The organism is Mesorhizobium sp. WSM4307 (assembly GCF_007003945.1).
In the GTDB taxonomy this organism is placed as follows: domain Bacteria; phylum Pseudomonadota; class Alphaproteobacteria; order Rhizobiales; family Rhizobiaceae; genus Mesorhizobium.
The window spans coordinates 1-461373 of record NZ_VFTB01000001.1; the positions used below are offsets into that span (position 1 = coordinate 1).

At 63.2% G+C, this 461373-nt stretch carries 414 protein-coding genes, 1 tRNA gene and 6 pseudogenes; 215 read left to right on the top strand and 206 right to left on the bottom strand.

The features are described from left to right. On the bottom strand, positions 1–1988 hold a 1988-nt coding region (locus FJV83_RS00005; protein WP_210249397.1), incomplete at its 3' end, for an Ig-like domain-containing protein. A gap of 322 nt (positions 1989–2310) precedes the next feature. Here FJV83_RS00005 and FJV83_RS00010 point away from each other — a divergent pair. Continuing rightward, entirely contained in the window at positions 2311–3255 is a 945-nt protein-coding gene (locus FJV83_RS00010) for a transglutaminase-like cysteine peptidase (protein WP_095775445.1), read from the top strand. An 85-nt stretch (positions 3256–3340) separates the two neighbouring features. Here FJV83_RS00010 and FJV83_RS00015 read toward each other — a convergent pair whose 3' ends face one another. The 4 genes from FJV83_RS00015 to FJV83_RS00030 are packed head-to-tail and all read right to left on the bottom strand — an operon-like array spanning position 3341 to position 8926. Continuing rightward, positions 3341–3982, bottom strand: coding sequence for a ribbon-helix-helix domain-containing protein (locus FJV83_RS00015; RefSeq protein WP_179296549.1), 642 nt, complete (start codon positions 3980–3982; stop codon positions 3341–3343). After that, positions 3972–5261, bottom strand: a complete 1290-nt coding sequence (locus FJV83_RS00020; protein ID WP_142886905.1) for an HlyD family type I secretion periplasmic adaptor subunit — start codon at positions 5259–5261, stop codon at positions 3972–3974. Before FJV83_RS00020 ends, FJV83_RS00015 begins: the two co-directional genes overlap by 11 nt. Before the next feature lie 43 nt (positions 5262–5304). Next, positions 5305–7437 (bottom strand): type I secretion system permease/ATPase, encoded by a 2133-nt coding sequence (locus FJV83_RS00025; protein WP_095775448.1) that lies wholly within the window; start codon positions 7435–7437, stop codon positions 5305–5307. A gap of 40 nt (positions 7438–7477) precedes the next feature. After that, positions 7478–8926, bottom strand: a complete 1449-nt coding sequence (locus FJV83_RS00030) for a TolC family protein (RefSeq protein WP_142886906.1) — start codon at positions 8924–8926, stop codon at positions 7478–7480. A gap of 459 nt (positions 8927–9385) precedes the next feature. Between FJV83_RS00030 and FJV83_RS00035 the strand changes: the two genes are divergently transcribed. Continuing rightward, a complete protein-coding gene (locus FJV83_RS00035) occupies positions 9386–9922 on the top strand; it encodes a hypothetical protein (RefSeq protein WP_142886907.1) in 537 nt (178 codons plus the stop codon). 87 nt (positions 9923–10009) lie between these two features. Here the strand turns inward: FJV83_RS00035 and FJV83_RS00040 are convergent, their stop codons facing one another. The 10 genes from FJV83_RS00040 to FJV83_RS00085 form a co-directional block, all read right to left on the bottom strand. Continuing rightward, complete coding sequence (locus FJV83_RS00040; protein WP_142886908.1) at positions 10010–10585, bottom strand: hypothetical protein; 576 nt, start codon at positions 10583–10585, stop codon at positions 10010–10012. Further along, the gene (locus tag FJV83_RS00045; protein ID WP_142886909.1) at positions 10582–11172 is read right to left on the bottom strand and encodes a L,D-transpeptidase; all 591 of its coding nucleotides are present in this window, start codon (positions 11170–11172) and stop codon (positions 10582–10584) included. Before FJV83_RS00045 ends, FJV83_RS00040 begins: the two co-directional genes overlap by 4 nt. Next, complete coding sequence (locus FJV83_RS00050) at positions 11156–12319, bottom strand: AAA family ATPase (protein ID WP_142886910.1); 1164 nt, start codon at positions 12317–12319, stop codon at positions 11156–11158. Before FJV83_RS00050 ends, FJV83_RS00045 begins: the two co-directional genes overlap by 17 nt. After that, entirely contained in the window at positions 12316–12951 is a 636-nt protein-coding gene (locus FJV83_RS00055; protein ID WP_142886911.1) for a TadE/TadG family type IV pilus assembly protein, read from the bottom strand. Before FJV83_RS00055 ends, FJV83_RS00050 begins: the two co-directional genes overlap by 4 nt. Next, a complete protein-coding gene (locus FJV83_RS00060; protein ID WP_142886912.1) occupies positions 12945–13442 on the bottom strand; it encodes a TadE/TadG family type IV pilus assembly protein in 498 nt (165 codons plus the stop codon). Before FJV83_RS00060 ends, FJV83_RS00055 begins: the two co-directional genes overlap by 7 nt. A 4-nt stretch (positions 13443–13446) precedes the next feature. Further along, positions 13447–14907, bottom strand: coding sequence for a pilus assembly protein TadG-related protein (locus FJV83_RS00065; protein WP_185973458.1), 1461 nt, complete (start codon positions 14905–14907; stop codon positions 13447–13449). Positions 14908–14978: 71 nt separating this feature from the next. After that, entirely contained in the window at positions 14979–15254 is a 276-nt protein-coding gene (locus tag FJV83_RS00070) for a hypothetical protein (protein WP_246691758.1), read from the bottom strand. Between the two features lie 4 nt (positions 15255–15258). Continuing rightward, entirely contained in the window at positions 15259–16704 is a 1446-nt protein-coding gene (locus tag FJV83_RS00075; protein WP_142886915.1) for a type II and III secretion system protein family protein, read from the bottom strand. Positions 16705–16760: 56 nt separating this feature from the next. Continuing rightward, entirely contained in the window at positions 16761–17789 is a 1029-nt protein-coding gene (gene cpaB, locus FJV83_RS00080) for a Flp pilus assembly protein CpaB (RefSeq protein ID WP_142886960.1), read from the bottom strand. Positions 17790–17880: 91 nt separating this feature from the next. Continuing rightward, positions 17881–18096, bottom strand: coding sequence for a Flp family type IVb pilin (locus FJV83_RS00085; protein ID WP_015319173.1), 216 nt, complete (start codon positions 18094–18096; stop codon positions 17881–17883). A 543-nt stretch (positions 18097–18639) separates the two neighbouring features. On the opposite strand from FJV83_RS00085, the gene FJV83_RS00090 reads away from it, so the two are divergent. The 11 genes from FJV83_RS00090 to FJV83_RS00140 all read left to right on the top strand — a co-directional run bounded on the left by FJV83_RS00090 (position 18640) and on the right by FJV83_RS00140 (position 29837). Continuing rightward, positions 18640–20028 (top strand): CpaF family protein, encoded by a 1389-nt coding sequence (locus tag FJV83_RS00090; protein WP_142886916.1) that lies wholly within the window; start codon positions 18640–18642, stop codon positions 20026–20028. Further along, the gene (locus tag FJV83_RS00095) at positions 20028–20996 is read left to right on the top strand and encodes a type II secretion system F family protein (protein WP_142886917.1); all 969 of its coding nucleotides are present in this window, start codon (positions 20028–20030) and stop codon (positions 20994–20996) included. Before FJV83_RS00090 ends, FJV83_RS00095 begins: the two co-directional genes overlap by 1 nt. Positions 20997–21014: 18 nt before the next feature. Beyond that, positions 21015–21965, top strand: coding sequence for a type II secretion system F family protein (locus tag FJV83_RS00100; protein WP_142886918.1), 951 nt, complete (start codon positions 21015–21017; stop codon positions 21963–21965). Between the two features lie 54 nt (positions 21966–22019). Beyond that, positions 22020–22559: a tetratricopeptide repeat protein gene (locus FJV83_RS00105; protein ID WP_142886919.1), complete on the top strand. Its 540-nt coding sequence runs from the start codon at positions 22020–22022 to the stop codon at positions 22557–22559. 1 nt (position 22560) lies between these two features. Beyond that, a complete protein-coding gene (locus tag FJV83_RS00110; protein WP_142886920.1) occupies positions 22561–23100 on the top strand; it encodes a prepilin peptidase in 540 nt (179 codons plus the stop codon). 138 nt (positions 23101–23238) lie between these two features. Next, positions 23239–24381, top strand: a complete 1143-nt coding sequence (locus FJV83_RS00115) for a hypothetical protein (protein ID WP_142886921.1) — start codon at positions 23239–23241, stop codon at positions 24379–24381. A gap of 187 nt (positions 24382–24568) precedes the next feature. Further along, on the top strand, positions 24569–26200 hold the full coding sequence (locus FJV83_RS00120) for a DUF882 domain-containing protein (protein ID WP_142886922.1): 1632 nt from the start codon (positions 24569–24571) through the stop codon (positions 26198–26200). Between the two features lie 141 nt (positions 26201–26341). Further along, positions 26342–27736 (top strand): multicopper oxidase family protein, encoded by a 1395-nt coding sequence (locus FJV83_RS00125; RefSeq protein ID WP_142886923.1) that lies wholly within the window; start codon positions 26342–26344, stop codon positions 27734–27736. A gap of 87 nt (positions 27737–27823) precedes the next feature. Next, positions 27824–29137 carry an NAD(P)H-dependent oxidoreductase gene (locus tag FJV83_RS00130; RefSeq protein ID WP_095790209.1) on the top strand — a complete coding sequence of 438 codons (1314 nt, stop codon included), beginning with the start codon at positions 27824–27826 and terminating at the stop codon, positions 29135–29137. 65 nt (positions 29138–29202) lie between these two features. Next, on the top strand, positions 29203–29445 hold the full coding sequence (locus FJV83_RS00135; RefSeq protein WP_095793655.1) for a type II toxin-antitoxin system VapB family antitoxin: 243 nt from the start codon (positions 29203–29205) through the stop codon (positions 29443–29445). Then, on the top strand, positions 29445–29837 hold the full coding sequence (locus tag FJV83_RS00140; protein ID WP_142886924.1) for a type II toxin-antitoxin system VapC family toxin: 393 nt from the start codon (positions 29445–29447) through the stop codon (positions 29835–29837). Before FJV83_RS00135 ends, FJV83_RS00140 begins: the two co-directional genes overlap by 1 nt. Positions 29838–29850: 13 nt before the next feature. Here FJV83_RS00140 and proC read toward each other — a convergent pair whose 3' ends face one another. The 3 genes from proC to FJV83_RS00155 form a co-directional block, all read right to left on the bottom strand. Then, the gene (gene proC, locus FJV83_RS00145; RefSeq protein WP_142886925.1) at positions 29851–30666 is read right to left on the bottom strand and encodes a pyrroline-5-carboxylate reductase; all 816 of its coding nucleotides are present in this window, start codon (positions 30664–30666) and stop codon (positions 29851–29853) included. Positions 30667–30727: 61 nt separating this feature from the next. Beyond that, positions 30728–32053: an O-antigen ligase gene (locus tag FJV83_RS00150; protein ID WP_142886926.1), complete on the bottom strand. Its 1326-nt coding sequence runs from the start codon at positions 32051–32053 to the stop codon at positions 30728–30730. Continuing rightward, a complete protein-coding gene (locus tag FJV83_RS00155; RefSeq protein ID WP_095793652.1) occupies positions 32022–33020 on the bottom strand; it encodes a glycosyltransferase in 999 nt (332 codons plus the stop codon). The genes FJV83_RS00150 and FJV83_RS00155 overlap by 32 nt, the downstream gene beginning before the upstream one ends. 171 nt (positions 33021–33191) lie before the next feature. Here FJV83_RS00155 and FJV83_RS00160 point away from each other — a divergent pair, with 171 nt between their 5' ends. The 3 genes from FJV83_RS00160 to FJV83_RS00170 are packed head-to-tail and all read left to right on the top strand — an operon-like array spanning position 33192 to position 36075. Beyond that, positions 33192–34364: a glycosyltransferase family 4 protein gene (locus tag FJV83_RS00160; RefSeq protein WP_142886927.1), complete on the top strand. Its 1173-nt coding sequence runs from the start codon at positions 33192–33194 to the stop codon at positions 34362–34364. Beyond that, entirely contained in the window at positions 34361–35155 is a 795-nt protein-coding gene (locus FJV83_RS00165) for a WecB/TagA/CpsF family glycosyltransferase (RefSeq protein ID WP_095775477.1), read from the top strand. Before FJV83_RS00160 ends, FJV83_RS00165 begins: the two co-directional genes overlap by 4 nt. Further along, entirely contained in the window at positions 35152–36075 is a 924-nt protein-coding gene (locus FJV83_RS00170) for a DUF6492 family protein (RefSeq protein ID WP_142886928.1), read from the top strand. Before FJV83_RS00165 ends, FJV83_RS00170 begins: the two co-directional genes overlap by 4 nt. A gap of 128 nt (positions 36076–36203) precedes the next feature. On the opposite strand, the gene FJV83_RS00175 is transcribed toward FJV83_RS00170, so the two are convergent. Beyond that, positions 36204–37499 (bottom strand): lipopolysaccharide biosynthesis protein, encoded by a 1296-nt coding sequence (locus tag FJV83_RS00175; RefSeq protein ID WP_142886929.1) that lies wholly within the window; start codon positions 37497–37499, stop codon positions 36204–36206. A gap of 200 nt (positions 37500–37699) precedes the next feature. Here FJV83_RS00175 and FJV83_RS00180 point away from each other — a divergent pair, with 200 nt between their 5' ends. The 4 genes from FJV83_RS00180 (at position 37700) to FJV83_RS00195 (ending at position 44099) form a co-directional block, all read left to right on the top strand. Then, positions 37700–40156, top strand: coding sequence for a GumC family protein (locus FJV83_RS00180; protein ID WP_142886930.1), 2457 nt, complete (start codon positions 37700–37702; stop codon positions 40154–40156). Positions 40157–40337: 181 nt separating this feature from the next. Next, positions 40338–41237 (top strand): bifunctional methylenetetrahydrofolate dehydrogenase/methenyltetrahydrofolate cyclohydrolase FolD, encoded by a 900-nt coding sequence (gene folD, locus FJV83_RS00185; protein ID WP_095775553.1) that lies wholly within the window; start codon positions 40338–40340, stop codon positions 41235–41237. A gap of 64 nt (positions 41238–41301) precedes the next feature. Further along, positions 41302–42264 carry a GlxA family transcriptional regulator gene (locus FJV83_RS00190; RefSeq protein ID WP_095775481.1) on the top strand — a complete coding sequence of 321 codons (963 nt, stop codon included), beginning with the start codon at positions 41302–41304 and terminating at the stop codon, positions 42262–42264. A 170-nt stretch (positions 42265–42434) separates the two neighbouring features. Further along, entirely contained in the window at positions 42435–44099 is a 1665-nt protein-coding gene (locus FJV83_RS00195; RefSeq protein ID WP_095793648.1) for a VWA domain-containing protein, read from the top strand. 66 nt (positions 44100–44165) lie between these two features. Here the strand turns inward: FJV83_RS00195 and edd are convergent, their stop codons facing one another. From edd to zwf, 3 genes are all read right to left on the bottom strand, one after another. Continuing rightward, a complete protein-coding gene (gene edd, locus FJV83_RS00200; protein ID WP_142886931.1) occupies positions 44166–45989 on the bottom strand; it encodes a phosphogluconate dehydratase in 1824 nt (607 codons plus the stop codon). A gap of 70 nt (positions 45990–46059) precedes the next feature. Beyond that, entirely contained in the window at positions 46060–46776 is a 717-nt protein-coding gene (pgl, locus tag FJV83_RS00205) for a 6-phosphogluconolactonase (RefSeq protein ID WP_142886932.1), read from the bottom strand. Continuing rightward, entirely contained in the window at positions 46758–48230 is a 1473-nt protein-coding gene (zwf, locus tag FJV83_RS00210; RefSeq protein ID WP_142886933.1) for a glucose-6-phosphate dehydrogenase, read from the bottom strand. Before zwf ends, pgl begins: the two co-directional genes overlap by 19 nt. Before the next feature lie 298 nt (positions 48231–48528). On the opposite strand from zwf, the gene FJV83_RS00215 reads away from it, so the two are divergent. Beyond that, positions 48529–49275, top strand: coding sequence for an SDR family oxidoreductase (locus FJV83_RS00215; protein WP_142886961.1), 747 nt, complete (start codon positions 48529–48531; stop codon positions 49273–49275). A gap of 102 nt (positions 49276–49377) precedes the next feature. On the opposite strand, the gene FJV83_RS00220 is transcribed toward FJV83_RS00215, so the two are convergent. The 3 genes from FJV83_RS00220 to FJV83_RS00230 all read right to left on the bottom strand — a co-directional run bounded on the left by FJV83_RS00220 (position 49378) and on the right by FJV83_RS00230 (position 53451). Further along, positions 49378–50253, bottom strand: a complete 876-nt coding sequence (locus FJV83_RS00220) for an SH3 domain-containing protein (protein WP_185973459.1) — start codon at positions 50251–50253, stop codon at positions 49378–49380. A 358-nt stretch (positions 50254–50611) separates the two neighbouring features. Then, on the bottom strand, positions 50612–51898 hold the full coding sequence (locus tag FJV83_RS00225; RefSeq protein ID WP_142886935.1) for an FAD-binding oxidoreductase: 1287 nt from the start codon (positions 51896–51898) through the stop codon (positions 50612–50614). 116 nt (positions 51899–52014) lie between these two features. Then, entirely contained in the window at positions 52015–53451 is a 1437-nt protein-coding gene (locus tag FJV83_RS00230) for a glutamine synthetase family protein (protein ID WP_179296552.1), read from the bottom strand. A gap of 143 nt (positions 53452–53594) precedes the next feature. Here FJV83_RS00230 and FJV83_RS00235 point away from each other — a divergent pair, with 143 nt between their 5' ends. Then, positions 53595–54311 carry an HAD family hydrolase gene (locus tag FJV83_RS00235; RefSeq protein WP_095793643.1) on the top strand — a complete coding sequence of 239 codons (717 nt, stop codon included), beginning with the start codon at positions 53595–53597 and terminating at the stop codon, positions 54309–54311. Between the two features lie 89 nt (positions 54312–54400). Here FJV83_RS00235 and FJV83_RS00240 read toward each other — a convergent pair whose 3' ends face one another. From FJV83_RS00240 to aceA, 3 genes are all read right to left on the bottom strand, one after another. Beyond that, positions 54401–54844, bottom strand: coding sequence for a response regulator (locus FJV83_RS00240; protein ID WP_095775490.1), 444 nt, complete (start codon positions 54842–54844; stop codon positions 54401–54403). A 241-nt stretch (positions 54845–55085) separates the two neighbouring features. Further along, on the bottom strand, positions 55086–55328 hold the full coding sequence (locus FJV83_RS00245; protein ID WP_006202762.1) for a hypothetical protein: 243 nt from the start codon (positions 55326–55328) through the stop codon (positions 55086–55088). Positions 55329–55384: 56 nt separating this feature from the next. Then, complete coding sequence (aceA, locus tag FJV83_RS00250) at positions 55385–56674, bottom strand: isocitrate lyase (RefSeq protein ID WP_142886936.1); 1290 nt, start codon at positions 56672–56674, stop codon at positions 55385–55387. Between the two features lie 239 nt (positions 56675–56913). Here aceA and FJV83_RS00255 point away from each other — a divergent pair, with 239 nt between their 5' ends. The 6 genes from FJV83_RS00255 to FJV83_RS00280 all read left to right on the top strand — a co-directional run bounded on the left by FJV83_RS00255 (position 56914) and on the right by FJV83_RS00280 (position 63921). Next, positions 56914–58362: an XRE family transcriptional regulator gene (locus FJV83_RS00255; protein WP_142886937.1), complete on the top strand. Its 1449-nt coding sequence runs from the start codon at positions 56914–56916 to the stop codon at positions 58360–58362. A gap of 142 nt (positions 58363–58504) precedes the next feature. Next, complete coding sequence (locus FJV83_RS00260) at positions 58505–59458, top strand: DMT family transporter (RefSeq protein WP_142877321.1); 954 nt, start codon at positions 58505–58507, stop codon at positions 59456–59458. Positions 59459–59807: 349 nt separating this feature from the next. Further along, positions 59808–60905, top strand: coding sequence for a polyamine ABC transporter substrate-binding protein (locus FJV83_RS00265; protein ID WP_095775495.1), 1098 nt, complete (start codon positions 59808–59810; stop codon positions 60903–60905). An 80-nt stretch (positions 60906–60985) separates the two neighbouring features. After that, positions 60986–62128, top strand: a complete 1143-nt coding sequence (locus tag FJV83_RS00270; RefSeq protein WP_095790163.1) for an ABC transporter ATP-binding protein — start codon at positions 60986–60988, stop codon at positions 62126–62128. 9 nt (positions 62129–62137) lie between these two features. Beyond that, a complete protein-coding gene (locus tag FJV83_RS00275; protein ID WP_095775497.1) occupies positions 62138–63106 on the top strand; it encodes an ABC transporter permease subunit in 969 nt (322 codons plus the stop codon). Continuing rightward, positions 63103–63921 carry an ABC transporter permease subunit gene (locus FJV83_RS00280; RefSeq protein ID WP_095775498.1) on the top strand — a complete coding sequence of 273 codons (819 nt, stop codon included), beginning with the start codon at positions 63103–63105 and terminating at the stop codon, positions 63919–63921. Before FJV83_RS00275 ends, FJV83_RS00280 begins: the two co-directional genes overlap by 4 nt. 140 nt (positions 63922–64061) lie before the next feature. Here the strand turns inward: FJV83_RS00280 and FJV83_RS00285 are convergent, their stop codons facing one another. Further along, complete coding sequence (locus FJV83_RS00285) at positions 64062–65915, bottom strand: AsmA family protein (protein WP_095775499.1); 1854 nt, start codon at positions 65913–65915, stop codon at positions 64062–64064. Between the two features lie 197 nt (positions 65916–66112). On the opposite strand from FJV83_RS00285, the gene FJV83_RS00290 reads away from it, so the two are divergent. Next, positions 66113–68071 (top strand): acetoacetate--CoA ligase, encoded by a 1959-nt coding sequence (locus FJV83_RS00290; RefSeq protein ID WP_142886938.1) that lies wholly within the window; start codon positions 66113–66115, stop codon positions 68069–68071. 247 nt (positions 68072–68318) lie between these two features. Here the strand turns inward: FJV83_RS00290 and FJV83_RS00295 are convergent, their stop codons facing one another. After that, on the bottom strand, positions 68319–72329 hold the full coding sequence (locus tag FJV83_RS00295) for a PAS domain S-box protein (protein ID WP_142886939.1): 4011 nt from the start codon (positions 72327–72329) through the stop codon (positions 68319–68321). Positions 72330–72579: 250 nt separating this feature from the next. Between FJV83_RS00295 and FJV83_RS00300 the strand changes: the two genes are divergently transcribed. Together FJV83_RS00300 and FJV83_RS00305 are read left to right on the top strand one after the other, a co-directional pair. Then, on the top strand, positions 72580–73038 hold the full coding sequence (locus FJV83_RS00300; RefSeq protein ID WP_095775501.1) for a phasin: 459 nt from the start codon (positions 72580–72582) through the stop codon (positions 73036–73038). Positions 73039–73392: 354 nt separating this feature from the next. After that, positions 73393–73469: transfer RNA gene (locus tag FJV83_RS00305), tRNA-His, on the top strand. A 64-nt stretch (positions 73470–73533) separates the two neighbouring features. Here the strand turns inward: FJV83_RS00305 and FJV83_RS00310 are convergent. From FJV83_RS00310 to FJV83_RS00340, 7 genes are all read right to left on the bottom strand, one after another. Further along, positions 73534–74346: an SDR family oxidoreductase gene (locus FJV83_RS00310; protein WP_095775502.1), complete on the bottom strand. Its 813-nt coding sequence runs from the start codon at positions 74344–74346 to the stop codon at positions 73534–73536. Then, a complete protein-coding gene (locus FJV83_RS00315) occupies positions 74346–75344 on the bottom strand; it encodes a sugar phosphate isomerase/epimerase (protein ID WP_142877325.1) in 999 nt (332 codons plus the stop codon). The genes FJV83_RS00310 and FJV83_RS00315 overlap by 1 nt, the downstream gene beginning before the upstream one ends. A gap of 29 nt (positions 75345–75373) precedes the next feature. Next, a complete protein-coding gene (locus FJV83_RS00320; protein ID WP_142877326.1) occupies positions 75374–76141 on the bottom strand; it encodes an SDR family oxidoreductase in 768 nt (255 codons plus the stop codon). Between the two features lie 14 nt (positions 76142–76155). Next, positions 76156–77262 (bottom strand): sn-glycerol-3-phosphate ABC transporter ATP-binding protein UgpC, encoded by a 1107-nt coding sequence (ugpC, locus tag FJV83_RS00325; RefSeq protein ID WP_142877327.1) that lies wholly within the window; start codon positions 77260–77262, stop codon positions 76156–76158. A 67-nt stretch (positions 77263–77329) separates the two neighbouring features. Further along, positions 77330–78235 (bottom strand): carbohydrate ABC transporter permease, encoded by a 906-nt coding sequence (locus tag FJV83_RS00330; protein WP_095793635.1) that lies wholly within the window; start codon positions 78233–78235, stop codon positions 77330–77332. After that, positions 78228–79163 carry a sugar ABC transporter permease gene (locus tag FJV83_RS00335; protein WP_142886940.1) on the bottom strand — a complete coding sequence of 312 codons (936 nt, stop codon included), beginning with the start codon at positions 79161–79163 and terminating at the stop codon, positions 78228–78230. The genes FJV83_RS00330 and FJV83_RS00335 overlap by 8 nt, the downstream gene beginning before the upstream one ends. 65 nt (positions 79164–79228) lie before the next feature. Further along, the gene (locus FJV83_RS00340; RefSeq protein WP_246691760.1) at positions 79229–80482 is read right to left on the bottom strand and encodes an ABC transporter substrate-binding protein; all 1254 of its coding nucleotides are present in this window, start codon (positions 80480–80482) and stop codon (positions 79229–79231) included. Positions 80483–80699: 217 nt separating this feature from the next. Between FJV83_RS00340 and FJV83_RS00345 the strand changes: the two genes are divergently transcribed. Next, a complete protein-coding gene (locus FJV83_RS00345) occupies positions 80700–81845 on the top strand; it encodes an ROK family transcriptional regulator (protein ID WP_185973460.1) in 1146 nt (381 codons plus the stop codon). 51 nt (positions 81846–81896) lie between these two features. On the opposite strand, the gene FJV83_RS00350 is transcribed toward FJV83_RS00345, so the two are convergent. The 3 genes from FJV83_RS00350 to oiaX all read right to left on the bottom strand — a co-directional run bounded on the left by FJV83_RS00350 (position 81897) and on the right by oiaX (position 85045). Beyond that, positions 81897–82328, bottom strand: coding sequence for an SgcJ/EcaC family oxidoreductase (locus FJV83_RS00350; protein WP_142886943.1), 432 nt, complete (start codon positions 82326–82328; stop codon positions 81897–81899). 127 nt (positions 82329–82455) lie between these two features. Beyond that, positions 82456–83790, bottom strand: a complete 1335-nt coding sequence (locus tag FJV83_RS00355; protein WP_095793634.1) for a four-carbon acid sugar kinase family protein — start codon at positions 83788–83790, stop codon at positions 82456–82458. A gap of 4 nt (positions 83791–83794) precedes the next feature. Next, complete coding sequence (gene oiaX, locus FJV83_RS00360; protein WP_142886944.1) at positions 83795–85045, bottom strand: 3-oxo-isoapionate-4-phosphate decarboxylase OiaX; 1251 nt, start codon at positions 85043–85045, stop codon at positions 83795–83797. A gap of 187 nt (positions 85046–85232) precedes the next feature. Between oiaX and FJV83_RS00365 the strand changes: the two genes are divergently transcribed. After that, positions 85233–85946: a transcriptional regulator NanR gene (locus FJV83_RS00365; protein ID WP_095775511.1), complete on the top strand. Its 714-nt coding sequence runs from the start codon at positions 85233–85235 to the stop codon at positions 85944–85946. A gap of 6 nt (positions 85947–85952) precedes the next feature. Here the strand turns inward: FJV83_RS00365 and FJV83_RS00370 are convergent, their stop codons facing one another. The 17 genes from FJV83_RS00370 to dgoD all read right to left on the bottom strand — a co-directional run bounded on the left by FJV83_RS00370 (position 85953) and on the right by dgoD (position 105759). Beyond that, positions 85953–87791, bottom strand: coding sequence for a hypothetical protein (locus FJV83_RS00370; RefSeq protein WP_142886945.1), 1839 nt, complete (start codon positions 87789–87791; stop codon positions 85953–85955). Then, positions 87788–88822, bottom strand: coding sequence for a Gfo/Idh/MocA family oxidoreductase (locus tag FJV83_RS00375; protein WP_142886946.1), 1035 nt, complete (start codon positions 88820–88822; stop codon positions 87788–87790). The genes FJV83_RS00370 and FJV83_RS00375 overlap by 4 nt, the downstream gene beginning before the upstream one ends. A 2-nt stretch (positions 88823–88824) precedes the next feature. Beyond that, a complete protein-coding gene (locus FJV83_RS00380; protein WP_095790494.1) occupies positions 88825–89889 on the bottom strand; it encodes an ABC transporter permease in 1065 nt (354 codons plus the stop codon). Further along, the gene (locus tag FJV83_RS00385; RefSeq protein ID WP_142886947.1) at positions 89882–91453 is read right to left on the bottom strand and encodes a sugar ABC transporter ATP-binding protein; all 1572 of its coding nucleotides are present in this window, start codon (positions 91451–91453) and stop codon (positions 89882–89884) included. Before FJV83_RS00385 ends, FJV83_RS00380 begins: the two co-directional genes overlap by 8 nt. After that, positions 91450–92115 carry a DUF2291 family protein gene (locus FJV83_RS00390; protein ID WP_142886948.1) on the bottom strand — a complete coding sequence of 222 codons (666 nt, stop codon included), beginning with the start codon at positions 92113–92115 and terminating at the stop codon, positions 91450–91452. Before FJV83_RS00390 ends, FJV83_RS00385 begins: the two co-directional genes overlap by 4 nt. Before the next feature lie 77 nt (positions 92116–92192). Next, the gene (locus FJV83_RS00395; protein ID WP_095775517.1) at positions 92193–93134 is read right to left on the bottom strand and encodes a D-ribose ABC transporter substrate-binding protein; all 942 of its coding nucleotides are present in this window, start codon (positions 93132–93134) and stop codon (positions 92193–92195) included. 303 nt (positions 93135–93437) lie between these two features. Further along, the gene (locus FJV83_RS00400; RefSeq protein WP_142886949.1) at positions 93438–94265 is read right to left on the bottom strand and encodes a phosphogluconate dehydrogenase C-terminal domain-containing protein; all 828 of its coding nucleotides are present in this window, start codon (positions 94263–94265) and stop codon (positions 93438–93440) included. A 106-nt stretch (positions 94266–94371) separates the two neighbouring features. Then, positions 94372–95403: an ABC transporter permease gene (locus FJV83_RS00405; RefSeq protein ID WP_142886950.1), complete on the bottom strand. Its 1032-nt coding sequence runs from the start codon at positions 95401–95403 to the stop codon at positions 94372–94374. After that, a complete protein-coding gene (locus FJV83_RS00410; protein ID WP_142886951.1) occupies positions 95400–97883 on the bottom strand; it encodes an ATP-binding cassette domain-containing protein in 2484 nt (827 codons plus the stop codon). The genes FJV83_RS00405 and FJV83_RS00410 overlap by 4 nt, the downstream gene beginning before the upstream one ends. Before the next feature lie 67 nt (positions 97884–97950). After that, a complete protein-coding gene (locus FJV83_RS00415) occupies positions 97951–98973 on the bottom strand; it encodes an ABC transporter substrate-binding protein (RefSeq protein ID WP_095775521.1) in 1023 nt (340 codons plus the stop codon). A gap of 258 nt (positions 98974–99231) precedes the next feature. After that, a complete protein-coding gene (locus FJV83_RS36275; protein ID WP_185973461.1) occupies positions 99232–99369 on the bottom strand; it encodes a hypothetical protein in 138 nt (45 codons plus the stop codon). Positions 99370–99371: 2 nt separating this feature from the next. Beyond that, positions 99372–100172: a FadR/GntR family transcriptional regulator gene (locus tag FJV83_RS00420; RefSeq protein ID WP_246691761.1), complete on the bottom strand. Its 801-nt coding sequence runs from the start codon at positions 100170–100172 to the stop codon at positions 99372–99374. Positions 100173–100174: 2 nt separating this feature from the next. Further along, a complete protein-coding gene (locus FJV83_RS00425; protein WP_142886953.1) occupies positions 100175–101176 on the bottom strand; it encodes an ABC transporter permease in 1002 nt (333 codons plus the stop codon). Next, positions 101173–102696: a sugar ABC transporter ATP-binding protein gene (locus FJV83_RS00430; protein WP_142886954.1), complete on the bottom strand. Its 1524-nt coding sequence runs from the start codon at positions 102694–102696 to the stop codon at positions 101173–101175. Before FJV83_RS00430 ends, FJV83_RS00425 begins: the two co-directional genes overlap by 4 nt. A gap of 102 nt (positions 102697–102798) precedes the next feature. After that, entirely contained in the window at positions 102799–103782 is a 984-nt protein-coding gene (locus FJV83_RS00435) for a substrate-binding domain-containing protein (protein WP_095790503.1), read from the bottom strand. A gap of 22 nt (positions 103783–103804) precedes the next feature. Beyond that, on the bottom strand, positions 103805–104581 hold the full coding sequence (locus FJV83_RS00440; protein ID WP_142886955.1) for an SDR family oxidoreductase: 777 nt from the start codon (positions 104579–104581) through the stop codon (positions 103805–103807). Between the two features lie 5 nt (positions 104582–104586). Beyond that, on the bottom strand, positions 104587–105759 hold the full coding sequence (gene dgoD / locus FJV83_RS00445; protein WP_142886956.1) for a galactonate dehydratase: 1173 nt from the start codon (positions 105757–105759) through the stop codon (positions 104587–104589). A gap of 85 nt (positions 105760–105844) precedes the next feature. Between dgoD and FJV83_RS36800 the strand changes: the two are divergent. Both FJV83_RS36800 and FJV83_RS00455 read left to right on the top strand, forming a co-directional pair. After that, positions 105845–105982, top strand: a pseudogene (locus FJV83_RS36800) (glycerol-3-phosphate ABC transporter ATP-binding protein); the annotation flags it as partial. A 20-nt stretch (positions 105983–106002) separates the two neighbouring features. Continuing rightward, positions 106003–106308, top strand: a complete 306-nt coding sequence (locus tag FJV83_RS00455) for a hypothetical protein (protein ID WP_142886957.1) — start codon at positions 106003–106005, stop codon at positions 106306–106308. A gap of 58 nt (positions 106309–106366) precedes the next feature. Here FJV83_RS00455 and ccoS read toward each other — a convergent pair. The 8 genes and pseudogenes from ccoS to ccoN all read right to left on the bottom strand — a co-directional run. Further along, positions 106367–106507: pseudogene (ccoS, locus tag FJV83_RS00460) on the bottom strand (cbb3-type cytochrome oxidase assembly protein CcoS); the annotation flags it as partial. Continuing rightward, a complete protein-coding gene (locus tag FJV83_RS00465; RefSeq protein ID WP_142886958.1) occupies positions 106504–108795 on the bottom strand; it encodes a cation-translocating P-type ATPase in 2292 nt (763 codons plus the stop codon). The gene FJV83_RS00465 and the pseudogene ccoS, both read right to left, overlap by 4 nt. Next, positions 108792–109289, bottom strand: coding sequence for a FixH family protein (locus tag FJV83_RS00470; RefSeq protein ID WP_095775531.1), 498 nt, complete (start codon positions 109287–109289; stop codon positions 108792–108794). The genes FJV83_RS00465 and FJV83_RS00470 overlap by 4 nt, the downstream gene beginning before the upstream one ends. Further along, entirely contained in the window at positions 109286–110845 is a 1560-nt protein-coding gene (gene ccoG / locus FJV83_RS00475) for a cytochrome c oxidase accessory protein CcoG (RefSeq protein ID WP_142886959.1), read from the bottom strand. Before ccoG ends, FJV83_RS00470 begins: the two co-directional genes overlap by 4 nt. A 194-nt stretch (positions 110846–111039) precedes the next feature. After that, positions 111040–111903 carry a cytochrome-c oxidase, cbb3-type subunit III gene (gene ccoP / locus FJV83_RS00480; protein ID WP_142887187.1) on the bottom strand — a complete coding sequence of 288 codons (864 nt, stop codon included), beginning with the start codon at positions 111901–111903 and terminating at the stop codon, positions 111040–111042. A 2-nt stretch (positions 111904–111905) separates the two neighbouring features. Then, positions 111906–112055, bottom strand: a complete 150-nt coding sequence (locus FJV83_RS00485; protein ID WP_019860163.1) for a CcoQ/FixQ family Cbb3-type cytochrome c oxidase assembly chaperone — start codon at positions 112053–112055, stop codon at positions 111906–111908. Positions 112056–112067: 12 nt separating this feature from the next. Next, complete coding sequence (ccoO, locus tag FJV83_RS00490) at positions 112068–112799, bottom strand: cytochrome-c oxidase, cbb3-type subunit II (protein ID WP_095775534.1); 732 nt, start codon at positions 112797–112799, stop codon at positions 112068–112070. A 9-nt stretch (positions 112800–112808) separates the two neighbouring features. Continuing rightward, positions 112809–114419 (bottom strand): cytochrome-c oxidase, cbb3-type subunit I, encoded by a 1611-nt coding sequence (gene ccoN / locus FJV83_RS00495; RefSeq protein WP_095775535.1) that lies wholly within the window; start codon positions 114417–114419, stop codon positions 112809–112811. A gap of 242 nt (positions 114420–114661) precedes the next feature. Here ccoN and FJV83_RS00500 point away from each other — a divergent pair, with 242 nt between their 5' ends. Then, positions 114662–115072, top strand: coding sequence for a hemerythrin domain-containing protein (locus FJV83_RS00500; RefSeq protein WP_095775559.1), 411 nt, complete (start codon positions 114662–114664; stop codon positions 115070–115072). Positions 115073–115074: 2 nt separating this feature from the next. Here FJV83_RS00500 and FJV83_RS00505 read toward each other — a convergent pair whose 3' ends face one another. Then, positions 115075–115803 (bottom strand): Crp/Fnr family transcriptional regulator, encoded by a 729-nt coding sequence (locus tag FJV83_RS00505; RefSeq protein ID WP_185973475.1) that lies wholly within the window; start codon positions 115801–115803, stop codon positions 115075–115077. 157 nt (positions 115804–115960) lie between these two features. Here FJV83_RS00505 and hemN point away from each other — a divergent pair, with 157 nt between their 5' ends. After that, complete coding sequence (hemN, locus tag FJV83_RS00510) at positions 115961–117310, top strand: oxygen-independent coproporphyrinogen III oxidase (RefSeq protein ID WP_142887185.1); 1350 nt, start codon at positions 115961–115963, stop codon at positions 117308–117310. Between the two features lie 12 nt (positions 117311–117322). Here the strand turns inward: hemN and FJV83_RS00515 are convergent, their stop codons facing one another. The 4 genes from FJV83_RS00515 to FJV83_RS00530 all read right to left on the bottom strand — a co-directional run bounded on the left by FJV83_RS00515 (position 117323) and on the right by FJV83_RS00530 (position 120952). After that, on the bottom strand, positions 117323–117754 hold the full coding sequence (locus FJV83_RS00515; protein WP_095775538.1) for a potassium channel family protein: 432 nt from the start codon (positions 117752–117754) through the stop codon (positions 117323–117325). Positions 117755–117921: 167 nt separating this feature from the next. Continuing rightward, positions 117922–118260: a DUF779 domain-containing protein gene (locus tag FJV83_RS00520; protein WP_095775539.1), complete on the bottom strand. Its 339-nt coding sequence runs from the start codon at positions 118258–118260 to the stop codon at positions 117922–117924. Between the two features lie 67 nt (positions 118261–118327). After that, positions 118328–119845, bottom strand: a complete 1518-nt coding sequence (gene adh, locus FJV83_RS00525) for an aldehyde dehydrogenase (RefSeq protein WP_095775540.1) — start codon at positions 119843–119845, stop codon at positions 118328–118330. Positions 119846–119989: 144 nt separating this feature from the next. Then, positions 119990–120952 carry a helix-turn-helix domain-containing protein gene (locus FJV83_RS00530; RefSeq protein WP_142887184.1) on the bottom strand — a complete coding sequence of 321 codons (963 nt, stop codon included), beginning with the start codon at positions 120950–120952 and terminating at the stop codon, positions 119990–119992. Positions 120953–121556: 604 nt separating this feature from the next. Between FJV83_RS00530 and FJV83_RS00535 the strand changes: the two genes are divergently transcribed. Together FJV83_RS00535 and FJV83_RS00540 are read left to right on the top strand one after the other, a co-directional pair. Next, positions 121557–122516, top strand: a complete 960-nt coding sequence (locus FJV83_RS00535; protein ID WP_095775542.1) for an aldo/keto reductase — start codon at positions 121557–121559, stop codon at positions 122514–122516. A 96-nt stretch (positions 122517–122612) separates the two neighbouring features. Then, positions 122613–123305, top strand: coding sequence for a class I SAM-dependent methyltransferase (locus FJV83_RS00540; protein ID WP_142887183.1), 693 nt, complete (start codon positions 122613–122615; stop codon positions 123303–123305). A gap of 54 nt (positions 123306–123359) precedes the next feature. Here FJV83_RS00540 and FJV83_RS00545 read toward each other — a convergent pair whose 3' ends face one another. From FJV83_RS00545 to FJV83_RS00565, 5 genes are read right to left on the bottom strand one after another with little or no spacing between them, the layout of a single operon-like run. After that, the gene (locus FJV83_RS00545) at positions 123360–123626 is read right to left on the bottom strand and encodes an acyl carrier protein (RefSeq protein ID WP_095775544.1); all 267 of its coding nucleotides are present in this window, start codon (positions 123624–123626) and stop codon (positions 123360–123362) included. Positions 123627–123681: 55 nt separating this feature from the next. After that, complete coding sequence (locus FJV83_RS00550; protein ID WP_185973474.1) at positions 123682–125235, bottom strand: AMP-binding protein; 1554 nt, start codon at positions 125233–125235, stop codon at positions 123682–123684. Beyond that, positions 125225–127252, bottom strand: coding sequence for an asparagine synthase (glutamine-hydrolyzing) (gene asnB, locus FJV83_RS00555; protein WP_095793614.1), 2028 nt, complete (start codon positions 127250–127252; stop codon positions 125225–125227). The genes FJV83_RS00550 and asnB (FJV83_RS00555) overlap by 11 nt, the downstream gene beginning before the upstream one ends. 6 nt (positions 127253–127258) lie before the next feature. Beyond that, entirely contained in the window at positions 127259–128242 is a 984-nt protein-coding gene (nadE, locus tag FJV83_RS00560) for an NAD(+) synthase (RefSeq protein WP_095793613.1), read from the bottom strand. Further along, positions 128239–130995 (bottom strand): AMP-binding protein, encoded by a 2757-nt coding sequence (locus FJV83_RS00565; RefSeq protein WP_142887182.1) that lies wholly within the window; start codon positions 130993–130995, stop codon positions 128239–128241. The genes nadE and FJV83_RS00565 overlap by 4 nt, the downstream gene beginning before the upstream one ends. Before the next feature lie 316 nt (positions 130996–131311). On the opposite strand from FJV83_RS00565, the gene FJV83_RS00570 reads away from it, so the two are divergent. Further along, positions 131312–132037: an AAA family ATPase gene (locus FJV83_RS00570; protein ID WP_142887181.1), complete on the top strand. Its 726-nt coding sequence runs from the start codon at positions 131312–131314 to the stop codon at positions 132035–132037. A 128-nt stretch (positions 132038–132165) separates the two neighbouring features. On the opposite strand, the gene FJV83_RS00575 is transcribed toward FJV83_RS00570, so the two are convergent. The 3 genes from FJV83_RS00575 to FJV83_RS00585 form a co-directional block, all read right to left on the bottom strand. After that, positions 132166–132378: a DUF768 domain-containing protein gene (locus FJV83_RS00575; protein ID WP_095775549.1), complete on the bottom strand. Its 213-nt coding sequence runs from the start codon at positions 132376–132378 to the stop codon at positions 132166–132168. Positions 132379–132473: 95 nt separating this feature from the next. Beyond that, entirely contained in the window at positions 132474–133943 is a 1470-nt protein-coding gene (locus tag FJV83_RS00580; RefSeq protein ID WP_142887180.1) for a calcium-binding protein, read from the bottom strand. Positions 133944–134245: 302 nt separating this feature from the next. Continuing rightward, the gene (locus tag FJV83_RS00585) at positions 134246–136858 is read right to left on the bottom strand and encodes an AMP-binding protein (protein ID WP_246691762.1); all 2613 of its coding nucleotides are present in this window, start codon (positions 136856–136858) and stop codon (positions 134246–134248) included. Between the two features lie 454 nt (positions 136859–137312). On the opposite strand from FJV83_RS00585, the gene FJV83_RS00590 reads away from it, so the two are divergent. The 5 genes from FJV83_RS00590 to FJV83_RS00610 all read left to right on the top strand — a co-directional run bounded on the left by FJV83_RS00590 (position 137313) and on the right by FJV83_RS00610 (position 146310). Continuing rightward, complete coding sequence (locus FJV83_RS00590; RefSeq protein WP_095776096.1) at positions 137313–138536, top strand: glycosyltransferase; 1224 nt, start codon at positions 137313–137315, stop codon at positions 138534–138536. Then, positions 138533–139792: a polymerase gene (locus FJV83_RS00595; RefSeq protein ID WP_095776095.1), complete on the top strand. Its 1260-nt coding sequence runs from the start codon at positions 138533–138535 to the stop codon at positions 139790–139792. The genes FJV83_RS00590 and FJV83_RS00595 overlap by 4 nt, the downstream gene beginning before the upstream one ends. Position 139793: 1 nt before the next feature. Further along, on the top strand, positions 139794–141791 hold the full coding sequence (gene asnB / locus FJV83_RS00600) for an asparagine synthase (glutamine-hydrolyzing) (RefSeq protein WP_142887190.1): 1998 nt from the start codon (positions 139794–139796) through the stop codon (positions 141789–141791). Position 141792: 1 nt separating this feature from the next. Continuing rightward, positions 141793–143997: an exopolysaccharide transport family protein gene (locus FJV83_RS00605; protein WP_095776093.1), complete on the top strand. Its 2205-nt coding sequence runs from the start codon at positions 141793–141795 to the stop codon at positions 143995–143997. A 78-nt stretch (positions 143998–144075) separates the two neighbouring features. Next, positions 144076–146310 (top strand): polysaccharide biosynthesis C-terminal domain-containing protein, encoded by a 2235-nt coding sequence (locus FJV83_RS00610; RefSeq protein ID WP_142887178.1) that lies wholly within the window; start codon positions 144076–144078, stop codon positions 146308–146310. 295 nt (positions 146311–146605) lie between these two features. On the opposite strand, the gene FJV83_RS00615 is transcribed toward FJV83_RS00610, so the two are convergent. Then, positions 146606–147667 carry an NAD-dependent epimerase gene (locus FJV83_RS00615; protein WP_142887189.1) on the bottom strand — a complete coding sequence of 354 codons (1062 nt, stop codon included), beginning with the start codon at positions 147665–147667 and terminating at the stop codon, positions 146606–146608. 257 nt (positions 147668–147924) lie between these two features. After that, positions 147925–148602, bottom strand: a complete 678-nt coding sequence (locus tag FJV83_RS00620) for a helix-turn-helix transcriptional regulator (RefSeq protein WP_142887177.1) — start codon at positions 148600–148602, stop codon at positions 147925–147927. A gap of 290 nt (positions 148603–148892) precedes the next feature. Between FJV83_RS00620 and FJV83_RS00625 the strand changes: the two genes are divergently transcribed. After that, entirely contained in the window at positions 148893–150635 is a 1743-nt protein-coding gene (locus FJV83_RS00625; protein ID WP_142887176.1) for a PAS domain S-box protein, read from the top strand. A 97-nt stretch (positions 150636–150732) separates the two neighbouring features. On the opposite strand, the gene FJV83_RS00630 is transcribed toward FJV83_RS00625, so the two are convergent. Then, complete coding sequence (locus FJV83_RS00630; RefSeq protein ID WP_142878323.1) at positions 150733–151410, bottom strand: response regulator transcription factor; 678 nt, start codon at positions 151408–151410, stop codon at positions 150733–150735. Positions 151411–152032: 622 nt separating this feature from the next. On the opposite strand from FJV83_RS00630, the gene FJV83_RS00635 reads away from it, so the two are divergent. The 9 genes from FJV83_RS00635 (at position 152033) to FJV83_RS00675 (ending at position 162651) form a co-directional block, all read left to right on the top strand. Further along, positions 152033–152755, top strand: a complete 723-nt coding sequence (locus FJV83_RS00635; protein WP_019860119.1) for a sugar phosphate nucleotidyltransferase — start codon at positions 152033–152035, stop codon at positions 152753–152755. A gap of 51 nt (positions 152756–152806) precedes the next feature. Next, on the top strand, positions 152807–153943 hold the full coding sequence (locus FJV83_RS00640; RefSeq protein ID WP_095776088.1) for a DegT/DnrJ/EryC1/StrS family aminotransferase: 1137 nt from the start codon (positions 152807–152809) through the stop codon (positions 153941–153943). After that, the gene (locus FJV83_RS00645; protein WP_095776087.1) at positions 153940–154614 is read left to right on the top strand and encodes a sugar transferase; all 675 of its coding nucleotides are present in this window, start codon (positions 153940–153942) and stop codon (positions 154612–154614) included. Before FJV83_RS00640 ends, FJV83_RS00645 begins: the two co-directional genes overlap by 4 nt. Before the next feature lie 45 nt (positions 154615–154659). Beyond that, entirely contained in the window at positions 154660–155664 is a 1005-nt protein-coding gene (locus FJV83_RS00650) for an NAD-dependent epimerase/dehydratase family protein (RefSeq protein WP_142887175.1), read from the top strand. Then, the gene (locus FJV83_RS00655) at positions 155661–156929 is read left to right on the top strand and encodes a hypothetical protein (RefSeq protein WP_095776086.1); all 1269 of its coding nucleotides are present in this window, start codon (positions 155661–155663) and stop codon (positions 156927–156929) included. The genes FJV83_RS00650 and FJV83_RS00655 overlap by 4 nt, the downstream gene beginning before the upstream one ends. Beyond that, positions 156916–158175: a polysaccharide biosynthesis/export family protein gene (locus FJV83_RS00660; RefSeq protein WP_095776085.1), complete on the top strand. Its 1260-nt coding sequence runs from the start codon at positions 156916–156918 to the stop codon at positions 158173–158175. The genes FJV83_RS00655 and FJV83_RS00660 overlap by 14 nt, the downstream gene beginning before the upstream one ends. Positions 158176–158260: 85 nt before the next feature. After that, positions 158261–159175 (top strand): class I SAM-dependent methyltransferase, encoded by a 915-nt coding sequence (locus FJV83_RS00665; protein WP_246691763.1) that lies wholly within the window; start codon positions 158261–158263, stop codon positions 159173–159175. 351 nt (positions 159176–159526) lie between these two features. Further along, positions 159527–161281: a type I secretion system permease/ATPase gene (locus tag FJV83_RS00670; RefSeq protein ID WP_095776083.1), complete on the top strand. Its 1755-nt coding sequence runs from the start codon at positions 159527–159529 to the stop codon at positions 161279–161281. Between the two features lie 26 nt (positions 161282–161307). Then, positions 161308–162651, top strand: coding sequence for an HlyD family type I secretion periplasmic adaptor subunit (locus FJV83_RS00675; protein ID WP_095776082.1), 1344 nt, complete (start codon positions 161308–161310; stop codon positions 162649–162651). A gap of 50 nt (positions 162652–162701) precedes the next feature. Here the strand turns inward: FJV83_RS00675 and FJV83_RS00680 are convergent, their stop codons facing one another. After that, the gene (locus FJV83_RS00680) at positions 162702–164159 is read right to left on the bottom strand and encodes a hypothetical protein (RefSeq protein WP_095790611.1); all 1458 of its coding nucleotides are present in this window, start codon (positions 164157–164159) and stop codon (positions 162702–162704) included. Between the two features lie 641 nt (positions 164160–164800). Here FJV83_RS00680 and glmS point away from each other — a divergent pair. Further along, complete coding sequence (glmS, locus tag FJV83_RS00685) at positions 164801–166624, top strand: glutamine--fructose-6-phosphate transaminase (isomerizing) (protein ID WP_142887174.1); 1824 nt, start codon at positions 164801–164803, stop codon at positions 166622–166624. A 103-nt stretch (positions 166625–166727) separates the two neighbouring features. On the opposite strand, the gene FJV83_RS00690 is transcribed toward glmS, so the two are convergent. Then, a complete protein-coding gene (locus FJV83_RS00690; RefSeq protein WP_095771416.1) occupies positions 166728–167783 on the bottom strand; it encodes an ornithine cyclodeaminase in 1056 nt (351 codons plus the stop codon). Between the two features lie 2 nt (positions 167784–167785). After that, on the bottom strand, positions 167786–168718 hold the full coding sequence (gene rocF / locus FJV83_RS00695) for an arginase (RefSeq protein ID WP_095794007.1): 933 nt from the start codon (positions 168716–168718) through the stop codon (positions 167786–167788). Positions 168719–168852: 134 nt separating this feature from the next. Here rocF and FJV83_RS00700 point away from each other — a divergent pair, with 134 nt between their 5' ends. Then, entirely contained in the window at positions 168853–169293 is a 441-nt protein-coding gene (locus FJV83_RS00700; RefSeq protein ID WP_095771477.1) for an Lrp/AsnC family transcriptional regulator, read from the top strand. A gap of 68 nt (positions 169294–169361) precedes the next feature. Here FJV83_RS00700 and FJV83_RS36805 read toward each other — a convergent pair. The 3 genes and pseudogenes from FJV83_RS36805 to FJV83_RS00715 all read right to left on the bottom strand — a co-directional run. Further along, a pseudogene (locus tag FJV83_RS36805) lies at positions 169362–169474 on the bottom strand (L-rhamnose mutarotase); the annotation flags it as partial. Between the two features lie 35 nt (positions 169475–169509). Beyond that, positions 169510–170184 carry a GntR family transcriptional regulator gene (locus tag FJV83_RS00710; protein WP_095794008.1) on the bottom strand — a complete coding sequence of 225 codons (675 nt, stop codon included), beginning with the start codon at positions 170182–170184 and terminating at the stop codon, positions 169510–169512. Between the two features lie 167 nt (positions 170185–170351). After that, the gene (locus FJV83_RS00715) at positions 170352–171200 is read right to left on the bottom strand and encodes a LysR substrate-binding domain-containing protein (RefSeq protein ID WP_095794009.1); all 849 of its coding nucleotides are present in this window, start codon (positions 171198–171200) and stop codon (positions 170352–170354) included. A gap of 93 nt (positions 171201–171293) precedes the next feature. Between FJV83_RS00715 and FJV83_RS00720 the strand changes: the two genes are divergently transcribed. Next, positions 171294–172295, top strand: coding sequence for a bile acid:sodium symporter family protein (locus tag FJV83_RS00720; protein WP_246691764.1), 1002 nt, complete (start codon positions 171294–171296; stop codon positions 172293–172295). Here the strand turns inward: FJV83_RS00720 and FJV83_RS00725 are convergent. Both FJV83_RS00725 and FJV83_RS00730 read right to left on the bottom strand, forming a co-directional pair. After that, complete coding sequence (locus FJV83_RS00725) at positions 172292–173836, bottom strand: GMC family oxidoreductase (protein WP_185973473.1); 1545 nt, start codon at positions 173834–173836, stop codon at positions 172292–172294. The two genes, FJV83_RS00720 and FJV83_RS00725, sit on opposite strands and share 4 nt — an antisense overlap. Positions 173837–173985: 149 nt before the next feature. Beyond that, the gene (locus FJV83_RS00730) at positions 173986–174657 is read right to left on the bottom strand and encodes a GntR family transcriptional regulator (RefSeq protein ID WP_010914325.1); all 672 of its coding nucleotides are present in this window, start codon (positions 174655–174657) and stop codon (positions 173986–173988) included. Positions 174658–174835: 178 nt separating this feature from the next. On the opposite strand from FJV83_RS00730, the gene FJV83_RS00735 reads away from it, so the two are divergent. The 10 genes from FJV83_RS00735 (at position 174836) to FJV83_RS00780 (ending at position 184294) form a co-directional block, all read left to right on the top strand. Beyond that, complete coding sequence (locus tag FJV83_RS00735) at positions 174836–175672, top strand: alpha/beta hydrolase (protein WP_142887171.1); 837 nt, start codon at positions 174836–174838, stop codon at positions 175670–175672. A 42-nt stretch (positions 175673–175714) separates the two neighbouring features. After that, positions 175715–176854 (top strand): NAD(P)/FAD-dependent oxidoreductase, encoded by a 1140-nt coding sequence (locus tag FJV83_RS00740; RefSeq protein WP_095794013.1) that lies wholly within the window; start codon positions 175715–175717, stop codon positions 176852–176854. 69 nt (positions 176855–176923) lie between these two features. Then, positions 176924–177514, top strand: a complete 591-nt coding sequence (locus tag FJV83_RS00745; RefSeq protein WP_095790561.1) for an amino acid synthesis family protein — start codon at positions 176924–176926, stop codon at positions 177512–177514. Positions 177515–177544: 30 nt separating this feature from the next. Beyond that, a complete protein-coding gene (locus tag FJV83_RS00750) occupies positions 177545–178003 on the top strand; it encodes a YbhB/YbcL family Raf kinase inhibitor-like protein (protein WP_095790562.1) in 459 nt (152 codons plus the stop codon). 70 nt (positions 178004–178073) lie between these two features. Next, positions 178074–178796, top strand: a complete 723-nt coding sequence (locus FJV83_RS00755) for a class II aldolase/adducin family protein (RefSeq protein ID WP_142887170.1) — start codon at positions 178074–178076, stop codon at positions 178794–178796. A 111-nt stretch (positions 178797–178907) separates the two neighbouring features. Next, positions 178908–180539: a choline dehydrogenase gene (locus FJV83_RS00760; RefSeq protein ID WP_142887169.1), complete on the top strand. Its 1632-nt coding sequence runs from the start codon at positions 178908–178910 to the stop codon at positions 180537–180539. Continuing rightward, positions 180536–181465, top strand: a complete 930-nt coding sequence (gene fhmpcd1, locus FJV83_RS00765) for a 5-formyl-3-hydroxy-2-methylpyridine 4-carboxylate 5-dehydrogenase (protein ID WP_095771404.1) — start codon at positions 180536–180538, stop codon at positions 181463–181465. Before FJV83_RS00760 ends, fhmpcd1 begins: the two co-directional genes overlap by 4 nt. 130 nt (positions 181466–181595) lie before the next feature. Further along, entirely contained in the window at positions 181596–182426 is an 831-nt protein-coding gene (locus FJV83_RS00770; protein ID WP_095771403.1) for an ABC transporter ATP-binding protein, read from the top strand. Then, positions 182423–183250 carry an ABC transporter permease gene (locus FJV83_RS00775; RefSeq protein WP_095771402.1) on the top strand — a complete coding sequence of 276 codons (828 nt, stop codon included), beginning with the start codon at positions 182423–182425 and terminating at the stop codon, positions 183248–183250. The genes FJV83_RS00770 and FJV83_RS00775 overlap by 4 nt, the downstream gene beginning before the upstream one ends. Positions 183251–183283: 33 nt before the next feature. Next, positions 183284–184294, top strand: coding sequence for an ABC transporter substrate-binding protein (locus FJV83_RS00780; RefSeq protein WP_142887168.1), 1011 nt, complete (start codon positions 183284–183286; stop codon positions 184292–184294). 37 nt (positions 184295–184331) lie between these two features. Here FJV83_RS00780 and FJV83_RS00785 read toward each other — a convergent pair whose 3' ends face one another. Beyond that, positions 184332–184757 carry a hypothetical protein gene (locus FJV83_RS00785; protein WP_142887167.1) on the bottom strand — a complete coding sequence of 142 codons (426 nt, stop codon included), beginning with the start codon at positions 184755–184757 and terminating at the stop codon, positions 184332–184334. Positions 184758–184856: 99 nt separating this feature from the next. Between FJV83_RS00785 and FJV83_RS00790 the strand changes: the two genes are divergently transcribed. The 7 genes and pseudogenes from FJV83_RS00790 (at position 184857) to FJV83_RS00820 (ending at position 192462) form a co-directional block, all read left to right on the top strand. After that, positions 184857–185885: a BMP family protein gene (locus tag FJV83_RS00790; RefSeq protein ID WP_142887166.1), complete on the top strand. Its 1029-nt coding sequence runs from the start codon at positions 184857–184859 to the stop codon at positions 185883–185885. Between the two features lie 77 nt (positions 185886–185962). After that, positions 185963–187586: pseudogene (locus FJV83_RS37680) on the top strand (ABC transporter ATP-binding protein). Further along, complete coding sequence (locus FJV83_RS00800; protein ID WP_142887450.1) at positions 187583–188680, top strand: ABC transporter permease; 1098 nt, start codon at positions 187583–187585, stop codon at positions 188678–188680. Before FJV83_RS37680 ends, FJV83_RS00800 begins: the two are co-directional and overlap by 4 nt. A 3-nt stretch (positions 188681–188683) precedes the next feature. Continuing rightward, positions 188684–189619 (top strand): ABC transporter permease, encoded by a 936-nt coding sequence (locus FJV83_RS00805; protein ID WP_142886896.1) that lies wholly within the window; start codon positions 188684–188686, stop codon positions 189617–189619. A 47-nt stretch (positions 189620–189666) separates the two neighbouring features. Then, positions 189667–190473 carry a 4-pyridoxolactonase gene (locus tag FJV83_RS00810; RefSeq protein ID WP_142886895.1) on the top strand — a complete coding sequence of 269 codons (807 nt, stop codon included), beginning with the start codon at positions 189667–189669 and terminating at the stop codon, positions 190471–190473. Positions 190474–190498: 25 nt separating this feature from the next. Beyond that, positions 190499–191677, top strand: a complete 1179-nt coding sequence (locus FJV83_RS00815; protein ID WP_142886904.1) for an alanine--glyoxylate aminotransferase family protein — start codon at positions 190499–190501, stop codon at positions 191675–191677. A 38-nt stretch (positions 191678–191715) separates the two neighbouring features. Next, positions 191716–192462 carry an SDR family NAD(P)-dependent oxidoreductase gene (locus tag FJV83_RS00820; RefSeq protein ID WP_095771394.1) on the top strand — a complete coding sequence of 249 codons (747 nt, stop codon included), beginning with the start codon at positions 191716–191718 and terminating at the stop codon, positions 192460–192462. Positions 192463–192534: 72 nt separating this feature from the next. On the opposite strand, the gene FJV83_RS00825 is transcribed toward FJV83_RS00820, so the two are convergent. Further along, positions 192535–193497, bottom strand: a complete 963-nt coding sequence (locus FJV83_RS00825; protein WP_095790571.1) for a dihydrodipicolinate synthase family protein — start codon at positions 193495–193497, stop codon at positions 192535–192537. Between the two features lie 108 nt (positions 193498–193605). Between FJV83_RS00825 and FJV83_RS00830 the strand changes: the two genes are divergently transcribed. From FJV83_RS00830 to FJV83_RS00880, 11 genes are all read left to right on the top strand, one after another. Continuing rightward, positions 193606–194646: a proline racemase family protein gene (locus FJV83_RS00830; protein ID WP_095771392.1), complete on the top strand. Its 1041-nt coding sequence runs from the start codon at positions 193606–193608 to the stop codon at positions 194644–194646. A 100-nt stretch (positions 194647–194746) separates the two neighbouring features. Continuing rightward, on the top strand, positions 194747–195874 hold the full coding sequence (locus tag FJV83_RS00835) for a serine hydrolase domain-containing protein (RefSeq protein WP_142886894.1): 1128 nt from the start codon (positions 194747–194749) through the stop codon (positions 195872–195874). Between the two features lie 394 nt (positions 195875–196268). Next, positions 196269–197222, top strand: a complete 954-nt coding sequence (locus tag FJV83_RS00840) for a PilN domain-containing protein (protein WP_246691766.1) — start codon at positions 196269–196271, stop codon at positions 197220–197222. A gap of 2 nt (positions 197223–197224) precedes the next feature. After that, positions 197225–197818 carry a type II secretion system protein GspM gene (gene gspM, locus FJV83_RS00845; RefSeq protein ID WP_142886892.1) on the top strand — a complete coding sequence of 198 codons (594 nt, stop codon included), beginning with the start codon at positions 197225–197227 and terminating at the stop codon, positions 197816–197818. Then, a complete protein-coding gene (locus tag FJV83_RS00850; RefSeq protein WP_142886891.1) occupies positions 197815–198372 on the top strand; it encodes a hypothetical protein in 558 nt (185 codons plus the stop codon). The genes gspM and FJV83_RS00850 overlap by 4 nt, the downstream gene beginning before the upstream one ends. After that, on the top strand, positions 198369–199295 hold the full coding sequence (locus FJV83_RS00855) for a general secretion pathway protein GspK (protein ID WP_142886890.1): 927 nt from the start codon (positions 198369–198371) through the stop codon (positions 199293–199295). Before FJV83_RS00850 ends, FJV83_RS00855 begins: the two co-directional genes overlap by 4 nt. Beyond that, positions 199292–200935, top strand: a complete 1644-nt coding sequence (locus FJV83_RS00860) for a GspE/PulE family protein (protein WP_142878272.1) — start codon at positions 199292–199294, stop codon at positions 200933–200935. Before FJV83_RS00855 ends, FJV83_RS00860 begins: the two co-directional genes overlap by 4 nt. Next, positions 200935–202152, top strand: a complete 1218-nt coding sequence (locus FJV83_RS00865) for a type II secretion system F family protein (RefSeq protein ID WP_142886889.1) — start codon at positions 200935–200937, stop codon at positions 202150–202152. The genes FJV83_RS00860 and FJV83_RS00865 overlap by 1 nt, the downstream gene beginning before the upstream one ends. Beyond that, positions 202149–202622 carry a GspH/FimT family pseudopilin gene (locus FJV83_RS00870; RefSeq protein WP_142886888.1) on the top strand — a complete coding sequence of 158 codons (474 nt, stop codon included), beginning with the start codon at positions 202149–202151 and terminating at the stop codon, positions 202620–202622. Before FJV83_RS00865 ends, FJV83_RS00870 begins: the two co-directional genes overlap by 4 nt. Next, positions 202619–202978, top strand: coding sequence for a type II secretion system protein (locus FJV83_RS00875; protein WP_142878497.1), 360 nt, complete (start codon positions 202619–202621; stop codon positions 202976–202978). The genes FJV83_RS00870 and FJV83_RS00875 overlap by 4 nt, the downstream gene beginning before the upstream one ends. Before the next feature lie 134 nt (positions 202979–203112). Continuing rightward, positions 203113–203694, top strand: coding sequence for a general secretion pathway protein GspJ (locus tag FJV83_RS00880; RefSeq protein ID WP_246691767.1), 582 nt, complete (start codon positions 203113–203115; stop codon positions 203692–203694). A gap of 21 nt (positions 203695–203715) precedes the next feature. Here FJV83_RS00880 and gspG read toward each other — a convergent pair whose 3' ends face one another. From gspG to FJV83_RS00955, 15 genes are all read right to left on the bottom strand, one after another. Beyond that, the gene (gene gspG / locus FJV83_RS00885; protein ID WP_179296124.1) at positions 203716–204186 is read right to left on the bottom strand and encodes a type II secretion system major pseudopilin GspG; all 471 of its coding nucleotides are present in this window, start codon (positions 204184–204186) and stop codon (positions 203716–203718) included. Then, a complete protein-coding gene (locus tag FJV83_RS00890) occupies positions 204186–204680 on the bottom strand; it encodes an A24 family peptidase (RefSeq protein ID WP_142886887.1) in 495 nt (164 codons plus the stop codon). The genes gspG and FJV83_RS00890 overlap by 1 nt, the downstream gene beginning before the upstream one ends. Before the next feature lie 2 nt (positions 204681–204682). Next, on the bottom strand, positions 204683–206809 hold the full coding sequence (gene gspD, locus FJV83_RS00895; RefSeq protein WP_095771383.1) for a type II secretion system secretin GspD: 2127 nt from the start codon (positions 206807–206809) through the stop codon (positions 204683–204685). A 499-nt stretch (positions 206810–207308) separates the two neighbouring features. Next, on the bottom strand, positions 207309–207857 hold the full coding sequence (locus FJV83_RS00900; protein WP_142886886.1) for an Imm42 family immunity protein: 549 nt from the start codon (positions 207855–207857) through the stop codon (positions 207309–207311). Between the two features lie 597 nt (positions 207858–208454). Then, positions 208455–208748, bottom strand: coding sequence for a transposase (locus FJV83_RS36820; RefSeq protein ID WP_281408858.1), 294 nt, complete (start codon positions 208746–208748; stop codon positions 208455–208457). An 18-nt stretch (positions 208749–208766) separates the two neighbouring features. Continuing rightward, positions 208767–208898 (bottom strand): hypothetical protein, encoded by a 132-nt coding sequence (locus tag FJV83_RS37490; protein ID WP_280951465.1) that lies wholly within the window; start codon positions 208896–208898, stop codon positions 208767–208769. 70 nt (positions 208899–208968) lie between these two features. After that, entirely contained in the window at positions 208969–209406 is a 438-nt protein-coding gene (locus FJV83_RS00910; RefSeq protein ID WP_142886885.1) for an ankyrin repeat domain-containing protein, read from the bottom strand. Then, a complete protein-coding gene (locus FJV83_RS00915) occupies positions 209403–211400 on the bottom strand; it encodes an RHS repeat protein (RefSeq protein ID WP_185973456.1) in 1998 nt (665 codons plus the stop codon). The genes FJV83_RS00910 and FJV83_RS00915 overlap by 4 nt, the downstream gene beginning before the upstream one ends. Before the next feature lie 66 nt (positions 211401–211466). Further along, a complete protein-coding gene (locus tag FJV83_RS00920) occupies positions 211467–211937 on the bottom strand; it encodes a hypothetical protein (protein WP_142886884.1) in 471 nt (156 codons plus the stop codon). 145 nt (positions 211938–212082) lie between these two features. Continuing rightward, the gene (locus FJV83_RS00925; protein ID WP_348645174.1) at positions 212083–214155 is read right to left on the bottom strand and encodes an RHS repeat-associated core domain-containing protein; all 2073 of its coding nucleotides are present in this window, start codon (positions 214153–214155) and stop codon (positions 212083–212085) included. A 157-nt stretch (positions 214156–214312) separates the two neighbouring features. Beyond that, the gene (locus FJV83_RS00930) at positions 214313–214798 is read right to left on the bottom strand and encodes a hypothetical protein (RefSeq protein WP_142886883.1); all 486 of its coding nucleotides are present in this window, start codon (positions 214796–214798) and stop codon (positions 214313–214315) included. A gap of 13 nt (positions 214799–214811) precedes the next feature. Continuing rightward, on the bottom strand, positions 214812–215366 hold the full coding sequence (locus FJV83_RS00935; RefSeq protein WP_348629244.1) for a transposase: 555 nt from the start codon (positions 215364–215366) through the stop codon (positions 214812–214814). A 44-nt stretch (positions 215367–215410) separates the two neighbouring features. Then, positions 215411–216133, bottom strand: a complete 723-nt coding sequence (locus FJV83_RS00940; protein ID WP_142886882.1) for a hypothetical protein — start codon at positions 216131–216133, stop codon at positions 215411–215413. Positions 216134–216153: 20 nt separating this feature from the next. Next, complete coding sequence (locus FJV83_RS36280; protein ID WP_185973454.1) at positions 216154–222351, bottom strand: RHS repeat-associated core domain-containing protein; 6198 nt, start codon at positions 222349–222351, stop codon at positions 216154–216156. Positions 222352–222721: 370 nt separating this feature from the next. Beyond that, entirely contained in the window at positions 222722–223360 is a 639-nt protein-coding gene (locus FJV83_RS00955) for a MarR family winged helix-turn-helix transcriptional regulator (protein ID WP_142886881.1), read from the bottom strand. A gap of 119 nt (positions 223361–223479) precedes the next feature. On the opposite strand from FJV83_RS00955, the gene FJV83_RS00960 reads away from it, so the two are divergent. After that, positions 223480–225009, top strand: coding sequence for an MDR family MFS transporter (locus tag FJV83_RS00960; RefSeq protein ID WP_142886880.1), 1530 nt, complete (start codon positions 223480–223482; stop codon positions 225007–225009). Between the two features lie 171 nt (positions 225010–225180). Continuing rightward, the gene (locus tag FJV83_RS00965) at positions 225181–226200 is read left to right on the top strand and encodes an NADP-dependent oxidoreductase (protein WP_142886879.1); all 1020 of its coding nucleotides are present in this window, start codon (positions 225181–225183) and stop codon (positions 226198–226200) included. 184 nt (positions 226201–226384) lie between these two features. Here FJV83_RS00965 and FJV83_RS00970 read toward each other — a convergent pair whose 3' ends face one another. Further along, positions 226385–227707 (bottom strand): MFS transporter, encoded by a 1323-nt coding sequence (locus FJV83_RS00970; RefSeq protein ID WP_142886878.1) that lies wholly within the window; start codon positions 227705–227707, stop codon positions 226385–226387. A 215-nt stretch (positions 227708–227922) separates the two neighbouring features. Between FJV83_RS00970 and cyoA the strand changes: the two genes are divergently transcribed. The 9 genes from cyoA (at position 227923) to FJV83_RS01015 (ending at position 237071) form a co-directional block, all read left to right on the top strand. Next, complete coding sequence (gene cyoA, locus FJV83_RS00975) at positions 227923–229104, top strand: ubiquinol oxidase subunit II (protein ID WP_142886877.1); 1182 nt, start codon at positions 227923–227925, stop codon at positions 229102–229104. Between the two features lie 10 nt (positions 229105–229114). Next, the gene (cyoB, locus tag FJV83_RS00980; RefSeq protein ID WP_095791098.1) at positions 229115–231112 is read left to right on the top strand and encodes a cytochrome o ubiquinol oxidase subunit I; all 1998 of its coding nucleotides are present in this window, start codon (positions 229115–229117) and stop codon (positions 231110–231112) included. Positions 231113–231121: 9 nt separating this feature from the next. Continuing rightward, positions 231122–231748: a cytochrome o ubiquinol oxidase subunit III gene (gene cyoC, locus FJV83_RS00985; RefSeq protein WP_142877575.1), complete on the top strand. Its 627-nt coding sequence runs from the start codon at positions 231122–231124 to the stop codon at positions 231746–231748. Further along, the gene (cyoD, locus tag FJV83_RS00990) at positions 231745–232116 is read left to right on the top strand and encodes a cytochrome o ubiquinol oxidase subunit IV (RefSeq protein WP_142886876.1); all 372 of its coding nucleotides are present in this window, start codon (positions 231745–231747) and stop codon (positions 232114–232116) included. Before cyoC ends, cyoD begins: the two co-directional genes overlap by 4 nt. Beyond that, positions 232113–232928, top strand: coding sequence for an SURF1 family protein (locus FJV83_RS00995; RefSeq protein WP_245438177.1), 816 nt, complete (start codon positions 232113–232115; stop codon positions 232926–232928). Before cyoD ends, FJV83_RS00995 begins: the two co-directional genes overlap by 4 nt. Further along, a complete protein-coding gene (locus FJV83_RS01000) occupies positions 232925–234277 on the top strand; it encodes an ATP-binding protein (RefSeq protein ID WP_142886875.1) in 1353 nt (450 codons plus the stop codon). The genes FJV83_RS00995 and FJV83_RS01000 overlap by 4 nt, the downstream gene beginning before the upstream one ends. Beyond that, complete coding sequence (locus tag FJV83_RS01005; RefSeq protein ID WP_179296128.1) at positions 234267–234803, top strand: response regulator transcription factor; 537 nt, start codon at positions 234267–234269, stop codon at positions 234801–234803. Before FJV83_RS01000 ends, FJV83_RS01005 begins: the two co-directional genes overlap by 11 nt. Before the next feature lie 295 nt (positions 234804–235098). After that, the gene (locus tag FJV83_RS01010; RefSeq protein ID WP_142886902.1) at positions 235099–235707 is read left to right on the top strand and encodes an isochorismatase family cysteine hydrolase; all 609 of its coding nucleotides are present in this window, start codon (positions 235099–235101) and stop codon (positions 235705–235707) included. Between the two features lie 101 nt (positions 235708–235808). After that, the gene (locus FJV83_RS01015; RefSeq protein WP_142886874.1) at positions 235809–237071 is read left to right on the top strand and encodes a DUF763 domain-containing protein; all 1263 of its coding nucleotides are present in this window, start codon (positions 235809–235811) and stop codon (positions 237069–237071) included. Between the two features lie 35 nt (positions 237072–237106). Here FJV83_RS01015 and FJV83_RS01020 read toward each other — a convergent pair whose 3' ends face one another. The 5 genes from FJV83_RS01020 to FJV83_RS01040 all read right to left on the bottom strand — a co-directional run bounded on the left by FJV83_RS01020 (position 237107) and on the right by FJV83_RS01040 (position 240998). Next, complete coding sequence (locus FJV83_RS01020; protein ID WP_142886873.1) at positions 237107–237550, bottom strand: PPC domain-containing DNA-binding protein; 444 nt, start codon at positions 237548–237550, stop codon at positions 237107–237109. A gap of 56 nt (positions 237551–237606) precedes the next feature. After that, positions 237607–237924: a plasmid stabilization protein gene (locus tag FJV83_RS01025; RefSeq protein ID WP_095771368.1), complete on the bottom strand. Its 318-nt coding sequence runs from the start codon at positions 237922–237924 to the stop codon at positions 237607–237609. A 102-nt stretch (positions 237925–238026) separates the two neighbouring features. After that, complete coding sequence (locus FJV83_RS01030; protein ID WP_142886872.1) at positions 238027–239739, bottom strand: HAD-IIB family hydrolase; 1713 nt, start codon at positions 239737–239739, stop codon at positions 238027–238029. Between the two features lie 11 nt (positions 239740–239750). Further along, a complete protein-coding gene (locus FJV83_RS01035) occupies positions 239751–240716 on the bottom strand; it encodes an SDR family oxidoreductase (RefSeq protein WP_095771469.1) in 966 nt (321 codons plus the stop codon). A gap of 81 nt (positions 240717–240797) precedes the next feature. After that, the gene (locus FJV83_RS01040) at positions 240798–240998 is read right to left on the bottom strand and encodes a KTSC domain-containing protein (protein ID WP_095771366.1); all 201 of its coding nucleotides are present in this window, start codon (positions 240996–240998) and stop codon (positions 240798–240800) included. A 138-nt stretch (positions 240999–241136) separates the two neighbouring features. Between FJV83_RS01040 and FJV83_RS01045 the strand changes: the two genes are divergently transcribed. Beyond that, positions 241137–241751 carry an alpha-ketoglutarate-dependent dioxygenase AlkB gene (locus FJV83_RS01045; RefSeq protein WP_142886871.1) on the top strand — a complete coding sequence of 205 codons (615 nt, stop codon included), beginning with the start codon at positions 241137–241139 and terminating at the stop codon, positions 241749–241751. Positions 241752–241773: 22 nt separating this feature from the next. Here the strand turns inward: FJV83_RS01045 and FJV83_RS01050 are convergent, their stop codons facing one another. After that, the gene (locus tag FJV83_RS01050) at positions 241774–242559 is read right to left on the bottom strand and encodes an SDR family oxidoreductase (protein ID WP_142886870.1); all 786 of its coding nucleotides are present in this window, start codon (positions 242557–242559) and stop codon (positions 241774–241776) included. Then, a complete protein-coding gene (locus FJV83_RS01055) occupies positions 242552–243316 on the bottom strand; it encodes a FadR/GntR family transcriptional regulator (RefSeq protein ID WP_246691769.1) in 765 nt (254 codons plus the stop codon). Before FJV83_RS01055 ends, FJV83_RS01050 begins: the two co-directional genes overlap by 8 nt. A gap of 158 nt (positions 243317–243474) precedes the next feature. Here FJV83_RS01055 and uxuA point away from each other — a divergent pair, with 158 nt between their 5' ends. Then, positions 243475–244659: a mannonate dehydratase gene (uxuA, locus tag FJV83_RS01060; RefSeq protein WP_142886869.1), complete on the top strand. Its 1185-nt coding sequence runs from the start codon at positions 243475–243477 to the stop codon at positions 244657–244659. A gap of 13 nt (positions 244660–244672) precedes the next feature. Here uxuA and FJV83_RS01065 read toward each other — a convergent pair whose 3' ends face one another. Next, positions 244673–245533, bottom strand: coding sequence for a sigma-70 family RNA polymerase sigma factor (locus FJV83_RS01065; RefSeq protein ID WP_142886868.1), 861 nt, complete (start codon positions 245531–245533; stop codon positions 244673–244675). Continuing rightward, positions 245533–246009, bottom strand: coding sequence for a carboxymuconolactone decarboxylase family protein (locus FJV83_RS01070; RefSeq protein ID WP_095771468.1), 477 nt, complete (start codon positions 246007–246009; stop codon positions 245533–245535). The genes FJV83_RS01065 and FJV83_RS01070 overlap by 1 nt, the downstream gene beginning before the upstream one ends. 272 nt (positions 246010–246281) lie before the next feature. Between FJV83_RS01070 and FJV83_RS01075 the strand changes: the two genes are divergently transcribed. Then, the gene (locus FJV83_RS01075) at positions 246282–247721 is read left to right on the top strand and encodes an FAD-binding oxidoreductase (protein ID WP_142886867.1); all 1440 of its coding nucleotides are present in this window, start codon (positions 246282–246284) and stop codon (positions 247719–247721) included. 124 nt (positions 247722–247845) lie between these two features. On the opposite strand, the gene FJV83_RS01080 is transcribed toward FJV83_RS01075, so the two are convergent. Continuing rightward, positions 247846–247992, bottom strand: coding sequence for a hypothetical protein (locus FJV83_RS01080; RefSeq protein WP_246691770.1), 147 nt, complete (start codon positions 247990–247992; stop codon positions 247846–247848). 577 nt (positions 247993–248569) lie between these two features. On the opposite strand from FJV83_RS01080, the gene FJV83_RS01085 reads away from it, so the two are divergent. The 3 genes from FJV83_RS01085 to FJV83_RS01095 all read left to right on the top strand — a co-directional run bounded on the left by FJV83_RS01085 (position 248570) and on the right by FJV83_RS01095 (position 251218). After that, positions 248570–249589 (top strand): isopenicillin N synthase family oxygenase, encoded by a 1020-nt coding sequence (locus FJV83_RS01085; RefSeq protein WP_142886866.1) that lies wholly within the window; start codon positions 248570–248572, stop codon positions 249587–249589. A gap of 298 nt (positions 249590–249887) precedes the next feature. Next, positions 249888–250577 carry an SDR family NAD(P)-dependent oxidoreductase gene (locus FJV83_RS01090; protein WP_142877585.1) on the top strand — a complete coding sequence of 230 codons (690 nt, stop codon included), beginning with the start codon at positions 249888–249890 and terminating at the stop codon, positions 250575–250577. Positions 250578–250966: 389 nt separating this feature from the next. Continuing rightward, the gene (locus FJV83_RS01095) at positions 250967–251218 is read left to right on the top strand and encodes a DUF768 domain-containing protein (protein WP_095771358.1); all 252 of its coding nucleotides are present in this window, start codon (positions 250967–250969) and stop codon (positions 251216–251218) included. A gap of 59 nt (positions 251219–251277) precedes the next feature. Here the strand turns inward: FJV83_RS01095 and FJV83_RS01100 are convergent, their stop codons facing one another. The 3 genes from FJV83_RS01100 to FJV83_RS01110 are packed head-to-tail and all read right to left on the bottom strand — an operon-like array spanning position 251278 to position 254990. Then, on the bottom strand, positions 251278–252414 hold the full coding sequence (locus tag FJV83_RS01100) for a P1 family peptidase (protein ID WP_142886865.1): 1137 nt from the start codon (positions 252412–252414) through the stop codon (positions 251278–251280). 2 nt (positions 252415–252416) lie between these two features. Next, the gene (gene xseA, locus FJV83_RS01105; protein WP_142877586.1) at positions 252417–253982 is read right to left on the bottom strand and encodes an exodeoxyribonuclease VII large subunit; all 1566 of its coding nucleotides are present in this window, start codon (positions 253980–253982) and stop codon (positions 252417–252419) included. Positions 253983–254033: 51 nt separating this feature from the next. After that, positions 254034–254990 (bottom strand): LysR substrate-binding domain-containing protein, encoded by a 957-nt coding sequence (locus FJV83_RS01110; RefSeq protein WP_095771355.1) that lies wholly within the window; start codon positions 254988–254990, stop codon positions 254034–254036. A 177-nt stretch (positions 254991–255167) separates the two neighbouring features. Here FJV83_RS01110 and FJV83_RS01115 point away from each other — a divergent pair, with 177 nt between their 5' ends. Then, complete coding sequence (locus FJV83_RS01115) at positions 255168–255458, top strand: DUF1127 domain-containing protein (protein WP_095771354.1); 291 nt, start codon at positions 255168–255170, stop codon at positions 255456–255458. 171 nt (positions 255459–255629) lie between these two features. Here the strand turns inward: FJV83_RS01115 and FJV83_RS01120 are convergent, their stop codons facing one another. From FJV83_RS01120 to FJV83_RS01135, 4 genes are all read right to left on the bottom strand, one after another. After that, a complete protein-coding gene (locus tag FJV83_RS01120; RefSeq protein ID WP_095791112.1) occupies positions 255630–256628 on the bottom strand; it encodes a DUF937 domain-containing protein in 999 nt (332 codons plus the stop codon). 77 nt (positions 256629–256705) lie between these two features. Beyond that, on the bottom strand, positions 256706–258079 hold the full coding sequence (locus FJV83_RS01125) for a glutamate--cysteine ligase (protein ID WP_142886864.1): 1374 nt from the start codon (positions 258077–258079) through the stop codon (positions 256706–256708). A gap of 143 nt (positions 258080–258222) precedes the next feature. Beyond that, complete coding sequence (locus FJV83_RS01130) at positions 258223–258957, bottom strand: 16S rRNA (uracil(1498)-N(3))-methyltransferase (protein WP_095786855.1); 735 nt, start codon at positions 258955–258957, stop codon at positions 258223–258225. Between the two features lie 31 nt (positions 258958–258988). Further along, the gene (locus tag FJV83_RS01135) at positions 258989–259636 is read right to left on the bottom strand and encodes a hypothetical protein (protein ID WP_142886863.1); all 648 of its coding nucleotides are present in this window, start codon (positions 259634–259636) and stop codon (positions 258989–258991) included. Positions 259637–259723: 87 nt separating this feature from the next. On the opposite strand from FJV83_RS01135, the gene FJV83_RS01140 reads away from it, so the two are divergent. Continuing rightward, entirely contained in the window at positions 259724–260431 is a 708-nt protein-coding gene (locus FJV83_RS01140; protein ID WP_095791114.1) for a type 1 glutamine amidotransferase, read from the top strand. A gap of 290 nt (positions 260432–260721) precedes the next feature. Then, on the top strand, positions 260722–260853 hold the full coding sequence (locus FJV83_RS37495) for a hypothetical protein (RefSeq protein WP_257784452.1): 132 nt from the start codon (positions 260722–260724) through the stop codon (positions 260851–260853). A 44-nt stretch (positions 260854–260897) separates the two neighbouring features. On the opposite strand, the gene FJV83_RS01150 is transcribed toward FJV83_RS37495, so the two are convergent. Genes FJV83_RS01150 through FJV83_RS01160 form a run of 3 tightly spaced genes read right to left on the bottom strand, consistent with a single transcriptional unit; the run spans position 260898 to position 263668 of the window. Then, positions 260898–261665 carry a metallophosphoesterase gene (locus FJV83_RS01150; protein ID WP_095786852.1) on the bottom strand — a complete coding sequence of 256 codons (768 nt, stop codon included), beginning with the start codon at positions 261663–261665 and terminating at the stop codon, positions 260898–260900. Between the two features lie 37 nt (positions 261666–261702). Beyond that, positions 261703–262839 (bottom strand): alpha-hydroxy acid oxidase, encoded by a 1137-nt coding sequence (locus tag FJV83_RS01155; protein ID WP_095771347.1) that lies wholly within the window; start codon positions 262837–262839, stop codon positions 261703–261705. 25 nt (positions 262840–262864) lie between these two features. Continuing rightward, complete coding sequence (locus tag FJV83_RS01160) at positions 262865–263668, bottom strand: FCD domain-containing protein (protein ID WP_095786850.1); 804 nt, start codon at positions 263666–263668, stop codon at positions 262865–262867. 208 nt (positions 263669–263876) lie between these two features. On the opposite strand from FJV83_RS01160, the gene FJV83_RS01165 reads away from it, so the two are divergent. From FJV83_RS01165 to glcF, 5 genes are all read left to right on the top strand, one after another. Then, the gene (locus FJV83_RS01165) at positions 263877–265199 is read left to right on the top strand and encodes a DUF3422 family protein (RefSeq protein WP_095771345.1); all 1323 of its coding nucleotides are present in this window, start codon (positions 263877–263879) and stop codon (positions 265197–265199) included. A 279-nt stretch (positions 265200–265478) separates the two neighbouring features. Then, positions 265479–266975, top strand: a complete 1497-nt coding sequence (locus FJV83_RS01170; RefSeq protein ID WP_142877590.1) for an FAD-linked oxidase C-terminal domain-containing protein — start codon at positions 265479–265481, stop codon at positions 266973–266975. Between the two features lie 4 nt (positions 266976–266979). Next, the gene (locus FJV83_RS01175) at positions 266980–267564 is read left to right on the top strand and encodes an ASCH domain-containing protein (protein WP_142886862.1); all 585 of its coding nucleotides are present in this window, start codon (positions 266980–266982) and stop codon (positions 267562–267564) included. Then, on the top strand, positions 267561–268766 hold the full coding sequence (glcE, locus tag FJV83_RS01180) for a glycolate oxidase subunit GlcE (RefSeq protein ID WP_142886861.1): 1206 nt from the start codon (positions 267561–267563) through the stop codon (positions 268764–268766). Before FJV83_RS01175 ends, glcE begins: the two co-directional genes overlap by 4 nt. A gap of 10 nt (positions 268767–268776) precedes the next feature. Next, a complete protein-coding gene (gene glcF / locus FJV83_RS01185) occupies positions 268777–270102 on the top strand; it encodes a glycolate oxidase subunit GlcF (protein ID WP_142886860.1) in 1326 nt (441 codons plus the stop codon). Positions 270103–270112: 10 nt separating this feature from the next. Here glcF and FJV83_RS01190 read toward each other — a convergent pair whose 3' ends face one another. Next, complete coding sequence (locus FJV83_RS01190) at positions 270113–271033, bottom strand: bifunctional 5,10-methylenetetrahydrofolate dehydrogenase/5,10-methenyltetrahydrofolate cyclohydrolase (protein WP_095786845.1); 921 nt, start codon at positions 271031–271033, stop codon at positions 270113–270115. Positions 271034–271297: 264 nt separating this feature from the next. Further along, complete coding sequence (locus FJV83_RS01195; RefSeq protein WP_142877596.1) at positions 271298–272029, bottom strand: L,D-transpeptidase; 732 nt, start codon at positions 272027–272029, stop codon at positions 271298–271300. Positions 272030–272243: 214 nt separating this feature from the next. On the opposite strand from FJV83_RS01195, the gene FJV83_RS01200 reads away from it, so the two are divergent. Then, entirely contained in the window at positions 272244–272882 is a 639-nt protein-coding gene (locus tag FJV83_RS01200; protein WP_095786844.1) for a DNA-3-methyladenine glycosylase I, read from the top strand. A gap of 86 nt (positions 272883–272968) precedes the next feature. On the opposite strand, the gene FJV83_RS01205 is transcribed toward FJV83_RS01200, so the two are convergent. Continuing rightward, on the bottom strand, positions 272969–273220 hold the full coding sequence (locus FJV83_RS01205; RefSeq protein WP_142886859.1) for a hypothetical protein: 252 nt from the start codon (positions 273218–273220) through the stop codon (positions 272969–272971). A 253-nt stretch (positions 273221–273473) separates the two neighbouring features. Between FJV83_RS01205 and hisS the strand changes: the two genes are divergently transcribed. From hisS to FJV83_RS01230, 5 genes are all read left to right on the top strand, one after another. After that, positions 273474–274976, top strand: a complete 1503-nt coding sequence (hisS, locus tag FJV83_RS01210) for a histidine--tRNA ligase (RefSeq protein WP_142886858.1) — start codon at positions 273474–273476, stop codon at positions 274974–274976. Positions 274977–275027: 51 nt separating this feature from the next. Further along, on the top strand, positions 275028–276149 hold the full coding sequence (locus FJV83_RS01215; protein ID WP_142886857.1) for an ATP phosphoribosyltransferase regulatory subunit: 1122 nt from the start codon (positions 275028–275030) through the stop codon (positions 276147–276149). Continuing rightward, positions 276146–276844 carry an ATP phosphoribosyltransferase gene (gene hisG / locus FJV83_RS01220; protein WP_095786840.1) on the top strand — a complete coding sequence of 233 codons (699 nt, stop codon included), beginning with the start codon at positions 276146–276148 and terminating at the stop codon, positions 276842–276844. The genes FJV83_RS01215 and hisG overlap by 4 nt, the downstream gene beginning before the upstream one ends. Positions 276845–276946: 102 nt before the next feature. Continuing rightward, positions 276947–278719 (top strand): AMP-binding protein, encoded by a 1773-nt coding sequence (locus FJV83_RS01225; RefSeq protein WP_142886856.1) that lies wholly within the window; start codon positions 276947–276949, stop codon positions 278717–278719. Positions 278720–278788: 69 nt separating this feature from the next. Continuing rightward, on the top strand, positions 278789–279892 hold the full coding sequence (locus tag FJV83_RS01230; protein WP_142886855.1) for a calcium:proton antiporter: 1104 nt from the start codon (positions 278789–278791) through the stop codon (positions 279890–279892). A 146-nt stretch (positions 279893–280038) separates the two neighbouring features. Here FJV83_RS01230 and FJV83_RS01235 read toward each other — a convergent pair whose 3' ends face one another. Continuing rightward, positions 280039–280947, bottom strand: a complete 909-nt coding sequence (locus FJV83_RS01235) for a LysR family transcriptional regulator (protein WP_142886854.1) — start codon at positions 280945–280947, stop codon at positions 280039–280041. Between the two features lie 77 nt (positions 280948–281024). Between FJV83_RS01235 and FJV83_RS01240 the strand changes: the two genes are divergently transcribed. After that, positions 281025–281840 carry a class I SAM-dependent methyltransferase gene (locus tag FJV83_RS01240; protein WP_142886853.1) on the top strand — a complete coding sequence of 272 codons (816 nt, stop codon included), beginning with the start codon at positions 281025–281027 and terminating at the stop codon, positions 281838–281840. Positions 281841–281852: 12 nt separating this feature from the next. Then, on the top strand, positions 281853–282377 hold the full coding sequence (locus FJV83_RS01245; protein WP_142886852.1) for a hypothetical protein: 525 nt from the start codon (positions 281853–281855) through the stop codon (positions 282375–282377). A gap of 52 nt (positions 282378–282429) precedes the next feature. On the opposite strand, the gene FJV83_RS01250 is transcribed toward FJV83_RS01245, so the two are convergent. Together FJV83_RS01250 and FJV83_RS01255 are read right to left on the bottom strand one after the other, a co-directional pair. Continuing rightward, a complete protein-coding gene (locus tag FJV83_RS01250) occupies positions 282430–283104 on the bottom strand; it encodes a TetR/AcrR family transcriptional regulator (protein ID WP_142877606.1) in 675 nt (224 codons plus the stop codon). A gap of 103 nt (positions 283105–283207) precedes the next feature. Then, positions 283208–284152, bottom strand: a complete 945-nt coding sequence (locus FJV83_RS01255; RefSeq protein WP_142886851.1) for a nucleoside hydrolase — start codon at positions 284150–284152, stop codon at positions 283208–283210. A 103-nt stretch (positions 284153–284255) separates the two neighbouring features. On the opposite strand from FJV83_RS01255, the gene FJV83_RS01260 reads away from it, so the two are divergent. From FJV83_RS01260 to FJV83_RS01275, 4 genes are read left to right on the top strand one after another with little or no spacing between them, the layout of a single operon-like run. Continuing rightward, entirely contained in the window at positions 284256–285269 is a 1014-nt protein-coding gene (locus tag FJV83_RS01260; protein WP_142886850.1) for a 2OG-Fe(II) oxygenase family protein, read from the top strand. Between the two features lie 31 nt (positions 285270–285300). Next, entirely contained in the window at positions 285301–286158 is an 858-nt protein-coding gene (locus FJV83_RS01265) for an ABC transporter substrate-binding protein (RefSeq protein WP_095786832.1), read from the top strand. Between the two features lie 57 nt (positions 286159–286215). After that, positions 286216–287157 carry an amino acid ABC transporter permease gene (locus FJV83_RS01270; protein ID WP_142886849.1) on the top strand — a complete coding sequence of 314 codons (942 nt, stop codon included), beginning with the start codon at positions 286216–286218 and terminating at the stop codon, positions 287155–287157. After that, positions 287154–287960, top strand: coding sequence for an amino acid ABC transporter ATP-binding protein (locus FJV83_RS01275; protein ID WP_095786830.1), 807 nt, complete (start codon positions 287154–287156; stop codon positions 287958–287960). The genes FJV83_RS01270 and FJV83_RS01275 overlap by 4 nt, the downstream gene beginning before the upstream one ends. A gap of 18 nt (positions 287961–287978) precedes the next feature. Here FJV83_RS01275 and FJV83_RS01280 read toward each other — a convergent pair whose 3' ends face one another. Next, positions 287979–288887, bottom strand: a complete 909-nt coding sequence (locus FJV83_RS01280; RefSeq protein WP_019860002.1) for a hydrogen peroxide-inducible genes activator — start codon at positions 288885–288887, stop codon at positions 287979–287981. A 149-nt stretch (positions 288888–289036) separates the two neighbouring features. On the opposite strand from FJV83_RS01280, the gene katG reads away from it, so the two are divergent. Continuing rightward, on the top strand, positions 289037–291235 hold the full coding sequence (katG, locus tag FJV83_RS01285; protein ID WP_095791129.1) for a catalase/peroxidase HPI: 2199 nt from the start codon (positions 289037–289039) through the stop codon (positions 291233–291235). A gap of 70 nt (positions 291236–291305) precedes the next feature. On the opposite strand, the gene FJV83_RS01290 is transcribed toward katG, so the two are convergent. Continuing rightward, positions 291306–291983 carry an MIP family channel protein gene (locus tag FJV83_RS01290; protein ID WP_010914441.1) on the bottom strand — a complete coding sequence of 226 codons (678 nt, stop codon included), beginning with the start codon at positions 291981–291983 and terminating at the stop codon, positions 291306–291308. A gap of 302 nt (positions 291984–292285) precedes the next feature. Here FJV83_RS01290 and FJV83_RS01295 point away from each other — a divergent pair, with 302 nt between their 5' ends. From FJV83_RS01295 to FJV83_RS01320, 6 genes and pseudogenes are all read left to right on the top strand, one after another. After that, positions 292286–293575 (top strand): RsmB/NOP family class I SAM-dependent RNA methyltransferase, encoded by a 1290-nt coding sequence (locus FJV83_RS01295; protein ID WP_142886848.1) that lies wholly within the window; start codon positions 292286–292288, stop codon positions 293573–293575. Positions 293576–293703: 128 nt separating this feature from the next. Further along, complete coding sequence (locus tag FJV83_RS01300; RefSeq protein ID WP_023686843.1) at positions 293704–294162, top strand: PaaI family thioesterase; 459 nt, start codon at positions 293704–293706, stop codon at positions 294160–294162. Next, entirely contained in the window at positions 294162–294827 is a 666-nt protein-coding gene (locus FJV83_RS01305; protein WP_142886900.1) for a 5'-methylthioadenosine/S-adenosylhomocysteine nucleosidase, read from the top strand. Before FJV83_RS01300 ends, FJV83_RS01305 begins: the two co-directional genes overlap by 1 nt. Before the next feature lie 55 nt (positions 294828–294882). Next, positions 294883–296445 carry a glutamine-hydrolyzing GMP synthase gene (gene guaA, locus FJV83_RS01310; RefSeq protein ID WP_010914447.1) on the top strand — a complete coding sequence of 521 codons (1563 nt, stop codon included), beginning with the start codon at positions 294883–294885 and terminating at the stop codon, positions 296443–296445. A gap of 648 nt (positions 296446–297093) precedes the next feature. Beyond that, positions 297094–297287 (top strand): annotated as a pseudogene (locus FJV83_RS37685) (SDR family oxidoreductase); the annotation flags it as partial. Positions 297288–297332: 45 nt separating this feature from the next. Further along, positions 297333–298061, top strand: a complete 729-nt coding sequence (locus FJV83_RS01320) for an SDR family oxidoreductase (protein WP_095791132.1) — start codon at positions 297333–297335, stop codon at positions 298059–298061. Between the two features lie 228 nt (positions 298062–298289). Here the strand turns inward: FJV83_RS01320 and FJV83_RS01325 are convergent, their stop codons facing one another. Next, positions 298290–298940 (bottom strand): TetR family transcriptional regulator C-terminal domain-containing protein, encoded by a 651-nt coding sequence (locus FJV83_RS01325; protein ID WP_095771321.1) that lies wholly within the window; start codon positions 298938–298940, stop codon positions 298290–298292. 193 nt (positions 298941–299133) lie between these two features. Between FJV83_RS01325 and FJV83_RS01330 the strand changes: the two genes are divergently transcribed. From FJV83_RS01330 to FJV83_RS01365, 8 genes are all read left to right on the top strand, one after another. Then, on the top strand, positions 299134–299985 hold the full coding sequence (locus FJV83_RS01330; RefSeq protein WP_246691771.1) for a uracil-DNA glycosylase: 852 nt from the start codon (positions 299134–299136) through the stop codon (positions 299983–299985). 3 nt (positions 299986–299988) lie between these two features. Next, positions 299989–301614 carry a choline dehydrogenase gene (locus FJV83_RS01335; protein WP_142886847.1) on the top strand — a complete coding sequence of 542 codons (1626 nt, stop codon included), beginning with the start codon at positions 299989–299991 and terminating at the stop codon, positions 301612–301614. 16 nt (positions 301615–301630) lie between these two features. Then, a complete protein-coding gene (locus FJV83_RS01340; RefSeq protein ID WP_095771318.1) occupies positions 301631–301951 on the top strand; it encodes an NIPSNAP family protein in 321 nt (106 codons plus the stop codon). Positions 301952–302073: 122 nt separating this feature from the next. After that, the gene (locus FJV83_RS01345) at positions 302074–303141 is read left to right on the top strand and encodes a BMP family ABC transporter substrate-binding protein (protein WP_246691772.1); all 1068 of its coding nucleotides are present in this window, start codon (positions 302074–302076) and stop codon (positions 303139–303141) included. A gap of 39 nt (positions 303142–303180) precedes the next feature. Then, entirely contained in the window at positions 303181–304740 is a 1560-nt protein-coding gene (locus FJV83_RS01350; RefSeq protein ID WP_245318047.1) for an ATP-binding cassette domain-containing protein, read from the top strand. Further along, entirely contained in the window at positions 304737–305774 is a 1038-nt protein-coding gene (locus FJV83_RS01355) for an ABC transporter permease (RefSeq protein WP_095771316.1), read from the top strand. The genes FJV83_RS01350 and FJV83_RS01355 overlap by 4 nt, the downstream gene beginning before the upstream one ends. After that, entirely contained in the window at positions 305771–306664 is an 894-nt protein-coding gene (locus FJV83_RS01360; protein ID WP_142884851.1) for an ABC transporter permease, read from the top strand. The genes FJV83_RS01355 and FJV83_RS01360 overlap by 4 nt, the downstream gene beginning before the upstream one ends. A 9-nt stretch (positions 306665–306673) precedes the next feature. Then, positions 306674–308203, top strand: a complete 1530-nt coding sequence (locus FJV83_RS01365; RefSeq protein ID WP_142884852.1) for an amidohydrolase — start codon at positions 306674–306676, stop codon at positions 308201–308203. On the opposite strand, the gene atzF is transcribed toward FJV83_RS01365, so the two are convergent. Genes atzF through FJV83_RS01405 form a run of 8 tightly spaced genes read right to left on the bottom strand, consistent with a single transcriptional unit; the run spans position 308151 to position 316514 of the window. Further along, positions 308151–310046 carry an allophanate hydrolase gene (gene atzF / locus FJV83_RS01370; RefSeq protein WP_142884853.1) on the bottom strand — a complete coding sequence of 632 codons (1896 nt, stop codon included), beginning with the start codon at positions 310044–310046 and terminating at the stop codon, positions 308151–308153. The genes FJV83_RS01365 and atzF overlap by 53 nt on opposite strands. Then, positions 310043–310393 carry a cupin domain-containing protein gene (locus FJV83_RS01375; protein ID WP_142884854.1) on the bottom strand — a complete coding sequence of 117 codons (351 nt, stop codon included), beginning with the start codon at positions 310391–310393 and terminating at the stop codon, positions 310043–310045. Before FJV83_RS01375 ends, atzF begins: the two co-directional genes overlap by 4 nt. Then, complete coding sequence (locus tag FJV83_RS01380) at positions 310386–311054, bottom strand: isochorismatase family cysteine hydrolase (protein ID WP_095771311.1); 669 nt, start codon at positions 311052–311054, stop codon at positions 310386–310388. The genes FJV83_RS01375 and FJV83_RS01380 overlap by 8 nt, the downstream gene beginning before the upstream one ends. Beyond that, positions 311054–312586: an ABC transporter ATP-binding protein gene (locus FJV83_RS01385; protein WP_142884855.1), complete on the bottom strand. Its 1533-nt coding sequence runs from the start codon at positions 312584–312586 to the stop codon at positions 311054–311056. The genes FJV83_RS01380 and FJV83_RS01385 overlap by 1 nt, the downstream gene beginning before the upstream one ends. Before the next feature lie 10 nt (positions 312587–312596). After that, complete coding sequence (locus tag FJV83_RS01390; RefSeq protein ID WP_095771309.1) at positions 312597–313298, bottom strand: isochorismatase family cysteine hydrolase; 702 nt, start codon at positions 313296–313298, stop codon at positions 312597–312599. Between the two features lie 14 nt (positions 313299–313312). Then, complete coding sequence (locus FJV83_RS01395) at positions 313313–314239, bottom strand: ABC transporter permease (RefSeq protein ID WP_142875506.1); 927 nt, start codon at positions 314237–314239, stop codon at positions 313313–313315. Beyond that, a complete protein-coding gene (locus FJV83_RS01400) occupies positions 314239–315327 on the bottom strand; it encodes an ABC transporter permease (RefSeq protein ID WP_246691789.1) in 1089 nt (362 codons plus the stop codon). Before FJV83_RS01400 ends, FJV83_RS01395 begins: the two co-directional genes overlap by 1 nt. Before the next feature lie 59 nt (positions 315328–315386). Then, complete coding sequence (locus FJV83_RS01405; protein ID WP_142884857.1) at positions 315387–316514, bottom strand: BMP family ABC transporter substrate-binding protein; 1128 nt, start codon at positions 316512–316514, stop codon at positions 315387–315389. Between the two features lie 323 nt (positions 316515–316837). Between FJV83_RS01405 and FJV83_RS01410 the strand changes: the two genes are divergently transcribed. Beyond that, a complete protein-coding gene (locus tag FJV83_RS01410; protein ID WP_245318061.1) occupies positions 316838–317494 on the top strand; it encodes a GntR family transcriptional regulator in 657 nt (218 codons plus the stop codon). Between the two features lie 173 nt (positions 317495–317667). Here FJV83_RS01410 and FJV83_RS01415 read toward each other — a convergent pair whose 3' ends face one another. After that, on the bottom strand, positions 317668–318807 hold the full coding sequence (locus FJV83_RS01415) for a mandelate racemase/muconate lactonizing enzyme family protein (protein ID WP_095771304.1): 1140 nt from the start codon (positions 318805–318807) through the stop codon (positions 317668–317670). A 67-nt stretch (positions 318808–318874) separates the two neighbouring features. Between FJV83_RS01415 and FJV83_RS01420 the strand changes: the two genes are divergently transcribed. From FJV83_RS01420 to fghA, 8 genes are all read left to right on the top strand, one after another. Next, complete coding sequence (locus FJV83_RS01420; protein WP_142875223.1) at positions 318875–319576, top strand: GntR family transcriptional regulator; 702 nt, start codon at positions 318875–318877, stop codon at positions 319574–319576. A gap of 126 nt (positions 319577–319702) precedes the next feature. Continuing rightward, entirely contained in the window at positions 319703–320941 is a 1239-nt protein-coding gene (locus tag FJV83_RS01425) for a sugar ABC transporter substrate-binding protein (RefSeq protein WP_142884858.1), read from the top strand. Positions 320942–321048: 107 nt separating this feature from the next. Then, positions 321049–321951, top strand: coding sequence for a sugar ABC transporter permease (locus tag FJV83_RS01430; protein ID WP_246691773.1), 903 nt, complete (start codon positions 321049–321051; stop codon positions 321949–321951). Next, positions 321944–322789: a carbohydrate ABC transporter permease gene (locus tag FJV83_RS01435; RefSeq protein ID WP_095771300.1), complete on the top strand. Its 846-nt coding sequence runs from the start codon at positions 321944–321946 to the stop codon at positions 322787–322789. The genes FJV83_RS01430 and FJV83_RS01435 overlap by 8 nt, the downstream gene beginning before the upstream one ends. 10 nt (positions 322790–322799) lie before the next feature. Continuing rightward, positions 322800–323879, top strand: coding sequence for a sn-glycerol-3-phosphate ABC transporter ATP-binding protein UgpC (gene ugpC / locus FJV83_RS01440; protein WP_142884860.1), 1080 nt, complete (start codon positions 322800–322802; stop codon positions 323877–323879). A gap of 223 nt (positions 323880–324102) precedes the next feature. After that, a complete protein-coding gene (locus tag FJV83_RS01445) occupies positions 324103–325722 on the top strand; it encodes a GMC family oxidoreductase (protein ID WP_142884861.1) in 1620 nt (539 codons plus the stop codon). Between the two features lie 12 nt (positions 325723–325734). Next, positions 325735–325866, top strand: coding sequence for a hypothetical protein (locus FJV83_RS37500; protein WP_280951006.1), 132 nt, complete (start codon positions 325735–325737; stop codon positions 325864–325866). 119 nt (positions 325867–325985) lie between these two features. Next, positions 325986–326816: an S-formylglutathione hydrolase gene (gene fghA, locus FJV83_RS01450; protein WP_246691790.1), complete on the top strand. Its 831-nt coding sequence runs from the start codon at positions 325986–325988 to the stop codon at positions 326814–326816. A 146-nt stretch (positions 326817–326962) separates the two neighbouring features. Here fghA and FJV83_RS01455 read toward each other — a convergent pair whose 3' ends face one another. Together FJV83_RS01455 and FJV83_RS01460 are read right to left on the bottom strand one after the other, a co-directional pair. Next, positions 326963–328246, bottom strand: a complete 1284-nt coding sequence (locus FJV83_RS01455; protein ID WP_142884863.1) for an FAD-binding oxidoreductase — start codon at positions 328244–328246, stop codon at positions 326963–326965. Positions 328247–328416: 170 nt separating this feature from the next. Further along, the gene (locus FJV83_RS01460) at positions 328417–329520 is read right to left on the bottom strand and encodes a histidinol-phosphate transaminase (protein WP_142884864.1); all 1104 of its coding nucleotides are present in this window, start codon (positions 329518–329520) and stop codon (positions 328417–328419) included. A 231-nt stretch (positions 329521–329751) separates the two neighbouring features. On the opposite strand from FJV83_RS01460, the gene FJV83_RS01465 reads away from it, so the two are divergent. The 8 genes from FJV83_RS01465 to FJV83_RS01500 all read left to right on the top strand — a co-directional run bounded on the left by FJV83_RS01465 (position 329752) and on the right by FJV83_RS01500 (position 338043). Further along, positions 329752–330525, top strand: coding sequence for a glucose 1-dehydrogenase (locus tag FJV83_RS01465; RefSeq protein ID WP_142884865.1), 774 nt, complete (start codon positions 329752–329754; stop codon positions 330523–330525). A gap of 82 nt (positions 330526–330607) precedes the next feature. After that, the gene (gene hisD / locus FJV83_RS01470; protein WP_142884866.1) at positions 330608–331930 is read left to right on the top strand and encodes a histidinol dehydrogenase; all 1323 of its coding nucleotides are present in this window, start codon (positions 330608–330610) and stop codon (positions 331928–331930) included. A gap of 15 nt (positions 331931–331945) precedes the next feature. Then, complete coding sequence (locus FJV83_RS01475; RefSeq protein WP_142884867.1) at positions 331946–332971, top strand: zinc-binding dehydrogenase; 1026 nt, start codon at positions 331946–331948, stop codon at positions 332969–332971. A 31-nt stretch (positions 332972–333002) separates the two neighbouring features. Continuing rightward, the gene (gene hutC / locus FJV83_RS01480; RefSeq protein ID WP_019856675.1) at positions 333003–333734 is read left to right on the top strand and encodes a histidine utilization repressor; all 732 of its coding nucleotides are present in this window, start codon (positions 333003–333005) and stop codon (positions 333732–333734) included. Positions 333735–333841: 107 nt separating this feature from the next. After that, entirely contained in the window at positions 333842–335140 is a 1299-nt protein-coding gene (locus FJV83_RS01485; protein WP_142884868.1) for a hypothetical protein, read from the top strand. Positions 335141–335356: 216 nt separating this feature from the next. After that, a complete protein-coding gene (locus FJV83_RS01490) occupies positions 335357–336364 on the top strand; it encodes an ABC transporter substrate-binding protein (RefSeq protein ID WP_142885057.1) in 1008 nt (335 codons plus the stop codon). Between the two features lie 145 nt (positions 336365–336509). Next, a complete protein-coding gene (locus FJV83_RS01495) occupies positions 336510–337250 on the top strand; it encodes an ABC transporter permease (RefSeq protein ID WP_348645155.1) in 741 nt (246 codons plus the stop codon). 10 nt (positions 337251–337260) lie between these two features. Further along, positions 337261–338043 (top strand): ABC transporter ATP-binding protein, encoded by a 783-nt coding sequence (locus FJV83_RS01500; protein WP_027045736.1) that lies wholly within the window; start codon positions 337261–337263, stop codon positions 338041–338043. 27 nt (positions 338044–338070) lie between these two features. Here the strand turns inward: FJV83_RS01500 and FJV83_RS01505 are convergent, their stop codons facing one another. Together FJV83_RS01505 and FJV83_RS01510 are read right to left on the bottom strand one after the other, a co-directional pair. Beyond that, positions 338071–339963 (bottom strand): ABC transporter ATP-binding protein, encoded by a 1893-nt coding sequence (locus FJV83_RS01505; protein ID WP_142885058.1) that lies wholly within the window; start codon positions 339961–339963, stop codon positions 338071–338073. Next, positions 339963–341819 (bottom strand): ABC transporter ATP-binding protein, encoded by a 1857-nt coding sequence (locus FJV83_RS01510; protein ID WP_142884870.1) that lies wholly within the window; start codon positions 341817–341819, stop codon positions 339963–339965. Before FJV83_RS01510 ends, FJV83_RS01505 begins: the two co-directional genes overlap by 1 nt. Before the next feature lie 340 nt (positions 341820–342159). On the opposite strand from FJV83_RS01510, the gene FJV83_RS01515 reads away from it, so the two are divergent. From FJV83_RS01515 to FJV83_RS01520, 3 genes are read left to right on the top strand one after another with little or no spacing between them, the layout of a single operon-like run. Then, on the top strand, positions 342160–343506 hold the full coding sequence (locus tag FJV83_RS01515; protein ID WP_142884871.1) for an FAD-binding oxidoreductase: 1347 nt from the start codon (positions 342160–342162) through the stop codon (positions 343504–343506). 13 nt (positions 343507–343519) lie between these two features. Next, positions 343520–343669 carry a hypothetical protein gene (locus FJV83_RS36285; protein WP_185973300.1) on the top strand — a complete coding sequence of 50 codons (150 nt, stop codon included), beginning with the start codon at positions 343520–343522 and terminating at the stop codon, positions 343667–343669. A gap of 55 nt (positions 343670–343724) precedes the next feature. Continuing rightward, the gene (locus FJV83_RS01520; protein WP_142884872.1) at positions 343725–345164 is read left to right on the top strand and encodes an NAD(P)-dependent oxidoreductase; all 1440 of its coding nucleotides are present in this window, start codon (positions 343725–343727) and stop codon (positions 345162–345164) included. Positions 345165–345219: 55 nt separating this feature from the next. Here FJV83_RS01520 and hutH read toward each other — a convergent pair whose 3' ends face one another. From hutH to FJV83_RS01545, 5 genes are all read right to left on the bottom strand, one after another. Further along, on the bottom strand, positions 345220–346716 hold the full coding sequence (hutH, locus tag FJV83_RS01525; RefSeq protein ID WP_142884873.1) for a histidine ammonia-lyase: 1497 nt from the start codon (positions 346714–346716) through the stop codon (positions 345220–345222). A gap of 132 nt (positions 346717–346848) precedes the next feature. Continuing rightward, positions 346849–347952, bottom strand: a complete 1104-nt coding sequence (locus tag FJV83_RS01530; protein ID WP_142884874.1) for an alcohol dehydrogenase family protein — start codon at positions 347950–347952, stop codon at positions 346849–346851. An 8-nt stretch (positions 347953–347960) separates the two neighbouring features. Beyond that, positions 347961–349340, bottom strand: coding sequence for an aspartate aminotransferase family protein (locus FJV83_RS01535; RefSeq protein ID WP_142884875.1), 1380 nt, complete (start codon positions 349338–349340; stop codon positions 347961–347963). A gap of 38 nt (positions 349341–349378) precedes the next feature. After that, positions 349379–350872 (bottom strand): NAD-dependent succinate-semialdehyde dehydrogenase, encoded by a 1494-nt coding sequence (locus FJV83_RS01540; RefSeq protein ID WP_142884876.1) that lies wholly within the window; start codon positions 350870–350872, stop codon positions 349379–349381. A gap of 126 nt (positions 350873–350998) precedes the next feature. Then, positions 350999–351490, bottom strand: coding sequence for an Lrp/AsnC family transcriptional regulator (locus FJV83_RS01545; RefSeq protein ID WP_010914600.1), 492 nt, complete (start codon positions 351488–351490; stop codon positions 350999–351001). Between the two features lie 84 nt (positions 351491–351574). Between FJV83_RS01545 and FJV83_RS01550 the strand changes: the two genes are divergently transcribed. From FJV83_RS01550 to FJV83_RS01605, 12 genes are all read left to right on the top strand, one after another. Continuing rightward, positions 351575–352960 (top strand): PLP-dependent aminotransferase family protein, encoded by a 1386-nt coding sequence (locus FJV83_RS01550; protein WP_142884877.1) that lies wholly within the window; start codon positions 351575–351577, stop codon positions 352958–352960. 180 nt (positions 352961–353140) lie between these two features. Next, positions 353141–353926, top strand: coding sequence for an ectoine/hydroxyectoine ABC transporter ATP-binding protein EhuA (gene ehuA / locus FJV83_RS01555; protein WP_179296362.1), 786 nt, complete (start codon positions 353141–353143; stop codon positions 353924–353926). 81 nt (positions 353927–354007) lie between these two features. Next, the gene (gene ehuB / locus FJV83_RS01560) at positions 354008–354859 is read left to right on the top strand and encodes an ectoine/hydroxyectoine ABC transporter substrate-binding protein EhuB (protein ID WP_095771281.1); all 852 of its coding nucleotides are present in this window, start codon (positions 354008–354010) and stop codon (positions 354857–354859) included. A gap of 160 nt (positions 354860–355019) precedes the next feature. After that, positions 355020–355679, top strand: coding sequence for an ectoine/hydroxyectoine ABC transporter permease subunit EhuC (gene ehuC / locus FJV83_RS01565; protein WP_095771280.1), 660 nt, complete (start codon positions 355020–355022; stop codon positions 355677–355679). Then, a complete protein-coding gene (gene ehuD, locus FJV83_RS01570) occupies positions 355679–356338 on the top strand; it encodes an ectoine/hydroxyectoine ABC transporter permease subunit EhuD (protein ID WP_095771279.1) in 660 nt (219 codons plus the stop codon). Before ehuC ends, ehuD begins: the two co-directional genes overlap by 1 nt. A 3-nt stretch (positions 356339–356341) precedes the next feature. Continuing rightward, on the top strand, positions 356342–357118 hold the full coding sequence (gene eutA, locus FJV83_RS01575; RefSeq protein ID WP_142884878.1) for an ectoine utilization protein EutA: 777 nt from the start codon (positions 356342–356344) through the stop codon (positions 357116–357118). A gap of 99 nt (positions 357119–357217) precedes the next feature. Beyond that, positions 357218–358207 (top strand): hydroxyectoine utilization dehydratase EutB, encoded by a 990-nt coding sequence (gene eutB / locus FJV83_RS01580; RefSeq protein WP_185973301.1) that lies wholly within the window; start codon positions 357218–357220, stop codon positions 358205–358207. After that, on the top strand, positions 358204–359196 hold the full coding sequence (locus tag FJV83_RS01585; protein WP_095771276.1) for a cyclodeaminase: 993 nt from the start codon (positions 358204–358206) through the stop codon (positions 359194–359196). Before eutB ends, FJV83_RS01585 begins: the two co-directional genes overlap by 4 nt. A gap of 134 nt (positions 359197–359330) precedes the next feature. Beyond that, positions 359331–360509: an ectoine hydrolase DoeA gene (doeA, locus tag FJV83_RS01590; protein WP_142884880.1), complete on the top strand. Its 1179-nt coding sequence runs from the start codon at positions 359331–359333 to the stop codon at positions 360507–360509. Positions 360510–360514: 5 nt separating this feature from the next. Further along, positions 360515–361516: a N(2)-acetyl-L-2,4-diaminobutanoate deacetylase DoeB gene (gene doeB, locus FJV83_RS01595; RefSeq protein ID WP_142884881.1), complete on the top strand. Its 1002-nt coding sequence runs from the start codon at positions 360515–360517 to the stop codon at positions 361514–361516. Positions 361517–361734: 218 nt separating this feature from the next. Further along, positions 361735–362856: an acyltransferase gene (locus tag FJV83_RS01600; RefSeq protein ID WP_142884882.1), complete on the top strand. Its 1122-nt coding sequence runs from the start codon at positions 361735–361737 to the stop codon at positions 362854–362856. 167 nt (positions 362857–363023) lie between these two features. After that, positions 363024–363416 (top strand): FCD domain-containing protein, encoded by a 393-nt coding sequence (locus FJV83_RS01605; RefSeq protein ID WP_246691774.1) that lies wholly within the window; start codon positions 363024–363026, stop codon positions 363414–363416. 73 nt (positions 363417–363489) lie between these two features. Here FJV83_RS01605 and FJV83_RS01610 read toward each other — a convergent pair whose 3' ends face one another. The 8 genes from FJV83_RS01610 to FJV83_RS01645 all read right to left on the bottom strand — a co-directional run bounded on the left by FJV83_RS01610 (position 363490) and on the right by FJV83_RS01645 (position 370774). Further along, positions 363490–363945 (bottom strand): MaoC/PaaZ C-terminal domain-containing protein, encoded by a 456-nt coding sequence (locus FJV83_RS01610; protein ID WP_185973320.1) that lies wholly within the window; start codon positions 363943–363945, stop codon positions 363490–363492. After that, complete coding sequence (locus FJV83_RS01615) at positions 363942–365018, bottom strand: Gfo/Idh/MocA family oxidoreductase (RefSeq protein WP_142884884.1); 1077 nt, start codon at positions 365016–365018, stop codon at positions 363942–363944. Before FJV83_RS01615 ends, FJV83_RS01610 begins: the two co-directional genes overlap by 4 nt. Beyond that, the gene (locus tag FJV83_RS01620) at positions 365011–365340 is read right to left on the bottom strand and encodes an L-rhamnose mutarotase (protein ID WP_142875249.1); all 330 of its coding nucleotides are present in this window, start codon (positions 365338–365340) and stop codon (positions 365011–365013) included. Before FJV83_RS01620 ends, FJV83_RS01615 begins: the two co-directional genes overlap by 8 nt. Positions 365341–365349: 9 nt before the next feature. Continuing rightward, positions 365350–366462, bottom strand: a complete 1113-nt coding sequence (locus FJV83_RS01625; RefSeq protein ID WP_142884885.1) for a mandelate racemase/muconate lactonizing enzyme family protein — start codon at positions 366460–366462, stop codon at positions 365350–365352. 3 nt (positions 366463–366465) lie between these two features. After that, positions 366466–367563, bottom strand: a complete 1098-nt coding sequence (gene ugpC / locus FJV83_RS01630) for a sn-glycerol-3-phosphate ABC transporter ATP-binding protein UgpC (protein WP_095791169.1) — start codon at positions 367561–367563, stop codon at positions 366466–366468. 4 nt (positions 367564–367567) lie between these two features. Next, the gene (locus tag FJV83_RS01635; protein ID WP_038645102.1) at positions 367568–368434 is read right to left on the bottom strand and encodes a carbohydrate ABC transporter permease; all 867 of its coding nucleotides are present in this window, start codon (positions 368432–368434) and stop codon (positions 367568–367570) included. Continuing rightward, the gene (locus FJV83_RS01640; protein ID WP_095771268.1) at positions 368434–369330 is read right to left on the bottom strand and encodes a sugar ABC transporter permease; all 897 of its coding nucleotides are present in this window, start codon (positions 369328–369330) and stop codon (positions 368434–368436) included. Before FJV83_RS01640 ends, FJV83_RS01635 begins: the two co-directional genes overlap by 1 nt. A 124-nt stretch (positions 369331–369454) precedes the next feature. Next, complete coding sequence (locus tag FJV83_RS01645) at positions 369455–370774, bottom strand: sugar ABC transporter substrate-binding protein (RefSeq protein WP_142884886.1); 1320 nt, start codon at positions 370772–370774, stop codon at positions 369455–369457. A 169-nt stretch (positions 370775–370943) separates the two neighbouring features. Between FJV83_RS01645 and FJV83_RS01650 the strand changes: the two genes are divergently transcribed. Both FJV83_RS01650 and FJV83_RS01655 read left to right on the top strand, forming a co-directional pair. Continuing rightward, entirely contained in the window at positions 370944–371729 is a 786-nt protein-coding gene (locus FJV83_RS01650) for an IclR family transcriptional regulator (protein WP_142884887.1), read from the top strand. Positions 371730–371794: 65 nt separating this feature from the next. Continuing rightward, positions 371795–372634: an amidohydrolase gene (locus FJV83_RS01655; protein ID WP_142884888.1), complete on the top strand. Its 840-nt coding sequence runs from the start codon at positions 371795–371797 to the stop codon at positions 372632–372634. A 62-nt stretch (positions 372635–372696) separates the two neighbouring features. Here the strand turns inward: FJV83_RS01655 and FJV83_RS01660 are convergent, their stop codons facing one another. The 6 genes from FJV83_RS01660 to FJV83_RS01685 all read right to left on the bottom strand — a co-directional run bounded on the left by FJV83_RS01660 (position 372697) and on the right by FJV83_RS01685 (position 378456). Continuing rightward, entirely contained in the window at positions 372697–373842 is a 1146-nt protein-coding gene (locus FJV83_RS01660) for an extracellular solute-binding protein (RefSeq protein ID WP_142885059.1), read from the bottom strand. Between the two features lie 14 nt (positions 373843–373856). Continuing rightward, positions 373857–375017, bottom strand: coding sequence for a CaiB/BaiF CoA-transferase family protein (locus FJV83_RS01665; RefSeq protein WP_142884889.1), 1161 nt, complete (start codon positions 375015–375017; stop codon positions 373857–373859). 2 nt (positions 375018–375019) lie between these two features. Continuing rightward, positions 375020–375571 carry a MaoC family dehydratase gene (locus tag FJV83_RS01670; RefSeq protein WP_142884890.1) on the bottom strand — a complete coding sequence of 184 codons (552 nt, stop codon included), beginning with the start codon at positions 375569–375571 and terminating at the stop codon, positions 375020–375022. A 355-nt stretch (positions 375572–375926) separates the two neighbouring features. Beyond that, entirely contained in the window at positions 375927–376913 is a 987-nt protein-coding gene (locus FJV83_RS01675) for a Tim44 domain-containing protein (RefSeq protein ID WP_142884891.1), read from the bottom strand. Between the two features lie 62 nt (positions 376914–376975). Then, complete coding sequence (locus FJV83_RS01680; RefSeq protein WP_019856716.1) at positions 376976–377269, bottom strand: zf-TFIIB domain-containing protein; 294 nt, start codon at positions 377267–377269, stop codon at positions 376976–376978. A 197-nt stretch (positions 377270–377466) separates the two neighbouring features. Then, positions 377467–378456 (bottom strand): zinc-dependent alcohol dehydrogenase family protein, encoded by a 990-nt coding sequence (locus FJV83_RS01685; RefSeq protein WP_142884892.1) that lies wholly within the window; start codon positions 378454–378456, stop codon positions 377467–377469. 102 nt (positions 378457–378558) lie between these two features. Between FJV83_RS01685 and FJV83_RS01690 the strand changes: the two genes are divergently transcribed. Then, positions 378559–379461: a LysR family transcriptional regulator gene (locus tag FJV83_RS01690; RefSeq protein ID WP_095771261.1), complete on the top strand. Its 903-nt coding sequence runs from the start codon at positions 378559–378561 to the stop codon at positions 379459–379461. Positions 379462–379550: 89 nt separating this feature from the next. Then, entirely contained in the window at positions 379551–381197 is a 1647-nt protein-coding gene (locus FJV83_RS01695; RefSeq protein WP_095786781.1) for an acetolactate synthase large subunit, read from the top strand. 44 nt (positions 381198–381241) lie between these two features. Here FJV83_RS01695 and FJV83_RS01700 read toward each other — a convergent pair whose 3' ends face one another. The 8 genes and pseudogenes from FJV83_RS01700 to FJV83_RS01735 all read right to left on the bottom strand — a co-directional run bounded on the left by FJV83_RS01700 (position 381242) and on the right by FJV83_RS01735 (position 390304). Then, the gene (locus FJV83_RS01700) at positions 381242–382411 is read right to left on the bottom strand and encodes a substrate-binding protein (RefSeq protein ID WP_095771259.1); all 1170 of its coding nucleotides are present in this window, start codon (positions 382409–382411) and stop codon (positions 381242–381244) included. Between the two features lie 80 nt (positions 382412–382491). Continuing rightward, positions 382492–383192: pseudogene (locus FJV83_RS01705) on the bottom strand (ABC transporter ATP-binding protein). Between the two features lie 2 nt (positions 383193–383194). Continuing rightward, positions 383195–383899, bottom strand: coding sequence for an ATP-binding cassette domain-containing protein (locus tag FJV83_RS01710; protein WP_095786778.1), 705 nt, complete (start codon positions 383897–383899; stop codon positions 383195–383197). Further along, entirely contained in the window at positions 383896–384882 is a 987-nt protein-coding gene (locus FJV83_RS01715) for a branched-chain amino acid ABC transporter permease (RefSeq protein ID WP_142884893.1), read from the bottom strand. Before FJV83_RS01715 ends, FJV83_RS01710 begins: the two co-directional genes overlap by 4 nt. Further along, positions 384879–385796, bottom strand: coding sequence for an urea ABC transporter permease subunit UrtB (urtB, locus tag FJV83_RS01720; RefSeq protein WP_245437946.1), 918 nt, complete (start codon positions 385794–385796; stop codon positions 384879–384881). The genes FJV83_RS01715 and urtB overlap by 4 nt, the downstream gene beginning before the upstream one ends. Next, positions 385741–386862, bottom strand: a complete 1122-nt coding sequence (locus FJV83_RS01725; RefSeq protein WP_095771255.1) for a class II histone deacetylase — start codon at positions 386860–386862, stop codon at positions 385741–385743. The genes urtB and FJV83_RS01725 overlap by 56 nt, the downstream gene beginning before the upstream one ends. 83 nt (positions 386863–386945) lie before the next feature. Further along, positions 386946–389660: a LuxR C-terminal-related transcriptional regulator gene (locus FJV83_RS01730; RefSeq protein ID WP_142884894.1), complete on the bottom strand. Its 2715-nt coding sequence runs from the start codon at positions 389658–389660 to the stop codon at positions 386946–386948. Next, on the bottom strand, positions 389657–390304 hold the full coding sequence (locus tag FJV83_RS01735) for a GNAT family N-acetyltransferase (protein ID WP_095786775.1): 648 nt from the start codon (positions 390302–390304) through the stop codon (positions 389657–389659). Before FJV83_RS01735 ends, FJV83_RS01730 begins: the two co-directional genes overlap by 4 nt. A gap of 177 nt (positions 390305–390481) precedes the next feature. Between FJV83_RS01735 and FJV83_RS01740 the strand changes: the two genes are divergently transcribed. From FJV83_RS01740 to FJV83_RS01755, 4 genes are read left to right on the top strand one after another with little or no spacing between them, the layout of a single operon-like run. Further along, complete coding sequence (locus FJV83_RS01740; RefSeq protein ID WP_185973303.1) at positions 390482–391783, top strand: ArgE/DapE family deacylase; 1302 nt, start codon at positions 390482–390484, stop codon at positions 391781–391783. Then, positions 391780–392838, top strand: coding sequence for a phosphotransferase (locus FJV83_RS01745; protein ID WP_095771253.1), 1059 nt, complete (start codon positions 391780–391782; stop codon positions 392836–392838). Before FJV83_RS01740 ends, FJV83_RS01745 begins: the two co-directional genes overlap by 4 nt. Then, positions 392839–394155: an aspartate aminotransferase family protein gene (locus FJV83_RS01750; protein ID WP_185973304.1), complete on the top strand. Its 1317-nt coding sequence runs from the start codon at positions 392839–392841 to the stop codon at positions 394153–394155. It abuts the gene before it with no gap. A 12-nt stretch (positions 394156–394167) separates the two neighbouring features. Next, positions 394168–394824: a GntR family transcriptional regulator gene (locus FJV83_RS01755; RefSeq protein ID WP_095786773.1), complete on the top strand. Its 657-nt coding sequence runs from the start codon at positions 394168–394170 to the stop codon at positions 394822–394824. 21 nt (positions 394825–394845) lie between these two features. On the opposite strand, the gene FJV83_RS01760 is transcribed toward FJV83_RS01755, so the two are convergent. Genes FJV83_RS01760 through FJV83_RS01780 form a run of 5 tightly spaced genes read right to left on the bottom strand, consistent with a single transcriptional unit; the run spans position 394846 to position 399578 of the window. Then, on the bottom strand, positions 394846–396150 hold the full coding sequence (locus tag FJV83_RS01760) for an FAD-dependent oxidoreductase (protein ID WP_142884896.1): 1305 nt from the start codon (positions 396148–396150) through the stop codon (positions 394846–394848). Next, positions 396147–397130, bottom strand: coding sequence for a branched-chain amino acid ABC transporter permease (locus FJV83_RS01765; RefSeq protein WP_185973305.1), 984 nt, complete (start codon positions 397128–397130; stop codon positions 396147–396149). Before FJV83_RS01765 ends, FJV83_RS01760 begins: the two co-directional genes overlap by 4 nt. Then, positions 397127–398035, bottom strand: coding sequence for a branched-chain amino acid ABC transporter permease (locus FJV83_RS01770; protein WP_095771250.1), 909 nt, complete (start codon positions 398033–398035; stop codon positions 397127–397129). Before FJV83_RS01770 ends, FJV83_RS01765 begins: the two co-directional genes overlap by 4 nt. Then, the gene (locus FJV83_RS01775; protein ID WP_095791180.1) at positions 398032–398781 is read right to left on the bottom strand and encodes an ABC transporter ATP-binding protein; all 750 of its coding nucleotides are present in this window, start codon (positions 398779–398781) and stop codon (positions 398032–398034) included. Before FJV83_RS01775 ends, FJV83_RS01770 begins: the two co-directional genes overlap by 4 nt. Beyond that, positions 398778–399578, bottom strand: a complete 801-nt coding sequence (locus FJV83_RS01780; RefSeq protein WP_142875265.1) for an ABC transporter ATP-binding protein — start codon at positions 399576–399578, stop codon at positions 398778–398780. The genes FJV83_RS01775 and FJV83_RS01780 overlap by 4 nt, the downstream gene beginning before the upstream one ends. Before the next feature lie 124 nt (positions 399579–399702). Between FJV83_RS01780 and FJV83_RS01785 the strand changes: the two genes are divergently transcribed. The 7 genes from FJV83_RS01785 (at position 399703) to FJV83_RS01815 (ending at position 405682) form a co-directional block, all read left to right on the top strand. After that, positions 399703–400437: a GntR family transcriptional regulator gene (locus FJV83_RS01785; RefSeq protein WP_142875266.1), complete on the top strand. Its 735-nt coding sequence runs from the start codon at positions 399703–399705 to the stop codon at positions 400435–400437. Continuing rightward, positions 400434–400922 carry a DUF3830 family protein gene (locus FJV83_RS01790; protein WP_142884897.1) on the top strand — a complete coding sequence of 163 codons (489 nt, stop codon included), beginning with the start codon at positions 400434–400436 and terminating at the stop codon, positions 400920–400922. Before FJV83_RS01785 ends, FJV83_RS01790 begins: the two co-directional genes overlap by 4 nt. 1 nt (position 400923) lies before the next feature. Then, on the top strand, positions 400924–401277 hold the full coding sequence (locus tag FJV83_RS01795; RefSeq protein ID WP_095786768.1) for a TIGR04076 family protein: 354 nt from the start codon (positions 400924–400926) through the stop codon (positions 401275–401277). Further along, positions 401274–402329 carry an aldo/keto reductase gene (locus FJV83_RS01800; RefSeq protein WP_142884898.1) on the top strand — a complete coding sequence of 352 codons (1056 nt, stop codon included), beginning with the start codon at positions 401274–401276 and terminating at the stop codon, positions 402327–402329. Before FJV83_RS01795 ends, FJV83_RS01800 begins: the two co-directional genes overlap by 4 nt. Beyond that, positions 402326–402757, top strand: coding sequence for a DUF4440 domain-containing protein (locus tag FJV83_RS01805; protein ID WP_095771244.1), 432 nt, complete (start codon positions 402326–402328; stop codon positions 402755–402757). Before FJV83_RS01800 ends, FJV83_RS01805 begins: the two co-directional genes overlap by 4 nt. A gap of 48 nt (positions 402758–402805) precedes the next feature. Beyond that, positions 402806–404065, top strand: coding sequence for an ABC transporter substrate-binding protein (locus FJV83_RS01810; RefSeq protein WP_095771243.1), 1260 nt, complete (start codon positions 402806–402808; stop codon positions 404063–404065). A 213-nt stretch (positions 404066–404278) separates the two neighbouring features. Beyond that, a complete protein-coding gene (locus tag FJV83_RS01815; RefSeq protein ID WP_095786765.1) occupies positions 404279–405682 on the top strand; it encodes an FAD-binding oxidoreductase in 1404 nt (467 codons plus the stop codon). A gap of 25 nt (positions 405683–405707) precedes the next feature. On the opposite strand, the gene FJV83_RS01820 is transcribed toward FJV83_RS01815, so the two are convergent. The 8 genes from FJV83_RS01820 to FJV83_RS01855 all read right to left on the bottom strand — a co-directional run bounded on the left by FJV83_RS01820 (position 405708) and on the right by FJV83_RS01855 (position 413919). Continuing rightward, the gene (locus FJV83_RS01820; RefSeq protein ID WP_095771241.1) at positions 405708–406508 is read right to left on the bottom strand and encodes an ABC transporter permease; all 801 of its coding nucleotides are present in this window, start codon (positions 406506–406508) and stop codon (positions 405708–405710) included. Continuing rightward, positions 406505–407377 (bottom strand): ABC transporter permease, encoded by an 873-nt coding sequence (locus tag FJV83_RS01825; RefSeq protein ID WP_095786763.1) that lies wholly within the window; start codon positions 407375–407377, stop codon positions 406505–406507. The genes FJV83_RS01820 and FJV83_RS01825 overlap by 4 nt, the downstream gene beginning before the upstream one ends. After that, complete coding sequence (locus FJV83_RS01830; RefSeq protein WP_142884899.1) at positions 407374–408477, bottom strand: ABC transporter ATP-binding protein; 1104 nt, start codon at positions 408475–408477, stop codon at positions 407374–407376. Before FJV83_RS01830 ends, FJV83_RS01825 begins: the two co-directional genes overlap by 4 nt. Before the next feature lie 77 nt (positions 408478–408554). Beyond that, complete coding sequence (locus FJV83_RS01835; RefSeq protein WP_142884900.1) at positions 408555–409580, bottom strand: ABC transporter substrate-binding protein; 1026 nt, start codon at positions 409578–409580, stop codon at positions 408555–408557. A gap of 52 nt (positions 409581–409632) precedes the next feature. Beyond that, positions 409633–410631 carry an AraD1 family protein gene (araD1, locus tag FJV83_RS01840; protein ID WP_095771237.1) on the bottom strand — a complete coding sequence of 333 codons (999 nt, stop codon included), beginning with the start codon at positions 410629–410631 and terminating at the stop codon, positions 409633–409635. A gap of 32 nt (positions 410632–410663) precedes the next feature. Continuing rightward, positions 410664–411440, bottom strand: coding sequence for an SDR family oxidoreductase (locus tag FJV83_RS01845; RefSeq protein WP_142875273.1), 777 nt, complete (start codon positions 411438–411440; stop codon positions 410664–410666). 11 nt (positions 411441–411451) lie between these two features. Continuing rightward, positions 411452–413179, bottom strand: a complete 1728-nt coding sequence (locus tag FJV83_RS01850; protein WP_142884901.1) for an IlvD/Edd family dehydratase — start codon at positions 413177–413179, stop codon at positions 411452–411454. Further along, positions 413176–413919 carry a FadR/GntR family transcriptional regulator gene (locus FJV83_RS01855; RefSeq protein WP_095786757.1) on the bottom strand — a complete coding sequence of 248 codons (744 nt, stop codon included), beginning with the start codon at positions 413917–413919 and terminating at the stop codon, positions 413176–413178. The genes FJV83_RS01850 and FJV83_RS01855 overlap by 4 nt, the downstream gene beginning before the upstream one ends. Positions 413920–414028: 109 nt before the next feature. On the opposite strand from FJV83_RS01855, the gene FJV83_RS01860 reads away from it, so the two are divergent. Then, the gene (locus tag FJV83_RS01860; protein WP_246691777.1) at positions 414029–415042 is read left to right on the top strand and encodes an aldose 1-epimerase; all 1014 of its coding nucleotides are present in this window, start codon (positions 414029–414031) and stop codon (positions 415040–415042) included. Here FJV83_RS01860 and FJV83_RS01865 read toward each other — a convergent pair. The 8 genes from FJV83_RS01865 to pcaQ form a co-directional block, all read right to left on the bottom strand. Beyond that, complete coding sequence (locus tag FJV83_RS01865; RefSeq protein WP_142884902.1) at positions 414987–416432, bottom strand: aldehyde dehydrogenase; 1446 nt, start codon at positions 416430–416432, stop codon at positions 414987–414989. The two genes, FJV83_RS01860 and FJV83_RS01865, sit on opposite strands and share 56 nt — an antisense overlap. A 34-nt stretch (positions 416433–416466) precedes the next feature. Further along, a complete protein-coding gene (locus FJV83_RS01870; protein ID WP_095771451.1) occupies positions 416467–417252 on the bottom strand; it encodes a coniferyl-alcohol dehydrogenase in 786 nt (261 codons plus the stop codon). Positions 417253–417254: 2 nt separating this feature from the next. Continuing rightward, positions 417255–418322, bottom strand: coding sequence for a branched-chain amino acid ABC transporter permease (locus tag FJV83_RS01875; protein ID WP_142875276.1), 1068 nt, complete (start codon positions 418320–418322; stop codon positions 417255–417257). Beyond that, positions 418319–419215 carry a branched-chain amino acid ABC transporter permease gene (locus FJV83_RS01880; RefSeq protein ID WP_095771232.1) on the bottom strand — a complete coding sequence of 299 codons (897 nt, stop codon included), beginning with the start codon at positions 419213–419215 and terminating at the stop codon, positions 418319–418321. Before FJV83_RS01880 ends, FJV83_RS01875 begins: the two co-directional genes overlap by 4 nt. After that, positions 419212–419940 carry an ABC transporter ATP-binding protein gene (locus FJV83_RS01885; RefSeq protein ID WP_095786755.1) on the bottom strand — a complete coding sequence of 243 codons (729 nt, stop codon included), beginning with the start codon at positions 419938–419940 and terminating at the stop codon, positions 419212–419214. The genes FJV83_RS01880 and FJV83_RS01885 overlap by 4 nt, the downstream gene beginning before the upstream one ends. Beyond that, positions 419937–420680 (bottom strand): ABC transporter ATP-binding protein, encoded by a 744-nt coding sequence (locus FJV83_RS01890; protein ID WP_095786754.1) that lies wholly within the window; start codon positions 420678–420680, stop codon positions 419937–419939. Before FJV83_RS01890 ends, FJV83_RS01885 begins: the two co-directional genes overlap by 4 nt. Before the next feature lie 15 nt (positions 420681–420695). After that, complete coding sequence (locus FJV83_RS01895) at positions 420696–422012, bottom strand: ABC transporter substrate-binding protein (protein ID WP_095786753.1); 1317 nt, start codon at positions 422010–422012, stop codon at positions 420696–420698. A 140-nt stretch (positions 422013–422152) separates the two neighbouring features. Next, positions 422153–423070 carry a pca operon transcription factor PcaQ gene (gene pcaQ, locus FJV83_RS01900; RefSeq protein ID WP_095771229.1) on the bottom strand — a complete coding sequence of 306 codons (918 nt, stop codon included), beginning with the start codon at positions 423068–423070 and terminating at the stop codon, positions 422153–422155. 69 nt (positions 423071–423139) lie between these two features. Here pcaQ and pcaD point away from each other — a divergent pair, with 69 nt between their 5' ends. The 6 genes from pcaD to pobA are packed head-to-tail and all read left to right on the top strand — an operon-like array spanning position 423140 to position 427976. Beyond that, positions 423140–423973, top strand: coding sequence for a 3-oxoadipate enol-lactonase (gene pcaD, locus FJV83_RS01905; protein ID WP_179295780.1), 834 nt, complete (start codon positions 423140–423142; stop codon positions 423971–423973). Further along, the gene (pcaC, locus tag FJV83_RS01910) at positions 423966–424373 is read left to right on the top strand and encodes a 4-carboxymuconolactone decarboxylase (RefSeq protein ID WP_095771228.1); all 408 of its coding nucleotides are present in this window, start codon (positions 423966–423968) and stop codon (positions 424371–424373) included. The genes pcaD and pcaC overlap by 8 nt, the downstream gene beginning before the upstream one ends. Then, positions 424363–425118: a protocatechuate 3,4-dioxygenase subunit beta gene (gene pcaH / locus FJV83_RS01915; RefSeq protein WP_142884903.1), complete on the top strand. Its 756-nt coding sequence runs from the start codon at positions 424363–424365 to the stop codon at positions 425116–425118. Before pcaC ends, pcaH begins: the two co-directional genes overlap by 11 nt. Next, positions 425118–425732 (top strand): protocatechuate 3,4-dioxygenase subunit alpha, encoded by a 615-nt coding sequence (gene pcaG / locus FJV83_RS01920; RefSeq protein ID WP_142884904.1) that lies wholly within the window; start codon positions 425118–425120, stop codon positions 425730–425732. Before pcaH ends, pcaG begins: the two co-directional genes overlap by 1 nt. 19 nt (positions 425733–425751) lie before the next feature. Next, the gene (locus FJV83_RS01925; RefSeq protein ID WP_142884905.1) at positions 425752–426804 is read left to right on the top strand and encodes a 3-carboxy-cis,cis-muconate cycloisomerase; all 1053 of its coding nucleotides are present in this window, start codon (positions 425752–425754) and stop codon (positions 426802–426804) included. Beyond that, a complete protein-coding gene (gene pobA, locus FJV83_RS01930; protein WP_142884906.1) occupies positions 426804–427976 on the top strand; it encodes a 4-hydroxybenzoate 3-monooxygenase in 1173 nt (390 codons plus the stop codon). The genes FJV83_RS01925 and pobA overlap by 1 nt, the downstream gene beginning before the upstream one ends. Before the next feature lie 59 nt (positions 427977–428035). Here pobA and FJV83_RS01935 read toward each other — a convergent pair whose 3' ends face one another. The 3 genes from FJV83_RS01935 to FJV83_RS01945 are packed head-to-tail and all read right to left on the bottom strand — an operon-like array spanning position 428036 to position 431078. Beyond that, the gene (locus FJV83_RS01935; protein ID WP_142884907.1) at positions 428036–428899 is read right to left on the bottom strand and encodes a carbohydrate ABC transporter permease; all 864 of its coding nucleotides are present in this window, start codon (positions 428897–428899) and stop codon (positions 428036–428038) included. Further along, positions 428896–429786 carry a sugar ABC transporter permease gene (locus tag FJV83_RS01940; RefSeq protein ID WP_142884908.1) on the bottom strand — a complete coding sequence of 297 codons (891 nt, stop codon included), beginning with the start codon at positions 429784–429786 and terminating at the stop codon, positions 428896–428898. Before FJV83_RS01940 ends, FJV83_RS01935 begins: the two co-directional genes overlap by 4 nt. Further along, on the bottom strand, positions 429786–431078 hold the full coding sequence (locus FJV83_RS01945) for a sugar ABC transporter substrate-binding protein (protein ID WP_142884909.1): 1293 nt from the start codon (positions 431076–431078) through the stop codon (positions 429786–429788). The genes FJV83_RS01940 and FJV83_RS01945 overlap by 1 nt, the downstream gene beginning before the upstream one ends. A 316-nt stretch (positions 431079–431394) precedes the next feature. Here FJV83_RS01945 and FJV83_RS01950 point away from each other — a divergent pair, with 316 nt between their 5' ends. Genes FJV83_RS01950 through FJV83_RS01980 form a run of 7 tightly spaced genes read left to right on the top strand, consistent with a single transcriptional unit; the run spans position 431395 to position 437709 of the window. Then, the gene (locus tag FJV83_RS01950; protein WP_142884910.1) at positions 431395–432666 is read left to right on the top strand and encodes an extracellular solute-binding protein; all 1272 of its coding nucleotides are present in this window, start codon (positions 431395–431397) and stop codon (positions 432664–432666) included. Positions 432667–432718: 52 nt separating this feature from the next. After that, positions 432719–433651: a sugar ABC transporter permease gene (locus tag FJV83_RS01955; RefSeq protein ID WP_095771219.1), complete on the top strand. Its 933-nt coding sequence runs from the start codon at positions 432719–432721 to the stop codon at positions 433649–433651. Beyond that, positions 433648–434505 carry a carbohydrate ABC transporter permease gene (locus FJV83_RS01960; protein ID WP_142884911.1) on the top strand — a complete coding sequence of 286 codons (858 nt, stop codon included), beginning with the start codon at positions 433648–433650 and terminating at the stop codon, positions 434503–434505. The genes FJV83_RS01955 and FJV83_RS01960 overlap by 4 nt, the downstream gene beginning before the upstream one ends. Then, a complete protein-coding gene (locus FJV83_RS01965) occupies positions 434502–435242 on the top strand; it encodes a PIG-L family deacetylase (protein WP_095771217.1) in 741 nt (246 codons plus the stop codon). Before FJV83_RS01960 ends, FJV83_RS01965 begins: the two co-directional genes overlap by 4 nt. Further along, complete coding sequence (locus FJV83_RS01970; protein ID WP_095771216.1) at positions 435239–436114, top strand: ROK family protein; 876 nt, start codon at positions 435239–435241, stop codon at positions 436112–436114. Before FJV83_RS01965 ends, FJV83_RS01970 begins: the two co-directional genes overlap by 4 nt. Then, positions 436111–436881, top strand: coding sequence for a GntR family transcriptional regulator (locus tag FJV83_RS01975; protein ID WP_032920989.1), 771 nt, complete (start codon positions 436111–436113; stop codon positions 436879–436881). Before FJV83_RS01970 ends, FJV83_RS01975 begins: the two co-directional genes overlap by 4 nt. Positions 436882–436917: 36 nt before the next feature. Then, complete coding sequence (locus tag FJV83_RS01980; RefSeq protein ID WP_095771214.1) at positions 436918–437709, top strand: SIS domain-containing protein; 792 nt, start codon at positions 436918–436920, stop codon at positions 437707–437709. A gap of 104 nt (positions 437710–437813) precedes the next feature. Here FJV83_RS01980 and FJV83_RS01985 read toward each other — a convergent pair whose 3' ends face one another. Then, positions 437814–439097, bottom strand: a complete 1284-nt coding sequence (locus FJV83_RS01985; protein WP_142884913.1) for a D-tagatose-bisphosphate aldolase, class II, non-catalytic subunit — start codon at positions 439095–439097, stop codon at positions 437814–437816. Then, positions 439094–440047, bottom strand: a complete 954-nt coding sequence (locus FJV83_RS01990) for a sugar kinase (RefSeq protein WP_142884914.1) — start codon at positions 440045–440047, stop codon at positions 439094–439096. Before FJV83_RS01990 ends, FJV83_RS01985 begins: the two co-directional genes overlap by 4 nt. A gap of 259 nt (positions 440048–440306) precedes the next feature. Between FJV83_RS01990 and FJV83_RS01995 the strand changes: the two genes are divergently transcribed. Further along, complete coding sequence (locus tag FJV83_RS01995; RefSeq protein ID WP_142884915.1) at positions 440307–441341, top strand: LacI family DNA-binding transcriptional regulator; 1035 nt, start codon at positions 440307–440309, stop codon at positions 441339–441341. On the opposite strand, the gene FJV83_RS02000 is transcribed toward FJV83_RS01995, so the two are convergent. From FJV83_RS02000 to FJV83_RS02010, 3 genes are all read right to left on the bottom strand, one after another. After that, on the bottom strand, positions 441329–442279 hold the full coding sequence (locus FJV83_RS02000; RefSeq protein ID WP_142884916.1) for an alpha/beta hydrolase: 951 nt from the start codon (positions 442277–442279) through the stop codon (positions 441329–441331). The two genes, FJV83_RS01995 and FJV83_RS02000, sit on opposite strands and share 13 nt — an antisense overlap. 113 nt (positions 442280–442392) lie before the next feature. After that, entirely contained in the window at positions 442393–443541 is a 1149-nt protein-coding gene (locus FJV83_RS02005; protein ID WP_142884917.1) for a Gfo/Idh/MocA family oxidoreductase, read from the bottom strand. A 268-nt stretch (positions 443542–443809) separates the two neighbouring features. Continuing rightward, positions 443810–444571, bottom strand: coding sequence for a DeoR/GlpR family DNA-binding transcription regulator (locus FJV83_RS02010; protein WP_142885062.1), 762 nt, complete (start codon positions 444569–444571; stop codon positions 443810–443812). Between the two features lie 162 nt (positions 444572–444733). On the opposite strand from FJV83_RS02010, the gene FJV83_RS02015 reads away from it, so the two are divergent. The 13 genes from FJV83_RS02015 to FJV83_RS36290 all read left to right on the top strand — a co-directional run bounded on the left by FJV83_RS02015 (position 444734) and on the right by FJV83_RS36290 (position 456495). Continuing rightward, the gene (locus FJV83_RS02015; RefSeq protein WP_095786737.1) at positions 444734–445537 is read left to right on the top strand and encodes a class I fructose-bisphosphate aldolase; all 804 of its coding nucleotides are present in this window, start codon (positions 444734–444736) and stop codon (positions 445535–445537) included. Positions 445538–445540: 3 nt separating this feature from the next. Continuing rightward, positions 445541–446491 (top strand): PfkB family carbohydrate kinase, encoded by a 951-nt coding sequence (locus FJV83_RS02020; RefSeq protein ID WP_095791200.1) that lies wholly within the window; start codon positions 445541–445543, stop codon positions 446489–446491. 90 nt (positions 446492–446581) lie between these two features. Beyond that, a complete protein-coding gene (locus FJV83_RS02025) occupies positions 446582–447727 on the top strand; it encodes an ABC transporter ATP-binding protein (protein WP_142884918.1) in 1146 nt (381 codons plus the stop codon). Between the two features lie 110 nt (positions 447728–447837). Beyond that, on the top strand, positions 447838–449088 hold the full coding sequence (locus FJV83_RS02030; RefSeq protein ID WP_142875293.1) for a sugar ABC transporter substrate-binding protein: 1251 nt from the start codon (positions 447838–447840) through the stop codon (positions 449086–449088). 134 nt (positions 449089–449222) lie between these two features. Further along, positions 449223–450119, top strand: coding sequence for a sugar ABC transporter permease (locus FJV83_RS02035; protein ID WP_142884919.1), 897 nt, complete (start codon positions 449223–449225; stop codon positions 450117–450119). Positions 450120–450123: 4 nt separating this feature from the next. After that, positions 450124–450966, top strand: coding sequence for a carbohydrate ABC transporter permease (locus FJV83_RS02040; protein ID WP_095771204.1), 843 nt, complete (start codon positions 450124–450126; stop codon positions 450964–450966). A gap of 63 nt (positions 450967–451029) precedes the next feature. Then, complete coding sequence (locus FJV83_RS02045; protein WP_095771203.1) at positions 451030–451851, top strand: sugar phosphate isomerase/epimerase; 822 nt, start codon at positions 451030–451032, stop codon at positions 451849–451851. A gap of 12 nt (positions 451852–451863) precedes the next feature. Beyond that, positions 451864–452940, top strand: coding sequence for a Gfo/Idh/MocA family oxidoreductase (locus tag FJV83_RS02050; RefSeq protein ID WP_142884920.1), 1077 nt, complete (start codon positions 451864–451866; stop codon positions 452938–452940). Beyond that, positions 452940–453758 (top strand): sugar phosphate isomerase/epimerase, encoded by an 819-nt coding sequence (locus FJV83_RS02055; RefSeq protein WP_142884921.1) that lies wholly within the window; start codon positions 452940–452942, stop codon positions 453756–453758. The genes FJV83_RS02050 and FJV83_RS02055 overlap by 1 nt, the downstream gene beginning before the upstream one ends. Further along, on the top strand, positions 453758–454591 hold the full coding sequence (locus FJV83_RS02060; protein ID WP_142884922.1) for an alpha/beta hydrolase: 834 nt from the start codon (positions 453758–453760) through the stop codon (positions 454589–454591). The genes FJV83_RS02055 and FJV83_RS02060 overlap by 1 nt, the downstream gene beginning before the upstream one ends. After that, positions 454588–455310 (top strand): ribulose-phosphate 3-epimerase, encoded by a 723-nt coding sequence (locus FJV83_RS02065; protein WP_142884923.1) that lies wholly within the window; start codon positions 454588–454590, stop codon positions 455308–455310. Before FJV83_RS02060 ends, FJV83_RS02065 begins: the two co-directional genes overlap by 4 nt. Next, positions 455307–456326: an ROK family protein gene (locus FJV83_RS02070; RefSeq protein ID WP_095771198.1), complete on the top strand. Its 1020-nt coding sequence runs from the start codon at positions 455307–455309 to the stop codon at positions 456324–456326. Before FJV83_RS02065 ends, FJV83_RS02070 begins: the two co-directional genes overlap by 4 nt. A gap of 4 nt (positions 456327–456330) precedes the next feature. Then, a complete protein-coding gene (locus tag FJV83_RS36290) occupies positions 456331–456495 on the top strand; it encodes a hypothetical protein (RefSeq protein ID WP_179295779.1) in 165 nt (54 codons plus the stop codon). A 13-nt stretch (positions 456496–456508) separates the two neighbouring features. Here FJV83_RS36290 and FJV83_RS02075 read toward each other — a convergent pair whose 3' ends face one another. Beyond that, complete coding sequence (locus FJV83_RS02075; RefSeq protein WP_095791209.1) at positions 456509–457837, bottom strand: dicarboxylate/amino acid:cation symporter; 1329 nt, start codon at positions 457835–457837, stop codon at positions 456509–456511. Between the two features lie 321 nt (positions 457838–458158). Between FJV83_RS02075 and FJV83_RS02080 the strand changes: the two genes are divergently transcribed. Both FJV83_RS02080 and FJV83_RS02085 read left to right on the top strand, forming a co-directional pair. Next, positions 458159–459979, top strand: a complete 1821-nt coding sequence (locus FJV83_RS02080; protein WP_142884924.1) for a sensor histidine kinase — start codon at positions 458159–458161, stop codon at positions 459977–459979. Then, positions 459976–461361, top strand: coding sequence for a sigma-54 dependent transcriptional regulator (locus FJV83_RS02085; protein ID WP_142884925.1), 1386 nt, complete (start codon positions 459976–459978; stop codon positions 461359–461361). The genes FJV83_RS02080 and FJV83_RS02085 overlap by 4 nt, the downstream gene beginning before the upstream one ends. The last annotated feature ends 12 nt before the right edge of the window (positions 461362–461373 follow it).

Consider the following 461373-nt stretch of genomic DNA (forward strand, 5'->3'; position numbering starts at 1 on the left):
TCCGCACCGACATGGTCGTTCGCCAGAACGCCATTGGCCGCGTTCGCCACGATCGCCGCGCCGCCTTCCGTCGCGGATTGACCGTCATTCACCGCAACCGGGATGTCGTCGACGACATTGACCTGAACCGTTGCGCTCGCCTGGCTGCCGTCCGTATCGGTGGCGACCACATTGATGCCGGTCAGGTTGATGACGTTCTGCCCACCCGCGTCGGGATGCGGGAAGTTGTCGAGCAGCGTCACATTGACTGTGGCGAACCCGTCGGTGCCCGCCAGGATCGGCAGCGACGATGCGACCAGGTCGATATGGATGGCATCGACGCCGTTGATCGAACCGGTGATCTGCGTCGGGCCGACGAGCGTCCAGACGATGTCGGCGCCGGCAACCCCGTTGACGTCCGCCGTGATTCCGGCGACCGACGTGAACGCCATCCCGGTGATGTTGTCCGAACCGGCATGGAACGATACCGTTCCGCTGCCGTCCTCGACATTGGTCGCGGCCGCGCTGCCGGTGGCATTGACGGTGCCGAGCCCTGCCTCGTCCACGGTGATGATCGCGTTCGTCAGCACCGACGGGTCAACCCCGTCGCTGATGGTGATATTCAGCGTCGTCTGCGAGGTGTCGCCGTCGCCGTCCTTCAGCGTGTAGGTGAAAGTGTCCGTCACCGGCGAAGCGTTGCTGATGTTGGCATTGGCAACGTAGCTGTAGGTCCCGTCCGCGCTCAGCGTCAGCGTGCCGTACTGGCCAACGACATGGAATTCTCCGCCCACCACCGTCGTCGCCCCGGCGCCGGTGACGCCACTCACCGAAGCGCCATCGGCGCCCTTAGTGTCGGCGCCAGCCGGATTGCCGTCGCTGCCAAGCCCGGCAATCACGTTGCCGTTCACCGTGCCGCCTTCCGTAACGCTGTCCGTATCGGCAACCGCCGTCGGCACGTCGTCGATGATAGCGACGGCAAAAGTGGTACTGGCCGAATCGCCGTCAACATCCGTAACCGTGACGCTGAAATTGTCGGGAACCGTGTCGCTGGGATCAAATCCGGTTGTCTGATCGGGATGGGTGACCGAATGGGTGACCGTATAATCGTAGTCGATGTGGCCGGTGTTGGGATCGAAGGAAAGGATCGTGATGTAGCCGAACTGGCCTGGAATCTGCTGGCCGGCAGCGGTGACGGCGACGCCGTTGATGACGATTGACCCGACCCCATCCGGCGCGTTGACACTGATCGATCCGACCCCGGAGGTTTCCGCACTACTCGGCGCGTTGCTACCCGGCGACTGTGACGGGCCGCCGTTGAGGCCGGTTTCACTGGCCGCCTGGTCCGGGGTGAGCAATGACGTGGCCACCACCGAAACCGGCCTGTCGACCAAAGACGGGAACAGCTCGCGATGATCCGGCTGACCGAACGCCAGATCCGTCGGCGGCAATAGCGCCGAGAGACCGAATCCGTCGCCGATACCGCCGGGCGGAATCGAGAAGTCTCCGCCGGCACTCGAGGGTGAACCGCCAGCGCCTGCCGATATCGATCCGTCGGCGCCGAAGGCGACGTCGACATGACTTGCTTCCAACGCCGCGATCAAGGCAACGCGAGGCACTTCGACATCGCCGATGATGAAGGTCGGCACGTTGAGGGCGCCGTCCTTGATGACGATCACCGAACCGTCCGCCTGCTCGAGCACGAGGTTATGGCCGTCGACCTTGATGTTGTCGATCGAGACGTTGGCCGGAAGCTTCACCACATGGTTGGCGTCGGCCACATATTCGTGCGGCGCGGCTGCCGCCGGGGCCTTGGCCTCCGCGGGTGCTTCCGGTTTGACGGGCGTGCCGTTGCCGACATCGACGGGAACCGGTTCAGCGGCGGCCGGGGCGGCCTTTTGCGCCGGGCTGGCCTCCGCGACCTGCATCTGCGCCTGCGACGGCAGGCCGTTATGTTGAGAGTGCTCGTCCCAGGAATGAGAGACGGTGTCCAAATCGTTACTGGTGGTCATAGCCAAACCCCTCCGGCATTTCCCGGAAAGAGACATGGGCCACTTCTACTTTGCAACTGTCCCGCAATCCGTTTCATATATCCTGGTATGCAGGCTTCGGCATTTTTTATGCGTGGTAAACTCGAAACATATAACCTGATATACATTGGCCAATGTGCAATCCGCTTGGCGGGGTCTGGCTTTGGTCGCTTGGTAAACAGAAGTATAAATTTGTATAAAATTTTACACAAAACAACTGACATGAAGTACAGAAAACTTATCCACCTTCATTTCCAATAATTTGAGACGAGATTGGTAGCGTCCACAGTCAAAGGTGGGCGTTATGACAAAAGAAAAATCTGCCCTGGGGGCAACCGGGCTCAAAGCGCTGCTGCTGGCAATCGGCATTTTCGGCCTGTCGCATCCATCGCTCGCCAGCACGTTCCCAGCCGGCGCGGATCGTGTCGATTCGCTGCTGGCGAACGTCGAAACGCCTCCTGCCCTCGGTGGCATTTCGCTGCTGCGGCCGCAGCCTTGGCAGCCGGCCTCGGCCTACAGGATAGGCATGGTTCTTGGCAGCTACGGTCCAGCCGCCAGCGATCAGGAAACCGGCCTTTCGGCGGTGCAAGGCAATGCCGGTATCGATCCCATCCAGACGGCGGCGATCATTCCCGGCGTGTTCGGATCGGTTGCGCTGTCCATGCATAATTTTCCGGTCTCCGCGCGTTGGGCGCCGGTCTACAAGGCAATCGTCGACTGTTCCGCGGGCACTGCGTGCGACGGCAAAAACAGCATCTTCACCGCGATCGTCAACGCCGCCTCGGTCAAGCGGTTTGTGGACAAGCTATCCTTCGTCAACTCGAGCATAAATCACGCGATCGCCTACAAGAAGGACAGCGTGGTTTACGGCAAGCTCGACTACTGGGCCAAGCCTTCCGAAATTCTCGAGCGGCGGGCGGGCGACTGCGAGGATTTCGCCATTCTCAAGATGGCGGCGCTGCTGCGTGCCGGCATTCCGGCGCAGAGCATGTCGCTCGTCGTCCTGCAGGATCGCAAGCGCGGTTTCTTTCATGCCGTGCTGTCGGTCAGCACCGGCAGCGGCGTCTTCATTCTGGACAGCCTGAGCAACGTCGTCTCGCGCGACAGCGATCTTCCAGACTACGTGCCATTGTACTCGTTCAGCACCGACCGCGCGTGGATCCACGGCACCAGGCCCGGCGCGGCCCAGGTCGCCGATATCAAGGGCGGACTTGCGACGGTCGCACCTGGCGAGGGCCTGCAGCCATAGCATAGCCAAGCGAAGCACCCGGTTCGGCACGCCTTCGCTCTCGTGTCGTCTCCCCGGAACTGGGGTCACTTTCGGGCGATAGGCACTAGCCGCCGAAAACGAAGGCCATCAGCAGCTCCGGTTCGAGCACCGGCGCTCGCACCGCATTCAATTGCCCCCGGTAGCGGCGGTCGCCCGCGCCGATGACGAAACCGGTGGCGACCGGCGTTTCGCCATTGGCGTCGAGCCGCGCGAATATGTCAGCGACATTGAGATCCAGGGCAAGCTTCAGGTCGTGGCGCGCATCTTCGCTTGGCGCGACCGGCAATTGACGCCTGACCAGTTGCTGGAACGGCGCGTTGAAAGTCAGGATCCTCTTCGACGATGAGAGCGCAAAAGCCGGCGACGGGCAGGCGACCAGAATGGCGTTGATCGTCTTGATCGACGCAAGCCTTCGCAAGGTCTGGTTTTCGTCGGCCAGTCCGCGCATGCAGGCCACCCGGATTGCCGATGTCAGGTTTCCTGTGTGGGCATGGCTTTCGGCGATCTCGTCGATCAGCATGCCGATCGTGCATTTGCGGCTTTCGGCCATCTGCTTCAGCGTGGTCCAGAATGCCCGCTCCAGACGAATGCCGCGTCGCGTGCCGCCACGCGCCACAACCCGGAATTCCAGCTCGAAATCCTCAGTCGCCATGGGTGGCAGCAGCCGCTCGCGATCGGCGGCGGGAGAGCTGATGTTATCGTTCACTCATTGCCTCCTCGCGTGCCTTGTTGATCGGCTTCAGCAGATAGGTGAGGATGGTCTTGCGTCCGGTCTTGATATCGACCGAACAGATCATGCCAGGGATGATCGAATAGGTCTTGCCATCCCGTGTCAGCGTCGACCTCTCGGTTGCGACGCGCACCTGATAGTAGGGCTCGCCCGTCTTCTGGTCGACCAGGCTGTCGGCGGTGATGTTGGAGACCTTGCCCTCGATGCCGCCGAAGATCGAGAAATCATAGGCGGTAATCTTGATCAGCGCGTCCTGGTCCGGCCGGATGAAGGCAACATCGCGCGGTGAAACCCGCGCTTCGACCAGCAGGGTCTCGGATGTCGGCACGATGCCGGCCACGACCGCGCCGGGCTGCACGAAGGCGCCGACCGTGTTGATGTCAAGCGTGTTGACGATGCCGTCGACAGGCGAGCGGATGTCCGTGCGCGCCACCTTGTCGGTGGCGCCGCGTATGGTCTCATCCACGACCGAAAGATCGGCCAGCGCCTGGGTCAGGTCGCTCAGCGCCTCCTGTTGCAGCTGCAGGCCGAGTTCGTTGACTTGAAGCTGGGCTTCGGTGATGGCCGCCTTGGCTTTCTTGACGGTTTCACCGGCGAGGTTCAGCTGCCCATGCAGTTCGGTCTGCTCCCGCTCGACGCGGATCTGCTCGGTCCTGGCCATCAGCCCCTTCTTGACCATGGATTCGACCAGCGCCGTTTCCCGGTCGCTGACTTCGAGGTTCTTGGTGAGGCGATCGAGATTGGCGTTGGCTTCGTCCAATTCGTTCAGGCGCTGATCGAGGCGCGACTTGAGGACCGACAGCTTGACCTGGAAGTTGTCACGGCGCGCAACGAGCAGCTTCTGCTCGTTGTCGCAGATTTCCGGCGCGACCTTCTGGATTTCGGCCGGACAGGGAAATGGACCGTCGATATTGCCGGTCTGCTCGAATTTCAGCCGTGCAATGCGCGTCTGGAGCGCCCGTGCCTTGGCCTGTTGCTCGCCGAGGCTGGACGTGTTCATCGTGTTGTCGAGGCGGATGATGAGATCGTTCTTCTTGACGATCTGCCCGATCTTCACGGCAATTTCCTGAACGACGCCCGGCTCGCTGGCCTGGATGATCTGGGTCTTGGAAGCCGGTATGACCTTGCCTTCGCCGCGCGCGATTTCGTCGACCTCGGCAAAGGACGCCCAGGCGATGGAAGACACAAAGAGTGCCCCTATGATGAACAAGGACGCCGACGCGAAAAGCGGCGGCCGGTCTTCCCTTGCAAGCATGTCCTAACCCCAACGCATTGAATGCGTTCAATAAGTCTGTTTTTCAGGTGCTTGTTTTCTGCAGCGCCTGTATCACTTGGTCCTTTGGTCCATCGGCAACGATCTTGCCTTGCTCGATGACGATAAGACGGTCGGCCAGTTCGAGCATGCTGAAGCGATGCGTTGAAATGATCAGCGTCGTGTTCCGGTCGAAAGCCACTTTGAGCTGCTTGATCAGCTGCCGCTCGGAGGCCAGGTCCATCGAACCCGACGGCTCGTCCAGGAAGACGATTTTCGGTCTGGTCAGCAACAGACGGGCAATCGCCATCGTCTGCCTTTGGCCGCCCGAGAGATTGGTGCCGCGCTCGCCGACATTCATGTCGTAGCCACGCGGGTGACGGGAGACGAAATCGTCGACGCCGGCAGCCTTTGCCGCTTCGACGATCTGCTCATCGGTCGCCTCCGGACATGCCATCAGGAGGTTTTCCTTGATGGTGCCCGAAAACAGATCGTTGGCCTGCGCGACGATCCCGACCGCGGCGCGAACCTCCGAAGGGTGGTATTGGCGGATGTCGATCCCGTCCAGCAGCAGCTCGCCTGACGTCGGCAGGAAGAGCCTGCCGATCAGCCGGCCCATCGTTGTCTTTCCCGAACCTATGCGGCCGATGATGCCGATGCGCTCACCTGGCTTCACCGAGAAATTCAGACCGGTCAGGACCTCGTTCTCGGAGCCCGGATAGACAAAACCGACATTCCTGAACACCATGGCGCCGTTGCGAATGGGCCGGTTGACGAAACCCACCGTATCCGGGCGATCCTCCGGCTGCGCCATGATCGAGTTCACCATGCGCAAGGAGAGCATGGCCTGGCGAAGCCTGGACAAGGTGATGGCGATCTGGCCGAGTGGAGACACCGCCCGGCCGGCCAGCATCACGGTGCCGATAATGGCTCCGGTGGAGACGTGTCCTTCCGAGAAGGCGTAGGCGCCTGCCACGATCAGGGCGACGGTGACCATTTGCTGGATGGCCTGCGTTATGTTGCCGGCCGCCGCCGAAAGCTGCTTGATCTTCTCGGATGTGTTGGACGCGTTCTTGGAGTGCTCTCCCCATTTTCGCAACAGATACGCCTCGGCCCGCAGCGACTTGATCGTCTCCAGTGTGGAGATGGATTCGACCAGCAGGGCCTGCCGCTGCGAGGCCTCGTTCATGGAGGCCGCGACACGCTTGCCGATGCGCCGTTGCGTGATCAGCCCGACGATCACGGAAGCCACGAAGGCCAGCGCCGGTATGATGACCAGCCATCCGCCAATCGCATAGATGACCAGGAGAAAAACGAACACGAAGGCGGTGTCGATAAACACGCTTATGGTGTTGGACGTGAAGAATTCGCGCACGAATTCATACTGTGTCACCCGATTTGCATATTCGCCTGTCGAGCCTGGCCGCGCCGACAGGGACGAGTTCAGCACTTTCTCGAACAGCAAATAGGAAATGCGCAGATCCGCCTTGCGCCCGGCATAGTCGATGAGGGACGCTCTGGCGGTCTTCAGGAGCAGGTCGAACAGGATCACCGCGGCGATGCCGATCGACAGCACCCACAGCGTCGATATCGCCTTGTTCGGCAAGATCCTGTCATAGACGTTCATGGTGAAGATCGGCGAGGCGATGGCCAGCATGTTGATGAAGATTGCCGCCAGGATAACCTTCGAATAGGTGCGCCAGAACGGACCCATCGTCCCCGTCAGCCAATGTCGCCGCTCGATCTTCGGCGCCGAACCGACATTCATCCCTTCGGCAGTGTTGGCGTATGTGATCGAGAAGGAAACGCCGCCACTGATGTAGCTGGCGGCCAATTCGGATTTCGTGATGGTTACGCGGCCGTCTTCCTGGGGAGCGGTCGTGAATGCGCCGTCCTCCGTTTCGGCCAGCAGGGCAACCGGCAATTGACTGACGCGAAACACGATGGCGGGGAGGTCGATGCGTCCCCGAAGAAACTCGCGATGGCTGAATTCGGTGATTTCGAGGCCGATGCGCTCGGCAATATGCCGGATGGCTTCGATGTCGATATGCATGTCCGACAGCGGCACGCCGGCGAACAGCACCGTTTGCGCGCTCGGCCTGCCGAGATACCCGGCAACGGCCGAGAAGCAGGCCTTGAACGCCTCCTTCGGGGAGAGGATGTTAGGTTGCTGGTTCACGATCTGCCCTTAGGGACTTTCGATCGGTCCTTACATTCGCTTACTTTTTCCTGACCGGTGCCAGGATATCGAATGGCAGGTCGTTCTTCTGTTCCGACGGCGTGCGCGCATAGGTTTCCGTGTCGGCCGTTTCCGGTGCGCCGAACTCGGTCCGCGCATAGGCCGCGGCCTGTTTTGGCGGGCGGATGTCCATCGTTTTCAGCAACTGGCCGGTGGCCGCGAGAAGCCGGTATTGGGCAAAGAGAGAGGCGTAGGATGCTGTGTCGGCCAGTGTCGCCGTGTTGAAACGCGTATTCTGCGCATCCAGCACATCGAGCAGCGAGCGCTGCCCGACCTTGAATTGCTCGCGATAGGACGCGACCAGCTTCTCGTTGGAAGCGGCCTGCAGCTTCAGCGTCTTTGCCAGGTCGGCTTGCCGGAAGCGGCGATCCCACGATGTACGAACGGCTTCTTCGATTTCCCGCAGCACCTGGTGCTGCGCAAGCCGCTGCTCGCTGGTGCGGCGGATCTGCTCTTGCTCATTGGCCTTGTCGATGCCGCCCCTATAAAGGTTCCACCGCAGCACCAGGCGTGCCTGCAGGTCGGATGTGTCGCCATTGTCACCGTCGATGTCATACCCAGCCCGAGCGACGCCTTCGGCGACGACCGAGGGGCCGTATTTCGCGCGAGCCGCATCCACCAGCGAGGCCGCGGCGGCGATATCGCTGTTGGCCATATGGACGCGCGGATTGCTCTCCCGCGCAAGGCCAATCGCATCGTCCAGAGACCTTGGCAGCGCGCCGGAAACATCGACCGGCCTCGATGCATTGGTCAACGGCTTCCCGACGGTCTTGAAGAACCGGATCCTCGAGGCCTCCAGCTCCTCCGACGCTTCCTGCATGCGGGCCTTGGCCGCGAACAGGCGCTCTTCGGCCTGTTGCCGGTCGGCCTCGTTCAACCCGCCGCCAGCAATGCCTTCCTGGATGTCGTGGAGGATTGCTTGGTGGAAGCCCAGGTTCTTCTTTGCCTCTGCCACGATCGAAGCCTGAAGCATGTATTCGAGGTAGTCCTGGACAACCGAGAGTCCGATGAATTCAGACCGCTCCAGCACACGAAACGACGCGCCGTCGACGCGCGAGGCCTGGCGGTTCAATTCGGCCCGCCTTGCGCCGCTGTCGTAGAGCGTCTGCGAAACCGTCAGATCGGTTTCCGCCGGATAAAGTGCGTCATGCTCTATCGAGAGCGCGCGCCGGGAGGAATTGTCGAGACGGCGAGCCCCGGCCGACGCTTCCACGTCGACGCTGGGAAGATAGAGGCCCTTGGCCTGACGCAGCTCGAACTCGATTGCTTCGCGATTTTCTATGGCCTGGCCGATTTCGGGATTGGATTCGACGGCGACCGCCATCGCTTCCTTGAGCGTAAGCGCACTCGCACTAGCGCAGGTCAGCATCGTAGCCGCCATCAAAAGACCAAGGCCCTTGCCCACAGTCGAGATGTTTCTCGTATTCATTTTAACCCGCCCCAACATTTCCCCTGCGCCCTTTTGCGGGCGCTGATCCAAGCCTGACCTTGTCTCAGGCGACTATCCAACAATTTCAAGAAAATATGTGAGTTATTATTAATATAGGGGAGCCCGAATCGCTCATCTGAGCCATAAGGTTGGGAAATGTAGCAAAAATGGCACAAAAATGGGTTGGCTGCGGCTTCAGCCAATCGCCGCCTTTTGTGGAAAAGTCCAGGCGCACATACGGCTCGATGCCGGCAGAATCGTATGAAGCCTGCATGGGCCGGAAGGCAGCCGCGGAAATTTGGCGGCGTTCGGCCAAGATCATGCGACCACGGCATGAACGGCCGATACTGAATTGAGGGCTGCCCGAATGAACTGCCAAGCACGGCCATAGTGGCGCCCTCGCGTTAAGCCTCGGTCAATCTCTGCAATCTATGCTGATGCCAGATTGTCGAGGTCAAAATGAAGCGCAGGCCGATACTACTCTTCGCTTTTCCGGCTTTCATCCTGGTGGTTTTGGCCTGCGAGCGAATGGCGACCATGCTGCTCGGGAGCTATCCCGCCAGCCCCGCCATGTGGAGGATCTGGCTTGAACTGCGCCCCTTGTCGGCGATGTTCTGGCAACAGATCGACCCGTATCTCCACGGTTCGATGGCCCTGGATGCCGTCATCCTGGTTGCCGCGGCACTGGTGTTCTGGAGCGCTTGCCGTGTGAGACCGGCGGCCGCCTTCTTCCTGGCCAACCACGTCGCCTTGCTCTTTGCCGGACTGATGATCGCGTCCAGCAGTCATTCGGAGACGGCGAGCACGGTCGCGGCATTTCCGATGTCCAACGGCCTCCAATTCGCCCTGAAGATCGATTTTACCTGGCAGAACAGCCTGGTGCTCGTCCTGGGCTTCGCGGCCTGCGCGTACTGTCACGTCGCGTTCCTTCGCGAGACGCGACTGCGCGGTGAGGCTCTGGCCCTGCGTCTCATGGCTTTAGGACGGGATCTTTAGTCTGGCATGGGGCGTTTCGAAAACGTCCGGACGTCGGTAACCGCATGAGGCTCGGCTCCGTCCGGCTTCACCGGAACCCGATACGCCTCAATTGATCTTGCGATAATAGACCTTGCCGTCCGGCGTTTCCGTTCGCTGGTAGGCGGGGTTCGGGCCGGGGGGCGCAGCGGCAACCCTTCTCTTGGGTGGCCGCGGCGTATCGGCAATTGCAGGTTCCGCCGCGACTTCGGTGTCCGGAGCAGCTTCCGCCACGGTACTCGTCGTGACGACGGGCTCCGGCGCGCCCGAGACGTCAGCGTCGCGCGCCGAGGGCGGGTTTTGTTGCAACCGGGCTATGCTGCCGTTGATTTCGTTGAAATTGCCCTGCAATTGGCTGTCCAGCTTTTCGAACCGGCTCTGAAAACCGTTGTTGACCGTATCGAGCCGGGCGACGATCCGCTGCTCGAACGCGCCGAGCTCCTCGAGACGTCCCTCCACGGTGCGCAGGTCGCTGATGCCGCGATAGAGGTAGATGGCGGCGGTTGCGTTCAGTACGGCAAACAGGGTCAATCCAACGCCGACGACGACCGCCAGCCGCGACCGGCTCGCATCCCTGCCGAGCAGTTGCGGTTCAACCTGCTCGGCCGAGACAGTCGGTACATGCGGGTCGCTGATCGTCGTCATTGAACCACCACCTTGGTGCCAACTGGCACGCGCTTGAAAAGATCGATCACATCCGTGTTGGTAAGGCGAAAGCAGCCCGACGTGCCATCGAATCCCACGCCCGAGGGATCGTTGGTGCCATGGATGCGATAGAGCGTATCGCGTCCGTCCCGCAGCAGATACAGCGCCCGCGCGCCCAAGGGGTTATAGGGACCCGACGGCACCAGCTCCGGCAGTTCCGGTTGGCGGGCGCGCATTTCCCGGGGCGGGCGCCACTGCGGCCATTCCGTCTTGGCGCCGACCTTCACCACCCCGGTCCAGCCAAATCCGTCACGCCCGACGCTGATCTGGTAACGCAATGCCTGGCCCTGGCGGGTCACCAGGTAAAGCGCCTTCTCGCTCTTGCGGATGATGATCGTTCCCGGCTGTTCGGTGGTCGCGAAGGCAACCGCCTTGCGCAGGCTGGGCCCCATCGCCGGCAGCGGCGGCCGATCCGAAAGCCCCGACCGCGCCTCGGCGAAGCCCTGGGCGGACATCGCCAGCAGCAGGCCGAGCGCGCAGGCGCCGGCCAGCCTGGGCACGAGGCCTTCTCTACCGGGCAGCGTCATCGAGCCGCTCTTTGAACATCTTCTTCAGATCCTTGTTGAAGCGCGCCCGGCCATCCACTTCGGAGGGCAGGATCGCCCGGTTCAAGGCATCGGTCAAAAGAGCGTTGTCCAGCGCGACCGATTTGATGTGCGGCGCCTTGAATATCTTCTCGAGCTCGCTGCGCGAAAAATGGTTCCCGAACCATTTGCGCTTGTGCTTGTTGGCGACGAGGGTGATGCTGACCGCATTGCCGCGCAGTTCGCGGATCTTCTTGTAGAGTCGCTTGCCTTGCCGCAGCGAAGCGACGTTGAGTTCGAAGACGATGAAGATCTCGTCGCTGGTCGACAGCACCGAATTGTGCCAGGGCGTTTCGATATTGGGCAGGTCGATGACGATGTCGTCGAAGCGGTAGGCGACGAGGTCCAGGAGCCGGAAGACGAAATCGCTGCCGTGCGGCTCGAAGGGCAGTTGCGGCCTCTCGAACGCATAAAGGGTGAGACCGGAGGGGCGCGTGAGCTTGATGACATCCATCAGCTCGACGTCCAGCCTTTCCGGCTGATTGATAATGCCCGCCAGATCGAACTGGTTGAACAGATTGAGATAGGCGCCGCAATTGGCGCTCTGGAAGTCGAGATCGACCAGGCAGGTCGAAGCCGCGCGCTCAGTCGATTTCGAGGCGAGGAATTCGGCCGCCGAAAGCGCCAGCGTCGTGGCGCCGGCGCCGCCGCTGGCGCTGATGAAGGTGACGATCCGGCTTTTGGTGCCCTGGTTGCCGGTATCGTGGAAGGTCACCGCATTGAGCAGTTCCTTGCCGTCGAGCGGCTTGTGCAGCCAGTCCGAGGCGTTCATGCGCACCAGCACGCGCGTCTGTTCCGACGTCAGCTCATCGGAAACCGCGATCAGCGGCACCGTCGCCCACAGCGCGCGCGCCTCGACAATCCCGGGCTTGCCGAGCAGCGCGCCAGCGCCGAGATCGAGGATGACGATGCCGGGACGCGTATCGGCGGGCGGACCTTTGAGAAAATCATCCGTCTCGGAAACCCTGACGTCATAGATCGCCAGCGCATCGAGCCGCGTCGCCACATCGCGCTTGAAATTCGGATCCGACGAAAACAGCGCCACCTGCTTGCGCTTGGTCGGTGTAACCTTGGTGTTGATGGCGTTCATGGCCAGGTGCTCTTCATGTCTTCGCCCGTGACCGTGCTCAGCATGGAGGGCATGGTGATGTTTCCGAACCCGAGCAGTCCGCCCAGGAAAAAGAATTGAAAGGGATGCCCTACGATGCTGACTGTGATGGTCGGCACGGGGCCATTCGGGCGTGTCCAGTAGCCGAGGCCGGAGGCTTGATATTGTACCTTGACTTCGGACTTAGCCAGCGTTGGCAGGAATGTCTGCATTCCGGCGCGGCCGCTGCTGCCTGTATAGATGAAATCGAAGGAAGCCTGGCTCGTGGCGAGGCTCTGGCAGGTGGCTCCTGTTCCGCAAACGCAAGACACGACGCCGGCGGTGTCGGCCGTGCATATGTAGTTGTATGTGTTGGCCGGCACGGCGGTTCCAACCAGCGTCGCATCGCTGGGTGTCTTCGCCTCCAGGGCAAGTCCACTGGCGACCGGTGTTGAAATCTGCGCCAGCCTGGCGCCCATCTGCACCGCCTTGTTGGCGGCGTTCCATTGGTAGAAGGCGTATCCAAAGTCAACGAAGCCGAGCAGAAGGGTCAGCAGCAACGGCACGACAATGGCCATTTCGACCATCGTTGCGCCGGACTGGTCCGAGCTAAACCCAATGCGTGCCGTCACCATCCGAAGACGCGCTCCTGATGCGATGCCGTTATGTTGAGGGTTCCGAAACCCAGATAGCCCCAGAGCCCGATACCATTGTAGGGTACTGACGTGCTGACCGTGACGACATCCACATTGGCGCCGCTGCTGAGATAAAGCTCTGTTCCGGTGGCGGCGTCCACAGCAAGCGTATGGCTCACATTGACCGCCACCTGCGGCGTCGTCCAGTTGGGAACCCTTGCGCTGCCGCCCGTAATCGAGCCACTCACCGCAAGGTTCGTTCCATTCAAAACGCAATTGGCCCAGGTGCTGTCGTTGCAGCGCGCCATGTAACGCGCTCCATCCTCGACGCCGGCTTCGAGCAGCAGGCGCGTGTTTAGTATGTTGGAGAATTCGAAGACGCCCGCCGACAGCAGCAGCACGAACGGAGTCACGAGCGCCATTTCAACCATGGCGGCGCCTTGTTCGTCGCCGTGAAACCGCCGGATGAATTGTCTGAGTGTGATGAACATGACGCTACCGGTACAGTTGGGCTTCGTTGCGCTGAAGCTTCTTCAGCGTGTTCTGACCGACGACCGTGCTGATATCCTGCATCTCACCATAGATGTCGGCATCAGGCGCCCCGCCAGCCGGCTCGGTGATGAACACGCTGCCAAAGGCCTGCACCGGCAAGGTCTGTCCGCCGCCTTGGACAGCATTGGCCGCGCAGTCGATGATCGCGACGTAGAGCAGCCGCCTGTCTGCTCCTTGCGTCGTCGTATTGCACTGTGGGGCCGTCGCCTCCTGGCCGCTCTTCAAGGCCGGATTGCTGATTTCATACTTGTAGACACAGTACCGGCTGGGGCTTGCGCCGCAGGCCGTCAGCACCCCGGAAGTGCTCGCATTGCCATGGTTGACGGTCCAGTACCCGGAGAAATCCCAGTTGCCGTCGCCGAGTACCCCCGCCTGCGCACAAGTTCCAGAGGTAAAGCAATTGTCCCTGGGCAGTGCCTCGTAGTTTTTTGCCTGTCCGCTGTTGGGTGCGCTGTAACTGCAATTATTCTTGCCTGCGTTTGAAACAACCATGCCCTTTCGAACATTTGGCGCCGGCGGATTGATGGTGGGATCGGTCTTGTACGGCCCACCATTGTCGTAAATGTCGAAGCGAGTATTGATGCCGGCGTCCACGGGAGGAATGTTGCCTGGGCGTGTCGTTACTCCGTTCTGGCTATAGCAGGCGGGCGGATTCGTAACGGCGAACATTTCGGTAATCGCGGCCGTATTCTTGTCTCCCTCCGGCGACGACAGAAATCCGTAATTGCCTGGGCCGTATTGGGCGCTGGCGCCGCCCTGCTGTTCCTTCAGCCAGATCATCGGTTTCTTGGTGCCGGACAGTGCCGTCTGAAGCGCGCCGATATTGGCGTAGGGATTGCAGATGAACATCGGTGTGAACTGGCACAGCGCGTTGGTGAAACCCGCCACGGCTTGCGTCTGCACATTGAATCCATTGCTGCCGCCAAGAAAGCTAGCCGGAAAGATCGCCGCGAAAGCGGTGGGGTTCACCGTCACTTCGACAAATTTCGCTAGTTTGGGGTCGGTGGTGCTCCAATTTTTGCCATTGGCGTCGACGCCCGCAGCGTCGAGCGCGATACTGTCGTCAGCGGGTATCCCGCTCAGGTACGTCACGGTCAGGTCAGCCGGGCCAAGTTGGTGATTGCCCGAGGTGGAGAATCTTGTCGTGTTGGAGTCGGCGTTGGCGAGGAGACTGTCACGTACCCGATTGGCCCGAGTGATCGCATCGGGGTTGCCGTCCAGCTCTGCCGCCATGGCAAGCGCATAGGCGTCGGCGCCCTTCTGCATGTCGTTGTGCAGTCCGTTGGCCCGGCTCATGTCGATGGCGAGCAGCGCGAAGCCGATAAGCACGGGCAGCATAATGGCCACGAGGATCATCGCTACGCCGCGTTGATCGTTCCAGAAGGCACGAATGGTCCCCAACATGACCTTACTCTCTGCTTTCCTGCGCCAGGGCCCTCGCATGCCCGGCGCCCCTCCGCATCCTTCCGTTCAGCTCACTGCTTCGTCACGCCCGACCCGCCGACATTGACCGTGATCGCTGGCGGTGGTGGCGGCGGCGGTGGAAATTTGTAGTTCTGGGCAACGGCGGCGGCGCGCGTGCCATCGCCCTCGATATGCGTGTTCCTCGAAGCCGGATTGAGCGGGTCGACCGTCTGCAGCATCGAATTGAACTTCTGCGTGTCGCCGGCGGCCAAGGTCACCGTGTCGTAATGGTTCAGATAGTCCGCGGCGCAGCCTGACAGCAGGCCGGTGCACAGAATGAGGATCAAGGCGCTATTTCTTGACATAGAGCATCTTGTCCTTCGATTTGAAGTCGAGCATGTGGCCATAAGGGCCGGTGACGCCGTCGCCCGTTTCGTATTTTCGGATCATGTCCTTGTTCACCTCGAGCTGGCCGAGCACGAAGAATTCGGGATCGTTGGCGGGCCGTGTCTTGTCAAAAGGTGTTGCCAGCTGTTCCCCGGGCTTCACCGGCCGCACGACATGCGGCGTGACGATGACGACCAGTTCGGTCTCTTCCTTCTGGTTGCTCGAATTGCGAAACAGCGTGCCGATGACCGGCACCTGGCCGAGCCACGGCACCTGGTTCTGCAGCTTGGTGGTCTTGCTGGACAGCAGGCCGCCGACGGCGAAGCTCTGGCCATCGCGCAATTCGACGACGGTATCAAGCTTGCGATTGGTGAAGATCGGGTCGCCGGCGGTGGTGAAGCCGGTCAGGTCGCTGACCTCCGGCGCCAGCTTCATATGAATCTTGCCGTCGTCGAGTACGACCGGCGTGAACAGCAGATTGACGCCGAATTGCTTGTACACGATGCTTATCTCGCCATCTTTGTCGAGAGTGCGAATAGGCACTTCACCGCCAGCGTTGAAGCTGGCCGGCTCGCCCGAAAGCGTGGTCAGATTGGGCTCGGCCAGCGTGCGAACCACACCCTTGGCCTCTAGCGCCTCGATGACCAAGTCGACCTTGATGTTGTTGTCGATGACTCGGGTGATCAGCGAGGCGAAGGGATTGCTGTTCGAGAGGAGGCCGCCGACCAGTTCGCCTGCGCCGACACCGAGCGGTGTTCCTGTTCCAGCTGCAACGCCGGTTCCGACCTGGGTGGTGCCGCGGCTGTTCGTGCTCTGGATCGAAACGCCGAGATCGCGGCCGGCGTTGCGCTTGGCTTCCAGCACGCGCACTTCCAGATTGACTTGCTGGCTGTCGTCGACGGTGACGGAGTTGATGATGGCGTCGGGACCGTATTGCTGGGCCACCTCCATGATGGCCGCCAGCGTGGCGCCATCCTTGACGTGGCCGCCAAGCCTGACCCTGCCATTGATCGAACCGATTTCGATGCGCGCCTTTGGCGCCACCTGGCGGATCGCCTGCGCCATGTCGCTGACGTCGAGGCCGACCTCGATCTGGATTACGCCCAGCGAGCGCTTTTCAGGTGAGAACAGATTGACCGTGGTGGTGCCGGCGCCCTTGCCGATGACATACAGCGTGCGGTCGGTCATCGGCTGGGCATCGGCGATCTTCTCGTCGCCGACGACGATATCGCCCAGATTGGCGCTCACCTGCACCGTCACCGATTGCGACACCGGCAGGAAGATACGGTGGACGCTGGGGTTGGACACGTCGATGAAACGGTCGGCCGCGTCGGCCGCGAGGCTCGATAGCAACAGCGCTGCCAGACAGGACAACGCGGCCGCAACCATCCTTACGCAAAACCTCTGCATCCCCGTCTCCCCACTGCTGCTACCGCTGGCAGCCCCACTTCATTGGCCGCATCTTATCATGGTTGTCGCGGCACGTCATATGTCTCGAGCTTCACACCCCGGAACACGCCCACTGACACATTTTTCGGTGGCTCGGGTTGCACGTATTTGACCACTTCCTTGACTTCCGGAGCCGAGGCAACGGCCGGAGCCGGCTTGACCTTGCCCAACTCGTCAAGGCGGCTTCCCACCTTCTCCACGGCCTGGGTGAGCCCGGCAATTCTGTCATCGGCGCGCTTACGCTCCTCGGCAGCCGCAGCTTCGGCGGCTGCCTTTCTGTCGAGCTCGGCCTGCCTTTTGGCGACGTCTTCCGGCGTTTCGCCGCTCAGGTCGGAAAGCGTCACCCGTTCGGTCGTCTCGCCCTTGCTGGCCGCCGCCTGGCGCAGCGCCAGCGACAATTGGCCGGCGCCTGCCGCCAGCGTCAGCTTTTGCGCGTCCCTGGTGCTGGCCTCGAGCGTCACGGACTTCACCACCGTCGGGCTGTCCTTGCTTTCGTCGGCCACCTGGTCGATGGCGAGCACCTTCATGCTCTGCAGCAGCACGTCGACGAAACTCTTATCCGTACCATCATCGCCGCGCGCCGTGCGGGTGAGTAGAATATCGACCCGGTCGCCCGGGAAGACGAAGCCGGCGACACCGAGCACGTCGTTGACGCGGATGGACACGGCCTTCATGCCTTGGCCGAGCACCGCCGAAAGTGTGGCGCGCTGGCCGGGGCCGGTGATCTTGGTGGCAAGAATCGGCTCATTGACGCCGATCGCTTGCAATGCCTGCTTGGCACCGTCGCCAGCTAACAGGTCTTTTGTTGACTTGAATGCCCCGGCTGGAACCGCGCCCGCCGGCCATGCGACTTCGCGCAGTTTATCTGCGCTCAGAGCGTCACCGAACTTCAGCGGCATTGCGGCAACCACGACCGTGCTGCCTTGTACGATCCCCGTTTGCGCCATGGCGCTACGCTGGCCTGCAAGCCAGATATTGACCAGCACAACGGCCAAGACGCCGAACACGCCGGCGAGAACGATCATGATAAGCGTATTGGCGCGCATGGCCCAAACCCCGAAAAAGGCAGCAGAACGGCCGAGTGATCCGAGTGTTTTCAGGCCCGGATTTGATCCGGGCCTGAAAATCGGAAGTTGATCAGGTACCGACGCCCGTGGCTGCGACGCAGGTGCCAGGCCCATTGTCGAGGGCGGTGCAGAGGGCGGAGAACCGGGCGTTCACCCATTGGCCGATCGCGATGACAGTAAGGATCGATGCAACGGCGATAATGCCGATAAGGATGGAATATTCGACCATGGCAGCGCCGTTTTCATCGTCGCGGAACTGCCGGGTCATCGTCATGAGCTTCTTCATGTCAATTTCTCCCTTTTGGAGGTTTGAACCCGACGAGACAGAGCCAAGGATGAACCCCATACCCAAGCATCCCCCGTCATCTCGATCCTAGGTCTCGAGAATTTGCGGAGTCAAACGGGATTAATGGTTCCTTAACTTTCCAATACATCAACTCTGGAGTTCCGGGTGACGTTAAATTCCAGCAACAGCTTGATTCGTCTAATTTTTCAAGCGCTCTTAACCATTCGTTCACAATTATGTCGCTGGGCTAATTAAGCCACAGATACTTTAGCTGGATGGCATATTCCTTTATATCTAAGGGGTTAGGGGAAGACTGCCGGGTGGCCGGGTGACCTGAGCACGCAGGGGTTGCGGAATACCCCGCAGCTTTAAGTCGCCATGATATTTGAGTGGCGCGGAGGCCGAAATAAGAACGATATTTCCCGGCGGAGGTCCTTAACTATGTTGAAAGTATTGCGTGCGCGCCCGCGTTCGGGCGCTTGTGCCGCACGTGGTTAATGTTTAGTTTCGACTAATAAGCGTCGAAGGGGAGCATAGGGGATTATGCTGGGGCGATTCATCAAGGGGGCGAGCGAACAGCAGGCAGTGTCAAAGACCGAGCAGCTGGCGGTGCAGCCTGTTGCGCCGGCTCTTTCGCCAGCCGCTGATATTGAATCGCATGGCAATGATTTTCTGACGCTCAAGGTCGAGCTTCATCGCCATTTGATCGATCGGTTCAATCTGACCGCCCTTGAAAATGCTTCCAAGGATGAGATCCTCAATGAGATCCGCCCCATCGTGCGGGAGTTCGTGCGCGGCCGCACGGTTCCGCTCAACGCGCGCGAACTCGACCAACTGACCAGCGACACCGCCGACGAGATGCTGGGTCTCGGGCCGATCGAACCGCTGCTCAAGGACGATTCGATTACCGACATTATGATCAACACCCACAGGCGCGTCTTCATAGAGCGGCGGGGCATGATCGAAGAGACGGCGATTCGTTTCCGCGACGAGGCGCATCTGCTGCGCGTCATCAACAAGATCGTTTCGGCGATCGGCAGGCGTGTCGATGAATCGTCACCCATGGTCGATGCTCGCCTCGATGACGGCTCGCGTGTCAACATCGCGGTGCGGCCGATCTCGGTTGACGGCCCGCTGGTCTCGATCCGCAAATTCTCCAAGAATCCCTATTCGCTCGAGCGTTTGATGGCATTCAATTCGATCCGGCCGCCGATGATCGAACTGCTGCGCATCGCCGTGCAGGCGCGCAAATCGATCCTGGTTTCAGGCGGCACCGGCAGCGGCAAGACCACTTTGCTCAATGCATTGTCGAGCTACATACCCTCGAAGGAACGACTGATCACCATCGAGGATGCGGCCGAACTGCAATTGCAGCAGCCGCATGTCGGCCGGCTGGAGACGCGCCCGCCCAATGTCGAGGGCAAGGGCGAGGTGCGCCAGCGCGAATTGCTGAAGAACGCGTTGCGCATGCGGCCGGACCGCATCATCGTCGGCGAGGTGCGCGGCGAGGAGGCCTTCGACATGCTGCAGGCGATGAACACCGGCCATGAAGGCTCGATGACCACCATCCATGCCAACACGCCGCGCGATGCGATCTCGCGGCTCGAACAGATGGTCGGCATGGCCGGCATGCCGATGACGCACGACTCGATCCGGGCGCAGATTGCCTCCGCCATCGACATTATCGTCCAGACGCAGCGTCTTTCGGACGGCGGCCGGCGTGTCACCTCCATATCGGAACTGACCGGCATGGAGGGCAATGTCGTGCAACTCCAGGAGATCTATCATTTCGTCCGCCGTGAGGTCACAGCCGAAGGCAAAGTCATCGGAGATTTTCGCGCAACCGGCGTTCGTCCGCGCTTCGCTCCGGAGGCCGCGACGCTTGGCCATCATTTTGCCAAGGACGCCTTCAACCCGCAGGTTGCCCTCTGATGCCGACCGGTCAAGCTCTGCTGTACTTCATCTACATGCTGGCGGCAGCCTCGGTCATTCTGGCAGGCGAAGCTCTCTATCTTTCTGTTGCCGGCCGCCGCTCTCGATCTCTAGCAGTCAATCGCCGATTGAAGCGACTCGCTGGCGAAGTTCCGGCCGAACAGACGTTGCAGGGATTGCTGCGGGAGCGTGGTCTCACCGACTCTGGCGACTTTCTTTTTGGAATGGTCTGGTTGAACAGGCTCTATACGCAATCCGGCATTACTGGAAATCCGTTGACCTTCGCCGCGACATTCCTGCTTGCAGGGCTGGCGATGGCGTTGCTGCTGCTATTCTTCAATTTTTCTACTTTGGCGTCGCTTCTTACTTTTCTGGTCCTAGGGCTTGTCCTGCCGCTTCTTGTCCTCCGGCGAGCCCGCAACAAACGGATCCGGAAATTTGCCAAACAGCTGCCGGATGCGCTCGACATGATCATTCGTTCGCTGCGCGCCGGACACCCGACTTCCGTCGCGATCGCTCTGGTCGCGCGCGAGATGCCCGATCCCCTCGGCACCGAGTTCGGCATCGTTTCCGATGAGATCACCTTTGGCCTCAGCATCGAGCAGGCCGTGCGAAAGCTTTCGCAGCGTGTAGGCTTCGAGGGCCTTCTGTTGCTGTCGGTATCGCTGTCGATCCAGGCCAAGACGGGCGGCAATTTGACCGAAATTCTGTCCAATCTTTCCTCGGTTCTGCGTGAACGGCAGAAATTGCGAATGAAAATCAGGGCGCTTTCGGCTGAAGGTCGCGTCTCCGCGTGGATCATTTCCTTGTTTCCTATTGTGATGTTCTTCACACTTCAAATCCTTGCCCCGGCCTATTACGGCGCCGTCTGGGGCAACCCGCTCGTCTTCCCGATATTTCTGCTTTTTGGGTTGTGGGCGCTGCTTGGCGACTTCATCATGTACCGGATGGTTACTTTCGATTTTTGACTGGGAGCGACGAAGAAATTGTTTTCGAACATTCAGGACCTGGGCTTCTTGGTGTCCATTGCCGTCTTTGTGGCGGCGGTGTCCTTCTTCCTGTTCGGTGCGCTTGTCTTCTTGCCGGCGCTGCAGACACGAAAGCTCGTCGCGCAGAGCCTGGTGGGCGAAGGAATTACAGACCGCCGATCGATGCTCGGACAAGACCAGCTTGCCAAGCTTGCGGCGCAAGGGCCGGTCGATGCCTACTTCAAGTCGATTGAGAAGGAACGGGAAGAGCCAAACGCCTTGGAAGCGAAGCTGTTTCGCGCCGGCTTTTATCAATCAAGCGCACCGCTGATTTATACGCTGTCCCGCCTTGTCGCAGTCTGCATCGGTTTTCTGGCAATGTATGCGATCCTGTCGCGGGTTCTGCCGCCGAACCTGCCGGGTTTCATCACCCTTGCCGGTTCTGCCCTGTTCGGCCTCGCCTGCATGATAATTCCCTCCATTCTGCTCGACCGCTTCGAGAACAGCCAGAAACAAATCTATCGTCGGGCATTCCCCGACTTCATGGACATGATGATCACCTGCGCCGATGCCGGCATGAGCCTGGAGGGGGCAGTCGAACGCGTCAGCCATGAAATGGCCGCTACCCACAAGTGGCTGGGAATACAGCTGTCGATCATGAACTTGCAGTTGCGTGCTGGCAAGCCGTTGCGGGAAGCGCTGCGCGAACTCTCCGATCGCATCGGACTTGAGGAGGCGCGGGCATTGGCTGTCCTGTTCCGTCAATCGGAAGAACTCGGCACCAGTCTCACCGATGCCTTGCGTGTTTATAGCGCCGAGATGCGTGCCCAGAGAATTCTGAGCGCCGAGGAGCGTGCCAATTCTCTACCGGTAAAGATGATGATTCCGTTGGGGCTTTGTATTTTCCCTGTGGTTATGATGGTTATCATGTTACCGGTGATCATCCGTATGAGGGGCATTATCTTCTAATTGCATGTATGATCTGATTCTAATATGAGGTCCGAGAGCCTTGGGGGAATCTGTATGAAGAGGGCTATCGCGGCGGCGTTCTGCCTGTTGACGGTTTTGCTTGCTGGCTGCCAGACGGATGCCACCGACGGTGTCGTCCGCACCAACGAGCCGTCGAAAGGCGACGTGACGTCTTTCGGCGATGCCTTCGATGGGCTGAAGACGGTCGGCAACGTCGAATATTACGCCTCGGACCAGGCCGTCGCCGAAGCCAAGAACCAGTTCCGCGCGGAAAATTACGGCAATGCCGGCGCGCTGTTCTTCAAGGCGACGCAACTGGCGCCCAATGATGGTAACGCCTGGATGGGGCTGGCCGCCTGCACAGATCGGATCCACCGCTTCGACCTGTCCGACCGGGCCTATGCCAGGGCCTTCAAGCTGGTCGGTGCTTCGCCCGAATATTACAACAATGTCGGCTACTCCTATCTGCTGCGCGGCAAGCTGCAGGATGCACGCTCGAATTTCCTCAAGGCCTATGAACTGGCGCCCAACGACCCGACCGTCGCCAACAATCTGAAGCTTTTGTCGTCCAGCGTGCAGAACATCGAGCGCTAGTATGTTGCTTGTCGAAGGGCTGTTGCTGAAGGCGCTCGCGATCCCCCTCCTCGGATGGATTGCGTGGTTCGACTTCACCACCCAGAAGATAGCCAATCGTGATGTGCTGCTGCTGCTCTGCCTTGGGGCGGGATCGCTGTTGCTGCTGCTGCTCCGGTCCGGATCGTGGTGGGACATGGGGCTGAGCGCCATGGCCGGTCTTCTGTTGTTTGTCGCACTCTTCCCGTTTTGGGCACTGCGCAAGGTTGGCGCCGGCGATGTCAAGCTGATGGCGGTCGTGCCTTTTCTGATCGGCGGGAGCGGCCTTTTGCCGTTTTCCATGCTGTTGCTGGTCTTTGCCGTTATCACCGTGTTGGTGGTGAAAGCCCCATTCATGCTGCCTGAAGGCGTGTTTCGGCTCTACGTCCAGCATATGGATCGCAAGGGCGTTGTGCCGTTTGGGGTGCCGATCTCGCTGGCCGCGATCTGCACCGTAGCCTTGCAGATTTACGAAAGTGTGGTGCTGGCTAGCAGCTCTGGAATATTGGATCAGCTTAACTGAACCTCGCAGTCCGCTTTGCTGTATTCGCCGCGCCGCGTGAGGAGTCTGGCATGCATTACCTCCCTTGTTCGGGACTGAGCATCTTGCCGAGCAACCAGGTCGATGGCTAAATAGACCACCACAGGGGGAGGAGGCATCATGGCACTTCACCTTTCGGCGGATACCCCGGCTTCAGTCGCGGTCGCCCCGCAAAAATATCTCTTTGGGCCGTTCATCGACTTCTTCATGCTTGGCGGCAGCGCGCTTCTCATCCTGCCGGTCCTGTATTTCCTGCCGCTGCGGTATGAAGCCAGCGTGACGCTGACGATGTTCTTGCTCTCGCACCTCATAAACCAGCCGCATTTCGGTCATTCGTACCAGATCTTCTATCGCAATTTCGCGCGCAAGGTGCGCGGTCAGGGTTACGGCCGGAGCCTTCAGATCCGCTATATTCTCGCGGGCATTGTCGTTCCGCTGGCGATGATTGCCTTCTTTGCCTTTGGCGCGCTGACGGGCAACGCCCGCCTGCTCGGCAACGCGACGAACGCGATGGGCTTTTTCGTCGGCTGGCATTACGTCAAGCAGGGTTACGGCATGCTGATGGTGGATGCGGTGCTGAAGCGCAAATTCTTCAGTGATCAGGACAAGAAGGTGTTGCTGTTCAACGGCTACGCCGTCTGGCTGTTCGCCTGGCTTCAGACGAATGTGGTGATCACCCAAAGGCAGTTCTGGGGTCTGGACTATTACACCTTCGCGGTGCCGCCATGGCTCATCACCATCGCCATGTCGATCGCCGCCGCCTCCTCGGCGGCAACCGCCGTGATGTTCATCAACCGCTGGCGCAAACATGGTGGCGCGCTGCCCTATAACGGCGTCGTCGCCTACGTCGTGTCCCTCTATGCCTGGATCCTGTTCGTGACGCTGAACCCGCTCTGGCTGCTTGTCGTGCCGGCGATGCATTCGTTGCAGTATCTGGCCGTGGTCTGGCGCTACCAGACCAATGTCGAGCGCGACCGCGCGGATGCCGTCGAGAAGGCGCCGTTGAAGGTCTTCGCCATTCTCGGACCACGCTACAGGCTGCGCGTGCTGGCCTTCATCCTGGTCGGTGCAATCCTCGGAGCGCTCGGTTTCTGGCTGGTGCCGATGGCGTTGACCGACCTGGTTCCCTACGACAAGGCCGTATTCGGCTCGTCGCTCTTCCTCTTCATCGCCTGGATCTTCATCAACGTGCACCACTACTTCCTGGACAATGTCATGTGGCGGCGCGGCAATCCGGAAGTCTCGAAATATCTGTTCCGCTGAAGCGGTCAGTTGAAGTCATTCCGGGGCAGGGAAGGTTCGGTCCTGGCGCGAACACGATTCGTTAACCAAGATGCTGTTCATCGACAGGACGAGGACGGATGCCCGCGTGCCTGGTGGGGCCTGTTCGAAAGAAGGCCGCTTGCGGCGAAGTCGTCAAATCGCCCGAAACAAGAACAATGTGCAAGGCATGAACGTGACTGAAAGCGAACAGAACGCGTCCGGCGCCTCCCATCGTTGGACATGGTTGCCGGCCATTGCCGTCGCGTTGCTTTGCCTGTGCGTCACCGGTGCGTTCGCCGAGACGCGCGCCTTGAAGATCCAGCATCTGCATACCGGCGAGAAGGCGGAGATCGTGTTCAAGCGCAACGGGCGCTACGATCAGGCGGGATTGAAGAAGATCAGTTTCATGCTGCGCGACTGGCGCCGCAACGAGCCGACCAGGATGGATCCGCGCCTGCTCGACCTCGTCTGGCAGGCTTATCGTGCCAGCGGCTCGGCCGGCTATATCCATGTCGTCAGCGCCTATCGCTCGCCGGCGACCAACGCCATGCTGCGCAGCCGCTCTAAGGGCGTGGCCCGGGAAAGCCAGCACATGGTCGGCCGCGCCATGGATTTCTTCCTGCCGGATGTGCCGCTGAAAAAGCTGCGCGACATCGGCCTCAGGATGCAGGGCGGCGGCGTCGGTTATTATCCGACCTCCGGTTCGCCTTTCATTCACATGGATGTCGGCAATGTGCGGCATTGGCCGGGCATCAGCCGCCAGGAACTTGCCAGGGTCTTCCCGAACGGCAACACACTGCATGTGCCGAGCGACGGCAGGCCGCTGCCCGGCTACGACCAGGCGCTTGCCGCCTACAAATCGCGCAAGGCCGCCGGCACGCCCAACATCGAACTGGCAAGCGCCGACGGCGGCCAGCGCAAGTCGCGCGGCCTGCTGGCGACGCTTCTGGGCGGGCGCGGCGCCGACGAGTCCGAGGATATCGCCGAAGCAGCGCCCGCGCCACGCAAACCGGCCAAGTCCGTTGAACCCAAGACCGCGGGGCAAGGCATCGCCACCGTGCCGCCGCAGGAGGCCCAGCGGGCGGACATCCAGATGGCTTCCGCCGGTGCGGCCGAAGAACCGCTCGTCGAGCAGAAGGGCAAGTCGCCGGAAGCGATCGTCATGGCCATGGCGCCCAGCGCGGTGCCGTTGCCCGCCTTCGCCCCGCGCGCCGTCGCCACGGCCAGCATTGCGACCCCGCAAAACGCAACGTTGGCGATGGCCAGCGCGTCCACGGCGCGGGCCGAACTCTCCGCGCCCAAGCCGGTGGTGGCCAATGCCGAAATGCCCTTGGGCAAGACGGATGCCGCTGCCGCGAGCGCTGCGCCGGACATGGTGGCGCTCAACATCCCGTTGCCGACAAGGCGGCCGCGGAATGAGGCAAGCGCCATGCGTCAGCCGGAAGCGGTCAAATCCGCCGATGCCGTCGCTGCATTGCTGGCCATGCACCACCCCGATACCGTCCTTGATGGATCGGCCGCTCAGCAGGTTGCCGTCCCGGCACCGAAACCCGAGGATCGTGTCAGGACCAGCCCCAAGGCCGATCGTGTCCAACCACGCCTCGATACCGAGGCCACCGCCGTGATTGCGCCCGTGGCGGGACGCGGCATCCCCGGAGGAACCGGCGCGGCAGCAGCGCCCATCATTGCAGCCAATTTCATCCGCACGGCGCCGGAGCAGGTCTATCTCGACGGATTTCAGCCACGGGGACAGACGTCGGATCACCGCCGCTTCACCGGCTCCGCGGTGAAATTCCTGCCCATCGCCAGTTTCAAATAGGGGGCGAACGCTCCCGAGCGGATGCCATCTCGTCGCCATGGCATTGGCGAGACGCGGTGTGCCAATATCGGCATTTGCACTGGTGGCTCGCCTGTGATCCAAGGCGACGATAAATCCCAGGCTTTGCAGTTGGAGCGCTGAATGACCGGATGGACACGCCGCGGGCTCTTGAAAACGGCCGCCATCGCTGGCGCAACCGGAGTGGGGCTTTCGGCCATCGGCAGGCTTGGCAGCCTCGCCGCTGCGAGCCCGGAACCGGTGGTGCTGCAGACGACCAAGATCCAGGCCAGGCTGATGGATATCGGCCCGACCAACAATGTGCTGACCTATGGCGATGCCGGAATGCCGCCGGTGCTGAGGATGAGGAAGGGCGAACCCTTCGCGGCGCGTCTGGTCAACGCCATCGATGATCCCACGACCATCCACTGGCACGGCATTCGCCTGCCCAACAAGATGGATGGCGTGCCCTTCCTGGTGCAGCCTTACGTCTACACCGGCGATCATTTCGACTACGCCTTCACGCCGCCCGACGCCGGCACCTTCTGGTATCACCCGCATTGCAATACGCTGGAGCAGATGGGCCACGGCCTGACCGGCGTGATCGTTGTCGAAAACCCGAACGATCCGAAATTCGACGCCGAATTCGTCCTCAATCTGCGCGACTGGCGTCTTGGCGACGACGGCCAGTTCATCGACCAGTTCCGGCCGCGCGATGCCGCGAAAACCGGTACTTACGGCACGGTGCGCACCGCCAACTGGCTCGACCAGCCGCACTATGACGCGCCGGCCGGAGGCCTGGTGCGGCTGCGTGTCGCCATCACCGATGTCACGCGCATCTATGCCTTTCGCGTCGACGGCGCCGAGGCGATCGTGATGGCGCTGGACGGCAATCCGGTACCTGAGCGTTTTTCGCCCGATGCCTTGCTGCTTGGGCCGGGGCAGCGCATGGAGCTCGCCATCCGCATGCCCGATCAGGAGGGCGCGGTGGTGAGCCTGCGCGATGTCAGGGGCACCAAGCCCAAAATCCTGGCGACCGTGCGCGCGACGGGCAGTTCGCTCAAGCGGGATGTTCGCGATGTTGCACCGCTGGAGGTCAATCCGGTGGCGGAGGTGGATCTCGCCGCCGCCCAGCATATTTCGCTGGCGCTCAGCGCCACGGCGGAAAACGTCCCGAGCGACGGCATCTGCGGTTCGCTCGGCTACAGTTTCTGGGCCATCAACAAGGTGCCGTGGCCAGGCGATACATCCGATCCGACCGCGCCGCTGGCCGAATTGAAGCTCGGCAAAAGCTATGTCATCGACATGGAGAACCTGACGCCGCAATCGCACCCGATGCATCTGCACGGCATGAGCTTCAAGGTGCTGTCGTCCTCGACGCGGCCGGTGCAGCCGGTGATTTCGGACACCTATCTTATCCAGCCCAACGAGAAGGTTCAGCTCGGCTTCGTCGCCGACAATCCCGGCGACTGGCTGCTGCACTGTCACATCATCGAGCACCAGAAATCGGGCATGACGAGCTACGTCAGGGTGGTCTGAAGCCAGGTTAGAACGGTTTCGTTGGCAAAAGCGGGTGGTTCCCTGCTATTGCCGCATCCAAAATCAAGAACCATGGACATCTCACGCATGACCAATGTCGCCTTGACCGGGCTTGCCCGCGATCTCGCCAGCCGCGCCGCCGAGGGTCGTCCGGTGCGCATCGGTGTTATCGGTTCGGGCGAGATGGGCACCGACCTCGTCACGCAAGGCATGCTGATGCCGGGCATTTCGGTCTGCGCCGTCTCGACGCGGCGCCCGCACACCGCGCGTGACGCCATCCGCATCGCCTATGGCGACGAGGCGATGGCAGTCGAGGCAGACGCGGCATCGAAAGTCACCGCGGCCATCGAGGCAGGAAAGATCGCCGTCACCTCCAACGAGATGCTGGTCACCAATCCGCTGATCGACGTCGTCATCGACGCCACGGGAAAACCCGGCGTCGCCGCCGATTTCGACCTGATGGCGATGGAGCATGGCAAGCATCTGGTGATGATGAATGTCGAGGCCGACGTCACCATCGGCTGCTATCTGAAGCAGCAGGCCGACCGGCTTGGCGTCGTCTATTCGGTCGGCGCCGGCGACGAGCCGTCGAGCTGCATGGAATTGATCGAGTTCGCCTCCGCCCTCGGCCTGACCATCGTCTCGGCGGGCAAGGGCAAGAACAACCCGCTCAACCACGACGCCATGCCCGACGACTATCGCGAGGAAGCGATCCGCCGCAACATGAACCCGCGCATGCTGGTCGAGTTCGTCGACGGTTCGAAAACCATGGTCGAGATGTGCGCCATCGCCAACGCCACCGGCCTCGTGCCCGATGTGCCCGGCATGCATGGCCCGAAGGCCGACCGCGACGATCTCGTCAAGGTGCTGATCCCGCGCGAGGATGGCGGGCTGTTGTTGAAAAAAGGCGTCGTCGACTACACCATCGGCAAGGGTGTGGCGCCCGGTGTCTTCGTCATCGTCGAGGCGACGCATCCGCGCATCATCGAGCGCATGGACGATCTGCATATCGGCCACGGTCCCTATTACAGCCTGTTCCGACCCTATCATCTGACATCACTGGAAGTGCCGCTGACCGCCGCCCGTATCGTGCTTTTCGGCAAGCCCGATATGGTGCCACTGCCAAGGCCGGTCGCCGAGGTCTGCGCGGTCGCCAAGCGGGACTTGGCAGCCGGCGAGACCTTCGACGCCATCGGCGAGACCTGCTACCGTTCCTGGACCATGACCGTCGGCGAAGCCCGAGCCCAACGCGCCGTACCGGTCGGCCTGCTCGAGGGCGGCAAGGTGCTGAAACCGGTCAGGAAGGGCGAACTGCTGACCGCCGACAACGCCGCGCCCGACCCGATGACGAAGCTGTTCGCCTTGCGCCGGCTGCAGGACGAGATGCTGTACGGAAAATAGGTCGCTGTGTCGCCGTCATGACAGTGCACTATCTTGTAGTGGCAAATGTCGCCGAGGATCGACTAATGAACCTCCAGATCAGAGACCCGCGTGCGCGTGAACTGGCACAGCGACTCGCTGCCAAACGCAAGATTTCAATGACCGAAGCGGTTATCGAAGCGCTTGAGTCGGAACTGGAACGGGAAAGCGGACGCATTCCCCTGGCGAAGCGGCTGGCTGCGATCGCGGATGACCTTAAGACCAAAGCCGGCCGCGGCGGCCGGCCTGTGAGCCAGGATGAGATCGACGACATGTGGGGACATCCCTGATGTTCGTCGACACCTCCGTGGTCGTCGCAATTCTTTCGGCAGAAGCGGATGCCGGCGAATGGAGTAACAGGATCGCCGCAGCACCACGCAAGGTTACTTCCGCGCTGGTCGTGCTTGAAGCAGCGATGTGGGTTTCCACCATGCTTGCTATCGAGCCGCTGGTTGCGGAAACGGCGATAGACGCGTTTCTGCGCGAAGCCGAAATCGAAATCGTGCCGATCGGCGCCGGCGATGCCAAACTCGCCATCCAAGCGTTTTCAGACTACGGAAAGGGACGTGGGCACCCCGCGCAGGTCAACCTTGCCGATTGCTTGTCCTATGCTTGCGCGAAGGGCCACGGCTCAGTTTTGCTCTACAAAGGCAACGACTTCTCACATACGGATCTCGCTTAGCCGGACATCCGCTCTATTTCCCCAGTTCGATCGACCGCAGCCGAGCCGCCTCGACTGCCTGTGTCAGCAGCTTGGTCAGCCGATCCTCGCCCATCAGCACGCCAAGCGCCGCTGCCGTCGTGCCATTGGGGCTGGTCACCTGCTGGCGCAGCACGCCCGGTTCCTCTTGGCTTTCGGCGGCAAGCGAGGCGGCCCCATAGACCGTCTGCATGGCGAGCAGCCTGGCGGTTGCACTAGGCAGCCCCGCCTTCTCGGCGGCCACGGTCAGCGCTTCGATGAAGTGGAAAATATAGGCCGGCCCCGATCCCGACACGGCGGTCACCGCATCCATCAGGCCCTCGTCGTCGATGGTGGTCACTTCGCCGCTGGCCGACAGCAGGTCGGCGACAAAGCGCTTGGTATCATCGGAGACGAGCGGGTTGGAAAACACCACCATCATGCCCTTGCCGATGGAAGCCGGCGTATTGGGCATGCAGCGCACGACAGGCGCGCGGCCGCCGAGGATGTCCTCGAAGGTGGCGAGCGGCGTGCCGGCGGCGATGCTGACGAATGTGGTCCGCCCGTCGCCAAAACGCTTGTAGGCGGCGGTGACGTCGCGGATCACCTGGGGTTTTACCGCGATGACGACGAGATCGGGCACCGCATCGGCTGGAATCTCATTGGCATCCGCTGATGTGGCGCAGCCGAGCGTCGCAGCGCGCTGGCGCAACTCCGCATTGGGCTCGACCACGAAAACCGCCGAGGGCGCGAGCTTGCCGGATTTCAGCCAGCCCGAAAGCATGGCGTAACCCATATTGCCACAGCCGGCGAGAACAAGCCTGATCGTCATCGAAAGCCCTCCGAAGGAAGGCTTTGACATAGACGCTCACGGTTCCCTGGGGAAGCCCCTGTCAGGCCGGGCGGCAGCCACGCACCGGGATCGGCCGCAGCGACACTTGCCTCAGGCCAAGCACGCCGAGCACGAAGAACAGCCAGACCGGGTCGCCGCGATGGAAGAAGAAGCTTTCGAGGAAAGCGTTGAGCGCGGTGAACAGCACCACCATCATGAAGAAGTCGCCGAGATAGATATTTTCCTTGCGCAGCGGAATGCGCATGTAGTCGCGCAGCGGCGCGATGAGGAAGGTGTAGACCGCCACGCACAGGGCGGGAATGCCCATTAGCACGGCGATGTCGAGATAGCCGTCATGGCCGTGCACGATGGTCCGGATGTCCCACGGCCGGTCGAAGGGCTGGTCCTGGTTGAGCAGCAGCGGCGTGCCCCAGAAACTCTCATAGCCGTAGCCGGTCCATGGTTTCTTCGCCAGCATCGAGCCGGCGAACTCCCACAGCGTCGTGCGGCCGGTATAGGTCATGTCGGGAAAATAGATCGCCGCCAGATGCTTCACCGGCGGCAGGAAGACGATGCCCAGCGTGCCGACCGCGGTGGCGATGATCGCCAGTGTAAACAGGATCGGCGTGCCGAGCCGCATGCCCATCAGGCTCGGCAGAACGACGATCAGGATCGAGAACGGCACCAGGCCGGCGGTGGTCTTGGAGCCTGTGTGCAGCATGAAGATCATCGCCGCGCAGAAGATTCCCGCGCCCCACCAGCGTTGCCCGCGCCGATAGAGGTAGAGGCCGGCGAAACTGAAGCAGGCCATGATCGGGCCGGCGATGTTCTTGTGGGTGAACACGCCGCGCCACAGGCCCGCATGTTCGGGCTCCTGGGAATCGGCCGTGTGCAGCGCTTCGAGCGGAAAGACGATCAGGCCGACATAGGAAAGGCCCATCACCACCACGGCGGTGAAGATGATGACTTTCGAGAAGGACTCGGCGTCACGCGGCAGGGCCAGGATCGTTGCCATGGTCAAGATGCCGATCATGGTGAAGGACGCGGCGCGCATCGCCGAGGGCGGGTCGGTCGCCAGCACCACCGACAGGAAGAAGAAACCCAGCATCAGCACCCAGGACAGGCTGAACAGCGAGCGCACGATGCGCGGATCGGCAAAGGCCATCAGCGAGAAGATCGAAACGGCGCCGAGCGAACCGAAGCCGAGCTGGTTGACGATGTCGCCGCCGTCGCCGGTGAGTTCGGCGCCTGCGGGCTGGAACGGGCGGAAGGACACCATGATGACGGTGAACAGAAGTGCGGCGATGGCCGTCGCCACGCCGTCGCGCGTGAACGCGTCGCTGAGCGGCGCGCGCTCAGTTTTTCTCGGGCTGGCGATACTGCTCATTGGCATATCCGAATTCGGCCAGCACGCGGCCGAGCGCCACATGGACGGGGTAGATGGCGATCGCCGGCGATCCTGTGCGCGCCAGCCGGATCAGGCCGCGAAACGGCGAAGCGGCCAGCAGCGCCAGGCTTTTCGCCAACACCTTGGCGCCGGCCAGCGGCGTGCCGGCGCGCTTCTTCTTCTCGACCAGCGTCGAGATCACGCCGTTGCGTAGGCTGCGGGCCCGGACCCAGTTGGCCTCGACGCGCCGCGCCGGGACGGTCTCGCGAACCTTGGCCTCGGCACACCAGCCGAGCACAAAGCCCTTCTGCGCCGCCCGGCTGAGAAAGTCGGAATCGCCGCCGCCCATAAAGTTGAATCTGAGATCGAGGAAGGGCGGCCCCATGGCGATCAGCACGTTGCGCCCGACCAGAAGATTGCCGGACGAATAGAGCGCCGGCACGCGTCCCGTCTCGCGGTAGGGCGGCGCGAACACCGGATGCTCGGCCCATCTCGCATGGGCAGCGTCTGCGAAGACAGGCACTTGCGGGCCGCCGACAATATCGGCGCCGAGCGTCTCGGCAGCCGTGCACATGCGTTCCAGCCAGTGCGGATCGGCGATCTCGTCATCGTCGATGACCAGCAGATGCCTGAAGTTCGGAAAGTGCAGGATCGCCGTCTGCCAGCCGGCATTGTAGGCGCTGCAATTGCCGCGCTCATGCGCGATGATGACCATGCCCGGCATCTCGCCGCGCTCGACCAGCGGCAGCACCGCCTTGGCGCCTTCCCGCGCCTCGGCTTCGTTCTCCATGACGATGACGGCAAAGCGCCTGCCGGTCCGCTGCGCGCGCAGCGAAGCCAGCGTTTCCAGCACCTGTTCGGGCCGCTTGAAGGTAGGCAAGGTGACGACCGCTTCGACAGCCTCCACGTTAAGCCGGGGAGACCGTCCAGCGATCGATACCGAACCATCCGATGGCAAAGGGATCATCCGTGTCCAACCACATGGTGAGTCGCGTTCTGGTAGCACCACGGTGATAAGGTTTCGTTAATCACCTTGCACGGAGAGGCCCGTCGGGCAGGGGCGTTCGGCCGTTGATTGTGCTCGCTTAATCAAGGGTTCACCGCGTTTTGCTACCGGCTACACCACAGGATAGGTGAGATGCATCTGCTGTTCGTTACATCGATCGTGCCCGACGGCGCTCTCGCCTCGGGCTACGAGATCGCCAATGCTGCGATCATCGCTGCGTTGCGGCGCGCCGGCGCGCGCGTCACGGTCATCGGTTTCACCTGGCCCGGGAAGGCCGCGGCCGATTCGGAAAACACCGTGGTGCTGGGTGCGATCGACGTGCGCACGGAAAGCGCCTCAGCGCTGCAAAAGCTCGCCTGGGTCGGCAAGGCCATGCTGTCGGGCCTCACCTTCGCCTCGGTCAAGCTGCGTGCGGTGTCCGAGCGCGAAGTGCAGGCCGCTCTCGAGCGGGCCGGGCCGTTCGATGGCTATGTGCTGAATTCCGTCCAGTTCGCCGGCGCCTTCGAAAAGCTCTTCGAAGACAAGCCTTCTGTCTTCGTCGCCCACAATGTCGAGCATCTCTCGGCGCGGGAGAACGCGGCTGCTGCCGGCGGCCCCTTCCAGCGCCTGCTGTTCCGCCGCGAGGCAAGGCTGCTCAAGGTCGTGGAAGAGCGTCTCTGCCGCCGCGCGCGCTTTGTCTTCACGCTGGCCGAGGAAGACCGGGCGGCACTCGGCGTCGCTGCCGCTGACCGATCGGCGGTGCTGCCGCTGGTGACCGGCGCCAAGGCGCCAACCCGCAACGGCCCGCGCCGGATCGACTGCGACGCTGCGTTGATCGGCACCTGGACCTGGCAGCCGAACCGCATCGGCCTGGACTGGTTCCTGGGCAAGGTGGTGCCGCATCTGCGGCCCGGTTTTCGCATCCGCATCGCCGGCCACATGCCCTCAGGCGTCACCTCGACGCATCCGGGCGTCGAGTTTGTCGGCCGTGTCCCGGATGCCAGGGCGTTCGTGTGCGGCGCGGCTGTCATCCCGCTGATCAGCACCGCGGGCAGCGGCGTGCAGCTGAAGACCATCGAGACCTTCGAACTCGGCCTGCCCTCGGTCGCCACCAGCCGCTCATTGCGCGGCATCGACCATCGCCCCGACAATTGCATCGTCACCGACGATCCGGCCGGCTTCGCCAGGGCCCTGGAGGCTGCGGCCGCCGGCGTCCGGGACGTCGATGGCGGCGCGTTCCATCACCAGCAGGTCAAGGCGCTGGACGTCGCCATCCGGCTCGGCTTGGAAAAACTCGGGGCCGTCAGGCAGGAGGTGTTCGCATGAATATGCACACCGCCCGCGCCGCATTCGGGCTCGACAGCTTGAAGACGATCCTTGGCATCTCCGTGCTCGCCATCCGTTGGGACGATGCCATCGCCCTGCTCACCCGCCTGATCGCCGAGCGGCGCTTCACCAAGGTCAGTTTCCTCAACGCCCACAATGCCAACATCGCCCATTCAGACCCGGCCTTCGCCGAGGCGCTCGACGATTTCCTCATCCTGCCGGACGGCATCGGCGTCGATCTCGCCGCACGGCTCCTCTATGGCGCGCCCTTTCCGGACAATCTCAACGGCACCGACTTCGTGCCGGCCTTCTTGCAGGCCTCGACGCGGCCGCTGACCGTCGGGCTGCTCGGCGCGACGCGTGTCAACGCCGAGGCGGCGTCGGTCAAGCTGGCGGCCCTTGCCGTGCAGCACAATTTCGTGGTCATTCATGACGGCTATTTCTCCGCCGCGCAGGAGCCGGAGATCATCGGCCGGATCGCGACGCTGCGGCCCGATATGCTGCTGGTCGCAATGGGCGTGCCCCGCCAGGAACTGTGGATCGCCCGCCACATCGACGAACGCCACTGCACGATGCCGGTCGCGGTCGGCGCTCTGCTGGATTTCCTGAGTGGCTCGGTGCCGCGCGCGCCGCTCTGGATGCGCCGCCTGCGCCTGGAATGGCTGTTCCGGCTGGCGGTCGAGCCGGGCCGGCTCTGGCGCCGCTACGTCGTCGGCAATCCGGTGTTCCTGTGGCGGGTCGTCAAGCAGAGATGGTCGCATGGCGCCGAAACGGCCGGAGAGCTCCGTTGAACAAAAGGTTCGTTCCAGACGCTCTCGTCGACCCTGGCCTGTTGCCGAAGACGCCGACGGCGGCGGTGGTGACGGCAAGCTACGCGCCGGATTTCGAGCGCTGCCGCCTGTTGTGCGAGACACTTGACCGGCATGTCTCCGGCGCCGCGCACCATTACATCCTGGTCGAACACCGCGACGTCGCGCTTTTCCGGCAGTTGGAGACTGGCCGGCGCACTGTTGTCGACGAGCGCGACGTGCTGCCGCGCTGGCTGCGCGCCTTCGACGATCCGCTCAGCCTGTTCCGCCGACGTGTCTGGTTCAGCCTGAAAACGCAACCGCTGCGCGGCTGGCACGTGCAGCAGCTGCGCCGCATCGCCATTGCGGCGCATGCCAGGGAGGACGTTCTGGTCTTCTGCGATTCCGACGTCGCCTTCCTGAAGGCCTTCGACTGCACCGCCTTCTGGCGCGACGGCAAGGCGCGGCTGTTCCGCCGCGACGGCGTGCTTGCCGATGACGGTCACGACGAGCATCGCGTCTGGTCGCGCAATGCGGGTTCCGCGCTCGGCATCGACCCGTCGCGGACGTCGACCCACGATTATATCTCGACGCTGATCGCCTGGCGCCGCGACACCGTGCTTGCCATGTGCGGCCAGATCGAGAAGGTCCATGGTCGCGCCTGGGTCGAGGTGGTCGGCTCGGCGCGCAGATTCTCCGAATGCATGATCTATGGCCGCTATGTCGACGATCTGCTGGACGGCGCCGGTCACTTCCACGGTTCGGAGGAATTCTGCCGCGTCCACTGGACGGGAGAGGCGTTATCGGACGACGAGTTTCGCCGCTTCGTTGCCGGCATGGCGCCGGAGCAGGTGGCGATCGGCATGCAATCCTTCATCGGCACCGATATCGGCCGCATCCGCCGCTTGATCGGATTGGGTTAGCCTGAGCAGGAATTCAGGTTAGGACGAGCCGAAAACAGTGGCTTCCGAGAACCGGAGCGGAGCGTACTACAGTACGTAAGCACCGGAAGCGCAGGGAGCCGCTGTTTGCAGGCCGGCCTCACCTGAATTCAGATCGCCTTCGCCGGCCTGCGCAGCGCCGAATAAGTCAGCAGCATCGAAGCGAGATAGAGCATCAGGAAGACCATGTTGAGCGACAGTACCAGCTTCGACGTGTCGGCGATGGTGGTCAGCACATAGGTCAAAAGCAGTGCCTTCAGGGCGGCGAGCAAACCGAGATTGAGCGCCCGCACCGCCGTCTGGCCGCGCGCGAACAACAGCTCCGCCTGGTATTCGACCAGATTGCGCAATCCCGGAACGCAGATTGCCAGCGCCACCAGCGGCGCGGCCTCGGAGACGTTCCGGCCGAGGGCGTTGGGGAAGAAGTGCAGCACGATGCCGAGCGCCAGCAGCGCCAGCGTCGAAACGACGAACACGCCGCCCTCGATGCCGCTCTTGACCGCCAGCCGCGACAACAGGTCCGGCGCGCGCATCATGCGTTGCACCAGCATCATCGAGAAGGTGCGGATCGGGATCGCGGTCAGGTCGACCAGCCGCATGATGATGGCATAGATGCCGGCCAGATGCGGGCCGCCGATCGCCAGCACCAGCAGCTTGTCGAATTCCGACTGCAGGTAGAACAGCACTTCCGCGCCGGCGACGTAAATGGAATCGGCAAGCCGCCTGAGATAAAGCTCGATGCGCAGCCGCAGCCTTTGGCGTGGATAGAACCAGCCGAAAGCCAGAAGCAGCGAGGCGGCGTTGGCGCCGATATAAAACCACGACCACGCCCAGATGCTGTGCTGCGCCGAGACCATGAACAGCACCGCGCCAAGCGCCCGCAGTGCCGTTGCCAGGATCGCCAGGATCGCGGCGCGCCCGAATTTGCCCAGCCCGTTGTTGACGATCAGCGCCACCTCGACCGGCCGCCACAACAGCGCTTCGGCAAACACGATCGCCGAAAACACCGACAGCGGCACGGTGCCGGCAAAGAACATCAGGTAGACCCCGAACGAGGCCAACGCCAGGAACGGCAGCGAAACGACGCCGAGCAGCAGGAAGCCGGCTGTGAAGGTGCCGATCAGATTGGGGCGGATGGTGGCGGTGCGGTAGAGCGCCGAGATGAAACCGAAGGCCAGGATCCGCGACAGCATCACGCCGGCCGCCGAGGCGGTGGCGAACATGCCGAATTCGGAGATCGACAAAGTGTTGGCGAGGGCGATGAAATAGGCCAGCGAAAACACCAGCCGCCCGCCGGCGCCGCTGATCGCCGAAAAATAATCGCGCACCAGCCCCCGTCGCTCGGCCACGAAAGTGCCGATCCGGGCGAAACTACGCCTTTGCGGTATGCCGCGAGCTTCGGTCATGCGCCGGGAAGCCATAGGCGGGAAAGCTTAACGTGCCGTTCTGAGGCCCGAAAGCACTGAAATTCCGACACTTGAGGTTATGAAAAGCTTACATGCCGGCATGCCGAAATTAACTTTTTGTTTCCTATGCTTGTTTAGCGTGGCTTAACGAGTAGCCGACCGCCGCTGCCCCAGCGGCCAAAGAGTGAAGCTCCAAGATAATGGTCGACAGGGAAAACCGTGAAGACTGGAGGCGCGAGCGTTCATTGCTGGCGCTCGGCCAGGCCATGCGCGGTGAGGATGACGCATCCCTGGTCTCGATAGGCGATCGCGCAGATTCTGCTTGGCGCGAGGATGCCGCCACGCGCCATCGCCTTGCCCGTTCACGGCGTGAGGTGCAGGCGAACCCAGCGCCGTCTGCCGCCGGAACAGAGCGCTTCCGGACAGAGCCGGAAGCGGCTGTAGGGGACGACGTCTGGCGCGCACAAGAGGACGCCGGCGATCTTCCGCCGGCCATGCCGTATTCAAGGCAATCCGCTGAAGAACGTTCCGGCAGCATTCGCTCGCATGACACGTCCGGATCCCGCCAGGACGATCAACAGTGGAAGCCGCTGATCGATCCGATGCAGGTCGTCCGTGGCATTGCCAGGTCGAAACTGCTGATCATCACCACCACCCTGATCGGTGCCGGGCTCGGCATCGCGATCGCGCTGTCGACACCGAAGAAATATGAAGCCACCGCTGAACTGATCGTTGACCCGCGCGACCTCAAGCTCACCGACCGGGACCTTACCCAGAATGTGGTCGCTTCCGACGCCACGCTCGCCATCGTTGAAAACCAGGTCCGGGTGCTGACCTCGGGCACGGTCTTGAACAAGGTCGTCGACAAGCTCAACCTGGCCAACGATCCGGAGTTCAACGGCCAGGGTGCCGGCGGCCTCGGCATCAGGTCTCTCATTCGCTCGATTCTCCCGCACCAGGACGGCCCGAGCGGCGCCGACGAGGTCCGCCGGCGTGCGCTCGCCGTTGGCAATCTGGCCGAAAGCCTGTCTGTCGAGCGTGGCGGCAAGACTTTCGTCATCACCGTCAGCGCGATCACGCAGAACGGCGAGAAGTCGGCGCTCATCGCCAACACGATGACGGATGTGTTCCTGCAGACCTTCGGTCAGATCCAGTCCGCTACGGCCGGCCGTGCGACCGACGAACTGACGGCAAGGCTCGATGAACTGCGCAAGGGCGTCGAGGCAGCCGAACGCAAGGTCGAGGAGTTCAGAGCGTCGCATGACCTCGTCGACGCACAGGGTCATCTGATCAGCGACGATGAGATGCTGAAGCTCAACGAGCAGCTCTCGGTCGCCCGCGCCCGCACGCTGGAGCTCAATGCAAGGGCGGCTTCGGCGCGCTCGATCGACGTGAATTCGGTTCTCGCCGGCACCTTACCGGAAGAGATCAATTCCAACACGATGAGCGATCTGCGTTCGCAATATGCAACGCTCAAGCAGGAGGCGGACCGTGCCGCCATCCGGCTGGGTCCGCGTCATCCTGAACTCCAGGCGCTGAACGCACAGATTGCCGGGGCGCGCGACCGCATCGCCGGCGAGTTGCGCCGCATCGCTTCCTCGCTGCAGGTCGATCTGAAACGCGCCGTCCAGTTGGAACAGGATCTCTCCTCCCGCCTTGCCCAGCTCAAGGTGCGCAGCGGCGACGTCAACAGCGATTTGGTGTCGATGCGCGAACTGGAGCGCGAGGCCGCCGCCAAGCGCTCCGTCTACGAACAATATCTGCTGCGCGCCAAGGAGACCGGCGAGCAGAAGGATATCAACACCGCCAACATGAATGTGATCTCCAAGGCCTTCGCACCGCTCGAGGCCAAAGGTCCGTCGCGGGCCGTGATGGCCCTTGCCGGTCTGCTTCTGGGGCTTGCCTCTGGAATTGGCCTCGGTGCCATGCGCGGCGCCTATGAAAGCCTGCGCGAGACCGCCGCATCGCGCTCGCGCCGCGACCGCAAGGCGCCTGTCGAAGACCAGGCATTCCGGGCGGCGCCGCCGCCCGCGCCGCCAATGCCGGCAGCGCCCGTGCCGCCGGTGCCACCCCCGCCGCCAGCACCGCCACCGCCCTTGGCACAGGCCGAAGCCGCTCCCGCCGGACGCCCCGGGCGTGTCGCCGCGATCATGGCGAAATTGCGCAATGTTCTCTCCCGCAAGCCATCCGCCGAACTGGACGATGACAGCGAATTCGCCCCCTTTGGCGACAATGCGCGGCCGGCGGATGCTGCCATGCCCTCAGGCTTCCCGAACCCGGATTCCGCCTTCATGCCGCGGTCGTCGGTCTATTCGCGGCCGCCTTTGCCGCCAGGCTTCGATGCCTCCTATTCCCAGCCGATGGGGCCGCCGTCGCGGTCGCCCCTGATGCCGCCATTGCCGATCTATCCGGCTCCGCCGCCCTATCCCCCTGCAGGTTACCCCTATACCCAGGCCATGGCGCCCAATGCCGGGCACATGCCGTATCCGCCGCAGGCCGCGCCGCCGGCGTATCAACCCCAGCCATCGGTGGAGCCTTCGCCGGTTGAGGAAGGCGCCGAACAGGCGCCGATCGAGGAAATTCGTGCCAGCCTGCGCGAATTCCGCGAGGCGGTCCGCGAACTCACCGAGAGCCGCGCCCGCCGCCGCTACTTCTGAGCCACAAGATACGTTGCCGAGGCCAAACAAAACCATCCCGGTTTTCGCGTAAACGGCATGGGACGGCGCTTTGACGGGATTGCGTGCCGAAATTTTCGTGACAATGCCGCGCTGCATGTTGCCGTCGCCGGGACATTGCGTCTCGAAAGCGGCGTCGCGCGAAACAGGGTTGAGGATGTTCATGGCCGAAGTGATTGACGGAAAGAGCGTTGCCGAGGATGTGGTGCGGACGGTCAAGGCGTTGACCGCCGAGCTGGTCGCCAAAGGCAACGCCAAGCCTGGTCTGGCCGTGGTCATCGTCGGCGAGGATCCGGCGAGCCAGGTCTATGTCGCTTCCAAATCGCGCACCGCCAAGGAATGCGGCTTTCATTCGCTCCAGCACACGCTGCCGGCGGAGACTTCCCAAGAGGCGCTGCTCAAGATCATCGCCGACCTCAACGCCGATCCGGCCATCAACGGCATCCTGGTGCAGCTGCCGCTGCCCGCCCATATCGACGCCGGCAAGATCATCCAGGCGATTGCGCCTCAGAAGGATGTCGACGGCTTCCATTTCATCAATGTCGGCAAGCTCGGCACGGGCGAACTCGACACGGCCTTCGTTCCCTGCACGCCGGCCGGCTCCATGCTTCTGATCGAGCGCGTGCGCGGCAAGGACCTGTCCGGCCTCAACGCCGTCGTCGTCGGCCGCTCCAACATCGTCGGCAAGCCGATGGCCAATCTGCTGCTTGCCGCCAACTGCACCGTCACCATCGCCCACAGCCGCACCAAGGATCTGCCGGCGCTTGCCCGCACCGCGGACATCCTGGTCGCCGCCGTCGGCCGGCCGGAAATGATCAAGGGGGATTGGGTGAAGCCGGGCGCCACCGTCATCGATGTCGGCATCAACCGCATTCCCGCGCCCGAGAAGGGCGAGGGCAAGTCGCGCCTCGTCGGCGATGTCGCCTATGCCGAGGCGGCCGGGCAAGCCGGCGCCATCACGCCGGTGCCCGGCGGTGTCGGGCCGATGACCATTGCCATGCTGATGGCCAATACGTTAGCTTCTGCCTACCTTGCGGCCGGATTGAAGCGGCCCTCCTTCTGAGCCCGGGTTGACCCTGAAAGCGCCAGTTTTGCCGAACCCCACCATTTCCCCGGAACGGCCGGTCATGACTGATCCCGTTCAAGGTGGCCGGCAGTTCGCCTTCCTGCTGGTCGACAAGTTTTCCATGTTCTCGCTGGCCGCGGCGATCGACACCTTCCGGTCGGCGAACCGTCTGCTCGGCCGCGATTTCTATGGCTGGACCACGGTGTCCGCCGATGGCGATCCGGTGATGGCGTCCAACGGCCTGCCGCTCAAGATCGACTATGCCGTCGCCGACCTGCCGCCGGTCGACATCCTTTTCGTTTCGGTCGGCCTGACGACGGAATTTCCCGGCAAGAGCAAGGTTCTGGCGGCGTTGCGCAGCTGGGGCCGGCGCGGCAACGCGCTCGGCGCGCTGTCGGTCGGGTCCTACCTGCTGGCCGAGGCCGGCCAGCTCGACGGTTACCGCTGCACCATCCATTGGGAAAACCGCGCCGGCTTCATGGAGCGCTTCCCCGACATCAACTGCACCGGCAATGTCTTCGAGATCGATCGCAAGCGCTACACCTGCGCCGGCGGCACCACCTCGATCGACCTGATGCTGGAGATCGTGCGCGGCGATTTCGGCTCGAACCTCGCCAATGGCGTCGCCAACCAGTTCCAGCACGAGCGCATCCGCTCGGCCGGCGACCGCCAGCGTGTCGGGCCGGAGCGCGATCTGACCGGCAAGTCGGAGAAGCTGAGGCGCATCGTCGAGCTGATGGCCGACCACCTCGATGAGCCGCTTTCGGCGGTGCAACTCGCCAAATCGGCTGGCCTTTCGGTGCGCCAGGTCGAGCGTCTGTTCCTGCGCCACCTCAACGTGACGCCCGGCCGCTACTACATGCGGCTGCGGCTGGAGCGGGCGCGCGAATTGCTGCGCCAGACCAACATGCCGATCCTCGACGTGGCGATCGCGACCGGCTTCACCTCGCATTCCTATTTCGCCCAGAGCTACCGGCTGCAGTTCGGCCGGCCGCCCTCCGAAGAGCGCCGCACCACCTACTGAGCCGGGCTTCGATCTGGCTTCAAGACGCCTGCTGCCGGGGCGATCCTGCCGCACGAACGCTTTGTCTCCGCTCCGGGGGCCTGAGTGAGACGGCCGCGCCGGGCTTGTGTCCTGAAGCCGCCTCAAATAGCTTCCCTGTGCGGATTAGGGGGCTAACTCAGGAGATTTCGATGGCAGTATTTGCGCGGAGCATCGCTGCGGCGATCCTCCTGTTTTTCATGACGACGGTCGGCTTCGCCGCCAACAAGGTCATCATCATTCTCGACGCTTCCGGCTCGATGTGGGCACAGATCGACGGCAAGCCCAAGCTCGAAATCGCCAGGGAATCGCTGAGGACCGTGCTTCAATCGGTTCCCGCCGACGACGAGATCGGCTTCATGGCCTATGGCCATCGCGAAAAAGGCAGCTGCGACGACATCCAGTTGATCGTGCCGCCTCAGGCAGGCTCGGCAAGCGCCATCACGGATGCCGCCGACAGTTTGAAATTCCTTGGCAAGACGCCGTTGACGGCGGCCGTCAAGCAGGCGGCGGAAGCGCTGAGATACACCGAGGACAAGGCAACCGTCGTCCTGATCACCGATGGGTTGGAAACCTGCGGCGGTGACCCCTGTGCACTGGGCAAGGAACTCAAGGCATCCGGCGTCGATTTCACCGCCGATGTCGTCGGCTTCGGATTGACAGCCGACGAGGGCAAGCAGATCGCTTGCCTGGCCGAAAACACCGGCGGCAAGTACATCCGGGCCTCCGATGAGAAGGCGCTGCAGGAAGCCCTGGTCGAAACCGTCGCTGCCCCGGCGCCGGCACCCGCGCCTGAACCGGCTCCCGCACCGGCGCCTGCCCCCGAGCCTGCCAAGCCGGAATTCAATTTCATGCCGACGGCGGTGCTTGCCGAGGGCGGTGATCCGGTCACCGACGGCAATGCCTGGGAAGTCTACAAGGCAAAGTCCGACGGCACGCGTGGCGACAACGTCACCACCGAATATGGCGCCTACAAAGCCAATCTGGAACCGGGCGATTACGTCATCGTCGCGCGCGACGGCGAGGCCAAGGTGGAGCAGAAGGTCAAGATCGAGGCAGGCCAGGTCGCCAAGCCGCTCTTCACCTTGAATGCCGGCACGCTCATCATTCATCCGCGACCAAGCGCGGGGGCGGATGTTGTCGATGGCGCGGCCGTCGTGATCGACTACCCAGGTGCCGATAATCCCGCGACCTACTATGGGACCACCAAGACCGTGTTGCCGGCCGGCGAGGAGAAAGTGACGGTCACGATCGGCCAGGGCGTGGCTTCCGAGACGATACCGCTCGCTGCCGGCAAGACAGTCGAAAAGGACATCATCGCCGGCGTCGGACATGTCGTTGCCAACGCCTATTATACAGCCGGCGGCGACAAGGCCGACGGTTCGGGCATCGGCTTCAAGGTCGTGAAGGCGAAAAAGAAGATCGACGGAACCCGGGAGGAGGTGACCTATGCCTATGGTCCCGACAGCAAGTTCGATCTGCCGCCTGATGACTATGTGTTGATTGCGACGGTCGATCTTGCCGTAGTCGAGCAGCCGTTCAACGTCAAGGTCGGCGAATTTCAGGATGTGAAGGTCGCCATGAATGCCGGCGTGCTGGCGATCACCGCGCCCGGAGCCTCGAAGATTGAGATTTTCGAAACCAAGAAGGACATCAACGGCAACCGCAAGTCGCTTGGCTACGCATACGACCAGAAGTATCAGGCGGCGATACCGGTGGGTGACTACGCCGTCGTCTCGGAGAAATCGGACAACAGCTCGAAGGAAGGCACTGTGACGGTCAAGGCCGGCGAGCGGGCTGAGTTGACGGTGCAATAGGATCGCATGGATAATGTAAAAAGGGCGGCCACGAGCCGCCCTTTTTCATGGATGAGACGGATCACGTCACGCCGTTCCGAAAGCGCTGGCGCCATGGTCGGCGCGGCCCACCAGCTGCCGGAAGCCGGCGAACAGCTCGCGGCCGAAGCCGAACTCGTTGCCGATGAGATCGGCTTCAGCGGTGCGGCGCAACGCGAACTCGGTCCCCGGCACCAGCACTTCCAGCGTGCCGGCATCGGCGTCGAGACGGATGATGTCGCCTTCATGGATCCGGGCGATCGGCCCGTCCTCGACGGCTTCCGGCGTCACATGGATCGCCGCCGGCACCTTGCCGGAAGCGCCCGACATGCGCCCGTCGGTGACCAGCGCCACGCGCTGGCCGCGATCCTGCAGGATGCCGAGCACTGTGGTCAGTTTGTGCAGTTCCGGCATGCCGTTGGCCTTCGGGCCCTGGAAGCGGATGACGGCGATGAAATCGCCGGTGAGCGTGCCGGCCTTGAACGCGTCGTTCAGGCCCTGTTGGCTGTCGAACACCTTGGCCGGCGCCTCGATGATGCGCCGTTCCGGCTTTACGGCGGAGGTCTTGATGACGGCGTGGCCGAGATTGCCCGCCAGCACCTTCAGGCCGCCGGTCGGCTGGAACGCCTTGTGGAACGGCGCCAGCACCTTTTCGTCACCGCTGGCACGCGGCGAGGCCTCGCGCACCACCGAGCCATCGGCGCCGAGCTTTGCCTCGACCGCATAGGGTCGCAGGCCTTCGCCCCACACCGTCTGCACATCCTCGTGCATGACGCCTTCGTCGAGCAGTTCGCGGATCAGGAAGCCGAGCCCGCCGGCGGCATGGAAATGGTTCACGTCGGCAAGCCCGTTCGGGTAGACGCGGGCCAGAAGCGGCACTGCTTCCGACAGGTCGGAAATATCCTGCCAGGTCAGCGCGATGCCGGCCGCGGCTGCCATGGCAATCAGGTGGATGGTGTGGTTGGTCGAGCCGCCGGTGGCATGCAGGCCGACGACGCCGTTGACGATCGACCGCTCGTCGATCATCCGCCCGACCGGCGTATAGGCATTGCCGAGCGCGGTGATGGCCAGTGCCCGCTTCGTCGCCTCGCGGGTCAGCGCATCACGCAACGGCGTGCCGGGATTGACGAAGGAGGCGCCGGGCGTGTGCAGGCCCATGATCTCCATCAGCATCTGGTTGGAATTCGCCGTGCCGTAGAAAGTGCAGGTGCCCGGCCCATGGTAGGACTTGGACTCGGCTTCCAGCAGTTCGGCGCGTCCTGCCTTGCCCTCGGCATAGAGCTGGCGGACCTTGGCCTTCTCGTCATTGGGCAGCCCGGTCGTCATCGGTCCGGCCGGGATGAACACCGCCGGCAGATGGCCGAAGGTCAGCGCCGCGATCACCAGTCCCGGTACGATCTTGTCGCAGACGCCGAGAAAGACAGCGGCGTCGAACATGTTGTGCGACAGGCCGACCGCCGCCGACATGGCGATCACGTCGCGCGAAAACAGCGACAATTCCATGCCGGGCTGGCCCTGCGTGACGCCATCGCACATCGCCGGCACGCCGCCGGCCACCTGGGCGATGCCGCCGGCTTCGCGCGCGGCCTCCTTGATCAGGGCAGGGAAGGTCTCGAAGGGCTGATGCGCCGACAGCATGTCGTTGTAGGAGGTGATGATGCCGAGATTGGGCACCTTGTCGGCGCCGAGCGCCAGCTTTTCCGAGGGGCTGCACACCGCAAAGCCGTGGGCGAGGTTGCCGCAGGACAGCACCGACCGGTTGGCGGTCTGGTTCGACGCTTCGGCGATACGGCCGAGATAACGTTCGCGGCCCGCCTTCGAACGTTGGCGGATGCGCTCCGTGATGGCTTCGATGTCGCTTCTTGCGGTCATGGCGGTCGGTCCTTTCAGGCGAGGTCCCGGAAACATCCTCCCGCCGTTGCCGGGACCACTAAATCTAAAATCAGGGCGCCCAGAAAACCTCTACGGGCCTGGGAGCGGCGTCGAGCACGGCGCGGATCGGCTTTCGCGGCCCGGGCGCGACCGCGCCGTCGAAGGCGGTGCGCTTGTCCTCGCCCTCTATGTGCAGCGCGATGAAGCCGGCATCGATGATGCGCGCCAGCGTCAGGGTCAGCCGCGGCTCGCCCGCACTGGCCGCGTGGACCGGCAGGATGATCCTGTCCGAGGCTGGGTCGAGCAGCTTGGCCAGATCGTCGGCATCGGGAAAGAACGAGGCGGTGTGGCCGTCCGGCCCCATGCCGAGCACCACGACATCGAGCGGCCACGGCAGGGAGCGCAGTGCGGCATCGTCGGATGCCGCTGCATCCTCGATGCCCGATGCCTCATGGTAGAGCGGCACGAAGCGCGCCGCCTTGGCGGCGTTCTGCAAGAGATTGGCGGCCACCAGCCCGGCATTGGAGCGCGGCGAGGAGGCCGGCACGAAACGCTCGTCGACCAGCGTCACGATCACCTTGTCCCAGGCGATCGGCATCGCCGAAAGGGCGGCAAAGAATTTTGCCGGCGTCGTGCCGCCGGAGACGGCCAGCACTGCGGTGCCGCGCTCGCCGATCGCCCTGGTCAGCCGATCGGCGACGCGGCCGGCCAGCGCAGCGGCCAGGTGCGGCCGGTCGGGGAAAGGGTTCCAGTTGTAGCTGGCGCCGTTCAATTGCTCTCGTGCCATGTCCGCCCGTCACGTTCGATCAGCGCTATCGAGGCCGACGGCCCCCATGTGCCTGCCGTATAGCCCTGTGCTTCCTGCTTGGCGCCTTCCCAGGCATTCTGGATCGGGTCGATCCATTTCCACGCCGCCTCGACCTCGTCGCGGCGCATGAACAGCGTCTGGTTGCCGCGGATGACGTCCATGATCAGCCTTTCATAGGCATCGGGCGCGCGGCCGTCGAAGGACTGCGCGAAGCTCATGTCGAGCGAGATTTGGCGCAGCCGCATGCCGCCCGGGCCTGGATCCTTGATCATGATGAACTGCTTGACGCCTTCGTCCGGCTGCAGGCGGATGACCAGCTGGTTGGCGAAGATCGGTCCGGCACCGCTGTCACCGAAGATCGAATGCGGGATCGGTTTGAATTCGATGACGATTTCCGAAACCCGGGTCGCCAGCCGCTTGCCGGTCCTGAGGTAGAACGGAACGCCAGCCCAGCGCCAGGTGCCGATCTCGGCCTTGATGGCGACGAAGGTTTCGGTGTTGCTGTCCTTGCCGAGCTCCTCGACATAGCCTTTCACCGGCCCGCCGGCCGATGCACCGGCGCGGTACTGGCCGCGCACCGTGTGCTTCGGCGCCTCGTTGCCGTTGATGCGCTTCAGCGCCCGCAGCACCTTGAGCTTCTCGTCGCGCACGGCGTCGGCGTCCATCGATGACGGCGCCTCCATGGCGACGAGGCAGAGCAGCTGCAGCATGTGGTTCTGCACCATGTCGCGCAGCGCGCCGGCCTTGTCGTAATAGGTGACGCGGTCTTCCAGGCCGACGGTCTCGGCCACGGTGATCTGCACGTGGTCGATATGGGCGGAGTTCCACAGCGGCTCGTAGAGCGCGTTGGCAAAGCGCAGCGCCATCAGGTTCTGCACCGTCTCCTTGCCGAGGTAATGGTCGATGCGGAAGATCTGGCTTTCGTGGAAGTCGTCGCCGACCAGATCGTTGAGCGCCTGCGCCGAGGCAAGGTCGCGGCCGATCGGCTTCTCCAGCACGATGCGCGAATTCGGCGTGATCAGTTTGTGTTCTTTGAGCTTGTGCGAGATATCGCCGAACAGCGCCGGTGCGACGGCCAGATAGAAGGCGCGGATGCTCTCGCTCTCGCCGATCGCCTTCTTGAGCTTGTCAAAGCCGGCGCCATTTGTGGCATCGGCGGAGACATAGGAAAGCCGCGCCAGGAAGGTCTTCAGCTCCTTGGCGTTGATATCGGCCGGCTTGACGTGGTCGGAGATCGCCTGGCTGGCGAAGGCGCGGAATTCATCGTCGCTCATTTTCGAGCGCGATGTGCCGATGATGCGTGTCGGCTCGGAGAATTGATGGTCGCGCTGGCGATAATAGAGCGACGGCAGAAGCTTGCGTTCCGACAGGTCGCCGGTGCCGCCGAAAATGATGAAGTCGAAAGGGTCGACGGGAATGATCTGGCTGGTCATGGTCTGTCCGCTTTGACGCCGGTCGCGAGTACGCGGCTGATATATTCTAATCGATTTAAATTTTCCAGTGCCATGGTGTCACATCGAGGACCAATCGCTGGATATTGATTGGGTCCACATGTGCGCTTGACACTGGCGCTTGCCGGAGGCTTGTCGGTGAACGAAGACTCCGGAAGCTTTCGCAGTTGCAGCATAGAACGTGAATGTGACGAAAGCTAAGGGAGAAATGGCGCCTTGTCTGTCGCGGCATGGGCCGCGCCGGTCAGCCGCCAGGAAGACATCGATGAGCGGGAAAAGCATGCGTCTGGAAAACAAGGTCGCCATCATTACCGGCGCGGCATCCGGCTTCGGCGAAGGCATGGCCAAGCGCTTCGCGCAGGAAGGCGCCAGGGTCGTTGTCGCCGACCTCAACGCCAAGGGGGCGGAGCGCGTCGCCGGCGAGATAGGCGAGGCGGCGATCTGGACGCAGACCGATGTCTCGCTGCGCTCCGAATTCGGCGAGATGGTCTATGCCGCCAAGAGCGCCTTCGGCCGCATCGACATCATGGTCAACAATGCCGGTTACACCCACCGCAACGGCGACATGCTGAAGATCGACGAGGAAACCTTCGACCTGATCACCGCTGTCAACATGAAGGCGATCTATCACGCGGCTCTTGCCGTGGTGCCGATCATGGAGCGGCAAGGTGGCGGCGTCATCCTGACCACGGCCTCCACCGCTGGCCTCAGGCCACGGCCCGGCCTCACCTGGTACAATGCCTCGAAAGGTTGGGCGATCACCGCCACCAAGTCGATGGCGGTGGAACTCGCGCCGAAGAACATTCGCGTCAATTGCCTCTGCCCGGTCGCCGGCGAAACTGGCATGCTGGAGAAGTTCATGGGCGCCGACACGCCCGAGATTCGCCAGACTTTCCGCGCCTCGATCCCGCTCGGCCGGCTTTCGACCCCACTCGATATCGCCAATGCCGCACTCTGGCTGGCATCGGACGAAGCCGCCTTCATCACCGGCGTGGCGCTGGAGGTCGATGGCGGCCGTTGCATCTGAAGCGCATCGTCATCGTGGCGCCGGTCGGTTCGACAGTGCCCGCGACTTCGAGTTTGACTTGTACCGGCAACGTACGGCCTCAGCCGCAAATGCGCCGGTACATCAGCCGCCGGTCTTGATGTAGCTCTTGTAGACCCAGCCTGTCTTGCCGTTGTAGACGATCTGACACCATTGCTTGCAGTTCATCACCTGCACCGAGGTTCTTGCCGGCACGGTGACGATGGCGGCTGCGTTCTTCTTCGGGCCGCTGCGCATGGTCACCGGTCTCAGGATTCGCCCGTTGCCGGCCGCCGCCACCTTTTGTGGCTTGGCCTTGGCCTTGCTGCCATCATCACTCGCCGTCGGCTGCTGTTCGGGCGCCTGTGGCTGCACTTCAGGGATCGCGGCGGTCTTGGCTCCATCCGGATTGCTGCTTGCCGCTGGTGCGGGCGCGGCAACCTTGGCAAGTTCGCTGGCGGCATCGGTATCGGTCGCCGGTGGCGCGAATGCCGCCGCGACAGCCGGCTTGACCGGCGTCGGCTTAGCCTGATTGGCCCCCTGTCTGGGGGCGGCCGCCTGATCGGGTGCCGCCGAAGCGGCCTTCGGCTGCGCTCCCATCCAGCGGGGATCATTGGCCGCCAGTGCTTGTATGTTTGCTTTCGCCGCCGCCATCGTCGGCGAGACCTGATCGGACTTGCGGGCGGGCTGCGGCACGGTCGCCGCGGCCACCGTGGTTCCGGCGGGGACGATCTTCGTCGTTTTCACCGGAATGGCCGGAATACTCTGTTCCTGGCTGGCGGCTGCCTGCCGCTCGCTCGTCGGCAATGCCAGCCAGAGCGCCACCGCGGCCACGCCGAGCAGCGCGGCGGTGCCCACCGCGGCAATCACCAGATGCGAGTTCGAACGGACTCCCTGCCAGAAGGACGGCCGCATGTCGTATCCAAACTGCATGGCAAAGCGCCGACGTTCCGGAGCACCGAAACTGAAGGGCTCTCTCACTCTCGCCACCTCCATAAGCGGGCCGATGTTCTTTCGATCATTGCCGCAAGTCCGGCGTCTGATCGGCATCGGTCCCAAAAATCAACACGGGCAAGCCCGCAGCAATCCCCGAATAGTCGCCCAGAAGCGCGAACCTTTCGCCCCCGATTGTGGCATCAGTACGCCATTATAAAGGATTCTGCGCCTTTGCCGCCATTTCCGCAATGTGTCGCAAGGGCAATGAATATTACAATATTACATCAGATCGTGATGGCGATTGGACCGAGCACGAGGCGCGTCGCGTCGAACCGGGTCCATGCGACTCACTTCAGGCCTGTATGGTTTCCCTAACCGGGGGGCGCTTTTGGCCAATATTCCCCTAGATCCGGTCGCGCAGCGCGAACCAGTTGAGCGCCAGGAAAAGCAGCGGGGTGCGGAAACGGCGGCCGCCGGGAAATGGCGGAATTTTCAGATCCTCGATCAGTTTCAGCCGGTCGCGATTGCCGGCGACGGTCTCGGCATAGAGCTTGCCGAAGAAGTTCGACAGCATGACACCGTGGCCGGAATAGCCGCCGGCCGAGATCACATTGGGCATCACTTCGCGCACGAATGGTTTCCTCGGCACGGTGATGCCGACATAGCCGCCCCAGCCATGGGTGATCTCGATGTCTTTCAGCGCCGGATAGAGCTCTACGATCTGGCGGCGAATGTGGATGTGGATATCCTTCGGGTCGTTGACGCCATAGACCTCGCGTCCGCCGAACAGCAACCGGCCGTCCCTCGATTTGCGGAAATAGCGCACCACGAAGCGCGAATCATCGACGGACTCACCGCCGGGCAGCACTTTCGAATCCGCCCCCAAAGGCACGGTCGCACCGATGAAGGAGCCGATCGGCATGATGTGCGCGGCACTCACCGGTTCGAGCGTGCCGCCATAGGCGTTGACCGCGATCAGGCATTTCTGCGCCGTCACGGTACCTCTTGGCGTGGAAACCCTGACCTTGCCGCCAGCGGAAACGATGCTGGTCGACGGCGTCCCTTCGAACAGCCGCGCGCCGGCCTGCGCAGCCACCCGCGCCGTGCCGATCACCAGCTTCATCGGATGGATATGGCCGGTGCCGGTGTCGCGCGTGCCGCCGAAATAGGCGGTCGAGCCGAGCCGCTCCGCCGTCTCCTTCGCATCCATGAAGGAGATGTATGGATAGGAGAAACGACCGGCCATGATCTCGGCATGCGCCTTGTAGTCGTCGACATGGCGCGGCTTGTGCGCCACCGAGAGCTGGCCCGGCATGTAGTCGATATCAATCTGGTTGGCGGCGGCGAATTCGATGAGATGCGCCTTCGCCTCTTCGGCGAGATCGAACAGCGCCTTGGCGCGGGACAGGCCGTATTCGGCCTCCAGATCTTCTGCCCAGGCGCGCTGGCCGGTGCCGAGCTGGCCGCCGTTGCGGCCCGATGCGCCGTCACCGAAGCGATACGATTCGATGAGCACCACATCTGCTCCGGCCTTCGCCAGGTGAACCGCCGCTGACAGGCCTGTGAACCCGCCACCGACAACGACGACATCGCATTTTCGGTCGCCGTCGAGCGCTGGATACTCAGGCCGAGGCCCGGCCGTGTCCTCATACCAGGAGCGGCCGGGAGAAATGGGGGATTGGTAAGACATGGGAACGCCAAAGAATGGTGAATAGCGAATGGCTGTGAGAGACCGCAACCGTCTGCGCTCATCCATCCAGTATGAAGCTACTCACCATTCACTATTCACCATTCAAGCGTCGCCGCTCATACGTTGAGCAACAGATACTCCCGCTCCCACGGGCTGATCACTTCCATGAAGGTCTCGAATTCCGCCCGCTTGATCGCCGCATAGGTGGCGGCGAAGGATTTGCCCAGCAGCGCGCAGAGTTCCTCGTCGCCCTCGAACAGGTCGACGGCTTCGAGCAGGCTGCGCGGCAGGTCGATCTCGTCCGCATTGGCGGTCGTCAGCACCGGCGGCTCGGCCTTGACCTTCCTGGTGATGCCGATCAGCCCGCAGGCAAGCGAAGCCGCCAGCGCCAGGTAGGGATTGGCATCGGAGGACGGGATACGGTTTTCGACTCGCCGCGCCGCCGGATCCGAACGCGGCACGCGGAACGCCGTGGTGCGGTTGTCATAGCCCCATTTGTTGTTGACCGGAGCCGAGGCCGCCTGCGTCAGCCGCCGGTAGGAATTGACATAGGGCGCGAACATCACCAGCGCGTTCGGCACGTGTTTCTGCATGCCGCCGATGAAATGGAAGAACGCCTCGGTCTCCGAGCCGTCCTCGGCCGAAAAAATGTTCTTGCCGGTCTTCTTGTCGATGATCGACTGGTGGATATGCATGGCCGAACCCGGCTGGCCCTGGATCGGCTTGGCCATGAAGGTGGCGTAGATCTCGTGCTTGAGCGCGGCTTCACGGATGGTGCGCTTGAACATGAACACCTGGTCGGCGAGCTCGATCGGGTCGCCGTGGCGCAGATTGATCTCGAGCTGGCCGGCGCCCTCTTCATGGATGAGCGTGTCGATTTCCAGGCCCTGGCTTTCGGAGAAGTGGTAGATGTCGTCGATCAGTTCGTCGAACTCGTTGACGCCGGCGATCGAATAGCCGGCGCCGCCGCCGATCGCACGGCCCGAGCGGCCGACGGGCGGGGTGAGCGGATAGTCCGGGTCCGGATTCTTGCGCACCAGGTAGAACTCGATCTCGGGCGCCACCACCGGCCTCAGCCCGAGCTTGTCATAGGCGGCAAGCACGCGCTTCAGCACATTGCGCGGCGTGAATTCGACCGAGCGGCCGTCCTGGTGGACGAGGTCGCATATGACGGCGGCCGTCGGGTCTTCTTCCCAGGGCACCACTGTCAGCGTCGACAGGTCCGGCATCAGCTTGAGGTCGCCGTCGTCCTCAGGATAGTGGAAGCCGTTGCCGTCTTCAGGATAGCCGCCGGAAATCGTCGTCATGAAAACGGCCGAAGGCAGCGCCAGCGAGGTGTTGGAGGTGAATTTCTTCGACGGCATCATCTTGCCGCGGGCCACGCCCGCCTGATCAGGCGTGATGCATTCGATGTCCTCGATGCCGCGCCATTCCAGCCACTCGCTGACTTCCTTCCAGTTCTTCACACCACGCAGGTTTTTCACGAAGGCAGGCGTACGCGCTCGTCCTCCGCGGCTCGACGGACGGACTTCCTTTTTTGCAGGCGGCATCATTCACCAGATTGGGTTGCGGATTTCGGAGTATAGCCGTGCCCCACTGTTTAAGGGAAGGGGAGGTGCTGCCGGCATTCCTCGTGCCGGTTGAAAATCACGTCGGCCGGCCTAGGTTCGTACGGCTCGCAACCCGGAAGGCATCGATGCGAAACAACGACGAACTGACGACCATTGGCTTCGACGCAGACGACACGCTTTGGCAGAACGAACAGTTCTTCCGCATGACGGAGAAGCGTTTCGCCGCCATGCTTGCCGATCATGGCGAGGAGAACCAGATTTCGGCGCGATTGCTCGAGGCCGAGCGGCGCAACCTTGCCGTCTATGGCTTCGGCATCAAGGGGTTTACCCTGTCGATGATCGAAACGGCGATCGAGGTCACCGACGGGCGCGTACCGGCTTCGGTCATAGCGCAGATCCTCGAGGCTGGCCGCGAGATGCTGAGCCACCCGATCGAGGTCTTGCCGCATGTTCGCGAGACGGTGGAGAAACTTGCGGGCGCGTACCGCCTCGTGCTGATCACCAAGGGCGACCTCTTCGACCAGGAGCGCAAGCTGGCCGGGTCCGGCCTCGGTGACCTGTTCGACGCGGTCGAGATCGTCAGCGACAAGAATGCCGCGACCTATTCCCGCCTTTTCAGCCGCCACGGTGACGGTCCGGCAAAGAGCATGATGGTCGGCAATTCGCTGAAGTCGGACGTGGTGCCGGCCATCGAGGCAGGCGGCTGGGGTGTTCATGTGCCGCACGAACTCACCTGGGTGCTCGAGCATGTCGAGGCGCCGCTCGCCGAGCCGCGGTTTCGCCAGATATCGGACCTCGGGCAATTGCCCGAACTGGTCCAAACCATCACCGGAGGGAGTTGATCGCGCTTTGCACGTCGCCCAAAAGTGACCTCGGTTTTGGGAGAACGACATGCATGGAACAATGACCTGAAGCGCGTCAGGCGACGCCCTTAGCGGCTTATCAGGCGATCGATCACCGGTTGCAGCCGTTCAGGCGTGATCGGCTTGGCGACCACGACGTCAATCAAATTCGACAGGCCCAGGCTCTCCGGCGTACCGGTCTTGGTTGAAAGCAGGATCACGGGAGGAAACGATTTTCCCGAAGCCCGTCGCAACGTTTCGATGCCGGACATCAGGGTGTCGCAGTCCTTGTTGTCCGCGCCGCCATCCAGAACGATCACGCCTGGCACCAGTGTTCGCAAGGTCTTCGCCGCCATGTCGGGCGATTCCGAGATTGGCTTGAGCCCGGATCGCTCGACGATCTTCGACACCACCACGCGATTGATCGGCGATTTCCCGACAACAAGCACTTGCGAGGGACCGCGGATCGTCTCGGTGCTTGAATCCTGGGTCACCAGATTCGGATGTTTTGTGGTCTCGCCCTTGTTAGTCACTGGGCACCCAGGTCGGCCAAGAAACTCGCCCCTATTTCAATGCAGAGTTGAATCTGGTCGACAATTGGCGTGAGATCGCACCCCATGTCAAGTTGAAATAAAAGGCTTCCGAAAACGCCTCCTGCGACAGTGGAGTCAAGCAACAGTACTGTACTGCCCTGTCCACGGATCGGTTGCATAAAAATATAATTCACCTGCGCATACACTGCGCAGGTGAAGGGCCGGTTGCAACGATTTCCGGTCAGCCATGGCTCTGCTGTGTGACGATCACCGGGATCAGCAGGTCGCCCCAATTGCCGTCGCCGCCATGGTGCCTCGCCGAGCGCACCAGCTCCACCGAGACGCCGGCCTCGACTGCCTTCATCACCGACTGGTTGAGCCTGTGCAGATCGTTGGCCAGCATGCGGATTGTTGCCTGCTGGTCGACGCTCATCGTGGTCGATTGTTCTTCTGCCCGTTCCTTGACGCGGCTTATCGATGCCATTGGTCTTCTCCTGTGTCTGAAGCCCTGTTGGGCGTTTCCCCGGTGTTTCTGATCCGCTATTCGGCGGCCGGCCTGAACTGTGCGTGCTCGGTCGATTCATGCATGGCGGTGGTTGACGATTTGCCGCCGGTGATTGCCATCGACACGGCGTCGAAATAGCCGGTGCCGACCTCGCGCTGATGCTTGGTCGCGGTGTAGCCATTGGCTTCCGCCGCGAATTCGGCTTCCTGCAACTCGGAATAGGCCGCCATCTGCCGTTCCTTGTAGCCACGCGCCAGTTCGAACATGCCATAGTTGAGCTGGTGGAAGCCGGCGAGCGTGATGAACTGGAACTTGTAGCCCATGGCGCCGAGTTCCCTCTGGAATTTGGCGATCGTCGCGTCGTCGAGATTCTTCTTCCAGTTGAACGAGGGCGAGCAATTGTAGGCGAGCAGCTTGCCCGGATGGTGCTTGCGCACGCCCTCGGCGAATTTTTTGGCCTGTACGAGGTCCGGCTTCGAGGTCTCGCACCAGATCAGGTCCGCGTGAGGCGCATAGGCGACGGCCCGCGCGATGCAGGGCTCGATACCGTTCCTGACATGGTAGAAGCCTTCCACCGTGCGTCCGGCATCGTAGTCGACGAAGGGCTGGTCGCGCTCGTCGATGTCGGATGTCAGAAGCTTCGCGGCTTCGGCGTCGGTGCGTGCCACGACCAGGGTCGGCGTGCCCATCACATCCGCGGCCAGGCGCGCGGCGTTGAGGTTGCGGATATGCGCGGCAGTCGGGATCAGCACCTTGCCGCCGAGATGGCCGCACTTCTTTTCCGACGCCAGCTGGTCCTCGTAGTGGACGCCGGCGGCGCCCGCCTCGATGAACGCCTTCATGATCTCGAAGGCGTTGAGCGGCCCGCCGAAGCCGGCTTCGGCGTCGGCGACAATGGGCGCGAACCAGGTCTCGACCGAAAGCCCGTTGCCCTCCGAGGTCTCGATCTGGTCGGCACGCTGCAGCGTGCGGTTGATGCGCTTGACCAGCTCCGGCGCGGCATTGGCCGGATAGAGCGACTGGTCGGGATACATCGCCGAGGCGGTGTTGGCGTCGGCGGCGACCTGCCAGCCCGACAAATAGATCGCCTTCAGTCCGGCGCGGACCTGCTGCATCGCCTGGTTGCCGGACATGGCGCCGAGCGCGTTGACGAAATCCTCCTCGTGGATGAGCTTCCACAGCCGGTTGGCACCCATTTCGGCGAGACTCTGGCGGATCTGCACCGAGCCGCGCAGCCGCTTCACGTCCTCCGGCGAATAGGGACGTTCGATACCGTCGAAGCGACCTTCCGGCGCCGAGGGAACGAGATTGTAAAAATCGGTCATGAGTCACTCCGAAGGATTGCTGGACTTTGTTCACGCGCCGATCTTCTGGCACATCTGGATGTGACCGAATTTACATTGCGGCGCGAAATCAGCCAGAAAAATCAGGCTATGTGGCCGAGAATTAGGGAAAACCTGTGTTGTGTTTGACAGGGTGGTGATGTAAATCTGTCATAATTGTAAAAACTCACCGGCAATGGGATTGCCGCGAACGTCGTGTAAATTCCTGTCAAGGGCAGTCGATGGCTGAGCAGAAGATTTTCGCCGGGCCGCGCATCCGCCGCATCCGCAACGCCAAGGGCGTGACCCAGACGGCGATGGCCGAGGGGCTCGGCATTTCGCCGTCCTACCTCAACCTGATCGAGCGCAACCAGCGGCCGCTGACGGTGCAGCTGATCCTCAAGCTGGCATCCGTCTACAAGGTCGACCCGCATGAGCTGCAGGGCGAGGCGAGGGGATCGGTCGCGGCCTTGAAGGAGGTGTTCACCGATCCGCTGCTGGTCGGCGAATTGCCGGGAGACCAGGAGTTGATCGAACTTGCCGAGGCGGCGCCCAATGCGTCCGCGGCGGTGATAAAACTGTTTCGTGCCTATCGCGAGCAGGCCGATCGGCTGTCAGACCTCAACGAACTCCTGGCGCGCGAGGGGCGGGCGACCGCGCTGTCCGGCGCTCGCCTGCCGATCGACGAGGTGCATGAGACCTTCGAGCGGCGGCCAAACCATTTTACGGCACTTGAGGAAGAAGCCGAGGCGTTCACCGCGGTGCTCGATCCCGGCGACGATCTGTTCGGTGCGTTGAAGGCATGGCTGAAGCGCGAATACGGCATCGTGGTCAAGGTGCTGCCGGTCGCCACCATGCCGAACTGGCGCCGCCGCTATGACCGCCATTCGCAGCGCCTGTTCCTGTCCGAGCGCCTGTCACCGTTCGACCAACTGCGCGAGGTGGCGATGGAGGCCTGCCTGATCCGCATGACGGTCGCGGTCGCCGGCGAGATCCAGGCGCTCAAGCTGACCACGGACGAGGCCCGCCGCCTCGCCCGTTTCGAGCTCGGCCGCTATGCCGCGCATGCGCTGATGATGCCCTACCAGACCTTTCATGCCGCCGCCGTCCGCGCCCGCTACGACATCGACGTCCTGCGTTCGCGCTTCGGCGTCTCCTTCGAGCAGGCGGCGAACCGGCTGACCATGCTGCAGCGGCAGCGCGCACTCGGAGTGCCGTTCTTCATGCTGGAGGTCGACAATGCGGGAAACCGCTTTCGCAGGGCCGGCAGCCAGGGCTTTCCGCACAGCCGCTTCGGTGGCGGTTGCCCCAAGCTGCCCGTCCATGCCGCCTTCACCCAGCCGGGCCAGGTTTTCGTCGAAGCGGTGGAAATGCCTGACGGCGCCGAGTTCCTGTGCATCGCCCGCACGCTTGAGGGGCCGCAGGGCGCGTTCGCGGAGCGTCCGCGCCGCACAGCACTGCTGCTCGGTTGCGACATCGGCTTTCGCGACGACATCGTCTATGGCGCGGCACTGCCCGGCGCCGCGGTCGGCGCAAGGGCTGGACAAGGCGCCGTCGCGGCGACGCCGGTCGGACCCGCCTGCCGGCTTTGCGAGCGCGTCGGCTGTCTGGCGCGGGCCGAACCGCCGGTGACGCGTCCGCTTGGCCTCGACGAGATGGTGACGGGCCTGAGCGCCTTCGACTTCCAGTAATGCGGCAGCAGCAGTAAAGGTGCCACAATCGTCGCCGGTTTCTGGATCACTCGCGGCGTAGCTCTTTGCGTTACGCGAACAGAGCAGTTTTTTGTCGCCCCTTGCGCATCGCCCCGTCCACAAAAGCTCGACAGTCGCGGCCATGACAGACGCAGCATCATCGCCGGGCCTTGTTGCATCGACTTCCTCGCCGCGCGAGGAACGTGTCGGCATGCTTCTGGTCTTCCTGTCGGCGCTGATGTGGAGTTTCGGCGGCACCATCGCCCGCTTCATCACTGTCGGCGACAGCTGGACGGTTATTTTTTGGCGCTCCGTCTGGGCCGCCGCCTTCCTGCTCTCTTTTATGACCTGGCGTGACGGCTGGCGCGGCATGCTGAAATCGTTTCGCGACATGGGACTGCCTGGCCTTGCCGTCGGGTTCTGTTTCGCCATCGCATCGACCGCCTTCGTCGTGGCACTCGCCTACACCACCGTCGCCAACATCCTCTTGATGCAGGCCGGCGTGCCGCTTCTGGCGGCGCTGTTGGCCTGGGCCTTGTTTCGCGAACGTGTCAGTGCCGTGACCTGGGTGGCGATTGCCGCCGTCATTGCCGGCGTTGCCATCATGGTGTCTGAATCGCTTGATGGCGCCGTCTCGCCCATAGGCGACGGGCTGGCGCTGCTGATCGCTTTGATGTTCTCGGTCGCCACCGTCATCACAAGGCGGTTCGCCAGCGTGCGCATGACGCCGGCGACCTGTCTCGGCACGATCCTGGCCGCGGGCTTTGCCGCCTCGCAGGCGTCTACCTTCACAGTGTCAGCCGCCGACATGGGCTTTCTCTTCGCCTTCGGCGTGGTCAATCTCGGCATTGGTCTTGCCTTCTTTGCCACCGGCGCGCGATTGATCCCGGCGGCCATCGCGGCACTGCTCGGCACCTTCGAGCCGATCCTTGGGCCGATATGGGTCTGGCTCATCCATTCCGAGGTGCCGTCCGGGCGCACCATCATCGGCGGCGCCGTGGTGGTCACCGCGCTGCTCGTCCATATCGGGCTCGAGTTCAAGCGCCAGGCACGGCCCGAGCGCGCGGGGGTCACCGGGGTGCCGTCGCCTAATTGATGCGGCGTGCAGCTTTGCCATTGACAAATTCGCTGCCGCGCGGGCAGGCTGAGACTACGGCAACAACAAGACAGGCGTATCTTGCCAAGTCTCCCTGCCGGTCAGATTGAGACCGGACCACATCGTCGTATCTCTGCCCGCGCCACGGCGAAAGCCTTTGACGGCATCGGCACGCCACCCGGGCCGCTGCAGAGACACAGAGCCATCACCTGCCGCTCATCGAACCGCCTGCATGGTGTCGGCGGTTCGCGCTTGTCGCTTTCTGGAAAGCTCAATAGTCTGAAACAAATGCCCGGTCGCGCGGGTTCGCGACGAGCCGGCGAAGGAACACTCACCAAAGGAGAATAGCATGATCCGCAAAGCGCTCTGGCTTTCGGCGACCTCGGTATTTCTGACATTGTTCACGCCCGCCGGGCATGCCGAGGACCGCGTCGTCAACGTCTTCAACTGGTCCGATTATATCGACCCGACGATCATCGACGACTTCACCAAGAAGACCGGCATCAAGGTCGTCTACGACACGTTCGATTCCAACGAGATCCTGGAAACCAAATTGCTGGCCGGTGGCAGCGGCTATGATGTGGTCGTGCCGAGCGGCAATTTCCTGGCCCGCCAGATCCAGGCCGGCGTTTTCCAGAAGCTCGACAAGTCGAAACTGCCGAACCTCTCCAACATGTGGGATACGGTTTCGCAAAGAACCGCCAAATACGACCCCGGCAATGAGTATTCGATCAACTACATGTGGGGCACGGTCGGCATCGGCTACAACATCAAGAAGGTGCAGGCAGCGCTCGGCACCGACAAGATCGACAGCTGGGACGTGTTCTTCAATCCCGAAAGTCTCGCCAAGCTGAAGGATTGCGGTGTCTATGTGCTGGATTCGCCGGCCGACATCATTCCGGCGGCGCTGAAATATGTCGGCCTCGACCCGAACAGCACCTCGCCCGACGACATCGCCAAGGCCGAGGAAGCCCTGATGAAGGTCCGCCCCTTCATCAGGAAGTTCCACTCGTCGGAGTACATCAATGCGCTCGCCAATGGCGACATCTGCCTGGCGGTCGGCTGGTCGGGTGACGTCTTCCAGGCGCGCAACCGCGCGGTCGAGGCCAAGCAGGGCGTGGAGATCGGCTATTCCGTGCCTAAGGAAGGCGCCCAGATGTGGTTCGACCAGATGGCGATCCCCGCCGATGCGCCGCATGTCGCCGAAGCGCATGAATTCCTCGACTACATGATGACGCCGGAAGTGATCGCCAAATCGTCGAACGCCGTGCTCTACGCGAACGGCAATAAGGCATCGCAGCAGTTCGTCGACAAGGCACTGCTGAGCGACCCGGCCGTCTATCCCGACGACGCGACCTTGCAGAAGCTCTACACGGTCTCCCCTTATGATCCCAAGACCCAGCGCGTCATCACGCGCACCTGGACCAAGATCGTTACCGGCCAATAAGCATCTGAAGCGACCTCGGCAGACAACTGCCGGGGTCGCGTTTTTGGGGCACGAAGCAGGAAGCAAAACGGAGTGGGGATATGAAATCGCTTGGCAGCATCCGCAGGGATTTCGCGCCATGGAACGACCCGAACGCCAAGCCATACATCCAGTTCGACAACGTCACCAAGAAGTTCGGTGACTTCACCGCCGTCAACAATCTGTCGCTGACCATTTTCGAGCGCGAGTTCTTCGCCCTGCTCGGCGCCTCGGGTTGCGGAAAGTCGACGCTGCTGCGGATGCTTGCCGGTTTCGAGGAACCGACGGCCGGCCGCATCCTGCTCGATGGCCAGGATCTGCGCGGCATCCCGCCCTATCGCCGGCCGGTCAACATGATGTTCCAGTCCTATGCGCTGTTCCCGCATATGACGGTGGAGAACAACATCGCCTTCGGCCTCAAGCAGGAAGGCATGCCCAAGCCCGATATCGAAAAGCGCGTTGCCGAGATGCTGAAGCTGGTCAAGCTCGAGCAGTTCGCCAAGCGCAAGCCGCACCAGCTCTCCGGTGGTCAGCGCCAGCGCGTCGCTCTCGCCCGCTCGGTCGCCAAGCGGCCGAAGGTGCTGCTGCTCGACGAGCCGCTCGGCGCGCTCGACAAGAAGCTGCGCGAGGAAACCCAGTTCGAACTGATGGACTTGCAGCAGGAGCTCGGTCTGACCTTCGTGGTCGTCACCCACGACCAGGAAGAGGCGATGACCATGGCCGATCGCATCGCCATCATGGACAAGGGCGAGGTCATGCAGGTGGCGACACCCGCGGAAGTCTATGAAGCCCCGGCCTCGCGCTTCGTCGCCCATTTCGTCGGCAATGTGAACATGTTCGAGGGCAAGGTCGCCGAGCGGTCGGCCAACACCACCCGCATCACCGGACCGAGCGGTGCCCAGATCGTCGTCCAGAATGGCGGTGCCGCGGCCGCGGCCAATGCCGATATCGTCTTCGCCATCAGGCCTGAAAAGATCAAGGTCTCGTCGAAGAAGCCGGCCGATGCCGTCAACGCGCTGGAAGGCGAGGTCTATGACGTTGCCTATCTCGGTGACATGACTGTCTACCACATCAGGCTCGACGATGGGCAGATCGTGCGGGCAAGCGCCTTGAACGCGGCGCGCGTGACCGAGGATCCGCTGACCTGGAACGACCGCGCCTGGGTATCCTTCCGGCCCGATGCCGGCGTCGTGCTGGCGCGGTAGGGGGCTGATATGTCCAACATCGCCGTCGCCGATGCCGCCGCGCCACCGACCGCCGCCAAGCCGTTCCTGACGCGGCTGGGTGCCGGTTTCATCAACCGGCTCGTCATCATCGTCCCCTACCTCTGGCTGCTGTTCTTCTTCCTCATCCCCTTCGTCATCGTCTTCAAGATTTCATTGTCGCAGACTGCGATCGCCATGCCGCCCTACACGCCGGTGCTCGACTTCAGCGACGGCGTCTCCGGCTTCTTCGCCGGGTTCCGCGACCTTAACTTCGACAACTATGTCTGGCTGACGCAGGACGCGCTCTATTTCAAGGCCTACATCACCAGCCTGATCATCGCCGCCATTTCGACCGTGCTGACGCTGCTGGTGGGCTACCCGATAGCCTATGGAATGGCGCGCGCGCCGGCTACCATCCGCCCGACCTTGCTGATGCTGGTCATCCTGCCGTTCTGGACGTCGTTCCTGATCCGCGTCTATGCCTGGATCGGCATTCTGAAGCCCGAGGGCCTGCTCAACCAGCTGCTCTTGTCGCTGCATATCATCAACCAGCCGCTGGTCATCCTCAACACCTATACGGCGATCTTCATCGGCATCGTCTATTCCTACCTGCCCTTCATGGTCCTGCCGCTCTATTCGTCGCTGGAAAAGATGGATTACTCGCTGATCGAGGCGGCCAAGGATCTGGGCTGCCCGCCGACCGCGGCTTTCTGGAAGATCACCTTCCCGCTGTCGCTGCCGGGCGTCATAGCCGGCTGCCTGCTGGTGTTCATCCCGGCCGTCGGCGAATTCGTCATCCCCGACCTGCTCGGCGGATCGCAGACGCTGATGATCGGCAAGACGCTGTGGAACGAGTTCTTCGCCAACCGCGACTGGCCGGTCTCGTCGGCCGTCGCCGTCATCCTGCTTTTGCTGCTCACCGTGCCGATCATGCTTTTCCAGCAGGCACAGGCGCGTGCCCAGGAGCAGGGCAAATGAACACCACCTGGAGCCGCTTCAACGTCACCTCGATCGTGCTTGGCTTTGCCTTCCTGTACCTGCCGATCGTGCTGCTCATCGTCTTCTCCTTCAACGAATCCAAGCTCGTCACCGTCTGGGGCGGCTTCTCGACCAAATGGTACGTCTCGCTGTTCCACAATCAGGGCCTGATGGACGCCACCTGGGTGACGGCGCGTGTCGGCGTCATTTCGGCCACCGTGGCAACCGTGCTCGGCACGCTGGCGGCACTCACCCTGACGCGCTACACACGGTTCAACGGCAGGGTGCTGTTTTCCGGCATGGTCTTCGCCCCGCTCGTCATGCCGGAAGTCATCACCGGCCTGTCGCTGCTGCTGCTCTTCGTTGCCGTCGGGCTTGACCGCGGTTTCTTCACGGTGACGCTCGCCCACATCACGCTGACGATGTGCTTCGTGGCGGTCGTCGTGCAGTCGCGCCTGGTTTCCTTCGACCGGTCGTTGGAGGAGGCGGCGATGGATCTTGGCGCAACGCCGGCCAAGACCTTCTTCCAGATCACGCTGCCGGTGATCCTGCCGGCGATCGTATCCGGCTGGATGCTGGCCTTCACGCTGTCGCTCGACGATCTGGTCATCGCCAGCTTCACCTCGGGACCGGGCGCCACGACGCTGCCGATGAAGATCTACAGCCAGGTCCGTCTCGGCGTGACGCCGGAGATCAATGCCGCCTGCACCATCCTGATCGCCGTCGTCGCGGTCGGCGTCATCATCGCTTCGATCGCCAACAAGCGTCGTGAGGTGCAGCGCCAGCTCGACGAACAGGCGGCGCAACGCGGCTGAGCATGATCCCGAAAAGTGGAAGCCGGTTTTCGAGCAAGATCATGCTCAACTGAACGGAAGCATGACCCCGAAAAAGCATTCCCTCGGGCCTGACCCGAGGGTGAAGCCGGTTTGACGCTCAACGAAACGTAAGCGCGCTTCTATTCGCCCGAAACCCCACGGCTTATCGGCGAAATGAACGGCGTGCTCCAGGTTCCGCCGACGAAGAAGGACGACTGGTTGGGGCCTTGCTGGCCGGTCTTCTGCGCTGCCGCCTGGTCCGGCTGGATGACGCCGCCGGACAGCGCCAGTCCGCGCCCCGCATAGGATGCGATGCCGGTAAGCCAGATCTTGTATTTCGCCGAATTGGCCTCGGCCTTGTCCAGCCGCGCCACGCCTCGCGAAATGGTCGCCTTCACTTCGGCGCCGTCGATCGGCAGCGTGCCGTCCGAGACGTCGTCGAGCGCGAAGAAGCCGCCCTGTTCGGTATGCTTGAGAAAGGCCGGCAGGTTGAACTTGCTGAGCGCGCCGGGGCCGAAGGTCGCCGAGACCGAACCGTCGGCGTTTTCAAAGATCGAATCCCAGGTCCTGCCCGGTCCCTTGAGGATGACCGAAACGGTGCCCGTGCCGACCGGCACCAGTCGGGTCATGCCCGCCGCCGTGCCGAACGCGCCGCCATCGACATCGGACGCAAGCAGCCGGATCTCGACCTGTGTGCCCTCGGGCTTGCGGTCGAATCGGAGGCTGGTCTGGATATTGCCGCCAAAGGCCGAGGCGTCGGAGATATCGAAGACGGAAAGTCCGTCCTTGACCTGGGCGGTTGCGGCGACATCGGCAAGCTGGATCGTTCCGGCCGTGGCATGCGCCGCCGACAGCCTCAAATCGAGATTGACCCGGTCGGCGAAACTTGCCTCAACGTCACCTGGGCCGGCCCCGCTCGCCGGTCCCAGCGGGGTGAAGGCGGACAGAAACGATCTGAGGTCGAGCGTGTCGAAGGCGAGCGTGCCCGAGATCACGGGTTGGGCGTCGCCAAGCGACAGGTCGAGCGCGCCCATGCCCGGATTGTTGTCCAGCGTCAGCGCCGTGTTCTCGAACTTGACGCGTCCGGCCGACGCCGTGACCTTGCTCGAAATGCTGACCGAGCCGATCGCGGCACTTGGCGCGATACCGGCCTGCGACCATTCCAGCACACGGCGCAATGAGGGTGCCGCGAACTTCACCTGGCCGTCGAAATAGGCGTTGTCGGACATGCTGGCCGTGCCGTCGAAGGAGAAGGTGGCGGGTGCTGCCTTGAAAGACAGGGTGAGCGGCGCCACACCGCCGGCAAACAGCACCAGCGGCTTCTGTGAGGCAGCGTCGAGGGCGACGCTTTCGCCGCGCCAGATTCCGGTTGCCGACAGCGTCGCATTGCTGTTCATCGCCGCCCAGGTCGCCTGACCGCTCAGGCTGCTCAGGATCTCCACGTCCTTTCCGTTGACGGAAGTCACCATGCGGCCGTCCCTGAATTCAACCGTGCCGAAGGCATCTGTCGGCAGCTTGTCGAGGTCGGGCTTGGCTGGATCGGCACTGACCACGCCGCGTGCCGTGTCGATGGAGCGCGCGATACGCCCACCGGTCGGCGCGGTGGGCAGGAACAGGCCGTCCGCCGTGCGCTGGACCCGGATCGTCGGCCGCACCAGCCGCGCCGTGGAAAACGCCACGTCGCCCTGCAACGCCGCCATGGCCGATAGGTCGATTTCGACGCGTTCGGCTTCGACGACCGGCGGCGCGTCGGTGTCCGTCCATTTCGAAAGCGTGACATCGGTCAGGATCGCCCGGAATTTCGGCCAGACCTCGATGCGCGGCGAGCCTTCGATGGCGACCCGGAAGCCGCTCCAGGCGCTCATTTCCCAAGCGATGCGATCGCGCACGATGCGCGTCGAGGCGATCAGCGGCAGGGCTGCGACCACCAGAGCGATGACGATCACGGCAGCGCCGATCGCCCATACTCCGCGGCGGATCAAGGATGATGGCATCTTGCCCTATATGCTTCCGTTCCGATTAATCGCCTGACGCAAAACCCCAGTCGTCACTACGACTTAGGACTGAGGCATTTCAAGTCTTTATGGCCCGGCGATGGCATTTGCGCACACCTGAGCGCTTCGGCCCAACAAAATCTTGCTCTGCCGCGCTGCGATATGCATAAGCGATGACGACCGTGGGAGGACCGATCATGGCTGCCGAAGTACCGCTCTGGACCCCGACGCAAGACCGGATCGACGCTTCGCCATTGACAGTTTTCCAGAAGGTCGCGGAGGCGAAAGCCGGCGCCACATTCGCCTCCTATGGCGACCTTCACCGCTGGTCGGTCGAGGATCGCGAGACCTTCTGGAGCCTGGTCTGGGACTTTTCCGGCATTGTCGGCGAAAAGGGCGAGCGCCTGCTGGCCGACGGCGACAAGATGCCCGGTGCCTCCTTCTTTCCCGACGCGACGTTGAATTTCGCCGAGAACCTGTTGAAGAAGACCGGCGCGGGCGAGGCGATCGTCTTTCGCGGCGAGGACAAGGTCGAGCGGCGGCTGTCCTGGAACCAACTGCATGGCCTGGTCTCGCGCCTGCAGCAGCTCTTCCTGTCGCTCAAGGTCAAGAAGGGCGACCGCATAGCGGCGATGATGCCGAACATGCCCGAGACCGTCGCCGCCATGCTGGCTGCGGCCTCCATCGGCGCGGTGTGGTCATCCTGCTCTCCCGATTTCGGCGAACAGGGCGTGCTCGACCGGTTCGGCCAGATCGAGCCTGTCATCTTCATCGCGCCCGACGGTTATTGGTACAATGGCAAGGCGATCGAGGTCGCCGACAAGGTCGCCGTGGTTGCAGCCAAGCTCGGCAGTGTCCGCAAGGTGCTGCTTGTCGACTATCTCGGCACTTCGGCCGATGTGGCGGCAACCATCGACAAGGCGGTGGCGATGGAAGAGGCGCTGTCGCCCTACGCCGCCAGGCCAGTCAGCTTCGAACCTCTGCCGTTTTCGCATCCGCTCTACATCCTGTTTTCATCAGGAACCACCGGCATCCCCAAATGCATTGTCCACTCGGCCGGCGGGACGCTGATCCAGCATGTCAAGGAACACCGGCTGCATGCCGGCCTCGTCGACGGCGACCGCTTCTTCTATTTCACCACCTGCGGCTGGATGATGTGGAACTGGCTGGTGTCGGGCCTGGCTTCGGGGGCGACGCTGCTGCTCTATGACGGTTCGCCCTTCTACCCCGACGGCAACGTGCTGTTCGACTTCGCCGATGCCGAGAAGATGACCTTCTTCGGCACCTCGGCCAAGTTCATCGATTCCGTGCGCAAGGCCGGCCTCAAGCCGATCCGCAGCCATGATTTGTCGACCGTGCGATCGATATCCTCCACCGGTTCGCCGCTGTCGCCCGAGGATTTCCGCTTCGTCTACGAAGGCATCAAGCAGGACGTGCATCTCGCCTCGGTTTCCGGCGGCACCGACATCGTCTCCTGCTTCGTGCTCGGCGTGCCCACCCAGCCGGTGTGGACCGGCGAGATCCAGGGACCGGGCCTCGGCCTGGCCGTCGATGTCTGGGACGACGACGGCAAGCCGATCCGGCAGGAGAAGGGCGAACTGGTCTGCACCAAGGCCTTCCCGTCGATGCCGATCGGCTTCTGGAACGACCCCGAAGGCAAGAAATACCAGGCGGCCTATTTCGAGCGTTTCGACAATGTCTGGTGCCATGGCGATTTCGCTGAGTGGACGGTGCATGGCGGCATGATCATCCATGGCCGCTCCGACGCTACGCTCAACCCGGGCGGGGTGCGCATCGGCACGGCGGAGATCTACAACCAGGTCGAACAGATGCCGGAAATCCTGGAAGCGCTGTGCATCGGCCAGGATTTCGACAATGACGTGCGCGTCGTGCTGTTCGTGCGGCTGGCCGCGGGCGTCCAACTGGACGAGGATCTGGAAAAACGCATCCGCGCCAAGATCCGCAGTGGTGCCAGCCCGCGTCACGTACCGGCCAGGATCGTCGCGGTCACGGATATCCCGCGCACCAAGTCGGGCAAGATCACCGAACTCGCCGTGCGCGACGTCGTGCATGGCCGCGCCATCAAGAACAAGGAAGCGCTCGCCAACCCGGAAGCGCTGGAGCTGTTCAGGAACCTGCCGCAGCTTGCCGAATGATCCCGATCGGGATGGTTAACGAACCATGTCGCGGGAATTTACCTAGATTTCACGAGTGGTACACATTCGTAAATTTTTCGGCGAGCCGGTAAGGACTTGTTAAGGCCCGGCCCCGATAGTCGCATGTAACTTGAGGGAGAAATCCCGTTCCTCTGCCCCCGGAGGATCTGAATTCGCTCAAGCCCCCGTTGTGACAGCAATCCCATCTCTTAAGGCGTCCTCCAGGGCGCCTTTTCTTTTGGACTCGCTATTCCGCCAGCACCCGGGTTGAAGGAAACGCGACCTCGACCAGCGTGCCTTCGCCAGGCGTCGAATTGATGGTGAAGCGGGCGCGGTTTGCTTCCACCATCGCCTTGGTCAGCGGCAGGCCAAGGCCGGTGCCGTCGCCGCGGCCGCGCTTCAGCGCGTTGATCTGCTTGAACGGCTTCAGCGCCTGTTCGATCTCGGCCTGGCTCATGCCAATCCCCGTGTCGCGCACCCGCATGACGACGTCGCCTGAAGTCTCATAGGCGGTCGAGACGATCACCTGGCCGCCGGCCTGGGTGTAGCGAATGGCGTTGGACAGGATGTTGAGCGCGATCTGGCGCACGGAGCGCAGGTCGGCCACCACTTCCGGCAGCCGCGAGGCGAAGCTGGAGCGGATGATGACGCGTTCGCGGTTGGCCTGCGGCTGCATCATCGCCACGGTCTCGGCCAGCGTGTCGTTGAGCGAGACCGCCTCATAGGCCATTTCCTGCTGGCCGGCCTCGATCTTCGAGATGTCGAGCAGGTCGTTGACCAGGTCGAGCACATGGTTGCCCGAGCGATTGATGTCGCGCAGATAGTCGCGGTAGCGGTCATTGGCGACCGGCCCGAACTTCTCGTCGACCATCAATTCGGAAAAGCCGATGATGGCATTGAGCGGCGTGCGGATCTCGTGGCTGATGCGGGCAAGGAAATCGGTCTTCTGCGAGGACGCCCGTTCGGCCACCGCGCGCGCCTGGGTGAGATCTTCCTCGGCTCGCTTCCACTGCGTGATGTCGCGCACGACAGCGCAGAACCCGCTGTCATTGGGCAGCCGGCCGATGGTCATGAACAGCGGGATGAAGCGCCCTTGCGCCTCGCGCCCGATCACCTCGCGGCCGTCATTCATGACGCTCGCCACGCCGGGTTCGGAAAGCCCGGTGAGATAGTCGCGCGCCGCGCGCTGGCTTTCGATGGCAAACAGCGAGGCGAAGGGCTTGCCGGTCACCTCGTCGCTGTCGAAACCGAACAGCGCTTCGGCCGGGCGGCTGATCGAGCGGATGGTGCCGTCGCTGCCGATCAGCACGACGCCGTCGGTAGCGGTGTCGATGATGGTGCGCATCTCGGCGATGCGGGCCTTGAGCTCGGAAATGTCGGGTTGTGTCGGCTCTTCGCCGACCAAGTGCAGGGCTGCGGGCGCGTCATCATCGCCGGAACGGCGCACGACCAGCATCAGCGCCTTGCCGTCGCGCCAGGGAACGGAGCGCAGGATGGCGTCGATCGGGAATTCCTGGCCATCGCGCGTTTTCAGCCGCAGTGCTCGGTCGCTGCCGTCGGAGGTGCCGTCATCGGCATAAGGATCGGCGAACAGCGCACCCAGGCCGCCGGCGTCCTCGAGATCCTCGAGCGTGTCATAACCGGTCAGGTCGAGGAACTCCTCATTGGCATAATGCAACTGATCGCCCGAATGGATGAGCAGCGGCACCGGCAGCTTGCCGAGCAGCGAAGTGTCTGGAGCCTTACTTTCGTCGCCGACGGAAAATGCCGACGGCACGATCCCTTCGGTCTTGAGCGGCGGCACTTTCAGGCGTGGCCGTTCGGCCGGGCTCTCGCCGCCGCCGCGTGCGCTTGCGGCTTCACCGCCAAATGTCGCGGGCTGCTCGTCTGCGGCGGCGGTTTCCGCGCCGTCGACCCAGTCCTCACTGTCCTCGGCATCGCGAAAATCGGCCGACGTCATGCTATCATCATCGTCGACGGCATTATGCTTGGCGGCTTTTGCATCAGCTCCTTTGCCCGTCGCGACGGGTTCCGTAACCTCCGGTTTTGCCGCTACGGCTTCTGAAACCGGGGGCTCGTCATTGTCCGCGACAGGACCGGATTCATCATTCCGGTCGGCGTAGTTGAGCAAGGAGCCGCCCACGCCAGGCGAGGTCTCAGCGGGTTCGGCATCGTTCACGTCGTCCGGGTGACCGCCATCAAGCCGCGCGAGATCCGCCTCGTCCTCGGCGTCGGTCTCGGATGGTTCGGCCAGCACCGTGTCCTTCTCCGGTTCCGCCACCGGGGTTTCGCCGGCCTCTGCCGGCGCCTGATCCGGGGCGGCTTCAGGCGTCGACGCAACATCGGAGACGGCCTCGATCGGAGTTTCCGCCTTGGCCGCCGGGGCCTCCACTGCTGTTTCAGCCGCTGGCTCGGCCGGTGTGCTGGGCTCCGGTTTCGTCGTGCTTTCGATGCCGGGCTTGTCGGCTTCCGGCAGCTCGGTGGGTGCACTGTCCTTCTTCAGCCGCTCGCCGATCTCACGGAAGGCGCTGCGTTCCAGTGTCGACAGCCCTTTGTCGTTGGCCGGCTGCCGGTGTTCGGCCAGGCGGATGACCTTGTCGGCAAAGCGTCGCTCTTGTTTCGGCACGATGGTCAGCGCCGGCACCTCGCCCTTGAATGGATCCGCCGCATTTGGTTCTTCGACCTTCGACTCGTCCGCCTTCGGCTCTTCAGCCGGAGGTTTCACGGTTTCCGGTTCCGGCGTCGCCGGCCGCTCGCCATTGGGCAACAGGGCCATGCCGATCGCTTCCGGATCGACAATCGCATCGCCGGTCCGGGCAACGCCGAAGCCGCGAAAACCTTCGAAGGCGCGGCTGCGGCCATAGACGGGCAAAGCCGCCAGGTCGACGGGGATCTTCAGGTCGGTGCCGACGACAGGCCACAGCACGGAGCGGCCGGACCAGGTATCGCGCCGCTCCAGCAGGCCGTCGATCTCGCCGGACGCGTCAAGCCCGAAGGCCGCCGCGACATCCCTGAAGCGCCGGCCGATCACATCGGCTGCCGGCTTGCCGACAATGTCGGCGAATTCCGGCGACAGCGTGCTGAACTTGCCTTCGGCGTCGGTGCGCCAGACGAAGCGCAGCGGCGCGGCCGAGCGGTCTATTGTCCGAGCTGGGGGCGTGGTTGCCGGGGAGGCGGGCTTGCTCTCCTTCGCGCTGCCCACCGAAGCCTCGGCGCCGGTCGCTTGGACCACATTTTTCGCTTCCGGCGCGGCAGGCGCGGGTCGCGCGTCATCCTCGCCGACATTGAAGTACCAGTGATCGTGCTGTGCCGGCGTGCCGCCCGCTGTCGGCTGATCATTGTCGGCGGCAACCGGAGTCGGTCCGGTCGGCTCCGAAATCTCTTGCGTGGCCCGTTCCGGCATATCTTCAGGCGCCGGCTTGGAAGGGGCGTGCTCGGGCTCGATCTCGGCAGTGCCAGGTGACCGTTCGACGGCCTCCGCCTGCGAAGCATCCGCCGTCGGCTGATTGTCCTGATGAGGATCGGATTGTGCGGCGGTGCTTTCCGTTACTTTAGGAGCGGGTTCTGCCGAAGCTTCTGAGACAGACGCATGGTCCTCGAGCTGATCCTCATCGATCACAACCAGGAGATGCCGCTCCGGCGTCAGCCGCGCGAGCCCGGCGGGGTAGGAACTGTTGCCGCCCGGAACGAGACGCTTGACAATGCGTTCGCCCTCGGCGGCCACATCGGCGACCAGGGCGGCCAGCGTCGCGGGCTGGATGCCGAGCTTCAAAAAGCCGTCCGACGCGGCCTCGACATTGCCCCCGGCATCGATGAAGGCGATGAAATGGCCGTCTTCGGTGAAGCCGCTGATCGCCCGGCTGGCGATTTCGGCGGCACCGCGTGAGCCTGTCTGCGCCGCCGGCACCGCCAGCATGATCGCCTTCTCGCCGTCGGGCAGCGTCACGGCACTCGCCTGGAAGCCGACGGTCCTGCTGGTCATGCCGGTCGCCAACCTGACGGTGATGCCGCGATCGCTGCCGATCTCGGGAAAGCCGCTGGTCGCCATGATCTGGCGGCGGGCAATCAGCGGCAGCTGTGCCGAGGCGCCGATGATCGCTTCGATGTCGGGATAACCGAACACCGCGGCGCCCGGCCCATTGGCCCAGATCACCTGCTCCAGGTCGACCGACAGGATCGCGATCGCGTCGCCGGCGGCAAAGCGCTGGCGCACCGCGTCGAGCACGGCGACGTCGAGGAAGGAATAATCGGACGGCATGCGCTTGGCGAACCCTCACGGAGCGGCGAAATTTGCAGTTAACGCTTTGTTAATAAAAGCCGCAGGCGCGAAGGTCCACAAGCCAGAACGTGCAAAGGCTGGTTTCTGGGCTTTTGGTTAACGGCCGGAAAGAAATAGATGGTGCACTGCAACAAAGATATTGCAATGCACAAAAATTGCCTTTATATTGCCATCATACATGAACGAGACGGCTTTCCGTCAAAGCCGCTGCCGCTGAAAAGGATGGAAAATGTCCAGGACCAAAACTGCCGAGACCATCGAAAACGTTGAATTCCCGAGCTTCGACGCTTCCAAGGCCACCGACCAGATGCGCGCTTTCGCCGAAAAGGGCGTTGAGCAGTCGAAGGAGGCCTATGCCAAGCTCAAGACCGGCGCCGAGGAGACCCAGAAGGCTCTGGAGTCGACCTACGAGACCGCCAAGACTGTTTCCAGCGACCTGTCGCTCAAGACCATCGCGGCGCTGCGCGCCAATGCCGAAGCCGGCTTCTCGCATCTCGAAGCCCTGATCGGCGCCAAGTCGCTGTCGGAAGTCGTCGAACTGCAGACCGCTTTCCTGCGCAAGCGCGTCGAGTTGACGGTCGAGCAGGCCAAGGATTTCCAGGCCGTTGCCTCCAAGGCGGCGGAAGACGTCTCCAAGCCGATCAAGACCGCCTTCGAGAAGGCGATCAAGGACATTAAGGCTGCCTAATATTTGCGCATGATCTGAGGATGCAACAAAAGGTCGCATTTTCTCAAAAACGATCAGGCGTATGGTGGTAGCCATCACGAAATACCCGGCGAGTGGAACCTCCTCCCTCTGCTCCCCGGGGTGACCAGCCAGCTCCTCCTCCCGCTGGCTCGTAACAGGAAAAGGCCGGCACCTCCTCCCGCCGGCCTTTTTCTTTGCCCGGCGAACCGCCACTGTTGCGCGACATGTGGGGAAGTGGCCTTTGCTTCGCAAAAGCCTTGAATTAAAATCCATAAGCCCGTATGGACGCATCGCCGAACGACAGAGCGGATCGCTTGAGACGAGTTCCCGAAGAGATTCTGCTCAGGCAAATGTGCCGTTGTAGCTCAGCTGGTTAGAGCGCCGGATTGTGGATCCGGAGGTCGCTGGTTCGATCCCAGCCAACGGTACCATCTACTTATCCCATAAGTGGCGACCTCCACCTGAGGGGCGGCTGCCACTGTAGTCGGCGCCCATTCAACCTGGAAAGATGGTGAAACCACCATCGACGCGGATGACCTGGCCGTTGATGAAGCGCGCGCGTGGACCGGCGAGAAAGGCCACCGCCTCGGCGATCTCCTCCGGCTCCGCATAGCGGTTTAGCGATTTCTTGCTCGAATCCATGCGCGTCGGATCGACCACTCGGGTCGCCTGGAACCGGGCCGTCTTGGTGGCGCCGGGGCTGACCGCATTGATGCGCACGCCGTCGTCGATCAGCTCCTTGGCGAGGCAGCGCGTGTAATGCACAACCGCGGCCTTCAACGTCGAGTAGACGACCTCGGGTGAGACGCCGAGATGTGCTGCCGCCGACGCGATGTTGATGACGGAGCCGCCGCCGCGCTGCTTCATGGGCGGCACGAAGGCCTGGCAGACCAGCATCGTGCCGATCAGATTGTTTTCGGTGAGCACACGGATGTCGTCTAGTTCGATGTCGAGGGCGTTGTTCGGGTTCGGCTTGCCGCCCTTGGCGCCGATGTCGCCGCCGGCGCAATTGACCAGCACATGCACGTCGCCGAGATCGGCCTCGATCTTGCGCTTCATCTCGGCCACCGCCTTCTGGTCGCCAATGTTGCCGGTCACCGACGTGACCTTCGTGCCATGACGCTTCAGGCGCTCGGCCACCTCTGCGAGATTGGCGAACTCGCCGTATTTGGCCGGCGCTGTTTCGTCCATGTCATGGATCGCGACATTGGCGCCGAGTTCCGCCAGGCGCTCGGCCATCACGCGACCGAGGCCACGGCCGGAGCCGGTTACGAAGGCGGTCAATCCATCGAGTTCACGTGCCGTCATCAGATCTTCTCCACTTTCATCAAACCAAGGTTGCGCATGTTGGCGGCGCTGCGCCTGATCATGTCGAGCTCATAGGAAACGAGGGAAACGTCGTCTTCGCGCTCCCAAGGGGTGCGGTAGTCGGCATCATCGGGCAGCCGATTGCGCTGCGCGGCCCGCAGGCAGGCGGCAAATTCGCGCGCCGTCTTCGGCGGATAGCCGTACCACCAGTCGTCGCTGAGAAAGCGGACATGCCGCGCCTCCAATGCACCCGGTTCGAGAACGGCGGTCATGCGATCGTGGTGTTCGGCAAGAACTGCGAACAGTTCGGCAAACGGCACTGCACCATCGCCGATGGCACAGCGGATCAGCCTGTAGCCTTCGGTCGTGAACTGCACGCGGTAGTCCTTGAGGTGGACATGGCGGACGTAAGGTGCGATCCGACGCGTAAAATCGAGCGGCGCTTCGCCGACCGGGAATGTGTTGCCGGTGTCGAAGGTGACGCCGACGCCTTCGCCGCCGAGTGCGCAGAAATCGGCGAGTTCCTGGCTGGTGAAGTCCTGGTGGTTTTCGATCGCCAGGACATGGCCTTCGGCAATCGCGCGCGGACCCCATTCCTGCAATCTCGCGCGAATGATGCCGGCGAACTCGCTCCATTTCTCGCCGGCAGCGTTGCGGTCGCCACACAGAACCGGCGTCAGTGCCGTTCGGATGATTTTGGCCTTGAGCAGGCGCGCGGCCCGAAAGGCATCATCGAGCGGTTCACCGACCAAAAGGCCGCCGCTGACGATCGGGGTGATGCCGAGGCCGGCGAGCCTTTCGCGCAGCGCGATGACCGCATCGTCGGAAAGCTCCGTCAGCCATGGCACCCAGATCTCCAGCACCTTGGCGCCGAGCTCGGTCGCAAGCGCGATGAAACCCTCCAGCCCCGCCGGCTTGGGATTGGCGCGTGGCGTGCCGCGGGCCTGCAGGCCGAGATGATAGGTCAGACCGTAGGGGTTCAGGCCCACCTGGAGCATGGAGCGATCCTTGGATTCTGGTTTCGCCGTCATCGCAGGCCGGCATCCACGGTGATCGACTGCTTGGTGATCATGCGGCTGTCGTCGGCGGCGAGGAACAGCACCGTGCGCGCGATCTCCTCGCCCAGCAGAACCCGGCGGATCATCTGGCGCTGCACGACCTGGTCGACCGTGCCCTGTGTCTTGTACCAAAGCCGTCGTTGCCGGTCGGTGATGACTGCGCCCGGCTCAATGGCGTTGACGCGGATGTTGTCGGGGCCAAACGCCCGAGCCAGCGCGAATGTCAACCCGACCACCGCAGCCTTGGCCGTCGCATAGGGCGCCATCTCCGCCGCGCCGAAGCGCCAGGCGATCGAGGAAAAATTGACGATCGAACCAAAGCCCAGTTCCTTCATGTGCGGATGCACGGCCTGGGCGGCAAAGAAGTGGTGCCTGAGGTTCACGTCCTGGGCGTGGTCCCAGTACTCTTGCGTCACCTCGGCAACCGGGTGGCGATTGTCGTCGGCGGCGTTGTTGACCAGCACCGCGACAGGTCCGAGGCGGTCGCGCACCGTGCCGATCGCAGCCCGGAGGGCGGCAATATCGGTCACGTCGCAGCGCATGAAGAGGGGCGGGTGCGCTGCCGTGGCGGCGAGTTCCCGCGCGAGCTCTTCGCCGGCCTCCTGCTGCAGATCGAGAAACGCGACGCGTGCGCCATTGGCGGCGAAGGCGCGAACCGTGTCGGCGCCGATGCCAGACGCGCCGCCGGTAATCAGCACGACACGGTCGGCCAGGCTCGGATAGGTGGCAAAGGACAAAAGCGGAACTCTCTTCAGATCAGGCGTTGGGTCGTCGGGTCGAACAAGCAGGCACGCGCCATGTCGATGCCGAGCGCCACCGTCTCACCCATGCGAGGCGTGCCGTCGGGGTCGAAACGACCGGTGATCTCCTTGCCGCCCAGGCGCAGAACGGCCATGGTCTCCGCACCCGTCGGCTCGACCAGTTCGACCACGGCATCGATTTGCGCGATGCTTGGCTTGCGACGGGCAAGATCGGGATCAAATCGGTAGATGTGCTCCGGCCGGATGCCGAGCAAGAGCTGTCGCGGCGTATCGGACGGCAGGGCCTGGACGATCGGCAGGCTGGCCGTGTTGCCGTCGGCGGTCGGCAAGACAACAGTCGGGCGGCCGCCTTCCTGGCTCAGTTCGGCCGGCAAAAAATTCATCGCCGGCGAACCCATGAAGCCCGCGACGAACATGTTGGCGGGACGGTTGTAGATCGTGGCCGGCTCATCGAATTGCTGGACCGAGCCCTGATGCATCACGGCGATGCGCGAGGCCAGCGTCATCGCCTCGACCTGATCATGCGTGACGTAAACCGTCGTCTTGCCGACACGGTGATGCAGCTTCTTGATTTCGGTACGCATGTCGACGCGCAGCTTGGCGTCGAGATTGGAGAGCGGCTCGTCGAACAGGAACAGTTTCGGATCACGCACCAGCGCCCGGCCCATCGCGACACGCTGGCGCTGGCCGCCCGAAAGCTGTCCGGGCTTGCGCCCAAGCAGCGGTTCGATCTGCAGGAACGCTGCAACCCGCTTGACGGCCTCGTCCTGCTGCGGCTTCGGTACGCGGCGGCTTTCCATGCCGAAGGTGATGTTCTCGCGCACCGTCATCGTCGGGTAAAGCGCGTAGGACTGGAACACCATGGCGATGTCGCGGTCCTTAGGCGCAACCGAATTGACCAGCCGGCCGTCGATGCGGATCTCGCCGGAGGTTACGGTTTCCAGACCGGCGATCATCGCGAGCAAGGTGGACTTGCCGCAGCCGGATGGTCCGACCAGCGCGATGAACTCACCGTTCTGCGCCTCGAGATCGATGCCCTTCAGCACCTCGACCGAGCCGTAGTTCTTGCGCAGGGATCGGATGGTCAATGTCGACATGCGATGCCTTTCTTGGCGGTCGAGGCGATCGGCGACATCAGATAGGCTACGCTCACTTGATCGCGCCTCACTTGATCGCGCCCTGGGTCAGGCCGCGGACGAAATACTTGCCGCCGAAGAGATAGATCAGCAGCGGCGGCAGCGCGCCGATTAGCACGGCGGCGCTCATGACATCGTAGGCGCGTACATTGGTGCCGCTTGCCGTCAGCGCGACGAGTGCGGCCGTGATCGGCTGTTGCTGCCCGGAGGTGAAGACGACACCGAACAGATATTCGTTCCAGATGCCGGTGAACTGCCAGATCACCGTGACGATCAGGATCGGTGAGGAGAGCGGGAGAATGATCTTGCGGAAGATGCGCCAGAAGCCTGCGCCGTCGATGCGTGCCGCCTTGATCAGATCGTCGGGGATGCTGACGTAGTAGTTGCGGCAGAACAGCGTGGTGAACGAAATGCCCTGGATGACGTGGATGACGATGAGCCCGTAGGTGGAATTGCTGAGGCCCAGATTGCCGAGGATGAACGCCCAGGGCATCAACGAAATCTGGCCCGGAATGAAGACGCCGAGCAGCATGCAGGTGAACAGCGCTTCCGAACCCTTGAAGCGCCATTTCGACAAGATGTAACCGTTCATCGCGCCGACCACCGTCGAGATGATTGTCGCCGGGATCGTCATTTTCAGAGAGTTGTAGAAGTTGCGCTGCATGCCCTCGCAGGTGCCGCCGATGCAATATGTGCTCCAGGCCTGGCCCCAGGCTTCGAGGCGGAAACTGCGTGGCAGCGAGATCAACCCGTTGCGCGCGATCTCTTGCTGATCGCGGAATGAATTCAGCACCACGACCAGCAATGGCACCAGGTAGATCGCCGCGAAGATAGCCAGCAGCCCATAGATGACGAAGCGGGTGAGGAAATGCCTGCGCGCCGCAACTGTGGCAGCGTGATGATCCTGCATGTGGTCCAGCGGGACGTCAGCCATGGCCGGCTTCCTTGCGCCGGCGCCAAACCACCCAGAAGGAATACGGCACCAGCACCACGGCAAGAGCGGCAAGCATCATGATGGCCGCCGCGGCGCCTTCGCCGATCTGGCCGCGTTGGAACATCAGGTCATAGACGTAAATGGCAGGGAACGTGGTCGAGATCCCCGGGCCCCCTTTCGTGAGGGCCGCCACGAGGTCGAAGGTCTTGATGGCGAATTGGATCTGAATGACGGCGACCGCCAGGAAGATCGGCGCAATCGTTGGCAGAAGCACTTTGCGATAGATGCGGAAGGTCGATGCGCCATCGATCTGCGCGGCCTTGACGAGGTCCGCATCCACCGAGCGCAGACCGGCCAGGAAGAGCGCCATGGCAAAGCCCGAGGACTGCCAGACACCGGTGATGATCACCGCATAGATCGCATAGTGTCGGTCGCTGGCGAGTGCGAAACTGAAATTTATCCAGCCCAATCCGCGCACCATCGCCTGGATACCGTCGGTCGGGTTGTAGAGCCAACTCCAGACCGTGCCGGTGACGATGAAGGAGACGGCCAGCGGATAGAGGAAGATCGTGCGCCAGACCGCTTCTCCGCGCACGCGCTGGTCGATCAGGATCGCCAGCAGCAGTCCCACCGCCATCGAGCCGACGATGTAGAAGCCGCTGAAGAGAAAGAGGTTGTCGTAAGCGATATTCCAGCGCCGGTTCGCCCAGAGTGACGCATAGTTGTCCAGACCGACGAAGCCGTAGGTCGGGAGCAGCGAGGAGTTCGAGAGCGAGATGTAGAGCGTCCAGCCGGTGAACACGAAGACGTAGACGAAGCTCGCCACAAGCGAGGGGCCGAGCACCAGCAAGGGCATCGCCGAGCCCAGCCGCTCGCGCCAGGGGCGGGCGGGCGCCGGGGTCGATAGGATCAGGTCGTGATTTGACATTTGCGGCGCGGAACTGGATGGAGGATGGCCGGATGCGGATAGAAATTGCGCCCGGCCGTTCCTGTCTACTTCTGTGCTTCGGCCGCGTCGGCCATCGCATTGGCGCCGTCCTCGGGTGACATGTCGGGCGTCGCGACGAACTCGGTAATGGCGTCCATGATCGCGCCGCGCATCTTCTGTGGGATGGTCATGTTGTGCGCCATCGAGCGGACCAGCGTGCCGTCCTTGATCGAAGCCTGCAGATCCTTCTGTGAGAGCTGCTGGCACGGATTGAAGCCCTTCGACAGATCGATATCGAGACGCGCGGGGATCGAGCCCTTGGCCTGGTTGAAGACCGTCTGGAAGTCGGGCGACAGGATCAGGCTGGCAAGCAGCTTCTGGCCGTCGATGTAATCCTGATCCTTTTGCTTGAAGAACACGACCGAGTCCGAGTTGAGGATGAAGCCGGGTTTGCCCCAATCGGTCGGTGCCTGGGCGCAGACATAGTCGGTGCCTTCCTTAAAGCCGGCGGCGGTCAGCAGGCCGATCGTCCAGTCGCCCATGATGTGGAAAGCTGCGTCGCCCTTGCCCACGAGCGCCGACATCGAATCCCAGTCGCGGCCAACCATGCCCGGATCCATGTACTTGCTTGTCATCAGGCGCATCTGCTGGAAGGCCTTCAACATCCCCGGGCTGCGCATGGATTCGACATCGCCCTCGACGAAGGCCTTGCGATAGAGATCGATGTCCTGGCCGTAGAGCACGACCTCGAACACCGTCGAATCCGTCCAGTCGGCCGTCGAATGCGAGATGCAGATCTTGCCAGAGGCGACGATCTTGTCGCAGGCTGCATTGAACTCGGCCCAGGTCTTGGGCATTTCCGTCACGCCGGCGGCCTGCATGACCTTCGGCGAGGCCCACAACCAGTTGATGCGGTGGATGTTCATGGGGGCGGCGACCCATTTGCCGGTCGGCTTCATCACCGGAAGCAATTCCGGCGCGACCACTTTTTCCCATCCTTCCGAGGCCGCCAGCTCGTCGAGGTCAGCGGTCATGCCGGTCTTGTTCCACTCGGCGATTTCCGGACCTTTCAGCTGCACGGCGGGCGGGGCATTGCCGGCGATCACGTCGGCACGCAGCTTGGCCAGCGTGTTGGCCGTGTGACCGGCGATCGAGGTCTGTTCCCATTTGCCGCCCTTGGCGGTGAACATCTCGCCGAGCTTGGCGATCGCCTGGGCGTCCGAGCCAGTCGCCCACTGGTGCAGCAGGTTCGTCTTGGGCTCGGCTAAGGCTGCTCCGGCGACAAAGGTGCACGCAACGGCTGCCGCGAGGGCGGTCATGACGCATTTCATAGTTTCACTCCCATATGGTGTTGCACGGTTCGTATCGACCGCTTATGGCCGCGGTTTGAAGCCGCCGCCGGCGAGATGCGTTAATCTCAAGTTCTTTCCAAGATGACATATTGGAGCTATCAGTCAACGATGTTTATGTTGGTCCATGACAAAACCTTCGCTTAGAACCTGGCTGATCGACAGGCCGTCCGCATCGCCGGAGAGCATGATTGTGCGCTGCCTGAGTGAACGCGGCGCCCTCTCGGCGTCGCAGATCGCACGCGTCACCGGCCTGGCGCGCTCGACGGTCTCAACCGCGCTCAATGGCTTGAGAAAATCGGGCATGGTGATCGAAGCCCCGACCAGTCGCGAGGGAATCAGAGCTATTGGCAGGCCAGCCGCGGCCGTGACGCTCAATCCGACAGCCGGTACCTGCGTCGGAATTCACCTCGGACTTCAGCAGATACGACTGATCGTTGCCGATGTCTCGCATTCCGTCATTGCCGAACAAACTATCCCCATGGCACTGGACTACCAACCGCAGCAGGCGGCCCAGATGGCCAAATCGGCAATTGCCCAATCTTACGAGGAAAATGGTCTGCCGATGGCGGGGCTCCTGGGGGTTGGGATTTCCGTCTCTGGTCCTGTCAGCCGCGATGGAGTGGTCCTGCGCGCCAGCATCGTTCCAACATGGGCCGGCGTCAACATACGAGATGTGTTCGGACCCGTGCTGGAGCGGCCGATCTTCGCCGACAACGAGAGCAACTGCTCGGCCATTGCGGAGCTGATGTGGGGCGCGGCAATCGGCCACGACGATTTCGTCCTGTTCAAGATCGATCTGGGGGTCGGTGGCGCCATTGTCCAGCATGGCCGGCTGGTGACGGGCATCGCCGGCGGCGCCGGCGAATTCGGGCACATCAGCATCGATCCCGGCGGCGATCTTTGTCGGTGCGGCAATCGCGGATGCCTGGAGCTCTATGCGAGTTTTGCCCGGCCACTGGAACAGATTTCGCGAGTCGTGCGGCGGCAGGTCACCATGGACGATGTCATCATGATGGCCAAGGAGGGCGACGTCAGGGCGTTGCGGATGATCGAGGATACCGCCGAGATCGCCGGCCGGGGTCTCGGCTTGATCGGCTCGGTGCTCAATCCGCCGCTCATCATCATCGGCGGCCAGATGGCGTTGGCGGGCGACATTCTGTTGATGCCGCTGATCGCGTCCTATGAACGCCACACGCTCATCAAGTCCCGCGATATCGCTCCGGCCCTGCGCACGCGAATAATCGTTGGCAAGCACACCGAGAACGATGCATTGCTGGGCGCGGTCGGACTCGTGCTGAGGCATCAGACGAAGGAACTGTCGCTCGGCTGATCAATCCAACAAACTGCCCCGCTACCCCATGCTGCGGGGAGGTGAGGAGGATCAACTCCTCGCGCTCGAAGGGGGAGCAGCTGCCCCTGGAACAATGTCGGTGTTTTGGGCCACCTTTATCCGCCAGCCCGACTGTTCTTCCTTCACAACCAAAAGCAGAATGCCTTTGCGTGTACCGGCCGGTGAGCCATCCGGAGCAAATGCACCGGTCAGGGTCCACGCATAATGTACCGATGCAAGGCCGGGAGCTAATCCAACAACCGACGAGACAAAACCCTCCAATCGGCTGTCACGAAACATCGTTTCATGCGTTGCGCGGTGCGCCCCCTCGATCTCGGCGCGATTCTTCCACCACATTCCCACGACATTGACGAAATTGGCCTCCTCGGAGAACAGCGCTGCGAAATCGTCCATATCGTGCCTGTTCCACGCATCGGCAAAGGCCGTCGCGATATCTTCAGGTTTGCTGACCACCAGTGCCATGGCGAAAATATCCTTGCGTTCTGCTGGCTTGCAGTTTCAAGCATAGCACGGTCGCTATCAATTACAGGTCCCGCCGCACGCTTCTTCCTTGGCTGCGAGACAGAACAGCCATGGGACCTCCGCACAGTCAACTGCGAAGACCGTCACGGATGGACGAGAAATAGCGGTCGGTTCCTACCTGCCCGCCCTTCAGCGCAACCTCCAGCCCGTCAATCGCTTTGACGTGCGAATGAGCAACGCAAAGTGGGGAACCAGGCGAGGCGGGCAGAGGCATCCTGACGGTCAGCGCGTCGACGCCCATTTGTCCCAGCGCATGGCTTGACGTGTCACCGCCGGCAATGACCACGCGCCGCAAGCTCTGCTCGTCAGTCAATTGGCGCAGCAGCGCACCAAGGCCGCGGCCAAGCTTGTGGCGGGCGCCGTCCTGCCGGTCGATTTCGGCGCCCCTGTCGGCTGCAGGGCCAAGCGCGGTGTAGAGGATGACGCTTCGTCCGGCTTGCAGGCTGGCGCGGCCGCTTGCCGCCGCACGCGTGATCGCCTGCTGCGAAGCCTCCGAAACCAGTTCGACAGGATCGACCTCGATGCCGTCGAAGCCGTCGCTCAGGGCATGCCGGATCTGTCGTTCGGTGGTCGGCGAGCAACTGCCCGACACGACGGCGATCCGGTCGGCGGCGCCTGGCGGCGTGAAGCCTGGTCCGGCGCCGACGACGTCATTCGACGCCCATTCGGCCAGCAACGCATACTCGACGCCGGACGAACCGGCGACAAAAGAGCCGCCCGGCTTGCGCATGCGCCATATCTCCTTGCCTGCAAGGGCCTGGGTCTCCCGGCTGTCGACGTCGACAAGCACGATGGCCGTGCCATTGTCCACGAAGCGATCGAATGCCTGCGACCGCTGCTCCGACTGCAGAGTCGCAAGGTCGATCAACCCCGACGTGAGATCCGTCTGCCGCGACAGATGGATCAGCAGGTCCGATTCATCCATCGGCGTCGTCGGGTGGCGGCTCATCACCGGATGGCGGTCGATGCGGAAATATTGGTCGCGATAGGCCGCGAACAGATGGCCGAAGGCGGTGTAGCGCTTGAGCTGCGGCGCGCCGACCAGCAGCGGCACGCTATCCTGTTTGAAGACCTCGCGGCCAATCTCGATCGCCCGGCCGATGCTGCCGATCGTCGGGCTGGAATCGAAGGTCGAACAGACCTTGTAGTGGCAGATTTCGGCTTTCAGCGTCTTCAGCCAGGCGAAGGCGTCGCGCAAATGCGTGTCCATCCAGTGCGGCGTCTCGCTGCGGCTGGTGCCGGCCAGCCCGACCGCCTGGCAATGCTTGAATTGGGCAAGCAGAGCCTCGTCCGGCTGTCTCATGAACAGCACCGTCGGCACGCCGCCGAGCTCCAGCGCTTCCATGACGTCGGTCGAGCCGGTGAGGTCGTCGCCATAATAGCTGAGCAGCAGGTTCTGCATGACCTCAGGCCGCCTTGCCGTCGCCGAACTTTTCGATCGACCGTGCCAGTTCGGGGTGGTTCAGGGCGAAGTTCGCCAGCGGGATGCCGTCGACCGCCGCTTGCCAGGCTTGCTGGACGGCGCGCACGCCGGCGCCTGGCCCGTCCGGATGGCTGACGATGCCACCGCCGCACAGATAGAGCAGGTCGACCGTGCGGCCGGTTCGTTCGTAGGTCTCGGGCGCCTGTCCGCCCCACTGGCCGGAACCTGCGACCGGCAGCGCGCAATCATCAGGCGAAAAGATCGGCGTCGTCACTGCCTTGAAGGACTCGATGAAGGATGCATCCGGCTCCCAATATTTTGAAGCGATGCCGTTGATCTGGAACTGGTCGACGCCGAGCAATCGCCAAAACTGCTGCCAGACCTTGAAATCCATGCCAAGGCCGGGGTGGCGGGTGAGGATGTCCCAGCCGTTGCGATGGGCGTGCAGCACCAGGCTGGAGCGTTTCCTTAAGTAGGCCATGCCGCCGAAGCCGATGGAGTTGATGTTGATCACCGCGCAATTGCCGCCGGCCTTCGCCACCAGATCGTGGTTGCGCATCATCTCGTCCGGGTCGGCATGCGAGATGCCGAAGGCATACATCACCTTCTTGCCGGTCTTCTGCTCGTGGTCGAGGATCAGCGGCATGATCGCCTTCACCCGCTCGGCCAGCGGCGAGTAGGCCGGGCTCATCAGCTTTTCGTCGTCCTTGATGAAATCGACGCCGGCCTCGATCAATTCGCCGACCATCTCGGCGGTCTCATGCGGCCGCAGCCCCAGCGCCGGCTTGACGATGGTGCCGATGATCGGGCGTCCCACGATGCCGGTCAGCTTGCGGCTGCCGGCGACGCCGAACTGCGGGCCGGGATGGGCGCCGCGATAGTCATCAGGCAGCTGCATGTCGACGATGCGGATGCCCGACAGGCCCTTGATCGAATAGGTGCCACCGATGGCGATGGTCATCAGGGCCGAAAGGTCGGTGCCGATCGCGTCGAACGGGAATGCGATGTCGACATCGGCGCGCTTGAAAGGCCCCCCGCCGGCCTCGGGAATGGACGGTTGCTCCGCATCGGGCAGATGCCGGATCGCCAGCACTCGCGCCGCCACGCGGGCCTTCAGCTCCTCGGTCTCGCCGGGCAGGGCGACGAAGGTGCCGGTCGACTGGTCGCTGGCGATCTTGGCCGCCAGCGCCTCGATGTTGCCTGACGTTTCGATGCGATAGGTGAAGGTGATCATGGGGAGCCGGCCGGTCGAAAAGGGTCCGAAAAAAGTTTCGTCACGTCTGAAATCTGGTATAATGAGTACATAAGTATTGCAAGCAAATATCCCACTTCGCGCAGCGGGGGCGGGCAAAGGTGCAGGCATTCCGGGAATCGCACCGGCAGTGCTAAACAGGAACCGGGCCAGGGAGTGATTCGTCACGATGAACCGTTCGGAGCCGATCGTCCGGCGCAAACTTTCCGACGAAGTCTTTGCAAGGCTGAAGCGGCTGATCACCAGCGGCGAGTTGCAGCCGGGCGACGACATGCCGTCGGAGCGCGAATTGATGGAGCGCTTCGAGGTTGGCCGGCCGGCCATCCGCGAGGCGATGCAGGCGCTGAGCAATATGGGCCTTGTCGCCATCTCGCATGGTGAGCGGGCCAAGGTGCTGCAGCTCACCGCCAAGTCGATCATCAAACAGGTCGACGGCGCGGCCAAGATCATCCTGTCGTCGTCGAAGGACACGCTCGAGCACCTCAAGACCGCGCGCATTTTCTTCGAGCGTGGCATGGTCAGGGAAGCCGCCGAGAAGGCCACCGTCGAGGATGTGCAGCGGCTCAAGGCAACCGTCGCCGAGCAGCGTGCCGCGCGAGGTGATTCCGAAGCCTTCATTTCCGCCGACATGAAATTCCACACTCAGATCGCGACGATATCGGGCAACCCGATCTATGTCGCCGTCAGCGAGGCGATGCTCGGCTGGCTGAAGGAATATCACACCGAAATGCTGATCTGGACCGGCAAGGAACAGTTCACGCTGACCGAGCACGAAGAGATCATCGGCCGCATCGAGAAGAAGGATGCCGATGGCGCCGAGAAGGCGATGATCAAGCATCTGGAGCGCTCGCGCGCCCTCTATGTGATGAATTCCGAAAAGTAATCTGATTCAGCCGATCCGCGCGATCGCGTAGGGTGCCATCACAAGATGGCCTCGGTCAAACTCCGAAAGGTCGACCGCAACGTCGCTTGCCGTCAGGTTCGTCAGCCACACGACTGTCTTGCCCGAGGGTGAACGCCCGGCCAACGCCATTACCCGGGTCTCATCGCTCGTTTTGGCCGTGACATGTTTAAGGCCAGCCAGTTCGCAAAGCACCTTGATGGCTTGGAAGATCGGTCGGGGTGACCCTTCGGCAACGGGTTCCCCAGATGCAGCCAGCACGCCGAATGGCCCGGTGAAGCCGGACAGCGTCAGCATCTCCAGGCCGGCCGGCGCGACCCGCGCGACATAGCCGATCGTCCAGGCGGCGGCGAACTGGCCATTCTGGCGCGGATCGCGGTTCGCCATGGCGATGCGCTCTCCCCGCGGATTGTCCTTGGTGGCGCCGCCATAGGGGTTCTGCCGCATGGCAATGGTCGAGGGCCCGATCCGGTAGGGCCTGTCGCCGAAGATCGCCCGCGCCGACCGGGTGATGAACGGCAACGCCTCCAGCGACTGCATGACGCTGAGATCATCGGCGGCATGCACGATCGGGCAGGTGCAATGGCTGACGAAATCGAGCAGCCCGGCCGGGACGCGCTTGCGGTTGAGCTCGGTGAAATAACTGAACATGCCGCCGCCAAGACGGATATCCGGGAAGGCCCGGCGCGCGGCGGCGTAGACATCTTCCAGCGGCGGGCAGGGCGGCCAGGCGCTGCCTGGTGGTGTCGATTGCCGATCGACCGAAGGCGAGACCGCTATGGCATCGAGCCGCAGGCCCGCCCGGCGCACCAGGTCGACGATATCGGAGAGTTCGGCATCGAGATCGCCGCTGCAGGCGACCACGCATTCGAGCGTTGTGCGGGCGGGATAAGCCGCGGCGAGCCGGGCGAAAGAGCGCAAGGTATCGAGCCCATGGCCGCCCGTCGGATCGTAATGAAGCAGCAGTTGCTGCGGGCCGAGCGCCGACAGTGTTGGGAGGTTCGCCAGCGCGGTCTCGACATCGCCGGGATAGAGGATCACGCCGACATCCGGAAGCGCCGGACCGGGCTCGCCGAGCGTAACGCGGATCGGGCCAGATGGCCCGGTGGTGGCCGGCGTCTTGTCGTCGCTGGCAATGCGTAGGCTGATCGTCTGGCGGTTGGTTTCGCCGGCCGGCAACACATAGGGCCAGGGCAGCGCCAGCGGCCGTACATAGGTCTTGTAGGAAGCATCGGACCAGTTGCGCTGGTCTTCCATTTCGAAGACGTCGCCTTCCATGCGGCATTGCGCGGTGACGCCGGGCCGCACTTCATGCGTGATGGCGCGCAAATCCTTGAAAGGCTGCCAGGGATCGATCAGATCAGGCAGTCTCGTCGCCGCCACGCTGCCATCCGTGTGCTCGACCATTACGGGGCTGCCGGCGAGGCCGGCGATTGGATGCAGGATGCAGAAGCCGCAGCGGTTGGTCTCGAAATCACTTTCGGGCAGCGCGTTGACGTCGAAGACCAGCTGCCCATCAGAGGAGCCTTTGATGGTGGCGTGGAAGGCGAGCCGGCTTCCGCCAGGCCCGGTGCAGCTTGCCGCGTAGCTGACGGAGAAAGCATCGGCACCCTGATCGATAGTCAAGTCCGTCAGCGCTGGCTCATAGGTGCCCCAGTCGCGGTCACGAACGACATAGGCGATGGCACGCAGCACCTCCGCGCCGCCATGGCGTATTGTGCGCAGATTGCCGTTGACGAAATCGGCACTGAGCGGGCCGGCGATCAACCGGACCGGTTCGGTCTCCGCCGCGTGCGTGCCGCAAAGGAGGAAGCGATCCGTGGTCATTCCAGCAGGTCGTCGATCCGCACCGGTTGCCGGCTTGCGGCGCCGGTATAGGCAGCCTCGACCAGCGCGAATGTCTTGAGGTTGTCGGCGCCGGAGGTCGCCGGCCCCTTGCCTGATGCAATGCAGTCGACCCAGTGCCGCTGGATCGCCAGCACGCTTTCCTGGATGTTGTGCCATGGCCGCGAGGCCCAGGGCAGAAGCGGCGGCGAGATATCCCTGACCGTTGTGCCGCTCTTGCCGGTGACGGTCAGCTGGTATCCCTGCGCCAGCCGGAGCGTGCCGTCGCTGCCGTCGATCTCGATCAACGTTTCGGGAAACGGCTCGACGGCAAGCCTGGTCGCATAGCTGCAATCGACCACCGAAATGGCGCCGTTCTTGTGATCCATCAGCATCGTGGCGACATCCTCGCCGGCGATGGCCGGGTTGATGCGTGCGGTGCGGGCAGTAAGGCTCGACACGTCGCCCAGCAGAAAACGGGCGATGTCGAGGATGTGGATGCCGAGATCCTCGATGATGAAGCGTTTTCCCGTCGCCAGGTAGGGCTGGCCGGAAAATACGTCATAGGCCGAGCGGAAGGAGATACGCCCGAAGAAGGGCGTGCCAATTTCACGGCTGTCGAGCATGGCGCGCACAGCCTGGACCGGCGACTGCCAGCGGAAATTCTCATGCACCATCAGCGGCACGCCGGCCTCGGCGCAGGCCGCGACCATTGCCTTGGCGTCGGCCAGCGTCGGCGCGAAGGGCTTCTGGCAGATCACCGGGACGCGGTTGGCGGCCGCCATCTCGACCAGCGGCCGATGGCTGGCCACGGTGGTGGCAATGTCGACGAAGTCGAGCGTCTCGGCCGCGAACAGCGCGGCTGCATCGGTGTAGCGCCTTGCCACACCGAACTGGTCGCCGACGATCCTGAGCCGCTCCGGATCGCGGTCGCAAATGGCTACGATCGCGGCGCCCTCTATGTCGCGCCAGGCATGCATCTGGTTGACGGCGAAGAAGCCGCAGCCGATCAGCGCTCCGCTCAAAGTCGCCATGATCAACCCGCCTTTGCCATCTGCATCAGGGTGACACGCTGCTGAAGCCGGCGCTGCGCCTGGTCGACGACGACGGCGACGATGATGACGAGGCCCTTGATCACCATCTGCCAGAACGAGCTCACCCCCATCATCACCAGCCCGTCCGACAGGATGCCGATGACGAAGGCGCCGACGATAGTACCGCCGATCGTGCCGCGACCGCCCGACATCGAGGTGCCGCCAAGCACCGCCGCGGCGATGGCATTCAGTTCGAAGCTCTCGCCTGTCGCCGGGTGCGAGGCCATCAGCTCCGACGAGATGATCAGGCCGACGATCGCCGCGCAGAAGCCGGAGAACATGTAGACGAACATCTTGACCATGTTGACGCGCACGCCCGAAATGCGCGCCGCGCGCTCGTTGCCGCCGACGGCGAAGATGTGGCGGCCGAGCGGCGTGTACCGGGCGAGATAGGCAGCACCCAGCGCCACCACGATCAGGATCCAGATCGAGACCGGCAAGCCGACGAGCCGACCCGCACCGAGGAAGCCGAAGCCGGTGGTGCCGAGCTCCGGCTTGCCGACCAGATTGGGGAAGGTGCGGCCGTCGGACGACAGCAGCGCCAGGCCGCGCGCCACATAGAGGACGCCGAGCGTGGCGATGAACGGTGCGACATTGAGCCGGGTGATCAGCAATCCGTTGACGGCGCCGATCAAAATGCCGACCGCCAGGGTGATCAATGCGATCTCCACCACGTTGAAATAGATGGTGTAGCCGATCTGCAGGTCGATGCCGTTGAGCACGAGATAGCCGGCCACCATGCCGCACAGGCCGACGATCGAACCGACCGAAAGATCGATGCCACCGGTGATGATGACGAAGGTCATTCCCATGGCGAGGAAGGCGTTGAGCGCCACATGCTTGGCCATCAGGATCAGATTGGCGGCCGAGAGGAAGTTCGGCGCCGCGATGGAGAAGAACACCAGCACGGCAATCAGCGCGATGAAGGTCCTGAGCTTCATCAGCGTCAGCAGCGCGGAGCCGCTGGAGGCCGAGGAGTGAGTCGCCCTGGCCGGAATGTCAGTCATTAGCGTTGCTCTCCAAATTCTGGGGCAAGATGTGCGGGGCGGGTCCATGGCCGAGCGCCGATGCGGCGACAATCGCGGCTTCGCTCGCCTCGGCGCGATCGAACATGCCGGTCAGTTTGCCATTGCTCATCACCGCGATCCGGTCGGACAGCGCCATCACCTCGTCGAGATCGGAAGTGGCGAAGAGGATGCCGAGCCCATCGCGTGACAACTTGCGCATGGTGCGGAAGACATCCGCCTTGGCGCCGACATCGATGCCGCGGCTCGGCTCGTCCATCAACAGCACCTTCGGTTCAGTAAGGAGCGCCTTGCCGATCACCACCTTCTGCTGGTTGCCGCCTGAAAGCGACGAGACTTCCTGCGCCGGATCGCCGACCTTGATCGAAAGCTCGCGCACCATCTGCCTGACTCCCTGCCGCTCTGCGCCGCCTCGGATATGGAACAAGCGCACGAAACGCGACAGGCTGGCCAGCGTCAGGTTGCTGGCAACGGATAAGATCGACACCAATCCCTCGCGTTGGCGATCTTCCGGAATCAGCGCCAGCCCGCGCCGTATGCGCCGCGTCGTGTCGCGTTCCCTGATATGTTTTCCGTCGATGAAGATCTCGCCGCTGGCATGGCCGTGGCGGCCCATGATGCAGTCGAACAGCTCGCTGCGCCCCGCGCCCATCAGGCCGTAAATGCCCAAAATCTCGCCGGCGCGCAGCGACAGCGAGACATGGTCGACCGCCAGTCCGCCGGTGACGCGCGGCAGGCAGATGTCCTCGGCTCGGAAGATCTCCTCGCCGGGAACATGGCCGTCGGCCTTGGCGAAATCCTTGGCGTCCGAGCCGATCATCTGCCGCACGATCCACTGCGTGTCGACGTTCTTCACCTCTTCCTGGCCGGTGATGCGGCCATCACGCAGCACGGTGATGTAATCGCCGATGCGGATCAGCTCCTCCAGCCGGTGCGAGATGTAGACGATCGCCACGCCGCGCGCCTTGAGGTCGGCGATCACCTTGAACAGGATCTCGACTTCCGCCGCACTGAGCGCCGAGGTCGGCTCGTCCATGATCAGGATGCGTGCGTCGAGCGAAACAGCCTTGGCGATCTCGACCAGCTGCTGCTGGCCGATGCGCAGATCCTCAACCAGCATGTCCGGCCGGATACCGGCTTCGAGCCGATCGAGGAATTCGCCGGCCCGCCGCTCCTGCGTCTTGCGGTCGATCTTGCGAAACCGGTTGGTGATCTCGCGCGTGGCGAAAATGTTCTCGGCGACCGTCATGTTGCCGAACAGGTTCAGCTCCTGGAACACCATGCCGATGCCGCGGGCCACGGCATCGCCGGAGGAGGAGAAGGAAACCTCGTTGCCGTCGAGCATGATGCGCCCGGCCGTCGGCTGCTCGACGCCTGCGATGATCTTCATCAGTGTCGATTTGCCGGCGCCGTTTTCGCCGACGAGCACATTGACCGCGCCCTTGCGCACCTCGAAATTGGCCTGCTTGACCGCGACGGTGCCGGCATAGACTTTCGAGACGTCTTCGAGCTTCAGGATGACGTCATGATCAAGCGCCGCGCTCATGGCTTAGGCCCGATCTCGGCCTCCGCCGGGGTCACCAACGGCAGGTCCTGGCCGCCTTCGATCGTGTAGGCGCCGAGCACCTTGGCGGTGCGGCTCTCCAGCGCTTCGCGCGGCAGCTTGGACAGCGCGGTCTTGTCGGCATAGGCATTGAACGCCTTGCCGAACTGGGCGAAGTCGATCTGGTTGGTGAAATCGTTGAACTGAACGAAATCGAGGCTGTCGCGCAGTGCGGTTCCGCGCATCGCCGGCCCGATCTGGACGTGCACATCGGCCCTGCCGTCGCCGTCGACGTCGATATCCATCGTCGCCGCGCGCGACTGCGTGTTGGCGGCGACGATCTTGCCCTCGACGCGGACCGCGAAGGTCCATGGCGCATTCGCCTGCTTCTTGGGATTGCCGTATTTGGCGCCGGCCGCCGCCGGGTCGGTCTTCGCCAGAGCATGGACCTCGGCAAATGGCCCAGCCTTCCCTTGCAAATAGGGGATCACCTTCGAAGCCCAGATCTCCTCGACCATCTTGTCCGGGTTGAAGCCGGACGCGTTGCCTGCAACCCCTTGCGCCGATGGCGTCGGCAGGACCTTGCAGGCGCTGAGGCCGATGCCGGCGACCAGCGCGAGGATCGGCCAAGTTGCCTTAATCGGCCGGATCGGCTTACTGAGCATGGCGGTCAAAGCTTCCCATTGAAATGGAGGCGAGGGACGAACCAAGGTTCGCCCCTCGCTGTTTGCGTTGCGCTGGCTCAGTTCTTCAGCGCGAAGGTTTCCAGCTTGGCGGCATTGTCGCCATTGATGAGCACGCAGTCCATCAGCTGCTTTTCCTTCTCGGGCGACTTCTTGTTCTTGATGAAGTCGTTGGCCTGCTCGACCGCCATCTGCGCTTGGGCGTAGGCCGGCTGCAGCACCGTCGCCTTGATGCCGCCCGACGTGATGGAGTCGCGCACGTCGTTGGAGCCGTCGAAGCCGACGACGATGACATCCTTGCGGTTCGCCGCAGCGAGCGCCGCATTAGCGCCCATCGCCATCGTGTCGTTGCCGGAGATCACGCCCTTGATATCGGGATTGGCCTGGAGGATCGATTCCATCTTGGAATAGGCCTCGGTCTGGCTCCAGTTGGCCGACTGCTGCGCCACCATCTTGAGGTCCGGATAGTCGTCGATGACGTCGTGATAGCCCTTGGAGCGGATGCCGGCATTGGTGTCGGATTCCTTGCCCACCAATTCGACGAAGTTACCCTTCTCGCCCATCAGCTTGACGAATTCCTGCGCGCCCAGTTGGGCTCCCTGGTAGTTGTTCGAGACGATCTGCGCCACGGCGACGCCGGTGGCATTGATCTCGCGGTCGATCAGGAAGGAGGGGATGCCGGCGTCCTTGGCCTTCTGCACCGCAGCGACGGTGGCGTCGGCGCCGGCATTGTCGAGGATGATGGCCTTGGCGCCGCGTCCGATCGCGGTGTCGATCAGCTCGGACTGCTTGTTGGCGTCATCGTCATGCACCAGCACCAGCGCTTCGTAGCCGAGTTCCTTGGCCTTTGCCTCGGCGCCGACGGCTTCCGCCTTGAAGAACGGATTGTCGTGCGAGGGGGTGATGATCGCGATCAGGTCGGCCGCGAAGGCCGGCGCAGCCGTGCCCAGTGCCAGTACGCCAGCGAAAGCCGCAAGTGTCATTCTGCGAGTAAGTTTCACTAAGTCCTCCCGTTAAGAACATGGGCCTCGACCAGTCGAGGCCACTGTCTTCATTTGAAATCGTCAGACAGGGCGGGGCAAAACGCCGCCTGGATCGGCAAAGCCGTTTGCCGGCTTTTCGACCGAACCGATTTTCGCGCCCGTCCCCGCCATCCTCCGCTCGTTCCGATGCCTCCTCCCAGCGGAGAAGGATCAGTCCCGAGTGCGTCAGCAGCTTAGCCAACTGGTATAATGAGTCAATCACTAATTCAGATGATCTGTATCTAACCGCGCACCTTGCTGCGGCGAAGGGAAATGCGCGCCTCAGGTGATGCGCTGGATGCTGGCGGCGATTTCCTCCGGCTCGAAGACGCGCTTCCAGTCATCGCGCATCAGCACCGGCTTGCCGAACTCGATGGCCTTGTTGCAGGCATCGGAGAACACGCCCTTGGTCTCGCCGAAGATGACGGCGCCGAGCACATTCATGTGGCCGAGCAGGAAATCGAGCGCGGCCTGCCGGTCGACGCCGCGCGCCACGACCTCGTCGAGCGCTTCCTTCATGACGACGAGCAGCGAAGCGCAAACTGTCTCCGAAAGGCCGGGCTCCAGCAGCGCCATATGCTCGACCGTGACCCGGTGCGAGCGCATCACCGGCGCCCAGATGATCTGCGCGATCTTCTCACCCTTGGCGTAGTCTTCCTCTGGCCCCTGCATCAGGGCGCTGACGAAGTGCTGCTTGGCCTTGACGCCGCCGAAGAAGTCCTTCTTGGCGGCCATGTCGGTCTCGTCGTTGAAGATCGGCGGATGGCAGGGATGGGTCACGAAATAGGTAAGGTCGGCACGATCAGGCAGATGGCCGGCGAAAGGGGCCGCCGCATCGAGCACGATCACCATCGTGCCGGACGAAAGCTTGCTTTCGATGCTGGCGGCGACCTTGCCTATATGCGTGTCCGGCACCGCCAGGATCACGACTTCGGCGTCCTTAAGCGCCTCGTCGGCGTCGACCGCATCGAAGCCCAGACCGGTTTTCAGCCGCTCCTTGCCGGCCTCGCTGATCTCGACATGGCGGATCGTGTAGTCCGATCCGCGAAAATTGGTCGACAGGCGGTAGCCCATTTTCCCTCCCGCACCAAACAGCGCAATCGTTGTCATCTGGCCTTGCTCCTTGAATTCTGGATGATCGTCGCGCGATCATCATCTTATATACTGGTATGATCACTCTACCATAATTTGGCAAGCGGAATTGTCGGCCTGCTGGTCACTCCGGCAACGACGCGGCCGCCTTTGCCTGCGTCTTCGGCGTCGCTCCATCTGCAGGCTCGGTAGTGGTGCGCCGCGCCAATGCCTGTCGGCCGGCAAGCGCCAGGACAAAGATGACGACGATGCCCTGGACGATGTCCTGGGCGCCGGGCGGCAGCCCGATAATCTGCATGGTCGTCACGATCAGGATGAGCAGGATGCTGGCGCACAGGGTGCCGAGCGCGGTCGCCGAGCCGCCGAAGATCAGCGTGCCGCCGAGCACCACGGCGGCGATCGACTGCAACAGATAGGGCTGGCCCATTTCGAGGAAGGCGCCGCCGATATAGGCGCCGAGCATCAGGCCGTCGAGCGAGGCCAGCACCGACGAGATGATGAAGGCCGCTGCGATCACCCGGCCATTGCTGATGGCGGCGAGCCGGGCGGCCGCGCGGTTCTGGCCGACCGCCGACAGGAGCTGCCCGAACACGGTGTAGCGCAGCACGAAGGAAGCCGCCGCTACGCCGAGGATGGCGATGATGGCCATGATCGGGACGCCCGAGATGCGGCCCGTCGCCAGATCCTTGAGCGCCGGGCTGACGGCAAAGCCGGGGATTGCCTTGTTCGACAGCAGCGTCGCGGTCGCCAGTACATAGCCGGTGGCGAGCGTCGCGATGATCGCCGGAATGCCGAGGCCGACGACCAGCAGCGAATTGAGCAACCCGACCGCGAGGCCGAGCAGGACGGCAGCCGTGACGCCAATAGCAAGGTTGGCATCCTGGCCCTTGATGGTGAGCAGCGCGACGAAGGCGCTGAGCGTGATGACCGAGGCGACGGAAAGATCGATATTGCCGCGCCCGGTGGTGACGACGAACATCTGGCCGATACCGACGACGGTCAGGAACGAGGCCGACAGCACGATGCCCGACAGGCTGGACAGGCTGAACCGGTTGGTGACCACGGAGAGCACGAGCCAGAGCAGGAGCACGCCGATCGCTGCCCAGATCCAGCGGTTTTTCTGGGCCCAAACAGTGAAGGCGGACAGCGCGTTCATTGTTCGCTCCTGCGGTCCGCGGTCAGGCCGCGCAACGTCAGGAGCGCGATCAGGATCAGCCCTTGCGTCGCGGCGTTGAAGTCGCTGCTGACATTGAGCGTGCCGAGCAGTGCGCCGATCAGCGACAGCGTCACCGCGCCGGCGATGGCGCCAACCGGCGAGACGATGCCGCCGAGCAGCGAGCAGCCGCCCATCACCACGGCGGCGACGCTGAGCAGCGTGAACGAATTGCCGGAGTTGATGTCGCTCGCCGTGTTGATCGCCGTCAGCGACAGGCCGGCGGCCGCCGCGAACAGCCCGGCGATGAGATAGCGCACCAGCGCGTAACGTGTTGGCGACCAGCCCGAGCGGATCATTGCCGTCGGATTGTTGCCGAAGCCTCGCAGCACCACGCCGAGTGGCAACCGGTCGATCGTCAAGACCACCAGGGCAACAGCCGCGATGAGGATGATCGATGTCGGCAGGAAGTCGAGCGACCAGCCGAACAGCGCCGTAAGCCATTCAGGGCTGGCGCCGCCTGGCGTCGGCTGCAGCGCATAGCCCAGCCCCACCCAGATGAAGGAGGCGCCGAGCGTGACGACGATAGCTGGGATCTTGCGTGCCTGGATCAACCCGCCGAGCCCGGCATACACGGCCACCGCCGCCAAAACAGCCAGCGCACCGAGCCATGGCTGGTCGTAGAGCAGCGTCGCGCTGAGCACGCTGATCAGCCCGGCGAACGCGCCGACGCCGAGATCGATTTCGCTGCCGCCGACGATGAACATCTGTGCCGCCGTCACCAGCACCAGCGACAGCGCTGGCATCAGCAGCAGATCGAGGCCGAAGATCGAGGCGACCGCCGGATTGGCCGAGATCATCACCGCCAGCACGGCGGCGAGGCCGATGAAGGGGGCTGCGTTCACCAGCCTGCGGACAAGCCCGGCGGCGCCGGCCTTGGCCTGCGCGGCGTCGATGCGCTTGTCCGCCTGTTGGACGAAAGACGCCCCGACGATCGCCGCTTCGGTGATCGCCTCACCGGTCAGTTCCTTGACGATCCGGCCGCCGGCAAAGATCAGCACGCGGTCGCAGGCCAGCAATTCGGCGTCCTCGGTCGTGTGCCAGACGAGTGTCCGCCCGCCGCGTGCGATGTCGTTGCAGAGCCGGTAGAAATCTTGCTTGGTGGCGATGTCGACGCCGCGCGTCGGATCGTCAAGCAGGATGATCGGCGTATCGGCGACGAGCGCGCGGGTAACCAGCGCCTTCTGCTGATTGCCGCCGCTCAGCTCCAATATGTTGGACCCGAAGCGATTTTCGTCGAGCCGCAGCCGACCTGCGGCGTCGGCCGCGGCCTCGCGGTTGTGGCGATCCGAGACCAGGCCCAAGGACGGGCGGCGCGCAAGGCTGCCGATGGAGATGTTGCCGAGCACGCTCCACAGCGGGAACACGCCTTCCTTCTGTCGGTCGCCGGCAATGAAGCCGGCCTCGCCGGTTCTCGTGACGGCGGCATCCTTTGCTGGATTGGGCTTGAAGATGGCATGCAGCAGCTCCTTCTGGCCGCTGCCCTCGAGCCCCGCCAGCCCGACGATCTCACCGCGCGCGATCTCGATGTCGCGGCCGAGTTCGGATGTCAGCGACCCGGACAGCCGCACCAATGCGCCCCCGGTGCTGGCGACGATGGCGCCATGCTGGTGGATCGAGTTGGCGTCGCCGCCCATCAACTGCACCAGCTTGCTGAACGACGTATCCGCCACGTCGCCGCGCCAGGCCGTGCGTCCGTTGCGCAGCACGACAACCTGCGCGGCGATGTCGATGATTTCCTGCAGCTTGTGGCTGATGAAGATGAAGGCGAGGCCAGCCTTGGCTCGCTCTCGGATGAAGGCCCTTAACTGCCTGGAGCGATCGAGATCAAGCGAGGAGGTCGGCTCGTCGAGAACGATGAGCCTGACGCCGGGCGTGGCGGCGGCGCGTGCGATCTCGACCATCTGCCGTTCGGCGATGGAGAGTTGGCCGACTTCCGCGTCCACATCGATGCCATTGCCGGGGAATACGGCATCCAGCGCCGCGCGTGCACGGCCCAGGTAAAGCTTCCGCCAGCCGGGCCGGCTTGTCGCGTCCTGTGGCGTCTCCAGAAAGAAGTTCTCGGCCACGGAGAGGTTGGCACACAGCGACAGTTCCTGATGCACCATGCGGATGCCGCTCCCTTGCGCTTCCGCCGTGTCGTAGTCGGCGAAGCTCAGCGTCTGGCCGGCGAACGAGATCGAGCCGAGGGTCGGCCGCATCGTGCCGCAAAGAATGCGCATCAGCGTCGATTTGCCGGCGCCGTTGCCGCCGACGAGTCCGATGATCTCGCCGGCCGAAACGGCGAGGTCGATCTCGGCGTTCGCCAGCGTCGGCCCGAAGCTCTTGGTGATCTGTGAAAGCGAGACGATTTCCTGCCGGATCGAAGCGGCGGGTGCCATGGCGGCTGCACGCTTCTGATCGGCAACGGCAAGGTGGGACATTCGTCCTCCGTTTCTTCACGGCCAGGGATCGGGCGCTTTCGGCGTCCGATCCCTTATTCTGGTCGGGTTACTTGCTCAGCAGGTTCTGCTTGACCCAGTCGAGCGAATAGCTGGGGCTGATGATCTGGCCGGCCGGCAGCTTGGCGTATTCCTTGAGGTTGCTGGCATCGACGGTTGCGACGGGCATGATCATCATCTTGGGCGCCTTGGCGCCCTTGAGCAGGGAGAGGCCGAGCCAGAAAGCGGCGCCGCCAATGCCAGGCGTGGTGTTCATCGAGACCGTCTGGTAGCCGTTCTTGGCGTTCTCGTCGGCCCACCATTTGACGAAGTCGGTACCGCCGCCGCCCTCGATGATCGGCATCTTGTCCTTGTACTCGCCGCCATACTGGACGAAGGCCTGAGCGATGCCGACATCGTCACTGCCGCCCTGGCCCAGCACCGCATCGACATGCGGCAGCGAGGGCAGCACATTGGCGATCGCCGCTTGCGCCACCGAGGCCGTCGCCTGGCCATAGACGGTCGCGGCAACCTTGATGTCCGGATATTTCGCCAGGACCGACTGCTGCGCGTTGAACATGTCATTGTCGGGCGCCGAGCCCTTCACGCCACGAACCTGGATGACGTTGCCCTTGCCGCCGAGCATCTTGAACACGGCTTCGGCCTGGGTCGCCTTGTAGCCCTTGAAGTCGAAATTGAGCTGGTAGTTGCAGGGTGCCGAGGCGACTGAATCGAAGGAGACGACGATGATGCCGGCCTTGCAGGCTTTTTCGATGATGCCGTTGACCGCGGTTTCCGAGGCGGCGTCGACGGCGAGCACGTCGACCTTCTTGAGGATCAGTTCGGCGATCTGACTGTTTTGCTGCGCCACCGAGCCGTCGCCGTTCATGACGATGTAGTCGGCGATCTGTCCGGCGGCCTTGGCTTCCTTGGCCGAAGCCTCGAACGCTTCCACCATCTGGTGGCGCCAAGTGTTGCCGTAATAGGCATTGGTCAGCGCGATGACCGGCTTGTCCGACGACGCCATTGCCGGCAGCGTCACAACACTGATCAGCGCGGCGCTGGCCAGCGCCGCCACGATTGAACGTTTCATTGTATCTCCTCCCAGAAAGACCACAGGACGCAGCGCATCTGCTGAGGATCACGCTATGTCAGGTACATATTATACCAGCATACCAAATAGACAAGCGCTTTGCTGCCTGCTGGGGTTCGGAGGCTGAAAAGCGTAAGGCCCACCAATTTCGTCGAATTGGCATGTCGTCTGGTCAGACAATCCCGGATCCCGAGGGTCAGGTCGGAACTTCCTCCCATGCGAAACGTCCGCTTTCGCCATCCCGAAGTCGCGAAGCTCTCATTCGGCTTGCGTCGTCAGGCCATGGCTTGAACAGCGGCTGCGGCCATGATCGAACCGCGCCAGACCGGTGCCAAGCGACGGAACCATTTCGGCGGACAGGTCGCCATTTCGAATTTCAATGGTGCGGATCATCAACCTCAGATGGGATCGGCATTGGCGGTGGGGACGCGCTGTTGGTGGCGGCCCTTGCGGGCGATAGCGAGAAGGTCGTTCGAGGCGATGCCGATCAGCGCTTTCATCTGGTCGTGAGCGTCGTCGACCCTACGCATGCGGATTGCTTCCAGCACATCGCCATGGGCGCTGAGCGTCTGCTGATAATTGGCGGTGGCCGATGTGGTCAGTCGGAAAGAGAAGCTGAGTGCGGCTGCCAGCATATTGCCGAGATTGGCGAAAACCGGGTTGCGGCTGGCGCGCAGGATAGCGGTATGAAAGCGGACATCGGCATCGAGACAGGCCGCGAGGTCGTCCTCCGGCGCAATGCGCATGGCCTCGTAGGCGGCTTCGATCACCGCGAGATCGCCCGAGGTCGCCATCCTGGCCGCAAGCTGGGCGGCAGCCGGCTCGATGACCAGCCGCGCCTCGATCAAGCCGCGGACGAAATCGAGATCAGGCTCGATATCGCGCATCCATTCGAGGACCTGCGCGTCAAGCCTGTTCCATTCGCTCGACGCGCGCACACGCGTGCCAGCCCGCTTGCGCGCCTCGATCAGTCCCTTGGCCGAAAGTGTCAGCAGCGCATCGCGTAGCGCCGTGCGGCTGGCGCCGTAGATGAAGCACAGTTCAGCCTCCGTCGGGAGGACCGCGTGCTGCGCGTAGGTGCCGGCGAGAATGCGCTGTCCGAGATCGCGCGAGATGCGATCCTTCAGGGACAAATTGGCGCCATCCCCGGCAGGAAGGTCCTGCTTGCCTTGATCGCTTGCAGCGGTCGCCGCGTCCATCGTCATGTCCTGTTCAAGTGGTACTCGGCAATGACCACAGCAAGGATCAGCAGTGAGCCTTTTGCAAGCAATTGATAGAAGGTCGGCACGGACGTCAGTATCATTCCGTTGTTGAGCACGCCAATGATGGCGACGCCGAGCAGCGCGCCGACAATCGTGCCCTTGCCGCCCTGCAAGGCACAGCCACCCAGCACGGCCGCGGTGATAGCCTCGAGTTCCAGGCCCTGGGATCCGGATACGGGCTGACCCGAACCGGTACGGGCAGCCAGCAGGATCCCGGCCAATCCGGCGGCAACGCCGCTCATGATGTAGATGCCGACGCGGTAGCGGTTGATGTTGATGCCGGAGAAGCGGGCGACAACGGCATTGCCGCCGAGCGCATAGATGTTGCGGCCGACAATCGAACGCGCGAGGAAGAGGTGGAATGCGATCGCCGTCAGCACCAGAATCCAGACCAGCAACGGCAGGCCGAGGATGCGTCCAATGCCTATGAACCGGAACGTGTCGCTGAAGATTGCGATCGACTGGCCGTCGGACATGATGAAGGCAATGCCGCGAAAGATCGCCATGGTGCCGAGCGTGGCAATGACCGCGTTGACTCGCCCATAGGTGATGATGATGCCGTTGACCAGACCGGCAAGACCACCAAGCACGAGGCCGGCAACGATGCCGGCCGCCGGCGACCCGGTTGCCTGTATGGCCATTGCCGTCGAGACCGTGGTCAAACCGACGGTGGCGCCGACGGCGATATCGAGACCGCCGCCGACGATGACTACGGTTTGGCTCATTGCCAGCACGCCGAGAATGGTGATGCCGAGACCGATGTTGAGCAGGTTCCGGCTGGAGAAGAACACATCGCCGCGTAGCGAACCGAAGATGACAACGAGAATGGCGAGCGCCACCAGAAGGCTGATGTTGTGAACGCCAAGGCGCTCCACAAGGCGCGCGGAAGCGCCCCTGGCATCGGTCTGCGCTTTCGATGCGCGAAGCTCGAGGCTGTTCATTGAATGTGGTCTCCGGGCGCTGGTGCGGATTGCGGCATGGCGTGTTTGAGGATCGTCGCTTCGTCGATGTCGGGGCGGGACAATTCGGCCGTGATGCGGCCGCCTGCCATGACAAGAACCCTGTCGGCGAGACCGATCAGTTCCGGCATTTCCGAGGAAATCAGGATGATGCCAATGCCGCTTGCCGCGAGTTCATCGATCAGCCGATAGATTTCCGCCTTGGCGCCGATATCGATGCCGCGCGTCGGTTCGTCGAGAATGAGCAGCATCGGCTGCCGGGCAAGCCAGCGCGCCAGAACGACCTTCTGCTGATTGCCGCCCGACAGTTTCGAAACCTGCTCGTCGAGGTTGGGTGCCTTGATCGACATCTTGGCTGCCAGCGGCGAGACAATCTCCAGTGCCTTGCGCCGGTTGAAGAAGCCGAAGCTCGACGTCTTGTCGGGCACGCAAAGCGAAGCGTTGTCGAGAATGCTTCTGAACAGGAGCAACGCCTCGTGCTTGCGGTCTTCGGGAGCAAAACCGATGCCCGCGACGATTGCCGCATGCGGACTGTTGGGGAGAACGGGCACGCCATTCATGGCTATGGTGCCGGCGATGCGCTGGTCATAGCCGACAATCGCCTTTGCCAGTTCGGAGCGGCCCGCACCCATGAGGCCGGCGATGCCCAGCACTTCCCCGCGACGAACCCTGAGGCTGACATCGCTGACGCGGTCGGTGGTCAATCCCGCCACGTCCAGCAATTGTTCGCCGGACCGCCAGGTCTCGCGGGTGAACAGATCGGCGATGTTGCGGCCGACCATGAGCTTGGCGATGGTCTGCTCGCTGGCGCCGGCCGCCGGCGAATCGTCGACCAGCCTGCCGTCACGTAAAACGACAATGCGGTCGGCAAGGTCGATGATCTCGTTCAGCCGGTGCGAGATGTAGATGATCGACGTGCCTTCCTCGCGCAGCCGGCGGATGACGGAAAACAGGCGACGCGCTTCGTCATCGGTCAGTGACGAGGTCGGCTCATCGAAGGCGATCAGCCGGCCGCCGGCACGGATGGCGCGCATGATCTCGATCATCTGGCGTTGTGCCGGGCCGAGCGTGCCGCAGAGTTGGCGTGGCCGCATGTCCTGCTGCATGCCGAAGGTCGCAAGCACCCGGTCGGTCTGCTCCTCCAGTTTGCGCCAGTCGAGCAGGACGCCTGCCAGGCGCGGCAATTCGCCGACGAAAATATTCTCGGCCACCGTCAGGTTCGGAACGATCTCCGGCTCCTGATGGATGACGCGGATTCCGGCCCGGTGGCTGTCGCGCGGTTCGCCGAAAACGATCGGCGTCGCGCCGTGCCGCACAGTGCCGCTGTCGGGCCCGAAGACGCCCTCGAGAATGCGCATCATCGTCGATTTGCCTGCCCCGTTCTCGCCGACCAGAGCGAGCACCTCGCCTGGTCGGAAGGCAATCGAGACGTTGTCGAGCGCCTGCACGACGCCGAAGCGTTTCGATATGCCATCGAGCGAGAAGAAGTCCGATTGCGTCAAAGCTCACTCCCGAGGATCGATCCGTGTTCGGTGGCATCGCAGCCAGCGAACCTGCCAACTGGAAGCGTCATGCGCCCTGGGGACGCATGACGCAGGTTCGGCTCAGTGGCAGAGCTTGGCCTTGTAGTCCGATGCAAAATTGCCGGCGGTGATGTATTCCGGGTCGGTGAAGGACTGAACGGGCAGCTTCGTTCCGTCCTTGATCGAGGCCAGCAGGATCTTCACCGCCAGCGCGCCATGGTTTGCCGAATTGAGCCACATCGTACCACGGAATGCCGAAGGCTTTCCCGATCCGAAGGCTTCGCAGGCGCGGCTGCCGTCAATGCCGATGCCCATGCCTTGGTCCGGGGCATAGCCGGCGTTTTCCAGCGCTCGCGCCGCTCCCAGCACGCCGTCATCATTGCAGGAATAGAAGATCCAGTTGGTGACGCCGGGATTGGCCGTCAAAGTGGTGGTCATGACGTCGATGGCGTTGACCATCGTGTTGTCATAGGGGACGCGAAGGATATTTGCCGGCTTGAAATCGGGCACCGCCTTCAGGAACGCTTCCTCGGCACCCTTGTTGCGCTGCATGCAGGTGTCGGCCTTGCGGTCCTCGATCGAGGCGATACGCACCTCCTTGCCGGCCCAGCCATCGGCCTTGTAGAGCTTGGCCAGTTCCTCGCCCACCCGCGCACCGATATTGTAGGCATTCATGCCGACATAGGGGACCTGGGTGCCGTCCTGGTAGTAGATATCGTCATCGACCGCCACCAGGGGGATTTTCGCCGCCTTCGCCTTCTCGGCGATGACCGGTCCCAGCGCCTTGTCGGGAACGACGATGGCGATGCCCTTGACGCCGTCGCCGACCATTGTGTCGAAGGTGGTGATCGTCAGATTGGAGTCGAACTGGACGTCCTGCGACACGAAGGCGGCGCCGGCCGCCTCAGCCGCTTTCTTGGCGCCGCCGACTTCGGCGACGAACCATGGATGCTCGCCCATCTTGTTGATGTAGCCGATCTTGATGTCGTCGGCGCTTGCCGCGCCGGCCATCAGTCCGGCAGCCAGTAGCGCCAATGTTGCCAGAGCCTTTGTCGTCGTTTTCATGTGGATCCTCCCTGCTTGGTTGTCAGTCGTGGTAGAGAACCGAGCGTCCACCATCGATGATGATCGTCTCGGCATTGATGAACGGCGCCTCGTCCGAAGCGAGGAAAACCGCCGTCATCGCAACTTCGTCCGGCCGGCCAATGCGCTTGGGCGGATGAAGGTCGTAGGCCCGCCGCTTCTCTTCGGCTGGGTCTGGAAACGTGTTCCAATAGGCTTCCGCGATCGGCGTCTCGATGTAGCCGGGGGCGATCGCATTCACGCGAATGCCGCGCGCCGCATATTCGATGGCGAGCGAGCGGGTCAGCCCGACAAGCGCATGCTTGGCGACCGGATAGGGGAATGTGTGGGGAATGATCTTGAAGGCGTGGCAGCTGGCTATGTTGATGATCGATCCCGACCCGTTCGCCAGCATCGTCGGCAACACCGCCTTGGCGCAGAACCATGCGGCCTCAAGGTCGAGCCTGAGACAGCGTTCCCATTCCTCGTCCGGCATCGACAAGGGTTCGTAAAAGACGTTGGCGCCGGCATTGTTGACGAGAACATCGACGCTGCCATAGGCCGCGATCGTCTTCGCCACCATGTCGGCCACTGCCGCTGTGTCGGTGACGTCGGTTTCGACGAAAAGGGCGTCGGCGCCTTTGGCACGCAATTCGTCGGCGATCGCCTTGCCGGTTGCCGCATTCAGCTCGGCAATCACGGTCTTTGCTCCCTGCATCGCAAAGGCCCGCGCGGTGGCGGCGCCAATGCCCTGGCCGGCCCCGGTGACGATTGCAATCTTTCCCTGAAGCCTGCCTGTCATGGCGCTCACCAATCGACCACGGTGCCGTCGGGCATGACGGCGTTGCGCGCATGCAGCACTTCCTGCTTGAAGGGGTGTCGCGCAATGACATCTTCATTCACGGTGACGCCAAGGCCCGGCAGATCGGGCACGTCCCAGCGGCCGGGTTTGCGATCGATCGGCCAGGTGACGACGTCGTCGTACCAGGCGACCGCGCCCGACATCTCCTCCTGGATGATGACGTTCGGCGTCGATATGCCGAAGTGAAGTGCTGCGACGCCGGCGATCGGGCCGAGCGGGTTGTGCGGCGCAAGGCCGATGCCGGCGGTTTCGGCCAGCGCCGCGATCTTCTTGGTCTCGAGCAGACCGCCAGTATGGCAGATATCGGGCTGGGCAATGTTGAACGCACGCGCCGCGATCGATTGCGTGAACTCGCGGCGCCCGATCAGCCGCTCACCGGATGCGATGGGGACCGCCGATCGCGCGGTGATATGCGCCAGGCCGACGACATCTTCGGGCGGCACCGGCTCTTCGGCGAACATGATGCGGGCCGGTTCGATCGCCTTGAGATAGTCCATCGCCGCGTTGACGGAGGCCGGGCGCCCGTGAAAGTCGACCATGATGTCGATGTCGGGACCGACGGCCTCGCGCAGCGCGCCAACCATGTCGGCAACGGAATCGACCGCCTTCGCCGGCGAGACATAGTGGGTGTAGGGAATGCAGACGACCTTGACCGCGTCGTAGCCGGCCTGCGTGACGATGCGTCCGCGCTCGACGATCGTGTCCGCCGACCCGCTCTCATAGACCGCCTTCATGTCGCCGAGGCCGAGATGCGTATAGGTGCGCAGATAGTCGCGGACCTGGCCGCCGAGAAGCCGCCAGACCGGAACGCCCAGCGACTTGCCCAGAATGTCCCAGAGCGCGATCTCGATGCCGCTCACGGCCGACATTCCCTCGACGCCAAGACGCCAGAAACCGTGGCGCGTCAGGATCTGGTAGCACTGCTCCACATTGCGCGGATCCTGCCCGATGAGCAGTGCCTCGAGATCCTGAAGCGCGCCAACGACGGCACGCGTCTTCCATTCCAGCGTTGCCTCGCCCCAGCCAAACAGACCGGGCTCATCGGTTTCGACCCGAACGAAAACCCAGTTGCGCATTTCCGCATTGCAGACGAGCGCCTTGATGGCCGTAATTTTCATGGATGCTCCCAGGTGCGTCGTCTTTTTAAAAGTTATTATGTATGATTTATTATGGATCATATGAGCAAGTCAAGCGCGGCATCGGGCGATGATGCTCGCCGACCGCTTCGTGGTGCCGAACAAAGGCCGCATCGAACAGATCGGAACGCCCTCCGAACTCTAAGAGAACCCGGCCAATCTGTTCGTTGCGAGCTTCATAGGATCGCCGGAAATGAACATCATCAGGGCCATGTCGAGAGTGGCGTGTTCATCGCCGGACAAGGCCTGCGCCTGCCACTGCCGAAGGAGGCAGGGATAGGGAACAGGCAAGGCGTGGTTTACGGGATTCGCCCCCAGCACATCGCTGTCGGTGGCAGTCACGCAAAGGCGAGGGTCCAAGTGGTCGAGCCACCGGAAGCCCAGGAAATCACCCTAACTGCTGATGGCGTCGACCTGATGGCCGAAATCCGGGAACAGCCACTGTTCAGACCGGATCAAGAGGTGAATCTGGAGATTGTCGTGCACAAGGTGCATCTGTTCGACGCCCAGAGCGGCATCAGGATAAACTAGGGGCGCTTGTTCTCTCGATACTGTCCACCTTCGCCAAGGCGATGCGCCCGCTCGGCGGCTCATCCCCATCGATGAGAATGCGCTCCGCCGCTCCATCAAGATCCTCATACTGGCCGCTTCTCAGGGCCCACAGAAAGCCGCTCAGTCCAAGCGCTCCGAGGAAGAGCGCCACGGGGATGAGATAGACGAGCGTCGTCATGGCTGTTGGACCAACATGCCTGGGCGTCCGCGCCGGTCGCGCGAAGCGCGTTCAGGCGATGCGCTTTTCGTGAAACCTTGCAGCCGCATGGCGTTTCCGATCACCAGCAGCGACGAGGCGGACATGGCGATCGCTGCGATGAGCGGCGTCACGTGCCCCGATATGGCGATCGGCACCGCGAACGCGTTGTAGACAATGGCAATGGCGATGTTCTGTCGAATGAGCCGGCCTGCCTCTCGCGAGATATCCAAGGCCAAGGGCACCGCCAGAAGGCTTTCGCGCAGGAAGACGAAATCGGCGGCATTGCGACCGACATCGGCCGCTGTGGCCGGGGCCATCGAGACATGCGCCGCGCCGAGCGCCGGCGTATCGTTCAGTCCGTCGCCTACCATCAGCACCTTGTGGCCTTCCCTGGACAGCGCCTCGATCCACTCGACCTTGCCGGACGGGAGCAGGGCCGGAACGAAGTCCTCGATCCCCAAGGTCTTGGCGACGTCGCGACAGGCGTTGGCGGTGTCGCCGGACAACATCTGGACCGACATGCCGGCATCCTGCAATTGCCCGACCGCCGCCTTTGCGTCGGCGCGCGCCGCGTCTTCGAAGGCAAAGGTGGCGACGATGATCCCGTTCTTCGAAAGCACTGTCCCGCCATAGCCGCCATATTTGCCTTCGCCGCCGGTCCGCGCCTTCCATCCAGCCCATCCGCGCCGGCCGAGGCGCCAGGTGTTGCCTTCGGTGACGGCTTCCATGCCGAAGCCTGGGTGTTCGCCGACGGACTGGAGCCCGGGTTGGCTGGAAGAGCCCGCGAAACCGGCTATGGCCTTCGAGAATGGATGGCGCGACTGCGCGGCCATGTCGGCCGCGATCGCCAGCATGGCCGGGTCGATGGACGGCCCATTGATCAGCCTTGGCTGTCCGAGCGTGAGGGTCCCGGTCTTGTCGAACAGCACCGTATCGATCGCCGCCAGTCGTTCCATGGCCGAACCGTCCTTGACCATGACGCCGGCCTCGAAAAGACGCCGCGCCGCGACGACCTGCACGATCGGCACGGCCAGGCCGAGCGCGCATGGGCAGGTGATGATGAGAACGGCAATCGCGATCGTCATTGCCAGATGCCAGTCGCCCGAAGCGATCATCCATCCAAGGAACGTCAGCAAGGCAGCGAGATGGACCACCGGAGCGTAGAGCGCCGACACACGGTCGGCGATCCTGCGGTAGTGCGAGCGGCCGCCCTCCGCGGCTTCCATGAGCCGGACCATTTCGGCCAGGAAAGAATCCTTCGCCGCGGCCGTCGCCTGCATGGTCAGCGGGCCGGTGAGATTGAGCGTGCCTGCCTGAACCTGGGCTCCCGCTCCCACGGTCCGGGGCGTGCTTTCCCCGGATACCAGTGAACAATCGAGATCCGAAATACCGCTGAGGATATTGCCGTCGACCGGAATTCGCTCACCGGCGGCGATGTGCAGCGCCATGCCCGGTTCGATCTCGCCGACCGGCAGGTAATCGCGCACGCCATCGCCGCGCAGCACGATGGCGCCGCGCGCCGCCAGCCGCGACAGGCCATTCACGGCGGTGCGGGCCCGTTCGCGCATGACGTGGTCCAGCGTGCGGCCGATCAGGAGGAAGAACAGCAGCGAAACGGAGGCGTCGAAATAGGCGTGGTCGCCATGATTGATGGTTTCGTAGAGGCTCATGGCGTAGGCAAGCGACACGCCGACCGCAATCGGGACGTCCATGTTCATGCGCCCGTGGCGCAAGGCATTCCAGGCCGAGCGGAAATAGATGCCGCCGGCAAAGGCCAGGGCGGGGATGGCGATCAGCGCCGAGACCCAGTGGAACAGGTCGCGGGTCGCGCCTTCGGCGCCGGACCAGACCGAGACCGACAGCAGCATGATGTTGCCGGCGGCAAAACCCGCGACCGCGACCGCCCGGATCAGTTCCGAAAGCGTCTTGTCCTTGTTGCCGGTCTCCGGATCGACGAGATGCGCTTGGTAGCCCAGCCGCCCAAGCGTTGCGAAAAATGGCGGAGCCTCGTCGCCACGCCACTGGACCGAAACTCGTCTGGTCGACAGGTTGACGCGAGCGCTCTCGACGCGATTGAGCTTTCCCAATGCCGTCTCGATCGTCTGGATGCAGGCCGCGCAGTGGACTGTCGGTACCGACAGATCGGTCTGGCAAAGGTTGTCGCCGATCGATCGGCTTGCCAGCCTGATCTCCTGGCTGGACGGCAGGACCGATGGGGCGCCGGCCAGATCCAGCGTCATTTCAGCGCCAGGTGCACAACAGCTCATTTCATCGCCCCATGGGAAATCATGATCCTGCGGACGTCACGATAGGCTTTGTCCAGACCGGCATCGGCGTCGACTTCGACGATCCAGACCCCGTCCTTCGGCGTATGCTGCGCGGCGAAGTCCTGGCCCGAGGCGAGGGCGAGCGTGATGGCCTTATCCTCCTTCTCATAGGCGGGGTGGCGAAACAGCACCTTGACGCCATGCAAGGCGACCGGCTTGCCGCCGGCATCGGTAAGGCTATAGCGAACCTCACCCGCCGCGATGGTCAGTTTGCCGGTCCAGCCGAGGGCCGCCTGCGCGCGCCCCTCCTCGGCTTTCTTGTTGAATTGCTGGCTCGCCACATAGGTGTTCTCGACCACCAGGCCGGTCCAGCTTGTGCTGGCGAGCGTCGCCATGGTCAGATTGACCGCGATGACCACGCCGAAAAAGGCAAGGACGGTGGCCAGCATGTGCCTGCCGGTGAATTCGCGGGATTTTTGCGCCTTGGCGGTCATCTGGCGATCTCCGGTGCGTTGAAGGTGGCGGTGTATTCGTCGGACTCGAAGCTCGCTCTGTCCTCGGCCCGGAACTTGAAGGTCTGTGCCGTACCCTGGATCTGGCCCGCCGGCTGGCGTACGAAGACCTTGAGCATCTTCAGCCGGTCGGGTTCGACCGAGATGGGAACGGAGCGACCTGCCGGCTGATCGATGCCGACCACGCTCATCTCTGCTCCTTCCAAGCCCTGAAGGGTGACGACGATGGTCCTGGGCTCGGGGATCATGTTGAGCAGCTTGACGGTGTAGCCGTTGCGGATGGAGCCGTCGGACAGGGTGACGAACTGCGGATTGCGGTCGTGCAGCACGTTCACTTCGAGCCGGTCGCGCGTCAGCAGCGAATACAGCAGGCCCAGGCCGATCAGCGACCACAGGCCCATGTAGACATAGGTGCGTGGCCGAAAGATCTTGCGAATGTGGAAATGGGCCACCTTGTCGGAGAACAGGCCGTCAGCGGTTCGGACCAGCGAAGGATTGACTGAACCCGAGCCCCCGGCGGTCGCCAGCATCATGTTGGCGTTGTAGTCGGAGAGCGTCGCGTAGGAGATCAACCCATGCTCCCTGCCGAGTTTGTCCATGACGCTGTCGCAAGCGTCGATGCAGAGCGCGCAGGTGATGCATTCGAGCTGCTGGCCGTCGCGGATGTCGATCCCCATCGGGCAGACCGCGACGCAGGCATTGCAGTCGACGCAGTCGCCGACAGGCTGCCCCGCGGCGAGCACCTTCTTGGCGTGGCGCGAGCGCGGTTCGCCGCGCCAGTCATTGTAGGTGACGGTGAGGGAGGTCTCGTCGAGCATGGCCGCCTGTATGCGCGGCCACGGGCACATATAGGTGCAGACCTGCTCGCGCATCAGCCCGCCGAACGTATAGGTCGTCGCCGTCAGTACGGCGACGGTGATGTAGGCGATGGGAGCCGCCGCGCCGGTGAAGAGTTCGCCGGCTAGCGTCGGTGCATCGGCGAAATAGAAGATCCAGGCGCCGCCGGTGGCCGCGCCTATGACCAGCCAGATGGCGTGTTTCGAGACCCGCAGCACGAGCTTGCGTGCGGTCCAGGGTCCGGCATCGAGCTTCATGCGAGCGTTGCGGTCGCCCTCGATGGCGCGCTCGACGACCAGAAACAGATCGACCCAAACGGTCTGCGGGCACGTATAGCCGCACCAGGCGCGCCCGACCGTCGACGTGATCAGGAAGAGGCCGACGCCGGCCATGACCAGCAGGCCGGCCACATAGTAGAATTCCTGCGGCCATATTTCGATGAAGAAGAAGTAGAAGCGCCGATTGGCGACATCGAGCAGTACGGCCTGGTCCGGGGCAAACGGGCCGCGATCCCATCGCAACCACGGCGTCAGGTAGTAAATGCCGAGCGTGATCGCCATCACGAGCCATTTGAACTGGCGAAAGCTGCCCGATGCACGCTTGGGGAAAACCTTCTTGCGCGCAGCATACAATGGCTGGCGCACTTTGGCGGAGTTGACCGCCTCAGCTTCGAGCCGTTCTACCTGCGTATTGTCCAGCACCGGTCTCTCCCGTCATGCAGCTTGTAATTTCGCCCTGTGGCGGCGACGAAATGCAGCGTCGACCGGGACCTTGCCTCCGACTGGATCGCGCCGCGTTGATGCAGGTCAATCGTCGGCACCGCAAATCAGTCGAGGCCCGGCAGGGCCGGGCCTCGTCGCCTGGACGGAGAGGGCAGGAGAATAGGCCCCCGTTGCTATTCTCCACCGCCAAGCGAATGCACGTAGACTGCGAGCTCCTTGACCTTGGTCTCGCCGAGACGGTCAATCCAGGCTGGCATCACGCCGTGTTTCGGCGTGCGGACCTGGGCGGCGACTGCTGCTTCGCCAGACCCGTAGAGCCAGATGGCATCGGTCAGATCGGGAGCGCCGAACTCCCTGTTGCCTTTCGCGTTGGCGCCATGACAGGCCACGCAGTTTTCCGCGAAGACCTTGGCGCCGGGCTCGATCAGACTTGCGTCCTGGACCTTGCCGGAGAGGCTCGCCACGTAGGCGCTGACCTGTGTGATCTGCTCGGGCGTGATGATGTCGCCAAAGGCCGGCATCTCGGAGATGCGCGTATCCGGGTCGGACGCGAAGCGAATGCCGTGCGTGATCGTCTGCTGGACCTGGTCGGCCTTGCCGCCCCACAGCCAGTCGTCGTCATTGAGGTTGGGAAAGCCCTTGGACCCCTGTGCGCCCGAGCCATGACACTGAACGCAATTGACCTTGAATGTGGCTCCGCCGGCCGCGACCGCGAATTCACGCAGAGCATCGTCGGCGGCAATCTCGGACACGGTCTTCGATTGAATTGCCGCGACATACTTGCCCTTCGCAAGTTCGGCCGCCGCCAGCTCGTTCTTGACGTCATTTCGGCTCGAATAGCCGAGCAGCCCACTCGTCGCGGAGGACAGCATCGGCCATGCCGGATAGGCAATGGTGTAGCCGATTGCCCAGGCGATGGTGATGTAGAAGGTTATCACCCACCACCGGGGAAGAGGGTTGTTGAGTTCCTTGATGCCGTCCCACTCATGCCCGGTCGTCGAGATGCCCGACACGTCGTCGATATGCTCTGTGCTCATGATCAGTCATCCTTGAGGGGAATGCGGGCGGCTTCATCGGCTTGGCTGCGGCCGCCCGGCCGAAGTGCGAAGGCAATGCAGCCGACAAAAAAGAGCGCCATGGCCAGCAAGCCCCAGCTGTCGGCGAATTCCCGCATCAGATTGTAGTCCATGGGTCGTGCTCCTCAGCGGTAACCGGCGGCTTCGTCGTAGTGTTTGAAATCGACCAGCGTGCCGAGCATCTGCAGATAGGCGACAAGCGCGTCCATCTCGGTGACCTGCTGCGGATTGCCGTCGAGATCTCCGACCTTCGCTTTCGGATAGCGGGCCAGGAGGCCGGACGTGTCGGCGTTGGGATCGGCCTGCGCCATCAAGTCGGCGTTGGCGTGCGCGATCATGTCGTCGGAGTAGGGGACGCCAACACGCCTGTTCGCAACCAGATGCGTCGAGAAGTCCTTCACCTGGATTGGCGTGTCCTTCAGGAACGCGTATTTCGGCATGATCGATTCCGGCACCACCGAGCGCGGATCGCTGAGATGCTGGACGTGCCAATCGTTCGAGTAGCGGTCGCCGACCCGGGCAAGGTCGGGGCCGGTGCGTTTCGAGCCCCACTGGAAGGGGTGATCGTACATCGACTCGGCAGCCAGGCTGTAGTGACCATAGCGCTCGACCTCGTCCCGGAATGGCCTGATCATCTGGCTGTGGCAGAGGTAGCAGCCCTCACGCACATAGATGTTGCGGCCGGCGAGTTCGAGCGGCGAATAAGGCCGCATGCCTTCGACCTTCTCGATCGTATTGTCGAGATAGAAGAGCGGGGCGATCTCGACGATGCCGCCGACCGTCACCACCAGAAGGGAACCAACGAGAAGAAGCGTGGCGTTCTTCTCGATGATCGCGTGTCTGTCCATCAAGCCCATTTCTGGCTCCTATTGTGCAGGCTGGAGGGCGGGAACAGAGCCCGGTAACGGTTGCTCCTGGCGCTGGTGGCCGAGGATCGTCATGGTGATGTTCCAGGCCATGATCAGGGCGCCGGACAGGTACATGGCTCCGCCGACGGCGCGCATGATGTAGTAGGGATGCATGGCGGCGACGGTCTCGGCGAAGGAGTAGACCAGGAAGCCCTGCTCGTCGTATTCGCGCCACATCAGGCCCTGCATGATGCCGGACACCCACATGACCGCGGCGTAGACGACGATGCCGAGCGTCGCCAGCCAGAAGTGCCAGGTGACCAGCCGCAGCGAATAGAGGCGTTCGCGGTTCCACAGCTTCGGCACCATGTAGTAGATCGCGCCGAACGAGATCATGCCGACCCAGCCGAGGGCGCCGGAATGGACGTGGCCGATGGTCCAGTCGGTGTAGTGGCTGAGCGAATTGACCGACTTGATCGACATCATCGGGCCTTCGAAGGTCGACATGCCGTAGAAGGCGATGGCGATCACCATCATGCGGATGATCGGGTCGGTGCGGATCTTGTCCCAGGCACCGGACAGCGTCATCAGGCCGTTGATCATCCCGCCCCAGGACGGCATCCAGAGCATGATCGAAAACACCATGCCGAGCGTCTGCGCCCAATCAGGCAGGGCGGTATAGTGGAGATGGTGGGGCCCAGCCCAGATATAGAGGAAGATCAGGGCCCAGAAGTGGATGATCGAAAGGCGATAGGAGTAGACCGGGCGGTTGGCCTGCTTGGGCACGAAGTAATACATCATGCCGAGGAAGCCGGCCGTCAGGAAGAAGCCGACCGCGTTGTGGCCGTACCACCATTGCGTCAGCGCATCCTGGACACCGGAAAATGCGGAGTAGCTCTTCGAGCCCAGGAAGGAGGCCGGCATCGACAGGTTGTTGACCACGTGCAGCATCGCGATGGTCACGATGAACGAGAGGTAGAACCAGTTGGCGACGTAGATATGCGGCTCCTTGCGCTTCAGGATAGTGCCGAGGAACAGGAGGAGATAGGCGACCCAGACGATGGTCAGCCAGATGTCGACATACCATTCAGGCTCGGCATATTCACGGGATTCGGTGATGCCGAGCAGATAGCCGGTGGCCGCCATGACGATGAAAAGCTGATACCCCCAGAACACGAACCAGGCGAGATTGCCGCCGAAAAGTCGGGCGCGGCAGGTGCGCTGCACCACATACAGGGACGTGCAAAGCAGAGCGTTGCCGCCGAAGGCAAAAACGACGCCGGATGTGTGCAGCGGCCGCAAACGCCCGAAATTGAACCAGGGCTGGATGTTGAGATCCGGGTAGGCAAGCTGCAGCGCGATGATCACGCCGACAAGCATGCCGACCACGCCCCAGAACATGGTGGCGATGGCGCCGTAGCGGATCGGCCCGTCCATATAGGCGGACGGATCGATCGGAGCCGCCGGCGCGAAACTGGTCTTGCGCAGAAGAACAGCGACAAAGCCCAGCAGCACGATGAACAGCACCCACATATGCTGGCGGAAAGGCTCATCCACGCCAAAGCCGGCGGCCACCAGGGCCGCGAATGCAAACAGGCTTAGAGCCACAGTTTCAGTGCCGAATTTCATGACATGTCCCCGACCTCGGATTCCGTGCGCGGAAAGCAAATCCGCAGCGGCACAATTCCTCAGCCGGGTTGCCGGTGCCTTGATCCAGGTCAAAGCCCACCGCGTTATCATTGGGCAGCGTAAGCCTTGCAAAAGACCGGAGGCTGACATTGGACTCGGAGAAAGTGCGAGGACCGTCGCTGTTTGAAAACCGCCGTGAAATCGCCACGCTGGCCGGGCGGGAGGCCGTCCCGACCGCGGTGATGCGGCGTGCGCATGACGAGAAACTCCGCCTTTGCGATGCTCTGGAACAAATCGCGGACGCTCTGCCAGGTGTTGATCGGATGATATGCCTCAGCACAGCCAACTCGATCGTGCCGCTTCTGCGCAGCATCCATCAGTACGAAGAGGCCATCATTTTTCCGGCTTACGAGGAGGCGGTGGTCGGCAGCGAGGCGAACCTTGCCTCGACCCGACGATTGCGGGCCGAGCATGTGGAAGACGAATGCTTTGCCGGTGAGGTGACTGAAATCCTGCTGGCCATCGGACATGGCGAGACAGTCGAGAATCCCGAAGCCATCGGGTTCATGTTGCGCGGCCTGTTCGAGAATTTGCGCCGGCACATCGCGTTTGAACGCGAGCACGTGCTGCCGATGATCGGGATCGCTGATTGAGGTCAGGCGCCGGAGCGACTGGCCAAGCGGTTAAGGCTGGTCACCGTCACATGTCGATTGTTCTCGATCCGGATCAGCCCGTCTGTCCGCAGCCGGGTCAACTGGCGGCTCACCGTCTCGATCGTCAGGCCGAGGAAATCGGCGATGTCGGCGCGTGTGAGCGGCAGCTCGAAGCTCGTCGCGTTGATGGCCGGATCGCGCGTGGGATCGATGTTTCTGGCAATCATCACCAGGAAGCTCGCCACTTTTTCCGCGGCCGTCTTGCGCCCCAGCGTCACCATCCAGTCGCGTGCTTCGTCAAGCTCGTTCAATGTCTGCTTGAGCAGGCGATGCTCGAGCTCTGGCGATTCCCTCATCATTCTCTCGATGGACGCTCTTGGAAACGAGCACAGGGAGACGGCCGTTGCCGCTTCGGCGTTGATAGCGCTTTCCACCTTGAATGGCCGCCCCAGAAAATCGGGAGCAAACTGAAGCCCGACAATCTGTTGGCGCCCGTCCGAAAGGCTTTTCGTCAGCTTCACCACGCCGGAAAGCACGTTGGAATAGCTGTCGACGGTCTCGGCGTCGCCAATCAGTTCCACGCCCGATTCAATGGTGTGCTTTGACGAAAGCTTGGCGAGCCCGACCAATTGATCGGGGTCGAGCGCACCGCAGACGCCGCGATGCCGCGCCTCGCATGATTGGCAAAGCACGGGAATGCCGGCGCTATGAACATCTTGACGTACTGTCATCACGATCGTCCGAGGATACTCAGTATCGGCAAGATAAGTGTCGGCCATTGAAAAAGCCTTGTGACAGTTTGTCCGGTGCAAAGGCTTTGACCGAAATCAAGGCATTGGCGCGCGGTTGCGGCCATTGCCTTGACCTTGCAAACACAGAGGAAGCGACATGCAACCGGAAGTGGCCGCCAGGCTTGGCGAAAATGTACCGCGGTACACGAGCTATCCGACAGCGCCTCATTTCCACCCGGGGGTTGATGCGGCTGTCTGTCGGACTTGGCTCGAAGCGCTCGAAAGCGATGACGAGATATCGCTCTATCTGCATATTCCCTACTGCGACAAGCTGTGCTGGTTCTGCGCATGCCACACCAAGCAGACCCGGCACTATCAGCCGGTGGCGACCTTTCTGCATTCCTTGCATAGGGAGATCGAGACGGTTGGCCGCCTCGTGCGCGGCAAGGGCCGGGTGCGCGCCATCCATTTCGGCGGCGGCTCGCCGACGATGCTGAATCCCGAGGACATCCTGTCGCTTGGAAAAGCGCTGCGGGATCGTTTCGATGTGCTCGACGATGCCAGCCTCAGTGTCGAAATCGATCCGAGCGACATGGACGAGGCCCGGCTCGACGCCCTGTCCGCGATCGGCATGACGAGGGCGAGCCTAGGCGTTCAGGATTTCGACCCCAAGGTGCAGAAAGCCATCAATCGCGAGCAAACCTTCCTGCTGACCAAGAGCGTGGTGGACGCCGTGCGGGCGCGTGGCGTGAATTCGGTGAACCTCGACCTGCTCTACGGACTGCCGCACCAGACCCTCGAGAGTGTTGCTCGCACCGTCGCCCAGGCGTTGACGCTGCAGCCCGACAGGCTGGCGCTGTTCGGCTACGCGCATGTGCCTTGGTTCAAGAAACATCAAACGATGATCGACGAAGCATGGCTCCCCGATTCCGCCGGACGGTTGGCGCAATCGCAGCTCGCCGCCCGGCTGATCGTGGACGCCGGATACGAGGCCCTGGGGCTGGACCATTTCGCCAAGCCGAACGATACGCTCGCCATCTCGGCTCGCACCGGCAAGATCCGCCGCAATTTCCAGGGCTATACAGAGGACAATTGCGAGACGCTGATTGGGCTCGGGCCTTCCGCGATCAGCCGATACCGCCAGGGCTACGCCCAGAACATCGTCGCAACCGGCGCATACGAGAAGGCCGTGGATTCCGGACAGCTGGCAGTGGCGCGCGGCATCGAGCTCAGCGTCGACGATCTGGCGAGAGGCTGGATCATCGAGCGTCTGATGTGCCATTTCGCCTTCTCGGCGATCGAACTGGTCGAGCGCTTCGGCGACGTCGGCCAGAGTCTCCTGGCCATGGCAAGTCGACTTGCGATCAGCGGCGGCGGGCTGCTGCTTCGGCTCGACGGCGAAAACTTCGTCGTGCCGAAGGACAGCCGCCCGCTTGTCAGGGCGGTTGCAGCGAAGTTCGACAAGTACCTCGAAGCCGGCGCAGCCAGGCATTCAGTGGCGGTCTGAGCGCCTGTCCGGTCAGAAGTGCTCGCCAACCCTGAACGGGCCGATGCGCGTTCCGGCAGCGACTAGGTAGGCGGTCGACCAGCCGATGAGCAGAAATCCGTTCACGCCCTCGAGCGCCGCCAGCACGCGCCAGCCATGGGCGGGAACCACGTCGCCATATCCGACCGTCGAAAAGGTAATGGTGGAAAAATAGAGCGCGGTCTCGAAGTCCGGCAAGACGCCGAGTTCAAGATACACGCCGGCCCACAGCCACACCTCGGCTGTGATAACGGCAAAGAGCCCCATGACGACGCTGATCATCGCGACCACCCGGCTGCGACGGCCGTGCATGCGGAAGCGAGCCACGAGGTGCGCCATGGCGTGGGTAATCGCGATGAGACCGAAGGTATGGATGAGGACCGTCAGGCTGATGACGATCGTGCCGGCGAACAGATTTATGACCATATGCTGATCGTAGCGGCGCAGCGGCGCTTTGCATTGTGCAAGATCAAACCGATGGAGGATGAGAACCGAAGCACGCGCTTCTTGCCGCCTGTCGGTTGTCCACGCGTCTGTTTTTCTGGTGCGTTCCTTTCACTGGGACAAAGGGCAAGCAGCCCGATGTACCGACATCACATCTGGACGGCGCAGATCGTCGACCGCGTCAGGAACCGCTTCTCACGACCATTGTCGAGCGAGAACATGCCGCCGCGGCCAGGCACCACGTCGATGATCAGATCGGTGTGCTTCCAGGCCTCGAATTGCGACGCGCCGATGTAGAAGGGTACGTCTTCGATGTGGCCGAGCAGTACATCGTGGTCGCCGACGATGAAGCCGGCGCGCGGATAGCACATGGGCGAAGAGCCGTCGCAGCAGCCGCCGGATTGGTGGAACAGCACCGGCCCATGCTCGGCAACGATCTCCGCGACCAGTTCGAGGGCGGCCGGCGTCGCCGTGACCTTTGCGTGCATGGTCTTTCCGATCTCCAGTCTTGGGCGCGGCCCCTCGCGGAGCCGCGCCTGTGCGACAAACAGCCGATCAGAAGAAGCCGAGCTTCTTCGGGCTATAGCTGACCAGCATGTTCTTGGTCTGCTGATAATGGTCGAGCATCATCTTGTGCGTCTCGCGGCCGATGCCGGACTGCTTGTAGCCGCCGAAGGCCGCATGCGCGGGATAGGCGTGGTAGCAGTTGGTCCAGACGCGGCCGGCCTGGATCGCGCGGCCGAAGCGATAGGCGCGGTTGCCGTCACGTGTCCAGACGCCGGCGCCGAGCCCGTAGAGCGTATCGTTGGCAATGCTGAGCGCTTCGTCGTCGTCCTTGAAGGTCGTGACCGAAACCACCGGTCCGAAAATCTCCTCCTGGAAAATGCGCATCTTGTTGTGGCCCCTGAACACGGTCGGCTTCACGTAATAGCCGCCCGCCAGGTCGCCGGGCAGAACATTGCGGGCGCCGCCGGTCAGCACCTCGGCGCCTTCCTGGCGGCCGATGTCGATGTAGGACAGGATCTTTTCAAGCTGCTCGGACGAAGCCTGGGCGCCAATCATCGTCGCCGGGTCGAGCGGATCGCCCTGCACGATCGCTTCGACGCGCTTGAGGGCACGTTCCATGAACCTGTCGTAGATCGATTCATGGATGAGCGCGCGGCTCGGGCAGGTGCAGACCTCCCCCTGGTTCAGCGCGAACATCACGAAGCCTTCGATGGCCTTGTCGAAGAAATCGTCGTCCTCGGCGACGACGTCCTTGAAGAAGATGTTGGGCGACTTGCCGCCCAGCTCCAGCGTGACGGGGATGAGGTTCTGGCTGGCATACTGCATGATCAGCCGGCCCGTCGTGGTCTCGCCGGTAAAGGCGATCTTGGCGATGCGCGGCGACGACGCGAGCGGCTTGCCGGCCTCGAGGCCGAAGCCGTTGACGATGTTGAGCACACCTGGCGGCAGCAGATCGCCGATAAGATCGGCCCAGAGCAGGATGGCGGCCGGTGTCTGCTCGGCGGGCTTCAGCACGACGCAGTTGCCGGCCGCAAGCGCGGGCGCGAGCTTCCAGCATGCCATCAGCAGCGGGAAGTTCCAGGGAATGATCTGGCCGACCACGCCGAGCGGCTCGTGGAAATGATAGGCGACCGTGTCGTCGTCGATCTGCGAAAGGCTGCCTTCCTGGCCGCGCACGGCGCCAGCGAAATACCGGAAATGGTCGATGGCCAGAGGCAGGTCGGCCGCGGTCGTTTCTCGGATCGGCTTGCCGTTGTCCCAGGTTTCGGCGCAGGCGAGCAGATCGAGGTTCTCCTCCATGCGGTCGGCGATGCGGTTGAGGATAAGCGACCGCTCTGCCACGCTGGTGCGTCCCCACGCGTCCTTGGCGGCATGGGCCGCATCCAGGGCCGCCTCGATGTCCTGGGCATCCGAGCGCGCCACCTCGCACAGCAGCTGGCCGTTCACCGGGGAGTGGTTCTCGAAGTAGCGGCCGGAGCGGGGTTCGGTCCATTTGCCGCCGATGAAATTGCCGTAGCGCTTGTCAAAAGGCGCCTTGACCGGGCGTGAGAATTCAACCTTGTTCATGTGTCTTCCTCCCAAAGCTGACGTCGCGGGATGCGACGCTTCGGAAGAGAGTTGCGATTTAGGCCGCCAATGTCACCGCCCCGGGGACAGCGGGCGGGCGGGATGTGTCGCAGAATTGCGACAGCCGTATGAGGTTTCGAATGGTCAGTGCGACCTGTGGACGTCCAGGCGGTTGAGCTTGCGGTGAAGCGTCGCGCGGCTGATGCCCAGCGCCTGGGCCGCGGCCGAGACATTTCCGTCCGCCCGCGCGAGCGCCCGCTGCAGAACACCGCGCTCCGCCTCGGCAAGCACTTCGGGGCCGGCCCAGCCGAGCAGATCGGTCGCCGGCATCGGCTTGTCCAGGCACTGCTGGGTGATTCCAAGCGCAAGGCGAGCCGACCGCGTCGCGCCGACCACCAAATCGTCTGTATCCACGGCGATCAGTGCGCCGGAGCCTTTGTCGGCCACCGGCGCCAGCAGAATGCGGGCCTTGGGGAATGCCATTTTGAAGTTCTCTGCCTCGATCCGACGCACCGCGTCGATAACGGCTAGCGAAATAAGGTTGGCAAAAGCTTCGGTCAGGTCAGCGCGGCAGGACGACACGTCGAGCGCGGCCACCAGATCTCCCTGGTGGTCGTAGATCGGAGCGGTGGTGCAACTGAGCCCCGTATTGCGCGTATGGAAATGCTGGTCGCGGTGGATCGTCAGCGCGCGCTGTTCGACCAGGCAGGTGCCGATACCGTTGGTGCCCTCGCTTTGCTCGTTCCAGACGGCGCCAGTCCACAAACCCCAGGAATGAAACGTTTCGTCATCCACAGGCGCGCCGCGCCGTTCGACGGGCACGCCATCACGATCGGCGAGGAGGACGCAGCACCCGACGCCGCCCACCGCGAGATAGAGCCGGTCCAGACTCGATTGCGCGGCCCGGACGAGTGGTTCGATACGTTGGCGGGCCTGCCCCAGCTCCGTCTCCGTGAGGTAGCGTGGGGAACTGCAGTCGGTTGGATCGAGCCGGTGCAAATTGGAAGACCGTCGCCAGGACGCGACCAGCGCGGATTTCGCCGCCGCGTCCGAAGCGATCGCGGCCTGAATGCGGTCGGCATGATGACCGGATAGGTCCTCGCCCATGCTTCCTCCCAAAACCAGTCTTTCCTTCAGCCCCCGGACCATCGCTGCTTCAAGACAAGGTAGCGCTGGTGCCATGCCAGGTTCGGCTTTCAATCACGACACTGTCAATTCGACAGAAGAATCAGAGGCGGAGTCATCGAACTGCGATATCCGGCCAAGCCATAGCCCTCCTCGGCGAGAACATTCTTTGCTCCCAGGCGCCCTTCAGCTGGTTCAAAATCTAGCACAATGAACTGGGGCTTCCTTGATCGAGAGCAAAGATCTGCTCACTACGGCCCGGTCGCTGAAATCGCCGCCAAGGCATACAGATAAACCTCGCGAACGTCCCGGCCCACGAAAAAATCAATAAAATCAAAATTATAAATATACCGTCCGGCCCGCCACTATCTTTCTGGGGGAATTTTTGCCTGACTAAGAATCCGTTTCTGTTCTGCATGCAGTCACCGTGATCACGATCCGAGACGCGCAGATATGCTATTTAATGCCACCTTTTGCACTGGCGCGGGCTCATGGCTTTCTTTCTTGTCTATTGACAGAAAGACAAAAAGATCATTCGACTGAGACAGCGGCGGCTTGATGCCGGTATCAAAAACGAGGCTTTGCCATGAAGCTGGTCTTTGTCGAAGCTATTGGCAGCAAGGTTTCAAGTATCGGCTTTGGCTGCGCTTCGCTTGGCTCTCGTATCGGAGTTCGCAAGGGCATCGAGACCTTGGAACGCGCCTACGAAGCAGGGGTGACCTGGTACGACGTAGCGCCTTCGTATGGCGACGGCATGGCTGAATCGATCTGGGGTGAATTTGCGTCCAGGAAACGGGATAGCGTCTGCGTCTGCACCAAGGTTGGCATGCGTCCGCCGAAGACCTCCGCCACCATGCGACTGCTGAAGCCGTTGTCGCGGATCGCTGTTGCGACGGTTCCGGCGCTTAAGCAGCATGCTTCAAGAGTGCGCCCCACGCCTTTCAAGGTGCCGCTGTCCGCGGCGTTGATAAGATCCAGTGTCGAGGAAAGCCTGAGGCGTCTTCGCACGGATTATGTCGATGTCCTCGCACTGCATCGTCCGACCGCCGAAGAGCTTGTTCGCGAGGATATCATCCGGGCCGTGGAGCGCGTGATTCAGGACGGGAAGGCCCGGGCCATCTCGGTCGCGGGAGACCTCGAGGCCGGAATGACGGCTCTCCAGGAATCGCTGCCTTATCGGTTCGTGCAGATTGCCAATACCCCGCTGGAGTCAAACCTCGCCAAGTTGAAGGCGCGCGTTCACCGGCACAGAACGTTCGTAACGCACGGGACATTCTCAGGCCTCAATCGAATCGTCGCGAAATTCAATGCGCGCAAGGGAATACTGGTCGCTCTTGGTGACCTCGGATACCGCGGCAGTCCCACTGAAATTGCTATCGCATTTCTCGCCGATTACGCATTCGCAACGAATTCGGCCGGCGTCACCCTGGTCTCCATGCTCAAGAAGGAACACCTCGATTTCAATCTGCGGCGATTGAAGAACGATCTAACACCCGAGCGCCTGAATGCCGTCATTGCCGCGCTCGACATGGGTGTCAAAGACTAATCGGCTGGCAGCTTGCCGGGGTTCTCCAACCACAGGTTTGACTGGCGCAGGAATGCCGAACAGCTATACTGGAAACATTAAGCCAGCGGGTTCGCCATGAGCAAAGAGTTCAGTGTCGCCGACGCCTATGGCACGGGCCGCGCCATTTTCATGGGACTTGAGTTGCTCGTCGCGCCCGGTGCGCTCGTCCCCCGGCCAGAGACGGAATTGCTGGGCAGGACGGCCCTTGGTGTTTTGCATCAAATGAACCTGCAGGCGCCGCGCATCGTCGACATGTGCTGCGGCACTGGCAATCTGGCGTGTGCCATCGCCCACCGCATTCCCACCGCACGTGTCTGGGCGAGCGACCTCACCGATGGATGCGTCGACGTGGCACGCCGTAACGCCGCCCATCACGGCATGGCTGACCGCGTTTCGGTGCTTCAGGGCGATTTGTTCGACGCTCTCTCGGGCCTTGGGCTCGACGGAACGATCGACATTATCGTCTGCAATCCGCCCTACATTTCGGAAAAGCGGCTAGAGGGCGACCGCGCGCATCTGGTCGAACTCGAGCCGCGCGAAGCGTTCGCGGCCGGCCCTTACGGCCTGAGCATCCATATGCGGGTGGTGAAGGACGCGCCACGATACTTGCGGCCTGGCGGCACCCTGCTCTTCGAGGTCGGCCTTGGCCAGGACCGGCAGGTGATGGGACTGCTGGAGCGCGGCAAGGCATACGAGAACATCCGCGCTGTGTCGAACGAAGCGGGCGAGGGCCGGGTGGTTCTGGGACAAGCCAAGGCGCAGGCATGAGCGTGCGGAAACCCAGAGCAATTGCGCGAACCGGTCTGGGCTTTACGCCGGCAATCAATTCATCTTGCGGATGATGTATTGCTCGATCCCTTGAATGGAATCGAGGTTTTCAGGCAAGAGCTCGCTGTCTTCGACGATGATGCCAAAGGTCTCCTCTATGAAGCCTATAATCTCAAGCACTCCCGTCGAGTCGACGATGCCCTGGTCGAGCAAGGACGTGTCGCTCATCAATGCCTTCACGTCGCTCACGTAGAAATTCGAAACCAGGAAACTGCGGATCTGCTCGCTGTAGGTTCCGGTGCGGTCTTTGATCGTCAACATGAATTCGCCCTCTGTAAGACACAATAAAATAAGCGACCTCGTCCCCGCGCCCACCTCATGACAGGGCCGTTTTCTTGAGTTTGCCGGTATCCGTCATCGGTAGGCTGGCCACGACGACGATGGACTTCGGAACCATGAAGTTTTCCAGTCGTTTCTGGCACTCCATCTGCAGCTGTTTTTCGCCGATGGTTCTTCCATTCTCCATCACGACAAACGCCTTAACCGCCTGCCCAAGGAGTTCGTCGGGAACACCGATGACCGCTGCTTCCCGGACGCCGGGAATATCCATAAGGACGTTCTCCACTTCCTTCGGCGCCACCTTCTCGCCTCGCGATTTTATGATCTCGTCACCGCGGCTGACGAAGTAGAGGTAGCCCTCCGCGTCCATCCGGCAGTAGTCGCCGGTATATAGGACCTGCTCGCCGGGCAACGGGCCGGGTTTGAGCTTCCTGGCCGTCGCTTCGGGCTTGCCCCAGTAGCCCTTCATGACTGTCGCGCCGCGAATGACGAGCTGGCCAACGACGCCGGGGCCGACCCTTCTGTCATGTTCGTCGACGATCCACATTTCCGTATTCGGGATCGCGATCCCGACGCTCAACGGCTTTCGCGCGAGATCCTCCGGCGGCAAATAGGTGCAACGCTTGCATTCGGTGAGGCCGTACATCGAATAGATGCGTGCGCTCGAAAACAGCTCCCGAAGCATGAGAATATGCTTGAGGGGCAGGGCCGCCGCGGTGTTCGTGACGTAGCGAATGCTTGAGAAATCCTGGTCCTTGAGGGACTTGAGCTCGGAGAGTGCCGCAAAGATGGTCGGCACGCCGGGGAAACCCGTAACCCCCTCTTGCCTGATCAGCCCAAGGACCTGCGCCGGGAAGGCGAACGAACGTTCGAGCACCAGCCGGGCGCCGGTGCGAAACGCCATGACCATCTGGTACAGGCCGTAATCGAAGGCGAGGGGTAGGACATTGAGGATCACCTCGTCCTCTGCAAGCTCGAGGTAGGAAGCGATCGACGCGCACGCGGTCATCATGTTCCTGTGCGTCAGCATCACGCCCTTGGGTTCCCCCGTCGAGCCGGACGTGTAGATGATGGCGGCAAGATCGATATCGATGCAGCGCCGCGCCGGCGGCGCGGCGCCGGCGGCGACCGCGATGTCCCAGCGTATGGCTTGCGGCAATCGGGAGAGCTCGTCATCATCGATCGATCCGGAAACGATCGTCCGCAGAAGTGACGGGCAGCTGCGCGCCGGTTCGCGGAAGATCGAGTGCAGATGCGCGTCGGTGATCAGCGCCGCCGGTAGGCAGTCGTTGAGCAGATAATCAAGCTTGTCGCTCTTGGTCAGCGGGTTGACGATGCACACCACCGCATTCGCCTTGAGTACAGCCCAGAAGCTCACCACCGTCTCGACCGTGTTGTCGGCGAAGATCATCACGCGGTCGCCGCGCGCGACCCCTGATGCGGCCAAATCCGTGGCGATTGCATTGGCGCGCGCCTCGAGCTCGCCATAGGTGACACGTTGCTTGCCGCACACCAGCGCTACCTTGTCGCCGAGCCGGCCGGCGGAGTGGGCGAGGTAGTCATGCAGCAGGGGTACGGCATCATGCAACATGCAAGCGCTCCTCCCGATGTTCGCGGTCGACGTCGACGCTGAGCCCACGCACGTGTGTTGCACCGGGACAGCTCGCGACAAACTGCTGGTGCAGGAGCTGGGTCGACAGCACGCCGACAAGCGCCATGTTGTCGGCATTGGAAAGATCACCGTCACCGGTCCTGGCCTGGCACTTGCCAAGCAGGCGTGTGACCGAAGCCGGATCGAAAACATTCGCCTTGCGTATCGCCGTCTCCGAAAGCGCTTCGCGAATGTATTCAGGTGCGGCGTCGTCAGCGAAGCAAAGCGCATTGGGCGCCCGGAATGGCTGCTTCTTGCGGGTTACGATCTCGGAGGGCACGATCGGCTCCGCCACGCGTTTCAGCACGTGCTTCTCATCCAGGACACGCAGCTTGTAGGAAGGCGGAAGTGAATTCGCGAGCCTCACAAGTTCATCGTCGAGGAACGGAAAGCGCCCCTCGACGGAGTGAGCCATCAGCATCCTGTCGCCCTGCGAGGAAAGCAGATAGCCCGACATCAACGTCTGGACCTCGAGATACTGGTCCTGCGCAAGAGGGCTCCAGCGCGAAAACGCCGCGGGCAGACTGCCAAGCAACTCCGACACGGCGTCGCGGCGCTGGGAATCGGCGCGCAGATCCGCGGAGAACAGGCGCTTGATGGCGCCGGTGCTGCGCCAGCGCGTGTCATGGGCAAAGCCGGGCGCGTCATGCGCCTCGATCCCGCGTCCGAAGAACTGGCGCGCCATCGCTTGCTGTTGCACCGGCGAGCGGGTGAGATACGGGTAAAGACGCTCCAGGAGGCGTGAGCGTCGTGTCGACGCCGGCTGGCGTCCCCAGAATCGGCGGACCTTGGCTTCACGGAACAGGTCGTAGCCGGCGAACATTTCGTCGGCACCTTCGCCGGTCAGCACGACCTTGATGCCACGCTCGCGCACCAGCCTCGATAGCAGGAACAGCGGCGCCGGGGCGGTCCTCAGTATCGGCCGCTCGGTATGGTAGATCACCTCAGGAAAGATTGCCGCGATATCGCCGCGCGAAACCACCACCTCATGGTGCTCGCTGCCGGTTGCTTCGGCAACCAGCCGCTGGAAGCGGGTCTCGTCATATTCGGCGTCGGCAAAACGCAAGGAGAAGGTCTGGAAGCGTCGGCCGGCGAAGCGCCTTCCCAGTGTCGCCACAAGCGAGCTGTCCAGTCCTCCCGACAGGTAACACCCGACAGGCACGTCGGCGCGCACCATTCGGAGTGCCGTCGCGGCCTCGAGGGCGTCACGCACGCGGTCCACCGCGTCATCGCACGACCCGCTGAACTCGCCGTGCTGCGCTCCGATATTCTCGGGGTAGGAAGGCTGCCAAAAGACCTGCTCGCGAACGGTGCCATCCTGGTAGATGCGGACATGCCCCGGTACGAGCTCGTGGATTCCCTGAAATACCCCTTGCGGTGGAACGACAGTCCAGAGCGTGAAAGTCTGATCGAGGCCGGCAGGATCAAACGCGCGAGGGATGGCTGGATCGGCTGCGAAAATGGCCTTCACTTCACTGGCGAAATAAAGGCGGCCCGCATGCTCGCAAAAATGCAGGGGGCAAATGCCGAACCGGTCGCGCGACAAGACGAGACGACCTGCTATTGAGTCCCAGATTGCGATTGCCCATTGGCCGTTCATCCGCTCGAAGGCCGCTTCGCCCCATGCGCGATACGCATGCAGCGCGACCTCCGTGTCGCTGCGGGTCCGGAAGCGGTGGCCAAGCGCAATCAGCTTTTCCCGCAGCTCGACATAGTTGAATATCTCGCCGTTGAACACGATCCAGGTCGTATCGCCTGTGTCCGCAAGCGGCTGCTGGCCGCTGGAAAGATCGACGACGGACAGGCGGGCATGCGCCAGCCCTGCACGCTTGTCGCGGTAGATGCCGCGCTCGTCCGGCCCGCGATGCGCCAGCGTGCCCACCATCCGCATCAGCGCCTCGCGTGAAGGAGAAGCCGCCGCGGCGTTCAGGGTCACAATTCCAGCGATGCCGCACATTCCCGGTCAATCCTCGCCAATTTCCACGGAGAGCAAAGGCCGCGCGTGAAGATAGTGGGCGGCCCGCCGTTTCGCGTCGATGTCCTTGAAGACTTTCTGCAGCTGGGGCTCGGTGAGGCCGGCAACCGCCGCGACCTCCTCGCTGGCGATCCCATGGTTTAGGCCGTAGAGGCATAAATCCATCAGATGATAGGGCAGCGCGAAGTAGAACTCCTCCTGGCTTTGCGCCATGGAGAATGTGTCGGTGGTCGGTGCCCGCTGGCGGATTTCCTCGTCCACCCCGAGATATTCCGCGAGCTGATAAACCTGGGTTTTGTAAAGGTGGACGATCGGCATCACGTCGGCGGTTCCGTCGCCCTGCTTGACGAAAAACCCCTGGTCGTACTCCAAACGGTTTGGTGTCCCCGCAACCGCGTATTTGAGGCGGTCGGCGTGGTAGTATTCCGTCATCTTGCGCAGACGCTGCTTATAGTTGGTTGCGGCGACGATCTGCAGATAGGCGGCAGGCGACAGACGCACCGTGTCGACCTTGCCCTCCGGATCCTGGACGGTTAGTCGGGTGATGTTGAGGCCGTTGCTCTCGAGAACCGGTTCGATCACCAGCTTGCATTTCCAGCCGTCCCCATAGTCGGGAACGACGGTCCGGATCGCCTCGATCTGCCGACGGTAGGCGCCGACGGCTTCCACTGCCGGGCCTATGTCTTCCAGGATATTCTCAATGCCAAGCTGTGCCGCGACACGGCGGCCAAGTCTCAGGGAGTCGCCGGAGGAATCGCGCTCCGGCATGAACAGGCCCAAGACCTTGTCTTTGCCGAACGCCCGTGTGCACAGGGTCGCGACGACGGAGCTGTCGATGCCGCCGGAAAGGCCGACAACCACTCCGCGACGGCGGAGCGTGCCAAGAACCTGCTTGCGCAAGGTGTCAACGATGCGATCGACCTCCGCACGAGCATCGAGCACCAGCATGTCCTTGCTGAAGTGTGAGATCACGTCGATGACAGATCCTCCCTTTTGCGAGACTCGGCCGGGGAGTAGGTCCGCACGACGGCCGTCTCGATGAGCGGGCGGTTGGTGGCAAGATTGGGCTCTATGACAAGGTCGATGTGGTTGCCCATGATCGGAACCACGTCCAAATGCGCCAGAGCGCTTTCCCAGCCCAGGGCCCGAGGCATTCCCTCCCGACGGCATCGGAACAAGGTGCCGGAGATGGGCAGGGCCGGTTTGGGTGCCGCGAGCCACTGGAAGAAAGACCGCGCCCGCAAGACTTCCTGCAGTTCCAGTTTGGTTCTGAAGCTTGTCGGGCTGAACTCTCCCTTGCCAAAGCGGTCGAGAATCCTGGCGAGATACGCCTCGCAGCCCATGGCGACGGTGATCTTGGCAAGAGCTCGGCAAGCCATCCGGTGGGCGGATATGCGATTGGTGCGAATGCGATGGAATGTGCGGGTAAGTGTCTCCCAATGGTTGCTCGGCTCGTCCAGAAGGCTCGTATCGAGGATACCCAAAAACCTTACCGATCGACCGGCCGCCAGAAGCCGTGCCGCGACCTCGAACGCAACCGCGCCACCAAGCGAATGGCCGAGAAGTCGCACAGGGCCGTCAGGCTGGGCGCGGTCTATCTGCTCGACTGCGGCGGCAGCCATGGCGGAGAGGCTGTTATGTCCGTCCAATATCGCGGCGAGGCCAGGATACCGAATGGGGTTCACGCGGGCGACTTTGCCCATGGCGGCTGCGAACGCAGCCAGGCTCGGACCATAACCGACGGACCCTGGGAACAGGAAAAGAACCGGAGGGTGATGTTTCTTCGCGTGTCGTTCGCCCGCCTGTGCGGAGACGACAGCCTCAACCATCTCGTCGAAGCTCATACCGACGGTGAAGGCCTCGAGGCCCAGCTCTTGCCCTATGGCGCTCTCGATCGCCATGACGCAATGCAGCAGCTGCAGCGAATCTCCCCCCGCCTCATCCCAATTTCCCACCGCAGCGCCCATGTTGAGAACCTGCATCCACGCGTGCTGCACCACTTGCCTTGTATTCAGTTGGCCTCCTGCGGGGAGCGGTCGGGCAGCGGGCGGCTGGACGGCTGGCGCGGTCTTTCTCTCCGTACGATCCATTTCGGTGAGCGTTGCCAGGTCTACCTTACCTCCCGGCAAGCGTGGGATCTCCGCGATGGTGTGCAACCGCAACGGACGCAGCGGCGCCGGCAACGTCGTTCTGACGAGCTGACGAAGCTCCTCCGCGAAAGCAGCCCCGGCGAAGCGCTGGGCAACCGCGAATGCGATGAGTTCCTCGGCCGGCGTCACGATTGCCACGGCATCCGCCACCGAAGGCGCGCAACGCAGGACCCGTTCGAGCTCGGCGGGCTCGACGCGTCGACCATTGATCTTGATCTGGCGCCCCTTGCGGCCGACGATGCGCAACAGGCCATCGTCGTCCAGCCGAACGAGGTCGCCCGTCGCAAAAACCCGCACACCGGGATCGTCCGGGTCCGGCCGCGCGGGAATGACGACGCCGTTCTCCCAATGACCAAGCAGAACATAGGGGCTTTTGATCAGAAGCTCTCCACTCTCGCCTGTCCCGACATCGTGTCCTGCGTCGTCGACGATAGCGAATGCCATCCCGGGAAGCAGCCTGCCGACGGGGATCGATGCGTCTTGCTCCGGCCAATCCTGCGGCAGGAACCATTGCGAGCCGGTGGTCTCGGTTGACGAGTAGCCGATCTGGATCAGGCACTGGTTCGAAACGGCTTTGCGCAGCAAGGCGATGTCCGTCCACGACACCTTCTCGCCACCGATCCGTGCCACTCTGAGCGACTGGAAAGCGTCAGCAGGGGCCTCGGTCAACAGTGCCCGAAGCAGCGCCGGCACAAGATAGGCGATCGTCACACCTTCGGCTTGAACCCGAGCGCGGACAGCGCGGAGGCCGACCGCCTCCACCTCGAGAAGGTGCAACGTGGCGCCAGTCAGCAGTGCAGTAAAAATCTCCCGGCAACCGGCGATCGTGGCAGGCCCGGTCAGCGGCAGGAAAACGTCATCCGCGTTGATATGGCACGCGTCGACATATTGCCGGACGCGCCACAGCAGGCTGCGTTGGCTGTTGACGATGCCCTTGGGGCGTCCGGTGCTACCTGATGTGTAAAGCACCATTGCGGGCGCATCGACGGAAACCGAAGGGAGCTGTGGCTGCTGTGATGCCTGTTGACCGTTCGGCGCGACGCCAGCCGCAATATCGATCCATAGGACTTCCTGCGGCAAATCGGTTAGGCGAACATTTCCAGCGCCTAAGATGGCGCCGAGCCGCGCGGCATTCACGATCTCGATGATCCGAGAGCCCGGATCTCTCATGTTGAGCGGAACCGAAGGCCGCCCGGCCGCCATACTGGCCAGTATCGCCACGGCGTACCAGGCCGAGTTGGCCTGAAGGATTCCGACCGCCTGTCCTTCGGGAACGACGGTAGCGATACGGTGCGACAATGTCTCGACAGCCCGGAAAAGCTCGGAATAAGTCAGGCGATTGGCGCCGTCGCCGATCGCGACCTTGTCGGGATATTGCCTTGCGACGTTTCTAAGGTGATCGAAGACGGGAATGTCGGCAAACCCGGCGCCCATCCGCTGATAGGGGCGCCAGAGGGGTCCCCCTTCGTCAAGAGCGTATTCGGGAATATCTGACCATCCGCGGGTCGTCGTCGGTCGACAATCCACCCGCAGATCTTCATTCACCGCTTCAGACTGCAAATACGCTGAAGACATTCAGGGCCCCACCAAGCTGAACGTCGACCATCACTCGCTACCGAAATCTTTTCATCAATCATTCGGATGATGCCTCGATCTTGATCAGACAGTGCTTTCCCGCTCCCGGCCTCGAAGACGTTCTCCAATTCCCCTTCGGTAACGGCCGGTCCGCCCGGAGGTCCCCGATCTTGAGACGCTTGCCAAGGGCCAATCCCGCGTGCCTCCGGCATATATGAAAGATCATTCAAATGAACGTTGGTGTGGCTCGTAATCCGGCTAAGCTTTGATACGCAGGCGAATGACTGCTTGCTCGGAGACATTTGGGTATTGCGTGATGATCATCGAGTTGTTCGGGCCGCCTGGTGCAGGCAAGACCACACTTCTTCGCGGCCTCTGCCAGGGGATGGCGAAATACGACATCAACGTGAAGACAGTGAACGGGTATCGCCTGATTGAATATGGGTCGGCCCAGGAAGACGGTCCGGAAGTTCGCCATGGCATTGGGCGCATTGGCAAAAAGATTGCCACCTCCGGCCCAGTCTTGCTGTCGACCCTGCCGAAGGATGGTGTCGCGGCGCGGCTTCTGGCGTCAATCCCACTACGAAGCCGCACATGGTCGTGGCGCATGAAGGTCGATATCACCCTGCTGTGCGAGTCGTGGCGTCAAGCGCAGCAATCGGAAGGTTATTTCATTTTCGAAGAGGGCCTAATCCAGGCTTTATGCGCGCTGGTTGTGCTGGCGCGAAATCCAAGCATTGACGTGGTTCGTGACTGCCTGGCGTTCATGCCGCGACCAGACCTCCTTATCCAGCTCGATGCGCCGCAGGAAACATTGCGCCGCCGTCTCATGGATCGGCATGCGCAGCAACCGCTGCTGGAGGTCCTGCTGTTCGAACTCGGCGTGGACAGGGGCTTGAGGCAGGCCGATATCTCAAGGGAGATCGGCAAGTGCTTGCGCCAGGATGGATGGCCCTTGATACAAGTCAACGGTGCTGAACCTCACGACCTCGACAAGATCATCAGGCGAGCCTTGAAAGAGCACGAGACCGTCCCGGTTTGACCAAGGCGATAAGAGCCAAACCACTGGATTGGCTGGCGATCAAGGACTTGGTGGCACTCTCTTCGGCGAAGCCGTCGGCGTGTCGGCCATGGACCCGTGCGACGTTGCCAATGTAACCGGCCGCGCAATCATTTCGTGTCGCGTTGGTCGAGCACTTCAAGCATGGTGGTCAACATGCTTCCGACTTCTTCCGAGATTTCCTCGGGGCGAATTCCCGCCTTGATGGCGTCCGCCGTCACTTGCTCGGCGAGCTTCGCCGCAAGGGTCGGATCGGATCTCGAATAGGGTGGCAAATTATCCTCCACCCATTTCTGCAGGAATTCGATGCCCCGAGCGCTCATGATGGACCAACGAGCGTTGGAGCGATTTCGTTCCGCCGATATGTGTTCAAGAAAACGTCAGACCCTTGTGATCGGGGTCTGACGTTTCCCAAGGCTCACGCTACGATGAACGAGGACGCCGTCAAAGACAGATGCGGAGACAGGGTGGCAAACTGGATCTGATGTGCGCCACCCTCGCCGTCGCTGTCGAAAGACAGGGCGCCGGTCGAACTGTTGTAGATGATGTGATCGCCACTGTCGTGCGCACCCCTGCCTTGGTGGAACGCCGAGGTGGGAAGGGCGCCCGCTTGAAGGCCGGTGAACACATGGTGGTCGAGCGCGATCTTGTCCTGTGCCACGTTAAAATCGGTGATCTTGTCGACATTGCCGGTCTTGAGGGCGGCATTGAAGAAAAAGTAGTCCTTGCCCCCATTTCCCGTCAGCACGTCCTTTCCGCCACCGCCGTTGATGATGTTGCTGCCGGCATTGCCGTCTATGGTTTGGGAGAACCCGTTTCCCTTGAGGTTCATGGGCGTAGTGCCGGACTTGCTCGTGATGGCGAGGTGCTCGATCTCCGAGCCGGCCGACAGCGCGTAACTCACCGATGCCAGCACGGTATCGTTGCCGCCGCCCAACAGTTCCACCACCTTGTCGCCGACGTTGTTGACATAGTAGGTGTCGTTGTAGCCGCCACCGACCATCGTATCGGCGCCGGTGGTGCCGTGAAGCACATCCGCGCCGCCCGTGCCGTAGAAAGTGTGATCGCTGCTCGAAGGCACGGTAGTGGTTGGGGGCACCGTGCTGGTGGGCGGAGTCGTTGCGCCGGTCGAAGTTACGCTGGTGGTGCTCTGATTATGCTGAAGGAAGAGGGCCTGCAGCGCCGGCGAGTCGCCAAGCGCGGTGTCGCCCTGTTGAGAGCCCCAGGCATAGGCATAGTCGAAGGCGGGCGATGGCGCTACCTTGGCCCAGTGGTCCAGCATGGTCTGCTCCTGGGCGACGCTGGGAAGGACATATTGGCCGCCCGTATCGGTGGTGTAGTTGCCGCCGCCGAACGTCTGATAAACCGGAACGATCTGGCTGAGCGGAACGCCCGAGGCGACCGCCGCGGCCACGGTCCTGTCGATCATGTTGTAGTCGACCGTGCTTGTGCCGGTGCGCACCGGGTAAGGATCCACGCCGTAATAGTCGATATGGGTGTTGGCGGGATTGAAGGTGTTTGAAAAATCGGGATCAGCCGAAGACCCCATGTTCATCATGGTGATGAAGGTCTTGGCGCCGGGCAGGTGGGTGTGGATCCAGTCGGATTCCGCCTTCAGATTGTCGGCTGTGGCATAGGTTCCCCATTTGCCCGTGGGATCGGGCTCGTCGACGAGGAAGAAGCCGAACACCTTCGGATTGCCGATGAAGGGCGTGACTTTGTCAATGAAAGACGAGGTTGCGCCATTGGCTTCATCGAGCCAGACCAGACCTTTCGTGCCAGCCGGCAAGGCGTTGAGTTCGTCCACGGATGAAACGTCGACAAGATTGAACCCGGCGGTTGCGACCTCGGAGGCCGATCCACCCGAGGCATAGTGGAGGGTTGTCATGCAAATATCCTTCGTCCAATTCGGTGGTGCCCCGTGCCTGCCTATTGGAAAGGATATATTAGGGCCAAATCAAATACCGGCGCCCATTGATAGAATCGTTGATCATGGCAAGGAGTGCCTATGCGATGGGAAGGCTGCCCTGGGCCTGGTACTTGTTGATTGTTTAGGGATATTTCAGCGCGGCGACGCAGGACCAGGCTGTTCTCGCCACGGCGGCAGTGCCAGCGGATTTGTTGTGGATGCGTCAGCAAGATACATGGGCATCCCGTCTCGATTCAGCCTGCGGGTGTGCGAATCACCCACTATGCGCCGCTCACCACAAGGGCTCTTTCTATTAGCGGACGGTTGTGGCTGAGATAGGGTTCAACGAGCATGTCCAGGTGCCCGCCGACGATCGGAACTATGTTTAGGCCGGTGACGAAAGCACTCCAGCCAAGGTCGGACGGAACGCCTGTGCGCCTGCATCGGAACACGGTGGCGGTAATCGGCAATGTGGGCTTCGGTTGCGCGAGCCACTGGCCAAATGCACGCATCCGCAGGACTTCTTCAAGCTCAAGGCGCAAGATGAATCGTGTTCTGGCGAAGCGCCTCCATTGCAGCCAGTCGATGCCCCTCGCAAGCGCAGCCTCGGCGCCAAATTGGGCAAACAATTTTGCCAGAGCCCGCAAAATCATGCGATCCACCGTCACTCGATGCGTGCGGATGCGCTGGGCGGTGCGTGCGAGTCTTTCACGATAGTTGTGCTGTCCAGGCCCGATATTGGTGTCGAGGATTCCCAGGAACGTGACCGACCGACCGGCGGCAACAAGTTTGGCGGCAACCTCGAAGGCGACGCCGCCGCCAAGCGAATAACCGATCAGCTTCACATTGCCATCGGGCTGGGCCTGGCTGATCTGGTCGACAACCGCATCCACCATCCGCGGTATCGTGCCATGTCCCTTCAGCAGATCGTTCAGATCCCCGTAGCGTACGGCAACAACCCTGGCGACATTGCCCATCTCCGCACCGAAGGCCGCCAGGCTTGGACCGTAGCCTATCGATCCGGGCACAATGAACAAGACGGGTCTCGGGTCGCAAGCCTCGACAAGCGAGCTGCTTGTGTCTTGCCCTGGAGACGCTGCCCGGACGACATCGGCAAAACTCATCCCGACCGTGAACGCGTCCAGGTGGAGTTCCCGCCCCAGAGCCGTCTCCAGCTCCATGACGAATTGCAGCAATTTCAATGAATCGCCGCCGGCATCATCCCAGCGGCTGCCGGCTGCCCTTTTGCCCGGGAGAATCCTCTCCCATACGGCCGCCGCGGTGCCTTCGACATCAAGCGGGTTTGCCGCTTGCCGGGCCATGGGCGTGCTCTGGGCGTCTTGCGCGTTCAGTGCGCGATCCAGTTCCCGTAGCTTGACACGGTCGACTTTGCCGCCTTTGAGCCGCGGTATCTCGGCAACACTGTGCAGGCGCGTCGGGTGAACAGCGGGCGGCAGGGCCGTCCTGATCAGGTCGCGCAATTCAGCAATGAAGTCGCTTCCGCCAAGTCTGGCGGGGACGGCAAAGGCCACCAGTTCGTTCGCGTCCGTCACCACCGCAACGGCATCATCCACCTGAGGCGCCCGGCGCAGGACGAGTTCCAGTTCGGCAGGTTCGACCCGCCTTCCGTTTATTTTGATCTGGCGTCCCTTTCGTCCGACGATCCACATCATTCCGGTGTCGTCGACCTTGACCAGATCACCGGTTGCGAAGGTGCGAAGCAGGGGGCTGCCGGCGTTCGCCTGAAGAGGGACGTTTTCCCCATCCGCCCAGTAACCAAGCGTGGTGTAGTTGCTTCTGATCAGCAACTCTCCTTCATCGCCCGGGGCGACCTCGCATGCGTTCTCATCCACGATGGCGTATTCGATGCCGGGTAGCACGAAGCCAACCGGGACCGTTGCGCCGCGTTCCTGGTAGCCCCTCGGCAGGAACCATTGCGTGCCGGTCGTTTCCGTGGACGAATAGCTGATCTGGACAAGGCAGGACTCGGGAACGCTGCCGCGCAGCCGGTCGATATCGGACCATAGAATCTTTTCTCCGCCGACCCGCACGATCCGCAAGGAAGAGAATGTGTTGGGCGCAGAACCATTCATCAACACACGCAGCAGCGCCGGCACGAGATAGACGACAGTCACCCGCCACTTCTCGAAATTGTCGCGGGCGGCGCGAATACCGGCGCTCTCTATATCCGAGAGGTACAATGTGGCGCCGCACAGCATCGGGGTCATCATCTCGCGGCATCCCGCGATCGTCGCCGGCCCGGTCAGCGGCATGAAGACGTCGTCGGGGCCGAAGTGGCAGGCATCCACATATTGCTGAACGCGTTGGAGGATCGCCCGCTGGCTGTTCACGACGCCTTTCGGCGCCCCGGTGCTACCTGACGTGTACAGAACGATTGCCGGAGCATCGACCGGCACTTCGGGCGGCAACGCCGATAGGTTGCCATCCCGCGTTGCGGCCGTGCAACTTGCCGCGTCGATCCATTCAAGCGAGGGGGCATCCGGCCAGCCTGCCGGCTTGCCCGGCCCTGGCTTGATGATCGCGGCCAGCCGCGCGCTGGTGGAAATTGCCGCGAGGCGCTGAAATGGATCCCGGGGGTTCAATGGCACGGCGGGCCTGCCGGCCCGCATGGCGGCGAGCATGGCCACCGGATACCAGAGGGTATTTCCGATCAGAATCCCGACCGCCTTGCCTGGTGGAGTTGAACCGGCAATCGCTGCCGCCAGGTTTTGGACTGCGTTGAGCAGTTCCGAAAAGCTGAGGGACGTAGAGCCGTCACTGATCGCGATCTTGGCCGGGTATTTTTCGACAACCCGCTCCAGGTGCGAGAACGCCGATTTTTCGGAGAAGTCGTCGCCCATCCGCGGGAAGAAACGGGTGGTTGGTCCGTCCATATCCAGAGGGCGGGTGGAGGCCTGTTTCCATGTGAAGCCGCCTGGAGGGCTGCTGTTGCGAGCTGTCGCAGCATCTTGATCCGTTGTCGGTCCGCCAACGGATGGCAAGGCACGTGGAAAACGGCTTTCTAAACGCGGGTACCCCGACGTCTCCAACACAGCCCCCTTGTTTTGCTGATTGGCTTTGCCGTGTCGTACGCGACCATGTCGGCCCTGGCATCGTTAGAACGAATGAGTTCCCGCTCAACTCATCGATCCGACGGCGCTTGCGCTGCATCACCGCATCGCCCAATTCCTTGCTTCATTCAAACAGACGAGGACAACGCGCAAGCCTGCTCCTAGCGTGAGGCTGGGTGTTGTGCGTACTGGGGCGATGACGCCGGACCGTGAAAACAGATCACAGGGCCAGCGGTTTTGCGCGATGGGGATTCTGCCGGCATCCAGGAGGGACAGGATGAGTCCGCATCTGGTTTGCATAGGAGGCGAGGATCACCGGCTTAGAATTCCGTTCCTTCTGGCGCTGCGTGAACGGGGCTTTCGTGTCACTGCCGTCTCGAGCGATGCCGGAGACGCCTTTTCACCTCACGGCATTCCGCATCGCCGGTTTGGGTTCGACCGCTTTGCCAGCGGCGGTGGAGAATGGGGCGCTGTCAGCGCGATCCGTAAATTGATGTCCGAACTGCGTCCGGACATTGTTCAAAGTTTCGACACCAAGCCCAACCTCCTGACGCCTCTGGCCGTGCGCGGCCAGGTTCCGGTCATTCGCACCATCAATGGGCTCGGTTGGACATTCTCATCACGGGAACCGCGGGCGCTGGCGCTGCGTCCGGTCTTTTGTGGCCTTCAGGGACTGGCGTCGCTTTGGACAGCCATGACGGTCTTTCAGAATCGTGACGATCAGGCCTTCTTCGACCGCTATCGGCTGGCGGGTCGTGGCAAAGGGCGACTGATCCGGAGTTCTGGAATCGACCCGAATGCATTCTCGACAGCAAGATACCGTGGCCCTTCGGCCGCCGCTATGCGCGAGGAGCTTGGGCTTCAATCGGCCGAAGTCGTAATCTTTGTCGGTCGGCTGACTCGCCAGAAAGGGATTCCGACCCTGATCAAGGCGGTTCCCCGCGTCCTCTCCGAGAGGCCCAATGCGCGTTTCGTGCTTGTCGGTCCGCAGGACTCTGAAGGTCCGTTCGCGGTCAGTAGGTCCGATATCGAGCAATATGCTCCTTACGTCGTCGCCCTGGGGCCAAGGCGGGACGTTCCAGCTCTCCTTGGCATGGCGGATCTGTTCGCGTTTCCAACACAGTATCGCGAGGGTATTCCGCGCGTCCTGCTGGAAGCGGGTTTGTCCGGGTTGCCAATCGTCGCCTCGAGAATGCCCGGCTGCAATGACGTGGTTGAAGATGGCTGGAATGGCTATCTTGTCGCGCCGCGCGATGCCGATGGCCTGGCGTCCAGAATAATCGATCTTCTGTCCGACCGCGCCCGTGGCAAGATCATGGGCAGCCGTTCCGTCGGCCTCGTGCGGGAGCGCTTTTCGCTGTCGTGGGTCGTCGACCAGTATTGCGATCTGTACAAGACTGTCCTCGGTGGCAAATACCGCGGCAGTCTTGCTCGGCCCGCGCCCGTGATCTCGCGGGAAGAGGGTGCGCGGGCCCCCCGACTGGGTGAGGCGCGGCAATGATCCGTGATGTGATCCTGGCCTTCGGCATCGCAATGTCCTACGCGGTGCAGCTCAGCATCCCGGGGCTGCCGTTCGGCTACAGCGAACTGTCCCTCACGCTCTGGATATTGCTGTCGATCACCCGCATCCTTGCCGGCGGCCGACTCGAGGTTACGCCGGCCTTCACCAAACTTGCATGTTTCTGGGTGATCCTGACGCTTGCCCTGGGCGTGGGTTCCATCATCGGCTTTCTGACGACGACGCTGTTCCTCGATCCGTTGTTGCATGACACGATGGCGTATGTGCTGTTGGCCTGCGTTACCTGCCTGGCTGCCGCGGAACCCAACGCAGCTTCCCGTTTACGCCGCATCGCCTGGTGGATGATCGCTATCGCGAATGCGGGCTTTGTCGTTCAGGTGGGGCTTGGTTTCGGCTGGATCCATCAGTCTGGCGTCCACCCCTGGTTCTGGGACCGCTTCAGCGGTTGGTCTGACAATCCGAACCAGCTTGCGCTCTACTGCGCGCTCCTCGGTCCATTGGCCCTGCATCTTGCCACAACTACCAGCAATCCATGGGGAAGATGTCTCGGGCTGTCCAGCCTGATCCTCACCTTCTATGTCGGAAGGCTGACAAAGAGCGATACCTATCTCTATACGACGATCCTGGCATGCCTGATCCTTCTTGGGCTGAGGATTCGGGCATGGCTCACTAGCGACGGCGGCAAGATCAGCCTTTCACGGCAACTAGCCCTCCTGTTCACCATTGGATTCCTTCCATTGGCGGTCTCCATCACGCCTTACGCCCTCAGCGAGGCCGCCAACGCCGAAAACTTCGCCAAGAGCCTCACCAAGGACAAGGGCGGGGAAGCAACCGCGGAAACCGCGGCACTTCGCCTCCAGCTTTGGGACGAGGCATTGGACAAGGGAGCAAGATCCGGATCGCTGGGTCTCGGACCAGGCCCGCACCTTGATCGTCCCTCCGTCGTCGATCAGCAGTTTCTGCCGCGGCCTTTCGAAGCCCATAGCACGATCCTCGATCTCTATACTCAGGGTGGCCTGATTTCGGTCCTGGCCTTGCTGTGGATCCTCGGCTCGGCCGCCTTGTCCGCCTGGGGTGCGAGACAGGACACGCTCATGGCGCTCGTGGCATCGATCGCTGTCTTCAGTGCTCCTCACCTGATCATCCGCCATCCGATCGTGTGGTTCTGTCTGACCCTCTGCCTTGTCGCCGGAACGCCGCAGGCGGTCCCCGCGATCGCTCGCCAGAGGAGATATTAGAATGTGTGGGATCGCCGGAATTCTCTTGGCGCCCGATGCAGCCAATACGAACGCGCTCAGGGCGATCGGGCCGATGATGACGGCCCTTCGTCATCGCGGGCCCGATGGCGAGGCGCTTTGGATGAGCCGTGAAGCCGGGATCGCCTTCGGGCACCGGCGTCTGGCCATCGTCGACCTGTCGGAGGCGGGTCGCCAGCCGATGCACTCCGCGAGCGGCCGGTATGTCATTACCTTCAATGGCGAAATATACAACTTTCGCGATCTGCGCCGCGAACTGGAAGGGGCGGGCCACCATTTCCGCGGCACCAGCGACACGGAAGTGATGCTGTGCGCGATCGAGAGCTGGGGCCTCGAGGCGGCACTTGCGCGCTTCGCCGGCATGTTCGCTTTCGGGCTATGGGATCTGAAGAACCGGATTCTCCACCTCGCCCGCGACCGAATGGGAAAAAAGCCGCTCTATGTCGCCTCGACACGGGAAGCGCTTGTCTTCGCCTCGGAGCTGAAGGCGATCACCTGCTTCCCGGGATTCGCCCCGGAACTCGATGTCGATGCGGCGGCGACGATGCTTTCGAAAGGGTGGGTGCCGGATGACCGTTGCATCTGGCAGGACGTGTTCAAGCTGCCACCCGGTTCAGTCCTGTCGGTGACGGCGGAGGATTTCGCCAATGCCCGTGGCGCCGGCTCGCTTGCGCATCGCATTCGCCGCTGGTGGTCGCTTGCCGATGTCGCCTGCAAGGCGCAGCGGGATCCGATCGCCGGCAGCGACGAGGACCTTACGACCGAACTCGACAGCCTGCTTCGCCTCGCCGTCAAAGAACGAATGGTTGCCGATGTGCCGCTTGGCGCCTTTCTGTCGGGTGGAATTGACAGCTCGACGGTCGTCGCCCTGATGCAGGCGCAGTCCCCGAAGCCCGTTCGCACGTTCACCATAGCGTTCGGCGAGAGCGGGTTCGACGAGGCCCCTCATGCGGCCGCGGTTGCACGGCATCTGGGCACCGATCACACGGAACTTCATCTTTCACCGGCCGCGGCGCTTGAGGTCATTCCGGAACTGCCGAGGATCTGGGACGAGCCGTTCGCTGACGAGTCGCAGATACCGACGCTGCTGGTGTCGCGCCTCGCCCGGCGACACGTCACCGTGGCTCTGTCGGGCGATGGCGGCGACGAGTGCTTCGCAGGCTATTCTCGACACTTCCTGGCAACCCGCCTCAGAAGGCAGCACGAGCTGCCATCATCAATTCGGCGGATGTTGGCGGCGGGGGCAGGATTACTGGCCCAGGCCTCCCAGAAAGACATTTTCGGCAGCCTGCCGCTTTCGGCGAACGTGCGGCACGGATTGCGCGGTGACCGGTTGAACCGCCTCGCCCACCTGTTCGCAGCGGCAAATGAGGACCAACTGCTTCAGCGGCTGACGGAATCTTCGACCAACAAACTTCTTCATCACAAGCCAGCGGCATCCAATGCCGGCGCGACACAGTTCGACGACCTGCTGTCACGCCTGCTGTTCGACGACATGACCGGCTATCTCCCCGGCGACATCCTCGTGAAGCTCGATCGCGCCACCATGGCCAACAGCCTCGAGGGGCGATGCCCGATCCTGGACCATCGCGTCGTAGAATTCGCCTGGCGCCTGCCAACCGATGCCAAGGTCCGGAGTGGCAAGGGCAAATGGATACTGCGCCAGCTCCTTGATCGCTATGTGCCGCGCCGACTGGTCGATCGGCCCAAGCAGGGTTTCGACGTTCCGGTCGGAGCCTGGCTGAGAGGACCCCTGCGCGATTGGGCAGCGGATATCATCGCCACGACACGCCTGTCCGGAGACGGGGTCATCGACTGTGCGAAGGTCGACGCATTTTGGCGCGATCATCTGCATGGAAACCAGGATCATTTTCGTGACTTGTGGCCGCTGCTGATGTTCCAGGCATGGCGCAACGAAGCCATGCGGCCATCGGCGCCGGCATCGCGCCCTTCTTATGATATCGAACTGACAGGGGATTGAGATGGAAGGTTCCATAGCCAGCCGCGCCAGGCTTCCGCGTGCTACGCAGATGGCCGTCGCTACGCTCGACACCAATCCGCGGATGAGACGACCGCCGCGCGAGCCCATGCAACCGCCGTCTCCCTTCCATCAGCTCGTCGTCACCCTGGCGACGGGAAAATGGCTCTTGCTTGCCGTCGCCCTTCTGGGCGGCATACTGGCCGGCCTCGCGGGCCTTGCTCGTCCAGTGCTGTTCGAGGCGGCGACCCAGATCATCATCGATGCCCCGAGCACCGGCACTTCGAACGCTACGGCGACCGCTCAAGACTCGCTGGATTCGAGCATCGATGACCATTTGACGATGCTCTCGTCGCAAGCCCACCTGCGTCGAGTTCTGACGGCACTGCGTCAACCGCAGGCAGCCGACGCCGCCGGAAAAAGCGGCATCAGTGCCGTCCCGCCCACCGCAGGCTCGTTCGTGAGCGATCTGCTGAGCCGGGTCTGGTCGAAGGATAAGCCGGCGGTGGAAAATCCGGAGGCTGCGGATGCCGCCGCGCTGAAGACGCTGCGGAGCGGAATGAGGGTCGGACAAGAGCTGCGCTCGCGCGTCATCACAATCGGCTTCACCGATACCAGCCCGGCGCGTGCCGCGCTTGTCGCGAACACATTCGCTCAGGTGTATATCGAGGATCTCGTACAGAAACGGCGTGCATCGGATCAGCGCGAACTGGAATCGTTGGTCGCCAGCCTGCCGCAAGTACAAAGGGACCTGGTCGACGCGACCGATCGGCTGGAGACGTATCGGCTGACGCATGGCGCCGTTGATCAAAGCGCGGCCAACAACGCAGCCAATGAGACAGCGGAACTTGGTCGACAGATTTTCTTGTCGAAAGCCAATCTTTCCGCCTCGGAATCGCGCCTTCGCCATATCGAGGACCTGCGAAAGGCGGGCGCCCCTGTATCGGCCATCGCTGAAGAAATCGGATCGCCTGTGTTGGCCGACCTCGTGGCACGTCAGTCGGGTGCCGCTGCGGACGGCGATCTGGGCACAGCGATCAACCGTGAGATAGAGCAGGGCATCGCGCGCATCGCCGCCGAGGCAAACGTCTACCGCACCCAGGTTACGGCTCTCGAGGATCGCAAGAGGGTGCTCGACGCGGCCGTGGCCGACACTGCGAGCCAGCTTTCCGGCTTGCGTGCCCTTGAGCCGCAGGTCACCATCGTGACACAGCACTACAACGAGCTCCTTAGCCGGCAGCAGGACCTGATACGGCGCATCGCCGCTCCTTCGCCAGGTGTAGCGGTCCTGTCGACGGCATGGCCGCCGTCAAATCCCAGCACCCTGTCGAGAATTTTCCTGATTCCACCCGGCATGATCGTATTTGGTCTGATGGCGGCGGTCTTCGTCCTGGTCCGTAACATGTTCAACCAGACCTTGCGCAGCGAAGCTGAAGCCGAAGCCGAGCTTGGGGTCCCGTGCGTAGGACTGGTTCCTAAGGTTTCGGGACTCCACGCCAGACAACTGCGGCATCTGGTTCTGGGCCAGCAGAACTCGCCGTTCAGTCGCGCGGCGACATCCCTTCTGGTCACTGCGGCGCCAACTCAGGGAAGGGGGCAACCGCCGCACATCGTCCTCGTGACGTCCAGCATCCTGGACGATGGCAAGACAGAGTTGGCGTGGAGCCTGGCGCTGGCGGCAACGCGATTGGGAGGAAAGGTGCTTTTCCTCGACCTCGACCGCAAGGACGCGCGCCTGACGAACGAGTTTCGTGGCGAATTCGGAACCATCAAGGCTCACAACTCCTTTGGGGACTATGTGAGTGAACGCTGCGTGCTCCAGGATGCGATCACGAGAATGCCAGAAATCGGCATCGATCTGATGGCCGCTCCAGCACCTTCGGATGATCTGCTGACGCTTCTGTCCACGGTCGACAAATCCCAGTTCACCGAAGAACTGCTCTCGGTCTACGACGTCGTCATCATCAACGGGCCGCTGGGACTCGGGGGTCCCGAAACCAGGCTCCTGAAGCGCTGGGCCGATGCAGTGCTTTTTGCCGTTCGCTGGGCCAAGACGAGGCGCGGCATCGCCCGTGGCGTTCTGGAGTCGCTCCGTGCCGGTGGATCCGTCACCGTTCCGGTCGGGAGTGTGCTCACCCAAGTGAATTTAAAGAGGTACGCCGGCTCCAGGCTAGAGGACAACGCCGACCTGCTGTTGGAGAGGGTTTGATGAGGACCGTCGTCTGCGTTCTTCAAAAAAAATGCCACAGGGAACCAACTGCGTTCCAACAATCGGGCCTGCCCCAGAATGATCATTGAATTTTTCGGACCGCCAGGATCCGGCAAAACAACATTTGCGCATGCGCTCGCCCAGCAGTTGCGCGGGAAAGGCTATCGCGCCAAGGTCGCTCTCAGCTATCAGCCCAGCACCAGGGCCGGAAGCTTCGACCTTGGGATCGTTCTGTTCGTTTCCAGAATAGCATCGGCGATATTCTCGACTGCGGGAATATTTCTATCCTCGATCGGGCGACTGGACGATATTTCAAGTTCGGTGTCGATGGTGAAGTTGATACCGCCGAAGAAACGAATATGGCGCGCCCGGATCTGGCGATATATCTTGCACCTTTCGCGTTGCTGGAGCGCCGCGAAGCAATCGCCCGAAATTGTCATATTCGATCAAGGATACGTTCAAGCGATTGGATCGCTGGCGATGTTCAATGGGGGCACCGACCGCGAAGCGCTCGAAAAGGCGCTCAGTCTCGCGCCGCCGGCCGATCTCACCATCAGGCTGGTGGTGCCATCTGCGGTCGTGGAAAGTCGGCTCCGACATCGGATGGAGCACGAGCCGCCGGCGGAGCGGATTTTCGAGGCCGACTTGGACGTGAATATGAGCGCCTTTGGCGTGTTCGAATCGATAAACCATCTTCTCGCGATTTCTGGCCGAAGTGTCGTTTCCGTCGAGAACGCCGACAGTCAATCTGGGCTCAAAGGTATTTGTAAGGTCGAGAAGCAAATCATTTCCGCGCTTTCACGGATGGATAAAGGATTCGCAAATCGAGACCAGAAAGAAGGCGCACCACTTGCGCATGCTGCGGCAATCGACAGTCGCGTGTCTCGAAAGCCTCCGGGCGATCCCGCCGGTGCTCTTCCAGTGGCCACACCCCGGCGAAATAAGGACGTCGGCTCGCGGCTCGCGAGGGCGAGCGTCTTCGCCCTCTTGATCTATATCGGAGGTGCTGGGCTGACCAGCCTTGCACAACTGGCCATTGCGCGTCTCATCGGGCCTCACGACTACGGGATCTATGCCTACGTTCTGGCCTGGACCTCCGTGCTCGCCTATCTGGCAACGCTTGGTTTCAATGTGTCCCTGCTGCGTTTTGTGCCCGCCTATAGAGCCAACGGCAGGCTTGATCTGGCGCGAGGGGTGATAAAATTCGCCCTGCGGAGATCGCTGCTCGCGGCGACGCTGTTCGGGATGGCGGGTGCTGCCTTGGTCCTCTTCTTTTCAGAGCAGGCGCAACCGGATCATACGCAGAGAGGGCTTGAGATAAGCACCATGCTTGGCATGGCGGCCGTACCCTTGATTACCGCTTATGCCATTGGCGCTACGCTTGTGCGTGCTTTCGGCGGCGTCGTTTCGGCATTGTTGCCGGAGCGCATCGTGCGAGACGGGCTGCTGCTGGTATTGGTGGCGATCATGGCCGAGTCCGGATTGTGGGTGGTGCACGCGCCGCAGGTGATGCTGGCGGTGCTGACAAGTTCCGCCATCACTGTTGGGCTGGTGTTCATCACCGCCAGGAAGTTTGAACCACCTGGCCTGCGGCAGGCTCAGCCCGCTTACGAACCGAGGGGATGGTGGCTTGCCGTCCCCCCGCTCATGCTCATCACCGGCCTCGATGTCTTCGTCAGTCGTGCCGGCGTGCTGGTGTTGGGCTGGACCGATCATATCCGTGAGGCCGGTATTTTCGCCCTGGCGTTGAATGTGGCGATGCTTGTGGGGCTTTCCCGCATCGCTGTCGCTACCATGTTTTCGCCAACAGCGGCCGATCTGCACGCCAGAGGCGATCATAAAGGCCTGCAGCAGCTGTTCGCGCGGGCCACCTTGCTGTCTGCGGGCGGCGCCATCGCGGTGGCCGTCCCAATGATGATGATCGCCGAGCCGTTCTTGAGCTTCTTCGGGGAGGGCTTTGCTGCGGGAGCGCCAATCGCGCGGGTGCTCATTTTGGGCTATGTTTTCGTTGCGCTGTGCGGGCCTCAGCAGAATCTGCTGGCGATGACCGGAAACGAGTGGGCCGCGGCAACGACCATGATCGCCGGTGCGGCCGCCAACATCATAGCCTGTGCCGTGGGCGTCGAGATATACGGCCCAATTGGCGCGGCTGTCGGTGTCGCGCTTGCCCTAGCCATCTGGAACGTTGCCATGGCCGTCTATATCGGCAAGCGACTGAAGATCCTGCCTGGCTTGGTGTCTGCCCTGCTCTCGATCAGGCCAAGCGCGATTGGCGGCCAACAATGGAACTGGTTATTGAAGGCCGGCAAATGAGGTGGCCTATCCATCGATGATGTCCCTCACGACGGCGCCGGCGTATCGATCGGCCTGCGACCGCTAGCCCTGTGCCTGCAACATGGTTGAAGGAGCAGGTCGGCGGCCTGGCCCCAAAGACGCATCGATGGTCTCCCGCCCCCCGACACCATCGCGCCCGCCGACGCGGCCTTTGCATCCTGTGGTCCGTATGCGTCATTTGAAGGAGTGTTGGTGGGAAGGCGCGCCGCGTCAGCCATAGGTCGGGTGACCGAACCGGCGGTGTGCCCGCCGTCCGGCCTCCCGTGGTCTCGCCCTATGCCTGAACGAACGCATGTCGTTCTCGGCCGACGGGGCTTGCATGGAAATCCCGGTACCATTCCACGAAACGTTGCACGCCGTCCTCCAGTGCCGTCGCCGGTGCGAAGCCGACAGCGCGGCGGAGGTCGCTGACGTCGGCGCGGGTTTTCAGGACGTCACCTGGAGGTAAAGGCACGTTGACGCGAAGGGCGCGGCGGCCAAGGGCAGTTTCGATGATCGCGATCAGACGGTTGATTTCTTCGGGCCGGTCATTGCCGATATTGTAGATCCGATATGGCGCCGAACTGGTGGCGGGGTCAGCCGTGCGGCTGTCCCAGTCCGGATCCGGACGAGGCGGCGCGGCGAGCACGCGAACCACCCCCTCTACGATGTCGTCGATATAGGTGAAATCTCGCCACACGCGGCCGGCATTGGCAATCTCGATCGTGCGCCCCTCGGCGATGGCATGGGTGAACGTATAGACTGCCATGTCAGGCCTGCCCCAGGGACCATAGACGGTGAAGAAGCGCAATCCTGTCACCGGCAAGCCGAACAGGTGGCTATAGGAATGCGCCATGCATTCGTTTGCGCTTTTGGTCGCGGCATAGAAGCTGAGCGGATGACTGGCGCCATGGTGCTCGGAAAACGGCATGCTTCGATTGGCGCCGTAAACGGAACTCGACGAGGCATAAACGAGATGGCTGACGCCGGCGTGCCGGCAGCCCTCCAGAACATTGAGAAACGCGACTACATTCGACTGCACATAGGCATGCGGGTCGGCGAGCGAATAACGCACCCCAGCCTGGGCAGCGAGGTGCACGAAGTGCGATGGCTGGAAGTCGGAAAACAGCGCCTTCACCTGCGCCTGGTCAGCCAGGTCCATCCGCATGGGAGTGAACCTCGACTCGGCACAGAGCTGCGCAAATCGCGCCTCCTTTAGCCTGACGTCGTAGTAGGGCGTAAAATTGTCGACGCCGACAACGACAAGGCCGCGTCGCAAAAGCCGCAACGCGACATGAAACCCGATGAATCCGGCGGCGCCTGTGACGACGATCGGTCCCGCGCGTGCAAGTTTCAGTACAGCACCATCCGACCGCGTACGAGCGGTATCAGCCAGCTTGTGGACCGTCGAATTTGTTTCGACCATGGCAGGTCACTCCATTACGAGATTCCGCGCTCCGCCCGAGTTCGATAGCGCGTCGACAGGCTGGAGATGGCACCGCGAGTTTTGCAATCTGCGCAACCGCGGCCGCAGAATTTGCAGCCGCGTTGCCATGGCAATATATTTCGGTCTGCTGAATTCGACGGGTCCTGACGCCCGCCGAAATCGCTCTTTCATGGCAGGACCGAAATGCGCCCCAGAAGAGCTACCAGTTCGGCCTGACGCCTTGTTTCGGTCTTGGCGAACAGCGAGGCAAGCTGGGAGCGGATCGTCGTGCGGCTGAGATGCCAGCTGCGAGCAATCTCCAGCGGTGCATCGCCTTGCGCCAGGCGCAATGCAAGCTGCGTTTCCGCGCTGGTCAAACCGAACATCCTTTGCAAGGTCTGAGGGTTGGCCGCCGATGTGTTCTCCCGGTCCAGCAATGCGACGATGCTTGTCCCGTCGGGTGTGACGACGCACGCCTCATTCAGGATCACAGGCCTGTCGCCTCTGCTGCGGATCACCACCCATGAGAGTGATCCCGGCTGGAAATGGACCGGAACATTCGCGACCAGCCGCCTTAGCCCCGCGGACAGCTCGACGGCCGTGTCAGCCGCTTCGCCCTGCCGCTCAAGCGTGTCTTGCGCGGCTGTATTCCACTCGATTACTTTCCTGTCGCGGTCCAGCACAAGATAGCCGCAGCCGATGCGCTCAAGCATGCCGGTTATGGATTCCAAACTGCGTCGCTGCGGCCCGCCAGGTCTGGCGTCTGGCCGATCCGAAAGATGTATCGGACGTGCGTGACGAGTATCTTTCAATACAATGTATTGGCTGACTGCAACGGTTTCGTTGCGCCTCTCGATCAGTGTCATCGCTTCTACCCCAACCCTAGTTGCTACCGACCCAAGTAAATTTTGCGTGATTTACTTGCCTTTAAATTCCGCCTGCTGGCGGGAACGCGCTCCTTCCACTCGAATTTCGACACAACCGTAGAAATCTGCGGAAGGTTTTTCCGCAGCGTTCCTTGAATATGGCTTCCTGAAGTGCCCTGCCGATCCTGATTCTATTCGCAGGCAAAGGCATGGCAATCGGGCAGTGGTATTAGGCTGCCCCCTAGCGGCCTAGTCTCGACGAGCTAGACATAAGGTTGTAGTCTGGGCGCATGGGTTTGTATCTGCGCTGGCTCAAATCGAACGTGTCAAGCACCCCGTCGGCTCATGTGGCTTCGCTATTGGTGCTTGCAGGATCGATAATACTCGAAGCGATAAGTACGATATATGTCGGCCAGGGTGCGACGTTTATTGCGTTTATCCCCGTAATTATTGTTATCGTGTACCTCGAAGGGCGGTTGGTTGCCATCGCGGCAACGCTTCTCATGGCCGCCGCCGGCTTGTGGATGCGGCGCGTCCTCAACGCCCAACTCTCAGCTGAAGATTGGACGAGCGCTATCTTCCTTCTGGTCTCGGGTGGCCTGATCGCATCCGTGTTCCATCGCCTGCGACAGGATTTGCGCGGGGCGCTCGAGGTTGCGGAGGCGAGGCTCGCTGCCATCGATGCAGCCGAGAGCCGCTATCGTTGGGCCTTCGAGCGCGCTGCCTTGGGTTTTGCAAATGCCAATCGACGTGGCGAACTGTTGCAATCGAACAGACGTTTTTATGAGATGACCGGCTATGGAGAAAAGGAACTTGCCCAGCTGAAGCTGGAAGGACTCGTTCTTCCTGACGATCGAGATGCCGTGCGGGCCTTGTTGAAGGATCTGGATAATGGCGCCGCGTCGTCCGCTGCCGATATTCGCGTCTTGCGCAAGGACGGCAAGGCATTCTGGGCCCGTCTGGCCCTGTCCTCGTCGCGGCCTGACGAGGCATCCACCGAAAGCGTGTTCGTGGTGGTCGACGATATTTCCGAGCGACGAGCCGCACGCGAGGCCCTCCGGGCTCAGAAGGAATGGCTCGATCTCGCTCTGTCTGCCGGACGCCTGGGCACGTGGCGGATAGATATCAAGGAGGGGACGGTCGCGGGCTCCGGCAAGTTCTGGGACATTCTCGGCCTGCCCTCCAAGCCCGTGCGCCCCTTGGAAGAACTCTCGGCCGTGGTACATCCGGCCGACTGGCCGAAATTGGCTGCCTCGGCAAAACCCTCGCAGGCAGTGAACTACGACGTCGAGATTCGTGTCAGGCGGACGGATGGGCACATACGCTGGGTTGCTCTGCGCGGACGGCAGGAAGAACACGGCGACCGCGCAATGCGCATCGGGGTGGCGGCCGATCTGACCGAACGTCGACAGACCACGCTTCTTCGCGCCGCCGTGAAGAAGCACGAGCGCATCATGCTCGAAGACCGCCATCGGTTCAGCAATTTGTTCCCGGTGATCACGGCCCTGGTAAAAATGATCAATGTTCCCGAGAACGACGTTGCCAAATACAAGGAGATGCTGATCGATCGGATCAGAACGCTGGAAGCGACGCATCTCATCCTGTCTCGTCATAAGAGCCTGTCGGGGATGCTCCACGATCTCGTGGCTCAGGAGTTGCAGCCCTTCAAGGAGACACGGGACATAACGGTCAGTGGCCCCTCACTCACAGTGCCGAGCGGCGTCGCAGAGAGCTTTGCGATGATCCTTCACGAACTGACGACAAACTCCGTGAAACACGGTGCGTTGGGTGAATCACAAGGCAAGGTCGGAGTTAAGTGGCAATTCGCATCCGACGGCGCAGGGGACGATCTGGTTTTCGATTGGGTGGAATCGGGAGGTCGGAAGAACTCAAACGTCGTGCGCCACGGGTTCGGGTCCATGATAATCGGCGTGGACGGCACGCCGCTTGTCGGGCATTCGCCGAAATTGGAAATATCGGAATATGGACTGCGATATTCGTTGCGGTTATCGCGGAAGGAAATTGAGCTGTAGTTCTTGCCGCTCCGAAAGCGCGCCGGTTTCTTCGGGCGCGCCCAAGTCTATCCCATGCATGTCGGCCCGAACCGCTTCCCGCTTCGGGTGGCAAACATCAGTTCACGTTTCTCGACATCCACGTTTGCAGCAAAACGGCTGCTTCAGTCCGGTTTCGCACCCCGAGCTCGCGCAGAATGGCGGCGGCATGGATTTTCGTTGTCGCTTCGGCAATGTCCAGATTGCGGGCGATCTCCTTGTTCGAGTACCCTTCCGCCATCAGCTTGAGGACGTCCCTTTGCCTCGATGTCAGTCTGCCAAGATCGCTTGAGCTCATGCGATGACGGATTGGATTTTTCGCCGAGGGGAGGGCTGCATACGCTCTCTGGTCGGCAGACGTTCGAGACAAGAGTGATGGTACATAGATCCGGCCAGCAAGGATCTCATTTACCGCCAGAACGACTTCTTCGTCTTTCTGCGATTTGACGATGTAACCGTGAAGCCCGATCGACAGAGCGGTCAGGATCTCCGAGCGGGAATCGTCCCCGGAAACGATCGCAAAACGTGTGTGAGGATACGCAGAGAGAACGTCGCTGAGCACCTCCTGGTTAACCAGCCCAGGCATGTTCAGGTCGAGGATCGCAAGATCGATGGATGCCTGCTCCTCCAGAAGATTGACCACAGCATCGAAACACGCGGCCTCGAATATTTCGGCGTTTGGAATTCCAGCCGAAAGTGCCAGCCGAAGGCCGCGACGATACAAGCCGTGATCGTCGGCGATGACGATCCGATACATTGAACTACCCCAACGCGTTGCCCGGTTCCCGACGAGAATACCCGCTGGAACCTCCCATTCCTCTGTGATGATCGGAACCGCGGTGAGTCCAAAGTCGTAGCCAACCGCTGGTCATCACATCACTGTGATGGTCGCAGCGTCCCAACCCACGCACATCACACATGGCTAATATAATACTAATTTGTGAGAGCCGTCGTTATTTTTTTTAACGCTGGCGTCCCGTGCCTGCCTGCCGAGCGATATCGAGCGCCCGTCTCCAATGTTCGGTGTGCGCCAGGGTGTTTTGATGGCGGCACCTGCCTTCACCGAGGGCGCGCGGGACGGTTCCGGCACTTGGCGGATCGCTGCTTTTTGATCGCAGGACTCGTTCGGCTTCATTGGTCTCATGGCCAGGTCCAGATGCTTGGGTCCGTCCTTGACCTCGCGATTATCTAATACCGGAAACGCTTTGGATCGGTACCATTCGAATGCACGACGACAGCCGCCCCGGCTGTCACATACCCTTCAAGTATGATGTTCGGATTGCCGCCGAGGGTCGAGCCGGATTTGACGGAATGCCAGGTCCGAATGAGCTCGAACACGAAATGCCCGGACACAGGCAACTGCAAATCAGGAGGATCGGATGAAAGCGGTGATTCAATGTGGTGGGATGGGTACGCGCCTTCGGCCCTTCACCTCGGTCCTACCGAAACCCTTGATGCCGATAGGAGCCAGGCCCGTTCTTGAGCTGCTTCTGAAGTGGCTGCGGCGCAACGGCATCGAGGAGGTCTATATCACGACCGGGTATCTCGGGCACCTGATCCGCAGCGTCTGCGGCGACGGATCGCAATGGAATCTGAAGATCAAATACACGCAGGAAATGGAGCCATTGGGCACCATCGGGCCTCTCTCTCTGATCAGGGATGAACTGAACGACACCTTTGTCGTGCTCAACGGCGATGTTCTTACCGACCTGAGCCTCAGCCGGTTTGTGGCGGCGCACCGCATGCACAAGGATCCGGTTACGATCGCTACGGCCTGCCGCCTCATCAAGATGGATTTCGGCGTCATCGACGAGGTCGACAATGCCGTTCAGCTCTTCCGGGAAAAGCCGACGCTTTCCCACCTCGTCAGCATGGGGATTTACTGCATGAACCCGGATGTCCTGCGGTTCATTCCTTCCGGCATCCCATTCGGGTTCGATGACCTGATGCTGCAGATGATGCAGGGCGGCACGACCGTACACGTGTACAAGCATGACGGTCTCTGGCTCGATATCGGTCGCGTCGACGACTTCCAGAATGCGCAGGCGATTGCCTGGGAAGAGCAGTCGACCTCGATCGAGGTCGCGGCCGCGGCCGCATGAAAATCCGGATGTAGAGGCCGAACCCACCACAAGGATTTTTAGGAGGTCAACATGCTCTTGGTAAGCGCCCCGATCCTAGGCGTGCCGGAGAAGGCAGCCCTGTCAAAGGTGATTGACAGCGGCTGGCTTACCATGGGTGAGCAGGTGCGCGCTTTCGAACTGGCCTTTGCCGATATGCATGGCGCGCGAGATTGCGTGGCGGTCGGTTCCTGCACCGCGGCGCTTCATCTCATCCTGCATGCACTGGGAATAGGACCTGGCGACGAAGTACTGGTCCCGTCGCTGACTTTCGTGGCGACCGCGAATGCGGTGCTTTATGTAGGGGCGACTCCGGTCTTCGTCGATATCGAGTCGGTCGACGTGCCGTTGATGTCGCTCGCGGAAGCCGAAGCGCGGTGCACATCACGCACAAAGGCGGTCATCCTCGTTCACTTCGCGGGCTATCTCGCCAATCGGGAACAATGGCAGCGGTTCGCCCGGGTTCGAGGGCTCCATATCATCGAGGACGCCGCGCATGCGCCCGGCCTGAGGGAAGTGGGGACGTTCGGCACAGCGGCCGCCTTCAGCTTCTACGGCAACAAGAACATGACAACGGCGGAAGGGGGCGCCGTGATCGCTCGCGATTCCGATCTGCTAGACAGAATCCGCCAGGCCCGCGGGCACGGGATGACCAGCGGGACCCATCAGCGGCTGAACAGCCGTACCCCGCAATATGATGTCACGATGCTCGGGTTCAACTACCGCATGGACGAGATGCGGGCGGCGATTGGGCTGGTCCAGCTGCAGAACCTGCAAGAGTGGAACGAGATCAGACGTATCCTGGCCGTCCTGTATCGGCGCCTCATCGCGGAGCATTGCCCGGCCGTGACCATTCCATTCAGCGAACCCCGGACGTCGGCTCACCACATCATGCCGGTCCTTCTGCCGCGCTACGCAAGGCGGCAGGACGTGATCGACGAATTGCGGACGCAGGGGATACAGACCACGATTCACTATCCGCCGGTGCACCAAATGACGTTCTATCGCGAGCGTTATCCCGGCATCACTCTGCCGCGTACAGAGGACTTTGCTCAGCGAGAACTGACAATCCCATTGCACCCCCAGATCACCTCGACTGTCGCCGAGGCGGTTGTGGCTGCACTCGCAAGCGCACTCAACGGCGACGCCCAAGCAGGAACTGCGGCATGAGCGCACTGGACCTTTCCCTTCACCGGCACTTCGTCTCAAGCACCGCTCACGGCTTGGCAAGACGCTCGATCGATCTCGTGGTCGCGGGCGCCGCGCTCATCATATTTGCACCGCTGATGCTTTTGATCGCCGGCGCGCTTCTACTCGAAGGCGGTGGCTCGATCTTGTTCGCACAGACCCGCATGGGAGCTGGTGGCCGACCCTTCCGCATGTACAAATTTCGCAAGTTCGGTGTGAACTGCGATTCCCAAGGCCTTGCACTGACCGTCGTGGGCGACAGCCGTATGACGACGGTGGGCCGGTTCCTCGCGGCAACAAAATTCGACGAACTGCCGCAGCTGTGGAACGTCCTCAAAGGCGAGATGGCGATCGTCGGGCCACGACCCGAGAGCATGGCTTTCGCCGATTGTTTCCGCGGCGGCCTCGAGGCCGTCCTGCAATACAAGCCCGGCCTGCTGGGGCCAACCCAGGTTCTCTTCCGGCACGAGGCGCATTTCTTCCCCCGATCCGCGGATCCGATCCTGTTTTATCGGGAGGTTATGTTCCCCGCCAAGGCCAGACTCGACCTCTCCTATTATCCGCAGCGCACCATCGTCTCCGACATCGTGTGGATGGCGCGTGGCGTCCTGGCGGTTGTCGGCTGGGTTCCATCACAGCCGATCGACGTATGAACCCCAAAAGGAAAGCGCTCCAGTCAGCCAAGGGAATGCGCAGTCATGAGCTACAATGGCAAGAAAGTTCTGGTGACAGGCGCGGATGGATTTATCGGTTCGCATCTCACTGAGGCGCTCGTCCGCAACGGCGCGGATGTCACGGCTCTGGCGCTCTACAATTCCTTCGACAGCCATGGATGGCTGGACGATTTGCCGGACAAGATCCGCAGCCAGCTGAAGCTCGTCCGCGGTGACGTCCGCGACAGCGCCTTCCTGAACCGGATCGTGCGCGGTCAGGCCGTCGTGTTTCACCTGGCCGCGCTCATTGCGATTCCATATTCCTACGCGGCTGCCCAGTCCTATGTGGAAACCAACATCCTGGGCACGGTGAACGTTCTTGAAGCGGCGCGTCAATGGGAGACGGAGCGGGTGGTGCATACCTCCACGAGCGAGGTCTATGGAACCGCCCAGACCATGCCCATCAGCGAAACGCATCCGTTGCAGGGACAGTCGCCCTATTCGGCATCCAAGATCGGCGCCGACATGATGGCGGAGTCCTACGCCAGGTCGTTCGATGTCCCCGTGGTGATCATGCGGCCCTTCAACACCTATGGTCCGCGCCAGAGTGAGCGCGCCATCGTGCCGACCATCATCCGGCAGGCCCTCGATCCGAATTGCCCCGCGATCATGGTCGGCGATACGAGCCCGATCCGTGACCTGACCTTTGTCGAAGACACCGCGGCAGCCTTCCAGACCGCGGGCCTGGCCGGGCTCGAATTCGGCCACGCCTACAATGCCGGCAGCCAACGCGCAGTGACCATCTCCGACGTATTGGATCTTGTCCTCGAACTAAGCGGTTCCAAGAAACCGGTCCATCGTGACGAAAGGCGTTTGCGGCCGCAAAATTCGGAGGTTCGCGCCTTGCTCGCCAATTCTTCGCGTTTTGAAGGCGAGACCGGGTGGCAGGCGCAGACCAGCCTGCGCGATGGGCTGGAGCGAACGATCGCATGGTGGCGCGCGCGCCTTAGTGAAGGCCGGGTACGGCGCGAAATGGGTTACATGACATGACCCTGCTCCGCCGGCACATGTTGGCACTGCTGCTGATTGCCGGTGCCATGTTCGCGACTATTCATATGATCGGGGGTCGCGAAAGCAGCGCATCGCAAACGGTGAAAAACCTGCCGGACTATCTTGGCCAAGCAACGGATCCCTGGTCCGGCGCGACTTTCGTACGGATCACCGAACCCGGAATTCTCGGCCTCGCGGGTGTCTGCGGGAAGAAATACTGCACCCACCGTTACTCGAGTGCACAGGCCTGGAATGCTGATCAGAGCCTTCTCGTGATCGTCAATGGTTGTGGTGGCATGTGCTTTCTCGACGGGCACAGCTACGTGCCATTGTTCCACCGCGACCGCTCGAATGAAACTGAATGCGAATGGCATCCAAGGGATCCCCAGCTGATGATCTGCGTTGCTGGCCGGCGGATTTCGACCTGGGCGCCACGCACAAATCATGAGGATGTCGTGTTCGACACGGCAGCCTACAGCAAACTTCAGTTCGGGCCTTACAAAGGCAATCCGAGCCGCGACGGCGACCGCATTGCGGTGCGTGCAACGCGCAATGACGGCAAAGCGGTGGTCTTCGGCTACGACCTCAAGGAGCGGCGGAAATTCCCGGATATCGATCTTACCGCGCTTCCGGGAACCACCGGCTCCTGCTCGATCTCTCCGCTCGGAATCAATATTGTGTGCTCACAGGCATTGTCGGACGACCATGAACCGACCTTCGTCTTTTCCATCGACGGCGTCTTGCAACAGAAGTGGATGGAGCACCACCGTCCCGGTCACGGCGACATGACGGTCGATGCCGACGGCAGCGAAATATATGTCGGGATCAGCAAATCGGATCCCGACATATATCAGGTGATCAAGCGCCGATTGGCCGACGGCAAGGTCACGTCGCTGATGAAATATGGCGAGGCCATGCATGCGTCGCTCAGGTCCCTGGACAGGCCCGGCTGGGTGTTTCTGAGCTATGGCGGGACGCCAGCCGAAGTATCGCAGCACCCGGACTGGGCGCCTTACGCGCAGCAGGTCATTGCGGTGCGCACGGACGGCAGCGGAGAGGTCCGCCGTATCGTGGAAACGCAGAACGCCCACTTCGACTACTGGAGCGAGACGCATGCCTCGCCCTCGCCGGACGGCTCGCAGGTGATCTGGTCGAGCAATTGGGGTGTGCCCGGTGGCCCGGTATACGATTTCGTTACCCGTGTTGAATGGCCTTCGGAGCCGGTGCCGAACCAGAAGGAGATTGTCGCAAATGGCCTTCAGTAAACGAACCGTTCTTGCCGCGGTTGCGGTGATGTCCCTGACATCGGTGGCCGCCGCAGGCGAAGCCGAGCCCTATCAACTGTCGCCTGGCGATACCGTCGAGATAGGGATAGCGCCGATCCCGGATCGAGCCCAGCGCGCCGTGGTCCAGATGGACGGCAATATCGCCCTTCCCGAAGCCGGGATGATCATGGTCGCAGGCCTCACGGCGTCTCAATTGCAGACGCGCATGCAAGCGCTTTTGCCGACCAAGATCTTTCACGTGCGTCTGGCCGATGGACGGGAGCAGATGGTTGTCGTCAAGCCAGACGACGTGACCGCCATCATCGTGGAGTATCGTCCAATCTACGTGATGGGCGACGTGCTCACCCCGGGACAACAGGCCTACCGTCCGCTCATGACCGTACGGCAGGCGCTTGCCGTCTCCGGCGGCTTCAGCCTTTTGCGGTCACGCGCGGGCCAAACAGGCCCCGATCCGGTTGATCTCAGGCGCGATTACGAAACACTTTGGGGGGATTACACCAAAGACTATTTTCACGCCGCCCGTGTCCGCGCCGAACTTCAGGGCCAGGCGGATTTCGACAAGCAGACGCCGCAGGGGTCACCTCTGTCGCCCAGCGTCGGAGCCGCGATCGCCCAGGCTGAAACCGAGGGGCTGAAGATTGCGCTGAGCGATTTCCAGCAGGAGCAGGCTTTTCTTGAGAGGGGCGAGAAGGATGCGGCCGACCAAATCGAGGTTTTGCAGAAGCGCGAACAGGTCGAGGCCGAGAGCGTGAAGGCGGATCAGGAAGACCTGGCGAAAGTAACCAAGGCGTTTGATGCAGGCAATCTGACCAACACTCGGCTCGCCGATGTCAGGCGCGCCTTGCTTCTGTCGTCGAGCGGTGCGCTGCAAACTTCGGTCGAACTCATGAGAGCGCGGCGCCAGCAGGAGGACTATGTCAGGCAGCACGAACGCAATGACAATCAAAGGAGGATTGCCTTGCTGACGGATCTGAAGGAGACCAACGCGCGGCTGGCCGATGTCACCGCCAGGCTCCACGCCGCCAGCGAGAAGCTGCAACCGACCGGTGCGTCCGCCCAGCCATTGCCGATTGCCGGCGAAACAATCCGGGCTCAGGTCACGATCGTCCGCAAGGTCGGCGATGAATGGCGCAAGCTGTCGGCTGACGAAGACACGATCGTGATGCCGGGGGATACTGTCGAAGCCAGGTTCAGCAGTGATCTGCAAAGCGCGGCAATCCAATAGGCCGCCTCAGTCGCAGTCCGATAAAATGGGTGGGGAGCCTACTTGTTCGATCAGGGTGTCGAACACAACCGAACGGGAGAGACAGGTGAGGCTCAATTCCAGGCATGGGGTGAAGCCGCCGCCGCCGAACACGGCTCACATGGCTCAGTCGGCAAGTTACGCTTTCGGTACGCCTTCAGCATCGCGAGTTCCGTGGGCAAAGCCGCAGACCGGTGAGCCCGGAATTTGGCAGGAGCTGACGTCCAACCAGCAGGTCCACACGCAGGGCGACCGGGTGTCGCACGACTACAGGGCCAGCCACTGCGCGCCGGGCTACGGCGCGCAATACAACAAAACGCACGAGTCCGGCTATTATGGCGCGCTTTGGGAGAAAATCGAAAAGCCTTTGATCCTGGACGTTCTTCGCCCAATGGGCGGAGCCGGCCGAAACTGCCTCGATTTCGCATGCGGAACAGGTCGCATCGCCAACGTTGCTGCCGGGCTCTTCGGCGAGGTGGTCGGCGTCGACGTCTCCAAATCCATGCTCGACTGCGCGCAAGTTCCGCCCAATGTGCGATTGCTTCAAATCGATATGACAACGCGGGCCCTCGGCGAGACCTTCGACGTCACAACCGCATTTCGCTTCTTCCTGAACGCCGAGGATCAACTGAAGCGGGATGCGCTGAAGGCGATAAATGAGCATCTGAAGGACGGTGGGCGACTTGTGTGTAACGTTCACATGAATGCGACTTCACCCATCGGCATGGCCTCCCGGCTGCTCAATCGGTTGTTTGGACGCACAGTTCGCCACACGCTGAGCGCGGCGACGTTCAAGGAGCTCCTGACCGCGTCGGGGTTCCTTGTCGAGGAGATGATACCTTACGGCTATCTGCCCCGGCCGGGTAACCTCTTGCCAAGGGTGTGTGAAGCGTTGATGGAGCCCTTCGAGAAGGCGTCCAGAACTCTTCACGTTCCTGGACAGCTGGCGCAACATTTCCTGATTATCGCGAAGAAGCGCTAAACGACAATCGCACACTCAATTGGCTCCGTGAAACGGCCGGGGAGCCGTTTGGCTGGGGAGCGACTCACCCTCCGAAAGGGACGGCTCGGTGTCGGTCGCACTGCCGGGAACGCGACCTCCACAGCCTTCCGGGACACCTCAAAACGGCAGTTTTCCCCTGATTTAATGCGCCAGGTCCGGGTTTTTCGGACCGGCGCCACGATTTCGCTACATTTTGACCGAAGGCCACATATGTTAGTGGGGCGTAAATTAGAAGACAATGAGGGATACGCTCCTGAAAACCCAAAAATTGACCGTGGCCAGTGGGGCCAATGAGCTTGCGCAACGATTTCTCACCGGAGGTCGCAAGCGATGAGCTCCGGAAGGATACGTTCGCCCGATCTGCGTGGCGCCATGCTCGGCGCCGTGCCCGGGCTGGTAGGCGTCGGCGTCTTCTCGGCGGTCATAAACCTTCTCGCCCTGACCGGCTCCGTCTATATGCTGCAGATCTACGACCGCGTTCTGCCTTCGCAGAGCGTTCCGACACTTGTCGGATTCACGATCGGAATGCTGGGTCTTTACGCGGTCTACGGATTGCTGGATTTCGTGCGGCTTCGCCTCCTGGTTCGAATAGGCAATCGTCTCCATAAGAATCTGCAGCAAAGGGTCTTCGGCCTCTCGCTGTCCTTACCGCTCATCGGCGGGCAGGACGCGAACCGGATACAGCCGCTGCGTGATCTGGATCAGATCCGCGGCTTCCTTTCAGGATTGGGGCCGACCGTCATCTTCGACGCGCCGTGGATACCGTTTTATCTGCTGATCATCTATCTTCTGCATCCTGCGCTCGGTCTGCTGGCAACAAGCGGCGCGATTATTGTCGTGCTGCTCACGGTGATAGCGGAAGTCCTTGGCCGCGCATCGGCGGCGCGCGCGTCCGAGACGCTGGTGTCGCAACGCAATCTTGCCGATTCTGGCCGCCGCAACGCGGAGGTTGTGCGCGCGATGGGCCTTTCCGGGCGGCTTGCCCGCCGCTGGAGCGAGATCAACCACGCCTATCTCACGCACCAGGAACGGCTTTCCGACATTGTCGGCGCCACCGGTGCCCTCTCGAGGGCGCTGCGGATGGCCTTGCAGTCCTCAGTTCTGGGACTGGGCGCCTATCTCGTGATCGGGGGGGAAGCGTCGCCAGGTGTCATCATAGCATCGTCGATACTGCTGGGCCGCTCGTTGGCTCCGGTTGACGCGGCGCTGGCAAACTGGCGAGGCTTCGCGGCTTTCCGGCAAAGCTATTCCCAACTGGCCACGGCGCTGGCTGTCGTCGGTGGGCATGAAGAAGTCATGGAACTGCCGCGCCCGCAGGCGGCGCTTGCGGTAGAGGACCTGACAATAGCGCCGCCGGGCCAGCAAAAACCGACGGTGGCCAATGTCAGTTTTACCCTGTCTGGGGGCGCGGGAATGGCCATTGTCGGCCCGAGCGGTTCTGGAAAAACGACACTTGTGCGCGCTCTGGTGGGCGTGTGGCAGCCCCTTCGCGGAAGGGTAAGGCTGGACGAAGCCTCGCTCGACCAATGGAGCCCGGAAGAGCTTGGTGCTCATGTCGGCTACCTGCCGCAGGACGTCGAACTGTTTGACGGGACGGTTGCCGATAACATTTCGCGATTTGGCGGCAACGACGACGCCAAGGGCGTGCTGGCAGCTGCCAGGGCCGCCGGCGTCGACAAGATGATCATGCGGTTGCCGAATGGTTTTCAAACACGCGTAGGCGAGGGCGGGGCAGCCTTGTCGGCCGGACAGAGGCAACTCGTTGGGCTTGCCAGGGCACTTTATGGCGACCCGTTTCTGGTCGTCCTTGACGAGCCGAATTCAAACCTGGACGTCGACGGTGATGCTGCCCTGGCCGGCGCCATCCTGGGGGTGCGCCGACGTGGGGGCATCGTCATCATTGTTGCGCACCGTCCTTCTGCCCTCAGCAATATCGACAAGGTACTCGTCATGTCGAATGGGATGCTTCACTCCTTTGGCTCGCGCGAGGAGGTCCTGGCCAATGTCATCCGGCCTTTCCCGACCCCTGCCGAACGGCAGGCGTCGGTTGTTCCGATGCAGAAAGGGGTGAGCGGTCATGCGTAAGGTGCTGTTTCATGTCTGACGCGACGATGGTTTCGTATGCTCCGTTCGATAACGGGAGCCGAAGGGCCGAGGCGAATTCGGTCGAGGCGCGCGATGATATCAGGGGCAACCTGATCCTGGGCGCGGCGGTCACGGCCATGTTGGTTGTCGGCGGCGGGCTTTGGCTCGGTTTGACCAAGATCGCCGGCGCGGTGATCGCGCCTGCCACCGTGGTGGTCGAAAGCAACATCAAGAAGGTCCAGCATCTGACGGGCGGCACGATCGGTGGCATCTTCGCGCAAGATGGCGACCATGTGCGGGCTGGCGATGTGGTGGCCAGGCTGGATGACACGCTGACGCGGGCCAACCTGCAAATAATCAGCGAGGATCTTGATCGCACAACCGTCCGGCTTGCACGGCTGGAGGCTGAGCGGCAAGGCCTGCCGGAAATGCAGCTTCCGTCCAGCCTTCAAGAACGGATGGGCGACCCGGAACTGGCTGCACTGGTCAGAGGAGAGCGCACCCTTTTCGAAAGCCGCGCAACGGCGTTGACGGGGCAGAAGGCACAGTTGCAAAGCCGCTCGAGCCAACTCGAACGCCAGATCGATGGCCTCAAGGCGCAGCAGGCCGCGGAAGACCAGTCCGTGGTCCTGCTCGACGGAGATCTTGGCGATGTCCAGGCGCTCTTTACAAAAAAATTGGTGTCCAAGGAGCGACTGAGCAACATCAGATTGGATGCCACCCGAGCGCACGGAGAATCAGGACGCCTGGCGGCGGCGGTCGCTGAGGCACAGGCCAAGATTAGCGAGACCGAACTGCAAATTCTTCAGCTGGATGAGCAAAGGCGCAGTGAAGTAACGAGCGAACTTCGTGAAACCGAAGCCAAGCAGACCGAACTCAGCGAGCGCAAGGTCGTGGCGCAAGACGAACTGACCAAAACCAACATCCGCGCTCCGCAATCGGGAACGGTGCAGGAATCGGCTATCCACACGATCGGCGGAGTGATCGCTCCGGGGGAGGTGGTCATGATGATCGTCCCCGACACCGACAACCTCGTCGTCGACGCGCTGATCCCCCCCTCGCGCATAGATGACGTTCGTCCAGGCCAGCACGTCTCGATCCGGTTTCCGGCCTTCGATGCCGGCACCACGCCTGCTTGCCAGGGGTCGGTCAAGCGCATCTCGGCGGATCTGATCAAGGATCAGCAAAAACAGCTTTCGTATTTCTCGGCGCGCATCAATGTCGAGAACAAGGCGGCCTGCCTGACCGATGCCAAGGTGCTCAAACCTGGCATGCCGGCAGAGGTTCACATAAGCACCGACGAACGCAGCGTCTGGTCTTATCTGCTGAAGCCGCTGACGGATCAGATGTCCAGGGCTTTCCGCCAATGACGTGACGAACTGTTGGAAGCGAGCCGCAAAATACGATCAGCTAGCTCCTCCTACGACGCGGTGAGCGCCCTGCGGCGGACACGGCGAGCGGTGCGCACCGCTCGCTCCGCCGTCACCGGAACCTTCTTGGCCACATCGTTCGTATGCGGCAAGGCGTTCGTGGTGCCACGGAGCCTCTCATAGGGCAGCAGTTCCCTGATCCGGGCGTTGAGCGATGCAATTTCGGCCCGCAGGTCTTCGCATTCCTGCCGGCGGATATCGAGTTGTAGCTGATCGGATGCCTGCTGCAGCGAAAGCTGTGAGAAATTGGCGGTTATCTTCGAAAGGTTCAGCTTGTCGGTCTCGGCCTCCTTGGTGAGGGCCGCCAACCTTTCGTCCGCCACCTGTTTTTCCGCCACCGCGTCGCTCCATTGAAGCTTGAGCCTGGCGATCTCGGCCGATGCCTCGCTGTTTGCGTTCGAGGCGACCTCCAGTCGCGAATGGAGGTTCTGAATCTCGGAACGCAATCCCCGGATCTCGGCACGGCTGCGTTCGAGCCCGGCATCCTTGTCCGCCTCCATGATCCTGGCGGTTTCCGTCACTTCCGACAATTTCGCCTGGGTGGCCTCGAGCGCGGTGTGGAGCCGTGCCGCTTCCTTTTCGCTCTTGCCGAGCGCACCAAGCACTTCGGAATTTCGCGCGGCTTCGTTGGCATGGATCGTGGAGAAGGCGTCCAGCCGGTGCCGCGCCTCGTCCTCTCGCTTCAGCGCCTTTTCCAGGTCGATCGACAGGCTGACATTCTTTTCACGCAACAGTTTGTTTTCGCGCGCGCGCCTGTCGGCCTCGACGGTTGCGGCGGCAAGCGTGTTTGTGAGGTCTCCGAATTCCGCTTGGTTCTTGGCGTTGGTGTTCGCGGCTTCCACAAGCTCCAGCCTTGCCGCGGCCAATGCGCCACGAAGCGCCTCGGCGTCCTGAACCAGGCTTGCCTCGCGCTGCTGCAGGGCCTCCACCATGCTTTCGCGCTCATGCTGCCTTCGGGTCAGGTCATTGACCTTGTCCGACAGGCTCTTTTGCTCTGCGGTCAGGTTTAGATTGGCCAGCTCCAGTTCGTTGGCGCGGAGAATGTCGGCATGAAGGATGTGAAAGAATTCAAAGGTCAGCTGATGTGTGCTTGCGATCTCTGACAGTTTCGCGTTGATCTCCTCGAAATGGAGCTTCGCATCGCGAAACAGCCCGTCAAAGGAACTCAAGGCAGCCATACGGCTCTGCGTATGAGAGGTCAGTCGCCGCAAGGGTTCGGGAGTGCCGGCATCTTCGGCGCCGGCATCATCCTCGGTTTGCGCGCGGTCGCCTTGTTCGCTGTTGTCGTCTGGGATGGGCGGCTCGTCCGCGGTATCGTCCATTGCCAGCGCCGACAGGTCATCCAAGCCAAGGCACTCGTCAACGGCATCAGCCAAGTCAGCTTCGAGATCCTCGAATGACTTCTCCACATTGTTGTCGGCACGTCTGATCAGATCTCTGAACTTCATGCCCTGCATCCCCCTTCCGCATGCCTGGACCCAGCAAGGCGCGGACTGAGCTTCCTTCTGTATCGAGAGATCAGTTCGGCGTCTTCGTTCAATCAAACGATGCCAGGTGCCGGCGGTTCAGCGCCTTAACGGCAACGAGTCTTCGGTCTGGCGGTCGCCGATCACCTCAACCCACCTTTGTGACCCATGCCAGGATGGCTTTTGCGTCGGATGGTCCTTCTCGTGTTCATCTCTGGTTTTTCGTTGCGTGGATCCCAGCGCCGCTCGCTTTCCGGCACGCGAGGCAGTCGGGAGCGCTTTCGCGTGCAAGCCCCAGACAGATCAAGCGGCCCGACAGCCTCTTATAGGGGGGCATCAGGCGGCCGGGCCTAACCGGCTGTTGGGTGTGTTTTGGTTTGCCGGCTGCCTCAACATGCGCCTGGGCCGACGGAAGCGCATCATTCGAACGAACTGTTCGTCGGGCGGCTTCACGCGGCCAACGACGCAAACTCCGCCACCTGGACCCACGCCACTTCGCAGCACGATGGTTTCTGGTCGCGATTAAGGCCGTAGGCTCCTTCGAATGAACGATCAGCCCGTAATCAAGGAGGGGTATCTTGCCTTCTGCGGCGATATGGCCGGAATTCTGCAGGGGCAAAACCATGTGCGGCATTGTTGGAATCGTCGGGCACGCGCAGGTTACGCCGCTCATCCTTACCACGCTGAAGCGGCTGGAATATCGCGGCTATGACTCGGCCGGCGTCGCCACCATCGAGCATGGCGAGCTCGCCCGCCGCCGCGCCGAAGGCAAGCTGGTCAACCTCGAACGCCGGCTCAAGGAGGAGCCGCTCGACGGCACGATCGGCATCGGCCACACACGCTGGGCCACCCATGGCGTGCCCAACGAGACCAACGCGCATCCGCATTTTTCCGACGGCGTCGCCATCGTCCACAACGGCATCATCGAGAACTTTTCCGAGCTGCGCGACGAGCTGGTGCGCGACGGCTATGCCTTCTCCTCGCAGACCGACACCGAGGTCGTCGCCCACCTGGTGGCGCGGGAACTCACCAAGGGGCTGAAGCCGGTCGAAGCCGCGCACCAGGCGCTGAAGCGGCTGGAAGGCGCCTTTGCGCTGGCCATCATGTTCAAGGGCGATGAGGACCTGATCGTCGGCGCCCGCAACGGCCCGCCGCTGGCCGTCGGCCATGGCGACGGCGAGATGTTCCTGGGTTCGGATGCCATCGCGCTGGCGCCGTTCACCAATTCGATCACCTATCTCGAGGATGGCGACTGGGCGGTGGTGCGCCGCGACAGCGTCGCCATCTTCGACATCGACGGCAGACAAGTCGAGCGCAAGCGCCAGCAGTCGCTGTCGACCTCCTTCATGGTCGACAAGGGCAACCGCCGGCATTTCATGGAAAAGGAAATCCATGAACAGCCCGAGGTGATCTCGCACACGCTGGCGCATTATGTCGACTTCGTCTCCGGCGTCTCGAAGCCGCTCGACCTGCCATTCGATTTCGCCAAGATCGGCCGGCTGGCAATTTCGGCCTGCGGCACCGCCTATCTCGCCGGCCTGATCGGCAAATACTGGTTCGAGCGCTATGCGCGGCTGCCGGTCGATATCGATGTCGCCTCGGAGTTCCGCTACCGCGAAATGCCGCTGTCGGCCAATGATGCCGCCTTCTTCATCTCGCAGTCGGGCGAGACCGCCGACACGCTGGCCTCGCTGCGCTATTGCCGCAAGGCCGGCATGAAGATCGGCGCCGTCGTCAATGTGCGCGAATCGACCATGGCGCGCGAATCCGACGTGGTGCTGCCGACACTCGCCGGCCCCGAGATCGGTGTCGCCTCGACCAAAGCCTTCACCTGCCAGCTCTCTGTCCTGGCCTCGCTTGCGGTGCGCGCCGGCGTGGCGCGCGGGGTGATTTCGCAGGAGCAGGAAAAGACCCTGGTGCGCGCGCTTTCGGAAGCGCCGCGCTATGCCAACCAGGTGCTCAAGCTGGAAGAGCAGATCGAGCGAATCGCGCGCGAACTGTCGCGCTACAAGGACGTGCTCTATCTCGGCCGCGACACCAATTTCCCGCTCGCCATGGAAGGCGCGCTGAAACTCAAGGAAATCTCCTATATCCACGCCGAGGGCTATGCGGCGGGCGAGTTGAAGCATGGGCCGATCGCGCTGATCGACGAGAACATGCCGGTCATCGTCATTGCGCCGCATGACCGCATTTTCGAGAAGACCGTGTCGAACATGCAGGAAGTGGCGGCGCGTGGCGGCAAGATCATCCTGATCACCGATGCCAAGGGTGCCGCACAGGTGAGCGTCAAGACGATGGAGACGATCATCCTGCCGGACGTTCCCGAAATCATCTCGCCGATCATCTACGCGCTGCCGATCCAGATGCTGGCCTATTTCGCCGCCGTGTTCATGGGCACCGACGTCGACCAGCCGCGCAATCTGGCGAAATCCGTGACGGTCGAGTGACGGCAACGTCGATGGCCCGTTATCTCGTCGAAGGGACGATCGACAAGACCTGCAGTCACTCTCAATGCCTGCGGGATCGTTCGCGGCATCTCATCGGTTCTGGTTATGCCGCGCTCTGCATGGCCGCTCTCAGCAGCATGCCATAGAGGTCGCGCGGTTCGTCCGGATCGGCCAGCAGATCGAGCTCCTCGTAAAGGCCCGTTGCCTGCAGCTGGTCGCGCACATAGCGCAGCGCCGAAAAGTCCTCGATGGCGAAGCCGACGGAATCGAACAGCGTGATCTGCTTGGCGTCCCGGCGGCCTGACGCCTGGGCGGCGATGACTTGCCAGAGCTCGGTCACCGGATGGTCGGGATCAAGCTGTTGGATTTCACCCTCGATGCGTGTCTGCGGCGGGAACTCGACGAAAATGTCGGAGCGCAGCAGGATGTCCCTGTGCAGCTCGGTCTTGCCGGGGCAATCGCCGCCGACGGCGTTGATGTGGACGCCGGCTCCGACCATGTTGTCGGTGAGAATGGTGGCGCATTGCTTGTCGGCGGTAACGGTCGTGATGATCCCGGCCCCTTCGACCGCTTCCTGCCCGGTTTCGCAGATGGTGATGTCAAACCCCATGCCAGCCAGGTTCTTGGCGCATTTCAGCGAGGCGGATCGGTCAATGTCGTAGAGCCTGAGCCGGTCGACGCCGGTCAGCGCCTTGAAGGCGATCGCCTGGAATTCCGATTGGGCGCCATTGCCGATGATGGCCATGGTGCGTGCGCCGCGCGGTGCCAGATATTTGGCCGCGACGGCGGATGTCGCGGCGGTGCGCAGCGCGGTGAGAATGGTCATTTCGGTGAGCAGCATCGGGTAGCCGCTGCCGACATCGGCAAGCACGCCGAACGCGGTGACCGTCTGCAAGCCCTGGCGCATGTTCTTGGGATGGCCGTTGACATATTTGAAGCCATAGAGCCGCCCGTCGCTCGTCGGCATCAGCTCGATGACGCCGTCATGGCTGTGTGAGGCGATGCGAGGCGTCTTGTCGAAAAGCTCCCAGCGGCGGAAATCTTCCTCGATATAGCTGGCGAGCTCGGTCAGGAAGCGCTCGACACCGATGGTGATCACCAGCTTCATCATCCGGTCGACGCTGACGAAGGGGACGATGTTCAGCTTTGCCGTGGTCATGATCAAAAGCTCCCGGAATGGCTGCGGGTCGGGCGGTCCATGATGCGGCGGCCCATCAGGCTCGCCGTCAGGTCGACCATAAGCGTCGCGGTTCGGCCACGCTCGTCCAGAAAAGGATTCAGCTCGACCAGGTCGAGACTGGAGACGAGGCCGCTGTCGGACAGCATCTCCATCACCAGATGCGCCTCGCGGAACGTCGCGCCGCCGGGAACCGTGGTGCCGACGGCCGGCGCAATCGACGGGTCGAGAAAGTCAACGTCGAGACTGACATGCAGCAGCCCGTCTTCATCAGACACGCGCGCCAGGAAGGCGCGCAGCAGCGGCGCGATACCATGCTCATCGATGGCGCGCATGTCGTGCACTGTCACGCCCGCCTGGTTGAGCGCGCTGCGCTCGGCCGGGTCGACACTGCGCAGGCCCATGGTGCAGATGCGCTTGGGGTCCACCGCCGCCGGCAGGTCCGGGAAATAGCCGCTGAAACCCGGCTGGCCGCTGGCGTAGGCGAGCGGAACACCATGCAGATTGCCGCTGGCGGTCGTGTCCAGCGTGTGGAAATCCGGATGCGCGTCGAGCCACAGCACGAACAGCGGGCGCCCGGCCTCGGCGGCGCGGCGGGCGAGGCCCGACATGGTGCCGGCCGAGATCGAATGGTCGCCGCCGAGAAAGATCGGCATGGCGTCCTCGCTCGCCGTGTAGGCCGCCGCGGCAATGGCGGATGTCCAGGCCGATATTTCGGGCAAGGCCTTCAGCGCCAGATTGCCATGCACGACGCGCCTCGCCGGCATTGGCTGGACGGCGCCCATATCCTCGACGGTGTGGCCGAGGCCGGACAGCACCTCGGCAAGCCCTGCCGTCCTCAGCGCACTCGGCCCCATTTCGCAGCCCATTCTGCCGGCGCCGTCCTGCACCGGCGCCCCGACGATCTTGCAACGCATTGTTTTTCCCGCGGCCAAAGTTCGAATGGCGAGAGGAGAACACGGCGAGCCGGCAATATGAACAGGTAGAATTGGCAATCCGAGAAGTATAACCTATCATAATGGCGGCCGAATTTATCAAAATGGGAATCCCGATGGATGCTTTGGACGAACGGCTCGTAACCTTGCTGCGGCATGACGCCCGGCGCAGCGTGTCGGACCTTGCCGTCGATCTCGGCGTCTCGCGCGCCACGGTTCGGGCACGCATGGAGAGGCTGGAACGGTCGGGCGACATCATCGGCTACACGGTGGTGCTGCGCGCCGACGCCGTCGATCAGCGCATCCGCGGCATCATGCTCATCGAGATCGAAGGCCATGCCGCCGACCGCGTGGTTCGGGCGCTGGGTGGCTTCCCGGAAGTCTCGACCATCCATACCACCAACGGTCGCTGGGATCTGGTGGTAGAGCTCGGGACGGCGTCACTGACTGATTTCGATGCGGTGCTACGGCGTATCCGATTGATACCCGGCATAACGGGCAGCGAAACGAGCCTGCTCCTGGCGACGCCGCGCACGACGCGGGCACGACTGACGTAAGCACACCTTCAATGAAGTTCTGGCGGCCGAGGACGTTCTCCCCGACGAAGCCGAGGGGAAATAGCGCGGATGTTGGCGCGGCTTATGACGGCGAGAACCTCCGCCAGACCGCGGCGTGGACGCGCTTGTATTCAGCGATCGCCTTAGCCTTCAGGCCGATGCACGGTCCCATTCTTCGCATGGGCTGATCGTATCCGTTGCGATCGACGGCGAGCGTCAGCCGAGAAGCTCGGCGGCGACTTCGAGTGTGTTGCGGAACGACGTCTCGAGATGATTCTCCATCGCCTGCGCAGCGCCCTCGGCGTCGTGTCGCTTCAGCGCGTCGAGAATGGCCTCGTGCTGCTCGATCGTCTGCTCGCCATAGCCGGGCTTGGGAATGGCGAGATAGCGGCCGCGGTCCATCTGCGCCTTGGAGATGTCGACGGCCCGCCAGATCATCGGCAGGCCGCAGATCTCGGCAATGGTGCGGTGGAAGACGTCGTCGAGTTGGATAGCGGTGGCATACCGGCCACGTGCTATGGCGAGCTTGTGCGCCGCCATATTATCCTCCAGCAGTTCGGCGGACGCCGGCGTCAGCCTGGCGGCGGCGCGCCTGGCGCTTTCCATCTCGAGCGCCCGGCGGATGACATAGGCCTCTTCCAGGTCGGCGCGGCTGATCGGTGCGACATAGGTGCCGGTCTGCGCCAGGATTTTCACCAGGCCTTCGTCGCTGATGCGCTTGACCGCTTCCCGCACCGGGGTGCGCGATACGCCGAGCGCCTCGGCGATGGCCACCTCGTTGATGACTTCACCCGGTTTCAACTGGCCGACGACAATCAGATTGCGGATCTTGTGATAGATTTGATCGCGCAGCGGCAGCGCCCGATTGAGTGTCGAAGGATCCAGCTCCATGGCAAATCCGTATCTTCGTTCGCCTGAGACGGTCAATAGAATGTCAATGCACCAGGGACAAGGGGCCTAGGGTCTCCCTAACAGCTATGAGGCATCAGCCAGATGTTTCCGGGGGTGAAGGCTCTGTTCAACGTCAATTTCGTCGCAGGCATCCGCAACGCAATAGGTCAGCGCAGACCTCTCACCTTGGTCAGAATATCTTCCGACAGCGCCGAGACGAGCGCCCTGTCGGCGCCCTTGCTGGGGATCAGGACAAACTCCACATCCTCCAACGGCGGCAGGCGCCCGGATGGAATCTCTTTCAAACCCGAGGGCGACATGCTTTGCGGTTGCACCAGAACCCCCATGCCGGCGCGGGCGGCGGCGGTCAGGCCGCTCAGGCTCCCGCATGTGCAGACAATACGCCACGGCATGCGATGCCGTTCGAGCACTTCCAGCGCAATGCTGCGCGTGACGCTCGGCGTGGGGAAGGCAATCAACGGCAAGGCCGCGAGCGACAGGACGTGTTCCGGATCGCGGGCGAGCCAGACAAGCGGCTCGCGATAGACGAGCCGGCCACGGCTGTCGCCCAGCCGACGCTTTGCCAGAACGAGATCGAGCTCGCCATTGTCCTGCATCTGGTAGAGCACGCCGCTCAACGCCACGGTCAGTTCAAGGTCAACGGATGGGTGAGACCGGACGAAATCCTCCAGCACCAGCGGCAGCCGGCTCGTCACCAGGTCCTCGGATACGCCGAGCCTCAACGTGCCCCGCAGCCTCTGTGCGGTGAAAAGCGCCTGCACCTGTCCCTCTATCGACAACAGGGTCCGGGCATGGCCGAGCAGGGCTTCGCCGTCTGGCGTCAGCACCACCTTGTGCGTATCGCGGGCCAGCAACTGCCTGCCAAGCGCGGCCTCCAGCTTGCCGATGTGCTGGCTGACGGTGGATTGCCCGAGCCCCAGCCTCTCCGCCGCGAAGGTAAAGCTTCCCATCTGCTGGACGGCGACGAAGCTGCGAAGTTGGACCAGATCGAGCATTGATATCTCAAATTACGATAACTGTTATTCCTTGTATCCCATTTCGCAATGCACGAAAAGGCAGCACTGGACTTACTCTGGAGCGAACATGTCATGCGCCGCTTTCTGCCGGACACCTTTCTGATCCTCCTGTTGTGCACCGTCGCGCTTGCGTCGCTCGCGCCGGCGACCGGGACGTTCGCGGGATGGTTCGCGATCGCGACCAATCTTGCCGTGGCGCTGCTGTTTTTCCTGCATGGTGCAAGGCTCTCGCGTGATGTCGTCGTCGCCGGCCTGATGCATTGGCGCCTGCACCTGGTGATCCTTATGACGACCTTTGGCCTGTTCCCGCTGCTGGGGCTGGCGCTTGGCTATCTGCCCGCCTCGATCCTGCCCAAGCCGCTTTATCTCGGCATTCTGTTCCTCTGTGTCCTGCCGTCGACGGTGCAGTCATCGATCGCCTTCACCTCGATCGCCGGCGGAAACGTCCCCGCGGCCATCTGCTCGGCCTCCGCCTCCAACATCTTCGGCATGTTCCTGACACCCTTGCTCGTCGGCCTGCTCTTCTCCGTCGGTGGCCATGGCGGTTTTTCGTGGGACGCGGTGAGCCAGATCCTGCTGCAGCTGCTCCTGCCTTTTGCGCTCGGACAACTGCTGGAACCGCGCATCGGCAACTGGATACGCTCCCGCAAGACACTACTGATGCCTGTCGATCGCGGCTCGATCCTGATGGTCGTCTATCTGGCCTTCAGCACGGCGGTCGCCGAGGGGCTGTGGCACATGTTCTCACTGCGCGACATTGCCGTGGTCGTTGTCGCCGACATGGTGCTGCTCGGCCTGGTGCTTGTGCTGACGACCTATGGCAGCCGGATTCTCGGCTTCGACAGGGCCGACCAGATCACGATCACCTTCTGCGGTTCGAAGAAGAGCCTGGCGAGCGGCGTGCCGATGGCCAATGTGATCTTTGCCGGCCAGGGCGTCGGCGCGATCGTTCTGCCGCTGATGCTCTTCCACCAGATACAGCTCATGGTCTGCGCCATGATCGCGCAGAAATATGCCAAGGCGGCGCACCGGCCTGCCATACTGCAAGCCGAGCCAACGGCCTCGGTGGCTTAGTACTGTCGGGCGAAAGTCTCGGCAATCGCGAGGACCGCGGCATGAATCGGTCCCGCGGTGAGGTTGGGCATGATCGAGGCGTCCACGACAAAAAGATTGTCGAGCGCCTTGAGTCGTAGATTTGCATCGACGACGGCGTCCGGGTCCTTGCCCATTCTGCAGGTGCCGCAGGGATGGTGGTGCGTGATGACCGATCGCGCGATGAAGTCGTCCATCTCGGCCGCACTGTTCAGCGCGCCTGGCAGGAGTTCGCGCTCTCGCCAACCGGCGAGTTCATCTCTGTGCCCGATGGTCCGGGCTGCCTCGAGTGCTGTGCGAAACCGCTCGCGGTCTCGGCCGGTTTGCAGGTATGCCGGGTCGATGATCAACCGATCGCCGAGCTCAGGCCCACTTATGCGCACGCTGCCGCGGCTCGTCGGGTGGGTGATGCCGAACAGCAGCGAGTAGGCGGTGCCTGCGGCGGGTGCCTTGAAGCGTTCCGACACGATCGGCGCGACACCGCAGCCAACGACAATTTCAGGCTGCCCGGCGGCGGTGAAGCTGTCAGCCCGCATATAGGCCATCGATTCCGAATGTTGGAGGCGCGATGGCGGCACCGGTTTGCGGGCCGCGTAAAGGTTGCCGGCGCCAAGCAGGTGATCCTGGAGGTTTCGACCGATGTCAGGCATATCGATCTGGCAGTCGACCCCCGCTGCATCGAGCACATCGCGCGGACCGATGCCCGAACGCATCAGCAAGGCCGGACTTTCCAGCGCTCCGGCACAAAGCACAATCTGATCCGCAAACACTTCGACCGAACCCTGTCGCCCCACGACCTCGAGGCTGCGGACCTGATTGCCCTCCAGCTTGAGCCGCCGCACCCGGGTGCCCGTGAGGATGGTCAGGTTCTCGCGGCCTCGAACCGCCTTTGTGAGCCAGGCATCCGCCGCCGTAACCCGGCGCCCGTCGTGAATGTTCAAGGAGTTCGGGGTGACGCCGATCATCTCTCCGCTGTTGTGGCCTTCAAGGCGAGGCAGACCCAACGATGCGCCTGCCTCGATGAAGGCGCGAGCAAGCGGACTGACTTCGTCCGCCGGCAAATGGATCGGCAAAGGCCCGCCCTTGCCGTGAAGGCCGTCGCCACCAAGCGGGTGGTCTTCGATAGCCTGGAAAACGGGCATAAGTTCATCCCAACTCCATCGGCGATCCTCGGTTGCATCAACCCAGGCCTGGAAGTCTGACGGATGACCGCGCATATAGCCCATCGCGTGCAGGCAACTCGAGCCGCCGATCAACCGCCCGCGCGCCCAATGATGTACCCGGCCCGCGGTGCCGGCTTGCGGCTCCGTGCGATAGTCCCAATCGTAGCTGCGGCCCTGAAGCGCCGGCCAGGCAGCGGGGTTCCAGATGTCCGGGTCCGTCGGCTCCTCGCCGGCCTCGATCAGCAGAACGCGGCTGCCTGGATCTTCGCTCAGCCGCGCGGCAAGCAACGACCCGGCCGACCCGCCACCTACGATGACGATGTCGCAATTCGGTGCGTGCTCAACATTGGCCCCGGTCATCGCCACTCCATCTGCCACTAGCCGGTTGCGATAGTCGTCATGTCTGACACCGACACGGAGAAACCCCGCGCATCGATCCGCCTTTGGCCGATCCGAAACGTCATGAAGGACTTCGAGTCTTCAGACGGAACCTCAGTCCATCGAAGAACTCAAATCCCGTTGTCCATGGATATCTTCGCTGCCGCTTTCGCCCTCAAGACGTGCTGCTTCGAGGCTTTGCGGGCGGCTTTCTCGTCGCCGGCGGCGATGGATTCGAATATCTCCCTCATCTCCGCCAAGCTGCTTTGTGCTCTGCCCTCCAGCGACATCGATCGTCCTCGAAAGAAGCTGATCCGCGCCACCAGACCGCGGTGGACTTCCTCCAGGATCGGGTTGCCGCAATTGGCGAGTATGATCGAATAGAAATCCGCGGCGGTCATCACCTGCGCCAGGCTGTCGTTGCTGGAAGCCGCCTCTTCGAATGCGGAAAGCGATTTCTCGAGTTCACGCAACTGTTCCGGAGAAATCCTTAGCGCGCATCGTCCCGCCGCCTCGACTTCCAGCAACTCTCGAACCTCGTAGATGGCGGTTGCCACCTCCCAGGAAAGTGCCGGTATCGACGGCCCGCGGTTGGGCACGATCTCGATCAGGCGCTCGGCCTCAAGACTGCGCAAAGCCTCCCTCAGCGAGGGGCGGCTGATGCCGAGTTGTGTGCACAGTTGACTTTCGATGAGGCGGCTACCCGGCTGAAACAACCCGGAGAAGATCGCCAGCCGTAACTTGTCGACGGTCTCCCGTTGCACTGTCCGTGGCGAAATTCGCAAATTCAAATCTGGGGGCATTGGTAACGTCTCATGGCCTTTGAGTCGCAAAACTGAAGCAGCATACGCCACGCCGTGCAAATTTGACAGCAGGATAGCCAGATTGTCAAATATGAAGATTGTCAGACAATCGGCTTGACGTGACCCCAGTCTGTATGATCCTTTTGCGGGAGACGAGCGAGGCGAGGATCCAAGGATCATGGACATGGCGGCAGACATGGCTTCCGACCACTTCATCTCGCGACGCGTCGACATTGGCCGCATCACCTTGAACGTGCGCCAGAGGGGCAGCGGCCCCTTGATGCTGTTCTTCCACGGCATCACCTCCAACTCCGCCGTCTTCGAGCCCTTGATGGCTCGGCTCTCGGACCGGTTTACGACGATTGCGGTTGACCAGAGGGGGCATGGCCTCAGCGACAAGCCGGAAACCGGCTACGAGGCGAATGACTACGCGCACGACATCGCCTGCCTGATACGCACGCTCGATCGCGGCCGTGCCATCCTCGTCGGACATTCGCTTGGTGCTCGAAATTCGGTCGCGGCCGCGGCGAAATACCCGGATCTGGTGCGATCGGTCGTCGCGATCGACTTTACGCCGTACATCGAGACCGATGCCTTGGACGCGTTGGAAGCGCGCGTGAACGCGGGGAGCCAGCTTTTCGAGAATGTGAAGGCCGTCGAAGCATACCTCGCCGGCCGCTATCCGAACATTCCCGCCGACGCCATCAAGATCAGGGCTGAAAGCGGCTATCAGCCGGTCGACGGCGGATTGCGTCCATTGGCATCGCCCGCGGCAATGGCGCAGACCGCCAAAGGCCTGCGATCGGATCTGGTGCCCGCCTACCGAGATGTGACGAAGCCCGTCCTCATCGTTCGAGGTGAGGCGAGCAAGTTGGTTTCGGCGGCGGCACTGGCGAAGACATGCCGGCTGCGGCCTGACCTGCCCGTCGTCGTCGTGCCGGGCGCCGACCACTACGTCAACGAGGTATCTCCCGAGATCACGTTGAAAGCCATCACCAACTTCATAGACGCTTGACGGCCGAGCGCCGTCTTCTTGCACGCAGCATCAGGATAGAAAATGGCCAGTGTAAACAAAACTCCGGGCAAAACGCGTCGTGCCGAGGTCGCCGGCGGCGGCTTTGCAGGCCTGACAGCCGCCATCGCTCTCAAGCAGAATGGTTGGGATGTCAGGCTGCACGAAAAGAGTTCGGAACTGCGGGCATTCGGCGCGGGCATCTATCTCTGGCACAACGGCCTTCGCGTGCTCGAAGGGCTGGGCGCCCTTGACGGTGTTCTCCAGGGCTCGCACACGCCTCCGACCTACGAGACCTGGATGCACAACAAGTCGGTTTCCAAGGAGACGTTCAACGGTCTCCCCTGGCGCATCATGACCCGCAGCCACCTGCACGATGCGCTGGTCAACCGGGCCCGTGCCCTGGGTGTCGACATCCGCGTCAATTCCGAGGCGGTTGGCGCCGATCCGGAAGGGCGCTTGACCCTCCAGACCGGCGAGGTTCTCGAAGCCGACTTGATCGTCGGCGCCGATGGCGTCGGCTCCAAGGTCAGGGATTCCATCGGCTTCAAACAGGATCGCTGGGTTTCGAAAGATGGTCTCATCCGGCTGATTGTCCCGCGCATGAAGAAAGAGCTCGGCCATGGCGAGTGGGACAACACCATTGACATGTGGAACTTCTGGCCGCGTGTTCAGCGAATTCTCTATTCGCCCTGCAATGAGAATGAACTCTATCTCGGCTTGATGGCTCCGGCCGCCGATCCTCGTGGATCGAGCGTGCCGATCGATCTCGAAGTTTGGGTCGAGATGTTTCCTTTCCTGGAGCCGTGCCTGATCGAGGCGGCCAAGCTGAAAACCGCCAGGTACGACAAGTACGAAACGACCAAGCTGGATAGCTGGACAAGAGGCAAGGTCGCCCTCGTGGGGGATGCCGCGCATGCCATGTGCCCGGCTCTTGCCCAGGGCGCCGGTTGCGCGATGGTCAACGCCTTCAGCCTGTCGCAGGACCTGGAAGAGGGCTCTTCGGTCGAGGATGCGCTTGTCGCTTGGGAGACGCGCATTCGCCCGATCACGGATCGCTGCCAGGCCCTGTCTGGCGACTATGCGGCGAACCGCTCGCTCTCGAAAGGAAACATGTTCACGCCGGCGGCGCTGGAAGCCGCCCGCTACGACCCGCTGCGCCGTGTCTACTCGTGGCCGCAGTAGCGTCGGGCCAGCCGGTCAAGGAATTAATCGGTGCGCGCGGAAACAGCGCGCGCCTTTCAGGAGATAAAGATGAATTATTCCAGTGAAGTCGAAAGAGATTATGATGTCAGGGGATGGTACTCCTCGGTCCAGGAAAGCCGGCATGACGGCGGCACGCCTGGCGAAACCCTCGTCAAAGTCGCGACTGGCGTTGTCATACGCAATCCCTTCGCCGGAAAGTTCGTCGCCGAACTGTCCGATCTGACCAATCCGAGTGCAGCGATCGGTCATGCGCTCGGCGAGAGGGCCGTGGCGCTGCTCGGCAACAGGCCGGTCGAAAGCTATGGTAAGGGCGGTATCGCGGGTACATCAGGCGAACAGGAACATGTCGTCGCCTGCATCACCACGGTGTTCGGAGATCCGCTGCGGCAGCAGGTGGGGGGCGGCAAGGCCTGGATCTCGTCGGTCAGCAAGGTCGCTGTCGCCGGCACGACCATCGATATCCCGCTTGCCCACAAGGACGAGCTCTATATCCGTTCCCACTACGATGCCGTTACCTTTTCCGTGCCGGATGCTCCGCGCCCGGACGAACTTCTGATCTGCGTCGCCGTCGCATCGGGTCCGCGCGTGCACCAGCGCGTCGGCGGCAAATCCGTCGCCGACCTCAAGGCCGGCGCCTAGTTCGATCGAATTGCTGAAAGGACGAATTCCATGCCCCTGAACATCAAGGACCTCAAGATCACGTCCGCGGATTTCCAGCCGCTCGGGAAAATGCGAGACGAGCATGCCGGCGACAAGGGCAACGTATTGCCCAGGCTCAGGGTCAGCGGCGTCCCGGCAGGGACGAAGGAGCTCGCGGTCATCTGCCACGATCCCGACGCGCCCCTGCCCAACGGCTTCACGCATTGGGTCGTCTACGGCATCGATCCGTCGACCACGGATCTTTCTGGAGCACAGGAAAAGTTCCGCGTGGGACCCAACGGCGCCGGCGGCAAGCAATATTACGGGCCTCAGCCCCCCGCTGGCCATGGAGAGCATCACTACTACTTCTGGGTCTACGCCCTGGACACGAAGGTCGAGGGGACGCCCACCAGGGAGGAGTTCCTGCAGAAATATGCCGGCAACATCATCGAGCAGAACCGGATCGTCGGCATCTACGAAAACAAGTGAAATCCACGGCCCTGGCGACCGACAACAACAACAAGAATGGTCGCCATCGCCGCAATGGGAGAATTTGGAAATGACAGACAACAGCCCCGCGCGTCAGAAGGTCTTCGCGGAACTCGTCACGGCAACGAAGATACTTCTCAACGAAGGCATCCTGGATACGTTCGGGCACATCAGTGCCCGGGACCCTGAGGATCCCCAGAGTTTCTTCCTGGCTCAGAAGCTTGCTCCGAGCCTGATAACGGTCGATGACATCCTGCGTTTCAATCTCGACGGCGAGACCTCGGACAACCGGCCGTCCTATCTGGAGCGCTATATTCACAGCGAGATCTACAAGGCGCGGCCGGACGTTCAGTGCGTGCTCCACAGTCATTCGCCGGCCGTCCTGCCCTATTGCTTCACCGACCAGCCGCTGCGGCCCGTGACCCATATGGGTGCTTTCCTTGGCGACGCCGTCCCGGTCTATGAGATACGCGACAAGCAGGGAGACGACACCGATCTCTTTGGCGGCAGCCGGAGCGTCTGCGGGGACATCGCTGAAAGCCTCGGGAACTATCCCGTCGTGCTCATGGCGCGCCATGGCGTCGTGAATGTGGGCAATTCCGTCCGGGAAGTGGTGTTCCGGGCCTTCTATCTCGAACAGAACGCCGCGGCACAGACAGCCGGCCTGCAGATCGGCACCATCAAATATCTGTCGCCGGGCGAGATCAAGACGGCAGGAAAACTCGTCGGCGCCCAGATCGATCGCGGGTGGGATCACTGGTCGCAGCGCCTCAGGCAAGCGGGTCTCGCCTGATGTCCGTCGGGCTTTGAACATCAGCTGGAAAAGCTTGGTGTCGGCCAGGCTTTTCCAGCCTCAATCGCAATAGTTCTCTGACGCCGGGCGTCGGACGAAAGCAATGAAGCCATGCCGCACGCGGGAAGTTACGATTACATCATCGTTGGAGCCGGATCGGCCGGTTGCGTGCTCGCCAACCGGCTGAGCGCCGATCCGCGATGTTCGGTGCTGTTGCTGGAGGCCGGCGGCTGGGACCGCGATCCGATGATCCACATCCCGCTTGGCTGGGGCAAGATTCTGACCGAGCGCCGCCATGACTGGATGTATTTCTGCGAGCCGGAAGACAATGTCGGCGGACGCAGGGTCGAGTGCGCGCGCGGCAAGGTCATTGGCGGATCATCGTCGACCAACGCCATGGCCTATGTGCGGGGAAATCGCGGCGACTACGATCGCTGGGCAGCAACAGGGCTCAGCGACTGGTCGTACGACAAGGTGCTGCCGTATTTCCGCAAGCAGGAAAGCTGGGAAGGGGGCGCGGACCAGTATCGCGGTGGCAATGGCCCGGTCAGCACCCAGTTCTGCCGCTACAAGGACACGCTGATCGACGCCTTCGCGCAAGCCAGCGTGCAGGCAGGCTATGAGCAGACGAAGGACTACAATGGCGAGCGGCAGGAAGGTTTCGGCCGCCTCCAGATGACGATTGCGAAAGGTCGGCGCGCCTCGACCGCGTCAGCCTATCTGCGGCCGGTGCTGAAGCGGCCCAACCTGACCGTTCTGACGGAAGCGAGCGCAACCAGGATCGTGCTGGAGGGTGCGCGCGCCACCGGCGTCACCATCAACCATCGCGGCGGCGAGCGCACGATTGTCGCCCGCAAGGAAGTGCTGCTTTCCGGTGGCGTGATCAACACGCCGCAACTCATGATGCTGTCGGGCATCGGGGCGCAGGATGAGCTTGCCGCGCACGGTATCCAGACGCGGGTCAACCTGCCGGCGGTCGGCAAGAACCTGCAGGATCACGTCTCGGTCATTCTCATGTACCGGCGCCGCGCTCCGGGCGGCCCTTTCCTGCGCAACATGCGTGCCGATCGGATCGGCTTCGATTTCGTCAAGACCTACCTGACGGGTCGCGGTTTTTCCGGCGACGTACCCGGCGGGGTTGTCGCCTTCCTCAAGAGCGGTCCGGCGCGACCCTTGCCGGATGTGCAGCTGCTCTTCACGGCGGCGCCGCTCGCGGCATGGCCATACTTGAAGCCGTTCAAGGCGCCGTTTGCGGACGGCTTCGCAACGCGCATCGTGGCGACACAGCCCGAAAGCCGGGGAGCGGTGAAACTGGCCTCGGCCGATCCTTCCGCGGCGCCCCTGATCCACCAGAATTTCCTCGCCTCGCCGAAGGATTGGGAGTCGCTTCGGGCCGGCTTCCGGGTGGCAAGGGATCTGGCCGCGCAGCCCTCCATGCAGCCCTTCATCGAGGCGGAGTTCTTTCCCGGCCCGAAGTGCCAGAGCGACGACGAGATCGACGAGCATATCCGCAAGACCTCCATCACCGTGCATCATCCGGCCGGGACCTGCCGGATGGGGGCCGATGCGGCCTCGGTCGTCGACCCGCAACTGCGGGTTCGCGGCGTCGCCGGGCTTAGAGTGGTGGACGCTTCCGTCATGCCCGACCTGATCTGCGGAAACATCAACGCGGCAGTGATCATGATTGCCGAAAAGGCCGCCGACCTCATCGCGAGCTCAAAAGAAAGCAGGGCAGTGCAATGATCCGAAATATCGCCATCATCGGCCTGGGTACGATGGGACCGGGCATGGCCGCCCGGCTCGCCAGAGGCGGCCTGCAGGTGGTCGCCTGCGATGTTGCCCCGGCAGCGATAGAGCGCGCGCGATCCATGCTGAGCGTGGCCGAGACCGTTCTCGACGCCTTGGGCATCGCGCCGCCGTCGGCCGGCGTCGGGACGGTTCGCTTCACCGACGATATCGGCGATGCGGTATCCGGCGCCGACCTCGTCATCGAGAACGTTCCTGAAAACATTTCGGTCAAGGCCGATGTCTATCGCACCATCGACAGTCTGATTGCCTCCGACACGATCGTCGCGTCCGACACGTCGGGTATCCCGATCACCAAGCTGCAGGCGCATATCTCGCATCCCGAGCGGATGGTCGGCATGCACTGGTCGAACCCGCCGCACATCATCCCGATGATCGAGGTGATCGCCGGCGAGACGACCGCGCCGCAAACCGTGGCGACGATCCGCGATCTCATCCGCTCGATCGGCTTGCTGCCGGTGGTGGTGAAGAAGGACGTCCCCGGTTTCGTCGAAAACCGCGTGCTCTATGCGCTGCTTCGCGAGGCGGTCGACCTCGTCGAGCGCGGCGTCATCGATCCGGAAGATCTCGACACATGCGTGTCCTGGGGCATCGGGTACAAGATCGCCGTGATCGGGCCGATGGCGCTGCTCGATATGGCGGGGCTGGATATCTACAAGTCCGTCTCGTCCTTCCTCAACGCCGATCTCTCCAATCGCGACGATGTCGCGCCCATGGTGCTGGAAAAGACCAACGCGTCGAAGTTCGGCATCAAGTCGGGCGAGGGCATGTTCTCCTATACGCCCGAGCAGACCAAGGCGCTGCAAGGCGAGAGGGCGCGCAAACTCGTCGCGGTGCGACGCATCCTGGAAGGCCGGGAGTAGCCAATGGTCTATCGAGCTCACAAAGCCGGCTGGGTTGGGGAGGTCGTAACGGCGGCCGCTTGTGCCAACGGCGCCTTCGCGGACCGGACGGTGCGGCTGCGGTTAACGCCGGCGCATGGGGTGGCAAGCCATGCGCGTTGAAACCATTCGAGCAGCCGGCGGCCGGCCCGCCCATATCCGTCATGACGACCTGATCTCCGCCAAGGGTGTGTCGGTGGTCATGGCCAAGCAACTGGTTCTGCAGAATATCGATCTTTCGGTGCCGAAGGGGTCGTTTGTCTCGCTTATCGGTCCGTCCGGTTGCGGCAAGAGCACCTTGCTCAAGGTCCTGGCTGGGCTTGTCGATCCGACGAGCGGCAGCGTTTCGATTGCCGGGCTTTCGCCTGTCGAAGCAGCGCGCAAGCGCATGATCGGCCTCGTCTTCCAGGACGCCAATTTGCTTCCCTGGAAGAACGCCGTCGACAACGCATCGATGCTGCTCGGCATCGCCGACAAGTCGCTCTCGCGTGCTAAGTTGCGGGCGCGCGGCCAGGAGATGCTGGAGCTGGTGGGGTTGGGCGACAGCGCCCACAAGCGCCCCCATGAATTGTCCGGCGGCATGCGCCAGCGCGTCGCCATCGCGCGGGCCCTGGCGCTCGATCCGGCGGTGCTGCTGATGGACGAGCCGTTCGGCGCGCTCGACGCCATTACCCGCGATGCCATGGGCCAGTCGCTGCTGGAGATCTGGCAGCGCACCGGCAAGACCATCGTGCTCGTCACCCATTCGATAGATGAGGCCATTCACCTGTCGCGTCATGTCCACGTGCTGGGGATCAAGCCTGGGCGGATCACCGAGAGCCTCGACATTGGTCTGCCCTATCCGCGCGACCTGTCGGTCACCGAGGATCCGGAGTTCGTCAGGCTGGTGGTTCAACTGCGCACCATGCTGCGCGCCAGCCATCAACCGGGAGGTGCGTCGTGAGCGATCAACCCACCACCAATTTCTCCGAGTCGCGGCCCGAATCGCGGCCTGCCTCAAGCTGGGGCGCGGCGACAGGCAGCTGGCTTCCGGCGGTCATTCTTCTGCTGGCGACGATCGTGGTGTGGGAAGCCGTGGTGCGGATTTTCGCCATATCCGCATTCATCATTCCCGCCCCCTCCGAGATCGCGCAATCGCTGGTCGCGCAATGGGGAACGCTGATGCAAGCGACGCTGGTGACGGCGGGCGAGATCCTGTTCGGATTCCTTGTCTCTGTCGCGGTCGGCATTGCCATCGCGCTGGTCATCGTGCGCTTCGACTGGCTGGGGCGAGCGCTCTATCCGCTGGTGGTGCTGTTCCAGAACGTGCCCAAGGTGGCACTGGCGCCGATCTTCATCCTCTGGTTCGGCTATGGGCTCGCGCCCAAGATCGGCCTGATCCTGGTCATTGCCTTCTTCCCGGTGACATTGTCGATGCTGGCGGGCATGCAGTCGGTCGATCGCTCGCTGCTGTCGCTGATGAATTCGGTCGGCGCCAGCCGCACGCAGATCCTGTTCAGGATTCGCGTTCCGCATTCGCTGCCCAACCTGATGGCTGGAACCAAGATCGCCGCGACGCTCAGCGTCATCGGCGCCATCGTGGGCGAATTCGCCGGCGCATCGGACGGGCTCGGCTACGTCATCCAGTTCGCCTCGACCCAGCTTGATACCGCCCTGGTCTTCGCTGCCCTGCTCCTCGTCTCGGTGTTGGGCATCGCCTTCTACTACGCGGCCGAAATTCTCGAACGCATCGTGGTGCCGTGGGCGCCGAAATTCAGCCAGTCCTAGGTCCGCTCTCAACCAACGAAAAAGGGAACAAAAATGCTCAGACGCTCACTCATTAAGGCAGCCGCGCTTGCGGCGTGTGTCGGGACACTCGGTTTCTCGAGCGTCGCCCTGGCGGCCGACAAAGTCAACGTCCAGCTCGACTGGGTGGTGCGCGGCAACCACGCCATGTTCTTCGTCGGCAAGGAGAAAGGCTTCTTCGCCAAGAACGACATCGACGTCGCCGAGATCCGCAAGGGGTCGGGCTCGCCGGACGCCATGCGGCTGGTGGGCAACGAGAACGCTGATTTCGGTTTCGGCGATCTTCCCACGCTCGCCGTCGCGCGGTCGCAGAATGTTCCCGTCGTGGCCTTGGCGGCCGTCAACCAGCACTCGCCGCTGGCGATCATCTCGCTGGCGAAGACGACGAAGCTCACCAAGCCGGCGGATCTCAAGGGTCTCACCATCGGCATTCATCCGGCCGGTTCGACCTACATCTTCTTCAAGGGCTTCCTGGCGGCCAACGGCCTGACCGAGAAGGACATGACGCTGAACAGCGTTTCGCCGCCCTATGAAAGCTATCTGCTTCTGGGCCGGGTCCAGACGGTGGTCGGCTATGTCGATGCCGAGGTTCCCGAACTGGAGGCCAAGGCCGGCGGCCCCGGTTCGCTCAGCATCATGATGGGCTCGGACCATGGCTGGAAGGCCTATGGCTCGGGCCTGTTCACCTCGCAGACAATGATCAAGGGCAAGCCCGAAATCGTCGCCCGCTTCGTCAAGGCGTACAGGGAGGCCTTCGACTATGTCGTGGCGCACCCCGAAGAGGCAGCCGAGATCACCGCCAAGGCCGCACCCGGCTACGCAGACAAGAAGGATGTGCTTCTGGCGCAGATCAACGCCGACATCGCGTCGACCTTCACCAGCCCGGACACCAAGGAACACGGCCTCGGCTGGATGACGAAGACGCAGTGGGAGGAAACGCTGAAGACGCTTACCGATCAGGGCGTGCTCAAGGCGGCCTTGTCGGCGGACGACGTCTTCACCGACAAGTTCCTGGCCAAGGAATAGGCCGCGCCATGTCGCGGGCCAACGGATCGATGAGCACCTATCGGCACGCCAGCGCGTCCTGCTCCACGCCGCAGGACACGGCGCGCGCTCCCTTGGCCGCGTCGGTGCGGTCAAGCGTGATCTGCACCCGGGTGGCGTATGCGCGGCCCGACAGGCCGCACCACAGCCGCTCGACCGGCAGGTTCTCGCGCTTGTCGTTGAGGATCGTGAACGTGCCGGTCTTGGCATCGAACCAGAGCTCGACGCGGGCGCTCTTGCCCGCCTCGACAGTCGCGATCCCTGCCGAATACCAGTGGGCGAAGTCGGCATTGCAGGACAGCCCTTCCTTGCCCGCATTCGAAATCGTCAACGGCACCATGTCGAGCCCGTCGGTGCCCTTGCGGACGATGACATGATGCAACTCGACCGCGTTGGCAAAGGATGTGAACGCCAGCGCCACAGGGAGAATGTAACGGATCTTCACTTTGCCTGAGCTCCATGGGTAAATTTTCTCAGGCAGTCTACCTCGCTTTTGCGCAATAACAACAAGAATATTGATTGGCAAATCAACGGAGAGGGTAACATGTTAAAGATTATAAAAAGCAGTGTAAGTGCGGTTATACTTAGCGGTATCTTGATTGGTGGCGCTCTTGCAGGTGAAATCAAGTCGATCGCCATCCTGACGCCCGAAGAAGGCACCGATTACGGCTGGAACCAGCAAGGCATCGACGCCGCCAAGGCGGCTGGCAAAGCCGCCGGCGTCGATGTGGTCGTGGCCCAGGGCCTCGGCTATGGCGACGTTCGTCCGACCTTGCGCGAACTTGCGTCAGACGGCGCCAGCCTGCTGATCGCCCACGCCAGCGGCTACAACACCTCGGCGCCTGAAATCGCCAAGGAGTTGAAGGTTCCGGTGGCGATCGTCGACACGCCGAACGGCCTGGAGAAGGGCCTCGTTGCCGATTACACGCTGAGCGGCCACCAGGGCGCCTATCTCGCCGGCCGTCTCGCCGCCAAGGTGTCGCGTTCCAAGTCCGTCGGCATCGTCGTCTCGGGCGAACCGCCATCATGGAATTCGCAGTCGGCGGCGTTCGCGCAAGGCGTGAAGGCGGAAAACCCGGACGTCAAGATCACCTATGCGGTGATCGGACCGGCCGCCTACAGCGATGCGGCCGGCGGCAAGCGCGTCACCGAAAGCGTGATCGCCTCGGGCGCCGACATCATCTTCGGCCAGGGCAACGGTTCGAGCTTCGGCATGCTGCAGGCGGTCGAAACGACTAAGGCAGCGGATGGCGGCAAGGTCTATTTCATCGACGTCATCGGTGACAAATCGCCGATCGACAAGGGCTTCCTGCTGTCGTCGGTGGTGTGGAACATCGAGCCGGTCTATGCGGCCATGATCGCCGACATCAAGGCCGACACGTTCGGCACCAAGCACTACACGATCGGTCTCAAGGACGACTCGGTGAAGCTGCTGAAAACCGCTGCCATTGCGGACAATGTCTGGGCCGAAATCCAGACGCTGCGCGAAGACGTCATTTCCGGCAAGATCAAGGTCGATCCGGTCTATGACGCGGCCGCTGTCAGGGCGCTGATGACCAGCGTCGCCCAGTAAGCGATCACGGGTCAGCCGCCGGAGGGGTGATCCGTTCGCCCCTCCGGCCGATTACCATTCTTTGGTGCAGGGCTTTCATGAGCGGTTCTTCTTCATCGTCCGTTGCCGGGCGCGACATCGTCGCGCTTGAAGGCGTGACCAAGCGGTTTCCCGGCATTGTTGCCAATGACAGCGTCGACCTGTCGATCCGTCCCGGCGAGGTGCATGTGCTGCTCGGCGAGAACGGCGCGGGAAAATCCACTTTGATCGGCATGCTGTCGGGCCTGCAGCAGCCGGACGAAGGGCGCATACTGGTCGACGGCAAGCCAACGCCGATCACATCGCCGCGCCATGCGCTGGCGCTGGGCATCGGTACTGTCTTCCAGCACATGATGCTGGTGCCGACGCTGACGGTGGCGGAAAACCTGTTGCTTGGCGGACCCTGGTGGCAACGCCCCAGGACCGAGGAGCTCGAAGCGCGCGTCGCCGAGATCACCCGCAGTCTCGGCATCACGGTGAAGCTGCACGCCAAGGTGTCGGAGCTTTCGCTTGGCGAGCAGCAGCAGGTCGAAATCCTGCGCGCCATGGTGCGCAACAGCCGGCTGCTGATCCTCGACGAGTCCACCTCCATGCTGACGCCGAAAGGCATCGACGAACTTGGCGCGCTGATGCGTCGCCTCGTCGAGCAGGGCCTGGCCATCGTCTTCATCACCCACAAGCTCAAGGAGGCGGCGGCCTTCGGCGACCGCATCTCGGTGCTGAAGCTCGGCCGCAAGGTCGGCGAGATCCCACCCGAGCGGTTTCGCGCGCTGGGTGAACAGGCGATCATCTCGGAGATCGTGGAACTGATGTTCGGCAAGCAGAAGGACGATCCGGAAGCTGTCGAGCGTCCGGTCCGTACAGTGCGGGCCGAAGCGGCGCCGCTGCTTCAGGTCGCGGATCTGGCGGTCGCGCCGACGGGCAATGCGCCGGGCCTATCGTCGATCTCCTTCGACATCCGCCCGGGCGAGATCCTGGGCATCGCCGGCATCGACGGCAACGGACAGAAGGAGCTGGCGGAAGCGCTGGGCCGCCCGCCCCCCGCGACCCGCGGGTGGGGGGGGGGCGCGGGCGGCCGCGCGGGCCGCCCCGCGCGCGGCGACCGGCGGTTCGGTGCGGCTGGAGGGCGTCGCCATCGAGGCGCTGAGCGTCGGCGAACGCCGTCGGCGCGGTCTGCGTTACCTGACCGACGACCGGCTCGGCGAAGGCACTGTCGGCACCTTCCCGGTTTCGATCAACTTCTTCCTCAAGCAGGTCGGCGCTGCGCCGTTCTGGCGCCACGGCGTCGAGCAGCGTGGCGAAATCGACGAGCGCGCCGCCCAGCTCGTGCGCGAATACGACGTGCGCACGCCAAGCCTGAAGACGCCGGTCGCCCGGCTGTCCGGCGGCAACATCCAGAAGGTGCTTCTGGCACGCGAACTGGCCGAAGGCGCCAAGGTGGTGATCTTCAACAAGCCGACCTATGGGCTCGATCTCGCCAACACATTGGCGTCGCGCCAACGCATCCGCGATACGGCGGCCCGCGGCCTTGCCGTGCTGCTCATCTCCACCGACCTCGAGGAGTTGCTCAGCATGTGCGACCGCGTCGCCGTCATCGCCAACGGAGCGATCGTCGGCACGGTCGAGAACACGGACGATGCCCGCACCAGGATCGGCCGCCTGATGATCGGACTTGCCGCATGAGCATCGACACCGCCCCCACCACCAGTGCCGCCGCGCTCGATGCCACGAGCGCGGCGGCGACGCGTCGCGACATCCTGCATCGGCTGCTGATGACGCTCGGCCCGATCCTCATCGCTCTCGTCATAGCCGGCTGCATCCTGCTTGCCGTCGGCGTCGACCCGCTCGCCTATTACGGCTTCGTGCTGGAGAAAGGACTGTTCTCCCCGCTCGGCATCCAGCAAACGCTGACCCGGATGGCGCCGTTGCTGTTTCTTGCCGCCGGCCTGATCGTCGCCTTTCGCGCGGGCATGTGGAATCTCGGCGGCGACGGCCAGTTTCTGCTTGGCGCGGTGACGGCGGCGGCCAGCGCGCCCGTACTCGTTCAGATCATGCCGTCCTGGCTGGCGCTGACCTTTTCTTTCCTCATCGCCATGGCGGTGGCGATGATCTGGTCGCTGGTGCCGGCTCTGCTGCGTGCCTATCAGGGCGTCAACGAGATCATCACCACGCTGATGATGACGTTCCTGGGCACCTCGCTCGCCAATGTTCTGGTCAAACTGGTGTTTCACGATCCCAGCACGACCGTGCCGCAGACGCGTACGCTGCCGGTGGAACACCGGCTGCCGCGCCTGTTCGAAACGACCATCACAAGCGGTCTGCTGCTCGGCCTGGCGGCGATCATCATCGTGCATCTGGTGATGACGCGCACGGCGTTCGGGCTGAAGCTCCGGATCGTCGGCGCCAATCCGCGCGCCGCGGTCCATGCGGGGCTCGGCGTGTCTGGCCTGACCGTCACTGTTTTCGCCATTTCGGCCGGGCTGGCCGGCCTTGCCGGCGCCGTCGACATCATCGGCGTCCAGGGCAATGTCCGCGCCGACTGGAATCCCGCCTACGGGCTGGCGGTCATTCCGGCCGTGTTCCTCGCCCGCATGAACGGCTTTGCCGCGATCGGTTTCGTGTTCCTGCTCTCGGTGCTGTCGATCGGCGGCGAGAGTGCGGCCCGGCGGCTCGGTGTGCCCAATCATTTCACGCTGGTGCTGGTCTCCATCGTGCTGATCGTGCTGGCGCTCGCCGAATATGTCGACCATCGCTACAACCAGTCGAGAAAGGCTTAGGGCATGACCGGGCTCTTCAGCGAAGTCTTTCTCAGTGCGCTGCTGTTCGGCGCCGTCACCGCGGCGATCCCGCTGCTGCTGGCCGGCCTCGGCGAGCAGATGTCGGAAAAAGCCGGCGTGCTCAACATCGGTATCGAAGGCATGATGCTGGCCGGCGCCTATCTCGGCTTCGTCGGCGCCTTCTATTCCGGGTCGTTGTGGCTGGGCTTCCTTACAGGTGCCGCCGGCGGCGTCGCGGTGGCGCTGATCATGGCGCTGCTGTGCGTGCGCATCGGGCTGAACCAGATCGTCATCGGCATCGCGCTGACGCTCGGGCTCGAAGGCCTGACGGCACTGCTTCATCATTTCCAATTCTCGCGCAGCTATCCCCGCCTGCCGGCGGCGGACGCTACCGTCATTCCGCTGTTGTCGGATATTCCTGTCGTCGGGCCGGCCTTCTTCAAACACCATCTGATCGTCTATCTGGCGGTCGCGCTGGTGTTCGGCATGGGCTATCTCTATCGGCGCACGCAGCTCGGCCTCAATCTGCAGGCGGCCGGCGACAAGCCGGCAGCACTCGATGTCGCCGGTATCGACGTCATCAGGACCCGGACGATCGCGGTGCTGACGACCGGCGCGCTGGCCGGGCTCGGCGGCGCCTATCTCGCCAATGTCGGGGCCGGCCTGTTCATTCCGTTCATCACCAATGGCGCCGGCTTTCTCGGCATCGTGCTGGCCATGCTGGCGCGCGGCCGCCCGGTCTGGGTGCTGTTCGGCGCCCTGCTGTTCGGCGTCTGCCTGTCGCTGACGACGGCCATGCAGGTGGCCGGCATCAACATACCGACCGACGTCATCCAGATGCTGCCGTTCCTGGCGGTGATGACCATGCTGGTGCTGTTCGGCCGGCGTGCCAGCCTGCCGGCGGCACTAGGCATTCCATACGAGCGCGGCGCGCGCTGACCACAATCAGATGCGCGGAAGGGACCCGCGCCAAACAGGAGGCAAGAATGTCGGATACCAAGGTCTACCTGCTCGACGGCGGCTCGCTCGTTCTCGACGGCTATCACGTGTTCTGGAATCGCGGCCCGGGCGGCGAAGTGCGCTTCCCCGTCTATTCGATCCTGATTGAGCATGCCGAGGGCCGGTTCCTCATCGACACCGGCTACGACTACGATCACGTCATGAAGGTGCTGCCCTTCGAGAAGCCGATCCAGGAAAAGCACCAGACCATTCCTGGCGCGCTTGCGCTGCTCGGGCTCGAACCCAAGGACATCGACGTCGTCGTCAACTCGCATTTCCATTTCGACCATTGCGGCGGCAACAAGTATTTTCCGCATGCCAAGAAGATCTGCCATCGCTCGGAAGTGCCGCAGGCGTGCAATCCGCAGCCTTTCGAACATCTTGGCTATTCCGACCTGAGCTTCTCGGCGGAGGCCGCCGAAGCGCGTGGCGCGACCGTGCAACTGCTGGAAGGCACGACGCGCGCCAACTCGACCTTCGAGGGCATCGACGGCGACGTCGATCTCGCCAAGGGCGTCAAGCTGATCTCGACACCAGGCCATTCGATCGGCCACTACAGTCTGCTGGTCGAGTTCCCCAAGCGCAAGCCGATCCTATTCACCATCGACGCCGCCTACACCCAGAAGAGCCTGGAGACGTTGTGCCAGGCGGCCTTCCACATCGACCCGGTGGCGGGAGTCAATTCGATGCGCAAGGTGAAGAAGCTCGCCGAGGACCATGGCGCCGAGCTGATGTACTCGCACGACATGGACAACTTCAAGACCTACAGGACCGGCACGCAATTCTACGGCTGACCGCCGCCAATCCGGAGACAAGATGATGCGCTATCCCGAACACGCCGATCCGGTCATCACCCTGACCGCGGGGCCGGTGAACGCCTATCCAGAAGTGCTGCGCGGCCTCGGCCGCACGGTGCTTTATGATTACGATCCTGCGTTCCAGCTCTTCTACGAGCGTGTGGTCGACAAGGCGCAGAAGGCGATGCGGCTGTCGAACAAGCCGGTCATCCTGCATGGCGAACCGGTGCTCGGCCTCGAGGCGGCGGCGGCGTCACTGATCGCGCCTGATGACGTCGTGCTCAACCTTGCCTCGGGCGTCTACGGCAAGGGCTTCGGCTTTTGGGCGAAACGGTACTCGCCGCATCTGCTCGAGATCGAGGTGCCCTACAATGAGGCGATCGACCCGCAGGCGGTCGCCGGCATGCTCAAGGCGCATCCGGAAATCACCATCGTCTCGGTCTGTCATCACGACACCCCGTCCGGCACCATCAATCCGATCGACGCCATCGGTGAGCTGGTTTCGGCGCATGGCGGTTATCTCATCGTCGACGCGGTCTCGTCCTTTGGCGGCATGAAGACGCATCCAGAAGACTGCAAGGCCGATATCTATGTCACCGGCCCCAACAAATGCCTGGGCGCTCCTCCCGGCCTCACCATGATGGGCGTCAGCGAGCGGGCCTGGGCCAAGATGAAGGCCAATCCCCTGGCGCCGCGCGCATCGATGCTCAGCATCGTCGATTGGGAAAACGCCTGGTCGAGGGACAAGCCGTTTCCGTTCACGCCGTCGGTCTCGGAGATCAACGGGCTCGATGTCGCGCTCGATCTCTACCTCAATGAGGGACCGGAGGCGGTGTGGGCGCGCCACGCGCTCACCGCCAGGGCCATGCGCGCGGGCGTCACCGCGATGGGCCTGGCGATCTGGGCCGCCAGCGACAGCGTCGCGTCGCCAACGACTACCGCCGTTCGCACCCCCGACGGTGTCGACGAGAAGGCGCTTCGCCAGGCCGCGCGCGCCCGCTACGGCGTGGTGTTTTCGTCGGGCCGCGGCGAGACATTGGGGAAGCTGACGCGCATCGGCCATATGGGGCCGACCGCCCAGCCGATCTATGCCATCGCGGCGCTGACGGCACTTGGCGGCGCCATGAATGCCGCCGGCCAGAAACTCGCAATCGGAAAAGGCATCGAAGCGGCGCTGGCCGTTGTCGACGCCAACGGCTGAACAGACATCACCAGATCACGGATTGAGGGAGCATTTTCATGACTGAACGGCTTGCGGGAAAGACGGCCCTGGTTACCGGCGCCGCACAGGGTATCGGCAAGGCGATCGCCGCTCGGCTTGCCGCCGACGGGGCAACCGTCATCCTCAGCGACATCAACGCCGAAGGCGCCAAGGCTGCCGCCGCGTCGATCGGCGGGAAGGCGAGGGCGATCGCCTCCGACATTTCCGATCCGGCCTCGGTCAAGGCACTCTTCGCCGAAATCCAGGCTCTGACCGGAGGGATCGATATCCTGGTCAACAATGCCAGTATCGTGCCGTTCGTCGCCTGGGACGACGTCGATCTCGACCATTGGCGCAAGATCATCGACGTCAATCTCACGGGGACCTTCATCGTCACCCGCGCCGGCACGGACCAGATGCGCGCGGCAGGCAAGGCCGGGCGGGTGATCAGCATCGCTTCCAACACCTTCTTTGCCGGCACACCGAACATGGCGGCCTATGTCGCGGCCAAGGGCGGCGTGATCGGTTTCACCCGGGCGCTGGCCACCGAACTCGGCAAATACAACATCACCGCGAATGCGGTGACGCCCGGCCTGATCGAGAGCGATGGCGTCAAGGCGAGCCCGCACAACGAGGCGTTCGGCTTTGTCGAAATGCTGCAGGCGATGAAGGGCAAGGGGCAGCCGGAACATATCGCCGATGTGGTTTCGTTCCTGGCCTCCGACGATGCGCGCTGGATCACCGGCCAGACGCTGAATGTCGACGCCGGGATGGTCAGGCACTAAGTCAGACAGCGGCTGCTCAGCCCCGCGATGCAACCGGCGGCCGTACCGTGGCCGCCCGTCGCATCTGCCAGGCTAGGCTGCGGACCTTGCAATCACACCGGGTTGCCTCGACCATTGGGCATACCAGCTGTCGAACAGTTTGAGCTGCGCTTCGGCATAGCCGCGCTGGCTGTCGGTCAGGGCATCCGTGTCGTTGAAGTGCAGCAGGTACTCGGGATTACCCTTCAGCACCATCATGTGCTTGAAATAGAGCACCAGGTCTGGGCCTTCGTCGAAGGAGGACAGCACGGCGAGCGCGGCGTCCAGTTCCAGCGCGCGCTGGCGGGCCTCGGCGTCGCCCTTGGCTGCCGCCTGGCTCAAGCCCACAAGGTGCAGCACTTCCTTTGGCAGGACGTTGCCGATGCCGGTGATGGCGCCGGACGCGCCGCAATTGACGAAACCGTGGAAGACCGCTGTGTCGACGCCGATCATCAGCGTGACCTCATCGTCGCGGCTGGTGATGTTTTCCGCCGCGTAGCGCAGATCCGACGGGCCGCCGAACTCCTTGAAGCCGACCAGGTTCGGATGTTCGGCGCGCAGGGCGAAGAACAGGTCCGCACGTGTGGCAAAGCCGTAATAGGGGCTGTTGTAGATGACCGCCGGCAGGTCGGGCGCGGCGGCAAGAATTGCCTTGAAGTGATGGCGCTGCGCCGTCACCGAGGGCCCGCGCGACAAGACACGCGGGATCACCATCAGGCCCCGGGCGCCGACCCTCTGGGCGTGCGCCGCATGCGCGACGGCCTTGGCGGTGTTGACCGCGCCGGTGCCGACGATCACCGGCACGCCGGCCTTCGCCAGGCGCTCGACGCCTTCCATGCGCTGCTCGTCGGTCAGGAGCGGCCAGTCGCCCATCGAGCCGCAATAGACCACAGCCGACATGCCGGCCGCGATCAGCTCTCGTCCCTTGCGCACCAGCGCGTCGAAGTCGGGCTGGCGGTCCTGCGTGCATGGGGTCATCAACGCCGGCATGCAGCCGGAAAAAACATTAGAGGTCATTTCGGATTCTCCTTGAGGCTTGCACGCGGATTGATCAGTTTGTCCCGAAGCGGCACGGCTTGCCAAGCAAAATAGTCGTGGCCGCCAGGGACCAACGCAGGAACAGCAATGCGCAGCAAAACCAGCATTCGTGTCGTCGGCTGTCATGCCGAAGGTGAAGTCGGCGACGTCATCATCGGCGGTGTCCTGCCGCCGGCTGGCCGCACGATGATGGACAAGATGATCACGATGGAGCGCGATCATGACCATATCAGGCGCATGCTGATCTGCGAGCCGCGCGGCAGCGTCGCGCGCCACGTCAACCTGCTCGTTCCGTCGACGCGCGAGGATTGCGCCGCCGGCGCCATCATCATGGAGCCGACAGAATATCCGCCCATGTCCGGATCCAACACGATCTGCGTCGCCACGGTGCTGCTCGAGACCGGCATGGTGCCGATGCAGGAGCCCGAGACGCGCTTCAAGCTCGACATGCCGGGTGGCGTCATCGAGGTGCGCGCGCAATGCCGCGACGGCAAATGCGTCTCGATCACGTTGCGCAACGCACCCGCCTTTGCCGAACGTCTCGACGCTGCCATCGAGGTCGAGGGGCTGGGCACGCTCATCGTCGACATCGCCTATGGCGGCATGTTCTACGCCATCGTCGATGCCAAGGCGCTCGGCTTCTCGGTCGCCCCCGACGAGGCGCGCGAACTGGCGGTGGCCGGCGAGAAGATCAGGCGGGCCGCGCGCGGGCAGCTCGATGTCGTGCATCCGCAATTCGACCATGTGCGCGGTGTGTCGATCGTCCAGTTCGCCATGCCGTTCCAGGGGCCGGGCAATGTCACGCGCAACACCTGCATTGTCTCGCCGGGCCGCTCCGACCGCAGCCCGACCGGAACGGGTACGTCGGCCCGCATGGCCGTGCTGCAGGCGCGCGGCATGATGGGCGTTGGCGACGTGTTGATCCACGAATCGATCATCGGCTCGCGCTTCACCGGCAGGATCGTGGAGCTGACGGAAATTGCTGGGCGCAAGGCCATCGTTCCGGAGATCACCGGCCGGGCCTGGATTACAGGCGAGCACAGCTACTATCTCGATCCGACCGATCCCTATCCCCAAGGCTACGTGCTGTCGGATACCTGGGGCACCTCCACCTCGGTGAAGCAGTAGGCCGAAGCCGGCAATTCACTGGACTGGCGGGTTCTCGCCAAGCCAGAATGGCCTCAACGGCGGCATGCCCGTCATATCAGTACCTGGTGAGAATTCACGCATGAACATGGATGGTATCTGCGATCCGCGCTTTGGTGCCGTGCGCGCGGCGTTTGCCGAGTGTTTCGTCGAGGGGCTGGAACATGGCGGTGGCGTATCCGTCGTCGTCCACGGCAAGACTGTCGTTGACCTGTGGGGCGGTCATGCCGATGCCGCGCGAACCCGCCCGTGGCGGCAGGATACGCTGATCAATGTCTGGTCCTGCACCAAGGGCGTCGTGGCGCTGGCGATTGCAATGTTGGTGGAGCGCGGCAGGCTGGACTATGCCGCACCCATTGCCCGTTACTGGTCGGAATTCGCGGCCGGCGGCAAGGGGCGCATCACGCTCGACCAGGTGATGTCGCACCAGGCGGGGTTGAATGGTCTTGCCGTGCCGATGGACGAGGCGGGTATGTTCGCCTGGACGCCCTTTGTCGACGCGCTTGCGGCCATGCCGCCGCTCTGGGAGCCCGGCAGCCGCTGCATCTATCACGCGCTTACCTACGGTCATCTTGCTGGCGAAGTGCTGCGACGAGTCGACGGACGAAGCATCGGCCGCTTCATCGGCGAAGAGATCGCGGGCCCGCTCGGAGCCGATTTTCATGTCGGTCTGCCGGACGGTGAGGATTCCAGGGTCGCCGAGATGATCGAAGGCCCCGGTGCCTCGGACTGGGTCGACTTTGTCCGCGCCTCGCCCTTTCCCCACGCAGCCGACAATCCGGCGCCCCGTGCATTGGCCCCCAACGACCGCGTCTGGCGCGCCGCCGAGGTGCCGGGCGGCAATGGCCAGTCGACGGCGCACGCACTGGCGCGTATTTACGGCATGATGGCAGCCGGTGGCGTCTGGGAGGGCCATCCACTGATCGGCCGCGCGGCAATCGAAGCGGCGGCGCGTCAGCGTGTTCGCGGCACGGACGAAAGCTTCGCCGCACCCACCGCCTTCGCCGCCGGCTATCAGATGGAAGATCCGGTCTATGGCGGCCGTGCGTCGCCGCAAACGTTCGGCCACACCGGCTGGGGCGGCGCCATCGGCTTTGCCGATCCCGGTGCCGGCGTCGGTTTCGGCTACGTCACCAACCGCATGCTGGGTTTTGACGACATGGACCCGCGCCGCAAGATGTTGATCGAAGCCATATACGACTCGCTCTGACTGAATGGCTGAGAGCCAGCCGAGTGGCCCGGCAGGCCGGAAGCGGTGCGCGCTCGGCGGGGCGAAAAGTGACCCTGGTTCACGCCGGCGGCTTGCCGGCTTCGGGTCGTTCGGGATTGTAGGCCCATCCTTCCGATGGAAGACACATAGCTCCCTCGCTATCCCCCGGCGTTCCAACAAAAGCTGTGGCTAATCCCTCTCCTGCGCCTTCGCAAATATCCGCATCACGCCACCATCTGTAGTAGTCTCGGCCTGAAACCCCCGGCTGAGAATCAGCCGGGGCGGCGGGTGGTTGATTGTGGCGACATTCAACGCGCAATTTCTGGACTTTTTCGACTGGTGGCTCGATGAGCTGCGAGGGGTCTGGACGCGGGTTGTTCCCAGGAAAGAGCAAGTGTCCGCCGCCGACTGGATCGTCAGCCTGGCGGATGACGGCATTCGTGTGCGCGAGGCCAAGGCGCCGGAGTTCCAGTCGATCCCGCTGACGCTGACGGCTTCCTCCGACGAGATACTGGCACTGCTCCAAGGCGGGTCTCGGCGCAGGCGGCCGAGCTTCGATATCAGCATCCAGCCAGGCCTGTTCCTGCCCCGCCATCTCGCGGTGCGGCGGTTGCCTGTTCGGCAGGCACGCGACATGGCCGAACTCGACCTTATGGCTTCGACGCCGATCGACCCGGCGCAGGTGCATGTCGTCTTCGCCACGACGGCGGCGCAGGACAGCGTCTACCACGTCGTCAAGGCCAAGACGCTTGCCGCCGTGCTGGACGCGGTCCGCCGCGCCGGCGGGTGCGTTCGCTGCCTGTCGCTGTCGCACCCGGCCGGCACGCTGCGCGCCGATCCGCTGAGCCTCGCCGCCATCTGGCCGCCGACGGCGCGTGACCGGCGTGCCAGGACCGCCTGGATTGCGGCCCTTTCGGTGCTGGCCGGGGCCGTGCTGGTGACCTTCGCGCATGCGCATTGGCGCGCCTGGCAGGCCGAGGCTGAACTGGATACGCAGATCGCCGATGCGCAGGTGCTGGCCAAGGCGGCGCGCACCTCGCTGCAGAAGCGCCAGGCCGGCATTGAGCGGATCGAAAAGATCCGCCTGGAAAAGAAGACGACGGCATCGCTGGTGCGGGTATGGGCCGAGCTGACGCATCTGCTGCCCGACACGGCCTGGCTGACCGATCTCTCGGCCAAGGGCGACGACCTGACCATATCAGGTTTTTCCACCTCGGCCGCCGAGCTGATCCAGCCGATCGACGCCTCGCCACTGTTTTCGGCGCCCGAATTCGCCTCGCCGGTGGTGAAGGTTCCCGGTCAGGACGGCGAGCACTTCACCATTTCGGCCAAGATCGGGGCGCTCTGACGATGCTCTCCGCCATCCTCAACACGAGGCCGACGATCCGCCGCCTGATTGCGCTGGCGATCGCCGCGGTCACGGCCTCTGCGCTTGCCTGGCTGGTGTTCGCTGCGTTCGACAGCGTCGCCTCCGCACAGGCTGGGATCGAGGAAAAGCGCGAGCTTCTCGGCCAGCTGCAGAGCGTGGCCGCGCTGGCAAAGCGCCTCGATGGCGCCGCCAGTCCGGAAGCCGCGGCCAATCCCGAATTTCTCACCGGCGGCAGCGAGGCCATCATCCGCGGCGGGCTGCAGACCCGGCTGAACGCGATTGCCGCCGCCAATGGGGTCAGCGTGCTGTCTGCCGGCAATGCACCGGTGCTCAGCGAAGCCGGCGTCGATTTCATCGGGCTGCGGGCCAACCTTTCGGGGCCTCTGGAAGGCATCCACAACGCCATTCTCGCCATCGAGACCTCGCTGCCGGTGCTGTTCATCCGCGAAGCCACCTTGCGCACCACCGATGTCAGGCCGGCGGCGGGACGGACCGGCGACCCCGAGCTTTTCGCCGAGATCCTGTTTTACGGGCCTTTGCAAACGCAGATGGCACCCGCCGGGGTCAAGCCATGACCGGGAAATTCACCGGCCTGGCGATTGCGGCGGTGATCGCGGCCCTCGCTTTGGTCAATGTCGCGCTCTACGATACGCCTGTCGACATCACACCCGTGGCCTCCGGCAAGGGGCACGATGGCGGCCCAACCTCGGTGGCGGGATCGCTGCAATTTCCCGAAGCCGGCGATTTCAGCGAGACGTTCCAGCGCCCGCTGTTCACGCCGACACGCCGGAAATTCGTGCCCCCGCCGGTCGCGCCGCCTCCGGTGGAGGTTGCCGTTGCGCCGGTCGAGCCGGCGCCGGCGCCACCACCACCCGAAGCCCCGCCGGCCGTCGCCCCATCGCTGCTGGGCATCAGCATTCACGGCGGCGCCGCGAAGGCGCTGCTGCGCGTCGCCGGCAGCGAAGCCGCGGTCTGGTATGGCAGTGGCGACACTGTTGACGGCTGGAGGGTGTCGGCGATCGACAAGGATCAGGCCGTGCTGGAGCGGGATGGCAAGCTGGCGCGCATCCCGCTTTATCCGCCATGGAAGAATGCGCCGCCGTCACTCCCGAGCGAACCGCAACTATGAGCGACCGCGCTCCCCATGACAGGGCGGGCACCAGCTCGCGGGATGAAAGCGCCCGCAGCGGCTTCTCGCTGGTTGCCGTGCTGGTGTTCATGCTGATCGTCTCGGCGATCGTCGTCCCCTTTGCCGTGACGGCCAAAACACGGTTGATGATCGCCAACAGCGAGGTCGAACAGGAGCGCCTGTCGCTGCTGGCCGAAGGCCTCGGCAATGTGGTCGCGAGCATGTTGACCGGCACCTCCGGCCGGCAACAGTTTCCGCTGGATTCCACGCCGGCATCATGCCGGTCGGCAGGGTTCAGTTTCGCCGTGCGCGTCCAGGATCATGGCGGGCTGATCGATCTCAATGCCGCGGATGACCGCCTGCTCGAGCTCGGCTTCTCTGCGCTCGGCTTCGAGCAGCGGGCGTCGACCGAACTGGCCAAGGCCGCGCTCCGGTTTCGCGACAACGCCAAGCTGTTCGCCGACTTGCCGCGGTCGAGAAGCGCCGTCGGGCCGCCCGAGGACAAGCAGGCGCCGTTCGAATCCGTATCCGAACTGCAGGAGTTTTCAGCACTGTCGTCGATACCCCTGCGGACCTTGAATGGCGTTTTCACGGTCAACTCGAAGCGTGGCACGATCAGCGCCGACCGCGCGCCAAACCGTCTGCGCGCCGCCCTTGCCGGTGGCTCCAGTGCTTCGGTCGTTCAGGCGGTGGCCGATGCGTCAGCCTATACGGTCGAAGTGGTGGTGAGGCGGGACGGTTCCGGCATCGCGGGCGAGGCCGGGTTCATCATCGAAAAATCTCCGACTGGCGCGGCATTCTCGCGCGTCTCCCGGAGCCCGGCCGCCGAAGCCGGCGCATTGCCGCCGGTCGCCGGCACCGTCGGCTGCGAGGTGCTTTTCGGCACTGAGGCGGCGCAGATCCTGCGGGGGTGGAGCTCATGAACGCTGCCGTCCAGACGAAGGGGATCGAGGCGTTTCTCGCCTTTCTCGAGGGCGAGAAAGTGCTGACCGCGCATGCCGCCCAACGCGCCTTGGGGGCATCGCGAACTTCGGGACATCCGTTCGATACGGTGATGACGGAACTTGGGCTGATCGGCGAGCAGGAGCTTGCCAGCAGCCTCAGCCGCTACCTCGACGCACCGATGCCGGTCGAGATCCCCGAACAGGTCAGCCCCGAAATGCTGGCAAGCGTGCCGCTGGCCTATCTCAGGGAAAACGCCATCCTGCCGCTGCAGATGGACGCCGAACGGCTTGTCGTCGCCGTGGCGGATCCTTTCTCCTCGGCCACCATCGATGCATTGGCCTTCCACTATGAGCGGACCCTGGCGCTGCGCATCTTGCCAAGGCGCCTGATCGCCGAATGCATCGACCGCATCGAGCAATCAGCGCTGGCTGCCGTTTCGAATGGCGGCAGCAACGGTGAAATCCTGGATTTCGGCCCTGACGACCTCGAGCGCTTGAAGGATTTTGCCCGTGAGGCGCCGATCGTGCGCTTCGTCGCCGAGACCATCCACAAGGCGGTCGATGCGAGAGCCACCGACATCCACATCGAGCCGCTCGAGGACCATGTCCGCATCCGCTTCAGGCATGACGGCATGCTGTCCACCGTCGACACCGCGTCGATCGCGATGCTGTCCGGTATCTCCACCCGCATCAAGATCCTGTCGCGGCTCAACATCGCCGAACGGCGCCTGCCGCAGGACGGGCGCATGCGTATTGCCGTGCGCGGCCGCGACGTCGACCTGCGCGTCTCGGTCATTCCGTCCATTCACGGCGAGGCCATCGTACTGCGCATTCTCGATCGCGCCGGCGTCGAGCTGAAGCTGGAGAAGCTTGGCTTCGACGGTGCCGCGCAGGCCAAGATCCGCAACATGTCGCAAGCGGCCAATGGCATCGTGCTGATCACCGGGCCGACCGGCAGCGGCAAGACGACGACGCTCTATTCGATCCTGGCCGAGCGTTCGCGGCCGGACGTCAAGATTTTCACCGTTGAGGATCCGGTCGAGTACCGCATGGCCGGCATCACCCAGTTGCAGGTCAATCCCGCGATCGACCTCGACTTCGCCGCTGCCTTGCGCTCGATCCTGCGCCAGGATCCCGACATCATCCTGCTCGGAGAGATTCGTGATCGCGAGACGGCGCAGGTCGCGGTCCAGGCGGCCTTGACCGGCCATCTCGTGTTCTCGACACTGCACACCAACAGTGCCGCAGGCGCGCTGACGCGGCTGCGCGACATGGGCATCGACGGCTATCTGCTCGGCGCGACGATCCGCGGCGTCATCGCGCAGCGGCTGTTGCGCCGTATCTGCCCGACCTGCCGGGGCGCGGAGCAGACCGGTCCGGCCTGCCGCACCTGCAACGGCTCCGGCTACAGCGGCCGTACGGTGACCTATGAAATGCTGCAGGTGTCGCCGCGCATCGCCGAGCTTATCGATCAGGGCGCCGGCGAAATGGAGATCGGCCGCATTGCCGCCGAGGACGACCTCGTGCCGTTGTCGGTCCACGCAACCGCGCTTGCCCGATCGCAGGTCACCACCATGGACGAGGTCCGCCGTGTCATCGATCTCGCGGGAGGTGACTGATGCCGGCCTTCGCCTATCGCGCCTATCTGGCCGACGGCTCGATGGAGGCCGGCGTTCTCGATGCGTTGACCAAACAGGACGCCGCCCGCAAATTGGCGCAGCAGGGCCGCCGCTCCTATCATCTTGCGCCCGTGAACGGCGAAAGGCCGCGGCTTCGCCTGCCGGGGCGCGGCGCGCTGACGCTGACCCGCAGGGTCGACCTCAGCCGACTGTTTTCCGAGCTTGCGGTGTTGCTGAACGCCGGCTTCACGGTCGACCGCGCCCTGGGCGCGGTCATTTCCGGCGAAGCCAACCGGCAGCGGCGCCAGCAACTGCAATCGGTGCTCGACCTGACGACCGGCGGCCGGCCGATCGCCGAAGCCTTTGCCGCTCTGCCGGGCATCACCCCGGACGTTGCCGCCTTGCTTGCCAGCGGCGAGCGCAGCGGCAAGATGGCCTTTATCTGCCAGCGGCTGGCGGACACGTTCGAGGCGACGGCCAAGCGCCGCGCCGCGATCATCGAGGCGCTCGCCTATCCGGCCTTCCTGCTCCTGGTCATGAGCGGCGCGCTGGTCATTCTGGCAACGGTCCTGGTGCCGGCGCTGGAGCCGATCTTCGAGGGCTCATCGGCCCCCAAGCCGTTCACCATGACCATGCTTTCCGCCTTCGGCACGGTGTTCCGCGACTACCCCTTCATTTTCCCGCTGGCTGCGATGCTTGGCCTGCTTTGTTATCTCCTGCTGTCCCGTTCCGCCGGCGCCAGAAGACAGCTTTCGCGCTGGCTGTTGAAGATCCCGCTGATCGGCGCGCTGGTCAGGGACGCCGTGATCGCGCGCTATCTCGAAACGCTTGCGCTGCTGCTCGGCAATGGCGTGGCGATGACCGAGGCGCTTGGCCTTGCCGCCAATGTTTCCAGGCAGAGTTCGCTGGCGGCAAGCTTTGCATCGATCGAAGACAATGTCGCCAATGGCGCCCGCCTGCACGGCGCGATCGTCAAGGCAGGGATTTTCGACCATGCGACAATGTCGCTGGTCTCCCTTGGCGAAGAGGCCAATGCGCTTCCCGTGGTGCTGGATCGCGCCGCCAGGATGCTTCAGCTGACGCTGACGCGGCGGATCGACACCGTGCTGAAGCTGTTGACGCCGGCGCTGACGATTTCGCTCGGTTTTCTCGTCGGCAGCCTGGTCATTTCGGTGATGACGACGATCCTCAGCATCAACGATCTGGCGCTGAAATGACCGCGGCTTCCGGAGCCAACACACCGGCGGACGCAACGGCGGGGTTCACGCTGGTCGAGATGCTGGTGGTGCTGGCCATCATGGCGCTTGTCGCGGCCATCGCCGCACCGGGGCTGGTCAGCCACTATCGCACCAAGAGCCTGGAGACGGTGGCCGGCGAGATCACCATGCGGCTGCGCCTGTCGCGCACATCGGCCATCGCCACCGCCCGGCCGAAGCAGGTCCTTGTCGATCTGGGTAGCCGTTTCATCCGTTTCGGCGAACGAGACAGCCTGGCCTTGCCGGACGATGTCAAAATGACCGTCATCACCGGCCGGGAGACTGTCGTCGCCGACCGGCAGACGGTGCTGACCTTCCTTCCCGACGGCCGCGCTTCCGGCATGGACATCACGCTGCAGCAAAAAGGCCGGACCGCGCGCATCGGGGTCAACTGGCTGACAGGGCTTCCGACATGGCGAACCCTGCCATGACCGGGCCATTGCCCCAATCCTCGTCCGAAGATGGATTCTCGATCCTGGAGATGATCGTCGCCATGACGATCCTGGCGCTCGTGCTGGGCATCGCCAGCCAGTCGATCGTGCTGTCCAGCCGCAGCATTGCCGCGGCCAAGCGCCAGGTCGAGGCGGCCAGAACGGTTCGCATGATGCTGGCCGACTACGAGGCCCGGGCACAAACCGCGGCGCAACCCGGCTGGACCCTGAAGACCCGCACGATAGACGTCGCGAAAGCGAAGGTGACCGCTGTTCTCATCGAGAAGCCGGGCGGCGCGTTTCCAAGCGGGTCGTTTCTGACCTTTGTGCCGGCGCAAGGCCCGGCCGCGCCATGAGTTGGCCGCTCTCCCGCACTCGGACGAAGGCCCGCGCCGTTCGCCGTCATCTTGCGCGTGCTTCTTCATTGGGCGTCGATGCGCATCCGCAACCCTCTGCACCGGTGGCGGGTTTTGCGCTAATCGATGTGTTGGTGGGGTTGGCGCTGATCGGCGTCATCACATCGCTGATGGTGGTCTTTCTCGGCCAGGCCCGAACGATGATGCGCATCGAAAAGGCAACCGAGTTCCAGATGGAGGCCGATGCCGCATCGCGGTTCCTCGAAACGGCGATCAGCCATGCCGAGCCTTTGCCCCTGTCGAAATCGTCGCCGGACCAGGTGCTCTATCTCGGCGGCGATGCTGCCCGGATCGAGTTCAATGCCGTTCAGGCGATCGGTTTCAAATCCTCCGCATTGCGCGAGATTACCGTGTCGCTTGGCGACGGAGGCCAGACGGGACCCGCCCTGGCCATCGTCCAGAAAACGCGGCGCGGCGGCAAACCCGGCGCAGCGGTGCCCGGCGAACCGGTGCGGCTGATCGGCGGCGTGAGTGCCATGAAATTCGAATATCTCGACAACGCGCTGGCGCCGCCATCATGGCTGCCGGGCTGGAATGCGCCGCGGCGACTGCCCGCCGCCGTGCGCTTCACCCTTTCGGTGGTACGCGATGGCGCGGCCTATTCATCGCGAGGGTTTACCCGCCTCGATCTGGCCGGCCCCCCTCGCACGAATTGAGCGCGCTCTCACCGGCCGCCCTCAGTTGGTGACATCCTGGTCCTCGCCGGTTCCGTCGGGCTTGCCATCCTTGCCAAGGCTGCGAATGACCACGCCGCTGGCATCGGCCTTCACTTCGTAGGAGTAGGGCCTGCCCCATGGATCCTTAAGGCCGGTACTTCCCTTGAGATAAGGCCCGTTCCAGCGCGTTTCACCGGCCGGCTGCGCGACCAGGGCGTTGAGCCCCTCTTCGTCGGTCGGGTATTTCGCATTGTCGACATAGTAGAGTTCGAGCGCGCTTTCGATGTTGCGGATCTGCGCCTTGGCCGCATTGGTCCTGGCCGCGCCGAGATAGCGCAGCACCTGTGGCGCCGCCAGCGTGGCGATCAGCGCGATGATGGCCAGCACGACCAGAAGCTCGACCAGGGTGAAGCCGCTTTCGCGATCGTCGCGAGCACGGCCTTTTGTTTCGGAGGATTGAAGGTTTTCGGAGGGTTGAAGAAAGCGCATCATCAGAGCAGTCCCATGTCTAGACCTGCAAATTGCTCCAGCGCCCAGCTTGCGCCGAGGCCGATGGCGATGAACGGACCGAAGGCGACGCGGGCCCGCGCTGCCGCCGGCCCTGTCGCGGCCACCTGTCCGCCGACGAACAGCAAAGCGCTGGCGCTGGCGATGAACAGCAGCACCGGCAACAGCAGCGGGCTGATGCAGCACGAAGCGGCCGCCAGCATCTTGACGTCGCCGAGGCCGAGGCCGATCCGGCCGGTCATCAGGAAATGGCCGCGCCGCAGCAGCCAGGCAGCCGCGAAAGTCGTGGCGGCGAAGAGGATCTGCACCGGCACCCCCTCGGCGTCCGCCGCCAGCTGATAGGAAAGGCCGATGCCGGCGAGCGCCAGGTTGAGCCCGTCCGGAATGATCTGCCGGCGGAAATCGGTGATCGAAATGGCGGCGAGAACGGCCGCCAGGGCGACCGTGGCGGCAAGCACGAGAGAGGGGTGCGTAGCCATCGTCAATATGCCAGCCTCTTCAGATCCTGCTGCAGCTTGGTGCCGCCGCGCCGTTTCTGGATCGGCGTCTGCAGGCTGATCTTGCCGCGGAATTCGTCGGTCACCTCGCGGGCCTCATTGATGTCGCGCACGACATGCGGCCGGATGAAGATGATCAATTCGGTCCGCCTGATGGTGTCGTTCTTTTGCTTGAACGCATTGCCGAAGATCGGGATGTCGCCGAGGATCGGCACCTGGCTGCGGTCGACACTGTTGTTCTGCTGGATGAGGCCGCCCAGTGCCAAGCTCTCGCCGTCGTTGACCAGCACGCGCGTCTGGATCTTGCGCTGCTGGATGGTTGGCGAGTCGATATCGGAACTGTCCGTCTTGGTGACGTTGCTGACCTCCTGCTGGATGTCGAGCATGACCCTGCCGGCATTGTTGATGCGCGGCGTCACCGTCAGGATGACGCCGGTATCCTTCATCTGGACCGAGTTGATGATCGGCGCGCTGCCATTGCCGGTGTCCTGCGACTGCTGGGTCAAGATCGGCACCTGGTCGCCGACCTGCAAGATCGCCTTTTGGTTGTTGAGCGCCATGATGGTGGGCGCCGAAATGACGTTGACGTCGGTGATCTTGGAAAGTGCGCTGAGCGTCACCTGGATGTTGTCGGTTGCATAGCTCCAGTTGAAGCCGGGCAGGGTGGCCGCCGCGGCGGCCTTGGCCACGTCGGTCACGGAGACCTTGGTGCCGCCATTCTCGAAGAACCAGCGCAGGCCGTATTTCAGGTCGTCGTTGAGCGTGACCTCGGCGATCACCGCTTCCAGCATGACTTGCGTCGGCAGCACGTCGACCTTGGTCAGGATCTGCTCGATGCGCTGGTAGTCGCGCGCCGTGGTCTGGATCAGCAGCGCATTGTTCTCGACATCGGCGACGACAGTGGCATGGGCGGGCGCCTCGTTGTCCTGCTGCGGCAGCGAGGGCGAGGGCCCGGTCAGCGGCGCCGGCGTGACGCCGTCCGACTGCATGGCGATCGGCGTCTGGTCGGGCGACACGTTCGAGCCGCCCGACTGGCCTTCGGTCTTCACCGTGGTGCCGAGAACCGAACTCAGCACCGATGCCAGTTCCTTGGCCGGCCGGTTCTGGATCTGGTAGACGAAGAGCTGGCTTTCATTGGTCTCGGCCAGCCTGTCGAGCTTGTTGATCCAGGTCGCCGCCCGCGCCAGATAAGCCGGGCGCGAGGTGATCACCAGCACCGAATTCAGCCTGTCATTGGGGATGAACTGGATGAGCTTGGCACCCGGCCCGTCCTTGGTGCCGAAGATCGAATCGAGTTCGGCGGCGACCGCTTCCGGCTTGGAGGTCTTCAGGGGATGCAGCGCCACCGACATGCCGCGCATCCAGTCGACATCGAACACCGAAACCGCCTCCCGGATGGCATTGAGGTCGCTGTCGCTGCCGGCGACGGTGATGATGTTGCGGGTGGAATCGACGCGCAGCACCGAGCCCTGGCGGGTGATCGGTTCCAGAATGGTCTTCATCTCGTCGGCGGCGATGAACTGCAGCTGCAGCACCTGCACCTTGACGCCGGGGCCGGACGGCGAGGTCGACGGCACGCTGACCGGCGGCGTGCTGGCCATGATCTCCGACAGCGGCACGATCTGGTAAGTGCCGCCGCGGCTGGTGATGCCGGCGGCGTTCACTGCCAGCGCCGATTGCAGGATATCGACCAGCGCATCCTGCGACACCGGCTGCGAGGTCTGCAGCGTCACCGTGCCCTGCACGCGCGGGTCGACGATGTAGTTGAGGTGCAGCGCATCCCCCAGCACCGCCTTGGCCGCGTCGGCGATCGGCGCGTTGACCAGATTGAGCTCGAACTTGCCGGATCCATCGCTCGTCACCTTGGTGACCGGGGCGCCCGACGAGACGAACTGGCCGGTGCCCTGATATTGCGCGCCGTTGAAGCGCTGTGCCGCGTTCGACGCCGAAGTGACGGCGGCAGGCCCGCTATAGCCCGCCCGCAGGGGCGAGTTCTTGGCGTGCAGGCTGTCGATGGTCTCGGTGAAGAAGTCCTTGCCCGGCGCGGAGGTGCAGCCGGCAACAGCCAGCAGCGTGAACAACACGACGCAACGACTCGGCTTGCTCGACATCCACCCGATTCCCCAAGAGCCTCAGTCTAGGGCTTCTTGCTGGCGGATGTCGGGAATGATGGCGGTGTTTGGGGTCTATCCACAGGGTAGGTGGTGGAGGGCAGTAAGCGGCTGGGGGAAACGGAAGCGTCAATGATATCGACTGGGACGGACCGGCACTTATGCCTCGACCAGAACAGCGAAATGCTACCCGAGACCGCGATGTGCCAAATAGGCCGCGCCGCCGAGCACGCCCTTGGCTCAAATATGCTGCCTCCCGAACTATGGTAAAGAAAGCATTGTGCCCTGGTTATTCAAAATGTGTATGGTCACCATGATTAAAATCAACTGTTACCGCCGCTCAGAACGCGCGTTCTCTCACGTTAGGCGAAAGTCTCCGCCATCTCCGAGCCCACCCAGGTGACTAAATATGTGAATTGTACACCCGCAAACACCGGGATATTAATATAATTCGCATGTATTTTTGAAAGGAACATCCTATCGGCATCCACGACTGAAACTACCGATTCTTCTCCCAATTTTCGAGAAACGAAATTGACCAATCTGACAACGTCGCATAGAAATAGTCCGATCCCAACGTGAGATCAGAAATAGAATCTGCAATTGGCTTGTTTTTGAATCCTATCAATCTAACCGAATCTTTGAGATCAAAATGGAATATGTGACCACCGTCGTCGAAAGCCTCATCGCCGTCTGGTGCCCATATCAAATTGTTTTTCAAGATTAAGTCGACGACATGCGCCTCTTTCATTCCAATAAACGGTCCGCGTAGACGTCCAATGCCGTAGTTAGATTTTTGATAAGATTCAACCAAATCCGACGCGTTGAAATCGTTACCAAACGGCGAAATATGCCTCCCTCTATTAGATATTCTTTTTTTAACTTCGTGATATGAACAGCCAAGCATGGAGGCATCTCTCTCATGCACACCATATCGAATTCCATTTATATGAATGTTGAAAAATCCCAAGGCCATCAAGCTCTCTGCGCTATAAAAATCTTTAACCACGCTTTCTACAGCAAACTTTTGTACATTTCCAAATATCATTTGATTACCATTTTATTCCAAGAGCGTTTTTTATTTCTTGCGGGACATTTTGACTCTTTATTGGATCTGTGCCGGTGGTTGAACCGTTCCAGTGTGTCTCCCCATTGCTCGGCCGACTAAATCTATGAACTGTCCCATCCACATCCTTTGCCCAGCGCACATTCGTCTTATCAGGTATAGATTTCTCGTACAGCTCCTTGACATTCTTTGGCTCCGGACTTTCTGAATTGGGATGGTGCTTTGGGTTTGACGTCAGTTTCGCCTTATCGGCATTCTCGTCATCCGGGCCACCAGGCGGGGTTGCGGCTGTTCCGCTGCTATCTTTTTTCCTTTGGATTTTGCATCATCGTCCCCACCCGGAATTGCGGTGACAGTGCACTAATTTTTCCCCACCGGCCCTCGCATCCCTGGTTTCACAGCTCTTCCAGTTTGCGCGGCAATCCGGCTAAGAAGCGCCTCGCCGCCCACCGGCCGGCCGATGCTCTCGGCCTTGCGTAGCGCGTCGAAGGTCGCGGCATCCGTCTCGGCCAGGTCGAACAGCCCGCTGGACGATGGCAGGCGGTCCCTCATTGGCTGCAGATCGGCAACGCATCGGGCTCACCTGTCAGGTGCGCCCGAAGCGCTTGACCAGGGCCAATCGGCCGCCTGTTTCACCAGCCCTGCGCGCACCGGGTTCAACCCGACATACCGCACCGCCGACAACAGGTGGTCCTCGTCCGTCGCGACGGCGCCGAAGCGGCCTTGCCAGAAATGACCGGTTTTCTTCTGCCGCGCATGGATGGCGCCGGCATAAGCGCGGTGCACTTTGGCGAGCGCACGCCGCAGGCCGTCCGGATCGGCCGGCGTCAGGACCAAATGCACATGGTTCGGCATCAGGCACCATGCCCAGATGCCGACATTGGCGGCGCGTCAATGCTTGACCAGCAGGGTCTTGTAGAGCGCGTAATCCCCGGGGGTGAAAAACACTTTGGCGCGCCCGTTGCCACGTTGCGTGACGTGGTGCGCCAGATCGGGAACGACGATACGGGCAAGGCGAGCCATATACTCAAACCAAGAGTGACGGACTTCCATAGCAGGCATGGCAGGCAATTAGTGCACTGTCACCGTAATTCTAATTTTTTTTAGAGTCTTTGGATATAATACTCTGCCAGAAAGCAGATTCTGTGTGTTTGTAGTTTTTAAGATATGAAATCTGTACCGGATCAGCTAAAAATCGCCCTCCATAAGAGATTATTTTTTGAGCGCACTCGACGCAATTGGCAATTGCTGCAAAGTAAAGCGGGCTTGCTCCTCCGTATGTCGTATTGGGATTGCCATTATACTTCAAAATTAACTCGACCATAGAAATGTCTTTTCCGTTAACTGCTGCCAACAACGGAGTAACTCCGTCAGTCGTCGTACAATTCGCATCGTAGCCACTTTTTAGCGCGGCTTCGGCTTTATCTGTATTTTTAGAGATTATCGCGTCAAATAAATCGCCTCCTCTATCGCAGTATCCACTAATTATAGCTGTGATCGAGATCACAGAAAATATCTTGATAATCCTCATTGTGAATATCCAATTCTTGAAAGGGCTTGATCTGCGCTCATGCTGCCTCTAGAAATGTTTATTGTGCGACTCGGAACCGATAGACTTTCCGCAAGATTATCGTTGAGAGCTGCCGGTGTGCCTACGGGAAATCCACTATTGATGTTTATCCCAGCAGATTTTAAAGCGGACGAAAGTTGATCAGCGCAATTATTTGTCAGCATAGGCGCAGTTTGATCACCTTTCTTCACATAATAATCTGCAATCTTCTCATCTTGATCTTTTGTTGTTTTTATTGTGGTTACGACCTGATCTCTAACAGGTATCTGCTGGCCCATAAAATCCTTCGCCGAAGATCCGAACGGCGTTCCGGTTCCTGGGGAATAAACACCTTTTCCGTCGACCAAGACCGAGACGTGACCAAAAACATTCTTGCTGTCCACTCGCTGTTTTCCGTAAACAATATGAACATCCGCAACTTTTTGGCCGACTTCATTCTTTTTCTTATCTTTGACATTTTCTAGGCCTTTTGCAGCCTTGTCTCCTGCTGCTTGCAGATCTTTCGACTTCGTGCTGCTGTCTGCCGCCTTGGAGCCCCCTTCAGCCCCCAGGGGCTCCTTGCCTTCGTTCGGATCGATGGCATGTCCGTTCGGATCACTCTTATTGACCGGATCGTTCTGAGCATAGGCGTATCGGTTCGTACCGACGTCCGGCAACGTCGGATCCCAATCGTCCGGCGAAATGAACCGCCCCAGCACCGGATCCATATACCGCGCATTGAGATACAGCAGCCCGGTCTCGGGATCGAAGCGCTCGCCGATGTAGCTCTTCTGGGTCTGGAAGCCGGTGTTGAGGCGCTCGCCGTAGCTGGCATAGTTGGTCTGCTCGACGATGGCGCCCGAGGCATCGGTGACCATGCGCACCGAGGCCAGGTGGTCGCGATGGAGGAAATATTTGACGCCGTTGACGACCTTGATGTCGGGGTGGGGATAGCGGGTGTAGATTTCCGCGCCCGGTGTCGCCGGGTCGATCTCGACGGACGCGTCGGGATAGAGCGTCGTCGCATAGCTCGATGTTTTCTTTGCCCGTGCTCCGTCAGGACCATAGGCAAGGTTGACGGTGTTGGAGGCAAGGCTGACCGTCTTCAGCCGGTTGGCCTCGTCCCAGCTCAGCGTGCGGCTGCCGTCGGAGGTGAGATTGCCGTTGGCGTCATAGGCCATCGCATTGGCGCCAACGCTGACGGGTGCATGCGGGCGAGGGGATGTGGCCGCGGGATAGACATAGCTGCCGGCGACGCGGCTGCGCGAAAGCATGTTGTCGTTGGCGGCATAGACGAAGCTTTCGCTCAAGCTGGTGTTGCCCAGATTGGTGCTTGAGGTCAGCCGGTCGGCATTGTCATAGCCATAGGTCCAGCTGCCGGAGGCGGTGAGCCCCGTGGTGCCGGTGATGCGGCCAAGATTGTCACGCGCATATTGCTCATCGAGGAGAACGGTCGCGCCCTTCGAGGTGGTGACGCGCGTCAGCCAGCGGCGGGTCGGCGAATAAGTGAAGCTTGTCTTCACGCCATTGGCGTAGGTGATCTCCTTCGTCTGGCCATCGGCTTCGTAGACGGTCGAGGTGATGTAGCCGGGAGCCGAGTAGAGCCTGTTGCCGGCGGTGTATTGCAGCGGGTCGTCCCAAGTGCCGAACCACAGGTCCGACGGCGCCTGATAATTCTTCAAGATCGTTTGGCCGGACCTGTCATGGATATCGACCGTGATGTGTGTCAGGCCGGCAATGGTCGTGTCATGCCGGCCAAGCTTGCCAAGCCCGTCATAATTGTAGCTGTGCGTCGCTGCCGCATTGGTCGAGGTGGTGAGCTGGCCGATATTGTACCAATAGCTTGGAGCCGCCTGGTCATAGGTGTTCTGGGTGAGCACAACCGGGCTGCCGCCAGGTGCGGTTGCCGTCTTCAGCGTCAGCCGGTCCATCTGGTCGTAGCTGAGATTGGTGACCGTGCCCCTGGCGTCGGTCAATCTACGCGCGGCGATAGCCAGGCGAACGGGGTAAAAGTGGACTGTCACCGTAATTCTGAAAGATATTCACCCTAATTCGGGAGCGTTGACGGTAGGGTCGAAGTTTTCTTCAATTTTTATAGCGCGTACTTCTGAGAATTTTAAATTTAACATTACAATAGATGACGCAATGAGCCGCAATTCATCATGCAAAAATTCCCTATTTAGAGGTTTACTTGGAGACGCAATCTTTTCATATTTTCCCATCTTCCTCGCGTTCGTGCGACTTATATCTTGCCAGTCATAGACAAAAAACCCGCGCGCTGCCATCGCTACGAAATCGTCTGGGCGTTTGATTGGAATAAGCATTTTACCCGTGGATATCAAAGGTAATTTGCATATTGCCTCTTCGATATCTGTAATCGGCAGCCAATCGTTATCCAGTACTCGCAATGGGATTGGTCCTGCACCAGCAGTAGTGAAGGCGCCCAAATCCCCTACCGCATCCGATGCTATCCAGACACAATCTATCCCGATCGGATAATTCGACGTTGTCATATTCAATACCCGTCAGAGCTAAACTGAGTACCTGAAGGAAACGCGCCTCGACCATAGCGGGCTTCGCAGCGTCCGCATACCGGAACCTCATTGCCAGTTCGTGGACGCGTTGCCGGAGTAAAGTGTGTAGCCGCTTTGTCACTTCCTAATGCCTCAAATACATGGTCTTCGGCGCACCTTCCTCCCTCGCACGCCCGAGCACTACCTGCCCGGTTGTCGTGTTGTATCCGCCCGTTACGGTCGCTGGTGCCCGACCTTTCAATGGAGCCAACGACTCCGCTAGTACATCGCGGGCGGCAAGTGCCCGTGCCTCAAGAAGCGACACCCTTCCAGCAGCTACCTTCGCCATCGCTAACTCGGAGAGGGTGGTCACCGCTTTTATGCCAACCCCTGGACCCGGCATGAGCCCAAATGCACCGTCAGCGTTGTCCACCCGTCCTGAAGAGGTGAGTTCGCTCTGGCGAGCCACTTCATCGGATACTCTCGGGCTTAGGCGCTCATATGCGTCCTTGTCTGCGTCGTAGAAATCTCGTCGACCCGTCATTATTGCCTTCGCGCGCGCTTCAAGCGCGGCTTGCTTTCGATCTTGCTCCGCTGCCGCCGCTCTGTCCTTGGCGGCTTGCGCCGATGATGGCGTGCCAGCAACATGCCCATTGGCATCACTCTTATTGACGGGATCGTTCTGGGCATAGGCATACCGATTGGTCCCAACACCCGGCAACGTCGGGTCCCAGTCATCGGGCGAAATAAACCGCCCCAGCACCGGATCCATATACCGTGCATTGAGATACATCAGCCCGGTCTCGGGATCGAAGCGCTCGCCGATGTAGCTCTTCTGGGTCTGGAAGCCGGTGTTGAGGCGTTCGCCGTAGGTGGCGTAGCTGGTTTGCTCGACGATGGCGCCCGAGGCATCGGTGACCATGCGCACCGAGGCCAGGTGGTCGCGATGCAGGAAATATTTGACGCCGTTGACGACCTTGATGTCGGGATGGGGGTAGCGGGTGTAGATTTCGGCTCCCGGCGTCGCCGGATTGATCTCGACATCGGCGTCGGGATAGAGGGTCGTGGCGAAGCTCGAGGTCTTCTTGGCGCGCGCGCCGTCCGGACCATAGGCAAGGTTGACGGTGTTGGAGGCAAGGCTGACCGTCTTCAGCCGGTTGGCCCCGTCCCAGCTCAGCGTGCGGCTGCCGTCGGAGGTGAGATTGCCATTGGCGTCATAGGCGAGAGTCTTACTGCCGACCGCGGTTGGCGCATGCGGACGAGCCGCGCCCGCCGAGGGATAGACATAGGTGCCGGCCACACGGCTGCGTGAGATCAGATTGTCGTTGGCGGCATACGCGAATTGCTCGCTGAGCACGGCGTTGCCCAGATTGGTGCTCCAGATCAGCCGGTCGGCATCGTCATAGCCATAATTCCAACTGTCGGAGGGTGTCCGCCCCGTGATGGTGGTGATGCGGCCGAGAGCGTCGCGCACATACTGGTCGTCGAGCAGGATGGTGGCGCCCTTCGCGGTGGTGACGCGCGTCAGCCAGCGCCGGGTCGGCGAATAGGTGAAGCTTGTCTTCACGCCATTGGCGTAGGTGATCTCCTTGGTCTGGCCATCGGCCTCGTAGACGGTCGAGGTGATGAAGCCGGGAGCCGAGTAGAGCCTGTTGCCGGCGGTGTATTGCAGCGGGTCGTCCCAAGTGCCGAACCACAGGTCCGACGGCGCCTGATAATTCTTCAGGATCATTTGGCCGGAGCGATCGTGGATATCGACCGTGATGTGCGTCAGGCCGGCAATCGTCGTGTCATGCCGGCCGAGCTTGCCAAGCCCGTCATAATTGTAGCTGTGCGTCGCTGCCGCATTGGTCGAGGTGGTGAGCTGGCCGATATTGTACCAATAGCTTGGAGCCGCCTGGTCATAGGTGTTCTGGGTGAGCACAACCGGGCTGCCGCCAGGTGCGGTTGCCGTCTTCAGCGTCAGCCGGTCCATCTGGTCGTAGCTGAGATTGGTGACCGTGCCCCTGGCATCGGTCTGGCTGACCAGCCGGTTGGCGGCATCGTAGACATAGGTCCAGGTGCCGAGATCGGGATCGGTCGCCGACAGCCGGTTGCCGAGCATGTCGTAGGTATAGGTCCAGTTCGAACCGCCGGGATCGATGACGCCGATCAAGCGGCCGAGCGGATCGTAGTTGCGCCGTTCCGCCAGGCTGAGGCCGGTGGCATCGCGCGCGATGCCAGATCGGGAACGAGGATGCGGGCAGGGCGAGCCAAGCGGTCAATCTACACGCGGCATGGACGGACGACATGGGAAAAGGTGCACTGTCACCGTATTCCCATGCGGTCAATCTATACGCGGCGATAGCTAGGCGAACAGGGTAAAAAGTGCACTGTCACCGTAATTCTGTCGGGGGCATGAGAATTTCGGAGGGAAGCTTTACAAGCAACTCTCTGCCGATAACATCTTTAATATAGTTATCGCCCAGCGGCAGGTCTCCGTTCTCGTAACTTCCCTTTATTACTTTTAGTCCATCGGGTCCAACTGTAACAAGGGCAATTGAGAAGGCGTTAAGTATAACGCTCGCCTTATCCCTGAATAGTTCTGCTCCAATTATCGGAACGAAGGAGTAGAACTCGTCATAAGATATAGAACCATCTTTCTCTCGAAGCCAGTCGATATCTGATGATATTTTCCACCAGTCATTATGTCTTTCAACTGCAATATTATTAGATCCAGCCAGCATCAAATCTCCAACTAGTCTTGCAATTAGATTTTCTGGAGCGTACTTATCTCCGATATGCATCCTTGGATTGCTGGCTATATGCCCTAGCGCGTCCGTTAGTATTTTCACGTCAGATTCTGAATACGATTTGACCATCGGACGGCTCCACCTATGGAATTACGCTGACTGGCTGCAGATCGGCAACGCATCGGGCTCGCGTGTCAGGTGCGCCCGAAGCGCTTGACCAGGGCCAGTCGGCCGCCTGTTTCACCAGCCCTGCGCGCACAGGATTCAATCCGACATAGCGCACCGCCGACAAAAGGTGGTCCTCGTCCGTCGCGACGGCGCCGAAACGGCCTTGCCAGAAATGTCCGGTTTTCTTCTGCCGAGCATGGATGATGCCGGCATAGGCGCGGTGCGCCTTGGCCAGCGCGCGCCGCAGGCCGTCCGGGTCGGCCAGCGCGCGCCGCAGGCCGTCCGGGTCGGCCGGCGTCAGGATCAGGTGAACATGGTTCGGCATCAGGCACCACGCCCAGATGCCGACATTGGCAGCGCGAGAATGCTCGACCAGCTGGGTCTTGTAGAGCGCGTAGCTTCGGGCGTGAAAAACACCTTGGCCCGCCCATTGCCCCTCTGCGTGACATGATGCGGCAAACCGGGAACGACGATACGGGCAAGGCGAGCCATGCGGTTGATCTAAACGCAGCGACAGCCAGGCGAACAGGGTAAAAAGTGCACTGTCACCGTAATTCCTTCACAACGTAATTCCTAATGCCATGTGGGAATAAGGTATTGCGAAATAGCTCGTATAATACCAAGAACGGAGTCAATGATATCAGAATTCGTATGCTCACGAGGAGCAATCCAATCAAGCTCAGGAATTTCCGGAAAATTTACTTGATTTCTAAGGGTTAGAGCGGTGAGGTCATTGTGAGTAAGTAAAGCTGGCTCGCCTTGTCCAAAATACGGAAAACGAAAACTCAACCAAATTTTACCCCCGTATCTGGTTTTCACCGACATTCGCATAGACACTCGATGGCCAAACCTATCATTCAAAAAACCTGAGAAAACCAAATCGCTGCCATCAAACTCTACGGTCGGATGATCCAGATTCATCGATGGAATCGTATTAAAAATATACGGTTTTAGGTGCCTATAATTGGATATCTTCATGTCATTTGAAGTCAAGCGCAGCGGAGAGGTGCTATAGTCAACCTCCAATCTCCAACTCTCAACAGCTTTCTTGAAATTCTCAAATATCTCTCTATTTTTATTATCTGGCTTAATCCCGCAAAGGTCGGCACTGCGTATTTTTGTTATCATCTCTTTAAGCTCATCGACAAAGCACCCGGAGCGTTTCGCCCAAAAATCTGTCGCCATAAGCCACGGAGAATTATAACTAATTCCGCTAAAGCCACCTCCGTGGCTGTCAAAATCACGCAAAAGTGCAGCCAATAGATCCCGCAAGCCCTGCATTCTCGCATCAGTCACGTAATCTCTCCTCTAGTCGCTTATGGTAAGCGCGGTCGTGGACGGCCGACTGGGCCTGGCATGGCGATTGGTGGACCTCTTTCAATCCCCTGAATAAGTCCGTTTAGCGCATCATTTGCCCAATTGCTCGCATTTTGTCGTGCGTTGTCAAATACGTTAGTATTGGTCTTTACGAGATCATAGTTCGCGATACCATGTATTTTGCTTGTGTAAGTAATAACATCGTAATTGCTCAAATCGGTTCCAACTATCTGGCCGATGACGGCCCGATCCTTTACTGCCTTAGAAATCTCGTCAGGCGTTGCTGGGCGCAAATCGATACCCAAAGCCTTCGCTGCAGCCTCCCATTTGCTAGCTTGAGCGGCGTCTTTTGCCTGAAGGTCGGCACGGTATACGTGTGTTACCGGCTTCCAATCGAAGTAGCTGGCCGATTTTGGACCTGTTATCTGGATGGCGTCTGGTCTGCTCTTTAGACCTAATTTACCTCGACTTGTAATGAATCCAACTAAATCATCTGCCATCTGCTTTATGCTAACTTCTGGTGTGAATTGATGCCCTTTACTATTACCGCCCGCCAAGCTGCCTGCCAATTTGTCGTGTGCTAACGTTCCGTTGATCGAGTTGAATTTCGAGTCAGGCTCGTTTGTCTCGACAGAATGCCCATTCGGATCACTCTTATTGACCGGATCGTTCAGTGCATACGCGTATCGGTTGGTACCGACGCCCTCCTTGGTCGGATCCCAGCCATCCGGCGAAATGAACCTCCCCAGCACCGGATCCATGTAGCGCGCGTTGAGATACAGCAGCCCGGTCTCGGCATCGAAGCGTTCGCCGATGTAGCTCTTCTGGGTCTGGAAGCCGGTGTTGAGGCGCTCGCCGTAGGTGGCGTAGTTGGTTTGCTCGACGATGGCGCCCGAGGCATCAGTGACCATGCGCACCGAGGCCAGGTGGTCGCGATGGAGGAAATATTTGACGCCGTTGACGACCTTGATGTCGGGATGGGGGTAGCGGGTGTAGATTTCCGCGCCCGGCGTCGCCGGATTGATCTCGACATCGGCGTCGGGATAGAGCGTCGTCGCATAGCTCGATGTTTTCTTTGCCCGTGCTCCGTCAGGACCATAGGCAAGGTTGACGGTGTTGGAAGCCAGGCTGACCGTCTTCAGCCGGTTGGCCTCGTCCCAGCTCAGCGTGCGGCTGCCGTCCGATGTGAGATTGCCGTTGGCGTCATAGGCCATCGCATTGGCGCCAACGCTGACGGGTGCATGCGGGCGAGGGGATGTGGCCGCGGGATAGACATAGCTGCCGGCGACGCGGCTGCGCGAAAGCATGTTGTCGTTGGCGGCATAGACGAAGCTTTCGCTCAAGCTGGTGTTGCCCAGGTTGATGCTTGAGGTCAGCCGGTCGGCATTGTCATAGCCATAGGTCCAGCTGCCGGAGGGTGTCCGCCCCGTGATGGTGGTGATGCGGCCGAGAGCGTCGCGCGCATACTGGTCGTCGAGCAGGATGGTGGCGCCCTTGGACGTGGTGACGCGCGTCAGCCAGCGGCGGGTCGGCGAATAGGTGAAGCTTGTCTTCACGCCATTGGCGTAGGTGATCTCCTTGGTCTGGCCATCGGCCTCGTAGACGGTCGAGGTGATGAAGCCGGGAGCCGAGTAGAGCCTGTTGCCGGCGGTGTATTGCAGCGGGTCGTCCCAAGTGCCGAACCACAGGTCCGACGGCGCCTGATAATTCTTCAGGATCATTTGGCCGGACCTGTCATGGATATCGACCGTGATGTGTGTCAGGCCGGCAAGGGTCGTGTCATGCCGGCCGAGCTTGCCGAGCCCGTCATAATTGTAGCTGTGCGCCGCTGTCGCATTGGCCGAGGTGGTGAGCTGGCCGATATTGTACCAATAGCTTGGAGCCGCCTGGTCATAGGTGTTCTGGGTCAGCACAACCGGGCTGCCGCCAGGTGCGGTTGCCGTCTTCAGCGTCAGCCGGTCCATCTGGTCGTAGCTGAGATTGGTGACCGTGCCCCTGGCGTCGGTCTGTTTAATCAGCCGGTTGGCGCCATCGTAGACATAGGTCCAGGTGCCGAGATCGGGATCGGTCGCCGACAGCCGGTTGCCGAGCATGTCGTAGGTGTAGGTCCAGGTCGAGCCGCTGGTGTCGGTAAGGCCGACCAGCCGGCCAAGCACGTCGAAGGTGCGGGTTTGCGCCAGCTGAAGACCGGCGAAGTCACGAACCACGCCCGCGACATCGCCACGCGTCGACCATGCCGTTCGGGTCTGGTGGCCGAGCTCGTCGGTCATTGTCGTGCCATGCAGTCGCGGGGTGGTGGTGGGCGCGGTGGCCAGGTCGTTGAGATAGCTGCGCTGGCTGCCATCCGGATTGACGGTCTTCGTCAGCCGGTCGGCCCAGTCGTAGCTGTTGGTGGTCCACTGCGGCGTTTGGTCGGTGAAATGCGGAAACGCGGTGCGCAGCACATTGCCGCGCGGGTCATAGTCGGTCTCGGTGAAGCGCCTTGGAGCAGCGGCGGTATCGCCGGGGGCTTCCACGCGATAGACCCGGCCAAGCCCGTCATAGCGGGAGACGGTAAAGTCCTCACCCGCGCCATTGGGCAGCGGCGTGTATTTGATCAACCGCTGATTGTTCGGATCGCCTTCGGCGAAGAACTGCGTCCTGACATAGGCGCCGGTCACACTCTGCGAGATCTGGTACGGACGGCAGAACGGATCGTAGGTGAAGGTTTTCACCAGGCCGTTGAAGTCGGTCCTGGTCGCCGGCAGGCCGCAGACAGAATTGTAGGTGGCGGTCGAGACAAAGCGCGTGTCGGCCGTCTGCCCGCCCGTCGCGAAGTAACGCGGTGCCCGCTCGGTTACGGGGTAGAGGTGATAGGTGGCGTCATAGTCCCATTCGGTCTTGTGGCCGAGGCCGTTGGTGGCCGAGATCTTGTTGCCATAGCTGTCATAGGTAAAGTACTGACTCACCGACTTTTGCGGCGTCGAGGTGACATCGCTGACGGTCAGCACCCGGGTCAGATTGCCCTTGGTCGGCACCGCCCAGACGTCGGTATTCCCGTCATAGTAATTGTGCCTGTAGCCGACATAGGGATCGGTGCTGGTCAGGCCGGCATGCGTCCGCTCGGCAATCAGGGCGGAGACGATGTAGGCCGAGGTGTTGGGCGAGAAGAAGCGCTCGGTCCAGGTCTCGTCGCCGCTGGCGTCCGTGCGGCCATAGTCCTTCAGGCTGACGACATTGTTATAGGCGTCAAAGCCCCGCTCGACCCGGAGCGTGTACGTGACATTCTCGATGAACGTCGTGTCGGTCGCCGTGTTCTGCACGGTGTAGGGCTTTGCCGCCGTGTTGACCGCGTAGGTCTCGGCGACCTGTTTGTGCACGACACCCGCACCATCCTTCCACACCGTCAGCGAGGGCAGGCCGTAGCTCGCCAGATCCTGGCGATAGGTGGTCGTCACCGTCGAGGGCGCCGTCTCGCCATTGGCCAGCGGCCTGGTCTCGACGATCGAGGCAAAACCCAAGAACTTGCGCGCCGCCGGATCGTACTTGCCGCCGGCATACTGATAGGTGCTCACCGCCGTCTGACCACGTCCGTCGCTGACGGAGAGCTTCGTCACCGCATGCACCACCTGCGGCAGGTAGTTGTTCGTCCAGGTCGAGGACGGCGTGTACTCGGCCGCGACCGTGCCGCCGAGTTCGGTGGTGATCTGCTTCAGGAGGTTCGGGTTGCCGGTGCCAGCGTTCGAAATGAACATGTTGCTGTAGTCGGTAAAATCAGGCAGGCCGTCGCCGTTAAAGTCGCCAATAACGACGCCGGCTGTGATCGGCGTCGCCAATGTGAACTGCACCGGCGCCACCGCTGTCGATGAAGGACGAAGTGAATAGACTTTGACCGAGCCTTTGCTCTGGGGCGGCGGCGGTGTTAGCGGGCTAGGTATAATGATGGCGTCCATGCGTCCATCATTGTCGAAATCGCGCAAGACTATGGATCCAGCAGAAATCGATGAAACCGAATAGCTTTTGAAGCCAACACCGGTAGACAACCATAGCCAGACATTACCGCCATTGCCGTCGTAGCGGAGTAAGTCCGTCGCGCCATCACCATTGAGGTCAACCAGCGCGCAGGTGCCACTGCCGTGGTAAAACTCTGTTGGACAATTGATCCCGAATGACGTCCCGCTGCGCTGCCACTTGCCGTTTGAGAGTACGCCCTTTTGGGCGGCAGGACCCGGCGTGCGAAAGAGCGGCTGTTGATGACCATTGCCAAGGAAATCGCCGACACCGATCTCATGGTCATCGTAGTCATGAATGTTCACCGTATCGATGCCGTCGCCGTCTGCGTCCGCGGCAAAGGAAATGCTGTCAGGATATGGTGCCGTCACGCTCGCTGGAACTGCATTACAGTCGACTTCGTATCCAGATGGTGGCGTGGGTTTGCAGTCCACCTTCGTCATACCCAACTGACTGTCGGTCAGCAGGAGAGCACCGGTCGGTGAATAGAAAATAGGAGTACCCTGGTTGTTTGTGCTGGTGACCTTGTTGTCATAAAGAAAAAAATCCATGGTATTCTTGGAGCCAAGGAAACGCCCGGGGCCTGAGAAGTCCCATCCGGCGTAGGCCGGCGGATCCTGTGCCAAAGTGTCTATCTGTATCGTCTTGCTGTCCACACGCGATCCGCTGGCATCAAATCGGATTACTCTCTTGTAGATTCTTTTTGTGGTTGTCGTTTCGCCGCCGCTGCCGCCGCTACGGGTGGTTTTGGATTCGATATAGTCGCCGTAAACTTCATCGCGCCCGTCAAAGTTGAGATCACCAACCTCGCGCGGCTTATCGTGGGCGCTGTCTCCCCAAATGAGGGGTTGACCGCCATATATGTCGGACGCCACCGTCCCATACACCCCATCGGTATTCTGATAGCTCATCTGGGCCATGACCTTCGCGGTGCCGCCGGTGATGGTGCCGTCGGCGGCGACGGTCGCATCGCTGCCGTAGCGCGTGACAGCGGTGAGCCGCGAGGCGTTGGAGAATGGCGCCTGGTCGTAGGTGAGCTTGTAGGCGGTGCGCAGCACGTTGTTGACCCAGACACTGATCGACTTGATGCGTCGGGTCGTCTCGGAGATGTCGCGCCCATTGCCCATCAGGATCGTATCGGGCCGCGTCTCGTAATGAAAACCGATCACCGTTCTATTGTAGGTGATCATGTTGGGATAACAGACCGGGCTCGCCGGGCAAGAGTAGCTGTAGCTGACGGTGTTGTTGTTGGTGTCGGTGACCGAGGTCAGCAGCCAGCGATAGTTCGTGGCAAGGTCAGAAGCCGCCATGCCCGCGACCGCCGCCACCGACTGGAAGGTCGAGACCGTACCATCCCTGTCGGTCACCTTCCATTCATTGGCTGCCGAACTATACGCCATGCGGCGATAGGTTTCATTCTCGGTCGTATGGTTGCCGCCGTTCGAGCAGGACGGCGAAACCATGCCGGTCGTGCAAACAAACATCGGCTGGCCATCGAGCAGAAAGATATCGGTCGCTAGGAACTCGGGCATGCCATAGCCCGGACTCGCCCGCTCGATGACGTCGAAGCCATCGAGACCCCAGGCATAGCCGAGCCAGCCCTGGTAGAGGCCGCCGAGCTTGGTCTTGCGCGAGGAATTGTAGTTGAGCGCGATCTGCGGCTCGATGCCGTGGAAGGCGGGAACGTCGATGCCGATCGAATAGCCGAGATTGCCGTTGCCGGCCGCCTTGGGCAAATCAACCTTCGGTGTGCCGATCGCCTCGGGATCGCCGCTGTCGGTCGTCGTGGTCGCGGCAGCCATTGCCTGCGCCGACGACTCCTCCGGGGCGGCCTCGGTGTCCGTGGTCTTCGCCGTCTCGGTGTCGGCCGCCTTGGTGCCATCCGTAGTGCTGCTGCCGTCGCCGGCTTTGGCCTCGGCCGGCCTGGCGCCGACCTTCGCCGCAGCGTCCGGACTGCCGGTCCCTGATGAACCATCTCCGGCTGACTGCGCCGACGGGGAACTCGACGGGCTGCCCGCGGCCTGGCCGCCGGTTCCCAGCGCCGCCCCGCCATTGCCGTAGCCGGCGGCAGCATTTCCTGGAGTCGTCGAAGAGCTTTGGTTCTCCTGCGCGAGTGCTGCCATTCCTGCACTTCGGCTAATATAAGAGACAGAAGAAATATCCGCGCCGACGACACTCGCGACAAGCACTGCCGCGCCAACAAGCAACCGTTTCATGAGTCCCCCGAGCCAAGTTGCTTATCGTTACGCACCTTTCATTTGGTGGATACGACACGCTCTCGTCGCCAGGCCAATATCCACAGACTTATTTTCGGGGGAGAAAAAAGAACACTGCGCAAGCTCAGTGAACGGATCGAGCATCTTTTCGAATGATGCGATCCATCGCGCTGCATCACCGGCACAAAAAGACGGCGGAGAATTTCATGGTGGCGAGCGCTGCACTTGGCATCCGCCAAGGATGGGCACGGACAACTCTTCGCCAGCTCTATCGCCTTCGGCGGCAATGATCCATGCGCGCGCCTGTCGTGCGCTTCATCGGTTCGTGCCAACTCCGGCTGGCGGTCGAACCCGGCAGGCCCTACACCGGTTCCGTCTCGTCCATCATCTGCTTGACGGCGTCGGCGGCCCTGCTCATCCCTGCTTCATCGATCGCCCAGCCGGCGAAGCGTTCCAGCAGGGTGGCGAACGTCACCAACTCCTGCTCGTCCCATTGCGCCAGTGCCTCGGCGAAAATCCGCCATTTGGTCTGGCGCACCGCCGTCACCAGGCGCTCGCCCCTGGCGGTGAGCCTGAGGCAAATGCGGCGGGCATCGAGTTGCGATGCGACGCGCAAGGCGTAGCCGCGCTCGACGATATCGGCCGAGATGCGGCTGGCGCGGGACGGGTCGATCCCCAGGCGCTCGGCGATGTTGCCGACCGTCACCTCGTCCGGCGGTGCGTCGCCGACGGCCGGATTGTGCGCGATGGCGATGATGACATCGAGATGGCTCACCTCCAGCGAAGGGTCGATGCGGGCCAGGATCAAGCGGCCGAAGTCCCGGCGCTGGATGGAGCGGCGTACCTTGTTCAGCACCGCATCGATTGCGGCGACGGCGTCGGCCGCCGCTTCGGACAGGCCGTTGCTGCGCGCCAGATCGGCGAGATTCTGATCGCCATGCGTCTGGCATACGCCAGAAAATCGATCGGCCTTGCCCGGCCCGGTATCGTTGCTGCTCATGTCACAGCGCGCTAGCAAAAATATATGCCGATGTCAATTACATGCTTATAGCATATATTTGATATTGACATATATCTGCTGCGGGCACATAAACCGGCCCCGAACGTCGGAGATACCCCATGAGCATCGACTCGACCCTCCCGGACGCGCCGCCCGCAGAGGCCGTGGCCAAGCCCGACATGACGACGTTGGTCGTCTATTGCGGCGCGCTGATCGCCATGTTCATGGCCACCATCGACATGCAGATCGTCGTTACCGCCTTGCCCACCATTGCCGGCGAACTCGGCAACCTGCATCTGTTCGGCGGGGTCGGCGCCGCCTATCTGCTGTCCACCGCCGCCGTCGCGCCCTTCTACGGCAAGCTTGGCGACATGTATGGCCGCAAGAACGTGGTGTTGACGGCGATCGCCTTGTTCCTGCTGGGTTCGCTGGTCTGCGGCATGGCCTGGTCCATGGAGAGCCTGATCGCGGCGCGCGTCCTGCAAGGCATCGGCGGCGGCGGCCTGATGGTCTCGGCCTTCGCCATGATCGGCGAACTGTTTGGGCCGCGCGACCGCGCCAAATACCAAGGCTACAGTTCGGCGGTGTTCGCCCTGTCGTCGGTCCTCGGTCCCTTGGCCGGCGGCTATATCACCAGCCTGTTCGGGTGGCGCTGGGTGTTCCTGGTCAATCTGCCGATCGGCATCGTCGTGCTGGCGATCCTGGCATTCGCCATGCGCAGCCGGTTCAACGAGAAGAGGCACAGCATCGACTATCTGGGCGGCTTGCTGCTGGCCATCGGCACCACGGCAATCGTCTATTGGGGCTATCATGTGCTCGACCCCGCCGGGCCGGACCTGCTCACCTTCGTGCTGCCGGTCGTCGCGCTGGCGGCAATCGCCTCGTTCATCCTGGTCGAGCGGCGGGCCGAGGAGCCGATCGTGCCCTTGCGGCTGTTCGGCAATTCGACAGTGCGCATCGTCTCGGGCGTGTCGGTGGTTGCCGGATCGGTGACGCTCGGCATGTTCTTCTATTTCGCGCTCTACATGCAGACGTTGACCGGGCTCAGTCCGGCCGAAGTCGGCTTCCTATTCCTGCCGGCTTCCCTGACCTCGATGGTCATCTCGATCGTGGCCGGGCGGGTGATTGCCGCGACCGGCCGCTACAAATGGATGCCAGTGGTGGCGATGGCTATTGGCGGGGTGTTGATGATAGGTTTTGTCTTCATCAATTCGCACACGCCGATCTGGGTGCTGGCGGTGATGATGGGCCTGTTCGGCATCAGCATGGGCCTGCAGTTCCAGGTGCTGATCGTGGCGATCCAGGCCGCCGCACCACTGCAGGATATCGGCGCGGTGACGTCGCTGATCACCCAGGCGCGCACGATAGGGGCATCGCTGGGACTGGCGCTGAACGGCGCGGTGATGACCTGGACTCTGAACCGGCAGACCTCGCAGCTTCCCGCCGATGCCGCCGCTCTGCTGCCGGATGGCTTGACCGGGCTGACCCCGCATCTGGCGTCAAGCCTGCCGGCCGCGGCCCGCGACGTGGTGCTCGCCCATTATTCGAGTGGTTTCAACGTGATGTTCATCTGGGTGGCGGCGCTCTATTTCGTCGCCATGGCGCTGACGCTTCTGCTCGAGGACATCCAGATCCCGAAACGGGCTTGAGCCCGAGCATCCCCCGGCGGCGACCCTCCAACCATGCGGTGTCGCAGCTGGTGAATCCGACGAGGACGTTTGCACCGGACGACGGTATAAAGGGATCGACGCCGCACGAGAATCCCGGCCCAATAGCCGCACCTGTTCTTCGCGTGGAACGTTGTTCAAACGGAGCAGCCAATGTCGACTGAAACGAACATTCGCATCGTGCTTGCGGCGCGACCGCAAGGCCGGCCGAAGCCGAGCGATTTTCGCATCGAGTCCGTTGGGATCACCCAGCCGGGCGAGGGCGAACTGTTGCTGCAGATCCTCTATCTGTCGCTTGATCCCTATATGCGCGGCCGCATGAACGCCACCAAATCCTATGCCAAGCCGGTCGAGATCGACGGCGTGATGGAGGGCGGCACCGTTGCGCGCGTCGTCAGATCCCGCCATGCCGGTTTCGCCGAAGGCGATATCGTGCTGTCGCACTCGGGATGGCAGGGCTTCGCCCTGTCCGACGGTGTCGGGCTGCGCAAGCTCGATCCCGCGGCGGCTCCAGTCACCACCGCACTCGGCGTGCTTGGCATGCCGGGCTTTACCGCCTATGCCGGCCTGCTCACCATCGGGCAGCCAAAGGCCGGCGAGACAGTGGTCGTGGCGGCGGCGAGCGGGGCGGTCGGCTCGGCTGTCGGCCAGATCGCACGCATCAAGGGCGCGCGCGCCGTTGGCATCGCCGGCGGCGCCGACAAATGCGCCTTCGTGCGGCGGGAGCTCGGTTTCGACGCGGTCGTCGACCACCGGGCCGACAATTTCGCCGAGCAGTTAAAGGCTGCCTGTCCCGATGGCATCGACGTCTATTTCGAGAATGTCGGCGGTCCTGTCTGGGATGCGGTGTTTCCCCTGCTCAACGAGTTCGCGCGTGTGCCTGTCTGCGGGCTGATCGCTCAATACAACACCATCGCGGCTTCCGCCGCCGACCGGCTGCCAACGCTGATGCAGCAAGTGCTCTACCGCAGCCTGACGATCAGGGGCTTCATCCAGCGCGAATTTGTCGACCAGCGCCCCGTCTTCTATCGCGATATGGCCGGGTGGATCGCGTCCGGCCAGGTCCGCTACAGGGAAGATATAGTGGATGGCCTGGAGAACGCGCCGCAGGCTTTCCTGGGCCTTCTCGAAGGCAAGAACTTCGGCAAACTTATCGTGCGGGTAGCGCAATAACTGCATCTCGCAAAGCGAAGCGGTGTCCCGCTGGCCGATTGGCCGGCAGGGTGCTCGATTCCATTTTGTGGTCCTTCCGCGCAAAATACGCATGCCGTATTGGGCAGGCGAGCATGGCAATGGCCTGCCGGGCCGGTTCGACCTTGCAATCGACCGCACCATCCGTAATCGCGAACTGGGCGGATCAGTCGGGCTGACGGTCCGCGGCCGGACGGCGCCTGTCGATCCACAGGGCAAGCAACGTGCAGGCAGCGCCCGACAGCAGATAGGCGCCGGCGGCGATGAGGCCGAAATTGCCGGCCAGCAGCAGGGCTGCGAGCGGCGCGAAGCCGGCGCCGAACATCCACGCCAGATCCGAGGTGATCGCCGAGCCGGTATAGCGATATTGCCGCGAAAAGCTCGAGGCGACGACGCCCGACGATTGCCCGAAGCTCAACCCCAGCAGGATGAAGCCCAGCACCATGAACAGCGCCTCGCCGTCTGCGCCGCCGTCCAGGAGCTGCGGGGCAAAGCCGCTGAAGGTCGCGATGGCGATCGCCGAACCGCCGAGCAGCGCACGGCGTCCGACGCGATCGGCCAGCGGCCCCGAGGCGACGATGGCCGCAATGCCGAACAGCGCGCTCACCGCCTCGATCATCAGGAAGCGTGCCGGCCCCTCATTGGTGAACAGGAACACCCAGGAAAGCGGAAACACCGTGACCATGTGGAACAGGGCGAAACTCGCCAGCGGCGCGAAGGCGCCGATGACGACGTTGTGGCCCTCCGCCCTGATCGTGTCCCTGATGCGCGTCGGCTGCAGGTCACCGCTCTCGTACAATTTCGAGAATTCAGGCGTGACGACAATGCGCAGCCTGGCGAACAGGGCCACGACATTGATGGCGAAGGCGACGAAGAAGGGATAGCGCCAGCCCCAGGAGAAGAAGTCGTCGGCCGACAGGTTGGCGACGAAGAAGGCGAAGAGGGAGCTTGCCACGATAAGGCCGATCGGCGCGCCCAGCTGCGGGATCATGGCATAGAAGCCGCGTCGGTTCTGCGGCGCGTTCAGCGCCAGCAGCGAGGGCAGTCCGTCCCATGTTCCGCCGAGCGCCAGCCCCTGGCCGATGCGGGCAAGCGCCAAAAGCCACACCGCGACCGCTCCGATGTCGCCATAGGCCGGCAGAAACGCGATGGCGACGGTCGACGTGCCGAGCAGGAACAGCGCGATCGTCAGTTTCGCGCCGCGGCCATAGGCGCGGTCGATGGCCATGAACAGCACGGAGCCGAACGGACGCGCGACGAAGGCCAAAGCGAAGATGCAGAAGGAATAGAGCGTGCCGACGAGCGGATCGTGAGTCGGGAACACCAGCTTGGGAAACACGATGACGGAGGCGATCGCATAGACGAAGAAGTCGAAGAATTCCGACGTCCTGCCGACGATCACGCCGACCGCGATATCGCCCGCGCTGACCTGGCCATGATGCGAGCCGATCAGTTCGCTGTTCGTTTCGGCAGTCGAAGTCTGAGCCATCTTATCCGTCGCCACCGCGTGGAATGAAGTGTCCGGAACCCAATTCCGGGGATTCCCCAAGGGTTCCATTGTGCACTGCACACTGCGCCAAAGCCATGCCTGCTGGGCATTGGACAAATTGTCCAATGTCACCACGGCGCCGCGAGCAGTAGCCCTTGGATCGATACCGCACTGCAACATGAACGGTTGCGGCGGTCCTTCGAGGGCAGCGTTTGATGAAACGATTTGGAGCCTTGCTTCTGTTCCCCCTGGCCGGGCTGTTGAGCGGCTGCGATCTGGTCGTGCTTGCGCCCGCCGGCGATGTCGCGGCCCAGCAGCGGGACCTGCTCGTGGTCTCGACCCTGCTGATGCTGGTCATCATCATCCCGGTCATGGCGCTGACTGTCTTTTTCGCCTGGCGCTATCGGCAATCCAACACCGCGGCGACCTATGCGCCCGACTGGGATCATTCGACGAAGCTGGAGCTGGTGATCTGGGCGGCGCCCCTGCTCATCATCATCTGCCTTGGCGCGTTGACCTGGCTCGGCACGCATCTGCTCGATCCCTACCGCCGGATCGACCGCATCGAGCCCGGCCAGCCGGTCACTGAAGCGCACAAGCCGCTCCGGGTCGAGGTCGTGGCGCTCGACTGGAAATGGCTCTTCATCTATCCGGATTACGGCATCGCCTCCGTCAACGAGCTGGCGGCGCCGGTCAACCAGCCGATCGACTTCCGCATCACCTCGTCGGCGGTGATGAATTCCTTCTACATTCCGGCCCTTGCCGGGCAGATCTATGCCATGCCGGCGATGGAGACGAAGCTGCACGCCGTCATCAATCGGCCGGGCACCTATAGCGGCTTCTCGGCCAATTACAGCGGCGCCGGCTTTTCGGGGATGCGCTTTGCCTTCCACGGCCTGTCCGACCAGGCTTTCGACCAGTGGGTGGCGCAGGCCAGGGCCGCGTCGGCGGCGCTCAGCCGCGACAACTATCTCGAACTTGAAAAGCCGAGCGAGAACGAGCCGGTCCGCCACTATGCCTCCGTCGATCCCGATCTTTATGGCGCCATTCTCAATCTGTGCGTCGAGCGCGGCAAGATGTGCATGAACGAGATGATGTCGATCGACGCCAAAGGTGGCCTCGGCCTTGCCGGTGTGCGCAACACGCTGCCGCTGCAATACGACAAGCTCGCCCGGCGTGGTGCGGTGTTCGGCAACGATCCGTCCTATGTCGCCAGCATCTGCACGGCGGAGGAGGCGGCTGCCGCGGCGCGCGCGACCAGCGATGCGACGCCGGCGGATTGGCCGGCCAGGAACCTTTCCCCGCTGCGCGGGGCAGGGCTGCTGAGGCCCGAGACCGAGAGCCGTCGCGCCGAGGCGGATACGCCGCCGCTCGGCCTGCTGCGGCGCGAATTGTGAGAGACAGCCGATGCCCGATACGCTGACCAGATTCATTTTCGGCCGTCTCACCTGGGACTCGCTGCCGCTGCATGAGCCGATCGTCGTCGCCACCTTCGTCGCGGTGGCGCTCGGCGGCATCGCCCTTTTCGGCGTCATCACCTATTTCAAGCTGTGGGGTTACCTGTGGCGCGAGTGGTTCACCAGCGTCGACCACAAGAAGATCGGCATCATGTACATGGTGCTCGGCCTGGTCATGCTGCTGCGCGGCTTCTCCGACGCCATCATGATGCGCCTGCAGCAGGCCATCGCCTTCAACGGCTCCGAGGGCTACCTCAATTCGCATCACTACGACCAGATCTTCACCGCCCACGGCGTGATCATGATCTTCTTCGTGGCGATGCCCTTCGTCACCGGCCTGATGAATTTCGTCGTGCCGCTGCAGATCGGCGCGCGCGACGTGTCCTTCCCCTTCCTCAACAATTTCAGCTTCTGGATGACGGTCGGCGGCGCCATCCTGGTCATGGCCTCGCTGTTCGTCGGCGAATTCGCCCGCACCGGCTGGCTCGCCTATCCGCCGCTCTCCGGCATCGGCTACAGTCCGGATGTCGGCGTCGATTATTACATCTGGGCGCTGCAGGTGGCGGGCGTCGGCACCACCCTGTCGGGCATCAACCTGATCTGCACGATCATCAAGATGCGCGCGCCCGGCTTGACCATGATGCGCATGCCTGTCTTCACCTGGACGTCGCTGTGCACCAACGTGCTGATCGTGGCGTCCTTCCCAGTGCTGACGGCGGTGCTCTCGCTCCTGGCGCTCGACCGCTATGTCGGCACCAACTTCTTCACCAACGACTTCGGCGGCAACCCGATGATGTACGTGAACCTCATCTGGATATGGGGTCACCCGGAAGTCTACATCCTCATCCTGCCGCTGTTCGGCGTCTTTTCCGAGGTCACTTCCACCTTCTCCGGCAAGCGGCTGTTCGGCTACACCTCGATGGTCTACGCCACGGTGGTCATCACCATCCTTTCGTATCTGGTCTGGCTGCACCACTTCTTCACCATGGGCTCCGGCGCCAGCGTCAATTCCTTCTTCGGCATCACCACGATGATCATCTCGATCCCGACGGGAGCGAAGATATTCAACTGGCTGTTCACAATGTATCGCGGCCGCATCCGCTTCGAACTGCCGATGATGTGGACGATGGCCTTCATGCTCACCTTCGTCGTCGGCGGCATGACCGGCGTGCTGCTTGCCGTGCCGCCGGCGGACTTCGTGCTGCACAACAGCCTGTTCCTGATCGCGCATTTCCACAACGTCATCATCGGCGGTGTGCTGTTCGGCCTGTTCGCCGGCATCGCCTACTGGTGGCCCAAGGCCTTCGGCTTCAAGCTAGATCCGTTCTGGGGCAAGGTGTCCTTCTGGTGCTGGGTGGTCGGCTTCTGGTTCGCCTTCATGCCGCTCTACATACTCGGCCTGATGGGTGTGACGCGCCGCATGCGTGTCTTCGACGATCCCTCGCTGCAGATATGGTTCGTCATCGCCGCCTTCGGCGCGGTGCTGATCGCCGCCGGCATCGCCGCGTTCCTGATCCAGATCTTCGTCTCCATCCGCAAGCGCGAGGCTCTGACCGATCCGACCGGCGATCCCTGGGACGGCCGCACGCTCGAATGGTCGACGTCCTCGCCACCGCCCGCCTACAACTTCGCGTTCACGCCGGTCGTGCGCGACAATGACGCCTGGTGGGACATGAAGAAGGCTGGCTATGTCAGACCGCTCTCCGGCTTCAAGCCGATCCATATGCCGAGCAATACCGGCACCGGCGTCATCCTGGCCGCCTTCAGCGTGGCGCTCGGCTTCGGCCTGATCTGGTACATCTGGTGGCTGGCGGCGCTGAGCTTCGTCTGCCTGATCGCCACCGCGATCGGCCACACCTTCAACTATCACCGCGACTTCCACATTCCGGCTGCCGAGGTCACGCAGACGGAGGAGGCGAGGACGACGCTCCTCGCCGCCCAGGGCTAGGGTTTGATCATGGATTCGAGTGCGACCACGGCCGGCACCGGACCGGTCTTCCACCTGGAAGAAGAGCATGCGCACGCCGAAGGCAGCAGCACCATGCTCGGCTTCTGGCTCTATCTGATGAGCGACTGCCTGATCTTCGCCATGCTGTTCGCGGCCTACGGCGTGCTCGGCGGCAATTACGCGGCGGGGCCAGCGCCAAAGGACCTGTTCGATCTCGATCTGGTGGCGGTCAACACCACCATGCTGCTGTTGTCCTCGATCACCTATGGCTTTGCCATGCTGACCATGGACAAGGGCCGCGTCGCGGCGACGCAAGCGTGGCTTGCCGTGACCGGCCTGTTCGGCCTGGCCTTCCTGTCGATCGAGCTCTACGAATTCGCACACATGATCCATGAAGGCGCCACGCCGCAGCGCAGCGCCTTCCTGTCGTCCTTCTTCACGCTGGTCGGAACGCACGGGCTGCACGTCACCTTCGGCACCGTCTGGCTGGTGACGCTGATGACGCAGGTCTCCCGGTTCGGCCTCACCGAGGCCAACCGCCGCCGGTTGATGTGCCTCTCGATGTTCTGGCATTTCCTCGACGTCGTCTGGATCGGCGTCTTCACCTTCGTCTATCTGATGGGGATGTTGCGATGAGCGCTCATGATCACGCCTCGGGTCACGGCCACGGCGGGCCCGCGCACGGGTCGTTCAAGGGCTATCTGACCGGCTTCGTCCTGTCGGTGATCCTGACCGCCATTCCGTTCTGGCTGGTCATGAGCGGCGCCATCGACAACAAGCAGGCCACGGCCATCGTCGTCATGGCCTTCGCGGTGGTGCAGATCGTCGTCCACATGGTCTTCTTCCTGGATATGAACACCGCCTCGGAGGGCGGATGGTCGATGCTGGCGCTGATCTTCACGCTGATCCTGGTCGTCATCGTGCTGACCGGCTCGCTCTGGGTCATGTACCACCTCAACGCCAACATGATGCCCGGGCTTCACGACATGCGCGAGATGCCATGAGCCCGGCGCCGGGCGCGGGGAGGACCACTGTCGAAGTAAGGATCGGGCAGGCCGGCATCAGCTTGCCCGCCGCGCCAGGAAAGGATGCCGGCAGGTCATCCGCGTCGCGGCTTTTTCTCGCATTGCTTGGGCTCCTCGGCGTGACGGTGTTCGTTGGGCTCGGCATATGGCAGTTGGAAAGGCGGGTCTGGAAGCTCGACCTGATCGCACGCGTCGACCAGCGCATCCATGCGCCGGTTGTCGATGCGCCAGGCCCGGCGACATGGGGCGGCATGACCGCCGCGGGTTACGAGTACAGCCATGTGCGGTTGGCCGGACGCTTTTTGGGCGGCAAGAACACGCTCGTGCAGGCGGTGACAGAGCTTGGCGGCGGCTATTGGGTGCTGACGCCGATGCGGACCGACCGTGGCTTCGTCGTGCTGGTCAACCGCGGCTTCATTCCCCAGGAGCGCAAGGCCGAGTTCGAACAAGAAAGCGGCGGGCTCGGCTCGCCGACCGTCATCGACGGCCTGTTGCGCATGAGCGAGCCGGGCGGCGGCTTCCTGCGCAGCAATGATCCGGCGGGCAATCGCTGGTATTCGCGCGACGTCGCCGCCATCGCAGCCACGCGCGGCCTGACGAACGACATCGCCCCTTATTTCGTCGATGCGGAAGCATCCGCGGGCTGGCCGCGCGGCGGCCTGACGGTCGTGACTTTCCGCAACAGCCACCTCGTCTATGCTTTGACCTGGTTCACGCTCGCTGCGATGCTTGCCGCGGCCCTGGCCGCGCCGATGATTGGCGCCCGCCGGCGGCGAGGACCGGCACGATGAGCGTCCCGACGCAAACGCTTCGCAACGACAAATCCTTCGCGGCCGCATCGCTTGCGGGCAGGAACGGCGCGGTTCCCGATCCCGACGCGGCGAACAGGAAGAACCTGCTCTTGCTCATCCAACTGCGCTGGCTGGCGGTGGCGGGTCAGGTGCTCACCATTCTGGTGACGCAATACTGGTTCGACATCCCGCTGCCGCTGGGGGAGATGGCCGGGGTGGTGCTTTTCCTGGTCGGGCTGAACATCTTCAGCCTGCTCGCTTCGCGGGGCCAGCGGCCAATCAGCAACGCCCAACTGTTCGTCGCGCTCATCTTCGACATGGCGGCGCTGACGACCCAGCTTTACCTCAGCGGCGGTGCCTCGAACCCGTTCGTGTCGCTCTACCTACTGCAGATCACGCTTGGCGCCGCGCTTTTGACACCCTGGTCCACCTGGAGCCTGGTGGCCGCCGCTTCCGCCTGCTTCGTCTTCCTCACCTTCCAGTTCCAGCCGATCGCCATCCCGCATCACGGCGGCAGCGACCTGCTGGCCCTGCATATCAGGGGCATGTTCATCTGCTTCGTGCTGGCGGCCGGCCTGATCGTCATCTTCATGACGCGCATCAACCGCAATCTGCGCGAGCGCGACGCCTATCTCGCCGATCTACGCCAGCACTCGGCCGAGGAGGATCACATCGTTCGCATGGGCCTGCTGGCCTCCGGTGCCGCGCATGAACTGGGCACGCCGCTGTCGACCATCTCCGTCATCCTCTCCGACTGGCGCCAGATCCGCAGCGTCACGCGCAACCGCGAACTGGCCGGGGACGTGGCCGAAATGCAGGCGCAGATCGAACGCTGCAAACGCATCGTCTCGGGCATCTTGATGTCGTCGGGGCAGGCGCGGGGAGAGGGCACGATCCGCACCAGCATCCGCCATTTCCTCGACGATCTCGTCCAGGAATGGCGTGTCAGCCGCCAGCCGCTCAATCTGGAGTACAAGAACGATTTCGAACCTGACGAACAGATCGTGTCCGACACGGCGCTGAAGCAGGTCATCTTCAATGTGTTCGACAATGCTCTGGAGGCATCGCAGGATTGGGTCGGCGTCGCCGCCGAGCGGCAGGGCGAGAAACTGGTGATTTCGGTGCGTGACCGCGGGCCGGGCTTCGACCAGGGTATTCTGGCCGCACTCGGTCAGCCCTATATGTCGAGCAAGGGACGGCCGGGCGGTGGCCTTGGCCTTTTCCTCGTCGTCAACGTGGTTCGAAAGCTGGGAGGCGACTTTTCCGCGCGCAACATGGAGCAGGGCGCCTGTGTTACGCTTTCGCTGCCGCTCGCGGCGCTGACCGATGGAGATGATCATGAGGCCTGATCGATCCCTGTTTATCGTCGAGGACGACGCCACCTTCGCGAAGACGCTGAAGCGCTCCTTCGAAAAGCGTGACTACGACGTCGTGGTCTGCCACGGCAGGGATGAGCTGCTCGGCGCCCTCGAAACAGCGGTTCCGGCCTACGCCGTCGTCGATCTCAAACTTGGCGCCGGCGGCTCCGGGCTGGAATGCGTCAAGCTGCTCAGCGCCCGTGACACGTCGATGAGGATCGTCGTGCTGACCGGCTTCGCCAGCATCGCCACGGCTGTCGAGGCGATCAAGCTTGGCGCATGTCATTACCTGGCCAAGCCCGCCAACACCGACGACATCGAGGCCGCCTTCGGCAGGGCCGAGGGCGATGTTTCCGTCTCGTTGAGCAGCCGTCCCACCTCGATCAAGAACCTCGAATGGGAGCGTATCCACGAAACGCTCGTCGAGACCGGCTTCAACATCTCCGAAACCGCGCGCCGGCTCGGCCTGCATCGGCGCACTTTGGCCCGCAAGCTCGAGAAACGCGTGGTGAGGTAGGCTCAACCATCGTTCTTCAGTGTCGTGGTGCGGCAGGACTATTCCGCGGCAAACCCAGATAAGCCGCTGGCCTGATCCATAATTGCAGTGGGGCTGTAACGAGGCCGGATCGTCGAACGCGCCGACATGCATCGCTCCTTGGTTGGGCGATGCGTCGTACCGGCTGAACGCGTCGATCAATCGCGTTGGCTGCCGCCGGTCCACTCAGGAACGAGTCCTGGCTTATGGCGTTCCCATGTCCTGGACGACACTGGGAGAAGTCCATGAGAAGACACCGCCAGCCGGATATTCTTTGATGTCGGTGCCGGGCTTGGCATATGGGCCGTTGGGTCACGGGTGCATGCATGTCTGCGTGGATATGCAGCGGCTGTTTGCGGAACCGTCGCCGTGGGCGACGCCCTGGATCACGCGCGTCCTCCCCCAGATTGAGAGGCTCGTTGAAAGACGGGCAGAACAGACGGTCTTCACGCGCTTCCTGCCCGCGCAGAGGGGGGGGCAGGGTGTCGGGGCATGGAAGCGCTACTATGAGCGCTGGTCTTCGATGGCGATCGACAATATCGGTCCGGAAATGGTCGAGCTGTTGCCGTCATTGGCGGCTTGCTGCCCGCCGGCGGCGGTCATCGACAAGCATATCTATTCGCCCTGGTTTGAAGGCCGTCTGCGAGCCTTTCTGATGGAACACGAGATCGATACGCTGGTCATCACCGGCGGTGAAACCGACGTGTGCGTTCTGGCCACGGTGCTCGGCGCGATCGATTTCGGCTATCGCGTGGTTCTCGTCACGGACGCGCTGTGCAGTTCTTCCGATGCGACCCATGACGCCCTGCTCACCGTCTATCACCAACGTTTCGCGCAGCAGGTCGAAACGGTCGAGATGGAGACGGTTCTTTCGAACTGGACTTGAATGTCACCAGCGTCGAGGAGGCAGAAGCATCAGGTGCTTCTTCGCGCGGGCTCGGATACCTATCTGTCGAGACAAGACAGACATCGGAACAGGCAACGGAATTGGCGCAACGATCGGGCAGTGCTAATCTTCCACTTCACGGCGGTCGCGTGCCGAAATGGCTCGGCGACCGCATGACGCGGCTTGGCGCCGTGATGTGCGAGGCGATCATCCATCACTATGGCCGCAACGAGCTGCTGCGGCGTCTGGCGCATCCCTTCTGGTTCCAGTCCTTCGGCGCTGTCATGGGCATGGACTGGCACTCGTCCGGCATCACGACCAGCGTCGTCGGCGCCTTGAAACGCGGTCTGACGCCGCTGTCGGGCGAACTCGGCATTCATGTCTGCGGCGGCCGTGGCGCCCATTCGCGCAAAACTCCGCATGAGCTGGCCGCCATCGGCGAGCGCATCGGCTTCGACGGACAGCGCCTGGCAACCGTCAGCCGGCTTGTCGCTAAGGTCGACAGTGCCGCCGTCCAGGATGGGTTCGACCTCTATCTGCACGGCTTCATCGTCACCGACGACGGCGACTGGGTGGTGGTGCAGCAAGGCATGAACGGCGACAGCAAGGTGGCGCGCCGCTACCATTGGCTGTCCGAAGGTTTGAAGAGTTTCGTCGATCAGCCGCACGCCGCCATCGAGGGCGCCAACCGGGGCGAGATCGTCAACCTGACCGACCGCCGTGCCGAGGCCTCGCGCCAGGGACAGCTGGACCTGCTCCAGGACCTCGGCCCAGACCGCATCCTGCGCGAATTCGCTGCCCTGGATGCCGGTACAGCGGCGGCTCCGGAACAGCCGATGCTGCCGCATCTGATCATGCCGGCTCACCATGATGTGCGCGAAAGCGATATCGTCATGCGCCGCCTGCATGGCAACATGGCCGCTGCCGCCGAACGTGGCCCGGCGGATTTTTCCGAGCTTCTCCTGGTTCCTGGCGTGGGCGCGCGCACAGTGCGCGCGTTGGCGCTGGTCGCCGAAGTGGTGCATGGCGCGCCGTGCCGGTTTTCGGATCCGGGCCGGTTCTCACTCGCCCATGGCGGCAAGGACAGGCACCCGTTCCCGGTTCCGCTCAAGGTTTATGACGAGACGATCGGCGTGCTGAAGTCCGCGGTGCAGAAAGCCAGGCTTGGCCGCGACGAGGAAATCGGCGCGCTGCGGCGGCTCGACGATCAGTCGCGGCAGGTCGAACGATATGTCACCGGCCCCAGCCTGAAGGAAATCGTTGCCGGCGAATTCGACCAGTCGCACCTGCTTGGCGGCCGCAGCGTCTTTGGCTGGGAGCCGCCGCCGGACAAGGCACCGGCGGAGTTGGACAAGAAGGCATGACGGGTGCAGGCTGAACTCCGCAGTCGGGCTCGAAATCAACCGTCCAGGTCGATCAACGCAACGCCCAATTCCGGACGCCTGCTACGGCGCAGATGGCCGGGCGCCTCCACCAAAGTCACTTCCAGCGTCGGTCGAACCATGGCCTCGAGCAGGTGTCCGCCCCGGGTCGTGCCGTCGCTCAATCCCAACACCGTATGAACGTGGAGACTGGGCTTGCCGTCATCGCCCAGCGCCACATCGCCAATGGCGCTCAGAACTTCGCATTGTTCGTCGATCGGGATCTTGCGGTAGGTCTTCGCATTGGGGTCGAACCAGCCCACGATCGCTCTTTCAAAGGCGCCGATCGCTGTCAGCGAAGCACTGTCGACTGCTTGATCGATCGCGAAGGCGGTCAGCGTGCCGAACGCTTCTTCGCCGGGGTCGAGCACCACGACAAATGTTCGCTGTCCGCTGGCCTCGTTGACGAGCCGCGATTTCATGCCTGTGCCCTCATAAGGTAGGTTTTTCAAGACAGACCAAAGGGTGTTTGTCGACGTCAATGGGCATGGTGCTCGGCATTCCGCTTGCGCGTTGCCGCGGCCTTCCTCGCCGATTCCGACCGACTTGCAGCCGGGCGTGCGGCTGACGCCTTGCCGCCGCTCTTGCCGCCCTTGTGTGCTGCCGGGTGGCCGGTGTGCTTGCCGCGCCCGGAGCCGCCTTCCTTCTTGCCGCCGCCATCATCCTTGTTGACCGTGGCCCAGGCGCGGCGTTCGGCCTCCTTCTCGGAGATGCCGCGCTTCTCATAGCCTTCCGCAATGTGGTCGGCTTTGCGCTCCTGCTTGTCGGTGTATTTCGATTTGTCGCCTCGTGGCATGGCCGTATCTCCTGTTGAACAGGGTCTGAACGTGAAGCCGCCGGGTGAGTTCCAACTGACCCCGGAAAAGGTCATGAACAGACAAAGCAGACGCGTTGCGCGCTAGTCTTCCGGTGCCGTGGCGGGAGCCGTGTAGCGGCGGCGCACTGCATCAAGCACACGCTTGCGGCTCTCCTCGGCGGAGAGCTTTTTATCGTTCTCCGCCTCGGCGGTTTCGCGCGCCAGATCCTTGTCCCTGATCTGGTTGCGGAACCATTTGGAATAGTCGCCGGCACGCAGGTGGAACTGCCAGGTGCTGTCGTCGATGCCCTCGGCGATCTGAGCGAAAATCATCAGATTATGGGCCCTGAGGTTCATCGCATCGTCGGGGCCGTGGAAATAGAAACTGCCCGCCTCGTCGAGTTGCCCCTCGGCATATTTGCGGCTGTGCCGCTTGAGGGATTGACGCGGCTCGATGACCTTGACCATGGCGATCTTCTTGCGTTTCTGCGGTCGCCAGAACAGCACGCGCTCGCCCTTGGGCGAGGCCATGTCCTTTGGCGGGTCGATGCCGGTCTCGCTGCAGTAGGCCTTGACAACACCCTTTGCCTTGGGGCCAAGGGCGATGATGGCGGTCACCAGGCGCAGCGCGTCGGTCGAGATCGCTTCGGGATGCACTGTGATGAGCACCGTGCCCGGCAATTCCAGGGACAGGATCGCGCGCGTATCATCACGCCGCTTGGGCAGAAGATGGTGCGCTTCGTCGATGACAAGCCAGTGCGGCCTGGCCGTTCGACGTCGAAAACTGCCTAGGCCGGGCAGCAGGTCGGCAAAGAAATCTGGGCGTTCATTGACGCGCAGCGCCAATCCATTGATGACGACATTGCTATCGGCTTTCTCGATGAGGTCCAGCACTTGCGCCTTGGTCGGCGCGCTCGAGCCGTCGCCCAGACGCACGGCGCCTTCGAGGCCGTCATAATCGCCTTCGGGGTCGAAGATGCAGAATTGAAACCCGCTCTCGACGAAGCGTTCCGTCAGCGCGGTGGCCAGGGTGGACTTGCCGATGCCGGAGCTGCCGGCGATGAGGATCGTGTCGGTTGGCGACAGGTAGATCTCGTCGCCGCCGGCGGAGCCCAGCACGATGCCGTCATGCCGCCTTGGCAGGATGTCGTGATCGCGTTTGATCAGCCTGTCGGCCAGTTCCTCCACGCCTTTCCCGCGTGCGCCACGCGTGACCAGATCCGCTGTGGTCTTGACCGCGGGAATTGCATTGTCGACGGCGACGCTGCAGCCGCAAGCCTTCAGGAAGGCATGGTCGTTCTCGGCGTCGCCGACACCGACCACATTGTGTGGCGACAGCCGGAGATCCTGCAGCGCCGCGGCCAGCCCGGTGGCCTTGTTGATGCCGCTCGGCAGGATCATCACCGCGCCCTTGTTGAAGATGATTTCCAGTTCGAGCCCCATCTTCTTGATGGTTTCGAGCACGGTCGTCTGATGCGGCTCCCAGGTCGCGACGATCGACCGGCCGACGGAAAGCGGCTTGACGCCCTGCTTCTTCAGTCTGGAGACGAATTCGGTTTCCGGCGAAGGTGAGATCACCCGCTCTTCCTCACTGGCCGGCGTGTAGATCAGCGCTCCGTTCTCGGCGACCACCTTGTCGAAAAGGCCGATCTCGGGAAAGACGCGTTTGAGGTCGGGCAGCTCGCGCCCCGTGACGAGCACCAGCTTGCGGCCACTTTTCTTGAACCGCTCCAGCGCGGCAAGGGTCGTCTTCGAGACGATCCCGTCATGCGCCAGCGTGCCGTCGTAATCCGTCGCCAATGCGATGAAATACATTGCATTGGACCTCAGTAGCCGCCGACCACGGGCAATATCTCGCCGGTGATGTAGCTCGAGCAATGTGGCGAGGCGAGAAACACATAGGCCGGTGCGAGTTCCTCCGGCTGCGCCGGCCGCTTCATCGGTGTGTCCGCGCCGAACTTCGAAACGTCACCGGCCTCCTTGTCCGAAGGGTTGAGCGGGGTCCATACCGGACCCGGTGCAACCGCGTTCACCCGGATGCCCTTGCCGAGGAGATTGCCGGAGAGGGCGCGGGTGAAGGCATGGATGCCGCCCTTGGTCATGGAGTAGTCGACCAGCGCCTTCGACCCGTCGATGCCGGTGACCGAACCGGTGTTGATGATGGCCGAGCCCGGCTTCATATGCGGGACGGCTTCCTGTGCCATATGGAAATAGCCGTAGAGGTTGGTCTTCAGCGTCGTGTCGAAATGCTCTTCGGTCAGTTCTGCGAACTCGCTTGAATGAATCTGGAATGCCGCATTGTTGACCAGCACGTCGATGCGGCCGAATGCCTTGACCGTTTGCGCCACCGCGTTGCGGCATTCGTCGCGTTCGCTGACGTCGGCCTTCACCAGGATACAGCGCCGTCCCTCCGCCTCGACGGCGGACTTTGTCGCCTTGGCATCCCTGTCCTCGGCCAGATAGACGATCGCAATGTCGGCGCCCTCGCGGGCGAACAGAACCGACACCGAACGGCCGATGCCGGAATCGCCGCCCGTGATGAGAGCGACCTTGTCTTCGAGCTTTTTCGATCCGAGGTAGAAGGGCGCATCGTAGAGCGGCGCCGGTTCGATCGCCCATTCATCCCCCGGCTTGGGATGATGTTGCTCGGGAAAGGGTGGCTCGGGGTATTTTCGGGCGCCTGCCTGCATGGCGTGTTGGCCCTTGCCGTTGCCTTTCGATTTGTCCCTGGCATCGATGCCACGCTGGATGCGACGCTGCTTGGCGGCTTCGCTGGCTGTCCTGCTCTGCATGGCGCTCTCCTCGGCTTCGAGGAGGAACAACGCGCGTCGGACGAAAAGGTTTGCGCAAAAAAGACGATCATGCCGCCCGCGTCATGCCACACGGCGGTAGCTGTAGTGATCCCTGATGAATTCATTGAAGAAGCGGCCTTTCGAGGCAGCTTTCCTGAAAGCGGCATAGGTTGCCGGGGCAACCTCCGCATAGTCGTAGCGATGGCCGCTCGGCACGAACCAGACGGAGAGGATTCTGGTCGCGGGATCGTATTGTGTGCTTCGGATCGCGGTCGACGGCATGTTGGCTACCTGACTGCTCAGCTAGATAAATCCGTCAGGCGTGGTTCCGGTTCCCAGTCGTCATTCATCGCATCATCCATCAACCACCGAGGCGCCGCTCGTATTGCCCTGCTGCTCCGCCCTCACCATCTAGGCGGGATGTCACGCCTCAAATCGAAAGCAACCGGCCGGGCCTTGGCATTCCAGCATGACCTCTTTGGTGACGCCGAGGATTTGCCGGAGGGCTTTGCCTATCAGCCCGGATTCATCACGCCGCAGGAAGAGACAGAGCTTGCCCGGCATCTCGAGGGACTGCCGTTCCAGGCGTTCGATTTCCATGGCCATCTGGCAAACCGGCGTGTCGTCGGGTTTGGTCTGCGCTACGATTATCACCGGCGCGAAGTGGTCGAGGCGCTGCCGATCCCAGACTTCCTGCTGCCTGTGCGCGACAAGGTCGCGGCCCTTGCGCGCCGGCCGGTCGAGGCTTTCGCGCAGGTGCTGATCAATGAATACCGGCCTGGCGCCGGTATCGGCTGGCATCGCGACAAGCCGCATTTCGAGGATGTCGCCGGCATCTCGCTGTTGGCGCCCTGCAGTTTCCGGCTGCGGCGAAAGAGCGGTGACGGGTGGGAGCGCCGGACCATCGTCGTCGAGCCAAGATCGGCCTATCTCATGACGGGACCTTCGCGCACGGAGTGGGAGCACAGCATCCCGCCGCTTGCCGAGCATCGCTACTCGATCACCTTGCGGACACTGCGGTCTCGAAACCCCTGAGGCAAAGCCGATCGCCGAGGCTCTACTTCACACCAATGCCGGCGGTCAGGCCGCCGTCGATCCTGTAATCGGCGCCGGTGCAGAAGCCGGCTTTTGACGAGCACAGGAAAGCGATGAGCTCCGCCACTTCCTCCGGCTCGCCGATGCGGCCGAGCGGATGGGCAGCGCCGAAGCGCTTGTAGGCTTCCTCGACATCGGCGTCGCTGCCGTGGTCGCCACGCGCGGCCTTGTCCAGGATCGGCGTGCGGATCGAGCCGGGGCTGACCGAATTCACCCTTATGCCTGCTGCCGCGTAATCGAGTGCGAGCGAGCGCGTCAACGTGTGGATGGCGCCCTTGGTCGTGGCATAGGCGGCAACGTTCTGCTGACAGGCGAAGCCTTGCACCGAGGCGACGTTGACGATAGCGCCGCCGCCGCGCTTGATCATTTCCGGAATGCCGAAATGGGTGGTCAGGTAGATCGAGCCGACATTGACCGTCATTGCCCGGTTCCAGGTTTCCCAATCGGTCGTCGTCGCGGTCCCGTAGGGATGGACCGCAGCGGAATTGACGATGATGTCGATGCCGCCGAATTTCACGACGCCGGCGACTACCGCGTCGCGAACCTGATCGGAAACGGACACGTCGACCGTTTGCACCAGCGCATCCGCTCCGGCCTTGGCAAGGCTTTCCTGCATGGCGGCATTGGCTGCCTGATCGATGCCGCAGGCGATGATCGCCGCACCTCCCTGCGCCAGCCGCCTTGCGGTGGCGAGCGCGATGCCGGTCGTGCCGGTGATCAACGCGACCTTGTTTTCAAAGTCAGTCATTGTGCAAATCCTTGGAAGAAGTCGGGCCCGGCATTGCCGGCGAGGTCCGTGCGTTTTCGAGGTCGTCGGGAACGAAGCGCAGCCCGAAATCGAGATGCCGGCTCATCAAATAGCTGTAGGCAATGCGGTCGCGCGAGCGAAGCGCGGCAATAATCTCGCCATGGGCGTGACGTGTTTCTCTCAACACCGGCCGGATCGATTTGCCGACTGTCATGATGTGCAGGATGACCGGCGACAGGAACTGGTAGGTCTGCACCAGCATGCGGTTGCCGGCGAGCTTCATCAGCGCCATGTGGAAATCGAAATCGCGCTGTGCGGCTTCCTGGACATCCTTGCTGGTCTCGATCAGGCCGTTGACCTCGTCCAGGGCGTCGAGTTCGGCGGCGCTGGCATTGAGAATGATGTGGTCGCCGATGCTCACTTCAATGATGCGGCGAAACCCCTGTATGTCGTTAAACGAGGTTCTCGAAATATCCATCTGTGCGGCGAAGAAGTTCTGGATCGCGATATCATGGCGATCGGCTAGCACCGCGCCGACGCGCGGCTTGGGATCGATCAGACCATAGGTGCGAACGGTGCGCAGCGCTTCGCGTATCGTGTTGCGGCTGGCGCCGAACAGTTCGCCAAGCTCGCGTTCGGTGGGCAGGACGTCGCCGACCGACATGGCGCGGTTTCGAATGAGGTCGAGGATCTGTTGCACGGTCTGGTCGACGGCCGAGCTGCTGCCCCCCGCATCTTCCGCCACTTCTTGCTCCAAGGGATCCCTCCTTGCGATTTGTTGGACCAAGACTAGTGCTTCTCGACTAGAAAATCAATTGACAAGCCGTAAAAGGCTCGAAGTGCAGCCCAAAAAGTGGATTATTGACATGCTATTGGTCCAACAATATGGTCGTTACCGAACATTGAGGAGGCTTCATGGAACAGTGCTGGCGCTGGTATGGTCCGGATGATCCGGTGACACTCGATCATGTCAGGCAGGCCGGTGCCACCGGCGTGGTTTCGGCGCTTCACCACATCTACGATGGCAGGGCCTGGCCCGAAGCCGATGTGCTCGAGCGCAAACGGATCATCGAGGCCGCCGGCCTCACATGGTCGGTGGTCGAGAGCATCCCGGTCCACAATTCCTTCAAGATCGGCGCGCCGGAACGCGAGCGCTACGCCGGCTACTATCGCGACAGCATCCGCACGCTCGCCAAGGCAGGCATCAAAACGATCTGCTACAATTTCATGCCGGTGGTGGACTGGACGCGCACCGACCTCATGTATCGCCTGCCGACTACCGGCTATGCCTTGCGTTTCGACGCCATCGATTTTGCCGCCTATGACCTTTTCGTGCTGCAGCGCAAGAACGGCGTCGCCAGCTATACGCCGGCGCGGATCGCCGAAGCCGAGAAGCGGCTGAAGGCGTTGACGCCAGAGCAGGTCGACCAGATCGAGCGCAACCTCATCGCCGGCCTGCCGGCAACCGAGCGCAAGTATGACCGCGACAGTTTCCGCGAGGCTTTGACGGAGTATGATGGGATTGGGCCTAAGGAGTTGCGCGACAACCTCGCCTGGTTCCTGCGCGAGATCATTCCGGTCGCCGAAGGGGAGGGGGTGCGTATGTGCATCCATCCCGACGACCCGCCCTTTTCGCTCTATGGCCTGCCGCGCGTCGTTTCGACCGCGCAGGATGCTCGCTTCATCCTCAGCGCCGTCGACAGCCCGGCCAATGGGCTGACCTTCTGCACCGGCTCCTACGGCACGCGCGCCGACAACGACATCGTCGCCATGGTCAAGGAATTCGCCGACCGCATCCATTTCGTCCATCTGCGCAACATCACGATCGAGGAGGACGGCTCGTTCTACGAAGCCGAGCATCTCGAGGGCGGCACCGACATGGCGCATGTCATCCTGGCTCTGATGCAGGAGGAGGCACGCCGTCGCAAGGAGGGCCGTGCCGACTGGCGCATCCCGATGCGGCCGGACCATGGTCACCTGCTCGCCCACGACATCGGCAAGAAGAAGATCAATCCTGGCTACTCGCTGATCGGCCGGCTGAAAGGCCTCGCCGAGTTGCGTGGCATCATGCGTGCGGTCGAGCAGCTCGGGCTGGCGTGACCAGCCAGGCACCTCAATGCAGGTGCCTGAGCTTGTCGGGATTGCGCACGACGTAGATCGCCGCGATCTTCCCATCCTCGATGTCGAGTGCGGTGGTCTGGAATTCGCCATCGGCTTCCAGGGTGACGAACCCCGGCAATCCGTTGATGAAACCGACGCGGACAAGCTTCGAGCCATGCGTGCGCAACCAGGCGGCGACCTGTTCATACTGTCTCATGACGGCATCCAAGCCCAGGGCCGGCTGCGTGGCCGCCGGGCGCTTGCCGCCACCGTCGGCATGGGCGATGACATCGGTCGCCAGCATGGCGCCAAGCGCCTTCATGTCGCCGCTGCGCGAGGCCGTGAAGAAGGCCTCGGCCAGCGCCAGGCCGCGTTGCCTTTCTACCGTGAAACGGGGCGGCGCCTCGCGGACATGGCCACGCGCCCGGGCCGCGAGCTGGCGGCAGGCCGCCGGGTCGCGCTCGATGGCGGCCGCGACCTCGTCGAACCCGAGCCCGAACACATCGTGCAGCAGGAAGGCGGCACGCTCGAGCGGAGACAGGCGCTCCAGCACCAGCATCAGCGGCAAGGTTACGTCCTCCACCTCGTCCTCTTCCACAACGGGGTCGGGAAGCCAGGGGCCGACATAGGTCTCGCGTTTGTGCCGCGCGGATTTGAGCTGGTCGAGACACAGCCGCGTCACCGTGCGGCGCAGGAATGCCTCGGGTTCGCGGACGGCACTGCGGTCGGCCTTCATCCAGCGGATGAAGGCCTCCTGCACGGCATCCTCGGCGTCCGAGACCGAGCCCAGCATGCGGTAGGCGACACGCATGAGCTTTGGACGCAGCGGGCCGAAGCCCGCCGCGGCGTCGTCGTCGGGCGCTGAGCTAGTCATCAGACCGCGGCCACCCGGGCGGCCTTCACGGCAGCCGGGTCGGCATACAGGCCGAAACCGACGGCGATGCGGTTCCAGGCGTTGATGATGTTGATCGTCAAGGTAAGCTTGATCTGCTCCTCCTCCGTGAAATGCGCCTTCAACGCATCATAGGCGCTTGCATGGCTGGTACCTTCCGAGAGCCGGGTCAAGGCCTCGGTCCAGCCGAGTGCGGCGCGTTCGCGGTCGCTGTAGCAGGGCGCTTCACGCCAGGCGGGCAAAAGGTAGATGCGCTGCTCGGTTTCCCCGTTCTCGCGCGCTTCTGTGGCATGAAGATTGATGCAGTTGGCGCAGCCATTGATCTGCGAGGCACGCAGCTTCACCAGTTCGGTGAGGCTGTGCTCGAGACTGGCGGCGGCGGAGAGCTCGATCGAGGATCGCTGCCAGTTCTTCATCAGCGAAGGGGCGGCGGCGAAGAGGTCGATTTTTGCGGTCATGGTGGGCTTCCTTCTGTTGGTGCCGACCGCATGACGAGGCAGCATCTGCCAGTGTGACATGCCTGCCAGGATTTTTGTCCGCCATGCATCGTTCCCCTCAGTTGCTCCAGAATGCTTCGCGGCGTCGGCCAAGCGACCTTCGACTGGTCACCGCCCTTGATGCGCGCCAAGCGGCGGCTCACCGTCTGGCGTAACTTGCGCGATGTCTAACATAAGAGCAGAATTGAAGGCGTTTGAAGGAGATCGGCTCATAAGCAAATCGGGAGGAAACCATGAACACCATGAGCCTCACCACGCTTGATCGCGGCAAGACGACAATCGACGCCGCAACCATCGAAACGCTTTCGGCACAATTGCGCGGCACACTGCTTCAGCAGGGGGACGCAGCCTACGACGAGGCCCGCACCATCTGGAATGCCATGGTCGACCGGCGCCCCGGGGTGATCGTGTGTTGCGTCGGCGCCTCCGACGTCATCCGTGCCGTGAATTTCGCCAGGGAAAACAGGCTTCTCGTCTCCGTGCGCGGCGGCGGCCACAACATTGCCGGCAGCGCCGTCTGCGATGGCGGCCTGATGATCGATCTGTCGCCGATGAAGTCGGTGCGGGTCGATCCCGCCGCACGGCGGGCATGGGTTGGACCCGGCGCCACGCTCGCCGATGTCGACCGCGAAACGCAGGCCTTTGGGCTGGCGGTGCCGACCGGCATCAATTCGACCACCGGCATATCAGGCCTGACCCTGGGCGGTGGCTTTGGCTGGATCACCCGCAAATTCGGCCTGACAATCGACAATCTTGTCTCTGCCGATGTGGTCACCGCCGACGGCATGTTGCTGCGCGCCAGCCAGACGGAAAATCCGGACCTGTTCTGGGCACTGCGTGGCGGCGGCGGCAATTTCGGCATTGTCACGGCATTCGAGTTTCAGCTCCACAAGATGGGTCCGCAGGTTCTGTCTGGGCTTGTCGTGCATCCTTTCGCCGACGCCGAGAAGGTGCTGGAGGAGTATCGCAACGCGCTCGAAACAGCGCCCGACGAACTGACCTGCTGGGTGGTCATGCGCCAAGCGCCGCCACTGCCCTTCCTGCCGGCCGAGTGGCATGGCAAGGATGTTCTGGTTCTGGCCATGTGCTATTGCGGTGATCTCCAGGCGGGAGAAAAGGCGACGAAGAAGCTTCGCGCCATCGGCTCGCCGATAGCCGATGTCGTCGGCCCCAACCCGTTCGCCGGCTGGCAGCAGGCATTCGACCCATTGCTCGCCCCCGGCGCCCGCAACTACTGGAAGAGCCATGACTTCACCGAGCTCTCCGACAGGGCAGCTGAGGTCGTCACCGAAGCGATACGTGAGCTTCCTGGCCCGGAATGCGAGATATTCATCGGCCATGTCGGCGGTGCGGCGGGCCGTGTGGCGCAGAACGCGACGGCGTTTCCGCAACGCAGCTCGCACTTCGTCATGAATGTCCATGCCCGCTGGCGCGAACCGGCAATGGACAGGGCTTGCATCGGCTGGGCGCGCGGCCTCTATGAGGCGGCCAAGCCCTATGCCGCCGGCACAGCCTATGTGAACTTCATGCCTGAGGACGAGGTCGACCGGGTGGAAGCGGCCTATGGCGGCAATTACCAGCGGCTTCTGGAGATCAAGCAGCTCTATGACCCGCTGAACCTGTTCCGCATGAACCAGAATTTGTGGCCGAAACAAAGCCGGCGGGCCGCCTGAGCCGCCCGCATGGCAGTGACGAAAGCCCGCGCCTCCGCTACAGGCGCGGGCTTTCGCATGGCCATGGGTCTGGCTCTTCCGCGGCTCAGTTCAGATGGGCTGCCACAGCGTCAGGCGCTGGTCCTCACGAAACCGTCTCCGTTTCGTGCGCGGGCAGCGCCGCCGCCAGCCGGTTCGCCCACTCCTCGATGCCGGCCCGGTTCGCCAGCAAATCCTGCCGGATCTCGACGAGGACGGCGGGGATGCCCCGATCGTCGCCATGGACAGGCACAGTAGTCGGCGTCGCGGCTGATCACATAGGGCACGTTGGCCGGCCCGAGCCGCATCTCGCGATCTCCTCTTGAGCGATCGGCCCCTCAGGGAACGGGACCAAAGCGATTAACGCCGGTCTGGACAATCGCCCTCGAGACAATAGCTCTCAATTCGACAGGAACGGGTAGCTGAAAGGTGGTTGCCAATAGTGTTTGATATTACGGCGGACTGTTGCCGTGATGTGGCCCAATCAAATCGCCGAATGACAGGCACGATTTCGCCCTTCTTCCTTGTACTTGCGGGCTGAAAGGACGGTGCTATCGAAGCAGCCGCCGAGCGAGGCGGAGCGGCCCCGCTTCGCCTGAATTCCTTCGGACCGCGATCATCATCCGCTTGTCCCTGCTAATGGAAAAATTGTTCGTCACGGCCGCGCCTTAGGGCCGATCATTCCTTTCCCGGCCATCCGAAGTCGATAAGACTAGCGCGCAATGATGGCGGTTAGGGTGGGGCAAAAAGTGCCTGCATGTTTAATCGGCTGGGTTTTTCGGACGGAATTTTCAAACAACATCCGGAAAGCACTGGGAAAGGAGCTTGATATGCCCAGAATAGTGCCTGTGCTCGATCTGAGCCGTCTTGAACAAGGCGCGTCGGAACGCCGGACATTTCTGGCGGATCTTCGTTCCGCGTCGCGCGACATCGGCTTTTTCTATCTGGCCGGGCATGGCATCTCCTGGGCGGAGATCAGCGAGGTGCTCACCGCGTCGCGCCAGTTCTTTGCCTTGCCGGAGGCCGACAAGCTGGCGATCGAGATGGTCAAGTCCTCGCAGTTTCGCGGCTACACCCGCGCCGGCGGCGAACTGACCAAGGGCAAGGAGGATTGGCGCGAGCAACTCGACATCGGCGTCGAACGCCAGGCAATCGCGCAAGGGCCGGGAATGCCCGCCTGGACGCGGCTGCAGGGACCGAACCAGTGGCCCGCGGCGCTGCCGGATCTCAAACCGGCTCTGCTTGCCTGGCAGAGCAAGGTGACGGCCGTGGCGATCCGGCTGCTGAAAGCCTTCGCGCAATCGCTCGATCAGCCCGAGGATGCCTTCGATCCGATCTACAGCAGCGAGCCCAACCATCGCATGAAGATCGTGCGCTACCCCGGCCGTGATGCAACCGATGGCGACCAGGGTGTCGGTGCGCACAAGGATGGTGGCTTCCTGACACTGCTGCTCCAGGATGACAATAAGGGGCTGCAGGTCGATTATGACGGCAGCTGGGTGGATGTGGACCCCATCCCCGGCACGCTCGTCGTCAACATCGGCGAATTGCTCGAACTGGCCTCCAACGGCTATTTGCGCGCGACCGTGCATCGCGTGGTGACGCCGCCCGCCGGCGTCGAGCGCATTTCGGTGCCGTTCTTCTTCAGTGCCAGGCTCGATGCGACGATCCCGCTGCTTGGCCTTTCCGAGGAACTGGCGGCACAGGCGCGCGGGCCGGCCAGCGATCCGGACAATCCGCTGTTTCGCGATGTCGGAACCAATGTGCTGAAAAGCCGGCTACGTTCGCATCCCGACGTCGCTCGGCGCCATTATGCGGATCTGCTCGAAGGGGAAAGCCGGGTTGGCTGACCTTCCTCCGTAAGAAAGGACAGGATTTTCGCCATTCTGCCCGATCTTTGGAAAACAATTCGTCGTATCTGTCCGCGAATCGGTTCAAAAGAGCAAAATCCGTTCGGTGTTTTCCTCCCAATTCGCCGAGCGGTGTTCCCCTCTGAAGGTTATGACCTTCTTTTTGGCCGGGCCGGTTTCGCGCCCGGCCTTTTTCTAGCCACGTTGCGCGTTGCCGTCGCCGCGCTGATCCGGCAAGTTCACCACAGCTCATTCGCCAGCCATCGACCACGGTCCCGTGGAAAGAAGGAGAGGTTTCATGACATCCAATGTCGCAATTATCGCCGGTGCGGGTTCCGGCTTGAGCGCCTCGCTGGCGCGCCTCCTCGCGAAGGAAGGGTTCAGCGTCGTTCTGGCCGCCCGCAACATTGAGAAGCTTGGTGCCTTGCAGGTCGAGACCGGCGCGCAGGCCGTGGCAACGGATGTTTCCGATGCCGCGTCGGTGGAGCACCTGTTCGATGTCGCCGACAAGGCCGGTCCGCTCTCGCTGGTGATTTTCAACGCCAGCGGACGCGCCCGCGGACCAATAGCCGAACTCGATCCCGAGGCCGTCCGTCAGGCTTTGCTGGTTGGCGCCTATGGCGGGTTCCTGGTTGGCCAGCAGGCGGCTCGCCGGCTCGTCGTGCGAGGATCGGGCTCGATCCTTTTCACCGGCGCGACGGCCAGCGTGAAGGGGTTCGCCGGCTCCGCCGGTTTTGCCATGCCAAAATTCGGCTTGCGCGGGCTGGCGCAGTCCATGGCCCGTGAACTGGCGCCGAAGAATATCCACGTCGCGCATTTCATCATCGATGGCGCCATTGCTTCGGCCGCGTCCGGACAGGAGTCCGGCCCGCAGGATCGCCGGCTGTCCCCGGACGCGATCGCCGAGGCCTATCTCTCCATTCATCGCCAGCACCGCAGCGCCTGGACCTGGGAGATGGAGCTCAGGCCCTGGGTTGAGACCTTCTGAAGGGGCTGGCGAGGTGCGACGTTCCGGGAGTCGACATTGCATGGGGATATCACTATATAGCGGCGGCTTCGACCGGCGCGCCAAGCGCAGCCCTCCGGAGCGACTGTAAAAATGTGTTACGCATTGCGCCATCATTTGTGACGAAAAATCGGCTGGAAAACCGGAAAAGCAAATAGAAACAGTGGCGCGAAGCTGGATTGATCCAGCTCACGGAAGCAACCCTCCAGAATCAGAAATGTGCTTGAATCCTCGATTTCCTTCGGCTCTGTGGACCCTGCACGGCATTGACTTGCCGGCTGGCCGCGACTCGGCTGGAATGGGAGGATGCATCCTTTGCGGGATGCCGACGTTTATGATTACCAACGGCTTTGCCGCCAGGGAACAGCAGTATGAGTGAACACGCGATCGAGTTCTTGCGGGGATGGATCGGCGAAAAGGTCCATTGCCAGTCCCAGGCCAGGATCGACAAGCAGGCTGAGACCTTGGCCAGGGAATGTGCCGCCAAGGCTGCGGAAGTCGGTATTCCCCTGGAAGATATCCAGGAAGAAGTCGGCGACATCCAGGAACTCATTGCCTCCCGGCTCGAGGAGGCCGCCGAGGCCGACGAGGACCAGCATGCGGTCAGCAAGGCCGCGGAATAGATTTTACCCGGAACTCTCTGTTATCTGAATGCGCGGGCCCTTCGGCCCGCGTTGTCGTCTCAGCCGAACGTTTCTTTCAGCCCGAATTTCTCTTTGACCCACGCCTTCGGCAGCGCCGGCACGAAATTGCCGTCGCGCCCGGTCATGTCGTTATTGGCGGCCAGGGCGTTAAGGATCGATTCCTCCACCGTCTGGATCACCGCATCGAAGAATGGATCGATGTCTGTATCGGGAATGAAATCGGCCTTGGCGATCCGGCCCGACGGCGCAAGTGCGGCGGCAGGATTGGCTGTCGAGAAGGCGAGAAAGATGTCGCCCGAACTGTGATAGCCAAAGCCGCCGGTCATCGCGACGCCCAGCGGCACCCGGCGTGCCAGCCGCTTCATCTGGTGCGGCAGGAACGGCGCATCGGTGGCCACAACGGCGATGATCGAACCCTTTTCGGCGCGCGGCGTGCCTTCGCGGATCGCGGGCTCCTCGAGTTCGGATCCGGCGCGCAGGCCACGAACGGTGAAATTGCGCCGCTTGCCGAAATTCGACTGCACGAAGGCGCCGACCGTGTAGGAATTTCCCTGCCACCCTATGATGCGCGACGCGGTGCCCGAGCCGGCCTTGAAGCCGAAAGTGATCATGCCGGTGCCGCCGCCGACGCTGCCTTCCTCGACCGGGCCGCCGGTTGCGCCATCGAGTGCCTGGGCAACGTGCTCTGATGTCAAATGGTGGCCATTGATGTCGTTGAGAAACCCGTCATAGGTCTCCGCCGCCACCGGCAGGCCCCAGGCGCTGTCGACCGCGATAGGCAGTACGCGTTGCATCCAGCGCAGCGTGCCATCACGCGAAACACCGCAGGAATGCGTGTTGGTGATGGTGATAGGGAAGTTGAAAGCGCCGGTTTCCTCGATGATGTGCGAGCCGGTCAGCTCACCATTGCCGTTCTGGCTGAAGATGCCGGCGAAGACCGGTGTAGCCAGGTCGGCGCGCGGTCTGGGCAGGATCGCCGTGACACCGGTGCGCACCGGCCCCTTGCCGACGACGAGCGGCCCGTCGCCTGAAATCAGCGTCGCATAGCCGACCGCGACACCGGGCACGTCGGTGATTGCGTTGAACGGCCCGGGCGTTCCGTCGAAACCGATGCCGAAGCTGCGTGCGCGCGGCTTGCCGCTCGGCGTGGCCAGATGGTGCGGATTGTCGGTCATGGTCAGAACAGCGACCCCTGATTGCCGGGTTCTTTCGCCTTGGCCGCCGGCCTGGCTGCCGGCTTTGGCCGCGCTGCGCCGCTGGTTGCCACCGCGTCCGCCGTCCCGTCGGCGAACTCCAGCGAAAGCGCCATCCCCGATGCCACGTCAGCCGCCTGCTTGATGACGGCGCCGTCGGCATCCTTCACCAGCGCGAAGCCGCGCGCGAGCACGGCCTTGTGCGAAAGCGTGGTCAAGAGGCGTTCGGCCTGGCTCAACTGGCCGCGCAGGCGCTCAAGCCGCAGCGAGATGACCCGATCCTGCCGCCTGGCGAGCGCCGCCAGCGTGTCGGCCTGCAGTTTTTGCCGGCGCGCGATCGGCGCCGGCGACAGCCGCGTCGCGGTGCGCGCGAAGCGCGCGCGACGTTCGCGCACAATGGCAAAGAACGCCGCCTGCGCGCGGGCGAGGTCACGCCCGGTCAGCGTGCGCGCCTCGTTGATGCGTCGCGACAGCGTGGCCGGAGTCAGCCTCTGGGCCTGGAGACGCGCCCGCTTGCGATCGACGCTGACGGACAGGCCGCGGCCGAGCCTGGATGTCGCCTCGTCAAGGCGTCGGCGCGGCAACGCCAGCAATTGATCGGGCGAGGGCAGGGCGCGCGCCGCCGCGCGCGCGGCCTGCCGCTTGCGTTCGAAATTGCGCAGCACCGCTGCCTTGAGCCGCGCGCCGAGGCTGGCCAGCGTCGCTTCGAGGTCGGCCTTCACCGGCACGGCGATTTCGGCCGCGCCCGTCGGTGTCGGCGCCCGCACATCGGCGACGAGGTCGATCAATGTCCAGTCGGTTTCGTGGCCGACTGCCGAAATCACCGGAATGCCTGAGGCCGCAACGGCGCGGGCCAGCGCCTCGTCGTTGAAGCCCCAAAGATCCTCGAGGCTGCCGCCGCCGCGCGCCACGATCAAGAGATCGGGGCGCTGGATCGAACCGTCCCAGGTCAGCGCGTTGAAGCCGGTGACGGCATTGGTCACTTCCGCACTCGCGGTATCGCCCTGCACGCGCACCGGCCAGACCAGCACATGCAGCGGAAAGCGGTCCTTGATGCGGTGGATGATGTCGCGGATGACGGAGCCGGTCGGCGAGGTGACGACGCCGATGACGCGCGGCATGAAGGGCAGCCGGCGTTTGCGGCCGGCATCGAAAAGCCCCTCCGCCTGCAGCCGGCGCTTGCGCTCCTCCAGCAGCGCCATCAGCGCGCCTGCGCCGGCAGGCTCCAGATTGTCGATGACGATCTGGTAGTTGGACTTGCCGGGATAGGTGGTGAGCTTGCCGGTGGCGATCACCTCCATCCCTTCCTCGGGGCGGAATTTCAGCCGGCTCATCGTGCCTTTCCACACCACGGCGTCGAGTCGGGCACGGTCGTCCTTCAGCGCGAAATAGGCATGGCCGGAGGAATGCGGGCCGCGATAGCCCGAGATTTCGCCGCGCACCCGCACATTGCCGAAGACGTCCTCGACCGTGCGCTTCAGCGCGCCGGAGATCTCGCTCACCGTGTATTCAGTGGCGTTGGTGCGTGATTCGGATGCTGCTTCGCTCATCGGCTGATTGGGGGCTGGTTGGCGCCCCGCGTCAAGGCGCCACGATCCTTCCTACCAGCCCGGCAGGATCTGGTTCGCCTTGGTACGCCTGATCTTGGCGTAGGCAAGTGCTGCGAAATCGAATGTCCCGGCCTCTTCGACGAGCGGCACCGAGATGTTGTCCAGGCTCTCCGAGATGTGGCGGGCGAGCGCATCGACGATCTCCGGCCGCGAGGTCTGGCCGCGCATGATGCCGATGCGGCAGTCGGGCAGGGTTCCGAAGCCGTCGGCTTCGCCCAGCACCCGCATGCCGGGCCTGAGTGCGCATTCCGGCAGCACCGAGATCGCCAGGCCCGACAGAACGGCGGCGGTGATGACGGTCGCCGAGAAGCTGGTGAACAGGATGCGATAGTCGCGGTTCTGCTGGTCCAGCACATCGACGGCGGCGCGCCGCCAGATGCAATTCGGCCGGCCAAAGGCCATCGGCAGCGTCTCCTGTTCATGCGTCGCATGATTGGCCGAGGTGACCCACAGCAGCGGTTCGCGCCGCACCACTTCCGACTGGCCGCGCACGTCATTGTGCGTCACCAGCGCGAGGTCGAGATTGCCGCGCTTGATATGCTCGACCAGCCCCGGTGTCGGCTCGCAGATGACCGTCAGCTCGACGCGTGGGTTGGAGCGGGTGAAGCGCGCCATGATCTCGGGCAGGAAGCGGTCGGCATAGTCGTCCGGCGTGCCGATGCGGATCGTGCCTTCGAGCCGCTGGTCGTCGAAGGCGGCGAGCGTTTCGCGGTTGAGGTAGAGCAGCCGTCTTGCATAGGAGAGCAGCTTGTCGCCTTCCTCCGTCAGCCTGTTGGAGCGCCCCTCCTTCTCGAACAGCGGCTTGCCGATCCGCTCCTCCAGCCGGCGCATCTGCATCGACACCGCCGACTGGGTCCGGTGCACCTCTTCTGCCGCCCGCGTGAAGCTGCCGGTATCGGCGATCGAAATGAAGGTTTGCAACTGATCGAGATCGAGCGGCGCTTTCATCGGCGTGATCCATCACTGGTGTTGATGGTAAAGATTAAAAACATTCGTTGGATTAATCAATCGGCCGATGGCAAATTGCTGACATCCACATGAAGGCATGTGAATCGAAGCCGGAACGGCCGCTGTCACCAGCGCCGGCTGCTTGGCTTTGTGTGTTCGAGACTGAAGGAGACCGACATGACCACGATCGATTTCGCCACCGAGACCTCGCGCATCACCTCGCGTCCGGCCGTTGCGACGCGCGTGGCCAATACCGTCTTCAATATCTACCGCGCCTGGAAAAACCGTCGCGCCTTCTACCGCCTTGGCGAGATGTCGGACGCCGAACTCGCCGATATCGGCCTGACGCGCGCCGACCTGCATGTCGCCATCGACGTGCCGTTCGGTCGTGACCCGACGGCGATCCTGCGCGAAATCGCCAGTGATCGCGTCGAAACGATCGAGGACATCGACCGCAAGGTGGCCTGATCGGCTGATTTCGGTCCTGCTGAACCTTTTCAGGGCTCAGCGCGACCAAGGATTATGCAGGCTCCCCACTCCCTGCCGGTTCCCCGCCGGCCTGCCTGCACGTTGCCCGGTCCTCCCAAGGACCGGGCTTTTCTTTTCTGGCTTGCTCGGAAAGGGCTCTTGGTTTGGCGCCTAGCGCCGGTCCATGTCCCGCTTGAACTGGTCGAAGATCGTTTCCACGCCCTTCTGGTAGTCGTCACGCTGCTGGGCGCCGGTCTCGAACATCTTGCCGAACAGATCGTCGAACGGGTTTCGTGGCCGGCCGCTCGGATTGGTCTGCGGCGGCGGCGCCTGGCGCTGCTGCGGTGCCTGCGGCTGCGGCGCCGGCTGTCCGCCGCCAAATCCGCCCCCGCCACCTTGCCGCAGCATCTCCTCGAAGATCTTTCCCAGCGGATTGTCGCCGTAGGGGCTTTGCGTCTGCTGCGGCTGCGCCCGGCCCTGCGGCTGCGGCGTGCCGCCACCAAACATATCCTGCAGCACCTTCCCGAACGGATTGTCGCCATAGGGATTGGGTGCCGGCTGCGGCTGGCTTTGCCCGCCGAACATGTCCTGCAAGACCTTGCCGAGCGGGTTGTCCATCGGGTTCTGGGGCTGCGGTGCCTGGCGTTGTTGTGGCGCCGGAGCCTGCATGCCGCCCTGCCGCATCATCTGCTCGATGATCTCGCCGAGAGGGTTGCTGCCGCCGCCAAAACCGCCGGCGGCCTGCATCTGGTTTGTCGTCTGCTTGAACAGTCCACCCATCACCATCGAGGCGATCGCCGGCAGCATCTGCTGCAGGATCTGCTGGCTGACGCCACTCGCTTGCGCCGCCTGGCTGGCGACGGCGCGCGACAGGTCCTTCGAGCCGAACAGGTGTCCGAGAATGCCGTTGCCTTCGTCGACGCCCTGCGGCGAGAAGGCCCGGGTCGCGTCCTCGAAATATTTGGCGTGCTGGCCGCTTGCCATCGCCGTCATGAAGGCGCCAAGCCCGTAAGGATCGGCGGTGTTGCGTTGCAACCCCTGCGAAAAGGCCGGCAGCAGGGCGGCGACTGCTGCCTGTGTCTGCTGCATTGAAAGCCCATATTGCTGGGCAAGGGCCTGCATGCCGTTGCCGTTCTGGGCCTGCGCCAGCATGTCGAACAAGGTGGGCATCGGCGTCTCCTCCTGAATTCCTCGGAAGGGAGCCTAATTCGTTTCAACGGTCGATTGAAGCGGCATTTGCCGCTGGCTTAATAGGCGTATTCCATGAACACCGGCTCGATCGAGCCACCCCAGCGCGTGTGGTAGGCCGAAAGCATCTCCTCGGCGCTGGTCGTGCCGCGCGCGACCACCTCGTCCAAAGTGTTGAGGAACGAGGTCTCGTCATAGCCGTCGCGGTTCTTCTTGCCGCGGTTCTTCAGCCCGGTGCGCGAAATGGCCAGCACATCGCGCGCGATCTCGCGCAGCGTGGCGTTGCGGAAGGGCGCGGCAATGCCGAATTCGGGCACGGCGTTGCGCATCGCCAGCACTTCCTTGTATGTCCAGCTCGCGGTCAACGCCTCGGCTGCATCGAGTGCCGCCTCGTCGTAGAGCAGCCCGACCCAGAAGGCCGGCAGCGCGCAGATGCGCCGCCACGGGCCGCCATCGGCGCCGCGCATTTCGAGGAAACGCTTCAGCCGCACGTCGGGGAACAGCGTCGACAGGTGGTTCGCCCAGTCGCCCATGGTCGGCAGGCCGTCCGGCACTTCGTTGCGCGCGGCGCCGGCCATGAACTGGCGGAAGGTGATGTGCGTCATGTCGTGATAGTGGCCGTCGCGGATGACGAAATACATCGGCACGTCGAGCGCCCATTCGACATAGTCGACGAAGCCGAAATCGGGCGAGAAGCAGAATTCGAGCAGGCCCGAGCGCTGGTTGTCGGTGTCGCGCCAGATGTCGCCGCGCCAGCTCTGCAAACCGTTCGGCCGGCTTTCGGTGAAGGGCGAGTTGGCGAACAGCGCCGTCGACAGCGGCTGCAGCTTCAGCGACACCTGCATCTTGCGGCGCATGTCGGCTTCGCTCTCGAAGTCGAGGTTCACCTGGATCGTGCAGGTGCGGTACATCATGTCGAGGCCCTTGGTGCCGACCTTGGGCATGTAACGCGTCATGATCTCATAGCGCGACTTCGGCATTTTCGGCGTTTCGGCCAGCGACCATTTCGGGCTGCCGCCGAGCCCGAGGAAGCGGATGCCCATCGGCTCGGCGATCTCGCGCACCTGCGCCAGATGCGCATTGCCCTCGCGACAGGTCTGATGGATGGTTTCCAGCGGCGCGCCGGAAAGCTCGAACTGGCCGCCGGGCTCGAGCGAGATCGCGCCCTGGCCGGTCGGTTCGACCAGGCCGATGATGCGGCCGTCGTCGATGATCGGATCCCAGCCAAGCTTTGACTGCATGCCTTCGAGGATGGCGCGGATGCCGCGCTCGCCGCCATAGGGCACAGGCGCGTTGCCATCGACATAGAAGGGGAACTTCTCGTGCTCTGTGCCGATGCGCCACTTGTCGCGCGGCTTGTTGCCCTCGGCCAGGTGGTCGACGAGTTCGTCGACGCCTTCGATCGGCCGGAAATCGGTTGTGTCGCGCGCCATCGCTGTGCCCTCAGAGACGGTCGGGTGACCGCCGGCGGTAAATGGACGAAATGTCAGTAGCCGATCAAGCGAAAAATCCTGAGCCACAGGTCAAGAGGAATTGAAGGCCACGAACCGGGCGGCCTCTTGCAAGACATCGCGTCCTACCAGTCTCCGACAGTTGCCTGCATCACCGCAAGTGCGGCCACCGCCGCCGTGTCGGCGCGCAGGATGCGGGGGCCGAGCGGAATGGCGGTCACGAAGGGCAGGGCGCGCAGCATCTTGCGCTCGTCATCGGAAAAGCCGCCCTCCGGCCCGACCAGCAGCGCGAGCTTCTTCTCCTTTACGGCCTGCAGGGCAGGCAGCGGATTGTTGGTCGAGGCGTCCTCGTCGCAGAAGACCAGCCGCCTTTCCTTGTCCCAGCCGGTCAGCAGGCGTTCGAATTTTTCCGCCTCTCGCACTTCTGGAACCGCCAGGATGCCGCATTGCTCGGCGGCCTCGACGACATTGGCCCGCAGCCGATCGATGGACGGCTTGGCCACTTGCGTGTGCTGCGTGATGACAGGCTGCAGGACGCCGGCGCCCATCTCGACCGCTTTCTGCACGAGATAGTCGAGCCGGCCCTGCTTCAGCGGCGCGAAACAATAGATGAGATCGGGGAGGGGTGGCTGTGGCCGTTGCAGCGCCAAGACCTTGAGTTTGACTGCCTTCTTCGACTTCGCCGCGATGGCTGCCGACCATTCGCCGTCGCGGCCATTGAACAGCAGGATTTCGGCACCTTCGCCAAGCCGCAGCACATGCATGAGATAATGGCTCTGCTGTTGGTCGGCATCGAACTCGGCATCCGGCCCGAGGTCGTCAGGCACGAACAGACGTTGCATCTTGTAATTGGCGCGCATCGCCGAGGAATGAGCGAGCCGGTGGCTGGCGTCAACCCTCGGCCGACGGATGCCACACCGGACGAAAGCCATGCCTCAGGACGGCAAGCGTTGTCCCGGGGGTCAGCAGCATAAGCGCCTTGTCTTCCAGCTGGCCAAGACCGGCGGGTGGGCCATATCCGGCGAAGGACCAACGCAACGCCTTGCCGTGACGCACGGCATAGGCGTTACCGCCGGTGCCCACCACCGCGCCGTCGGGCAGGCTGGACACCTCATGCATCGCCACAGCAGGGCGTCTGCCACCCGACGCCAGCCGCTCCTTGTGCAGCCTTTTGTCGACCTGTGGCGCGCGGGGCTCGGCAATGCCGAAGGCTTCGCCGAAGCGGCCGACAAAATCCCTGGCCCGTTCGCGCTGGCAAAAGAAGCAGGGCCGATGACCGGCGGCCAGCGCCGTCACCTCGTCGAGGAAGAACAACTCGGTCCAGCCGACCTTGCCTCCCGGCCTGTTACGGCCCATCGGCTCGCGCCGGACATTGCGGAATTGGCATATGCAGATGATCCAGGCCTGAAGGGCCCAGCGCTTCCTCAGCAGCGTCTTGGTCGCGGGATCGTGGATGATGCCGCGATTGCCGGTGAACAGCCCGCGCTCGGGCACGGCGTGGATGGCGCCGAACGGATCGACCCGGTTCTGCAGTGGCATAGTTCTCTCCCAGAATACGATCTTGGCTGCAATGCGGGCGGCATGATATCGCTCGTGACATCTTTTTCATGTCAGCAGGGTTTTGCGATGCGGGTGCTGGTGGTCCAGAACTACGACAATACCGGCCTCGGCCAGGTCGGTGCCGCCCTTGCGGAAGCCGGCGCCGATCTCGACGTGCGCCTTCCTTACAAGGGTGATCCCCTTCCCGAAGATGCGAACGGGCACGATGCGATGGTGGTGCTCGGCGGCGGCCAGAATGCGCTGGCCGATGATGAGTATCCCTATTTCCCCGCACTGCTCGAACTCACCCGCGATTTTGCCGGCAAGGACCGTGCCGTGCTCGGCATCTGCCTTGGCAGCCAATTGGTCGCCCGTGCCTTCGGCGGCGAGAACCGCATCGGCGGCGCCAACGAGTTCGGCTGGCGCGGCGTGTCGCTGACGCCGGACGCCAAGGCCGATCCGGTGCTGGGCGCCCTGCCGGAAAAGTTCCCGATCTTCCAGTGGCACGACGACACGTTCGAACTGCCGCAAGACGCCGTGCGGCTGGCCGGCAACGAAGTCGCCGAAAACCAGGCGTTCCGTGTCGGCCGCGCCATCTATGGCTTCCAGTTCCATTTCGAGGCCGACCGGCCGATGGTGAAGGACTGGAGTACCTCCTTCGCGTCGACCATCGCTTCGCGGCATCCCGATTGGGCCGACAAGCTCGATGGCGAAATGGCCCTTAACGGACCCGACGCCGATGCCGCCGGCATGGCGATTGCCCGCGCCTGGGTAGCCACGATCTACACGATCTAAGAGCCTGCCCCTGGCGCTCCGCGTGACATAATTGGCACGCAGCCGTGAAACCGGCTGGGGAAAACCCCTTTCATCCTTGGCTTGTGTCCGACCGCCATCCTAGAAGGCGCGCGCTCTGCATCGGCTGTGCAACCGGGATGAACCTTTTGTGTGACCCGTGCGACACACCTCCGATACAGAACGCGCTTAGAAGCGCGAAATCGTCGAAACTTTGAAGCGAATTCTCCGTTTCAACGCATTGGTAACCGCCTGGTGCACAGATGCAGCAAGCTCAACAAGAGATGACGTCCGTGAAAGCAGCGCTTCTGTCCTTTGCCATGTTGTCCGCCATCGTGCTGTGCGGTCTCGGCATCTATTCCGCCGATGCCGCCAACAACCACAACGCCGTCGACGGCTACGGCGTCACCGCCTCGCTTCGCTAAAAAAGCCGGCCCTCTCGCGACGCATCCCTGCGACGTAGCTGGGCTCAAGCTCCCTTTATAGCCATTTCCAGGATGCGTTTGTCCGCCCCGTCGACGACGAGGGCGGTCAGCATGCCTGATTGCCAGGCAAGCGTGTCGACATTGACGCGGTTGGCCATCACTTCGGCCTCGCGGACGGGTGTGTGGCCGTGCACCACGATTTTTGGGAACAGGCCGGTGTGATCGTGGAAAACGTCGCGGATCCAGATCAGGTCCTGCGGGTTCTGCTTGTCCAGGGGTATGCCCGGCCGGATGCCGGCATGGCAGAAGTAGAAGTCGCCGAACGTTAACGAAAACGGCAGCGAGCGCAGGAAATCGACATGGCCCGGCGGCATGGACTCGAGCAGGGCCTGATGTCCGCGTCTCATTGTCTCCATCTTGCCGAACCAACTGGCGTCGTTGGTGAGCGATACACCATAGGACAACGCCGTCTGGACGCCGCCATAGCGCATGAAAAGCCCTTCCGGGTCGGGGGTCCTGAGGAAATCGAGAAAGCCGATGTCGTGGTTGCCCGCCAGCATCAGATGGCGCGGATCGCGTTCGCGCGCCGCGATCAGGAAATCGATGACGCCCTTGGAGTCCGGTCCGCGGTCGACATAGTCGCCGAGATGGATCACCCGCCAGTCGCGAACCGGCTTCCACTCCAGCTCGCTCTCGATGCGCTGGTGCATGGCTGCCAGCAGGTCGAGCCGGCCATGCACGTCGCCGATTGCATAAAGTCGCACACCCTCCGGCCCATGCGCGTCGAGAAAATGGATGCCGGGTTCCGCCAACGCGTCGTGGTCTCCGTGGTCACGCTGTCACCCGACCCTAGCGCCGGAGCTGGTCCTTGCCCATGTCGGTGACCAGACGTTTTCCGCACAGAGCCAGCGTGATGTCCATCTCCTTGCGGATGATTTCCAACGCTTTGGTAACCCCTTCCTTGCCGAGCGCGCCCAAGCCGTAAAGGAATGGGCGGCCGATATAGGTGCCCTTGGCGCCGAGACAGAGCGCTTTCAGCACATCCTGGCCGGAGCGGATGCCGCCGTCCATATGCACTTCTATTCTGTCGCCGACCGCGTCCGCGATTTCTTCCAGCGCCATGATCGAGGACGATGCGCCGTCGAGCTGGCGCCCGCCATGGTTGGAGACCACGATCGCGTCGGCGCCGGTCTTGGCCGCCATCAGCGCGTCCTCCTTGTCGAGGACGCCTTTGAGGATCAGCTTGCCGCCCCAGCGTTCCTTGATCCAGGCGACATCCTTCCACGACAGCTGCGGGTCGAACTGCTCGTTTGTCCAGGACGACAGCGAAGAGACGTCGCCGACACCCTTGGCATGGCCGACGATGTTGCGGAACGTGCGGCGCTTGGTGCCGGCGATACCCAGGCACCAGCGCGGCTTGCTGGCCAGGTCGATGATGTTGGCCAGTGTCATCTTGGGCGGCGCCGAAAGCCCGTTGCGCACGTCCTTGTGGCGTTGGCCGAGGATCTGCAGGTCGAGCGTCAGCACCAGTGCCGAGCATTTCGCCGCCTTGGCGCGGTCGATCAAATCGAGCACGAAATCCTTGTCGCGCAGCACATAGAGCTGGAACCAGAACGGTTTCGTCGTCGCCGAGGCGACATCCTCGATCGAGCAGATGCTCATCGTCGACAGGGTGAAAGGCACGCCGAATTCCTCGGCCGCCTGCGCCGCCAGCATCTCGCCATCGGCGTGCTGCATGCCGGTCAGGCCGGTGGGCGCCAGCGCCACCGGCATGGACACTTTCTGGCCGATCATGGTCGATTCCAGCGAGCGGTTGCTCATGTCGACCATCACGCGCTGGCGGAACTTGATCTTCTGGAAGTCTTCCTCGTTGGCCCGATAGGTGCTCTCGGTCCAGGCACCGGAATCGGCGTAGTCGAAGAACATCTTGGGCACGCGCCGGCGGGCGAGATCCTTGAGGTCCGCGATGGTGAGAATGTCGCTCATGATGGTCCCCGCTTGATTTTATTCACTAGGAGCGTCTGCGCGCCGGTTCGGTATCGCTGGCTTCCGAACGCTGCCGCAGCCGCAGCCGTGACACGCGTTGCCAGTCGCCGCTGCGCTCGGCTTCTGCCATCGACCGCTCGACATAGGTCATGTGGTCCATCGCCGCGCGCCGGGCAGCGTTGGGATCGCCGGCCTTGACCGCGGCGTGGATTGCCTTGTGCTGCGCCAGCAGCGCCTCGCGCGCGCCAGGCACGGTGAAGACCAGCAGCCGGTTCTGGAAGACGCCTTCCGACAAAAGCCGGTAGCAGGAGCGCAGCGTGTGCAGAAGCAGGATGTTGTGCGCGCATTCGCAGATCGCTTGATGGAACTCGACGTCGATCTCGGCCTCGTCGTCGAAATCGCCGGTGCGATGCGCCTCGTCCATGCGCGCCATGATGCGGTCGAGCAGCGCCAGGTCTTCCGGGGTGGCGCGCCGCGCCGCGTATTCGGCGGCTATGCCTTCGATCTCGCGGCGGTATTCCAGATAATCGGTCACCGCCTTGCGATGCATCGAGATCAGGTCGGCCACCGGCTTTGTGAACAGCTGGCCGATGATGTCGGCGACATGCGTGCCGCCGCCTGCCTTGGTCGTCAGTAGCCTGCGCCCTTCCAGCGCCTTCAGCGCGTCGCGCAGGATCGGCCGCGATACGTCGAACTGGCGTGCCAGTTCGCGCTCGCCCGGCAGCCGGTCGCCGGTGCGCAGCACGCCTTCGAGGATGAGGCTTTCGATCTGCTGCACCACCTCGTCGGCGGTGCGCGAATGCTCGATCCTGGAAAAAATATCGCTCAACAGCTGTGCCTGGGAATTGAACCGGTGTCGCGCAGGATAAAGCCTGCGTCGCCAACTGGTCAAATTATTTATCCAATTGGTCGAAACGTGTCGGTTTCGCCGTCCGGCGCAATATCATCTCCGGCTAAACTTGTTGTTTGCGTCGTCAGCCTATTGGCTCTAGAGGACGCGACTGCAAGAGGGTCTAGAGAACCCCGGGGGACAAGCCGTGTCAGACGACCCGTCCAATCTCGAATTCCAGCCGCGCGCCAAGGGCAGCGTCATGGGTTTCCCCGCGCATGAGGGCCGGCCCGGCGCGCTGGGAGAGGTCCATGCCAGGCCGCATCCGCTCATCGAAAAGCCGCGCGTCCTGATGCAACTCGCCTTCATGACCGAGGGTGGCTCCGGCGTCGACCATGCCGTGCTTTCCGAACTGTCGCGGCGTCTTGGCATCGCCGCGCCCGACCGTCAGGCCCGCCATCACGCCATGAAATGGGGCAAGGGCTCGCTGCGCTGGGAACGGCATACGGAGTTCTCGACCTATCTGTGGGAAGGTCCGCTTTCCGAAAGCGGCAGGGCGCAGGAGGACACACCCTTCGGTAACGGCTTTTCGCCGCCGGGCACCGTCATTTCGGGTATCCGGCTCGAGATCCGCAAATGGACGCAGGCGAGCGAGCGACTGATCGCCGCTTTCGATCCGACCAGCCTGTGCTACTCGCTGGTCGAGCGCGGCAATGCGGCCATCGTCACGGATTTCCGCCAGGATGGCGACGGCATGACCCGCATATTGGTGCTTGACCGCGGCCTGACGCCGGCGCGCACCGGGGCGCTGTCGCAGCGGCTGATCGACATCGAAACCTACCGGACGCTCGCCATGCTCGGCCTGCCGCTGGCGCTGACCTTGTCCGGCCGCGCCCGCCGCATCGAGGACAGGCTCGCCCAGACCACGCTGGAAATGAAGGTTGCCGAGACCCGTGACAGCCAGACTTTGCTCGCCGACCTGACCGAACTTGCCGCCGAACTGGAGGCCGACGCTGCCTCCAGCCTCTACCGCTTCGGCGCCAGCCGCGCCTATGACGGCATCGTCGTCGAGCGGCTGGAAGCGCTCGAGGAAGAGGCCGTGCCAGGCTACGACACCTGGGGCGGGTTCCTGCAGCGCCGGGTCGCACCTGCCATGCGCACCTGCCGGTCGGTCGAGGAGCGGCAGGCCAATTTGTCGCGCAAATTGACCCGCGCCACGACGCTGCTGCGCACCTGGGTCGATGTCGAGGTCGAGAAGCAGAACCGCGATCTGCTCGCCTCGATGAACAACCGCGCGCGGCTGCAGCTGCGCCTGCAGCAGACCGTCGAAGGACTCTCGGTGGCCGCCGTCTCCTATTACGTCGTCGGCCTCATCGGTTATGTCGCCAAGGGCGCCTCGATCTTCGGTCATGCTTTCGCGCCGGAAGTCGTCACCGCTGCCTCGGTGCCGGTCGCCATCCTGCTGGTCTGGTGGGGCGTGCGTCGCGTGCGCCGCATGCATTCCGAGCCGGCCAAGCACCCCGGCGAATAGCGGCAGCCCTACCCTCCAACTTGTGGGGAGGGTCGGCTCATGATCGTAGCGAAGCAAAGATCGTGAGCCGGGGTGGGGGTCTTCATAAGCGCCGCGCTGCCCCCACCCCGCTCACTTCGTTCACGACCCTCCCCACAAGAGGGAGGGTAAGACAGCGGCAGATTGCCGCTGCGGAAGGTTCTCTCGTCTCGTGAACGTGGGCTCCGCCACCACGGCATTTGCAACCAGCGCGCTTCACTGGTAAAAGATTTTGACCAGTCAAGCAAAATGAGGCTACTGATGTCCGGCCTGGCCATGCCGAAACCTGACGACGCCACGATGCGCCGGCGCGACGAGATCGTCGCCGACATGCGCATCATCGTGCCGGGCGAGGGTGTGGTCGACGCGGCCAATGCCATGCGCGCCTTCGAGAGCGATGGCCTGACCGCCTATCGGCAATTGCCGCTGGTCGTCGTTCTGCCCGAGACGGTGGCGCAGGTCTCCCGCCTGCTGAAATACTGCAACGACCGCAACATCCGCGTCGTGCCGCGCGGTTCCGGCACCTCGCTGTCGGGTGGCGCGCTGCCGCTGGAAGACGCGGTGCTTCTGGTGATGAGCCGCTTCAACCGCATCCTTGCGATCGATTTTCCAAATCGCATCGTCGTCGCCCAGCCGGGCGTCACCAATCTCGGCATCACCACCGCCGTCGAGCAGGAGGGCTTTTACTACGCCCCCGATCCATCCTCCCAGATCGCCTGCTCGATCGGCGGCAATGTCGCGGAGAATTCAGGCGGCGTGCACTGCCTGAAATACGGCCTCACCGCCAACAATGTGCTCGGCATCGAGATGGTGCTGATGAATGGCGAGGTGGTGCGGCTCGGCGGCAGCCATCTCGATGCCGAGGGCTATGATCTGCTTGGCGTGATGACCGGTTCCGAAGGCCTGCTCGGCGTCGTCACCGAAGTCACGGTCCGCATATTGAAGAAGCCGGAGACGGCGCGCGCGCTGCTGATCGGCTTTCCGACCAGCGAGCAGGGCGGCCAGTGCGTCGCCGACATTATCGGCGCCGGCATCATTCCCGGCGGCATGGAAATGATGGACCGGCCGGCGATCCACGCGGCGGAGGATTTCGTCCACGCTGGCTATCCCCTCGATGTCGAGGCGTTGCTGATCGTCGAGCTCGACGGGCCGGGCGTCGAGGTCGATCACCTCATCACCGCTGTCGAGGCGATCGCCATAAGCAACGGCTCGACCACCTGCCGCATCTCGCAATCCGAGCAGGAGCGGCTGAGCTTCTGGGCCGGCCGCAAGGCGGCCTTCCCGGCGGTCGGTCGCATCTCACCCGACTATTACTGCATGGACGGCACAATCCCCCGCAAGGAACTGCCGCGTGTGCTCGCCGGCATGCGCGAGCTGTCGGAAAAATACGGTCTCGGCGTCGCCAATGTCTTTCACGCCGGCGACGGCAATCTGCATCCGCTGATCCTCTACGATGCCAATGTTCCCGGCGAACTCGACAAGGCCGAAAGTTTTGGCGCCGACATATTGCGCCTCTGCGTCAAGGTCGGGGGCGTGCTGACGGGGGAACATGGGGTCGGGGTCGAGAAGCGCGACCTGATGCCGGAAATGTTCAACCAGGTCGATCTCGACCAGCAGATGCGCGTCAAATGCGCCTTCGACCCCAATCACCTGCTCAACCCGGGAAAGGTGTTCCCGCAACTGCGCCGGTGTGCGGAGCTGGGAAGGATGCATGTGCATCGCGGGCAAGTGGCGTTTCCGGATATTCCGAGGTTTTGAGAGGATGCTGTTCCGGGACCAGACCCTTGCGGCCATTGCGTCGGGCGAAGCGACGCTCGCCTTTCGTCGCTGGCGGCGGCCGACGGTCAGGGCTGGCGGGCGGGTGAGAACGGCGTCGGGCGTCGTGCTGATCGGCGATATCACGGTCGTGGAGATGTCCGCACTGACGGAAAAGGATGCCAGCGCGGCTGGCTTTCCGACACTCGCGGCCCTGCGGGAGATGCTTGGGCCTGATGACGGCACCCCGGTCTATCGCATCGAACTCACCGGTCTTGAGCCCGACGAGCGGGTTGCCTTGCGCGGCGAGGCCTCGCTGTCCGATGCGGATTGGCACGCCCTGACCTTGCGCTTTGCCCGCTGGGACAAGACGGCGCCTGGCTATTTCCCGTCGATCCTGCGGGCAATCGGCGCCCATCCGGAAGTGCGGGCGGCGGACCTGGCGGCCAAGGCCGGCGTCGAGACGCCGAAATTCAAGCAGGATGTCCGCAAGCTCAAGGAACTCGGGCTCACCGAGAGCCTCGAGATCGGTTACCGGCTGTCGCCAAGGGGCGAAGCCGTGCTCGAGAAGCTCAGGGAGCACAGGCTTTGACGACTTTCACCCCGAAAACGTCAGGCGAAGTCCTGTCCACCATTGCCTGGGCGGTGGCGGAAGGGACGCCGCTCGAAATTATCGGCCATGGCTCCAAGCGCGGCATCGGCCGTCCGTTGCAGACCGAGCACACGCTCGACCTGTCGAAACTCACCGGCATCACTCTTTATGAACCCGCCGAACTGGTGCTGTCGGCCAAGGCCGGCACGCCTTTGGCCGAGATCGAAAAGCTGCTGGCGGACAACGGCCAGCAGCTCGCCTTCGAGCCGATGGACTACGGCCCGCTGCTCGCCGGCGAACCGGGCAAGGGCACGATCGGCGGCGTGCTTGCCGCCAACCTCTCCGGTCCGCGCCGGCTAAAGGCGGGCGGGGCGCGCGATCATATCCTCGGCATCAACGTCGTGTCCGGCCGGGGCGAAGCTTTCAAGTCCGGCGGACGCGTGGTCAAGAATGTCACCGGCTATGACATGTCGAAGCTGATGGCCAACAGCTGGGGCACGCTGGCCGTTTTCACCGACGTCACCTTCAAGGTGCTTCCTGCCGCCGAGACCGAGGTGACGCTCGCGGTCCGTGGCCTGCTTGACGACGCCGCGGCGAGCGCCATGGCGTTGGCACTCGGCTCCAGCGCGGAAGTGTCGAGTGCCGCCCATCTGCCGGAGCGGATCGCCGCGCGCGTAGCCGGCGGCGCGCTCGGCAGCGACGCTGCCACGCTGCTGCGCGTCGAAGGTTTTGGCCCGTCCGTCGCCTATCGCATCGCCGCGCTGAAGACGCTGCTCGGCAAGGCCGGACCGCTGGAGGAGATTGCCGGCGAGGCTTCGCGGCTGATCTGGCGCGGCGTGCGCGATATCAGGCCTTTCGCCGACAGCAGCGAAAAACCGGTCTGGCGCGTGTCGATGACACCTTCCCAGGGCCACCAGATGGTGCTGACCTTGCGCATGCAGGCGGCCGTCAGCGCCTTCTATGACTGGCAGGGCGGGCTGGTGTGGTTGCGTATGGAGGAGGGCGATCCGGAAGCCGCTCTGCTGCGCGGGCTGTTGCGAAAACATGGCGGCGGCCATGCGACGCTGGTGCGCGCCGTCCCCGCCCATCGCGCCGCGCTGCCGGTGTTCGAGCCGCAGCCGCCGGCGCTGGCAGCGCTCAGCCAGCGGCTGAAGCAGGAATTCGACCCGAAGAACATCCTCAATCCCGGCCGCATGGCCTAGGACATCAGCGATGCAGACGAATTTCTCATCCGATCAGCTCGCCGACCCGCATGTCGCGGAATCGGAAAAGATCCTGCGCAAATGCGTGCATTGCGGCTTCTGCACCGCCACTTGCCCGACTTATGTGACGCTCGGCAACGAGCTCGATTCGCCGCGCGGGCGCATCTATTTGATCAAGGACATGCTGGAGAACGGCCGTCCGGCCGACAAGGAGATCGTCACCCATATCGACCGCTGCCTGTCGTGCCTTGCCTGCATGACCACATGCCCTTCGGGCGTCAACTACATGCACCTGGTCGATCACGCCCGCGCCCACATCCAGGAGACCTATAGCAGGCCGCTGCTAGACCGCCTGACTCGCGCCATGCTGGCCTTCGTGCTGCCCTATCCCCAACGTTTTCGCGCCGCGCTCAAGCTGGCGAAACTCGGCAAGCCCTTCATCGGCCTGTCCGAGAAGATCCCGGCACTAAAGCCACTCGCCGCCATGCTCAAGCTCGCGCCGGCTTCAATCCCGGCGGCCTCGCCGATGGCCTCGCCGGGTGTCCATGCCGGGCAGGGGGCCAAAAAGGGTCGCGTCGCCATTCTCACCGGCTGCGCGCAGTCGGTGCTCGACCCCGCCATCAACGACACGACGATTTCGCTGCTGACGCGCCTCGGCGTCGAGGTCGTGGTGCCACCGGGCGAAGGCTGCTGCGGCGCATTGGTCCATCATATGGGGCGCGAAGAGGCCGCGCTTGCCTCGGCAAGACAGAATGTCGATGCCTGGACGCGCGCCATGGACCAGGGCGGGCTCGACGCCATCATCATCACCGCGTCCGGTTGCGGTACGACGATCAAGGATTATGGCTTCATGCTGCGGCTCGATCCGGCCTATGCCGGCAAGGCCGCGCGCGTCTCGGCGCTGGCCAAGGACATCACTGAATATCTGGCCGCTTTCGACATGCCCGAGCCGGTGCGCAAACCGGGCACGGTCGTCGCCTATCACTCCGCCTGTTCGATGCAGCACGGCCAGAAGATCATCCGCCAGCCGAAGGAGTTGCTGGCCAAGGCCGGCTTCATCGTGCGCGAGCCGCGCGAGGGTCATCTGTGCTGCGGCTCGGCCGGAACCTACAACATCCTGCAGCCCGAGATTTCGGCAAAACTGCGCGACCGCAAGGTGAAAAACATCGAGGCGACGGGCGCCTCGATTGTCGCCACCGGCAATATCGGCTGCATCACCCAGATCGCGTCGGCCGCCAGCATGCCGGTGGTGCACACCATCAAACTGCTCGACTGGGCTTATGGCGGGCCGAGGCCGGAGGGTGTTCAGGACGAGAGCCTGATCGCGGCGGAGTAGGGAGCGGCGCCTACTCCGCCGCGAGCCTATCCGCCGTGCCATAGGTCGCCTCATAAAGCGCGCGCTGGCGGCTGAGCGCCACCATCGTGTTGCGCAGCAGGATCGCCACCGTGATCGGGCCGACGCCGCCCGGCACCGGCGTGATCCAGGAGGCCACGTCTTTCACACTGTCGGTGTCGACGTCGCCGACGATGCGGCTCGTCCCATCGGGTCCGATCTCGGAATTGATACCGATATCGATGACGGCAGCTCCTGGCTTCACCATGTCGGCCTTGATCAGCCGCGGCCTGCCCACGGCGACGAACAGCGCGTCAGCGCGGCGCGCATGCGCTGCGACCGATCGCGTCATGTGATGGCAGACCGTGACCGTCGCGCCTTCGCTCATCAAGAGGAAGGCGATCGGCTTGCCGACGATTTCCGAATGGCCGACGATGACGACTTCGAGCCCCTTGAGGTCGAGGCCGGTCTCCTTGAGCAGTTCGACGGAGGCAGCCGCCGTGCAGGGCGCCAGATCAAGCTGGTTGTAGACGATGTTGCCGATCGAGGCCGGGTGCATGCCTTCGACATCCTTGAGCGGATGCACCGCCGCCTGCAGCGTCTTGACCGGAATATGTGCGGGCACCGGCCGCTGGATGATGATGCCGGTGACGCGTGGATCGGCGTTCAGCCCGTGGATGGCCGCTTCCAGTTCGCCCGAGGTGATGGTGGCGGGAAAACGCCGTTCCTCGAAATCGATGCCGGCAAGCTGCGCCTTGGCGCGTTGGTTGCGCACATAGACATCCACGGCATCGGTATCGCCGACGGTGATCGAGATCAGCTTAGGCGCAAAACCCTCGGCCTTGGCAATCGCCGCATCCTCGCGCACGGCGGCGATGATGCGCTGGGCAACCGGGCCGCCCTTGAGATAGCGGCTGTCGTCGGGCAGGGACATGGCTGGCACTCTTTTCTTGCGTTGGCGCCGACATAGCAAAAGACCATCGAAAATGGCAGCATGAAAGCGAAGCGCCATGCCTTCTGCGCGACGCAACGACGCGGGCTTTGTCGCAGGTGCGGGACGCCGATCAAAGAAGAAGGGCAGCGCGGTTTCCCGTGCTGCCCCTCCTGACTGACCGCATCCCCATACGGCCCGTCCCCCGTTATTCCTTCCGACTTCAGGAAACGATGTGCTTCCCGACCAGGTGATTCGCTACGGCTATCATATCACCTCGACCGTGGTTCCGACATTGACCCGTTCATAAAGGTCGACCACGTCCTCGTTGCGCATGCGGATGCAGCCTGACGACACCGCGCCGCCGATCGTCCATGGCTGGTTGGTGCCGTGGATGCGGTATTCGGTCGTGCCGAGATAGAGCGCGCGGGCACCGAGCGGGTTCTCGATGCCGCCGGCCAGATAGGTCGGCAGATAGCGGCCCTTGGCGGCTTCGCGCTTGATCATCTGCGCCGGCGGGCGCCAGTCCGGCCACTCGCGCTTATTGGTGATCTTGTGCGTGCCCGACCATTCGAAGCCTGGCTTGCCGGTGCCGACGCCGTAGCGCCGCGCCTTGCCGTTCTTCTCGACCAGATAGAGGAAGTTCTGCGTGGTATCGATGACGATCGTGCCCGGCTTCTGCGGGCCGTCATAGGCGACTTCCTGCGGCAGGTAGATTGGGTTGATCTGCGGGCGCACGACCATGCGTTTCGCCGGCGCCTGCACGGCCGCCGTCTGCACGCGGTCTGGCTGTGCCGGTTGCGCGGTGCGCAGGCGCGGCTGCTGGCGGTTCTGCCGCACAATGCCGGGCGCATTGCCGAGTTGCAGCACCCAGGGGGCGGAAAGGTCGGGGCTCACCATCACCGGCGGCCTGTCGGCATAGCGGTCGCCAGCGGCCGAGGGTGTGACGCCGGCAAACACAGCCACGGCGCCGAGCACGGAAAACACAACTCTCTTCATCGGGAACGCACCTTGGATCGTCTGATACACCGGGTGGAAACGCTCCCCGGTCCAGCGATCATTGGCGCGCAAGCAGCAACCGAAACATGAATCGGAATGCGTAAAATGCGGTTCTGTCAGTAAACCTTTTGGTGTGGTTACCGCCGGGTTCAGGAATCTGGTAAAGCCACGGTAAAAGCAGCGCCAGAGCGCGTTAACGGATGGACTTTTCGCAATGAGCAATGAAAACACCGGCCTGCTTGCCGGCCCCGACGGGGTCGCGCGCTGCTTCTGGCACGGCAACCTGCCCGACTATCTGCACTATCATGATCATGAATGGGGCCGGCCGGTGGCCGACGACCGCAGACTGTTCGAAAAGATCTGCCTCGAAGGGTTTCAGTCCGGCCTGTCGTGGCTGACCATCCTGCGCAAACGCGAGAATTTTCGCGAGGCCTTCGCCGGCTTCGATTTCGACAAGGTCGCCGCTTTCACCGACAAGGATGTCGAACGCCTGCTCGGCAATGCCGGCATCATCCGCCATCGCGGCAAGATCGTCTCGACCATCAACAACGCCAAGCGGGCCCGCGAAATGGTCGACGAGTTCGGATCGCTCGCCGCCTGGTTCTGGAAGTTCGAACCCGGCAAGGCGGAACGGCCCGAAATCGTCGACCTCGCCCATCTGCGCGCCAACCCGACGACGGCGGTCTCGGTGCGGATTTCGAAGGAACTGAAGAAGCGCGGCTGGAGTTTTGTCGGCCCGACCACGGTCTATGCCTTCATGCAAGCCATGGGCTTGGTCAACGACCATCTAGAGGGCTGTGTCTGCCGCAAGCAGGTGGAGAAGGAACGCAAGGCGTTCAAACGGCCGACATAGCTCCCTTCTCCCGTTCACGGGGAGAAGCCCAGCCGCATTACCAATCCTGCGATCAAGAAAATATGGAACCAACGAAGCGGGCGGTTTCAGGTGCCGTTGACGCTGGCCAGGAGCAGTCCGGCGACGATCGCCACCACCGTGGCCACCGTCGGATAGATCACCAGCAGACCGGTCACCAGGGCGTCACGCAGGGAAGGGCCCTTGCCGGTGTCGGCGGGCATCTCGAACGGTCCGGCAGCCTGGCCAGCCGGTCTCGGCGCATGGGTGCCGGCCGGGCGCAGCCGCGCTGGCAATTCGCCGGCATCGCTGTTGGCATGGAATTTCACTGCGCTGGTCATGTCCCGAACCCCTTCGTGTCGATGCGTCATATCGGCTCCGATTGTGTCGGCACGATGCCGCGCCCATGGCGGGATTGTTTCATTCTCGGTGCGTTTCTATTTCACCGTAGTTCGCTTCTGTCTTCTTTTGACCCGAGCAGGTCTGAAGCACCCGCCCTTGCCGCTCTGCGCTTCATCGTTTAGGACACGCGCGTTGCGAAAATCGCAACATTGTTGACCTGCAAGCATCACGAAACACCGGGCAAAACATCTCATGGCCGACAAATCGGAAAAGACGAAAGCGCGGCTGCCGCGCGGTTTTGCCGACCGCAGCGCCGAGGACATCCGCGCCGTCGAAAAGATGATGGCGACGATCCGCTCGGTCTTTGAGCTTTACGGTTTCGAAGCGGCCGACCAGCCGCTGATCGAATACACCGATGCGCTCGGAAAATTCCTGCCCGACCAGGACCGCCCGAACGAAGGCGTGTTCTCTTTCCAGGACGATGACGAGCAGTGGCTGTCGTTGCGCTACGATCTGACGGCGCCGACGGCGCGTTTCGTCGCCGAGAATTACGAGCGCCTGCCAAAGCCCTACCGCAGCTATCGCTCCGGCTGGGTGTTCCGCAACGAGAAGCCCGGCCCCGGCCGCTTCCGCCAGTTCATGCAGTTTGACGCTGACACGATCGGCACACCGGGCGTCGCCGCCGACGCCGAGATGGCGATGATGATGGCCGACGTCATGGAAGCGCTCGGCGTCAAGCGCGGCGACTACGTCATCCGCGTCAACAACCGCAAGGTACTCGACGGCGTGCTGGAGGCGATCGGCCTTGGCGGTGACGAGAACGCCGGACGCCGACTGACCGTGCTGCGCGCCATCGACAAGCTGGACAAGCTCGGGCCGGAAGGGGTGAAGCTCCTGCTTGGCCCGGGGCGCTGGGATGGCGGCAAGGAAGGCGAAGGCGATTTCGCCAAGGGGGCAGGCTTGAACAACGGGCAAGCCGAGGCGGTTCTTCAGGCAACGGCGAGGAATGCGCAGGCCGGCCAGGATTCCATGGTCAATTCGAACGCGACCTATCAGGAAGGCGTCGGCGAACTTGCGATCATCGAAGCGCTGGTCAGGGCGGCGGGATATGGCGAAGACCGCATCGCCATGGACCGCTCGGTGGTGCGCGGCCTCGAATATTACACCGGCCCCGTCCTGGAGGCTGAACTGCTGGCCGAAATCCCCAACGAGGACGGCCAGATCGTGCGCTTCGGCTCGGTCGGTGGTGGCGGGCGCTATGACGGCCTGGTCTCGCGCTTCCGCGGCGAGCCGGTGCCGGCGACCGGTTTTTCCATCGGCGTCAGCAGGCTGATGACGGCGCTGAAGAACCTCGGCAAGCTCGACAGCGCCGACGTGATCGCGCCGGTCGTGGTCCTGGTCATGGACAAGGACACCGAAAGCCTCGGCCGCTACCAGAAGATGGTGAGCGAATTGCGCGCCGCAGGCATCCGTTCCGAAATGTATCTCGGCGGGGCCGGCATGAAGGCGCAGCTGAAGTATGCCGACCGGCGCGGCTGCCCGGTCGCCATCATCCAAGGCGGCGACGAGCGCGCCAAGGGCGAGCTGCAGATCAAGGACCTGATCGAAGGCGCGCGCATGTCGGCCGAAATCACCGACAACGCCGAATGGCGCGCCGCACGCCCGGCGCAGGTGACGGTGGCGGAAGATGAATTGGTCGCGGAAGTGAAGAAGATCCTGGCGGCGCAGGCCGAGGAGAGGGCGCGTGGCAAGTAGAGGCCGCCCCGCTGGTCCCAAATCAGCTGATCGTGCGATACGGAGGCCAAATTGACCTCCCGCTTCCCCGCCATCGCAGCCGACATCACCAGTCTCTTCGCCACCCGCAACACGCATGCGGTAGAGGTCGCCATATTGCAGCCGGCGGACCCGTTCCTCGACATGGCCGGCGAGGATCTGCGCCGCCGCATCTTCCTTACCGAGAGCGAGACCGGGCAGACACTGTGCCTGCGGCCGGAATTCACCATTCCGGTCTGCCTTGACCATATAGGCTCGCAGGCCGGCACGCCGCGCCGCTATTCCTATCTCGGCGAAGTCTTTCGCCAGCGCCGCGAAGGCGGCAACGAGTTCTTCCAGGCCGGCATCGAGGATCTCGGCGACCGTGATACGGCGGAAGCCGATGCCCGTTCGGTGGCCGACGCGCATGCGCTGCTTTCGCTGGTGCTGCCTGGCCGGTCGCTTGAGGTCACGCTGGGCGATCAGGGCATCTTCGAAGCGGTGCTGGCGGCGCTCGGGCTGCCGCGCGGCTGGCGCATGCGGCTGGCCCGTGCCTTCGGCTCGGCGCCGATGCTGCAGGCGGCATTGGCCGACCTTGCCAACCCGCCGCGCAACGGCCAGCTTTCCGGCGACGTCGCTGCCCTTGTCCTTGACGGGGATCTTGAAGGTCTCTCGGCGCACGTCGCCGGCGGCATGGAAGAGGCCGGCCTGTCGGCATCGGCCGGCCGCGCGCCCTCCGACATTGCGCGGCGGTTGATCGAGAAGGCCGAATTGCGCAGCGTGCGGCTGTCGAACGAGGCCTTCGCGGCGCTGAAGAACTTTCTGGCGATCGACGTGCCGCTCGATGGCGCGGCGCAGGCGCTGGAAAGCTTTGCCGCCGGCGCCGGGCTGTCGCTTGGCGCCGCGCTGGAGAAATTCGCTGCCCGTGCCAAGGCGATCGAGGCGCATGGCTTGCCGGCGGCAAAAATCCGCTACGATGCCGCCTTCGGCCGTCCGCTCGATTACTACACCGGTGTGGTCTTCGAGATCGCGGCGCAAGGCGGCGAGCGTCCCCTGGCCGGTGGCGGCCGCTACGACCGGTTGCTGACCCTGCTTGGCGCCAAGACGGCCATCCCCGGCGTCGGCTTTTCCGTCTGGCTCGACCGCATCGAGGCGTTGCGGGAGACGACACCATGATCACTCTGGCGATCCCTTCGAAAGGCCGGCTCAAGGAACAGGCGCTGGAGGTGCTGGCCAAGGCCGGCCTCGCCATCAGCCTGCCCGGCGACGAGCGCAAATATCATGCCCGTGTCGAGGGCCTGGACAATGTCGAGGTCGCCTTCCTGTCGGCTTCCGAGATTGCAGGCGAGATCGGCCAGGGCGCGGTCGATCTCGGCATTACGGGCGAAGATCTGGTGCGGGAAAACCTCGCCGATTGGGAAGCCCGCGCCGAAATCGTCGCCCGCCTCGGCTTCGGCCATGCCGATGTCGTGGTGGCGGTGCCCGAAATCTGGCTCGATGTCGACACCATGGCCGATCTTGACGACGTTGCCGCCGATTTCCGCCAGCGCCACGGCCGGCGGCTGCGCATCGCCACCAAATACTGGCGGCTGACGCAGCAGTTCTTTTCGCAGAAACACGGCATCCAGGTCTATCGCATCGTCGAAAGCCTCGGTGCCACCGAAGGCGCGCCGGCGGCTGGACTGGCCGATGTCATCGTCGACATCACCACCACCGGCTCGACGCTGCGCGCCAACCATCTCAAGGTGCTGGGCGACGGCGTGGTGTTGAAGTCGCAGGCCTGTCTGGTCGCCTCGAAAAAGGCGCGAACCGCAGGCGATGAAGCCACCTTGCGCGACATCGCGGCGAAGATGGCGGTGGCGGTCGGATAGCCAAACCACCGCTCCGAGGGACCGGAACTCCTCGACCATCGACAGGATTTCCACTGCCACGCCGGGCTGATAGACTCGGCGCGGCCTGGGGAGGAAACAGCGATGCCGGTCAATCTCGACGAGCTGAAGAACGCCACCAATCTGCGCGGCCGCGCTGGGCGCGCCGGCAGCGTCTTTATCGCACCCATCGACGGCAGGGCGCACGTCTCGGGCGAGCGCAAGGTGCCGCTGCTCGACAAGACCATTCCCGCCCTTTTCTCCGACACGGCCAGCAAATACGCCACGCAAGATGCCGCCGTCTTCGTCGGCCAAGACAAGCGCTTCACCTGGAGCGAACTATCCGACACGGTGGATGCGCTGGCTGCCGGCTTCCTGGCACTGGGTCTCGAAAAGGGCGAACGCGTCGGCATCTGGTCGCCCAACCGCTGGGAATGGCTGGTGACGCAGTTCGCCACCGCCCGCATCGGCCTGGTCCTGGTCAACATCAACCCGGCCTACCGGCTGACCGAGCTGGAATATGCGCTGAACAAGGTCGGCTGCAAGGCTTTGGTCACGGCCGCCAGCTTCAAGACCTCGGACTATCTCGGCATGATCGAGACGCTGGCGCCGGAGATCGCGAAGGCCACGCCGGGCAAGCTGAAGGCGCAAAAATTGCCTGATCTGAAGATCGTCATCCGCATGGGCGAGGACAATTCGCCGGGCATGTTCAATTTCGCCGACGTGCTGGCCATGGCCGGCCGCGACGAGCATGACAGCCTCGACCGCATTTCCGAGGGGCTGAAGCCGAACGACGCCATCAATATCCAGTTCACCTCGGGCACGACGGGCGCGCCCAAGGGCGCGACGCTGACGCACCACAACATTGTCAACAACGGCAATTTCGTCACCGCCGCGATCAAGCTCACCGTCGACGACCGGCTCTGCATCCCGGTGCCGCTCTATCATTGCTTCGGCATGTCGATGGGCACGATGGGCTGCGTCACCAAGGGCGCGACCATGGTGTTTCCGGGCGAGGGCTTCGACCCGGGCGCCACGCTGAAGGCGGTGGCGCAGGAACGCTGCACCGGCCTCTATGGCGTGCCGACCATGTTCGTCGGCATGCTCGACCATGCGGATTTCGCGACCTTCGATCTCTCCAGCCTGCGCACAGGCATCATGGCCGGTTCGCCATGCCCGATCGAGGTGATGAAGAAGGTGGTGTCGCTGATGCATATGTCCGAGGTGACCATTGCCTACGGCATGACCGAGACCAGCCCGGTCTCGTTCCAGAGCGGCGTCGGCGACCCTCTGGAAAAGCGCGTTTCCACCGTCGGGCGCATCCACCCTCATGTCGAGGTCAAGGCCATCGACGCCGACGGCGCCACCGTCGCGGTCGGCGCGCCGGGCGAGCTCTGCACGCGTGGCTATTCCGTGATGAAGGGCTATTGGGACGACGCCGAAAAGACCCACGAGGCGATCGACGCCGATGGCTGGATGCACACCGGCGACCTCGCCACCATCGACGCGGAGGGCTATTGCAATATTGTCGGCCGGGTCAAGGACATGGTCATCCGCGGCGGCGAGAACGTCTATCCCAGAGAGGTCGAGGAATTCCTCTACCGCCATCCCATGGTCAGGGAGGTGCAGGTCTTCGGCATTCCCGACCAGAAATATGGCGAAGAGCTGTGCGCATGGATCGTGCTCAAGCCCGGCCAGATCGCCACCGAGCAGGAGATCAAAACCTTCTGTGCCGGCCAGATCGCGCACTACAAGATCCCGCGCCACATCCGCTTCCGCACCGAATTGCCAATGACGGTGACCGGCAAGCCGCAGAAGTTCCTGATGCGTCAGGCGATGGTCGAGGAACTGGGGCTGGTGGCGCAGAAGACGGCGTGAACGGGTGAATGCTTCGATCTGTCGGTGCGCGAATGCAGCCACGGTTCGCAGAAGCACGCAGGGGCTTGGATGAGCGGTTTCGGACGATCGATGACTTCCTATGCGATGCCGCTGGCCGCCTTGGTGATGGCTGTCGCGGTCAGAGCGAGCGGGCTGTCGGTGGACCAAGGTTCGCTGAACGCCAGGATCCTTGTCGGTGCGCTGTCGAGTGCGATCATGTTCGTCACCATTTTCGTGGTACTCGACCACGCCGAGGCGGTGGCTCGGCGGGTAGGGGAACCGTACGGCACGCTGGTGCTGACCTTTGCCGTCACGGCAATCGAAGTATCGATCATCGTTTCCATGATGCTGCATGGTGAGAACAACCCGACGCTGGCACGGGAGTCCGTCTTCTCGACGGTGATGATCACATCCACCGGCGTTGTCGGCATGTGTCTCGCGCTTGGCGGCTGGCGTCATCGCAAGCAGGCCATCTTGCGGCAAGGGACCAGTGCCTATCTGGCGGTTCTGATCGCGCTGACCGTCATGACGCTTATTCTGCCGACCTACACCCGGGCCACGGATCCCGGCACGTTTTCGGCAGCCCAACTTGGTTTCGTCAGCGTCCTTTCAGTGCTGCTCTATGCAAGCTTCGTGTTCGCGCAGACCGTCCGGCACCGGGAAGACTTTATCCAGGGACAACCACACGACGTTTCGGTGCGCGCTGCCCCTCATGAGAACATCTCTGCCAGCGCCCTGCTGCTGATGGCCGGGCTGATCGGAATTGTCATGCTCGCCGAGCAGGTCGCGGCAAGCGTCGAAGATACGCTCGTTGCCTATCAGGTGAGCCAGGCTGACAGCATTGTGGGGGCAATGATCGCGGGGCTGGTGCTGATGCCGGAGGCCATTTCGGCGGTGCGCGCTTCACTAAACAACGAGCTGCAGCGCGGTTTGAATGTCGCGATGGGTTCGGCCTGCGCCACGATCGGCCTGACCATACCGGGAGTCGCAGCTGCCAGCCTGCTGACGGGGAGAGGACTGACCCTGGGGTTGCCGGCTGCTGATGCGGTCCTTTTGGTCTTGGCGCTTTTCATATGCAATGTAAGCTTCAGCACGGAAAGAACGACGTTCTTGACCGGAACGGTCCATCTTGTAGTATTTTTTACTTATGTATTTTTGATATTTGTACCATGAAATATTTGGTGCAAGTAAGCGACCGGATGCAGGGATGAGGCACCCGCTGATCGGGAAACCGTTGCCGACCGGGTTATCGAGAGAGCAATCATCCACTTCCGCAACGAACTGCCGATGACGCCAAGAGGGCGGCACTCTTGATTGCCTCAGATCGCGGATTTGAGGTGATCGATGAAGGCGCGCAGCTTCGGCAGGATCTGGCGCTTGCCGGGGTGATAGAGGAAGACGCCAGGCGTCATCGCGGCGACGGTGTCCAGCACGGGCTCGAGTTTTCCCTGGGCAATCGGACCTTCGGCGACCGGTCGCGGCGTCTGCGCCAGACCGATCCCTCGCATGGCGGCCCCGAGCAATGTCGGATAGTCGTGGGCGATCAGCGGACCTGAGACCATCGCCTCGATCGCTTCGTTGCCGTCGGCGAACGTCCACGGCGCGATGGCGCCGTTGGAACGACGCAGGCGCAGGCAGGCATGCCGGCGCAAATCGTCGATACGCTCAGGGCGGCCATGGCGATCGAGATAGTCGGGACTGCCCACGACCACGAACGAGAAGGACGGCGTCAGCCGCACCGCCACCATATCGGTGGCAATGAACTGCCCGAGGCGGATGCCGGCATCGAACCCGCCTGTCGCCAGATCGACCATCTCGTCGCTCGCGGCGATCTCCAGTTCGACTTCGGGATAGGCCTGGCAGAACGAAGCGATCACCGGCTCCAGGATCAACGGCACGACGGCGCGCGGCACCGACAGGCGCAGCAGGCCGGTCGGCCGCTGGCCGACGTCACGCGCGGCCTCGCCCGCGGCGACGATCTCCTCGAAGCCGGGGCCGGCACGGTCGAGGAAGCGCTGACCGGCCTCGGTCAGGCCGACACTGCGTGTCGTGCGGACAAACAGCGCCGCGCCGATGCGGACTTCCAGCGCGCGCACCGCCTGGCTTACGGCCGACGGCGTCACGCCGAGATCGGCGGCGGCGCGGCGGAAGTTGCGGTGTCTGGCGACAGCCAGGAACACCTCGACGCCCTCCAGCGCCCCGTGTCGGATTGTGTAGTTCTGCTTCATGGGTCATTGTGATTACACCGGATAGTCGAACGATGGAAGCGGGTTTAGGTAAGAGCTTGAGACAGGAGCATCTTGCCATGACCGATGAACTTGATGGAGTGCGCGACCATTATCGCGCGACCGGCCTGACTGAACGGTTGAGGACGGTACTGGCTGAGTTCGGCCCGGAGCATCAGCTTCTCACGCCGCAGCAACTGGGCACCCTCGACCAGTTTCACACCCGTGGGCTTGCGGCCACCGCCGAGCTTGCCCAATTGGCTGACATCACCGCTGACATGTCGGTTCTGGACGTTGGCGCGGGCGTCGGCGGGCCGGCGCGCTTCCTGGCTGCGACTTATGGCTGCCACGTTATCGGCGTTGACCTCAGCGAGCCTTTCGTGGATGCCGCGCGCTACCTGACCGAGCGCACCGGGCAGGGCGAGCGTCTGTCGTTCCAGACCGCCAACGCCCTGGAGCTTCCGTTCGATGACGGCCGTTTCGACATCGTGCTGCTGCAGCATGTGGCGATGAACATCTTCGACCGGGGGCGGCTCTATCGCGAGATTCGCCGCGTGCTGAAATCAGGCGGCAGTTTTGCCACCTTCGACGTCGTGTTGGGCGGCGGCCAGCCGCACTATCCGCTTCCCTGGGCGCGAACACCGGCGACGAGCTTTCTCATGACAATCGACGCGACGCGTGAGGCGATCGAGCCGGCCGGCTTCCGCATGCTGGCATGGCAAGACGACACCGAGGCCGCCAAGGCCTGGTTCGCACAGTTGCGGGCGTCGGGTCCGCCGCCTTCGCCCAATCTCGGCGTGGTGATGGGGCCGGACTTCGCCGAGCTTGCAGCCAATTTGGGACGAAATCTCATGCAAGGCCGGCTCGGCATCCTGACCGCGCCGACCAACAGCTGACGGGAGACCACAATGTCGACGGAAATCCTTTTCCAGATCCAGCTCGTTCTCGGCTATGTCGCATGGCTGCTGTGCTTTGGTGCCTACATCTGGCCCTGGCTGAGCTCGATGGACGGGGTCGCGGCGCAACGCGCCATTGCCACCCTGCACAGTTTCCGTTTCTTCGGGCTCGTCTTCATCCTTCCGGGCGTCGTCGGCCCCGACCTGCCCGCCAGCTTCGCCACCTTTGCCGCCTATGGCGACTTCGCAACCGGGCTGTTGGCCATGCTGGCACTGTTTGCCGTAAGGATACGCCCGCTTTTCTGGCTATTCGTCATTGCCTTCAATGGCGTCGGGACAGTCGATCTCGTCGGGGACTATTACCTCGCCATCCAGGCCGATCTTCCTGCCCATGCGGGATTGTTGGGTGCGACCTATGTGATCCCGGTCATCTACGTGCCACTGCTGATGATCACGCACGTCGCCGCGTTCTATTTTCTGCTACGTCCCCATCAGAACGCGACTCGCGCCATTACCAACGAGGCGGCTGCTTCGTAGATATTCGGAGGTCCGCTGGACGCGCCGCAGCCCATTATCGCTGGCACGCCCTTTAGCGCCGTCCGCTCTGGATCACCGACGGCCGCGGCGCCGAGCCTGGCTCCTGCACCAGCGGTCCGAGCAAGACCTCTCCGAACAGCGGCTGGTAGCTCCTGCGCACTGCCGGATCCTCCTTGAAGGACAGCGCGTACTGGCCGATCTGGTGGAAGTAGGTGATGCGCGCCCGCACCAGGCTTTCGTCCTCGGGATAGCCCATGGCGCGGAAGGAGCGGATCAACAGCGCGATGCGCAGATCGTCCATGTCCTTGACCTCCCGCGCCAGCTTCTTCGACGTTCGCGACCAGTCGCGGACCGCCAGGTCAAGCAGCGGGCTGAACGGCGCTTCATCGACCCAGACATGCACGATGTCGGTGAAGAACTGCAGGCCGTCTATGTCGTGCATGTCGCGCATGGCCCGGAACGGCGCGCAATTGGTGTTTCGCCATTCCTGCAGCAGGCCGTCGCGAAGATCGGCAAGGCTGGCGAAGTGGAAGTAGAAACTGCCGCGCGTCACCTTGAACTGGCGCGCCAGGCGATCGATCTTGACCTCGCCGATGCCGCGCTTTTCCAGCACCTTGCGCGCGGCCGTGATCCAGGCTTCGCGGCTGAGCGTCTGCCGCGCCGCTTTCGCAGGCGGGGCGGCCTTGGACGGTCTCTTGCTTCTGGCCGGGGCGCTTTCGGCTTTCATCTGATCAAGACCTTCATCGCCATGCGCGACGCCTGCAAACCGTTCGTCGGCTTCGATGCGCTTCGCGACTCATCAAGTGTCCATCTATCGCGGACGGCGCAACTCAGGGCAATGCGCTGATTCGCTCCAGCATCAACTCGAAGAACGGCGCCGGTTCGATGCGTCGCAGGACATTGCAGTTCTTGCGCCGGCCGGTGACATGCCACCAGTCGACCACGGTCATGCCGATCGTCTCCGGCGAGACGATGTCGACCGTCACCGCGCATTGGCGCTGCTCATAGATTTGCGGCGCCAGCAGATAGCCGGTGACGCAGGCATCATGGATGGGGCGCGCCGGCGTTTCGAATTTGTGCGTGCCGTACTGGCGGTAGAAGTCGGCCAGATTGGCGGCCTCGACCGCCGCGCGGCTGCCGGTTGCCCGCAGTCGGTCGAGCCATTCCGGCGTCATCAGCGCGGTGTAGGTGCAGTCTATGCCAGCCATGGTCACCGGCACGCCGCTGTCGAATACCTTATGCGCGGCATGCGGATCGACGAAGATGTTGAATTCCGCCGCCGGCGTGGCGTTGCCGCCCTGGAAGAAGCCGCCGCCCATCAGCACGACTTCGCGCAGCCGGGGCACGATCCTCGGCTCCATGGTCATGGCCATTGCGAGATTGGTCATTGGCCCCAGCGTGCAGACGGTCAACTCACCCTCCGGCGCGTCCATGATGGTGCGCACGAGATAATTCACCGCGTGTTCGCTCTGCAGAGGCGTCACCGGTTCGGGAAGATCGGCGCCGTCGAGGCCGGTTTCGCCGTGAACATATTCGGCAGTGATCAGCTTGCGCACCATCGGCGCCGGGCATCCGGCATGCACCGGCACATCGGCCCGCCCGGCAAGCTCCACCACCTTGAGCGCATTCTTCGACGTCAGGGCAAGCGGCACGTTGCCGCCGACCGTGGTGATGCCGACCACGTCGAGTTCGGCCGGCGACCCCAGCGCGAAGAGGATGGCGAAGGCGTCGTCCTGGCCCGGATCGGTGTCGATGATGATCTTGCGTGGTGCCATGTTTGAGCGCTCTTCCTTTTGCGATCGAAAGCCTATTGATGAGGCCGTTCGGATGTGTAGAAATACAGTACTGTATCTTATGTTCAAGACAGGGTGTTCGAAAATGGATGCACAAGAGCGCGGCGATTTTTCCGAAATTCCGATCCTCGACGTCTCGGCGCTCTATGGCGACGATGAGGGCGCCGTCCGGGCAACGGCGGCGACGCTGCGCCGCTATCTCGAGACGATCGGCTTCCTCTATGTCACCGGGCATCCCATTCCGCGCGCCGATGTCGAAGCCGTGCGCGAAGCCAGCAAAAGCTTCTTTGCCTTGCCCGAAGAGGAAAAGGCGAAGCTGAAAATCGACAGGAATTTCCGCGGCTATCTGCCCTTTGCCGGCTCGACCATCGTGACCTCGTCGGTGGCAACCGTCAGCAAGCCCAACCAGAGCGAATCGATCTTCTTCATGCACGAGGTCGGCGCCGACGATCCAAGGGCCTTGGCCGAAAAGCCGCTCCAGGGCCCCAACCAATGGCCCGACGAAACGGCACTTGCCGGTTTCAGGGAGACGATAGAGCGTTATGTCGACGAGATGGGGACGCTCGCGCGCAAGATGGTTCGCGCCATCGCGCTCTCGCTCGGACTGCCCTCCGACAGCCTCGACCGCTATTTCGAGCAGCCGACGACCTTCCTGCGGCTGCTGCACTATCCGACGCAGCCCCACGAAGAAGGCCTCTTCGGCTCGGCGCCGCACACCGACTACGGCTTCATCACCTTGCTGGCGCAGGACAATGTCGGGGGCCTCGAGGTCAAGAACAAGGCCGGCGACTGGGTTCCGGCACCTCCCGTTCCAGATTCCTTCGTGATGAATGTCGGCGACATACTGGCGCGCTGGTCGAACGACCAGTTCGTCTCGACGCCGCACCGGGTCATCAACCGGTCGGGGCGCGAGCGCTATTCGCAGCCCTTTTTCTTCGATCCGTCCATGGACGAGACGATCGAGGCGCTGTCGGTCTGCGTGCCGGCCGGTACGCAGCCGAAATACGGGCCGGTGCTCTACGGCGACTATCTGATGGAGCGCATCGACAAGAACTACCACTATCGCAAGAAGAAGGCGGCGGAAGCCGCCGGCGCATAACGGCAAACAAGCAAAAGTAAGGGGAACAGCAATGAATGCATATCTGCGAATGACCGGCCTTGCGCTGGCGATATCCACCATGGCCTGGGGCGAGGTTTCCCAGGCCGCCGAGGTTGCGAAATCCACCGACGTCAAGCAGAGCGGAACGCTCGCCGTCGCCAACACGCTGGACTATGCGCCGTTCGAATATCTCGATGCCGACGGCAAGCAGACCGGCATCATCATCGAACTGGCCGGCGAGGTGGCCAAGCTCGTCGACGCCAAGCTCGACGTGCAGCGCACGCCCTTTCCCTCGATGATCCCTGGCCTTGCGGCCGGCCGCTTCAAGATCGCCTGGGAGACGTTCTCGGCGACGCCCGAGCGGCTGAAGCAGGTCGATTTCGTCATGTTCCTCAAGGCCGGGCTCGCGGTCTCGACATCGCCCGACAAGAAGGCGAGCTTCAGCGGCGACACCCCGCTCTGCGGCAAGCGCATCGGCGTCTCGGCCGGCAGCGCCTCGGACTTCCTTGTCGACAAGCTGAGCAAGGAGTGTACCGACAAGGGCCAGGCGGCCATCGCGAAGTCGGTCTTCAACTCCTCGACCGATATCGTCCAGGCCGTGCTGTCGGATCGCGTCGACGCCCGCATGGACGATGCCACCGCCTCGAGCTATTTCGAGGTGACGAGCAAGGGCCAGCTGCTGGTGCTGCCGACGCTTTACGAGGTCGCGCCGCTCGGCATGGCGATTGCCAAGGACGACAAGGAGACCGCCGACATGATGGTGGGCGCGCTTGCCGAACTGTTCAAGAACGGCACCTACAAGGCTATCCTCGACAGATACGGCATGGGCGCCTACGCGATCAAGGAACCCTATTTCGTCGGCACCATGGACGCGCTTCGCGCCGAATAGGAATTGCCCGGCGCCTGATCCTAAGTCAGGCGCCGGCCAGCAACCAGGAGACCATTGATGGGCGTGGCCCACCCGACCGAGATTGGCGTCGAGCCCGGCATTGCCGCCGCCGTGTCACGATTGACCGTCGTGCCGCAGCGCCGCTACGGCATCTGGATCGGCACCGCGTTCGCCTTGCTGCTGGCCTTCCTGATCGTCCGCGCTTTTGCCAGCAACCCAGCCTTCGCCTGGGACACGGCCGCCGGCTACCTGTTCCATCCCTCGATCATGCGCGGCCTTGGCAACACGCTGGTGCTCACCGTCATCATCATGGCGCTGGCGATCGTGGTCGGCACCGTCATCGCCATCATGCGGGTGTCGCCAAGTCCGGTGCTGCGCGCCTTCGCGGGGGTCTATGTCTGGTTCTTCCGGGGTGTCCCGGCGCTGATCCAGCTGATCTTCTGGTTCAACCTGTCGCTGCTGGTGCGCGAAATCTCGCTCACTCTGCCCTTTCTGGGCACGCCGTTTTCCGTGCGCACCAATGATTTCATGACCCCGTTCTTCTCCGCGGTCGTCGCGCTTTCGCTGTGCGAGGCCGGCTACATGGCCGAAATCATCCGCGCCGGCATAAAGTCCGTGCCGTCGGGCCAGGCGGAAGCGGCGAGTGCGCTCGGCATGCCCTACCGCATGATCCTGAAGCGCATCACCCTGCCGCAAGCCATGCGCTTCGTGCTGCCGCCGACCGGCAACGAGGCGATCAACCTCCTGAAGATGACGTCGCTGGTGACCTTCATTGCGGTCGACGACCTGTTCTACACCGCGCAAAGCATCTATGCCCGCACCTTCGAGACCATCCCGCTCTTGATCGTGGTCGCCTTCTGGTACCTCGCCGTGGTCAGCATCCTGTCGGTTGGGCAGCATTTCCTGGAGCGCCATTTCGGCCGTAGCGACACGCGCCGTGAACCTCTGACGATGCGCGCCTTGCGCAACGTGATCAGCCTGCGCGGCATTGCCCGATGAGCGATGTGAAGTCCGATAATCGCGCCCGCTTCGGCGTGCCGGCCGATTCCATGGTGTTCGCGCGCGGCGTGCGCAAAACCTATGGCTCGCTCGAGGTCCTCAAGGGTGTCGACTTCGACGTGCCCGAGGGCTCGGTGGCCTGCATCATCGGCCCGTCGGGATCCGGGAAGAGCACGTTCCTGCGTTGCATCAACCATCTGGAAAAACTGAGCGGCGGCATCCTGTTGGTGGACAGCCAGTTCGTCGGCTACGACCTCCAGGGCGACAGGCTCTACGAGGTCAAGGACGATCTCCTGTGCCAACGCCGGGCTGAGATCGGCATGCTGTTCCAGTCGTTCAATCTGTTCTCGCACATGACGGTGATGGAGAACCTGATCGAAGCGCCGACGCAGGTGCGGCGCGTCCCGGTCGACCAGGCCAAGGCCGAAGCGGAAGTCCTGCTAAGGCGCGTCGGCGTTGCCGACAAGGTCGACCGCTATCCGCGCGAACTGTCCGGCGGCCAGCAGCAGCGTGTGGCGATCGCGCGCGCCATGGCGATGAAGCCGAAGGTGCTGCTGTTCGACGAGCCGACATCGGCACTCGACCCGGAACTGGTCGGCGAGGTGCTGCAGGTGATGCGCGATCTGGCCGAGAGCGGCATGACGATGGTCGTCGTCACTCACGAGATCGGCTTTGCCCGCGAGATCGGCGATCAGCTCGTCTTCATGGATGGCGGTGTGATCGTCGAACGCGGTGCGCCGCGCGAGATGATCGCCGACCCGAAATCGCCGCGCACCCGCGAGTTTCTGTCCCGCGTTCTCTGACGTCCGGTTGATCATTTCTCACGCGGCCAACACCGCCGCGCCGAGGCTGCGGATGATCTTGGCCAGTTCGACGCATTCGCCATGCCTTGCATTGTTCCGCCGCCAGGCAAGGCAAATCATGCGCTGCGGCATCGGTTCCTGGAACGGCACGATCTTGAGGTCGGGGATGGTGCCGGCTGGGCCGGTCGCCATTTCGGGGATCAGCGTGACGCCGAGCCCGTGCGCCACCATCTGCAACAGCGTGGTCAGGCTGGTGGCGCCGTAGCTGGCCATCGCCACCGGCCGCACATTGCCGCAGACCGCCAGCGCCTGTTCGCGCAGGCAATGGCCCTCTTCCAGCAGCATCAGCCTTTCCAGCGCCGGGCTTTCGGGCGGAACCGGCGGCGAGGCGAAGGCCGGGTCGCCCGCCGGGACGGCAAGGAAGAACCGGTCGGAAAACAGCGCCTCGGTGATCAGGCCCGGATGATCGAGTGGAAGCGCCGCGATGAAGGCGTCGAGCTTGCGCGATGCGATGTCGTCGACCAGCGTGGCGGTGACCGCCTCGCGCAATTCGAGCAGCAGGGCCGGAAAATGCTTTTTCAGTTCGGGCAAAGCGCGCGGAAGGAGATAGGGCGCGACCGTCGGGATGATGCCCAGCCGGAAGCGTCCCTCCATGGCGGTGCGGCCGCGCCTTGCCGTCGTCTCGACGTCGCGTATGTCGGCCAGGATGCGTTCGATGCGCGGCAAAAGCGCGATCGCTTCGTCGGTCATGCGCACCGACTTGCCGCCGCGTTCGAACAGCCGGCAGTTCAGCCTCTGTTCCATCTCCGCGATCTGCGAGGACAGCGCCGGCTGGCTGACGCCGGCCAGTTTTGCCGCGCGTCCGAAATGTAGCGTCTGCGCCAGCGCGTCGAAATAATGCATCTGGCGAACTGTCAATCCGATCATAAGAAAATCCTATCGAAAGGAACAGGAAAGGCAATTTGTTTTTATCGCCAATGCGGCCTAGTCTGGAATCATTCCAAGATGGTGCGGCCGACGAGCCGCCCCCAAAATCCTGGCAAAGATCAAAACTCGGCAAAAATCGGAGACTGAAGATGGACGCGAACACCGATGACAAAAGCGCGGGCAAATGCCCGGTTGCGCACGGAGCCGTTGGCAGGACCAACCGTGACTGGTGGCCGAACCAGCTGAACGTCCAGATCCTGCATCAGCAGTCGTCGCTGTCCGACCCGATGGGTGAGGCGTTCGACTACGCCGAGGAATTCAAAAGCCTCGACCTCGACGCCGTCATCAAGGATCTGCATGCACTGATGACGGATTCGCAGGAATGGTGGCCGGCCGATTTCGGCCACTATGGGCCGCTGTTCATCCGCATGGCGTGGCACAGCGCCGGCACCTACCGCATCGCCGATGGCCGCGGCGGCGCCGGGGCCGGACAGCAGCGTTTCGCGCCGCTCAACAGCTGGCCTGACAACGTCAACCTCGACAAGGCCCGCCGGCTCTTGTGGCCGATCAAGCAGAAATATGGCCGCAAGATTTCCTGGGCCGATCTGTTGATCCTCACCGGCAACGTCGCGCTGGAATCGATGGGTTTCAAGACATTCGGTTTCGCCGGTGGCCGCGCCGATGTCTGGGAACCAGAGCAGGACGTCTACTGGGGCCCCGAAGGCAAGTGGCTGGCCGACGAGCGCTACAGCGGCGACCGCGATCTGCAGAACCCGCTCGGCGCCGTGCAGATGGGGCTGATCTACGTGAATCCGGAAGGGCCGAACGGCAATCCGGATCCGCTGGCCGCGGCACGCGACATCAGGGACACCTTTGCGCGCATGGCGATGAACGATGAGGAAACCGTGGCCCTCATCGCCGGCGGCCATACGTTCGGCAAGACCCACGGTGCGGGCGATGCGAGCCTGGTGGGTGTCGAGCCGGAAGGTGCTGATATCGAGCAGCAGGGCCTCGGCTGGGCGAGCAAATTCGGCACCGGCAAGGGCGGTGACTCCATCGGCAGTGGTCTGGAAGTCATCTGGACGACGACGCCGACCAAATGGAGCAGCAACTTCTTCGACAATCTGTTCGGCTTCGACTGGGAGCTGACCAAAAGCCCGGCGGGCGCGCATCAGTGGACGCCGAAGGGCGGTGCCGGCGCCGGCACGGTGCCGGACGCGCACAATTCGGCCAAGCGCCACGCACCCTCCATGCTGACCACCGACCTCGCGTTGCGTTTCGATCCCTCCTACGCAACGATCTCGAAGCGCTTCCACGAGAATCCGGATCAGTTCGCCGACGCCTTCGCCCGCGCCTGGTACAAGCTCACCCACCGCGATATGGGCCCGGTCGCCCGTTATCTCGGCCCGTTGGTTCCGAAGGAAGAGCTGCCCTGGCAGGACATCATCCCGGCGGTCGATCATGTGCTGATCGACGAGCAGGATGCCGAAGCGCTCAAGGCGAAGATCCTGGCTTCGGGCCTGTCGGTGTCGCAGCTGGTCTCGACGGCGTGGGCGTCGGCCTCGACCTTCCGTGGTTCCGACAAGCGCGGCGGCGCCAATGGCGCGCGCATTCGCCTCAGCCCCCAGAAGGACTGGGCCGTCAACCAGCCAGCCGAACTCGCCAAGGTGCTCGACAAGCTCCAGACGATCGCCAAGGACTTCAACGCCGCGCAGACCGGCAGCAAGAAAGTCTCGCTTGCCGACCTGATCGTTCTCGGCGGCAACGCAGCGATCGAGAAGGCCGCGAAGGCCGCCGGCCACAGCGTCGACGTTCCCTTCTGGCCCGGCCGCATGGACGCCTCGCAGGAGCAGACCGACATCCACTCCTTCGCGCCGCTGGAGCCGATTGTCGACGGCTTCCGCAACTATGTAAGCGGCAAGCAGCGGCTGACCGTCGAGGAAGCGCTGGTCGACCGGGCGCAACTGCTGACGCTGACCGCGCCAGAAATGACGGTCCTCGTCGGCGGCCTGCGTGTTCTCGGCGCCAATGCCGGGCAGTCGAAGCACGGCGTGTTCACCAAACAGCCGGAAACGCTGAGCAACGACTTCTTCGTCAACCTGCTCGACATGGGCACGGAGTGGAAGGCGACATCGGACGCCAAGGACGTGTTCGAAGGCCGCGACCGCAAGACCGGTGAAGTGAAGTGGACTGGCACTCGTGCCGACCTGATCTTCGGCTCGCACTCGCAGCTGCGCGCGCTCGCCGAAGTCTATGCGACGGCGGACGCCAAGGCGAAGTTCGCGAAGGACTTCGTCGTGGCCTGGACCAAGGTGATGAACGCCGACCGCTTCGACATCGCCGGCTGATCCAGACAAGCTCTATCCAACAAAAAAGGCGCGGGCCGTGGCCCGCGCCTTTTGCATCCGGCTTTCGGGATCAATCCTTCTCGAAGATGCGTGCCTTGGCGACCACACCGGCGATGGCGCCGCCGATCAGGGGGGCGACGATGAACAGCCAGAGCTGGCTGAGCGCCGCACCGCCGGTGAACAGCGCCGGGCCGATGGAGCGGGCCGGATTGACCGAGGTGCCGGTGACCGGGATCATGGCGAAGTGAATGCCCGCCAGCGTCAGGCCGATGACCAGACCGGCAAAAGCCGTCGAGTGCTTTTCAGCGGTAACGCCGAGGATCACCGTGACGAAGGTGAAGGTGCCGATCAGCTCCCACAGGAACGCCGAGCTCATGCCCCATTTCGTCTCGTCCCAGCCATTGGCGCCGAAGCCGCCTGTGTGGCCGCCGGCCTGGCCGGAAACGATGATCCACAGTGCCAGCGAAGCCAGGATGGCGCCGATGATCTGCGCGATCCAGTAGGGGATGACGTCCTTGGCCGGCAGCCGGCCGGCGAGGAAGACGCCGAGCGTCACCGCCGGATTGAGATGCGCGCCCGAAATCGGGCCGATCGCATAGGCCGCGGCGATGAGACCGATGCCGAATGCCAGACCGATGCCTTCCTGCCCGAGCGGCAGCGCGCCGCCGAAGCCGCCCGTCACCACCGACGCCGTGCCGATGAACACCAACAGAAATGTGCCTAGAACTTCCGCCAGATAAGTTTTCATTGCCCTCTCCTCGTAGCGATCCGCCGGTTCGCGTTTTCCGCGCCGCGAATCATGGTGTGAAGAGTATTCCCAACGGAAAAACTTGGAAAGCAGAGCAGTTGCGCCACCTGCCGTGCTTGCAGTCGACAGTTGCGAACATTAGAGACCTTGCATCTATTGATCGATCTGCTGTTGCCGGCCCGCAATATTTATCGATCGGACAGATTTCAGGCGGCCACTTCGTCGCGTGGCGGAGCGGGGTTCAATCCGAACGCGAAAGGCTCTAAGAGCAGGCGATAAATCTCGATTTGATGGAATGATCAATGCGACTGGGCGGACGGCTGGCTGCGGCCATCGAAGTGCTGGAGGACATTGGCCGGCGTCACCGGCCGGTGGCTGATGCGCTGAAGGATTGGGGCCTGTCACACCGCTTCGCCGGTGGCGGTGATCGCGCGGCGATCGGCAACATCGTCTACGACGCGCTACGCCACAAACGTTCCGCCGGCTGGCTGCTCGGCGAAGACACGCCGCGCGCAGTCGGCTTCGGCGCGTTGCTGCTCGAATGGGGCCAGACGGCGCAGTCGCTCAACGACGCGCTCGACGGCGACAAGTTCGCGCCGCCGCTGCTCAGTGCCACCGAGATGCAGACGATTGCCGGTCGCCGGCTTGCCGACGCGCCGCCCGCCGTGCGTGCCGACATACCAGATTGGTGTGAACCGCTTTTCGAACGGGCTTTTGGCGAGGCATGGGTCGGGGAGGGCGCGGCGCTGGCGACCCGCCCGCCGCTCGACATAAGGGTCAACACGCTGCAGGCCGATCGCGCCAGGGTGCTCAAGGAACTGGCCGATACAGGGGCGCAGGCCGCGCGGATCGCACCGCTCGGCATCCGCATTCCGCCCATCGACGGCGACGGCAGGCACCCGAACGTGCAGGCCGAGCCCGCCTTCCAGAAAGGCTGGTTCGAGGTCCAGGACGAGGGCTCGCAAATAGCGGCAACACTTGCCGGCGCCGAGGCCGGCATGCAGGTGCTCGACTTCTGTGCCGGCGCCGGCGGCAAGACATTGGCGCTGTCGGCTGCGATGGACAATCGCGGCCAGATCTTTGCCCATGATGCCGAAAAAGCGCGCCTTGCGCCAATCTTCGACCGCATCCGCCGCTCGGAAAACCGCAACGTGCAGGTCGTCACCAAGCCGGCCGAGCTCGCTCCGCTTGCTGGTCACATGGACATCGTGCTGGTCGACGCGCCATGCACCGGCAGCGGCACCTGGCGCCGGCGCCCCGACGCCAAATGGCGGCTGACGCAAAGGCAGCTCGATGCCCGCAAGGGCGAGCAGTCGGCGATCCTCGATGCCGCACGAGCCTATGTCAAACCCGGCGGCCTGCTGGTCTACATCACCTGCTCGGTATTCTCCGAGGAGAATGGCGAGCAGATCGCCGCGTTCCGCGAGCGCAACAGCCGTTTTGTTCCGATTGACCACCGCGCACTTTGGGAGAGCCATTTCCCCGGCCACGAGGCGGCCGCGCGGATCGGTTCCGCCGGCGAGATCTCACTGTCGCCGTTGCTGAGCGGCACGGACGGGTTTTATTTCTGCGCGCTGCGCCGGACCAACTGAGCCAGCCGGATCCCCGGCCACTCAACCCATGACGGCCGACGGGACGAATTGTTGCAGTGCAGCAATTGAGATTGCCTGCTGCCCATCCCTCTGCAATAAGCTTTGCCAGACAAACGAAGGCAATTGCGATGGCAGCAAAGATCGTACCGGCCCCGGACTATGAGGATCGCGTCAGGGCGTCCTTCGCGCGCCAGCAGGCGATGGCGACGATCGGCGCCGAACTGACGCTGGTGACGCCCGGCATCATCGAGATCGAGATGCCCTATTCGGCGGCGCTCACCCAGCAGCATGGTTTCCTGCATGCCGGGGTGATTTCGACGGCGCTGGACTCGGCCTGCGGCTATGCTGCCTTCTCGCTGATGCCGGAAAACTCCGGCGTGCTGACCATAGAGTTCAAGGTCAATCTTCTGGCGCCGGGCAGGGGCGAACGCTTCCTGTTCCGCGGCTCGGTAACCAAACCCGGCCGCACCATCATCGTCGCCGACGGCCAGGCCTATGCTTTCGCCGCCGACGGCGAGGCCAAGCTGATCGCCACCATGACCGGAACGATGATGACGGTGGTTGGGCGTGATGGGATAGCGGGGTGATGGTCAACGTTACGCGAATTGGCGGCAAGGACGTTCTCTTCGTCATGGCGGCGCAAGCCGAATATGGTCCGCATCTGCAAAAACTGTTCACACCGCTGATGACGGGCGTCGGTCCGGTCGAGGCAGCCGTCAGGCTGGGCGCGGAACTGTCCTGGCTGAAGTCGCAGAAGGCTTTGCCGGACCTTGTCGTCTCGCTCGGCTCAGCCGGCAGCCGGACGCTGGAGCAGACGGAAATCTATCAGGCCGTCTCCGTCAGCTATCGCGACATCGACGCCTCGCCCTTGGGCTTCGAAAAGGGCGCGACCCCTTTTCTCGATCTGCCGGTCACCGTGCCGCTGCCGTTTCGTATTCCTGAAGTCAGGCAAGCCACACTGTCGACCGGCGGCGCCATCATCACCGGCGCTGCCTATGATGCAATCGCGGCCGACATGGTCGACATGGAGACCTTCGCCTGCCTGCGCGCCTGCCAGCTCTTCGATGTGCCCCTGATCGGCCTGCGCGGTATTTCCGACGGCGCTGCCGATCTCAGGCATGTCGGCGACTGGACCGAATATCTCCACGTCATCGACGAAAGGCTGGCCGACGCCGTCATGCGCCTCGAACAGGCGATCGGCTCGGGTCTGCTGCGAACCGCTCCATCCAACGACCAGGCCAGACCTGTCTGAAAGTCAGGCTACGCAACCCATTGCGTCGACTCATTTCTTTCTCTAAACGCTCGCCATGAAAACAGCCAATCATCCCGACACCGTCCTGATTGTCGATTTCGGCAGCCAGTTTACGCAGCTCATTGCCCGCCGCATCCGTGAGGCCGGCGTGTTTTCCGAGATCGTGCCGTTCCAATCGGCCGAAGCCGCGTTCAAGCGCATCAATCCCAAAGCCGTCATCCTGTCGGGCGGCCCGGCTTCGACGTCGGATATCGGCAGCCCGCGCGCGCCGCAGATCGTCTTCGATGCCGGGGTGCCGGTGCTCGGCATCTGCTACGGCCAGATGGCCATGTGCGTGCAGATGGGCGGTGTCGCCGAAAGCTCCAACCATCGCGAGTTCGGACGCGCTTTCGTCGAGATCGAGAAGGACAGCCCGCTGTTCGAGGGGCTGTGGGCGACCGGCCAGCGCCACCAGGTGTGGATGAGCCATGGCGATCGCGTGATCGCCTTGCCGCCGGGTTTTCAGGTGTTCGGCAAGTCGGAAAGCTCGCCTTTCGCCATTTTCGGCAATGTCGAGCGCAAGATGTACGGCATCATGTTCCACCCCGAGGTGGTGCACACGCCCGATGGCGCCAGGCTGCTCCGTAATTTCGTCCACAACATCGCCGGCATCGAGGGCGACTGGACGATGCGCGCCTACCGCGAACACGCGGTCGAGGCGATCCGCAAGCAGGTCGGCAAGGGCAAGGTCATCTGCGCGCTGTCGGGCGGTGTGGATTCCTCCGTCGCGGCGCTGCTGATCCACGAGGCGGTCGGCGACCAGCTCACCTGCATCCTCGTCGACCATGGCCTGATGCGCAAGGATGAGGCGGCGGGCGTGGTGGCGATGTTCCGTCAGCATTACAATCTGCCGCTGATCCTGGTCGATGCCTCGGAAAAATTCATCTCGGCGCTGGAAGGCGAGGTTGACCCCGAGAAGAAGCGCAAGACCATCGGCCGGCTGTTCATCGAGGTGTTCGAGGAAGAGGCCAAAAAGCTCGGCGGCGCCGACTTCCTGGCACAGGGCACACTTTATCCCGACGTCATCGAAAGCGTCTCCTTCACCGGCGGCCCGTCGGTGACCATCAAGTCGCACCACAATGTCGGCGGCCTGCCCGAGCGCATGAACATGCAACTGGTCGAGCCGCTGCGCGAACTGTTCAAGGACGAGGTGCGGGCGCTGGGCAAGGAGCTCGGCCTGCCCGAAAGCTTCATCGGCCGCCACCCGTTCCCCGGTCCTGGCCTTGCCATCCGCTGCCCGGGCGGCATCACCCGCGAGAAACTGGAAATCCTGCGCGAGGCCGACGCCATCTATCTCGACGAGATCCGAAAGGCCGGGCTCTACGACGCCATCTGGCAGGCCTTCGCCGTGCTCTTGCCGGTGCAGACCGTCGGTGTGATGGGCGATGGCCGCACCTACGAGTTCGTCTGCGCGCTGCGCGCCGTCACCTCGGTCGACGGAATGACGGCGGATTTCTACCACTACGACATGGCCTTCCTGGGCGCCGCCGCCACGCGCATCATCAACGAGGTCCGCGGCATCAACCGCGTTGTCTACGACGTGACGTCGAAGCCGCCTGGCACGATCGAGTGGGAATAGGAAAAGACCTGCGAAATTCGGCGAAACGGCGTGAAAAAGGATAGTGTTATCTGCGGTCTTGTTGGCTATCGGTCCTGCATCATCAACTGAAGCCATCGCTCTCTTAAGTCACTGATTTTTATGCCTCTGTGCCAACCATGGCTGTGTTGTCAGTCAGCGCTGCGGTTGGAATCCGACGGTACTATTGACGGTACTTTTCGCGCTGAGACACGCCCATAAGAAAGTACCGTCACTCGCACTACAGTTGCCGCGGTACTTATTTGATATCTAACGCTTTGAAATAGAAATAGAAAACGGCCCCAAAGTATCGTGTCGATGACCGTACTTTTAGTCCTCGGCTGGCATCGCCGGATTGGACGGCTGGGACGGTCAGGGCAGCGCCTCATTTATGAACCTGGCCTCCTCGGCGAGACCGCTGTTTGAAACCTGATGGCTCGAGGCTCAACCTTGGCCAGGACACCGGCTGCCTTTAGCTGCTCTGCCGCTCGCACATTCTCGCCTGAAGGCATATCGGATCGGCGTCATCGTGTGAATCAGGTGCAAACGGGGTGCCGGTTGCGGGAGCTAACGGTAAAGCCGATGCCAGGCGTCCCGAGAAAGCGACCATTGCCCCAATAACGTCCTGAATTTCGAGAAAGGCATGGGCTGGCGAGGGAGGCGTAGGGCGACCCCGAGAAGGCCGGACCGGCGCGCATGCCGTTGGGGCGCTTCATCGAGACCGAGGAGGTCGCGGAGTTGTGCTCTTCCTGCTCTCCGAGCGTGCCGCCATGGTGAACGGCATCTCGATACCGGTCGATACGGCTTCGGGATCAATTAGGTGCCGGCGTAATCCTAAGGGATGAGAGATTCATGCTAAGGTTCCAGCGTTTCAGATAGAACGAGATTTCATGGCGAGAGAGTTGGAAGGAAAGATTGCCGCGGTCACGGGGGCTGCCTCGGGTATCGGGCTGGCGAGCACCGAAGCAATGTTGGGTGAGGGCGCGCGCGTCGTGATGATCGATCGCGATAAGGTTGCCCTCGAGGCTTACCAGGCCAAACACGGGGAGGCGGTCATCCCGCTTGTCATCGACCTCCTCGACCCGAAGGACTGTGCGACGCTGATGCCACGCGTTCTGGAAACCGCAGGTCGACTCGACATCTTTCATGCCAATGCGGGCACCTATGTGGGTGGTGACCTGGTCGACTCCGACACAGGTGCCATCGACCGCATGCTGAACCTGAACGTTAATGTCGTGATGAAGAATGTGCACGACGTGCTGCCTCACATGATCGACCGTAGAACGGGCGACATCATCGTTACGAGTTCTTTGGCAGCCCACTTCCCGACGCCATGGGAGCCGGTCTATGCATCGTCCAAGTGGGCGATCAACTGCTTTGTGCAGACGGTTCGACGTCAGGTGTTCAAGCACGGTATTCGGGTCGGCTCGATCTCTCCTGGACCTGTGATCAGCGCACTGCTAGCGGACTGGCCACCAGAGAAGCTGAAGGAAGCCAGGGAGTCGGGCAGCCTGCTGGAAGCAGGCGAAGTGGCGAATGTGATCACCTTCATGCTGACGCGACCGCGCGGCATGACGATCCGCGACGTGGTGATGATGCCGACCAACTTCGATCTCTGAGGGCCTGGGTATTCGCCGACAGATCATCTTCCCGTGGCCAAACTTCCGTGGTGCAATGTATGATCCGCAATGCAATTCCGGCAAGCAGCATGTATTCAAACAGGACTTTTCGCCAATCCGCCATGCAACTTTATTCGGGCGGCCGCATCTGCAATGGCGCTGACAATCGCCGTGCGCGCGGCGGCGCTGTCGCCATTGTCCAGCGCCGCAAGAAGCATTTCGATGCTGTCAAGCTGAGACGCCGCACCCGTCGAGGACGATAGTCGTGATGGCGGCGGCCGCTGCGTCGTAGTCGGCCTTGGCCAGTTTGCTCTTTTCGAGCGCATTGGCTGCCAACGGTTCGAAATCGCCGTAGAACTGCGTCGCCGCCCACAGCATGATGAAAAAATGCCGGGCATCGACGGGCGCCATCTTGCCGTCGCGCACCCAGCCCTCGACGACGGCAGACCGCTCGCGCGTGACCCGCTGCATGTGCAGCTTTTGCTGCTTGCTCAGGAAGTGGGCACCTCGCAGCATTTCGTTGGCGAAGAAACGCGACTCGGCTGCATGCTTGCGTGAATAGTCGAGCTTGGCGCGGACATAGACGGCAATCGCCTCGCGCGGGTCGCGATCAGGCGTGATGTGCTCGAAGGCCTTGTCCCACCCCGTCAGCAGATGCTCGATCACGTGGGTGTAGATTTCCTGCTTGGTCGAAAAGTAGTAGTAGACATTCGCCTTGGGCAGCCCGCAATGGTCAGCTATTTCCTGGATGCGCGTCCCGTCGAGGCCCTTTCGCGCGAACACGTCGACCGCCGCGCGCAGAATCTTCTCCCGGTTCCTGGCGCCAACCCTGTCTTCGGGGTTCTTGCCGCCCGGGCGTGCCGCTTTCTGTCCCGCCATATTCGCTCCGCCCCCCTGCCTGTACTTGTCCGGGCTCTATAGCACCCTTCGAAAATCGGCCCAAGCGATAGTGGCATGGTTTCAAAAAAACTGACGATATGGTCAGGTTTTGTAATTTTGGAAGTTGACATTTTGGTCAGGTTCTTCGTAACGTCCCGATCGTTGGGAAGTTAAAGGGGAGGGCGTCGCCGCGATGCCGGTTCAACTCAGGTCTGCGATGATTGAAACCTTGGCGGGTTGGCACGACGACATCGCACCGGCCTGGCGGGCCGCCCTTGGTGCCGTGTCGCTGGATTTCGATGCCATCGACCCGATGCTTGAGCTTGAGCCTTGGGAGCCGATCTTCCCGTCGCGGCGCGATAAGACTTTTCCTGGCGCGCCCAAGGGCGCGCACATGCTACGCGCCTTCGACGGCATTGCGCCGGAGGATGTGCGTTGCGTCATTCTTGGCCAAGACCCTTATCCGGAGCCCGGTTTTTCCACCGGCCGTGCCTTCGAGGCCGGCAATGTCGCTGCCTGGCGCGAGCTCGACAAGATGTTCTCCAAGAGCATTCGCGCCTTCACCCAGCAGATCGTCGCGGCGCGCACCGGCAATCTCGCCTATGCCCGGTCCTTCGCCGATTGGCCGGCGACGCTGGCCGCCATCGAGGACGGCCCGGTCGATCTCGAGAGCGCCGACGTGCTGGCGCAGCGATGGGTCGACGACGGCGTTTTGCTTCTCAACGCGTCGCTGACGCTGTCTCGCTTCAAAGTCGAGATCGACCCGCACCAGTCGAGCGGTCATCTGCCCTTGTGGCGTCCGCTGATACTCGCGGTGCTGCACCAGCTCGCTGGCCGTGGCGCTCCCGTCATCTTCATCGGCTTTGGCGACGCTGCCGCGCAGACGCTTGCTTTGGCGGACATCATCGAAGGCCAGGGCCTACTGACCGGCTGCATTCTGCGCGACCATCCGGCGCGCGCCGATGCGGTTCTGACGCTCGAAAACCCATTCCTGCTTTGCAACCGGTATCTGGAGGCGATGGGCGCCAAGCCCGTCGCATGGTGACATATGTCTGCAACCGAGACCTACGATTTCATCATCGTCGGCGCCGGCTCGGCCGGTTGTGTTCTGGCCAACCGGCTGTCCGCCAACCCCGATCACAAGGTGCTGTTGCTGGAAGCGGGCGGTCGGGATTCCAATCCACTGTTCCGACTGCCCATGCTGATGGGCAAGCTGTTCCAGTCCGGCATCTACAACTGGCATTATCACACTGAGCCGGAACCCTTTCTCAACAACCGCTCGCTCTATTGGCCGCGCGGCAAGGCATTGGGCGGCTCGTCCACCATCAACGGCATGATCTATGTGCGCGGCAACCGCCACGACTACGACCGCTGGGCGCAAATGGGGCTGCCCGGTTGGTCCTACGAAGATGTGCTGCCGGCCTTCCGCAGGTCGGAAGGACACATTCAGCGCAAGGATGCCCCGCATGGCACCGGGGGTGAGCTGACCGTCTGCCGGGCGCGCGGCTGGAACCCGCTGCTCGACGTGTTCTCGGCAGCGGGCGCGCAAGCCGGCTATCCGATGAACGACGACTTCAACGGCGACGAACAGGAAGGCTTCGGCAAATTCGACTTCACCATCAAGGACGGCAAGCGCTGGTCGACCTCGTATGCGTTCCTGCGCCCGATCGCCGGACGCAAGAACCTGACCGTCCTGACCAAAGCGCTGACCCAGCGGATCGTCCTCGCCAACGGCAGAGCCGCCGGTGTCGAATTCTCCCATAACGGTACGCTACGTACCGCTCTTGCCGAACGCGAAGTCGTGGTTAGCGCCGGCGCGGTGAACTCACCGCAAATCCTTTTGCTGTCGGGTATCGGGTCTGCCGACGAGCTCGCAGAGCATGGCATCAAGGCCATTCACAATCTGCCCGGCGTCGGCAAGAACCTGCAGGATCATGTCGATTGCGTGTTGTCCTACGAATGCACCCAGCCAATCACGCTGTTCAGCGACCTGCGTGTCGACAGGCTGACCTGGTCGCTGGTCGAAGGCATGTTGTTCGGCCGCGGCATCACCACGACATTCCCCTATGAGGCAGGCGCGTTCATCAAATCGCGGTCGGATCTGGTTGCGCCCGACATCCAGCTGCATTTCATGCCAGCTCTGGAAAAGACCGCCAACCTGCACTTTCCCAGTCCGTTCAAGCGCGCGGCTGTCGAAGCCAATCACGGCTTCACGCTGCGGGTAGGGCCTGTCAACCCGGAGAGCCGGGGCGCCATCACGCTGGCATCCGCCGATCCCAAGGTGCCGCCCAGAATCCAGGCCAATTATCTCGAAACCGAGTTTGATCGTCAGACCATGATCGCCGGCATTCGGCTGACGCGAGAGATCATCAACCAGCCCGCCTTCGACGCCTATCGCGGACGCGAACTCGCGCCCGGTCCTCAGGTCGAGACCGACGCCGATCTTGTCGAATGGCTGAAGGCGACCGCCATGACGACATTCCATCCGGTCGGCACATGTAAGATGGGCAACGATGAGCGCGCCGTCGTCGACGCGCGTCTCAAGGTCCATGGCATCGACGGCCTGCGCGTCGCCGACGCTTCGATCATGCCGGTCATTTCCAGCGGCAACACCAATGCGCCAGCGATCATGATCGGTGAAAAATGTGCCGAGTTCATCCTGAACGCTGCCTGACGGGACAAGGAACGCCATGATTGTCGAACACCGCACCTACACATTCCGGCCCGGCACGGTCGATTCGTGGATGCAGAAATACGAGGCCGAGGGCCTCCCTGTGCAAAAGAAGCACCTCAACCGTTTCCTCGGGCTCTACGTTTCCGAGATCGGGCATCTTCATACGACGGTTCTGATGTGGGGCTACGACAGCCTCGCCGATCGCGAGGCGCGCCGCGCCGCCATGTATGCAGACCCCGACTGGCAGAAATTCATCGGCGAAGTCTGGGCGCTGAACGCCATCCAGTCCCAGGACGTGATGATCATGAATCCGGCACCGTTTTCCCCCGGTGTCTGATGGCGAACACGAGCGTGACCGGGGACGGATGAGGCATCGGATGCCGCCTCAAGAAGGTGGCACCAGAACTTTCAAAGGAACGGCGAGCCGGAAACGCGGACGCCAAAAAAGGGATGACTGTCATGACGAGCAATTTTGACGACCGGGCGATCCTCGCCGCGGGATTGAACCGCCGCAGCTTCATCAAGGCCGGCGCCAGCGCGGCAGCGCTTGCCGCCATAAGCGGTGCGCTGTCCAAGGTGGCATATGCGGCTGACGGATTCATCGCGCTGGTGCACACCCAGGCAGCGGGCGACCAGAGCGCGGTCGATTCCATGATCGCCAAGATCAACCAGCTGGCGCAGGAAAAGGGAGTTCAGGCGCGCGTCGTCTACGCCCAGGATCCGGCGACCTACGAAACCATCTTTCGCACGCTGGCCGATGCCGGCGCATCGGTCATCGTCTCGACCTTCAACGAGGTTGGCGAGCCGTTCAAGGCGCTGGCGCCGTCCTATCCCAAAACCAAATGGATCCAGCTGTTCGGCGACGCTATCGAGCCGCCGCTGCCCAATGTTGTGACCGTATCCTATGACTATTATCTCGGGTGCTATCTGTCGGGTGTGTTCGCCGCGCGCATGACCAAGAGCGGCAAGATCGGCTATATCGGCGGCATCTCCATTCCCCCGCTCAACGCCGATTTCAATGCGCTGAAGGCCGGCGCTCTTTCGGTCAATCCGGACCTAACCGTTACTGCCGCCTTTGCCGGTTCGTTCCAGGACCCCGCCAAGGGCCAGGAAATCGCCACCCAGATGTTCAACGACGGCATCGACTACATCCAGACCGACTCTGCGGCCACCGATGGCGGCATCATTGCCGCCGCCAATGAGGGCGCGGGGCGCATGCTCTCCACCCTTGCGCGGGCGCAGTATCCACTCGGTCCGAAGTCGATCGTCGGCATCGTCAGCCTCGACTTCGGCCAGTCGCTCTACATCGAGGTCGGCAAGGCGCTTGGCGCGGAATGGGCTGGCGGCAAGCATGTCGCCACCGGTCTGGGCACCGGCGTGGTCGAATTCGAGCTGTCGCCGCTCTATGCCGAGCAGGGCCCGGCGGATCGGGTTGCCAAATCCAAGGAAATCTGGGCTGAGATCGAGAAGACCAAGACCGGCATTCTCGACGGTTCCATCGTCGTGCCCTTCAACACCACGCTTTGAGCCTGTTGGCTGACAGGCGAACCTGGATCGATGACCCCGATGGACAATCCCGCACTCGAATGCCGTGACGTTACCGTGGCCTATGGCAGCGTCATGGCCCTTTCGGGTGTGGGCATTGCTTTCGAACAGGGCAAGATTCACGCCGTGGTCGGTCAGAATGGCGCTGGAAAAACCACCTTTGCCCGCGTCGCGGCCGGACTTGTCCGGCCGGCCGCGGGCGAACTCAGGATCAACGGCCAGCAAGTCAAGACAGGCAAGGTCAAGGACGCGCGCGCCGCCGGCGTCGAACTCGTGCACCAGAGCTTTGCCTTGCCGCCGTCCTTCACGGTGGCCGAAGCCATGGAGTTCGGGTCGGACAGAGGCGCCGCTATCTTCACCCGCTCGGCATTGCAGAAGCGCTGGGCGCCGCATCTCAAGAGCCTCGATGTCAATGTCGATCCGAAGCGCCGGGTGCGCGACCTGCCGGTCGAGACGCAGCAAGGCATCGAGATCGCCCGCGCGTTGGTCGCCGACGCTAGGGTTCTGATCCTCGACGAGCCGACGGCGGTGCTTTCGCCTTCCGGAATCGAGATGCTGTTCGAGCGGGTGCGCAAGCTCAGGGATCGCGGCGTCACCGTGATCCTCATCCTGCACAAGATACGCGAGGTGCTGGCGATTGCCGATACGGTCAGCGTGCTGCGCGGCGGCAGGCTTGTCGACGGGCCGGTGGCCTGCGCCGAGATCGGCGCCAAGCGTCTTGCCGAGATGATCGTCGGCCCGGCCGTCGCCAGGACCCTGGCGCCGGGTGATGCCGACGCGGCGACCGGCCGAGGCGCACCAGCCGCGCACACGGCGAACCACCACACTCCGGCCGATGCTGGGCTGGTCCTCGACATGCGCGGCGTCTCCACGCTGAGCGACGCCGAAGGGCCTGCCCTGCGCGATCTTTCGCTCACAATCAAGGCCGGCGAGATCGTCGGCATTGCAGGCGTCGAGGGCAACGGCCAGCGAACGCTGGTGCGCGCCATCGCTGATCTTGTCGACGCGATGCACGGCACGCTCGCCGTGGGCGGGGTCGATGTCACGGCCGCACCGCTGGCGCGCCGCCGCGCCGCCGGCCTGCGCATCATTCCATTCGAGCGCAACACTGAGGGCTTGAGCCTTTCGAGCAGCCTGTGGGAGAACTGGTCGGCGCGCGAATTGCTGCAATCGCGCTTGCTGAGCGCCATCAATCCGGCGCGGCTGAAAAAGCGCTGTGACGAGGCGCTTCAAGCATGGAGCGTGCACTATGCGACCACCGGCCAGCAAGCGGGTTCACTGTCGGGCGGCAACGCCCAGAAGGTGATCCTGGCGCGCGAGGTCGATGCCGACGCCAAGCTGATCATCGCCGCGCAGCCGACGAGAGGTCTCGACATCGGCGCGACAGCCTTTGTCTGGCAATCGCTGCGAGAGGCACGCGACCGCGGCTGCGGCGTGCTCTTGATCTCCTCGGACCTCGACGAGCTCTTCGACATCAGCGACCGGGTCGTCGTCATGCTGTCGGGAGAGGTCGCCGGCACATTTTCGGCGCCCTACCGGATCGGCGCCGTCGGCGCGGCCATGACAGGGGTTTCCCAATGACGGGCAAATTCGTTTCGGTCTTGCGTGGGCTGATCTTCATCGTTATCGCCCTGGCGCTGTGCGGCGTCATTTTCCAGTTCGCCGGCTATTCGGCGCTCGGCATGTTCCACAGTGTCGCCGAAGGCGCGTTCTTCCGCCCGGGCGCATGGCAGCAGAGCCTGCGTTGGGCGCTGCCGCTGTTCATCACCGCCGCCGGTGTCGGCATTTCTTTCCGCGCCGGCTATTTCAACATCGGCGCGCAGGGCCAGTTCTACCTCGGCGCCATCTGTGCCGCTTTCATGGCCGAGTGGCTCAACGGCGCGCCCGCCTTCGTTGTCATTCCGGCCTGCTTTGCAGCCGGCATGACAGGTGGGGCGCTCTGGGCCCTGTGGCCGGGACTGCTGCGCCTGCAGTCCGGCACCGACGAAGTGATCACCACTCTGATGGGCAATTTCCTCGCTGGGCTGTTGCTGGTCTATGTCACCGCCGGCCCGCTGAAGGACCCGTCAGGTTCGGGTCAGCAGGCCTCCAGCCGGCCGCTCGCGGCTGCCTATCGCATTTCGGATTCGCTGGGTCTGTCGCCGACCATTATCGTGATCGCCGCGCTGGTCGCGGTGGCGATGTGGCTGCTGGTCAATCGCACCGCCTTCGGCGTTCTGGCCAGCCTTGCCGGGCGCAACCCGACCATGGTGCAGTGGCAGGGCGCAACGGTCTGGCGTTTGGGGCTTTCGAGCTTTCTGATCTCCGGTGCCCTGGCGGGCCTCGCCGGCACCATCGAGTTCATGGGCCCCAACGGCCGTCTGGCCGGCGGGTTCCTGCCGACCCACGGCTTCACCGCTATCCTGATCGCGCTGGTGGCCAATCTGTCGGTGGTGGGTACGGCCTTCGTCTCGGTGTTCTTCGGCGGGCTTGCCTCGGCCGCGCTTTATCTGCCGATCATGGCAGGGCTGCCCTCGGCGGCCATCGAGATCATCAACGCCGCGATTGCGCTTTTCATTACTGCCAAATCCGGCTTCGTCGACCGCCTCCTGGCGATCGGGAGGAGATCGGCATGAACGACATCATAGTCGCCATCCTGCGTTCCGGCACGCCGCTCATCTATGTCACCATGGCGGGCGTCGTGGCCCAGCGCGCCGGCATATGGAATCTCGGCCTCGAGGGATTGATGATCATCGGCGCATGTGCGGCGATTGTCGGCATCGTGCTGACCGGCTCGTTCGCGTTGGCGATGCTGATTGCCATCATCCTGTGCGTGCTCGCCTCGATGCTGCTGTGGTTCGTCATCGAAAAGCTCAAGGCCAATCCGATCATCGCAGGCCTTGGATTGACCGGCCTCGGCCTCGGCGGCACGTCGCTTGCCGTCCAGGCCATCTTCGGCAGCCAGGCCGCCGTCACGGCCCCCTTCGGCGTGCCCAAGCTTGGCCCGGCTTTTGGACCTTTCGGGGTGCTGTCGATCTTCGTGCTGGCGATGCCCTTCGCGGTTTTCGCCATGTGGGTTCTGTTGCGGCGCACGCGCTTCGGTTTGCGGCTGGCGGCTTCGGGCGAGCACCCCTTTGCAGCCCGCAGCGTCGGCGCCAATCCCTCGCGCATGCGACTTGCAGCGTTGATCATTGGCGGGGTGCTTTGCGCCATTGGTGGCGCCGAACTGGCGGCTGGCAGTTTGCAGATCTACGCCCAGAACATGACGGCGGGACGCGGCTTCATGGCTTTCGCCGCGGTTATTTTCGGGGCAGCGCATCCGATCGGTTCCGCATTTGCCGCGCTGTTCTTCTCCGTGGTCGGCGCCCTCGGCATTCGCGCCCAGTTGCTGTTCGGTGATGCTGTTCCGCATGACCTGCTTTTGGCCTTGCCTTATATCGCGACGGTGTTCGGCGTCTGGCTCAGCGGCAAGCTGCGCGGAGGGCGCAAGGCCGCCACGGGCTTCGCTGAACTGCGCGATTACTAGGACACGCATATGCAAACGCTGATCCGCAACGCCACGCTTCTGACCATGGACGGGCCCGACGGGGCCCTACCATTTGCCGGCGACATCCTCATCGACGGCGCCACCATCACCGCCATCGGCAAGAACCTGGCTGCTGCCCCCGACGCACGGATCATCGAGGGGCAGGGCAAGCTGGTGATGCCGGGGCTCATCAACGCCCACACCCATTCCAGCGAGACCTTCCTGCGCGGCCGCTACCAGAACATGCCGCTCGAAGTCTGGCTGCTCTACGCCTATCCACTGCTGATGGGCCCGGCGATCGCGCCGCGTCTGCTCTACCTGCGCACACTACTGCTGGCCATGGAGTCGCTGCGCAACGGCGTGACGACCCTGTGCGACGATTTCTTCGATCCGCCAGCGCATGATCTCGAGCGTCTCGGCACCGTGTTCAGGGCCTACAGGGACGCCGGCATTCGCGCCAATGTGTCGAGCGCGGTGATGAACGTGCACACGCTCGATGCGCTGCCCTATGCGCGCGAAGTCCTGCCGCAGGCGTTACAGGACAAGCTCGATTTCGGGCCGCCCGTCAGCGCCCAAACCTATGTCGACTATTGTCGCTCGGCCTTTTCGTCGCTGCATGGCATGGCCGGCCGTCTCAACTTCATGATCGCGCCGTCTGCGCCGCAACGCTGCACGCCCGACCTGCTGGTCGCCTGTCACGATCTGGCGCTGAAAATGCGGGTGCCGCTACACACCCACGTGCTTGAAACCAAGACCCAGGCGATCACCGGGCACCTGATGTTCGGCAAGACCCTTGTCGCTTGCATGCACGAACTCGGCGTGCTCGGCCGCAACACCACCATCGCCCATTCGGTCTGGGTTACCGACGAAGATATGGAACTGATGGGTGAGGCAGGATGCTCGATCGCCCACAATGCCGTTTCCAATCAGAAGCTCGGCGCCGGCATCGCGCCGATCCGCCGCCTGATGGATGCCGGCGTCACGGTGGCGCTCGGCACCGACGGCGTGTCGTCCAACGATACCGCCCGCATCTTCGACGTGATGCGGGTTGCCGGTCTCATCCACAGTGCCTCGGGGCCCGACTATGCAACATGGATTCCAGCCGCCGACATTCTTCGCATGGCGACAATCAATGGCGCCCGCAGTGCCATGTTGGAGGACGCTACCGGCTCGCTCGCCGTAGGCAAGGCGGCGGACCTGATCGTGCTCGATCTCGACACCTATGCGTTTATGCCGCTCAACGACATAGACAAGCATCTGGTGTTTTCGGAGAACGGATCGTCGATCGAGATGGTCATGGTGGCCGGCGAAATCGTCATGCGCGACGGCCGCCTGACCACCGTCGACGAGACCGCGATCTTCGCCGAAATCCGAGAGACGGTGCCCGCTTTTTTAGCCGAGCACGCTGAGCTCGAACGGCTCAACAGTGTGTTCGATCCCTACTTTGCCGAAATCCACCGCCGCGCGTCGCAGGAGAATCTGGGGTTCAACCGCTATGCTGGCGACGAGGCGCCCTGGAACTTCTCGAACTGGCGCTAACAGCTGGGGTGTGGGCGACGGGGCAGTGATCGCTTTGGTCTGCTATGTTCTTGCTGGGGCTGACGAAGCGGCGCCAGCCGCCGAAGGACGAGATGTCGGACGCACCGCTGAGGCCAGCGGTTTCGACCAGGAAGCCCTTGGCCGAACTGCCGTCCTCGAGCTCGATGGTCCCGATGCCGAGCGGTGGCGGGATAGCCGCGACGAAGCGGCCGAAGGCATCCGCCGAGAGTCGCCAGACTTCGACCTCGACGGTTGCGCCGCCCTCGGCGACACGGAGCAGCCCCGGCTTGGGCACGGACTGGCCAGCCAGCGCATAGAGCCTGTAGGCGGCGGATGTCTTTGCCGAGCGCGAAAACCGTGCGCCGAGCTGGCTCAGTTGGCCGTTGAGCGGCATCCCCGAAAGATGCGCGCCAACAACCACGAGATCGATCATGCCATCATCTGCTGATGAAGCTGCAGGCAGAAAACCCGGCTGCTGCCAGCCGGTTGCGCCGAGCGAAAGGCCGCTCGCCGCATGCAGGTCGCGGGCGAGCGCCGCTGTCAGCGCATCGCGGCCGGCCGGCGCCAGCAAGGTGACGCTCATCGGCAGGCCGTCATCGCGCTTGCCTGTCGGCACGGCGATGCCACACATGTCGAGCAGGTTGACGAAATTGGTGTAGGTGCCGAGGCGGCTGTTGGTCTCGATCGGATCTGCGAGCACGGCGGCGGTGGTGTAGTGCGTCGGCGCGGTCGGCACGCAGAACAGGTCGACCGAGGCAATGACCGGGGCGAGCTTGGCCTTGTAGGCCTGCAAGGCATAGAGGCCGCGGAAGGCGTCCGCCGCCGATAACTTCCTAGCGGCGCCGAGGATCTTGCGCGTCACCGGATGCATGGCGGCTTCGTTGACTTCCATGAAATCGCGGATCGCGGCATAGCGTTCGGCCACCCAGGCGCCCTCATAGAGAAGGTTGGCGGTGGCGTAGAAATCGGCGAACGGGATTTCGACCAGCCGGCAGCCGAACCGCGACAGCATGGCAAGCGAGGCCTCGAAGCCGACCTGCATCGCCGCATCGCCGAAGAATTTCCGGTCGGCTTTTGCCGGGATGCCGACGTTCAGCACCGGCGGGCGGGCGGCGAGCGGCTGGACGGCGATGTCGCGCGAATAGGGATCGGCCGCATCGCGCGCAGCTGCGACGGAGAACACCAGATAGGCGTCGTCGACGGTCAGCGCGAACACCGAGACGCAGTCGAGCGTGCGGCAGGCCGGCACGACGCCGGCCGTCGACAGCGCACCGACGGTCGGCTTCAGCCCGACGATGTTGTTGAGGCCGGCCGGGATGCGGCCGGAGCCGGCGGTGTCGGTGCCGAGCGCGAAGGAGACGATGCCGCGCGCCGTCGCCACCGCCGACCCCGAGGAGGAGCCGCCCGGCACCAGCTCCGCGTCGATGGCGTTGCGCGGGATCGGCCAGGGCGTGCGGACGCCGACGAGGCCGGTGGCGAACTGGTCGAGGTTGGACTTGCCGACGACGAGCGCGCCGGCGGCCCTGAGCCGCGCCACTACGGTGGCGTCACTGTCGGGCCAGTAGGTGTATTCGGCGCAGGCCGCCGTCGTCGGCATGCCGGCGACGTCGATATTGTCCTTGACGGCGACGGGAATGCCCCAGAGCGGTTTCCCCAGCGGGTCGAACGGGCCGAGCGCTTCGGCCGCCGCAAGCAGATCCGCCCTCGCGGCGAGATGGATGAAGATGCCCGGATCATCAGCCGTCTCGATGCGGGCATGGATCGTGGCGATCACATCGCCAACGCTGACGCCGTTCCGATAGGCCGCGTGCAGGCTCGCTATGTCGAAGTGTATGTCGCTCATCTCGTCTCCCCCAGAATGATCACCGGCAGGTCCCACTGGATCAGCACGACGCAGCCGTCCTTCGTCCACACCGAATGCTCGGTCCCGACCGGATTGAGGATCACGCTGCCGGCAGGATAGTCACCGTTCTCGTCGCTCTGGATGCCTTCCAGCACGACGATGGTCTCCAGCCCGGCATGGCGGTGGCGTGGCACGCCGGCGCCAGGCTGGTAGCTGAGGACGGCGACCGAGGGTTCGACCGGTCCGCCCTTGAGCAGCCAGTGCACCCTGATGCCGTCGCGGAAATGCTCGAGCGCCAGATCGCGCCAGCCGCCGTCGAGCAGGCCGGCAAAGGCAAGATTAGGCATGGGCAATTCCCTCGAGCACCTGGTCGGTCGTTGCCGTCCAGCCAACGATGGCGCCCTGCGCCCTGATCATGGCGATTGCCGCCGCCTTGAACTCGGGAAAATAACTTTCCGTCGCGTCCTCGGCGAGCAGGCACTCATAGCCGCGATCGTTGGCCTCGCGCATCGTCGTCTGCACGCAAACTTCGGTCGTCACGCCGGCAAAGACGAGTTGGCGGGCGCCGATCCACTTGAGGTCGTTGCCGAGGCTGGTCGCATAGAAGGCGCCCTTGCCGGGCTTCTCGATGACGATCTCGCCGGGCAAGGGCGCAAGCTCGTCGAGGATCGCGGTGCCGGGTTCGCCCGCGATCAGTAGACGTCCCATCGGGCCCATATCGCCGATGCGGATCGACGGATTGCCGCGGTCGCGCTTGGCCGGCGGCAGGTCCGAAAGGTCGGGCCTATGGCACTCCATGGTGTGGATCACCGGCAGGCCGGCGGCGCGAAAGCCTTCGATCAGCCGCTTCACTGTCGGCACGATCGCGGTCACGCGACCGACGTCGTTGCCGAGACTGGCGCCGAAGCCGCCGGGCTCGGCGAAGTCTCGCTGCATGTCGATGACCATCAGCGCCATTGTCTGCGGCTTGAAGGTGAAGGAAAACGGCAGCGCATCGATTTCCGCCATCAGTGATGTCCCGCCATGTGTTCGCCGATGGTCTGCACGCTGGCCTGCGCGATCGGCGTCTCATAGACCAGTGCGCCGTCCGACATGACGAAGATGCGGTCGGACAGTTCGAGCAGTTCGTCGAGGTCTTCCGACATCAGGAGCACGGCGGCACCCGCATTGCGCGCCTTCATGATGCGGGCGCGGATTTCGGCCACCGCCGAGAAGTCGAGGCCGAAGCACGGGTTGGAGACGATCAGCAGATCGACTTCGCCGGTCAGTTCCCTCGCGAGCACGGCACGCTGCACATTGCCGCCCGACAGCGAAGCGATTGGCGAGGCAAGCGAGGCGGTCTTGACCTTGAACTGTTCGACCAGCCTGGCGCTAAATGCCTTGATGGCGCCGGCGCTGATCCAGCTTACCGGCTTGCCGTTGCTGTCGATGTCGAAGGTGCGGAAAGAAATGTTCTCAGCCACCGTCATCTTCGGCGCGCAGGCGTTTTTCAGCGGCTCTTCCGGGATGAGGCGGACGTTGAGCGTCCGCGCCTCGGCACGCGTCGCCGCATAGGGGGTGCCGCGCACCATGACTTCGCCGGTATCGCGCGGGCGCTGTCCGGCCAGCACTTCGAGGAATTCCTTCTGGCCGTTGCCGGAAATGCCGGCGATGCCGACGATCTCGCCGGAGCGCACGCCGAGATCCTCAATGCGGATCGACTTCAGCCCGGTGCGGTCCGGCGCCTTCAGCGATCTGACCTTGAGCACGATCTCGGCATCGGGTTTCGGCGCGGCACGGCTGTCGAGCACAGCGATCGGCTGATCGCCGATCATCATCGCTGCCATCGTCTTGTGGTCGAGGTCGGCGACGCGGCCCGTTCCCGTCAGCTTGCCTTTGCGCAGCACGCTGACATCGTCGGCGAAGGCCGTCACCTCGTGGAATTTGTGCGAGATCATCAACACGGTGAGGTCGCCGGCCCTGGTCATGTCGCGCACCAGCCCCAGCACCTCCTGCGCCTCGACGGGCGTCAGCACCGAGGTCGGCTCGTCCAGCACCAGGAAGGAGCGGCCGAGATAAAGCTGCTTGATGATCTCCAGCTTCTGCTTCTCGCCGGCCGCGAGTTCGGCCACCTTGACGTCGAGCGGCAGCTTGAACGGCATGCGATCCATGAACACGGCAAGGTCGCCGCGCTCCTTGCGCCAGTCGATCACACCGGGCACCTTTTCGCGCGAGATGACCAGGTTCTCCGCCCCGGTCAGCGACGGCACAAGTGTGAAATGCTGGTAGACCATGCCGAGGCCGAGCGCCGATGCGTCCCTGGGGCTGGCGATCGCCACCTCGCGGCCGTCGACCAGCATATCGCCGGCGGTCGGGCGATAAAAACCCATCATGCATTTGACCAGCGTCGACTTGCCGGCGCCGTTCTCGCCGAGCAGCGCGTGGAAGGAGCCGGCCGGCACCTTGACCGAGACATCGCCCAGTGCCGTGAGGGCGCCGAAACGCATGGTCATGCCGATGGTCTCGACGCCGACGGCCTTGTTGCCGGTGATCACGCTCATCCTGGTTCCCTTACGGCAGCTGCGCGACGAAAGATGTCGAGTTCGACACCGCGCCGAAGACGCCGCCCTGCATCTTGATCATCTTGATCGCGGCGAGATGATTGCCGTAATCGGTCGCCCCGCAGCAATCCTCCAGGATCACGCATTCGAAGCCGCGGTCGTTGGCTTCGCGCATGGTGGTGTGGACACACACATCGGTGGTGATGCCGGTAAGCACGATATTGTCTATGCCGCGCTGATTGAGGATCAGTTCCAGGTCTGTGGCACAGAACGAGCCCTTGCCGGGCTTATCGATGATCGGCTCGCCCTGGATCGGATAGAGGTCGGGGATGATGTCCCAGCCCGGCTCGCCGCGCACCAGGATGCGCCCGCAGGGGCCGGGGTCGCCAATGCCGGCATTGATGCGGCGCGAGCGCCAGCGCTTGTTGGCGGGCAGATCGGCAAGGTCGGGCCGATGGCCCTCGCGGGTGTGGATGACGGTGTAGCCTTTCGCGCGCATGGCCGAGAGCACCGACTTGATTGGCTCGATCGGCGCGCGCACCAGCGACAGGTCGTAGCCCATATGATCGACATAGCCGCCCGGTCCGCAGAAATCGGTCTGCATGTCGATGATGATCAACGCCGTGTTGTCGGGGCGAAGTTCGCCATTGTAGGGCCATGGATACGGGTCGGCGTCGATATAGCGCTGGGTGATTTCGGCTCTGGCGTTCATGGCAAAAACTCCAGTTATTTGGTGATCGACAATTCGCCCGGCGCACCGGCAAGCGAACGGGTCGGCGACGAGGTGGCGACCATGATGATGAGGGTGAGGATGTAGGGGGCGGCGTAGAACAGGTAGTACCCTTGCGTGACGCCGACCGACTGCAGCGCCGGTCCGAGCGCGCCGGCGCCCCCGAACAGAAGGGCGGCGGCAAAGCAACCGAGCGGATTCCAGCGCGCGAAGATGACCAGCGCCACCGCCATCAGCCCCTGGCCGGACGAGATGCGCTCGGTCCAGCTGCCGGGGTAGTAGAGCGACAGATAGGCGCCGCCGATGCCGGCCAGCGCGCCGCCGACGCCGGTGGCGACGAGGCGCACCGTATTAGGGTTGAGGCCCATGGCGCGCGCGGCGTCGGAACTGTCGCCGACGACGCGCACGATAAGGCCGGCGCGGGTGTTGCGGAAGGCCCACCACAGGACGAGCGAAAGTGCCGCCCCGATCAGGAACAGGACGTTGACGTCGAGTGCCGCCTGCACCTGCGGAATATCGGACCAGGCGCCGAAGGGAATGGCCGGAAGGTTGGGCGCCTTAGGCTTGATGAACGGCTTGCCGAAGAAGAAGGCGAGCCCCGAGCCGAACAGCATCAGCGCGATGCCGATGGCGATGTCGTTGACTTTCGGGAATTTGCAGATCCAGCCATGGAGCAGGCCGAAGCAAAGGCCAGCGGCCGAGGCTGCCAGCAGACCGAGCCATGGCGAGTTGGTCATGACCGCGACTGCATATGCGGTCATGGCGCCGAAGACGAGCGTGCCTTCGAGCCCCAGATTGATGCGGCCGGAGCGCTCGGTGATGGCCTCGCCCAGCGAGACGAAGATGAAGGGCGTCGACACGCGTATGGCGCCGCCGAGAATGGCGAGTGGCACGCCCCAGAGGCCGATCTCGGTCGCATCCATCACGAGGCCCTCTGCCACAAATCGGGATTGAAGGCCTTGAAGCGGCCGTACAAGGTTTCGCTGAACAGGATGACGATGAAGAGCATGCCTTGCAGAACCAGCACGGTGGCGTCGGGCAGGTCCATGCGGCGCTGGATCAGCCCGCCTGACGCGTCGATGCCGCCAAGCAAGATGGCGACCGGGATGATGGCCAGCGGGTTGTGGCGGGCGAGGAAGGCGACGAGGATGCCGGTGTAGCCATAGCCGGCGGCGAGCGAGCCGTTGGCGCTGCCTTGCACGGCAGCGACTTCCAGCATGCCGGCAAGACCGGCCAAGCCGCCGGCAAGCGCGGTAAAGCCAACGATGAGCGGTCCGACGGCCAGCCCCTGCACCTGCGCTGCCCTGACATTGCCGCCGGCGATACGAGCGGCAAAGCCCCAGCGGGTCTTTTCGATCAGCACCCAGCAGAGCACGCAGGCGACGACGCCGACGGCAAGCCCCCAATGCACCTCCATGCCTGGAATGTTGCCGATGCGGTAGATGTCGGCGAGCGGCTGGGTCGAGGGTTTGTTGAGCGAGGCCGGGTCGCGCAGCGGCCCTTCCACCAGCTGGTTCATCAGGGCGATGGCGATGTAGGCCATCAGCAGGCTGGAGATGGTTTCGTTGACGGCGCGGTAGTGGCGCAGCGCGCCGACGGCACCTATCCAGATGCCGCCGGCGGCCATGCCCGCCACGCCCATGGCAAGAATGACGATTGACGAAGGCGCGCCGCTCAACGCCACGCCGATGGCAGCGGCACCGACGCCGCCGAGCACGATGGCGCCCTCGCCACCGATGACGACGAGGCCGAGCCGCGCCGGCAGCGCCACGCAGAGCGCCGCGAGCAGGAGCGGTGCAGCGCGCGACAGCGAGTTCTGGATGGAGAACCACGAGCCGAAGCCGCCGCGCCACATGGTTTCATAGAGCAGGACCGGCGACTTGCCGACCAGGGCGATGAAGAGGCTGAACAGGACCATGCCGACGACCAGCGCCGCGAGCGGAATAACGAAAGCTTCCGCCCGCCTGGCGATCCACTCGAGCGTCGCCGGATAGCCCCTGGCGCCGAGCATGGCCGGCGCCTCCGCACTGCTGACCGTATCCGTCATGGTCCCCGTCTCCGCGCTCGGCCTCAGGCGGTCGAGCCGACGACGCCCTCGACCAGATAGTCCATGCTTTCGAGCTCAATGGCGGTCTCGGCGAAGGCCTGGCCTGCCGTCGCCACCACGGCGCCCTTGTTGCTCTTCAGCGGGCCCTTGATGACGGAGAAGCTGCCCTTCATCATTTCGGCCAGGGTGGCGTCGAACTGCTTGCGAGCCGCCTCGCCGACGGCGGGACCGAGTGGGCTCATCTTGACGAAGCCGTCGGCCAGTCCGCCGCGGGTGAAATTGGGCAGCGGCATGCCAGCAGTCAGGTCGTCGACGAACATCTTGTAGACCTTGGCCCAGTTCCATTCCGCGCCGGTGAGGTATTTCTCCGGCGCCAGCGGGCTCTGGTTGGCGTGGTAGCCGCAGACGAAGGCGCCGCGCCCGGCCGCCGTCTCGACCACCACTTTCGGGCTGTCGACATGGCAGGTGATGACGTCGGCGCCCTGATCGACCAGCGCGTTGGTGGCTTCCGCCTCCTTGACCGCCAGTGACCACTCGCCGGTGAAGATGACCTGGCAGGTGATCGTCGGGTCGACCGAGCGCGCGCCGAGCAGGAAGGAGTTGATGTTGAGCAGCACCTGCGGAATGGGCTTGGCGGCGACGAAACCGAGCTTCTTGCTCTTCGAGGTGTGGCCGGCGACGACGCCGTTGAGATACTGGCCCATGCCGATATAGCCGAAATATGAGCCGGCATTCATCGGGTGCTTGGCCTTGTCCCACATGCCGCCGCAATGGCGGAACTGCACGTCGGGGAATTTCGCGCACATCGCCAGCATGTGCGGATCGAAATAGCCGAAGGAGGTCGGGAAGATCAGCGAGGCGCCGTCGAGATTGATCATCGATTCCATCGTCTTCTGGACATCGACCGTTTCCGGCACGTTCTCCTCCTCGACGACGGTGATGCCCTCGATGCCCTTCAGCGCCGCCGCGCCCTCGGCATGCGCCTGGTTGTAGCCATAGTCGTCCCTCGGTCCGACATAGATGAAGCCGACGGTGGCGGCAGCGGCGAAGGCACGGCTGATCGGAAAGGATGCCGAGGCCAGGCCGAGTGCGGCTCCCGCGGCGGAGATCTTGAGCAGTTGGCGGCGGTTAAGCATGAATCTGTCGGTCATAGTGAATGCTCCCCTTTAGGACCCTTTTCCGGGTCGGTTAACATGCCGTCAAGAAAGTGCATGCAATCACTGTGCCAGTTTGTGAATTGAAATTTATTCAATAAAATCAATTATCACATCGAAGGCTTGTGCTCATGCTTGAGGCAATTGCATGCACTTTTTGCCTTTAAAGTAGCCAATTTGACAGGCAGATTAAAATGGAGGCATAGAGGGCATATCCGAGTTGAAAGGCCAACGAGTCGGCGGACTCCACGAGAAGACGCGACGGAGGAAACTTGTCGGGGAAGCGCAGCTTGATCAGGTCGGGCACGACCGTGGATCAGATGGTTCGGGCGATCGGCGACCGGATCGTCACCGGCTACCTGCGCCCCGGCGAAAAACTGGACGAGACCTCGCTCGCCGCCCGCTTCGACGTATCACGCACCCCGGTCAGGGAGGCGCTCGGCCAGCTCAGCGCCATGGGCCTGGTCGAGAGGCGGCCCAACAGGGGCGCTATCGTTGCCGTCGTGACGCAGGAGCATCTCGCCTCGATGTTCGAGAGCATGGCCGAACTGGAAGCGATCTGCGCGCGCTTCTCGGCCGAGCGCATGACCAGCAGCGAACGTCGCGGGCTCGAGATCGAGCACCAGGGTTCGGCGCGGATGGTGCAACTGGGCGCGGAGGAGGACTATGAGTATTTCAACACCGAGTTCCATAGCCGGCTTTATCGTGGCGCCCACAATACGCATATCCACGATCTCACCGTGATGACCCGCAGCCGGTTGGCACCCTTCCGCCGCGCGCAGTTCATGCTGCCCGGACGGCTGGCCAAATCCTGGCAGGAACACGACCTAATCGTCACCGCGATCCTGCGTGGCGACGGCGCCGCCGCCGGTAAAGCGGCGCGGGACCACGTTTCCATCGTCAGCGAGGCGAGCGCCGTCTTTGCCGTCGGTGACCAGCCGAAAGCCGCAAGCACGACGCCAGTCACCGCCGACTGAGAAACCACCTGTTGCAGCAGCGGCACATAGCGCCGAAGACACGGATTTGGCACGAAGAAGGCATAGGGCCGCTAAGTTTGATCCTTTGGCTGTCGCGGAACCATACGGAGCGATACGGGAAGATTTCTGGTGGGCCGACCGCCTCGGCCCTGGTCTGGGCTTCAGCTTCTCTACTACTTCACGGGAAGGCGTGGATTATCCGGCGCGGCGCCGAGTTCCGACCGTGCCAGGCGCCTTGGCCTGATCCATTCGCCGCGCGCCTTTTCCGATAGGACCAATCCATGGCCTGGCCGATTGGGCGCATAGGCGTAGCCGTCCCGGATCTCGATAGGCTGTTGCACCAGATGATCGAAGTTCTGAAATGAATATTCCAGCCATTCGACCTCGGGAAGCGCGGCCGCCATATGCACGCCGACCTCCAGGAACGTGTTGCCGATGCTGATCGGTATCCCGAGTTCGGCGGCCAGCCAGCCGATGCGCATGACGTCCGTCACCTGACCATGGACATTCAAGATATCGGCCGCATGGGCTTCCAGGAGCAGCCGCTTGCCCTGTAGATCCAGATACTCGCCGCTGTTGATCTGGGTCCATGTGACGGCATGCCTGAGTGTTCGCAACCCTTCGTGGTCGTGACGCAGGATCGGATCCTCGACCCACAGAAGTTCGTGGCCGGCCTCGCGGATCGCCACCAATTTCGTGAGCGCCTCCTTCGAGCTCCAGGCCTCGTTCGGATCGATCATGATTTTGGACCCGGCCGGAACACAGGTCTTCAACAGTTCCAGACGCCGCAGATCGCGGTCGAAATCCCGGTGGCCGACCTTGATCTTGAAAGCCGAGTAGCCAATTGACACCGCGTGGGAGAACAGCGAGACGAAGGCTTCGTCGTCGAGGTGAAAATCGAGGCCGCTGGCATAGGCCTTCACCCGGTTGCGGCGACTGCCGAGCAAGACATGAAGGGGCAGGCCAGCTTCCTTGGCCGCAAGATCCCAGAGCGCCACCTGAACCGCTTCGTGAAAGGGCAGGGAGTAAGCCCGCTGATTGCCGCCGCGCGGGCGGTGCACACGGTGGACCAGGGCGATCGCCCTGTTGCCCTTCAGGCTCGGCCAAACCTCATGTTCGAAAACGCTCTCGATCTCCTGCTGATCAGGCAGTGGATTGAAGAGCGTCTGGATGAATCCCAGCCCCACCTCGCCACTTTCGGAAACGAGTTCCAGCGCGGCGACGTTGACATCGTCCGACCGAACCTGGCTGTCCCCGATTACCCGGTCGCGGGCGAACTGAAATCGGGTTATACGAAAATGTGAAAGGCTCATCACAGGGGCTTTCTGATCGGTTACTATATCAAACTGATCTATCAGATGGCATCTTACTACCGGACCAATGGAGGTGCCGCAAGTGGCGGGCAAGGCAAAAACTGACTCTTCTCCCCTCGTGGCGGCCGCCCGCATGAGCGATGTCGCCTATGAGCGAATCCTGGAGGGCTTGTTCGACCGGCGCGTTCCGGCCGGGGCATTCATTTCGCAAAACGAGTTGTCCGCGATCGTCGACGTGCCCGTTGCTCCGCTTCGCGACGCCCTGCGTGTTCTTGAAGCGGAAGGGATCCTGACCATCCATCCGCGCTCCGGCATCCAGTTCATCAGGCCCGGACTGGAGCTTACGCGCGCCACCTACCAATTCCGCTCCATCATTGAGCGCGCGGCGGTCCGCGTCTTTGCCGAACAGGGCGATGAAGCCGTCATGAATGCCTTGGAAATCCGGCATTCCAGGCTGCTTCGGCGCATCGAGCGCGATGGCCTCGGAAAGGAGCAACTGGAGGAGATGGATGCGCTGGAGGGAGAGTTGCACGGCGCGGTCATCGCCGCACTGCGCAATCCCCTGATCGACAGCACCTACCGGCGCATGCACAATTATCTGCGTCTGCTGCGGCTCGACAGGAAGATCACGACACCCATCATGGTCCGGACGCTCAAGGAGCACCTCGACATCCTCGAAGCTTGCGGCACAAGGAATGCCGACGCCGCCGAGGCAAAACTGCAGGCGCATTTCCAGGCGGCGATGCAGCGAAGCCTGGGTCTCGTCTGACAGGTCAACGGTGATCCGTCGCTTAGTCCAGTTGCGCGCCGGGCGGTTGCATGGTGTGGCAAAGGATGCTACCCAACCTTCAACTGATCGATCAGATTGATGATCTGATATCTTGGAGGAGATCGCATGCAGTTGAACAAGAGGCAGTTTCTGATGGGTTCGGCGGCCCTGGCGATGGCAGGGCATATCGGCGGCGCCCGTGCCGCGAGTGCCATCAGTTACTGGCACCATTTCACCAGCCAGTCGGAAATGGCCAGCCTGCTGAAGATTATCGCATTGTTTCAGGCGGCGAATGCCGATGTGGCGGTGACGCAGGAGAACATTCCGAATTCCGAATATATGGCGAAGGTCTCTTCGGCTGTGTTGGCCGGTGGCCGTCCGGATACTGCCATGGTGATCGCCGAGCGTTTCGCCGATCTTACCGCGATGGAGGGGTTGATCGATCTTACCGAGCGGGTGAACGGGTGGAAGGGCAAGGCCAATTTCCCCGAAGATCGCTGGGCCGGGCTTTCCAGCAACGGCGCCATCTATGCGCTTCCCGCCTTTGCCTTCGTCGACTGGATGTACTACCGCGCCGACTATTTCGAGGAAGCCGGGCTGGCGGGTCCGCCTCGGAATTTCGACGAATTCCTGAGCGCTTGCCGCAAGCTGACCGACCCGTCGAAGGGTAGGTATGCCTTCGGCATGCGCGCCGGCGCCGGCGGTTTCAAATATGTTATCGATGTCATGGAGGCGTTCGGCTCGCCGATCGTCAAGGATGGGCAGCCAGCCATCGACAGGGCCGCGGCGATCGAGGCGATAACGTTCTATTCCGATCTCTTCCTGAAGGAAAAGGTCGTGCCGCCGAGCGCGCCCAACGACAGCTACCGCCAGATCATGGAGGGCTTCCGCACCGGGCAGACGGCAATGGTGTGGCACCACACCGGTTCGCTGAATGAAATCTCGGCCGCGATGAAGCAGGGCAAACAATTCTCGACCGCACCCATGCCGGCCGGTCCGAAGGCGCATGTCGCTCGCGTTGCCTACGCCGGCAATGGCATCATGAAGGAAGACAATGTAGAGGCCGCCTGGCGCTGGGTGAGTTTCTGGGGCCAGACCGATGCTGCCCTGACCTTGCTCGAAGGCACAGGCTATTTCCCGGCCTCGGCCGCTGCCCTGCAAGATCCGCGGATCACCGGCAATCCAATCTATCACGCGGCGGTCGAAACGCTGGAGTTCGGACGTCTGCCGAACAATTTCGTGGGCGCGGCGGGTTGGTCCGAAAATGTCGTCAACCCGGCTTTCCAATCGGTGCTCACGGGTCAGTCGACACCGGAACAGGCTGTGGACCGTATGATCCAAGGCCTCGAAGCTGCCCTTCGCTGATACATCCCTGCACGGCCTGCTCCGGCGTGCGGCCATGCTCTGAACGCAACGGGACGATGCTTTCGCATCGCGCATCCATGACATCAAGCTCGAGCGGATATCGGCCCTTGCGGGCTGTCGGCGAACTGTCCGAGACCCGGTACTGGATGTATTTGCTGCTCCTTCCCAGCCTCGTCATGATCCTCCTGGTGATCGCCTATCCGACGCTCTACGGCATGGCCATCAGTATTCGCGAGATGCGTCTGACGCGTCCCGGGCTTGGTGGCTGGGTCGGCTTCAAACATTATGCGGGAATGTGGTCCGATCCTGTCTTCTGGATCGCCCTGAAGAATACGGTCGTGTGGGTCACCGCGGCCGTCGTGCTGGAACTGGCGCTCGGCCTTCTCGCCGCGACAGCCCTCAACAGGGATCTGCCGGGCACGAAGATCTTTGCCGTGCTGATCCTGCTTCCCTATTTCCTGCCCAACGTCGTGGCGGGTCATATGTGGGCCCTGCTGCTCGACCCGAGGCTTGGGGTCATCAACGATCTTCTTGTTCGCGCGGGCGTCCTGCAGACCTACAAGGCATGGTTCGCGGATCCCAATACCGCGCTTGCGGCGACTGTCCTTGTCGAGGCGTGGCACGGATTTCCATTCTTCGCGCTGCTGTTGCTCGCGGGCCTGAAGAGCATTCCCGAAGACCTCTACAGGGCAGCCGCGGTGGATGGCGCGGGCGTCGCCGCGCAACTCAGGCTGATCACCTTGCCCATGCTCAGGACCGTGATTGCGGCGGCGGTGATCCTGCGCGTCATCGGGCTGGTCAATTCGCCCGATCTGCTCCTCATTCTCACCGGTGGCGGACCGGGAGACGCCACGCAGGTCCTGTCGCTATACGCCTTCCAGACCGCCTACAAGGAATTCAATTTCGGCTACGCATCCGCCCTGTCGGTGGTGATGTTCGTGATCCTGATGATCTTCGCGGCGGCATATATCCGCCTGTCCAGGATCACCAAGGGAGAGGGCGATGATTGAAAGCAAGCGCCGCCGGCGGTTGATCGCCAACATCGCCACCTACTTCGTCCTCGCGACCCTGTCGATGTTCTGCATCGGTCCGATGATCTGGATGTTCCTGACATCGCTCAAATATGAGGCCGACATCGTCACCCAGACCATGCAGTACATACCGAGGCGCGTCACCTTCGACAATTACGTAGCGATCTGGACGCAGTCCAGCTTCCCGCGACTGATAGCCAACAGCCTGGTCGTCACCTTCCTGACAGTGACGATCTGCGTCGCCACGGGTACGCTTGCCGCCTATGCATTTTCACGCTTCGCTTTTCGCGGCCGAACGCAGCTCATGCTCGGTTATCTCGTGGTGCGCATGTTCCCCGCGGTGATGATGATCATTCCCCTTTATGTCGTCATGCGCGGCGTCGGTCTCGTCGACAGCCGTTTCGGACTTGCACTTGCCTATACGAGTTTCCTTCTGCCGCTGTTCGTGTGGATGCTCAAAGGTTTCTTTGATTCCGCACCCAAGGAACTCGAGAGCGCGGCGCGCATCGACGGCTCGACAAGGCTTGGCGCCATGGTCCGTATCGTCATGCCGCTGGCGCGCAACGGCCTGGTGGCAAGTTCGGTGTTCATTGCCATCGCTGCCTGGAACGAGTTCCTGTTCGCCCTGATGCTGACAACAGGGCAGGGATCCCGCACCTGGCCCGTGGGCCTGCAGTTGATGGTCGGCGAGTTCCAGCTTCCATGGGGTGTCCTGGCGGCAGGCGGCATTCTCAGCATCCTGCCTGTCATCGTCCTCTTCGCCATCGTCCAGCGAACCATGGTTCAGGGGCTGACCGCGGGCGCCATCAAAGGTTAGGAGTATTCGCATGGCGACACTTTCCATCAAGGACGTGCGCAAATCCTATGGCTCCGTGCAGGTCCTTCACGGGGTCGATATCGAGCTCGAGGACGGAGGCTTTCTGGTTCTGCTCGGGCCGTCGGGATGCGGCAAGTCGACCCTGCTCAACATGATTGCGGGCCTCGACGACACGTCCGGCGGCGACATCCTGATCGGCGGACGCTCGGTCGTGGATCTTGCGCCCAAGGATCGCAATATCGCGATGGTGTTCCAGTCCTACGCACTTTACCCTACCATGTCGGTGGAGAGAAATATCGGCTTCGGATTGGAAATGCGTGGCGTGGACGCCGATCAGCGCAAGCGCGCCGTCGACGACGCGGCGCGGCTGCTGCAGATTTCGCATCTGCTCGACCGACGCCCTGCCAATCTTTCGGGAGGACAGCGGCAGCGCGTTGCAATGGGGCGGGCGATCGTGCGCGACCCGGAGCTGTTCCTTTTTGACGAGCCGCTTTCCAATCTCGATGCAAAGCTTCGTGTGGAAATGCGCACGGAGATCAAGCGCCTGCATGAGCGTCTCGGCACGAGCATCGTCTATGTGACGCACGATCAGATCGAGGCGATGACGCTGGCCACCAAGGTGGCGGTGATGAAGGGCGGCCATATCCAGCAGTTTGCCGATCCTCGCACCATCTATGAACGGCCCGCCAACGTGTTCGTCGCTAGTTTCATCGGATCGCCGGCGATGAACTTCCTGCCCGGGCGTCTGGTCTCGGACGCGAATGGCGTGCGTTTCGCGGCGAGCGGCGTGTCGGTCGCATTGCAGGCCGGCAAGCGGCCGGTTCAATCCGAGCGCCCGGTGATCCTGGGCATAAGGCCTGAAGAACTAAAGGTGGTCGGGCGCGATGAAGCTTCGATCACGGGGGTGATCGATGTCGTGGAGCCGACAGGGCCGGAAACCATGGTGACGGTGCAGGTTGGCGAACAGTCGATCATCGCCCGCCTGCCGCCGAGGTTTGCAGGCCGGCGAAACGAGCCGATATTCCTTGCCGTCGATCCGGCCAGTGTCAACCTGTTCGACCCCAACAGCGAGCAGCGCATCGATATCTAGACTAGGGGACGGACACCACGGCGCTTCTAGCGCAACGCGGTTTCGGTCATCGGCCAAAGCATAGCCGAAGCCGGCATCGATGCCGGCGAGATCGTCGCCATCGGCTGCAGCGGGCATCGGCGGCGGTTGCTGAGGCTTACGCGGGAGGGTATCGCCTGTATGTCGAGATCAACCAGGCGATGATTCCGATGTGGGAGCGCATCGCCGCACGGCAGGCACGCACGTGAGCGAAACTTCATCATCCCCTTTCGGCGATTACGACTACGTCATCGTCGGTGCCGGCTCCGCCGGCTGCGTGCTCGCTAACCGGCTCTCGGCCGATCCGCGCAACCGGGTGCTGCTGCTCGAAGCCGGCGGCAGCGACCGCTATCACTGGGTCGATATCCCGATCGGCTACCTCTTCTGCATGGGCAATCCGCGAACCGACTGGATGATGAAGACCGAGCCGGAAGCCGGTCTCAACGGACGCAGCCTCAACTATCCGCGCGGCAAGGTGCTTGGTGGCTGTTCGTCGATCAACGGCATGATCTACATGCGCGGCCAGGCCGCCGACTATGAGGGCTGGCGACAGGCCGGCAATGTCGGCTGGGGTTGGGACGATGTTCTGCCGTATTTCCGCAAGTCGGAAGACTATCACGGCGGCAAGAGCGCCATGCATGGCAGCGGCGGCGAGTGGCGGGTCGAACGGCAGCGTCTGTCCTGGCCGATCCTCGACGCGTTCCGGGAAGCCGCCGAGGAACTCGGCATTTCCCGCACCGACGATTTCAACACTGGCACCAATGAAGGCTCGGGCTATTTCGAGGTCAACCAGCGGCGAGGGGTGCGCTGGAACACATCGAAGGCGTTTTTGCGCGGCATTGCGGCGCGTCAGAATCTGCGCGTGGTGACGCGGGCCGAGACCGAACGGCTCGAATTCGACGGCCGGCGCGTCACCGGACTGGTCTTCCGCCAGGGCGACCGCCTGCACAGGGTCAGCGCCGGACAGACGATCCTTGCAGCCGGTGCCATCAACTCGCCGAAGATCCTCGAACTGTCGGGAGTGGGTCGACCCGACCTGCTTTCGAGCATTGGCGTGGATGTTCGACGCGCCTTGCCGGGCGTTGGCGAAAACCTGCAGGATCATCTGCAGATACGCACGGTTTTCAAGGTCGCCAATGCCGCGACGCTCAACCAGCGCTATCACAATCTGATCAGCCGCGCGGCGATGGGGGTGGAATACGCGTTCAAACGCAGCGGGCCGCTGTCGATGGCGCCCAGCCAGCTCGGCATCTTCGCCAGAAGCGATCCTCGGCTCGCAACACCTGATCTGGAATACCATGTGCAACCGCTGAGCACCGACCGTCTGGGCGAGCCGCTGCATCGCTTTCCCGCGGTCACCGTGTCGGTCTGCAATCTGCGTCCGGAAAGCCGGGGCACCGTGCATATGGCATCGTCCGATCCGCGCGAGGCGACGAAGATCCGGCCGAACTATCTCTCCACAGCGGGAGACCGCAGCGTCGCGGTCGCATCGCTGCGCCATGTGCGCGGCCTGATGAAGGCACGGGCCGTGGCACGCTTTGCGCCCGAAGAGATGCTGCCCGGCACGCAATATGACAGCGACGAAGACCTCATCCGCAAGGCCGGCGATATCGGTACGACGATCTTCCACCCCGTCGGCACCTGCAAGATGGGTTCGGACTCGATGGCGGTGGTCGACGACCGGCTACGCGTTCACGGGCTTGCCGGACTGCGCGTGGTCGATGCCTCGATCATGCCGACAATCGTCTCGGGCAACACCAACTCTCCGGTCGTCATGATCGCGGAGAAGGCAGCGGAGATGATCTTGCAGGATCCACGCCGATAGTGCCGTGGCGATGTGCGGCATCCTGCGGATGCCGAAGCCGTCGCGACCTATGCCGGCCACCGTTTCGCGCGCGAACAGGACGCACACGATATCGGTGATGCGCTGCCGTTCCGGCGGGAAGTGGCGGCCCTGGCGGCGGAATAGGCCCGAGCTGCCCTCGCGACCATGGGTCCAATCCATCAGGGTTGCCGCGGTCCCGCCCCATGCCGTAGACAGGCGGCCGTGACGGACGTTGGCGGAGAAGAAACAAGATGTCGGACCGGATGAAGACCCTCTCCTCGGCCAAGTCGCATGGCGGCGTGCAGGGCGTCTATTCCCATGCTTCGTATGCCTGCTCCTGCGACATGATTTTCGCCGTCTTCGTGCCGCCGCAGGCCCGTGAAAAACCTTGCCCGGTCGTGTGGTACCTCTCCGGCCTCACCTGCACCCATGCCAATGTCATGGACAAGGGTGAGTACCGGCGCATGGCTGCGGAGCTTGGCCTGATCGTCGTCTGTCCCGACACCAGCCCGCGCGGAGATATTCCCGACGAGAAGGACAATTGGCAGTTCGGCAGTGGCGCCGGCTTCTACCTCGATGCGACGCAAGCGCCTTACGCCACGAACTACCGCATGTATTCCTATGTCAGCGAGGAATTGCCGGCGTTGATCGCCCGGGAATTTCCGGCCGATATGACGCGCCAGGCGATCTTCGGCCACTCGATGGGCGGGCATGGCGCGCTGACGATCGCGCTCAAGAATCCCGGGCGCTTCAAAAGCTGTTCGGCCTTCGCGCCGATCGTGCAGCCAAGCACCGCCGGCTGGTCGCGGCCCGCTCTCGAAAAATATCTCGGTGCCGACGAGGCGTCATGGCGGGGCTATGATGCCACCTTGCTCATCGAGGATGGCCACCGTTTCCCCGAGCTTTTCGTCGATCAGGGAACGTCTGACGGCTTTCTCAAGGACGGGCTGAGGCCCTGGCTGCTGGAAGCTGCCTGCGCCAAGGCGGGCATTGCGCTGACCTTGCGCATGCAGGACGGCTACGACCATTCGTATTTCTTCATTTCGACATTCATGGACGACCATCTGAGATGGCACGCCGAAAGATTTGTCTGACCCGGTTCCTGGCACCGGGCAACGCTGAAGCAAGGGAATATCCCCGAGCGGGCTAATCCCGCAGCAGGTCGAACATCAGCTTGAAGAAGCGGTCCGCGTCGACTTCGTGCGCGATGCGCATTGTCAGGTCGGTCGAACGCTTCGCGTCAGAGGCCGAACCGGTCCTTCAGCCGCCCCGACAGGATCGCGGCCTTCACCCCGAGCGGCCAGTGGCGGTGGAACCGGATTGGCTTGAGCGCCGATGTCGGCATGGGAAACGGCGACGTTTCGCTGCCGCGCAGCCGCTGCGCCAGGGCAGCGCCCATCGCCGAGGCCATGGCGACGCCACGGCCGTTGTAGCCAACGCAGATCAGCACGCCGTCCTGCGGCTCGTGAATGTGCAGAAGATGGTCCTTGGTGATCGCCACCCGGCCGTTCCAGCCATATGTCCAGCGCGTTCCGGCAAGCGCCGGCCACAGCCGCAGCGCATAGTCGGTGAGGTAGCGGATGGCTGAGGGATCGCCGATCGGCTTCATCGGTCCCCGGCCGCCCATGAGAAGGCGGTTCTGCGCGTCGATGCGGTAGTATACGGTGATATTGCCGGCTTCGTAGACGACCGGCCTTTCAGGGAGAATTGCGGCCGCTGCTGCCGGCGCAAGCGGTTCGGTCGCCGCGATCGCGCTGAACACCGGAACAAGCGACTGCTCCAGGCCCGGCCACAGGGCTCCGGTATAGCCGTTGGTTGCTACAAGCACCTTCTGTGCGCTGACCGAGCCGTTGGCGGTTTTGAGGACCCATCGTCCAGCCTCCCTCTTCAGCGAAAGCACTTCGCTGCCACCGAAAATCCGCGCGCCGGCGTTCCGCGCGGCGGCTGCCAGGCCGATCGTGTATTTCAGGGGATGGAGGTCGCCGCCGCGGGCGTCGAACATGCCGGCTATGTATCTGTCGGTTCCGGTTCGTGTCGCCATCGCCTGTGCATCCAGCATGCTGACCGGCATGCCCCGCCGCTCGCATTGCGCGGCCGTGGTCCGCACCGCGGCTTCCGGCTTCGGCCGGATCGCCGCGCGGATGGTCCCGTTCTGCCGGGCCTCGCAGGCGATCGACAGGCGCTTGATGAGGCCGAAGGTGAAATCCGGCGCACCGTAGGAGAAATCGATCATCCGCGGCCCAAGCTCAGGGCCGAACATCGCCTCGATCGTGTCGGGATCGTATTTGAGGCCGGGATTGACCTGGCCGCCATTCCTGCCCGAAGCGCCCCAGCCCGGCTGGTGCGCTTCCAGCACGGCAACGTCGTCGCCGGCTTCCGCCAGATGCAAGGCGGTGGAAAGGCCGGTGAGCCCGCCGCCGACAATGGCGACCCTTGCCCGCTGCACGCCGGCAAGGGCGGGGTAGTCGGCGGTGCCGCCGGCCGTTTCGCGGTAGAGGCTCTTCGGTGCATTGCTCTCTAGCATGCTGGGCATCGTCAAGGCGACCGGGGAGGAACACAGGCCCGAGAGGCTGGACGGAAGCCGTTGGGCGAAAGGGGATGCGCCACCTGCGAAAAACTCCATATTGGGAACGGCAGACCGTCCAAATATCGTGCCCGGTGCGCGCCAGACAATTCAGCATGGCCTTCGGGAAATCACAACAGCCGCGACAGCGCCGCCATGAAGTGGTCGTTCTCCGCTGGCGAGCCGATGCTGACACGCACATAACTGTCGAAATCTTGCTGCTTCCACGGTTTGACAATGACGCCTTCGCGCAGCAGGCCCTCGGCGAAGGCGGCGGCATTTTGCCGGCAGTTGAAGAACAGGAAATTGCCGCGGGAAGGGGCGACGTCGAGGCCCATGTTCCTGAGGAAGCTCTCGACCCGCGTTCTTTCCGCCTTGGCCAGCGCGACGACCCTTGCAAGGTGTTTCTCGTCCGCCAGCGCCGCCAGCGCGGCGGCCTGAGCCATGCCATTGGCGTTGAATGGTGTGCGCACCCTGTCGAGCAGGGCGCGCAATTCCGGGTCGCCGACGATACCGAAGCCGATCCGCAATCCGGCGAGCCCGAACGCCTTGGAAAATGTCCGCAGCACGATCCAGGGCCGGTCACATTTGCAGAGGTAAGGCAGCGACGAGGCATAGTCGTCGCCTTCCGCATATTCGGCATAGGCTTCGTCGACGACGATCAGCGTCTCGTCGCCGGCCGCATCCAGAACCTTCGACAGCTCGCCGGCAGACAGCCAGCTGCCGACCGGGTTCATCGGGTTGGAAAACAGCAGCATGCGGGGCCGCTCGCGCACCGCCTCGATCAGGGCATCGACATTGATGGTGAGGTCGTTGTTGACGGTCGCTCGTTTGACGCTCGCGCCCATCAGTGTCGCGTAGTCCTCGTGCAGCGGGAACGATGGATAGAGCGTGACGACGGCATCGCCGGGCCGCAACACGGCACGGCTGATGACGGAGAGAAGGTCCTCCGAGCCATTGCCGAGGATCACCTGATCCTCACCGAACTCATATTTGGCGGCGATAGCCTGGCGCAGTTCGCGCCCGGCCGGATCCGGATAGATCCGGAACATCTCGGCGCCGGCCTGCATCATCGTGGCAAGCGTCGGACTCGGACCAAGCGGGTTTTCATTCGAGCCCAGCTTGGCGATCCTGGCCGGAGCATATCGTTGCATGACCTCGGCGACGGTCAGCCCGGAATTGTAAGGCGACAAGCGCGTGACTTCGGTTCGGACCATGTCTGATGCTTTCGACATGAGCGGGCTCCTCTACGGTCGGCCGACGGACCCCCATCATCGACCGGGTTCTCAAAAACCAGGGTTTCGCTGCATCGTCCCCAGGGGAGCCTGGTCGCCGACGGGCGCGCCAGCGCAGCGAATTTTGCTAGGAGTAGCGTAGCCGAAACTGTTTGTATATGCTTGTATATGTAACTTGATCTGGTAGTCTCGCTATGGGAACGGAAGCTCGACACCGGCAAGGAGGATCACATGCGCAATACTTCTCTGTTCGATCTCGCCGGCAGGAAAGCGCTTGTCACCGGCGCCAGCCGCGGAATCGGCCGCAGCATCGCCGAGGCGTTGAGCGCTGCCGGCGCCGACGTCGCGGTCACCGCGCGCAGCCTGGCGTCCCTCGACGGGACCACGGCGGCGATCCGTGCGGCCGGCGGGGTTGCGCATGCCGTCGCTCTCGACGTCACCGATGTCGGCCGCTGCCGGACCGCCACCGCCGAGGCTGCGGGCCTGCTTGGCGGTCTCGACATCCTCGTCAACAATGCCGGAATGGAGGAGGTCAGGCCCTCGCTCGACGTCGACGAGGCGCTGTGGGACCGGATCGTCGACACCAATCTCAAGGGGGCGTTCTTCTGCGCCCAGGCGGCTGCACTGCAGATGCGGGATGCCGGGCATGGCGGTGCCATCATCAATCTCTGCTCGCTGACGTCAGAAGTCGGCATTCCCACCGCGGTGCCCTACGGCTCGTCGAAGTCGGGCCTGCTCGGCATGACCAGGGCGCTGGCGGCGGAGTGGGCGGGTCTCGGCATCCGGGTCAACGCCATCGCCCCGGGTTACTTCCGGACGGCGATGACCGATGTGTTCTACAGCAACGAGGCATGGCAGCAGTCCATGCTCGCCAAGATCCCGCAGCAGCGTTTCGGCGATCTCGGCGACCTGCACGGCGTTGCCGTCTTCCTTGCCTCGGATGCGGCGGCCTACATAACAGGCCAGTCCATTCCGGTGGATGGCGGCTTCCTGGCATCGATTTGAGGCGGCGCGCTAAAAGTTCGAAATCAACGTCTTGCGCAACGTAACCGGCCGGCGCGTTGCGTTCCAACAAAGAGGAATATCCATGTCCGACATCAGCTTCCACGATCTGTCATCGCTCGACGCCACCCAGCGGGCCAGCCTGTTGAAGCGCGCCGAGGCTGATCTGTCGGTCTTCGTCGAAAAAGTCCGCCCGATCATCCAGGCCGTCAAGGACGAGGGCGACGCCGCCCTCATCCGGTTCGCCAGGGAGCTCGACAAGGCCAATGTCGCCGAAGGCGGACTGCAGGTGTCGGAAGCCGAGTTCGACGCGGCCTTCGACAAGGTCGAAAAGGATGTCGTGGAGAGCATCGCCTTCGGCATCGACAACATCAGGCATTTCCATGAGGAGCAGAAGCCGGAAACGATGTGGCTCAAGGAAGTCCGGCCGGGCGCCTATGCCGGCGACCGCTATACGCCGATCGCCTCCGTCGCGCTCTACGTGCCGCGCGGCAAGGGCGCCTTTCCGTCGGTGACGATGATGACATCGGTTCCGGCGGTCATTGCCGGCGTGCCGCAGATCGCCATCGTGACGCCACCGACATCGGATGGTTCGGTGGATGCGGCGACCCTGGTCGCGGCTCGCCTCGCCGGCGTGCACACCGTCTACAAATGCGGCGGCGCCCATGCCGTCGCCGCCGTCGCCTACGGCACCGAGACGGTGAAGCCCGCGCTCAAGATCGTCGGCCCCGGCAGCCCATGGGTGGTGGCGGCGAAGAGCATCCTGTCCTCGGTCATTAACACAGGGCTTCCGGCCGGCCCGTCGGAAGCCATCATCTTTGCCGATGACAGCGTCGACGGCGGCCTTGCCGCGCTCGATCTGCTGATCGAGGCCGAGCACGGACCGGATTCTTCGGCCTATCTGGTGACGCACAGCCGCAAGGTCGCCGAGGCAGCCCTCGCCGCACTCCCGCAACACTGGTCGCGGATGACCGAACAGCGCGTGGAGTTCTCGCGCGCCGTGCTGACGGGCACGCGCGGCGGCGTCGTGCTGACCGCGTCGCTGGAAGACAGCTACCGCTTCATCAACGACTATGCGCCCGAACATCTGGAAATCCTGTCGAACGAGCCGTTCGCGCATCTCGGGCATATCACCGAGGCGGCCGAGATCCTCATGGGCCCGCATACGCCGGTGACCCTTGCCAACTTCGTCCTTGGGCCTAATGCCGTGCTGCCGACCAGCCGCTGGGCGCGCACCTACGGGCCGCTTTCGGTGACTGATTTCGTCAAGCGCTCGTCTGTCGGCTACGTCACCTCGGCCGCCTATCCGGAATTGGCGAAGCATGCCCGCAGGCTCGCCCGCTACGAGGGCTTCAGCTCGCACGAAAACGCGGTCTCGGAGATCCGCGACCGCTACCTCGCCGGCTGAACGGAGACGATCGCGATGAAGGCGGCACGGCTTTATGGACCGGGCGATCTGCGGGTGGAGGACATCGCCGAACCCGGCTTGCCGGATGCCGGCTGGGTGAAGCTCAGGGTCGATGCCGCCGGCATCTGCGGTTCGGACCTGCACAATTTCCGTACCGGCCAATGGATAAGCCGCTCGCCTTCGACCGCCGGCCACGAACTGACCGGCACGGTGACCGCGCTCGGCGAGGGCGTCGACACGGTCGCCATCGGCGACAGGGTGATTGCCGATTCCCGCTTCTGGTGCGGGGAATGCGCGCAATGCCGTGCCGGCAGGCGCCATCTATGCGCTTCGCTGGGCTTTGTCGGCGAAGTCTGCGACGGCGGCTTTGCCGAACAGGCTGTTCTACCCGCGCGACTGCTGCATGTTGTCGATGCAGCACTTGACGAACGGGTCGCCGCGATGGCGGAGCCGCTCGCGGTGGCGCTGCACGCGGTACGGCGTTTGCCAAAGACGGCAGGCTCGGTGCTTGTCGTCGGCTGCGGGCCAATCGGCGGTCTCGCTGCGCTGCTGCTGTCTCGAAGCTTTGCCGGTACCGTGCTTATCGCCGACCGCAACCAGGCCCGCTGCGCCCGCGTGGCGCGGGTGACCGGCGCAACAATCGTCGACCTTGACCGCGATGCCATTGCCGCCGCGACCGCCAATGCTCCGCCGCTGGCGGCCGTAGAGGCGACCGGCAGCATCGCCGCTTTCAACCAGTTGCTCGGCGTTCTCGATTCCGGCAGCGCTGTGGCGATGGTCGGCATCTTCCATGGTCGTCTCGACATCGACCCCAACCTTCTGGTCGAACGCGAGATCGCGCTGCTGGGGTGCCATGCCTTCGCCGACGAGTTGCCCGACGCCGTGCGGATGCTGGGTGAGTTGAGCGAACCGCTGCTTTCCCTGATCGATCGCGAGATCGGTCTCGACGATATTCCGGCCACTTATGAGCGGCTGTTGGCGGGGCAAAGCGACGGCTTGAAAACAATCATCCGCATGCGGCAACCTGTCGAGCCGGCTTGATTTCCGATAAATTGCCGGAAAGGATTTTGAAATGATCGATTTGCCCGATACGGCGAGCCCCCTTTACGAGAAGGTGAAGGACTACATCTTGACCAACATCGGTACAGGCCGGTGGGGCAAGGATCGCAAGCTGCCGTCCGAGAATGAGCTGGTGGTTTCGCTGGGTGTCTCGCGCATGACAGTCCACCGGGCCTTGCGGGAACTGACCGCGGCGGGCTTCCTGATCCGGCTGCAAGGTGTCGGCACCTTCATCGCGCCGCCCCGTCCGCAATCGACGCTGATCGAGATCAACAACATCGCGGCCGAGATTGTCGAGCGCGGCAACAGGCATCGCTCGGAAGTTCTCGTGCTGGAAACCATCATGCCTACGAAGGAACTCGCACTGTCCTTCGAGTTCCCAAAACGCGTCGCGATCTATCACTCGGTCGTCGTCAATTTCGAGAACGATTTGCCGGTGCAACTGGAGGAGCGCTTCGTCAATCCGAGCCTGATCCCCGACTACGACAAGCAGGACTTTTCGAAGACGGCGACCTACGACTACCTCATGCAGAAGACCCCGGTGACCGAGGTCGAGCACATCATCTCGGCGATCCCGGCTGACGCCGAGACGGCGCGGCATCTCAATATCGATGTCGGCAGCTGCTGCCTGTTTCTGCACCGCCGCACATGGACGGGCGCGATCGTCGCCACCATCAGCAAGCTGACTTATGCCGGCAGCCGCTATTCGCTCGGCAGCCGCTATTCCCCCTCCAAGACCAACTGACGCCGAAAGCCAATGCAGATCACGGAATCTTCGACGCAGATGTATGTACATGTACTGATAAGAGCTGTTTCGCGCCTTGCGGACGGATCGGCTGGAAGGGACGGCCGATGATGCACAGCCGCACGGCGCGGATCCGCGCGCTCGCGCAACACGATGTCGGCGAGGCGCAACACGCGCTGGCGGCCTTGCTGGGCGATCTGTTCGCAATGACCCCCAGCAACGTCCGCATCAATGTCGACAAATACAGCCTCAATTCGTTGAACGGCTTCTTCGACAGCGAGGGCCAGGCCTACTTCTTCAAGTTCCACCAGGAGGAACGCGAGGAAGCCATGACCGGCGAATACTACCGGGCGGAAATCCTGTCGCGTGCCGGCCTGCCGGTCGACCAGCCTGTCCACATGTCCGCCCAGCCGGGTGAGCAGATCCTTGTCTATCGCCGCCGCACCGATCCGAGATTTTCGGATGTGCTGTTTGCGCTGGATGCCGAGGACGATGCCGGCAGGCGGCGCGAGGCGGTTCTCGCCGAGTGCAACCTGTCCGCCAGGCTGCTCGAGGTCTATCTCGAGACGCTGCACCCTGTGACTGTCTCTGAGGTCGCGGCCGAGCCGATCCACCGGCTGTTTCACGAGCGGCTGATCGACGCCGATACGCGGTCGTCGCCGGGCGGCCGGTTGGCGGATTTCTATGTTGGCAAGCCGTTTGTCTTTCCCGGCATGGAACTTGGCTGGGATCGGTTCTCCCGGTTGAAATTCGTCATCAACGGCCAGCTGTATACCAGCAGCATCGGCGAGCTTTTCGACGCTGCTGCGGCGCGCATGCGGCCGGACCGGCTGGCCGATGCCGGCGGTGTGGTCGCGCATGGCGACGCCCACAATGCCAATGTCTGGTACACGGAAGAAGCGGGGAGGGCGGATCTGTCCTTCTTCGATCCTGCCTTTGCCGGCTCGCATATCCCGACGCTGCTGGCCGAGGTGAAGGCAACCTTCCACAACATCTTCGCCCATCCGTTCTGGCTCTACGACCCAGCCATCGCGACAGACGCTTTTCGCGCTCAGGCGCGGCTGGACGGAGACCTCATCCATGTCGACACGGACTGGGATTTGAGCCCGGTTCGCCGCGACCTGCTGGAGGTCAAGGCCACTGCTTTGTGGCGACCGTTGCTGCTCGAGCTCAAGCGGCGCGGCATGCTGCCGGCGGATTGGCGGGCGGTCCTGCGTTCAGGGCTTTTCCTGTCGCCAACCCTGGTCATGAACCTGCGCGCCGGCGCGCGCAGCCACACGCCGGTCTCTTCCCTCATCGCCTTTTCAGTCGCGGTCATGGTCGGCAGCGAGCCCGATGCCGGAGCCGATCGGGTGACCGACTTCCTGGACTTGATCGATCCTGAAAGCGCGAGCCGATGCGCCTGATCCATGGGGGAAATTGAGCCATGCCAACTTGTATATGCATGTATGTATTTTAGCCTTGACATCCGCGCCCGCGGACGCTGAAATATCCCTGCACTTCACCACGAAGTGGTGGGCAAGACGCCGAGGCACAGTGCCGCAAGAGCAGAAACCCGCAGTCTCACCAGACCGAATGCCTGGGTAAAAAAGCGGTCTGATCATCAAGGGGAACTTGAGATGATGCGTAACCTAGCAGGACAATTTCGCGCGCTCATGATGGCCGCCGCCATCGGGCTCGGCGCCGCGCCAGTCGCCCACGCGGCCGACGCGGCCATTCCCGCGACGCCCGAGGCAGGACCGTTCAAGATCGGCATCGAGCCCTGGCTCGGCTACGGCCAATGGCACGTCGCCGACGCCAAGGGCCTGTTCAAGACGAACGGCCTGTCGGACGTCCAGATCGTCAATTTTGCCGAGGACAAGGACATCAACGCCGCTTTGGCCAGCGGCCAGCTCGACGCCGCCAACATCGCGACCCACACGGCGATGGGCATGGTGGCCGCCGGCCTGCCGGTGAAGATCGTGCTGCTGCTCGACGTCTCGATGACGGCCGACGCCATCATCGCCGGCAAGGACGTCGCCTCCATCGCCGACCTCAAGGGCAAGCAGGTTGCTTTCGAGGAAGGCACGACCAGCGATATCCTGCTCAAATACGCGCTCGCCAAGAATGGCATGTCGATCGCCGACGTCCAGCCGGTTCCGATGCCTGCCTCCGACGCCGGCGGCGCGTTGATCGCCGGCCGCGTGCCGGTGGCGGTCACCTACGAGCCCTACCTCACCGTCGCCATGGCGCAGAACAAGGACGTCAAGCTGCTGTTTTCCGCCGGCGAGGATCCCGGCCTGATCAGCGACGTGCTGGTGGTGCGCGACGAGGTCATCAAGTCGCGGCCCGGCCAGGTGTTGGCCATGATCAAGAGCTGGGACGCCGCACTCAAGGATTACCATGCAGACACACCCGGCGGCCGCGCCATCATCGCCAAGGCGGTCGGTTCCGACGTCAAGGACCTGAACACCGCTTTCGATGGCGTGCGCTACTATTCGCTCGCCGAAAACAAGACGGCGCTGACCGGCGATTTCACCACCAAGACATTCGCCGACGTCGAAGCGGCCGCCAAGAACGCCAAGCTGCTGCAGGCCGACGTGACGCCGGAACAGATGATCGATCCGTCCTTCGTCAAGGCGGCGCAATGATAGAGGCCGGATCGCGGTGGTAGCGCAGATGTCCGCGGAGCCCCCCGCGAAAACCGGCCCGGCCGCGCCAAAGGCGGCCACGAAACAGGCCAGGCGCCGCCGATCCTCCGGGATCGGCGCGCCCATCGCCAGGTCGCGTTTCCTGATGATCGCGGTGGCCGTCTTTGTCGGGCTTGGCCTTGGCTGGTGGGCGGCGACGGGGCTGGAATGGGTGAAGCCCATCTTCCTGCCGTCGCCCGGCAGCGTTGCGACCCAGATAACCAAGCTCGCCGCTGACGGCACGCTGTGGCTGGACCTCACGGCCTCGGCGTATCGCATTTCCATCGGCTTCCTCATCGCCTCGGCACTGTCGATCCCGATCGGTGTGCTGATCGGCAGCTTCCGCTCCTGGGAGGCTGGTATCGAGCCGCTGGTGGATTTCATCCGCTACATGCCGGTCGTCGCTTTCGTGCCGCTCTCCATCCTGTGGGCCGGTACCGGCGATACGCAGAAATTCCTGATCATCTTCATCGGAACCTTCTTCCAGCAGGTGCTGATGATCATGGACAATGTGAAACGGGTTCCCGCCGATTTCATCGGCCTTGGCCGCACGCTCGGCCTGCCGGACCGCAAGATCCTGACGCGCATCGTCGTGCCCAGCGCCCTGCCGGGCATCTGGGATACGCTTCGCATCAGCCTCGGCTGGGCATGGACCTGGCTGGTGCTGGCCGAACTTGTCGCGGCGACATCCGGCTTGGGCTATCGCATCACCGTGTCGCAGCGCTATTTCCAGACCAACACCATCATTGGCTACATCCTGCTCCTCGGCGTGCTCGGTCTCATCACCGACCAGGTCATGAAGGCGCTGGAGAAGGTTCTGTTCCGGCAGGATGGCCATTCGCAATGAGGAACCGCCGATGACTGTTCCCAAATTGCGCATCGCCGGTCTCGACAAGAGCTTCGGCACCGGCGAGCGGCGCACGGAAGTGCTGCGCGACATCAACCTCGATCTTGCCGACAATGAGTTCGTCTCGCTCGTCGGCACGTCGGGCTGCGGCAAGAGCACATTGCTGTCGATCGTTGCCGGACTGCAGGACTTCGACGCCGGCGATCTCAGCATCGATGGCGCGCCGATCCTGCAGCCGGGTCTCGACCGCGGCGTCGTCTTCCAGTCCTACACGCTGTTGCCCTGGCTGACGGCGCGGCAGAACATCGAGTTCGCCCTCAAGGCCGCCGGCTACGATCGCACCGCCTGCCGCGAGATCGCGCTCGAGCATCTCGACCTCGTCAAGCTGTCGCAAAGCGCCGACCGCTATCCGTCCGAACTGTCGGGCGGCATGAAGCAGCGTGTCGCCATTGCGCGCGCACTGTCCTATCGGCCGAAGATGCTGCTGATGGATGAACCGTTCGGCGCGCTCGATGCCTTGACCCGGCACCAGATGCAGGAACTGCTGACCCAGATCTGGGAGGAACACCGGCTGACCGTTCTCTTCGTCACGCATGATGTGGAGGAGGCGGTCTATCTGTCGGACCGCATCGTCGTCATGGGGATCGGGCCGGGACGCATCATGCAGACCTTCAACGTCGACATCGAGCGGCCGCGCCGGGAAGAGGTGATGGAGACCCCGGCCTTCATGGATCTGCAGCGCGGCGTGCACAAGGCGATCCGCGAGGCATCAAGACGCCCCGAAATGGCGTAGACGATTGCGGCCACTTGCAGGCGCTGTTCACGTCGCCTTGCCGACCGCGGCGTCCAGTTCCAGCTCGCCTTCCGCAATGTCGTCGAACGAAGCGTAGTTCATGTTGTAGAGGCGGGCGTAGAGGCCCTTCCTCTGCATCAGCTGTTCGTGATTGCCGCTTTCGACGATCTCGCCATTCTGCAGCACGATGATGCGGTCGGCGCCGCGAATGGTGGCGAGCCGATGGGCGATGACCAGCCCGGTGCGGCCGTCCAGCAGTTTGATCAGCGCCTTCTGGATCAGCATTTCGGTGTAGGAATCGATGCTGGCCGTGGCCTCGTCGAGCACCAGGATCTTGGCGTCGGCCACCAGCGCTCGCGCGAAACTGATGAGCTGGCGCTGGCCGAGCGAAAGGTTGCCGCCGCGCTGTTCGAGTTCGGTATCGTAGCCATCGGGCAACTGTTCGATGAAGTCGTGCGCGCCGACCGCTTGTGCGGCGCCCACCACTTCGTTGCGGCTGGAGCCGGTCTTGTGGTAGCGGATATTCTCCAGCACCGTGCCGGAGAACAGGAACGGCTCCTGCAGCACCATGGCCACCTGGTCGCCGAGCGAATCCTGCGTCAGGTCACGCACATCGTGACCGCCGACCAGGACTTGCCCCGACCAGACATCGTAGAAGCGGTGCACCAGCGCCATCGAACTCGACTTGCCCGATCCCGTCGGGCCGACAAGAGCGACCGTCTCGCCCGGATTGACGCGGAAGGAGATGTTCTTCAGCACCGGCTGGTTCGGCCGGTAGCCGAAAGTGACGTTCCTGAACTCGACCGAGCCGTCCGTATCGCGCGACAAGGCCACCGCATTGTCCTTGTCGCTGACATCCACCGGCACGTCGAGCACTTCGGAGATACGCTGGCCGGAGGCCATGGCGCGCTGCATGACGCTGTACTGCATGGTAAGTGAACGGATCGGGTCGAAGAAGCGTTGGATATAGAACAGGAACGCTACCATGACGCCGACATCGAGGCTGTGCGACAGCACCATCGAGCCGCCGACGACAATGACCGTCGCCATGGCGATGCCGGTCAGCGTGTCGACGATCGGCACCATCACCTGCGCATATTTCGCCGACCGCAGATGAGCGTTGAGGTTGGCCAGCACCTTCTCGTCATAGAGGTCGAAATTGACGTGCTGGCGTTCCAGGCTCTGCACGGTGCGCACGCCATGGATGCCTTCGGCGAGTGCCCCGTTGGCGATGGAATTGGTTTCGTGCGCTGCCATGAAGGCGACCTTGGCGCGCGGCAGCCAGAACAGCCGCACGATGAACAGCATCGGCATGGTCGACAGCGTCAGCAGTCCGAGCCGGAAATCGAGCCACAAAAGGACGGTGACGATGCCGAACAGCAGCACGATGTCGCCCACCGACATGACAGACGTTTCGAGGAATTCCTGCATCGAATTGACGTCGCCCTGCAGGCGCGACATCAGCCGGCCGACCTCGGTCTTGTCCATGAAACTCAGGGACACGCGCTGCAGATGGCTGAACATTGCGCGGCGCAGGTCGGACAGCACATTCTCGGCCACCTTGCCGACGACGCTTTCCTGCACATGGCTTGCGGCGTAGTTGATCAGGATGATCACGGTGAAGGTGAGGATCGCGGAGATCATCACCGAGCGGTCGAGCCGGCCCGCAGCCATGCCGTGGTCAATGGCATAGCGGATGACCAGCGGGATCGCCAGCTGCGTCAGCGTGAACACCAGCACCGCCGCCACCGAGATGAAGATCCGGCCCTGATAGGGTCTGACGAAGCTCCAGATGCGCCTGATGATGCGCGGATCATAGGCCTTGCCGAAAACCTCTTCCTCGTCGCGATGCGAGCCGACGACGGCCTTGGTCGGCCGGCCGCTTTTGTCGTCCTTCTCGTCGTCGTCCTGCGTCGACATCATGCGGCTCCCTCGAGCCGGTCGTTGTCCGGCCGCAGCTGCAGGTCGTGAAGCGCGCGATAGCGACCGCCCAGCGCCAGCAACTCCTCATGCGTGCCGCGCTCGACGATGCGGCCGCCCTCGACGAACAGGATCTGGTCGGCATGCATCAGCGAACTCAGCCGGTGCGAGATGATCAGCGTCACGCGATCCTTGGCGAAACGCTTCATCGCCGCGCGGATACGCTGCTCGGTGCCGGCATCGATTGCCGCGGTGGAATCGTCGAAGACCAGAACCGATGGCCGCAGCATCAGGCTGCGCGCAATGGTCAGGCGCTGGCGCTGGCCGCCGGAAAGCGACGCGCCGCGTTCGCCGACGACCGTGGTATAGCCGGCCGGAAGCCCGATAATGTAGTTGTGCAACTGCGCATACTCGGCGGCCTGCCCGATGCGGGTCTCGCGCGCCCACGGGTTGCCATAGGCGATGTTGTTCTCGATCGAGGTGGTGAACAGGAAGGCGTCCTGCTGCACCACGCCGACCGCCTTGCGCAGCGATTGTAGCGTGACCTTGCTTATGTCCTGGCCGTCGATGGTGATCGTGCCCGAGGTGACGTCGTAGAAGCGCGGGATCAGATGCGCGATGGTCGACTTGCCGCTGCCGGGCGGGCCGACGATCCCTATCGTCTCGCCGGACCTGGCCTCGAAAGAGATGCCGGACAGCGTCGGGCGATCGCCCGCGCCTTCATAGCGGAAGCCGACATTGTCGAAGCACAGCACGCCCTCGGTGATGACGAGCTCCCTGGCGTCGGGCGCATCCTCGATGTCGAGTTCGGTATCGAGCAGTTCGAACAGCCGCGTGCCGCAGGTCGAGGCGCGCGCGAACGAGTTGACCATCAGGCCGAGCTGGCGCACCGGCATCTGCAGGATGGTCATGAAGGTGAGGAACTGCGCCAGCGTACCGACGCTGATCTGGCCCGCGATCACCTTCTGGCCGCCGAACCAGAGCACCAGCCCCATGGCGGCCAGGAAGGAAAAGTTCATGGCGCTGGTGTTGGAGACGCGGATGTCGACGCGCTGATTGGCCAGCTCCAGCGCGTCCTGCTTGGCGCGGTCGAATTTTGCGAGCTCATGGCGCTGCGCCGCGAAGGCGCGCACGACGCGGATGCCGCCCAGATTCTCGTCCATCACCCGGCTCAGCACCGACAGCCGCTCCTGCAGCGTCAGCCAGGTGCTGCGCAATCTGAGCTGGGTCACCGAGGATCGCCAGGCGACGAAAGGCACGAAGCTGAGGCTGAGCAGCCCGAGCACGAGGTCGGTGCTGATCAGGAGATAGGCGCCGACGCCGATCAGCACGCTGAGCAGCACCACGCGCAGGATGCCGGTGGAAAAGAACATGCGCACGCCGTCGAGATCGAGCAGACCGAGCGTGATCAGGTCCCCGGTATGGACCTTGTCGTGGAAGGAGAAGCTCAGGCGCTGGATCTTTTCGTAAAAGGCGAGCCGCAATTGATAGCCGGTCTGATGGCCGACGGCCTCGCCATAATAGTTCTGCGCCATGGTGAAGAGACCGCGCAGGATGCTGACGACGAGCAGCGTCAGCGCTGTGTGCCACAGCGCCTGTTCCGCGACAGTGCCGGCACCCGCGGCCATCACGCCTTGCGCCTGGTCGATCGCGCGTCCCAGCAGGCGTGGGATGAAAAGCTGCAGCGTCGCGGCGATGAAGGTCGAGACGAGGGTGATGGCGACCTGCCAAGGATGGCGCAGCGTCATGCGCACGATGCGCAGCAAGGTGCTGAGGCCCTTGCCCCAGGAGGCTTCCGCCACATGGGCAAACGATTTGCCGCGCTTCGCCGCGCCGCTGGTTGCATCCGTCGGCAAGGAAAATATCCAGTCCAATCCGGACATTAGCCCGGACGCATTAAGCAGACTCAGTTCTGATGACGAGATGTTACGCGTGTCGGACTTGACCCTTCAAGGGGCCAATGGCGGCATCGCGCTGTGCCTGACATACGGTGCCGCCGTCGGTCGTCGCCGGGCGCTTCGGTCTTGTCGGCAAAGATCATGTGGGTGTCGAGGCGACATTTGCTGGCATAAACAATTCATTGCATTGACGCGCAGATTCTCCAGCTCGACCCAGCCTTGACGGACTATCAGGTCTGTCACGCGCCGCCGGCACGGAAGCAGCCAGGGCCGACAAAAAGCAAGAGGGCAGTCTTCCTTGACAAGTTTTCCCTTCACCGAAGCGATGCCGATCCAGTTTCAAGCACCGTTGCCGAAGGCTTCGGAGGTTGTGGTCATCGGCGGCGGCGTTATCGGCGTGACCACGGCCTTGTTCCTGGCGCGGCGCGACATTTCGGTGACATTGCTGGAAAAGGGCCGCATCGCCGGCGAGCAGTCGTCGCGGAACTGGGGCTGGATCCGGCAGCAGGGCCGCGATGCCGATGAACTGCCCGTTGTCATCGAAGCGCAACGCCTCTGGCGGCAACTGGCCGAGGAATGCGGCGAGGACATCGGGCTGAAGCAGACGGGCGTTACCTACCTCGCGCGAACCGACAAGGAGATGGCCGGCTTCGCGAAGTTCCTGAAGATCGCTCAGATACACGGCGTCGACACGCGTCTCCTCGACCAGAGTGAGACGGCCAAGCTGATCCCGGCCATGTCGCGCTCTTTCAAGGGTGCTATGACCACCCCGTCGGACATGCGCGCCGAGCCCTGGGTCGCGGTTTCAGCGCTTGCCCGCCTGGCCGCCCGGGAGGGCGTCGCCATCATCGAGAATTGTGCGGCGCGCATGCTCGACATATCGGCTGGACGCGTCAGCGGGGTCTGGACCGAGCAGGGCCGTATCGCCACCTCGAGCGCGGTCGTGGCGAGCGGTGCGTGGACGTCGCTCTTCCTGCGCGCGCACGGCGTATCCATCCCGCAGCTCAGCGTCAGGGCGACCGTCGCTGCGACCGGACCCATGCCCGAAATCCATTCGGGCGCCGTGGCCGACGACCATATCGCATTCCGGCGCAGGCAGGATGGCGGTTACACGCTGGCATCGGGAGGCACCAGTCAGCTTTATGTCGGGCCTGACGCCTTTCGTCATGCGACCAAATACGTTCCCGCTCTGATGGCGAATCCTTTTGGCACCTCCTACCTGCCGGCGGCGCCGCGCGGCTATCCGGACGGCTGGTCGACCCCACGCAGGTGGAACGCGGACGAGGAAAGCCCGTTCGAACGGATGCGCATCCTCAATCCCGCCCCCAAAGCCTCGGCATTGCGCGATATCGAGCGCGAATTCTCGGCACTTTTCGCGCAGTTCAAGACGGTGCCGATCAAGGCGACCTGGGCGGGCATGATCGATGCGATGCCGGATGTCGTGCCGGTCGTTGATCGTGCCGCCGCAATTCCGGGTCTCGTCATCGCCACCGGAATGAGCGGTCACGGCTTCGGCATCGGACCCGGAATGGGCCGTGTCGTGTCCGACCTCGTCCAGGGAAACGAGATCGGACATGATCTTCACAGGTTCCGTCAATCCCGCTTCAGCGACGGCAGCCCGATCAAGCTGGGACCCAGCCTTTAGATCGGGCCGCCGGGTGTCACGGGCCAAGAACGTCATCCATGCCTTCGGCAATGGTCATCAAGTCCTCATCGGCGGCGCCGTCACCGGCAAGATCGTGTCGCAACTTGCCGCCGGTTTGCCGCCGGCGATCGATCTGACGTCCTTCCGGGCGGATAGGTTCTGACGTCGGAGCGCGCTGCCGTACCGGCTACCTTTCCGTTCTTGCATGGGGAAACGACGTGACCGCAAACACCAATAACCAGGCCGTGGAGCCGATCGATCCGCAGGGGATCTACACCGTGCTGATCTGCGATCTGGTCGGCCTGCGCTTCGGATCTGACGGCAAGCCTGATCCCGGCGAAGTGCGCGCCCATATCGAAGCCAAGGGCGGGCGCTTCCACCTGTCCGCGCTTGGCGACAAAGCGGGCCTCGAGCGCGGCCGGGTGCATTTCTTCTACCAGCCGGACCTCAGCGCCCGCGAGGAGCTGATCGAAGCTGCCGGCGACGGCCGCTATGACGCCGTCATCGCCGCAGCGACCTTCCTACCTGCCGAAACCGTCTTTGCGCTGGCCGGCGTGCGGATCGGCGCCGGCACCGGCAATATGGGTTCTCGCTCCTGGGGTGGCGGCAGCGGCGAGGGAGGCACCGCGGTGCTGATGAACACGCCCGGCATCAACAGCCGCGCCACCGCTCAGATGGTGATGAAGGCGATTCTGAAAGTGCTGCCGGATATTCCGGTCGGTTTGCTTCACGACCGGGTGGCACGCGGCGATTTCGACACCGGCAGGGAACTGCGTGCTTTCCCGACCGAAAAACTCGAAGGCAAGACGATCGCGATCATCGGCTACGGCAATATCGGCAGGGAAGTGGCCAAGCTCGCCCGTGCCTTCGGCATGCGCGTGGTGATCCATGCCAGGCCACGGCACCGCGACTGGGTAGAAGCCGAGGGCTTTGCCTTCGCGGCGGACCTCGCCGACGCGGCTGAGGGAGCCGATGTGCTCAGCGTCCATGTCGGCCTGGGCAAGCAGGATACGCAGACCGGCCGCTACGCCAATGCCGGGCTCATCGGCGCCGATGTTCTGAGCCGCATGAACAAGGGCGCTGTGCTGGTCAACTACGATCGCGGCGAGCTTGTCGACGTTGTGGCGCTTGGCGAGGCGCTGGACCTAGGGCGGGTGCGCCACGCCGCCATCGATGCCGATCTGTTCAGGGATGCCTCGACCGGGCGTCTGTCTGGCCCGATGCTGCCTTATCTCGACCTCGTCGAGAGGCACGGCGACAAACTTGAACTTCTGCCGCATGCCGCGGCTGATACGGACCATCCGTCGCGCGTCGCCGGCGCCAAACAGGCCGTCGACCAGCTGTTCGACCTCATCTGCCGCAAATCGGTGACCAATGCCAAAGGCACCGTGCCGCCGGGTTATCTTTCCCTGGGGGCGACGACGCCTCCAGGCATCGGACCGGTGACGGCGCATCATTTTTTGAAATTGACTGCCAGCGACTGCTCAGAACTGGCGGATGTCTGTGATCGGCAAAGCCGGCTTTGGAAGGTTTTGTCCGACACACCGTCCGTCGAGCGCGACAAAATCGTCGCCGAGCAGGGCGAGGAGCTCGTCCGGCTGATCAACCGCTTCTGTCTCCTGACTGAGAGCCTGAACCTCAGAGGCCCTTACCAATAGGCTCGACCTGCCGCAGCGGATCCAAAACGGGAGCTGTCGGGATGAGAACGTCGGCTCAGTGGCGCGGACCCGCCACCATCCGCGCCACCCGCGTCATGTCGGTGCTCATCTCGCGGTCGTCGTCGAGCGGGCTGACGAGCGCACGCACGGCGGCGAAGGTGCGCTGCGGCCCTTCGCCCATGCTGTCGACGACACCGCGCAACTCCACGCCCGTCGCCGCGAAGATCAGCTCCATCGCCACGAGATAGCGCATGCGCTCGATGATCTCGGCCGTCTTGGCCACCACACGCGGCGCCATCGACGACTGGTCCTCGATGCCGTCCGAAACGGCGAGCGGGCTGAGTGACATCGGGTTGGCCAGGTGCCGGATTTCGGCTTCCAGCGCGGACAAGGGCTTTTGCAGTTCCGCATAGCCCTGACGGCTGCCGCCTCTCGCCGACAAGAAACGCGGCAGTTCGGCTGTTGTCGGCGACATCAGCTTCATGCTGCGGTTGGCGGTGCCAACCGCGCAATGCGCGAGTGCCTGGCCGAGCTGCTCCCAGGCGAGCGTCATTGCTGTCAGGTCGAAATTGCCGTTGGAAATCACCCGATCGCCGTCGGCCAGGATCACCGGGTTGTCGCCCGAATGGGTCAGTTCGATCTCGGTAGCCAGCCGCGCCTGTTCGAACGCATTGAGCAGGCCGCCCCAGACCTGTGGAACGCAGCGATAGCTGAGCGGATCCTGCAGGCGCCGCGCCGCCTTGTCCTTCCACAAGCCGCTTCCCGCCAGCTCCGCGCGCAACCGCGCGCCGATCTCGCGCTGGCCGAAGGCCGGCCGCGCGGCCAGCGCCTGCTCGTCGATCGCGGTCAGGGAGGAGCGAAACGCCTCGTAATTGAGCGCCACGGCGGCCAGCGCCCAGTCGATCAGATGGGCGACGTCTTCGAGGCACAGGCACGCCGTTCCGGTCGACAGGCTGTTGGCGACGATGATGGCGTGGCCGTCCTTCTCGCGCAGGTCCAGCGGCTCGAGCCCGGCCAAGACAAGCGCCTCGGCGGAGGGCATGATCCTGCCCTGGAATTCCGCCTCGCCATCGCCGCGCAGCGACCTCGCCATATGGCCGAGATGGGCAAGGTCGGCTGCGCCGATCGAGCCCCAGGTCGGGATCACCGGATGGACGCCGGCATTGAGCGCCGCGACAAGGCCCATGACCACGCGCTCGGACGCGCCGGTGCCACCGGCGGCCATGCCCGAGATGCGCGCGGTCATCAGTGCCCGCACCGCCTCGGTGGGCAGCGCCGGTCCGATGCCCATGCTGTGGCTGAGTGGCACGCTGTGCTGGAAGGCGATCAGGTCCGCCTGCGCGAGCGGCGTGTCGACACAGGCGCCCAGGCCCGTGGTGACGCCGTACATCGGCTTGCCAAGCCCGGTCAGATGCTCGATCAGGGCGCGGCTCGCCCGGATGCGGCGCATCGCCTCCTCGCCCAGCATCAGTCGGGCGTTGCGGCGTGCGATCTCTGCGACGTCGGCCACGCCGAGCGGCTTGGCATCGAGCAATATCATTCGGCCTGTCATGTCTCGCCTGTATCCCGCGACCAGATGCCCAGCATGACTACGGGCGTCGCCGTTTGTGACGGCTCGCGGACACGACTGCAAGCCATTCCCATTGGGACAGCGGCAGAAGGTGGCTAAAGCGGGGGCCAGGAACTACGCCGGCCGCTCCGCGACGGCATCAGGTACCACTACCAGCTTGCCGACAAAATCCTTTGCGACGAAGTCGGCCTGTGCGCGATGAAAATCGGAGAGCCGGTAGACGCCGCCGACCAGTGGCCGGATCTTTTTCGCCTCGATGTAGCCGACGAGCCGGCGGAAATCCGCCCGCGTGCCCTGGCTCGAGCCATGCAACTGCAATTGCTTGAGATACATGGTCCTGAGATCGAGCTGCACGACCGGCCCGGCGATCGCACCGGCGGTGGTGTAGCGGCCTTCGGGCCGCAGAATACGCAGAAGGTCGTTGAAGATCGCGCCGCCGACAAGATCGGCCACCACATCGATCGGCTGGCCGCCGGTCACTTCAGCCACGGCCCGCGGCAGATCGGCGACGCCACGGGTGATGACGGCCTCGGCGCCGATGTCGAGCACCGCCTGTTCCTTGCCCTTGCCGACGACGGCGTAGGGAATGGCGCCGCGCGCCCGCGCCAATTGCACGATGCCGGAGCCGACGCCGCCCGAGGCACCGGTGACCAGCACGCGCTCGCCGGCTTTCAAGCCAGCGCGTTCCAGCATCTGTTCGCCGGTCAGGTAGGCGCAGCAGAAGGTGGCGAGTTCGACGTCGCTCATATCCGTGTCGACGACATGCGCATTCTGCGCCGGCACGGTCTGGTACTCGGCGTAACCGCCGTCGCGGCCATGGCCCATATAGTCGATGTCGGCCAGTGAATCGTCGTCGCGGTTGTAGATGGAGAAATCGACCATCACCCGCTCACCGATGCGGTCCGGCGAAACGCCTTCGCCGACGGCAACGATGCTGCCAACCGTGTCGGTGCCCTGGATGCGCGGGAATGTCAGCGTGTTGCCCTGGCGCCGCCAGGTCGACACGGCGGCCGCGTCCTCCTCCGTACCATAGGCCCCCTGGCGCACCCAGACGTCGGTGTTGTTCATCCCGCAGGCGCTGACCTTGACCAACACTTCACCCGGTGCGGGCGAGGGTACTCTCACATCGGTGCGGTAGACGAGCTTTTCCGGTCCGCCGTGCCCGGTGAGCAGCACGGCGGCCATGGTGGCGGGAACGGTTGCGGTCATGGCGTTCATCGTCGATCTCAGAGATTGGCGAACACGCTTTTCACCGCATCCGCCGTCTTCGAGACGACGATGTCGGCCTCCTCGCGCGTCAAGCAGAGCGGCGGCGCGAAGCCCAGAATGTCGCCCTGCGGCATGGCGCGGCCGATAACCCCGCTGGTGGCCAGCGCCGTCGCCACTTGCGGCCCGATCTTCTGCGAAGCGTCGAAGAACACCCGGTCGTCCTTGTCGGCGACGAACTCGACCGCCGCCAGCATGCCGTCGCCGCGCACGTCGCCAACGTGTCTGTGGCCGCCGACGGCCTTGGCGAGCTCGGCACGGAAATAGGCACCGGTCTCGCCGGCATTCGTCACCAGATCCATCTCGTCGATCAGTTCGAGATTGGCGACACCGGCGGCAACGCAGATCGGGTGCGCCGAATAGGTCCAGCCATGGCCGAGCGAGCCGAGCTTGTCGGACCCATCGACCAGTACCTTCCACACGCCGTCGGCGACGATGACGCCCGACAGCGGCGCATAGGCCGAGGTCAGGCCCTTGGCGATGGTGATCAGGTCCGGCTTGATGCCGTAATGATCGGAGCCGAACATGGTGCCCAGCCGGCCAAAGCCGGTAACCACTTCGTCGGCGACCAGCAGCACATCATACTTCTTCAGCACCGCCTGGATCTTCTCCCAGTAGCCGGCGGGCGGCGGCACGATGCCGCCGGTGCCGAGGATCGGCTCGCCGATAAAGGCTGCGACGGTTTCGGGACCTTCGGCCAGGATCATCTCCTCGAGCTTGTCGGCGCAGTGCTGCGAGAATTGTTCCTCGCTCATCGAGCGGTCGGCGCGGCGGAAATAATAGGGCGCTTCGGTGTGCAGCACCGGCGCGCGCGGCAGGTCGAAGGCGTTGTGGAAGAGCTCCAGCCCGGTCAGCGATCCCGTCATCACGCCCGAGCCGTGATAGCCGCGCCAGCGCGAGATGATCTTCTTCTTCTCCGGCCGGCCGAGCACATTGTTGTAGTACCAGATGAGCTTGATGTTGGTTTCGTTGGCGTCCGAGCCGGAGAGGCCGAAATAGACCCTCGACATGCCCTTCGGCGCGCGGTCGATGATCATCTTGGCCAACGTGATCGAGGCTTCGGTGCCGTGGCCGACATAAGCATGATAGTAGGCGAGGTTCTTCGCCTGGGTGGCGATGGCATCGGCGATCTTCTGGCGGCCATAGCCGACATTGACGCAATAGAGGCCGGCGAAAGCATCGATGCTCTTCCTGCCATTGTTGTCCCAGACGGTCACGCCTTCACCGCCCGCCATGATGCGGGTCGGCGATTCACCGCGCGCGTGCGTGCCCATATGCGTCGAGGGATGGAAGAAGTGGTCGCGATCCCAGGCGTTGAGTTCGTTGGATTGGTCGAGCATTTTTTCTACTCCTGACGAAAGGGCGATTCCGCTGCAGCTTAGGCTACATCGAGACAGAGATATTTGAGATCGGTGAACGCTTCGAGCCCGTGGCGCGAGCCTTCGCGACCAATGCCGGACTGCTTGACGCCGCCGAACGGGATCGGCGCGCCGGTGATCTTCACCCGGTTGATGGCAACCATGCCGTAGTCGAGCGCGCGGCCCATGCGTTGCTGCCGCGCGCCGCTCTCGGTCACGACATAGGCAACGAGGCCATATTCGGTGGCATTGGCGCGGGCGATCACCTCGCCCTCGCTGTCGAATGGCGTCACCGCGGCGACCGGCCCAAAAGTCTCCTCGCGCATGATCAGCGCCGCGTCGGAAACGTCGGCCAGCAGCGTCGGCTGGTAGAACAGCGGCCCGGCCTGATGTCGCTTGCCGCCGGCAAGGCAACGCGCGCCGTGGGCGAGCGCATCGGCGACCTGCTCCTCGACTTTCTGGACAGCGCGCTCATGCATCAGCGGCCCGATGTCAGTCGTGTCGTCAAGGCCATTGCCGGTCCGCAGCGCCTCGATCCGCTTGGCGAAGGCGGCGCAGAAGCGATCGTAGATCGGCCGCTGGACGTAGGTGCGGTTGGCGGCGAGGCAATCCTGGCCCGATGTGGCGAATTTGGCGTCGATGGCGATGTTTACCGCTTTGTCGAGATCGGCATCGGCAAAGACGATCAGTGGAGCGTGGCCGCCAAGCTCCATCACCAGCCGCTTCATTGTCGGCGCGCTCTGCGCGGCGATCAGCCTGCCGATCTCGGTCGAACCGGTAAAACTCATGGCGCGGACGCGCGCGTCTTCGCACATCCGCCCGACGATCGTCGCGGCCTTGCCGGTGACGATGTTGAAGACGCCGGCCGGCAGTCCGGCGCGCTCGCCAAGCTCGGCCAGTGCCAGCGCCGACAGCGGCGTTTCCGAGGACGGATGCGCGACAATGGTGCAGCCGGCGGCCAGGGCTGCGGCCGCCTTGCGGGTCAGCATGGCCGAGGGGAAATTCCACGGCGTGACGATGCCGACGACGCCGAGCGGCTCGCGCCGCACCATCATTTCCGCATTCGCCAGATGGCTGGTGACGCTCTCGGCGTTGAGGCGCTTGGCTTCCTCCGCATACCACTCGACGAAAGAGGCGGCATAGTCGATTTCGCCGAGCGATTCCTGCAAGGGCTTGCCCTGTTCCAGGGTCATCAGCAGCGCGAGGTCGCCTTTCGCGGCGATGATCAGCTCGAACCATCTTCGCAGGATTCTTGACCGCTCCTGCGGCAGCAGCGACCGCCAGGCCGGAAAAGCGCGCGCGGCGGCATCGATTGCTTTTGTCGTTTGCCGTGCATCCAGCGCCGCGACGAAGGCGACCGTGCTTCCTGTCGCCGGATCGGTGACCTCAAAGCTTTCGGCGGCCTCGCTCGCCGTCCAGTGGCCGCCGACATAGGCCAGTTCGCGCAGCAGACGGCGGTCGGCGAGGCGGTCGAGCGCCTCATGGCGATGCGAGCGGGCGAAATGCGCGGACATGGTCGAAGCCTCCCGGTTCTGATCCTGGGAGACTATCCATCGTGGGCAGACAGAGAGGCTGTTTGGGTGTCCTGAAGTAGAGAGATTCTCTCTATTGTGCCGCCTCAGCAGACGATGTCTCCGGCACTACGGCGACACCGGCAGCAACTCGGCGATGGGAAGTGCGATCTCTTCCTTCACCGTCTTGGTGACGATGTAGGTGAAGTAGCGGTCGATGCCGATCTCGCGGTCGAGCAAGCCGTCGACCAGCCGCTGATAGGCATCGATGTCGCGAGCCATCACCTTCAGCACATAGTCGACGCCGCCGCCCACCGACCAGCAGGCGACGATCTCGGGGATATCGCGGATGACACGCTCGAAGCGGTCGAAATCGGCCTGGCGGTGGCTGGCCAACGTCACCTCCATCAGTACGGTGGCCACCGGCGCCACGACGCGCATGGCGATCCTTGCGTGATAGCCCGAGACGATGCCGGCCTTCTCCAGCTTGCGCAGCCGCATCCAGCATGGGGTCGGCGACAGCCCCACCTGCTCGGCCAGCGCCAGCTTGGTGATGCGCCCGTCGCGCTGGATGGCGTCGAGGATTTTGAGGTCGATCGCGTCGAGTTTCGCAGCAGTCATCAGCGCCCACTTTTTTCGTCCACAGTACCATGATGGCGCATTATTTCGATTGTCAATTGCACTGATTTCGATCTCTAATAAGTCATGACATTGTGGCAACCCGATCCCGCGCTCATAAGGCGGCCAGCCTATCAATCGCTTGCCGATCAGTTCGCGCGCGCCATCCATGACGGGCGTCTTGCCAATGGCGCGCGGCTGCCGACACATCGACGGCTGGCCGATGATCTCAAGCTTTCGGTGCAGACGGTCAGCCGCGCCTATGAGGAGTTGATCCGGCGCGGCCTGATTTCGGGCGAGATCGGCCGTGGCAGCTTCGTCCAGACGCAGCGCCGCGAGCCGGAGCCGCCCTATCTGCCCGAGCGTCTCGGCGAGGTCATTGATCTCTCCATCCTGAAGCCGGTCTGCGAGCCGATGCATCTGGAGCGGCTGAAGCAGGCGCTGAGCTGGCTCGCTGAAAACCTGCCGTCGAGTTCGGCGCTGTCTTTCCGGCCCAACATGGTGTTTCCGCGCCATCGTGCGGTGGCGGTCGAATGGCTGAAATTGTGCGGGCTCGACATTTCAGCGCAGAACATCAGCCTGACCAATGGCGCTACCGCCGGCATGACGGTGGCGCTGATGAGCGTGGCGCCGCCTGGCTCGACCGTTGCCACCGAGGCGATCGGCCACCACACGCTGGTGCCGCTGGCCCGCTATCTCGGTTTCAACCTCCAAGGCCTGCCGATCGATGATAACGGCCTGATCCCGGAGGCATTGGACGAGGCCTGCCGCCTTTCCGACATCCGCGCGGTGTTCGTGCAACCCTCGGTGATCAACCCGACGGCAACGCTCATGGACGCGCGGCGGCGCGAAGAAATCGCGGCGGTTGCGCGCAAGCATGACATCGCCATCATCGAGAACGACGTGCTGGGGCCGCTGGTCGAGGACCGGCCGCCGCCGGTCGCCGCCTTTGCCCCGGAGCGTACGCTCTATGTTACCTCTTTCACCAAGATCACCGTGCCCGGCCTGCGCATCGGCTATCTCGCGGCTCCCGACCGCTATGTCGCCGCCGTCGCCAACCGGCATCTGGTATCGAACTGGATGGCAACGCCGCTGGTAGCCGAGATCGCCACCAAATGGGTGACCGACGGCACGGCGATGGAACTGGTGCGCTGGCAGCGCGCCGCGTTACGGCGGCGGCAGGATATCGCCGCCGAAGTGTTGGCAGGGATCGACTATCGCGCCCGGCGCGACGGGCTGCATGTCTGGCTGCAACTGCCCGACGACCGCGCTGAGGAGGGCTTTGTCGCCCAAGCACGGCTACAGGGCGTGGCGATCGCGCCGGGCACATCGTTCCGCATTTCGGATGCGCCCTGGCATCCGGCGGTGCGCATCTCGCTGGGCTCGACCACCGAAGGGGAACTGCGCGCCGGTCTCGGCGTTGTCACCAAGCTGCTGCTTGGCGATCCGGAGCATTTGCTGCTCGCTATCTGAGCATGTCGCCCAAAGTGCGAAGCGGTTTCGGGACGACGGCATGCCCAAAAAGCCAGCCACGATTGACCGGAAAATGTGCGCAATCAGAATAATTGTCATGATATTATTTTCCCAATTGACATGATTTGGCGCGTTCCGCATCGTTAAGGGCACAGGCTTCTCCAGCACGGGGAAATTCATTTGTCCGCACCCATCATCAAGGTCGATGCCATTTCGAAGAGCTTCGGTGCCTTCAAGGTGCTGGACGGCCTGTCGATGCAGGTCATGCCGCGCGAGAAGCTGGCGCTGATCGGTCCCTCCGGCTCGGGCAAGACCACGATCCTGCGCATCCTGATGACGCTGGAGCGCATCGATGGCGGCCACATCCAGATCGAGGGCGAGCAGCTCTATCATATGGAGCGCAACGGTCAGCTGCTGCCGGCCGACGAGAGGCATCTGGCGCGGATGCGCCAGAAGATCGGCATGGTGTTCCAGCTGTTCAACCTGTTTCCGCACAAGAGCGTCATCGACAATGTGACCCTGGCGCCGATGCTGACCAAGGGCATGCCGCGCCCCGCCGCCGAGAAGCGGGCGATGGAACTGCTCGACATGGTCGGCATGGCCGACAAGGCAAAGGCGATGCCGGCGCAACTGTCGGGCGGCCAGAAGCAGCGCGTGGCGATCGCCAGGGCGCTCGCGCTGCAGCCGAAGATCATGCTGTTCGACGAGGTGACGTCGGCGCTCGATCCGGAACTGGTCGAAGAGGTGCTCAACGTCTTGTGGCGGCTTTGCGCCGAGACCGACATGACCATGCTGCTGGTCACCCACGAAATGGGTTTTGCCCACGACTTTGCCGACCGGGTGCTGTTCTTCGATCGCGGCAAAATCGTCGAGGAAGGCAAGCCCGACGAGATTTTCCGCCATCCCAAGCAGGAGCGCACGCAAGGCTTCCTGAAGAAGATCATCGCGGCCGGACATCGCGTCTGACCGCTTTGCGGGGTGGAGCATCGCCCCAGACAAACCAAGACAAGAAGTCAAACCAAGACAAGAAACAAGGAGTTGGGAACAATGAAGAAACTTGGCATTCTGGCCGGCGTCGCCGGCTTGGCACTGACGGCGGTTCTAGCCGCCTCGATCCCGGGCTCGGCCGACGACAGCAAGCTCGAGCAGTTGAAGGCACAGGGCTTCGCCCGTGTCGCCATCGCGAACGAGCCGCCCTATACGGCGGTTGCCGCCGACGGCAAGGTCTCGGGCGCGGCACCGGACGTGGCGCGCGAGATCTTCAAGCGGCTCGGTGTCGCCGACATCGTCGCCTCGATCTCCGAATATGGCGCCATGATCCCCGGCTTGCAGGCCGGCCGCTTCGACGTCGTCACCGCCGGCCTGTTCATGAAGCCGGAGCGTTGCGCCGCGGTCGCCTATTCCGAGCCTGTGCTGTGCGACGCCGAGGCGATGCTGGTAAAGAAGGGCAATCCGAAAGGCTTCAAGAGCTACGAGGACGTCGCCAAGGACACATCGGCCACGATCGGCGCGCCCGGCGGCGGCACCGAGGAGAAGCTGGCGCTCAACGCCGGCGTGCCGCGCGAACGCGTCATCGTCGTGCCGGACGGCCAGAGCGGCCTGAAGATGGTGCAGGACGGCCGCATCGACGCCTATTCGCTGCCGGTTCTGTCGATCAACGATCTGATGAAGAAGGCCAACGACCCGAACCTCGAAGTCATTGCCCCGGTGCAGGGCGCCCCTGTCTATTGCGACGGCGCCGCCTTCAAGAAGGGCGACGAGGCGCTGCGCGATCAGTTCGACGTCGAACTCGCCAAGATGAAGAAGTCGGGCGAGTTCGCCAAGATCATCGAGCCCTACGGTTTCTCGGCCGCCGCCGCCATGTCGACGACGCGCGACAAGCTCTGCGCGGCGAAGTAGCTGCTCCTCCCTTCTCCCCGTTTACGGGGAGAAGGTGGCCCGAAGGGCCGGATGAGGGGCGGCACTAACTTTCGCAAGGATGGCTCAGCCCCTCATCTGCCTGTCGGCATCTTCTCCCGGGAACGGGGAGAAGGAAGGCTAAACCAACGTTGGAAACCGAATGACCCAGTGGTCCGGCTATCTCGGCCTGATATTGCAGGGAGCGCTTGTCACCATCGAGCTGACGCTGATGGGGTCGGCGCTTGCCCTGATCATGGCCTTTCTTGCCGGCATGGGACGGCTGTCACGTTTCTTCGTTTTGCGGGCGCTCGCCACCGCCTATATCGAATTCTTCCGCGGCACCTCGATCTTCGTGCAGCTGTTCTTCGCCTATTTCGTGCTGCCTTTGATCGGCCTCGAACTGACCCCGCTGCAGGCCGGCGTGCTGGCGCTGGGCCTGAACGTCGGCGCCTATGCCGCCGAAGTGGTGCGCGGGGCCGTGCAGTCGATCGGCCGTGAACAGCATGAGGCCTGCATCGCGCTCAATCTCGGTCGCTGGCAAGGCCTGCGCCATGTCATCCTGCCGCAGGCCTTTCTGGTGATGCTGCCGACCTTCGGCAACAACGCCATCGAGCTGCTCAAGGCCACCTCCGTGGTCTCGCTGATCTCGCTCGCGGACCTGACCTTCCAGGCGCAGGTGGTGCGCGCCCAGACCGGCAACACGATGGTGCCGTTCGCCACCATCCTGGTCATCTATTTCATCCTGGCGCTGCTCATTTCGTGGGGCGTGCGCTCGCTGGAGCGCCGCATGGCGCGCGGCCTCGATGGGGTGCGCGTCTGATGGAGTGGGACTGGAATTTCGTATGGCAGATCATGCCGACGCTGATCCAGGGGGTGAAGATCACCATCCTGGCCACGCTGCTCGGCTCGGTACTGGCGGCGATCGTCGGGCTGGGCATCGCGCTTGCGCGCCGCTCGCCCAACAAGGCCCTGTCACGCACCGTCGGCTGGGCGGCCGAATTCATCCGCGGCACGCCGCTTTTGGTGCAGCTCTATTTCATCTTCTACGTGCTGCCCGACATCGGCATCCTGCTGCCGCCGCTGGTCGCCGGTGTCATCGGGCTCGGGCTGCATTACGGCACCTACACGGCGGAGGTCTACCGCGCCGGCATCGACAATGTACCACGTGGCCAGTGGGAGGCCGCCAAGGCCTGCAATCTCAGCGCCCGGCAGACCTGGACGCACGTCATCATCCCGCAAGCCATCCCGCCGATGATCCCGGCGCTGGCCAATTATTTCATCGCCATGTTCAAGGAGACGCCGTTGCTCTCGGCGATCACCGTGCTGGAACTGATGAACCAGGCCAAAAGCGTCGCCAACACCTACTATCGCTACATCGAGCCGATCACGCTGGTCGGTGCCTTCTTCCTCGCCATCAGTCTTTGTTCGGTCGTGCTGCTGCGCTGGCTGGAACGCCGTTACGGCAAGATCGAGAGATAGCCGATGAAACCTTTGCCCGAGATCAAGGTCTATCCGAAACGGCCATCACTCGACGAGCGTCCGCTCGACAAGCGCGTCGGCCTGATCATCCTGGCCACGGATCACACCAGCGAACCGGATTTTCGCCGCATGGTGGCAAGCGAGCGCATCGGCGTCTACGTCGCGCGCATTCCCTATGCCAATCCGACGACGCCGGAAAATCTGCGCAAGATGCAGCCGGCGCTGACGGCGGGCGCGGCCCTGATCCTGCCCGACGAGAAGCTCGACGCCATCTGCTACTCCTGTACGTCGGCCTCGGTGGTGATCGGTGATGCCGAGATCGAGACGGCGATCCAGGCGGCCAAGCCTGGCGTTCCCATGGTCACCCCACCAATGGCCGGCGTGCACGGGCTGAATGCCTTCGGCGTGCGCCGGATCAGCATTCTGACCCCCTACACGGTCGAAACCTCCAGGCCGATGGCGGCCTACTTCGCCGCGCGTGGTTTCGAGATCGCCAGCTTCACCTGTCTCGGCTTCGAGGACGACCGCGAGATGGCGCGCATCCCCCCGACAGCCCTTGTCGATCTCGCGCGCCAGGCGACCCACCCGCAGGCCGACGCCCTGTTTGTGTCCTGCACGGCGCTGCGCGGCGCGCTTGCGGTCGCCGGCATGGAACAGGCAATCGGCCGTCCTGTGGTGACCAGCAACCAGGCAACCGCCTGGAACTGCTTGCGGCTGTGTGGTGATGAGACGCCGCATCCCGAATTCGGCCGTCTGATGACGCTGCCGCTGGGACGGTAAGATTATGTTCCGTTTGCGCAAGCAACAGCTAATCTCCCCCTTTGAGGGGGAGATGGCCGGCAGGCCAGAGGGGGGCGCCTGGGAACAGACGGATCCATCATGAATCGCAACGTTTCCCTCTCAGACATCCGCGCTGCCCGTGAGCGCATCGCCGACAAGATCCAGCGGACGCCAACCGTGCTGTCCGAGGTTCTGTCGGAACGCCTTGGCTTCCCCGTGCATCTCAAGCTCGAGCATCGCCAGACCACCGGCAGCTTCAAACTGCGCGGCGCTTCGAATGCCGTCGCCTCGTTGAGCTCGGAGCAAAAGGCACGCGGCGTGGTCGCCGCCTCGACAGGCAATCACGGTCGCGCGCTGGCACATGCGGCGAAGCTTGAAGGCATGCGCGCGGTGATCTGCATGTCGCGGCTGGTGCCCCAGAACAAGCTGGACGAAATCCGCCGGCTCGGCGCGGAGGTCCGCATCGTCGGCGACAGCCAGGACGACGCGCAGCAGGAGGTCGAGCGGCTTGTGGCGGAGGAGGAGCTCATCATGCTGCCGCCTTTCGACCATCCCGATGTCGTCGCCGGACAAGGTACGCTCGGGCTCGAGATGATCGAGCAGGTTCCTGACGCCGGTCTCGTGCTGGTACAGCTTTCCGGCGGCGGCTTGGCTTCTGGCGTTGCCGCAGCCGTCAAGGGTGTCAGCCCCGGCACAAAAGTCATCGGCGTTTCGATGGCGCGCGGTGCTGCGATGAAGGCGAGCCTCGATGCCGGCCGGCCTGTCCTGGTAGAGGAATTGCCGACGCTGGCGGATTCGCTTGGGGGTGGCATCGGCCTCGACAATAGGCTGACCTTCGCCATGTGCCGCGACCTGCTCGACGACGTCGTCCTGCTCAGCGAGGACGAGATCGCCGCCGGCATCCGCCATGCATATGCGCAGGAGCGCGAGATCGTCGAGGGCGCCGGTGCGGTCGGTGTCGCCGCGCTGATTTCCGGCAAGGTGAAGCCGAGCGGGCCGGTGGTTGCGCTTCTCTCCGGTCGCAACATCGATATGGACGCGCACCGCAAGATCGTCTGCGGCGACGCAATCGCGGAGCGTGCAGCATGAGCCGGATGACCATCCTCACCGAGAAAGAACTGCGCAAGATCGTGACGCTCGATCTCGATGCGGTCGCCTGCGTCGAGAACGCTTTTCGCGCGCTCGCCACTCTGCCCGTGGCGATGCCGCCGATCCTGCGGCTCGACATTCCCGAGCATCGCGGCGAGGTCGACGTGAAGTCCGCTTATGTGCCCGGTATCGACGGCTTCGCAGTGAAGATCAGCTCCGGCTTCTTCGACAATCCAAAACTCGGCCTGCCGAGCGGTGGCGGCATGATGGTGCTGCTTTCGGCAAGGACCGGCGTGGTCGAGGCGCTGCTGCTCGACAATGGCTACCTGACCGATGTCCGCACGGCCGCTGCCGGCGCGGTCGCGGCGAAGCATCTGTCGCGCGAGGACTCCACCGTGGCAGCGATCTTCGGCGCCGGTTTGCAGGCGGGCCTGCAACTGGAGGCACTGCGTCTTGTCAGGCCGATCGCCGAGGCACGCATCTGGGCGCGCGACGCCACCAAGGCCGAAGCCACTGCTGCCCGCTTGCGCGAAAGACTGGGCATTGTCGTGCGCGCGGAGCCTGATGCAGCAAATGCCGTTGCCGGCGCCGACATCATCGTCACCACCACACCATCGACCGAGCCGCTGATCAAGGCCGGCTTCATCGCCGCCGGCCAGCACATCACCGCCATGGGCTCGGACGCCGAACACAAGAACGAGATCGCGCCGGCCATCCTGCGCATGGCCGATCTCTATGTCGCCGACAGCGCGCGCCAGACGCGGCGTCTGGGCGAACTGCATCATGCCATCGCGGCAGGAGTGATGGCCGCCGACGAAGAAGTGACCGAACTCGGCCAGATCATCGCGGGCGAACGACACGGAAGACGCTCGGCCAGCGATATCACCATCGCCGACCTCACCGGCACCGGCGTGCAGGACACGGCGATCGCCACGTTCGCCCGCGACCGCGCGCGGGCGGCCAATGCCGGAACCACTTTTGAGAGCTGATGCTGGCCGCAAAGCATGACCCGGAAAAGTGCGAACCGGTTTCCGATCAGATCATGCTCAAGCAAAAATTCCTGGAGCCGGGTTCGACGAAGTTGAAACAGGCTCCAGGACCCAACAAACGAGGAAGCAAAAGAATGCAACCGAACCTGAAATTCTCGCGCGGCGAATTTGCGGATCGCCTCGCCAAGACGCGGCGAGCCATGGAGGCCAAGGGCGTCGATCTCCTGATCGTCAGCGACCCTTCCAACATGGCCTGGCTGACCGGTTATGACGGCTGGTCCTTCTACGTGCACCAGGCGGTCATCGTGCCGCCCTCGGGCGAGCCCGTCTGGTACGGCCGCGGTCAGGACGCCAACGGCGCCAGGCGCACCGCCTATCTCGCGCAGGACAACATCGTCGGCTACGCCGACCACTATGTGCAGTCGACGGAACGCCATCCGATGGACTTCCTGTCCAGCGTGCTCGTCGATCGTGGTTGGGGCAAGCTCACCATCGGTGTCGAGATGGACAATTACTGGTTCTCCGCCGCCGCCTTCGCCTCGCTGCAGAAGCATCTGCCCAATGCCCGCTTCGTCGACGCCACTGCCCTGGTCAACTGGCAGCGCGCGGTGAAGAGCCCGACCGAGATCGACTACATGCGCAAGGCCGCCCGCATCGTCGAAGCCATGCACCAACGCATCTTCGACAGAATAGAGATCGGCATGCGCAAATGCGATCTCGTCGCCGAGATCTATGATGCCGGCACGCGCGGCGTCGACGGCATTGGCGGCGACTATCCGGCGATCGTGCCGCTGCTGCCGTCCGGCGTGGACGCCTCGGCGCCGCATCTGACCTGGGACGACCAGCCGATGAAGCGGGGCGAGGGCACCTTCTTCGAGATCGCCGGCTGCTACAACCGTTACCATTGTCCGCTGTCGCGCACCGTCTTCCTCGGCAAGCCGACGCAGGAGTTCCTCGATGCCGAGAAGGCGACACTGGAAGGCATGGAGGCGGGGCTCGCCGCCGCCAAGCCCGGCAACGCCTGCGAGGACATCGCCAATGCCTTCTTCGCCGTGCTGAAAAGGTATGGCATCGTCAAGGACAACCGCACCGGCTACTCGATCGGTCTGTCCTATCCGCCGGACTGGGGCGAACGCACGATGAGCCTGCGCCCCGGTGACCGCACCGAACTCAAGCCCGGCATGACCTTCCACTTCATGACCGGCCTCTGGCTGGAGACGATGGGGCTGGAGATCACCGAGTCCATCCTGATCACCGAAACCGGTGTAGAGTGCCTGGCCGATGTTCCGCGCAAACTGGTGGTGAAGAATTGAGCCCGATGTCCAGCCTCCGCCCGTCGCCGATCGCGCCGACTGTGGAATTCGATCGTGACGGCGTCCAGCACGGTTTGCTGCGCCTGCCTTACAGCCGCGACGACTCGGCCTGGGGCTCGGTGATGATTCCGATCTGCGTCGTCCGCAACGGCAAGGGACCGACGGCGCTGCTTTCCGGCGGCAACCACGGCGATGAGTATGAAGGGCCGCTGGCGCTCTACGATCTCGCCCGCACGCTCGACCCGAAAAATGTCAGCGGTACGGTGATCATCGTGCCGGCGATGAACTATCCAGCCTTCCGCGCCGGCACGCGGACCTCGCCGATCGACAAGGGCAACATGAACCGCAGCTTTCCCGGACGGCCGGACGGCACGGTGACCGAGAAGATCGCCGACTATTTCCAGCGTGAACTGCTGCCTCGAGCCGACATCGTCTTCGACTTTCATTCTGGGGGAAAGACGCTGGACTTCGTGCCGTTCTGCGCGGCCCACACACTGCCCGACAAGGCGCTGGAGCAGAAAGCCTTCGATGCGGTGGCGGCATTCTCGGCTCCGTTCTCGATGCGCATGATCGAAATCGACTCGGTCGGCATGTACGACACGGCGGCCGAGGAGATGGGCAAGGTCTTCGTCAGCACCGAACTGGGCGGTGGCGGCACCTCGCGTGCGCAAACCGTGCGTATCGCGCGGCGCGGCATTCTCAATGTGCTGCGCCATGCCGGCATCGTGGATGGCGCGGTCGAGAAGAGCAGAACTCGATGGCTGGACATGCCGTCAGGCGATTGCTTCTCCTTCGCCGAGGAGGACGGCATGATCGAAACCATGGTCGATCTCGGCGAGCCCATCGAAGAGGGCGCGGTGCTGGCACGGATCCATTCGGTTGGCCGCACAGGCATTGCCCCGCAGGAGATCCGGGCAAAAATGCCGGGCATGTTGGCGGCACGGCATTTTCCCGGCCTGGTCAAGGCCGGGGACTGCGCGGCGGTGGTAGCCGTGGAGGTCGATTGATCGACACGGCTGCGTCCCGGTACATCCCGCGCGGTTTCCGGCGATTGCGGCTGGCCGCGCCGGACATCAATTTTCTCCATCTGATGGAAGTGTAAATTAACGAGAGGCAGACAAACTAGGCATTGGCGAGCGGACCCTCGCTCTGCGGCCACGGTTGCGGGTATTGGACCGCGCGACATGGCGATGATCGTTGAACGCCCGGACGCCTGGTCTGAATCATGAGATCTTCGACTGGAGAACACTATCCGGCGCTGGACCATGTTCGTGGCCTAGCGGCCTTCCTGGTCTTCACCTGGCATTTCCTCCATCAGTCTCCCGAGGGGCCGGTGCCCTATGATTTCGTGCCTGCCGTGCCCATTTTCAGCCTGCTGGATGAGGGGTTCACCGGCGTTTCATTGTTCATGGCGCTCTCCGGCTACCTGTTCGCCAAGCTTCTTGATGGGAAACAAGTCAGCTATCTGCCCTTCTTCGCCAACCGGGCGCTGAGGTTGCTTCCGCTCTTGCTGGCCGTGATAGCCGTCGAGGCTTGCCGCGTATCTATGGCGGGCCAACCCCTGGGCGGCTATTTCACCGACGTCGGGAAGGGGGTGATCTTTCCCACCCTCCCGAACGGCGGTTGGTCGATAACCGTGGAAGCTCACTTCTACATCCTGCTGCCGTTCCTGCTGATGGCGTCCAGACGCTTCCTGTTCGCCCCTTTGCTGTTCATCGCTGCAGCCATTTTGCTGAGGTGGGCGCTTTACGCGCAGTTCGGCGAGGTGCAGTTGGCGGCGGCCTGGACCATCATTGGCCATGCCGATCAGTTCCTCGCCGGCATCCTTGCCTTCCATCTCCGCGCCTATGCGAAGGACCGGCACTGGCTGGCGCTGGCCGTACTGCTGGCCTTTTCGGGGTTCTTCTGGTGGTTCGATGCCGCCGGGGGATTCTACCAGCTACAGCGATACCCCTCGCCACATTGGATATGGATCATCCTGCCGACGGTGGAGGCGGCGGCCTATTCATTTGGGATCGCCTATTACGACACGAGCTTTCCAAGGAAGCGAACAGGCTTGCCGTTCAAGATCCTGGAGAAGGCTGGGGCCTACAGCTATTCGATCTATCTCCTGCACCTGTTCTTCGTCATGCAGCTGGCGGCGTTCATAAACACGAACATCATGGGCATAAGCAATTTCTACATTGCCTGCCTCTGGTCCTTGCTGTGTTTCCTGGCGACGATCCCGATCGGCTATCTCAGCTACACCTGCATCGAAGCGCCATTTCTGCGCCTGCGCATACGGTATGCGGAGCCAGCCGTACCTGATCCGGTCCTGTTCAAGGATCGGCCGGCCACGGCAGCATAGGCGCCACGCCTCCGCGGGGCAGAGCCCTGCAAAGATATTCGACAGAGACCATCGGCGCGGGGGGCATCTCGCTATCAACGCTGGCCAGTCTGCAGCGGGCCCGCGCATGTCGCACGGATGGACGGGGCCGAGATCAGCGAAATCTACGCGGTGCGCGAATTGCTCGAATGCGAGCGCTCCGCCTCTCCATTCCGGCTTTGTTGGACGGCAATCTCGATGAGGCTGAACAGGTGCTCGACCAGATCGACGCGGAGCGCAATGTCGGCCGCTGGGGTGCGCTGAACCGAACCTTTCACCTGTCGCTCTACGCTGCCTGCGGCAATCAGCGTCTGCTCGGCCTGATCGAGGCGCATCACAACGCGGCCGATCGCTATGTCCGCATCCTCTTGTCCAACCTCGACCATCGCGCCCGCTCGCAGGCGGAACATCGCGACCTGCTGGCCGCCTGCCGCCGGCGCGACGGCAAGAAGGCCGTGAGCATTCTGCCGCAGCACCTGCGCGAAGGAAGCGATACGCTCGTCAATGCGATAGAGGGCGGCGGCCTGTCGCGAAAATCATAGTCGGGATGGTCCTGCTGCTCGGGGCTTGAGCGCATCACCGCGCGCGACCGGTTCGTAAGAACCGCGCTGTTTTTCAGCTCTGCGCCGGCTTGCGTTCGACGACGTAGATATGATCGGCCGCGAGTACCACTTCGCCGCGCTGGTTGATCACCTCGCAGCGTTCGATCACGCGTCCCGAGCCCGGCCGCTTGGGATCGTCCTCCTTGGCCGTAATGGTGGTGCGCGTGCGGATCGTGTCGCCGATGAACACCGGCTTGATGAAGCGCAGCCGGTCATAGCCATAGGAGAACGCGACGGGGTTGATAATGCTTGCCGTCAGCCCGATGCCGACCGAGAACACCAGCGTGCCATGCGCGATGCGCTGGCCGAACGGCGTCGTCTTCATGTATTCGGCGTCCATGTGGTGCGGAAAGAAATCGCCGGTGTGGCCGGCATGGACGACGAAGTCGGTCTCGGTGATGGTGCGGCCGCTGGTCAGCCGCGAAGAGCCGATCTCATAGTCCTCGAAATAGGTGATCTGTTCCATCAGGGTCTTTCCGCGATCGGCGTCGCCGGCGCCGCGCTCGATCTATAGGCGGCTTCCACCAGCGCCATTGTGCTCCAGGCGTCCTCGACCGAGCTGACCAGTTCGCCGTCTTCTCCTGCCGCAAAGCGCTGCACATTGGCCATGCGCCCGACGAAGGCGTCGGGGAACCATTCGCCGGCAAGCGGTATCGCGATCCAGTCCGTTGCGCCCTTCGGATGGATTTCCAGAATGTCCGGTTCGCCCCGGGGATAGTCGAGGTTGAGGCCGAGCTTGAGATAGGCCGCGCCCTCGGTGCCGCAGATGCGGAACTCGCAGGCCTGGTGGCGGCGGCCGAATTTGTGGTCATGGTTGATCGACAGCGCGCAGCGCACCCTGTCGCCATAGTCGAGAATGGCGCTGGTGCGGGTCTGCGCCACCTTGTGGTTGGGATGACCGAGCGTCTTGGCGTGGATGCCCTTGGGATCGCCGAGCAATTGCCTGATCAGGTCGAGATAATGGATCGAGTGCATGGCGATCTCGACGCGCGGCGCCTTGAGCAGGAATTCCCACAACTCCCACGGTGTTGCCAGCGCCAGCCAGGCATCGAAGTCGACGACTTCACCGAGCCAGCCCCTGGCGACGGCGTCCTTGAGCGCCAGCATCATCGGCGCGAAGCGCAGCTGAAAGTTCACCGCCGCCTTGAGGTTCTTGGCGCGGCAGATTTCGAGGATTTCGGTTGCCTCGCCGAGATAGTTGCCCATAGGCTTCTGGATCAGCGCGACCGCAGCGTCGGGCAGAGCTTCCAGGATCTCGGCGTGCCGTCCCGGCGGGGTCGCCAGATCGAAGATCGCATCCTGGACAGATGCGGCTTCGTCGACCGAACGGAACGCCGTCACGCCCCATTTTTCGGCCAGGGTTTTCGCCTTGGCCTGGTCCGGATCATAGAGGCCGGCAATCGGAAAGCCGGCTTTGCGATAGGCGGGAAAATGCGCGTCGCCGACGATCGATCCGGCACCGAAAGTGACGATCGGGCGAGGCTTCGAGGGTTTTGGCCAGGACTGGACGAGTAAGGCAGGGTCGAAACCGCCCTCAGTCATAGTGGAAGACCTCGTCCGTGCTGGCCCACCATTCGCCCTCCTTGCGGGTCGAGAGCGGCTCCTGGCATGGTATGCAGACCGCCCACCATTCCTGCGTCTTCGGGTCGGCTGCCATCTTGGCCATGTCGGCCGCATAGTCGGTGCCATGATATTCGAAATAGGAGAACAGCAGGTTCTCCGGCCGCTTCAGATAGATCGAATAATTCTTGATGTTGCAGGCCGAGATCATGGTCAGCACGTCGGGCCAGACGGCGGCATGCAGGCGGACATACTCCTCGACCTTTTCCGGCTTCAACCCAAGCACCATGCCCATTCGCTGCATATCCGACTCCTATCTGGTGATCGCCGTGGTGAATTCGGCGATGCTCATGGCCTTGACCGCGTCCCAGTCCCAGTCGATGCCGATGCCGGGTTCGTCGGGCGCCAGCGCATGCCCATCCTCGATGCGCATATGCTTGCCGGTCAACTGGTCGAGTTGCGGAATGTACTCGACATACCTGCCGTTCTGAACCGCGCAGGTCAAGCTGACATGCAGCTCCATCAGGAAATGCGGGCAGACCGGAATGTCGAAGGCCTCTGCCGCATGGGCGATCTTGAGCCATGGCGTGATGCCGCCGATGCGGCCGACATCGACCTGCACGATCGAGCAGGCGCCTTTCTGCATATATTCGCGGAAATGGCGGATCGAATAGACCGACTCGCCAATGGCGATCGGCGTCTGCGTCGAGTTGGACAACCTGATATGGCCGTCAACATCGTCGGCCGGCAGCGGCTCCTCGATCCAGGCGAGATCGAGTTCGCGCAGCCGCGCCGCGCGCCGGATCGCCTCGTCGACCGAAAACCCCTGGTTGGCATCGGTCATGATCTCGTAGCCGTCGCCCACCGCCTTGCGCACCGCCGACAGGCGGGCGAGATCTTCCGACCCGTGCGGCCTGCCGATCTTCACCTTTGAGCCGCGGAAGCCCTTGGCCTTGGCGGCCAGTGCGTCGTCGACAAGTGCTGCCGTCTCGATGTGCAGCCAGCCGCCCTCGGTGGTGTAGAGCGGGCAGCGATCCTTGGCACCGCCGGCCAGTTTCCACAGCGGCAGGTTCTGCTTCTTCGCCCTGAGATCCCAGAGCGCCGTATCGATCGCCGCGATAGCAATGGCGGTGATCGCACCGATGGTGGTCGCATGGGTGGCGAATTCGAGATCGTGCCAGATCGCCTCGATCATGTCGGGGTCTTGGCCGATCAGGCGTGGCGCCAGATGGTCGGACAAGAGCCGCATCACCGAGGAGCCGCCGGTGCCGATCGTGTAGCTGTAACCGGTGCCGACCGCGCCGTCGGAATCGGTGATGGTGACGATCGGCGTTTCCTGGCTGACGAAACTCTGGATGGCGTCGGTGCGCTTGACCTTGGGCACAAGGTCCACCATCCGCAGTTCGACTTTCTCGATTCTAGCCATCGGTCAGCTCCGCAATGTCTTTCCGGTCTCGGCGGCAAACAGATGCGCCTGCGACAGGTCGAGGCTCATCGCCACCCGCTCGCCGGAGCGCAACGGGCGCGGGTTCAGCATGCGCGAAACCCAGTCCGTGCCGTTGAACTCGACGAACACCAGCGTCTCGTTGCCGAGCGGTTCGGTGACGGTGATCGGCAGCTCGATCTGATGGACGTCGGCCGCGCCGCCGGAGCTGATGCCATGGCCGGTCGGATAGATGTCATCAGGCCGCAGACCGAACACGACCTTGTCGCCGGTCGCGACATTGGCCTTGAACTGGGCGGGCAGCGGCAGCTTTTCGCCGCTGGCGAAAACCAGTTGGCCGTCGTCGACAGTCGCCTCGTGCAAATTCATCGGCGGCGAACCGATGAAGCCGGCGACGAAGCGTGTCGCCGGGCGGCGGAAGACTTCGTCTGGCGTGCCGACCTGTTCGATATGGCCGTCGCGCATGATGACGATGCGGTCGGCAAGCGTCATCGCCTCGACCTGGTCGTGGGTGACGTAGATCACCGTCGATTGCACCTTGGCATGGAGCTTCTTGATCTCGGTGCGCATCTGCGTCCTGAGCTTGGCGTCGAGATTGGAAAGCGGCTCGTCGAAGAGAAACACGTCAGGGTCGCGCACGATGGCGCGGCCCATGGCGACGCGCTGGCGCTGGCCGCCCGACAGTTGCGACGGGCGGCGGTCGAGCAGCGTATCGAGGCCGAGAATGGCCGAGGCCTCGGCGACGCGGCGCTCCATGTCTTCCTTGGCCGCGCCGGCGATCTTCAGCGAGAAGCCGAGGTTTTCGCGCACCGTCATATGCGGATAGAGCGCATAGGACTGGAACACCATCGAGATGTTGCGCGAGCGCGGCGGCAGATCGTTGACGATACGTCCGCCGATCTCGATCGAGCCGGCGCTGATTTCTTCCAGTCCGGCGATCATGCGCAAAGTCGTCGACTTTCCGCAGCCCGACGGGCCGACCAGCGCGATGAATTCGCGGTCGGCGATATCGAGATCGATGCCATGCACGATCCCGATATTGCCGTAGCGCTTGGTCAGCTTTTTGAGGGAAACGGTTGCCATGGGATCAGCCTTTCACCGCGCCGGAGGTCAGGCCGCCGACAAGGTGTTTCTGGACGATGTAGGTGAGGGTGAGTGCGGGAATGATCATCACCACGGCCAGCGCGCACATGCCGCGCCAGTCGATGGTGAATTCGGCCGTGTAGTCGAGCAGGCCGACCGGCAGCGTCTTGGCGCTCACCGAACGGGTCAGCTGCGAAGCCAGCGCGAACTCGTTCCAGCAGGTCAGGAAGGCAAAGATGGCGGCGGAAGCGATGCCCGGTCCGGCGAGCGGAAACTCGACCTGCCAGAAAGCCTGCCAGCGCGTGCAGCCATCGATTTGTGCTGCCTCCGCGAGGTCTTTCGGCACCTGGCGGAAGAAGCCGTCGATCAGCCAGATGGTGAACGGCACGTTGAGCGCGACATAGGCCAGGATCAGCCCGAAATGCGTGTCGATGATGCCGAGCCGCACATAGAGGAAGAACAAAGGCAGCGACAGCGCGATGCCAGGCACCGTGCGCGTCAGCATCAGGCCGAGGAACACGCTCGATTTGCCGCGGAAGCGGTAGCGCGCGAAGGCATAGCCGCCGGCCATGCCGATGGCCACCGCAATGATCGTCGAGGTCACCGAGATGATCAGCGAATTGCGGAAATATTCGATGACCGGGATGCCGCCTTTGCCGATGCCTGAGAACATTGCGATGTAAGCGTCGAACGAGATCTCCTGCGGGATCCACACCGGCGGCTTGGCCATGATCTCGACGGTCGGCCGGAGAGAGGACAGCACGATCCAGAGGCCGGGCAGGCAGATCGTCAGCATCGCCAGGAACAGGCCGACGCGATGGACGATGCCCAGCAGCCGGCGCTTCAGGCGGGCGGAAGAATTCTCGTCCATCACCACTCCGCACCGATCTGCGTGCGCGCCGCGGCGAGCTTGTTGAAGAAATAGACGGTGAAGGCGATCGACAGCAGGATCGAGAAGTAGGCCATGGCGTTCGCCATGCCCATGCGGCCGTCGCTGTAGGCGGTGCGTGCCACCAGCGTCCACAACAGCTCGGTGCGGCCCGCCGGTCCGCCATCGGTCATGATCTTGACGATGTCATAGGCGCGCGCCACGTCGAGCGAACGGATGGTCATGGCGATATAGGCGAAAGGCATGACGAACGGCCACGTCACATAGCGGAAGGTCTGCCACGGCGTGCAACCATCGACCCGCGCCGCCTCGATCGGTTCCTTGGGCATTGCGAGCAGTCCGGCGAGGATCAGGATCGCGAAGATCGCGGTCGACGACCATATCTCGGCGACCGAGATGGCGATGAAGGCGAGGTGGCCCTCGATCAGCCACGGGATGGCATCCCTGGTGATGCCGAGCGACTGCAGGGCGTTGTTCACCAGGCCGATATTGTCGTTGAACATGAACTTGAACTGGAAGCCGACGAGGATCGGCGAGAACATCATCGGAAACATCATCAGCGTGCGCAGGATGCGCTGGCCGCGCGTCGCCTTCTCGACCAGCATGGCGAGCCCCAGGCCTAGCAGCATTTCGAGATTGAGCGCGATGGTCAGCAGCAGCACCGTGCGCCCGAACGCCCACCAGAAATCGGAGTTGGCCAGGATCGAGAGATAGTTCCTGAAGCCGACGAAGACGAAGAACGTTTCGGGCCTGGTCAGGCGGAACGGTGTGAAGCTGGAATAGAGCGACAGAAGCAGCGGCACGACGACGACCGCGGCCAGCACGATGAAGGCTGGAAGCAGCAGCAGAAATGGCGCCGATGGCTTGAAGCCCTTCATCAGAATCCTGTGGGGTTTTGCATTGCATGGGTGGGGCACCGAAAGGCGATGTGCATCGCGGAGCTTCCGACGAGACGCGATCGCCTCCCCCATTCGTCATGGGGGAGGCAGCCTTGGGACTGTTCTAAAGCTTGCCGGCATCCTGCAGGATCTGCGTCGCCTTGGCGGCGGCTTCGTCCAATGCCTGCTTGGAGGTCTTGTCGCCCAGGATCGCCGCCTGCAGCTCAGGATAGACGGCGTTCGAAATCTCGATCCACTCAGGCGTCTGCGGCACGGCGAAGGCGTGCTTGGCTTCTTCCTGGAAGGCGGAGAGAACCTCCTTCTTGTAGGGGTCGTTTTCGGCCTGCTTCAGGTCCCAATCCCACACGGCCGTGCGTGTCGGCAGCGGGCCTGCTACGGCTTCCAGTTTCTGGCTGTCCTCATTGGTCAGCCACCAAACCAGCGAGGCTGCGGCCTCCTTGTTCGGGCAGTTCTCGGTCACCGAGAAACCGTGGAAACCGGACCAGCCGGTGCGCTTGCCGGAAGAACCCTTCGGCGCGACCTTCACGCCGACATTGCCCGCCACCTTCGACGACTTCGGGTCGTTGAAGAAGCCGGCCCAGCCCGGCCAGTCCAAATTGATGGCGACGGTGCCCGAGGCAAAGCCCTGGCCGAGATCGTCCCAGAGATAGTTGGTCGTTCCGGCCGGCACGGCCTTGGCCTTGTAGAGATTGACGAACCAGTCGAGCGCCCGGATGCCGGCCTCCGAGTTGAAGACCGGCTTGCCGTCCTTGTCGAGATACTCGCCGCCCTCGGCGACCACCATCTCGTAGAAGCGGCCATTGATCGCCTCTTCCTTGCCGGCGAACTGCGTGCCGTAGAAATTGGGCGGGTTGGCGAAGAACTCGGCCTGGTCGGTGACTTCCTTCCAGCTGTCCGGAGGCACCAAATCATAGCCGTATTTGGCCTTGAACTTGGCCTTGTTGTCGGCGTTCTCGTAGAGGCTCTTCTGGTAGTAGAGCGCCGAGACGTCGAACTGCGCGCGCGGCAGCATCTCGAGCTTGCCGTCGATGGTTGCCGCCTTGATCGTCGACGGCACGAAGGCGTCGATCTCTTCCTTGGGTAGCAATTTGCTGAGGTCTGTGTAGAGGCCGGTATATTGCGGCGCGAAGGACGAATGGTTCCAGCCGACGCACCAGTTGGTGCTGCCAGAGGCGATGTCGGACTTCAACTCCTTGTCGATGTCGAAGCCATTCTTCTTGGTCAGGATGTTGACCTTGGCGTCGGTGGCCTTCTCCCATTCAGGAATGCGCTCATAGAGCTTTTCATATTGCTGGCCGCCGATCAGTTTCACGTCGACGGTGACGCCTTCGAACTTGCCGGGCAGGTCGCCGGCAAGGGCCGTGCCTGCACCGAATGCAAGCACCAATGCGCCGGCGGAGACGCCGGAAAGCAGTCTGTTCATTGGTTTCCTCCCTGGGTGCGCCTTAGCGGCGACCGCAACCTGTCCACGTGACAGGAAATGCGACATTCATATACAAACAAAACATTCATACGTACGTCAAGGCGAAATTTGTTTCCGCCGGCCGCATTCCTGCGTATATGAAGAATCGAATTCACTGGAGGGATGAGCCATGGACGACAGCGAAGACGAGCGCTACCGCGCGCCGGCGCTCGACAAGGGGCTCGACATCCTCGAACTGCTGGCCGGCGTCGACGGAGGCCTGACCCAGGCCGAAATCGCCAAGAAACTCGACCGCAGCCCGAACGAATTCTATCGCATGCTCGACCGGCTGGTGCGGCGCGGCTATGTCACAAGGCTGGATGGTGACCGCTATTCGCTGACGCTGAAACTGTTCGGCCTGGCGCAACTGCACGCTCCGGTGCGGCGGCTGGTTTCCTACGCCACGCCGCTGATGCGCGAACTGGCCGAGACCTCGCAGCAGGCCAATCAACTCGTTGTTTTTGATCGCGGTTCCGCCGTCGTCATCGCCCAACAGGAGGCGCCGGACTACTGGGGCATCTCGATCCGGGTGGGTTCCCACATCAGCCTGTTCGACACCGGTTCGGGCCATGTACTGCTTGCCTTCCGCTCGCAGGAAGAGCGGCAGATGATGATCTCCGAACACGTCCGCAGCACCGACAAGACGGCCCAATCGACCGAGTTCTTCACCCGGCTCGACCAGATCCGCGACCGTGGCTACGAGATGATGGCCTCGATGCAGACCGCCGGCGTCTTCAACCTGTCGGCTCCGGTGCGCAGTTCCGACGGCAAGGCCATCGCCGCCCTGTCCATCCCCTACATTACCGTGGTCAATGCGCCGTCCGCGCCCGATATCACCAGGACGATCGAGCTGTTGCTGGCGACGTGCGAGAAGCTGTCGCATCTGGCCGGATCGGCTGTAGGGTCGGCAGCATAAATTCTTATTTGAATGAAGAATTCCTCCGTGAGATGATTTGACAACGCCAATTTGGAGGAGCTCCAGTGATCATCGACACCCATCTGCATCTCATCGATCGCTCGGCCTTGCGCTATCCCTGGCTTGCCGGCGTGCCGCCGCTCAACCGCGATTTCTCCTACGAGGACTATGCCACCGAGGCGCAGCGTGTCGGCGTCGAGCGCGTGCTGCACATGGAGGTCGATGTCGATCCGGCTGACATTGAAGCCGAGACCGCACGGGTGGAAGGTCTGTCGCGACAGGCCGGCAGCATGCTGGTCGGGGCGATCGCGTCCTGCCGGCCGGAAGACGCGGATTTCCCGGCCTATCTCGAAAGGCAGCGGGCAAATCCTTTCGTCAGGGGTTTCCGCCGCGTGCTCCATGTCATGCCCGATGATCTGTCGGAAGGCGCGGTGTTTCGTGACAACATCAAGCGGCTTGGCGGCATGGGCCTGACTTTCGATCTCGTCGTGCTGCCGCACCAGATTCCGAAAGCAATAGCGCTGGCCGACCTCGCACCCGACGTCCAGTTCGTTCTCGACCATTGCGGCGTCCCCGACATCAAGGGCGGAGCCGAGCATCCCTGGCGCGAGCATATGAGCGAGATCGCGCGGCGTCCGAACGTCATGGCCAAGATTTCCGGTGTGGTCGCCTATGCCGATTCCGGCAGCTGGACGGTAGGCACGCTGCGGCCCTATGTCGAGCACAGCATCGCTGCGTTCGGCTGGGACCGTGTGGTCTGGGGCAGCGACTGGCCGGTCTGCACGCTTGGTGGCGGCTTGTCGACCTGGGTGGCAGCGACCCACGCGCTGCTTTCCGGTTGCAGCGTCGCGGAGCGCGACAGGTTGCTGTCGGGCAATGCCCGCAAGCTCTGGCGGTTGGAATAGTTGGATTTGCCTCGGCGTCTCGCCGGGGCGTAGCCCGGACGTTCTCCTCCGCCCGGTTTCGTTCAGGCTCCTCTCTCAGCAGCGCCGGACACCTGCGCGGCGGCACTCTCCCGGAACAGGCCGACGAGATCAGCGACGACCCGGGCGGCTTTGTGCCCGGAGGTCATGGCCGACAGGATGCGGTCGGACGCCGCCTGCTGGAACGCCATGTAGCCGTCATGACGCGGCCGCACCCATGCGCCCTCCAGCGTCGCGCGCGTGCCGCGATAAAAATTGCCGGTCGCGGCATTGACGGTCTGGTCCTCCCAGGCGGCAGCATGGCCTGGTTGGCCACCGGCAGCAGCATAGGCGCCGCGCTGCACGTCGCCGCTGGCGACCCAATAGGCGAAGTCCGTCGCTGCATCTTTCGCCTTGGAAAAGGCTGACACCGCTATGCCCGTGCCGCCGAGCGCTGAGCCGATAGGGCCGCTGGAGCCGACAGCCGGGATGTCGGTGAAGGCCAGCCGGTGCGCGCGAAACCCTGACATCGCATAGGAAACGTAGCCGTAGATGAGTGGAGCGCAGACAATGCGGGAATCGGCCTCCGCCATGCGTTCGGAAACCGCGATCGGATCCATCTCCAAACAGGCCGGGTCGACCACCGCGGCGATCTCTCGCATCATCTCGAAGACTTCGCAGCCGGTCTCGCTATCGATGAGATCGCGGGACGGATCGGTCGCGCAAGCGTGCCCGAGATTGCCGGCAAGCGTATAGAACACCATCAGCGCATGCGGCGGTCGCAACGGCAAAAGCACGCGGCCTTGCCGGGCGAGGTCGAGCACCTCGCTCCAGCGCGCCGGCGGCGTGCCGATCGCGTCCGGCCGCCATGCCTGGACCTGGCTGGCCGCATCGATCGGAAACGCCCATTGCCGCTCTTGCCAGGCGTAGCTCGGATAGGACTGGCCGACGCTGCCCGAAGCGAGCGCTGCGCGCTCGGCCTCGCGGCCGGCGACATCCAGCGGCGCGAGGCAGCGTTCCGCCGTGATCTGGCCGACATGCGGGTGGTCGATGACAATCAGATCATAGGCGCGCGCCAGTTCCTCGACCGGAAAGGACTCGAAATCCTGCAGCGAGCGCTTGTCCCAGTGGACGGCGACGCCGGTCTTCTGCTGCCAAAGCGACGAGCAGGCGACCATCGGATCATAGCCGCGCGGATGGCTCCAGGTCATACCCTTGAGCGTGGTCACAGGCCGAACTCCTCGCGGATCGCGGCACTGTGCTCGCCGATGCGCGGCGCGGCCCGATCGACCTTGGCCCTGGCACCGTCGACCCTGAGCGGCGAGCGGGTGGTGAGGATCGAGACATCGTCCTCGCGCGTCACCGTCTGCAGCATGTCGAGCGACTGAAAGCCTTCACTGGCCAGCATCTCCGGCCAGGTCAGCACCTTGGCGCACCAGATGTCGGCCGGCTCGAGAATATCAAGCCATTCGTCGATGGTTTTGCTGGCGATCCTCTGCGCGATGATCGCCTTGATGTCGTCGCGCGCGGTGAACCACGAGGCCGGTCTGTCGCGATAAGGCGCCAACTCATTGAGCGACAGCAGGTCGGCGAGTTTCGGGATCGGCGTCATGGCGATGGCGAGATAGCCGTCCTTGGCCGGGTAGACGCCGTAAGGCGCCGAGAGATAGGCATGCGCGCTGCGGAAGCTGGAGCGCCTGGGCAAGCGGCGGCCGTCATTGAGATGCGTGGTCAGCACCTCGAACTGGAAGTCGACCAGCGCTTCCAGGAGGCTGGTTTCGATATGGCTGCCCTGGCCGGTGATGCCGCGCCGCACCAGCGCCGCCAGAATGCCTTGCGCGCAGGCGGCACCCGCCAGCATGTCGCCGATGGCCAGCCCGAAGGGCACGGGTCCCTGGTCCTCGTCGCCATTGAGCCACATCACGCCGGAACGGGATTGCGCCAGCAAATCCTGGCCGGGCCGCTTGACCCATGGGCCGTCCTCGCCATAGCCGCTGATCGATGCGTAGACGAGCCGCGGGTTGATCTTGCGGACGGCTTCGTAGTCGAGGCCGAGCCGCTCGATGACGCCGGGCCGGAAATTCTGGATAAGCACATCGGCCTTGGCCAGAAGCCCGCGCAGCGCTTCGAGATCCGCCTCGTTCTTGAGGTCGATGGCAAAACTTTCCTTGGCGCGGTTGATGGCATGAAAGATCGTGGAATCGCCGCCGATCTCGGTGTCGCTGAGATAGAGCCGGCGCGACAGGTCGCCGCCATCCGGACGCTCGATCTTGATGACGCGCGCACCGAGGTCGAGCAGCCGCAGCGAGCAATAAGGCCCGGACAGAAACTGGCTCATGTCGACGACGACGAGACCGGCAAGCGGCAATTCGGCCAAAGCCGGCATTTTCATTTCTCCGTCTTGCCGACGAAATCGGCCGGGTTGCGGTACTTCACCGTCTGCAGGTGCTCGCAATAGAGGACCAGCTCGCCTTCGCCCTTGAACACTTCGTAGCTGGCACGGATCAGTCCCATCTCTCTGTAGCGCGGCTTCTTGTCGAGGTTGGAGCGGATCGAATAGATCGTGTCACCTATGAAGACAGGCTTGATGAAACGGAGCTTGTCATAGCCATAGGAAAAGGCGTTGACGCAGTTGGTGGCGACCAGCCCGAGCCCCGCCGAAAAGACGAAAGCGCCGGCGGTCAGCCGCTTGCCGAAAATGCCTTCGCTTTCGGCGAACATCTGGTCCTGCACATAGGGGTGGATGTCGAGCACCAGCGTGTTGAAGAGGTGGCTGTCGCCCTCCGCCATCGTGCGCCGCAACGAGCGGATTTTCTGGCCGACCGGCCAGTCCTCGTAGAACCAGTTCTCGGCGTTCCACACCGGCAATGCCGCGTGCGCCTCAGGCATGTTTTGCGGATAGGTCGAGGCAACGCCGACGGTGGGTGCGAAGTCGCTCATGGCCGGCTCCGGCAGTCTCGCAGGAGGTTCAGGCCAGCCATATGAACACGCCTCGAAGCGCCGGACTGCATGACGTCTCCTCCCGCTAATCTTCTTTTGTAAATAGTATTTTCACATATGGGGCTATATTGCAAGCGAGGGCGGGCGAAATTTTGCCAATCCCGCGCGCCCACGCGCGGGCCGGCGGGGAGGAAATCATGAAAGGATTGCCCTGGTGTTTGTGGTTCGGGAGGCGCCTTATTTCGGTGCGCAGGCCTGCTGACGGACATCGGACGTACCATCGAGATCGGCACGCCGATGTGCGTCAGGATCGTGCGCTAAGGCGCCCCGCGACGACCCTCCTTCAATGGCCGGCTCAGGCCTGTTGTATTGCCGAGAGTTTCCAGCTCGAGCCATTCTGACGCGTGAAAGTCCACAGTTCGGTCGTCTCTGTCGGATGGTCTTCGTCGCCCTCGACGACCTTGCCGCTGCCGCGTTCGCGCATCACGTCGCGAGACTCGTAGCGCAGCGCGGCCGTGGCGTAGTCGCGGTCGTCCTCGCGCCAGCTTTCCGCGATGTCGGCCTGCAGCAAGGTGATATCGGAGACCTCGTTCCGAAGACCTTTCTGGGCATTGTCGGCCAGCTCTTCCGAGAGATAGGACACCATCTCGGGCGTTGTCGCCCGGCGCAGGGCGGCATGGTCTTCGCGCCCGAATGCTTCCTGGACGTCGGTCAACAGCGTCTGGAATGCGTCGAGGTCGCTCTGAGCCAGCGTGATCTCCTCGGAGACGTCGGCCGGAGAGCCTCCGCCCGAACCACCACCAAAGCCGGGGATTGTGAACGAGCCCGCCGTTTGCTGCTGTGGCGGAGCGCGGTTCTCAAATCGCGACGCCTGGGCATTGCCGGCACTCGCGAGCGCCGGGGCAGGGCCCTGTGCCGACTGCGAGCGGAAGAAGCGGATGGCCAGCATGATCGCGCCACCGATGAGCAGGGCCTGGAGCAGGAAGCCGAACATGCCGGCCAGACCGCCGAACCCTTGGCCGACGAGCAGGCCGATCAGGCCGCCGATCAGCAGGCCGCGCATCATCGTTCCGCCAAAACCGCTCATGAAGCCCGGCCGCTGTGGGCCGGCCTGCGGCTGCCGGGTGGCAGCGTTCACACCGGTGTTGGGTGTCATCGAACGCTCGACGGGAGCGGTCGGCGCCGGCGCGGTCCTGGTCGGCGGCGCCGACTGGAACGTGCGCGTGCCGCGACTGCCGAAACTGCCGCCACGCCGAGCCTCGGCATGATCGATCGCGACCATGGAGAATGCGAGGAACAGTCCGGCGAACAGGGCTGCAAATCGGCTGGTGCGAGACATCATCGGAGATGAACCTTTATCCGTATGGTTTTGGAAATTTTAAGCAGGTGCCGGGCGCTATGCGGTCAATCGAACAATTCTTCGAAGAAGGATTTCTTCCGCTTGGGGTAGCGGTGGCCCTGCGAGCGCGAATAATCGTCATCGCGGCCGTGTTGCGGCTGGGAGAAGGCTGCCGGCTGTGGCTGCGCCGCAGGCGAGGCTTCCCTGCCGGAACGCTCGATGATCTTGTCGAGTTCGCCTCGATCAAGCCAGACGCCACGGCACTGCGGACAATAGTCGATTTCGATACCCTGGCGTTCGCTCATCACGAGCGCGACGCGGCAGGAGGGGCAAACCAAACCAAGGAGGGAAGATGTCATACGGGGCTCCAAACCGAAAAGATTGAGCCCGCTTGACCGAAAAAGGTGGAAACGGGCCCGTTAAAGCGGTCCGACATCACAATCACCAGAAGCGATCGTCAGAGGGGCCCGGCCCGCGCCAGACAGTTAGGAATGCCGAGCCAGGCCTTCAAGGGAGATTTTGCCGGCAAGTATGATTTGTTCGCCGCTGCCCTCGCTCAAACCGTTACGACGATCTTGCCGAATTGCTCGTTCGATTCGAGGTAGCGGTGCGCCTCGACGATCTGGTCGAAAGCAAAGATCCTGTCGATGATCGGCCTCAGCGTACCCGCTTCCAGGCCTTCGAGGATGAATGCCTTGGCGATCTTCAGCTTTTCCGGGGCGCCGGTGATTTCGTGCACGAGATAACCACGCAACGTCAGCATCTTGCCCAACACGGCAGCCAAGGGGAACGGCGTCGGCTCGGGGCTCAGCCCGCCATATTCGATGAGAATGCCTCCCTTTGACATTGCCCCTGTCAGCGGCTCGAAGATCGGACCGCCGATTGCATCGAGCACGACCCGCACGCCCTGCGGTCCCGCGATCTCGCTCAGCCGTGCGGCGAGATCTTCCTCGGCCAGGACCACAACATGGGCCGCGCCGGCATCGAGCAAGGCCTGCTTCTTTGCCGATGTTCGCGTCACCGCGATCGCTGTCGCGCCAACCTTGTTGGCGATCTGGATCGCGGCAAGCCCGACGCTGCTGGAGGCAGCGGTGATGACGACAGCGTCTACACTGCTCAGTCTGGCGATGTCGATCAGGGCGCCATAGGCGGTGAGATATTGCATCCAGACAGCCGCCGCTGTCTGCCAGTCGAGCGACGGTGGGTGCTTGACGATGAGCCCGGCGGGATAGGTGACCAGCTCGCCGTAAGCCGGCCAGCGCGCCATCGATTGCGGCGGGATGACGCTGACGGCGTCGCCCGGGACGAAATCGTTCACGCCTTCGCCTACCGTTTCGACAATTCCCGCCGCCTCGAGACCAAGCCCGGAGGGCAGGGCGGGCGTCTCGATATAGCTGCCCGCACGCAGCAGTGCCTCGGCGCGATTGAGGCCGAGTGCCTTGACGCGGATTTGAACCTCTCCCGCACCCGCTGGAGCGAGATCGATATCCTCGATGCGCAGGACTTCTGGACCGCCATGCTGATGGAAGCAGACAGTACGAGCCATTCGGGTTACTCCAAATTATCTGTACCGAATAGGCTATGTAGCCAGAGACTTGATAGATAAATGGGCGTAAGGGTAAAGCAGTAGAAACCGTAGGTTTCGAATATGGATAGGCTCGAGAGCATGGCCGTGTTCGTCAAGGCGGTCGACCTTGGCTCGTTCGCGGCAGCGGCGGTAGCGCTCGACCTGTCCGGGCCGATGGTGGGCAAGCATGTCCGTTCTCTCGAAGAGCGGCTCGGCGTTCGCCTCATCAATCGCTCCACGCGCCGCCAGAGCCTGACCGATTTCGGTCGCGCCTATTATGAACGCTGCCGCATCGTGCTGGCCGAGGCGGAAGCCGCCGATGCGCTGGCCGCCGACCAGTTTTCGGAACCGAGAGGCAGACTGCGCGTGACCATGCCGGCGCATTTCGGCCGCCACTGCGTCACCCCCGTGCTGCTGAAGCTGGCGCGGCACTATCCGATGCTGGAACTCGATTTGTCACTCAGCGACCGCTTCGCCGATCTTGCCGAAGACGGCTTTGACCTTGCCATCCGCACCGGCGATCTGGACGATAAGGCGGGCATCATCGCCCGCCGCGTTGCGCGGCAAGGCATGGTCGTCTGTGCCTCGCCCGCCTATCTCGGGCTTCATGGCGAGCCGCGGCGGATCGAAGACCTCGCCGATCATCAGGCGATTGTCTATCGCAGGCTTGGCCAGGTCGTTCAGCCCTGGCTGTTTGCGCGTGAAGGGCAATCCGCACAGGAGATCATGCCGACCGGCCGCCTGCGGCTCGACGATCTCGATGCCATCGCCGATGCAGCGGCAGAAGGCATGGGGCTGGCGTGGTTGCCATGGTGGCTGGTCCGCGCGCGCATAGAGGCCGGTGGGCTGGTCGCGCTGTTGCCGGACCAGCCGCACTATCTCTACGACTGCCACGCGCTCTGGCTGCAGACGCCGCATCTGCCGCTCAAGGTTAGGCTCGCCATCGATGCGCTGGCGGCCGCCCTGCCGAAACTGATGGGCTGATCGCCAACACAGCAGGCTTGCGCTTTTTGAGGTGCCGCTTTCCAATGCCATATGAAGGCGGAACGTGTGCATTGCAGGAGAGGCGGTTCATGACCAAAGGTTCGGATCTGTTCGTGGCGGCTCTCGAGAATGAAGGGGTCGACCGGATTTTCGGCATTCCGGGCGAGGAGAATCTCGACATCGTCGAATCGATCCGCCGCTCGTCGATCCAGTTGATCCTGACCCGACATGAGCAGGCGGCTGCTTTCATGGCCGCCACCTATGGCAGGCTCACCGGCAAGGCAGGCGTGTGCATCACCACGCTTGGCCCTGGCGCACTCAATCTGACGACCGGCGCGGCCTATGCGCTGCTCGGCGCGATGCCGATGATCATGATCACCGGCCAGAAGGGCATCTTGTCATCGCGGCAGGCGCGCTTCCAGATCGTCGACATCGTCGCGGCGATGAAGCCGCTGACCAAGCTGTCGCGCCAGATCGTCTCGCCCAAGATGATCCCCTCGCTGGTGCGAGAGGCCTTCCGCGTTGCCCAGGAAGAGCGGCCCGGCCCGGTGCATCTGGAACTGCCGGAAGACATTGCGGCGGCCGAGTGCGAGCCGATGGCGCTGGTGCCGACGCACCCGGTCGAACTGCCGTTGGCCAGCGCGGACGCGCTCGATCGCGCCGCCCGCATGATCTTGGAGGCCAAGCGTCCGCTGCTGATGTTCGGCGCGGCGGCGTCGCGTCCGCGTGTGACCCCAGATGTCGCCCAGTTCGTGCTGCGCACGCAAATACCCTATTTCACCACGCAGATGGGCAAGGGCACGGTGCCCGGCGGCACCGAACTCTACATGGGAACGGCGGCACTGTCGGAGCGCGACTATGTGCACGAGGCCATCGAACAGGCCGATCTGATCATCACCATCGGCCACGACACCGTGGAGAAACCGCCCTTCATCATGGGCGCCAACGGACCGAAGGTGATCCATGTCGGCTATCACTCGGCCGATGTCGAGCAGGTCTATTTCCCGCAGGCCGAGATCGTTGGCGATCTTGGCCCGTCGCTGGCGCTGCTGGCGGACCGCATCGAGGGCAAGATCCCCAACGCGCAGGCCTTGCTGCCGCTCAGGGAAGGCATTCTGAGCCGCATCGCCGCGCGCGCCACCGAAGACCGCTTCACGCCGCAGCGCATCGTGCATGATGTGCGCGCCGTGATGCCGGCGGACGGGGTCCTCGCCCTCGACAACGGCATGTACAAGATCTGGTTCGCACGCAACTACCGCACGCGCATGGCAAACACGCTGCTGCTCGACAATGCGCTGGCCACGATGGGCGCCGGCCTGCCGTCGGCGATGATGGCATCACTGCTTTATCCCCGGCGCCGTGTCATGGCCATTTGCGGCGACGGCGGCTTCATGATGAACAGCCAGGAACTGGAGACCGCCGTCAGGCTGAAGCTCAACCTGGTCATCCTGCTGCTGGAGGACCACGCCTATGGCATGATCCGCTGGAAGCAGGCGGTCGACGAATTCCCGGATTTCGGCATGACCTTCGGCAATCCCGATTTCGTCAAATATGCCGAGGCCTATGGCGCCAAGGGAACCAGGGTTACGGAGATCGCCGATTTGCGGCCGGCGCTGGAACGGGCCTTCACCGGCGGCGGTGTGCATCTCGTCGTCGTGCCCATCGACTATTCCGAAAACACCAGGGTGCTGGTCGACGAATTGCGCGAGCGGCTGCCGGCGCCGCGGACGCCCTGACGGCAGCGGTAAAGCCGCCGTCAGGGCCGCTTGAGTGTAAGATCCTACACCTTGCAGTAAGGCGTGACCGGCGTGATGGTGCCGAAATCCTTGGCGATCTCGTAGCCGATGCCGTCCGCCGCCGCCTTGCCGACATAGGAATGGCAGAGCGTGTGGTTGTTCGAGGCATCGACGCGGATCTTGCCTTGCGGGGCGTCGAACTCGATGGTCGGCAATGCCTTGAGCACATCGTCATCCCTGAGTGACCCGGCCTTCTCGGCGGCCAGCGCATAGAGATGCAGGCCGTTATAGCCGGCCTCGCCGATGCCGTTCACCATCTTCTCCTGGCCGAACTTTTCGCGGAAGCTTGCGATGAACTTCTTGTTGACCGGATTGTCGAGCGCCATCCAGTAAGGCTGCGGCGCATAGGTGCCGGCGGCGACGCCTGGCGGCAGCGCGTCCTTGTTGAAAACCTCGTCGAGCGGCGCGATCAGCGGCTGCTTGATGTCGAAAGAACGATACTGCTTGAGCTGCGTGACGGCATCGTTGCCGACCACCATCGACCAGACGACATCGGGCTTCAGCGACTTGATCTTCTGGAAGGCCGGGCCGAAATCCGTGGTGCCGAACGGATAGTAGTCGGCGCCGATGATCTTGCCGCCGGTCTTCTCGTAAGCTGCCGTGATCGCCTCCGTCATCTTCTGCGGCCAGGCATAGTCGGAAGCCATGATGTAGATCGTCTTGCCGAGATTCTCGGCCACCCATGGCATCATCGGGTCGACCTGCTGCATCGGGATCGGCCCGGTGGCGACGAAGTAGCGATTGCATTCGCCACCCTCGAAATTGGTCGGGTAGAAGAACAGCTTCTTGGCTTTGGAGGTCACCGACAGCGTCGCGCTGCGCTCGGGCGAGATGATCGTGCCCATGACCACATCGACCTTGTCCTCGTTGATGAGCTTGCGCGCCTTGTCGATCGAGCCCTTGGTCGTGGTCTGGTTGTCCTCGATGAACAGTTCGATCTGGCGGCCGCCAATGCCGTTGGCGGCGTTGAGTTCGGCGGCGGCGAGCTTGTAGCAATTGAGCAGCGTCTCGCCGAGGATCGCCTGCAGCCCGGTGATCGGGATCGACAGGCCGACCTTGACGGTGTCGGCGGCGCGCAGGATCGACGGCGCGCCGACCATGGCGAAGGCGGCGGCAGCGCCGCCGGATTTCAGGATCGTTCTTCTGCTTATCATTGTTATGTTCCCTTCCAGTCCGGGCGCGCCCCATGCACGCCTTACAAAGTCAGCAGGTCCAGGTGCGCTTCAGGCGCGCCTCATAGGGCCAACAGGTCCTTCAGCAGGCTCTCGTCGGCGAACGCCGCCGGCGTGCCCTCGTGCACGATCCTGCCCTTTTCCATCACCAGGCAGCGGTCCGCCGCCTTGAGAACGAGATCGAGGTTCTGCTCGACCAGAACGATCGCGATGCCGCGCTCGCGGGCGATGCGCGGCACCAGTTCGGCGATCGACTGCACGATGTTCGGCTGAATGCCTTCCGAGGGCTCGTCGAGCAGCAGCACCGAAGGCAGGCCGCACAACGCGCGGCCGATCGCCAGCATCTGCTGTTGGCCACCCGACAGCGTGCCGGCGATTTGCGCCTCGCGTTCGCGCAGGATCGGAAAATAGCCGAAGATGTCGTCAGGAACGCCGCCGTCGCCACGGTCCCTGGCTGCGCGCGTGCCGACCTCCAAATTCTGCCGCACGGTCAGCTGGTTGAAGATGCCGCGGCCCTGCGGCACATGCGCCATGCCCGCCCGCGCCCGGCGGAAGGCCGCCGCGTTGGTAAGGTCCTGATCGCCGAGAACCACGGCGCCGCCGCTCGCCCTCAGGCGGCCGGCGATGACGCGCAGCAGCGTCGTCTTGCCGGCGGCCTGAGGGCGAGCAGGCCGACAACTTCACCCGGTGCCACGCTGAGATCGATGCCGTTCAGCACAGGGAGCAGGCCGTAGCTGGCCGAGACCGCGAGTGTCCGCAGCATGGTCAGCGCCTCCCCAGATAGACATCGCGGACCATTTCGTCGGTCTCGATGTCGTGGAAAGGACCGCTGCGCAGCCGGCGTCCCTGGTGCAGCACCAGCGTCTCGCAGTTCAGTGCCCGCACGAAGCGGATGTCGTGCTCGACCGCGACGATCGAGAACTCGCCCTTGAGCCGCAGCAGCATCTCGGCGGTAGCCAGCGTTTCCTGCGGCGTCATGCCGGCGGTCGGCTCGTCGAGCAGCAGCAGCCTTGGTTCGATCGCCAGCGCCATGCCGATCTCCAGCCATTGCTTCTGGCCGTGCGCCAGTTCGCCGGCCAGCGTGGCCGCGCGGTTACCAAGCGCGACCAGGTCCAGCAGCTCACCGACCGGACGCACCGGTGAAGAGGCGCCCCACCGTGCGACCTTGAGGTTGTCCTCGACCGAGAGGCTCGGAAAGACCGACGGGATCTGGAATTTTCGGGCGATCCCGAGCCGGGCGATCCGGTGCAGCGGCAGGCCGGCGATGTCATGGCCGAGAAAGCGCACGCTGCCACTGGTCGGGCGAAGCGTGCCGGTCAAAAGGTTGAGGAAGGTGCTCTTGCCGGCGCCGTTCGGCCCGATGATGCAGCAGAGCTCTTTGTCGCGCACCGTCAGGTTCAACGCTTCCAGCGCCTGCAGCCCGCCAAAGCGGATGCCGACGTTCTCGGCCTGAAGCAGCACGTCGCTCATTGCGCCGGCCTCCTGCCGTTGAACAGGCCCTTCAGCCGCGCATAGATCGACAGGATGCCGTCCGGCAGCACGAAGACGATGATGACGAAGACGCAGCCGAGCAGCAGGGGCCACAGACTCGGGTTGAAGTTGCTGATCGTCTGCTGCGCGCGTTGGATGGCGATGGCGCCCAGCACCGGGCCAAGCAGCGTGCCGCGCCCGCCAACCGCCACCCAGACGATCACTTCCGTCGACAGCAGCAGCCCGGACAAATCGGGCGCCACCAGCCCGGCCATGCAGACATAGAGCGCGCCGGCAAGCCCAGCGATCGCAGCGGACAGGACGAAGGTGGCGAGCAGCCTTAGCGGCGCATTGTGGCCAAGGGCGGCCGCCCGGACTTCATTGTCCTGGATGGCGGTGAGCACCATGCCCCAGCGGCCACGGCTGATCGACCACAGCGCCAGTACAACCACCGCGACGATCGCCGCAACGAAGATGTAGGAGGGCAGGTCCTGGCTGAGATCGACATGCAGCCCGCCGAGATCGAACGCGATCGGCGGGATGCCGATCAGCCCGCTGTCGCCGCCGGTGACCGAGCTCCAGGAGACCGCGGCCTGCTGGCAGATGACGCCCATGGCGAGCGTCACGATGGTGAAGTAGCTGCCGCGGATGCCGCCGAAGAACAGGAAGTAGCCGATAATGGCGGCGACGAAGGCAGCACCCGCAATCGCGCCCAGGATGCCGAGCACGCTGCCCAGGGGGATGGCGTCGTTGAGGGTGGTGAGCGCCATGATGTAGCCGCCAATGCCGAAGAAGGCGGCATGGCCGAAACACAGAATGCCCGTGCGGCCCCAGAAGAAGTCGAGGCTCGCCGCGAACAGGCCGAAGATCAGCGCGTCGCGGATCACCGTCAGCTGGTAGCCGTCGGCGAAGAAAGGATAGACAATCGCGAGCGTCACGCAGACGGCGAAGATCACCAGCCAGTTGCGGTCGCGCGCGATCATCGCGACGCTCCGTTGAACAGGCCGTTGGGCCGCAGCCGCACGGCGACGATGGCCGCCAGCAGCACGATCGCCTGTGCCAGCGATGGCGAGATCTGGTAGTTGAGCACACTCGTCAGCCCGCCGACGAAAACACTTCCGGCAACGAGACCGCCGATCGAGCCGACGCCACCGACAATCACGACGAAGAAGGCGTTGGCGAGATAGTTCACTCCCATCTGCGGCAGCACGATCGCCAGCGGCGCGACCAGCCCGCCGGCGAGCCCGGCGATCGCCGCGCCGAAGGTGAAGGCGATGGCGTAGGTGCGCCGCGTGTTGATGCCGACGCCTTCGGCCATTTCGCGGTTCTGGATGACGGTGCGGATGTCGAGGCCGAACGACGTCCGGCTGATGAGCAGCACGACACCGAGCAAGGTCAGCATGGCTATGGCGATCAGGATTAGCCGATAGGCGGGATAGACGGTGAAGAACAAGTCGAGCGTGCCCTCGATCGGCGGCGTAACCGGCTTGGCGCCGAGACCGAAGGTCAGTTCCAGCCCCTGCTGCAGGATCAGGCTGACGCCCCAGGTGGCGAGCACGGTCGAGACCGGCCGCGAATAGAGATGGCGGATGATGGCGAACTCCAGGATGCAGCCGACCACCGCGCCGGCGATCGGGGCAGCAAGCAGCCCCAGCCAGAACGAGCCGCCGACGCTCTGGACAAAATAGACCGCGAAGGCGCCGACGGTGACGAATTCGCCATGCGCCAGATTGGTCACGTTCATCAGGCCGAAGCTGATCGCCAGCCCGAGCCCGACCAGCATCAGGATGCTGATCAGCGTCAGTGCGTTGAGGAGCGTGGTGACGACAAAATCCATCGTGTCAGGCAGCACTTGCGAGGCGTTGGCGCAGCCCGGCGAGCAGGCCTTCGGCCGCATCGATCACCGCGGCCTGATGCGGCTGCAAGTCCTGCCCGGCCCATTCGTCGATATGGTCCGACAGCGGATCGACCACTTCGGTGCGGTGATTGGCGAGCGTTTCGATGACGGCATGGCCGCAGAACGGCACATAGCCCTCGGAATAGCCGCCTTCATGGGTCATCATCAGCCGTCCGTTGGAAGTCTCGGCCGCCAGCGCCACCATGCGCGCGGCGAGGCGCCGGAAGCACTCGCTGTTGAGCATCATGCGGCCGAGCGGATCGAAGCCCGACGCATCGAAGCCGGAGGCAACAATGACGAGATCCGGCTTGTAGGCGCGCAGCGCCGGAGCGACGACGCGGTCGAAGGTGGCTTCGTAGGCGCCGGTGCCGCTGCCGGCCGGCAGCGGTATGTTGATGTTGTAGCCTTCGCCTTCGCCCTTGCCATTGTCGGCCAGCGCGCCGCGCCCGGTCGGATAGAGATTGTCCTGGTGCAGGGAAATGGTCAGCACCGACGGATCGGAATAAAACACCGTCTCGGTGCCGTTGCCGTGATGCACGTCCCAGTCGACTATCGCCGCGCGGCTGAGCAGGCCTTCATGCTGCAACCGGCGCACGGCAACGCCGATGTTGGAGAACAGGCAGTTGCCCATTGCCTGGTCGGGCTCGGCATGATGCCCCGGCGGCCGCGCCAGCGCATAGGCGTTGTCGACACGGCCGGTCAGCACCGCGCGCATCGCGGCATAGGTGGTGCCGGCGGAGAGCAGGGCGATGTCGAAACTGTTGAGGCCGATCGGCGCCTGCGGGCCGGCGAAGCCGGAACCGCGTTCGCTGAGCATCCTGATGTCGTCGACATGGCGCTGCGTGTGCACGCGCAGCAGATCCTCGACCGTCACCGGCTCGGCAAGGATCGGCACCAGGTGGCGCGCCAGGCCGCTGACCTGGATGAGGTTGTTCAGCCGACGCTTCGACCCCGGCGATTCCAGGTGCCGGCCGGGTTCCACGAAACGGCCGGGAGGCATCATGTCGGCGCTGGGGCCGGTGTCATGCCACATCAGTTGTTCGTGAAAAACGTAACCTGTCGCCATAAGCAGCGTCCTTTAAAGTCTGGACGACGCTAGCAGGCTAACGATGCCATGGCCCGACCCGAAAGAGGGGTTGTGCCTGGTATCTATGCCCCTCCTTTCGGAGGGGGACGGAGGTTTGCGGCCGCCAGCGCGGCACGCACGGCCTGGACGCGGTTCGAGACCGAGAGTTTGCCGAAAATGTTCTTCAAATGCCATTTCACCGTCGTTTCGCTGACCGACAGCGCGACCGCGATATCGCGGTTGGACATGCCTTCCGACAGGCAACGCAGCAGCTCGGATTCGCGCTGGGTGAGCTGTTCGTTCTCAGCCGCAGGTGCGGCCAACTTTCGTGTCGCCACGGGCATGGCCTGCGCGGCGTCAATGATGCGCGTCGCATAGGCCGACACGGACGGGTCGGTCTTTGCTTGCGCCGCCCGCAGCCGCATCAACGCTTCGACCACAGGCCTGCCTTCGTCGACGAAGGAGCGGATGAAGCCGGAAGGCTGGGCAAGGCGCAGCGCTTCGAGAAGATAACGGTCGGCCTCGCGCTGGTCATGGCCGGCGCTCTTGGCACGCAGGATCAACGCCAGTATGTGGCGGCGCATGCGCCCACTGCTTTTCGTCCGCTCCAGCAGCGCGTCGAAAAGCGCCGCGGCCGCCGCGTAGGATTTTTCTGCAGTCAGCAGCCTGCCTTCGGCGAAGAACTCGAATTCGTTGGCGACGGTGGGGGCGGCTTCCGCGCTTTCGCGGCGATGCTCGTCGAGCAGGGTGCGTGCCTCGGCGATGCGATTCTGGTCAATCAGCAGCCGGATGCGATCATGCACCAGCACCGAAGCGAGGCGGCGGTAGACGGAGCCACGCACACGCTGGTAGACGCGTTCCAGCATGTCGAGTGCCGCGTCGCCGCGACCGGTCAGCTGCAGGACGCGGGCATAGGTCGGCACGCTGGCCAGGGGATAGACGATGACCGCCGCACCCTCGATCAGCGGCCCGAGATTCTCGACCAGCGTCAGTGCCTCGCCGGATGCGTTGGTCTCGTAGGCGAGTTCGGCCAGCAGCGTTCCGGCCAGCGCCTCGGCATAGGAATTCGCGCCAATGCGCGTCCTGGCCTCGAGGATCGTGTTGCGCAGCAATTTTTCGGCGGCGGGCAGACAGCCAGCCGAGCGTTCGATGACCGCCATGTAGCAATTGGCGATGGTGACGCCGAGCAGGCTGCCGCTTCGCTCATGCGCCTTGCGCGCCGCGTCCACCGCCGCCCGCGCCCCCTCGAGGTCGCCCAATGCGTAGAGATTGTAGCCGATGACATTGGCCGTCGCCCCTTCCATGAACCAGGCATCGGGCGCGATGATGCGCAGGGCGGCCAATGCGGTGTCGCGCGCGGCTTCGAACCGCTCCAGCGTGCTGTGGACGGCGGCATCGAGGACGGCGATTTCGGCCTCGATCGTGGTGCCGGTCAGCGTACCCGGATCCTTGCTGTCGGCCGGCCCGGTCTCAACCAGCTTGCGCGCATTGGCGAGCGTCTGCTGGGCGATCTCGGGCTGGCTGCTGTGCACCGCCAGCCACAGCACCACGAGCTGCAGGCGGATGCGCTGGTCGACCAGTTTCCTCGGCAGCAGCGCCAGCAATTGGCGCACGTAAAGCAACTGGCACTGGGCGATGAGCTCGAGCGCGTTGTTCTCGACGAACACCGCCGCGCGCGCGTGGTCGCCGGCGGCGAGCGCATGCCCGATCGCCTCGGTCAGCATCTTGCGTTCGCCGAACCATTCGGCGGCGGCCAGGTGCAGCGGTGCGATCATCTCCGGTTCGCGCCTCTCCATTTCGCGGCTGAGGAAGTCATGGAACAGATGATGATAGCGGAACCAGCGCCGCTCCTCATCGAGCGGCACCAGGAAAAGATTGCGGGTCTCGATCTCGGTGATATCGGCCTCGGCATCCGCCGCCCGTAGGACCGCCCGGCACGCTTCGGCGCTGAAGCGCTCGAAGATCGAACTGTGGAGCAGGAACTTCGCCAGGGCCGGCGGTAGCCCCAGGAAGACTTCGCCCATCAGGAAATCGGCGACGTTGCGGTTGGCGCCGGTGAAATTGCCGATGACGGTTTCCGGTGCATGCGCGGCGCTGAGCGACAGCGACGCAAGTTGCAGGCCGGCGGCCCAACCCTCGGTCCGCGAGCACAGGGTCTCGACCGTGCCGCTGCTGACGCTGAGACCCAATTTGTCGTTGAAGAAGGCTTCGGCTTCGGACGAAGCAAAACGCAGGTCGTCCGGGCCGATTTCGAAAACGTCGCCAAGCACCCTGAGCTTGCCGAGCTGCAGGTCGGGCAGGTTGCGCGAACCGATGATGAAGGCGACGTTGGTGGGCGCCTGCCGCGTCAGGCGTTCCATGAACCGTTTGACCGCTGGCGCTTCGACGACATGGTAGTCGTCGAAGAACAGGGTGATTTCGGCGTCGCGCGCCGCAAAACCCGCCACCAGCGCCGCGAGCACCACATCGAGTTGCGGAATCGGGCTCGACTGGAAGGCGAGGTCGAGCTCGGCAGGATTCTGGACCAGGTGGCGCAGCGCCCCCACCAGATGCGACAGGAAGGCGCCTTCGTCATTGTCCGTCGCCTCGCAGGACAACCATGCCGTCAACCGGCCGTGGCGCGCGACCTCAGCCGCCCATTGCGCCATCGTCGTCGACTTGCCGAAGCCGGCGGGCGCGGCGAACAGCACGATGCGCGTGTCGACATGCCGCTCCAGCCTCGACAGGATGCTCTCGCGCCGCACCCACCGGCGATGGTGAGACGATGACAGGCCGGCGGGTTGCGAAGACGGTCTCATCTGGCGCCGGGCACCCATTCCGTTTCGATCAACGGGATTTGCGGGGCGGCATCGCGCGGCAAGGTTCCCTTGATCCGGGGATCGTCGGTGATTTCGAAGCCGGCCGCATAGGGCTCAAACCCGCAAGCCCGGTAGAAACCGATGACGCTGTGATGGTCGATGCTGCTGGTGTGCAGCCAGATGCGGCCGGGGCCGAGGCGCCATGCCTGGTCGAGCGCGCCGGCCATCAGCCGTTTGCCAAGGCCGCGGCCGGTCAAGCCGGGGAACAGGCCGAAATAGGTGATCTCGATCTCGTTGCCGTCGGCCATGCGGAATTCGACCATGCCGACATGGCCGCCGCTGTCATCATGGCCATAGTAGAGATGCTGGCGCGGATCGGCGAAATGCGCTGATACTTCGGCATCCGACATTTCGGCGGCGCGATCCCACAGCCAGGGAGCGCCGATCACGAGGAAGATCGCGCGGTAGGCGGCGCTGTCGGGCTTGGAGATCCGGGTCATGGCCAGGGGCTGGGCGAGACCTGGTACCGGCGCCCGCGCTTCCATCCATGTCACCGCATTGACGATCTTGCCGGCCGGCACGCGCCGGTAGCCTGACGTGAGATCGGTGATTTCATCCGGCAATGCGCCTTCGGTGACCTGCATCTGTCCTCGATCTTCGCCATGCAGCTTTACTGGCATGCTAGAAGCTGATGCCAACTCTGCGCCCGCCTGCCAAGAGATTCCCGGGTTGGGCCATAGTTTTGGCCCGACCTGTCTCCTTGCCTTTTCAGGAAATGGCATATGAGATATGATACACCATTCACGAGAAAGCGGAATATCATGCGTGAGCGAATTGCCGACGAAGCCATTTTGCGCGCGGTCGACGACGGCTTCGCGCGGCAAGTCGCGTTCCTGGCGGAACTCGTGCGCTTTCCTTCCCAGCGCGGCGAGGAGCACGCCGCGCAATCCTTCATGGCGGCCGCCTATGAGGCAGATGGCTATGCCGTCGACATGTGGCGTGTCGATGTCGACGCGATCCGCGACCTTCCGGGGTTTTCGCCGGTAGCGGTCTCCTATGACGATGCTTTCAATGTCGTCGCCACCCACACGCCGAGAAACGCCACCGGCCGTTCGCTGATCCTCAACGGCCATATCGATGTGGTGCCGACGGGGCCGGTCGACCGCTGGGTGCGCGACCCCTACGATCCGGCGATCGAGGATGGCTGGATGCATGGCCGCGGCGCCGGCGACATGAAGGCCGGCCTGTCGGCCTGTCTCTACGCGCTCGCCGCCTTGCGCAACCTCGGCTACCAGCCGGCCGCCAATGTTTACCTCCAGTCGGTGGTCGAGGAGGAGTGCACCGGCAATGGCGCGCTCGCCTGCCTGCAACGCGGCTACCGCGCTGACGCCGCCTTCATTCCCGAGCCCTTGGAACCGCGCTTGATGCGGGCGCAGGTCGGGCCGATCTGGTTCAGGGTCGAGGTCGATGGCGATCCGCAGCACGCTTCCGGCGCTTTCTCGGCCGGCGCCAATGCCATCGAGAAGGCCTTTCTCATCATCCAGGCGCTGAAGCAGCTCGAAATCGTCTGGAATGCGCGCAAGGTCGATGACAAGCATTTCTGCGATCACCCACATCCGATCCGCTTCAACCTCGGGAAGATCGAAGGCGGCGAATGGACATCGAGCGTGCCGGCGCGCTGTGTATTCGAGATGCGGGTCGCCACCTATCCCGGCCAGAAGCTCGAGGACGCCAGGGCCGAGCTCGAAGCCTGCATCGCCGATGCGGCCCGTGCCGATCCCTTCCTGGCCAATCGCCCGCCCAAGATGAGCTACAATGGCTTCATGGCCGATGGCTATGTGCTGGAAGGTGCCGACGAGATGGAAGCCGTGCTGCGCCGCAGCCATACCGCCGTCTGGCGCGAGCCGCTGACGGAGCATGTCACCTCGGCGACGACGGATGCGCGCTTCTTCGGCCTCTATGCCGACACGCCGGCGATCGTCTACGGCCCGATCTGCCGCATGCCGCATGGCTATGACGAGGCCGTTGATCTGGATTCGGTGCGCAAGGTCACCCAGACCATTGCGCTGTTCATCGCCGACTGGTGCGGGCTCGAGCCGATCGATACGGAGGTAAGCTCATGAATGCGGCCGTGCCAGACGGCTTTGGCGAAACGCTGGCCGAGGATGCGCCTGACGTTTCGATTGCCGACGCGCTTGCCATCTTGCGCCGGCACTACGGCCTCGCCGGCAGTGCGCGTCCGTTGCCCGGCGAACGCGACCACAATTTCCACATCCATACCGACGGCGAGGGCGAGTTCGTCCTCAAGATTTCCCATCCGGCGGAGGAGGCCGGCTTCACCGATTTCCAGAACAAGGCTCTCGACCACATCCTGGGGGTCGACCCGACCTTGCCGGTCCCTTCGGTGCGCAAGAGCCTCGAGGGCGAAGCGCAGTTCACGGTCAGCGTCGGCGGGTCGGCGCCGCGCATCATCCGGCTGGTCACCTATCTGCCCGGCCAGTTGCTGTCGCGCTGCCCCGCGTCGGCGGCGCAGGATCGCAATCTCGGCATTTTCCTCGCCCGGCTTGGCCGGGCTCTGCGCGGCTTCTTCCATCGGGCCGCCGGCAGCGACCTGCTCTGGGACATCCGCAAGGTCGCCAAGACGCGGCCGATGCTGGCGTTTATCGCCGACGCCGGCCACCGCGCCATGGTCGAGCGCGTCATCGATGCCTTCGAGGCGCGTGCGGCGCCGGTCATTCCGAGCCTGCGCGCCCAGATCGTCCACAACGACATGAACTCCTACAATGTGGTGATGGATGCCTCGCGGCCGGAGGTGGTGAGCGGCATCCTCGATTTCGGCGACATGATCCACTCGCCGCTGATCTGCGATCTCGCCATCGGTGCCGTCTACCGCTGGCCGGCTGAAGGTCATCCGCTGGCGCCGGCCGCGCGCTTCGTCGCCGGCTATCAATCCGTGCAGCCGCTCGAGGCTGAAGAAATCGGCATCCTTTTCGATCTGGTCCGTGCCCGCCTTGCGCTCATTGCCAACATCGCCAGTTGGCAGGCGGAACGGTTTCCGGCCAAGCGCGCCTATGTGCTGCGCCTCATCGCCGAGGTCTGGACCTCGCTCGAACGGCTCGATGGGCTGTCATCGGATGAGGCCCGCCGTTATTTTCTCGACCATTCCAATCCGGAGTAGATGCCCGTGTCCCAGTCCTCACCCACGAACGTCCTTGCCGACGCCGCCGCTTCGGCAGGCGATCGCGCTCTGCTCGAACGCCGCGCCAGGCTGCTTGGGCCGACCTATCGCGCCTTCTACCGCAACCCGATCCATCTGGTGCGCGGCAGCGGCGTCTGGCTCTACGATGCGAGAGGCCGCAAATTCCTCGACGCCTACAACAATGTCGCCTCGGTCGGGCACTGCCATCCCCGCGTCGTCGAGGCACTGTCGGGACAGGCCGCCACGCTTAACACCCATACTCGCTACTTGAGCGAGATCATCCTCGATTACGCGGAAAAACTGCTCGGCACGGTTCCGGCCCATCTGGGCCATGCCATGTTCACCTGCACCGGCAGCGAGGCCAACGACCTCGCCATCCGCATCGCCCAGCATTCGAGCGGTGGCACCGGCGTCATCATCACCGATTTCGCCTATCACGGCGCCACGATCGCCACCGCGCAGCTGTCGCCGGCGGCGGTCGGCGCTAAGGGCGTGCCCCTGCACCACCGGACCGTGGCGGCGCCGGACACGTTCCGCGACCACGGCCGCGCCGCGAAGGACTTCGCCAAGAATGTCGCGGCCGCCATCGAGGACATGCGTGCGCAGAATATCCGTCCGGCGGCGCTGCTTCTCGACTCGGCTTTTTCCAGCGACGGCATTTTCTTCCCCGACGCGGCGGTCATGCGTGAGGCGGCGGATCACGTCAGGAAGGCCGGCGGCATCGTCATCGCCGATGAGGTCCAGTCCGGCTTCGGCCGCCTTGGCCAGGGCATGTGGGGTTTTGCCAATTATGGCCTCGAACCCGACATCGTCACCATGGGCAAGCCGATCGGCGACGGCCATCCGATGGGCGCGATGCTGGTGCGGCCGCGGCTTGTCTCATCCTTCGGCTCCAATACCGGTTATTTCAACACCTTCGGCGGCAATCCGGTCGCGGCCGCCGTCGGCCTCGCGGTTCTGGACGTGATCGAAGGCGAGGGACTGATCGAGAACGCGCGCAATGTCGGGGCCTATACGGCTGACCTGCTGCGCGCTCTGCAGGGCCGTCACGGCATGGTCGGTGACGTCAGGCACAACGGTCTCTATTTCGGCGTCGAGCTGACGGCGGATGGCGACGCGGCGCTGGCCGCCAGCAAGACATCTTCTGTCGTCGAAGCCATGCGCGAGGATGGCGTGCTGATCTCGTCCTGCGGTCCGCGCGGCAATGTGCTGAAGATCAGGCCGCCTCTGCCCTTTGCCAGGGACAATGCCGAGCAGTTGGCCGAGACGCTCGACCGCGCTTTGTCGAATTGGTGATCTGGACCGCGCATGCTGAAGCTCGAACATCAAACCCTCAACGACCGCGCCTATGGCGCGCTCAAGCAGGAATTGATTTCAGGCGGTTTCAGCCCGGGCCAGACGCTGGTCATCCGCAAGCTTGCCGAGACCTTCGGCATCTCGACGACGCCGATCCGCGAGGCGCTGCAAAGACTGGTCGCCGAGCGGCTGCTCGAAATGCAGAACAACCGCTCTGTTATCGTGCCCTTGCTGTCGGCCCCGGCCTTCGAGGAATTGACCCATATCCGCATCGCCGTCGAGGGGTTGGCGGGTGAGATGGCCGCCACGCGGATGAGCGATAGCGGGCTGGTCGAGATACAGGCGACGCTCGCCGGCATGCAGCGCGCCATCGAGGCCGGCGACGCCAGCGCCTATCTCGCGCTGAACGAGGCGTTTCACTTCGCCATCTACCAGCATGCCGGCGCGCCGATCCTGTTGAACATGATCCGCGACCTCTGGGGCCGGGTCGGGCCTTATCTCAAGCTTCTGATGCAGGCCGAGCGATATATTCCGCAGTCGAACGACGCGCATCGCAGGATTGTTGCTGCGTTGGAGCAGCGCGATGGCCCTGCTGTCCGGGTCTCCCTTGAACAGGACATCGCCCTGGCGGCCGCGGTTCTCTCTGAAAATCTTCGCACGACGGCCTGATCGGACGGCGGCTGGAGCGGCCTACGCTGTCTCGTCCAGCCGGTCGCGCAGCATGCTCCAGCCGAGCAGCGCGTTGGGCGCGTGCCGCAGCAGCGCGTGGAAGGGGATCGGCGCCGGCGGCGCGAATGGCAGCGGCAAGTCGCGCGCTTCGGTCCCGGCGGCCCAGTCGGCCAGCGCCTTGCCCATCGCCGTCGTCATGGCGATACCGCGACCGTTGCAGGCGCGGCCGGCGATCAGCCCTGGCCCTAGGTCCAGGAGGTGCGGCAGGAAATCCGGTTCGACGGCAGCCATTCCCGACCAGCCACAAGCAAGCGGCGGCAGGTCCGGCAGGTCGAGATGCCTGGCCAGCCGCCGCCAGATTGTCTGCGGCACACGTGTGTCGGCGCCGGCGCTCAGAATATGCATGCCGCCGCTGATCAGCCGGTTGTCGGCATCGAAGCGGAAGGTGAAGAGATTGCGCCTGGTGTCGCCGACGCCTTGCCCGCCAGGAAGCAGACGCGTCCGCACCTCGCGCGGCAAAGGCTCGGTCGCGATCTGGAAAATCTTCAACGGAAAATAGCTACGTTGCAGCAGCGGATTGAGCGGTCCGCCATAGGCGTTGGTGGCGATCAGCACCTTGCCGGCACGCACCGAGCCCGATGGCGTTTTCAGCGACCAGCCATCGGCCGCGCGATCGACCGAACTGACCGACGTGCGCTCGAAGATCTTGGCGCCAGCCTTCTGCGCCGCATCGGCCAGTCCGTTCGCGTAGGCGACGGGATTGAGCACACCACCCGAACGGTCCATCCAGCCGCCGACATAACCGCGCGCGCCCGTCAGCGCCTCGACGTCCTGACGATCCAACGTGACCGCAGGCCGGTCGCGCCGTGCCCATTGCCCGGCGCGGGATTTGACCCTCTCGAACGCTGCAGGCGAATGTGCCGGCTGGATCCATCCGTTCTGCACCGCGTCGCAGTCAATACCGTGCCGTTTGATCAGGCTGAAGACCAGGTCCGAACTGCCGGCGGCAAAGTCGATCAGGCGTTCACCGCGCTCGGGGCCGAGATGCGCAAGGATGCTGTCCGGGTCCATCTTGGCGAAGTTCGGCACGACAAAACCGGCATTCCGGCCGGTCGCGCCCCAGGCGATGATTTCGGCTTCGAGGACGGCGACCGAGATGCCTTTTTCGGCGGCGTGCAGCGCGGCCGACAGGCCGGAAAATCCACCGCCGACTATGGCCAGATCGACATCCAGCCCGCCTTGCAGCGCCGGCAGTTCCCGGCGACTGGGGCTGACGGCGTGCCACAGTGAAACGTCATGCGCTTCCTGCCCGATCGCAGCGGTCATGAGCCGAAACTGCTCTTGATCGCCGCCGCTTTTGCTCGCTTCCCGAAGCGCGGGCGACGCGGCCTGACGCCGAACAGCCCGTTCGGCCGGATCAGCAGGATGACGCAGAGCATGACGCCGATGGCGACGATCTGCAGTGAGGCCGCACGCGCCTGCTGCTCGGGCGCAAACAGCGCACTGGTCAATGTACCCGACCCCGCCCATATCCCCCAGACCAGAATGCTGCCAATGACAGCGCCGAGATTGCTGCCGGAACCGCCGACGATCAGCATCACCCAGACCTGGAAGGTCAGGATCGGCAAATAATTGTCCGGCGCGATGAAGCCGGTGAAATGCGCCTGCAAAGCGCCGGCAAGGGCCATGATCGCGCCGCCGACGGCAAAGGCCTGAACGCGGTAGAAGCGCGCGCTCTTGCCCAGCGAGATCGCCGCCCGCTCATCCTCACGCAAGGCCTTCAGCACGCGTCCCCAGGGGCTGCGCGACAGATGCTCCAGGGCGAGATAGGCGATGAGCGTGACCGCGCAGACGACGGCGAGGTTGGACAGGTTGAACAGCAGCGGCGTCTCGGCGAGGCCGCCGAAGGGACGCGGGATGAAGCCGATGCCGAACGGCCCGCCCGTCAGCTTCTGCGCATTGAGCGCGACCAGTTGCACGACGACGGCGACGCCGAAAGTGGTGATCGCCAGATAGTCGGACCTGAGCCGCAGTGTCGCCATGCCGGTCAGGGCAGCGGCAATGCCGCCGACGACCATGGCGCCAAGCCAGCCGACAAGGATCGGCAGGCCGAAGCCGCCCAACCGCGCGGCATCATCCGGTGTGGTCAGCAAGGCCGAGGTGTAGGCGCCGATGGCGACGAAACCGGCGAGGCCGACATTGAACAGGCCGGTCAACCCCCACTGCAGATTGAGCCCCAGCGTGACCAGCGAAAAGATCAGCGCGGTGGTCAGGAAGAAGGCGCCGTAACCGATGATATCGATCATCTTTCCCGAACTCCGAAAAGGCCGATCGGCCGCACGAACAAGACAGCCATCAGGATGATGAAGGACACGGCGGCGCGCCATTCGGCACCGATCAGCTGCACCGCGGCGGCCTCGGCGAGTCCGATGATCAGCCCGCCGAGCACCGCGCCCGGAATGCTGCCGATGCCGCCGAGGATTGCGGCGGCGAACATCGGCAGCAGCATGTCGAAGCCCATGAACGGACGGATCTGCACCAGAATGCCGATCATCACGCCGGCGACGCAGGCAAGCGCTCCGCCGATGACCCAGGTGACGCGCACGACGCTGGCGACGTCGATGCCGACGATGCGGGCCAGCGCCGCGTTCTGGCTCAGTGCCTGCATGGCGCGGCCGGTCTGCGTGCGCGTCATCAAAAGATGCACACCGAGCACCAGCACGGCGGTCAGCAGCAGAAGCGCGATCTGGTCGGGGGTTATGCGTATGCCGAAGCCGACCGGCATGGCGATCTGGATCGCCCGGCTGAAATAGGTCGGCCGCGAGGTGAAGGTGAATTCGAGCAGGCTCCGCAGCGCCATCGAGGCGCCGAAGCTCGCCATCACCACGATGATGGCCTGGCCCTGCGAGCGCAGCCGCGAAAACAGCACCTTGTCGAGCAGCAGCGCCAGCAAGGCGGTAAAGGCCATGCCGACGACCAGGGCAACCAGGAGCGGCCAGCCGAAGGACAGCGGCGCGATGGGTGCCATCTTGCCAAAGGTGGCGCCAATGGCGCTGACGACGGCGAGCGTCGCATAGGTGCCCCAGGCCATGAAGTCGCCATGGGCAAAATTGGAGAAGCGCAGGATCGAATAGGTCAGCGTCACGCCGATGGCGCCGAGCCCGATCATCGAGCCGGTCAGCAATCCGTCGACGACAAATTGCAGGCTCATGCCGCGCCTCCCTTGCCGGCACGAGCAGGGCGCTGGCCGAGATAGAGTTCGGCGACGACCGGGTCGTTCCACAGCTCGGAAGCGACGCCCTCGTGCCGGTCCTTGCCCTCGACCAGCACATAGGCGCGGTCGCCGATGGCCAGTGCTGCCTTGGCATTTTGTTCGACCAGCAGGATGGTGACGCCGGATTTGCGGATGCCGGCCAGCATCTCGAACACCATCGACACGAATTTCGGCGACAGGCCGGCCGACGGCTCGTCGAGAACCAGCACCTTGGGATGCACGATCAGGGCGCGGGCGACCGCAAGCATTTGACGCTGTCCGCCCGACAGATTGCCCGCGGCGGTGCGGCGCTGGCGCACGAGATCCGGGAAGGCCGCATACATCTCGTCGATACGCGCAGGGATTTCACGTCGCTCGAGGATGCCGCAGGCGACTTTCAGATTGTCCTCGACCGACATCAGCGGAAAGATATTCTCGGTCTGCGGCACGAAGGCCAGGCCAAGCCGCACCATGGTATGGGCGGGCGCGGCCGTGATGTCCTTGCCGTCCAAAAACACCGTGCCGGCGGTGATCGGGACGAGGCCGGCGATCGCCTTGATGAAGCTGGATTTGCCGGCGCCGTTGGGGCCGAGGACGACGACGATCTCGCCCTTTCCGACAGTGATCGAGGCGCCGCGCACGATCGGCACGCCAGGCTCATAGCCGGCTTCGAGATCGTGGACATCGAGGACGGTCTCGCTCATGCCGTGCCTCCGAGATAGGCTTCGATGACACGCGGGTCGCGGGCGACCTGTTCCGCGGTGCCTTCGCTCAGCAACTGGCCGCTCGCCATGACCAGCACGCGGTGGCAGAGCCGCGTCACCATGTCGATGTTGTGTTCGATCAAAAGGAAAGTGATGCCGCGCGCATTGATGTCGCGGATGCGGTCGATGATGACTTCCAGCAGCGTCGCGTTGACGCCGGCTGCCGGCTCGTCGAGCAGGATGATCGCCGGGTCGGCCATCATGACACGGGCAAGTTCGAGCAGCTTGCGCTGGCCGCCGGACAGCACGCGCGCCGGCTCATGCGCCAGATGGGTGAGGGTCACCAGTTCCAACAGGTCGAGCGCCTTTGCCCTGGCCACCTTTTCCTGTGCCGCCACCCGCCATGGCGTGACGAAGTTTGCGAGTAATTTCTCGCCGGCCTGACCTTGTGCCGCCAGCATGATGTTTTCGATCAGCGTCAGATTGGGCAGCGGGCGCGGGATCTGGAAGGTGCGGCCAAGGCCACGGCCGATGCGCAGATGCGCGGCTTCGCCCGAGACGCTCGCGCCGTTGATAAGGATGTCGCCGCTGGAAGGCAGGATACTGCCGGCCAGCAGGTCGAACATGGTCGTCTTGCCGGCGCCGTTCGGCCCGATGAGGCCAAGGATTTCGCCTGCTTTGACGTCAAACGAGACATCGTTGACGGCGACGAGGCCGCCGAACCGCCTGACGACATGCCTTGCCGTCAGAACCGGCGCACGGGTGTCCTTCCCCTGCCGTTCGCTTGCCTCGCTCATCAAACCCTCTGGCCGAAGACGATCATCGCCGTCTCCTGATTTTTGATTTGTGATCACACTTGCTTTGATCACGCTATTCGGCTTTAATTTCATCCGCAAGCCGAAAACGGGGCAAAAGCCGGGAATGCAGAAGGCTGCCATCGAGCGAACCAACGAAACAATCGCAGCCCAGCTTACGCCGGTCGGCCGCGAGACCGTGCAGGATCGCGTCTATTCTGAATTGCGCCGCGCTTTGATCGGCGGCCTGTTCGAGCCGAACCAGGTACTGACCATCCGCGGCCTTGCCGATGCGCTGGTCACCTCGACCATGCCGGTGCGCGAAGCGCTCGGCCGGCTGATCACGGAAAAGGCGCTGGAAGCGCTGCCCAACCGCTCGGTGCGCGTGCCGCCGATCACGCTGGAGCGTATCGACGACCTTTTGCGCGCCCGTTCACTTATCGAAGGCGAGGCGATCGCGCTTGCCGCCACGCGCATGAACCCGCGCCAGATCGCTTCGATTGAAGCCATGCTCGGCGAGTGGGACGAGATGCGGGCCCTGACGCACAAGAAGGATATCGACCGCGAAGCGACGCTCAACCAGAGCTTCCATTTCGAGATCTACCGCTGCTGCGGCTCGGCCGTGCTGATCCCGATGATCGAAAGCCTGTGGCTGCAATCGGGCCCCTGCATCCGCGTCGCCATCTATGCCTTTTCCGACGCCGGTGAGGTCGACACCGCGCACTATCACCGCCGCATCGTCGCGGCGCTCGCCAAGCAGGATGCGCAGGCGGCGCGCGAGGCGCTGGTGGCCGATATCAGCCGGCCCTTTGCCTTCCTGCGCGACAAGCTTCAATCAGCCGCCGCGAGAGGCCAGACATGAACAAGCCGGCCATCAGGATCACCGAACCGCGCTCGCAGCTTTGCGTGACGGCGCTGCTGCGGCCCGAAAAGGCGCCGGAAAACGTTGCCTTTCTCCAGGCATACCTCGCCACGCCACGGGTCGTCCCCGGCATCCATGCGATGTGGACGGGACCGGAAATCTCCTGCCCGATTCCATCAGCTGATCTCGATGACCAGGCCTATGCCAGGCCCTTGCCGGCGGAGAACGCGACGCTGACGCCGCAGCCCGGCGACATCGTGCTGTCCTACGTGCCGCCGCGCATGTGGGGCGGCAACCCCGATGCCATTTTCGACATCGGCCTCTACTACGGACAGGGCGCGCGGCTTCTGTTCCCGATCGGCTGGCTGGCCGGCAGCGTGGTGGCGCAGCTACGCGCCGAAGAGCGCGACCAATTCGCCGCCTCATGTGGCGTCATCCGCCGCAACGGCGCCTGCGACGTCACCTTCAGCCTGGTGGAGGCCTGACATGGCCGACGACAGTTTCGAGCTCTTCGACCTTCGCGTCGAGGCGGTCATCCCGCAGGGCAAGCCGATCTATTGCGGCGCCAAGGCGGGTGATTATTTTGAACTCAAGGGCGAAATGCTGTCGATGCCGGCAGGGCAGGGCTTCTCGATCTATTCGCTCGCCGCCGTGCTGCCGCTGCTGGCGGCAAAGCAGCGCCCGACCGACGCCAATGACTGGATGACATCGGACGCCGAGATCGCCTGTCCCGATCCCAATTGCGCCAGCCGGCTACGAATCATCAGGACCGGCAAACGGCGGTTCAGCCATGCCGAGACGACGGCCGTGCCGCTGCCGAAGGAGAATGACAAGGGATGACCGCCAAGACTTTCGAACTCGGCCCCGGCTACACCATCTCGCGTGTCATCCGCGGCGGCTGGCAGCTTGCCGGCGGCCATGGCACCATCGACCGACAACAGGCGGTGACCGACCTGATCGCCACCTTCGATGCTGGCATTTGGACCTATGATTGCGCCGATATCTACACCGGCGTCGAGGAACTGATCGGCGCCGCGCGCCTGCGGCTGGCCAGCGAGCGCGGCCTCGACGTTGCCGCAAGAATGAAGGTGCATACCAAGCTGGTGCCCGACCTGGAACGGCTGGCAACGATCAGCCGCGACTATATCAGGGGCATCGTCGAGCAGTCGCTGCGCAGGCTGAAGACCGAGCGGCTCGATCTCGTCCAGTTTCACTGGTGGGACTATGACCAGCCTCGCTATGTCGAGGCGATGGGCTGGCTCGACGAGCTTCGGCGCGAGGGCAAGGTGCGCAATCTCGGCACCACCAATTTCGACACGCCTCGGCTGGCCGAAATCCTCGCCGCCGGCATTCCGCTGGTCAGCCAGCAACTGCAATATTCGGTACTCGATCAGCGGCCTGCGCACAATCTCGCAGCGCTTGCGAAGACAAACGGCGTCAGCTTCCTCTGCTATGGTTCGGTAGCCGGCGGCTTCCTCAGTGACAAATGGCTTGGGGTCGCCGAACCCAGCACGCCGCTCGAAAACCGCTCGCTGGTCAAATACAAGCTGATCATCGACGATTTCGGCGGCTGGGACCTGTTCCAGCAGCTGCTCCAGGCATTGAAGGCCGTCGGCGACCGGCACGGCGTCGACATCGCCACCATCGCCAGCGCATGGGTGCTGGATCAGCCGCGAGTCGCCGCCGTCATCGTCGGCGCCCGCAATCAGGCGCATGCGCTCGCCAATGCTGGCATCATGGACGTCCCGCTCGACGCCGATGACCGGGCGAAGATCGCGGCTGTGATCGCGCAGGGCCAAGGTCCCCTTGGCGATGTCTACGCGCTGGAGCGCGACCGTCACGGCCGCCACGGCTCGATCATGCACTACAATTTGAACGCAGGCCGCACATGAGCGCCAGCAACTCGACGCTGTTTTCGCGGGCCAGCGCCGAGGTCGTCGGCCTGCATCGCTTCTTCGTTGAATGGTTCGTCGCCGCGCGTGCGAACACGGTGGATTTCTCGCGCTTCGAAGACGTCATGGGCGAAGGCCTGACCATGATCGCACCGAGCGGCGAGATCCTCGACCGTGACGCTGTGATTGATCATGTCCGCTCAAGCCGCGCCACGTGCGACGACGGGTTTGCCATTTCGATCGAGGATATCAGGCCCGGTTGGCAAACCGAGGACTCCATCGTCGTCCTTTACGTCGAGGCGCAGTTGCGCGGCGGCAAGCACAGCCGCCGCCAGTCGAGCGCTGTCTTCACCCCCAGTTCATCGGCGCCCAACGGCGTCGAATGGCGACACCTGCATGAAACCTGGCTGCAGGTGCCGGAAAGCTGAACAGGCTCCAGAGATCAATTAGTGTCGAGTAACGAAAGGGGAACAACAATGAGAAAGACGATACTCCAACTCACCACCGCGCTTGCTCTCGTCACGATGGCGGGCGCAGCGCAGGCCGCCGATTGCAAGATCACCGTCGGCCTCGTCATGGAACTGACCGGTCCGGCCGGCGAATACGGCCAGGCCGGCGCCAAGTCGGTCGAAATGGCTTTTCGCGACATCAACGAAGCCGGCGGCGTGCGCGGCTGCGATCTGGTGACCGATACGCGCGACAGCCAGAGCCAGGGCAACATCGCCGTCGACGCCGCGACCCAGCTGGTCCAGGTCAAGAAGGTGCCAGTCATCATCGGCGGCATCATCTCGTCGGTGTCGATCCCGATCCTGACCTCTGTCACAGCACCTGCCAAGATCGTCCAGGTCTCGCCGGCGTCCTCCTCGCCGACGCTGACCGCGCTTGGCCGCGACGGCAAGACCAACGGCATCTTCTTCCGCACCATCACGTCCGATGCGCTGCAAGGTGTGGCTGCCGCCAAATACGCCATAGACAAGGGCTTCAAGAAGCTTTCGATCATCCACGTCAACAACGATTTCGGCGTCAACATGGTGGCCGAATTCTCGCGCGCCTACAAAGCGCTCGGCGGCACCATCGTCTCCGACACGCCCTACAACGAGAAGCAGTCGAGCTATGCCTCGGAAGTCACGGCAGCGATGGCCGGCGAGCCGGACGGCCTCTATCTGGTCAGCACGCCGGTCGACGGCGCCACCGTTGCCCGCACCTGGATTTCGCAAGGCGGCGTGCAGAAATTCCTGCTCAATGACGGCATGAACAGCCCTGATTTCATTGAATCGGTTGGCGCCGATTATCTGAAGGACGCCTACGGCACGTCGTCGGGAACCAGCCCGACCGCATCGACCGAGTACTTCACCAAGAACTACAAGGCATTCTCCGGCATCGAACCCTCCAACCCGGCGGCCGATCGTTCCTATGATGCCGGGGCCATTGTCGGGCTGGCTATCGCCATTGCCGGCTCGGAGGATCCGGCCAAGATCAAGGATGCCATGTACAAGGCGGTCGATCCGGCCGGCACGCCGATCTTCGCCGGCAAGGAGGAGTTCGCCAAGGCGCTCGGCCTGATCAAGGACGGCAAGCCGATCCGCTACGAAGGCGTCATCGGTCCGGTCGCCTTCGACAAATTCGGCGACATCACCGGCCCGTTCCGGCTGTGGAAGATCATCGACGGCAAGGTGACCACCGACGGCGAAATGACCACCGACGACGTCAACGCGCTGCAGGCCAAGCTTCAGTAAGCAGACATAGTGCTGCCGGCATCGATCGCGTCTTACGGTGATTGATGCCGGCGTCGCTCAGGGCAGGCGATATCGCTTGCACGGCAGGCGATCCCGAATAGGATCGGCCGGCTGCAGTTGAAGGATGGCAAGCGTGTCGGACGGAAATACTCATCGGCCCATCCGGTCGCGGGACGCAGACGACGCGCTTCGCCACGCCGGCGCCTGAGTCCGATGTCACCTGAAACGCAACGGCTTCTCTCCGCCCTTGGCGATCGGCTGGGCGCGGGCGGCGTGCTTGCCGGCGCCGATGTCGACCAGCGCTATCGCGACGATCCCGACGGCAAGCTTGGCGTGCTGCCCGAAGTCGTGCTGCGTCCGCGCGATACCGTCGGTGTCGCGGCAGCGCTCGCTGGCTGCAACGCTCTCGGCCAGCCGGTCGTCGTCCAGGGCGGGCGCACCGGGCTGGCTGGCGGCACCCGCGTCCAGCCCGGCGAGATCGTGCTGTCGCTGGAACGCATGAGCGGCCTCGCCGCGCCGGACGCTCAAGCCGCCAGCATCGTCGCCGAAGCGGGCGCGACGCTGCAGGCGGTGCAGGAGGCGGCCGACGGCGCCGGGCTGATGTTCGGCGTCGATATCGGCGCGCGCGGCTCGGCGACGGTCGGCGGCAACATCGCCACCAATGCCGGCGGCATCCGCGTGCTGCGTTATGGCATGTACCGGGCGCAGGTGCTCGGGCTGGAGGCCGTGCTGGCCGATGGCAGCGTGCTGTCCTCGCTCAAGGGCCTGCCCAAGGACAATTCCGGCTATGACCTCGGCCAGTTCTTCATCGGCGCGGAAGGGACGCTCGGTGTCGTCACCCGCGCCGCGCTCCGGCTGCACCCCAAGCCGGCCTCCGAGGTGAACGCCTTCTGCGCGCTCGCTTCGCTCGATGCGGCGATCGCCTTGCTCGGGCTGCTGCGGCAAAGGCTCGGCCCGTTATTGTCTGCCTATGAGGTGAATTTCGCACCGCTCTATGACGTCATGGCTGCCAGCATGGCCATGCCGGCGCCGTTGCCTGTGGGCTCCCCGGTCTATGTGTTGGCCGAAATCCAGGGCAGCGAGCCCGAGCGCGACGGCGAGCGCTTCGCCGAGGTCCTGATGCAGGCGGTCGAGGACGGCGTGGTCGACGATGTCGTCGTCTCGCAGTCGCCGCGCGAATTCCGGGCGCTCTGGGACGTGCGGGAGGACGCCAATCGCGTGCTGTTTTCGATCAAAGGCCTGATCGGCGTCGACATCAGCATCCCGCTGGCGCGCATGGGCGCGTTCCTGCAAGAAGCCGACGCGGCCATCCATGCCGTCGATCCCAGCGCCGACATCTATGTCTTCGGTCATCTCGGCGACGGCAATCTGCACTACCAGGTGCTGACGGCGGATCCGGCGGCCGCCTACGGCATCGTCTATCGCGGTGTGGCAGCGGCGGGAGGTAGCGTTTCGGCCGAACATGGCATCGGCCTCGACAAGAAACAGTGGCTGCATCTGGTGCGCAGCGACGCCGAAATCGCCACGATGCGGCGGCTGAAGACGGCGCTCGACCCGAAGAACATCCTCAATCGGGGGCGTGTCTTCGACCTCGATCCAACTGCCGTTCCCCGATGACAAGCATCGCCCTGTAAGCCAGCGCTCAGCTCCGCTCCGTCGCCATCTGCCTGGGGATCAGGAAACGGGCGGCGAGGACGCAGAGCAGCACGGTGAACATCAGGATCAGCGCCACCAGTGCATTGATGTCGGGTGAGAAGCCAAGCCGCATCATCGCCCACAGCCTGACCGGCAACGTGCTCTGCGTGCCGGTGACCAGGATGGTGATCATGGTTTCGTCGAACGACAGCGCGAAGGCCAGGATGGCGCCGCCGACCATGGCGCTCGACAGGTTCGGCAGTATGATGCGCCAGAAGGTCTGCCAGCCGGTGGCGCCGAGATCGTAGGACGCTTCGACCAGCGTGCGGCTCATCGACTGCAGCCGCATCAGCACGGTGCGATAGACGATCGCCAGCACGAAGACCGTATGGCCGATGACGACCGTCAGCAGCGAACGTTCGAGGCCGATCTCGCGGAAGAAGATCAGCAGCGCCAGGCCGCTGATGATCGGCGGCATCAGGAACGGCAGGAAGATGATGAACTGCAGGATCGCGCGCCCCGAGCGACGGCCGTGATAATAGAGTGCCAGCAACGTTCCGCTGACCACCGCGAGCACGACGGTGCACAGGCCGACGATCAGCGTGGTGCGCAAGGCAGCCAGGATGTCGTGATTCCCGGCCAGAGCCCGGTAGGTCGAGAGGGTGGGTGACGACCAGTCGACATCGCCGTGCGAGATGGCGAAGAACGACGACACGATCGGCACCAATAGCGGGCTGTAGAGCAGCATCGCGACCAGCGTTGTGATCGCGGCCAAGAAGATGGTGGAGGGGCGGGGCAGGGCGTTCATACCGACGTCCCCCGTCTGCGCCCGAACCGTTCGCCGATGAGGATTGCGCAGATCACCACGATCGCCAGCGCCACCGACAGTGCGGCGCCGAACGGCCAGTTATAGGCCGTGCCGAACTGGCTGTAGAGGATGCGGCCGAAAGTGAAGCCGCTGATCCCGCCGACCATTTGCGGCGTCAGGAAATCGCCGATCGCCAGCACGAAGACGAAGCTCGCCGCCGAGGCGACGCCGGGCAGGCTGAGCGGCAGGGTGATGCGCAGGAACGTCTGCAAGCTGCTCGCGCCAAGATCGTCGGAAGCACGCAGCAAGGTCTGCGGTATCCGCTCCAGCGACAGGAAGATAGGCAAGATTGCGAAGGGGATCAAAAGCAGGCTCAGCGTCAACAGGATGGCGTTCATGTTGAACACGAAAAGCGTCGACGGCTGCTGCAGGATGCCGATTGCCACCAGCGCCTTGTTGAGGAAGCCGTTGAGGCCGAGGATGCTGCGGATCGCGTAGATCTTGATGACGTAGCTCATCAGCAGCGGCACCAGAAGCAGCATCAGCAGGGCATAGCGCCACCGCCCTCTCAGCGTCGTCAGGAAATAGGCAGCGGGATAGGCGAGCAGGATGGAGATGACGGCCACCGACACGCACAGCACGATGGTGTTCCAGAACACCGGCAGGAAGATCGGGTCGGTAAAGAACCTGACATAGTTGCCGAGCGTCGGCGCGTAGACGATCGTGCCCTGGTCGACGCTGAAGAAACTGTAGACCAGGAAGATCGCCAGCGGCACCAGGACGAAGATCACCGGCAGAGCGAAAGCCAGCACGGTCACCAGCAGCGACAAACGCCTTTCCTCGGGCTGTGTCGTGACGGCCGCGCTCATGCCAGCACCAGATGGCCTTCATGCGGCGCAAACGAAAGCGAAACCGTCTCGCCGGATCTCAGCGCGCTGCCGTCGATCCGGCTTGGGGTTCGCAGCCGCAGCCGCTGCGCGGCAGTGTCCGCGCACGCCGTGATCGTGGCGACGGTGGACGATCCGGCAAAGGCCAGATCGGAGATGGTGCCGGAAAAGCGGTTGTCGGCGTCCGTGGCGTCGGCGAGATGCAAGGCCTCGGGTCGGAACGCCGCGAAGGCGCTCGCGCCGTCTGGTGCGGCCTTCAGATGCGGCTGGTCGCTGATCGAACAGATCAGCCGCCCAAGTGCGGTCTCGATCGGCCGCTGCTCGCCCTGGACGGGGCCGAGCTTTCCGGCCACCAGATTGTTCTCGCCGAAGAAGCGCGCCACGAACTCGCAATTCGGCTTGTAGTAAAGCTCGTGCGGCGTGCCGAGCTGGCGGATATGGCCGGCCTGCATGACGCAGATCCGGTCGGCCATGCCGATCGCTTCTTCCTGGTCATGCGTGACGAAAAGGAAGGTGGTCTTGATCTCGCGCTGGATGGATTTCAGGAACTCCTGCATCTGCCGGCGCAGTTCGAGGTCGAGCGCGGCGAGCGGCTCGTCAAGCAGGATCAGGCGTGGCTGGCAGATCAGCGCTCGGGCGAGCGCGACGCGCTGGCGCTGGCCGCCGGAAAGCTGTGCCGGAAAGCGGTCGGCGAAACGTCCGAGTTGCACGAGATCGAGGGCTTCCGCGACACGGCGCGCAATCTCCTTGCGCTGGACATGGCGCACCGAGAGACCATAGCCCACATTGCCAGAAACGGTCATATGCGGAAACAGCGCATAGTCCTGGAACACGGTGTTGAACGGTCGCTTGTTGATCGGCATGCGGCTGATGTCCTGGCCGTCGAGGCGGATCTCGCCCGCGGTCAGCGGCTCCAGCCCGCCGATCAGCCGCAGGACCGTGGTCTTGCCCGAGCCCGACGGTCCAAGAACGGTCAGGAACTCGCCATCCGGGATAGACAGGTCGATGTCGTGCAGCACGGGAACCGTGCCGTAGGATTTCGAGACGGACCGCAGCGTCAGCAGGTCGGTGTTCTGGTTCATGGTACAGTCTCGCATACGCTGCGGCGGTCCGGAACGTCCGGACCGCCGGGTCATTCTGGATCGGGCCTCGGAAAGGATCAGGGCGTCGCCTTGATCTCGTTCCACATGTCCGACCGCTTCAGAGGGTCCTCGACATTGTTCAGCCAGACCAGCTTGTCGTTGCTGCCGGCGCTGCTTGACTCGACCACGGTGTTGCCGAAACCGGTGCGCTCGGAAAGCTCGCCGCTGACCTTCTTCGTCAGCATGAAGTCGATCCACTTCTCGGCCGCCGCATTGTCGCGCACACCCTTGGAGATCACCCAATTGTCGAGCCAGGCCAGAGCGCCTTCACTCGGATTGACGTAGGCGACATGGGCGCCGATCTTCTGCAGCGCCTTGACCTGCTGCTGGCCGTAATTGGCCCAGATCAGGGCAACGTCATTGTTCTGGTAGATCTGCTGCGCCTCGTCGGCGGTGGTGTAGAAACTCAGCACATTGCGCTTGAGCTCGACCAGCTTGGCCTTGACCGCCGCCATCTGCTCCGCGTCGAGGTTGAACGGATCCTTGTAACCGAACGTCAGCGCGGTGAACGAGAAATTGTGCTCGCCATTGTCGTAGGCCAGGACCTTGCCCTTGTAGGCCGGATCCCACAGCACCGACATCGAGGTCGGTGCCGGCTTGACCTTGTCGGTGTCGTAGATCAGCCCGATGGAATCGAAGCAGAACGGGATGCCGAACACCTTGCCGTCCTTGGTGTCGCCGCTGACCTGGGACAGATCGCGAAAGCGCGGCAGCACCTCCTTCTGGTTGGGCAGCTTGGTGATGTCTATCGGAGACACCAGGTCCGCCTTGATATAGCGCTGCAGCTGGGCGGTGTTGACGGCAAAGACATCGAAATCCTGGCCTTCGCTGCCCTTGATCTTGGCCCAGATCTCGTCATCGCTGCCGATGAAGACGACATCGACGCCGATGCCGGTTGCCGCGGTGAAATCCTTCACCCAGTCCGGGTCGGCATAGCCGTCCCAGGCCAACACCCGAAGGTTCGCGGCCAAGGCCGCCGATGTCATCAGGCCGATGCCGAGCCCGATTGTCGCTAGTTTTAGAAACGCTTTCTTCAGTCCCATTTTTAATCTCCCATTGTCGTTCTGGTGGACCGTAATTTCCGGGCCTCTGCCGTCACAGCTGGGTGACGGTGACCAGTCCCTCGTCCGGCACCGACACCATCCGGTTGCGCAGTGGCTTGCCGAATGCCTGTGCCTGGATTTCATACTCGTCGCCGGAGGCCGTCTTGATGCCGGAGGCGTAACTCATCACCGCCGCGCCGAAGAAATAGGCGTGCAGGTCGCCCGCCCTTCGGTGCATCGGGTAGCGGAAATGGAAGTGCTCGAGATTGGCGATCGAGTGCGACATGTGCGCCTCGCCCGACAGGAACTCCTGTTCCCAGATGACAGTGCCGTCGCGCAGGATGCGGGAATGGCCCCGGACTTCTTCGGGCAGGTCGCCGATCAGCAGCTCGGGCCCGATCGAACAGGAGCGAAGCTTCGAATGCGCGAGGTACAGGTAGTTCTCGCCCTCCGTCACGTGGTCGGAATATTCGTTTCCGAGCGCATAGCCGATGCGATAGGGATGGCCGTCCGGCCCATTGAGATAAAGCCCGACGATCTCGGCTTCCTCCGCGCCGGCTTTCGCGAATGCCGGCATCGGCAGCGGCGCGCCGGGCGGCACAACGCAGGTGCCGACGCCCTTGAAGAACCACTCGGGCTGGATGCCGATCTTGCCGGCGCCAGGCTTGCCGCCCTCCAGCCCCATGCGGAAGATTTTCAAGGAATCGGATTCCTCGGCACCGTCGCCATGGGTCAGAACATGCATCTGGTTGCGCGCGGCGGCACTACCGGTATGAGTCAGGCCGGTTCCGGTTACCAGGAAGCGCGCCGGTTCCGGATGATCGACGGGAGCCAGCACGCGGCCATCGCGCAACAGCTCGTCGTAGTCGATCGTTGCAGCGCTCGTGCGCTTCTCGACCAGCGACGCGACGGACATGTCCTCGGCGATCGCCGCTTCGGCAAGCTCCAGCACGCTGCCGGTCTTGTCGAGCGGGTGCAGGTGATTGCCGTCTTCGGAGACGCGGCCGACCCGCCTGCTGCCATCCGGCATTCTGTACTGAACAAGACGCATGAAATACCCTTCTTCCCTTGGAGCCGTGTCGGTCACACCCAGCCCGCATCGACGATGAACTGCTGGCTCGTGCACATGCGGCTGTCGTCGGCGGCGAGGAACAGCGCCATGCGCGCGATGTCGGCGGGCTGCAGCCGGTCGGGCAGGCACTGCCTTTCGGCGATCTGGCGTTCACCGGCCGGATTGAGCCACAGGCGCATCTGGCGCTCGGTCATCACCCAGCCCGGCACCATGCAGTTGACCCGGATGCGCTCGGGGCCGAGTTCGCGGGCCAGCGCCCGCGTCATGCCGTAGACGGCGGCTTTCGCGGTGACATAGGCCGGACAATCGGGATCGCCGACCATCCAGGTGATGGAGCCGAAATTGATGATCGAGCCACCCCCCTGCGCGCTCATCTGCGGTCGCACCGCCTGCGCGGCGAAGAACTGGTGGCGCAGGTTGACCGCCATGCGGTCGTCCCAATAGGCCACCGTCACGTCCTTGGTCTGATGGCGGTCATCGTTGCCGGCATTGTTGCACAGCACCTGGATCGGGCCATTGTGCCGCATCGCCTGCGCGGTTGCCGCCTGTAGCTGCTCGACATCGCGCAGATCGCACGGAATAAACAGCGGCGCTGGGTGTCCTTCGGCCGCGATCGCCTCGACCAGATGCCTGGAAGGCTCCTCCGCCAGATCGACGAAGGCGACGCGGCTGCCTTGCGCGCAGAAATGGCGCACCAGGCTTTCGCCGATGCCGCTGCCGCCGCCGGTTATGAAGACGCTGCGGCCCTTGAGGCTTGGGTAGATGGCGTAGCCGATTTCATCCGTCATCGCGCGCCTCTCTAATGGGAATGCCGGGGGATGCCGGCATCGCGCCGGCCGACGAGAAAGTCGAAGTCGCAGCCCTTGTCGGCCTGCAGCACGCGCTCCACATAGAGGCTCTGGTAGCCGCCTTCAGGCGGCTCCGGCGGCTTCCAGTCGCGGCGGCGGATCGCTAGCTCCTCGTCCGATACCAGCAGTTCAAGCCGGCGGCCGGCGACATCGAGCTCGATGAGATCGCCGTCGCGCACCAAGGCCAGCGCGCCACCGGCCGCGGCCTCCGGCGCGACATGCAGCACCACCGTGCCGTAGGCCGTGCCGCTCATGCGTGCATCCGAGATGCGCACCATGTCGGAGACGCCCTGCCTGAGCAGCTTCGCCGGCAGCGGCATGTTGCCGACCTCGGCCATGCCGGGATAGCCGCGCGGCCCGCAATTCTTCAGCACCATCACCGACGAGGCGTCGATATCCAGCTCCGGATCGTCGATGCGGGCGTAGTAATGCTCGATGTTCTCGAACACGACCGCCTTGCCGCGATGCTGCATCAGTTCCGGCGTTGCCGCCGACGGCTTGATGACCGCGCCATTGGGCGCCAGATTGCCGCGCAGGATCGAGATGCCGCCTTGCTCGGTCAACGGTTCGCTCAGCGGCCGGATAACCTCGCGGTTGTAGTTGGGCGCGCCGTCGATCAACGCGCCGATCGTCTTGTCGCTGACGGTCATGACGTCGCGATGAAGAAGCCCCACTTCATCAAGCGACGCCATGACCGCAGCCAGCCCCCCGGCATAGTAGAAATCTTCCATCAGGAACCGGCCCGACGGCATCAGGTCGACAATGGTTGGAACGTCGCGGCCAAGGCGGTCCCAGTCTTCGAGGCTGAGATCGACGCCGACCCGGTTGGCGATGGCGATCAGATGCAGCACCGCATTGGTCGAGCCGCCGATCGCGCCATTGACGCGTATGGCGTTCTCGAACGCTTGCTTCGTGAGAATGTCCGAAATCTTCACGTCCCTGCGGACCAGATCGACGATCTGGCGTCCGGCCATCTGCGCGAGCACGCCACGGCGCGAATCCACGGCCGGGATCGCGGCGTTGTCCGGCATGCCGATGCCGAGTGCTTCCACCATGCTGGCCATGGTCGAGGCCGTGCCCATGGTCATGCAACTGCCGGCCGACCGGCTCTGGCCCTGTTCTGCGGCGAGGAAGTCGGCGACCGGCATGCGGCCGGCCTTCACTTCCTCGGCGAATTTCCAGACATGGGTACCCGAGCCGATATCCTGCCCACGGAACTTGCCGTTGAGCATCGGCCCGCCGGAAACGGTGATGGTCGGCAGATTGCACGAGGCGGCCCCCATCAAGAGCGCCGGGGTGGTCTTGTCGCAGCCCACCAGCAGGATGACGCCGTCGATGGGGTTACCGCGAATGGATTCCTCGACATCCATGCTGACCAGATTGCGAAACAGCATGGCTGTGGGACGCATGTTGCTTTCGCCCAGCGACATGACAGGGAACTCGAGCGGCAGACCGCCGGCCTCGTAGACGCCGCGTTTGACGTGATCGGCCAGCGCCCGCAGATGCGCATTGCACGGCGTCAGCTCCGACCATGTGTTGCAGATGCCGATCACCGGGCGGCCGTCGAAGGCGTCGGCCGGGATGCCCTGATTCTTCATCCAGCTGCGGTGCATGAAGGCGTTCTTGCCTTCACCGCCGAACCAGGCTTCGGACCGCAGTTTGCGTTTGGTGTCGGTCACGATTGCTGGCCCCGATCCTGGCGGCGTCTGTTGCGGTTCTCGACGCTGCGGCGCACGTCGTCCTCGGCATTGTCGATGAGAACCAGCAGTGCCTTCTGCGCGCCGGCGGCGTCGCCGGCGGCGATCTTCTCGGCCACCTCGCGATGCAGCGGCAAGGAATGGCGTTGGCCTTCCGGATTGTCATTGGAGAGGCGAAAGCTCATCACCAGCGCGGTTTCGACCAGTGCCGCCAGCGAGCCGATCAGCTCATTGCCGGTCATGCGCAGGATGGTCTGGTGGAACACCAGATCGGGCTTGGCGAAGCGGTCGCCATCGTCGCTCACCGCTTCCATTTCGGCGAGTGCCGCCTGGATCTCGGCGATCTGTGCCGGCGTGGCGCGCTGGGCGGCAAGTGCTGCCGACATCGGTTCGATGGCGCGGCGCAGTTCGAACAGCGCCCGCACATCGTCGGCGCTGACACCGCCGGTGTAGCGCCATGACAGCACGTCCGGATCAAGGAAATTCCAGTCGGAGCGTGGGCGCACTCGCGTGCCGGTCTTCGGCCGCGATTCGACCAGCCCCTTGCCCGCCAGAACCTTGATCGCCTCGCGCAGCACCGTGCGGCTGACCCCCAGCATCTCGCTGGAATCGTCGGCATTGGGCAGCGCCTCGCCGGGCAGGAAGTCGCCCTGCACGATGCGCAGGCCGATCTGCTCGACGACGGTCGCGTGCAATGCGGTGGAGCCGCTGGAAACCGCCATGGCAACCCGCGACGTCCGTGCCGTGCTAAAAGATTTCTTATTCTTCATACTATTCATATGATATGTCTTATCGCCATGGCGATTGGAGTCAAGGGACGGGGGAGCGCCGATGACAAAGAATTTCGCTGCGGTTGCCCCGCAGCGCACGGAACTGGTCTCGATCAGCGATGGCATCGCGACGGTCGACATTGCTCCGGCCGCCGGCGGTGCGCTGGCGTCGTATCGATGGTGGCAAGATGGCGCCGCTGTGGATTGGCTGCGCCCGGCCGATCCAGCGGCGATCAGTAGTCGCGATGCCGGCGCCATGGCCTGCTTCCCGCTCGTTCCCTATTCCAATCGCATAAGGGGCGGCCGATTCGAGTTCGCGGGACGCACCATCCGGCTTCCGACGACCGCCGACGATCCTCATCGTGAGCATGGTCATGGCTGGCGCCGGCCCTGGGTGGTCGTCAGGCATGAAGCCGGCACGATCGTCCTGCGCTATCGCCACGCCGCCGATTCCTGGCCGTGGAGCTATGAAGCCGAGCAAGAGATAACGCTGGCTGACGGCAGGCTTTGCGTGACCATCAAGGTACGCAACCTGTCGGACGCACCGATGCCGTTTGGCTTCGGCCTCCATCCCTATTTCCCGTCGACGCCGTGGGCGCATGTCCAGGCGCCGGTGTCAGGCATGTGGGAGACGGACACGGAGGTCCTGCCCGTCCGGCATGTCCTGCCGCCGGCAGGAGCCGACCCGTCCATCGGTTTCGACGTATCGGAAGTGGACTTCGACACGGTTTTCACCGGATGGGCGCGCCGCGCCCGGATCTCCTGGCCCGAACACGGACGGCGACTGGACATCGAGGCCGAGGCGCCGCTCGATTTCCTTGTTCTCTACACGCCGCCCGGCGAGCCGTTCTTTTGCGCCGAGCCGGTCAGCAACATCACCGATGCCTTCAACCGCACGGGCGGCGGGATCGACACTGGCTGCATCGAACTGGCGCCCGGTCTGATGCGATCCGCCAGCGTTCGCTTCACGCCGTCCCTGGCCGTTTGGTCCGTATTGCCGACAGCGAGACGAGGCCGGCTCAGAACGGATAGTGCTGGCCGGGGTCCTCGATGGTCACCCAGCGCAAATCGGTGAATTCGGCGATCGAGGCCTTGCCGCCGAAGCGGCCATAGCCCGAGCCCTTGACGCCGCCGAACGGCATCTGCGCCTCGTCGCCGACGGTCGGGCCGTTAATGTGGCAGATGCCAGCCTCGATTCGCGCGGCGACCGCCATGGCACGCTTGATGTCGCGGCTGAACACCGCCGACGACAGGCCGTATTCCGTGTCGTTGGCGACACGCACCGCCTCGTCCTCGCCCTTCACCCGGATCACCGGCTTGACCGGCCCGAAGGATTCCTCGGCATAGACGCGCATGGCAGGCGTCACATGGTCGAGCAGCGTTGCCTCGACAACCGTGCCAGTGCGCTTGCCACCGGCGACAAGCTTGGCGCCCTTGGCGACGGCGTCGGCGACAAGCTCCTCCATCTTGTCGGCCGCCTGGCTGCTGATCAACGAGCCCAGCACGACATGGCCGCGTGGATCGCCGGCCGGCAGGCCCGACGCGCGGGCGGCCAGCTTGGAAACGAATTCGTCAGCGATCCTCTCGTCAACGATCAGCCGCTCGGTCGACATGCAGATCTGGCCCTGATGCATGAAGGCGCCGAAGGTCGCCGCGTTGACCGCTGCATCGATGTCGGCGTCGTCCAGAACCAGCAGCGGCGCCTTGCCGCCGAGTTCGAGCAGCGCAGGCTTCAGATGCCGTCCGGCAAGCTCGGCGATGATGCGCCCGACCTTGGTCGAGCCGGTGAAGTTGACGCGCTTGACCGAGGAATGCGCGACCAGCGCCTCGACGATCGCAGCGGCATCCCTGGGGTCGTTGGTGACGACATTGATGACGCCCTTGGGCAGGCCGGCCTCGACCAGCACCTGACCGATCAATCGGTGTGTGCCGGGGCACATTTCGGAGGCCTTCAGCACCACCGAGTTGCCGCAGGCGATCGGCATGGCGATGGCGCGGGTACCGAGGATGACCGGCGCATTCCACGGCGCGATGCCGAGGCACACGCCGGCGGGTTGGCGGATCGCCATGGCGATCGTGTCCGGCTTGTCGGAAGGGATGACCTCGCCCGAAATCTGCGTCGTCATCGCCGCCGCCTCGCGCAGCATGTTGGCCGCCAGCATCACGTTGAAACCGGCCCAGGGGCCGGTAGCGCCGGTCTCTTCCATCATCAATTTGGTGAATTCGCCGACCTTGGAGGCCATGACGTCGGCCGCCTTGGACAGCAAGGCGCGGCGCTCGCCCGGCCCGGTCTTCGACCACGTCGTAAAGGCAGCGGCCGCGGCTTCCACGGCAGCATTGGCGTCGGCAACGCTGGCAGCGGCAGCGCGCGTTGCCAGTTTGCCGGTGAACGGGTCCATGCGCTCGTAGGCGGCCGCGCCGGACGCATCCCTTTTGTCGCCGTCGATCAGAAGTCCGATATCCATGATTGTCTCCCTCGCTCCGTCTGGAGCTTCGCGGTTAGAAGCCGAGCACTTCGGCGTTGATCGATGCTTCGAGGCCGCCGTCGACCGGCACGTTGGCGCCGTTGACCCAGCGCGCGCCGTCCGAGCATAGGAACAGCACGACAGGCGCTATATCGCCCGATGTGCCGGCCCGTCCGACCCTGGCAATGTCGCTGTCGACCCGGGCATCGCCAAGCACGGTGCGGAACTGTTTCAGGATCGGCGTCTCGACCGGTCCCGGGCTCACTGCATTGACGCGGATGCCACGGCGTTTGAACAGATCCTGGTGCGCCGCGCGAAAGGTCCACAGCAGGAGCAGTTCCTTCGAGACGGGATAGCCTTCCTCGTTCCTGACCGCATGATCGGCGACCACCTTGGCGACATCCGGGAAACCCTCGATGCCGACCATCGAGGCCGCTCGGTTGAGATTGGCGCGCCAGCCGTAGCCGGCGATCGAGGCGACATTGACGATGGCGCCGCCTTCGCGAAGTCTGGGCGCGAGCCCTTCCGAAAGCGCCCGCAGCCCGAAGAAGTTGACGGCCAGCGTCGACACCGCGCCGGTGTTGCCGGAGAGGCCGGCGACATTGCAGAGCGCATCGATGCGCTGTGGCAGGCGCGCGACCAACTCGTCGACGCCGGCCTTCGACGAGATATCGGCCTTGACGAAACTGCCCACCGCTGCCGCCGGCTCGCGTACATCGACGCCGATCACGTCCGCGCCAAGCTGGCCGGCGAGTTCCGCCGTGCGAGCGCCGATGCCCGAGGCGACGCCGGTGATGAGGATCGTCTTGCCGAAAAGCATGGTCATGCCTTCTCCTGATCAAGTGTGGTTCGCTCCGGCGAGGGGGCGCTGCCGTCATCGGCCGGAGCATTTTCCGGAAGCCTGACGCGGTAGCCGACCGGGAGCAGGCGCAAGCCGAAGCGCGCCTCGATCGTCCCCCACAGGCCGCGCGGCAAGAACAGCGAGAACAGCACGGCGGTGGCGCCGAGGCCGACGAGGTACCAGACCCCGGTGCCGCCGAACCAGGTCTCGATGAGGAAGAACACCAGCGCGCCAAGGATGGCTCCCTCGAACGTTCCGATGCCGCCGACCAGCACCATGAAGATCATGTAGGCGGTCCATTGGACGTTGAAGTAGGTTTTCGGCTGGAAGGTGATGGAGGTCGCCAGCCACAGCGCACCGGCAACGCCGATGCCGAAGGCGGCAAGCACGAACAAAAGCCGCTTGGTGCCGGTGACGCGCACGCCGACCGAGGCGGCGGCATCCTCATTGTCGCGGATGGCGCGGATGGCGGCACCCGTGCTGCCGCGCAGCAGGCCGAACAGGATGCCGAGCAGGGCGGTCATCGAGGCCAGCGCCAGCCAGTAGATCGCCACCCGCCTGGTGCCGGCATCGTAGACGTTGAGCGAGATCAGCGACGTACCGGTTTCGCCTTGCACCAGCCGGTCGAGATTGACCAGGAGATGCGTCAGCGCCGCGATCACCCACATGCCGATGGCGAACTCGCCGTTCCTCAGCCGCAGCATGAACAACGACAGCGGCCAGGAGACAACGCCGACAACGATCGCCGATACGAAAAGCGAGGCGAAAGGGTTGAGGCCGGCATCGGCCAGCCGGATGGCGAAATAGGCGCCGAGCCCGAAGAACACCTGCTGGCCGACGGAAACCAGGCCGCCGAATCCGGCCAGTGCGTTCCACATCGCCGCCAGGATCACATAGATGAACAATGCCGTCATGCGGTCGACCGCGCCCGCCGAGAGGAACTGCGGCGCGATGGCGAGCAGCGCGATGATGACAGCGACCGCAATCGCCGCGATCCGCGACGTCGTCGTGCCGCGCTCGATGATCGGCGAGGACGAAACGGCGCTCATGACGCGCTCCGCGAAGGCAGGCGCAGCAGGCCGCGCAGGCCAAGGCCCGACGTGGACAGCCGCACGAACAGCACGACGAGGAACACGGCATGGCCGCCGATCAGAAAGCCTTGCGGATGCACTTGCGCGCCGACTGTCTGCGCAAGCGCCAGCACGATGCCGCCGACCAGCGTTCCCCACAGCGAACCGGCGCCGCCGATCACAGCGGCTTCGAAAGCGAACAGCAGTTGCGGCGCGCCGGCATAGGGATCGAAGGTGGCGCGCATGCCCAGAAAGGCGCCGGCAAGGCCGACCGTGACCATGGCGATGGAAGCGGCGATGGCATTGGCGCGACGCGCATCGACGCCGACCAGGCCTGCCGTATCGGGGTCTTCCGAGGTGGCGCGGATCGAGCGGCCAAGCCGGGTGCGGGTGAGGAACAGCTGCAGCCCGCCCAGCAGGATCACGGCGGTGGCGAACATGATCACGGCGAGCTTGCCGACATAGATGTTGCCTGGCCATTCCCAGGAATCATAGGACAGGCTGCCGATATAGGGCGCCAGCGAACGCGTGTCGGCGCCGAACTGCTCGAACAGCATGTTGTCGATGACGATCGCCAGCCCAAACGTGGTCAGGATCGGCAGCAGCGCACCGCCACGCGCGCTGCGTTCGAGCAGGAAACGCTGCAGCGCCCAGCCGATCGCCGCCATCAGCGGCAGCACGATCAGCAGGCCGACAAAGGGCGGGATATGGAACCGCGAGGCGAGCCACCACAGCGCAAAGGCCGCGAACACGGCAAGGCTGCCATGGGCGAGGTTGATGATGCGCATCACCGAGAACATGAAGGACAGGCCACAGGCGATCAGCGCGTAGTAGCCGCCGAGCAGGATGCCCTGGATGATCTGGTTGCTCATGCCGGAACGCTCCCGGGACTTTTCCGGTGCAGGCCGAAATAGGCTTTCGTCACCTCGTCGCGCGACACCGCCTTGCTCGGCCCTTCGAGCGCCACGCGCCCTTCGAGCATGCAGATCACCCTGTCGGAGACCGACAGCGCGCGGCTGAGGTCCTGCTCGACCAGGATGATCGTCGTGCCGGAAGCCATCAGCCCCTGAAGGGCCGCGTAGACACGGTCGACGATCAGCGGCGACAGGCCGAGCGAAACCTCGTCGAGCAAAAGCACTTCCGGGTTGCTCATCAGCGCCCGGCCGATCGCCGTCGCCTGCTGCTCGCCGCCTGAGAGATGGCCCGTCTTGGCATGGCGGCGCGGCTTCAGATTGGGAAACATGTCGAGCACCCTGTCGACGCTCCACTCGCCCGGCCGGCCGGCGGTTCTGCCGAGCAGAAGGTTCTCCTCGACCGTCATCTGCACGAAGAGTTTTCGCCCTTCCGGCACCAGCGCGATGCCCATGCCGACGCGCTTGTGCGACGGCACGTTGGTAAGATCGGCGCCGTCCAGCAGCACGCGGCCGGCCGCCGGCTGGTGCGCGCCGGCAATTGCCCTGAGCAGCGTCGTCTTGCCGGCGCCGTTGGCACCGACCAGCGCCAGCGTCTCGCCGCGTTCGATGCGGAAGCTGACGCCGCGCACCGCCTGCAGCAGGCCGTGGCGGACAACGAGATCCTCAACCGACAGCAGGCTCATTTCGGGCCTCCGCCGAGATAGGCGCGCACGACCTCCGGATCGGCCATGACGGCTTGCGGCTCGCCGTCGGCGATGATTTTTCCCGCATCCATGCAGATCAGCCGTTCGGCCACTTGCAGCAGGATGTGGACGATGTGCTCGATCCAGACGATGCCGATCTTGCGGCGGCGCAATTCCTTGATCGTGCCGACGAGCTCACCGGCTTCGCCGTCGGTCAGGCCGCCCCCGATCTCGTCGAGCAGCAGCAGCGTGGGCCTTGCCGCCAGCGCGCGCGCCAGTTCCAGCCGCTTGCGGTCGAGCAGTCCGAGCGTCTCGGCGCGGCGGTTGGCAATATCAAGCATGCCGCACAGCTTCAGCGAGCCGAGCGCCTCCTCATAGGCCTCGTCCCGCCCGAGCCCGGCGCCGTGCGAGGCCGCGACGAAGACATTCTCGAAAGTGGTCATGCCGCTGAATGGTTTGGGCACCTGATGCGTGCGCACCAGCCCGAGCCGGCAACGTTGCGTCGCCGGCAAGGACGTCACGTCATCGCCTTTGAACCTGACCGTGCCCGCACTCGGCGGAAAGGCGCCGGAAAGCACGCTGAGCAGCGTCGTCTTGCCGGCGCCGTTCGGCCCGACAATGCCGACCGCCTCGTCGGCCGCCATGGCGAAATCGACCGCATCCAGCACCACAAGCGCACCGAAGCGCTTGTGGATGCCGGCGGCAACGAGAACAGCCTGTTGTTGCGGATGGGTCACCACCTCGTCTGCGGTCCATCAGCCGTTGTAAGGCTGGAGCTTGGCTTCGACAGGCACCTTCGGATCGGTGGCGTTTTCGGTCACCACATAGTCGAGCGGGAATTTGCTGCCTTCCTTGGCGGCCACCCACTGCGTGCCGATGATCGGGCCGGGCGAGACATTGGCGACAGGGCCGCTGGTGAAATCGACCTTGCCGATCATAGTCTCGGTCTTCAGCGTGCTCAGCGCCTTGGCCACCGCCGCCTTGTCCTTGGCGTCGGTGCTGGCCTTCAGCGCTTCGAAGCCGGCGTCCAGCAGCGACATCGAGGCGCCGAGCTGCTGCGTCCACTGCTTGCCGCTCGCTGCCTCGTAGCCGTCGGCGAGCTCGGTGCCCGAAACGCCGGTCAGCGGCGACTTGTAGGGGAAAGCCTTGTGCCAATAGGCGGCGCTCGAAATCTTCATGCCGAGGTCGCCGAGCGCCTCGATGTCGGACGGGAACAGGCCGGTCTTGGCGACCTGGGCGATCTTGATCTGCTTGATCAGCCCCTGCTGTGCCGCCTGGCGCCAGAAGGCGGCGAAGTCAGGCGGGATCGGGAAGGAGTTGAAGATCTCGACGCCTTCCTGCTTGAACAGCGCGATCTGCGAGGAATAGTCGGTGGTGCCGGTCTCGTAGGCGCCGGGATCGACGATCGTAAAACCTTGCTTGGCCAGGAGCGGCGCCAGATTGGCGCGGATGGCGTTGCCGTCGGCGTCGTTGGGATACATGACGCCGACCTTCTTGTTGGTCTCGATCAGGTTCCATTGCGAAATATAGGTCTTGAAGAACTCGCCGACGCCGAAGCCGAAATGATAGGTCCATTTGAACGGCGAGGGTGCGCCGGGTTTCGCGCCACGGCCGAAATACCAGGCCTCCCACGGCATGACGGTCGACAGGCAGGGCACCCCCGCGGCCTCGCAGGCATCGGCCACCGGGTTGATCACCTCGGGCGTCGACACCGCCAGCATCAGGTCGATGGCCTGGTTGTTGATCAGGTCCTTGGCGAGCTGGCCGGCGCGGGAGGGATCGGACTGCGTGTCCTGGTCGAGGATTTCAACGCTGTACTTCTTGCCGCCGATCTCAAGGCCGCCGGCGAGCGCCTTGCGGGCAAGGTCGAGCACATAGCCGTCGGTCTGGCCGAAGCCGGCCAGCGGCCCGGTGCGCGGGCTGACGAAGCCGACCTTGAGCGTTTCGCCCGCCTGGGCGAAAGCGCTCTTGCCGCCGAGCGCGAGCGCGGCGCCGCCGGCGATCGAGGTGGCGATGAACTGGCGTCGCGAAATGTCGCTAATGCTGGATTTGCTGCCGATAGAATGGGTCATACGTTCCTCCCTCTGTGGCTCCTCCATCGGCACAGTGCACCAGCGTTTTGGTTCGGTAAAATGATATTTTGCGGTGTTTCATTAACCTCTGGGTTAGGAGATTTCCGGCAAAGACGGAGCGGTCCAAATGATCCGACGCCTCACTTGCCCGGCCTTGCCGCCTCGCGAATGGTCTGCAGCAGGATGGTGAAGGCCGGCGATGGCGCCGTATCGGTGCGCATCGTCAGGCCGACCGGTCCCTTGGTTTCCTCGGTGTCGACCGGGAGGGCGACGAAGGCGCCGCTGGTGATCTCGTTCGCAACCACGCCGGCCGAAATGATCCACACCGCATTGCTCTGCCGCATGAAGGAGCGGCCAAACGAATCCGAGACGGTTTCGATCTCGGTCGCCGGCGCGGTCATGCCGTTGGTGATGAACAGGCGATCGACGAAGGGGCGGATGACGGATTCCCGGGTCGGCATCAGCACCGGGAATTCATCGAGCCTGGCGAAGATATCCGCTCCCGGTTCGAGCAGCGGATGTCCGGCCCGCACCACGAACAGCACCTGTTCGGAATAGAGATGCTCGAAGAAGAAGCCGGTCATGTTTTCGGGCGCTGCCAGCCGACCGACGACAAGATCGAGCGCGCCGGTGCGCAATTGCTCAAGAAGCACCGCGTTTTCGCCGGTGACGATCTTGATCGCCGCGCCGGTATTTTCCCCAAGGAACAGGCTCATGGCCTTGGGCATGACCTTCGCCGACACGGTCGGCAGCGCGCCGATGCGGATCGGATGCCGGTTGATGGCGTCGTCCTGGCGAACCGAATCGACGCCGCGTTTCAACGCCGTGATCGCCGAACCGGCATGGCTGAGGAAGATCTCGCCAAGCCTTGTGACCCGGATACCGCGCCCGTCACGCTCGACAACGGCGACACCGAGCGCCTCTTCCAGCTCACGCAACGTCTTGGTCACCGCCGGGGCGCTGACATGCAGGAAATCGGCGGCGCGGGCAACGCTGCCCTGCCGCGCGACCTCCAGGAAGGCCTGCAGATGACGAAAGCGGATGCGGCTCTCGGCCATGGATTTGATAACCCCCGAGTTAATGAAATGGCGCAAAATATCATTTTACCGAACCAAATGCCTTGTGCAATGTGGAGGTGGAGGATCGAAATCGTGTCATTCGTCACCATCGGCGGCATCACGCTGCACCATCGCCACCTCAAGGCCACCGACAATGCGCGCGCGATCATATTCATCAATTCGCTCGGCACCGACTTCCGCATCTGGGACGATATTGTCTCGGCGCTCGATGGGGAAATGTCCTTGCTGGTCTATGACAAGCGCGGCCACGGGCTGTCCGACATCGGCGAGATCAAGTCGATCGACGATCATGTCGACGATCTCTCGGGGCTCATCGATCATTTCGGCTTGAAGAAGGTCGTGCTGTGCGGCCTTTCGGTCGGCGGCATGATCGCACAAGGGCTCTACGCCAGGCGCCCAGGCATCGTCGAGGCCATGATCCTGTGCGACACGGCCCACAAGATCGGCACCAATGAGAGCTGGAACACCCGCATCGCGGTCGTCGAACGCAAGGGCATCCAGGCCATTGCCGATGGCGTGCTCAAACTATGGTTCACTCCCGCCTTCCACACTGCGCGGGTGGCCGAACTGGACGGCTATTGGAACATGATGACCCGGCAGGCTGTCGCCGGTTACGTTGGGACTTGCGCAGCCATCCGCGCCGCCGATTTTACCGATGCAGCACGCCGCATCGCGGTACCGACGCTCTGCGTCGTCGGTGACCAGGACGGCTCGACGCCGCCCGCTCTCGTCCGGTCGCTGGCCGCTCTGATCCCCGGTTCGCGTTTCGAGATCATCCGCGACGCTGGACATATTCCCTGCGTCGAACAGCCTGAGGCGCTCACCGCGCTGATCCGCGATTTTGTCGCATCGTTTGCCCCTGGAGCAGAAAACCATGGATGAAGTCCCCGGCAACGCAGCCAGATATCGCACTGGCCTCGCGGTGCGGCGCGCGGTGCTCGGCGATCGGCATGTCGATCGGGCCGAGGTCGCCGCCACCGATTTCGATCAACCCTTCCAGGAACTGATCACCGAGGCAGCCTGGGGGACTGTGTGGGCCCGGCCGGGCCTCAGCAAACGCGAGCGCTCGATCGTCACGCTGGCGCTGCTGGCGGCACTCGGCCATGATGAGGAGGTCGCCCTGCATGTGCGCGCCACCGCCAACACCGGTGCGACGCGCGACGATATCTGCGAGGCGTTCCTGCATGTCGCCATCTATGCCGGTGTGCCGGCCGCCAACCGTGCCTTCAGAATAGCCAAGGACGTGTTTTCGGAAATGGACGGAGCCGACAATGCCCGCTGAGTCCGGCTCGAACCGGAAGCCCGAGACCGGCGCCTTCTTCCAGCGCGACCGGACATGGCATCCTCCGGCGCTGACGCCGGGCTATAAGAGTTCGGTGCTGCGCTCGCCGCAAAAGGCGCTTTTGTCCTTCGACAACACGCTGTCGGAAATAGCCGGACCGGTCTTCGGCCACGCCATGCTGCGTGAGATCGACAACGACCTGATCCATAATTTCGCCAGGCCGGGCGAGAGCGCCATCGGCGAACGCATCATCGTCCATGGGCGTGTGCTCGATGAGCGAGGCGTTGGCGTTCCCGGCGTGCTCATCGAATTCTGGCAGGCCAATGCCGGCGGCCGCTACCGCCACAAGAAGGACGGCTATCTGGCGCCGCTCGACCCGAATTTCGGTGGCTGCGGCCGCACCATTACAGCCGAGGATGGTGGCTATGCCTTCCGCACCGTCAAGCCCGGGCCCTATCCCTGGCCGAATGGTCCCAATGACTGGCGCCCGGCGCACATCCATTTCTCGGTTTTCGGCCACGGCTTCGCGCAGCGGCTGATCACGCAGATGTATTTCCAGGGTGACCCGCTGATCTGGAAGTGCCCGATCGTGCGCGGCATCGCCGACAAGGCGGCCATCGAGGCGCTCACGGCGATCCTCGACACGCAGGCGACCATTCCGATGGATGCGCTCGCCTACAAGTTCGACATCGTGCTGCGCGGCCGCCGCTCGTCGTTGTTCGAAAACCGGCTGGAGGGCAATTGATGGCCCAGTCGCTCGACCGGCTGAAGGAGAGCTCTTCGCAGACAGCCGGGCCTTACGTCCATATCGGGCTGACGCCGAACTTCTGCGGCATCAGTGGCGTCTATGCGACCGATCTTGGCTCGACCATGGTCAACGACAAGACCAAGGGCGAGCGCATCGGTCTCAAAATCCGGGTGCTCGACGGCACCGGCACGCCGCTCAAGGACGCCCTGATCGAGATCTGGCAGGCGGATGCGGACGGACTCTACAATTCGCCGACCGAGATGCGCGGCGCGGCCGATCCGAACTTTTTCGGCTGGGGCCGCTGCCCGACCGACATGGAAACCGGCGTCTGTGCATTCGAGACGATCAAGCCCGGCCGCGTGCCGTTCCGGGATGGAAGGCTGATGGCGCCGCACGTCACACTGTGGATCGTCGCGCGCGGCATCAATCTCGGCCTGCACACACGGCTCTATTTTTCCGACGAGGAAAAGGCCAATGGCGAGGATCCGATCCTGGCGCGCATCGAGCACCGCGTCCGCGTGCCGACTTTGATCGCCGGGCGCCAGGGCGACATTTACGTCTTCGATGTCCATCTCCAGGGGGAGAAGGAAACGGTCTTCTTCGACAGTTGATGGTCAGGAGAAGCAAGACATGACCGTATCGCCCTTCGACCATCCGCTGCTCTCGGCTCTCCTCGGTGATGAGGAAGCATCGCGGCATTTTTCCGTCGAGGCGGAAATCGAGGCGGCGCTGGCGTTCGAGCGTGCGCTGGCGGAAGCGGAAGCCCGAAACGGGATCATCGGCAGGGATGCCGCGGCAGCGATTGTGACGGCGCTTGGCACGTTCCGGCCGGACACCGCCTTGCTCAGGGCGGGTGTCGCCAAGGACGGCGTCATGGTGCCGGAACTGGTGCGCCAGATCAGGGTGGCGGTCGGTGAACCGCATGGCGACAAGGTGCATTTCGGTGCGACCAGCCAGGACGTCATCGACACGAGCCTGGTGCTTCGGCTGAAAGCGATCGTCGAGCATATCGGCCTGCTGCTGACCGAAACCGTTTTGCGCCTCACCTCGCTTGAGGAGCGCTTTGGCGGCAGGGCACTGGCCGGCATGACCCGCATGCAGCCGGCGATCCCGGTCAAAGTGGCGGATCGCATCATGGCGTGGCGGGCGCCGCTGCAAAGGCATCAGGAGAGGCTATCGGAACAGTCCACTCGCCTGCTCGTGGTACAATTCGGCGGCGCCGCCGGCACGCTGGAAAAGCTCGGCGACAAGGGGCCGGCGGTGCGCGCCGCGCTTGCCGCAAAACTCGGCCTTGCCGATGCAGCGCAATGGCAGAGCCAGCGCGACGCGCTCGCCGACTTCGCCGGCTTGGCGTCGCTGCTGACCGGCAGCCTTGGGAAGTTCGGCCAGGACATCGCGCTGATGGCGCAGGGCGGAATCGACATCACGCTCTCCGGCGGCGGCGGCTCGTCGGCCATGCCGCACAAGCAGAACCCGGTGAAGGCCGAGGCGCTGGTGGCGCTGGCCCGCTTCAACGCCGTGCAGCTTTCCGGCATGCATCAGGCACTGGTGCATGAACAGGAGCGCTCGGGCGCGGCCTGGATGCTGGAATGGCTGTTGCTGCCACAGATGGTCGTCGCCAGCGCCGCGTCGTTGCGGCTCGCCGCCGAACTGGCCGGACAGATCGAAAGCCTCGGTCACTGATGCGCACGCAGGTCGCCATTATCGGCTCGGGACCCTCCGGCCTGCTGCTTGGCCAGCTTCTGGCCGGCATCGGCGTCGAGACGGTCATTCTGGAACGATCGAGCCGCGAGCATGTGCTTGGCCGCGTGCGGGCAGGGGTGCTCGAACAGGGCACGGTGGAACTGCTGGAAGAGGCTGGTGTTGCCGCGAGGCTGCATGCCGAAGGCCTGCCGCATTCTGGCATTTCGCTGGCTTTTGACGGGCGCCTGCACCGCATAGATCTCGCCGCACTCACCGGCGGCAAGCATGTCACCGTCTATGGCCAGACCGAAGTGACGCATGACTTGATGGACAAGCGCGAGGCGGCCGGGCTGACCACGGTCTACGAGGCGGCCAACGTTGCGCTGCATGGTTTCGATGGCGCCGCACCGTTCGTCACCTATGACAAGGACGGCGTCTCTCATCGCATCGATTGCGATTTCATCGCCGGCTGTGATGGCTATCACGGAGTCAGCCGCAAATCGGTGCCGGAGCGCGCGCTGAAAACCTTCGAGCGGCAGTATCCGTTCGGCTGGCTTGGCGTGCTTGCCGAAGTGCCGCCGGCCGATCACGAACTGGTCTACGCCAATCATGAGCGGGGTTTTGCGCTGTGCTCGATGCGTTCGACGCATCGCAGCCGCTACTATGTACAGTGCCCGCAGGACGACCATGTCGAGGCCTGGTCCGACGACCGTTTCTGGGACGAGTTGCGCCGCCGCTTGCCGGAACGGACGGCGGCAAGCGTCTCCACCGGGCCATCCTTCGAAAAGTCGATCGCGCCGCTGCGCTCCTTCGTCGCCGAGCCGATGCGCTTTGGCCGGCTGTTCCTGGTCGGCGACGCCGCCCACATCGTGCCGCCGACCGGTGCCAAGGGTCTCAATCTCGCCGCCAGCGATGTACGCTATCTCTTCGCCGGCCTGCGCGAGTTCTACGTTGGAAAGTCGCAAGCTGGTATTGAGGCCTATTCGCAAAAGGCGCTGGCGCGGGTGTGGAAGGCGGTGCGCTTTTCCTGGTGGATGACGACCATGCTGCACCGCTTCCCCGATACAGGCGATTTCGGTCAGCGCATCCAGGAAGCCGAACTCGACTATCTCGTGCACTCACAGGCCGCGTCGACCGCGCTCGCCGAGAACTACGTCGGCTTGCCTTGGTGAAGCTCTTTCTTTGACGCAATCCGGACGGAAAACCGCTCCATGCTTTTCCTGGATTTGCTTTATCCCTTGATCGCCGAGCCGACGATGGAATCGACGAAGAAGCGCTGCAGCAGGACGAACAGGATGAGTGGCGGCAGCACGGCCAGCGTCGCGCCGGCCATCACCAGCCCAGTGTTGACCGCGCCCTTGTTGTAGCTGAGCAGGCGGCTGAGGCTGATCACGATCGGGTAGGCGTCGGCATTGCCCTGCAGCACGGTCAGCGGCCAGAGATAGCTGTTCCAATGGTAGACGAAGGCGAACAGGGCGAGTGCGGCGATCGCCGGCGCGACGCTGGGCGCCACGATCTTGAACAGGATCAAGAGTTCGGAGGCGCCGTCCATGCGCGCGGCGTCGATGAGGTCGTCCGGCACGCCGGCGATGAACTGGCGCATCAGGAAGATGCCGAAGGCATTGGCCAGATTGGGCACGATGATACCGGCCAGGCTGGCATTGAGCCCGATCGAGCCGACCAGGCGATAGAGCGGGATCAGCGTCACGATCGGCGGCAGGAACATGGTGGCGATCAGCAGCGAAAACAGCAGCGATTTGGCGGGGAAGTGGTATTTGGCGAACGCATAGCCGGCCATCATGCTGGTGCTCAGGATGCCGGCGGTGGTGATCGTGGCGATGACCAGGGAGTTCCACATCGAGCGGCCGACATTGACCACGCCGGAAACTTTTTCATAGGCGTCGAGGCTCGGTGTGTGCGGTATCCACACCGGCGGCACCTGCATTCTCTCGGCCGGGGTTTTCAGGCTCGACAGCACCATCCACACCAGCGGGAAGGCCGAGGCGACGGCGACCAGCAGCATCAGCGTCGCCAGCAGCGCCTTGCGGCCGGACGGGCGCTTGCGTGACAGCCGGCTCGACGATCTCCCGCTCATTCCTGATCCTTCCGGTTGGCGAGGGCAAACAGCGCGCAGACCACGACGATCAGCGACAGCATCAGCATGACCGCCATCGCTGAACCCAGTCCGCCTTGCGCGCGTTCGATGCCGACGCGGCGGATGTGGTAGGTGAGCACATTGGTCGAGCCGACCGGCCCACCCTGCGTGATCAGCGCCACCGGCTCGAACACCTGCACGGCGTTGATGATGGCGACGACGGCACTGAACAAAAGCGTGCGCCGCATCAGCGGCAGTGTGATGAAGCGGAACTGCTCCAAGCGATTGGCGCCGTCGAGCTTGGCCGCCTCGTAGAGGCTGCCCGGGATCTGTGTGAGGCCAGCGATCGCCAGCACGGTGAAATAGCCCACCTGCTGCCAGACATTGAGCAAGACGATCGAGACCAGCGCCGAGCGCGGCGACGACAGAAAGGGCTGCGGGCCGATGCCGATGAGGCCGAGCATCTGGTTGAGCGGCCCCTCGCTCGGCGAATAGAGCTTCGACCAGACCAGCGCCACCGCGATCATCGGCACCATGTAGGTGGAAAACAGCACCGTCCTTAGCGCCGTGCCGCCGGCGACGTCATGCTGGTAAACCATCAGGCCGAAGGCCACCGACAGCGGCAGGATGAGGATGACGGAGAGCGCGGTGTAGATGGCGGTGTTGGTGAGCGCGCCCTTGAAGTCACGCCCGACCGAGGAGGCCCCAAAGATCTCGCGGAAATTGTCGAGGCCGATGAAGCTAGCGCTGGAAAACGGCGTCTGCGTCGACCAGTCCTGAAAGGACAGCCAGACGGTGAGCAGCATCGGCAACAGGATGAAGATGCCGATCAGCGTCACGGCGGGCGCAAGCATGATGCCCGCCGAGGCACGGTACCTCTGGATCATTATTTGGCGGCGCGCTCCAGGATCGAGGTGGCGTCGGCCTGTGCCGTCGCCTGCGCATCCTTGGCCGAGACCTGGCCATACTGCAACGCCTCGAGCGTCTGCTGCAGGGATTCCGAGAATTCCTGTCCGCCCGGCACCACCGGGAACGGCTTGGCATCGGTCAGCACGCTGACATAGCCGGAGAGGAATTCCGAGCCGAGCTTGTCCTTGTGCGCCTCGATGTCGGACAGGCGCGAGGGCAGGATGCCCATCGACATCAAGATGTCGGACATCGCCGAGGCGCCGTTCTTGCCGGATTTCGGATTGTTCAGCCAGGCCAGGAATTCCCACGCCGCCTTTTGCTCGGCCGCGCCGGCATTGGCGTTGACCACGGTCATCCAGGAATAGGAGATCGAATGCGGCTTGTCGCCGCTCGGGCCGACCGGGATCGGCGCGGTGGCGATGTCCGCGAATTTATCGCCCATGCCGGTCTTCAGCGCGCTCTCCCACCAATTGGCCATGATGATCATGCCGGTCTTGCCGGAGACGAAATTGTCGAGGAACGGACCCGTGGTGTTGGCATCCGCCGTCGCCATCGCCGGCACGCTGGCGCTCGACTTGATCAGGTCCTCATAGAGCTGGAAGGTCTGTGCCGCCTGCGGGCTGTCCAGCGCCGGCTTGCCGTCCTTGACCAGCTCGCCGCCGTTGGAAACGAGCAGCGAAGCGAAGGGATGGACGGCGCCGGCCGCCCAGCTGTTGATCATACCGAAACCTTGCTGGCCGGCCGCCTTGTTGGTCAGCTTCTTCGCCGCATCCTTGAACTCGTCCCAGGTTTTGGGTGGTGCCGCGATACCCGCCTGCTTGAACAGCGCCTTGTTGTAGTTCAGCGCATAGACGTCGATCTCGTTGGGAATGCCATAGAGCTTGCCGCCGACAGAGGCAGCGCTGGTGACGCCCGCCGGCCACGCGCGCTTGACCTCGCTGGCCACCGCGTCGGGCGCGGGCGCAACCAGCTTGTCGCCGGCGAGTTCCGGCAGCCACAGATCGTAGATGCCGCCGATCGTCGGCCCGTCCGAGCCGCCGCCTTGCGAGCGCAGCGTGGTCAGGAGATCACCGAAGGGCACGGCGCGCACGGTGACGCTGACGTCCGGATTGGCCTTGGCATAATCCTTGGCCGCAGCCTCCAGCAGCGCAACCGTCTCCGGCGACCAGTGCGTCAAATAGGAGATGTTGACCGATTGCGCCCATGCCGTGGCAGGCAGGATGGCCAGGCCCGCGGCCAGCGCCAGTTTCGAAGTCCAGGCAAACGACATTCCTCATCCTCCTATCGATCACCATGACGTTATGACAACTTTAGGCGGTGGCGCAAGAGCCTGTCGGCGAAAAAGCTTTGTATTGACCGGTTTCAGATTCTTCCGCCTTGTCGGTTACGATAGTTTTATCGTTTGAAAACAAAATGTTGATGGCATCTGGTTGCCAGTTCTTCCTCGCTGGAGCCATCCAGGAGGTGTGCCAGACCTCTTGCGAACGCTGCTATGTCATTATAATGACTTTGCTGGAGTCAATGACTCTCTCGCGGCGTCGCAGCGCCGCGGGACGCCAAGGACAGAAAACAATGGGAGACTGGCAATGAGCATGCTTTCACTTCACCGGCGCGCCGCCCTTGGCCTGATCGGCGGCCTTGCCGCCGCTTGCGCCGGCGTCCTCATCACCTTGCCGGCGAGGGCCGACAGCACGGTGACACTGTGGAGCTGGCGCACCGAGGACGCGGCCGCGATGCGCCGTATCTTCGACGCCTTCGAGGCCAAGAACCCCGGCATCAAGGTTGACATCCAGTTCACGCCGGACGCCGATTACCAGAACCGGCTGAGCACCGCCCTGCGCGGCGGCCGCGGGCCCGACATCGCCCAGCTCAAGGCCTACGGTGAATTGCAGCCCTTCGTCGACGCCGGCTATCTCGACGCGCTCGACGACAGCGTGCCCGAATTGAAGAACATGGCGGACGCCGCGCTGGGCGGCGCGCGCGGCCGCACCGACGGCAAGCTCTATGGCGTGCCCTATTCGGTGCCGATGATGGGCGTCTTCTATAACCAGGATATCTTCGCCGCCCAGGGCATCGAAATCCCCAAGACCTACAAGGATTTCGTCGCCGCCTGCGAGAAGCTTAAGGCCGCAGGCATCACGCCGATCTCCACCGGCGGCGCCAACGGCTCGGCCTGGGAGCTTGAGATCGGCGTCGGCGTCATCGGCCCGACCGTCTACGGCCCGGGCTTCTACGACGAGATGATGACCGGCAAGGCAACCTTCGAGGATCCGCGCTATGTCGCGGCGCTGAAGCGCTTCGCCGAGCTGAAGCCTTATTTTCCTGATGGCTTCGCCGGCATCGACTACACCACCGCCACGCAACAGTTCATTGGCGGCAAGGCGGCGATGTTCCTCGGCGGCTCGTTCGAGAACGGCAGCTTCAAGGCGCAGAACCCGAAGCTGAAATTCTCGATCTTCCCGTTCCCGGCCGACGATGCCGGGGCAAAGCTCTACACCTCAGCCTTCTCCGACGGCTCCTATGGTCTGGTTTCGGAGAGTCAAAACAAGGAGGCCGCGACCAAAGTGCTGGGCTTCATGGCTTCGGCCGAATTCGCGCAGATGTTCGCCGACGAGCTCGGCTGGCCGCCGGCCCGCACCGATGTCACGGTGAAGGATCCGGTGCTGGCCGAGATGATGGCGATGTCGAAGAACTCGACGCCCTATCTGACGCTGGTCGGCTTTCGCTGGCAGTCGCCGACGGCCTCTTCGGTGCTGCAGTCGGAGATCATCGACATGGTCGAGGGTAACATCGCGCCGGAGAAACTGGCGGCCGACATGCAGGCCGCCGTCGCCACCTGGTTCAAGCCGAAACAGTAAGGAGCCGGCCCGTCGCATCGCGGCCGGCCTCTCGTCCGGACACAAACAGCGCATGACCACCCTTCGCCGCACGAGCAGTCTGAAGCGCACGCAGCAGCGCATGGCCGTGCTGTTCATCCTGCCGGCGCTGGCGGTCTATGCCCTGTTCGTCCTCTATCCCCTGGCGATGTCGCTATGGGGTAGCTTCTTTGTCTGGAAGGGGCTGCGCATGGTGGAATTCGCCGGCCTGTCGAATTTCTCGCGGCTGTTTGTTTTCCCCAGCGGCGCGCGTCTCTACGGCGCGCTCTGGCACAACACCGCCTGGTTCTTCGGCATCATGGCCTTCCAGAACGGCATCGGGCTTTTGTTTGCCTGGCTGCTGTTCCTGCGCGACAAAGGGACCGCCTTCTTTCAGTCGGTCTTTTTCTTCCCGGCGGTGCTGAGCCCGGTCATCGTCGGCGCGCTCTGGCGGCTGCTTTTGGCGCCGGGCGGCGTCGTCGAATGGGCGCTGAACGGGCTCGGCCTGCACCAGGGCAGTCTCACCGTGCTCGGCAACAGCCATACGGCGCTTGGCATGCTGATCGCCGTCGACGCCTGGAACTGGATGGGCCTGCCGGTGCTGATCTACACGGCGGGTCTGCGGCAGATTTCCGGCCAGATTTTCGAGGCGGCGAAGCTCGACGGCGCCGGCAATGCGCGCATGCTGTTCTCGATCGCGCTGCCGCTGTTGATGCCGGCGCTCGGCACGCTGACGACGCTGTCCTTCATCAACACCTTCAACCAGTTCGACATCGTCTATGTCATGCAGGGTGTGCAGGGCAATCCGAGCTATTCGACCGACACGCTGGTGACCTACTTCTACCGGCTCGCCTTCGGCGCGGAGGGGGCTGTCGGCATCACCGATATCGGGCTCGCTTTGGCGCTGGGCACCATGCTGTTCCTCATCCTCAGCCTCGGCACGTTGATGATGCTCCGCTTCTTCGACCGTCGCACGGTGCAGCTATGAGCGCGCTGGCGATTTCAGGGAGGCCGGCGCTCTCGCGGCAGCTGGCGCGGCTGCCGGGTTGGACGGTGCTCGCCGTATGGACGGCGGCCGTGCTGTTGCCGCTCTACATTCTCGTCGTCTCCTGCTTCAAGACCACCGCCGAGATCTACGGCAACCGGCTTGGCCTGCCGCGGAGCTGGGCTCTCGACAATTTCGTCAACGCCTGGACGCGCGCCGATCTGGGCCATAATTTCATCAACAGCCTGATCGTCACCGGCGCTGCGGTGGTGCTCACCATCGTCGTCTCGGCCATGGCCGCCTATCCGCTGAGCCGCTACCGGCTCGGCTGGAACGCCGTCATGCTCGGCCTGTTCCTGTCCGGCATCATGCTGCCGATCCGGCTGGCCTCGGTCGAGCTGTTCACGCTCATGCGCAATCTCGGCCTCCTGGATTCGCTGACCGGATTGATCCTGGTCTATTCGGCGATCCGCATTCCCTTCGCCGTCTTCATCTTCGCCAATTTCATGCGCGTCTTACCCTCCGAACTCGACGAGGCGGCGCGCATGGATGGCGCCGGCGAGGTCCGCATCCTGTTCCAGATCATCCTGCCGATGGTGAAGCCGGCGGTGTCGATCGTCGCCATCTTCACGGCAATCGCCGTGTGGAACGATTTCTTCTTCCCGCTGATCTTCATCTTCGACGATCGCTACAAGACCGTGCCGCTGGCGATCAGCGTCTTCGTCGGCCAGTTTCGCACCGATTGGGGCCTGGTGTTCGCCTCGCTGGCGATCTCCATGGCGCCCATCCTGATCATGTATTGTCTGCTCGCCCGCCAGATTCGCGAAGGCGTCGGCGCCGGGGGAGGGATGAAATGATCGAGGACAGGATCTACGCCGCACACTCCATCCTGGTGATCGGCGCGCATGCCTTCGATGCCGAGGTGATCGCCGGGCCGCTGGCGGCGGCCGCCGTCAAGCGCGGGGCCGCGGTAACCTTCCTGCATCTGACCATGGGCGAACAGGGGCACCCCTGCCTTATCCCCGAGCATTATTGCGTGCAGAAGGAAGAAGAAGCGGGCAGGGCGGCCGCGCGTCTTGGCGTCACCTCGCGCAGTCTTGGCCTGCGCGATGCCTTCTTGCCTTCCAACGACGAGACGGCGCTAGGAGTGTGCGACGTCATTCGCGAGCTGAGGCCCGAAATCGTCATCACCCATTGGCACGGCAGCTGGCACAAGGACCATCGCGCCGCCGCGCATCTGACGCAGACCGGCATCTTCTTCGCGGCCCTGCCGACCATTGCCAGCGATCATGCGGCGCACACGCCGCAATTGCTCCTGTTCGGCGAGAACTGGGAGGACGATGACGGTTTCCGCCCCGAGCATCTCGTCGATGTCAGCGACGGCTTCGAGGCCTGGAACGAGGCGGTCAAGGAATACGAACTGGCGCGCGGCCTGAGCAGCTTCCCCTATGTCGACTACTACAGCGCGCTCTACCGGTTGCGTGGCTGCCTGCGCGGCACGCGCTATGCCCAGGCTTTCGCGACGGCGTCGCATTCCTGGAATGCCGGCAGCGGCCTGTTCTCGCCACCGTTCGGCAAAGGGTCGAGCCGATGACGCGGGTTCTGGCCATCGATCTCGGCGGCACCAATCTGCGGGCCGCGATCTCGACCGGCGACATCGCCGCACTGAAGGTGCTGAGCCGTGAGCCGGCACCGGCAAGCCTCGATGCTTTTGTCGCTCGCATTAACGCGCTGCGCGCGGAAGCCGGCCCGGTCGAGGCGCTTGGCATCGCCGTGCCGGGGCTGGTCGAGGGCTCGGCCTGCCGCTGGATTCCGAACCTGCGGTTCCTCGACGGCGTCGATCTCCAGACCCTCTTTCCAGACCTGCGCATCGCGCTTGGCAATGACGCGCAGATCGCGTTGCTGGCGGAAGCCGTCGAAGGCAGCGCGAAAGGCATGTCGGACGCGATCCTGCTGGCCATCGGCACCGGCATCGGTTCGGCAGTGCTGGCCAATGGCCGCATCGTTGCCGGCGCGCATGGCGGCGCCTGCTCGTTCGGCTGGGCCTGCGCCGACATCAAGGACGATGGCGCGGAACGCAGCGGCTGGCTGGAGCGTGTCGCTTCCGGCCGGGCGCTCGATGCGCTTGCCGGCCGGATCGGGCTCGCCGACAGCCGCCAGCTGATCGCCGCTGCCCGCGCCGGCGAACTCGCCGCGCAGACCTTGCTTGAAGTGCCGGCACGCCAGCTCGGCACAGCGCTTGCCGGCGCGGTGGCGCTGCTCGATCCGCAGGCGGTGCTGATCTCGGGCGGGTTGGCCGAGGCGCTGGACGTGATACGGCCGCCGCTGCTGGCGGCGCTGCGCCGTCAGTTGCCCTCGCATCTGCGCGGCATCGAGATCCAGCCCGGCCAGTTCGGCCCGGGGGCGGGACTGGTCGGCGCGGCGCTGGCCGGCCGTGTGGGGGAAGGGTGGAGGCAGGTGCGATGAGCGAAGCGAGCTTTCAGCAGCCGGACCGCAGAAGGCCGGAGCCGCTCTGGTATCAGGTCGAGGAAGCGATCCGCGCCATCGTCAAGAGCGGCGAATGGGCAACGGGCGACCAGATCCCGGCCGAGGACAGGCTCTGCGCGCTGTTCGGCGTCAGCCGCATTACCTTGCGCCATGCCTTGCGCAATCTCGAGGAGGCTGGGCTGCTGCGGCGCGAACATGGCCGCGGCACCTTCGTGCGCTCGACCACGCTGGTCGCCGGCACGCGAGAACTGACCAGCTTCACCCAGGAGATGGGCAATATGGGCGTGGTCGCCGGCTCGCGCCTTCTCGATTGCAGCCTGACCACGGCCAATGCCGCCGCCGCTGGCGCGCTGGAGATCGAGGAGGGCGATCCGGTGGTGCGCATCCGGCGCCTGCGGCTCGGCAATAATGAGCCGATCGGCATCCAGACGGCGCAGCTGTCGGCCGTGCGCGTGCCGGGCTTCCTCGACGCCGGCCTGCTTCAGGGCTCGCTCTACGAGGCGCTGGAGCGCCATTACGGCATCGTGCCGGTGGCCGCGCGGGAGAATTACCGCGTTGGCGCAGTTGGCGCGGCGGATGCCGAACTGCTCGATCTTCCGGCCGGCAGCCCCGCCTTCGTCGTCGAGCGCATCACCACCGACGAGCGCGGCCCGTTCGAATTCACCGTCTCGATCATGCGGGGCGACCGCTATGAAATCCGCTCGACGCTGCGCGCCGGCCGTGTCCCGTCAACCCCCAGAAGCTGATCCTTTCCAAGCCTAGATATCAACAGGAGTACCCAAGTGTCCGATCTCTACATCCACCGTCTCACCGCCCTTATCGACCAGGCGGCAAAAGCCAATGAAGAGGCCTTCGGCCAGGCCGCCAGCCGCTTTGCCGACTCGCTTGAAGGCGGCGGGCTGGTCCATCTCTACGGTTCGGGCCATTCGGTGCTGCCGGTTCAGGAAGTGTTCCCGCGCTACGGCAGCTATGTCGGCTTCAACCCGCTGACCGACCCGCGTGTCATGTGGCACAACGTGCTCGGCGCCGGCGGTGTGCGCGAGCTGCTGTGGCTGGAGCGGACGGAGAAATACGCCGAGAAATTCCTCGACCACCAACCACTCAACAAGGGCGATTCGATCATCATCTTCGGCCACAGCGGCCGCAATTCCTCCGGCATCGACACCGCGCTCTATGCCAAGAAACGCGGCATCTTCGTCGTCGCGGTGACCAGCAAGAACAATCTCGACAAGCCGGCGACGCACTCCTCCGGCAAGCGGCTGGCCGATGCGGCGGACCTCGTCATCGACACGTGTTCGCCGATCGAGGACGCCATCGTGCCGGTCGAAGGCTGGAGCCGCCCTGTGTCGGGCTCGTCGACGGTGCTCGCCATGATCCTGGCGCACGAACTCATCGCGCGCACCGCCGAGCAACTCGCCAAGCGCGGCATCGAACTGCCGGTCTTCGCCTCGCCGACGATATCAGGCGTGACGCTGCACGACACCGACGTCATCTACGGCGTCTACCGCGAACGCATGCTGGAAGCGCAGAAGAAGCACCTGCCGACCTTCCAGGCGACAATGCGCGGCGAGTGATATCCCGAGATCGGGGAGGCGGTGCCTCCCCGACGCGCACCGCGATCTGGAACCCTGTAGCATGACTGGGCGCTGGTCGTGCCAACGAAGCCGTAACCGTCGGATCAGCCGGTTGCGCTGCCGTAGATGTCGAGAACCTCTGTCACGCTGGCGATCAGCAACGCCTCGGCTTTTGGCGCGACCGACCCGTTCGCCACCACGCCGTTCAGGCGGCCGAGATGCTGGCTGATGAGGGGCGGGGGGATGTCGCGGTCGCCGAGCGCCTGCATCAGCGCGTCGGTGGCCTGCCGGGCTGCCGGGGCGGGCCAATAGTAGCGGATGCGGTCGCTGTAGGAGAAATGGCGTTCGATGCGCTGTTCGGCCTCCGAGCCGTGATAGTAGTTCTTCCAATTGCCCGGCGCCGCCAGCATGACGCGTTCCATCGCTGCCGGCAGTCCTTCGCGCGCCGGGTCGGGAGCCAGAATGTCGGCGATATGGCTCAGGCCATAAAAGGCTTCGCGCAGCGCGAAGGTCAGCCACGGCCCGACCTTGAGGATGGCGAAGCCGTCGTCGACCAGCGCGGTCAGTGCCGAGACCGGCTGGTAGTCGGTCGAATGCGCCTCGAAGACGAATTGCGGCAGACCCCGCAACGTGCCGGCCAATGCACGGGCGCGTTCCGGTTTATAGCCGATCACCTCGGCATTGCCGAATTCGACACCCGGCTGCACGACGACGCCGAGCGCCCGCGAGAAGGCCTGGTCGAGGCCTCGCTGGCTGAAGGCATCGCGGTGGATACGCACCGTCTCTCGTGCCGCCTCGGGCGTCGTCACCGCCAGATGGTCCATCGCCTCCAGCGCGCCGCCTGGCACCGGCACCTCCGTGCCGATGACATAGACAGGCTTGGGGCCGCCCGCTCCTTCGGCCGCGGCCTCCGCCACCTCGGCCAGTTCGGCGGCGCGCGCGGCGATCGTCACATCGGGCGGTGCGACACCTTCGCCGGCGCAGCCCATGCTGGCGTCGAGATGGATCTTGGTGAAACCAGCCTCGGCATAGGCGTCGACCATGCTCGAAGCCTTGGCCATGGCCTCGGGCGCCGGCAGATGCTTCCACGGATTGGGGCCGAGATGATCGCCGCCGAGCACCAGCCTGTCGAGGGAAAAGCCGATCCTGCCGGCGATCGCCTCCACGAAGCGGCGGAAATCCGCCGGTGTCATGCCGGTGTAGCCGCCTTCGTGGTTCACCTGGTTGCAGGTGGCCTCGATCAGCACGTCGGCGCCGCGCGCCTTGCCGTGGCGCAGCGCCGCTTCGATGACCAGCGGATGGGCCGAGCAGACCGAGGCGATGCCGCAGCGTTCGCCGGCCGCACGGCGCGCCGCGATGGCAGCCAGCCTGTCCGTCGCCTGGCTCATGCCGGTGTTCCGGTCTTGGCGGTCGCGAGGAAGGCCTCGACGGCGGCAAGCGAGGCGATGCCCTCCATCGGTCCCTTCTTGGTCACCGCCAGCGCGCCGCAGCCATTGGCGACGCGCAGTGCCTTTTCGGGCGCCTCTCCGCGCAGCCAGAAGGAAACGAAGGCCGCGGCAAAGCAGTCGCCGGCGCCGGTCGGGTCGATTTCGTCGACGACGAAGCCGGGTGACGCGGTGCGTCCGGTCTTGTCGTAGTGAACGGCGCCTTGCGCGCCTTTCTTGATGACCACGGCGGAGATACCGCGGTCCAGCATTTCGCGCACCGCGCTCTCCTCGTCGGTCGCCCTGGCGAAGATGAACAGTTCCGGCCCGCTCGGCAGGAAGACATCGGTCTTCGACAGCACGAAATGCAAGGCGTCGCGCATGCCCGGCAAATCAAGCATCTCCTTGCGGATGTTGGGGTCGAAGGACACCGTGCCGCCGCGCGCCTTGACCGTCTCGATGCCGATACGCGCCACCTCGATCACTTCTGGCGAGAACAGCGAGGTGCCCATGACGTGAAAATGGTCGGCGCCGGCCAGCAGCGCGCGCGCCTCGGCGCCGATCTCGATCAGGCCGGCGGCACTGTGCTTGATGTTGTAGACGAAGTGCCGGCTGCCGTCGGTTTCATAGGTGACGAAGGCGGTGCCCGTGGCGGCACTCCGATGGACCTTGATGGCCGAGATGTCGGCCCCGTCGGCGCGCAGGCGCTCGATGTTCAAATGACCGAAATCGTCGTCGCCAACGGCCGCGATCAGGCCAGCCGGCTGGCCGAGCCGAGCCGCCTGGTCGATGAAGATCGCCGGCGCGCCAGATGGAAACGGGCCGACGAGCGGGCCGGGGGCAAGGAAACTCTGACCGATCCGCTCGGCCATGATCTCGACCAGGATCTCGCCGGCGCAAACCAGTTTCTTCATGTCCTCACCATTGCCGGATGGTTGGCGGCCGGTTGCCGAGCGCCTTTCGTCATGTCCGTGCGGTTCAAAACCTAAGTTGCAGCTTTAGGAGCGTCAATAAAGAATTTGACGCGCGCAACTCTTTTGGGTTGTACTGGAAACGCAAAAATTTGACTGAACAAATTTGGTCAAGCAATGCTGCCACACGGCAACGGCCGCAAGACTGATTCTGGCCCGACCGGGAAGGTTGGCGGGCGCGGGCAAGGGGGTGGAAAAATCGATGGCGGAGAAGACCCACCGCACGATGGATGATTTCGCCAGGGCGTCAGGCGTGTCGCGGCCGACCCTGTCGAAGTATTTCGACGATCCGGCTAGCGTTAAGCCGGCGACGCGGGCGCGCATCGAGGCGGCGCTGCGATCCTCGGACTATCAGCCGAACGTTTTCGCGCGCAATCTCAACCGCAAGCGCACCCGCAATGTCGGCATCGTCGTGCCGGCGCTCACCGATCCGTTCTATGCCGAAATGGTCAGCCGCATCGAGTTGCGCTGCCGCGACGAAGGTTTCTGGCCGATCGTCATCTCCTCGCACGGTTCGCCGAAGCTCGAGGCTGAATCGGTCAGCACGCTGATGTCGCTGAAGGTCGCCGGCGCCATCGTCGCTCCGCTGGGGTTGGTCTCCGAACCCGGCGTCTTCGAGCGGATGAGCAAGGACATTCCGATCGTCTATTTCGACACCTATATCGAGGGCGACACGCCTTTCGTCGGCAACGACAACCACCAGAGCACGTCGACCATTGTCGACTATCTCTGCCGCTCCGGCGAACCGCCGGCCTATGTCGACATTCCGCACGTCAACCACAATTCCGGCGAGCGCCTGCAAAGCTATATCGACACGATGCGGGCCGCCGGCCTGGAACCCGTCGTGCTTAAGGCGGCGGGCGATTACAGCTGGGATTTTGAGCGCATCGGCCATGAATGGATGGACAGGACGCTCGAGACAGGCGGCCTGCCGGCGCGCACGCTGCTGTGCGCCAATGACCGCCTCGCTTTCGGCGTCATGGCGGCGGCCTTCTCGCGCGGGCTGAAGATTGGCCGCCGGGCCGATTGCGATTTCCGTGTCGCCGCCCATGACGATCATCCGCTGAGCCGTTACACCTGTCCGGCGCTGACCACCATGGCGCAGGATTTCGCCGCCATGGCCGGCCGCAGCGTCGAGATCCTGCTGGCCTTGCTGGATGAGGCCGATTCACCCGGCCAGGGTCCGGCACGCAACGTCAAGCTCGGTGCGACGCTGGTGATGCGTCAGTCTGCCTGAACACGCGTCTGCAATTGCAGCCAGGCGGCCGCCTCGCTCACCGCCTGCCGCGCGGCCAGTATATGGCGACCCATCGAGACGAAGCCGTGGATCTGACCGAGCCAGGGCCGCAGGATCAGAGGCACGCCTTCGATCCGGAGACGCTCGGCATAGGCCGTGCCTTCGTCGGCAAGAATGTCGTGGCCGGCGATCACGACGAATGCAGGTGCCACGCCGGCAAGGCTTGATGCCAGCAGCGGCGAGACGCGCCAGTCCGTGATGTCGTCCGGCCTCCGCAAATAGTGGTCGCGGAACCAGGCCATGGTAGCGGCGGTGAGCCCGAAGCCGTCGCCGAAACGCCGATAGCTGTCCGCCGTCTGGCGGGCATCGGTGTTGGGATAGATCAGGACCTGCGCGGCAAGCGGCGGCGCCAGCCCGTCGCGGGCAAGCAACGCCAGAACGGCGGCAAGGTTGCCGCCGGCGCTGTCACCGGCAACGGCGATACGGGCCGGGTCGATGCCGAGCGCGCCGGCATTCTGCGCCATGAAGCGGAGCGCTGCCGTGCAATCCTCGAGCCCGGCGGGAAATTTATGCTCCGGCGCCAGTCGGTAATCGGGGTAGACCACGACGGCGTTGCCCAGATTGGCCAGCCATCGGCAAATCTCGTCATGCGAGGAGAGGTTGCCTATGACCCAGCCGCCGCCATGCAGATAGAGCACGGCGCGCGCCCCGGTGCGCGGCGCGCCGATGCCGCGATGGATGCGGATCGTGACCGGGCCGTTCGGCCCATCGATCTCTTGCCGCAAGGTCGCCGCCACTGGCTCGTGTTCGCCCTGCTGTGTCGGGAACGAAGCGTTATAGGCGGCCCGAGCCGCCGCCACGCTACCGTCTTCGAAAGGCTCGCCGCCGGCCGCACGGCCCATTTCAAGGACGTGCAAAGCATCAGGGTCAAGCGTCATCGCCATCTCCATCGAAAGCAATTCCAGGAAAAGTGTACGGCGGTTTTTCCTTGGGAATTGCGTGAATACAAGAGATAGGGCGGTTCGCCGTTTCCGCGAAAAGGCGAACCGTTCTAAGCGAGGAGGCTGCTTGCCTCCTCCTCGGTCAACAGCGCCGGCTGGACGACATCGCCGGTGATGGCGACGGAACTTTTCGTTTCGCCGGAGTGCAGAACGGCCTCCATGATCTCCAGCACATGCAGCGCCAGATTGCCGGACGCACGGGGTGCGGCGCCTGTCTTCAGCGAACGCACCAGATCGGCGACGCCGAGCATGCGGTAATTGGCACGATCAGGCGCCGCGTAGGGCCAGTTGCGGGCGCCGTAGAACTCGCTTTCGCTGGCGAAATCCTTCCACTGCGCGCCACGTTCGGACAGCGAGACGGTGCCGCCGAACGTGTCGGGATCGGGCAGGCGCAGCGAGCCTTCCGTGCCGTGCAATTCGATCGGATGGTTGGAATGCTTGAAGACGTCCCATGAGGCGCCGAAGGTAACGGTGGCGCCCGAGCGGAATTCGAGCAGGGACAGCACGTTGGTCGGCGTCCCGACCTTGAATGTCGTGTTCTTGAACGGCCCTTCGGCCGTGATCAGGCGTTCCTCCTGGCCGCGTGTCGCCAAAGCCATGACGCGCGCGACCGGGCCGAGCAGATTGACCAGCATGGTCAGGTAATAGGGACCCATGTCGAACACCGGGCCGCCGCCCCGCTGATAGTAGAACTGCGGATTGGGGTGCCAGTGCTCCATGCCGCGCCCCATCATGAAGGCGGTGCCGGTGACCGGGCGGCCGATGGCGCCCTCATCCATCAGGCGGCGCGCGCGGCGTCCGGCGGCGCCGAGGAAGGTGTCGGGCGCCGAGCCGAGCAGCACGCCGCGCTTGGCCGCCTCCGCCACCAGACGGCGCCCATCGCTGGCCGACGTCGCCAGCGGCTTTTCGGTGAAGACGTGTTTTCCCGCCGAAAGGGCTGAAAACGAAATGTCGAAATGCGCGGCGGGAATGGTCAGGTTCAGGACCAGATCGATCTCGGGGTCGGCCAGTAGCGCATCGACACCGAGCGCCCGGATGCCATATTCCTTGGCCCGCAACGCCGCCATGTCGGCGGAGATATCGGCGCAGGCGCTGAGTTCGATTCCACCGAAGAGGGCGGCATTGCGCAGGTAGGTCATCGAGATGTTGCCGCATCCGATGACGCCAATTCCCAGCTTCGCCTTTGATCTTGCCTGCATTTCTGGTCGGTCCTCTCACTAGGCTCATGCTCTCCCGGATCCGCTGCACCGGCAACGGATCGTGGTGGAAGAGCGCTATACAACATTTTAAATCTTGACGCGCGTAAAATTTTTATAGATCATGCGAAAATGCTGGCGCAACGTCGGGAGGCTGCCAGCCCGAGGAGGAGAAAATGACAGACCGGAAAAAACGGCCGGGCGCCGATGCGAATCCCGTTGGCCATGAGCGCATTGGATATTTCCGTCGCGGCCAGGGACCGCGACGCGGTCAGGCATAGATCACCTTGGCCCCGGTCCTATCAAGCTGGCTGCGTATCGGGCCGGACAGGCCATCGTCGGTGATCACAACATCGACGCTCGACAGCGAAAATACCTTGGAGGTCCCGCTGACACCCCATTTGCTCGAATCCGCAAGGAGGACAACGCGCCGGGCCATGCGCACGAGGTTTCGCTTCGTTCGCGCCATGTCTTCGTTCACGTCGACCACATCCAGTGACGAGTCAATCGCATGCGCTCCAACAAAGACCTGATGCGCTACCAAGCCGCCGAGAGCCGTGTCGGCATCGGTGATCAGCGTGCTCACCGTGTCTGGATAGACCCGGCCACCGATCATGTGAACGTCGAGCCCGGGCCGATGCATCAGATGCTGCACGATATTCATCGCCGTGGCCGCGACAACGACATTGCTGAGCGGCGGTAACAGCATGGCAACCTGCATCAGTGTCGAGCCGCCGTCGAAGATGACCGATTGGTTGTCCTCGAACAGTTCCACCGCTGCCCGGGCGATGCGTTTCTTTGCATCGAGGTTCGTTTGCATCCGCCGGGCGAACGCGGCCGTGGTCGAATCCGTGGTCCGGGTCACCGCTCCTCCACGGGTCTTGGTCAGCAGTCCCTTGCGGTCCAGTATCTCGAGGTCGGAGCGCACCGTGACTTCCGACACGCCAAAACCGTCTGACAGGTCCTTGATGCGAACCTGTCCGCTGCGTTGCACTTCACCCAGGATCGATTGGCGTCTCTGCTCTGACAACATTGCCTTGTCCTTGCCTCCATGCGCCATGCGATCGCCCTGGCCTCGGTTCACTCTACCAAAAATACGCGAATTCGAAAGATTTCGAAAGATTGCATTTGTCCTTTCTTTCGCAAACACTGGGTCTGGGATTTTGAAATCAATCGATTGGAGAGTTTTGGACTCATGAGCCTCGGAACCAAGGTGCGCCTGGCGCGCCTCTTCTCACATCCATCGGGGAATCTTTTTGGCGGCGCGGTCGACCACTTTGTCGGCTATGGCGACGTGCGCAAAGGCGGCCTTGCCGATCTGCCGGGCGCGCTTGCACGCGTCATGGTGGGCAAACCCGACTACGTCAGCATCCAGCCTGGCACCGCGCGCCATCTGTGGCCGCAATATGCGGGCAAGGCTTCCTTGGTGATCCAGGCCGGCTGCTTCACCCCAGACGATCGCATCAGTGAACTGATTGCAACGCCCGAGGATGCGGTGCGCGCTGGCGCCGATGCGTTGGCCGTGGCCATTCCGGTGCGCGGCGCGACCGAGGGCAAATACATTCGCTGGCTGACCGATTCGGTGAATGCGGCGGCCCGCTATGGTATGCCGGTGGTGGCGCATATTTATCCTCGCGATTTCACCGACGGGGCAAAGATCGTCTTCACCCCCGACGAGATCGCCTATGCGGCGCGCATCGGCTACGAGTCCGGCGTCGACGTGATCAAGATCGGCTACACGGGCGATTTCGAGTCGTTCCAAGAGACCGTGCGAACCTGCCCGGTGCCGGTTGTGATCGCGGGTGGGCCGAAGACCGATACGCTGCTCGGCGCGCTTCAGCAGACGGCGGACGCCATCCGTGCCGGCGCGCGCGGGGCCGTGGTGGGCCGCAATCTCTGGGGGCATGGCGATCCTCAGAAGGCAGCGCTTGCCTTTCGGGGCGTCATCCATGACGGCCTTTCGGCGCAAGACGCCTTGGCGAGAGCGGGGGCGGCCTGAGCGATGCCCACCGTTCCCTCAATCCTCGGCTTCGGTGCTATTGCGATCGACGACATCGTCTATGTCGATCAGCCGTTGTCGGCGGGCAAGGGGAAGGTTCTGCAAAGTGCCCGAGCTTTCGGGGGAAATGTCGCGACGGCCCTTGCCACCGTCGCGCGGCTCGGCGGAGCCGCCGGGTTCGTCGGATGGCTGGGCAGTGCCGCGGACGACGCCGTGCTGTGCGATCTCGTTGCGAGCGGCGTTGAAACGGCATTCGCGCCGCGCCACCCGGATGCGCGCCCGGTGCGCTCGCGGATCACCGTCGGCTCGGATGGGGAGCGGTTCATCGCGTATGACGATGAAGCGATGCTGGGCACCGCGCTGGACTTTCCGGATGAAGTCCTCAGCCGCGCGACCGTCCTGATCGTCGATGGTTATGCGATCCGGTCACTGGATGTCGTGGCCCGGGCTCGCGATCTCGGCCTTGCGATCCTCGGCGATATCGAATGGAGCAGCGGCCCAGCCACGGATCGGCTGATCGCGCTCTGCGACCATCTCATTCTTCCGCTCGGTTTTGCGCGGACTGCCACGGGGTGCCGATCGCCCGCCGAGATGCTCGATGCATTATGGTTGCCGTCGCGGGCCGCCGTTGTTCTGACCGATGGCGGCAGGGGCGTGTACTATCGCGGGCGTGAAGAGACACGGCTCTGGCACCTGCCGCCGCACCGGGTTGCCGTCGTCGACTCGACCGGCGCCGGTGACTGCTTTCACGGCGCCTATGCCCATGCATTGACGCGCGGGGCCGACACCGCAGGCCGGGTGGCATTCGCTGCCGCGGCGGCGGCCCTTTCGATAACGGGGCGTGGCGGGCGCGAGGCGCTTCCGACGAATGACCGGGTCACGGACCTGCTGGCGTCGGCGAACGCGCCGTCGGCAGTCGAACTGAAGTATGCGGAACTCGATACCGGAACATAGCCTGAAACTATCCGAGGAAACATTTTCACAGGTGAAAATAGGCCAAGGAGAATAACAAAATCAACGGCTTAGACTTGTGGAGGGAGGAAGATGGCAGAAGTCATTCTTGAGAATATTTGCAAAACCTACGGGAACAATTTTCGCGCAATCGACCAATTGAACCTGTCGGTCGAGGACGGCGAGTTCCTGATTCTCGTCGGGCCGTCCGGCTGCGGCAAATCCACCGCGTTGCGAATGATCGCGGGATTGGAGGACATCACCAGCGGCAGCCTTCGGATCGGCGGTACCGACGTCGTCGACATGCCGCCCAAGGACCGCGACATCGCGATGGTCTTCCAGAGCTACGCGCTCTACCCGCATATGACCGTGTTCGAAAACATCGCCTTTTCGATGCGGCTGGCAGGCAAGCCCAAGGCCGAACGCAAGAAGCGCGTGGACGAGATCGCCAAGACCCTTCAGCTGACGTCTTTGCTGGACAGCAAACCCGCCAACCTTTCCGGCGGACAGCGTCAAAGGGTTGCCATGGGCCGCGCCATGGTTCGCGAGCCGGCCGCCTTTCTGATGGACGAGCCCCTTTCCAATCTGGACGCGAAGCTGCGCGTGCAAATGCGCGCCGAAATCACCAGCCTGCAAAAGCAGCTCGGCGTCACGACCATATACGTGACCCACGACCAGACCGAAGCGATGACGATGGGGGACAGGGTCGCCGTGCTGAAGGGCGGTGTGCTGCAGCAGGTCGACACGCCCAAGAGGCTCTACGAATTACCGGTGAACGCCTTCGTTGCCGGCTTCATCGGCTCTCCCTCGATGAACCTTTTCGAAGCGACCCTGACGGGCGGCGAACTGATGTCCGGGGCCTTTGCCATTCGGCTGCAGGATGCGGCCTTCGTGCGCAGGCCGGGTTTGAAGTCGTATGCGGGGCGCAAGGTCGTGTTCGGGATACGACCGGAGGATCTCTATGACAGCAGCCTCGAATCCGGCCGCAAGTATCAGACGATACCGGCAAGGGTGACCTCGATCGAAGAACTCGGATCCGAACACATCGTCCATCTCAACATCGACGCGGTCCGGGTGGACTCCGGCGACCCTGACGCGGTGCAGGATTTCGGCCTGGCGTCGAATGCGGTGGCGAAATTCGAACCGGTCAGCACAGTCCGCTCCGGCTCGGAGATCCGGTTGGCCCTGGATGACGCCAAGCTGCATTTCTTCGATCCCGAGACGCATCTGGCGATCTGAATATCCGCGACGAGACCCGCGGGCGAGGGTGAGGCGCCTGCATAAGAAGACTTCTGAATAACCAGACGATCGGCCGCATTGTGCGGTCGATCCTAAAGAAGGAGGAGAAAATGATGTTTCGTATAAAACCCGCGATGCTGAAAATAGCCGCGGCCGCATGGTTGCTTGGCGCAACCGGCGCCATGGCGGCGGACACGACGCTGGAATTCACCCAATGGTGGGAGCCCGAATTGCCGGCTGGCTCGCTCAGGGCAATCATGGATGACTTCGAGGCAGCAAACCCCGGAATCAAGGTGACGCTGGTCAGCGGCCCCTACGCGACCACGCGAGACCAGATCTCGGTTGGTGCTGCAACTGGAACGCTCAGCGACGTCGTCGGTCTCGACGGTGCCTGGGTGAACAATCTGAATGCGCAGAACGCACTCGCCGACATGAACCCGATGATGGATGCGAGCGGTTTCGACAAGAGCCAGGTCGCGGACATCATCAAGGTGGACGGCAAGGCGGTGATGTTTCCCGTGGCTTCCTTCGTCTATCCGGTCTTCGTGAATTTGGACCTCGCCGCCCAGGCGGGCGTGACCAAGCTGCCGTCGACCCGTGCCGAGTTTCTCGAAGCCGCCAAGAAGATGACGCACGCCGACAAGAACCAGTATGGCTGGGTGCTGCCCCTGTCGCTGCAAACGCCATCCGGCGTCCAGAACGACATGATGTCATGGGTTTGGGCTTCGGGTCAGTCGATGATGGCGAACGGCAAGCCAGCCCTTGAGGGCAAACCGGTGGTGGATATGCTCACCTTCGTCAAATCACTCAACGACGCCGGCACCATCTCGCCCGGCATCGCCACCAAGACCGAGCAGGAAAAGGTCGAGGAATTCGTCAACGACCGCGTCGGAATGATGATCGACTCGCTCGCGCATGTGAACCTCATCCGCAAGCGCAATCCCAAGCTGAACTTCGACCTCATCCCGGTCCCGGTCGTGGAAAACTATACCGGCAAGCGCGGCCTTCCCTATGCCTCCTGGGGCATCGGCATCTCTGCTGTTTCGAAACATCAGGAAGAGGCCTGGAAACTCGTCCAATATCTGATGAGTGAAAAGGTGAACGCCAAGCTCGTGTCGCTTGCAAACGCCTTCCCAGGCAACGTCAACGCCAAGCCCGATTTCGTGACCTCGGACAAGGCTTTCGGCAAGGCTTTTGAAATCTTCAAGACCGGCTATCTCGCCAATGAGTTCACGGGTCTGCCGGTCGCTGAAGACCTGATGACCCAGTTCGACGTGCAAGCCCAGAAGATGCTCGCCGGCGAGCAGTCTCCGGAACAAGCCGCTGCCGCCGCTCAGAAGGGCTGGACGGCGAAATTCTGATCGGCCCGTTCCCGTCTGCTGTCTCTACCGGGTGGCCTGACTTCGGGCCACCCGGCAATACCGGATCGGCAATTTTAGATGGACCTGTTTCCGAAGCTTACCTTCTCTTGAAGGCGTATCCCCAAGGTTGGCACATGACCCGGCAAAAGCGCTCCCACCACAAGCTGAAACGAGCGGTCGCACCCTACCTCTATCTGTCGCCCTCGCTGCTCATAATCGGGCTTCTGATGCTGCTGCCGATGGTGACGGTGATTGCCTATTCGTTCCAGAACAGCGCGGTTCTGCGTCGCGACCCATCCTTTGCCGGACTGAAACATTACCAGGCGATCTTCGACGACCCCGTGTTCTGGGCGTCGCTGTGGCACACGCTCTACTTCACATGCATGAGTGTCATTTTCCACATGACCATCGGCATGGTCTTCGCGCTGATGCTGAACAACGACCGCATCAATCCGACACTGCGCAATATTCTGCGCGTGCTCTACATACTGCCCTGGCTGTTCACCGCGGTGATTATCGCCGTGATCTGGCGCCTTCTGCTTGAGCCGAACGGTGTCGTGAACAGCATTCTCATGCAAATCGGCGTCATCGGTTCCAAGGTCGAATGGTTTTCCTCGCCTGAGACCGCGCTGCACGCCGTCACCTTCGCCAATATCTGGGCGGGCTATCCGCTCTTCATGGTCAGCCTGCTCGCGGGTTTGCAGGGCATTCCCAAGGATTTCTACGAGGCCGCCGATATCGACGGGGCGAAGGCCTACCAGAAGCTGATCTTCATCACCATCCCGCAGCTGATGCCGATCATCATCAGCATCTCGCTGCTCGACTTCATCTGGACCATGCAGGTCTTCCCGTTGATCTGGATAACGACGGGCGGCGGCCCGATCTACTCGACCGAGGTCCTCAGCACCTACACGTACAAGCTGGCGTTTTCGAGCTACAACCTGTCGCAGGCTTCGGCGAGCGCTGTGGTCATCTTGTTGATCTCTCTCGGCCTGACGCTGTTCTATATTCGCTATCAAAAGGCTCGGTAGTCCCATGAGGAAAAGGCATACGCCGAAAGACAGGCTGATCACCGCCGCGCTCCATGTAGCGCTTGCAGCGGGGCTCTTTTTCGCGGCATTCCCGATCTACTGGATGCTGAACAGTTCGTTCAAATCGAACACCGAAATCTTTGCCCTGCCACCGACCATCCTGCCAAAGGCATTCACGCTGGAAGCCTATGCAGCCATCCTCGGCGACCCGGTAAAGCTGCGCTTCTTCTTCAACAGCTATTTCGTGGCGGGAGCGGTGACCGTTCTGACGGTGGTGATCGCCTTGCTGGCGGCCTACGGCTTCAGCCGCTTCAACTTCCGCGGCAAGGGCAGCCTGAACACGCTCATCATCAGCACGCAGACCATTCCGCCGATCACACTTTTGATCCCCTTCTTCGGGCTTGTCGTCTCATACGGTATTTTCGATACCTACGTCGCACTGATCCTGACTTACCTGGTGTTTACACTGCCATACGCGATCCTGCTGATGACGGGATATCTGAACACCTTGCCTCGCGATCTAGATGAAGCCGTGGCTGTCGATGGCGGCACCAGTTGGACAGCGCTTTGGCGGGTGATTGTCCCGATTTCACTGCCTGGTATCGTGGCGACGTCGGTCTACACCTTCCTGTTGTGCTGGAACGAATTTCTGTTTGCGCTGACGCTGACGAAGTCAACGTCCATGCGCACCGTCCCGATCGGCATCCAGCTGTTGATGGGCCAGCACGCCTTCGAATGGAACCAGATGATGGCGATGAGCGTGCTCGGCTCGCTACCGCTCTTGCTGATCTACCTCGTTGCCCAGAGGTACTTCCTCGCCGGCATGACCGCGGGCTCGGTCAAATAGGATGTCCTTCCCACGGCGACGCAGCGTGGCATCAAGTAATGAGCAGTATCAAGGATTGAAAGGATGAACGTGAAAGACCTCAAAGTCGGCTGCCAGACCTTTACATGGGAAATGCTCGGCGACCGTTTTGTCGGTGGCCCCGACGATCTCCTGAAGGCGATTGCCGACGGCGGTTACTCCGGCATCGAGATCACCGACACCATGATCGGCCGCTACGCCGACCGGCCATCGGAGTTCGCCGCCGCGCTGAAATCCTCCGGCCTGACGCTCGTTTCCTTCGCCTTCGGCTCGAGGAGCGGTTTCACGCTCAAGGAGGAGATCGGCGCCGACCTCGAGGCGGCGCAGCGCTGGATCGACTTCGCTTCCACCTTTCCCGGCGCGCTGGTGTCGATGGGGTCGGCAACCGTGGTGTCCGACGGGCCGCGCGGCGACAAGTTCGCCATCGCGGCGGAGGTCTACAACAAGGCTGGCGAGCTTGGCCGCAAGGCCGGTGTCCAGGTGGCGGTGCATCCGAGTTCGCACCACAACACGCTGCTGTTCGACCGCGCCGACTACGACAGGATCTTTGCCTTGCTGGACCGCGATCTGGTCGGCTGGGTGCCGGATACCGGTCATATCTTGCGCGGCCACAAGGACATGGCCGATACGCTGCGCACCTATCGCGATCGCATCCGCTACATCCATTTGAAGGACGTCGACGCCAACGGCACTTGGGCGATGCTGGGCAAGGGGGTCTGCGACACGCCGGCGGTTATCGAGATCGCCGGCGCCGCCCCGCGTTTCAACGGCTGGCTGGTGCTCGAAGAGGAATCCGAAACGGCCGCCGCCGATCCCGCCGGGGCGGTCAAGACCAACCGCCAGACGATGCGCAGCTATGGCGCCTGAAGAAACGAGACGATGATCAAGAAACAAGACAGACGCCTTAGGGTCGGTGTGCTCGGCTGCGGCCCGATCGCGCAGTTCGCGCATCTGGAATCCTGCGTGAAAGCCGGCAATGCCGATCTCTACGCCATCTGCGACGCGGCCCCCGACCTGCTCGCGCGCATGGGCGCCACCTACGAGCCGCAAAAAATGTATGCCGACTATGACGCCATGCTCGCCGATCCCGAGCTGGAGGCGGTGATCGTCGCCACTTCGGACGCCTATCACGTGCCCATGTCGATCAAGGCGCTCGACGCCGGAAAGCACGTGCTGTGTGAAAAGCCGATCGGCACTTCGGTCGAGGAGGGCGAGGCGCTGGCGGCGGCGGTGAGGCGTTCGGGCAAGGTGCTGCAGGTCGGGCACATGAAGCGCTTCGATCCGGCGCTGGAGGCCGCGCGCGACTTCGTCCGTGACGAGATGGGCGAGGTGCTGGCGCTGAAGGCTTGGTATTGCGATTCCACCCATCGCTACACCAACACCGATGCCGTGCAGCCGCTGCCGGTCACCAGCAAGCTGGCCAGGAAACCTTCGGGCAATCCGAAGGCGGACCTGCGGCAATATTTCATGCTGGCGCATGGCTCGCATCTCGTCGACACGGCCCGCTTCCTGTGCGGCGAGATCACCGCCGTGCGCGCCCGCCTCAATGAACGCTTCGGCGCCTATTGCTGGTTCGTCGAAACCGAATTCGCCGGCGGCGCGCTCGGTCATCTCGATCTCACCGTCGCCGTGCGCATGGATTGGCACGAAGGGTTCCAGCTCTATGGCGAGAACGGTTCCGTCATCGCCAAAACCTTTAACCCCTGGTACTTCCGCGCCAGCGAGGTCGATATCTTTCATGAGAAGGATGCGACCTCGCGCAAGCCGCTTGGCGCCGACGGCCACTTCTTCCGCCGCCAGTTGGAAGGTCTTGCCGACACGGTGCTGAACGGAACGCCGATGCGCGGCGCCAATGTCGAGGACGGCATCGCCTCGATCCGTGGCATGGTCGCGATTGCCCGTTCTGTGGAGACAGGCGAGCGGGTCGAACTCGCCTCGGTTTCGGGTGCGGTCTGATGCGCCTCGGCATCTTCGCCAAGACTTTCCCGGGAACAGATCCCGCCGCCGTGCTGGCTGCGGTGAAGCAGACCGGATATGAGACGACGCAGTTCAATCTTGCTTGCGCCGGCCTGCCGTCAATGCCGGATGCCGTCCCGGCGGATGCCAGCGCTTCCATCCGCGCTGCAGTGCAATCATCAGGCGTTTCGCTTGCAGCCCTCTCGGGCACCTACAACATGGCGCATCCCGACAGGGCGGTGCGCGATGATGGTCTTCGCCGTCTTGGCGTCGTCATCAAGACGGCTGCATCCCTCGGCATCCCGCTGGTCACCCTTTGCACCGGATCGCGCAATATCGCCGATCAATGGGCCTATCATCCCGAAAATGCCACGCCTTCCGCCTGGTTCGACATGGCTGCCGAGATGGGCAAGGCGCTGGCGCTGGCCGAGGATGCCGGCGTCGATCTCGGCATCGAGCCCGAACAGGCCAACATCGTAACCTCGGCCAGCGACGCGACACGTCTGATCGCCGACATGCGCTCGAAGCGACTGAAGATCGTGATCGATCCGGCCAATCTGTTCGAGTACGCCACGCCGGACGAGGCACGTGCCATCGTCGCCGCCGCGATCGATGAGGCTGCCGGCCACATCGCCATGGCGCATGCCAAGGACCGGCATGGTGACGGCCGCTTCGCCACGGCAGGGCAAGGCATCGTCGATTTTCCGGATTTCGTCGCGCGGCTGAAGGCTGTGGGTTTCGACGGCGCGCTCGTCACGCACGGATTGTCGGCTAACGAGGCGCTGGATGTTGCGACCTTCCTGCGGGTTCTGCTCTGATGGGCGCCGCGCCGACGATCATGCTACGCGACGATGCCGCGCTTCGTGTCTTCGACACGGGGCGGGGCAGGCTATCCGTCGTCTTTCAGCATGGTCTCGGCGGTGATGCCAACCAGGTGGCGCAGAACTTTCCTGACCAACCATCATGCCGCCGGCTGACCGTGGAATGCCGCGCGCAGGGCGGCTCCAGCGCCGGCAGCAAGCGTCCGTTCTCGATCGCCATGTTCGCCGACGATGTGCTGGCCGCCGCCGACGCCGCCGGCCTCGACCGTTTCGTTGCCGGCGGCATTTCGATGGGCGCGGCCACCGCGCTGCGGCTTGCCGCCCGCCATCCGGAACGCGTGCTTGGCTTGGTGCTGGTGCGTCCTGCCTGGGCCTTCGACGCGGCGCCGCAAAACATGCGTCCCTACACGGAAGTGGCGGAACTCATTCGCCGGCTTCCGCTGGCGGAGGCCCGCGATGCCTTCGAGTCCTCCGCGACATCGGCCCGCTTCCGCGCGGAAGCACCGGACAATCTCGCCTCGCTGCTCGGCTTCTTCGCGCGCGAAAACGCTACCGTCTTTGCCGAAGTGATGCAGGCGATCGCCAATGATGGACCTGGCGTGACGCAGGCGGCGGCCGCTCGCCTCGCGATTCCCTCGCTGGTCATCGGCAGCGACATCGATCTCGTCCATCCCCTGGCGACCGCCCGCGAGCTTGCTGAGACCATCCCCAATGCCGCCTTCGTCGAGGTGACGCCGAAAGCGGCCGACAAGGATCGCCATTTCGCCGAAATCCGCGCCGCTATCGGCGGATTTCTCGACAGACATTTCAACAATCAGGACCAATCATGACTTCCAAGCCCCTGTCAGGCCCGGCCGCTATCGCCGCATTGCCGCGCGATCGCTTGATCGCCGAATTCTCGCTCTGGTCGGCCAATCTCGCCAATTTCGAGAGCGACCTCAGGCGCATCGAACCCCATGTCGATCTGCATCATATCGATGTGGCGGACGGCCATTTCGCGCCCTCCTTCCTGTTCTTCCCCGATCTCGTCGCCCGCATCGCCGGACTGACCGCCAAACCCATCCATGTCCATCTGATGGTCGATGCCGCAATCGTCGAGGCGCAGACGCGCCAGTTCATCGATGCCGGCGCCGACATGATCAGCGTCCATGCCGAAAACGGCGAGGCGGGATTGCGCGCCGTGCGGCTGGCGCGCGACCTCGGCGCCGAAGCGGGCGTCGTGTTGAGGCTTGAGACGCCGGTCGAGGCAGTGAAGCCTTTCGTCTCCGAGGCCGCCTTCGTCACGCTGCTCGGCACCGCGATCGGCGTGAAGGGCCAGAGCCTGTCGGACAAGGCCTGCGACAGGCTGGGCGCTGCCCGTGCCATCCTGCGAGGAGCCGGCCGTGAGGCAGAAGTGGTGCTTGCCGCTGACGGCGGCATCCGCCACGAGACCGTGCCCTTGCTGCGTGCCGCCGGTGCGGAGACTGTGGTTCTCGGTTCGCTCGCCTTCGGCGACAAGGATCTCGCCGGCCGCATCGGCTGGCTGCATGGGCTGAAGGTTGCGGCATGACCACTGAAGCCGCGCTCGCGATCGATCTTGGCGGCACCGAGCTTCGTGCCGCGCTGGTCGACCGTGACGGCAAGATCCTGGCCTTCGCCGCCGTGCCGACGCAGGCACAGGCCGGACCCGACGTGGTGATCGGCCAGATCGAGGCGCTGGCCGCGACCGTGCATGCCGAGGCGCCGGGCCTCGCCATTGTCGGCGTCGGCGTCGGTGCGCCGGGGCCGCTCGACCCGCTGGCCGGCATCGCCGTCGGACCGCCGACGCTGGCCGGCTGGCAGGATGTGCCGCTGGCAGACATCCTCGAGCGTAGGCTCGGCCTGCCGGTGCGGCTGGAAAACGATGCCAACGCGGCAGCACTTGGCGAATGGCGCTTCGGTGCCGGTCATGGCGCCCGCTCGCTGGTCTTCGTCACGGTTTCCACCGGCATTGGCGGCGGTGTCGTTGTCGACGGGCGCATCTTGCATGGCCGCCGTGGGCTGGCCGCGGAGATCGGTCATATGACCATCACCAACGAGGGCGAGCGCTGCGTGTGCGGCGTCGTCGGCTGCTTCGAGGCCATCGCCTCGGGCACGGCACTTGGCCGCCGCGCCAACGCCGAGACATCGGCCTTTGACGGCTCGACGTTGCGCCGCCTCTCGGCCAATGCCGAGGTCACCGGCCGCCACGTGGTCGAGGCGGCGCGGCTGCAGGACGGCCTCGCTCTGGCCCTGCTCGAGGAAGAAGCACGCTGGCTGGGCGTCGGCTTCACCAATTTGCTGCACCTCTATTCGCCCGACGTGCTGGTCGTCGGCGGCGGCATCGCCAATGGGCTAGACCTGATGCATCCGGTCATCGAGGCGACCATCCGGCAGCGCGCCATGCGCGCTTACCGTGATGTGCCGGTCGTCCAGGCCCAGCTCGGCCGCCACGCCGGGCTGGTCGGCGCCGCCAGCCTTGTCCTGTTCGACGATGGCAGCCTGGCAGCCCGCATGCCCGTCGGTCCAAGCACGTTTCCCGAAGCGAGGAGGGACTTCAACGGCTGAGTTCATGCTCGACGGTGCGCGCATCAATCAGGTCGATCCGTCCCACTGCCATCTCTTCGCTGCCGATGCAGAGCGCTGGCGCCGCTCGGCAAGACCCGTTCCGCGTGACATCGTCACCCACATGAAAATGGCCGGAGGCATCGCTGCCTCCGGCCATTCGTATTGCTAAACGACCGCGCGAATTACTCGGCGGGAACGATATCCGCCGGCAGGCTGTCGTCGGCCGTGCCGGCCAAAGCCCTGGCGAGCTTGGCCTCGTCGAGCTCGCCTTCCCAGCGCGCGACGACCAGTGTGGCGACGGCATTGCCGATGAAGTTGGTCAGCGCCCGGCATTCCGACATGAAGCGGTCGACGCCGAGGATCAGCGCCATGCCGGCGACCGGCACCGAAGGCACCACCGAAAGCGTCGCGGCAAGGGTGATGAAGCCGGCGCCGGTGATGCCGGCGGCACCTTTCGAGGACAGCATCGCCACCAGCAGCAGCAGGATCTGGTCGCCCATCGACAGATGGATGTTCGTCGCCTGCGCGATGAACAGTGCGGCCAGCGTCATGTAGATGTTGGTGCCGTCGAGGTTGAAGGAATAGCCGGTCGGGATGACCAGGCCGACCACCGAGCGCTTGGCGCCGGCCTTCTCCATCTTCTCCATCAGCGAGGGCAGGGCCGCTTCCGACGAGGAGGTGCCCAGCACCAAAAGCAGCTCTTCCTTGATGTAGCGCAGCAGCGACAGGATGGAAAAGCCGTTGTAGCGGCAGACCGCGCCCAAGACGACGAACACGAACAGCAGAGACGTCGCGTAGAAGGTGCCGACCAGCATGGCGAGGTTGATGACCGAACCGATGCCGTATTTGCCGATGGTGAAGGCCATGGCGCCGAACGCGCCGATGGGGGCGGCTTTCATCAGCACGCTGACCAGCTTGAACATCGGCGCCATCAGCGCCTGCAGGAAGTTGAGCACCGGCGCGCCCTTGTCGCCGACCAGCGCCAGCGCGATACCGAACAGCACCGAGAAGAACAGCACCTGCAAGATGTCGCCGTCGGCGAAGGCGCCGACGATCGTGCCGGGGATGATGTTCATCAGGAAGCCGGTGACCGACTGGTCATGCGCCTTGGCGGCATAGGTGTTGACGGTCGAGGCATCGAGCGTCGCCGGGTCGATGTTGAAGCCGGCGCCCGGCTGCACGACATTGGCGACGACAAGGCCGATGATAAGCGCCAGCGTCGAGAAGGTGAGGAAGTAGAGCATCGCCTTGCCGGCGACACGCCCGACCTTCTGCAGGTCGCTCATGCCGGCAATGCCGGTCGCCACCGTAAGGAAGATGACCGGGGCAATGATCATCTTGACCAGCTTGATGAAGGCGTCGCCGAGCGGCTTCATGCTCTCGCCGATCGACGGATAGAAGTGACCGAGCAGGATGCCGACGGTGATCGCGACGAGCACCTGCACGTAGAGTTGGGCATAGAAAGGCTTGCGCTGCGCGGCAGCCGCGCCTGATTGGTCTGCGATGTGCATCGAACTCTCCCTGGCCGGATGGACGGAACCCGCCCTGCGTGACTTCTCCCATCGCGGCGTTCCGGTCGCCCGCCGCTGGCAAGGAGTTTGCAAGCGATGTGCCAGATCGGGGGAAGCCGTGAATCCCGGGATTTCTGCGGTTGTCCGGTGCTTTGCGGCAAATGCCTGTGCGGATTTCCGCACAGGCACCGTTTGCCTGGGCGGAATTACGCATTACACTGGCCGCCAAGCCGCGAAGAAACGGGGCCGCGAAAAAAAGGGAGAGGGCAGACGCCGCACGCAGGCACCGATAGCGGGTCCGCAGGGTTTCCCGGCCGTGAATTGCTGCGCGAGGCGGTGGCGCGGCTGCGCGATGGCCGCTGGCTTGTTATCGTCGTCGCCCTCGCGATCCTGGCGGGCGCGATCGCCGTTGCCGGACGCATTGCCACCGGCCAGGCGACCAATGGCCTGCGTGATGGCGCGCTCGCCGCCCTGCCGCTGGCGGCGGGAACGCTGACAGGCGAAATCGAGAAACAACGCCTGGTGCCGCTGGTGCTGGCTCGCGACGATGCGGTGCGTGGGGCGCTGCGCCGGGCCGGAAAGATGCAGGAAGCGGCCCTCAACGAAAAGCTCAAGGCGATCGCCGGCGATGCCTCCGCGTCCGCCATCTATGTCATCGACACGGCGGGCATCGCCATATCGGCCAGCAATGCCGGCGAGCCGACGAGCTTCGTCGGCATCGACTATAATTTTCGCCACTATTTCAACGAGGCGATGTCAAAGGGGTCGGCCAGCCAATATGGCCTCGGCACGATCAGCGGCCGGCCGGGCCTCTACCTTGCCAGCCGCGTCGACGACAATGGCAAGCCGCTGGGCGTCGCGGTGCTGAAGGTCGAACTCGACGGTGTCGAAGCCAATTGGCGCTCCAGCGGGTTCCTCGTTTTCGTCACCGACGAACGCGGCGTCGTGCTGGCCACCAGCCAGCCTGAGTGGCGGTTTCACGCGCTGGCGCCGCTCTCTGCCGAAGACGCCGCAGCTGCCCACGAGCAACTGCAACTGGACGATGCCGCCTTCGAACCCCTGCCGATACGGCGCGGTGCCGGCGACGGCCTTGCCACCATCGACGGCCCCGGCAAGCCACGTCAATTTGTCGAGGTGGTGCAGGACCTGCCCGGCGCGGTTCCCGGCTGGCGCCTTTGGGTGCTGACGCCGGCGGATGCCGCTCTCTCGTCGGCCGCCAACACGGCGCGGCTGACGACGCTGCTCGGGTTGCTGCTGACCGGCCTGCTTGCCTACGTATTCACAAGGCGCCGCCGCACACGCCGGCTGCGGCAGGAGGCGCTGGCGCGCATGAATGCCGAGCTGGAAAGCCGGGTCAGCACACGGACCGCCGAGCTGACACGCTCCAACACCGCGCTCGCCGGCGAGATCGCCGAGCGCGAAAATGCCGAGGCCAAGGTTCGCCGGCTGCGCGACGATCTCGCCCAGGCCAACCGGCTCTCCATCCTCGGCCAGATCGCCGCCGGCGTGGCGCATGAGATCAACCAGCCGGTCGCCGCCATCCGCACCTATGCCGAGAATGCCGGACGTTTTCTCGACAACGGCAAGACCGAACCGGCGAGCGGTAATCTGACCTCGATCGTCTCGATGACCGAGCGCATCGGCGCCATCACCAGCACCTTGCGCACCTTTGCCCGCCGGCCAGGTGTCGCCGCTTCGCCGTTGCCGGTGCGCGAGGCGATCGACGGCGCGCTGTCGCTGCTTTCCGGTCGCATCCGCGATTCCGGCGTCACCATCGTCAAGCCGCGCGGTACCGCCTCGCCGGTGGTGATGGCAAGCCGCATCCGGCTGGAACAGATCCTCGTCAACCTGTTGCAGAACGCGCTGGACGCCATGAAGGACCAGCCCGATCCCCGCATCGAGATTGACCTCGCCGAGCGCGACGATCGCGTGCTGATTTCGGTGCGCGACAATGGTCCCGGCCTCGGGCCGGAAGCAGCCGGCAATCTGTTCATGCCGTTCCAGACCACTAAGGAGAAGGGGCTCGGCCTCGGGCTGGTGATCTCGCAGGAGATCGCCCAGGAATTGGGCGGCACGCTGCGGCTCGACCCCGACAGCGCCAACGGCGCGTCCTTCACCATCGATTTGAGGCGAATTGAATGAATGAGGGATCAGGGCTGGTGGCGCTCGTCGAGGACGATGCCGATCTGCTGCACGCCACCACGCAATTGCTCGAACTCGCCGGTTTCACTGTGGTCGCGCGCGAGGCCGCCGAGCCCGCACTTGCCGTCGTCGACAGGGACTTTGACGGGGTGGTTGTCAGCGACATCCGCATGCCGGGCATGAATGGGCTGCAGCTGTTCGACCGCATCAAGGCGATCGACCCTGACATACCGGTGATCCTGGTCACCGGGCATGGCGATGTCGATCTTGCCGTGGCCGCCCTCAAGGACGGTGTCTACGACTTCATCCCAAAGCCCTATGCCGGCGATCGCCTGGTCGAGGCGCTGAGACGGGCATCGGAGAAGCGGCGGCTGGTGATGGAGAACCGGCGGCTGCGCGAAGCCGCGGCGCTCGCTGCCGACGGCCTGCCGCTGATCGGCGAGGCGCCGGCCATCCGGCGCCTGCGCGAGACCTTGCGGCAGATCGCCGACATGGATGTCGACGTGCTGGTGGAGGGCGAGACCGGAACCGGCAAGGAAGTGGTGGCCGACCTCTTGCACCGGTGGGGCCGGCGGCGTTCCAAACCCTTTGTGGCGCTGAATTGCGGCGCCTTGCCGGAAACCGTCATCGAAAGCGAACTGTTCGGCCACGAGGCCGGCGCCTTCACCGGCGCGCAGCGGCGGCGGATCGGCCGCGTCGAGCATTCCAGCGGCGGTACGCTGTTCCTCGACGAGATCGAATCCATGCCGCCGGCCCTGCAGGTCAAGCTGCTGCGGGTGCTGGAGACGCGCAGCCTCACGCCGCTCGGCTCGAACGAGGTCCGGCGCCTCGATCTGAGGGTCGTCGCGGCAACCAAGGTCGATCTCGGCCGGCCCAACCAGCGCGGCGATTTTCGCGAGGATCTCTATTTCCGCCTCAACGTGGTGACGCTGCGCATCCCGCCGCTGCGCGAGCGGCGCGGCGACATCCCGATGCTGTTCGGTCATTTCCTCGGCAAGGCGGCTGAACGGTTCGGCCGGCCGGTCGCCAAGGTCAATGCCGCGGTCAGCGATCATCTCCAGTCGCATGCCTGGCCGGGCAATGTGCGCGAGCTCGCCCATTTTGCCGATCGCGTAGCACTTGGCCTCGGCCCGGACGACGAGGTGAAGGGGGTTTCCCCGAAATCGACGGAACCTGCCGCCTCGCTGCCCGAGCGCGTGGGCCACTACGAAGCGCAACTCATCCGTGACGCACTGCGCGACCACGGCGGCGACGTGCGTGGCGCGATCGACGCGCTCGGCGTGCCACGCAAGACTTTTTACGACAAGCTCAAGCGCTACGGCATTGCCGCATCCGAATTCCGCAATGGCGGCGACCCGCCCCCCGTTCGAGAGCAGACATAGAAGTTGCGCGAG

What these genes read in the sequence shown, in the direction of transcription:
- FJV83_RS00010 (WP_095775445.1), top strand. Translation starts at nt 2,311, where the DNA reads ATGACAAAAGAAAAATCTGCCCTGGGGGCAACCGGGCTCAAAGCGCTG.
- FJV83_RS00020 (WP_142886905.1), bottom strand. Translation starts at nt 5,261, where the DNA reads ATGCTTGCAAGGGAAGACCGGCCGCCGCTTTTCGCGTCGGCGTCCTTG.
- FJV83_RS00030 (WP_142886906.1), bottom strand. Translation starts at nt 8,926, where the DNA reads ATGAATACGAGAAACATCTCGACTGTGGGCAAGGGCCTTGGTCTTTTG.
- FJV83_RS00035 (WP_142886907.1), top strand. Translation starts at nt 9,386, where the DNA reads ATGAAGCGCAGGCCGATACTACTCTTCGCTTTTCCGGCTTTCATCCTG.
- FJV83_RS00040 (WP_142886908.1), bottom strand. Translation starts at nt 10,585, where the DNA reads ATGACGACGATCAGCGACCCGCATGTACCGACTGTCTCGGCCGAGCAG.
- FJV83_RS00045 (WP_142886909.1), bottom strand. Translation starts at nt 11,172, where the DNA reads ATGACGCTGCCCGGTAGAGAAGGCCTCGTGCCCAGGCTGGCCGGCGCC.
- FJV83_RS00050 (WP_142886910.1), bottom strand. Translation starts at nt 12,319, where the DNA reads ATGAACGCCATCAACACCAAGGTTACACCGACCAAGCGCAAGCAGGTG.
- FJV83_RS00055 (WP_142886911.1), bottom strand. Translation starts at nt 12,951, where the DNA reads ATGGTGACGGCACGCATTGGGTTTAGCTCGGACCAGTCCGGCGCAACG.
- FJV83_RS00060 (WP_142886912.1), bottom strand. Translation starts at nt 13,442, where the DNA reads ATGTTCATCACACTCAGACAATTCATCCGGCGGTTTCACGGCGACGAA.
- FJV83_RS00065 (WP_185973458.1), bottom strand. Translation starts at nt 14,907, where the DNA reads ATGTTGGGGACCATTCGTGCCTTCTGGAACGATCAACGCGGCGTAGCG.
- FJV83_RS00075 (WP_142886915.1), bottom strand. Translation starts at nt 16,704, where the DNA reads ATGCAGAGGTTTTGCGTAAGGATGGTTGCGGCCGCGTTGTCCTGTCTG.
- cpaB (WP_142886960.1), bottom strand. Translation starts at nt 17,789, where the DNA reads ATGCGCGCCAATACGCTTATCATGATCGTTCTCGCCGGCGTGTTCGGC.
- FJV83_RS00085 (WP_015319173.1), bottom strand. Translation starts at nt 18,096, where the DNA reads ATGAAGAAGCTCATGACGATGACCCGGCAGTTCCGCGACGATGAAAAC.
- FJV83_RS00090 (WP_142886916.1), top strand. Translation starts at nt 18,640, where the DNA reads ATGCTGGGGCGATTCATCAAGGGGGCGAGCGAACAGCAGGCAGTGTCA.
- FJV83_RS00095 (WP_142886917.1), top strand. Translation starts at nt 20,028, where the DNA reads ATGCCGACCGGTCAAGCTCTGCTGTACTTCATCTACATGCTGGCGGCA.
- FJV83_RS00105 (WP_142886919.1), top strand. Translation starts at nt 22,020, where the DNA reads ATGAAGAGGGCTATCGCGGCGGCGTTCTGCCTGTTGACGGTTTTGCTT.
- FJV83_RS00110 (WP_142886920.1), top strand. Translation starts at nt 22,561, where the DNA reads ATGTTGCTTGTCGAAGGGCTGTTGCTGAAGGCGCTCGCGATCCCCCTC.
- FJV83_RS00115 (WP_142886921.1), top strand. Translation starts at nt 23,239, where the DNA reads ATGGCACTTCACCTTTCGGCGGATACCCCGGCTTCAGTCGCGGTCGCC.
- FJV83_RS00120 (WP_142886922.1), top strand. Translation starts at nt 24,569, where the DNA reads ATGAACGTGACTGAAAGCGAACAGAACGCGTCCGGCGCCTCCCATCGT.
- FJV83_RS00125 (WP_142886923.1), top strand. Translation starts at nt 26,342, where the DNA reads ATGACCGGATGGACACGCCGCGGGCTCTTGAAAACGGCCGCCATCGCT.
- FJV83_RS00130 (WP_095790209.1), top strand. Translation starts at nt 27,824, where the DNA reads ATGACCAATGTCGCCTTGACCGGGCTTGCCCGCGATCTCGCCAGCCGC.
- FJV83_RS00135 (WP_095793655.1), top strand. Translation starts at nt 29,203, where the DNA reads ATGAACCTCCAGATCAGAGACCCGCGTGCGCGTGAACTGGCACAGCGA.
- FJV83_RS00140 (WP_142886924.1), top strand. Translation starts at nt 29,445, where the DNA reads ATGTTCGTCGACACCTCCGTGGTCGTCGCAATTCTTTCGGCAGAAGCG.
- proC (WP_142886925.1), bottom strand. Translation starts at nt 30,666, where the DNA reads ATGACGATCAGGCTTGTTCTCGCCGGCTGTGGCAATATGGGTTACGCC.
- FJV83_RS00150 (WP_142886926.1), bottom strand. Translation starts at nt 32,053, where the DNA reads ATGAGCAGTATCGCCAGCCCGAGAAAAACTGAGCGCGCGCCGCTCAGC.
- FJV83_RS00155 (WP_095793652.1), bottom strand. Translation starts at nt 33,020, where the DNA reads ATGATCCCTTTGCCATCGGATGGTTCGGTATCGATCGCTGGACGGTCT.
- FJV83_RS00160 (WP_142886927.1), top strand. Translation starts at nt 33,192, where the DNA reads ATGCATCTGCTGTTCGTTACATCGATCGTGCCCGACGGCGCTCTCGCC.
- FJV83_RS00165 (WP_095775477.1), top strand. Translation starts at nt 34,361, where the DNA reads ATGAATATGCACACCGCCCGCGCCGCATTCGGGCTCGACAGCTTGAAG.
- FJV83_RS00175 (WP_142886929.1), bottom strand. Translation starts at nt 37,499, where the DNA reads ATGACCGAAGCTCGCGGCATACCGCAAAGGCGTAGTTTCGCCCGGATC.
- FJV83_RS00180 (WP_142886930.1), top strand. Translation starts at nt 37,700, where the DNA reads ATGGTCGACAGGGAAAACCGTGAAGACTGGAGGCGCGAGCGTTCATTG.
- folD (WP_095775553.1), top strand. Translation starts at nt 40,338, where the DNA reads ATGGCCGAAGTGATTGACGGAAAGAGCGTTGCCGAGGATGTGGTGCGG.
- FJV83_RS00190 (WP_095775481.1), top strand. Translation starts at nt 41,302, where the DNA reads ATGACTGATCCCGTTCAAGGTGGCCGGCAGTTCGCCTTCCTGCTGGTC.
- FJV83_RS00195 (WP_095793648.1), top strand. Translation starts at nt 42,435, where the DNA reads ATGGCAGTATTTGCGCGGAGCATCGCTGCGGCGATCCTCCTGTTTTTC.
- edd (WP_142886931.1), bottom strand. Translation starts at nt 45,989, where the DNA reads ATGACCGCAAGAAGCGACATCGAAGCCATCACGGAGCGCATCCGCCAA.
- pgl (WP_142886932.1), bottom strand. Translation starts at nt 46,776, where the DNA reads ATGGCACGAGAGCAATTGAACGGCGCCAGCTACAACTGGAACCCTTTC.
- zwf (WP_142886933.1), bottom strand. Translation starts at nt 48,230, where the DNA reads ATGACCAGCCAGATCATTCCCGTCGACCCTTTCGACTTCATCATTTTC.
- FJV83_RS00215 (WP_142886961.1), top strand. Translation starts at nt 48,529, where the DNA reads ATGCGTCTGGAAAACAAGGTCGCCATCATTACCGGCGCGGCATCCGGC.
- FJV83_RS00225 (WP_142886935.1), bottom strand. Translation starts at nt 51,898, where the DNA reads ATGTCTTACCAATCCCCCATTTCTCCCGGCCGCTCCTGGTATGAGGAC.
- FJV83_RS00230 (WP_179296552.1), bottom strand. Translation starts at nt 53,451, where the DNA reads ATGATGCCGCCTGCAAAAAAGGAAGTCCGTCCGTCGAGCCGCGGAGGA.
- FJV83_RS00235 (WP_095793643.1), top strand. Translation starts at nt 53,595, where the DNA reads ATGCGAAACAACGACGAACTGACGACCATTGGCTTCGACGCAGACGAC.
- FJV83_RS00245 (WP_006202762.1), bottom strand. Translation starts at nt 55,328, where the DNA reads ATGGCATCGATAAGCCGCGTCAAGGAACGGGCAGAAGAACAATCGACC.
- aceA (WP_142886936.1), bottom strand. Translation starts at nt 56,674, where the DNA reads ATGACCGATTTTTACAATCTCGTTCCCTCGGCGCCGGAAGGTCGCTTC.
- FJV83_RS00255 (WP_142886937.1), top strand. Translation starts at nt 56,914, where the DNA reads ATGGCTGAGCAGAAGATTTTCGCCGGGCCGCGCATCCGCCGCATCCGC.
- FJV83_RS00260 (WP_142877321.1), top strand. Translation starts at nt 58,505, where the DNA reads ATGACAGACGCAGCATCATCGCCGGGCCTTGTTGCATCGACTTCCTCG.
- FJV83_RS00265 (WP_095775495.1), top strand. Translation starts at nt 59,808, where the DNA reads ATGATCCGCAAAGCGCTCTGGCTTTCGGCGACCTCGGTATTTCTGACA.
- FJV83_RS00270 (WP_095790163.1), top strand. Translation starts at nt 60,986, where the DNA reads ATGAAATCGCTTGGCAGCATCCGCAGGGATTTCGCGCCATGGAACGAC.
- FJV83_RS00275 (WP_095775497.1), top strand. Translation starts at nt 62,138, where the DNA reads ATGTCCAACATCGCCGTCGCCGATGCCGCCGCGCCACCGACCGCCGCC.
- FJV83_RS00280 (WP_095775498.1), top strand. Translation starts at nt 63,103, where the DNA reads ATGAACACCACCTGGAGCCGCTTCAACGTCACCTCGATCGTGCTTGGC.
- FJV83_RS00285 (WP_095775499.1), bottom strand. Translation starts at nt 65,915, where the DNA reads ATGCCATCATCCTTGATCCGCCGCGGAGTATGGGCGATCGGCGCTGCC.
- FJV83_RS00290 (WP_142886938.1), top strand. Translation starts at nt 66,113, where the DNA reads ATGGCTGCCGAAGTACCGCTCTGGACCCCGACGCAAGACCGGATCGAC.
- FJV83_RS00295 (WP_142886939.1), bottom strand. Translation starts at nt 72,329, where the DNA reads ATGCCGTCCGATTATTCCTTCCTCGACGTCGCCGTGCTCGACGCGGTG.
- FJV83_RS00300 (WP_095775501.1), top strand. Translation starts at nt 72,580, where the DNA reads ATGTCCAGGACCAAAACTGCCGAGACCATCGAAAACGTTGAATTCCCG.
- FJV83_RS00310 (WP_095775502.1), bottom strand. Translation starts at nt 74,346, where the DNA reads ATGACGGCACGTGAACTCGATGGATTGACCGCCTTCGTAACCGGCTCC.
- FJV83_RS00315 (WP_142877325.1), bottom strand. Translation starts at nt 75,344, where the DNA reads ATGCTCCAGGTGGGCCTGAACCCCTACGGTCTGACCTATCATCTCGGC.
- ugpC (WP_142877327.1), bottom strand. Translation starts at nt 77,262, where the DNA reads ATGTCGACATTGACCATCCGATCCCTGCGCAAGAACTACGGCTCGGTC.
- FJV83_RS00330 (WP_095793635.1), bottom strand. Translation starts at nt 78,235, where the DNA reads ATGGCTGACGTCCCGCTGGACCACATGCAGGATCATCACGCTGCCACA.
- FJV83_RS00335 (WP_142886940.1), bottom strand. Translation starts at nt 79,163, where the DNA reads ATGTCAAATCACGACCTGATCCTATCGACCCCGGCGCCCGCCCGCCCC.
- FJV83_RS00340 (WP_246691760.1), bottom strand. Translation starts at nt 80,482, where the DNA reads ATGACCGCCCTCGCGGCAGCCGTTGCGTGCACCTTTGTCGCCGGAGCA.
- FJV83_RS00345 (WP_185973460.1), top strand. Translation starts at nt 80,700, where the DNA reads ATGATTGTGCGCTGCCTGAGTGAACGCGGCGCCCTCTCGGCGTCGCAG.
- FJV83_RS00350 (WP_142886943.1), bottom strand. Translation starts at nt 82,328, where the DNA reads ATGGCACTGGTGGTCAGCAAACCTGAAGATATCGCGACGGCCTTTGCC.
- FJV83_RS00355 (WP_095793634.1), bottom strand. Translation starts at nt 83,790, where the DNA reads ATGCAGAACCTGCTGCTCAGCTATTATGGCGACGACCTCACCGGCTCG.
- oiaX (WP_142886944.1), bottom strand. Translation starts at nt 85,045, where the DNA reads ATGATCACCTTCACCTATCGCATCGAAACGTCAGGCAACATCGAGGCG.
- FJV83_RS00365 (WP_095775511.1), top strand. Translation starts at nt 85,233, where the DNA reads ATGAACCGTTCGGAGCCGATCGTCCGGCGCAAACTTTCCGACGAAGTC.
- FJV83_RS00370 (WP_142886945.1), bottom strand. Translation starts at nt 87,791, where the DNA reads ATGACCACGGATCGCTTCCTCCTTTGCGGCACGCACGCGGCGGAGACC.
- FJV83_RS00375 (WP_142886946.1), bottom strand. Translation starts at nt 88,822, where the DNA reads ATGGCGACTTTGAGCGGAGCGCTGATCGGCTGCGGCTTCTTCGCCGTC.
- FJV83_RS00380 (WP_095790494.1), bottom strand. Translation starts at nt 89,889, where the DNA reads ATGACTGACATTCCGGCCAGGGCGACTCACTCCTCGGCCTCCAGCGGC.
- FJV83_RS00385 (WP_142886947.1), bottom strand. Translation starts at nt 91,453, where the DNA reads ATGAGCGCGGCGCTTGATCATGACGTCATCCTGAAGCTCGAAGACGTC.
- FJV83_RS00390 (WP_142886948.1), bottom strand. Translation starts at nt 92,115, where the DNA reads ATGCTCAGTAAGCCGATCCGGCCGATTAAGGCAACTTGGCCGATCCTC.
- FJV83_RS00400 (WP_142886949.1), bottom strand. Translation starts at nt 94,265, where the DNA reads ATGACAACGATTGCGCTGTTTGGTGCGGGAGGGAAAATGGGCTACCGC.
- FJV83_RS00405 (WP_142886950.1), bottom strand. Translation starts at nt 95,403, where the DNA reads ATGAACGCGCTGTCCGCCTTCACTGTTTGGGCCCAGAAAAACCGCTGG.
- FJV83_RS00410 (WP_142886951.1), bottom strand. Translation starts at nt 97,883, where the DNA reads ATGTCCCACCTTGCCGTTGCCGATCAGAAGCGTGCAGCCGCCATGGCA.
- FJV83_RS00415 (WP_095775521.1), bottom strand. Translation starts at nt 98,973, where the DNA reads ATGAAACGTTCAATCGTGGCGGCGCTGGCCAGCGCCGCGCTGATCAGT.
- FJV83_RS00420 (WP_246691761.1), bottom strand. Translation starts at nt 100,172, where the DNA reads ATGGACGCGGCGACCGCTGCAAGCGATCAAGGCAAGCAGGACCTTCCT.
- FJV83_RS00425 (WP_142886953.1), bottom strand. Translation starts at nt 101,176, where the DNA reads ATGAACAGCCTCGAGCTTCGCGCATCGAAAGCGCAGACCGATGCCAGG.
- FJV83_RS00435 (WP_095790503.1), bottom strand. Translation starts at nt 103,782, where the DNA reads ATGAAAACGACGACAAAGGCTCTGGCAACATTGGCGCTACTGGCTGCC.
- FJV83_RS00440 (WP_142886955.1), bottom strand. Translation starts at nt 104,581, where the DNA reads ATGACAGGCAGGCTTCAGGGAAAGATTGCAATCGTCACCGGGGCCGGC.
- dgoD (WP_142886956.1), bottom strand. Translation starts at nt 105,759, where the DNA reads ATGAAAATTACGGCCATCAAGGCGCTCGTCTGCAATGCGGAAATGCGC.
- FJV83_RS00465 (WP_142886958.1), bottom strand. Translation starts at nt 108,795, where the DNA reads ATGAGCTGTTGTGCACCTGGCGCTGAAATGACGCTGGATCTGGCCGGC.
- FJV83_RS00470 (WP_095775531.1), bottom strand. Translation starts at nt 109,289, where the DNA reads ATGACCGCCAAGGCGCAAAAATCCCGCGAATTCACCGGCAGGCACATG.
- ccoP (WP_142887187.1), bottom strand. Translation starts at nt 111,903, where the DNA reads ATGAGCACAGAGCATATCGACGACGTGTCGGGCATCTCGACGACCGGG.
- FJV83_RS00485 (WP_019860163.1), bottom strand. Translation starts at nt 112,055, where the DNA reads ATGGACTACAATCTGATGCGGGAATTCGCCGACAGCTGGGGCTTGCTG.
- ccoO (WP_095775534.1), bottom strand. Translation starts at nt 112,799, where the DNA reads ATGGGCTTGATGGACAGACACGCGATCATCGAGAAGAACGCCACGCTT.
- ccoN (WP_095775535.1), bottom strand. Translation starts at nt 114,419, where the DNA reads ATGAAATTCGGCACTGAAACTGTGGCTCTAAGCCTGTTTGCATTCGCG.
- FJV83_RS00500 (WP_095775559.1), top strand. Translation starts at nt 114,662, where the DNA reads ATGCGGCGTGCGCATGACGAGAAACTCCGCCTTTGCGATGCTCTGGAA.
- FJV83_RS00505 (WP_185973475.1), bottom strand. Translation starts at nt 115,803, where the DNA reads ATGACAGTACGTCAAGATGTTCATAGCGCCGGCATTCCCGTGCTTTGC.
- hemN (WP_142887185.1), top strand. Translation starts at nt 115,961, where the DNA reads ATGCAACCGGAAGTGGCCGCCAGGCTTGGCGAAAATGTACCGCGGTAC.
- FJV83_RS00515 (WP_095775538.1), bottom strand. Translation starts at nt 117,754, where the DNA reads ATGGTCATAAATCTGTTCGCCGGCACGATCGTCATCAGCCTGACGGTC.
- FJV83_RS00520 (WP_095775539.1), bottom strand. Translation starts at nt 118,260, where the DNA reads ATGCACGCAAAGGTCACGGCGACGCCGGCCGCCCTCGAACTGGTCGCG.
- adh (WP_095775540.1), bottom strand. Translation starts at nt 119,845, where the DNA reads ATGAACAAGGTTGAATTCTCACGCCCGGTCAAGGCGCCTTTTGACAAG.
- FJV83_RS00530 (WP_142887184.1), bottom strand. Translation starts at nt 120,952, where the DNA reads ATGGGCGAGGACCTATCCGGTCATCATGCCGACCGCATTCAGGCCGCG.
- FJV83_RS00535 (WP_095775542.1), top strand. Translation starts at nt 121,557, where the DNA reads ATGAAGCTGGTCTTTGTCGAAGCTATTGGCAGCAAGGTTTCAAGTATC.
- FJV83_RS00540 (WP_142887183.1), top strand. Translation starts at nt 122,613, where the DNA reads ATGAGCAAAGAGTTCAGTGTCGCCGACGCCTATGGCACGGGCCGCGCC.
- FJV83_RS00545 (WP_095775544.1), bottom strand. Translation starts at nt 123,626, where the DNA reads ATGTTGACGATCAAAGACCGCACCGGAACCTACAGCGAGCAGATCCGC.
- FJV83_RS00550 (WP_185973474.1), bottom strand. Translation starts at nt 125,235, where the DNA reads ATGTTGCATGATGCCGTACCCCTGCTGCATGACTACCTCGCCCACTCC.
- asnB (WP_095793614.1), bottom strand. Translation starts at nt 127,252, where the DNA reads ATGTGCGGCATCGCTGGAATTGTGACCCTGAACGCCGCGGCGGCTTCT.
- FJV83_RS00565 (WP_142887182.1), bottom strand. Translation starts at nt 130,995, where the DNA reads ATGTCTTCAGCGTATTTGCAGTCTGAAGCGGTGAATGAAGATCTGCGG.
- FJV83_RS00570 (WP_142887181.1), top strand. Translation starts at nt 131,312, where the DNA reads ATGATCATCGAGTTGTTCGGGCCGCCTGGTGCAGGCAAGACCACACTT.
- FJV83_RS00575 (WP_095775549.1), bottom strand. Translation starts at nt 132,378, where the DNA reads ATGAGCGCTCGGGGCATCGAATTCCTGCAGAAATGGGTGGAGGATAAT.
- FJV83_RS00580 (WP_142887180.1), bottom strand. Translation starts at nt 133,943, where the DNA reads ATGACAACCCTCCACTATGCCTCGGGTGGATCGGCCTCCGAGGTCGCA.
- FJV83_RS00585 (WP_246691762.1), bottom strand. Translation starts at nt 136,858, where the DNA reads ATGGACGGACCAACCACCCGTTTCTTCCCGCGGATGGGCGACGACTTC.
- FJV83_RS00590 (WP_095776096.1), top strand. Translation starts at nt 137,313, where the DNA reads ATGAGTCCGCATCTGGTTTGCATAGGAGGCGAGGATCACCGGCTTAGA.
- FJV83_RS00595 (WP_095776095.1), top strand. Translation starts at nt 138,533, where the DNA reads ATGATCCGTGATGTGATCCTGGCCTTCGGCATCGCAATGTCCTACGCG.
- asnB (WP_142887190.1), top strand. Translation starts at nt 139,794, where the DNA reads ATGTGTGGGATCGCCGGAATTCTCTTGGCGCCCGATGCAGCCAATACG.
- FJV83_RS00605 (WP_095776093.1), top strand. Translation starts at nt 141,793, where the DNA reads ATGGAAGGTTCCATAGCCAGCCGCGCCAGGCTTCCGCGTGCTACGCAG.
- FJV83_RS00610 (WP_142887178.1), top strand. Translation starts at nt 144,076, where the DNA reads ATGATCATTGAATTTTTCGGACCGCCAGGATCCGGCAAAACAACATTT.
- FJV83_RS00620 (WP_142887177.1), bottom strand. Translation starts at nt 148,602, where the DNA reads ATGACACTGATCGAGAGGCGCAACGAAACCGTTGCAGTCAGCCAATAC.
- FJV83_RS00625 (WP_142887176.1), top strand. Translation starts at nt 148,893, where the DNA reads ATGGGTTTGTATCTGCGCTGGCTCAAATCGAACGTGTCAAGCACCCCG.
- FJV83_RS00630 (WP_142878323.1), bottom strand. Translation starts at nt 151,410, where the DNA reads ATGTATCGGATCGTCATCGCCGACGATCACGGCTTGTATCGTCGCGGC.
- FJV83_RS00635 (WP_019860119.1), top strand. Translation starts at nt 152,033, where the DNA reads ATGAAAGCGGTGATTCAATGTGGTGGGATGGGTACGCGCCTTCGGCCC.
- FJV83_RS00640 (WP_095776088.1), top strand. Translation starts at nt 152,807, where the DNA reads ATGCTCTTGGTAAGCGCCCCGATCCTAGGCGTGCCGGAGAAGGCAGCC.
- FJV83_RS00645 (WP_095776087.1), top strand. Translation starts at nt 153,940, where the DNA reads ATGAGCGCACTGGACCTTTCCCTTCACCGGCACTTCGTCTCAAGCACC.
- FJV83_RS00650 (WP_142887175.1), top strand. Translation starts at nt 154,660, where the DNA reads ATGAGCTACAATGGCAAGAAAGTTCTGGTGACAGGCGCGGATGGATTT.
- FJV83_RS00655 (WP_095776086.1), top strand. Translation starts at nt 155,661, where the DNA reads ATGACCCTGCTCCGCCGGCACATGTTGGCACTGCTGCTGATTGCCGGT.
- FJV83_RS00660 (WP_095776085.1), top strand. Translation starts at nt 156,916, where the DNA reads ATGGCCTTCAGTAAACGAACCGTTCTTGCCGCGGTTGCGGTGATGTCC.
- FJV83_RS00670 (WP_095776083.1), top strand. Translation starts at nt 159,527, where the DNA reads ATGAGCTCCGGAAGGATACGTTCGCCCGATCTGCGTGGCGCCATGCTC.
- FJV83_RS00675 (WP_095776082.1), top strand. Translation starts at nt 161,308, where the DNA reads ATGGTTTCGTATGCTCCGTTCGATAACGGGAGCCGAAGGGCCGAGGCG.
- FJV83_RS00680 (WP_095790611.1), bottom strand. Translation starts at nt 164,159, where the DNA reads ATGAAGTTCAGAGATCTGATCAGACGTGCCGACAACAATGTGGAGAAG.
- glmS (WP_142887174.1), top strand. Translation starts at nt 164,801, where the DNA reads ATGTGCGGCATTGTTGGAATCGTCGGGCACGCGCAGGTTACGCCGCTC.
- FJV83_RS00690 (WP_095771416.1), bottom strand. Translation starts at nt 167,783, where the DNA reads ATGACCACGGCAAAGCTGAACATCGTCCCCTTCGTCAGCGTCGACCGG.
- rocF (WP_095794007.1), bottom strand. Translation starts at nt 168,718, where the DNA reads ATGCGTTGCAAGATCGTCGGGGCGCCGGTGCAGGACGGCGCCGGCAGA.
- FJV83_RS00700 (WP_095771477.1), top strand. Translation starts at nt 168,853, where the DNA reads ATGGATGCTTTGGACGAACGGCTCGTAACCTTGCTGCGGCATGACGCC.
- FJV83_RS00710 (WP_095794008.1), bottom strand. Translation starts at nt 170,184, where the DNA reads ATGGAGCTGGATCCTTCGACACTCAATCGGGCGCTGCCGCTGCGCGAT.
- FJV83_RS00715 (WP_095794009.1), bottom strand. Translation starts at nt 171,200, where the DNA reads ATGCTCGATCTGGTCCAACTTCGCAGCTTCGTCGCCGTCCAGCAGATG.
- FJV83_RS00720 (WP_246691764.1), top strand. Translation starts at nt 171,294, where the DNA reads ATGCGCCGCTTTCTGCCGGACACCTTTCTGATCCTCCTGTTGTGCACC.
- FJV83_RS00725 (WP_185973473.1), bottom strand. Translation starts at nt 173,836, where the DNA reads ATGACCGGGGCCAATGTTGAGCACGCACCGAATTGCGACATCGTCATC.
- FJV83_RS00730 (WP_010914325.1), bottom strand. Translation starts at nt 174,657, where the DNA reads ATGCCCCCAGATTTGAATTTGCGAATTTCGCCACGGACAGTGCAACGG.
- FJV83_RS00735 (WP_142887171.1), top strand. Translation starts at nt 174,836, where the DNA reads ATGGACATGGCGGCAGACATGGCTTCCGACCACTTCATCTCGCGACGC.
- FJV83_RS00740 (WP_095794013.1), top strand. Translation starts at nt 175,715, where the DNA reads ATGGCCAGTGTAAACAAAACTCCGGGCAAAACGCGTCGTGCCGAGGTC.
- FJV83_RS00745 (WP_095790561.1), top strand. Translation starts at nt 176,924, where the DNA reads ATGAATTATTCCAGTGAAGTCGAAAGAGATTATGATGTCAGGGGATGG.
- FJV83_RS00750 (WP_095790562.1), top strand. Translation starts at nt 177,545, where the DNA reads ATGCCCCTGAACATCAAGGACCTCAAGATCACGTCCGCGGATTTCCAG.
- FJV83_RS00755 (WP_142887170.1), top strand. Translation starts at nt 178,074, where the DNA reads ATGACAGACAACAGCCCCGCGCGTCAGAAGGTCTTCGCGGAACTCGTC.
- FJV83_RS00760 (WP_142887169.1), top strand. Translation starts at nt 178,908, where the DNA reads ATGCCGCACGCGGGAAGTTACGATTACATCATCGTTGGAGCCGGATCG.
- fhmpcd1 (WP_095771404.1), top strand. Translation starts at nt 180,536, where the DNA reads ATGATCCGAAATATCGCCATCATCGGCCTGGGTACGATGGGACCGGGC.
- FJV83_RS00770 (WP_095771403.1), top strand. Translation starts at nt 181,596, where the DNA reads ATGCGCGTTGAAACCATTCGAGCAGCCGGCGGCCGGCCCGCCCATATC.
- FJV83_RS00780 (WP_142887168.1), top strand. Translation starts at nt 183,284, where the DNA reads ATGCTCAGACGCTCACTCATTAAGGCAGCCGCGCTTGCGGCGTGTGTC.
- FJV83_RS00790 (WP_142887166.1), top strand. Translation starts at nt 184,857, where the DNA reads ATGTTAAAGATTATAAAAAGCAGTGTAAGTGCGGTTATACTTAGCGGT.
- FJV83_RS00800 (WP_142887450.1), top strand. Translation starts at nt 187,583, where the DNA reads ATGAGCATCGACACCGCCCCCACCACCAGTGCCGCCGCGCTCGATGCC.
- FJV83_RS00805 (WP_142886896.1), top strand. Translation starts at nt 188,684, where the DNA reads ATGACCGGGCTCTTCAGCGAAGTCTTTCTCAGTGCGCTGCTGTTCGGC.
- FJV83_RS00810 (WP_142886895.1), top strand. Translation starts at nt 189,667, where the DNA reads ATGTCGGATACCAAGGTCTACCTGCTCGACGGCGGCTCGCTCGTTCTC.
- FJV83_RS00815 (WP_142886904.1), top strand. Translation starts at nt 190,499, where the DNA reads ATGCGCTATCCCGAACACGCCGATCCGGTCATCACCCTGACCGCGGGG.
- FJV83_RS00820 (WP_095771394.1), top strand. Translation starts at nt 191,716, where the DNA reads ATGACTGAACGGCTTGCGGGAAAGACGGCCCTGGTTACCGGCGCCGCA.
- FJV83_RS00825 (WP_095790571.1), bottom strand. Translation starts at nt 193,497, where the DNA reads ATGACCTCTAATGTTTTTTCCGGCTGCATGCCGGCGTTGATGACCCCA.
- FJV83_RS00830 (WP_095771392.1), top strand. Translation starts at nt 193,606, where the DNA reads ATGCGCAGCAAAACCAGCATTCGTGTCGTCGGCTGTCATGCCGAAGGT.
- FJV83_RS00835 (WP_142886894.1), top strand. Translation starts at nt 194,747, where the DNA reads ATGAACATGGATGGTATCTGCGATCCGCGCTTTGGTGCCGTGCGCGCG.
- gspM (WP_142886892.1), top strand. Translation starts at nt 197,225, where the DNA reads ATGCTCTCCGCCATCCTCAACACGAGGCCGACGATCCGCCGCCTGATT.
- FJV83_RS00850 (WP_142886891.1), top strand. Translation starts at nt 197,815, where the DNA reads ATGACCGGGAAATTCACCGGCCTGGCGATTGCGGCGGTGATCGCGGCC.
- FJV83_RS00855 (WP_142886890.1), top strand. Translation starts at nt 198,369, where the DNA reads ATGAGCGACCGCGCTCCCCATGACAGGGCGGGCACCAGCTCGCGGGAT.
- FJV83_RS00860 (WP_142878272.1), top strand. Translation starts at nt 199,292, where the DNA reads ATGAACGCTGCCGTCCAGACGAAGGGGATCGAGGCGTTTCTCGCCTTT.
- FJV83_RS00865 (WP_142886889.1), top strand. Translation starts at nt 200,935, where the DNA reads ATGCCGGCCTTCGCCTATCGCGCCTATCTGGCCGACGGCTCGATGGAG.
- FJV83_RS00870 (WP_142886888.1), top strand. Translation starts at nt 202,149, where the DNA reads ATGACCGCGGCTTCCGGAGCCAACACACCGGCGGACGCAACGGCGGGG.
- FJV83_RS00875 (WP_142878497.1), top strand. Translation starts at nt 202,619, where the DNA reads ATGACCGGGCCATTGCCCCAATCCTCGTCCGAAGATGGATTCTCGATC.
- gspG (WP_179296124.1), bottom strand. Translation starts at nt 204,186, where the DNA reads ATGATGCGCTTTCTTCAACCCTCCGAAAACCTTCAATCCTCCGAAACA.
- FJV83_RS00890 (WP_142886887.1), bottom strand. Translation starts at nt 204,680, where the DNA reads ATGGCTACGCACCCCTCTCTCGTGCTTGCCGCCACGGTCGCCCTGGCG.
- gspD (WP_095771383.1), bottom strand. Translation starts at nt 206,809, where the DNA reads ATGTCGAGCAAGCCGAGTCGTTGCGTCGTGTTGTTCACGCTGCTGGCT.
- FJV83_RS00900 (WP_142886886.1), bottom strand. Translation starts at nt 207,857, where the DNA reads ATGATATTTGGAAATGTACAAAAGTTTGCTGTAGAAAGCGTGGTTAAA.
- FJV83_RS37490 (WP_280951465.1), bottom strand. Translation starts at nt 208,898, where the DNA reads ATGGCTCGCCTTGCCCGTATCGTCGTTCCCGATCTGGCGCACCACGTC.
- FJV83_RS00910 (WP_142886885.1), bottom strand. Translation starts at nt 209,406, where the DNA reads ATGAGGATTATCAAGATATTTTCTGTGATCTCGATCACAGCTATAATT.
- FJV83_RS00920 (WP_142886884.1), bottom strand. Translation starts at nt 211,937, where the DNA reads ATGACAACGTCGAATTATCCGATCGGGATAGATTGTGTCTGGATAGCA.
- FJV83_RS00930 (WP_142886883.1), bottom strand. Translation starts at nt 214,798, where the DNA reads ATGGTCAAATCGTATTCAGAATCTGACGTGAAAATACTAACGGACGCG.
- FJV83_RS00955 (WP_142886881.1), bottom strand. Translation starts at nt 223,360, where the DNA reads ATGAGCAGCAACGATACCGGGCCGGGCAAGGCCGATCGATTTTCTGGC.
- FJV83_RS00960 (WP_142886880.1), top strand. Translation starts at nt 223,480, where the DNA reads ATGAGCATCGACTCGACCCTCCCGGACGCGCCGCCCGCAGAGGCCGTG.
- FJV83_RS00965 (WP_142886879.1), top strand. Translation starts at nt 225,181, where the DNA reads ATGTCGACTGAAACGAACATTCGCATCGTGCTTGCGGCGCGACCGCAA.
- FJV83_RS00970 (WP_142886878.1), bottom strand. Translation starts at nt 227,707, where the DNA reads ATGGCTCAGACTTCGACTGCCGAAACGAACAGCGAACTGATCGGCTCG.
- cyoA (WP_142886877.1), top strand. Translation starts at nt 227,923, where the DNA reads ATGAAACGATTTGGAGCCTTGCTTCTGTTCCCCCTGGCCGGGCTGTTG.
- cyoB (WP_095791098.1), top strand. Translation starts at nt 229,115, where the DNA reads ATGCCCGATACGCTGACCAGATTCATTTTCGGCCGTCTCACCTGGGAC.
- cyoC (WP_142877575.1), top strand. Translation starts at nt 231,122, where the DNA reads ATGGATTCGAGTGCGACCACGGCCGGCACCGGACCGGTCTTCCACCTG.
- cyoD (WP_142886876.1), top strand. Translation starts at nt 231,745, where the DNA reads ATGAGCGCTCATGATCACGCCTCGGGTCACGGCCACGGCGGGCCCGCG.
- FJV83_RS00995 (WP_245438177.1), top strand. Translation starts at nt 232,113, where the DNA reads ATGAGCCCGGCGCCGGGCGCGGGGAGGACCACTGTCGAAGTAAGGATC.
- FJV83_RS01000 (WP_142886875.1), top strand. Translation starts at nt 232,925, where the DNA reads ATGAGCGTCCCGACGCAAACGCTTCGCAACGACAAATCCTTCGCGGCC.
- FJV83_RS01005 (WP_179296128.1), top strand. Translation starts at nt 234,267, where the DNA reads ATGAGGCCTGATCGATCCCTGTTTATCGTCGAGGACGACGCCACCTTC.
- FJV83_RS01010 (WP_142886902.1), top strand. Translation starts at nt 235,099, where the DNA reads ATGTCGGTGCCGGGCTTGGCATATGGGCCGTTGGGTCACGGGTGCATG.
- FJV83_RS01020 (WP_142886873.1), bottom strand. Translation starts at nt 237,550, where the DNA reads ATGAAATCGCGGCTCGTCAACGAGGCCAGCGGACAGCGAACATTTGTC.
- FJV83_RS01025 (WP_095771368.1), bottom strand. Translation starts at nt 237,924, where the DNA reads ATGCCACGAGGCGACAAATCGAAATACACCGACAAGCAGGAGCGCAAA.
- FJV83_RS01030 (WP_142886872.1), bottom strand. Translation starts at nt 239,739, where the DNA reads ATGTATTTCATCGCATTGGCGACGGATTACGACGGCACGCTGGCGCAT.
- FJV83_RS01035 (WP_095771469.1), bottom strand. Translation starts at nt 240,716, where the DNA reads ATGCAGAGCAGGACAGCCAGCGAAGCCGCCAAGCAGCGTCGCATCCAG.
- FJV83_RS01040 (WP_095771366.1), bottom strand. Translation starts at nt 240,998, where the DNA reads ATGCCGTCGACCGCGATCCGAAGCACACAATACGATCCCGCGACCAGA.
- FJV83_RS01045 (WP_142886871.1), top strand. Translation starts at nt 241,137, where the DNA reads ATGTCACGCCTCAAATCGAAAGCAACCGGCCGGGCCTTGGCATTCCAG.
- FJV83_RS01050 (WP_142886870.1), bottom strand. Translation starts at nt 242,559, where the DNA reads ATGACTGACTTTGAAAACAAGGTCGCGTTGATCACCGGCACGACCGGC.
- uxuA (WP_142886869.1), top strand. Translation starts at nt 243,475, where the DNA reads ATGGAACAGTGCTGGCGCTGGTATGGTCCGGATGATCCGGTGACACTC.
- FJV83_RS01065 (WP_142886868.1), bottom strand. Translation starts at nt 245,533, where the DNA reads ATGACTAGCTCAGCGCCCGACGACGACGCCGCGGCGGGCTTCGGCCCG.
- FJV83_RS01070 (WP_095771468.1), bottom strand. Translation starts at nt 246,009, where the DNA reads ATGACCGCAAAAATCGACCTCTTCGCCGCCGCCCCTTCGCTGATGAAG.
- FJV83_RS01075 (WP_142886867.1), top strand. Translation starts at nt 246,282, where the DNA reads ATGAACACCATGAGCCTCACCACGCTTGATCGCGGCAAGACGACAATC.
- FJV83_RS01085 (WP_142886866.1), top strand. Translation starts at nt 248,570, where the DNA reads ATGCCCAGAATAGTGCCTGTGCTCGATCTGAGCCGTCTTGAACAAGGC.
- FJV83_RS01090 (WP_142877585.1), top strand. Translation starts at nt 249,888, where the DNA reads ATGACATCCAATGTCGCAATTATCGCCGGTGCGGGTTCCGGCTTGAGC.
- FJV83_RS01095 (WP_095771358.1), top strand. Translation starts at nt 250,967, where the DNA reads ATGAGTGAACACGCGATCGAGTTCTTGCGGGGATGGATCGGCGAAAAG.
- FJV83_RS01100 (WP_142886865.1), bottom strand. Translation starts at nt 252,414, where the DNA reads ATGACCGACAATCCGCACCATCTGGCCACGCCGAGCGGCAAGCCGCGC.
- xseA (WP_142877586.1), bottom strand. Translation starts at nt 253,982, where the DNA reads ATGAGCGAAGCAGCATCCGAATCACGCACCAACGCCACTGAATACACG.
- FJV83_RS01110 (WP_095771355.1), bottom strand. Translation starts at nt 254,990, where the DNA reads ATGAAAGCGCCGCTCGATCTCGATCAGTTGCAAACCTTCATTTCGATC.
- FJV83_RS01115 (WP_095771354.1), top strand. Translation starts at nt 255,168, where the DNA reads ATGACCACGATCGATTTCGCCACCGAGACCTCGCGCATCACCTCGCGT.
- FJV83_RS01120 (WP_095791112.1), bottom strand. Translation starts at nt 256,628, where the DNA reads ATGCCCACCTTGTTCGACATGCTGGCGCAGGCCCAGAACGGCAACGGC.
- FJV83_RS01125 (WP_142886864.1), bottom strand. Translation starts at nt 258,079, where the DNA reads ATGGCGCGCGACACAACCGATTTCCGGCCGATCGAAGGCGTCGACGAA.
- FJV83_RS01130 (WP_095786855.1), bottom strand. Translation starts at nt 258,957, where the DNA reads ATGCGCGCCAATTACAAGATGCAACGTCTGTTCGTGCCTGACGACCTC.
- FJV83_RS01135 (WP_142886863.1), bottom strand. Translation starts at nt 259,636, where the DNA reads ATGCCACTGCAGAACCGGGTCGATCCGTTCGGCGCCATCCACGCCGTG.
- FJV83_RS01140 (WP_095791114.1), top strand. Translation starts at nt 259,724, where the DNA reads ATGCGGGTGCTGGTGGTCCAGAACTACGACAATACCGGCCTCGGCCAG.
- FJV83_RS01155 (WP_095771347.1), bottom strand. Translation starts at nt 262,839, where the DNA reads ATGAGCGACATTCTCACCATCGCGGACCTCAAGGATCTCGCCCGCCGG.
- FJV83_RS01170 (WP_142877590.1), top strand. Translation starts at nt 265,479, where the DNA reads ATGTCCGGCCTGGCCATGCCGAAACCTGACGACGCCACGATGCGCCGG.
- FJV83_RS01175 (WP_142886862.1), top strand. Translation starts at nt 266,980, where the DNA reads ATGCTGTTCCGGGACCAGACCCTTGCGGCCATTGCGTCGGGCGAAGCG.
- glcF (WP_142886860.1), top strand. Translation starts at nt 268,777, where the DNA reads ATGCAGACGAATTTCTCATCCGATCAGCTCGCCGACCCGCATGTCGCG.
- FJV83_RS01190 (WP_095786845.1), bottom strand. Translation starts at nt 271,033, where the DNA reads ATGTCCCTGCCCGACGACAGCCGCTATCTCAAGGGCGGCCCGGTTGCC.
- FJV83_RS01195 (WP_142877596.1), bottom strand. Translation starts at nt 272,029, where the DNA reads ATGAAGAGAGTTGTGTTTTCCGTGCTCGGCGCCGTGGCTGTGTTTGCC.
- FJV83_RS01200 (WP_095786844.1), top strand. Translation starts at nt 272,244, where the DNA reads ATGAGCAATGAAAACACCGGCCTGCTTGCCGGCCCCGACGGGGTCGCG.
- FJV83_RS01205 (WP_142886859.1), bottom strand. Translation starts at nt 273,220, where the DNA reads ATGACCAGCGCAGTGAAATTCCATGCCAACAGCGATGCCGGCGAATTG.
- hisS (WP_142886858.1), top strand. Translation starts at nt 273,474, where the DNA reads ATGGCCGACAAATCGGAAAAGACGAAAGCGCGGCTGCCGCGCGGTTTT.
- hisG (WP_095786840.1), top strand. Translation starts at nt 276,146, where the DNA reads ATGATCACTCTGGCGATCCCTTCGAAAGGCCGGCTCAAGGAACAGGCG.
- FJV83_RS01225 (WP_142886856.1), top strand. Translation starts at nt 276,947, where the DNA reads ATGCCGGTCAATCTCGACGAGCTGAAGAACGCCACCAATCTGCGCGGC.
- FJV83_RS01230 (WP_142886855.1), top strand. Translation starts at nt 278,789, where the DNA reads ATGAGCGGTTTCGGACGATCGATGACTTCCTATGCGATGCCGCTGGCC.
- FJV83_RS01235 (WP_142886854.1), bottom strand. Translation starts at nt 280,947, where the DNA reads ATGAAGCAGAACTACACAATCCGACACGGGGCGCTGGAGGGCGTCGAG.
- FJV83_RS01240 (WP_142886853.1), top strand. Translation starts at nt 281,025, where the DNA reads ATGACCGATGAACTTGATGGAGTGCGCGACCATTATCGCGCGACCGGC.
- FJV83_RS01245 (WP_142886852.1), top strand. Translation starts at nt 281,853, where the DNA reads ATGTCGACGGAAATCCTTTTCCAGATCCAGCTCGTTCTCGGCTATGTC.
- FJV83_RS01250 (WP_142877606.1), bottom strand. Translation starts at nt 283,104, where the DNA reads ATGAAAGCCGAAAGCGCCCCGGCCAGAAGCAAGAGACCGTCCAAGGCC.
- FJV83_RS01255 (WP_142886851.1), bottom strand. Translation starts at nt 284,152, where the DNA reads ATGGCACCACGCAAGATCATCATCGACACCGATCCGGGCCAGGACGAC.
- FJV83_RS01260 (WP_142886850.1), top strand. Translation starts at nt 284,256, where the DNA reads ATGGATGCACAAGAGCGCGGCGATTTTTCCGAAATTCCGATCCTCGAC.
- FJV83_RS01265 (WP_095786832.1), top strand. Translation starts at nt 285,301, where the DNA reads ATGAATGCATATCTGCGAATGACCGGCCTTGCGCTGGCGATATCCACC.
- FJV83_RS01270 (WP_142886849.1), top strand. Translation starts at nt 286,216, where the DNA reads ATGGGCGTGGCCCACCCGACCGAGATTGGCGTCGAGCCCGGCATTGCC.
- FJV83_RS01275 (WP_095786830.1), top strand. Translation starts at nt 287,154, where the DNA reads ATGAGCGATGTGAAGTCCGATAATCGCGCCCGCTTCGGCGTGCCGGCC.
- FJV83_RS01280 (WP_019860002.1), bottom strand. Translation starts at nt 288,887, where the DNA reads ATGATCGGATTGACAGTTCGCCAGATGCATTATTTCGACGCGCTGGCG.
- katG (WP_095791129.1), top strand. Translation starts at nt 289,037, where the DNA reads ATGGACGCGAACACCGATGACAAAAGCGCGGGCAAATGCCCGGTTGCG.
- FJV83_RS01290 (WP_010914441.1), bottom strand. Translation starts at nt 291,983, where the DNA reads ATGAAAACTTATCTGGCGGAAGTTCTAGGCACATTTCTGTTGGTGTTC.
- FJV83_RS01295 (WP_142886848.1), top strand. Translation starts at nt 292,286, where the DNA reads ATGCGACTGGGCGGACGGCTGGCTGCGGCCATCGAAGTGCTGGAGGAC.
- FJV83_RS01300 (WP_023686843.1), top strand. Translation starts at nt 293,704, where the DNA reads ATGGCAGCAAAGATCGTACCGGCCCCGGACTATGAGGATCGCGTCAGG.
- FJV83_RS01305 (WP_142886900.1), top strand. Translation starts at nt 294,162, where the DNA reads ATGGTCAACGTTACGCGAATTGGCGGCAAGGACGTTCTCTTCGTCATG.
- guaA (WP_010914447.1), top strand. Translation starts at nt 294,883, where the DNA reads ATGAAAACAGCCAATCATCCCGACACCGTCCTGATTGTCGATTTCGGC.
- FJV83_RS01320 (WP_095791132.1), top strand. Translation starts at nt 297,333, where the DNA reads ATGGCGAGAGAGTTGGAAGGAAAGATTGCCGCGGTCACGGGGGCTGCC.
- FJV83_RS01325 (WP_095771321.1), bottom strand. Translation starts at nt 298,940, where the DNA reads ATGGCGGGACAGAAAGCGGCACGCCCGGGCGGCAAGAACCCCGAAGAC.
- FJV83_RS01330 (WP_246691771.1), top strand. Translation starts at nt 299,134, where the DNA reads ATGCCGGTTCAACTCAGGTCTGCGATGATTGAAACCTTGGCGGGTTGG.
- FJV83_RS01335 (WP_142886847.1), top strand. Translation starts at nt 299,989, where the DNA reads ATGTCTGCAACCGAGACCTACGATTTCATCATCGTCGGCGCCGGCTCG.
- FJV83_RS01340 (WP_095771318.1), top strand. Translation starts at nt 301,631, where the DNA reads ATGATTGTCGAACACCGCACCTACACATTCCGGCCCGGCACGGTCGAT.
- FJV83_RS01345 (WP_246691772.1), top strand. Translation starts at nt 302,074, where the DNA reads ATGACGAGCAATTTTGACGACCGGGCGATCCTCGCCGCGGGATTGAAC.
- FJV83_RS01350 (WP_245318047.1), top strand. Translation starts at nt 303,181, where the DNA reads ATGGACAATCCCGCACTCGAATGCCGTGACGTTACCGTGGCCTATGGC.
- FJV83_RS01355 (WP_095771316.1), top strand. Translation starts at nt 304,737, where the DNA reads ATGACGGGCAAATTCGTTTCGGTCTTGCGTGGGCTGATCTTCATCGTT.
- FJV83_RS01360 (WP_142884851.1), top strand. Translation starts at nt 305,771, where the DNA reads ATGAACGACATCATAGTCGCCATCCTGCGTTCCGGCACGCCGCTCATC.
- FJV83_RS01365 (WP_142884852.1), top strand. Translation starts at nt 306,674, where the DNA reads ATGCAAACGCTGATCCGCAACGCCACGCTTCTGACCATGGACGGGCCC.
- atzF (WP_142884853.1), bottom strand. Translation starts at nt 310,046, where the DNA reads ATGAGCGACATACACTTCGACATAGCGAGCCTGCACGCGGCCTATCGG.
- FJV83_RS01375 (WP_142884854.1), bottom strand. Translation starts at nt 310,393, where the DNA reads ATGCCTAATCTTGCCTTTGCCGGCCTGCTCGACGGCGGCTGGCGCGAT.
- FJV83_RS01380 (WP_095771311.1), bottom strand. Translation starts at nt 311,054, where the DNA reads ATGGCGGAAATCGATGCGCTGCCGTTTTCCTTCACCTTCAAGCCGCAG.
- FJV83_RS01385 (WP_142884855.1), bottom strand. Translation starts at nt 312,586, where the DNA reads ATGAGCGTGATCACCGGCAACAAGGCCGTCGGCGTCGAGACCATCGGC.
- FJV83_RS01390 (WP_095771309.1), bottom strand. Translation starts at nt 313,298, where the DNA reads ATGAACGCCAGAGCCGAAATCACCCAGCGCTATATCGACGCCGACCCG.
- FJV83_RS01395 (WP_142875506.1), bottom strand. Translation starts at nt 314,239, where the DNA reads ATGGATGCGACCGAGATCGGCCTCTGGGGCGTGCCACTCGCCATTCTC.
- FJV83_RS01400 (WP_246691789.1), bottom strand. Translation starts at nt 315,327, where the DNA reads ATGCTCGGCGCCAGGGGCTATCCGGCGACGCTCGAGTGGATCGCCAGG.
- FJV83_RS01405 (WP_142884857.1), bottom strand. Translation starts at nt 316,514, where the DNA reads ATGACCGACAGATTCATGCTTAACCGCCGCCAACTGCTCAAGATCTCC.
- FJV83_RS01410 (WP_245318061.1), top strand. Translation starts at nt 316,838, where the DNA reads ATGGTTCGGGCGATCGGCGACCGGATCGTCACCGGCTACCTGCGCCCC.
- FJV83_RS01415 (WP_095771304.1), bottom strand. Translation starts at nt 318,807, where the DNA reads ATGAGCCTTTCACATTTTCGTATAACCCGATTTCAGTTCGCCCGCGAC.
- FJV83_RS01420 (WP_142875223.1), top strand. Translation starts at nt 318,875, where the DNA reads ATGGAGGTGCCGCAAGTGGCGGGCAAGGCAAAAACTGACTCTTCTCCC.
- FJV83_RS01425 (WP_142884858.1), top strand. Translation starts at nt 319,703, where the DNA reads ATGCAGTTGAACAAGAGGCAGTTTCTGATGGGTTCGGCGGCCCTGGCG.
- FJV83_RS01435 (WP_095771300.1), top strand. Translation starts at nt 321,944, where the DNA reads ATGATTGAAAGCAAGCGCCGCCGGCGGTTGATCGCCAACATCGCCACC.
- ugpC (WP_142884860.1), top strand. Translation starts at nt 322,800, where the DNA reads ATGGCGACACTTTCCATCAAGGACGTGCGCAAATCCTATGGCTCCGTG.
- fghA (WP_246691790.1), top strand. Translation starts at nt 325,986, where the DNA reads ATGAAGACCCTCTCCTCGGCCAAGTCGCATGGCGGCGTGCAGGGCGTC.
- FJV83_RS01455 (WP_142884863.1), bottom strand. Translation starts at nt 328,246, where the DNA reads ATGCTAGAGAGCAATGCACCGAAGAGCCTCTACCGCGAAACGGCCGGC.
- FJV83_RS01460 (WP_142884864.1), bottom strand. Translation starts at nt 329,520, where the DNA reads ATGTCGAAAGCATCAGACATGGTCCGAACCGAAGTCACGCGCTTGTCG.
- FJV83_RS01465 (WP_142884865.1), top strand. Translation starts at nt 329,752, where the DNA reads ATGCGCAATACTTCTCTGTTCGATCTCGCCGGCAGGAAAGCGCTTGTC.
- hisD (WP_142884866.1), top strand. Translation starts at nt 330,608, where the DNA reads ATGTCCGACATCAGCTTCCACGATCTGTCATCGCTCGACGCCACCCAG.
- FJV83_RS01475 (WP_142884867.1), top strand. Translation starts at nt 331,946, where the DNA reads ATGAAGGCGGCACGGCTTTATGGACCGGGCGATCTGCGGGTGGAGGAC.
- hutC (WP_019856675.1), top strand. Translation starts at nt 333,003, where the DNA reads ATGATCGATTTGCCCGATACGGCGAGCCCCCTTTACGAGAAGGTGAAG.
- FJV83_RS01485 (WP_142884868.1), top strand. Translation starts at nt 333,842, where the DNA reads ATGATGCACAGCCGCACGGCGCGGATCCGCGCGCTCGCGCAACACGAT.
- FJV83_RS01490 (WP_142885057.1), top strand. Translation starts at nt 335,357, where the DNA reads ATGCGTAACCTAGCAGGACAATTTCGCGCGCTCATGATGGCCGCCGCC.
- FJV83_RS01495 (WP_348645155.1), top strand. Translation starts at nt 336,510, where the DNA reads ATGATCGCGGTGGCCGTCTTTGTCGGGCTTGGCCTTGGCTGGTGGGCG.
- FJV83_RS01500 (WP_027045736.1), top strand. Translation starts at nt 337,261, where the DNA reads ATGACTGTTCCCAAATTGCGCATCGCCGGTCTCGACAAGAGCTTCGGC.
- FJV83_RS01505 (WP_142885058.1), bottom strand. Translation starts at nt 339,963, where the DNA reads ATGTCGACGCAGGACGACGACGAGAAGGACGACAAAAGCGGCCGGCCG.
- hutH (WP_142884873.1), bottom strand. Translation starts at nt 346,716, where the DNA reads ATGACAGGCCGAATGATATTGCTCGATGCCAAGCCGCTCGGCGTGGCC.
- FJV83_RS01530 (WP_142884874.1), bottom strand. Translation starts at nt 347,952, where the DNA reads ATGAACGCCATGACCGCAACCGTTCCCGCCACCATGGCCGCCGTGCTG.
- FJV83_RS01535 (WP_142884875.1), bottom strand. Translation starts at nt 349,340, where the DNA reads ATGCTCGACCAATCCAACGAACTCAACGCCTGGGATCGCGACCACTTC.
- FJV83_RS01540 (WP_142884876.1), bottom strand. Translation starts at nt 350,872, where the DNA reads ATGTCCGCGCATTTCGCCCGCTCGCATCGCCATGAGGCGCTCGACCGC.
- FJV83_RS01545 (WP_010914600.1), bottom strand. Translation starts at nt 351,490, where the DNA reads ATGACTGCTGCGAAACTCGACGCGATCGACCTCAAAATCCTCGACGCC.
- FJV83_RS01550 (WP_142884877.1), top strand. Translation starts at nt 351,575, where the DNA reads ATGACATTGTGGCAACCCGATCCCGCGCTCATAAGGCGGCCAGCCTAT.
- ehuB (WP_095771281.1), top strand. Translation starts at nt 354,008, where the DNA reads ATGAAGAAACTTGGCATTCTGGCCGGCGTCGCCGGCTTGGCACTGACG.
- ehuC (WP_095771280.1), top strand. Translation starts at nt 355,020, where the DNA reads ATGACCCAGTGGTCCGGCTATCTCGGCCTGATATTGCAGGGAGCGCTT.
- ehuD (WP_095771279.1), top strand. Translation starts at nt 355,679, where the DNA reads ATGGAGTGGGACTGGAATTTCGTATGGCAGATCATGCCGACGCTGATC.
- eutA (WP_142884878.1), top strand. Translation starts at nt 356,342, where the DNA reads ATGAAACCTTTGCCCGAGATCAAGGTCTATCCGAAACGGCCATCACTC.
- eutB (WP_185973301.1), top strand. Translation starts at nt 357,218, where the DNA reads ATGAATCGCAACGTTTCCCTCTCAGACATCCGCGCTGCCCGTGAGCGC.
- FJV83_RS01585 (WP_095771276.1), top strand. Translation starts at nt 358,204, where the DNA reads ATGAGCCGGATGACCATCCTCACCGAGAAAGAACTGCGCAAGATCGTG.
- doeA (WP_142884880.1), top strand. Translation starts at nt 359,331, where the DNA reads ATGCAACCGAACCTGAAATTCTCGCGCGGCGAATTTGCGGATCGCCTC.
- doeB (WP_142884881.1), top strand. Translation starts at nt 360,515, where the DNA reads ATGTCCAGCCTCCGCCCGTCGCCGATCGCGCCGACTGTGGAATTCGAT.
- FJV83_RS01600 (WP_142884882.1), top strand. Translation starts at nt 361,735, where the DNA reads ATGAGATCTTCGACTGGAGAACACTATCCGGCGCTGGACCATGTTCGT.
- FJV83_RS01605 (WP_246691774.1), top strand. Translation starts at nt 363,024, where the DNA reads ATGCGAGCGCTCCGCCTCTCCATTCCGGCTTTGTTGGACGGCAATCTC.
- FJV83_RS01615 (WP_142884884.1), bottom strand. Translation starts at nt 365,018, where the DNA reads ATGACTGAGGGCGGTTTCGACCCTGCCTTACTCGTCCAGTCCTGGCCA.
- FJV83_RS01620 (WP_142875249.1), bottom strand. Translation starts at nt 365,340, where the DNA reads ATGCAGCGAATGGGCATGGTGCTTGGGTTGAAGCCGGAAAAGGTCGAG.
- FJV83_RS01625 (WP_142884885.1), bottom strand. Translation starts at nt 366,462, where the DNA reads ATGGCTAGAATCGAGAAAGTCGAACTGCGGATGGTGGACCTTGTGCCC.
- ugpC (WP_095791169.1), bottom strand. Translation starts at nt 367,563, where the DNA reads ATGGCAACCGTTTCCCTCAAAAAGCTGACCAAGCGCTACGGCAATATC.
- FJV83_RS01635 (WP_038645102.1), bottom strand. Translation starts at nt 368,434, where the DNA reads ATGGACGAGAATTCTTCCGCCCGCCTGAAGCGCCGGCTGCTGGGCATC.
- FJV83_RS01640 (WP_095771268.1), bottom strand. Translation starts at nt 369,330, where the DNA reads ATGAAGGGCTTCAAGCCATCGGCGCCATTTCTGCTGCTGCTTCCAGCC.
- FJV83_RS01645 (WP_142884886.1), bottom strand. Translation starts at nt 370,774, where the DNA reads ATGAACAGACTGCTTTCCGGCGTCTCCGCCGGCGCATTGGTGCTTGCA.
- FJV83_RS01650 (WP_142884887.1), top strand. Translation starts at nt 370,944, where the DNA reads ATGGACGACAGCGAAGACGAGCGCTACCGCGCGCCGGCGCTCGACAAG.
- FJV83_RS01660 (WP_142885059.1), bottom strand. Translation starts at nt 373,842, where the DNA reads ATGACCTGGAGCCATCCGCGCGGCTATGATCCGATGGTCGCCTGCTCG.
- FJV83_RS01665 (WP_142884889.1), bottom strand. Translation starts at nt 375,017, where the DNA reads ATGCCGGCTTTGGCCGAATTGCCGCTTGCCGGTCTCGTCGTCGTCGAC.
- FJV83_RS01670 (WP_142884890.1), bottom strand. Translation starts at nt 375,571, where the DNA reads ATGAGCGACTTCGCACCCACCGTCGGCGTTGCCTCGACCTATCCGCAA.
- FJV83_RS01675 (WP_142884891.1), bottom strand. Translation starts at nt 376,913, where the DNA reads ATGATGTCTCGCACCAGCCGATTTGCAGCCCTGTTCGCCGGACTGTTC.
- FJV83_RS01680 (WP_019856716.1), bottom strand. Translation starts at nt 377,269, where the DNA reads ATGACATCTTCCCTCCTTGGTTTGGTTTGCCCCTCCTGCCGCGTCGCG.
- FJV83_RS01685 (WP_142884892.1), bottom strand. Translation starts at nt 378,456, where the DNA reads ATGGCTCGTACTGTCTGCTTCCATCAGCATGGCGGTCCAGAAGTCCTG.
- FJV83_RS01690 (WP_095771261.1), top strand. Translation starts at nt 378,559, where the DNA reads ATGGATAGGCTCGAGAGCATGGCCGTGTTCGTCAAGGCGGTCGACCTT.
- FJV83_RS01695 (WP_095786781.1), top strand. Translation starts at nt 379,551, where the DNA reads ATGACCAAAGGTTCGGATCTGTTCGTGGCGGCTCTCGAGAATGAAGGG.
- FJV83_RS01700 (WP_095771259.1), bottom strand. Translation starts at nt 382,411, where the DNA reads ATGATAAGCAGAAGAACGATCCTGAAATCCGGCGGCGCTGCCGCCGCC.
- FJV83_RS01710 (WP_095786778.1), bottom strand. Translation starts at nt 383,899, where the DNA reads ATGAGCGACGTGCTGCTTCAGGCCGAGAACGTCGGCATCCGCTTTGGC.
- FJV83_RS01715 (WP_142884893.1), bottom strand. Translation starts at nt 384,882, where the DNA reads ATGATCGCGCGCGACCGCAACTGGCTGGTGATCTTCGCCGTCTGCGTG.
- urtB (WP_245437946.1), bottom strand. Translation starts at nt 385,796, where the DNA reads ATGCGGCCGAAGGCCTGCTCGCCGGGCTGCGCCAACGCCTCGCAAGTG.
- FJV83_RS01725 (WP_095771255.1), bottom strand. Translation starts at nt 386,862, where the DNA reads ATGGCGACAGGTTACGTTTTTCACGAACAACTGATGTGGCATGACACC.
- FJV83_RS01730 (WP_142884894.1), bottom strand. Translation starts at nt 389,660, where the DNA reads ATGAGACCGTCTTCGCAACCCGCCGGCCTGTCATCGTCTCACCATCGC.
- FJV83_RS01735 (WP_095786775.1), bottom strand. Translation starts at nt 390,304, where the DNA reads ATGCAGGTCACCGAAGGCGCATTGCCGGATGAAATCACCGATCTCACG.
- FJV83_RS01740 (WP_185973303.1), top strand. Translation starts at nt 390,482, where the DNA reads ATGCGTGAGCGAATTGCCGACGAAGCCATTTTGCGCGCGGTCGACGAC.
- FJV83_RS01745 (WP_095771253.1), top strand. Translation starts at nt 391,780, where the DNA reads ATGAATGCGGCCGTGCCAGACGGCTTTGGCGAAACGCTGGCCGAGGAT.
- FJV83_RS01750 (WP_185973304.1), top strand. Translation starts at nt 392,839, where the DNA reads ATGCCCGTGTCCCAGTCCTCACCCACGAACGTCCTTGCCGACGCCGCC.
- FJV83_RS01755 (WP_095786773.1), top strand. Translation starts at nt 394,168, where the DNA reads ATGCTGAAGCTCGAACATCAAACCCTCAACGACCGCGCCTATGGCGCG.
- FJV83_RS01760 (WP_142884896.1), bottom strand. Translation starts at nt 396,150, where the DNA reads ATGACCGCTGCGATCGGGCAGGAAGCGCATGACGTTTCACTGTGGCAC.
- FJV83_RS01765 (WP_185973305.1), bottom strand. Translation starts at nt 397,130, where the DNA reads ATGATCGATATCATCGGTTACGGCGCCTTCTTCCTGACCACCGCGCTG.
- FJV83_RS01770 (WP_095771250.1), bottom strand. Translation starts at nt 398,035, where the DNA reads ATGAGCCTGCAATTTGTCGTCGACGGATTGCTGACCGGCTCGATGATC.
- FJV83_RS01775 (WP_095791180.1), bottom strand. Translation starts at nt 398,781, where the DNA reads ATGAGCGAGACCGTCCTCGATGTCCACGATCTCGAAGCCGGCTATGAG.
- FJV83_RS01780 (WP_142875265.1), bottom strand. Translation starts at nt 399,578, where the DNA reads ATGAGCGAGGCAAGCGAACGGCAGGGGAAGGACACCCGTGCGCCGGTT.
- FJV83_RS01785 (WP_142875266.1), top strand. Translation starts at nt 399,703, where the DNA reads ATGCAGAAGGCTGCCATCGAGCGAACCAACGAAACAATCGCAGCCCAG.
- FJV83_RS01790 (WP_142884897.1), top strand. Translation starts at nt 400,434, where the DNA reads ATGAACAAGCCGGCCATCAGGATCACCGAACCGCGCTCGCAGCTTTGC.
- FJV83_RS01795 (WP_095786768.1), top strand. Translation starts at nt 400,924, where the DNA reads ATGGCCGACGACAGTTTCGAGCTCTTCGACCTTCGCGTCGAGGCGGTC.
- FJV83_RS01800 (WP_142884898.1), top strand. Translation starts at nt 401,274, where the DNA reads ATGACCGCCAAGACTTTCGAACTCGGCCCCGGCTACACCATCTCGCGT.
- FJV83_RS01805 (WP_095771244.1), top strand. Translation starts at nt 402,326, where the DNA reads ATGAGCGCCAGCAACTCGACGCTGTTTTCGCGGGCCAGCGCCGAGGTC.
- FJV83_RS01810 (WP_095771243.1), top strand. Translation starts at nt 402,806, where the DNA reads ATGAGAAAGACGATACTCCAACTCACCACCGCGCTTGCTCTCGTCACG.
- FJV83_RS01815 (WP_095786765.1), top strand. Translation starts at nt 404,279, where the DNA reads ATGTCACCTGAAACGCAACGGCTTCTCTCCGCCCTTGGCGATCGGCTG.
- FJV83_RS01820 (WP_095771241.1), bottom strand. Translation starts at nt 406,508, where the DNA reads ATGAACGCCCTGCCCCGCCCCTCCACCATCTTCTTGGCCGCGATCACA.
- FJV83_RS01825 (WP_095786763.1), bottom strand. Translation starts at nt 407,377, where the DNA reads ATGAGCGCGGCCGTCACGACACAGCCCGAGGAAAGGCGTTTGTCGCTG.
- FJV83_RS01830 (WP_142884899.1), bottom strand. Translation starts at nt 408,477, where the DNA reads ATGAACCAGAACACCGACCTGCTGACGCTGCGGTCCGTCTCGAAATCC.
- FJV83_RS01835 (WP_142884900.1), bottom strand. Translation starts at nt 409,580, where the DNA reads ATGGGACTGAAGAAAGCGTTTCTAAAACTAGCGACAATCGGGCTCGGC.
- araD1 (WP_095771237.1), bottom strand. Translation starts at nt 410,631, where the DNA reads ATGCGTCTTGTTCAGTACAGAATGCCGGATGGCAGCAGGCGGGTCGGC.
- FJV83_RS01845 (WP_142875273.1), bottom strand. Translation starts at nt 411,440, where the DNA reads ATGACGGATGAAATCGGCTACGCCATCTACCCAAGCCTCAAGGGCCGC.
- FJV83_RS01855 (WP_095786757.1), bottom strand. Translation starts at nt 413,919, where the DNA reads ATGGCGGTTTCCAGCGGCTCCACCGCATTGCACGCGACCGTCGTCGAG.
- FJV83_RS01860 (WP_246691777.1), top strand. Translation starts at nt 414,029, where the DNA reads ATGACAAAGAATTTCGCTGCGGTTGCCCCGCAGCGCACGGAACTGGTC.
- FJV83_RS01865 (WP_142884902.1), bottom strand. Translation starts at nt 416,432, where the DNA reads ATGGATATCGGACTTCTGATCGACGGCGACAAAAGGGATGCGTCCGGC.
- FJV83_RS01870 (WP_095771451.1), bottom strand. Translation starts at nt 417,252, where the DNA reads ATGCTTTTCGGCAAGACGATCCTCATCACCGGCGTCGCCTCGGGCATC.
- FJV83_RS01875 (WP_142875276.1), bottom strand. Translation starts at nt 418,322, where the DNA reads ATGAGCGCCGTTTCGTCCTCGCCGATCATCGAGCGCGGCACGACGACG.
- FJV83_RS01880 (WP_095771232.1), bottom strand. Translation starts at nt 419,215, where the DNA reads ATGAGCAACCAGATCATCCAGGGCATCCTGCTCGGCGGCTACTACGCG.
- FJV83_RS01885 (WP_095786755.1), bottom strand. Translation starts at nt 419,940, where the DNA reads ATGAGCCTGCTGTCGGTTGAGGATCTCGTTGTCCGCCACGGCCTGCTG.
- FJV83_RS01895 (WP_095786753.1), bottom strand. Translation starts at nt 422,012, where the DNA reads ATGACCCATTCTATCGGCAGCAAATCCAGCATTAGCGACATTTCGCGA.
- pcaQ (WP_095771229.1), bottom strand. Translation starts at nt 423,070, where the DNA reads ATGGCCGAGAGCCGCATCCGCTTTCGTCATCTGCAGGCCTTCCTGGAG.
- pcaD (WP_179295780.1), top strand. Translation starts at nt 423,140, where the DNA reads ATGTGGAGGTGGAGGATCGAAATCGTGTCATTCGTCACCATCGGCGGC.
- pcaC (WP_095771228.1), top strand. Translation starts at nt 423,966, where the DNA reads ATGGATGAAGTCCCCGGCAACGCAGCCAGATATCGCACTGGCCTCGCG.
- pcaH (WP_142884903.1), top strand. Translation starts at nt 424,363, where the DNA reads ATGCCCGCTGAGTCCGGCTCGAACCGGAAGCCCGAGACCGGCGCCTTC.
- pcaG (WP_142884904.1), top strand. Translation starts at nt 425,118, where the DNA reads ATGGCCCAGTCGCTCGACCGGCTGAAGGAGAGCTCTTCGCAGACAGCC.
- FJV83_RS01925 (WP_142884905.1), top strand. Translation starts at nt 425,752, where the DNA reads ATGACCGTATCGCCCTTCGACCATCCGCTGCTCTCGGCTCTCCTCGGT.
- pobA (WP_142884906.1), top strand. Translation starts at nt 426,804, where the DNA reads ATGCGCACGCAGGTCGCCATTATCGGCTCGGGACCCTCCGGCCTGCTG.
- FJV83_RS01935 (WP_142884907.1), bottom strand. Translation starts at nt 428,899, where the DNA reads ATGAGCGGGAGATCGTCGAGCCGGCTGTCACGCAAGCGCCCGTCCGGC.
- FJV83_RS01940 (WP_142884908.1), bottom strand. Translation starts at nt 429,786, where the DNA reads ATGATCCAGAGGTACCGTGCCTCGGCGGGCATCATGCTTGCGCCCGCC.
- FJV83_RS01945 (WP_142884909.1), bottom strand. Translation starts at nt 431,078, where the DNA reads ATGTCGTTTGCCTGGACTTCGAAACTGGCGCTGGCCGCGGGCCTGGCC.
- FJV83_RS01950 (WP_142884910.1), top strand. Translation starts at nt 431,395, where the DNA reads ATGAGCATGCTTTCACTTCACCGGCGCGCCGCCCTTGGCCTGATCGGC.
- FJV83_RS01955 (WP_095771219.1), top strand. Translation starts at nt 432,719, where the DNA reads ATGACCACCCTTCGCCGCACGAGCAGTCTGAAGCGCACGCAGCAGCGC.
- FJV83_RS01960 (WP_142884911.1), top strand. Translation starts at nt 433,648, where the DNA reads ATGAGCGCGCTGGCGATTTCAGGGAGGCCGGCGCTCTCGCGGCAGCTG.
- FJV83_RS01965 (WP_095771217.1), top strand. Translation starts at nt 434,502, where the DNA reads ATGATCGAGGACAGGATCTACGCCGCACACTCCATCCTGGTGATCGGC.
- FJV83_RS01970 (WP_095771216.1), top strand. Translation starts at nt 435,239, where the DNA reads ATGACGCGGGTTCTGGCCATCGATCTCGGCGGCACCAATCTGCGGGCC.
- FJV83_RS01975 (WP_032920989.1), top strand. Translation starts at nt 436,111, where the DNA reads ATGAGCGAAGCGAGCTTTCAGCAGCCGGACCGCAGAAGGCCGGAGCCG.
- FJV83_RS01985 (WP_142884913.1), bottom strand. Translation starts at nt 439,097, where the DNA reads ATGAGCCAGGCGACGGACAGGCTGGCTGCCATCGCGGCGCGCCGTGCG.
- FJV83_RS01990 (WP_142884914.1), bottom strand. Translation starts at nt 440,047, where the DNA reads ATGAAGAAACTGGTTTGCGCCGGCGAGATCCTGGTCGAGATCATGGCC.
- FJV83_RS01995 (WP_142884915.1), top strand. Translation starts at nt 440,307, where the DNA reads ATGGCGGAGAAGACCCACCGCACGATGGATGATTTCGCCAGGGCGTCA.
- FJV83_RS02000 (WP_142884916.1), bottom strand. Translation starts at nt 442,279, where the DNA reads ATGACGCTTGACCCTGATGCTTTGCACGTCCTTGAAATGGGCCGTGCG.
- FJV83_RS02005 (WP_142884917.1), bottom strand. Translation starts at nt 443,541, where the DNA reads ATGCAGGCAAGATCAAAGGCGAAGCTGGGAATTGGCGTCATCGGATGC.
- FJV83_RS02010 (WP_142885062.1), bottom strand. Translation starts at nt 444,571, where the DNA reads ATGTTGTCAGAGCAGAGACGCCAATCGATCCTGGGTGAAGTGCAACGC.
- FJV83_RS02015 (WP_095786737.1), top strand. Translation starts at nt 444,734, where the DNA reads ATGAGCCTCGGAACCAAGGTGCGCCTGGCGCGCCTCTTCTCACATCCA.
- FJV83_RS02020 (WP_095791200.1), top strand. Translation starts at nt 445,541, where the DNA reads ATGCCCACCGTTCCCTCAATCCTCGGCTTCGGTGCTATTGCGATCGAC.
- FJV83_RS02025 (WP_142884918.1), top strand. Translation starts at nt 446,582, where the DNA reads ATGGCAGAAGTCATTCTTGAGAATATTTGCAAAACCTACGGGAACAAT.
- FJV83_RS02030 (WP_142875293.1), top strand. Translation starts at nt 447,838, where the DNA reads ATGATGTTTCGTATAAAACCCGCGATGCTGAAAATAGCCGCGGCCGCA.
- FJV83_RS02035 (WP_142884919.1), top strand. Translation starts at nt 449,223, where the DNA reads ATGACCCGGCAAAAGCGCTCCCACCACAAGCTGAAACGAGCGGTCGCA.
- FJV83_RS02040 (WP_095771204.1), top strand. Translation starts at nt 450,124, where the DNA reads ATGAGGAAAAGGCATACGCCGAAAGACAGGCTGATCACCGCCGCGCTC.
- FJV83_RS02045 (WP_095771203.1), top strand. Translation starts at nt 451,030, where the DNA reads ATGAACGTGAAAGACCTCAAAGTCGGCTGCCAGACCTTTACATGGGAA.
- FJV83_RS02050 (WP_142884920.1), top strand. Translation starts at nt 451,864, where the DNA reads ATGATCAAGAAACAAGACAGACGCCTTAGGGTCGGTGTGCTCGGCTGC.
- FJV83_RS02055 (WP_142884921.1), top strand. Translation starts at nt 452,940, where the DNA reads ATGCGCCTCGGCATCTTCGCCAAGACTTTCCCGGGAACAGATCCCGCC.
- FJV83_RS02060 (WP_142884922.1), top strand. Translation starts at nt 453,758, where the DNA reads ATGGGCGCCGCGCCGACGATCATGCTACGCGACGATGCCGCGCTTCGT.
- FJV83_RS02065 (WP_142884923.1), top strand. Translation starts at nt 454,588, where the DNA reads ATGACTTCCAAGCCCCTGTCAGGCCCGGCCGCTATCGCCGCATTGCCG.
- FJV83_RS02070 (WP_095771198.1), top strand. Translation starts at nt 455,307, where the DNA reads ATGACCACTGAAGCCGCGCTCGCGATCGATCTTGGCGGCACCGAGCTT.
- FJV83_RS36290 (WP_179295779.1), top strand. Translation starts at nt 456,331, where the DNA reads ATGCTCGACGGTGCGCGCATCAATCAGGTCGATCCGTCCCACTGCCAT.
- FJV83_RS02075 (WP_095791209.1), bottom strand. Translation starts at nt 457,837, where the DNA reads ATGCACATCGCAGACCAATCAGGCGCGGCTGCCGCGCAGCGCAAGCCT.
- FJV83_RS02085 (WP_142884925.1), top strand. Translation starts at nt 459,976, where the DNA reads ATGAATGAGGGATCAGGGCTGGTGGCGCTCGTCGAGGACGATGCCGAT.